Here is a 461,373-nt window from a genome sequence, read left to right on the forward strand (position 1 = left end):
GTTCGACCGCGGCGTACGCCCGATCGGCGACTGGTCGACGTGGATGACCTTGTCCACATTCTCGAGACCGGTGATCTTGGTGTGCCGACCGGGCACATCGCGAGCGCCGTAGATCTGCCTGGCGAGCGACTTGTAGAGAATGTCGTTCACCAGCGTCGACTTGCCCGAACCGGACACGCCAGTGACAGCGACGAACATGCCCAGCGGGATGGCCACGTCGATACCGGTCAGGTTGTGCTCGTGTGCGCCGAACACCTTTAGCTCGCGGCCCTCGGTCTGCGGCCGCCGGATCGCCGGGATCGGGATCTCTCTGCGGCCGGAGATGTACGCACCGGTGATCGAGTCCGGGTGGTTGCGCAAGTCCTCGACCGTGCCGGAGACGACGACCTGGCCGCCGTGCTCGCCGGCACCCGGGCCGATGTCGACCACCCAGTCGGCGTGGTCGATGGTGTCCTCGTCGTGCTCGACCACGATCAGGGTGTTGCCGAGATCCTTCAGCCGGACCAGGGTCTCGATCAAGCGGCGGTTGTCGCGCTGGTGCAGGCCGATCGACGGCTCGTCCAGGACGTACAACACCCCGACCAGACCCGAACCGATCTGGGTCGCGAGCCGGATCCGCTGCGCCTCGCCGCCCGACAACGAGCCGGCCGGCCGGTTCAGCGCGAGATAGTCGAGGCCGACGTCGAGCAGGAACCGCAGCCGCTCGCCGATCTCCTTTGTCACCCGCTCGGCGATCTGCTTCTCCCGCGGAGTCAGATCCAGATCGCTGAGGAAACCGTGCACCTCGTCGATCGACATCGCGCTGATCTCGGCGATGTTCTTACCGCCGAGGGTGACGGCCAGCGAGATCGGCTTCAACCGGGCGCCACCGCATGACAGGCACGGCACCTCCCGCATGTAGCCCTCGAACCGCTCGCGGCTGGTGTCACTGGACGACTCGGCATGCCGACGCTCGACGTACGGAATCGCACCCTCGAAGGTGGTGTAGTACGAACGCTCTCGGCCGTACCGGTTCTTGTACGACACGTGCACCTGCTGGTCGTGCCCGGTCAGCAGCGCCTTCTTCGCCTTCGCGGGCAGGTCCACGAAGGGCGTAGTGGTCTTGATCTTCAGGTCTTTCGCGAGCGCGGTCAGCAGTCGCTCGAAGTACTGCGAGACGTTCGCCCCGGACCAGGGCTGGATCGCGCCCTCGTCCAGCGACTTGTCCGGGTCGGGCACGATCAGCTCGGGATCGACCTCCATCCGGGTGCCGAGACCGGAACAGGCCGGGCACGCGCCGTACGGCGAGTTGAAGGAGAACGACCGCGGCTCCAGCTCGTCGATCGCGAGCGGGTGATCATTCGGGCAGGCGAGTTTCTCCGAGAACCGGCGCTCGCGATGCGGGTCCTTCGGGTCGAGGTCGACGAAGTCCAGCGTGACGATGCCGCCGGACAGGCCGAGCGCGGTCTCCACCGAGTCGGTCAGCCGGCGCTTCGCGGACGCCTTCACCGCGAGCCGGTCGACCACGACGTCGATGGTGTGCTTCTTCTGCTTGTCCAGCTTCGGCGGCTCGGTCAGCTGGATCGTCTCGCCGTCCACCCGCGCCCGGGAGAAACCCTGGCCGGACAGCTGGCGGAACAGGTCCAGATACTCGCCCTTGCGGCCGCGGATGACCGGCGCGAGCACCTGGAAGCGGGCGCCCTCGTCCATCTCGAGCACCCGGTCCACGATCTGCTGCGGCGTCTGCCGGCTGATCGGCTCGTGGCACTCGGGACAGTGCGGCCGGCCCGCCCGGGCGAACAGCAACCGGAGGTAGTCGTACACCTCCGTGATGGTGCCGACGGTCGAGCGCGGGTTGCGCGAGGTGGACTTCTGGTCGATCGAGACGGCCGGTGAGAGCCCCTCGATGAAGTCGACGTCCGGTTTGTCCATCTGGCCCAGGAACTGCCGCGCATACGCCGACAACGACTCGACGTAGCGCCGCTGGCCCTCGGCGAAAATGGTGTCGAAGGCCAGGCTGGACTTACCGGACCCGGACAGTCCGGTGAAGACGATCATGGCGTCGCGCGGCAGGTCGAGCGACACGTCCTTCAGGTTGTGCTCACGCGCGCCACGCACGATCAGACGGTCAGACACAAGCTCTTCTCTCAGCCGTTCTCGAGGGGTTCGGAACCGCCTTCGGAAGCACCTTGACAGGGCTCCGACGACGGTCCAGGGACAAGCGCGATCATGCTAGCGAGGCCCTCCGACAGTTTTTGATTCGTGCGATCCCGAGAGCCCCCGACAGGTCCGGAACGGGCTGCCGAAACCGGGTCGGCAGGGCGAGAACGGGAATTGTCGGTGGCCTCTGGATAGCCTTCCCCAATGTCGCACCCACCGCTGCTCGGCCGCCTGATCGAGACCGTTCCGTCCGCTACCGATGATCTGCTGGTCACCGTCCGCCGACTATCGGACGACGAGGTTCGCCGTCCCAGCGCGTTGCCCGGGTGGTCCGTCGGTCATGTGCTCACCCACATCGCCCGCAATGCGGACGCCTTGACCAACCTGACCAACTGGGCCCGCACCAGCGTACCTACTCCCGCCTATTCCTCGCCCGAGAGCCGCAACGCCGACATCGAGGCAGGCGCTGCCCGACCGGTCGCGGCGCAGCTGGCCGACCTCGCCGGCGGTACGGCGAAGTTCCTCCAGGCCGTCGCAGAGGTGCCCGACGCCAACTGGGAGACCGAGGTGAGCTGGCCCAACGGCAAGGGCCGCCCGGCCTGGATGATCCTGCCCGCCCGGCTGACCGAGCTCGAGGTCCACCACGTCGACCTCGGCCTCGGCCGGACGTTCGCTGACGTCGAGCCCTGGCTCCGCGACGTACTGCTGGACTATGCGATGACCAACCGGCCGGGCCTCGGTTTCGGGCTTCGTGCCGACGACACGGGTTGGGCCCGGGACGAGCCGGGTGCGAGGATCGTCAGTGGTGACAGTGCCGCGCTGCTGGGCTGGTTGCTCGGCCGTGCGGATGGCACCGACCTGACCTACGACGGCGAACTGCCGTCCCTGCCGGCCTGGGGCTAGTGGTCCGGCGCCGACCACTGAGGAGCGAGCGATGACCGAGTATCACGGCAACGTCCACGTGGGTGGACCGGTGCAGACGCACGAGCTGGCCGCCTTGATGATCACCAAGGTCGCGGTCGGCCCGATGAACAACAACGCCTACCTGCTGCGCTGCCGCCGGACCGACGAGCAGGTGCTGATCGACGCCGCCAACGACGCTAAGACCCTGCTCCGCGTCATCGGCGGCGCCGGTCTCGCCCGGGTCATCACGACCCATCGGCATCAGGACCATTGGCAGGCCCTCGGCGAAGTCATCGCCAAGACCAACGCGATCACGGTGGCCGGCCGGTTCGACGTCGACGGCATTCCGGTGCCCACCGGCGAGCCGGTCGGCGACGGCGACCGGATCAAGGTCGGCGAGTCCGAGCTCGAGGTGATCCACCTGGTCGGCCACACCCCCGGCTCGATCGCCCTGCTGTACGACGACCCGGCCGGCGCGCCCCACGTCTTCACCGGCGACTCGCTATTCCCGGGCGGTGTCGGCAACACGCACGGCGACCCCGAGGCCTTCAAGTCCCTGCTCGGCGACGTAGAAACGAAGCTGTTCGACCGGTTACCGGACGAGACCTGGGTCTACCCCGGCCACGGCGACGACACCACCCTCGGCACCGAGCGCCCCAGCCTCCCGGAGTGGCGCGCCCGCGGCTGGTAGAACCAGGCATGTTCGAGTACCACGGGTGGGCGACCGTTCGAGATTCGTCGGAAGCCGTCGGCTGGGTCGTCGCCGACGGCCTGACCAAGACTGCGTATGACACCGTGGCCGGCGAAATCGCGGCCATCACCAACGACTTTCAGGTCGCGGATCTGCGGATCGTCAACGGCTCGTGTCACCTGTGGCTGGCAGGGCTTCGCAACCACCGGCAGGACGCAGTCATTGAGACGTTCCACAGCGTCGCCCGGGCCGCCCCATGGTCGTACGGCATCCTTCACGTGTACGACGACGAGGCCCCTGGTGATGGCGGAAACCGTTGGGTCGCGTGGGTTATGAAACGCGGCATGGTGACTCCACAGGCCGATCAATTCCTCTCGCCTCACGTTGGAGCCGTAGAGGACCCCGAACACACCTGATCCTCGCGCTGCGTGAGGGCTGGTGTCAGGCTGGTGACAGAACTCTTGACAGGTTGTTGACGCGCCCTCGACGTGGAACCTGAGGAAAACTGGCGCATACTGGAGATGACATGGAGCCTTATCGCGCGACGACGCGTCGTCACCTCGCCACCAGCCCCTTCAAGCCTCCGGTTCGGGAGCCGCTCAAGGTGTTCGCACCTGGAGATCGGGTTTCCCACGACCGGGAAGGCCTTGGCACGGTAGCCGCAGTGGAGGAAGGCATCGCGGTGCTCGTCGACTTCGGTCCGAACCGGATCCGGGTCCTCGCCCCGTTCGCCAAACTGCACCTGCTCTGACCTGCGGCCGCCGGGTTCAGGCCCGGCTGTTCCGGGCTGAAGCTTGAGCCCGGCGGCGTCTTCACGAGCCAGGCAACAACGTGAGGTACCAACGCGGCATCAGATCCGGGCGATGTCCCGGGTCCGTCCCCCAGTGCGCCCATTCAGGTCACAGCATCACGCAGAACTCGTTGCCTTCGGGGTCGGCCAGCAGCACGTGTTCGTCGTACCGCTGGATGAGCCGCGCGCCGAGGCCGAGTAGGCGGTCGACCTCGAGGTTCACGTCGTCGGCCGAGAGGTCGATGTGCATCCGGTTCTTGACGGTCTTAGCCTCGGGCACCCGCTGGAAGAAGAACCTGGGCCGTACGCCGGGAGCCGGCTCGAGTAGTACCGACGGATCGTCCTCGGGATCGTCGATACCGAGTTCCCGCAGGCGGGCGAGTTCGTCCTCGTCGTACGGCGCGATCGCGTAACCGTCGAGCACCTCCGCCCAGAAGCGCGCGAGCGAGGCGGGATGGCGGCAGTCGATCACCACGTCACGAAGTCGGGCCATGCCGTGAGGTTAAATCACAGGCGGTCGACCGCACCTCCCGTTTGAATGGGGAGACGACGAGACGGGTCGACCATCCGCGGTTCGTGACAGCGCTGCGGGAGGTGGAGAAGAGCCTCGACGCGGCCTGGCTCGCCTTCCGTGCCGAAGCGGGCGTCGACGGGTTGGACGACGACCTGGCCAAGGTGGTGTTGCAGGATCCGTCCGAGTTCGACTGGCGCGTGGTCGATGCGGCCCTGACGAAACTCCGCTGCGACGACTGCGGCAACGACCTCGGCGCCGGCCCGGTCGGTTGCCACGCGTGCGACCAAGCGAACGGCTTCCGCTTCGCCGCTCGTGAAACCGATCGCCCGAATGTTCCACCAGGTAACGAGCATGCGATCCGGGTGGCCTCGGCCGTCGCCCGGACGCGAGACCGGTACAGTCCGCGAGCACGCTGCGGCTACGAGGTCAGCCTGCCGTACCTCCTTGCCGGCGGCCTGCCGACCACTGCCCAAGCGCAAGCCCTCAAAGCGATCATCAACACGTTGTCGGAGGAAGAGTTGGAGACGGTCGTCCTACCCGAGGAGCTGATCCGATGAACGTCCTTGCCGAGGTGGAGCAGCTCCACGCCGATCTCGCCGACTGGCTCGGCACCGAGGCTGACGCCGAGTTGCTCGAACGGTTCCTGGCAGCGCAATCCCCCGACTTCACTCTCGTTGATATCGAGGGAAGGGTATCCGGTCTCGCCGCGCTGACCGAGGCACTCGCCGGCGCCCGAAACGCCGCACCCGGTTTGCGCATCACGATCAGCGACTTCCACATCGTGGTGCAGACGTCCGAGGTTGTGGTCTGCCGATTCCACGAGCAGCACTCGATCGGCACATCCCGCCGAGTCACCGCTGTCCTGCTGCCAGACGCATCAACGCGCAACGGTCTGCGCTGGTTGTCAGTTCACGAAACCGCTAGCTCTCAGTGAGCTCTTGACTTCACTGAGCCATGCTCCTAGCTTTTGGCAATCGCTTTCCTTAATCGCTCCCAATCCTTGGTGGGGTGTGGAAACTTGCCCAAATTCCGCTCGCTCTTCCTGCTCTTCGCCGGCGTCGCCCTGGCAGCGCCGTTCGCATCCACAACAGCTCCCGCGTCCATCAGCCAGGACGCGCCGATCCTCGACCCGATCACCGACAACCCGGTCGTCTCCGGGCTCGGCCTGGTGGTCAAGGAATATGCCTCGTTCCCGAAATCCGAGCCGACTCCCCCGACCGGTGATCCCCGGTTGGACCGGCAGGCCCGGATCAACTACCTGAGCCCGGTTCCGGATCGCTCCAGCCGCCTCGCCGTACCGGATCTCAACGGCAAGCTCTACCTACTTCGCAACGGACAACCACGCGAGTACCTCGACGTCGGCGCCACCTTCGCGCCGGACTTCGTCTCCTCGCGCGGCCTCGGTTCCGGCTTCGGGTTCGTCGCGTTCCATCCCGAGTTCGCCCGCAACGGCCGGTTCTACACCGTGCACACGGAGTGGGGTGCCGCCCTCACCAAACCGACCGACCTGCCAACGCAATCCGGCACAAAGTTCCACGGCGTCATCACCGAATGGACCGCGTCCGACCCGACAGCGGACGCCTTCGCGGGCACTCGGCGCGAGGTGATCCGCCTCGGCTACAGCGGCCAAGTCCACGGCATCCAGCAGATCGGCTTCCGTACGACCGCCCATCGCGGCGATACGGATTATGGCCAGCTCTACATCGCATCCGGCGACGGCGGCCTCGGCGTAGTGACCGACGACCCGCAGAACCTGGCCATCCCGCAAGGCAAGATCCTCCGGATCGACCCGCGCGGCACGAACAGCGCCAGCGGGCGATACGGCGTACCCGCGAGCAATCCGTTCATCGGCAGACCCGGCGCCCTCGGCGAGATCTGGGCGTACGGCATGCGCGACCCGCATCGCTTCAGCTGGGACGGCCGTCGCATGCTGCTCGGGCATATCGGCGAACACGAGATCGAGGCCGTGTACGACGTCCGCGCCGGCGACAACCTCGGCTGGAACCAACGCGAAGGCCATTGGGTCTTCAGCCGAACCGACCGCTGCAACCTCAATCCACTCCCGGCCGACGACGCGTCCCTCGGCTACACCTACCCGGTCGCGGCGTACGACCACGACCCGCCACCCGGCCTCCCCTGTACGGCGGACAGCGGGCACGCCATCAGTGGCGGATTCGTCTATCGCGGGTACGACGTGCCGCGGTTGCGCGGGAAGTACGTCTTCGCGGACCTGGTCGACGGACGTGTCATGTACGCCGAATCGCGGGCGATGCGCCGGGGTCAACCGCTCGCGAAGATCAACGAGCTGATGGTGTACGACGCCACCGGTAAGCGAGTGAAGACCTCCGAACTGGCCGGCCATTCGAGAGTCGATCTGCGCCTCGGTACGGACGCGCGTGGCGAGCTTTACCTGCTGTCCAAGGCGAACGGCAAGATCTGGAAGGTCGTCGGGACTCGGCAATTCGCCAATTGCCGAACCAACGGCATGGTCGTCGTGAACACGGCAGGCGCGCGCAACTGGGCGCCGGTCACGCCCGCGAAGTGGCAGTTCCCGGGCAACGAGGTTGTACTCGCCGAGGCGGGCGTGGCTCGTCCCGGACCGCGGCGGCCATTCGAGTACGCCGTACTGACCAAGGGACCAGTGGTCGGGAATGTGCGCATCGACGCGGAAGTCCGGCTCGACGCGCCGGTCAGCGTGGCCAACCGGGACGTGATCATCGTGTTCGGGCATCGCTCGGACACGGAGTTCTACTACGCGCATCTCTCGTCGGACAACACGATCTACCCGCACAACGGGATCTTCGTCGTGAACAACGCCGACCGCTTCCGCCTGGACGACCAGTGGAAACCGGCCAACTCGATCGGCGCCAAACCCGCGATCACCGACGAAGCATGGCACCGCATCCGCGTCACCCACTGCGCGTCGACGGGCGAGATCGCGGTGTACGTCGACGGCCGGGCCGACCCGTTGATCACGGCCGTCGACAAGACCTTCACCTCCGGCCGAACCGGCTTCGGCTCCTTCGACAACACCGGCCGCCTCCGCCACCTAACCCTCACCGCCACCCGCCCATAGCTGCTGCTCTGAAAGAGTGGGGGTATGCCACGTTCTATTGCCACCAATACGAAGGTTGAGCTCGAGGGGCTGCTGGAGTTCGTGCGGCCTCGCCATCACCTGCTGCTCGTGACCCGGCGGCAGGACGGTTCGCCGCAGCTGTCGCCGGTTTCGGGCGGGGTTGATCCCGAGGGACGGATCGTCATCTCGTCGTACCCGGAACGCGCCAAGAGCAAGAACATCAAGCGGGACGGGCGGACCAGCGTGCTCGTACTGTCCGACGACTGGGACGGCCCTTGGGTGCAGGTCGATGGCACCGGTGAGGTGATCGATCTGCCCGAGGCGGTCGAGCCGCTGGTGGACTACTTCCGCTCGATCTCCGGCGAACACCCGGACTGGGACGAGTACCGGGAAGCCATGACCAAGCAGGGCAAGTGCCTGATCCGGATCACCCCCGAACGCTGGGGCCCGGTCGCGACCGGCGGCTTCCCGGCCCGATTCGCGGACTAAAGCGGACTGAGGGCTAACGCGGAACTCAGTCGAGCGGAGTTCCAGCGGCACGGGCGGCCATGGTCTCGGTGATGCGGACCATGGCGCCTTCCAGGTGGGAGCGCAGGGCGGCCTCGGCGGCGTCCGGGTCCTTGGCCAGGCAGGCGTCGAGAATGGCCTGGTGCTCCTGCCGGGTCTGCTCGATCCGCGCCCGCGTTTGCCGGGAGCCGAACCGATAGCGCTCGCTGTTCTGCCAGACGGGCTCGATCGCGCGCGGCAGCCAACGCGAACCGCCCGCCCGGTAGATCGCGAAGTGGAAGTCCGTATGCGCCTGCCGGGATGCCACGATGTCGCCCGCCTTCGACAATCGGACGTGCTCGGCGAGGGCGGCCGCGGCGGCCTTCGCGTCCGCGTCGGCGAATCGGCCCGCCGCCGCTCGTACAGCCAGGGATTCCAGCGCCAGACGGGTTTCGTGGGTGTCGCGGAGGTCGTCCATCGACAGCTCGCGGACCCACGCGCCCTTGTGCGGAACGATTTCGACCAGACCGAGCGCCTGCATCCGGCGTAGGCCTTCGCGAATCGGCATCTGGCTCATGTCCAGCCGCCGGGCCAGTTCTTCCAGCCGGAGCGGCGTACCACTGGGCAGCTCGCCGGAGAGGATCAGCGCGTGCAGCTCGGCCGCCGCCTCCTCGGCCAAAGTACGCCGCCCGCTCGGTCCCCTGGGGGTGAGCTCGAGCCGTCGGGTCATCGAAACCTCTCTAGTGTTCCGTACTGAGAGCCAACCGTAACTGCGCTGAGCGGATTTAGCTCGTCACTACGCGTTGAGGGGTGTCACGACCGTCAGGAGCGCCCTGAGAACGCAGTGCCGCCTTGGCGATCTTGCCGTTCGCAGTGTGCGGCAGTTCGTCCACAACGTAGACGTAGTCCGGCACTAATCCCGCAGCCAGTTCACGTGTCGCGAAGCCCGACAACTCGTCCGCGCCGACCCGAGTCCCCGGAACCAGCCGTACCGCCGCAAGGATGTCGTCGTCACCTACACCCGCCGGTACGCCGTACACCGCGCATTCCAGCACTGCGGGATGACTCTGCAACACCGCCTCGATCTCGCGGCTGGAGATGGTGTGGCCGCCCCGGTGGATTGCGTCGGCCAGGCGGTCGACGTACCGCAACGAACCGTCGGGCTCCCACGCGACCAGATCGCCGGTGTGGAACCAGAGATTGCGCCAGGCGTTCATCGTTTCCTGCGGCGCGTTCCAATAGCCGAGCGCGGTGATGAACGGCGAACGCGGACGGACCAGCAACTGGCCGACGGTCCCGTCCGGCACCGGTACGTCGTACCCGTCGGCGACGCGGATCTCGAAGTCCGGGAACGGCACTCCCATCGAGCCGCTGACGATCCGGTCCAGCGGTTCGTAGCTGACCACGTTGAGCTCGGTCATGCCGAAGGCGTCCACGACGAGTACGTCGGACCACTCGGTGAACCGGCGCTTGGCGTCGCTGCCCGCGCCGGGTGCGAGGACCAGCCGCAACCGGTGATCGTCCGGCGGTGGGATCTCGGCGGACCGGCTCACCAGCTGGTGGATCATCGAGCCGAGCAGGAACGTGATGGTCGCCTCGTATTCCGCGAGCTGCGCCCAGAACAGGCCGACGTCGAACTCCGTGCCCACGACCGCCGTCGCCCCGGCGACCCAGGACTGCGTCACGGTGACGAGGGCGTTGCAGTGGAACAGCGGGAGGTTCGTGTAGAGCACGTCGTCCGGCGTCACCCCGAGCTGCTCGTTGCCGAAGATCGCCCACGAGAAGAGCTGGCTATGCGGGCACAACACGCCCTTGGGCCGCCCGGTCGTGCCTGACGTGTGCAGGATCAGCCCCGGCAACGTTCCGTCGTACGACGCCTCGGCGTACAGGTCAGCGCCCAGCAACGGCTCGTCGGTCGCCATCGGCAGCTGGTCGTCGATGGGCTTGTCCGCGTAGATCGCGGCGGGCTCCACGGCCGCGATCCGCTCGCTCAGCTCCTCGTCCGGCAGCCGTGGGTCCAACGGGACGTAGATCGCGCCTGTCACGGCACACCCGAGGAAGATCTGCACCAGCTGGACGGAGTTGGCCGCAAGGGTGCACACCCGCTCGCCCGGGTTCACCCCCGCGGCCAACAGGCGGTCCCGGCCGGCAGCCGCCAGGCGCGGGAGATCGGCGTACGTGATGGTGGTGTCGCCCATCCGCAACGCGGGTTTGTCGCCGAGCGCCTCGGCCTGGCTGACCAGCAGGCGGGCAAGGTGCCGCTCATCCGGGCGCAGGCCGCGCAGCAGATGGCGGCCCGGCGCGGCGGCGAGGTCCAGGGGAAGGAAGGTCATGCGGCATCTCCAGGCAGTGCTTACCTCGGTGTTTCGATGGTGCAGATTTGATATTTGATCATGATCTCGCCTCAGCTCCAAGAGCTTGAACGATCAATTCCCCAGCGGCCGGGTGAACACTTCGACCTCCAGGGCCCGTCGTTCGGCCCGATCGCGATCGATGCTGTCAGCCCCCATCGGGAATGGCCAGTCGCTACCGGTGAGTACTTTGTCCGGCCCGAAGATCTCCGCCAGTAAGGCCAAGACGGCCGGGTCGTGCACGAGATCGTCCACGTAGAACCGCCGCAGCGCCTCGGCGATCGACAGGCCGAGCGGCTCGACCCCGGGCCGATCCGTGTCCACGCCGCGCTGCCAACGGCCGGCCACCGCGGCGGTCGCTCCCCCGCCATGACACAGGCAGAACCGGATCCCCGGGAACCGCGCGGGTACATCGCCGAAGACCAGCTCCGCCACCGCAAGCGCTGTCTCGTAGGGGTTACCAAGGAGGTTCGACAAGTAGTACGGCGCGAGGCGCGGGTCGTCGCAATGACTCGGGTGGATCAAGGTGAACGCCTTCAGCTCGTGCAGCACCTGCCAGAGTTCGTCGCGCTCGGTGAAACCCGGCGTGCCGAGGGCGAAGCCGCTGAAAACCCCTTCCCCAGCAAGGGATTCGGCCATCCCGGGATCGACGAGGACGAGATGCCCGAGCACCCGCAGACGTGGTCCGGCTAGTTGCCTGAGGCCCTCATTCACCAGCTCGGCCCACGCCGCGCCGAGCTCGTAGCGGAACAACGGCGGCGGTATCGAGACGATCGCGCCGTCCAGATCCTGGGCGTCCACCCATTCGAGCAGGGCCTGCGGCGAGGCCATCCGCCGCATCGGCAATCGCGCGCGGCCGTCCACCACCAGCGTGCCGTCGTCGATCGACAGCCCGAACCGGCCCTGCCGCGCGGCGTCGAGCACCGTCGGCGGGATCAGGTGGGTGTGGACGTCCCAGCCGGGCATGTCAGCGGGCGTCCTCGTCGTTGTCGTAGAAGGATGGGCGCTCGGGATAGTGCGGGCCGTCGTACACCTCGAGCAGGATGGAGGTCTCGTCCGCGACGGTCGGGCCGTGGGTAGAGCCCTTCGGGTTCCAGTAGAAGCTGCCCTTGGTCAGAGTGGTTCCAGTCGGGATATAGCGGTACTTCCCGGACAGGCAGAACATGAACTGGTTGGACGCGTGCTGGTGGGCAGTAGGTATCCCTGCGCCCTGTTCGAACTTCACGAGCGCAATAGATGCCTCGGTCTCCTCATCCCGCCAAAGCATCTTGTGGGACAACCCGGCCAGGGACTTCTCGACCCACTCCAGGTCATCCGTCTGCAGCAGCACCTCCTGGAAGTGCCGCATCACGTCCTCAGCCACCACCGACCTCCAGTCCCGGTACCGGCCGTCCCGTGATGGCCATGTACCGATCCTCCGCCACACCGGGTCTAATCGGCTCGACCGACGCGATGTGCCCGTCCGGCCGGATGAGCACCATGGTGTCCGCCGGTACGCCGTACCGCCCGGTGGCGATCGCGCCCGGGTCGAACAGCGCGCGCTCCCTCAACCCCGAATCAAGTGGCGCATCCCACCGGGACACCACGTAGTGCCTCAGGGCGGGCGAATCGTTCACCGGGATGTCCGGCCGCCGCCGTACGTCGGTGAAGTACAACGCCACAAAGGAATCCCGCGCCAACTCGTGGATCGACGTAGGGCCGGTCGCACCACGGAGTACCAGGTCTGGCGCTCTATCCCCGGCCCTGACGGCAGGCGGTTCTGCCGCGGTCATGACCATCGACCAGTCGCCTTCACCATCCACATCAAGCCGTACGCCGAGCAGTGTCCGCGTGTACGCCGTAGCCCAAGCACTCCCGGCTGCAGTCACCGCACCCCGCTGGTGCGACATGTACTTGCGAGCCGCCTCGGCCATCTCCCCCGAGCCTTCGATCGCTACTGGCCGCTGCTCCTGCTCGTAGCCATCGAGGAGTTCCGGAGTCGCCCAGCCGCGTAGTACCCAGGCCAGACGCCAGGGAAGGTTGGAGGCGTCTAGGGCACCAGTGTTGAGGCCTAGCGCCCACATCGGGGTAATGAGGTGTGCGGCATCTCCCATCAGGAAGACCCGGCCTTCGGCTGACCAGTGGTCCGCAACCCGGTGGTGCACGTTGTAGATGACAGAGCCGTGTAGCTCCATCCGGTCGACCTCTCCGATGAACTGCCGCACCTTGGCCAATAGGCCGTCCTCGTCTGGCGGAGCCTGGTCAGGCCCTAGTGGGAACAGGAACCGCCAGTACTCGGGTTGGCGGATCAGAACCATCCACTCGCTGTGATCCGCGAAGTAGGCCAGGTACGGATAGTCGCGCGCGTTGGTGACGTCTAGGTCCACCACCACGTCAATCAACATGTACCGCTCGGGAAGGGTCTCCCCGGACACTGTTGCGCCGAGAGCGTCACGGACCTTGCTGCGGCCTCCGTCGCACGCAAGCAGGTATGACGCCTCGATCTCCTTACGGCCCTCAGGAGTCTCTACGAAGAGAACTACGTGGTCGTTCTTCACTTCGAACGACTCGAGGCGATGTTCCATCATCACGGAACCGTCGAGGGCATCCGCGAGGATCGGTTCGAGGTGATGCTGCGGGATGTTGATGACGAACGGGAAGCGGGTGTCCCGGACGAGCTCCTCCAGCTGGACCGACGCCCGCGGAGTGCTCGTGGACTTGTCGATGTCGCCGATCTCGTCGATGCGCAACGCGGCCGCCAGCACCTGCTCGACGCAGCCGTACCGGTCCCAGACCTCCAGGGTGCGCGTCAGCACCGTGCCGGCCTTCGTATCCCGGGACAGCACCGCATCCTCTTCGAGCAGGATGAACGGCACCCCGTAATGCGCGAGACCGAGGGCGGTGGTCAGTCCGATCGGGCCCGCGCCCACGACGGCAACGGGCAACTGGTCGGGCAAGGGTCCTCCTAGTGCTGTGTCTCGCTAGTAGTGGGTGAGCCGGCCGAACGCCCGCTCCCGGGTGAGCTGGGAGCCGGTCATCCCGGCGGCGTCGGACAGCAGGAAGAGCAGCGGCCCGACCACGTCGTCGGGATCACCGATACCGGTGGTCGTACGCCAGCGGTCCAAGTCGGCGCCCGCGTTCGCCGTACGGAACTGGTCGGTGTCGATTACGCCCGGGGCGATCACGTTCACCCGGACGCGATGCTCGGCGACCTCGGCCGCGAGGGTCTTCGCGAACGCAATGAGCGCCGCCTTGCTGGCCGCATACGCCGCGGCGCCGGGGAAACCGGTGTGGGCGAGGCCCGAGGTGAAGACGACGACCGAGCCCGAACGTCGTTCGATCATGTGCGGCACCACGGCCTGGCAGACCCAGACGACACCGTCGAGGTTGACGTTGAGGACGCCGGTCCACTCCTCCGGGTCCGTTGCGAGCACCGGCGTACGCGGCTGGACGGCGGCACCGGCGACCAGGCCGTCGATCCGCCCGTGCCGCTCGACCACTGCGGCGACAGCCTTGGCGACGGCGTCGCGGTCTGCCACGTCCACCTCGACGTACTCAACGCCTTCAGTCAGGGCAGGGGTGACGATGTCGAAGACGACGGCGGTACCACCGAGGCGGGCGACGGCGGCGGCCAGGGCAGCGCCGATCCCCCGCGCGCCACCGGTGACGACCACGACCTCACCGGTCGCGTCGAAGCTCGCCTTCATCGCCCTGCTAGTCCTTCCTGGTCCCGCCCGTCTCACCGGTCATGTACGCGCTTATTCGTTCGGTGGCACCCGCGAGATGCCTACGCAAGGCCTCCTCCGCTTCCTCCACGTCATGCGCGATGCAGGCCTTCAGGATCGCTTCGTGCTCCCTACGGTGTAGCTCGATCCGCTCCGGGCTCTGCGGGCTGCCGAACCTGTAGCGCTCACTGTTCTGCCAAACCGGCTCGATCGCCCTGGTCAACCACCGCGAGCCACCGGCCCGGTAGATCGCGAAGTGGAAGTCCGTGTGCGCCTGCCGGGCACCGACGATATCGCCTGCCTTGGCCAGCTTCACCTGCAGCTGGAGCGCCTCAGTCGCCGTACTGGCGTCAGCGGCGGTAAAACGCTCTGCGGCCGCTCGGACCGCCAGAGCCTCCAGTGCCAGCCGGGTCTCCTGGGTATCGCGCAGGTCCTCCAACGAGAGCTCACGCACCCACGCACCCTTGTGCGGCACGATGTCGACCAGTCCGAGCGCTTCCAGCCGCCGTAGACCTTCGCGGACCGGCATCTGGCTCATGTCTAGCCGGTTGGCCAGGTCCACCAGGCGGAGCGGCGTACCACTTGGTAGTTCGCCCGAGAGGATCAACTGGTGTAACTCGGCCGCTGCGGTCTCTGCCAACGTACGGCGACCGCCGGGGCCTCCTGGCATCAACTCCATCTGCCGGCTCATAGCCCGGACTCCCTGATCTGTGCGCCGACGATACGGGCGGCCTCGACGAGACCGTCCAACCCGGCCTTCTCCAGCAGTACGCCTTCGCGGAGCTGGAACTCGGCCTGGTCCGCTTCGAGTTCACCCGGCACGTGCAGCCGGTCTACGCCGGGCGCAGTGGCCGACGTACGAACGCGCTCCGCGAGCTGCGACGTACGGGCACGGAACTCGGTAATGCCCCCAAGCAGTGCAGGGTCTATCGCCAGGAAGAGGTGAGCGCAGTCGTTAGGCCGATCCGGCTCACGGTAGAGCGGCCGCACCTGGTCACCCCACCCACCGCCACTTAGTACGCCGGTAAGGATGTCCACGATCAACGCGAGGCCAAACCCCTTATGCCCGGCCGCAGGCAGCAGCATTCCCAGTAGAGCGGCGTCCGCGCTGGTAGTCGGCGTGCCGGTCGCATCCGTCGCCCAAGTGTCAGGGATCTCCCGCCCGGCAGAAGCCGCCATACGAACCTTGCCCAGCGCCACGGCCGACAACGCCATGTCCAGGACGATCTCCACCCCGGCCTCGGTCGGTACGGCGACGGCGAGCGGGTTATTGCCGACGATGCGCTCGGCACCACCCGGCGCGGGCATCAACGGGGTCGTGTTGGACATCGCGATGCCGAGACAACCAGCCTCGGCCGCTTGCATCGCCCAGCGACTGGCCGCGCCGAAATGGTGCGCCCGGCGGACCGAGACCAGGCCGATGCCGAACCGGCCGGCCCGGTCGATCGCGAGGCCCATCGCCTGCGGGCTGGACAGCTGGCCCATCCCGCCAAGGGCGTCGACGACCAGCGCCGCGCCGGCGTCGTACAGCACCTCGACCTGCCGTTCGCGCGTTACGCCGCCCGCGAGCAGGCGTTCGACGTACATCGGGACGAGCATCACGCCATGCGAGCGGACACCGCGCAGATCCGCGTCGACCAGGGCCGCCGCGATCGAGTGCGCGTCGGCCGGTACGAAGTCGAGCGCGGCGAAGATGGCCGTCACGGTCTGCTCGAGCCACTCCGCCCGAACCCGGACCTGGTGCTCGGCTCCGTCGACGACGCCGGCCGTCACCGGTGCTCCTCGGCCCAGGGCAGCAGCTTCTTCTCCAGCAGGACCAGGCCGTAGAAGAGCACGATGCTGATCACACCGAGCAGGGCCATCGCGGCGAAGGCCAGCGAGGTGTTGGCGCTGGCGCCCGAGTTGACGATGACGTAGCCCAGGCCGGCGGTGGCACCGACGAACTCGGCGATCACCGAGCCGATCACGGCCAGCGAGATCGCCGTCTTGAGACCGACGAAGATCTGCGGCAGGGCGTACTGGAGACGCAGTTTGAAGTACTCCTGGGTGCGGCTGGCGTTCAGGGAGCGCAGCAGGTCGACGAGTTCGATCGGGGTCGACTTCATGCCCGAGGCGGTCGAGATGACCACCGGGAAGAAGCAGACCAGGAAGACCAGCACCACCTTGGGGGCTTGGCCGAAGCCCATCCAGATCACCAGCAGCGGCGCGACGGCGATCTTCGGGATGGCGTTCACCGCGAGCAGCAGCGGGTAGATGATCCGCTCCAGCACCAGCGACCGCACGATCAGCAGCGCGATCGGCACACCCGTCACGATCGCCAGCAGGAAACCCTCGACCGTCTCGATCAACGTCACCAGGGACTGATCGAGCAGATAGCCGGGCTGTTCGGCGAAGGCGGCGGCGACGTCGAACGGGCTCGGCAGCAGGAAGTCGTCGATGGCGAAAACGACCGTCGCGGCCCACCAGAGCGCGAGGATGACGACGAACCCGAACAAGGGCAACAGCCAGATCGCGAGTGTGGAGCCTTGCCGGCGGGGCCGGGAGGGCTCGGGCCCCGAGGTCATGCCGGCGCCATCAACAAGGAGTGCAGCTGCCCACTCACCTTCGCCACGGCGGCCGCCTCGGCGTGAATGCCGAGCGTGCGCGGGCGCGGGATCCGCACGTCGACGATCTCGCGGATCCGGCCCGGGCGCGGGCTCATCACCACGACCCGATCGGCCAGCAGGATCGCCTCCTCGATCGAGTGCGTGACGAACACGATCGTGGTGGACAACTCCATCTTGATCCGCTGCAGTTCCTCCGACAGCTCGGCGCGGGTCAGCGCGTCCAAGGCGGAGAAGGGCTCGTCCATCAACATCACTTTCGGGCGGGTGATCAGCGAACGGCACAGCGAGACCCGTTGCTGCATCCCGCCGGACAACTCGTGCGGAAGCTTGTTCTCGAAACCGGTCAGGCCGACCAGATGCAAAAGCTGGTGGGCCCGGTCCCGGTACTGCCCGCGGTCACCACCGGCGATCTCGACCGGCAGCATCACGTTGGAGAGCACGGAACGCCACGGCAGCAGGGCCGGGCGCTGGAACATCACCGACACGTCCGGCCGGGGCGCGGTGACGAGTTCGCCCGCCACCTGCACCCAGCCGCTCGTCGGTTCGAGCAGTCCCGCGATCAACCGCAACAGGGTCGACTTGCCACACCCCGAGCGGCCGATCAGCGTGACGAACTCATTCTCCTGAACCTCCAGGTCAATGCCTTCGAGCGCGTGGACGGATCCGTCCCGCGACTCGAAGACTTGACCGACCTGGTCCAGCTGGATCATCGGTCAGGCCTTCGGCGCCAGTTCGAACGACACGTAGTCACCGATGTTGAACAGGTCGGTGTTGATCGCCTCGGCCTGGGCCAGGGCCGTCTTGACGCCGGAGACCTTCTCCCGCGCGATCGCCCCGATGGGACCATTGTAGCTCGGCGGCTTGACGTAGTCGCGCATCAGCATCAACTCCGCGGCAGCGACCGTCACGTCGGTCTCCGGTACGTACTTCTTCAGGATCGTCGCGGCGGCCTGCGGATCCGCGATCGTGTCCGCGAGCCCCTTGAGCAGCGCCGCGGTGAACTTCTGCACCTGCGCGGGCTTCTCCTTGACGACATCCTGACGGGTCAGGATCGCGTTGCCGTAGAGGTCGGGCAGCAGATCGCCGTACGGCAGCACCACGGCCTTCTTGCCCTTGGCCGCCTTCTCGATGGTCGGCTGGCCGACAACGAACTGGCCGATGCCGTTCACCTGGCCGGACACCAGCAGAGCCGGCAGCGCGGGCGGCGCCGACGCCACCCACTGGACCTTGTTCTTGTCGATACCGGCGGCCTTGGCGTAGACCGGAAACATCACCTGGTTGGTCGAACCCGGCTGGTCACCGATCTTCTTGTCTTCCAGGTCTTTCGGCTTGGTGATGCCGTACCCCTCGAGCGAGACGATCGCGGCCAGCGAACGCTGGTGGACCATCCCGACCGCCGTCACCGGCAGGTGCTCCTTGGAGGACGTGATCATGAAGGCCGTGAAGTCGCCGATGCCGTAGTCGGCCTGGCCGCCCGCGACCAGCTTCATCACGTCGACCGTGCCGCTGCCCGGTGTGATGGTGACATCGAGACCGGCCTCGCGGAAGTAGCCCTTCTCCAGGGCGACGTAGGCATAGGCCTCCCGGCCGAAGGTGCCGAACGAGGTCAGGTAACTGACCTTCTCTCCCTTGTTGCCGGATTCGGAGTCGGGATTGCCGCCGCAGGCGCTGACCAGCAGCCCCATGGCCACCACCAACGCGGCAACCGAACGCCTCAGTCTCATCGACCCATCCTCCTATATTTGATCAAACATCAGACATCCGCGAACGGTCAACACCCGTCTGCCCGTCTGGAACAAGGGTGTGCTCCCCCAACCAAGCGGGACTCTACGTCGCACAGCGCGAACTCACCGTGGCTGCGCCCGCTGATTTGGCGTTCTCTTTACGTGTCACTGATCGCGCTCCCCTCCTCAGCCCAAACCACACCTGCAACGTTGTGGAGTCAGTCACAAACCCACCGTATCCATTCCCCCACACCCTGCCCCATTTCCCCACCACCACGCCTCTTTCCGCCCACCGGCCCCTTTCGCCCCGGCGTGTCGCCACTCATCGGTCCCTCGCGCCCACGCCCCACGCCGTCGTTCGCCCATTGTTCTTGCGTTCGTTCGTCGGAATACGCCATAGATACCGGCCGTATTCCGACGAACGAATGCAAAGGATGTTGGTCAGAAGGGACCGATGAACGCCGACACGCCGCGTCACAAGGGACCGATGAGCGGGGAGTGGTGGGGCCACTTCAGGGCGGCGTCCGTTACCGGGTCTGGCGATAGGCGGAGAGGTCCCTCGCGTGAGGGGCGGGTCACTCGCGTGGGGGTGGCGGGTCACTCGGGCGGGGGAAGGGCAACGAGCCCGGGTTTGGCAGGATGGGCGGGTGGCGGTTGCTGGGGTACGGGTGTTGGGGCGCGGGTCGACGTACCTTCGGTGGGTTTACCTATTACTCGGGGCCGCGTTGGTGCTGGCGTTCTTGCTGGTTGAGAGTGCGTTGGCGGCGCTGGTGCAGGATCTCGCGCCGTCCCGGCCGTTCGCGGTTCTGCTCATCGCGTTGGTCGTGGTCGCGCCGCCCGTGGTGCTCGGATTGCTGCCGGCGGTTCGGGAGGTCGAGGGTATTGCGGTCGAGTCGTTGCTCGGGGTCCGGTTCGACGAGCGTCCGCTGGGTCCCGCGCGGACGTGGGCGCAGCGCCGGCGTACGTCGCTCTGGTTCGTCCTGCACCTGATCGCGGGAGGCGTCGCGGGCGTGGCGACCACTGCGGCCGTGTTCGGGAGCATCGTGTTGATCGGTACGCCGTTCCGAGCGCCCGGGCGGCACCAGATCGCCCCCGATCTCAGCTACACCACCAGCGGCACGTGGACCGATCTCTGGATGCCGGCCGTCGGGTTGACGTTGATACCGCTGCAGTTCTACTTGGCGGCCGGCTTCGGAGCGGCGCTCGCGCACTGGGCGCCACGCGTGCTCGGGCCGACGCCTGCGGAGCGGATCGAGTTGCTCGAGCGACGTACGGCGACCTTGGCCGAGCGCAACCGGTTGGCGCGGGAGCTGCACGACAGCGTGGGGCACGCGTTGAGCCTGGTCACGCTGCAGGCCGGTGCCGCCCGGCGAGTGCTGGCGACCGACCCGGCCTTCGCGGAGAACGCGCTTGCCGCGATGGAGACGTCCGCCCGGGCCGCGCTGGCCGATCTCGACCACGTGCTCGGGCTGTTGCGGGACGACCGGCGCGAGGGTTCGGCGACGGCCCCGCAGTCCACCCTCGGCGACCTGTCTCGCCTGGTCGACGCCACTCGCGCCGGCGGCATCACCGTCGTCGTACGGCGTGAGGGCGATCTCGACGGCCTGCCCGCTGCCGTATCGCGGGAGGCGTACCGGATCGTGCAGGAAGGGCTGACCAACGCCATTCGGCATGCCGGCCATCGGGCCGACGACCTGGTGGTGGACCTGACGATCAACCTCGACGCCTCGGGTCTTCGGCTCGAGCTGAGCAATCCCGTGCACGGCCCGGCGTTGTCGCGGACGTCGGGCGGTCGCGGTTTGGCCGGTATTCGCGAACGCGTCGAGGTCCTCCGCGGCACGGTCGAGGCCGGGCTGGCGCCGGGCGATGACGCGGTCGGGACTTGGCGGCTGGCGGTTACGCTGCCGGTCGCCATCACGAAGAACCCTTCAAGAGCGAGAGGCTGATCCTGTGCCCATCACCGTGCTGGTCGTCGACGACGAACCGCTGATCCGCAGTGGTCTGCGCGCCATCATCGACGCCGAGCCGGACCTCAGCGTGGTCGCCGAAGCGGCCGACGGCGCCGAGGTCGTACCGATCGTGCGCCGGACCAACCCCGACGTCGTCCTGATGGATGTGCGCATGCCCGCGGTCGACGGCATCCAGGCCACGCGGCTCCTGCTCGACGGCCTGGAGAATCCGCCGCGGGTGCTGGTGGTGACCACCTTCGAAAACGATGACTACGTGTACGACGCGCTGCGCGTCGGCGCCTCGGGCTTCCTGCTCAAGCGAACGCCGCCCGCGGAAATCGTGCAGGCCATTCGTACGGTGATGAACAGCGAGTCCCTGCTCTTCCCCGAGGCCATCCGCTCATTGGCCCTCGCCCATGTCCGCGCTGACGAGAGTCGGGCCAAGCCGGCCGGGCTCGATCACGCGCAGTTGACCGAGCGGGAGCGGGAGGTGCTGCGGCTCATGGCGAAGGGGCTGTCGAACGCGGAGATCGCGGCCGAACTGGTGCTCGGCGTACAGACCATCAAGACGCACGTCGCGAACGTGCTGTCCAAGCTCGGCGCGCGCGATCGCACCCAGGCGGTCATCACCGCGTACGAATCAGGCTTCGTCCCTCTGAGCTGACAGGACTCGAGCTAGCAGTTCTCGTCCAGCTCCTCGGCGAGCGTGCACGCATCGGCGTTGTGCCCGCTCGCCTCGGCGCGCACGGCCACGCGCTGCAGCAAGGTCCGGAACATCAGGCGCTCGCCCTCGTCGAGGCTGTCCAGCACCTGCCGCTCGGCCGTCGTGAGCCGCTTCTCGAGGTCACAAAGCACCTCGCGCCCTTTGTCGCTCAGCACGATCAGCCGTGCCCGGCGATCGGTCGAATCGGGCTGACGCTCGACCAGGCCGGCCTTCTCCAGGTCATCCAGCAGGTACGTCATGACGGTCCGGTCGACGCCCAGATGACCAGCGAGCTCGAGCTGACGGCGCGGGCCCTCGCGATTCGCCGTCGCGAGCACCTGGTAACCGCGCGGTCCACCCGGCACGTCGGCCAGCGACTCGCCGGCGGCCTTCGCGTAGCGCCGGAAGACGACGCCGAGCGCCCAGCCGAGGTCTTCCTCGACCGAGGTCGGCACTTCCGCGATGGGGCTGGACATGCGCCAAGTCTACGTGATGCGCACTACCCGGAATATGATCTGGCTTGCATATGTTCTGCTCTACAGATTATCTTCGTGGCAGCTCATCACCGAGCGCCTTGCTCGTAGCCGGACTTCGAAAGGACCAACTCCATGACCACCCTGCTTCGCGTCGACGCCAGCTTTCGGGTCGAAGGATCCATCAGCCGAGGTCTCGCCGACAGCGCCCAGAGCGCTTGGGAGGCGGAGCACCCGGACACCAAGGTCGTCCGCCGTGACCTCGGGCTGAACCCGCTGCCCGCCGACGCCTGGCCCGCCGCGATCTCGGCGAAATTCGCCCCGGCGGAATCACGCACGCCCCAGCAGCGCGCCGCCGTCATGTTCTCGACCGCCCTTGCTGACGAACTGATCGAGGCCGACGCCGCGATCATCGCCGTACCGCTGTACAACTTCGGGATTTCCCAGCACGTGAAGACCTGGATCGACCTGCTGCTCGCCGACCCGCGTTTCGCACCGGGCGCGCCGGAGCCGATGGCCGGACGCCCGGTGCTCTTCGCGCTCGCCCGTGGCGGCGGCTACGGTCCGGGCACTCCGCGCGAGGGTTGGGACCACGCCACGCCGTACCTGCAGAGGATCTTCGGCGACGTGTTCAAGATGGACGTCCGCATCGCTGCCGCTGAGCTGACGCTCGCCCCGGTTACGCCGGCCATGTCGGAACTGATCGACCTCTCCAAGGAGTCCGAGGCCGCCGCCCACGTACGCGCCAACGAGCACGCCCTCGAACTAGCCCGTCGGCTGGTCCGTCCCGCCGCCTGACGTCGGGTGCCAGGTCGAGATGGTGACGGAGAGCGTCACGTCGGCCGGATCGGGCAGCGTCGCGAGCCGCTCGGTCAGGGAGTCAGCCTCGGTGTGAAAGGCGCTCGGACCCATCGCGACCAGATTGCGGATGGACGTGTGGTCGAGCTTCATCACCTGTTCGACCTGTACGTCGTCCGCGCGGGTGAAGTGCCCGCCGAGCGATGACATGAGGCGGGCGTCCTTCGATTCGTCCACCTTGACCAGGCCGAGTACGTCGACGAGTTCGGCGAGGTGGGCCGCGTTCGGCGTCACCACCAGTAGGGTGCCGTCGGCGGTGAGCACGCGGGCCATCTCGGCGGCGTTCCGCGGGGCGAATACGTTCAGCAGGATCTGCGCGGAGTCGTCCAGTAGCGGCAGTTCGCGCCAGGCGTCAGCCACGACCGCGCCGATTCGCTCGTGGGCCTTCGCTGCCCGGCGCGCCGCATACCGCGACACGTCCAGCGCGATCCCGGTCCTGGCCGGGGCGGCACCGACTACGCCGGCCAGGTAGTACGCCGTACCCGCTCCAACCTCAACCACGACACCAGCCACGGCCGGGCTGACGAGTCCGGCCAAGGCGTCGCGGATCGGCCGGTAGTGGCCTTCGCCGAGGAACGCCGTCCGCGCCGCGACCATGTCTGCCGTGTCGCCGTCGATACCGGTCGACGTCGACGGCAACAGGTTGAGGTAACCCTGTTTGGCCAGGTCAAAGGCATGCCCCGAGGCGCAGGTCGCCATACGGCCCTCGAGCCGCAGGCCCTCCCGGCAATGCGGGCATCGCAGCGCAGCGGCCACCTCGGTCAACACCCCGCGAGGCTATCGCGGCAGCGCGTAAAGGGGTCAGCCGGAGATGTCGCGGGTGGTCAGGCGGGCCCAAGCGGCAGCGTAGAAGACGGTCAGGTACGCCGCTTGGAGGCCGAGATTGCGGACGATGGCGTCCCAGTACGGCGGGTCGCGCAGCAAGTCGGCGAACGACATCCAGCCGTACGTCGGCAGCCACGGGTGGATCACGTCGAGCTGAGGTATCGCGCCGAGAATGCCGAGCACGATGAAACTGATGAACGTCGCGGCCATCGCAGCCAGTGGGGTCGACGTCATCGAGGATACGAACAGCCCGATTCCGGCCAATCCGAGCAGTGATGCGGCGACGAGCACGGCGATACCCAGAGCGCGCAGGATGCCGTCGGCCAGCGGCACGGTCGAACCAGAGATCAGCACGACATCGCCCAGCGGGAACAAGATCGCGCCAACGATCAACCCGGAGATCCAGATCGTCATCGTCGCGGCGAACGCGAAGACCACCAGCGCCACCAGCTTCGCCGCGAGCAGTCGGGAACGCCCGGCCGGCGCGGTGATCATGTTGCGCAACGTGCCGAGGCTGGCTTCGCCCGCGAGCGATTCACCCGAGACGACGGTGATCGCCGTCGGCAGGAAGAACGGCAGGGACAGACCGAGGCTCGCGACAACCAGGAACAGCCCGTTCTCCGTGATGTCACCGAGGAATCCCTCGGCATCACCGGACGAACCGGCGATTCGCACCGCGACCCCGATCAGGATCGGGACGACGGCGAGCCCGGCGAGCAGCACCCAGGTCCGCGCCCGGCCGAACACCAGGCGCAACTCCGACCCGAACAGTCCAAGCCCCCGCCCCACGGACACGCTGCGCGGAGCGAGCGTCACTGCTTCACTCTGCGACATCGAAGCCCTCCCCCGTCAGCGCCACGAACGCGTCTTCGAGACTCGGCCGCTCCAGCCCGAAGCCATGGATCCGGACGTCGGCCGCGACCAGCGCCGCGGCGAGTTTGTCGATCGGCAGCTCGCCGGGATCGCCGTCGACCGTCTCGTCCAGCCGGCGCAAATCCGTCACACCCAACCCGGTCAGCGTCTCCGCCGCCGTACCAAGGTCCGGCGTACGAACCACCAATCGCGGGCGCAGCTCCGAACGCAGCTCGGCCATCGGCGACTGGCGCAACAACTTGCCCCGGCTCATCACGGCCGCGTGAGTGCAAACCTGCTCCACCTCGGCCAGCAGGTGAGTCGACGTGAAGACCGTGATCCCGTCACTGGCCAACTCGCGGATCAAATGGCGAACCTCGCGGGTGCCCTGCGGATCAAGGCCGTTGGTCGGCTCGTCGAGCACAAGGAGATCGCGTCGTTGCATCAGCGCGACCGCGATACCGAGGCGCTGCTTCATCCCGAGCGAATAGGCCCTGACCTTCTTCCCCGCGGCCACCGACAGCCCGACCCGCTCCAACGCCTCGCCGGCCCTGGCCTTGCGGGTCCGTGGGTCGGACGTCCGGTCGGCGGCGTCGAAGCGCATCAGGTTCGCCTGGCCACTCCAGAACGGGTAGAACGCCGGCCCCTCAACGAGCGCCCCAACCCGCGGCAAGACCGACAGCTGCGCCTTCGGCATCGGCTGCCCGAGCAACTCCACCGAGCCCGACGTCGGCGCGATCAGGCCGAGCAGCATCCGGATCGTGGTGGTCTTGCCCGAGCCGTTCGGCCCGAGGAATCCGAAGACCGAACCCGCCGGCACCTCCAGATCGACCGAGTCAACGGCCAGCTGCCCGCTTCGGAACCGCTTGCTCAGACCCCGGGTGATCACCGGGGCCGTATCGGTCATCGGCCGGTCCGATCAGCGCGGCGCTTTGGCGGCGGCCGACTCGAGGACCTCCGGCGGCACCAGCCCGACGATGATCCGGCCGTCGTCGGTGAACAGTGCGCTCACCATCCGGGTGGTCAGAACCTTGCCACTACCCCAGCTGCCCTGCAGCGTCCGGGCGTTCGCCAGCAGCGGTTGCAGTGACGCCGTGTCAGCGGATGCGCCCTTGAGCACGACCACCGAACTCCAGCCCTCGCCAACCACCGTCGGCCGATCCCCAGCCTTGCCCAGCTTGTCCGGCACACCCGGCTTCACGGGCTTCTCAGACTTGTGAGGCTTCTCGCCACGGCCAGGTTTGTCAGTCAGCGCGGGCAGCTTCTCCTCGTTGACCTTCGTGCCCTTCGGCGGCGTGAAGGTGAACGTGCTCGCCGGCGGCACCTCGAACGACACCTCGGTGAAGCCCAGTTCGACTGCCGGGTCTCCCCCGGCCCGCGGCAATACCTTCACCTGCAGCGGCACCCACTCCTTGGCATCCACCGCGAGCGTCACCGAACCGACCGTGGTCTGATCCGTACGCGGCGTCAGACGCAGCACATACGCGTCGCGGCCGGCGACCGACTCCGTCCCCGTCACCGTGACCTCGGTCGACGGGTCGACGGCGTCCAGGAACTGCTTCGCCACCGCGGTCGGGTCGTAGGCCTTGCCCAGTTCCTTACCCGGGTCCTTGTCATGGGCACGGCCGGCGGGCAGCGTCAGCTTGGTGGCCTCGCGACTGCGCGAGTCATACGCCCAGGCGGTCTTGCCGTCGGTCGTGAAGACGCGCTCGGCCATGTTGTCGAGCACCGCGGCACGGGCCTTGTCCGGCGCGGCCAGCGCGATCCGGGCGGTGTGGTCCCCGGTGATGAGGTCCAGCGCCTGGCTGCCGACCAGACCGGGAATCGCGGGCAGACCGAGGTCGGTGCTCGAACGCACCACCCCGGACAGGCCGTCGACCTTCGCGCCCTGGACGTTCGTCAGGAGCTGTTGTGCGGTGATATCCGGCAGGTCCGGTGACGCATCCGCGACAACCGGCACCAGCACGGCACCACCGGCCACGACCGCGATCGCCGTGACCGGCGCCAACCAACGTCGATTACTCCGCGTTCCACCCATGCGTCAAGACTCGCACCGGGACGGGCCGGAACCAAGGTTTACCGGCCCGATCAGGGTTAGTTCCCCCAAATGGGTGACTGGCCCGGCCGACGACGTACCGCAGAAGTCGTACGCGGCTACGACCCAGGTCGTACAAACTGAAGAATCAGCGGCTCTGGAGCGCGTCGAGCGCCACCGTCATCGCTGCCGCCACCCGGAAGTCGAGCCGCTGATCGGGCACGTGCACGGTGTAGCGGTCGCGGATCGACCTCTTGCGCTCGACCGACATCACCGGCTGGCCGCTGGCGTTGTCGGTGAAGTCGAAGTGGAAGATGAACGGCAGCGGAATCTCGCCGACGATCGGGATGAACTGCCAAACCCGGCGGATCACGGCGACCTTGTGGTTGCGCTCGGTGCCGAAGGCCTCGAGGCCCGGCGCGGTCAGGTGCCAGCTCGACCGCAGCAGGCTCTTGCCGAAGTCCTTCTTGAACCAGCCGATCGGCTGCCCATTGGCGTCGAACACGTCGTAGCCGGCGCCGAGGTCGATCTTCTTGCGGGCCTTGAAGGAGAAGACGGCCTGGCTCTTGCTCTGGTCGGTATAAAAGGTCACCTGCTCCTTCAGCGCCATCCGCTTCTGCTGGGCGAATGCGAGCACCTGCCCGTCGCTGCCGTCGGGGTTCGCGGCGAGCAGTTCGTACTGGTTCACCATCATGGTGATGCGCTGCTTCATGAAGAAGCCTGGGACATACATCGGTGCCGTCATGCCGAGGAGTTTCTCAGAGTCCTGGCTCACCCTTGACCACTGCCACCCCGCAAGCACGTCCGCCCAGCTCCAAACCGCGCACCAACCCCGCCGCCACGGCCGACTCGTCGACGAACGACACGTCAATCCGTCCCACGCCTTGCAGACCGAGATCCCGTACCAGCTCGACCCCGTGCTCGACGGCTTCGTCCACCGAACGCGCGGGCCGCCACGCGATCCCGAAGTGCTCGACAGGCGTCACCGTGTCCACGGAAACCACTAGAGCCTCTGGCCTCCGCAACGCCGCAGTGTCGGGATTACCAGTCACTACGATCTCCACAAGCTGTACGCCGCCCGGAATCACCTCAGGCGCCATGCGGGCGTCCTCGGTGATGGAGGATGCCGCAGCGCCCGGTAGACCTCGCTGGCCCCACGTGTCGTGGTGGACCGACCAGGACAACGGCCGCCGGGAGGCCCAGCCGGACTGCACCAGCTCGGGCGTCTCCGGGAATGACGTCACGTGTCCCACACAGAGATACCCGACGAGCTCCACATGCCCGGGAAGATCCAGCACGGCCGAAACCTCGCCTGGTTCGAAGAACGAGACCCAGCCGACGCCTAGGCCTTCAGCCCGTGCTGCGAGCCAGAGGTTCTGTACGGCGATCGCGGCGGAGAACCAGGTCGTTCGAGGATCAGCATGCCGTCCGAGCACGTGCCGCCCGCCACGGCCGGGGTCACACGTCACTGCGATGTTCAACGGGGTATCAAGAATCGCCTCGATCTTGAGCCCGTCAAACGCGTTCCGGCGGTCCTCGGGCAGTGAGGCCGCAAAGGCGTCCCGCTGAGCCATCGCCAGGTCGTAGATCTTCCGCCGGGTTGAAACGTCCTTGATCAGCAGGAAGTCCCACGGCTGGCTCAACCCGACACTGGGCGCTCGGTGGGCCGAGGCCAGCACACGAGTCAGTACGTCGTCCGCGATGGGCGTATCGACGAAACCACGCCGGATGTCCCGCCGCTCGGCCAGTACGCGGTGCACCACGTCCCGCTCCCCCGGCGGATAAGGCGATGCCACCAGACGTCCAACCGCAACGGTCGCGTTTGCCGACCGACGCTTCGGCACTACCAACACGGCGCCTGCCAACACCACTGCAGCCTCGGCAACACTCGGTGATCCCGCAAGCCGCTCTACCGACGCACTAGGCGTGGGGACATCTTGCACAGCCAACACGGAAGCAGGCGAGCTAGTGACCGGCACACCCAGCTCAGCCGCCAAAAGCAACAATGCCGGCTCGTCGACCTTCGTATCGACCGTCACGATCTGGCCGACCGTGGCCACCTCCAGGGAAGCCAACGCGGAGTCAACCAGAGCACGCAATTCGTCGTACGGCGTGCCACTGCGCAGACCAACGCCCAGTACGACCGTCATGCGAACGCTGCCGCTGCTGCGACGAAGCGAGCCGGTACGTCGGGGGTGGCAGTCCAGTGCACGTGCAAGTACGACGCGTGCAGGTTGGTGGTCGCAAAGCCCTCAGGCCCGTCCGGCAGGTACCACGCGGACGAACCCGCCGAGGCCGTCACAGTCGTCCGGTGGAACTCATGCCCGCGGACGCGTCGCCCCTCGTCGTACCAAGCACTGGTCGTCGCAGCCACGGCAGTTCGGTACCCGAGGGTCAGGCGGCCCGTCATCTCAGCAACGGCTGGTAGAACCCCAGTCATCTCGTGTCCGTCCAAAGACTTGCAGAGGTACAAGAGGCCAGCACATTCTGCGACGACTGGCAGGCCGCGGCCGACTAGTACCGCCACCTCCTGGCGTAGAGGGACATTGGCCGAGAGGGCCTCCGCATGCATCTCAGGAAAACCACCACCGAGATAGAGGCCCGCAGTTCCCTCAGGCAACGAGTCGACCAGCGGGTCGAACGAGACAACGGAGGCACCTGCAGCCGTCAGCAACTCCGCAGTCTCGGTATAGCGGAACGAAAAGACAGGGCCGCCCGCCATCGCGATAACCGGCCGGACAGCTTCTGGGTCGCAAGAGACCTCAGACGCCGCATCCCAGACAGTGGTCTCCAGTGGCATCGCAGCCCGGGCAGCCGCGACAAAAGCCTCTAGATCGACCCCGTCCCGTACCAAGGCCGCAGCCGCCTCAACGGCCGCTAATGCCTGACCGCGCTGCTCGTCCGCCGGAACCAACCCGAGATGCCGGGAAGGCACAGTGACCCTCGTGTCGCGCCGAAGTACCCCGAGCACGGGAATACCCGTAGGAGCCACGCCAGCTCGCACCTCGGCCTCATGTCGGTCAGACCCGACCTTGTTCAGAATCACCCCGACGATCCGTACACCGGTGTCGAAGGCGACAAACCCCGCCACGACCGCACCAACGCTTCGGCCCGCCGCAGAGGCGTCAACGACCAATACGATCGGCGCCTGCAGCAACTTCGAGACGTGCGCAGTAGACGAATAGCCCTCAGTACCAAGAGCACCGTCGTACAGGCCCATCACGCCTTCCACCACAGCGATATCCGCCCCCGCGCACCCGTGCGCGAAGAGCGGCGCCACGCGCTCCTCACCCGACAGCATCGGGTCCAGGTTCCGCCCGGGCCGACCCGTTGCCACAGCGTGGAAGCCCGGGTCGATGTAGTCCGGTCCGACCTTGAACCCGGCAACGGTGTGCCCGGCCTGACGCAGCGCCGCCATCAGCCCGACCGCGACCGTGGTCTTGCCCGCGCCGGACGAAGGCGCGGCCACGACCAGGCGTGGAATCACCACTCGATCCCCCGCTGACCCTTCTGGCCCGCGTCCATCGGGTGTTTGACCTTCGTCATCTCGGTGACCAGGTCGGCTGCGTCGAGCAAGCGCTGATCGGCATTGCGCCCGGTGATCACGACGTATTGATGTCCGGGCCGATCGGCGAGCGTGGCGACCACCTCGTCGACGTCCACCCAGCCCCACTTCATCGGGTAGGTGAACTCGTCCAGCACGTAGAGGTCATGCGTCTCCGCCGCCATCCGGCGCTGGATCTCGCGCCAGCCCTCGAGCGCGTCGGCGGCGTGGTCCTCCTCGGAACCGGCCTTGCGCGACCAGCTCCAGCCCTCGCCCATCTTGTGCCACTCGACCGGACCGCCCTGACCTGTTGCCTCATGCAACGACCCGAGCGCCTTGAAGGCCTCTTCCTCGCCGACCTTCCACTTCGCGCTCTTGACGAACTGGAAGACGCCGATGTTCCAGCCCTGGTTCCAGCCGCGCAGCGCCATCCCGAAGGCGGCGGTGGATTTGCCCTTCATCTCACCGGTGTGCACCATCAGCAACGGCCGATTGCGGCGCTGCCGGGTGGTCAGACCGTCCTGCGGTACGACGCTGGGCTGTCCCTTCGGCATCAGGCGGCCCTTTCCGTGACAGTGCGAACAAGGTTGCCCGCAGCAACTTCTCCGAGATCCAGATACTCCGCACGCAGATCGGTCGCGAGCTCACCGGCGAGGCCGAGTCGCACCCCACGGCGCGGTTCGCAATCCACCACGACGGCCGCGATGCCCTTGTCCGCAAGCCATCCCGCGGCCTGGCGCGCCTTCGCGAACGCGTCCGTCCCGGCCGTCGCCCGGCCGTCGGTGACCAGCACCAGCAACGGCCTGCGGCGCGGATCGCGAATGGCCGCGATCCGCAACACCTCCGCGGCTTGGAGCAACCCCTCCGCGAGCGGCGTACGGCCTCCCGTGGGAAGCGACTCCAGCCGACGTACGGCGGTCTCGACGCTGCCGGTCGGCGGCAGAGCGACCGTGGCTCCCAAACCGGCGAACGTGACGAGTCCGACCGTGTCCCGGCGCTGGTACGCGTCCATCAGCAACGACACGATGGCCGTCTTCACCTCGGTCATCCGCTTCTTCGTGCCCATCGAGCCGGACGCGTCCACGCAGAAGAGGACCAGGTTGCCCTCGCGCCCTTCCCGGACAGCGAGTCGTACGTCGGTGGGCCGTACGGCGAGACCCGGGCCGGACCGGCCGCGCGAATGCTGGTGCGGCGCAGCGCTTCGGATGGTGCCGAGGAGGTGCGGGCGACCCGGTTCGCGACCGACGCGGGCCCGATCCCCGACCACGCGGCCGACCTCGGTCAACGCCCGCGAGCGCCGCCCGGACACACCCCGGCCGGCGGCCTGCACACTCAGCAGACGCGCCTTGAACGGTTCGCCCGCGCCGTCGACCTGCCCACTCGGCGCCTGCCCTGCCTGCGGTTGGCCCTGCTCCGGCTGCTCCGGGGCTTGGTCATCCGGACCACTAACGTCATCGGGCTGCGGCCCGCCACCACCATCGTCCGGCCCATCCGGCTCGGGATCATCGTCCGGCGGCGTGCTGTCGTTGATCGCCTGCTCGAGCTGCTCGTCGTCAAGGCCCGGCGGGTCGAACGGGTTACGCCGCTTGCGGTGCGGCAGAGCCAGCTTCGCCGCGGCGCGTACGTCCTCCACCTCGACCACGTTGCGCCCGCACCACGCGGCATGCGCGATCGCCGTACGCGCCGTGACCAGATCGGCCCGCATCCCGTCCACGTCGAACGACGCGCAGATCTCCGCGATCTGCCTCAGCGCGGGATCCGTGAGAATGACGTCAGGCAGCAAACTCTGGGCCTTCACGATCCGCTCGGCGAGCTCGCGCTGCGCCGCGTCGTACCGCTCGGCGAAACCCATCGGATCCGCCTCGTACGCCAAGCGCGCCCGCATCACCTCGACCCGTACGGCGGGATCGCGGCTGGCCATCACGTCAACGGTCAGGCCGAACCGGTCGAGCAGTTGGGGACGGAGCTCGCCCTCTTCGGGGTTCATCGTGCCGACGAGTACGAACCGCGCCGGGTGCGTCACGGACACGCCATCCCGCTCGACCGTGGCCCGGCCCATCGCGGCGGCATCGAGCAGTACGTCGACCAAGTGGTCGTGCAGCAGGTTGACCTCATCGACATACAGAAGGCCCCGGTGCGCTGCCGCGAGCAGGCCGGGCTCGTAGACCGTCACGCCCTCGGAAAGCGCCCGCTCGAGGTGCAACGATCCGAGCACGCGGTCCTCGGTGGCGCCGACCGGCAACTCGACCAGCCTGGCCGGGCGGGTCGTCGCGTCTGCGTCTAAGTGCGGCGCGTCGGGACAACCCGCGTCAGGGCGGCCGGGATCGCAGGAGAAGCGGCAGCCGCGTACGACGTCGACGGCCGGCAGGATCTCGGTGAGCGCGCGCACGGCGGTGGACTTGGCCGTACCCTTCTCGCCCCGGATCAGCACGCCACCGATCGCCGGCGACACCGCGGCCAGGATGAGCGCGAGCTGCAAGTCGTCCATCCCGACGACGGCCGTGAACGGGAAACCCGTCGAAGCGGCGGTTGGAGTCGAGCCAGGCTGAGCAGACCGCATCGGCGGCAGTTCCCTTCGTCCAGCGGGTGTCCACGCCCGCAGCGGCACTGGTCCACACACCCAGGGGTCGCCCGGGTACGCGGACGGCAGGAGATGTCCTGGCTTCCAGCACCCGTTGGCGCCGGTCACAGTGGCGGGACCGCCCCGGACTCCCAGCCTCAGCCAGTCACCGGTGTTCCTCCCCAACCGTCCCCGCGATCCTCCCACACCCCCACCCCAGCCCCGATGCCACTTCCGTCACACCCTCTCCCCCTTGCGTTCATTCGTCGCAATCCGCCCTCGCCCGGTCGCCGCTTACAGTTGGCCGAGCCGTACCGGCAAGACCAGGAGGTCCACGTGGTTCACATGGGTGAGGCGTCACCAGACGCGTGGTCGGACGAGCTGCGCCGCACCGGCCAGGTGGTCTTCACTCTCCGGCCTCGCGCGGCGCTGTTGAGCGTGGCTCTGCTCTGGCTAGTCCTCGTCGCAACGCAACTGCCTACGCTTGGCGGCTCGTTGGAGGCCGGCGGGGTGAGGCTCGTGACCGTCTGGCTGCTCGTCGCGACTGCCATCGCCGTGACCGGGTGGTACGTCTGGCGACTGATCACCCGCTACCCGATGTTCACGGTCGACCACCAAGGCATCCGCGTCGGGCGCAAGCGCTTCCTCCCCTGGAGCGAGGTGGGAGCAAGCGGCCTGATCCGCGGCGGCTTCGCCCAGCAGGTCCTCCCGATCGTCCCGAAAGACCCTTGGGCCAAGGACCTCACCGTCGACCGAATGGCAGTCAAAAACATCCCAGCCCTCGCCCACTGGCTAGAGGAAGTCCTCAAAGCCCAACGCACCCCCGACCACGACTGAGCCCCTCACAGGAATCGATCCGGCGCGCGGTGCCCGCAGACCGTCGACTCGCCCATCAGCGCCGAGCCGACGACTGCATGCGCATCGAAGGCCGCACGCGCATCTTCCCGAGCGGACTGGACGTTTTCGTGGCCGAAAAACGTCCAGTCCGCTCGGGAAGCAACAGCATGCGGAGCTGTGGGCGATTCCCTGCCTGAGCCGACAGGTCTCGACTTCGCCGGAATATGGCACTCGCGCTATCGCTACGAATCCTCGAGTCGCAACGAGGAACACTTCTGCGAGCACTACGTGGTGTTCAAGCAGCACGGCACGCGCCTCATCGGTGAGAACGTACCGGCAGTCAACGACTCAATACTGAAGCTGGACCTCACGGTTCGTGGTACGACGGCAACAGGCACCTGGTCTGAACGAACCAGCCCGACCGGTTACTACCGCGGTCGGGAATATCACGGTGCCATCCAGCTCGTCATCGACTCGACGGGCAAGGCGATGTCGGGCCGTTGGGTCGGTGTGGACCGCGAGTTCAACGTCAACAGCGATAGCTGGGAGCTGCAGTGGGTGGACGCCGCTTCCGCCTCCTCCCACCGCGACTACCGTCTCCGCGCCTGAACTTGCCGCCTGGCGATGAGGAGGAGTGCGCTGTGCGCTTCGAAATCGTGACGGCTGGGGGTTGGGGTGTCACTATGCAAGCGTGGGTGGGGTGGAGTTGGGATCGGGGCCGGCCGCGCGGGAGTTGGTGGCGGCGGGTGAGTTGGCGCTGGCTGAGGGGGCTTGGGAGCGGGCCTGCGTGAGGTTTGAGGCTGCGCTAGAGCAAGAGACGTCGGCCGAAGGGTTGGACGGGCTGGCTCGGGCGCTGTGGTGGTTGGACCGGCCAGGTGAGGCGATTGACGCGCGGGTTCGCGCGTACGGGCTGTTCCGTCGTGCGGGTGAGGTTGCGCGTGCGGTGCGCGTTGCGTTGTGGCTGGTGCATGAGTACTCGGCTGTGCAGGGGAACGAGCCCGCGGCCGAGGGGTGGCTCGCCCGGGCTGAGCATCTCGTGGCGGATCAGGTCGACGTGGCCGAGCGGGGGTATCTCGACTTGGCCAAGGCGGAGCGGTGTTTGGATCCTGCGGTTGCGGCTGGTCATGCCGAGGCGGCGCTGGGGTTGGCTCGGCGGCTGGGCGATCCGGATCTTGAGCTTTCCGCGCTGTCCCGGCTGGGCCTGGCTCGGATCACGCTGGGGCAGGTCGATGAAGGGCTGGGGCACCTTGACCAGGCCATGGCCGCGGCGACTGGGGAGGATGCGGCCACCTTCGAGGCAGTGGCGCGTACCTGCTGCAGCCTGGTGCTGGCGTGCGATCTCGCCGGCGATGACGACCGCGTTCGCCAGTGGAGCAAGGTCGTGGAGGGATACGTCCACCATCACAACGAACTTCCTCTCCTCACCTTCTGCCCGACCTGTGAGGCGGACCTGCTGAGGTCCGGTGAGACCGAGGCTGAGCTAGTGCACGCGCTTGCCGAGCTGGCCAGTAGCGGCCAGCGATCCCGTTGCGTTGATCCCGCCGTACGGCTTTCCCAGCTGCGGATCTCGCAGGGGCGGATCGAGGAGGCCGAGGAAGCGCTCGTGGGGTACGGCGGATCGCCGACGGCTGTTCGTGCCGACGCCGCGATTCGGCTCGCTCGTGGTGAGGCGGCCGCGGCTGTCGTACTGCTCGATCGGCAACTGTCGCTCATCAGCCGATTCGGACTGCTCGCGGTGCCGCTGCTCGCTCAGCTTGTCGAGGCTCAACTTGCCGACGGCAACAACGAAGGCGCTCGTACGACGGCTGCGGAGTTGGAGAGCCTCGCCGCGCAAACGGGCAATGCACGCGTCACCGCCGTCGCCACCGCAGCGGCCGGCCGCGTCGCGCTCAACGCGGAGGACTCGGAGGCGATCGGGCTTCTGGAGCGTGGTGCGGAGATGTTCGGCCGGTTGCGCATGCCGTACGAGGAGGCGCGTACCCGGCTCGAGCTCGCAATGGCGTTGCGGAGCCGGGAAGGGGTTCTCGCGGTGGTCGAGGCCCGGTCCGCGCTCAAGGCGTTCGAGCGGCTTGGGGCGCGCAACGAGTCCGATCGCGCCGCGGCACTGCTGCGCGAGCTCGGCGTCCGCGGCCGGACCGGACCGAAGGACGTCGGCCTGTTGACCGAACGGGAGCAGGAGGTACTGGCCCTGCTCTCGCAGGGGCTCACCAACCGGGAGATCGGCACCCGCCTCTTCCTGAGCGCCAAGACCGTCGAGCACCACGTCGGCGCGATCCTGCGCAAGCTCGGCGTGAAGACCCGAACCGAAGCAGCCGCGAGGGCGAGGGGCACCGAATAGGGGGTTTCCCCGATCCTTCCAGATCGTCATAGGCGCAGCCTCATCTCATCCACCCGATGAAGGAGGCAGCCATGAAGGCGACAACCACATCCATCCCGGTAAGCGACACCGAGCTCGCGTGCTCTGTGGTCGGCGAAGGCACCCCGCTGATCGTCGTACACGGCGCGGTCGGCCTCGGCGCGCGATACATGCGTGACCTCGACCAATGGGCCGACGCGTTCCAGCTGATCTACTACGACCAGCGCGGCAGCGGCGGTACCCCGCTGGGCGACTCCCACAAGGTCTCGTTCGCCGGAGCCATCGACGACCTGGACGAACTCCGCGCCGCGCTCGGCATCGACCGCGTCAACCTGGTCGGCCACTCCGCCGGTGCGCTCCTAGCCGCGATGTACGCCGGTACGCATCCCGAGTCCACCTCGTCGGTCGTCCTGCTCAACGCCGCCCCACCACTCATCCCCGCGTTGTTCCAGGCGTTCCAGCAGGAGATGGCCTCCCGCCGTACGCCTGCTGACAACGCGGCCAGGAAGACCATCGAGGAGTCGCCGCTGTTCCAAGCGCGTGACCCGGAAACCCTGGAGCGCCATCAGCTCAACACGTTCGCCCCGTTCTTCCGCGACCGCGCCACCATCGAGACGGTCACCCTCGGGTTCACCGAGATCACCGCGGCCAACGTGCAAGCCGCGCCCGAACGCATGATCGGATCGCTCGGCGCACTCGACCCAATGCGGAAATTCGCCGCCATCCAATGCCCCGCGCTGCTCGTCCATTCAGAGCTGGACCCGGTCCCCGTCGAATGGGCCCACGCCCTGGTCGACACAATCCCCGGCGCCGACTACGTCCTCCTAGAAGGCGCCAGCCACTTCGCCCACGTCGAGGATGCCGACCAACTGGCCAACGCCGTACTGCCCTGGCTGACCAAGCACGCGGCCTAGCGGTCGGACGCCTGCCAACTGGCGGTGAGGTCGAGAAGGCGGTGGGTCAAGTGGGTGCGGTCGGACTCGGTGCGGTAGGCGGCAAAATGGGGCCAGGCGAAGAGGAGAAGGGCGAGCTCGGCCGCGATCACCGCACGGCGTAGGGGCGCCAACTCCAGGCCGCGGCGGGTGGCGTACTCACGCAGCATCGCGTCGTACGGCAGGTCAGCACCGTCGACGCCCCCGCGAGACCACAGAAGCGCCAGATCGCCTGCCGGACTACCGACTTTCGCCACCTGCCAGTCGGCCCACACGATCCGATCGCCGTCCCGCAGGAGGTTGCCGACGTGGCAGTCGCCATGGATGAAGCTGTCCGGCATGGCACGGACAGCTTCAGCAAGAGCGTCGGGCTCCAGAAGGCAGCCGGCCGCCTCCGTCGCAGACCAATACGCCTCAGCCAGGCCCATAGACGGAGCATCAGGTCGCCCCTGGATCCAGGGATCCCCGCTGGGCACCGCCATCGAGTGCAACTCGGCCAGTTGCCTGGCAATCTCCAGCCACGCCTCCCGATCCCACTCAGCCGCCGGTACCGGAGGCGAATGGGCCGACAGCAGCAATGCCGTGTGCTCGGCGCCGTCGGCATAACGCAACAACGTCGGCGTGATGACAGGAACCTTGTTGGCGAGAGACTGGTAGAAGGCGAGTTCGCGCCTAGCGTCCAGTTGTCCCTCGCCCGCGTCGGTCACCTTGAGTACGGCGTCGCCGCCTTCGAAGCGCACGCGATAGACGCCCGCACCTGATGCGGACCCCGCCAGCTCGACAGCATCCGACGCGTCGAGCCCCAGCAGGCCGGCAGCGCGTTCAACGAGAGGCACGCGCGGCACTTTAACGGTCTTCTAGGTCGCCTTCGGTTTCCAGGAGGGCGGTGCGGAGGGTGGCGAGGGCTTCGGGGGTGGGGTCGGACCAGAGGCCTCGTTGGGCGGCTTCGAGGAGGCGTTCGGCGATGCCGTGGCGGGCCCAGGGGTTGGACTTGCGGAAGAACTCGGCCATTTCCTCGTTGGCGACGTACTCGGTGGTGAGGGTTTCGTACATCCAGTCGTCCACCACGCCCGCGGTCGCGTCGTACCCGAAGAGGTAGTCGACCGTTGCGGCCATCTCGAAGGCACCCTTGTAGCCGTGGCGCTGCATCGCCGACATCCAGCGCGGGTTCACCACTCGCGCCCGGAAGACCCGCTTCGTCTCCTCCTCCAGCGTCCGCGTCTTAACGGCAGACGGCACGGCCGAGTCGCCGATGTACGCCTTCGGGTTGGAACCGGTGAGGTGACGCACCATCGCGACCATGCCGCCGTGGTACTGGAAGTAGTCGTCCGAGTCCATGATGTCGTGCTCGCGGGTGTCGGCGTTCTTGGCCGCCACCTGGATCCGCGCATACGCCCGCTCCATCGACGGACGCGCCTCGGCACCGTCGAGGTCCTTGCCGTACGCGTACCCACCCCAGACGGCGTACACCTCGGCCAATTCGGCATCCGTACGCCAGTTTCGCGCGTCCACCAACGGCAACAGCCCAGCGCCGTACGACCCCGGCTTGGACCCGAACACCCGAGCCGTTGCCGCTCGCAACTCGTTGCCATCAGCAACATCCGCGTCGACGTGTGCCTTCAGGTAGTTGTCGTCGGCACCTTCATCGAGTGCGGCGACCGTCCGAACGGCTTCGTCCAAAAGGGAAACGACATGCGGGAAAGCGTCCCGGAAGAACCCGGAGATGCGGATCGTCACGTCCACCCGCGGCCGCCCGAGCTCTTCCAAACCAACGACCTCAAACCCGCTCACCCGACGGGAAGCCTCGTCCCAAACCGGGCGGCAGCCGAGCAGCCAAAGCACCTCGGCAAGGTCATCACCCTGCGTCCGCATGGCCGACGTACCCCAGATGGTCAAGCCCACGGACCGCGGCCACGAGCCCGTCTCAGCCTTGTGCCGGTTGAGCAGCGAATCGGCCAGCGCGACACCGACGTCCCACGCGTTCCGGCTCGGAATGGCCTTCGGATCAACGGCGTAGAAGTTCCGCCCGGTCGGCAACACGTTCACCAGACCACGCGTCGGCGAACCGGACGGACCGGCCTCGACAAAGCGCCCAGACAAGGCACGCAGTACGTTCGTCAGCTCGTCCCCAGTGCGAGCCAACCGCGGCACGACCTCCTCCGCGGCGAACCGCAGCGAGGCCTCGACCCCTTCGGACTGCAAACCGATGACCTCGGCAACAACCACCGGCACCTTGTCCGCAGACCAGCTCAACGTCTCCATCGCCACGACCAGTTTCCGCGCGACAGACTCCAGCAGATCAACGCCATCCGCCGCCGAGACCGCGGGCAGATCCGTCAACGCAGCAAGGGCTTCCAGCGACTCCACGCGAAGGCCCGGGTTCGCCAGCAACGCCGCCTCGTCCACGCCAAAAGTGTCGCCCAGCGCCGCACGCAGACCCCGGACGGCGCCCGAACGCCCACCCCACATCTGGTTCGCGCGCAAAATCGCCAAGACCAGATTGACCCGCGCCTCGCCCTCCGGCCCACCACCGAGGATGTGCAGCCCGTCGCGAATCTGGACGTCCTTGATCTCGCACAGATACCCGTCCAGGTGCAACACGAACTCGTCGAACTCGTCGTCCCCGGGCTTCGCCTCGGTGTGCAGGTCGTGATGCAGTTGCGCGGCCTGGATCAGCGTCCAGATCTGGGCGCGCAACGTCGGCACCTTGTCCGGGTCGAGCGCCTGCACGGTCGCGTATTCGTCCAGCAGGTACTCCAGCTTCGCCATATCGCCGTACGTCTCGGCGCGCGCCATCGGCGGTACCAGGTGGTCGACGATGACGGCGTGCCCGCGGCGCTTGGCCTGCGTACCCTCACCCGGGTCGTTCACGATGAACGGGTAGACCAGCGGCAGATTTCCCAGTACGGCGTCCGGCGCGCAGTCCGCCGCCATGCCAATTCCCTTGCCTGGCAGCCATTCCAGCGTTCCGTGCTTGCCGAGATGCACGACCGCATGCGCGCCAAAACCACCGTCAGAAGGCGAATTCTCGAGCCAGCGATAAGCCGCCAGGTAGTGATGCGAAGGCGCCATCTCCGGATCGTGGTAGATCGCGACCGGATTCTCCCCGAACCCCCTGGGCGGCTGGATCATCAGGACGACGTTGCCAAACCTCAACGCCGCAAGGGCAATCGCCGGCTCCGTCCCGGAGTTATCGACGTACAACTCACCCGGCGCCTCACCCCACGCCTCGGTCATTGCCTCCCGCAACGACAAAGGCACCGCACCGAACCACTTCGCGTACGTCGAAAGCGGCACCTTCGCGACCGCGTTCGCGAGCTGCTCGTCGGTCAGCCAATCGACGTCATGCCCACCCGCCGCGATCAGCCGGTGGATCAGCCCGTCCGCGCCATCACTCCCCTGCAACGACGCGAGATCCAGATTGCCGAGGTCATACCCGGCTTCCTGCAACTGCCCCAGCAGTACGACGGCGCTGGCAGGCGTGTCGAGGCCGACCGCGTTGCCGATCCGGGCGTGCTTGGTCGGGTACGACGAGAGCACGAGCGCGAGCTTCTTGTCCTTCGGCTCGACGTGCCGCAGCCGCGCCTGCGCGACGGCGATCCCGGCGAGGCGCGCGCATCGCTCCAGGTCCGGCGCGTACGACGCGACACCCTCGGAGTCGTACGCCTTGAAGGAGAACGGGATGCTGATCAGGCGGCCGTCGAACTCCGGAATCGCGACCTGCGTGGCGGCGTCCAGCGGAGTGATCGCCGCGTCGCTCGCCTCCCACACCTCGCGCGTCGAGGTCAGCGCGAGGCCCTGGATCAACGGGATGTCCAGCGAGGCCAGCGCACCCGCGTCCCACGCGTCGTCGGCGCCACCCGCGCTCGCGTCGGCCGCGACCGTTCCGCCCGCGGCGAGCAAGGTGGTGACCAGGGTGTCGCAACGGCTCAGCAGACCGAACAGCTCGGCGTTCTCATCGGAGGACGGGTCGAGCCCGCGCAAGGTGCCGCAGTAGATCGGCAGCGCCTGCGCACCGGCGGCCTCGATCGCGTCGGCCAGGGCGTCCACGAAGGCGGTGTTGCCGCTGATCTCGTGGGCACGGTAGTACACGACGCCGATCACGGGACGCCCGTCGCTGACCAATGAACGCCCCTCGCGCACGCCGTACGTCGGCAGCGTCTGCGGCGGCTCGAACGTGTCACCGGTGAGCAGCAACGTGTCGCGCAAGAACGCGGCGAGGTTCGCCAGGTTGGCCGAACCGCCTTCGCGCAAGTAGGCGAGCGCCTCGGTCACCGCACCGGCAGGCACGGTCGACATCGACATCAGCTCGGCGTCGGGAGCGGCCTCACCGCTCAGTACGACGGTGGGAATACCCGAGGAGATGACGGCATCGAGGCCCTCCTCCCAGGCGCGGCGACCGCCCAAAAGGCGGACCACTACGACCTCGATGCCGTCAAGCAGGGTGGACAGCGAGTCAAGCTCCACGCGGGCCGGGTTGGCAACACGCCAGCCCACTCCCGCCTGGGACGCCGCGAGCAGATCGGTATCCGCGGTGGAAAGCAGCAGAAGCTCAGGGGTGACCGAAGGCATGGCCGGCGTCCTTCCTCGGGGTGTCCGCGCCCCGGGTGGGCTGATCCGACGGCGGCAGTTCCTGACTCCCCCAGGTTCGGGGTCACAGTGGCGGGACCGTCCCGGACTCGCACCGGGTTCCTGCATGGCCGTCGATGACCCCCGAACTCTAGCGGACCCGCACTTGAGGCCTTGACCTCGGGGACGTCGTGCTCAACACTCCACGAAAGCGCGAAACTGCGCGTTGTGAGCTCTAATGATCAGCTTCAGGCATTCGCTGTTTACTAAAGGAGCCTTGATGAATCGTCCCGCCCGTCTGTTCATCGCAGTCCTGCTAGCGGCCGGTGGTCTCGCGGCTCCTCCGCCGGCCGCCACGGCGGCTCCCCCGAATGCGGCGCCGCCGGTCGTGCCCGCCTTGCAGCAATGGACGGGCGGCACCGGCCGGCTGATCCTCCGAGCCGACGTGCGGGTGACCGTTCGCCCGGCTGACGCGGTGGCGCTGCGCGGCGTGGCCGAGCAACTCCGCGACGACCTGCGGGAGATCACCGGCTGGACCGCGCCGATCGCCATCGACGCGAACCCCGGACGACGCGATATCGCCCTCCGCGTCGACCCCACGGCCGAGGTCGGGCCCACCCCCGTCGCCAAGAAGGAGGGATACCGACTCGATACGACGTACGGCGTGAGGATCACCAGTCGTACGTCGACCGGCGCCTTTTGGGCGACACGCAGTCTGCTCCAGATGCTGGTGCGGGAGAGCCCGGGCGAGGCGTCGGTGCCGGTCGGTAGTGCGGTCGACTGGCCGAACTACGCCGTGCGCGGGTTCATGCTCGACGTCGGGCGCCGGTGGTTCGACCAGAAGTACATCCGCGATTACGTGCGCTACATGAGCTGGTTCAAGCTCAACACCTTCCAGATCCACCTGAACGACAACGAGATCACCGCGCCGGGTGGCGACTGGTCGAAGGCGCAGTCTGCGTTCCGGCTGGCGTCGGACAATCCGCGGTTCAAGGGCCTTGCCGCCGCGGATGGCGCCTTCACCCGCAGCGACTGGAACCGGCTGGAGTCGGTGGCGGCGGATCACCACGTGACGATCGTGCCGGAGATCGATGCGCCGGCGCACGCGCGCGCGTTCATCAAGTTCGACCCGTCGCTCGGGCTGAACGGCGGCAACTCCGACCACCTCGATCTCACCAAGCCGGCCACGACGCAGTTTATGAAAGAGGTCTTCGACGAGTTCACGCCTTGGTTCAAAGGGCCGGCGGTACACGTCGGCGCTGACGAGTACCCCCGCGAGTACGAGCCGGAGTACCGCAACTACTTCAACGACATCACCGCGCACGTTCGTGGTCTCGGCAAGACCGCGTCGGCGTGGGGCAGCTTCTCGGTGATGGCGGGTAGCGCCGACGGCTACGACCGCGACGTGACGATCAACTCGTGGAACAACGGCTGGTACGGCCCGAAGGCGGCCGTGGCCGACGGCTATCCGCTGATCAACACGAACGACGCGCTGCTCTACATCGTGCCGTTCGCGAACTACTACCACGGTCGCGGACTGGACGGCCGCTGGCTGTTCGACAACTGGCAGCCGCACGTATTCGCCGGCGGCCAGACCGTCAGCCCCGACGAGCCGTTGTTGCGTGGCGCGATGTCGGCGGTCTGGAACGACCTCGTGAATGCCGACTACGACGAGCTGGACGTACACGGTCTCGTCGAACCGACCTTCGGCGTACTCGCGCAGAAGATGTGGCGTGGCGTCGAAGCCGGGTTGTCCCACGAGGCGTTCATGAAGCGGGTATCCGCGATCGGCGTTGGTCCCGGGCCGGAGATGATCGGGACCACGTTGCCGGCGGCCGGTGATCCTCGGCTCGGCGTGACGATCGGCAGCGTGGCACCACTCGCGGCGGGTGAGTCGACCACCTTGTCGGCGACCGTGACCAACCGCAGCGGCTCGACGCTGACCCGCGTGCAGCCGGCGCTTTCGCTCACCGCTGAAGGAGTGAGCGCGACTCCGTTGGCCGTCTCCGATGGCGATCTGGACCCGGGCGAATCGGCGGTGTGGAGTTGGCGGCTCAGCGCCGCTCGGACCGCGCCGAGCGCCAGCGCGCCCGCCGTACTGCAGGTGACCGCGTCACACCGCGGGATCGAACTGCGGGCCAGGAACCAGACGTCCGTCCGGACCGTGCCACCCGCGCCGGAAGGCACCCAACACCTGTCCTTCACGGCGACGGCCAGCGCGTCATCCGTCGAGGCTGGGCTCGACCGACTGGCCGCCCGGCACGTGAACGACGGCGACCTGACGACGCGTTGGGCGTCCGGTTATACCGATGCCGAATGGCTCCAGCTCGAGCTTGCCCAACCGGCCCGGGTCTCGTCGGCGCGGCTGTTCTGGGAGTCGGCGTGCGCGTCGTCGTACAAGATCCAGGTGTCGAATGACGGGACCACCTGGACTGACGCGGCCACGGTCGGTACGTCGACGTGCAAGGACGACACGGTCACACTGCAGGCGCCGGATCCGGTCAAGTTCGTCCGGATGCAAGGCGGCAAGCGGGCGACGACGTGGGGCTACTCCCTCTACGAGCTATGGCTGTTCGGAACGCCCTGAGCGTAGTGCCGCGCTAGGAGGTCGTGGCCCCAGTCGTTGCGGAGGTCGCGCCAGACCGAGTGGATGTGGTTGGCGTCGTCCTGGGTGTTGTCGTACTCCAGCAGGAACGTCGGTCCCGCGATCGAGTAGTAATGACCTTCGCCTGGTTTCGGGCTGCCCGCCCAGGCGAAGGTCAGCCGCTCGACGCCGGCCTCGGTGATGTCGTGCCACGCGCGCTGGGCGATCGGCTCGGCCGCGCGGCCGACGTACTGGTCGACCAACCGGGTGAACAGCTCGCGCTGATCCGCCTCGAGGTTGCCGTACGCCAAACCCTTGTGCAGCAGGCCCGGATCGGCGACCGGATCGTACCGGGTGAGGATGTCGCGCGGCGCCACCGAGGACACGATCGCGAGCTCTCGCTGGCCTGGTTCGAGGGCGGAGAGCAGGTCGCGCGCGAGCCACTCCTCCGGCGCGAGAAAACGCCGGCCGGTGTGCGGCCCGTCCAGGATCGTGGCCGGCTCCGAACCGAAGAAGTGCGGCGTGATCGACACCCCGTCGTCGGTGATCGTCTGGTGCACCGCGAGGTGGTGCCCGTTGATCCGCCACGCCCACGGGCCGTCTGACGGATCGCCGAGGATGCGCAGGAAGTAGCGCTGATCGTCGTACGGATCGATGGTCGAACCAGGGACAGCCTGCGGCAGGTTCCGCCGGATGGCCTCCGCGGCCATCACCCCGCACGCGTCGGCCAGGCCGCGCGCGCTCGACGCGAGCTCGACCAGCCGCATCGCGAGCGCCCGCTGACCGACGCTCATCTCCCCCAGCGTCAGCCCGGGTCGCGCGCCCGGAAGATACGTCCACTCGAGTCTGTCGTCGGTGTCGAACGGCGCACGGATCGTCTCGACCTGCGCCGGCTCGAGTGCCGCCAGCAACGCCAGCGCGGCCTCCCGCAGACTGTCCCTCATCCCAAACCTCCCGAGTCTCGACGTACCCCGGAAAGGTACTTCGCCACTCAGGTCATTTCATCGTGTCAGGCCCTGACGAATGCGCCGGACTCGATCGGCAGGCCTGCTTCCACCCAGTCCTGAATGCCTTCGCGGTACTTGCGGACGTTCGTGTAACCGGCCGCGGCCAGCAGGTTCGCGACGTTCTGGCTGTTCCCGCAGGCGATGTTCGAGCAGTAGGTGACGATCGGTGCGCTCTTATCCGGCAGCAGGCTCGACGCCTGCACCGCGACATCGGCCTCGACGAGTGGCAACGCCCCGGGCAGGTGCTGCTGCTCGTAGTACATCCCTCCCAGCGCGTCGATCACGGTGACGGCTCCTGCGTTTATGGCCGCTTTGAGTTCCTCGCGGCTGATCAGCTCGGTCATTGCTGTGCCCCTCTCGCTAGTTGTGTGCGTGCGCACGCAATAGTAGCAATGCGTGCGTGCGCACACAACTTCGGCTAGGGTTCGACCATGGCCTCACGTAAGAAGCTCGCCGCCGACGCCTGGGGCGCCTTGCTGCAAGTACATGCCGCACTCGTCCCCACCCTGGACAAGGCGATCCATGGCCAGACTGGCCTGCCGCTCTCCTGGTACGACGTACTGCTCGAGCTGGCTGCCGAACCCCAGGGCCGCCTGCGGATGAGCGACCTCGCTGAACGAGTCGTGCTCAGCCGAACCCGGGTCAGCCGTCTCGTTGACGACCTAGTCGCCCGCGGCCTCATCACCAAGGAAGGCCACCCCGACGACCGGCGCTCGGCCTACGCGGTCATCACCCCAGCAGGCCGGTCCGAATTCCGCGCGGCAGCCCCGGTCTACGTCCGCGCGATCGAGACCCAATTCGCGTCAAACCTCACCGATGACGACCTCACACAGCTAGCCGGCATCCTCCACAAAATCCAGAAGCCTTAGAGCCAGGCGGAGCGTTCTCGCGGGGTGGGGGTGTGGTCGCACCACTGGGCGAAGGGGCGGTCTAGTTTGTAGCGGTAGTCCGGCTGGCGGATCAGGACGCGGGTTTCGGCGTTGTCGGGGTTGGACAGCGTTTCGAAGAAGCGGACCGACCAGTGGAACCAGCGCATGCAGAACAGCCGCATGGTCAGCCCGTGCGAGACGAGCAGGATGTTGCGCGGCGCGTCCGGGCTCTCGAAATCGCGATGCATCGTCTCGAGGAACGTCGACACCCGGTCGTACACGTCGGCCCCGGATTCGCCGTCCGTGAACCGGTAGAAGAAATGGCCGTACGAGTTGCGCAGTTCCTTCTGGCGGAGGATGTCCGCGGTGTCCTGGTAGTTGGCCCAGTCCTGTTCGCGCAGTCGCGGCTCTTCCCGGACGGTCTCGAGCAGGTCGTCGATGCCGAGGCCTTCGAGGGTTTGCAAGGCGCGCAGGTACGGCGAGACGTAGACCCGGACCGGCTGGCCATCGAACAGTTCGCGGAGTTCGGTGCCGGTCTTGGCGACCTGGTCCCAGCCGTGCGGCGTGAGCGGGATGGCGTGATCGGGCACGGTCTCGAAGATGCGCTTGTCGAGGTTGGCCTCGGACTCGCCGTGCCGGACCAGCGCGATCCGCAACGGCCGCTTGCTCAACCCCATCGGTTCTCCCGTCGTCCTAGTGACAGGACCACGGCGGCGGCGGTCGCCGCAATCGCGACGCGCCGGGCCAGGTCGGCCGTACGGCGGATATCGGGTACGCCGGGGCGCGGGCCGTCGCCGAGCGTGCCCCGATCCTCGACCTCGTCGCCATAGGTGTTCGACCCGCCCAGGCGAAGCCCGAGCGCACCCGCGAACGACGCCTCGACCGGGCCGGCGTTCGGGCTCGGATGACCGGGCGCGTCCCGCCGCCAAATCCGTAGGGCTTCGGCTGGTTGGCCGGCGGTCAAGCCGGTGAGTACGGCGCAGGCCCGGGCCGGGAGGTAGTTCGCGAGATCGTCGAGCCGTGCCGAGGCCCAGCCGAAGTTCCGGTACTTCGCCGAGCGGTAGCCGACCATCGCGTCCAGCGTGTTCACGGCGCGATAGCCGACGAGCCCTGGTACGCCGAGGGCGCCGCCCCAGAGCAAGGGCGCTACGCAGGCGTCGGAGGTGTTCTCGGCGATCGACTCGACCGTTGCCCGGGCCAACTCGTCCGGGCCGAGGTCTGTCGCGTCACGGCTGCAGAGATGGCTCAACCGGTTACGAGCACCTGGGATGTCGTCGGCCTCTAGGCGAGACGCCATCACCTCAGCCTCGCGCTCAAGACTGCGACCGCCTAAGACGGCCCAAGTCGCCACAGCTGTCGCTAGCGCTTGCGCGACTGGATGGCGGCTAGCGAACTTCTCGACGGCAATACCGGCAGCAGTGGCCGTACCAACCAGCACGAGCGTGTACGCCGTACCAGCCGCGCGCGAGTCGGCGTACATCCTGGTCTCCAGCGCAGCCGCGGCTTGCCCATACCCGGCGACCGGGTGATACCGCCGCGGATCCCCGAGCAGCCGGTCCGCCACAAACCCGAGCGTGAGCCCAATCCCCCGCGCCACCAACACCCGACGCAGTCTGCCATCCCCCTCTTCTGTTGCATTCATCGGTCGGCGTTTTCCATCGTGGGCAAAGCCCAGGCGGAGGTGGGTGGGGATATGCGAGGGTGGCGGGTATGAGGATTACGGAACTGCTCGAGGGTGTGGCCGGGGCTGGGGAGTTCGGGGTCTGGCTCGGGCGGCTGGATGGCACGGCGGTTTTGGCGTACGACGCGGAGCGGACGCATTACGCGGCGAGCACGATGAAACTGCCGGTGGCGATCGCGATGATGCGCGAGGTGGAGGCGGGCCGGCTCGACCTGGATCAGGCGCTGACCGTGCACAACGACTTCCCGTCGGCGGGCGGCGGGCGGTTCGGGCTGAGCGAGGCGAACGACGACTCGAAGACCGTCTGGCAGGAGATGGGCAACGAGGTCACCCTGCGCTGGGTCGCGACGAACATGATCACCGTGTCGGGAAATCTCGCCACAGATCTCGTGCTCGACCTGGTCGGCATCGACAAGGCGAACGCCGTGCTGGCCGAGTTCGGCTCGGGCCGGAGCGCGATCCGCCGCTGCATCGACGACGTCCGTGCCCGGGATGCCGGTATCAACAACGAGATGAGCGCAGCCGATCTTGCCGCCGTACTAGTGGCCGTCGGCAACGACAAGGCGGCCTCGGCCGAGTCCTGCGCGTACGTCCGCGACCTACTCGCCGCCAACGAGTGGAACGACGAGATCCCGAAACTGCTGCCCGCCGGCACGCGGGTGGAGCACAAGAACGGCTGGGACGATCGCGTCCGCCATGACGGCGGCATCGTGCGCCCGGCCGACGCGGACCCGTTCGTACTGTCCGTCTGCACGAGCTCCTCATTGCCGGACGAAACAGCCCAGGCCCTCATCGCCGATATCGCCGCGGAGGTCTTCGCGCACCGGCACGACCTGACGGCGGTCCGGTGAAGATCCGCACGCATCTCGTCTCGGCTCGCCTGCACACGCCGTTCGTCACCGCGCTGCGGACGGCGACCCACGCGGACTCGCTACTGGTCGAGATCGCATCCGAAGACCTCACCGGTTGGGGCGAAGCGCCGCAGGTCTGGAAAGTGACGGGCGAATCGCTCGCCGGCGCCCAGGCCTGCGTCGAGGGACCGATCACGGCCGCGCTCAAAGGCCTCGGCCCGGACGACCTGACCGAGGCCCTGCGCCGCATCCAGAACGCCGCCACCGGCAACTTCGGCGCCAAGGCCGCGGTCGACGTCGCGCTGCACGACCTCGCCGCGCGACGTACCGGCCAAACCCTGCAGGGATTCCTGGGATCGACCGTCTCGACTGTGCGGACGGACGTGACCTTGTCCGCCGGCGATGCGGACAGCCTGGCGGTGGCCGCGAAAGCGCGGATCGCGGACGGCTTCGACGTACTCAAGCTCAAGGTCGGTACGGGCGATGGGCCGGCCGACTTCGCCCGGGTCCAGCGGGTCCGCGAAGCCGTCGGCCCCGAACCGCTGATCCGGCTCGACGCGAACCAGGGCTGGACCGCCCGCGACGCCGTACGGGCCATCCGCTCGATGGAGGACGCCGGGCTCGACATCGAACTGGTCGAACAACCCGTGCCCGCGGCCGACCTCGAAGGCATGGCCTGGATCACCGACCGCGTCAGTACGCCGATCCTCGCGGACGAGTCGGTCTTCGGCGTACGCGATCTGGTGGCGGTGATCCGGCATCGCGCGGCTGACATGGTGAACGTGAAGCTCGCCAAGTGCGGCGGCCTCGGCCCGGCGCGCACCTTGCTCGAACTGGCCCGCGCCCACGGCCTCGGCACGGTCGTCGGCTCGATGATGGAAGGCCAGGTCGGTGTCGGCGCGGCCGCCGCGCTGGTCGCGGCGTACCCGACGACGGCCGTCAGCGATCTCGACGCCGCCTGGTGGCTGGCCGAGCCCGCGGTCGTCGGCGGCATCAGTTACGACGGCCGCGACATTCGCTTACCAGGGGTACCTGGCCTCGGCGTGTCAGGCTTGGCGGTATGAAGCTTGCCGCCGTCAAGGTCCCGGTCAGCACCGTGTGGACCTCTCCCGAAGCCCCGCGCGATCTCGACGCCCTGGCCATCGCGGCCACGCCCGATGTCGCCACCTGGACCGCCTCGATGGACACCGGGGTGCGGCTCGGCCTGCACGGTCGTACGTTGACCCAGGCCCTGTACGCCGAACCCGTGCTGATCCGGTCCGAGCGCGACGGGTGGTCCGAGATCATCGCGCCTTGGCAGCCCTCGTCGAGCGACGCCCTCGGTTATCCCGGCTGGCTGCCGACGAGTCACCTCGGCGAGCTCCCGACCGCGGCGTCCGACCCGGTCGCGGTCACCGTACCGCTGACGCAGTTGACCGCCGAGCCGGGTGGTGCGCCCGTGCTGGAGTTGTCGTTCGGCACGATCCTGGCCTCGACCGAGCACGCCGACGGGTACACGCGAGTGGCGTTGCCCGACGGCGGTTCCGGCTGGTTGGCGGACAAGGACCTACGCGTGGTGAGCGATCCGGCGGACAACGTGGAGCGGTTGCGCCTGGGCTCGCAGTTTCTCGGGTTGCAGTACTTGTGGGGCGGTACGTCGGCCTACGGGCTGGACTGTTCCGGCCTGGTGCATGCGGTGCACCGGGTGCTCGGACTGCGCACGCCTCGCGACGCGCACGACCAGTGCGCAGCGCTAGACAAAGTCGCGGTCGACCAGGCCCAGCCGGGCGACCTCTACTTCTTCGCCCGGCCAGGTCAGACCGTTCACCACGTCGGCTTCGTCTCCCCCGCCGGCATGTTGCACGCCTCGGAGACCGGCAAGGTCCTGGAAGACGAGGCACTCGCTGAGGACCGTCTCGGCACCCTGGTCGCCGCCGGCCGCCTCTAACGCCTAGCGGCCATCGCCTGCCGGCTCCTTAGCGCTCGTGGAGGGAAATGACGCGGATGCCGCCGGCCGCGACCTCGTGGGTGCGGGCGTTCTGGCCGGACAACAGGTCGGTCCCGTCCACGTCCAGGTCGAAGGGCTTGTCCCCGTGGTTGATCGCGACCACGTGGCCGGACCTTCGAATGACCTCGAGCTCCTCCGGCAGATCCACCGGTACGGCGGTCCCCGCGTCCTGGTAGACCCGCTCGAACACCACGCCCAGATCGGTCACCGTCAACCGCGTCGAGAGATACCACGCCGACCCATCACCCAACTGGTGACGCGTGATCGCCGGTCCACCCGCGGCCGGCCCGTCCTCGTACGCCATCACCACCTCGGCGCCCTCAAGCCGGATCGCGTCGGCCCAGACATCCCCAGTGAGGCCGGGCTGATCAAGATGGACCGTCTCCCCCGACCGCAACGGCAGGAACTCCTCCACGGTCAGACCGAGGACGTCCCGCAGCGGCGCCACGAAGCCACCCGGATGCACTGCGTCGTTCTCGTCGACGATGGCCGAGAAGTACGACACCACCAACGTGCCGCCACCTTCGACGTACCGGCGCAGGTTGTCGGCCGCCGCCTGGGTGAGCAGGTACGACGCGGGCGCGACGACCAGCCGGTACGACGAGAGGTCCGCCTCGGGATGGGCGAAGTCGACCGCAACCTTGTCTCGCCACATTCGGTCGTAGCAGGCGTTGATGCGTTCGCGATGTGACAAGTCCTCGCTCGGGCGCCACTCGAGGTCTTGCGCCCAGAACGACTGCCAGTCCCAAAGGATCGCGGCCTCTGCCTGGACACGCGTTCCGGTCAACGAAGCGAGCCGCCCGAGATCGGCGCCGAGGGCGCGGACCTCCGACCAGATCCGGCTGTTCGTTCCCGCGTGCGGCAGCATCGCCGAGTGGAACTTCTCCGCCCCGGAACGCGAGGCGCGCCACTGGAAGAACATGATCGCGTCGGCACCCCGGCCGAGGTGGGACATGGCGTTGCGGGCCAGCTCGCCTCGCCGCTTGGCGACGTTGCGCGGCTGCCAGTTGACCGCCGAGGTGGAGTGCTCCAGCAACAGCCACGGCTTTCCGCCCGCGATCGACCGGGTCAGATCAGCCGACAACGCGAGTCCGACATGGCTGCGCGCGTCCTCGGCGACCAGGTAGTGGTCGTTGGCGACCACGTCCACCTCGTCGGCCCACTTCCACAGGTCGACAGATTCGCACGTGCCGGCCATGAAGTTCGTGGTGATCGGCACATTCGGGCAGACCGCGCGGATGGCGTCCCGCTCGAGGATGAAGCACTCCAGCAGCGCATCGGAGGTGTACCGCGCGAAGTCGAGCCGCTGGGCCGGATTCACCACGCTTGCCGAGACCGCCGGCGCCGAGACGTGTTGCCAGTCCTCGTACCGCTGACCCCAGAACGCGGTGCCCCAGGCGGCGTTGAGCGCGTCGAGCGTTTCGTATCTCCGTTGCAGCCATGCCCGGAAGGCCTGCGTGCTCTGGTCGGAGTAGCACTCGGACACGGGCGCGCCGTACTCGTTGTGCACGTGCCACAGGGCGAGCGCCGGGTGGTCGCCGTACCGCTCGGCCAGGGCACTCGCGATCGAGACGCTCGCGCGGCGGTACGCCGGTGAGCTCGGGCTGGCCATCCCGCGGGAGCCGAAGCCCAGCGTCGTACCGTCGCGGTTGACGACGCGCGCCTCCGGGTAGCGGTGGAAGAACCAGGCGGGCGGCGAGGCGGTCGGCGTACCGAGGCTGATCCCGATACCCGCGGCGTGCAGCAGGTCGAACAGCCGGTCGAGCCAGCCGAAGTCGTACTCGCCCTCCCGGGGTTCGAGCAGGGCCCACGAGAAGATCCCGACGCTGACCAGGTTCACCCCGGCCTCCCGCATCAGCTCGATGTCCTCCGCCCAGACCTCTTCCGGCCATTGCTCGGGGTTGTAATCACCCCCGTAACGGATGCCGTGCCGCGGGTCCAGTTGCGGTTTGGGGCTCAAGCTGACTCCTCATTGCTGTGCACGCTCACAGGCCGAGCTGGCGCTCGCAACGCCTAAGAAACAGCACGAAACACGCCGTTGACAAGTGGCTGAGACTGGCTGCACTGTGAACGTGCACAGCCGAGCCTGACCGGCTGTCCCTGAGGAGGAATCACCGCCGCATCGCCACCATCACCGGCCCGCTCGACACGCCGGGTGGCGTCCAACGGCTGCAGGGCTATCGGGACGAGCTGGGCGCTGGCTTTGACGAGCAATTGGTTGCGCATGGCGACTACTCGCGGGCGAGCGGTCGGCGGGCGATGGCCGAGCTGCTCGACCGCGATCCGTCCATCGACGCGGTGTTTGTCGCGTCCGACCTGATGGCGGCCGGTGCCCTCACCACGCTCGCCGGGCGGGGCCTCTCCGTACCTGGCGACATCGCCGTTGGCGGCTTCGACGACTCCGGCCTCGCCGAAACCCTCCAGCCTGCCCTCACCACGATGCGTCAGCCCTTCGAGCGCATCAGCGCCGAAATGGTCCGCCTGCTGACCGACCTCATCAACGGCCAGCAACCCGCCGCCGTGACCTTCCCAACCACCCTGATCCCCCGCTCATCCACGTAGCCTCGGCGCACAATGACTGGTGAACGACGAAACCCCGGCCCTCCGCGTAGGAGGACCGGGGTTTCGTGTTGGCTTAAATCAGGACTTCTTGCCTGAACTGCCTGACTTGCTGACCTCGTCCTGGATCTTGCCAGGCGCGGATCCGTTCGGCCCGGCACCATTGGACGACGCGGTGCCACTCGTGCCGGTCGCCGTGGCGCCGGTCTCGCTGGACTCGGCCGGGCTGTCGTCGACCGCGGGCGCGGTGGTGACGCCGTTGGCGGCATCGCGGCGGGACTTGCGCAGGCTGAGCACGGTGGTGATGCCCAGCGTGATGACGATGAAGCTGAGCGAGACCCAGATCGGCACCTCGGGCGCCCACTCGATGTGCTTGCCGCCGTTGATGAAGGGCAGCTCGTTCTCGTGCATCGCGTGCAGCACGAGCTTGACGCCGATGAAGGCGAGCACCACGGACAGACCCAGCGACAGGTAGACCAGGCGGCGCAGCAGGTCGCCGAGCAGGAAGTAGAGCTGGCGCAGACCCATCAGCGCGAACACGTTCGCCGTGAAGACCAGGAAGGGCTCCTGGGTCAGGCCGTAGATCGCGGGAATCGAGTCGAGCGCGAACAGCAGGTCCGTCGTACCGAGCGCGATGATGACGATCGCCATCGGGGTGATCAGGCGCTTGCCGTTCTGCGTCAGCGTCAGCTTGACGCCGTTCCACTGGTCGGTGGCGGGCAGACGGTTCTTGGCGAAGCGGATGACCGCGTTCTCCTGGTAGTCCTCGTCGTCGTTCTCACCCTGCTTGGCCAGATGGACCGCGGTGTAGATGAGGAAGGCGCCGAAGATGTAGAAGATCCACGAGAACTGGTTGATCGCGGCGGCGCCGAGCGCGATGAAGATGCCGCGGAAGACCAGCGCGAGAATGATGCCGACCAGCAGCGCGGTCTGCTGGTACTTCCTGGGCACGCCGAAGCGGCTCATGATGATCAGGAAGATGAACAGATTGTCCACACTGAGGCTGTACTCGGTGAGCCAGCCGGCGTAGAACTCGCCCGCATACTGTCCACCGGCGAAATACCACACGCCGAGGCCGAAGATCAGGGCCATCGAGATGTAGAAGGCGATCGCGGTCGCCGATTCCCTGGTCGTGGGCTCGTGCGGGCGGCGCCCGATGATGAAGACGTCGAAGGCCAGCACCGCGAGCAGAATGCCCACCGTGATGTACCAGACGTACGGGTGAATTTCCACGTGGTCCTCCGGAGCTCAGACGAAAAGACGGACTCCGAAGGTCTCTTCCGCCTGGCGCTGAGATAGCGGGCCGGGCCAGCGGCACCGGGTGAAGGGGCAGCCCTCCGACCGTGATGACGATACCGCTGCGAAGGAATACTCCCCTTCAACGACCCCCATTCTGGCTGCTGGCACCCGTTTGTTCCAAATCCGGGACACGCGTTCTGCCTGTTGGGATGGTCACGTGGCGAAATGGGAATACAACCCGCTGACTGGTCAGTTGACTCAGATGAGTTGTCAGTCGGCCCTTGTGACGGGCTCAGTCGGCCCTCGTGTCGGATGCGGCCGGACGCCTGGATTTCGGTAGTTTCGCCACGACGGTGTCGTACGACGCGTCGACCAGCTCCAGGATCTCGTCATCCGGCACGCTGCCGCCCAGGCGAACGGTATTCCACCCGGAACGTCCGATATACGCCATCACGGTGACGTCATCCGGATAGGCCGCGATCAGCTCGTCGGCCTCCTCGCGGTTCCGGCCGCACTTGATCCCGACCGAGTCACCGCTGCCGAGGAACGCGAAGATCTTGTCGCTGACCTTCGCCACCACATCCCCCTCCCACGGCTCGTCCTGCCAAGCCCCCGGCTTACCCAGACAGTGCTCCAGCAGCCCCTCCGACCCCAACCTCATGACGCCTCCATCCCGCTATTGGTGGGTGACGGCTTCGACGTTGTTGCCGTCGAGGTCGCGCACGAAGACGCCGTAGTAGCCCGGTTCGTACTCCGGCCACTCGCGCGGCTCGTGCAGCACCTCCGCACCCAGTTCCAGGGCCGCGGCATGCACCGCGTCCACCGCGGCACGATCCACCGCAGCGAACGCGATATGCACCTCGCGCTGGACACCACCCCGCGACGGCCCGAGCCAGAACCGCGCTACGCCGTCCGGGCCGGCGAATCCCAGCTCCTCGCCGAAGTCCAACGCCACGGTCACGCCGAGCGGCGCCAGCAGGCCCTCGAAGAAGGCGCGACTGGCCGCCACGTCGTCACACTGCACCGCGAGATGATCGAGCACGGTCGCCTCCCCTTATGACGCGCCGGCGTTGACCATTTGGCGTAGTTCCTTCTTCAACTCGTGGATCTCGTCGCGATAGCGGGCCGCGACCTCGAACTGCAGCTCGGCCGCCGCGTTGTGCATCTGGTCGGTGAGCTGCTGGATGAGATCGGCCAGGTCGGTCGACGGCATGCCGCCGGCGAGCTCGCGGGCCTTCTCCCCCGGTTTCACCTTCGCCAGGGCACCCGGCACCGGCGCCTTGCCACGGCTCTGGGACCGGCCACTGCCCAGGAGCTCGGCCGTGTCCGCGTCCTCGCGAGCGAGCATGTCGGTGATGTCGGCGATCCGCTTGCGCAGCGGCTGCGGGTCGACGCCGTTCGCGGTGTTGTACGCGACCTGCTTCTCGCGGCGACGGTTCGTCTCCTCGATCGCCATCTCCATCGAGGGCGTGATCTTGTCCGCATACATGAACACCGCGCCCGACACGTTTCGGGCGGCACGGCCGATGGTCTGGATCAGCGATCGCCCACTGCGCAGGAAGCCTTCCTTGTCGGCGTCGAGGATCGCCACCAGCGACACCTCGGGCAGGTCCAGACCCTCGCGGAGCAGGTTGATGCCGACGAGCACGTCGTACTCACCCATGCGGAGCTCGCGCAGCAGCTCCACCCGGCGCAACGTGTCCACCTCGCTGTGCAGGTAGCGCGTCCGGATACCCATCTCGAGCAGATAGTCGGTCAGATCCTCGGACATCTTCTTGGTCAGCGTGGTGACCAGGACCCGCTCGTTGCGCTCGGTCCGGATCCGGATCTCGTGGATCAGGTCGTCGATCTGGCCCTTGGTCGGTTTGACGATGACCTCGGGATCGATCAGACCGGTCGGGCGGATGATCTGCTCGACGAACCCGTCCGACTTGTCCTGCTCGTACTGCCCCGGCGTGGCCGACAGGTAGACCGTCTGGCCGATCCGCTCGAGGAACTCCTCCCAGCGCAGCGGCCGGTTGTCCATCGCGGACGGCAGGCGGAAGCCGTGCTCGACGAGGGTGCGCTTGCGGGACATGTCGCCCTCATACATGCCGCCGATCTGCGGCACGGTGACGTGCGACTCGTCGATGACCAGCAGGAAGTCCTCGGGGAAGTAATCCAGCAGACAGTGCGGCGCGGTCCCGGGCTCCCGGCCGTCGGTATGGCGGGAGTAGTTCTCGATGCCGGAGCACGTCCCGATCTGGCGCATCATCTCGATGTCGTACGTCGTGCGCATCCGGAGGCGCTGGGCCTCCAGCAGCTGGCCACCACGCTCCAGCTCCGCCAGCCGCTCGGCCAGCTCGGCCTCGATGCTGGTGATCGCCCGCTCCATCTTCTCCGGGGCGGTGACGTAGTGGGTGGCGGCGCCGATGTAGAGCTCCTCCTCCTCGCTGAGGACCTCACCGGTGAGCGGATGCAGCGTCATCACCCGCTCGATCTCGTCACCGAAGAACTCCACCCGCACGGCGAGCTCCTGGTACACGGGGAAGACCTCGAGCGTGTCGCCCCGGACCCGGAACGTGCCACGCGTGCCGGCCAGGTCGTTGCGTGCGTACTGCACGCCGACGAGTTTGCGCAGCAGGCCGTCGCGATCCATCTCGTCGCCGACCTTCACGTGGATCATCCGGTTCAGGTACTCATCGGCTGAACCGAGACCGTAGATACACGAGACGGTCGCGACCACGACCACGTCCCGCCGGGTCAGCAGCGACCAGGTGGCCGAGTGCCGGAGCCGCTCGACCTCCTCGTTGATCGAGCTGTCCTTCTCGATATACGTATCCGTCTGGGGCACGTAGGCCTCAGGCTGGTAGTAGTCGTAGTACGAGACGAAGTACTCAACGGCGTTCTTCGGGAAGAAGTGGCGCAACTCGTTCGCGAACTGGGCGGCGAGCGTCTTGTTCGGCTGGAGGATCAGCATCGGCCGCTGGATCTTCTCCGCCAGCCACGCCATCGTCGCCGTCTTACCCGTTCCGGTGGCGCCGAGCAGGACGACGTCCTGCTCGCCGGCGTTGATCCGCCGCTCGAGCTCGTCGATCGCGGCCGGCTGGTCGCCCGCCGGCTCGAAGTCGGACACCACTTTCAGCGGCGCGACCATACGCTGGAGATCCGTCACCTGTCTCATGTCCTCCACCGTACGGCCCGCCACCGACAGTTTCTGATTTCAGGCCTTAGAACGACTTCAGCATGGAGTTGATCATGGCCTGGACCTGCGGATATGTCTCTTTCCAGATCTTGCCGCCGAGCGCTGAATCAGTCGCGGTGGTGAGGCCGTTCTTGTCCTCGTACGCCTGGACGAAGCCCGCGAAGACGACCTTCTTACCGGACTTGTTCTTCACCACGGCCGAGTAGTTGATCGCGTAGCACTCCTTGAGCGCCTCCGTCGGGCACTTCATGATCCGGCCGGACCGGATCACCACGTGCTCGAGGTTGTTCGACTCGATATCGACCAGCCGGTGCGCGAACTCCTTCGCGCCCATCAGCTCGGTCTGCCGGGCCCAGAACCAGCCGTCGATGAAGCCGCCGCCACCCGGCGAGGGCAGCAGGTAGCTCGCGCCCGACCGCTTGACCGGGTCCTTGACCCAGCCCTTGGTCGGCGTGAACCAGACGCCGTGGCCGATCTCGACACCGGTGTCGTACGGGCCCTTGGTCGGGGTGGTCTCGGTCGGCGTCGGCACCGAAGTCGGGACGGTGTTGGTCAGCGTCGGCTCGGACGTCGGCTGCGTCGTCGGGTCCTCACCACCACCGCGGATCAGCAGGATGACGCCGAGAATGACCAGCACTACGGCGAGCGCGCCGCCGCCGATGGCGATCAGCTGCATCTTCCCGAGACCCTTGTTCTTGCGCTCGAACTGGTGCCCCGGCGGATACCCGAACGGCCCCATCTGCGCCGGCGGTCCACCAGGCCCAACAGGTCCGCCCGGTCCACCTGGGCCGCCCGGCCCACCCGGACCCGGGCCGTAACCCGGCTGACCGCCGTACCCGGGCTGCCCGCCGTACGGCGGCTGCTGCGGGGGTGCGTTGTACCCGGGCGGCGGCTGCTGCCCGTACGGCGGCTGGCCCTGGCCCGGACCTTGCCCAGGACCTTGGCCGGGACCCTGCCCAGGACCTTGCCCCTGCCAGGGACCGCCCTGTCCGGCCGGTCCCTGTGGCCCCTGCGGCCCCTGCCCCGGCGGCCCGTACTGCTGACTCATGAGTGTCCTTCGCGTTCGGATCCTGCTGGTTCTACATGCTGTCGATGACGGACTTCTTCATGATCTCTGCGTCGGCCTTCGCCTTGGCCGCGAAGTCGTCCCGCGACTGGAAGTCGATCGCGGTGACCACACCGTCCTTGCGCCGGTAGGCCTCCACGTAACCCTGCAGCTTCACACCCTTCTTGGTCCCGGTGTACGTGATCGCGACACACTCAACCAGGACGTCGCGCGGGCACGTCAGGTTCCTTGGTGGGCCGCCGAGCTGGGCCACCATCGGCCCGGTCTCGCCCTCGACCACCCGGAGCAGGTACGTCTTGGCGGTCATGCCCTGCCGCTGCCGGACCCAGAAGAAGGCTCGCGCCTTCCCGTTCGGATCGGGCGCGATGACCTGCTTGCCCTGTTTCTCGGCGGCGTATTCGGTCCAGCCGTCGGCCGGTACGACCGAAACGCCGAACCCGACCGGCAACGCGTTCGCCGGCGGGGTGTAGCTCGGTGGCGGCGGCGTACTCACCGCTGTCGGTGCCGGTGTGGGCGTCGGCGGCAGGGTCTTGGGCTTGTCGTCGCCACCGAGGAACACGACCAGCCCGGTACCGATCAGGGCCAGCAGCACCACGGCCCCGACGACCGGGATCAGGAACGACGGCAGCTTGCGCCGCTTCGGTTCGGGTGGCGGCCGCCGCAACGACGGCGGGCTGATCTGCGATCCCCACCCGGTCGGCTCCCCCGGCCGAGGTCCGGCCGGTCCGGCCGGAGTTGCCTGGTTGCCCCAGGTGTCCGGGCTGGATCCCGCCGTCCCCGGGCCCGCCCCACCGGGAGCACCCGGTGCGGCGGGCCAGGACTGCGCGCTACCGGGATGCCCCGGCGGCGGTGCTACTGGATGGTTCCATGGCGATGGCGGCAGCTCGGGCTCCGGCTCGGGGGTGTCGTTGTCCCCCGAACCGGGCTCGTTCTTCACCCACGGGTTGTCCCCGGGGCCTTGACCGCGCTTGGAGTTCATTGGCTCTTGACGACCGAGGCCATCATGCCCTGGAGCTCGATCTTCGCCTGGTCGGCCGCACTGCGCAGCGCGTAGAAGCGGGCCAGCGTGAGCACGCCGTCGCTGCGCTCGATGACGCCGATGTAGCCGACCAGCTTCACGGTGCCGCTCTGACCGGTGAGCTCACCGGTCCAGGTGACGGACGTGAGCTTGGTGATCTTGGTCTGCCGTCCGGCCGGCGGCGTATCGACCTTGGGCGCGGACGTCTGCCAGTTGGTCATGTTCTTCTTCTCGGCGTTGATCGCCTGCGTCATCACCGCGGTGGCATCCGCCGACGTGCCCTTACCGGTCTGAACCCAGAACGCGCCCTGTCCGTCCTTCTTCAGGTAGACGCCCGTGGCGCCCTTCGGCGTCGCCCGAACGTAGCCGGGCATCGGCCGCACGAACACACCATGGCCGGCGTCGATCCCGACGTCCGTGCCATTCGGCCCATCCGTCGGCCCGTCAGTCGGCTCCGGCGACGTACTGACGGTCGGCTCCGGGCTCGGGTCGCCGCTGGGGTCTGCCGTGGGATCCGCGGTCGGGTCGGCCGTGGGATCCGTGGTCGGCGCCTCGGTCGGCTGGGAGTTGACGACCGGACCGGGATCGGCCTCGTTCTTGTCGTCACCGCGGTTGAGGGTGAACGCGAGCACGGCACCGATGATCGCGACCACGACGAACCCGCCGATCGCGAGCACGAGCAGTTGCGCGTTGCTCTTCTTCGGAGCGGGCGCACCACCAGGACCCCAGCCAACGGGACCACCCGGGCCGCCCTGATTCCACTGACCCTGCGGCGGATAGCCCGGCTGACCACCAGGGCCCGGCTGACCGCCGTACTGCTGCCCCTGAGGTCCCTGACCCCCGTACGGCTGTCCAGGACCCGGCTGACCCGGCTGTCCACCGTACGGCGGCTGGGCCGGTGGCTGCTGGCCGTACCCAGGCGGAGGTCCGTACCCAGGCGGAGGCCCCTGCGGCGGCTGCTGCCCGGGATAAGCAGGCTGACCCTGATAACCGGTCTGACCGGGTCCGCCCGGGCCGTACGGCGGGTTCTGGTTGTCGGTCATGCCTGGGGCTCCTCTTCACGAGTCGAGGCGTCGTATCCGGTCGGTGCCACGGCTGGCGGCGTTGCCGCACCGCGCGCGCCCTTGGGCGTCGATCGGACCGAACTGCCACAGGCGGAGCAGAAGTCGGAGTGCGCGATCAGTGGCATCTCACAGCGAGCACAGAAGGCCAGAGCGCCGGACGCGTGGTTCGAACCGCCACGAGCGGCCGACTCCAGTGCAGCCTCGAGTAGACCCTTGTGGAGCACAGTCCGGACCCGGATGACCAGTACGCCCAGGAGGAGCAATCCCCACACCACGCCAAGTGCGGCGCCTACGAGAGACCCCTGGCCTCCGACGAACGAGAGCAGGTAGATGCCGGCCCAGAAAAGTACGTTCGCCCCGACGGCTTGCAACAGGCCCACGAAGTACCGCGGGGTGAAACCGTCGTACCCCTCGCCAAGGCCGGAGAACTCGGCTGCCGCGAGGCCGGACGCCGTACCGTAGATGAGCGGCTTCACGAAGCCCTGCAGCACCACGATGCTGACCCAGATACCCGCGCTGGCGCCGGGACCCGCGAAGCCTCCGCTGATCCACGCCCAGTGCAGCACCAACGTCTCGAAGCAGGCGAAGCCCACACCCGCGACGACGCCGAAGGTCAGACCGTCCATCAGGTCGTCGTACTTCGGCCGCGATGCCAGGTAGACCGGGCCGAGCTGACGGATCGCCTCGGACACGAGCGGCACCAGCAGTGCCATCACGAGCAGGTCGCGCACCCGTGGGCCGGACCCGATCTCGCCGACGCCCTCGACCGCGAGGCCGAAGTTGCCGCGCCACAACCAGGTGAAGATGGCCGCGAGTACGCCGGTCGCGACGAAGGCCGCGGCGACCACCGGGATCGGCTCGTCCTCCCAGAGGTTCACGTCGTACAAGTAGATGATGTAGACGATCGGCAGGGCGAAGGCCGCGACCATGATGGCCACCGGGAGCGCCCCGAGGGCCGCCGTGATCACCGTGATGGCGAGGGCGATGCCGAGGGCGATGCGATAGGTCTGCGGTCGCTGCCCGGCACCTTGCGGCATGATCGTCGAGACCAGCCGGAACGACGCGACCGGCTCGTCCGGCTTGGCGGCATAGGCCTTCTTGCGCTCGGCGTCCCCGGACTGCACGTCGTTGCCACAGTGGTGGCAGAAATGCGATACGTCGGGAACGTCAGAGCTACAGCGCGGACAGTCCACGCCATCCTCCAAACGTAGGGACTTCGGACCACGGCAATGCCATGGCGAGGGGTAGTGGACAGGCTCTCATCCCGAACCGGCCCAACCCATCATTTCGCCCGCGGGGGTCACCCTTTCGTGACCTGGACACCACTCAGCCGCGGCCAGACCTCGTCGATCCGCGCATCGAGCTCGGCCAACGGGCCGTCGTTCGGCAACACCACGTCCGCCGCGGCCAGCCGTTGCTCGCGCGTTGCCTGGCTGGCGATCCGGGCGCGGGCCTCGTCTTCGCTCATCCCCCGGTTCGCGACCAGGCGGGCCAGTTGCACCTCAGGCGGTACGTCGACCACGAGCACCAGGTCGAACCGATCCGCCTGGCCCGTCTCCACCAGCAAGGGGATGTCGTGCACGATCACCGCGTCCGGATCCGCCGCCGCCTCGATCTCCGCAGCCCGCGCGCGGACCCGCGGATGGATGATCGCCTCGAGCTTTCGCCGTGCGGGCTCATCACCGAACACGAGCTTGCCCAGCGCCGGCCGGTCCAGGGCGCCCTCGGCGGTCAGCACTTCGTTGCCGAAGGCCTCTACCACCTCACGCAGCCCGTCCGTTCCGGGCGCGACCACCTCGCGGGCCAGCAGATCCGCGTCGATCACGACGGCACCACGAGCGGCGAGGCGCGAGCTCACCTCACTCTTGCCCGATCCGATCCCCCCGGTCAGCCCGACTCTCACCATGGGCACACCCTAAACGTGCGGAACCCCCGCACCCTCAATGGGTGCGGGGGTTCCGGTGTCACTTACCGGAGGCTGGATCAGCCCTGGCCGGTCAGCTTCTCGCGCAGAGCCTGCAGTGCCTCGTCCGAAGCGAGCGCACCCTCGACGGGTACGTCGTCCTTCGGCGCGGCGGCCGAGGAGTAGGTCGAAGCCTCGCCGGCCTCGACGTCCGCCGTCTTGGCGTCCTCGATCTGCTTCTTGTGGGCCTCCCAGCGCGTGTGGGCCTCGGCGTACTGCCGCTCCCACTCCTCGCGCTGAGCGTCGAAGCCCTCGAGCCACTCACCCGTCTCGGGGTCGAACCCGTCCGGGTAGATGTAGTTGCCTTCCTTGTCGTACGTCGCCGCCATGCCGTAAAGCGTGGGGTCGAAGTCGTCCGACACGGGGTCAACACCCTCGTTGGCCTGCTTCAGCGACAGCGAGATCCGGCGACGCTCGAGGTCGATGTCGATGATCTTGACCATCACATCGTCGTTCACCTGAACGACCTGCTCCGGGATCTCGACGTGACGCTCGGCCAGCTCGGAGATGTGCACCAGACCCTCGATGCCCTCCTCCACGCGGACGAACGCACCGAACGGAACCAGCTTGGTGACCTTGCCGGGCACGATCTGGCCCATCTGGTGGGTCCGGGCGAACTGCTGCCACGGGTCTTCCTGGGTCGCCTTCAGCGACAGCGAGACGCGCTCGCGGTCCATGTCGACGTCCAGCACCTCGACGGTGACCTCCTGGCCGACCTCGACGACCTCGGTCGGGTGGTCGATGTGCTTCCAGGACAGCTCGGAGACGTGCACCAGACCATCGACGCCGCCCAGGTCCACGAACGCACCGAAGTTGACGATCGAGGAGACGACACCCTTGCGGATCTGGCCCTTCTGCAGCTGGGTCAGGAAGTTCATCCGGACCTCGGACTGCGTCTGCTCCAGCCAGGCACGGCGCGACAGGACCACGTTGTTGCGGTTCTTGTCGAGCTCGATGATCTTGGCCTCGATCTCCTGGCCGACATACGGCTGGAGGTCGCGGACACGACGCATCTCGACGAGCGAGGCCGGCAGGAAGCCGCGGAGGCCGATGTCCAGGATGAGTCCACCCTTGACGACCTCGATGACGGTGCCGGTGACGACGCCGTCCTCTTCCTTGATCTTCTCGATCGTGCCCCACGCCTTCTCGTACTGAGCGCGCTTCTTGGACAGGATCAGACGGCCTTCCTTGTCCTCCTTCTGGAGAACCAGGGCCTCGACGTGATCGCCGACGTTGACGACCTCGTTCGGGTCGACGTCGTGCTTGATCGACAGCTCACGCGAAGGGATGACGCCCTCGGTCTTGTAACCGATGTCGAGGAGAACCTCGTCCCGGTCGACCTTGACGATGGTCCCCTCAACGATGTCGCCGTCGTTGAAGTACTTGATGGTCAGATCGATCGCCGCGAGGAAGTCTTCCTCCGACCCGATGTCATTGACCGCTACCTGCGGGGTGGTGCGAACTGCGGGGTCGAGAGGTGCCTCGATGCTGGCCGTCATGTGGTGAATTGCTCCGTGGGTGGGTGGTGTCGTCCGGGTGCGCTCAGGCCGTTTGATCGCCGAGCCGAAGGATTGTCCAGGAAGACCGTTGACCACCGACTGCCGCGAGCACGAGCCTGCTCCGTCCGAGGTCGCGCGGGCCCGTAGCGCATCTCACAGAATACGTGGATCAGTGAAGGCACGGCAACCCGGGGTGCCCGGCAACAACCGGCCACCCGCCGAGACAACCCGACGCCTGGACACAATGTACGACGCCGGAGCCCATCCGGCATCACAACATCGTGAAGATCCCACGCGCTGATCCAGCCGGGCGGCACGGCTATAGTTTCGGCCGGCCGGCGGCCAGGTCACCCGTGTCGGCCATCTTGACGAGCAACTCGCGCGCGGCGGCCGCGACCGGATTCTGGGCCGCCCGGCTCGCCAGCTCGATCAACGCCCACAGGTCCGCCTCACGCGCGCGCGTCTGCAGCGACTCGGCCAGCCCGGGAGCTCGCCGCCGTACGACGTCCAGAACCGCGCCTCCCAGCACGGGGTCGTCGCAGAAACGAAGCAGATTGCCCAGGTCCGTGTACGGCGAGCCGCTGTGAGCGAACTCCCAGTCGATCAGACCGGTGATGGTCGCCGTCTCGGGATCGACCAGCAGGTTCTTCGGGTTGAAGTCGCTGTGCACGAGGCAGAACCGCTCCGGCGGCTCGGCCCGTTCGTCGATCTCGGCCAGCAGCACGGTCAGCTTCGCCCCACGAACCGGGTCGAGCACGGTCGAGTGCGCGTAGAAGAAGTCGACCAGACCACCGAGCTCGAACTCCCGCGGAATCAACTCGCCGTCGACGAACTCGCCTCCGCGCAGGAACGGCATCCCGCTCAGCCGGGCCAGCAACTCCCCCAACTGCTCGCCGACTCGGCGGCGCTGCTCCTCTTTCACGGCCGCATCGGCGAGATACGTCTCGAGGTTGACGCCGGGCAGGCGCTCGGTCAGCAGGTAAGGCGGCTCCTCCACCGAGCCTTGGAGCTTGGCGTCGAGCACCTTCGGCACCGGCAGCAGCCCCTGCACCAGCCGCAGCAGTGACATGTCGATGCCCACCCGGTTCGGGTCGCGCACGTAGAGCCGAATGACGGCTTCCTGCCCCGCCGCGCTCACGGCGAACGTCTCGCCGCCATAACCACCCGTCAACGGCACGGCACTCGCAGCGATCGACTCCCAGCCATCCATGCCGCGAGTCTTGCAGAATTCCTTTCCGCTACTCGCGTTTCGTTAATGGAGTGGGCAAGTTTCGCTACGGCCGTAGCGTAATCCGGAGGTGGCGAACATGACTCGAGGGCGACCGCGTGATCCCGGGGCGGACGCGCGCATCCTGGCGGCGGCCGCGGCCGAGATCCGGCAGCGTGGGTATGACGGTCTGTCGGTGGAGCGCGTCGCCGAGCAGGCGGGCGTCGCAAAGACCACGTTGTACCGACGCTGGCCGACCAAGGCCCAACTGGTCATCGCGCTGATCACCCGGATGCGCTCCGACGTACCGTTCGAGCCGACCGGTGACGCCCGGCGCGATCTGACCGGGCTCGTCACGTCGATCGCCGCGAGTCTGGCGGGCACGTCCGCCGCGCTGATCGCCGACCTGGCCGCGGCCGCCGCGCGCGACCCGGCGGTCGGCGAAAGCGTCCACGCCCTCTGGGCCGAGCGCCACGGTGTCGTCACCGAAGTGGTCGCCCAGGCCCAGGCCGCCGGGGTGATCCACTCGCGCGTCCCGGCCGCCGTACTGGTCGATCAACTCGTCGGCCCGCTCTACTACCGCCTTCTCATCACGGGCGAACCCGTCACCGAGTCGTACGCCCGCACCCTGACCGAACGAACTTTCAACTGACGAACATGAAGTTGTCGATGCTGGAGATCGGTATGCGCCGTCGCGAGTAGGCCTCGGGTCGCACCGCGTTGTACTCCTCGATGATCGCGTAACTGCCGTCGAGCCCGGCCACCCAGGCCACGTGACCATAGGTGCCGGCGTTGAACTGGGCGATCGCGCCGACCGCGGGTGTTCGGGAGACAGCGCCGCCGTACTTGCGGGCGGCCTCGTCCCAGTTCTTGGCGTCGCCGTAGTTCCAGCCGTTGAACTTGGATCCGTCTCGCGGCTTGTAGTACTTGTCGACGCGCGAGGCGACGAATGACGTGCACTGGTCGACCACGAACATGTAGGGATCGAGGATCCACCAGCCTCCCCACGGATAGTCGTCGTTTGTACCGAATGCCATCACTTCACCACCTGACGGGAGTCCGTACTTGCCGTAGCGGTCGGAGACGACCCGGTACAGGTAGCAGCCGTGCACGTAGTAGACGCGGGCATGGGTGCCGGTGATGAGGATCGCGGCGTTGCTCCACGTACTGCCACGACAGGTCTTCACCTGGACCGTGTAACCCGTGGCGTACGACGCGGAGTTCCAGTAGACGTCGACGGAGTGGTCGTCGGTTCTCGGCACGGCTCGCACATTGGTGACTGGTGCGGGCGTGATGATCGTCAGGGTTGCTATGGCCGTCGGGTTCGGCGCGACGCTGTAGCCGGCGAGGTTCTCGGCCGCAAGCACGAAGATGTACGTCCGCCCTGGGATCAAGTAGCTCATGGTGAAGTCGCAGCAGACCACTGGGTAGACCGCTTGCGTCCAGTTCTCCTGATCGCTCAGGCGGTACCAGATGCGGTAGTAGACGTTCGGGGTCGGACTAGCCGTCCACGTGAACCTGACCGCCGTATCGCCAGAGGGAGTCGCCGTGAGGTTTGTAGGCCTTTCAGGGATCGGCGGCATCGGCTTAGCCCCTGCGGCGACAGACGGCGCCGAATCGCCTGCGAGGTTTGTCGACCTGACACGGAACTCGTAGTACGTGCCGTTCGCCAGGTAGCTGACGGTGAACGTGCAGCAGGTGTCGAGCGGGTACTTGAGGCGCTGCGAGGTACCACCGGCCGGGCGGTACTCGATCCAGTAGTAGACGTCAGGGCTGGTACTGGCCTTCCAGCGAAGCGTCACCTTGCCATCGCCCGGTGCGGCCGTCAGACCAGTCGGTGCGGCTGGTAGTGGCGGTAGCGGCCGCGCCTTTGCAGTGTTGGAGGCAGAGCTGTCACCGGACACGTTGGTCGCACGCAGCCGGAACTCGTAGGTGGTTCCGTTGGCCAGGTACGACACGGTGAACGTGCAGCACGTGTCCACCGGGTACTGCAGCCGCTGCCAAGCACCACCGACAGGTCGGTACTCGATCCAGTAGTAGACGCTCGGACTCGGGCTGGCCGACCAGTGCAGCGTCACCTGGCCATTACCGGCCTGAGCGGAGAGGTTGGACGGCGGCAACGGCAGCCCGCCAACCGCGGTAGCACTCGCTACGGCCGAGGTAAGTCCCTCGCCGCCAGGGTTCTCGGCCGACACCTTGAACTCGTAGACGTGTCCGTGGACCAGAGGCCCGACACTGTGCGCCGTACGGTCTGTCGGGTAGATCCCCTTGGTGAAGCCCTGCCCGGCCGTCACATCCCGCTGGTAGATCCAGTAGTAGTAAAGACCGTCGCCAGCAGAGTCCCAATCAAGGTCGATGCTGCCATCGCCCGCAGCGATCGCCGTCAGACCTGTCGGAGCGGGTGGCGGGCTGTAGCGAGAAGTGGCCCGTGCTGGATCAGACTGCGGGCCGTCGCCAGTTGTGTTGGTACCAGCCACTTTGAAGTCGTACACGTGGTTGTGGAGCAATAGGCCCGCAGTGTGGGTACAGCACTCCCCCACCGGCAGTGGGAGCTTCTTGTACACGGTCTCGCCTGCAGTGACGTCTCGCTGGTAGACCCAGTAGTAGAGGTCCGACGCGGGCTCACTCCAGTTCAGCCGGATACGGCCGTCCGCGAGGGTGGTGGCCGTCAGACCCGTCACCTTCGGCGGTAGCGGCAGCTGCGGTGTTGCCTGGACAGCGTTCGAGTAGGTGGATTCACCGCCTTGAGCGATGGCTGTCACCTTGAACTCGTACGTGTGGTCGTTGACGAGGTATCCCGCCGTGAACTGGCAACACGTCGTCAACGGCAGCGGCAGCTTGGTGAACTCGACCTGGCCTTCCGTCACGTCACGCTGGTAGATCCAGAACCAGGTGTCGGACGAGTTCGCCTTCCAGTTCAACCGGACCTGCCCGTTGAGCGCGACCGCCTCGAGCTCGGATGGGGCGGCCGGTGCCGGGTACGTCGAGGTGGCACGCACGGTGTTGGACGCGGGCGAGTTACCGCCGGAGTTGGACGTCTCGACCTTGAACTCGTACTCATGGTTGTGCGCGAGATAGCCGGCCTTCAACTGGCAACAGCTGACGGGCAACGGCAGCTCGGTGAAGGTGGTGTCGCCCGCAGTGACGTCCCGCTGGTAGACCCGGTAGTAGACGTTCTCGCTAGGCCCGGACCACTTGAGCTCGATAGTCCCGTCAGCCTGTGGTACGGCGGTCAACCCCGTCGGCGCCGGCGGTACGGCGTACTTGGCTGTAGCTCTTGTAGGTCCAGACCGCGCCGATTCGCCTCCGCCGTGCGTAGCGGTGATGACGAACTCGTACTCGTGGTTATGCGCCAACCACAAGGCTTTCGCCGTTGTATCCCGCGAGTCGCCGTCACCGACCGGGCTGAACTCTGTCTCGCCCGCCGTGATGTCCCGCCGGTACGCCGTGTAGCTCCAGGCATACGGCACCGCAGTCCACGCCAGCACCACCGAACCGTCAGACCCGGCCGTAGCCGTCAGACCCACTGGTGCGGGTGGCGCGGCGATAGTGACGGCCACACTCCGCGTAGGCGTCGGCAGCCCCTCACCCGCGCTATTGCTGGCCGTAACCCGGAACTCGTACGTATGGCCCGTCTTGAAGCCACCAAGCGTCCGTGCCGTCTCAGGCCCCTGCGCCACCCTGGCGAAATGCGTCTGCCCTGCAGTGACGTCACGCTGGTACGCCGAATACGTCGTCACCGTTCCGGGTGATGCCGTCCAACTCAGCCGTACGGCGCCAGACTCGGCCTCGGGTGTTGCGGTAAACCCTGCGGGCGCTGCCGGGACCAGCGCCGGGTCAGGCGTCGGAATGGGCCAGGCCACGCTGACGAACCTCGGCCGGTAGATCCTCGCGTCGTCGTACAGGTCGTCGTCATTGAGACTGTGCACGTTGTACGACACGAGCAGCTTTCCCGGCTCGGCCAGAGACGGGTGGAAGCGCGCGTCGTACACGATCACGCCTTGACGTGCTGCCGGCTCTGGTGCCGTGAAGAGTTCGATCGGCCCGGTGAACGGACCTGCGGGACTTGTCGCGGTGTACGCCACCACCTGTCGGCCGAAGATCACGTTGCTCTCGACGGTGACGACGACGTACTGGCCGTTGACCTTCTGCGCACCGAAGGCCGTGCCGCCTCCCGACAGTTGGAGCCGTGCAGAGGCGCTCCCCCACGTCGTACCGTTCCAGAACTGCCAGGTGCCGCCCAGGCCGCCAGCGGGAACTCGTGCGAGGTGGGCGAACCTCATGCCGGTTGAAGCGACGTACTCCGAGCCGTAGATGTAGATGTACGGCCCGTCCTCTAGTACGGCCGCACCCCAGGCGATGGTCGAGCCGACGGGCAACTCGACGACGCCGCTCACGGTTAGTGCAGGTAGGGCGAGAGTCGCCAGGGCGGTACCAGTGAGCGCGACATCCAGAGCGCCTTGGCCCGTCTTCTTATAGCGGTTGTAGAGGACCTTGACGGCTTCGGCTTCCACTGTCGCGTCGGCGACCCAGTAGAACTCCCCCTCGACTGTCGGCTTCACTAGCGCCTGTGGTGCCGCAGAAGTGCCGCCGTGAAGTGTTGCGGTCAATGCGTCGCCTGACTGGACTACGAGGGTGTTGTTGACCATCGGGCTGGTACGCGGCCTGGTGAAGTCTGCGTTGACCGTGCCGAGCATCGTGTCCGAGAAGATCCAGGCGGTTCTGCCGTCGGGTAGTGGCACGGAGACGGTGCTGTCCCCGCCACTCCACTTGCCGCTGGTGTTGCCGTAATCGCTGAACATCGCCGTCAGCTGTTGCCCCTGATCGACGGTCGCCTCGACTGGTGACGCAACGGCGGCGGGTGCCGGTGATACGACCAGCGAACCGGCCAGCAGGGCAAGGGAAACGAGGACACGGACCAGCATGGGCGCTCTCCTTGAGACCGCCGGAGAACCGGCGCAGGGGGCGCAAAATTATCAGCGCGGATTGTTGCCCTGGAAGCATTTGCACGTCGATCGAACCCGTTGCCAACCCGCCGCGGATATGCCCGCGCTAGCCTGAGCGCCGTGACGGACGAGTTCGAAGTTGTGGTGAGCCGGCGGATCGACTTGACCGAGGAGGAGACCTCCCGCGCGAGCCGGGCCTGGTGGGACGAAAACGCCGCCGAGTACATCGGTGAACACGGCGGCTTCCTCGGCGACGCCCGCTTCACCTGGTGCCCTGAAGGGGTCGACGAGGCCGACGCCCAACTGCTCGGGCCCGTTCGCGGGAAGCGCATCCTCGAGGTCGGTTGTGGCGCGGCTCAATGCGCGCGCTGGCTCGCGGGCCAAGGCGCTGACGTCGTCGCTTTCGACATCTCGGTCGGCCAGCTCGCGATGGGCAAGATCCTCGACGGCCGGACAGGCATTTCCGTACGTACGGTCGCCGCCGATGCGGTCGCGGTGCCGTTCGCCGACGACTCGTTCGACATCGTCTGCTCGGCCTTCGGCGGCCTGCCCTTCGTCGCCGACGCCGGCCTGGCCTTGCGCGAGATCGCCCGCGTCCTCCGCCCCGGCGGCCTACTCGTCTTCTCGGTCACGCACCCGATCCGCTGGGCCTTCCCGGACGACCCGACGCCCTCGGGCTACACCATCACCCACTCGTACTTCGACCGCACGCCGTACGTCGAAGTGGACGCCGACGGCACGCCCAACTACGTCGAGCACCACCGGACGATGGGCGACTGGGTCCGCGCCCTCACGTCGTCCGGCTTCGTCATCGATGATCTGCTCGAACCGGAATGGCCTGCCGCAAACACCAAAACCTGGGGCGGTTGGGGCCCGGACCGCTCCCGCCTGATCCCCGGCACCACCATCTGGACCGCCCATCTCAGGTGAGGGTGGCGACGACGTGGGCCGCGGCTTCCGCGATGAGGGCCTGGTTGTAGGTGGCGTCTTTGGTGGGCTTGCTCGACATGATCGCGATGACCAGTGGTGGTTTGTTCGGGGGCCAGACGATGGCGATGTCGTTGAGGGTGCCGTAGTCGCCAGTGCCGGTTTTGTCGGCCACGGTCCAGCCCTTCGGGACGCCTGCGCGGATGCGTTGGGCACCGGTGGTGTTGCGTACCAGGAGGTCGCGGAGGAAGGCGCGCTTGTCGGCCGGTAGCGCGTCGCCGAGAACGAGCTTCTGGTAGTTGGTGCCGAAGGCTTTCGGCGAAGTCGTGTCGCGTGGATCGCCAGGTGTGGCCTGGGTGATGGCCGGCTCGATTCGGTCCATCCGGGTGACGGTGTCGCCGAGGGTCCGGGCGTACGCCGTGAGCTGGGCCGGGCCGCCGAGGTCGCGGAGGAGGAGATTGCCGGCCGCTCCGTCGCTGTACCGGATGGCGGCATCGCAGAGTTGGCGGATCGTCATTCCGGTGGCGAGGTGCTTCCGGGTGATGCGGGAGTTCTTCATGAGGTCGGCATTGCTGTATTTTATGACCGTATTCAGGTGCGACTGCGGGTTGTGGTGCAGAACGGCTGCTGCCGCGAGTCCCTTGAACGTCGAGCAAAAGGCGAATCGCTCATCCGCCCGGTAGGCGATGGTTTCGCCCGTGCCGCTGGCGAGGGCATACACGCCCAATCGCGCGCCGTACTTCCGCTCCAACTCCACCAGGCGAGCATCCGACGGCGTTGGGGTTGGGGTGGGGGTGGGCCTCGAGGTTGGCGTCGGCGTCAGGGTCCGACCGCCGATGGACGGCTCGTCATTCGCGCAGCCCGCCAGCGCGGCGAGCGCTACTCCGCCAAGGAGAGCGCGACGGCTGATGGCCAATGGTTTCCCTCCCATGTTGGCTTGCGAAGATAACAAGGGAGTGGGGCACGTCAGAACGGGTAGGTGCGAGGCGTGGTTTGCAAGGTGATCCAGCGGAGATCGGTGAATTCGGCAACACCCGCCTGACCGCCGAACCGCCCCAACCCGCTCCCCTTCACCCCGCCGAACGGCATCTGCGCCTCGTCGTGCAAGGTCGGCCCATTCACATGACAAATACCCGATTCGATCCGCCCAGCGACTTGGTACGCCCGGCCGAGATCCTTCCCGAACACCGCTGCCGCCAGGCCGTACTCGCTATCGTTCGCAACGGCCACCGCTTCCTCAACGCCGTCGACCCGCACGACGCACTTCAACGGCCCGAACGTCTCCTCGCGGAACACCCGCATGGCCGGCGTAACGTGGTCCAGGATCGTGGCGGGCATCAACGTCGACTCCGCTTTCCCACCACACAACAACTTGGCCCCTCGCGCAATCGCGTCATCGAGCAACTCGTTGCACCGGGCAACGGTCTCGGGTCCGATCACCGAGCCGAGTACGACGTGCGTGTCGCCGCGGGGATCGCCGACCGGCAACGCCTCGGCACGACGCGCGAAGGCCTCGGCGAATTCGTCCGCGATGGTCCGATCGACGATGACGCGTTCGGTCGACATGCAGATCTGCCCGCTGTTCGAGAACGACCCGAAGATGGCCGCATCGACCGCGGCCGGGATATCCGCATCATCCAGTACGACGAATGGCGCCTTTCCGCCGAGCTCGAGCACCACCGGCTTGAGGTATTCCGCGCACGTTTTCGCGATGATCCGCCCGACCTTGGTCGAACCGGTGAAGTTCACCCGTTTGACCGCCGGATGCGCGATCACGGCCTCGACGACTTCACCCGCATCCGCAGGCGCATTCGTCAGATAGTTCACCACGCCTGGCGGCAGCCCCCGGAATGCCTCAACGATGAGCTGATGCGTACGCGGACAATTCTCCGACCCCTTCAAAACAACGGTATTCCCGCACGCCAGCGGCGTCGCAATCGCCCGCACCCCAAGAATCACCGGCGCATTCCAAGGCGCGATCCCCAACACCACGCCCGCCGGCCGTCGTACCGCCAACGACAACAACCCAGGCACGTCGCTCGGCACAACGTCCCCACTGATCTGCGTAGTCAACGACGCCGCCGCGCGAACCATCTCCGCCGCCAACGCCACATTGAACTCGGCCCACCCCACCGTGGCCCCAGTCTCCTCAGCCATCGCCTTCACAAACTCATCCCGCATCCCCACCAACGCGTCAGCCGCCTTCAACAACAACGCCCGCCGCTCAGTAGGCCCAACCGCCGCCCACCCCGCAAACGCCTCCCCCGCCACCTCCACCACCCTGCGCGCGTCCTCCCCCGTCGCCGCAGCCGCCGTCGTCACCACCTCCCCATCCAACGGACTCCGCCGCACAAACACCCCACCCGCTGCAACCCCGGCCGAACCAACCACCAGCAACGACTCGGACATCCAGTACCCCTAATCTCGGGCCAACCACCAGGACGCCCACCGTCACCCGCAACCACCGCTGCGCCGTACCCCCGTTTCCGCTCCCCGGAAGCCCAGTTCACCCGCCCCGCCCTGAAAGCCTTCACAACGAGCTCAAGCCGGACGTGAGGAAAATCGCCTGAAGGCATGGCCGCAGGCTTCCCCGCAGATCGAGCCGCTCTCCGGGCATCCTCGAGTGTCGCGGCTAGGTGACCGCTTCGACGGTCGCGCGACGCCGTCTGCGTCTCACCCGCGCGGGCCGGATGGTTTGCAGCACGTGGGTCGCGCGGGGCGTGCTGATACGACGCGTGCCGTTGTGATCCACGCGATAAACAGTCCCGTTGCGGGTGACCCATTCGAACGCGCCATCGGGCAGGCGCCGATACCGCCAGCCGCCATGAGTCTTGGCCCGATGCGGCGTCCGCGACAGCGGACCGAGATTGTCCACCCTGGTCTGCCCCGGCGGACCACCCTTAACGTACGGCCGGATGTGATCCAGATCCGTCCGCAGAGTCGTCTCAGCGTTCGACCACGGGAACGGACTCACCGGATTCAGCAACCGCACCCGCTCACGCACCCGCAACGGAATCTCATACGCATCCACCGGCACGTTCTCCCGCAGATCGATCACCGGCTTCACGACCACCTTGTCGTGCCCCAGCAACTCGCGCACCTGCGACGCCAAATGCGGCTCGAAACCCTCAACCCGAACCACACCCTCACCGGCCGCCAACGTCACATCACTCAAGAACAGATACATCGTGTGCACCCCACCCGACCCAACGGCACCGCCGGATCCCCTGGCCCCACCGCTGGTCCGATCCACACGCGCCGCTTCACGATCACGCGCCCGGGCCCGCTCCTTGACGTCAGCCAACCGCTGCGCCAACCGATCCTCCGCACAGCCACCAGACCCAGCGCAGTCGGCAGACCCGGCGGCATCCGCAGACTCGGCAGCCTCGGTGGAGTTGGCAGCCTCGGTGAGGTTGGTGGGGGTGTTGGAGGGTGAATTGGTGCGGCGGCGCTCGTTGCGAAGTTCGATGACGGCCCACGGATCGGCCAGCCAGCCAAGGGCCTTGGCACGGCGTTCGTCCACTGAGCCGGTGTCACCCAGGGCGCCCAGTGTCTCGGCGACATCCTGGACCACGGCATCGAAGCGGGCGATGTCGCCGGTCGAGGCACGGACCGCGGCGGTTCTGGTGCCACTGTTGTCCGACTGGCCGACCCATACCCCACGCGAACGCGCCGCCAGATCCGCAGCAGCCTTCGCCAAGGCCGGGTCGGCCTCCATCATCGCGGCCTTCACAATCTTCATCAGCCGCCGCGGCGTCAACGAATTCACCAACGACTCGACCTTCGCATCCACCACCGCGGCGGCCTCTTGCGACAACGACATGCACGCGCGGGCGATTCTTCGGGCCCGCCACGGAATCGCCTCCCCGGCCATCACCCGCGCCCAGGTCCGCGGCAACCGGTACTGCAATGCCAGCACCTCACTCACCAGGTCCGACGCAGCCCCCGGCGACAACCCGAACCGGCAACCCAACTCCAGCACCGCGAACTCCCCCACCCCCGGGCACCCCTCACCGCCGTACACCTTCAACCGCTCACACCCCACAAGCTCCGCAGCGCCAGCAGGGACATCAAGCTCGGTGTGGTGATGGGCATACGCCGACACCACCGCCAAGAAACGCGCGTCGGCCAGGTCGCGGATCGCGCACGATTCATCCCCGACGGACAGGATCTCGTCGGGCGACAGGCGAAGCAGGTCATCGAACATGTGCTCGATTATAGTCGAGCACATGTTCGAGTCCAAACCCGAAAGCCCTTATCCACAAGGGAAACTACCGCCTAGAGCCCAGCCTCTGACGGCCTGGCGCGCCCCGAATCTGGACGATTCACCCTGAGGAGCGTTACGACAAAAGGTCCCGCCGCCCCCAAGGTTCGGGGCGGCGGGACCGTTGGCTATCGCCTGCGGGTGTTAGGCGAAGCGGCGGCGGATGATGCCGGTGAGGCCGAGCGCTGCGGCGAAGACCGCGAGGGCTGCGACCAGGCGGCCGAAGTTGCGACCGCCTTCGCCGGTGGCGCCGGAGAGCTTCAGCGAGTACGCCGTGGCGCTCGCCGCGCCCTCGGGTGCGCCATACGGCATGGCCTCGGTCTTGGCGCGGTCTGCCGAAGCGGCCAGCATCGCGTACCGACGACCGAAGTCCATCGCCGTCTCCTGGCCACTGTTGACCAGCTTCTTCGCACCCTCCTTGGACAAACGGTCAGCGCCTTGACCAAGCGCCGGACCAGCCTCGGACGCCTTCTGCAGCCCGTCGGACAACTTGCCCGACCCCTCAGCCGCAGTACCGATACCAGTCGCCAACTCACGAGCACCATCAGACAACTGATCCGAACCAGTCGACGCCTTCCCGGCACCCTCGGCAACCTTGCCCGCGCCACCAGTCAACAACGTCAACCCGTTATCCAACTTCTCAGTTCCACCAACAAGCACACCCGTGCCAGCCTTCAACTTCGAAGTACCCGCGGCAAGTTCACCGGCTCCCGCTTCGAGCTTGCCGGCACCTGCCGCCAGCGTGCCCATACCCGTGTTCGCCTGGTCGAGCCCGGAGGCCAGTCGGCCGGTGCCCGCGTCGACCTTTCCGGCGCCATCGCTGAGCAGCGCAAGTCCTTCAAGCAAGCTCTCGCCACCGGCCTGGATCTGGCCGACACCGGCCTGCAGGCCGTTCACGCCACCACGAAGCGTCTTGTTCGCAGGCTTGTCGGCCTCCTTACCGATCCCGCCTTGGACGCTGCCGACTACCTTGGACACCAGCTCGCCGATTCCTGCATCAAGGGCGTCCAGTCCCTGCATCAAGCCAGGCTTCTCCTTGGGGCAAGAAGCGTCGGCCTTGTTGCTCAGACCGCACTGCACCTGCGTCAAACCCGGTACAGCCCGCTCGGTCAACCGACCCTTGAGGTAGGCCAATCCAAGCTGCAGAGTCGCGTCGTCCGGCAGCGGCTTGTCGATGTCCGGCGTGAGATCGCCAGGGTCGGCGAGCTTGCTCTGCCCTGCTGCCAACTCGTCGGACAGCGACTTGAGCACGGTTTTGCGGACCACACTCAGCGCCGGTTCTGCAGTGATACCCACGACGTTCAGCAACGGCCACTGGGCGCCGTAGCAGAATCGGTCTTCGGGGTTGTCGAAGGTTTTTGGTGCCTTGCCTTCATTTAGGGCTTTCACGACTCTGACCGCACAACCGATCTTCTGGTAGGCGCCCGACGAAGCCTTGGTGTCGCTCTCTCGGTAGACGCCAGCGATCATTTTGTCGAGGCCCGGGCCCGACGCGGCGATCTGCACCTTCAGCTTCTCGAGCCCGGCGATCAGCGTCCCCTCCGCGTCCTTGCTGCCGATGCCGGCCTGCAGCTTCTTGATGCCGTCGTAGAGCGGCTTCGCCTGCGCTGGCAACCCACCGATGCCGCCGTACATCTTCACGAGGCCGTCCTCGACCAATGTCAGGCCACCCTGGACCTGGGCCAGCCCGCCGATCAGAGCCGGCGCCTTGTTGTTCGCCGACTGCAGACCGCTGCTGAGCTGGGAGGTGCCCTTCTTCAGGGTCCCCGCGCCATTCGACAGCTGGTCGATACCGGACTTGAGCTTGCCAGCACCGTTCTTCAGATCGCCGGTGCCCTTCTTGAGCTTGCCGGCGCCGGCGGCGAGCTTGCCTGCGCCGGTGTTGAGGTCGCCTGCGCCCTTGTTCAACTTCGCGGCGCCTGCGTCGGCTTCGGCCATTTTTGCGCGGAGGGTGTCGGCGCCGGTTTCGAGGTCGCCTAGGCCTCTGCTGAGTTTGGTGGCGCCGGCGGAGAGCTTGTTGGCACCAGGGGCGGCCTTGTCGGCGAGGCCCCGGTTGAGCTCGGCGGCACCTGCGTTGAGCTGGAGCAGACCCGTGAGGAGCTTGTTCGCGCCATCCCGCAGCTTGATGAGGTTGGTGTCGAGCGTCGTACCGCCCTCGACCAAGTCAGCACCCTTCTCCGCGCCGCTCTCATACCCGGTCACCGCAGTCTTGAAGGACGGGCTTTCCAGCGGGCTGATCGGCAGCGCCGTCAACTCAGCCTCAGGAATGACCGCATCCCGCACCTCAGCCGCCCACCCGAACTCGGCAGTCGCAGCACCAACAGGCGGGAAGAGCGTGACGGTGAAGCTCAGCTTCGTCCCGCCTTTGCCATCGCCGGCCTTGTTCGCCTCGTCCGACGTCACCTCGCTGAACGAAGACGGCAGCACGGTAGCGAGCTGGCCGACCATCGGGATGACGACCGTGGTCTCCTCCGCGATGTTCTGGCCGTTGCCGTCCTTGATCGTGATGGTCCGCGGCTGGGCCGACGTGTTCTCGACCTTGTAGTGCGCCTCGAGCCGGCCGCTCTTGCCAACGGCGTCGGACGGCTTGCGCAGCTTCTTGCCGTTCAGCGTGTACGTCACGGCGACCTTGATCGGCAGCTTCTTCTTGTCGAAGTCGCTGACCGTACGCATCCGCTGTTCGCCGTCGACCTCGGTGTCGACCGTGAGGATGCCGTTCTTCTCCGACAGCCCACCGAAGCCGTCGAGGTTGCGCAGGCCGTCGGCCGAGACCGGGTTGGCGACCTTCACCTTGCCCTTACCGGTGAACGAGAGCTGCTCGTAGATGCGTACGCCCTCGACCTTGCCGCTCGGGTCGAGCTGCGCCTGCACGGTCTCGGTATTCGTGACGGAGACCGGGCCGTCGACAGCGCCGGCGAAGGCGGTCGAGGTGGCAAGCAAGAAGGCCGTCGGCAGCGCGACGCCCACGGCCAGACCACGGTTGAGCCACTTCACGAACGATCTCCTTCGACAGAAGCGAATTCCTGGGTCGGTGCGGGCTTGGTCTCGCGGCGGCGGGCGGCCGACACCTGCGGGCCGAGCACCGTGGTGGCGAGGAAGCCGATCGCGGCGGCCAGCAGTACGCCGGTCGCGGCACCGGGCGATTCGGCCAGGAAGGCCGGGGTGTCCGCGGTGTAGGCCTCCTCGTAGGCGCCGACCATGGCGGCCGCGCCGAGCAACAGCGACCACATCGGCAGGCGGCTGCCCGAGGCGACGGCGATACCGAGGCAGATGGCGACCACCAGGAACGCCGCGAAGGCCCGGCCGGAGACGGCGTCGGGCAGATAGAGCGCCCGGACGGCGAAACCGAACCAGGCGACGAAGACACCGGCGACGAAACCGGCCACCCGCAGAGCGGGACTACGGTCCGGCACCAGACCGATCACACCACCCAGGGCACCCCCCAGCAGGGCCACGTGCTGCGTATCGAGACCGAGGGCTTCCCCGATCACGACCAGCAGTCCCGCGGCCACCGCCAGCAGAGCACCTCCGAGCAAGGTACTGCGCTGCATGTCCTCCACCTCACTGTGGACAAAGCCACCTCACTGTGGACGGACCGCGGACCCCTCCCGGCCAATCCAAGAACACAGACCTGGACATATGTCCCGATCCGAAAGCTGAAAGATGTTACTACCAGGGAGTAACAGAGCCGCACAAGACCTCAGGACCCCGTAGCCCGGGCCGAGACCGAGTCGTTGTCCAAGCAGCAAATGGCGGCGAAATGGTCCTGACAATCCAGTTTCGTCACGGACCGCTACGCTTCCGTTCCAAACAGTGATTACCCGACCGCCAGGGAACTCAGTCGATGCCATTCGAACCAACACCCACGCAAGCACCCACCGAGCCCGCCCACTCTCTCGTCAAGGGCGCGGGACTAGTCGGCATCGGCATGGCGGTGATGAACGTCGCCGCCTACGGGTTCACCCTGGTGGCGGTGCACGCGCTCGCCCCGGCCCAGTTCGGCGCCCTCACCGCGCTGCTCGGCCTCGTCCTGATCGGCAACGTCGCCTCACTCGGCCTGCAGGCCACCGGCGCCCGCCGGATCGCCACCCACACCGGCCCCGGGCAGGCCGTGCTCGCGGACAGCCTGCTCAAGGCCGGCCGCGTCGGCGGGATCTGGCTCACCGTGCTGGCGCTGCTCGCGACCCCCGTGACCATCCTGCTGCTGCACATCGACTCGATCGTCGCCGTGGCGTTGCTCGCCCCGGCCCTCGGCTTGATGACCGTGCTCGGCGCGCAACTCGGCGTACTGCAGGGCGGTGAGCACTGGCGTGAGCTCGCGATCGTGTACGCGATGGTCGGCGTCGGCCGGGTCGGTCTCGGTGGCCTCGGCCTGATGATCGAGCCGTCTCTGGTCGGCGCGATGGGCGGGATCGCGGCCGGTACGGCGCTCCCGGTGCTGGCCGCCGCCTTCGTCCTGCGCGGCTCGACCGGCGCCCAGCCCGGCGAGGTGCGCCAGATCTTCCACGAGACCCTGCGCGGCACCCACGCGCTCGCCGCGTTCTTCGTCATCGCGAACGCCGACGTACTGCTCGCCCGCGCCTTGATGGACCCCGACGACAGCGGGCGGTATGCGGCCGGCGTGATCGTGGCGAAGGCATGTCTGTTCCTGCCGCAGTTCGTCAGCGTCGTGGTCTTCCCCGCGCTCGCGTCCGACCCCGACGACAGCCGCCGCCTGCGCAACGCGGTCAAAGTCGTCGCCGGCATCGGCCTCATAGCCATCGCCGGCACGCTGCTGCTACCGGATCTGGTCGTCGCCGTCGTGGGTGGCGAGGAGTACGCCGCGGTCGGCCCGATCGCCTGGCTGTTCGCCATCTCCGGTACGGCGTATGCCGTCCTCCACCTGGTCGTGCTCGCGGCGATCGCCCGGCAAGAGCGGTACGTCGCGATGGTGCAATGGGTCGGCCTGGCCATCCTCACCGGCAGCGTTTTGGTCATCCTGGCGGGCGGTTTCGCCGTCGGCACGGCCGGGATCAACGCGCTGGTGGCGATGACCGCGACCTGTGCCGTCGGCTTGTCCGTTGCCCTGGCCAACGGCATCCACCGCCCAGTCCAGGCCTATCCCGTCGAAACCGCGTAGACGTGGAGCCGGCCGTAGCCGCCGCTTGGGGGCGGTAGCACGATGGCGGCCGCGGTTTTGCCGACGGCGAGTGGCACGGTTTCGGCGTACATGTAGGTGTTGACCGTGTCCCGGCCGACGAAGGGCCAGTTGCGGTACGACATGGTGGCGACGACGGTGTTGCCGTGCCCGACCGCCTCGGAACCACCGCCACGGGTCCAGTCGGTGAAGCCGATCGTCACCGGCTGGCGGGTGCCGTCGGTGTAGACGACCGTGGCCTCGCCGGAGACGCCGGTGGGCCAGCCTTCCGCGGCACCGAGCAGGCCGAGTTTGGTCGCGCCTGCCTTGACCGGCACCGGGATGGTCTGCCCGGCGGCCACATAGTTGTCCCGATCCCCCGCGGCCGTCCCGGGCCAGGTGTAGGTCAGACCGCCATGAACCACCTGGGCACCCGGGTTGAGCCCGGCACCGGCAAGGGCCTGCCGCGAGTAGCTCACCGAGCTGTTGTCGAAGTCGGCCGTACCGAGTTTGTTGTCATCACTGACACCGGCGTTATCCCGATGGCCGGAAAATCCGACATCGAACACGTGCAGCCGGCCGGTCGCCGCCGCGGCCGGAAGCTGTACGCCGACCACGGTCTTCGCCGGGTCGATCGCGAACGACGCGCTATAGAGGTACGTCCGAACCTGCTCAGGCCCTCCCGCCCAGTAGTTGTTCCGATATGTCATGTCCGCCGCGACCTGGTTGTCCGGCCTCAGCGACGTAGTGCCACCGCCCAGCGTCCAATCGCTGAAGCCGAGTTCGACGGCCTGACTGGTCCCATCCGAGTACCTGATCACGGCCTGACCGGACACGCCGTCCGCATTGCCCTCACTACTGCCGAGGATGCCGAGCCGGTTCGCCCCGGGTGGACTCGCCACCTGCAACGTCTGACCGGGCGCGACCGTATTGTCCGACTGGCCCGCGTCGATATTCGGCCAGGTGTAACCGATGCCTCCGGCAACCACCTTGCTCCCCGGCACAAACCCCTTCGCCGCAAGGGCTTCGACCGAATAGCCCGAGCCGAAGTTGTCGTAGTTCGCCTCCCCCGGCATCGCGTCATGGCTCGTCCCGGTGTTGTTCGCGACGGCCATCGCGTCCGCGCCGTACGACGGGGGCTTGCCGTTCGCCGCCCACGCGGTGTTCGGTTGCGCGCCGAGTACGACGTCCATCACGCCGCCATCGGTCAACAGGCCGGGCGTGAGGAAGGCCTTCTCCCAGGGCGCGCCGTTGACCGTCATGCTCTGCACGTACGGCGTTGAGGTCGTCGCGGCCGGGGCGTTGATCCGCAAGGACTTGCCACCCTGCAACCGCACCACCGCCTCGGGGAACAACGGACTACCCAGCACCAGGTCCGCCGTACCGGGCACGGCCGGGTAGAACCCGAGCGCCGACCAGACGTACCACGACGAGAGCGAGCCGAGATCGTCGTTGCCCGCGAGACCGTCGATCCGGTTGCCGAACAACTCGTTCTGGACGCGCCGTACGACCTGCTGCGTTTTGTACGGCGCACCCGTGTACGCGTAGAGCCACGGCGTACCGAAGCTCGGCTCGTTGCCCATCCACGCGGATGATCCCGGTATCTGGTTGAGCGTCACGAAGTGCGTATCGAGGTACTGGTTCATCGCCGCCGGTCCGCCCTTGGCCGCGATCAGGCCGTGCGCGTTGAACGGCACCATCGGCGTGTACTTCCAGGCGTTGCCCTCGGCCCAGTCGGCTTGGTCGAAGATGGTCGGGTCGAAGTTCTCCTTCCAGGCCCCTGTCGATCGGCGCGGCTGCATGAAACCGCTCGCAGGGTTGAGCAGGTATTGCCAACCTTGCGCGCGGTCGAGGAACTTCGCCTGCGCGGCCGTATTACCCCGCGCACCGGCGAAGGCCGAGAGCGCGAAGTCGGCGATGTTGTACTCGAGCGAGGTCGAGACCGTGCCGTTGTGGTGGCAGCAGTCGTACCCGCCATCCGTGGGCAGATAGCCGTGAGTGTCGAGATAGCCGTTGCCGGGCCGGACGTCACTGCGCCCGGTGGCCTGGTCGATCATCGCGTTGAGCGCCTTGGTCGCGTCGAAGTTCCGCGCACCGAACGCGTAGGCCGACGCGATGATCGGTATCGCCGGATCACCCACCATCATGTACGTCTCGCCATTCGCCACCGGCCATTTCGGCAATCGGCCGCTGTGGTCGTAATCCAGCAACAGTGAGCGAACCATGTCCGAGGTCTGTGCGGGCGCTACCAATGCGGTCAGCTGGATTTGTGTTCGATAGGTATCCCAGCCGGAGAAATTCGCATAGAAGTTCGCCTGACCAGCCGGCAAGGTGCGCACCACCTTGTCGAAGCCGATGTATTGGCCGTTGGAATCGCTGAAAACATTCGGATGCAGCAGCGAGTGATAAAGCGCCGTGTAGAAGGTCTTCTGCTGATCGAGCGTGCCGCCGCCGATCTGGATCCCGGTCAACTGGTTGTTCCAGAGTGTCTTGGTGGCCTGCTCGACGGTCGGCAGATCCCACGTCGCGGTGGTGTCGCGATTGGCCTGCGCATTCGCCACGCTGACAAAGGAGATACCGACCTTCGCCTTCACCACTGTGCCGGCCGGAAAGGTCAGCGCCATTCCACCTTCACCGGTCACCCATGGCCATTTGCCGGGCCAAACTGCCGACGCCGAGAACGCCTTGTCGAACTTCACCGCATAGAACAGCTTGTAGTGCTGCTCCGGCCTAGCGCAGAAGGCGCCCGCCCCCGTCCAACCGGTGACCTCCGTCGTGCTGATGGCGTTGATATCGGCCTCAGACGCGGCCGCGCCACCCGCCGCCTTGAGCAGCATCGTCGCGGCCACACCCGCCGGAAAGGTGAAGCGACCAAGCCCGGTACGCGGGCTGGTAGTGAGCTCGACCTTCACGTTGTTATTCATAGTCAGCCCGTAGTACCCGACGCGGGCTGTCTCGTTGACGTGCTTGAACCCGACCGTCGCGTCATCCTTGTTCGCCGGTACGGCGCCGGTGATCGGAAGGAACGGCAGATCACCGTACGCCCCACAACCAGCACCACTCATCCGCGTCATGCTGAACCCGTGCAACGCGGTGGCGGTGTAGTCGTACCCACCACCCGGGAACCGCGGCGACGTATCCGGCCCCCACTGCACCTGCCCAAACGGCGCACTCGGCCCCGGGAACGTGTTCCCCGAGTTCCCCACCTGCCCCGGCGTATGCATCGTCCCAACCATCGGATTCACCAACGCCGCCGGATCCGCCACCAACGCCGATTGGGCCACTGCAGGCGATGGCGAAAGCAGGATCACAAGCAACACTGCAACTATCAGCCGTTTCACCATGAGTAGGGACACCCGTCTACGTCACTCGCATAGAGATAGCTGCCCCAGTAGAGGTTGGCCTCTTGCTCGAATCTGTTGTCCTCGTCCACGCCGGCTCGCCAGTAGTCGAAAGCGAACTTTGCCGCGTTGTCGTAGCGGGCGTACTGCACGGAGTGAATCGCCTCGTGCTCCATCAAGTGGGGACCGTAACCCCGCCCGTAACTGGCGCCTTGTCTGCCGGCGAGCTGAGCCGACTCCGTGGCCTCGCACCTGAGCTTCTTCCGGAGGTCCGACTCGCTGTGCGGGTAGTAGAGATAGTCCCCCAAGGTCATCGGCCTGCCCGCGGCGGGCGAGTACCAGAAGCAGACCGTCTGCGATACGCCGTTACGGCAGTCGAGGTTCTTCCACAAGATGGTCGCGATCGCGGAGCTATTCGAACCGTTGTCCCGGTTCTTCTGCCGCCGCGGAGCCGCAGACCGCCAGTTGAACGTCGTGGCGTGCAGGTTGTGCTCCGATCTCGGTCCCTCACCTCTGACGTTGATGTGCGCGATCGACACGTCGTAGTAGTGATTCTCCGCGAGGACCAGCTTGGCTCTCCTGGAGCTGGTGCCAAGAACCACGCGACGAGTCGGCCCCTGCAGCGTCAGATCCCGGTAGTAGACGGCAGTGCTCCATTGCTCGAGGAACGGGATATTCCAACCGACCTCCAAGGTGCCGGCATTGAACTCGTTGAAGCTCGAGACCTCGGCTCTGGGCGGCAAGGGAGGCAACGGTCGCGCTGACCTCACCACGGATGGCGCGGAGTCGCCTGCCAGGTTGGTTGACCGGACCCGGAACTCGTAGGTCTTGCCGTTGACCAACCAGGTGATCGTCCATGCCGTGATGCCGTTGCCGATCGGGTACTTCAACCGGGTCCAGCCTCCACCCGCCAACCGGTACTCCACCCAGTAGAAGACGCCTGGCGTCACACTGGCCGGCCAGTCGAGCGACACCTGCGAGTTCCCCGCCACCGCCGTCAAGTTGGCAGGCGCCACCGGGAGCGGCGGCATCGGGCGAGCCGTGTCACTCGGCGACCACGCGGAAACGCCCGCGAGGTTCGCCGCACGCACCTGGAACTCGTACGTCGTACCGTTCGACAGCCACGTCACCGTCAGCCAGGTCTGGTCGACGATCGGGTAGGCCATCTGCTTCCAGGTCCCACCGGCCGCGCGATACCGGACTTCGTAGTACACGCTCGGCGTCGTACTGGCGGGCCAGTCCAGGTAGACCGACGCGTCCCGCGGTGACGCCACGATCGAGGTAGGTGCCTTGGGCAACGGCGGCAGCGGTCGCGCGGAGGCTACGTTCGATGCCGCGCTGTCGCCGACCGCGTTGGAGGCGGTCACCTTGAACTCGTACGTGTGCCCGTTCATCAGGTAGCCCGCCGTGATGGCGAGCCCGTTGACCGGCGTTGGCAGCCGCTGCCAGGACTGACCGTTGGTGCGGTCACGCTGGTAGACGTTGTACAGCACGCCCGACGTACTGCTCGCGCCCCACGCCAACCGCACCTGGCCATCCCCGGCAGTCGCGGTCAGACCGGTCGGCGCGCCGGGCAGACCGCCGTACGACGTGGCGCTGGCGATGGCCGAGCGTGCTCCCTCACCGCCCTGGTTCTCGGCGCTGACCTGGAACTCGTATTTGTGGCCCGCCTTCATCAGGCCCAGGTTCGCCGACGTGTCGTCGGTCGGCAGGCTGCTCTTCGCAAACGCCTCTCCCGCCGTGACGTCGCGTCGGTAGATCCAGTAGTAGACGCCCGTCGGGCCGTCCCAGTCGAGGTTGATGACGGCGTTGCCCATCGCCCGTGCACGCAGATTCGTCGGCGCTGCGGGTTTGGCGTACGTCGAGGTGGCGGCGAACGTGACACTAGAGGGACCGTCGCCGGACATGTTGTTCGCGACGATGCGGAACTCGTAGCGATGGCCGTGCTTGAGCAGCTCGGCATCCCACGTCGTCTTGTCGGTCGGCCATTCCAGCTTGCGCATGGCCTCGCCGGCGGTGGCGTCGCGCATCCAGATCCAGTAGAAGACCGAAGGCTGCGCCGTCCAGTTGAGCCGGATCCCGCCGTCCGTCTGCGGGGTCGCGCTGACGCCGGTGACGACGGCCGGTTTCGGCGGCATTGGTCGAGCCGTCACGGCCGCGCTCTGCGGTCCGACGCCCGCGTCGGCAATCGCCGCGATCTTGAACTCGTACGTGTGGCCGTTGCTGAGGAAGCCCGCGGTCATCGTCGTACCGGACGAGATCGGCAGCGGCAGTTGGGTGAACGTCGCGTCCTCTTCGGTGACGTCGCGCTGGTAGATCCAGTACCAGACGTCCTCGCCCGCGCTGTTCCAATTGAGTACGACCTTGCCGTCGCCCGGGGTCGCGGTCAGACCGGTCACACCAGGCGTCGGCGGGTACTTCGCTACCGCGCTGACGACGTTGCTGTCCTCGGACTCACCCGCGTTGGTGTAGCTGGTGACCTTGAACTCGTAGTTGTGGCCGTCGACGAGATAACCCGCGTTCATCGTCGTACCGGACGAGATCGGCAGGGACAACTTGCTGAACTCGGGGTCCTCGGCCGTCACGTCACGCTGGTAGACCCAGTACCAAGGGCCAGTGCCGACGCTGTCCCAGCTGAGCTTGATCTGACCGTTCGCCAACGCCGTCGCGGTCAGACCTGTCGGCTTGGGCGGCGGCAAGGCATGCGGTGTCGCCTGGGCCAACGCCGAGGGCGCGGACGATCCACCGGCCGCGATCGTCTGCACCCGGAACTCGTAGAGATCGCCATCGGTCAACTCGCTGACCTTAAACGAGTTGACCGTGCCGCCGACCGTGGTCGCGAGCGAGAACTCCTCGTCCTCCTGGGTGACGTTGCGGAAGGTGACCTCGTAGTTCCACGCATTCGGCACGCCATGCCAGGCGACGACGACATCGCCGTTCCCGTCAGGCGTGGCCGTCACCGCCGTGGGTGCGTCGGGCGGATCCAGTACGACCGTGACGGGGATCGTTGCCGACGGCAAGCTTTCGCCGTCGGGGTCGACCGCGACGACCTTGAACTGGTACTCCTCGCCCGAGCGCAGCCCGCTGACCGTGTGCGCCGGGGTCGTGAGCACGGTCTGGTCCTGGTGGAAGTGGGTCTGACCACCGGTCACGTTGCGCTGATACACCCGGTACGACGCCGCGCCCGCGACCGCCTGCCAAGTGAGTTTGACCGAGCCATCCAGTTGGGGCGCAGCGGTCAGACCGGTCGGCGCAGCGGGCAGAGTCGACGGATCGGGCACGGGCCGCGGCCACGCCACCTCGATGAACCTCGGCCGGTAGATCCGCGCGTCGGCGTAGTTGGCGTCGCCGTCGAGCGTGTTCACGTTGTACGACACCAGCAGCTTGCCGGACGTGGCCAACTGCGGATGCACGTGGGCGTCGTACACGATGTTGGACGAGCCGGGCACCATCTCGGGCGCCTGCACCAAGGTGGTGGGCTCAGCGAACGGGCCGGTCGGGTTGGTCGCGGGATAGGCCACGATGCCCGGGTGGAAGATCGCGTTCGCCTGTTGCGTCACCAGGACGAACCCGCCGGCGACCTTCTGGACGCCGAAGGCTGTGCCGACGCCGCTGAGGAGTCGCTTCGACTCGGCTTCGTCGGTCACCCAGGTCGTCCCGTTCCAGTACTGCCACGGCTGCGTGAGATCGGCCGACGTCTTCGCGACGTGCGCATAACGCGAGCCCGCGGTGGTGTACTCCGAGCCATAGACGTACGTCGTCGCGCCGTCCTCCAACAACTCCGCACCCCACGCGATCTTCGGCGTGCCCGGCACCGGCGTCACCGACTCCAACGCAAGCGTCGTCGCGTCGAACGTCGCCACCACGCTGCTCTTGAGGACGAAGTCGAGATTGCCCTGACCGGAACGCGCGTACCGGCCGTAGATGGCACGCAACTTGCCGCCGCTTACCGTGCCGTCCTGGACCCAGTAGAACTCGCCCTCTGCAGGCGGCGGCATGACGGCCTGCGGCGCGGTCGTCGTACCGCCCATGATCGTGTCGGTCAGACCGGCCGACGTCTGGATGACGATCGAGTTGTTGATCATCGGCGTGGTCTTCGGCCGGCTGTGGTCGGCGTTGACCGGGCCGATGTAGGAGTCGGAGAAGAGCCACGCGACGCGTCCATCCGGCAGCGTGACCGAGGCCGTGCCGTCAGCGCCGCTCCATTCGCCGGACGTATCGCCGTACGTGTTGAAGGCGGTGTTGAGCGCCGCCGCCGTCTGCGGGCCAACGGGCGTCGCGGCGGTCGCGCTCTGCTGGACCGCTAGGAGGCTCGCCACAATCGCGATGATCGCGGCCAATCCGGTCAAGGTTTTCTTCTTGCGGTGTGCGCCCATTGGTCCCCACCCTCACTAGTTGTGGCCTGAAGGTAAGGCTCGGAAAATGCCCGTCACAACTAGGAGTTCCTGCAATCGTGGGCTCTTGACGGCCTGGCTCGTCAGGCCTTACAAGCGGTGGAATAGGGTCGGTTGCATGCCAACCCCTGACTTCATCCTGGCGCTGCGCGAGAAGATCGGGCACGACCTGCTATGGCTTCCCGGCGTCACCGGCGTCGTGTTCGATGACGACGGTCGCGTGCTGCTCGCGCGACGCGTGACCACCGGCCGTTGGGGTCTCGTCGCCGGCATTCTCGAGCCCGGTGAGCAGCCTGCCGTCGGCCTGATCCGCGAGATCCTCGAGGAGACCGGTGTCGAGGCGCGCGTCGAAAGCCTGGTGGCGATCGAGACCCTGAAGCCGTCGGCCTACCCCAATGGCGACAAGGTCCAGTACCTCGATCTCACCTTCCGCTGCCGCGCCATCGCCGGCGAGGCTCGCGTGAACGACGACGAGTCCCTCGAAGTCGGCTGGTTCGCGCCCGACGCCCTCCCCGACATCCCCGCGCGCGAGCTCCACAACGTCAAGGAAGCCCTGCGCAACAGCCCCATCCCGACTTTCAAAACCGCAAGCTAGGCGTAGGTGATGGCCAGGAAGATCGTGGTGAGGGCGACGGCCAGGCCTGCGACGCCGATGATGATGCCGACCTTTTGCGCGCGGTCGAGGCGTTGGACCCAGCCGAGCCGGCGGGCGGCGTTGGTGATGAGGCGGCGGGCCTCCTCCGAGGAGAAGGTGTAGTCGGTCTGGACGTCGCGGACCGCGGAGGCCGGGGTGAACGTCAAGTTCACCACTCGGCCCGCGCGGTGCTTGATGCGAATTCCCAAGCGTGGTTCGAGCCCAGCCGCCGCGCCGACGGCCCAGTCGACCTCATACGCCTCGTCGGTCACCCGGTAAAGCCGGCTCGACCGCTTGAGCGCGACGTGCTGGACGAACGTGTGGCGCAAGCCCTGCCGCTGGTACAACGACCACCAGCGGGCATCGGTCAGGTTCAGCGCGACGTCGAACCCGGCTCGCGTCGGCCTCACGACGTACGGCGAATCGACCAGCGAAGCCTCGACCGCGGCCATCAACTCGACCGCGACCTCCTGCCCCACGGCGTCTCCCACTTTGCCGTGCGGCTTTGGCGCCTGCTTCCGCGCCTGCTGTGGACGCCGTGGGCCGGTCAGTGGGCGGCCTCGTGCCAGGAGCGGCCGACGCCGACGGAGACGTCGAGCGGGACGGCCATGTCGACGGCGGCACCCATGTCGCGACGGACCAGCTCTTCCAGGGCTTCGCGCTCACCGGGGGCGATCTCGAAGACCAGTTCGTCGTGGACCTGGAGCAGCATTCGCGACTTGAGCCCGGACGAGCGCAGCGAGGCGTCGACCTTGAGCATGGCCATCTTGATCACGTCGGCGGCGGAGCCCTGGATCGGCGCGTTCAACGCCATCCGCTCGGCCATCTCGCGGCGCTGGCGGTTCTCGCTGGTGAGGTCCGGCAGGTAGCGGCGACGGCCGAGAATGGTCTCGGTGTAACCCGTCTTGCTGGCGTCGATGACGATGCTGCGCAGGTAGTCCCGGACGCCACCGAAACGCTCGAAGTACTCGTCCATCAGGCCCTTGGCCTCGTCCACGCCGATCTTCAGCTGCTGACTCAACCCGTACGCCGAAAGCCCATACGCGAGGCCGTAGTTCATCGCCTTGATCTTGGCGCGCATCTCGCCGGTGACCTCGGCCGGCTCGACCGAGAAGACCCGCGCGGCCGTGACCGAGTGGAAGTCCTCGCCGGAGTTGAACGCCGCGATCAGGCCCTCGTCAGCCGAGACGTGCGCCATGATCCGCATCTCGATCTGGCTGTAGTCGGCGCTCATCAGGCCCTCGTACCCCTCGCCCACGATGAAGGCCTCGCGAATCCGGCGCCCCTCCTCGGTGCGAATCGGGATGTTCTGCAAGTTCGGATCGGTGGAGCTCAACCGGCCGGTGGCGGCGATCGTCTGGTTGAACGTCGTGTGGATCCGCGCGTCACTCGCGCTGATCGTCTTCAGCAGGCCCTCGACCGTCTGCCGCAGCCGGGACGCGTCGCGATGGGCCAGCAGGTACGCCAGGAAGGGGTGCTCGGTCTTCTCGAAGAGGGACTGCAGCGAGTCGGCATCCGTGGTGTAACCGGTTTTCGTGCGCTTGGTCTTCGGCATGCCGAGCTCGTCGAACAGCACCACCTGCAGCTGCTTCGGCGAACCGAGGTTGATCTCCTTGCCGATCACCTCATACGCCGAAGTAGCGGCCTCCTTCACGCCGGTGGCGAAGCGCTGCTCGAGCTGCTCCAGATACGCCCGATCGACGAAGATCCCGTCGCGCTCCATCGCCGCGATGACGTCGATCAACGGCAGCTCGACGTCGGACAGCAGCGTCGTACCCGCCTGCTTCTCGATCTCGGCGTCGAGCGTGTCGGCCAGATCGGCGATCGCGCGGGCGCGCAGCATCGTCGCATCCGCGGCGGGACCGCCCTCGATGTCGTCGAAGCTCAGCTGCCCGTTCTCCGCTTCCTCGGCGCGGAGCTCGCGCTTGAGGTAGCGCACGGTCAGGTCGGCCAAGTCGTACGACCGCTGATCCGGGCGGACCAGGTACGCGCTGAGCTGCGTGTCGGACGTGAGCCCACCCAACGTCCAGCCGCGCTCGAGGAACGCCAGCAGCGGACCCTTCGCGTCGTGCAACGCCTTCGGCTGGTCGGCATCGGCCAGCCACGAACGCCAGGCGTCGTCGTCCTCCGGGGTCAACGCGCCCGGGTCGAACCAGGCGGCCGCACCGCTGACCGTGGCCAGCGCGATCCCGGTCACCTCGCCGGTGCCGCGGCCCCAGTTGCCCTGCACGGCGACACCGGTCCGGGCGCCGGTCGAGACGTGCTCCTTCAACCAGGCGGCGACTTCACCGGCGGAAAGCTGCGTGCCATCCAGGTCGAAGCCGTCCTCGATCGTCTCGTCGACCTCCTCGTGCTCGGCGACGAGGCGCTCGCGCAGCACCCGGAACTCGAGGCCGTCGAAGAGCGTGTGCACCTTCTCCCGGTCCCAGGGGTGGCGGACCAGGTCGTCGACCGTGACGTCGAGCGTGAGATCGCGGACCAGCTCGTTGATCTGCCGGTTCCGGATGACGTCGGCCAGGTGCTCGCGCAGCGACTCCCCCGCCTTGCCCTTGATCTCGTTGACCCGGTCGATCAGGTCGTTCAGCGAGCCGAACTGGTTCAGCCACTTGGCCGCCGTCTTCGGACCGACACCGGGCACACCGGGCAGGTTGTCGCTCTGCTCACCGACGAGGGCCGCGAGATCGGAGTAGCGGTTCGGTGGGACGCCGTACTTCTCCTCGACGGCGGCCGGGTCCATCCGGGCGATCTCGGAGACACCACGCTTCGGATAGAGCACGGTGATGTTCTCGTTGATCAGCTGGAACGCATCGCGGTCACCGGAGCTGATCAGCACCTCGAACCCCAGGTCCGACGCCTGGGTGGCCAGGGTCGCGAGGACGTCGTCGGCCTCCCAGCCGTCGATCTCGGTGGTCGGGATGCGCAGCGCCTCCAGCACCTCCTTGACCAGCGAGACCTGACCCTTGAACTCGTCCGGGGACTTGCTGCGGCCGGCCTTGTACTCCGCATACTGCTCGGAGCGGAAGGTCTGGCGGGAGACGTCGAACGCCACGCAGATATGCGTCGGCTTCTCGTCGCGCAACATGTTGATCAGCATCGAGGTGAAGCCATACACCGCGTTGGTGTGCTGACCGGTGCTGGTGGAGAAGTTCTCCACTGGCAGCGCGAAGAAAGCCCGGTAGGCGAGCGAGTGCCCATCCAGCAGCAGGATCCGCGGTCGGCCGCCGTCGGCGCCGGTCGCTGGGTCCTTGGTCACGGTCGAAGTGTTGGAGTCTGCAGCCACGAGAAAGAGCCTAGTGCTAACCACCGACAGTTTTGACCAGCGCCTGGCGGCTTGTCTGTACTCTTCGGTAGGAGCCGTCGATGGAGGGAAAGAAGTGAGCGAGATCGAGATCAGCGAGCAGATGTTCAAGGGCGCGCTCACGGACAAGCTGGGTATCGAGATCCTCGAGGCGACCCCGCAGCGGCTGGTCGGCACCATGCCGGTCAAGGGAAACGAGCAACCCTTCGGCCTACTGCACGGCGGCGCGTCCTGCGTGCTGGCCGAGAGCCTCGGCTCCATCGGCTCGGTGCTGCACGGCGCCCCGATGGGCAAGGTCGCCGTGGGCGTCGACATCAACGCGACCCACCACCGCGCCGCCCGCGACGGCGTCGTCACCGCTGTCGCGACCGCGATCTACCTCGGCCGTACGACTACGACGTACGACGTGGTCATCACCGACGAGCGGGACAAGCGGATCTGCACTGCCCGGATCACGTGCCAGCTGATCCAGGCCCCGCCAAGCTGACGGTTAGGCGCCCGCGGATTCGGGTGCGACTGGGACGGTGATCTCCGTAGTCAGGGTGATTTCGGGAGTCTCCGCTGCCGGCGCGCCGGCACGATGCAATAGAGCGGCCCGGCGCGCGAGCACCGATCGCCGCGATGACAGCAGCGCCAGCAGGTTCGGCGCGTGCTCCGCGGCGAGCCGACGGCGAATCGTGTGCGTACTGGCGAAGCGCAGCACGGCAGCCTGGCCGAGGCCCAGCCGGGCGAGGAACCGGTTGGCCTCGCGCGCAACGGCTGGCGCGAGCACCGCGACGTGCGAGCTGTTCTCGTACTCCGCCCACGCCGCAGCCTCCGCGATCAAGGCCTTGCCCAGACCATGCCGACGGGCCGAGCTCAGGACGTGCAGGTATTCCACGGTGACGGTGGCCTCGTCGTGGAACGGACTGAACGCGATCCGCCGCAGGAAGGCCATCGCGGTCACCTCGTCGTCCAGCTGAGCGATGACCAGCCGGCAGTTCGGATCGGCCAGGTGCCGCTCGATCGCGGCGCGGATCGACTCCTCGGTCGGGGACGGCAGCAGCCGCGACTGGTGACCGGAACCCGCGGTCATCTCACGCCACAAGGCGATCAGGGCAGCGGCATCACCGGCCTGGGCATCGCGCACCACGATCGCTGGTGCCACGGCCGCCCTCCCCTCTCGATCCGCCCCGGCTTTCAACTGGGCGGACGGTTACGCTCATCCCCGCGCAACAGTAGGGCTTTCGGCCGCACTTGCAAAGCGTTCCGCGGGCCGAGCAGAACGAGGCGATCGGAGACCAGGGTTGTTCATCGGTATCGGAACTGTCGTGAACGTCGCGACGGTTCTCGTCGGGTCGGTACTCGGCGTACTCATCGGCCATCGACTCAGTCACCGAACCCGCGATCTCGTCACCGACGCACTCGGTCTGGTCACGCTGCTGATCGCGTTCATGTCGGCACTCACGGTGGGCGACGAGGTGCTCAGCGACGCGGTCGGCGACAGCGCCCCGATCCTGATCGTGCTCGGCGCCATGCTGATCGGCGGTATCACCGGATCGCTGTTGCGGATCGAGGAACGCCTGGAGGGATTCGGCGCCTGGCTGCAACATCGGTTCAGCCGACGCGGCAATGGCGAGGAGGAGAACCGGTTCGTCGAGGGCTTCGTGACTGCCTCGATGGTGTTCTGCGTCGGGCCGTTGACCTTCCTCGGCGCATTGTCGGACGGCCTCGGCCGCGGTGCCGACCAACTGCTGCTCAAGTCGGTGCTGGACGGTTTCGCCTCGATCGCCTTCGCGGCATCCCTCGGCTGGGGCGTGGCCGCGTCGGCCCTGGTGGTGCTGGTGGTCCAGGGACTCTTCACGGGGATCGGCGCCTTGCTGGGCGACGTACTGCCGGATGCGCATGTGACCGCCCTCGGCGCGACCGGCGGTCTGATGCTGATCGGCGTGGCCTTGCGCCTGCTGAAGATCAAGCAGGTCGCCGTTGCCGACCTCCTGCCCGCCCTGATCGTCGCTCCCCTACTCGTCCAGCTCCTGGTCGTACTGCGCTGAACGTCGTACTGCGCTGAACGCAGAAACCCCGGCCGCCAACAGGCAGCCGGGGTTTCCTTTGGTATAGCTGGTCAGTCTTCGCCGAGGTACGCCTTGCGGACCTGGTCGTTGACCAGCAGTTCCGGACCAGAACCCTTCACCACGATCCTGCCGACCTCCAGCACGTACCCGTGGTCGGCCAGCTTCAGCGCGGCCTGCGCGTTCTGCTCGACCAGCAGGATCGTCGTACCCTGCGCCTGCAGCTCGGTCACCGTGGACATGATGAGCTTCATCATGATCGGCGACAGACCCATCGACGGCTCGTCCAGCATCAGCAGCTTGGGCTTGCTCATCATCGCGCGGCCCATCGCGAGCATCTGCTGCTCACCACCGGAGAAGGTACCGGCCGGCTGCTTGCGCCGCTCCCCCAGAATCGGGAAGAGATCGTACGCCGCATCCAGGTCGGCCCTGATCCCTGCGTCGTTGCGCGCGAACGCACCGAGCAGCAGGTTCTCCTCGACCGTCAGCTTGGGGAAGATCTTGCGCCCTTCGGGTGAGTGCGCGAGCCCCCTCTTGACGATCTCGTGCGCCGGCATCTGGTCGATTCGCTCACCCTGGAACCAGATCTCACCGTGGGTCGGCCGGAGCAGACCCGAGATCGTGCGCAGGGTGGTCGTCTTACCGGCACCGTTCGTACCGATCAGCGTGACGACCTGACCTTGGTCGACGGAGAAGCTGATCTTCTTGACCGCCACGATCTTGCCGTAGGCGACTTCCAGGTCCTTGACCTCGAGCATCGCGGTCATTACGCCTCCCCATCCTGCGGCCGCTCGTCGTCTTCGTCCTCGGCGCCGGTACCGATATACGCCTCGATCACCCGCGGGTCCGACTGCACCTCGGTCGGGGTGCCCTCGATCAGGGCCTCGCCCCGGACCAGGCAGAGCACCCGGTCGCACAGGTTGAAGATGAAGCGCATGTCGTGCTCGATCACCACGACCGACAGACCCGAGTCCCGGATCTTGAAGATCAGGTCACTGGCCTGCCGGGTCTCCTGCGGGTTCATACCGGCCGTGGGCTCGTCCAGCAGGATGAGCTTCGGGTCGGTCGCGAGGGCCCGGGCGATCTCGAGGCGCCGCTGATCGCCGTACGGCAGGTTGCGGGCGAGATGCTCCGAAACCCTGCCGAGACCGACGAAGTCCAGCAGCTCCTGAGCCTTCTCCCGGGTCTCGTTCTCCTCGCGGCGGTACTTCGGGCCACGCAGGATCGACGTGATCGCGCCCGAGGTGGTCCGGCAGTAACGCCCGACCATCACGTTCTCCAGCGCGCTCATGTTGCCGAACAGCCGGATGTTCTGGAACGTCCGGGCCATCCCGGCGCGAACCACCGCGCGCGGCTTCGGCGCCAGCGGCTGGCCGGCGAACCGGACCTGACCGCCGGTCGGCTTGTACAGGCCGGTCAGGCAGTTGAAGAACGTCGTCTTACCGGCACCGTTCGGACCGATCAGACCGAGGATCTCGCCCTGATGCACCGACAGGTTGACGTTGTTCACCGCGAGCAGACCACCGAATCGCATGGTCACTCCGGAGGCCTCCAGCAGGGGTTCACCCTGCGGCAGGGAGGCCGTCGACAGCTCGTCCGTGATGGTCATTTCGTGTCCTCCACCAGGAGATCGCTCTCAATGACATCCGCGAGTTCCTCGTCTTCCGCGTGGAACTCCAGCTGCCTGCGTTTGCTCGCCACCAGACCCTCCGGCCGGAACCGCATCATCAGGATCAGCACCAGTCCGAACAACAGCAACCGGTTCTCCGCGAAGAACCGCAGCTTCTCCGGCATCAGTTTCAGCACGGTCGCGCCGATCAGCACACCCGCGATCGTGCCCATACCACCCAGCACGATGGCCGCGACGAGGAAGGCCGACTCCAGGAACACGTACTGGTCGGGTGTGACCGACACATCCTGGTGCGCCTTGATCGTGCCGGCCAGACCGGCCAGGAATGCGCCGATCGCGAACGCGAGCACCTTCAGCCCGAAGATGTTCACGCCCATCGCCTCGGCGGCCTTCTCGTCCTCGCGGATCGCTACCCAACCACGGCCGATCCGGCTGTCGTTGAGGCGGGCGAACACGAGGATGACGAAAGCGATCAGCACCAGCAGCAGGAAGTAGTAGTTCGAGAAGCGGCCCAACGTCAGGCCGAACACTTCATGCGTCTCGCCGAAGTCGAACCCGAAGAAGTTCAGGTTCGGGATGGCGGCGATACCGTTCGGACCGTTGGTGATGTCAGGACCGTTCGAGCCGTCGAGGTTGTTCATACTCAGCCGGAAGATCTCACCAAAGCCCAGCGTCACGATCGCCAGGTAGTCACCCGAGACCCGCAGTGTCGGCGTACCGATGATCAAACCGAAGATCGCCGCGACTGTGCCACCGATCAGCACGACCACCATGAACGGCGGATGCCAGTTGATGTTCGTGAACGCCGAGTTCGACAACACGGCGGCCACGTAGGCGCCCGACCCGAGGAACGCGATGTACCCGAGGTCGAGCAGACCGGCCAGACCGACCACGATGTTCAGGCCCATGGCCGTCGCGGAGAAGATCAGGATCTGCGCCGCGATCGACATGTTCGCGTCCGACCCGCCCTGGGTGAACGGGAACATGAACGCGACCACGAAGGCCGCCAGCGTCAGCACCCGGCGGTTCCGGTTGGCCAGATGCGCCACCCAGCCGAAGTAGCCGAACCGGAACGCGGCCAGGATCACACCGCCGACGAAGATCAGCAGACCGCTGAAGTACCACGAGTCATCGATGCCCAGCACGTACGCCGCACCGAACAGCACGATCGCCATCATCACCACGATGACGAGGATCTCGGCCCAGCCGGCCAGCCGTATGTCGCTGGCATCGGTCGGTTCCGGGACCTCCAGCACGCGGCTGCCGAGGAACAGCACCAGCGCGCCGACGAGGGTGACCCAGGCACCTGGATCGAGATTGACCAGCCCACCGAGGGGCTGGACGATGCCGCCGAGCACGATCACCACAGCGATCAGGGTCGTCGTACTCAGAGCCTTGAGTGCGGCCGGCGGGTTGAAGTACTCCGCCAGGGCGTGCAGGAACTTCAGCCGCGGAATGAGGATCAGGAAAATCGCGAGCAGCGCCGCGAGCAGCGTCAGCCACTGCGGGCCGGCCGGGTAGAAGTAGACCGTCAGGTCGCCCATGATCGAGCGGTCGTACGTCCACGGCAGCAGCGAGCCGACGATCAGCAGAACCGCGCCGGTCAGTACCGCGGGGAATGCGACACCGGAGTAGCGAGCCACCAGGGTGTCAGGAATCTTGATCGTCATGCGCGGTCCACCACCTTTGCACCCATCAGGCCCTGCGGCCGGAAGACCAGGACGACGATCAGAATCACGAAGGCCCAGACGTCCTTCCAACTACTACCGCCGAATTGGCCGGGAACGTACTCGGTGACCAGGGTTTCGGCTACGCCGAGCACCAGTCCACCGACGACCGCGCCCTGAATGTTGCCGATACCGCCCAGCACTGCGGCGGTGAAGGCCTTCAGACCAGCGGTGAAGCCCATCTTGAACTCGATATTGGTATTGCGCAGACCGTGCGCGACGCCGGCGACCGCGGCCAGCGCGGCACCGATCACGAAGGCGATCACGATGATCCGGTCCACGTTGATGCCCATCAAGCGAGACGTGTCCGGGTCCTGCGAGGTCGCCTGCATGGCGCGACCCAGCTTGGTGCGGTTCACGAAGTACCACAGGAGGACAGCGCACACCGCCAAGGCAGCGAACGTGAACAACGTCGGCCGGGAAATGCTCACGCCGCCCACCTGAAACGGCGTGCCAGTCACGGTTTCGATCGGCGGATAGGCGATCTTCGCCTTCGCGCTCGGGAAGCCCGGGATCTTGTCGTAGAACAGGCGCACGAACTCCTGCAAGAAGATCGATACACCGATAGCGGTGATCAACGGTGCTAGCCGCGGTGCGTTACGCAGCGGGCGATAGGCGAACCGCTCCATCAGGATCGCGATACCTACTGAGGCGACGACCGCACCGACCAGCATGAACGGTAGTACCCAGACCGCGGTATTGCCCTCGAAGAGCGCAAGCCAGACAGTGAGCGAGCCGAAGCCGCCAATCATGAACACCTCGCCATGGGCGAAGTTGATCAACTGAACGATGCCGTACACAACGGTGTAGCCGACGGCAATGAGCGCGTACAGCGCGCCCAGCGACAGACCGTTGATGCTTTGTTGAAGAAACTGATCCATTCGGGCCTCTCCGAGGGACGACCTGCATGCTGCGGGGGTGGGAGCACGAACTCGGCTCCCACCCCCGGAGTCATGAGGTGTTCTTGCGACTACTTACGGCTTGGCGAAGTCCTTGGTCTCAACGGCAACCCACTTGCCGGCCTTGACCTGGTACGTCGTCAGCACCTTGGCGGTGCTGTCGCCGTACTGGTCGAACGACACCGCACCGGTCGCGCCGTCGAACTTGACGCCACCGATCGCGTCGATCGTGGGCTGACGCGCCGACTCGACGTCCTTCGCGTCCTTCAGCGAGATCTTCAGACCCTCGATGATGGCGTTCGCGGCGTCGTACGCGTAGGGACCGTAGGCCTCGTACGGGTCCGGGAGCTTGGCCGCGGCGTAGTCGTCGAGGTACTTCTTGGCCGACGGCAGGGTCTCCGGCGGCGCACCGACGGAGGTCGACAGGTCACCCTCGGCGTTCTTCGCGGCGAGCTCCAGGTACTTCGCGTTGAACATGCCGTCGCCACCCATCAGCGGGAGCTTCAGACCAGCGGTCTTCATCTGGTTCGACAGCGGGCCCGTGACCGGCGACTCACCACCGGCGTAGACAGCCTGCACGCCGGCCGCCTTGATCTTGGAGATCACGGCGGAGAAGTCGCTGTCGTCGGGGTTGACCGTCTCGGCCAAAGCGATCTGGCCACCGAGCTTCTTGTACTCCTCGGAGAAGCTCTCGACCAGGCCCTGGCCGTAGGTCTTCTTGTCGTGCACCGTGGCGATCTTCTTGATGCCGGCGGTTGTGAACAGGTAGCGCGCAGCGAACGGGCCCTGGATGGCGTCCGTGGTGCAGGTGCGGAAGTAACCCGGGTAGGTCCGCTTCGGGTCAGACGCCCACTTTGCGCCCTTGGTCAGCGACGGGTTCGTGTTGGCCGGCGAGATCTGCGCGATCTTGGCGGAGCTCAGGATCGGCTGAACCTTCTCGGAGACACCAGAGTTCAGGGTGCCGATGACCGCGACGACGTCCTTGTTACCGGAGAGCAGGGTGGCCGCGTTGGCGCCGACGTCGCCCTTGGCCTCGTCGTCCTTGGCGTCCAGCTTGAGCGTCCAGCCGGGGATCGCGTTCGCCTCGTTGGCCTGCTTGATGGCCAGCTCGGCGGAGTTCCTCATGCCCAGGCCGAGTGCGGCCAGGTCACCGGACAGCGGCACGATCATGCCGATCGTGGCGGTCTTCTTGTCGGTACCGCCACCGGTCTCACCGCCGCGGGAGCCGCAAGCCGTCAGGGCGAGCGACGCAACAAGCAGCGACGCACCGACCCGTACTACGGAACGCTGGTGCACTGTTCCTCCCATATCTGGATAACCCGGGCAGATGGCCCGGACCCCCGCGAATGCCGCGAGCACCCGCAGGTTAGACCTCATCCGCCACCGGGGGCGAACCACCAGCAGCGTGTGTTGCCAGGTCGTTACAGCTGTAAGCAGCGTGCTGCGATGTGGCGCCTGTCCCAGCCCTCATGTTGATCACGCAGTGCGACGAATCGCTCGCTTGGGGCTAATTCCAGTCACCGCTGAGTGAAATGTAAAGAATGTGCAAATGCATGCCGACCGGGCACGTCGCGTAGCCGCTCTTTTGCGTACGGCGGGGTGTTGAGGCTGGTCCGATCGGGCAGGTAGGAAAGTCACCACTGCCCGCCTGAGCTGGCATTTCACCACCGGAAAGGCGGTTATCGGGCGTTATTGCCGGGCATGACGATTGCATCGAATACCACGCGATACGGGTGATTATCGATGTCTTAAAAACGTCAACTCGACCGGCGCGGAGGCCGATCAGACTCCGCCGGACGCCAATTGCCCCGACGGCTACACCCTGCGGTCAGATCCCCGCAGTCAGACCGGTCAGGCGCCTGCCTCGTCGACGACGAGCTCCGCGACCTGGCGCATCGAGACCCGCTTGTCCATCGCGGTCTTCTGAATCCAGCGGAACGAGTCCGGCTCGGACAGCCCGAACTTCGTCTGCAGCACGCTCTTCGCCCGGTCCACCAGCTTGCGCGTCTCCAGCCGATCGGCCAGATCGGCGACCTCACGCTCCAGCTCGGCCAGTTCGACGTACCGCGACGCCGCGATCTCGATCGCCGGCAGCAGATCCGCCTTGGAGAACGGTTTCACCAGGTACGCCATCGCCCCCGCGTCCCGGGCCCGCTCGACCAGCTCCCGCTGCGAGAACGCCGTCAGCATCAAGACCGGGGCGATCCGCTCCCCCGCGATCTTCTCCGCCGCACTGATGCCGTCCAGCTTCGGCATCTTGACGTCCAGGATCACCAGATCGGGCCGATGCTCGGTAGCCAGCCGAATGGCCTCTTCACCATCCCCAGCCTGCCCGACGACGTCATAGCCCTCTTCGGCCAGCATCTCCGCCAGGTCCATCCGGATCAGCGCCTCGTCCTCGGCGATCACCACTCGCTTCCCAGTCACCCCCACACCCTATCGACCGCCCCCTCTCCTCTCGTGCACCACTAGCCCTTCTCCCCCACAAACCCGTCCAACGCCGCCACCGCCTCCTTCCTGCTGACCGCGATCGCGTTCCGTCGCGGCCTACGCCAGGCGATGCCAAGCTGGTCTAGGGCGGCCGTCAGAATCCCGATGATGTCCTCCGACTCGTTAGAGAACATGTACCTCTGGTACTCGTACCGCTTGATCACCCCGCCGATCGGCTTCTCGGTCCAGTTGGTGAACCGGCAGCCGTCCGAATGAAACAGCCCGCGCAGCAGCCTTTCCGGGTACTTTCTGACGATCTCCAGCTGCCAGTCCACCAGCTCGATCTTCCGCAGATGCTTACGCCCGGGCCCATGCTGCGGAAACAAACACGGCCAGTGCTTCCACCGCACCTCGATCCGAATAGCCGGCCCGTTCCGCATACAGGGACTCCCGGTCGGCTTGACCCTGCGCATGATCGCGGCGATCTCCTCGTTCAAGAGCGGATACTTCGGATCGTTCGCAATGGACAGCACGTAGACACCTCGGCGGGCGTCCGCAATGTGCCCGTCTCCCAGATACCAGCCGAGCAGATGTGCATAGGCAGCCTCGTCCAGATCGGCCCCGTCACACCGAGGACATGGCGATGGCTGGTTGCTCTGGAAACGCGGTAGGCCTTGACGTTGGTAGAGCCTGCGCCAACGTCGGATCGTCTTGATGGCTACACCGTGAATGGTCGCGTTGGCGGCATCTGGCACGCCGGCGTCGGACAGGCATAGAGCGGAATCAACCGTCTCCTGCGATCGGATGTGTGTCATATGGCATCATGGATCTCAGCACCGACAGTTTTCGATAATCCCTGCTACACAAGGGATTTGGGCTTAGCAGGCTGTCTCGGTACAACCGGTTGGCGAGGGCACTGGGCGATGCGTTAGGATCCTTCGCAGAAGGTAAGCCCTGGTAATCCAACGGCAGAGATGATGCTCTCAAACAGCATACAGTGTGGGTTCGAATCCCACCCAGGGCACAATTTGCGGGAAATGTCGGCGCTTGCTGCGAGGGTCGCGGGGTGTACGACGAAGAGGTGCGGCGGGTCGCGCGGGCGGCGATGCGGGCCGGCGAGAGCCTCAATTCGATCAGTCTCCGGTTAGGGATCAGCCGAGCCGCCTTGCGCTCATGGCGCGACCAGCCAGATCGAGCCGGCGTTGACGATTGCCCGCGGTGTCACGGAGCCGCGCTGCCGGGAGCGGCGTACGCGCATTTGCTCGGGCTCTATCTCGGGGACGGATGTCTATCCCTTGGCAAGAAGAGCGTCTATGCCTTGCGGATCGCCTGCGATGACAAGTACCCACGGCTGATCGACGAGGTGGTGGAATCCGTCCAGGCCGTGCATCCGCGGCGGCCGGTGCATCGGGCGCGGGCAGTGGGCTACACGTCGGTCGTCTCCTGTTGGAAGCACTGGCCGTGTCTGTTCCCGCAGCACGGGCCGGGTCCGAAGCATCTGCGGCCGATCGAGCTGGAGGACTGGCAGCGGGAGATCGTTGCCAGCGGCATCGAGCCGTTCGTGCGTGGGTTGTTCCACTCGGACGGCTGCCGGGTGGCGAACTGGGCCACCCGCCCGGTGGCAGGCGAGATCCGGCGCTATGAGTACGTGCGGTACATGTTCTCCAACGAGTCGGCCGACATCATGGCGCTGTGCCAATGGGCGCTGGACCAACTCGGCATCCCCTGGCGGATGCCGCGGCGCAACGCCCTGTCGGTCGCCAAACGCGATGGGGTCGCCCGGCTTGAGCTGATCGTTGGGGCCAAGACGTAGATCCGCCCTCTCCCCGATCGAGCAGGAGAGGGCGGAGAGGGGAACGTCAGTCGCGGTAGCCGGGGGCTAGGCCGGCTACGGCGTCGCCCATGCGGTGGATGCGGAGGGCGTTGGTGGAGCCGGGGATGCCGGGCGGGCTGCCGGCGACGACGACGACCAGGTCGCCGGGCTGGCACTTGCCGACCTCGAGCAGGCGGTGGTCGACCTGGCGGACCATGTCGTCGGTGTGGTTGACCATCGGGACGACGAAGGACTCGATGCCCCAGACCACGCTCAGCCAGTTCCGGACCTCCGGCACCGGGGTGAACGCGAGCACCGGGATCTCGGTGCGGTAGCGGGCCAGCCGGAGCGCGGTGTCGCCGCTCTGGGTGAACGCCACCAGGTACTTGGCCTCCATCGCGTCGGCGACGTCGGCCGCGGCCTTCGCGATCACGCCGCCCTTGGTGCGCGGTTCCCAGTCGATCTCGGCGACCCGGCCGAGGCCGTGCTTCTCGGTCGAGGCGACGATCCGGGACATCGTCTTGACCGTCTCGATCGGGTACCGGCCGACGCTGGTCTCACCGGACAGCATCACCGCGTCGGCACCGTCGAGTACCGCGTTCGCGACGTCGGACGCCTCGGCCCGGGTCGGGCGCGGTGCCGAGATCATCGACTCGAGCATCTGGGTGGCGACGATGACCGGCTTCGCGTTCAGCCGGGCCTGGTCGATGATCAGCTTCTGGACCAGCGGTACGTCCTCGAGCGGGAGCTCCACCCCGAGGTCACCGCGGGCCACCATGAAGCCGTCGAAGGCCTCGATGATCTCGTCCAGGTTGGCGACCGCCTGCGGCTTCTCGATCTTGGCGATGACGGGGAGCCGGAGGCCCTCCTCGTCCATGATCTTGTGCACCAGCTGGATGTCGGACCCGTCGCGCACGAAGGACAGCGCGATCATGTCGGCCGGCAGGTGCAGCGCCCAGCGCAGGTCCTCGATGTCCTTCTCGGACATAGCGGGCACGCTGACGGCGACACCGGGCAGGTTGATGCCCTTGTGGTTGGAGATCGGCCCGCCGACGGTGACGCGGCAGATCACGTCGGTCTCGGTCACCTCCTCGGCGACCAGTGCCACCCGGCCGTCGTCGATCAGCAGCGGATCGCCCGGATTGACGTCACCCGGCAGCCCCTCGTACGTCGTACCGCAGATGGTGACGTCACCGGGGACTTCACGGGTGGTGATGGTGAAACGTTCGCCATAGGTCAGAGTCACCTTGCCCTCGGCGAACTCGGCCAGGCGGATCTTCGGGCCTTGCAGGTCGACGAGGATGCCGACGCTCTTGCCGGTCTCCTCCGCTGCGGCTCGGATCCGGTGATAGATACGTTCGTGCTCAGCGTGGGCACCGTGGCTGAGGTTCAGCCTAGCGACGTCCATGCCGGCTTGGACGAGTTCCAGGACACGCTCGGGGGCGGCAGTAGCCGGGCCGAGGGTACAAACGATCTTTGCGCGACGCACGTCACAAAACCCTACTCCTACAAGACCACTGCGCCGGTGGTCCGCCCCTGGTTACCAGCGGGTCATAGCGTACCGATCGGGCGGTAGGACCCGACCGTCACGTCGCCCGTGAGCTCGAACGTCACCGGCTGCATGCCGACCGGTTCGCCTTCCTCGTAAGTGATCAGCGTGACCTGCGCCTGCCTGCGCAACGTGTAGCCGAGGGCAAAGGCGTACGCCGCGCCGCCGGTGGTTCCGTTCGTGTAGGTGGTGGTCTGGAGGCCGTCGATCTCCTTGGTCTCGGGCCCGACCTGCCGGTGCAGGTGTCCCGACAGCACCAGCGTCGCGCAGCCGCGAGCGGCAGTCCCGGCCCCGGACGACGGGTCGTGCACCACCATCGTCGAGATGCGCTGGTCCTCGTCCTGCTCGCAGGCGACGTCGGCCAGGCGAGCACTCTGTTCACCCACCGTTTCCTTGCCCGGCGTGTCATTGCTGCCGAGGCCCGTCCGGGTCGGATCGCTGTCGCCGAGGAAGCGGATGCCCTCGACCTCGACCGGTTTGCTCTCCAGCACCGTGAACCCGTTCGCCTTCATGGCCGAGGTGACGTATCCACCCGCATCGTGGTTACCCGCGACGGCGACGACCTTGAGATCGCGGAACTGCTGCGCCAGCGAGTTGATGCTGAACGCCTCCCACCGCTCCCCCGCCGAGGTGTCGTCACCGGCGTCGATCAGCACCTTCGCCCCCGCGGCCCGGGCCACTTCACCGATGACCGGGTCCATCCCGATGTTGTTGTGCCGGTCGGACACCAGCAGCGCGACCGTCTCGTCCGGCCCCGGCTGGCGAATTCGCCCGGCCGAGCGGATCACCTTCGCCTTGAGGTCGCCGTACAAGCGGGTGGACTTCTCGTACGTCTCGACGGCCGTCCGGATCAGCCCGATCCCGCCCGTGGTGGAGAAGCCTGTCGCCACCTCGACATCGCGCAGGCGTTCGTCGAAACGGACCTCCGGCAACAGTTCGGCGAGCGGGCGCCACTCCGGCGGCTCGACCTCCGGCGTCCGGATCAGGCCTGGTACGACGACCGCGGCCGTAGTCGTTGCCATCGCCATCAGCAGCACCAGCGCACGCCGTTCGACCCGGTGCTCGTCGTGATGCATGATCGCGATCAGTTCCCGGCGGCGGCGCGCGCCGAGCATGCCCCACGTCGTACTGGCGATGACCACCGCGAGCAGACCCGCGCCGGCGCCGGCGACCGCGTTGTCGACGGCCATCTGCTCGACCACCTCGCGGACCCGGGCGATCTCACCGTCCGGCTGGCTGGCGATCAGGGCGTCGCGGGTGATCAGATCGTTCAAATCGCGCGCGTCGGTCTCCTGCACGTCGACGTTGACACCGATCCCCAGGGGCAGGTCCATCCGCAGCCGCATCCGCGGCAGTACGGCGCCGAGGTCGATCGTGGCGGCGCCGTCGAACGTCGGCGACACCTGTGTGGTGTGCGCCCCGATCGTGACGGGCTCACTGTCATTGGCGAAACCCATCAGCCCGACCGAGGCCGAGACCGCGAACCAGAGCAGGGCTAAAGCCGCCCACGGCGCGGCGGCCTTGAGACGGGCTTTCGTCAGCAGTCGACGGGCCATGCGTCCTAACTTACCGAGGCGGGCCAGCCATCCGGGGAAGACTGGCCCGCCGGCACGTTAAACGACCAGCGGCCGGGCCGTCGGCGGGATGGGCGTCGGCAGGGTCGACGAACCGGTCAGGAACGCGTCCACGCCGGCGGCGCACGAGCGTCCTTCGGCGATGGCCCAGACGATCAGGGACTGACCACGACCCGCGTCACCGCAGGCGAAAACGCCGGAAACGCTGGTCTGGTACGCCTTGTCGCGCTTGACGTTGCCTCGCTCATCGAGTTCGACCTCGAGCTGCTCCAGGAAGCCCTCGCGCTCCGGCCCGGTGAAGCCCATCGCGAGCAGCACCAGTTGGGCCGGGATCTCCCGCTCGGACCCCTCGACCGGGGTGAACCGGCCTTCGACCAGCTCGACCTCGACCAGCTTCAGGCCCGAAACGTTGCCCTCGGCATCGGCCACGAACTCGTTCGTCGACACCGCGTAGACCCGCTCGCCACCCTCTTCGTGGGCAGACGCGACCCGATAGATCATCGGGTACGTCGGCCAGGGCTGACCGGCCGGGCGCTCATCCGAAGGCCGCGGCATGATCTCGAGCTGGGTGATCGACCGGGCACCCTGGCGGATCGCCGTACCGAGGCAGTCCGCGCCGGTGTCACCGCCACCGATGATGATCACGTCCTTGCCGGTGGCAACGATCTGGTCGTCGACCGTTTCGCCGAGCGCGATCCGGTTGGCCTGCGGCAGGAACTCCATCGCCTGGTGGATACCGCCGAACTCGCGTCCCGGTACCGGCAGATCGCGGGCCGCGGTGGCACCGGTGGCGATCACCACGGCGTCGTACCGCTGCTTGAGCTGGGTGCCGGTGACGTCCGCGCCGACGTTGACGCCGGAGCGGAAGACCGTGCCCTCTTCCTTCATCTGCTGGATCCGGCGCTCGACCTGGATCTTCTCCATCTTGAACTCGGGAATGCCGTACCGCAGCAACCCGCCGGGCGCGTCAGCCCGCTCGTACACGGCGACGGTGTGACCCGCCCGCGTCAGCTGCTGCGCGACCGCGAGACCGGCCGGGCCGGATCCGACGACAGCGATGGTCTTACCGGTCAGCCACTCCGGCGGCTGGGGCCGGACGTCCCCGGCTTCCCAGGCCTTGTCGATGATCGCGACCTCGACGTTCTTGATCGTGACCGGCTCCTGGTTGATGCCGAGCACGCAGGCCGGTTCGCACGGCGCCGGGCAGAGCCGCCCGGTGAACTCCGGGAAGTTGTTCGTCGCGTGCAACCGCTCGATCGCGCCGGTCCAGTCGTCGCGCCAGACCAGGTCGTTCCACTCCGGGATCAGGTTGCCCAGCGGGCAGCCCGAGTGGCAGAACGGGATACCGCAGTCCATACAGCGGCCGGCCTGCTTACCGATGATCGGCAGCAGCGCCTTACCCGCGCCACCGGGGTAGACCTCTTTCCAGTCGTTCACCCGCTCGTCGACCGGGCGGCGACCCGCGACCTCGCGCGGGGTGGTCAGGAATCCCTTCGGGTCAGCCATCAGATGGCCTCCATCATCGCTTTGGTGGTGGCGGCCTCGTCCAGCCCGTCCCGCTCCGCTGCGGCTTTGGCGGCGAGCACCCGTGCGTAGTCGCGGGGCATCACAGTGGTGAACCGGGCCGCGGTGGCGGCCCAGTCGGTGAGCAGTTCGGCCGCGCGCGGCGAACCGGTTTCCTCGTGGTGGCGGCGGACCAGGTCGTGCAGCAGTTCGCTCTCGTCCTCGGTCAGCGCGCGCAGATCGACCAGTTCGGGGTTGACCAGGGACGCGTCGAGATCGAGCACGTGCGCCGTACCGCCGGACATACCGGCCGCGAAGTTGCGCCCGGTCCGGCCGATGACGACCACCCGTCCACCCGTCATGTACTCGCAGGCGTGATCGCCGACGGACTCGACGACGGCGGTCGCGCCCGAGTTGCGGACGCAGAACCGCTGACCAGCACCGCCGTTGATGAACAGCTCGCCACCGGTCGCGCCGTACGCGATCACGTTGCCGGCGATGATCTGGTCGGCCGCGGTGAAGGTCGCCGTACGGTCGGGCCGGATCACCACCCGGCCGCCGGACAGACCCTTGCCGACGTAGTCGTTCGCGTCGCCCTCGAGGCGCAGCGTCACGCCCTTCGGCACGAACGCGGCGAACGAGTTGCCGGCCGAACCGGTGAAGGTCAGGTCGATCGTGCCGTCCGGCAGGCCTTCGCCCTTGTAGCGCTTGGTGATCTCGTGCCCGAGCATCGTGCCGACGGTCCGGTTGACGTTCCGGATGGCGAGTTGCGCGCGCACCGGTTCGCCGTTCTCCAGCGCGGGCTGGGCGATCCGGATCAGCTCGTTGTCGAGGGCCTTGTCGAGACCGTGGTCCTGGTCGATCGTGCGGTGCAGCGCCGCGCCCGCGGGCAGGTCCGGCACGTGCAGGATCGGCGACAGGTCGAGCCCGTCGGCCTTCCAGTGGTTCACCGCGCGGGTGATGTCGAGGACCTCGGCGTGGCCGATCGCCTCGTTCAGCGTGCGGAAACCGAGCTCGGCCAGGTACTCGCGGACCTCTTCGGCGATGAACTCGAAGAAGTTCACCACGAACTCGGGCTTACCGGTGAAGCGCTCGCGCAGCACCGGGTTCTGGGTGGCGACGCCGACCGGGCAGGTGTCCAGGTGGCAGACGCGCATCATGATGCAGCCCGACACCACCAGCGGCGCGGTCGCGAAGCCGTACTCCTCGGCACCGAGCAGTGCCGCGATGACGACGTCCCGGCCGGTCTTCAACTGCCCATCGGTCTGTACGACGATCCGGTCGCGCAAGCCGTTGAGCAGCAGGGTCTGCTGGGTCTCGGCCAATCCGAGCTCCCACGGGCCACCCGCGTGCTTAAGCGACGTCAACGGGGACGCACCAGTGCCACCGTCATGACCCGAGATGAGTACGACGTCCGCGTGCGCCTTCGAAACACCCGCGGCGATCGTGCCGACGCCCACCTCGCTGACCAGCTTCACGTGGATGCGGGCCGACGGGTTGGCGTTCTTCAGGTCGTGGATCAGCTGGGCCAGATCCTCAATCGAGTAGATGTCGTGGTGCGGCGGCGGCGAGATCAGGCCGACACCCGGCGTCGAGTGCCGCGTCTTGGCCACCCACGGGTAGACCTTGTGCCCCGGCAGCTGACCACCTTCGCCGGGCTTCGCGCCCTGGGCCATCTTGATCTGGATGTCGTCGGAGTTCGTCAGGTACTCCGAGGTGACGCCGAACCGGCCGGACGCGACCTGCTTGATCGAGCTGCGCCGCTCCGGGTCGTGCAGGCGGTCCGGGTCCTCGCCGCCCTCACCGGTGTTCGACTTGGCGCCGAGCCGGTTCATCGCGATGGCCAGAGTGGTGTGCGACTCCGCGCTGATCGAGCCGTAGCTCATCGCGCCGGTGGAGAATCGCTTGACGATCTCCGAGACCGGCTCGACCTCCTCGATCGGGATCGGCTGCCGCGCCTTGAAGCCGAACATCCCGCGCAGCGTCATCAGCCGCTCGGACTGCTTGTCCACGCGCGAGGTGTACTGCTTGAAGATGTCGTAGCGCCCGGTCCGGGTTGAGTGCTGCAACCGGAAGACCGTCTCCGGGTCGAACAGGTGCGGCTCGCCCTCGCGGCGCCACTGGTACTCGCCGCCGATCTCGAGGGTCCGGTGGGCCGGCAGGATGCCGTCGGCCGGGTACGCCTTGAGGTGCCGCTGGTTGACCTCTTCGGCGATGACGTCGAGCCCGACACCACCGAGCTTGGACGACGTACCGGTGAAGTAGCGGTCGACGAGCTCCGGGGACAGACCAGTGGCCTCGAAGATCTGGGCACCGGTGTACGACGCGACGGTGGAGACGCCCATCTTGGACATCACCTTGAGCACGCCCTTGCCCAGGGACTTCACCAGGTTCTTCACGGCGTTCTCGGGTTCGATACCGGGCAGGTACGTCCCGCGCCGGGCGAGGTCCTCGACCGACTCGAGCGCCAGGTACGGGTTGACGGCGGCAGCGCCGTACCCGATCAGAAGCGCGACGTGGTGCACCTCGCGGACGTCACCCGCCTCGACGACCAGGCCGACCTGGGTGCGGGTCTTCTCGCGGACGAGGTGGTGGTGGACCGCGGCGGTGAGCAGCAGCGACGGGATCGGCGCCTTCTCCGCGGTGGCGTGCCGGTCGGACAGCACGATGATGCGCGCGCCCTCGGCGATCGCGGCCGAGGCCTCGACGCAGATCTCGTCCAGCCGGGCCGCGAGCGCGTCTCCCCCGCCCTCGACCTCGTACAGGCCGCGGAGCACGGTCGTCGCCAGGCCGGGCAGGTCGCCGTCCAGGTTGATGTGCCGGATCTTCGCCAGCTCGTCGTTGGTCAGCACCGGGAACGGCAGCACCAGCTGACGGCAGGACGCCGGGCCGGGGTTGAGCAGGTTCGCCTCGGGGCCGAGCGACGAGGACAGCGAGGTCACCAGTTCCTCACGGATCGCGTCGAGCGGCGGGTTGGTGACCTGCGCGAACAGCTGCGCGAAGTAGTCGAACAGCAGTCGCGGCCGCTCGCTCAGTACGGCGATCGGAGTGTCCGTACCCATCGAGCCGATCGGCTCCGTGCCCAGCTTCGCCATCGGCGTGAGCAGGACGCGCAGCTCCTCCTCGGTGTACCCGAAGACCTGCTGGCGGCGGGCGACCGACGCGTGGCTGTGGACGACGTGCTCGCGCTCGTGCAAGTCCTCGAACCGGATCAGGCCGGCGTGCAGCCATTCGTCGTACGGGTGCTGCGCGGCGAGCGACGACTTGACCTCGTCATCGGTGACGACGCGGTGCTCCTCGACGTCGACCAGGAAGATCTTGCCGGGCTCGAGCCGGCCCTTCTGCACCACCTTGGCCGGGTCGATGTCGAGCACGCCCGCCTCGGAGGCGAGCACCACCAGACCGTCGTCGGTGACCCAGTAGCGGGACGGGCGGAGGCCGTTGCGGTCCAGCACGGCGCCGACCTGGGTGCCGTCGCTGAAGACGACCGAGGCGGGTCCGTCCCATGGCTCCATCAGGGTGGAGTGGAACTCGTAGAAGGCCCGGCGCTTCGGGTCCATCGTGGCCGCGTTCTCCCAGGCCTCCGGGATCATCATCAGCATCGCGTGCGGCAGCGAACGCCCGCCCAGGTGCAGCAGCTCCAGCACCTCGTCGAACGACGCCGAGTCCGACGCGTCCGGCGTACAGATCGGGAAGACCTGCTCCAGGTCGCCCGGGATCACCTCACTGGCGAGTAGCGCCTCGCGGGCGCGCATCCAGTTCCGGTTGCCCTGCACGGTGTTGATCTCGCCGTTGTGCGCGATGTACCGGTAGGGGTGGGCGAGCGGCCAGGACGGGAACGTGTTCGTGGAGAACCGCGAGTGCACGATGCCGATCGCCGAGGCGAGGTCGGGATCGGTCAGCTCGGGGAAGAACTTGTCCAGCTGGTCGGTGGTGAGCATGCCCTTGTAGATGATGGTCCGGCTCGACAGCGACGGGAAATACGTGCCGGTCTCGCGCTCGATCCGCTTCCGCAGCCGGAACGCCATCCGCTCCAGCGCGGTACCGAGCACCCGGCCCGACGCGGCGGTCACGAACAGCTGGCGGAACTGCGGCATCACCGAGCGGGCGGTGCTGCCGAGCAGCTCCGGCGTGATCGGTACGTCGCGCCAGCCGACGACCTTCAGGTTCTCCTCGTTCGCCAGCTGCTCGATCCGGGCGACAGCCTTGGCGGCGTCCTCGGGGTCTTGCGGCAGGAAGGCCATACCGGCGGCGTAGCTGCGCTGGGCGGGCAGCTCGAAATCGCAGACCTTGCGGAAGTACGCATCCGGGATCTGCAGCAGAATGCCCGCACCGTCACCGGAGTCGGGCTCGGCGCCCGAAGCGCCTCGATGCTCGAGATTACGCAGTGCGGTGAGCGCCTTCGCGACGATGTCGTGGCTGGGCTCGCCGGTCAAAGTGGCGACGAACGCGACACCGCAGGCGTCGTGCTCGTGCTTTCCGTCGTAGAGACCCTCACGCGGCAGGGGACCAAACATTCAGGGGGCTCCCGTCGTCCTACGGTCAACAACTGGCCGCGGGACAACATTGGCCCAAGCCGGGAGTACCGAGATTACCTCATCACGCCCAACCCGTGGACACACATCCCACCGCCAACCATCCCGTGACCTACCCCACAGTAACCGGCCAGGCAACCCTAAGTAACGCCTTCGCCGCAACGCCACCCGGCGGCACCTAACTTTTCATTCATTCGTCGGAATCCGCCCCTCGCCCGTCTGCTGACCGGCACCGGTCCGCTGTGGTCAAGAGGGCGGATTCCGACGAATGAATGAAAAGTTCGGCCTTGGTCAGAAGGGACCGATGAACCGCGACACGCCGGGTTGCAAGGGCCCGATGAACGGTTAGATGAGGGTGGTGCCTACTAGGGCACCTACGGCGTAGGTGATGGCGGCTGCGGCGCCGCCGAGGATCAGCTGGCGGAGGCCGGAGTACCACCAGGAGCGGCTGGTTACGCGGCTTACCAGGGCTCCGCAGGCGAAGAGGGCCGTGAGGGAGACGATCATCGCGGGGATTACGTCGCCGGCGCCCAGGAGGTACGGGAGTAGGGGCAGGAAGGCGCCTACGGCGAAGCAGATGAAGGATGAGGCGGCCGCGACGACGGGGTTCGGGAGGTCGTTGAGGTTGATGCCGAGTTCCTCGCGGACGTGTTCCTCGAGGGCCTGGTCCGGGTCGGTGTGGAACTGGTGTGCCACCTCGCCCGCGAGCGTCGGGTCGAGGCCCTTCGCTTCGTAGGTGTCGGCGAGTTCCTGCTCCTCGAGCGAGGGGTGGCGGCGGATCTCGCGGCGTTCGACCTCGATCTCGGCGCGGGCGAGCTCGCGCTGGCTGGCGACCGAGGTGTACTCCCCCGCCGCCATCGAGAACGCGCCCGCGACCAGACCCGCGAGCCCGGCCAGGATGACGACCTTCGAGCCCGGGTCGGTACCGCCGTCCATGCCCGCGATCAGGGCGAAGTTCGAGACCAGCCCGTCCATCGCACCGAAGACCGCGGGGCGGAGCCACCCACCGTTGACGTCCCGATGGGTGTGCCCGTCAATCTCCCCGTCAGGCACGAGCCCCATCGCCCGGAGCCTTCACATCCCCATCACCCTCGGCTGGTACGTCGTCCGCCGCCTCGGCCTCGGCAGGCGTCTTGGCCGGTGCGGCGTCGTCACGCTCTTCGTGGTCCCCGGCGGCCTCCGCCTCCGCGATCGAGGCCTCGGCGGAGGCGTCGGCCGCGGGCTCGTCGTCGGGTGTCGGGGTGCCGAGGGCTTGGAGGTCTTCTTGGCCTGGGCGGAGGCGTTGGCTGATGACGAAGTAGGCGATGGCGGCGATGAACAGGATGATCGACGTCCACACGTTCAGGCGGAGGCCGAAGACGTGGTTGACGGAGTCGATTCGCATGTACTCGATCCAGCCGCGGCCGAGCGTGTAGCCCGCGACGTACAGCGCGAAGGCTCGACCATGCCCGAGCTTGTACCGGCGATCGACCAGGATGACCAGGGCGACGACGCCGAGGTTCCAGAGGAATTCGTACAGGAAGGTCGGGTGGAACGTCGCGAACTGCTCGTAACCCTCCGGCCGGTGGGCCAGGTCGATCTCGAGACCCCACGGCTGCGTGGTCGGGCCGCCGAACAGCTCCTGGTTGAACCAGTTGCCCCAGCGGCCGATCGCCTGCGCGAGGGCGATACCGGGCGCGAACGCGTCGGCCATCACCAGGAACGGCACCCCGTGGCGGCGGCACGCGATCCAGGCACCGAGCGCTCCGAAGGCGACCGCACCCCAGACGCCGAGGCCGCCGTTCCAGATCTTCAGGGCGTCGACCGGGTTCCGGCCTTCGCCGAAGTACAGCTGGTAGTCGGTGATCACGTGGTAGATCCGCGCGCCGATCAGCCCGAACGGCACCGCCCACATGACCATGTCACCGGCCACCTCGGGTTTGCCGCCACGGGCGACCCACCGGCGTTTGCCGAGCAGGTAGCCGACGTAGATGCCGAGCAGGATGCACAGGGCATAACCGCGCAGAGGCAGCGGGCCGATCTCCCACACGCCTTGGCTTGGACTGGGAATGAAGGCCGGAACGAGCACGGCGGTCAGCTGAGTAGACATGGCAGCAGGAACGCTACTCGACCACGAATCCACCTGACCACAAACCCGTGGTCACGATGGGGACTCGGGATCAGGCAGCGGCGGCGATAGCCACCATGATGGCCTGCGGGTTGAGCTGGTCGTCGTTCAGCTTCTTCCCGTTGACGAACACCGTCGGCGTGCCACTGACACCACGCTTCTCGGCCGCACCCTGGATCGACTCCACCCACTTGGCCTGGCCGTTGGTCTTCACGCAGGTCTCGAACTCGGGAGTGTTGATCTTGAGCGCCTTACCGAGCGCGAGCAGCTGCTTCTCGCTCCAGGCCTTCTCGAAGCTGCCGAACAAAGCGTCGCTGTAGCTGCGCGGCTTACCCTCCGCCGCGGCGCAGGCCCAGGCGTTCGCGAGGCGCGGCGAGTTGTCCTTGCTCACGAAGTCCATCGGCCAGTACGTCGCCTTGACCTTCCCCTCGTCGACCAGAGAGTTGATCGCCGAACCGGACTCGGCCTCGAACTCCTCGCAGTGCGGGCAACGGAAGTCCAGGTAGACGTCGATCGTGGCCTTCGCGTCGGCCTTGCCGAAGGTGACGCCCTGACCGTCCGTCCCGGGCCCGGTGATGATGGCGGGCTCGGGCGCGTCCGCGTTCTCGACGGTCACGCCGGAGTTGCTGCGCCAGTACTGGACGCCGACACCGCCGGCCAGCACGAGCAGCAGGACCACCACGACCACTACGCCGGGCGTGATCCGCCGCTTCTTCGGCTGGACCAGCACTTCAGCTTTGCGGGACTTGCTCACGGCGTTACTTCTCCTGTCGTTCCAACAGCGGGCTCAACGGTTTCGAGCGAGAATCGGCTCTGCGGGCGGAACCACAACCACACCGCCAGCGCGAGCAGACCGAGGTCTCGCAGGATCTCCTGCAGGTACTTCGTCTGACCGGGTGCGACCTGCCCGCCGCCGCCGAAGCAGCCGCAGTCGATCGCGAGACCGCGCGCCCAGGCGGAGGACACCGCGGCGATGAACACCACCATCAGTACAGCACTCACCAGGGCCGCGACCCGGGTGCCATAACCGACGATCAGCAACAATCCGATCGCGACCTCGACGAACGGCAGTCCCCAGCCGATCGGCTGTTCGAGGGCCTTGGGCAACAGTTCGTACGCCGCGACGGCCAGCCGGCTCTGTTCCGGGTCGCCGATCTTCAACGCGCCCGCGACCAGCATCACCACACCGAGGATCAGCCGCGCCACCGTAGAGATCCAGGGAGTCATCGATTCCGGTCCACGAGTTGCCCGAAGTCATGGGACAGATCGCCGATCGCCGCGTTCGACAGCCACAGCACCGACGCCTTGTCGTCCTTGCCGAAGCCCAGCGTCTGCGCGCCGTGGCCGACCTCATATCCGCCGGAGGGCAGCTTCTTCATGCCCTCGACCGGTACGCCGACCTTCTGGGCGATCGCCTTGATCGAGTCCAGCGAGCCGGTCAGCCCCACGAACGACGGATCGAAACGGTCCAGGTACTTGCGAATGGCCGGACCGTCGTCGCGGGCCGGATCGGTGGTGATGAAGATCATCTGCACCTGGTCCCGCACCGAATCGTCGAGTTTCGTCAGCGCCGAGGCGATATCCGCCAGCACGGTGTTACAGACATCCGGGCAGTTCGTATAACCGAAGAACACCAGCGTGACCGGCTTCTTCGTCGAGGTGACCAGGTTGAACTCGTTGCCACCGGTATCGGTGAGCGAGCTGGCCGGCATCACATACGGCCGGTCCAGCGTCGCTCCGCGTAATCCGTTCGGGTCGGACTTCGGAGTCCGGATCACCGCTCCGCCGGGGTTGTCGGCGGATTGGTCGCCGCCGCCCCCGCATCCCGCGAGGGCGAGCAGCGTCACCGCGGCCAGTAGGACGACCGCACTCCTGGTTCGACTCACGACGCGTCTAACGTGCGGCCGTGGCCCTGGGTTCCCGGCGAACACCCTCCGCCAGGCTCTCCGTGAGAGAACGCACACCGGCCGGGCCTTCGCCGGCTTCCAGTACCTTCACGAAGGCCGAGCCCACGATCACCGCATCGGCGTACGACGCGATCGCGCAGGCCTGGTCCGCGTTGGAAACACCCAGTCCGACGCCCACCGGGAGACCGGTCGTTGCCTTGGCCCTCGCAACCAGCGTCGGCGCGAGGCCGGACGTCGATTCGCGGGCACCCGTGACGCCCATCACGGCCGTGGCGTAGACGAAACCACGGCAGGCCTGGGTGGTGAGCGCGATCCGCTTGTCCGTGGACGACGGGGAGACCAGGAAAACCTTGTCCAGGTTCTCCTTGTCGGCCGCGGCGATCCACTCGGCGTCCTCGTCGGGGATCAGGTCCGGCGTGATCAGGCCCGCTCCCCCGGCGGCGGCGAGGTCCCGCGCGAAAGCGAATGCGCCGTACCGCTCGATCGGGTTCCAGTACGTCATCACGAGGGTCGGGACGCCGGTGGCGGCGACGGCCTCGACCGTACGCAGCACGTCCTTGGTCCGCAGGCCGTTCGCAAGGGCCTGCTCGCTGGCGCGCTGGATGACCACGCCGTCCATCACGGGATCGCTGTACGGCAGGCCGATCTCGATCACGTCGACACCACCGTCGACCATGGCCTTCAGCGCGTCGACACCACCGTCGTACGTCGGATAGCCGGCCGGCAGGTAGCCCACCAGGGCCGCGCGACCCTCGTCGTTCGCCTTGCGGATCGCCGTACCGGCGTTGCCCAAAGCAACGATGTCGCTCATGCCTTGGCCGCCTCTGCATCGATGAGGCCGAACCATTCGCCGGCCGTGTCCATGTCCTTGTCCCCACGACCGGAGAGGTTCACCAAGATGGTTGCCTCCGGCCCCAGTTCCTTCGCGATCTCGAGCGCACCGGCGATCGCGTGCGCCGACTCGATCGCCGGGATGATGCCCTCGGTCCGCGCGAGCAGCCGGAAGGCATCCATCGCGGCGGCATCCGTCACCGGCCGGTACGACGCGCGACCGGTCTCGGCGAGCCAGGCGTGCTCCGGGCCGACGCCCGGGTAGTCCAGGCCGGCCGAGATCGAGTGCGACTCGATGGTCTGGCCGTCGTCGTCCTGCAGCAGGTACGACCGGGCGCCATGCAGTACGCCGACCTGGCCCGCGGTGATCGTCGCGGCGTGCCGGCCCGTCTCGTACCCGTCGCCGCCCGCCTCGATGCCGTACAGCTTGACCTCGGTGTCCGGCACGAACGCGGCGAACAGCCCGATCGCGTTGGATCCACCGCCCACACAGGCGACGGCCGCGTCCGGGAGCTTGCCGAACTGCACGAGCGACTGCTCCCGCGCCTCGTCACCGATACCGCGGACGAAGTCACGGACCATCGCCGGGAACGGGTGGCCGCCGGCCGCCGTACCGAGCAGGTAGTGGGTGTTGTCGACGCTGGCCACCCAATCGCGCAGGGCCTCGTTGATCGCGTCCTTCAACGTACGGCTACCGGTCTTGACCGGGATGACCTCTGCGCCGAGCAACTTCATCCGGGCTACGTTCAGCGCCTGGCGCTCGGTGTCGACCTCGCCCATGTAGACGACGCACTCGAGATCCATGTACGCACAGGCGGTCGCCGTGGCCACGCCATGCTGACCAGCACCGGTCTCGGCGATGACGCGAGTCTTGCCCATCCGCTTGGTGAGCAGCGCCTGGCCGAGCACGTTGCGGACCTTGTGCGCACCCGTGTGGTTGAGGTCTTCGCGCTTCAGCCAGATCGTGGCGCCGGCGATCTTGGACAGCCGGGTCGCGTCGTACAGCAGGCTGGGGGTGCCGGCGTACTCGCGCAGCATCCGCTCGAACTCATCGGTGAAGGCCTTGTCGGCCATCGCCTCCTGCCACGCCTGCGTCAGCTCGTCCAGGGGGCCGATCAAGGCCTCCGGCATGAACCTGCCGCCGAAGCGGCCGAAGTGCCCGAGCTCGTCGGGCAAGACAGCGGTCATGGTGTGTTCGCCTTCCAGTGAGCCCCTGCTCGCGGAACAGGGGCTCTACGTCGTCTTAGTGACGCTGCTGGATGGCGGGGTGCGATCCCGCAGCGACGAGATCGGCGACCGAGGCGCGGGGATCGCGGCCGGTCACCAGGGTTTCACCGACGAGGACGACATCGGCCCCGGCGCGCGCGAATTCGATTACATCATGCGGCCCACGGACACCGGACTCCGCCACCCGGACCAGGTTCGACGGGATCAGCGGGGCCAGCCGGCCGAAGGTGCTGCGGTCGACGTCGAGCGTCTTCAGGTTGCGGTTGTTCACGCCGATCAGGACCGCGCCGGCGTCCACCGCACGCCGGGTCTCCTCCTCGTCGTGCACCTCGACCAGCGGGGTGAGCCCGATCGAGACGGCTCGCTCGATCAGCGAGACGAGCGCCTCCTGCTCCAGCGCGGCCGCGATCAGCAGGGCCATATCGGCACCCGCCGCGCGCGCCTCCCACAGCTGGTACGAGGACACGATGAAGTCCTTGCGCAGCACGGGCACGTCAACGCGCCCGCGGACCTGCCGGAGGTCTTCCAGACTGCCGCCGAAGCGCCGGCCTTCGGTCAGCACGCTGATCGCGGCGGCACCGCCCGCGGCGTACTCCCCGGCCAACGCGGCCGGGTCGGCGATATCGGCCAGCGCGCCCTTGGACGGGCTGGACCGCTTGACTTCGGCGATGATCGAGATGCCGTCGCCCCGGAAGGCGGGCATCGGGTCCATCGCTTCGGGCATCCGGTGCGCCTGGGCCTTCAGGTCATCGAGACTGACCTTCGCCTGACGCTCCTCGAGGTCCTCACGGACCCCGGCCATGATCTCGTCGAGAACGCTCATCTGGTCCCCAGTTCCTCAGTGCTCACTTGCGCCGAAGCCGAGCAGCTGCAGCACCTTGCCGATCAGCGCGCCGACAACGGCCAGCGCGACCGAGACCCAGAACAGCACCCAGTTCGGTCCGAGCACGATCGCGATCGCACCGAGCGTGAACGCGATCAGCACGATGGTCACGGCGGTCCACGCCGCTGGGGTGTTGCCGTGATGGTCGTGTACTTCTTCGGTCGGGGTCGCCGGGGTGCTCACTGTCTGCTCCGCTGCCTTGTCCATCGTGGCCTGCTCCTCGTGGTCGTCCCCACCTATTGTGGCGGTAGTGCTCTTCGTTCAGAGAGTCGGGTCCTCACCCGCGTCGATCGCCTTCCATTGATCGGCCGGTGTCCCGCCTGGATCCCTCTCATAACGGGCCGTCGGCCGGCGCCAACGGTGTGCGGTCAGTACTCCGAGCATGCCCGCAGCGATGAGCGCGACACCTCCGGCGAGGGCCGGCCAGGGCGCCGCTCCGGTCGTCACCGTGACGTGGTCCGTGACCACCTCGCTGAGCGCCGGACGTAACCGCGCGAGCTCCTCGGCCGACGGCCGGACCTGGGTCGCGACCAGCACCGCGGCGGCTCCGAGTACGGCGATCAGGCCGGCCAGGATCCGCCTCATCGCCGTACCGGCCAACCGGACGACGACCAGCGCCACCACGGCTGCCAGCGCGATCGTGATCGGCGCCTTCGTGACGTCCTTGCCCGCCAGGGTTACCGCCTCGCGGCCGTTGCCGGGGTCGGCCGTGGTCCAGGTCAGATAGGCGGCCAGGACGAGGAGAGCGGCTCCTACGAGTACGAGGAGGTCAACGACGCGCTGTTGCTTCATATGGCGTTAAAGGTGCCGGCGACCGCAACCGCGTTCAGCACGGCGGCGGCCTTGTTGCGGCATTCGGCGTCCTCGGCGGCCGGGTCGGAATCGGCGACGATGCCCGCACCCGCTTGCACGTACGCCGTTCCGCCGCGCAGCACCGCCGTACGGATCGCGATGGCCGTGTCGACGTCACCGGCGAAGTCGAGATAGCCGACGACACCGCCGTACACGCCGCGCCGGCTGACCTCGAGCTTGTCGATGATCTCCATCGCGCGCGGCTTGGGCGCACCGGACAACGTGCCCGCCGGGAAGGCTGCGCACAACGCGTCGAACGAGGTCTTGTCGGCGGCCAGGCGGCCCGTGACGGTCGACTCCAGGTGCATGACGTGGCTGTAGCGCCGTACGTCCATGAAGTCGATCACCTCGACCGTGCCGGGCGCGCAGACCCGGCCGACGTCGTTGCGGCCGAGGTCGACCAGCATCAGGTGCTCGGCGCGCTCCTTGGCGTCGGCCTTGAGCTCCTCCTCCAGCGCGTGATCGGCTTCCGGGTCGGCGCCACGCGGCCTGGTCCCGGCGATCGGATGCAGGATCACCTTGTTACCGGTGACCTTGACCAGCGCCTCGGGGCTGGAGCCGACGATGTCGAACCCGTCGAGGCGCACGAGGTACATGTACGGGCTCGGGTTCGACCGGCGCAGGACGCGGTAGACGTCCAGCGCGGACGCAGTCGAGGCCAGCTCGAACCGCTGCGATACGACGATCTGGAACGCCTCGCCCGCGCGGATCTCCTCCTTCGCGTGCTCCACCGCCTCGCGATACTCCGCGCTCGACCGCTGCCTGCGCGGATCGGCCTGCCGATCGAGATCGGCGTGTACGACGAACGACGGGGTGGGCTGGGCGAGATCGGCCTCCATCGCGTCGAGCCGGCTGACGGCGTCCGCGTAGGACTCGTCCACCCGCTCGTCGGAATCGTCCCAGTTGATGGCGTTCGCGATCAGCCAGATCTCGCCGGTCTCGTGGTCCAGCGCGGCCAGGTCGGTGGCCAGCAGGAACGTCAACTCGGGCAGGCCGAGGTCGTCGGTCGTTGTGTCAGGCAACCGCTCCAGCCGCCGGACCGCGTCGTACCCGAGGAAGCCGACCATGCCACCGGTCAACGGCGGCAGGCCCGGCAGTCGCGGCGTGTGCAGGACCTCGAGGGTCTCGCGCAGGACCTTCAGCGGGTCGCCGGTCTCGGGCAAGCCGACGGGCTTGTGGCCGGTCCAGAAGGCCTGGCCGTCGCGCTCGGTCAGGGTGGCGGCCGATCGCACGCCGATGAACGAGTACCGCGACCAGAGGCCGTGCTCGGCCGACTCCAGCAGGAACGTGCCTTGGCGCTCGGCCGCGAGCTTGCCGTACACGCCGATCGGCGTCTCCGCGTCAGCCAGCAGACGCCTGATCACGGGAATGACGCGGCGGTCCTTCGCGTACTCGCGGAAGGTCTCCAGGTCGGGCGTGACACTCATGCGCTCACCTTGATCTCGCCGTGCTCGAAACAGCTCCGGGTGCCGGTGTGACAGGCCGGGCCTTCCTGGTCGACCAGCACCAGCAGGGTGTCCGCGTCGCAGTCCACCAGCACCTGCTTCACGTGCTGGCGATGCCCGCTGGTCTCACCCTTCACCCAGTACTCGTTCCGGCTGCGGGACCAGAACGTGGTCCGCCCGGTCGCCGCGGTGCGCCGTACGGCCTCCGCGTCCATCCAGCCGACCATCAGCACCTCGCGCGTGTCGAACTGCTGGATCACGGCGGGTATCAGCCCGGCGGCATCAAAGGTCAAGCCCTCTGGAGACATCACCCGCCCATTGTCCCCGATCCCAGGTCTCCCCCACCCCGCCGGGTCTCACCCCACCCACGGCCACCTTCCTTGTCGTGCGCGAGTGGTCTAGTTCTTGGTCGTTCATTCGTCGCAATCCGCCCTCATCCCGCCGCTGACCTGTACTGGTCCCTGGGCTGGAGGGCGGATTGCGACGAGTGAACGACAAAGAACGGGGCGTGGAAGGATGCGCGGGTGACTAGTGAGCGGGTTGCGCGGTTGTTGCGGGATCACCCCTTGGTGGATGGGCATAACGATTTGCCGATCGCGATGTACGAGTTGTGCGGGTATGACCTGGACAAGGTCGATCTGCGCGAGGACGTACCGGGGTTGAACACGGATCTGCCCAGGTTGGCCGCGGGCCAGGTCGGCGCGCAGTTCTGGTCGTTGTGGGTGCCGCCGAAACCGCAGCACGAGGCGGTACGACGCACGCTCGAGCAGATCGAATTCGTGCACCGGATGGTCGAGCGGTACCCGGACCGACTGCAGCTCGCCACCACGGCGGACGAGGTCGAGACGGCGTTCCGCGCGGGCAAGGTGGCGTCGTTGATGGGGATGGAGGGCGGCCATTCGATCGACGAGTCGATCGGGGTGCTGCGGATCATGCGCGCGCTCGGCGTCCGGTACATGACGCTCACCCACAACGACAACGTGCCCTGGGCCGACTCCGCCACCGACGAGCCCGTGCTCGGCGGTCTGAGCGAATTCGGTGAAGAGGTCGTCGCCGAGATGAACCGCCTCGGCATGCTGGTCGACCTCTCGCACGTCTCGGCCGACGTGATGCGGCATGCCCTGCGCGTGACACGCAAACCCGTCATCTTCAGCCATTCGTCGGCCCGCGCGGTGTGCGACGTACCGCGGAACGTGCCGGACGACGTACTGACGACGCTCACCGCGAACGGCGGCGTCTGCATGGTCACGTTCGTGCCGATGTTCGTCTCGCAGACCCTGGTCGACTGGGTGGCGGAGATGACCGCGAAGGCCGTCGACCTCGGCATCAACCCGAACAACCCCACCTCGATGCAGGCGTTGACCGAGCAGTTCGGCGTCGAGCCGCCGCCGGCCACGCTCGCGGAAGTCGTCCGGCACGTCGAGCACGTCCGCGAGGTGGCCGGGATCGACCACGTCGGGCTCGGCGGCGACTACGACGGCTGTCCCGATTTCCCGGACGGCTTGGCGGACGTCTCGACGTACCCGGCGCTCTTCGACGCCCTCGCCGAGCGGAACTGGTCGGACGAGGATCTCGCCAAGCTGGCCGGCGGCAACATCCTGCGGGTCCTGCGCGATGCCTGATCAGCCCGTGGCAATCGAGTGCGGTACGCCGGGGGTCGACGAGCTGCCCGGGCTCTCCGAGGTGCTGGCGGGCTGGCAGCGCACGGGCGATCCGGTGCAACTGCACTCCGGCGACGTCGGCTGGTTCTGGCGGTTCGGCGCGCGGCGTACGGCGGACGCGCTGCGGGTCTGGCGGTACGACGGCCAGGTGCGCGCGATCGGCCTGCTGGACGAGCCGGAATACCTGCGCCTCGCGATCGACCCGGACTTCCGGGCTGATGCCGTACTGGCCGAAGCCCTCGCGGCCGACTCGGCGCGGGTGGTGACTCCGGGTGAGGCGTTCGTCGATGCGCCCGAAGGCGCGGCCGTGCGGGGCATCCTGCTCGCGCTCGACGGCTGGGGCCTGGATGACGCGTGGCAGCCGCTCATCCGGGATCTCGCGGCGCCGGTGGAGGACTCGGGTCTGACGGTCGAGGTGGTCACGGCCGAGACGGCTGCGGAGCGTACGGCGGTGCAGCGGGCGGCGTTCGATGGCTCGACGTTCACGGATGAGCGGTGGCACGAGATGGCCGCTGGTACGCCGTACCGGGATGGCCGTTGTCTCCTCGGGCGTGATGGCGCGGGTCATGCGGTCGCCGCGGTGACGGTGTGGTCGGCGGGCGCAGGTCGTCCCGGCATCCTCGAGCCGATGGGCGTACACCGGGAATTCCGCGGCGTCGGCTACGGCCAGGCCATCACGCTCGCGGCCGCGGCGGCCCTCCGCGAGCTCGGTGCGTCCGAGGCCGTCGTCCACACGCCGAGCTTCAACACCGGCGCCGTCGCCACTTATCAGTCCGCCGGTTTCAGTCTGCAGCCTGAAATCCGCGCCGCCCGCAGGCTCCCGCAATAGGACTGGAACGCCCGAAAAACCTTGCGTTGGCTACGCAAGGCTGATCGGGCGTTACCGGGTTACTAGGCGGGGCCGCTACCGTTCTCGCGGCCCGCGGCGGGCTGCGGCACCAGCAGGAACTCGACCCCGCCCGACTCGTCCACGTTGGCGTCGAGGACCTTGTCGTCGAGGGTCTTGGCGGCGAGTTCTTCCAGGAAGACCCTGGCGCCGCCCTCTTCCACTACCTGGTCTCCCGGCAGCGGAGCCTCGGTGGTGGTGATGGCGAGTGCCGGGCTGGCCGGACTCTCCTGGGAGATCCGGACCCCCGCGCCATCCGGCGCGCTCTCCACGCCGGTGATGCTCTTGATGACCAGGGTGGCGTTCTCCGTCAGGGTAAGCACGAGTAACTCCTCGTATCGATTACGGTGAAGCACCCCCGTGCCCCTCGATCCCGGCCCTAAACAAACCGTCTCAGCCGGCGTCGCGTTGGGCGATCCAGCTGGTGTGCAGCCCGGCGTAGACCCCACCGGCCGCGACCAGCTCGGCGTGGGCACCCCGCTCCACGATCCGGCCCTCGTCGAACACCAGGATCTGGTCGGCGGCCTCGGCGGTCGACATCCGGTGGGCGATCGTGACCGACGTACGACCCGTCATCAGTCGCTCCAGCGCCGCGTTGATCCGCATCTCCGTGCCAGGGTCGACGGCTGAGGTGGCCTCGTCGAGCACGAGCAGATCCGGGTCGGCGATATTCGCGCGGACCAGGGCGACGAGCTGACGCTCCCCGGCGGACAAGGATTCGCCGCGCTGGCCGACCGGCGAGTCGAGCCCGTCCGGCAGCGAGTCGAGCCAATCGCCGAGGCCGAGGTCCGCGAAGGCGGCGAGCAGTTGCTCATCCGTCACCTCCGGACGGCCGAAGCGCACGTTCTCGCCGAGCGACGCGTCGAAGAGATACCCGTCCTGTGGGACCATCACCACCCGCTCGCGCAACGACGCGAACGCGATCTGCCGGGCGTCGACGCCGTCCAGCAACACCTCGCCGTCGGTCGGGTCCATCAACCGGGTCAGCAGTTTGGCGAACGTGGTCTTACCCGAGCCCGTCTCCCCCACGACCGCGATCCGCTGATGCGGCGCGATCCGTACGTCGACGTCGCGCAACACCAGGTCGCCCTCGGGATACCCGAAGTCGACGCCGACGAACTGGACCGTCACCGGCCCACGCCCCTGGTGTACGCCGGATTCGCCCGGGTCGACCACGTCGGCCGGGGTCGCGATGACGCCCAGCACGCGACGCCAGCCGGCGAAGGCGCTCTGCGCGTCGGTCAGCACTTGGGTGGCGAGCTGGACCGGATCCGAGAAGAGCGCCACCAGGAACATGAAGGCCAGCACCTCGCCGATCGTGACCTGCTTGTCGACACCGAGCAGCACGCCCGCGACGAGCACACCCGCGTTCGCCAGGCCGGCCGCGATACCGCCGATGGAGAACGTCACACCGGTCAGGGTCTGCGCCTTCGTCGCGGTCTTGCGGTAGGCCTCGATCGAGGTGTCGATCCGGTCCTGGGTCCGGCGCTCGATCGCGTACGACCGGACGACCTGGGCGCCGACGACGGGCTCGGCGACCGCGGACAGCATCTCGCCGACCTTCGCCCGGACCACGCCGTACGCCTTGGACATCAGCTTCTGTAGGTAGTTCAGGCTGGCGAACAGCGGCGCGAAGCAGAGCAGCACCACCAGGGCCAACTGCCAGGAGTAGACGAACATCACGACCGTCGCCAGCAGCATCTGCCCGATGCTGACCAGGAACATGAACCCGCCGAACTGCAGGAACTGCGACACCGTGTCCACGTCGGACGTCACCCGGCTGACCAGGGCGCCGCGGCGCTCTGTGTTCTGCGTGAGCACCGGCAGGTCGTGCACGTGCCGGAAGGCCTTGATCCGCAGGGTGGCCAGACCACGCTCGGAGTTGCGCGCGAGGCGGACGGTCGTCAGGTACGACGCGTAGCCCGTCACCAGCACGCCACCAAAACACGCCAGGCACATCCACGCGACGTACGACAGGTCGGGACCGCCGGGGCCGGACAGGCCGTTGTCGATCGACTTCTGGACGGCGATCGGGATGACGATCCGGCCGGCCGTCATCAACAGGGCGAGCAGACCGGTGATCCACCAGCCCTCGGAGAGCTCGGGCGAGATGCGCAGGCCCTGGCGCAGGGTCGCGAAACCGCCGGCCGCGTCGCCGGCATCGACCCGGCTCGCCTCGTGCGGGGCGGCGCTCATGCCGACTCCTCCTCGTCATCGGCGCGGGCGGCTTCCACCCGGGCGGCCTCTTCTTCGACGGCCTTGGCCGCCTCTTCCTCACGCCGGGCGGCGTCCTTCTCGTAGGCGTCGACAAGATCCCGGTACGCCGCGGAGCGCTGCTGCAGCTCGGTATGCGTGCCCTGATCCGCGATCAAGCCGTCCGCCATGAACAACACCTCGTCGGCCAGGCCGATCGTGGCCTTGCGATACGCGATCACCAGCACGGTGGTGTCAGCTTGGGTGTCAGTTTGTACGGCGCCCCGGAGGCCGGCGAGGATCCGGGCTTCGACGGCCGGGTCGATCGCGCTCGTCGCGTCGTCCAGGATCAGCAGGCGCGGGCGTCGGACCAGGGCCCGGGCCAACGCGATGCGCTGCCGCTGACCGCCCGACAGCGTCGTACCGCGCTCGCCGACGGTGGTGTCGAGGCCGTCCGGCAGGGACTTCACGAAGCCGTCCGCCTGGGCGATGCGCAACGCGCCCCAGATGTCCTCATCGCTGAACTCATGGCCGAGCGTGATGTTGCCGCGGATCGAGTCGTCGAACAGGAAGGCGGTCTGACCGACCATCGAGATCGAGCCGGCCAGCTCGTCCCGGGCCAGGTCGCGAACGTCCACGCCGTCGACCAGCACCGCGCCCTCGTCCGGATCGACCAGACGCGTGAGCAAGGTGGTCAGGGTGGATTTGCCGGAGCCGGTCGGGCCGACCACGGCCACGGTCTTGCCCGGATCGAGGTCGAACTCGACGCCCGCGAGCACATCCCGGTCGGGCAGATAGCCGAAGCGGAGTTTGTCGACGCGAAGGCGGGCGGCGCCGGACTTCGGCAGGTGCTGGTCGCCGTACTCCATGCCGCCGGTCGCGGTCAGCACCCGCTGCACCCGGTCCCAGCCGACGACGCTGCGCGGAAGCTCGCCCAGCACCCAGCCGAGGGCCCGGATCGGGAAGCCGATCAGCGTGAACAAGAAGGCGACCTGGACCACGTCACCGGCATCAGCCGCGCCGCTGCGAACCCGGCCGACGCCGACCAGCAGCACCGCCAGCACGCCGACTCGCGGCAGCCCCTCGATGAACGGGTCGAACATGCCGCGCGCCTTCATCACCGCGACGTTCGCCTCGCGCAGCGCCTCGGTCGGCTTGCGGAAGCGCTCGGTCTCAGCGGCCTCGCGGCCGAGCGTCTTCACCACCAGCGCGCCGTCGAACGACTCGTGCGCCACCTCGGACACGTCGGCCCGGAGCTGCTGGGCACGAGTCGCGAGCGGCTGCAGCGTGCGCTGGAAGATCACGTTGGCCAGGAAGACGAGCGGGAAGACCAGGCAGCCGACCAGGGCCAGAATCGGATCGGCCGCGAACATCGCCACCGTCGCGAAGGCCAGCATCGCGATCACGCCGACCGCCATCGGCAGCGGCGCGATCACGAACCAGATCGACTCGACATCGGCATTCGCGTTGGAGAGCAGTTGGCCGGTCGGGTTGCGGTGGTGCCACTCGAGCGGAAGCTTCAGGTACTGCCGGGTGACGCGGCGGCGGTACGTCGCTTGCAGGCGGTATTGCATGACGCCGGCGCCGATCCGGCGGCCGACCACGCCGATCGCGCGCAGGATCGCGATACCCATGAACAGCGCCACCAGCGAGAGCAGCGCGCCCGTGGTGGTGTCACCGCGCTCGAAGGCCGGCCGGATGACGTGATCCGTCGCCCAGCCGAGGGCCCAGCCGTCCGCCACGGTCATCGCGCCGTACAGCACGCTGGCCGTGACCGAGAACGCGAAGACCCAGGGCTCTTCGTAGATGGCGACCCGCAGGACCGCTAACCCACGCCGGGTCACGCTCCCCGAGGCAGGGACGGTCGGTGGCCGCACGATCAGGCGCTCCTTGGTTCGAATGAACGATCAAACAGGTCAGGCTCGAGTGAGTCAGGCTGTGGAGTGAGTCAGGGGTGAATGAGTCACTCGAAACTGACAACGATCGACATTCTGCCACCACCCACCGACAACTACGATTTGGTTTGTGACTGACTACAGCCGGACAGAACGACGTGCGCTCTGTGACCTCCTCGATCAGGTGGGTCCGGATCAGCCGACCTTGTGCGAGGGATGGACGACTCACGATCTGGCCGTTCATCTGTATGTCCGGGAGGCAGATCCGGTCGCCGGGCCCGGGATCATGATCTCGGTGCTGGCGGAGACGACGGCGAAGCGTTCAGCCCAGGTCAAGGCGCGCTGGAGCTTCACCGAGTTGGTCGACAAGGTGCGGAACGGGCCGCCGACCTTCTCGATCTACTCCCTCCCGGTGCTTGGGGCGAAGCTGAACGTCATCGAGTATTTCGTCCATCACGAGGACGTACGCCGAGTCGACGCTGAAGCCGAACCGCGCGAGCTGGAACCGGCCCACCAGAACGAAATCTGGGGCCAGTTGCGTTTAAGCGTGCGCCCGTTGGTCCGCAACTCCCCCACCGGCCTAATCCTCCGCCGGCCGGATGGCGCTGAGGTCATCGCCCACAAACCCACGGCCGCCGGCTCCGTCACGGTAACGGCCGACCCCTCCGAACTACTCCTCCTCTGCTACGGCCGAGCCCCCGTAGCCCACGCCACCTACGACGGCCCCACCCCCGCCATAACCGCCCTCCGCACCACCACCCTCGGCCCCTAGGCCCGGCACCACTCCATGCACCGATGGGCGACCAACCGGTGATGGTGCCGTCACTGCACGACCTTCATCATGATCCGCCCTTGCTGGCCGGCGCAGTGGCGTCGCCGCCTGACGATCCGCGCTTCGTGGCCGGCCCGGGGGCGTTGCCCGCCTGATGATGCGTCGGTGGTGACGGGCGGGTTAGTTGGCTTCGGCGGGGGCCTCTGCCGGGGTGGGGGTGGTGGTGGGGCGGCGGCGGGATTGGAGGTAGGTGCTGGCCAGGGTGGTGAGGAGTACTAGGAGGATGGCGGCGATGATGCCTTCCCAGGGGTCTTTGAAGAGGGCGGAGCCTAGGAGGCCGATGGCCATGTAGACGGCTGACCAGAGGATCGAGGCCGAGAGGTCGACGATGGCGAAGCGTTGCCAGGGGTAGCCCGCGAGACCGGCCGACAGGAGGACGGGGACGCGGCCGCCGGGGACTAGGCGGGACGTTAGGAGCACGCTGACTTCGTGTTCGGCTAGGCGTTCGCGGAGCGCAGCAAGAGACGTGCTGTTGCGGAGCCAGCCGACTCGGCGGGCCAGGCGTTCGCCGCCCGCGCGGCACGCGGCGTACATGACCAGGTCGCCCAGATACGCACCACCCGCACCCGCGATCAACACCCCCACCAGGCCGATCGGCTCGGAGTGCATCGCCAGCACCGCAGCCGCCGACACCGCGGCACCAGTAGGCACAACCGGCAGCACAGCGCCGAGAAAGACCGCACCCGCGAGCGCGAACAGGTACAAAAGGTCGAACGAGCCAGTCACGCGTGCAACACCTCCGTGGTATCCCCCGGCGCCAACAGGTCGACCCGCACCTGCGGATCCGCCGCGGTCATCGCCGAAACAAACCGCTCGCCCGGCGGTAGGAACAACTCCTGGCGGAGCCAATCGCATCCCACCGGCCAGAACGTGCCGAAATGGACCGGAATGGCAGCCCGCGCGCGCACCCGTCGTACCGCCTCGGCCGCGCGGATCGGATCGAGATGCCCGGGCCCAAGGTTCGGCCCCCAACCACCGACCGGGACCAAGGCCAGATCGACCGGCCCGACCTGACTCCCAAGCTCGTCGAACAAATCCGTATCCCCCGCGAACCACACACTCGGCGAACTGCTGTCGATGCGATACCCGACGGGCTGTGCGCGCACCGGCGTCCACGGTCCGCGCCGACCGTCGTGATGCGCGGGCACGGCCGTGACGTCGACCTCGTTGATCCGCACCTTCTCCCCCGGTGTGACCTCGACGCAGCGATCGCCGTACGACGTTCCGCATTGCTGGCGGATCAACCGGGCGGCACCGCGCGGCACGATGAAGATCGCCTTCGGTGAAACGAGTCGCAACGAAGTCAGGTGCAGGTGGTCCGAATGCAAGTGCGAGATGAGCACGGCATCGCAATGACCCGCCTCCGGCCCCGGCACCGGCCCGCGCCGACGCCGCAAATGCGCGAGCCGATAGGTCAGCACGGGATCAGTCAGCAGGCGTGTGCCGTGCATGTCGATGGTCGTGGTCGCGTGGCCCCACCAGGTCACCTTCACCGCGCCACCTCCGAAACCGCCACCGGCACAGCAGCAGGCTCGGCCGGAACACCGGCAGCCGTCGGGTCGACCCGTTGGCCGAGCTCCTCCAACCAGCCGACGAGCACCTCATGCACGGCGTCGGAGCCAACCAACGGCTTGTCGATCGTCCAGCGGCTCGGGTGCACCAACACGGCCTGGGTCTGCCAACCACCCACACCGCCGTGACACCCCACCAACTCCTCGAACGCGGCCACCTCGTGCGTATAGCTGTCCATCCTGCTGACCACGACCACATCCCCGACGTGCGGAATCGCCGACTGCTTCAGCAACGACGGCACCAGCTCCGGGTCGTCGTACACCGCGAGCGGATCCGTCCCCTCGACGCGGCCCGATTGCAGCACGTGCACCCCGGCACGGCCGATCGCGACCGGTCCGTCGACCACCGTGTCGACCACGACGAACCCGACACCCGGGTGTTGCGCCAGCCCCGGCACGAGTCGCGGATGCAGATCGTCGAGCTCCTCCATCGGGATGCGCCCCGGCCGGTCCGCGAGATACACCATCGCAAGATTCCCCGACGCGATCACCACAGCCTGGTCATCGACGGCCCGGGCGTCGCCCGGCAGCCGCCCCTCGCACTCGGCCGGCCCGAGCTCGACATGACCGTCGGCCGCATTACCGCGCAACGCACGCCTGGTGACCGAACCGGCCACCGAACGGCGCATGATGAGCTCGGTGAGGAAGCCGTTGACCGGGCCCCAGTCCTCCGCCCGACTGGTCGCGCCGACCGGCTCGACGCTGCCCTCGAGCAGCTCGTCCACCACGTTCGTGAGCGTCCGGCCGTACCGCTGCTGGAAGGTCGCGCCCTGACTCTGACCGTGATCGGACAAAATGACGATCTCGTAGTCGTGCGGGAGCATGTCGATGATGCCCTGCAGCCCGCCGACAACCCGGTCGAGCCCCTCGAGGGCCTGCAGCGCCTCCGGCCTGGTCGGGCCGGCGTGGTGCGCGACCTCGTCGTAGTCGATGAAGTCGCAGTAGATCACCGGCGTGCCCTTGACCAGCTGCTCGGTGATGAGCGAAACGTTCAGGTCGCGCAGCAGCACGTTGCTGACCGCCCGCAACACCACGTACGCCCCGCCGCGGTGCACCCGCGGCGAGATCTTCAGCCGTTTCTGCCGTCGGGCCTGATGCAACTCCTTCACCATCTCCGCGATGGTCAGCACCAGCCCACGGGCGAAACCCTGCGGACTCGAGAAGAACGAGACGTACCCACGCGTACGCCCGTTCGGCAGGGCGGCCTTGCTGAACGTGAGCAGCGAGGTCGGCGCGTCGCCGGAGAAGACGTTGCTGATGCTCGCACCGCCATCGGCCAGCAGACCGCGGCCGTCGCTCATCCGCTCCTCGATATCGGCCGCATCCCGGGGCCGGTTGGTCACGATGATCCGGCCGGACTCCTTCTCGTACCACCGGAAGGCCGGGATCTGCCCGGAACCGCGATGCAAAATGCCCGCCTGGCTGGCGGGCGTGGTGGACGGGATCCCGGTATGCCAGGGCACCAGCGAGTGACTGCCGGTCCGGATCCAGCCGCCCAGATGCGGCAGATTCCCCGACATGACCATCCAGTTCAGCAGCGGAGCGGACAGACCGTCCAACTGGATGATGAGCAGGCCGGTACGCGGAGCGGGCGGTATTCGCCGGGCCGACCGCCGCACAGTGCGCAGCATCTCCTTCAGATAGGCGTCATCACTCCCGGCATACGCGATCCAGGCGACCAGGGCGCTGATCGACGACATCACCACCGAAACCACGAACGGCACCTCGACACCGCCACCGCTGAACCGGATCCCCGGATCGAGCCGGATGCCGAAAAAGACCACCACGAACTGCGACAGCATGCCGCCGATCAGCACGCCGACCGAGCCGATCAGCATCGCGACCCCGGTCAGCACCCAGCGCATCAACAGGCCGATCACCGCAAAAATGACCACCAGCCGGATCAGCGGCAGGGCGCCGTCGCTACTGACCTGGGGCAGGATCCAGAACGTCAGCGCCAGCACGATCAGAGACGCCAGCCCACCGGTCAGCATGGACTGCAGACCTGCGAGACCGCGCCACCACCAAGGGCGGCGCGGTCTCAGCCGTTTCGGTCGGCGCGCGGGCTGTCGCCGCGGCTTCTCGTCTAGTTTCGGCATGGCTCCCCGTTGGCAGATGTCCCGGCACTGCTATCGAGAGTACGAGGTGCCGCCGACAGTTCTGGTCACCGTTCCAAATTCACTGGATTTCCACATAGTCGAGTTCGGCATAAAGAGTGCCCTCACCGAGGAGTATCGAATTCGCCCCCCGCACGTAAGGTGACATTCACCGTCGCCTCGGCCCAGCCGTCCCAGCGGGCCGCCGGATAGCTGACCCAACCAGCATTGTTGCCGTTGACAACCAACATGTTGCGGATGACGCAATTGTTGATGCGTCCGGATTCCGCCTCGGCCCGCGAACGACTCATCGCTGATTCCGCGCCGAATTCCAGCCATGCAGAAAAACCTTATCCGCGCCGAAACCCTTCGAGCCTCCTGGAATCGCGACTAGCTGAAGCGAGGCATTGCCGGTACGCCGAGGCGGTGGGCCAGCCAGGCGTCCCACGCGTCCTGGTCCGTGCCGTCGTCGTCGGTCAGGTGGTAGACCTCGGACTTGGGCAGCACGGCAGTGAGCGACGAGACCCAGGCCGGGTCGGGCGTCGCCAGCAGTACGTCGGCCTCGACCGCGTGCGCCCTCGCATCGAAGTGCTCGAGGGTCGCGCTCATGAGGATCTCGTCGGCACCTGCTCGAAGCTGGTCGTTCAACTCCTCGTGCGGGTAAACGCCAGCCTCGCGAGCCTCCATCGCCCGGTAGAGCAGGAGATCGCGAACCCGCACCGCGCTGAACCCGGGACGTCGCGCGGCCGTGAGCAGCGCCAGGTCGTCGCCGCTAACCCCGACACGCGAACGGTCGACCGCGTCGAGCCCGAGCAGGAACTCGCCCGCGCGCAGGCAGTCGGCGACGATGCCGCGATAGACGTACGTCGCGGGGTCCTCGATGCCGTGCGTCAGCAGACCGGGATAGGCGGCCGCGAATCCGTCGTCGGCCCGGCGCTGACCGCGATGGCTCACGGCGAGTACGACGTACCGGCTACGGTCGTGAGCGTGTGGGAGGTAGTTGACGCTGCCGTAGCGCGGGGTTTCCAGGAGTGCCGGGAATCGACCCGGGCCGCTGGGGATGCTGAGGGTCGCGAAGATCCGGTACGGCCCAATGCTGGTCAGACGTACCTCGTAGAAGGTGGACTCGACAGTCGTGCGGCTTGGGACGAGTTCCAGGGCGGGCTCAGCGGAGACTCGCGCCAGCTCGTCGTCGATTGCTTGCCAGTAGGTCATCGGCGTTCTCCGTCAGAGGGTCGCAGGTATTGGGCGAGAAACTCGCCGATCGTCGGCAGCACGCCGGGAAGGCCGGCCTCGTGGGCGGAGTTCGCGAAGGTGTGGAGCTGCTTCTCCGCCCTAAGCGCGCGATACACAGCGAAGCCGGTTTCCGGCGGGCAGACGTCGTCCTGAAGGCCGAGGTGCATCAGAGTCGGCGCTTGGACCAACGGCGCGAAGTTGATGCCGTCGTAATAGGCCATCGCGTCGGCGATCCGCTGCTGGTCGTCGGGGTGCTCGCGGAGGTATTCGGTGATTTCTTCGTATGGATAGGACCTGGTCAACGTCGGAGCCGTCGTGATTCCGCAGAGGTAGGGCGCGCCGGTTGATAGGCAGGCGACCACCTCCGGCCGGAGGGCGGCCGCGATCAGGCCGAGGCCGCCGCCTTGGCTGTGACCTTGGATGCCGATGCGGGCCGGGTCGACCTCTGGGCGGTCGAGCAGTACGTCGAGGGCGCGGACGACGTCCAGGTAGAAGCCGCGATAGCCGTACGTCTCGCGGTCGACGATGTTGTGCGTGAGCAGACCGGGATAGCCGGGATTGAAGACGTCGTTGGACCGGAGCTTGCCGCGAGAGGCGACCTCTAGAACGGCGTAACCGCGCGAGGCCCAGTATTTGGGGATCACCGGCTCGGAGATGTAGCCGGGGATCGTCACCAGCGCCGGATACGGGCCGCCCTCACGAGGAGTGGCATACCAGGCGGAGACGCGAAGACCTTGGTACGACGTGTAGCTGACGTCGAAGGCCCTGACGCTCGACGTCGACCGGTGCGGCACCTCGGTGACCATGGCGTCCAGCGGATGCGAGGCCATCTCGGCGAGACCCGCCGCCCAGAACTCATCGAAGTCGTCCGGCCGATGGACGCTGACAGCGACAGCCTCGGGATTCCTGTTCACAGACACCCCAGGGATTCTGGCAACCCCGTCCGGCCGAAGCGCAACGGGGTCGATCGCTGGACTGGGCGGGCTGTTGGGTGTTGAGTTGGTTTCCGCCCGAGTTTTAGGAGTAGCCGTGAGATTCTTTCGCCGTCATGTAGGTGTGGCCGTCTTGATCGCGGTAGGGGCGGTCAGTGGAGTTACTGCATCCACAGGTTCGTCAGACCTCCAGCAGCGGCTGGACGGGTTACTGGCCGACAGTAGGTACCAGGGGTCGCAGGCGGCCTTAGTAGTACGGGACGCGACCACTGGCGAAGTCTTGTACGACCGGAACGGAATCAACCGCCTGATGCCCGCCTCCAACGCCAAGCTGTTCACGTCGGCAGCGGCGCTAGAGACGCTGGGGCCGGACTACCGTTTCCACACGGACGTCCTGACCACAGGCAAGACGTACGGCGGCACACTGGCCGGTCCGCTCTACCTGAAGGGGTACGGCGACCCCACGAGCCTTGAGGCGGACTACCGGGCACTGGCGCGTCAAGTGGCCGCTACCGGGATTCGCCAGGTGGTTGGGGATCTGGTTGCCGACGACACCTTCTTCGACAATCGCCGGCTCGGGAACGGCTGGTCCTGGGATAACGAGTCCTACTACTACTCCGCCCAGACGTCCGCACTGACGGTTGCACCGGACACGGACTACGACTCGGGCACAGTGATCGTCGAGAGTCTTCCCGGCGCGACTGTCGGCGCACCCGCACAGCTGAAGGTTGTGCCGCAGACGAGCGCCGTGCAGCTGGTCAACACGTCGACGACCGGAGCGGCCGGTTCGCCGTACACCTTGAGTATCGAGCGGGATCACGGCACCAACGTCGTACGGATCACCGGGTCGATTCCGGCGGACGACACCGGCGGCCAGGACTGGGTGACGGTTTGGGAGCCGGCCAACTACGCGGCCGACGTTTTCCGCCGCGCGCTCGCGGCCGAGGGCGTGAAGGTGCTCGGCAAGCTGCGCACCGGAACCACTCCGGCGGTAACGCGACGGTTGGCGCGGGACGAGTCGATGACCGTTGCCGAGTTGATGACACCGTTCATGAAGTTGTCGAACAACATGCACGCCGAGGCGTTGGTGAAGACGATGGGCAACGGCAGTTGGGATGACGGACTGGCCGTGGTTCTCGACTACGCCAAGACTGCCGGGGTTGACGTACCGGCGATGCGGTTCGCGGACGGCTCGGGTCTTTCGCGGATGACCAACGTGACCGCGGACGGCATCAGCGACCTGCTGGTGGCCGCCGGCCGCGAGCCATGGTTCGCCACTTGGTACGCGTCGATGCCGATCGCGGGCAACCCGGATCGCATGGTCGGTGGCACCCTGCGCAACCGGATGCGCGGAACGGCCGCGGCGAACAACGTGCACGCGAAGACCGGCACCCTCACCGGCGTGACGGCGCTGTCCGGATACGTGACGAACGCCGACGGCCGGAAGCTGGTTTTCGCCTTTGTCTCCAACAACTTCATCGCCAGTCCGCGGCCGATCGAGGACGCCGTTGCGGTCACGCTCGCGTCCTGGTCGGAGGGTACGGATGTGCCGACCATCACGCCGAATCACCAGCGTGTCGGCACTGTTGAGCCGGAGCTGGAGTGTTCTTGGCAAAAGGCCTGCTGAACACTCGGCCAATCGACTCGACAAGGGGGCGGCGGGGCCTCACCATGACCACATGGAGATGACCGCCGCTCCGCCGGCCGGGTATACCGTCCGGCGGCCGCGGCCGACCGACGCCAGGGACATTCTCGAGGTCGTGTCGGCATACAACACCCAGGTGGTCGGATTTGCCGACTGCACACTGGACGACATTTTCGACAACATGGCCGAGCCGGGTTTCGATCCCGAAACCGATGGCTGGCTGGTGCATACCGAGTCCGGTCAGGCCGCCGGTTATGCCTGGATCTACGGCACCAGTGGCGCCGACCAGGTCGATATCGACGTGGTGGCGGCCGATCCGGTGCTGTCGCGGTGGTTGTTCACCCAGGCCACGGAACGCGGTCGCGATCGGGCCCGGGACCACGGCCACGACACGGTGGTGCTCGACGCCGGGATCTACCGGGGCGACCAGGCGCTGCGCGATCTGGTCTCGGGTCGCGGTTTCAGCCCGAGTACGACGTACCACCGGATGCGGGTCGACCATGGTCCCGGCACGCCCGAGCCCACGTTGCCGGCCGGCGCGGTACTGCGGCGTGGTGCGCACGATGAGCCGTCGCGCCGAGCGGCGTACGAGGTGATGACCAGGTCCTTCGCCGGGCAGGAGGACGTGACCGTTCGCCCGTTCGAGGAGTGGTACCAGGTGCGCGAGGCGCGGCCGACGTTCTCCTGGTCGCAGCTGTCGGTGCTGGAAATTGACGGCCGGCCGGTCGCGGTGTGCGAGTCGAACGACCAGTTCGTCGAGGACGAGAACTGCGGCTACATCACCCGCCTCGGTGTGGTGCCCGGGTATCGCGGCAAGGGGTACGCCAAGTACCTGCTGTCCAAGACGTTCGCCCAGAACGCGGCGGCGGGTCTCGACGGCACCATCCTGCACGTCGATACGGACAACCCGACGCCCGCGCTCGGCCTCTACCTCTCGGTCGGCATGCAACCGGTTCTCATCATCGACGTCTGGCGTCAGGTCCTCTCCACCACCTAAGGCGCTCCGAGGTCTGCCCAGCCACTCCAGCCGCTACCGGCGGCGGATTGCCAGGCGGTGCGTACTCGGCCGTCCAGCCCGACGCCGAAGAGGCTCACCGCACCGGTTGAACTGTCGACGGCGGCCGGCGATCCACCGGCTCCGGTGAACGGCTCGATCACCTGTGCCCAGTGGGACCAGCCGTCGCCGGCCCGGTTCTGCCAGGCGGTCCAGATGCGGTTGTCCGAGCCTCGTACGTAGGCCTGCATCGCGCCGTTGTTGCCGACGAGCACCTCGGGCGGACCCGTCATCGTGATGCCGCCGATCGCGACGAACCCGTGCCACGGACCGTCGTACGAGGTCTGCCAGGTCGTCTGCAGATGTCCGTCGCTGCCGCGGATGAAGACGCTATAGCCACCGTCGTACGTCGCCGCGAGGCGCGGGTTGTCCGTCGTCACACCGCCGAGCAGGATCCAGCCCTGCCAGCCGGTGCCCGGGCCGTGCTGCTTGTTGACCCAGACCTGGTTGTCGCTCCCCCGCACCACCGCGGTCATCACGCCGTTCTGGCCGACCACCACCTCGGGTTTGCCGAGCATCGTGATCCCGGTCAACGGCTCGAACGAGCTCCACCCGGTCGCCGTCTGCCAGATTGTGTGCAACTGGCCATTGCCGCCGCGAGCGAACACGCTGAACCGGCCATCGTCGGTCTGCACGACCGTCGGGCTGTCGGTCACAACGGCTTCGCTGATCTTGCTCCAACCAGCCCAGCCGTTCGCGCTTTGGTGGTTGACCCACAGCCGGTCGTCGCTGCCCCGAACGAACGCGACCATCGAGCCATCGCGCTCGGCCAGTACTTCCGGCTGACCGTGCATGGTGATCCCGGGCAGCTCGGCGAACGGCGTCCAGCCCGATCCCGGGCTCGTCTGGAACGACGTGCGCAGATGCCCACTCGCACCGCGCGCGAAGGTCGCCATCCGTCCGTCCGCGTGCCGGATCACCGACGCACCGCGCGGTGCGGCCATCAGGTCGACGAGGTCGTCGAACACCCCAGGCGTCACCATCCGCCCGAACTTGTTGCCCTGGGCAAGCGCCAGACCCATCGCCCGTCGCTCGTCACGGTACGTCGTGAGGTCGCCTTGCGCCTTGGCCCGCAGGCCCCGTACGACGTGCTCGGCCGCGGCCGCCCGCCCCTCCAACGCGACGAACCAGCCCTCGGAATCACGCAGGAACGACGGATTGGCCAGGGTCTGCCGCAGTTGCGCCGGCACCGCCTTGAGCCGGGCCGCTTCCGCCAGCAGGGCATCACCGGACGGGCCGAGATCGCCACCCGTCCGCCAGGCCTGCGCGAACGCCTTGGCCAACGGCGCGATCGGCGCGGTCTCCGGATGGAGCGGCGAGGCGGTCGAGACTTCGGCGTACGCACGGAGGGCCGGGTACGCCGTACCGCCGAACTCCTGCAGCGAGCGCGTCCACGAGTCCTGCGCGTCGTACGCCGAGGGGTTCCAGGCGTAGTCGGCGACGGTGTAGAGGCTGAGCAACGACGCCTCCGCCTCCTGCATCTCGTTGGCGAGAATGCCGAGCGCGTTCTCGGCCAGAGCGGGATCGCGGCCGGTCAAGGGGCCGAGGTGCTGCTGGTTCGGCGCGAAGTCGTTCACCGGGTAGTTGTCGAAGATGAGCAACTTCCGGCCGCCGAACGCCTGCTCCGCCTGGGCCAACTCGCTTGCGGTGATCGTTGGTGAGACCACCTCGCGGCCGGTCCAGAAGATCGGTGCGTCGGCCGGGATCCGCTCGGCGAACCTTGTCCGGTACGGCGATGAGCCCGTGCCCCAGTACTCGGTTGGCACGGTGACGAGCTTTGCGCCGGTGCGTTTGGTGATGAAGTTCGCGTAGACGTGGTTGACGACGTGGGTTTGTGCGTCCGCGAGCGCGGTCGGGCCGGTGCCGAAGGTGTCGGTATCGAGTGGGCAGGCGAATCGGCCGTTGACGTCGTCCCAGCCGATCGAGAAGGTCCGCTCGCCCACGTCGTACAGCTGCTGGTAGCGCGCGATGAGCTTGTCGAGGTCGGATTGGAGCGCGTGGCAGATGCCGTGTTGCGGGGAGACATTCGCCTCGGGGTTGATGCGATAAGTGAAGTCGACCTGGTTCTCCTTGGCACGCGCGATCGCCTCGGCAAACTTCGCGATCTCCGTTGCCGGGTAGAGATCGCGCCAGTTCTCCCCCGAGGTGCGGGAGTCGCCGCTGACCGTGTATTGAAACACGTTCATCCGATGCGCCCCAAGCCAATCAAGATGCCGCAACAAGTCCCCTTGGCTCCACGGCTGCCCGTAAAACGACTCCATCCCCCCACGCACCCCAAACGCCGGATAATCCCGCACCACCACCCCCGGCAACTGCCCGCTGTTGGTTGATTGGCGGCTGGTGGTGAGTTGGCGGAGGGTTTGGCGGGCGTAGAACGTCCCGGCTTCGTCGACTCCGTCGATCGCGACTACCTTGCGGCCGTTGGCTTCGCCGATCGCCAGCACATACCCGCCGGGCGGAAGGCCGGCCGGGCCGTCTACCCCGAGATCGCGCAGGGCCGCGGCGGCATCGGGCCCATCGACGTACACCGCGACGTCATCGGACATCGCGAACCGGGTCGACGTCGCGACCATCGACTGCGGCACGGGCACGACTAACGGGAGCGCATCTGTTATCGGGGTTGGTTCCGTTGGTGGGTTTGGCGCGATCAGAGGTGGGAGCAGGAGGGAGAACATGGCGGATGCAAGAGCGATCATGGCGGGCCTCCAAGACTGGACGGCATTCCGGTCTATACCAGCCTCACCCCGCCCACCTGTCAACGCCCTTCCACCAGAATGGAACCTCCCCCTTTTGCGTTGAGTCGCGCCTCACTCTTGCGTTGATTGGTCTGTATCCGCTCGCCCCTGACAGCGGCGGGTCAGGTGGAAGAGGACGTAGGCGGGTGACCAATCGACTCGCCGCAGTCAGGGGCGAGCGGACACAGACCAATCAACGCAGAGATCGTGAGCGTCGGCGGTGGGTTAGCGGACTTCGATGCCAGCCTCGCGGAGGGCCTTCTTCACGTCGGAGATGTGGAAGTCGCCGAAGTGGAAGACGCTGGCGGCTAGGAGGGCGTCGGCGCCGGCTTTGACGGCGGGTGGGAAGTGTTCGGGCGCGCCGGCTCCGCCGCTGGCGATCAGTGGGACCGACACGACGGCGCGTACGGCGCGGATCAGTTCCAGGTCGAAACCCTGTTTGGTGCCGTCGGCATCCATCGAGTTGAGCAGGACCTCGCCCGCGCCGAGTTCGACACCGCGTCGGGCCCACTCGATCGCGTCCAGCCCTGCCGATTTACGACCGCCATGCGTCGTGACCTCGAAGCCGGACGGCTGGTCGGGCGCGCGCCGGGCGTCGACGGACAACACCAGCACCTGATTGCCGAACCGCCGCGCGATCTCCTCGATAACCGCCGGCCGGGCAATGGCGCCCGTGTTGATACCGACCTTGTCCGCGCCGGCGCGCAGCAGCCGGTCCACGTCGCCGACCTCGCGTACGCCGCCGCCGACCGTGAGCGGGATGAAGACCTGCTCGGCGGTCCGCCTGACCACCTCGTACGTCGTCTCGCGTGATCCGGAGGACGCGGTGATGTCGAGAAAGGTCAGCTCGTCGGCGCCCTCCGCGTCGTACACCTTGGCCATTTCGACCGGATCGCCCGCGTCGCGGAGATCGGTGAAGTTGACGCCCTTGACCACCCGGCCGGCGTCGACGTCCAGGCAGGGAATGACTCGTACGGCGAGGCTCACGCGGCAAAGCCTACCGAGCCCGCCCCGCAACCCCACGAGCCTGTCCACAACCAGTTGCCACAAGCTGCAAGAAGGCCTTCGACCGTGCTCGAAAAGGGTCCCGGCGGACCCCCGATCGGGTTGAGTGGACCTCATCTGCCCAGACGATCGGAGTACTTCGGTGATGCAACGTTCCCTGAGCCGGCTGGCCGTCGGCTCGGCTTCGATTCTGGCGCTCACCGCGTCCGTCCTGGTGGGCCAGTCGGCCAGCGCCAGCGAGACCAAGCACGCCGCCTCCCCTGGAGCACCTGGCGTCGGCGACACCGTCTACCCCGGCTTGGGCAACGGCGGCTACCAGGTCGAGCGGTACGTCGTCGACATGACGTACGACGCCACCACCCAGCTCGTCGCGTCGAAGGTCACCGCGTACGCCGTCGCCGGGCAGAACCTGTCGCGGTTCAACCTGGACTCGTTCGGGCTCGACATCGCGAAGGTGACCGTCAACGGCAAGCCCGCCACCTTCGCCCAAGAGGGCGAGGAGCTGGTCATCACGCCCGCGAACGCGATCACCCGGAACACCGTCTTCGCCGTCAACGTGGCCTATCAAGCGGACCCGCGCCGGATCAAGCCGCCTGCGGGTGGTTGGGTCGCGACGCCCGACGGCTTCGCGTTGGCGCCGCAGCCGAGTGGTGCGCACACGGTGTTCCCGAGCAACGACCACCCGTCGGACAAGGCCCGCTACACGTTCCGGGTGACCGCGCCGAAGGGCACGATCGGAGTGGCGTCGGGCGTGCACATCGGCGATGTCGCGAACGAGGACGGCAGCACCACCTCGACGTACATCACGCGCAATCCGGTCGCGACCGAGGTCGTGCAGATCTCCGTAGGCGACTACACGATCGTAGAGCGCGGGACCGTCGACGGCGCGCGGATGCGGGACGTTGTACCGACTGCGCGCTTGCCCAAGGTCGACGCGGCGCTGAAGCTCACCGCGGGCCAGCTGACCTGGATCAAGCAGTACTTGGGCCGGTTCCCACTCGAGGCGTACGGCATCCTGCCGGCCAACAACGATGCGCCGGACGCGTTCGACTTCACCGGGCTCGAGACGCAGACGCTCACGCTCTACAAGCCGAACTACCTCACGCAGACCGAGGACAAGATCGGCTCGCACATGATGCACGAGCTGGTGCACACCTGGTTCGGCAACAGTGTCACGCCTGCGGACTGGGGCGACCTCTGGTTCAACGAGGGGCACGCCGACTTCTACGGCCTGCTCTACCGGTACGAGCGGGGCTGGCCGGACAGCCGCGGCTTCACGACCATGGTGGACCGCATGAAGTGGACGTACAGCCAGGGCGACCTGTGGCGCGCCAGCTCGGGCCCGGTCGCCAAGCCGAACGCGCAGAACCTGTTCGACAACCAGCGCTACACCGGCGGCGTACTCGTGCTCTACGCGCTGCAGGAGAAGGTAGGCGCGGAGAAGTTCGCAGAGATCGAGAAGCGGATCCTCGCCACCTACAAGAACAAGAACATCAGCACCGAGCAGTTCATCGCACTGGCGACCAGTGTCAGCGCAGATGCCACTGTCCGCCCATTCCTGGAGGACTGGCTGTACGGCACCAAGACCCCGCCGATGCCGAACCACCCGGACTGGACCGTCACCCCGCCCACCGCGAACCGCCTCGCCACCATCGACCTACGCTCGGATCTCCGCGACCACTAAAACGCAGCGGGGTCAGACCTCAGGCGGCGAAAGGCGTTTGAGAGCCCGGTACGTCTGTGCCGGGCTCGGCGCCGGCGGCAACGGCTTGGCCGCCTCGGCCGCAAAGGCCTGCAGGAGATAGCCGACCAACCGCGGCGAGGCCTTCGGCGCACTCCCAGAGGTCGCGGCGACGACCCCCGCATTGGCCATCAGGACGACCACGAAGTCCTGATGCTCGAAGTCGCTCCGCAGCTTGCCCGCCTCCTGAGCCCGGGCGATCAACCGCTTGAACCCCGGAGAAAGACTGCTCGCGCAACTCCGCCATCTGCTGCCCGAACGTCGCCGTGATGATGTCCTCGCGAGTCGGGAACCGGCGGAACAAGGTGGCCGCGCCGACTCCGCCGGCGAGGCCGATGCGGTCGGGCCCGGCGTTGATGGTTACGCGGTCGGCGATCGCGTCTTCGGCGTGGTGACCAAGCCCTACCTGGGCGACGGCTCGTTCGCCGAGTACGTGACGGTGCCGGCCGAGGTCGGCATCGCCAAACTGCCGGACGGAATTTCCTTCACCGACGGCGCCGCGCTCGGTGTGGCCGGCGCGACCGCTTATGCCGTCATCGAACAGCGCCGCACCGCGTGCCGACGAGACCGTCCTGGTCATTGGTGCGACCGGCGGCGTCGGCACCCAGGTGGCAACTCCCCAGCGAGACCGTGGCCGTGACGGCGGTATACGCCCAGCCGACCGCCGACGTACTCGAGCGCACTGCCACCGGCGATACCAGCCTCTCGATCCAGCAGCTCTACCCGCTCGACCAGGCCCAAGACGCCTTCGACGCCTTCGCGTCCGGCACCCTCGGCAAACTCGTCATCACCACCTAACTGAACGCGAAGAAGGGCCTTGCGCCAGCAAGCGCAAGGCCCTTCTCCAACAGAACTACTTCCAGGCGCGGCGTTTGTCGCCGTTGGACTTGATCGGGGCGGTGGACTCCCAGACCCGGCGCCAGCGGGCGGCGTCCGGCCCGGACTGCGAGGGCGAGGCGCCCGTGGCGACCCGGCGACGGGCCTCCCACCAAGTCGAACCCTCTTCGTCGAGCAGGGCCGAGACCGCGGCCGAGATGCGCGGCGCGAAGTCGCGAGCGCTCTCCCCCGGCGCCGGCCGCAGCGCGTCGCCGTACCGGACTGCGACCGAAGGACGGCCCGGAACCGGCCAGCCACGGCCACGCGGCATCGCGGCGAACGAGCCCTTGATCCCGACCGGGATGATCGGCACACCGTGCTCGACGGCGAGATAGGCCGCGCCCATCCGGAAGCGCTCCATCCAGCCATCCTGCGAACGGGTGCCCTCGGGGAAGACCACGACGTTCCAGCCGTCGGCCAGCAGGTCGCCCGGCGTGGAGCTGAGCTTGCCGCTGCGGCGCTCGATCGGGAACGTGTTGAACACGATCGCCGACGCCGTCGCACGCCACCAGGTGTCGAAGAAGTAGTCCGCCGCCGCGGCCACGGCCGTCTTGCGCCGCCACGCGTTGGGCAGGGTGCAGAGGATCAGCGGGGTGTCCAGGTGCGACGAGTGGTTCGCCACGATCAGGCACGGCTCGTTGACCTTGGTCAACGCGTCCAGCCCACTGACCTGCGGGTTCACCTCGAAGCGCAGGACCGAGTTGAGCGCGCCCTTCTGAACGACCTCACGCAGCGCGATCGCGGCCGGCGTCCGGGCCCACTTGGTCGGGAAGACCGACGTCTCCTTGGGGATGACGAACGGCTCGGCCGAACGCGGCACCTGCGGGCGACGGCCCCAGCGCCAGCCGCGCGCCACCTGTTTGACGTCGCGGACGGTCTCCTTGGAGAACTTGACCAGGTTCGTCCCCATCAGCGCACATCCGCGAGCAGGTGCGGCGGGTTGTGCAGGTAGGTGATGGAGGGCGAGCGGCCGACCGAGTGGCTCACCATCTCGAGCGCGTCCTGCAGCGTCGAGGCGGACCGGAAACCCATCCGCTCGACGGACTTGCGGTTCGCGCCGACCCAGACGATGTCGCCGCAGTGGTCCAGCGCGTGGCTGATCCAGTACCACATGTAGAACGGGTGCACGCCGTGGTACGCGTTCGACGTCCGGTACAGGTGGATGTACCACGGGTCTTCGGCGTACTGCTTCTCGAACTTCGCCTCGATCGTCGCCGGGTCGGTCGACTCGGACAGGACCTCCTCGAAGAAGTCCACGTACGACGGGTGGTGCAGCTGGCTGAACTCGTAGTCCACCGGGTGGTACAGGATGACCGCGCCATCCTTACGGACGATCGGCTGCCCGATGTACGAGTTGAAGTAGTACCCGAGGCCCATGCAGGCGGCGAGGATCGGGTTCATGATCGAGTTCACGTTGTAGGGGCCGACGAACGGCACACCCATGATCGCGACATCGGCCTGGCCCTGGACCTCGACCTTGTGCTGGCTGTGCACGGCCTCAATCGTCTTCTCGTGCACCGGCTCGATCTTGCCGGCGTTGATACCGGTCAGACCGTAGTTCGCCCGGACGTCCTGGAAGATCTTGCGCCGGACCCGGGTCGGGGCCAGGTCGATCCCGCGCTTGGCGGCGAGCATCGAGGCCTGGTCCTTGATCGACCACTCCCACTCGCGCTTCTGCAGGAACTCGAGCGGTCCGCCGAAGATGTCGTTGTTCAGCGTGGTCTCGATCTGGAAGACCTTGACGTGCGACGTCAGCACTTCGCCCATCCGCCAGGCGGAGTGGTGCATCTTCGAGACCTTGTGGTCCATGAAGGAGCGCGAGTGGATCATCGTGTGGCTGTTGTGGTGGTGCTTCAACGACTTGTACGACGCGAGGCCGATCGACGTCGACTTGTGGCCGCCGTCCATCGCCACCAGGTTCACGTTCACGTAGACCAGCAGGTCGGACTCGGCCGCCCGCTTGGAGATCTCGACGTCCTCGCCGTGCTTGGTCTGACCGAGATGGGTCAGGTTCGCGGCGTCCTCGGCGTCGAAGTTGTAGAGCTTGCCGTCCGGGTAGAACGACCGGAAGACGCGCTCACCGACGATGTCGCGCAGCTCGTTCGGCGTGAGCCGGCGGTGCAGCGCGTTCGCCGAGATCAGCTCGACGTCGTCGACACCCGCGTCGGCCGCCATCGTCAGCACGGCCTCGATGATGCGCTGCCGGATGTCCGGCTTCTTCATCGGCGGCAACGGCAGGGAGATGTCGTCGAACGCGATCGTCAGCCGCATGCCCGGGCGGAGCAGCTCCGGCAGCGGCTCGGACTCCAGCGGGTTCAGCAGCGCGTTCTGGATGGCCTCCTCGACGTCGCGCACCGGGGCCTGCGCCTCCGGCGGGTACACCACGCGAGTGCCGAGCGGGAACCGCTCCAGCTTGAATCCCTCACCGTTGTGCACGAGCAGAGGCGGCGTGCGGTCATCGACCTCAAGCACGAATCCAGGCCGGGACATATCAGTTCTCCTCTTTCAAACGGGCGTTCATCATGCCGACCACGTCACTCATCCTCATGCCGACCTCACATCGAAAGCGACCTTCACGGTACCGAGACGGCCGGCGGACTGGGCGTGGTCAAGGGCCTCGCGCCAGCGATACAGCGGGTACGTCGCGCCGACCACGCCGTCGAGCGGGGCCTTCGCGGCCAACTCGAGCGCGGTCTCGAACGCGGGCCTGCCGTTCGGCTCTTCGCGGGCCGAGGCATACGTCCCGGTCAGCTCCAATTCACGGAACCACACCGGGGACAGATCCGCACCAGTTGACGGCATTCCGCTCAGCACGACCCGGCCACCGGCCTTGGTCACGCGCAGAACGGTGTCGATGGAGTCCTTGCTGCCGACGGCGTCCACCGCGACATCCACACCACCGAGCAGGAACTCGCGGCCCAGCTCCGGCTTCAACCAGAAGGCCCCGGTGGCGCGTCGCACGCCACGGAACACCTCGTCCGGCGCGACGACATCGCTCGCGCCGAAGGCCCGGGCGAGCTCGCGCTGCTTGGCGTGCTTCGCGACGACCGTGATCCGGCCGGCCTGGGTCAGCTCGCGCAGGGCGAGGGTGGCGAACAGGCCGACCGCGCCCGCGCCGCTGATCAGGACCGACTCGCCCGGCTTGATCTTCGCGCGCAAGGCGGTGTGCACGGCACAGGCCAGCGGCTCGGTCAGGACGGCTCGCTCGTTCGAGATGCCGTCCGGTACGGCGTACAGCTGGCTGCGGTGCGCGACCATGACGTTGCCCCAGCCGCCACCGGTGTCCTGGCAGAACCCGGTCTGCAGGCCTGGAGCTACGTGGCCGACGGTGATGCGGTCACAGCGGTTGGTGTTGCCGGACGCGCAGCCGTCGCAGAACTCGACCCCACGGGCGGCGCAGGTCAGGACCGAGTCCATCACCACGCGAGTGCCCTTGGGCAGGTCCTCGCAGTCTTCGAGCAGCTCGCCGACGATCTCGTGACCGGGCACGAACGGCATCGAGACCATGGCCGAGAAGTAGAGCTTGGTATGACCGGTGACCATGCCGAGGTCGGACCCGCAGATCCCGGACAGGATCGGCCGGATCCGGGCCCAGCCGTCCCGCTCGGCCTTGGGCTCCGCGATCGTCACCAGCCGCAGCGGTGCCGCCGGGCCGGTCAGGATGCCGGGAATGCGCCCGCCGACGGCCTTGGCGGCCAGGTACTTGGCGGGTGAGCGGTACATCTCGAGCGCGAGCATCATCGGGCGTTCACCCCGGGAATCTCCAGACGGGACGAGGTGGCCGGCGTCTTCCAGTCGACGATCTGCCAGCGTCCCGCCCGGGCGGCCCGGTACAGCGAGACGTCGGGTGAGACCGCGACCGGGTTGCCGACGGTGGTCAGCATCGGCAGGTCGGAGTGGCTGTCCGCATACGCGAAGGACTTCGACAGGTCGATATCCGTACCGCGGGCGCGGTGCTTGATCCAGGCCGCGCGGGACTCGCCGACCAGTGGCGGCCCGGTGAGGAAGCCGGTGCAGCGGCCGCGATCGTCGACCGCGAGATCCGCCGCGACGATCTCGTCGAACAACGGCTCCAGCGGCCGGGTCAACGGCCGGACCGCGCCGGTGATCAGGATCGTGCGGTGACCGGCCGCCTTGTGCTCGCGGATCCGGCGCACGGCCGCACCGCTGAGCCGCTCCAGCACATGCTCGGCCAGCACCTCGTCGACGATCCGGTTCAGCTCTTCCAGATCGGCGCCCTGGTAGCGGCGGTAGATCGTGCGCAGGAAGGTACCGCGGTCCTTGCGCTCGGCCGCGACCAGCTTCGGCAGCTTGCGCAGCATCGCGCCGACCTCGCTGTACCGCGCGCGGGAGTCGAGCTCGGGCAGGCGCATCCACAGGTACGTCTCGATCACGTTCGACGACAGCAGCGTGCCGTCCATGTCGAACGCGGCGATGACCGTGGAATCACCCGGCGCGAGCTTCTTCAGGTCGGTGCCGGCCTCCTGCAGCGACTTGTTGCGCTTCTTGCGAACGACGTCGAGGCGGCGCAGCGAGTCCGTGACGCTCGGGCAGTGCACCTCTTGCAGGTAGTGCTGCCAATCGACGATGGCCGAGTCACACCAGAACTTCTCCCGGTCGTCACCCTCCAACGCGTTGTGCAGCGCGAGCACGTTGTCGTCGATGAACTGCAATTCCGCCTGCGCATACTCGGCGTACAGGTCCATGTAGCGACGGAGGAAGTCCAGTCGCCGCTTCTGTACGTCGAGCTCGCGGGCGTACTTCAGAGTGCGCTCGCCACGCGGGATGTGCGTGATGATCTGGTCGGCGATCTTGTGCGCCTTCTCGCCGTACCGCAGCAGACTCTCGACCGAATCGCCGCCGGGGAACTTCCAGACCGGCAGGCGGACCGCACCCCGCTCCCCCAGGTCGAACGGGTGCTTGGAGAAGTACGCGCGGACACCGGCGTACAGCTGCTCGAAGGTCAGCGGGTTCCGGGCGCCGGAGCTGACGTGGTAGTACTCCGGGTTGCCCGGCTCGGGCTCCGTCGCCATCACGGCGCAGATCGCACCGACGACGTGGTCGACCGGGATGATCTCGACGACCGAGTCGGGGCTGGCCGGGAACTCCGGCAGCTCGCCCCGGCCGTACGCCAGGATCAGCGGCTCGGCCATCTTGAAGCCCTCGATCCAGCCCGGGAAGGGGCTCTGGAGCGCGGACTCGATGATCGCGGGACGCACGATCGACGTCGGCAGGGTGGCGGCGAACTCCTCCACCACCCGCTCACCGAGGGCCTTGGTGAAGGTGTAGCAGTCGGTCCAGCCGAGGCTGCGAGCGCGCTCGGTACCGGTCTCGATCAGCTTCTTCGCGACCCATTCGGTACGACGACGCTCGGTGTCGGCCGCCGCGGTCAGGTGACCGGCCCGGCGGTGCAGCTTCTCCGACTCCTTGCGGAACTTGGCCAGCATCCCGGCACCGCGGGAAGCCTCCTCGATCCGGTCCTTCATCGCCATCCCGGCCTTGGCCTCGACCCGCCAGTCGACGGTGTGCTCGACCGGCGCCTCGGGGATCGCGCCCCGACGGCGACCCGCGGTGTAAGCGGTGGAGATGTGGACGTAGTGCACCGGGCGCTCGGTCTCGACGATGCGCTCGAGCAGGCTCTTCGTACCGAGCACATTGGTGTTGAACGCGTCGTGGATCGGCGGATCGAAGCTCACGTCACCGGCGCAGTGCACGACGATGTCGAGGTCCTTCGGCAGCTCAGGCACGTCCGACAGATCGCCCTCGACCACCTCCACCCGGGCCGCGGTCAGCGCGTCGGCATCGGCGTACGGGGTGCCCTCACCGTAGAACGGCTTGAAGATGTCCTTCTTCAGCAGCTGCGCCATCCGGGCGGTGCCGGTCAGCGAGCCCTTCGGACGGATGATCGCGACCACGGTGGTACCGGGCAGATCACCGATCATCCGGTGCAGCAGTGCCTCACCGACGAAGCCGGTGATACCGGTGACAAGAACCTTCTTGCCGGCCAGCTTTTCGGCCAGACTCACTGATTGCCTCCACGGGTGAGTTCGAGTGCCTCGGTCAGGGTGAACGCCCCCGCATACAAGGCCTTCCCGACGATGACGCCCTCCACCCCATCCGCGACCAGCGTGCTCAGCGCGCGCAGATCGTCCAGGCTGGAGACGCCGCCACTGGCGACGATGGGCTTGTCGGTCCGGGCACAAAGGTCCCGGTAGAGCTCCAGGTTGGGCCCCTGCAGCATGCCGTCCTTGGTGACATCGGTGACGACGTACCGCGCGCAGCCGGCCTGTTCGAGCCGCTCGAGCACCTCGTAGAGGTCGCCGCCCTCCTTGGTCCAGCCGCGCGCCGCCAGCGTCCGGCCGCGCACGTCCAGCCCGATCGCGATCCGGTCGCCGTACTCCGCGATGATCCGGTCGCACCACTCCGGGTTCTCCAGGGCGGCCGTGCCGATGTTGACCCGGGCGGCACCGGTGGCCAGCGCGTTCGTCAGCGACTCGTCGTCGCGGATCCCGCCCGAGAGCTCGACCTTGACGTCGAGTTTGGCGGTCACGTCCGCGAGCAGCTCGCGATTACTGCCACGCCCGAAGGCGGCATCCAGATCGACCAGGTGGATCCAGTCGGCCCCGGCGTCCTGCCAGGCCATCGCCGCCGCGAGCGGATCGCCGTACGACGTCTCGCTCCCGGCCGCACCCTGGACCAGCCGGACGGCCTGACCGTCCGCCACGTCGACGGCAGGCAGCAGCACCAGATTCTCAGGCATGGGCCACACCCTAAAGGTCGGCTCCCCCCGGTTTGTAACCCACCGGCCACCTGAGTCGTTCGGTAGCCATCTGTCTCAGCGATACCAGTGGGCCCAGTGGTCCTACCTTCTGCGGCCCAGGGTGGGGCGCGGGTCTTCGGTCGGCCAGGGGTTCTGTGCGGTCCGGAAATAGAGAATGCCGAGGATCATCGCGAAAAACGCAGAGGTCAGCAGCCCGCCGCCGAGGTCCACGGCGTCGTCCCGCCCGACGCCGATCGCGAGCGCGACGAGAACGAGGCCAGTGATGGCTGCGATCCAGCCGAGGACCTGGCCGACCCAGCCACCGATTTCGGCCGGCGGCAGCAGAATCGGTCCAAGCAAGACCACCAGGACGAGGATCAGCCCGAAGGCCAGGTACGGCGACGTCGCCGCGAAAGTCGGCTCTTCCTCGTCTGGGCTGGAACCCATGTGGGCGACCAGGCCCCAGCCGCTGTACTCCTCGCGTCCCTCCCGGGCCCACGGCATCGCCGCCGACACCGCGAGCAGCACACCCACCGCCACGAGGAGGATGCGCTCGTGGATCTGCTCTCGCGTCAGTCCGAGTTCGCTCACATGCGGAGCGTAACGATCGTCAGGGTCTAAAAACGCGGTGACGGATTCATGGATGATGGGGTGGCCCATAGAGGAGGTGCATCGCGCGGTGCCGACTGAAGACAAGAAGCGGGCGGCCCACCGGGCCCTGGTGGATCGTGTCCTGAACGGAGACGGCAGGGCATCTGCGGAGCAGCGTGCCAGCGCGTTTAGCAACGCCGGCCTCTCCCAGCCGCTAGCTGAGCTGCTTGGCAAAGTCGCTATCAGTCCGACGCAGGTCACGGACGCGGATTTCGCGGCAGCACGGGCAGCGGGCTTCAGCGAAGACGAGCTCTTCGAACTGGTGATCTGCGCTGCGGTCGGACAGTCCACCCGGCTGTATGACGCGGGTCTGACAGCCCTGGCCGAGGCAGTCGCCGGCGAGGAGGACGGCTAATGCGCCTTGAGGTCCTCAACCGCGGCTACAGCCCCGGAACCAAGCTGCTCTTCGCGCTCATCCGGCTGTTCTCCCGGCACCCGGTACCGGACGCCGCCAAGCTGGTCTTCTACCGGCCCGACTTCTACGGCACCCGGGCGAAGGAGTTCACCCACGAGGCAATGCGCGGGCCTTCCGCCTGGTCGGTGGGCGATCGGGAGCTGATGGCGGCGTACGTGTCCAAGGTGAACGAGACCGCGTTCTGCGTCGGCGCACACAGCGCGACTGCACGGCAGGCGTACGGGGACGGCGCGAAGGTTGAAGCGGTGCTGGCTGACCTGGAAGCGGCACCCATCGAGGAGGGGCTCCGGGCGACACTGCGGATGCTCGGCAAGCTGACCCGGGAGGGAAAGGTGGACGCCGGGGACATGCGGGAAGTGCTATCCGCCGGTGTCTCACGCCAGCAGGTTGAGGACGCCTTGGCTGTCTGCGCCGCGTTCAACACGACCGATCGGCTCGCAGACGCCTTCGGCTTCGAGGTGCTCGGCCCCGAGGGCTTCGAGGCAGGAGCCAAGTACCTGCTCAAGCGCGGTTACCGCTAGCGCTTGCGGCGCTCGCCGAACGGGCTAGTGGCAGGCTGGTGCGTATGCCTAAGGTGACGCTCGCCGAACTGGAGTCCGACCCGCACAACGCACTCGCACAGCTTCGCCCGATCGGCTGGGTGGAGCCGTTGGGCGCGTGGGTGGTGGCCAGCCGGGCGCTCGCGATGCAGGTGATGCGCGATCCGGCGGGGTTCACGGTCGACGACCCGCGGTTCTCCACCGCGCAGGTGGTCGGTCCGTCGATGCTCTCGCTGGACCACGCGGATCACGCGCGCCATCGGGACCCGTTCGAGTCGCCGTTCGGGTTGGCCCGGACGCGCGAGCGATATCGGGAGTTCGTCGAGGCCGAGACGGATCGCCTGGTCTCCGCGATCGAACCACTCGGCTATTCAGACCTCCGTCGTACGGTCGCCGGGCCTTTGTCCGTCGCCGTCGTCGCCGACTCACTAGGTCTGCCGGGCACGGACGCGGCCACGGTGCTCAGCTGGTACGACGCGATCTCCGCCTCGGTGACAGGCGTCTCCGCCGGATGCCCGGTCACCGGCGCCGGCGCGGAAGCCTTCGAGTTGTTGCGCGCCCACGTGGTGAAGGCGATCGAGACGGGTACGCCATCGTCGTCGCTGGTCGCCTACGCGAGTGACGCCGGGCTCGAGACGGACGCGGTGGTCGCGAACGCGGCAGTACTCATGTTCGGCGGTATCGAGACGACCGAAGGCATGATCACCAACGCCCTCTGGCATCTCCTCACCAACACGGACCAACTAGCACTCGTACTAGCCGACCCCGACCTACTCCCGAACGCCATCGAGGAATCCCTCCGCCTCGAACCAGCCGCCTCCACGGTCGACCGCTACGCCACCCAGGACATCTCCCTCGGCGGCGCCGACATCAAACGCGGCGACCTCGTCACGGTCTCCATCGCCGGCGCCAACCGCGACCCCGCCGTCTTCGAAGCCCCCGACATGTACGACGTACGCCGCCCGAACGCCCGCCGTCACCTAGCCTTCGCCAGCGGCCCCCACATCTGCCTTGGCATGCACCTAGCCCGCCTCGAAGCCCTCGTTGCCCTCCGCCACCTCCTCACCCGCCTCCCCAACCTCCACCTCGACCCCGCCGGCCCGTCCCCCGTCCCCCACGGCCTGGTCTTCCGAAAGCCCCAAGCCATCCCCGCCCGCTGGACCACCTGATCCTCAGGTTGATCCTCAGGTCATGGTCCCGGCACTCGGCGCGGCGTACGGTGAGGGCAACCAGGCTGCGGTGAAGGGCGGCAGGGATGACACGTCGTCAGCTGTGGACTCGGCGGCTCGGGGTCTTCCTCGGCGCGATCTACCTGCTGTTCGGCGTACTCGAGACCATTCGCGTCTTCACCAGCGGCGGCGGCGGACTGGTCTTCTGGTTCGGCTCCCTGGTCGGCGGCGGCACCCTGGTCCTCCTCGGCACACTCGGCTTACGCTCCCGCCCGACCAGCGCCCTAGGCGCGGTAATCCTCGGCGCCTTCACAGCAACCCTCGCCACCGCCTGGACTCTCGTCCTCCCCCTGCTCGCCCTACTCCTAATAATCCTGCGCCTCAAGGACCTCCCCTCAGTCCCAACCCACAACCCAGCGCAATAACCCGGCGCTCGTCTCAGCGGGCGGGCCTCCAGGTAGGTCAGAACCTCAGCCAGCCCCGCGACACCGCCCTCCGCGACCTGTCCGGTCCTAGCGGCCTACCCGCGGCGCCGCCTTCGCGACCTGTCCGGTGCTAGCGGCCTTGCCCTTCGCGGCCGCCCGGGCGCGGCGGCCCTCGGCCACAGCCACCGAGTGCCATGAACAGACCGGCAGCCGTCAACCGCAGTCTGCACACGCCCGATACCGGCGGCCGTGAATGCGCCGTCGGCACGTGGCCGCCGCTAGGAAGCCCGACAGGTTCAACCCCCGAGGGTTTTGCCGCACGAGATCGTGGCGCCTTTCCGCAAGCTCGCGATTTCCCTTGTGGATAAGGAGAATCGCGATTCTTGACGCTGTATAATCGCTAGTATGTTCGATATCGGTGTTGATGAGCTCGACGTGGACCAGACCCTGGACCGCGCCGCCGCCTCGCGCGCCCGCATCGCGGCCGATGAGGCCGAGTCGCTGCTGCTCGCCCTGCACTACACCGACCTCAACGCCACCGTCGACCCGCCGCCGGGTGGCGAGATCGTGCCGGGAGTGGAACGGCTGCGCGTGTATGGCGGTGAAGGCTGCCCGCCGATCGCCGAATTCTGCGCCCAGGAATTCGGCTGGCGCCTCGGCATGTCCCACGGCGCCGCGGCCGCCTACCTCGGCGAAGCCCTCGCGCTGCGCCACCGGTTCCCGAAAACCCTCGCCCAGGTCCTGGCCGGCAACGCCGAAGCCTGGCGGGCCCGCTCGATCGCCCGCACCTGCCTATCCCTGAGTTTGGCCGCGGCCGGCATCGTGGACGCCAAGATCCACGCCATCATCAACACCGTCACTCCGTCACGGCTGAAGGTGTTCGTGAAGGCGGCCAAAATGCAGGCCGACCCCGCCAAAGCCCAAGCCGACGCCGACCTCTACGCCCGCCAACGCGGCGTCTGGCTCGGCCAATCCAACGACCACGGCACCAAATCCGTCATCGCCCGCACCGCAACCGGTGACGCGATCCGTTTCGATGCCGCCGTCGACGAACTGGCCGAGATCTTGGCGCAGGAGGGCGAGCCCGGCTCCCATCAGCAACTCCGGGCCAAGGCCGTCGGACTGCTGGCCGACCCCGCCGTCGCCCTGGACCTGCGCGAACACGGCCGCCGCAAGGCCCGCAAGAACGCCGCCCAGACCACTGAGGGCTTCGCAGAACACTGCACCAGCGGCAGCGACCATGGCAGCGGCAGCGACCACGAATACAGCGACGGCGAGCACGGCAACGGCCAGTTCGAGTGCGGCAAGGGTGACACCGGCGGCGATAAGGCGCGCACCGCCGGTACACGCGGCCCACAGCAGGCACCCGGCGGCCACACCGCCGATGGCGACGGCGACGGCGACGTGGCGGTAGACCGGTTGGTTGCCGGCTTCAAGGCCCGTAACCGCAGCCGCGGTCTCGGGCGGGCACCGCACACCTTCTACGTACACATCAGCCAGGAATCACTCGCCAGCGGTCAAGGGATCGTCCGGGTCGAAGGCATCGGCCCGATGCTGGTCTCAGACCTGAAAGAACTCATCGCCGGTGACGCCGTCACCCTCAAGCCAGTGATCGATCTGCGTGAACAGCTCAGTGCTGGTTCCTACGAAATTCCGCAACGGATCAGGGAATGGGTGAAACTGCGCTACCCAACCCCAATGGAGCCCTGGTCCACCGGCGAAACCACCTTCTCCACCGACCTCGACCACGTCGTGCCCTACGACAAGAACGGCCCACCAGGCCAAACGAGCACCCGGAACCTGCTTCCGGTGACACGCACACCCCACCGGGCCAAAACCCACGGTGGCCTGCGTAATGCCCTCCTGCCCGACGGCAGCGTCGAATGGACCACCCCACGCGGCGCCCGCTACCTGGTCGACCACACCGGCACCCACTACCTCGGCCAGGTCAACCTCACCACCGGCGAACTCACACCTCCACCCCAACCACGACCACCACGACCACCACGACCGAAACGAGAGAAACGAGAGAAACGAGAGAAACGAGAGAAACGAGAGAAACGAGAGAAACGAGAGAAACGAGCAAAGACAACAGGCAAGAACCATCTGCGCCTAGTCGACCTCAGTACGGAGGAAACGCCGCAAGACACCGCCTGACAACCACCCTGGTCGCACCTGCTCGCACCTGGTCGCACCTGGTCGCACGTGGGCCCGGCCCTCGGGTGGAGGACCGGGCCCTGCGCTACTTCAGGTGTCTCGGGAGGAGTCAGCCGCGGACTACGGAGACCAGGTGGTCGACGAGGTCGGCGACGGGGATGTCGGAGCGGGTGCCGGTGCGGCGGTCCTTGACCTCGATGACGCCGTCCGCGAGGCCCTTGCCGACTACGGCGATGGTGGGTACGCCGATGAGCTCGGCGTCCTTGAACTTCACGCCGGGTGAGACCTTCTCGCGGTCGTCGTACAGCACGCTCAGACCGCGGGACTCGAGCTCGGCGGCGATGGCGGCCGCCTTTTCGAAGAGCTCGGCGTCCTTGCCGGTGGCCACCAGGTGGACGTCGGCGGGCGCGATCTCGCGTGGCCAGACCAGGCCGAACTCGTCATGGTTGCCCTCGGCAATGGCCGCGACGGCGCGAGTGACGCCGACGCCGTACGAGCCCATGGTGACGGTGACGAGCTTGCCGTTCTGGTCGAGCACCTTGAGGTCGAGGGCCTCGGCGTACTTCTTGCCGAGCTGGAAGATGTGCCCCATCTCGATCCCGCGGGCGGCGTCGAGCGGACCCGAACCGTCCGGCGCCTCGTCCCCCTTGCGCACCTCGGCGGCCTGGATCGTGCCGTCGGCGGTGAAGTCGCGGCCGTACACCAGATTGATGACGTGGAAGCCGGTCTTGTCCGCACCCGTGACCCACGCCGAACCCTCGGCAATGCGGGGGTCGAGCAGGTAGCGGATCCCGGACGCGTTCTCCTTGCCGAGCACGCCGGGGCCGATGTACCCCTTGGCGAGCGCGGGGATCTTGGCGAAGTCGGCCTCGTCGAACGCGACGACCTCGGCCGGCTCGACCTGGGCGCCGAGGCGCTTCTCGTCGATGGCGCGGTCACCGGGCACGCCGATGGCCAACGGCTCACGCTTGCCGTCGGGGTGAAGCAGCATGACGACGACATTCTTCAACGTGTCGGCGGCGGTCCAGGCACGGCCGTCGGTGCGGGCGTGCTTCGCGTTCAGCGCGTCGACCAGCGTGTCGATGGTGGGCGTGTCCGGGGTGTCGACCACCTCGGCGGCGGGCACGCTGGACGCGTCGACGGGCGCGGCCTGCGGCACCACGACGGCCTCGACGTTCGCCGCGTAACCGCCGGGGCTGCGGACGAACGTGTCCTCACCGTTCTCCGCGATGGCCAGGAACTCCTCCGAGGCCGAACCGCCCATCGCGCCGGACATCGCCTTGACGATCACGTAGTCGAAGCCGAGGCGGTCGAAGATCTTGATGTACGCCTCGCGGTGCCGGTCGTACGACGCCTGCAGACCGTCCTGGTCGATGTCGAACGAGTACGAGTCCTTCATCACGAACTCGCGCCCGCGCAGCACCCCGGCACGCGGCCGGGCCTCGTCGCGGTACTTGTTCTGGATCTGGTAGATCGACAGCGGCAAGTCCTTGTACGACGAGTAGAGGTCCTTCACCGTCAGGGTGAACATCTCTTCGTGCGTCGGTCCGAGCAGGTAGTCGGCGCCCTTCCGATCGGTCAGGCGGAACAGGTTCGGCCCGTACTCGGTCCAGCGGCCGGTCGCCTCGTAGGGCTCGCGGGGCAGCAGCGCGGGGAAGACCAGCTCCTGCGCGCCGATCGCGTCCATCTCCTCGCGGACGATCTTCTCGACGTTGCGCAGCACCTTCAGACCCAGCGGCAGCCAGGTGTAGATACCGGGCGCGGCACGCCGGATGTACCCCGCGCGGACGAGCAGCCGGTGGCTCGGGACCTCCGCGTCCGCCGGGTCCTCGCGAAGGGTTCGGAGGAACAGCGACGACATACGCAGAATCACGGGAGTCTCCAAGCAAACCGGAAAAGGTGGAACAACTGACGGCAAAGAGGATATCCGTCCGCGAGCAGTGCTCTCACCCGACTTTCCGGCCTGGGGATAACTAGGCCTCCCGGGAAGCCTTCAGCGCGGCCCGGATCAGCGGGATCTGCAGCGGCAGCCGGCCGAATCCGATCGCCTTCGCCTTGGGCGAGCCCTTCCGGTTGAGGTCGAGCGCCATCTGCACGTTCGCCGGGAAGATCGCCGCCAGCAGACCCGCACTCGCCAGCCCCGCCACCCGCCGGGTCCGCGGATGCAGCAGCCCGACCGCGCAAACCACCTCGGCGACGCCGGACACGTAGACCAGCTCCTTCTTGCGAGGCAACTGCCGCGGCACGATCCGCACGTACGGCTCGGGCTTCACGAAGTGCAACACCCCGCTCAACCCCAGTAACGCCGCCAGCCCCGTCGTACTCCTGCTTCTCGCCATCCCCGCACCTTACCCGTCAGTAAAGAAGCGATCGGCCCGGAGCCGCTCATGCGCCAGAGCGGATTCGGGCCGATCGCCGATCATGGGCCCCGGTCAGCGGGGCAGCGTGCCGTACGGTTTGGCGGCCGCCTTCGCCGCGTAGATGAACGCACCCTTGTTCTTCGGCCAGAAGGTCGAGTCCATACACGTGTACGACGGGAGGAATCCCGCGCACGCGCCACTACCCGGACCAACCTCAAAGGTGTACGCCGGAAGCCCACGCGTGCCGTACGCCCAGTCGTCCGTGGCGCCCGGCGCGAAGTAACCGACACCGCCATCGCCCGTGGTGACGGGATAACCGTTGAACGCCGACATCTTCTTGCCCAAGGCAACCAAAGCCGGACGGTTCGGCGCCTCGTCGTTGGTATAACCCCACGGCGCGAGGATGTCGTTTCCGTAGCTGTGCAAGGAGATGAAGACGGCATTGGTCTCAGCCGCCGCCGGTTCGTCCACGTCACCCTTGGTATCGCGGGTGATCCGGTTGACCAGGCCCTGGATGGCCAGCGTCTCCGGCTCCGACGCCGGACCCGAGCCCGGGTTGGTCTCGTCGCACGGGCCGCCCTCGTTGACGTCCCACTCGAAGCTCGAGTTGCGGTTCAGGTCGACGCCGGTGGAGCCCACACCGCAATCGCGGGTGTTGTTCGCGTTCTTGCGCTGGAGAATCGGCTTGCTCGGGTTGGACGCGACGATGTCGACGCCATCCGGGTTGGCCATCGGCACGACCCAGAGCTCACGCGAATCGACCAGCGCGGTGATGTCGGCGTCCTTGCCATACGAGTTCACCAGGTGGTCGATCCAGCGGTAGGCCAGCTCACCCGTGGCCAGCTCGCGGGCGTGGATCTGCGCGTGCAGGATGAACTTCGGCTTCTTGCCGGTGGTGTTCAGCTCGCAGTCGCCGGCCTGCTTCTTGGTGATGCAGAGGGCCTGGATGTCGTGCCCACCAGTGCCTTTCGTCTTCTTCCACGAGTCGCCGATGTCGAACAGGCTGACCAGATTCGGGAAAGCCTTCGCGACGGCCGCGTTGTGCTGCTCGTGCCCGACGGGCGTGTGATAGCCGCCGTAGAAGGTCGTACCGTCAGCAGCTCGAGCGGATCGGCCTGCCGGGATCGGCTGGTAGACCTCGCCGATCTTGCCGAGCGTGATGCCCAGCGACCGCAGGCGATCGGCCTCCGAAGGCGTTGCCACCAGCACCGGGCGCGAGCCGTGGCCATGGCCGACGTCGAAGCCGAGGCGGGTCAGATCGGCGACACTCAGGCCAAGCGGCAACCGCAGCGAGTAGTACGCCGGATCGGCAGCGGGAACAGGTGCAGCGGGCGTCGGTGACGGGTCGAAGGTGAAACCGGTGACAGACAAGGCGACGGCTGTGAGGCCGGCCAAGGTGGCGATCGTCTTACGCATGGGCATCCTTCCGCGGGCGGTGCGGACCAGGTAGAACGGGCGCTCCAGCAAAGCGCACGTACCGTGGCCAGACCATTACGGTCAGCGCTCAGTCTCGCGACGGTTAGCCCTCGCGTTCTAAAAGAGGACGGTCGCGAACGTCTCGATAGTGCGGAAACCAACGCGCTCGTAGGCGGCGCGAGCCGGGGTGTTGAAGGCGTTCACGTACAAGGTGACGACCGGGGCGATCGTACGAGCGAGTTCGACCACCGCGGCCATAGCGGGCGCCGCGATGCCCTGGCCTCGGCGGGATGGTTCGACCCAGACACCCTGGATCTGGCAGACGCCTGTGCCGACGGCGCCGACCTCGGCCTTGAAGACGACCTGATCGTCCTCGATCCAGGCGAACGCCCGGCCGGTGCGGATCAACTCCGCCACGCGCGACCGGTAGAACGTTCCGTCGGGCCCGGTCTGCGGTGGTACGCCGACCTCCTCGGTGTACATCGCGACACAGGCCGGGTAAAGCGCGGGCAACTCGACCGGTTCGACCCGGCGCACACGCGGATCGGGTGTCATCAGCGGCGGACCGTCGATCACCATGAACGGCTGGTCCGGCCGGATCTCCCGCGGCGGTCCCCACTGCCGCTCGACCAGCGACCAGAACAACTGGACGGCACGAGCCGGTCCGACGATCTGGAAGCAGTTCCGCCCGCGCCTCATCGCATACGCCGCGAACGAGCGGATGGCGACGTCATCCGCCTCGACCGGGACGAGATTGCCACCGGCATGGCAGAGCGCCCGCAGTTCGCCCTGGTCGACGTACCCCCAGACCTCGGCGCCGCGGCGTGGATCGAGCGCCGACGACTGCACCAGGCTGTCCACGAAGACGTTGATCACCGGGTCCCGGGCGATGACGGCCCTGGCGGCTGAGAGGTCGCGAGGACCGAGTACCCGAACACCCACGCGCAGAACCTAGCCCACACGCCGCCGAAACGCCTGCTATCGGCTCAAATCCGCTGTACGCGCGTCGGCCGCGATCGCGCGCAACGGCGACAACCAGGCGAAGGCCGCCGCCACGAACCCGACGGCCGCCATGACGGCCATCGCGGGCCGGACGCCGAGCAGCCCGCCGGCCACTCCCCCGAGCGTCGCGCCCGCGGTCCAGCCGACGCCCCACGAGAGCATCCGGCCGGCGGTGTTGACCCGGCCGAGCAGGTCCTCGGGCGTCACCTGCTGGCGGTACGAGATGGAGTTGACGATGACCAGCACGTACGCCGAACCCCAGCACAGCAACGCGATCGCGGCCAGTTGCCAAGTCGGCGCGTAGACCGTCGCGACGCCCATGACCGCCGATGCGGGGATGGCGTACAGGGTGATCCGCGCGGGCGGCATCCGCTTGAGCAGGCGGGGCAGACTGACCGACGCGATCAGGCCGCCTATCCCCCAGGAGCCGTACACGAGACCGAAGCGCAGGCCCGACGTCCCGATGCCGAGCACGCGGTCGCACCACACCACCCACAACGCCATGAACCCACCGCCACCGAACGACTGCAGCGTGCCGACCACCGTCATGCTCCGCACCCCGCCGTGCCGTACAAGGAAGCGCAGCCCGGCCGCGATATCCCGGTAGAGCACCTTCGGCCGCAGCGGCAACTGCCCGTCACGCGGCAGCGACATCGCGCGAGCGATACCGCGAATCGCCAGCGCCGACGCGACGAAGCTCAACGCGTCGAGCGCCAGCAGCGAAGCCGGATGCAGCACGGCCAATACGACGCCCGCGGCCGCCGGGATGACCAGCTCGAGCAGACTCGACACCGACCACACCGCGGCATTCGCCTCGCCGACGCGCTCCCGCCCGACCAGGACCGGCAACGCACCGAAGTTGGCGCCATCGAAGAACGTGAAGACCAGTTGAACCAGAAACGCGGCCACCAGCACATGCGCGACGGTCAGTACGCCGAGGACGTGCGCGAGTGGCACGGACCCGACCACGATGGCGTTGATCAGGTCAGCCGAGACCATCACGCGGCGGCGGTTCCACCGATCGGACAACGCCCCGGCGAGAAGACCGAAGAGCAGGTACGGCGCGGCCTCCAACGCCGTCACGAGTGCCGTCAGGAACGGCGAACCGCTCAACCGGTAAACCAGCACCGGCATCGCCACGTACGTCACCATCGACCCGGTCACCGACAACACCCGAGCCAACCAATACCGCCGAAAGTCCGGATCGTCGCGAAGCCTCACCCGAGCACTCTCACAAGGCACCCGTCAGGATCCCGTACGACGAACCGCCCGTCCCCCGGCTCGACCGCGAACCCCGCGTCAGCCAACCTCGCGGCAACGACGTCGAGCTCCTCCGTCGTACCAAACCCAAGCTGTACGTCGTACGGGCCGGGCGCGATCTCAACCAGGCCGGCATCAAGGTGGTGCAAGAGCTCGCGCCAGCCGTCGGCGTCGTCGGTTGCAAGCAGCGGCCGCACGGACCAGCGGTCGTCGGGCTCGGCCTTGTGCAAGCGATATCCGTAGAGGTCGTCGCTCCGCTCGTCCACCCACACGCTGACGCCGCCGGGCCCGTCGACGCGGAGCACCCGGCCGTACGCCTCGTCCCAAACCGTCGCGTCGTCATGGCCTTCGGCGCGAAGTCGCTCCGCGAGCTCGTCGACGTCATCGGCCTCGAACGAGAGCGTGGTCTCGCCAGCGCTTGCACCCGTGTCGCTCGTCGCGGAGTCGTGCAGCGCGACCATGCCGGCGCCCGCGACCATGTCGATCCAGCCGCCGCGCTCGGACTCGATCCGCGAACGCAGACCGAGCAACTCGAGGAACCGGCGCATCGCCTCGACGTCCGCGCTGAACCGCAACGGCCGCACCACGATCCCGTTCGTCATCCCCGCGCCTCCCCGTTCCGCTTCAGGTAGTCCTCGAGCGCGCGCTCGACCAACGCGGACAGACTCCCGCCGTCATCGATCGCCTTGTGCTTCACCCGGCGGATCAACGCCGGCGGCAAATACACATTGAACTGCGCCTTCTTGGCAGCCGCCTCGCTCATAGCTATATTGCTAGCATCCTAAATCAGTAGCTGTCAAAGGAGGCCTGATCGCAGGTCCCCACAACCTGCTTGTCGAGCTCTACCAACCTCAGGGTTGATCGTCGGTGTGCCGCCGTGGTCTGTAGTCGATCTCCTTCCACAGCAGCCTTGTCACCTCGGCGAGGTCGCGGTGAACTTCGGCTCGGGCCGCGGGCGGAAGCTCCCGATAGCCCCGCTCGGCGAGGGCCATCAACACCTGCTGGGCACGTGCCTTTGTCTCTGGGTCGGTGTTCCTGATCAGCGCACAGGCTCTTTCCAAACGGCCTGCGACGCCGCCCGCCGAGCCGGAGGTCGAACTGAGCGCGTCGGCGAATTCTCGCTCACGAGGTTTCACGGTCGCAAAGCCCAGCAGCCATTGGAAGACGTCCGGATCGTCCGCTGCAGAAGTGAGCGCGATCGCGGCCGGAACAGCGGTGTCGTTCACCTGACCCCAAACAAGCAGGCGCACGAGATGGTCGCGAACCTCGGGCACGTGAGCCGCGCCGGCGAGGGCGAGCACAGCCTTCTCGCGCACCCATGGGCTGGCATATCTCGTCACTTCGAACAGTTTGTTTCGCACCGTCGGCTGATCTACCAAGTGTGCGAGCGCTTCGACGATCTTGGCACGTTGATAGTTCTCGGCCGTTTGGTCGTCCAGCACCTCCATCAGGGTCGCCGCGATCACTCGCGCATCGGCGAACCCGATCAGCGCGATCGCGGCCGCGGCTCTCACCTCCGGCACCGGATCTGACAAGCGCTCCAGGAGGGCCGCGCTGACCTCGGCGTGGTCCACTGCCTTCGCCAACGCCTGGACGGCGTCCAAACGCAGTGCCCAGATCCTCTCTGTCAGCATCGCGAGGCACGCGGGCAGGAACTCGGGATACAGCGCGACGTCCTCGGCGTTGCTGAGCACCGCGTAGCGAAGGTAATTGTCATCGTCGAGGAAGAGGGGCCGCAGGTTGGCGCGCACTTGTTCGTCGTCGAGCACTCCGCCGAGAGCCAAGATCGCATCCGAACGGGCCTCGAACGTGGCGTCGGTCGCCAACCTGCACAGCGCCTGCCGAACCTCCGGGCTGACTCTGCCTGGACGCGTATGCCGATCGGGAACGAGCGCCAGAACCGCGATGGAGGCGGCCGGGCCATCCAGCAGCGGCAACACGCCCTGTGCCACCTTCGGGTCGTCGGTCCGCCTCAACCCGAAGGCGGCCGCCCGGCGAGCCACGACCGGCAGCCGGGAATCCCCGATGACCTCGATCAAGAGGGGAATCAAGTCACCTGAATCCCCTGCAGTGGTCAGTCTGCGAACGAGCGGTTCGGTGCCGTTCGCGGCTTTCAGGGCGGACAGCACCTCGTGATATTCACGGGGCAGGAACTCCTGGCCAGTCAGAGCACGGACCAGATCCCTGCGGGCAGCGGGCTCGATCTCGCTTTCCAACCGCGTCCAAAGCGACGCCCGGATCTCCTCGGGGTCGGGAACGAGCGGCGCGCTAGCCGAGGAGGCCGCCGCTGAAGTGGACGCCAGCGCTGCGGCACGCACATCCCCGAAAACGGATGCATCCGCCAGCACCTGGGCGGCCCGGCGGCGAAAGACTTCATCTGCCCCGCGAAGCTGCGCGATCACCCACTGCCGGGTAAGGGTTCCCTCCGGAGAGGCGATCAGCCGGCTGAGCAGCGGGCTCAGATGTTCCCTCGACCACCGATCCACGATCGACGGTCTGATGGCCCGGTCCACTGCGCCAGGCGGCATCGATTGAAGCACTTGCACGACTGTGGAGCGATCCCGCAAAGGATAGTGATTCACCAGCAGCACCAGTCGTTTCAGGACCTCCTCAAGTTGCGTGACGATACGCAGGTCATCCGAGCGGGGCAGCTCACCGATGACGCGTCCGGCGGCGTACAGACCGTGGAATCCGGGGTCGTCCTCGAGGGAGAGCAAGTGGTCGAGCAGCAGGGCCGGGTCACGCAGTTGGCCGCCGCACATGGGGATCACTTCGACCCAGGACGGATCGAACCATAGGTGGTCGTTGATGACCTTCAGGAGTTGGTCGTGTGGGAGCTTTCGGAGTTGGCGCGATACCAGATATTCCGCGACGGTCCTGTGGACGAACAGGTAGGGCGGTCGTTGCCCGTGTGCTTGGGTCCCGGCCGTGGTCAACAGGCCCGTCTCGGTGACGAGGGAATGCAGCACCCGGTTGGCGTCGGCTCCTGCTTTGCCGGCCAGGAATTCCAGCAGATCATCAGCCGACATGAGGTCGGCCCAGCCCTCGGGACGGTTGGCAAAGTGCAGAGCGACCTCGCCGAGCAGATCGAGCAGGTCGTCAACCTCTGCCGATCTCCGGCCGGTCCCAGACGGGACCGCTCGATCGATCGACAGGAAGTGCAGGACCACTCGTTCGTACAGCTGCCACCGGGTTGACGGCAGCGGCCCAGCGTCGTTCGCCGTAGCGCATAGGAGAGCCATCAGGAGCGGAATAGTCGCCAGGCCGAACACGGCTGGGTCGCGGAGTCGGTCGCGCAACTTCTGTTCTGCCTTGGTCGGCAAGTCCCAGGCAGTAAGCAGCTGCTCGATCTCGGAGCGACCGAACGGCATCAGCTCCACCTCGGTCAACGTCCGCAACGGCGAACCCGAGTAACCGGCGATGCGACTCGTGATCAGCAAGCGTCCTTGGCCTGCGAAGGATCGGCGCCCACCCGGCCAGTGACCGAGCAGGTCATGCAGTCGGCGCTCGTCGGCGCGCCCTGGCAACTCATCCAGAGCGTCGAGAAGAACGGCCGCTTCGCCATCGTCGATCCGGCCCGAGAGCCAGCTGACCACGGCCGGATCGAGCCGGTGGCGGCGTCCGATGATCTCCGCGAGCGCTGCGCCCAAGGTGCGGCCGTCGGCACGGACGACCTCGTCGCAACGAGCCATCACGGGAATCGCGACCCGTGTCGGGTCAGCGCCCGCCAGCAAAGCGGCTCTCGCCTCAGACGCCAGGCGGGCGCATTCGGCCCGAACCAGCCACGACTTGCCCAACCCTGGATCGGCGAGCAGCATGACGCGCCGATTTGCCGCCGCGAAGTCCTTCCACGGCTGGACCGGCGCTTCCCGGCCGAGCCCTGACTGCTGCGACAGCCGTCTGGCGTCCAACGCTTGCAGCTCGGCACGATCCGTCGGCTCGTCGGTCGGTCGGCGGATATCCGGGCGGATCCGGACGTCGCGATTCAGGCGGCTCAGGTCGGAGTCTGGGGGTAGGTAGCTCGGGAGGTTTTCGCGGGCGGCGTCGTCTTCGATCTCCTGGAGGAGGATCGGGAGCACCCGGCGCAAGTGGTCGTCGGTTGCCGGCGACGGGCCTTGGGCCACCTTCTTCAGGTGTTGGAGGTCGTCGAGGATGACGAGGGTTCGGAGGGTCTCGTCCTCGTACGCCGCGCGGGTCAGGCCAGCCCGGAGTAGTCGTTGCACCGAGCTGAGGAAGAGGTCGACGTCGAGCAATTCCTCGAGCTGCCGGAGGTCCATCCCCCGCCCGGTCAGTTCCTGGCGAAGCTGGTCCGGCGAGTGCTCGACCAGGAGACGACGGATCAGCTCGGACGTGAACGCATCCGCGAGCAGCTCGGCGACAAGGCGCCACCACTCGGCGTCGGACGCCGTACCGGGCCGTCGCGACTGGTCGACCGCCTCACGCAACGCCTCCTCGATGACCTTGCGCAGGGCGCGGTCCTCGGGTTGTTCGCGGAGCTTGCGCCAACTCGAACCGGAGCCGGCCTTGAGCACCTCCGTGACGAGCCCACTCAGGACGGCGCCTGAGACCGGATCCATGCAACGCCCTCTCGATCGAGTTCATTGCACGATATCGGTCCGCGCCGACACTTTCCGTCGCGAGAGTGTCACTGGCGCCTCGGGCGTACCGATCGTTGCCCGAGGCGCCAAACAGGACGGTCAGGCGTGCACGGGCAAGTCGGCGATCGCCTTGTCGAGGTCGCCCAGCAACCGGGCCTTAGGACGCGCGCCAACCGTCGTCCAGACCGGCTCGCCCCGGTCGAACAGGATCATCGTCGGCAACGCCATCACCCGGTGGTTCGACGCCGTGACCGGGTTCTCGTCGGCGTTCATCTTCACGACCGTCAGGCCGTCGGCCCGCTCGTCCGCGATCTCACCCAGCACCCGGGCGAGCTGGTGGCACGGCCCGCACCACTCGGCCCAGAAGTCGACCAGCACCGGCTTGTCGGCGGCCAGTACGAGCTCAGTGAAGGTGCTCTCATCGACGTCGCGCAGTTCGGACATCAGTTCCTCGTTTCCATCGTCGGTACGCCGGAGCCGCGTTTGCGCCAGCTCTCGGCATCGGCGAGGAGCTCGGTCAGCTTGGCGCGCAGATCGCTCAACTCCGCGATCCGCGCGTCCACCTCGGCGATCCGGGTCCGGTACGCCGTCAGCGATGCCGGGCAGACGTCGGCCCGGTCGTTGCCCGCACGCAGGCATTCGATGAACGGGTACGTCTGCTCAGCGGTCAACCCGAGCGACAGCAAGGCCTTGACCTCCCGTACGACGACGACATCGTGGTCGCCGTACGTCCGGTAGCCATTGGCCTCGCGCTCGGGCTTGAGCAACCCCTGCGACTCGTAATACCGCACCGCCTTGACCGTGACACCGGCCCGAGCCGCCAGATCGCTGATGCGCATTCCGCCTCCTCACCCAGACGCTAAACCCTGCCCCCAGGGTCAAGGTCAAGCGTACTCAGGTGAGGTTGGCGTGCGCCCATTCGCCGAGGGCCCGGGCACTGCGATCGACGAGGGTCGGCCAGTCCGCGGCGGCCTCGTCGGCGTTGTCGGAGACGTGCTTCACCAGCCGCAGGGGTACGTCGTACTGGCGGCAGGCATACGCAACGCCGTACGCCTCCATGTCGACGAGATGCGCGCGCTCGGCCAAACGCGCGCGCACAACCGGGTCGGTGACAAAGACGTCGCCACTGGCCAGAACCGTCCCGTCTCCCCCATCAACCTTGAGCGTTTCGTCCGGGTCCAGCCCAATCGCGCGAACCGCCTCCGCGTTGATGTCGTGGTTGATCACGCTGCTCGGCAGATAAATCCCGTCCAGCCCATCGCGCAACGCGCCCGTACTCCCGAGGTTGACGACCACCAGACCCTCGCGATCCCGCTCCGCCAACGCCTGCGCAGTGATCACGGCCGCGGCCGTCTTACCGACACCGGTAAGGACAACGGGCAGATGCTCGGGCAAGTACTTAACCTCAGCCGGCAACGCGGCAACGATCAGGTAATTGGTCAACGCGGTTCAGCTGACTGTGACGGTGGGTTCGCCGGTTAGGCCTTCGCCGGCGTCGCCCATTTCTTCGGCGATGCGCATCGCCTCTTCGATCAGGGTCTCGACGATCTTCGACTCGGGCACGGTCTTGATCACCTCGCCCTTGACGAAGATCTGGCCCTTGCCGTTGCCCGAGGCGACACCGAGATCGGCTTCGCGGGCCTCGCCCGGTCCGTTGACGACGCAGCCCATGACGGCCACGCGCAGCGGCACCTCCATGCCCTCGAGGCCGGCGGTGACCTGCTCGGCCAGGGTGTAGACGTCCACCTGGGCGCGACCACACGACGGGCAGGAGACGATCTCGAGCTTGCGCTCGCGCAGGTTCAGCGACTGCAGGATCTGCAGGCCGACCTTGACCTCCTCGACCGGCGGGGCCGACAGCGAGACGCGGATGGTGTCGCCGATACCGCGCGACAGCAGCGATCCGAACGCGACGGCCGACTTGATCGTGCCCTGGAATGCCGGCCCGGCCTCGGTCACACCGAGGTGCAACGGCCAGTCACCCCGCTCGGAGAGCATCTCGTACGCCTTGACCATGACCACCGGGTCGTTGTGCTTCACGGAGATCTTGAAGTCGTGGAAGTCGTGCTCCTCGAACAGCGAGGCCTCCCAGACGGCCGACTCGACCAGAGCCTCCGGCGTGGCCTTGCCGTACTTCTCCAGCAGGCGCGGATCCAGCGAACCGGCGTTGACGCCGATCCGGATCGACGTGCCGTGGTCCTTCGCGGCGGCGGCGATCTCCTTGATCTGGTCGTCGAACTTGCGGATGTTGCCCGGGTTGACCCGGACGGCCGCGCAGCCCGCCTCGATCGCGGCGAAGACGTACTTCGGCTGGAAGTGGATGTCCGCGATGACCGGGATCTGCGAGTGCTGCGCGATCTCCGGCAGCGCGTCCGCGTCGTCCTGGGACGGGCAGGCCACTCGCACGATGTCGCAACCGGCGGCGGTCAGCTCCGCGATCTGCTGCAGGGTCGTGTTGACGTCCGAGGTCAGCGTGGTGGTCATCGACTGCACCGAGATCCGCGCGTCACCACCGACCAGCACCTTGCCGACCTTGATCTGCCGGGTCTTGCGGCGCGGAGCCAGGACAGGCGGAGGCAACGGGGGCATGCCGAGATTGATGGTCATTCGGTGTTACGAGTCCTAACCGTTGAGTCTGATCGGGTTGACGACATCCGCGATGACGAGCAGCACACCCATCACCACGAAGATACTGGCCATCACATAAGCGACCGGCAGCAGCTTGCCGACATCGACGTGCCCGGGGTCGGGCCGGCCGAGCAGCTTGGCGAAACCGCGCTTGATGCCCTCCCAGATCGCCCCGACCATGTGACCGCCGTCCAGCGGCAGCAGCGGCACGAAATTGAACAGCGCGAGGAACAGGTTCACCGAGGCAAGCAGCGAGATCAGGAACGCGAACCGCGCGCCACCGGTGATGCTCTGGTCGGACGCCACCTCACCCGCGACCCGGCCGGCGCCGACCACGCTCATCGGGCCGTTCTTGTCGCGCTCGCCACCCACGATCGCCTCGGCCACACCGACCAGCTTCTGCGGGAATCGCAGCAGCGCCTGGAAGGTGGCCTCGGTGATCACGCCCATCTGCTTGATCGTGTAGACCGGGCCCTGCCGCACGATCTCGGTCTCCGGGGAGACGCCGAGGAAGCCGACGTTCACGACCTTGTCGGAGCCGGTCTTCTCGATCACCTGGTTCAGCATGGTGTTGGTCTGCAGGGGCGGGAGCTGCTTGCCGTCCCGCTCGACCACGATCGTGGCGGCCTTGTCGGTGTTGGCCCGGATCAGCGGGGTGAGCTGCTCCCACTCGGTGATCTGGACGCCGTTGAAGGACACGATCCGGTCGCCCGGCTTGATCCCGGCCGCCTGCGCCGGCGAGACCTTGTCCTTGTCGGTGCACTTCCGCGTCGGTGTCGCCTCGTTCGCCGGGATCACGCATTCGCTGACCGTCTTGACCGTGGTCTGCAGCTCGGAGGCGCCGTAGATCATGAACAGGCCGCCGAACAGGATGAACGCGATCACCACGTTCACCAACGGGCCCGAGGCCATCACGATCAGCTTCTGCCACCAGGGCTTCTGGTAGAACAGCCGGCCGTGGTCCGCCGGGTCGATCGTCTCGTACTCCGCGGCGCGGGCGTTGTCGACCAGCGACTGGAACGGGCCGGTGCTGGCACTGCGGACCTTGTCCGGGTCCTGGTCCTTGCCCGGCGGCAGCATGCCGATGATGCGGACGAAACCGCCGAACGGGATGGCCTTGATCCCGTACTCCGTCTCACCGCGTTTGAACGACCAGACCGTACGGCCGAAGCCGAAGAAGAACTGCGTCACCTTCATCCCGAACTTCTTCGCCGGGATCATGTGACCGGCCTCATGCAGCGAGACCGAGACGACCATGCCGATCACGAAGACCAGGATGCCGAGGAACGTGAGCAGTGCGGTCATACCTGTGTCGTCTCCTGTACGCCGATCAGCTGGCGGGCACGGGTGCGGGCCCAGGACTCCGCCGAGAGCACGTCCTCGATGGAAAGGTCCACATACGAGGGTACGTCGTGATCGGTCACCACCCGGGCCACGGTGTCGACGATCGCGAGGAAAGGCAGCCGTCCGGCCCGGAACGCGGCCACGCACTCCTCGTTCGCCGCGTTGAACACGGCCGGCGCCGTACCGCCCCTGATCCCGGCCTCGCGGGCCAGCTGGACCGACGGGAACGCCTCGTTGTCGAGCGGCAGGAACTCCCAGGTGCTCGCCTCGGCCCAGCTCCACGGCATCGCCGCGTCCGGAACGCGGTCCGGCCAGCTCATCCCGAGTGCGATCGGCAGGGTCATCGTCGGGATACCGATCTGGGCGATGGTGGACCCGTCAACGAACTCCACCATCGAGTGCACGGCCTGTTGCGGATGCACAACCACCTCGACCTCATTCAGCGGTACGCCGAAGAGCAGGTGTGCCTCGATCAGCTCGAGCCCTTTGTTCACCAAGGTGGCGGAGTTGATCGTCACCACCGGGCCCATCGCGAAGTTCGGATGTTCCAGCGCTTGCGCGGGCGTCACGCGGGCCAGTTCGCGCCGCGGCCGCCCTCGGAACGGCCCGCCGCTCGCGGTGAGGATGAGCTTGCGCACCTCCTGGCCGGTCCCGCTGCGCAGGCACTGGGCGATCGCGCTGTGCTCGGAGTCGACCGGCACGATCTGGCCCGGTTTGACCCGCTTGGTGACGAGCGGCCCGCCGACGACCAGGGACTCCTTGTTCGCGAGGGCAAGCGTGTTCCCCGCATCGAGCGCGGCGAGGGTCGGGCCGAGGCCGACCGAACCGGTGATGCCGTTCAGCACCACATCACACGGGAGCCCCGCCAGCTCGGTCGCGGCGTCCGGCCCGGCGATGATCTTGGGGATGCGGAACTCACCCTGCGCATAACCCTTGCGCTGCGCCTCGGCGTAGAACGCGAGCTGCAGATCCTGGACCACGGTGGCCTTCGCGACGGCGACCACCTCGACCTCGAACTCGAGCGCCTGCTGCGCCAACAGCCCGACGTTGTCGCCGCCCGCGCTGATCGCCAGCACCCGGAATCGGTCGCGATTACGGCCGATCAGCTCGAGCGCCTGAGTACCGATCGAGCCGGTCGAACCGAGGATGACGACATCGCGGGAATTCACGGGCCCTATTGTCCCAGGTTCTAGCGGCTGGATTGTCCCCGCGCGGCGATACGGTTGGCGCATGAGTCTGGAGCAACCGCCGGCACCCCGTGCGTCCGACCGCGATCGCGAGCAGGCCGCCGCCCTGATCCAGGAGGCGCACGGCGACGGCAGGCTCGATCTCGACGAGCTGGACGAGCGGCTGACCCAGATTTACCAGGCGAAGACCCGGCAGGAACTGGTCCACCTCACGGCCGACCTGGAGCCCGCCGAACCGGTCGCACCCGTCGGACACGGCGGCCAGTCCGACGTACTGACTTTTCAGCTCCAGCACGCCAGGGTGCGCCGCGAAGGCAAATGGCAGGTGCCGCCGAAGATCACGGCCGACCTGATGCATGCGCAGGTCCGGCTCGACTTCACCGAGGCGGTGTTGCGATCGTCACACGTCCTGATCGAGGCGACGGTGACGCACGCGTCGATTCTCCTGATCATCCCGCCGGGTTGGAGCGTCGACATCGATCAGGTTCAGTCACAGGGTGGCTCGGTCACCAACAAGGCGGGCGATCCGCGGGCGGGAGCGCCGCGGCTACAGGTGACCGGAATCTCGACGTACGGCCGCATCACCGTGCGGCATCCGCGCGGCCACCGCTGGTGGTGGCCGTGGGGCCGGACGCCGGCCCGCCGCGAATTGTCGGCATAGATGGTTAGGTTGTCGCCATGACCGCTTCGCTTGATCTCGTCGATGTCGATTCGCTGCTCAACTCCGAAGAGCTCGCGATCCGGGCGACGGCGCGCCGATTCGCCGATGAGCGCCTGCGGCCGCAGCTGCCCGAGTGGTTCGAGTCCGGCAAGATCCCGGCGCGCGAACTGGCGAAGGAGCTCGGCTCACTCGGTTTCCTCGGCATGCACCTCACTGGGTATGGCTGCGCCGGCGTCGGTTCGGTGGCGTATGGCCTTGCCTGCTTGGAGATCGAGGCCGCCGACTCGGGCATGCGCTCGCTGGTCAGCGTGCAGGGTTCGCTCGCGATGTATGCGATCTGGAAGTACGGCAGCGACGAGCAGAAGGACGAGTGGCTGCCGCGGATGGCCGCGGGCGACGCCATCGGTTGCTTTGGTCTGACCGAGCCCGACTTCGGATCCAACCCGGGCGGTATGCGGACGAACGCGCGCCGCGATGGCGACGACTGGGTGCTCAACGGGTCGAAGATGTGGATCACCAACGGCTCGATCGCCGAGGTGGCGGTCGTCTGGGCCCGGACCGACGACGGCGTGCGCGGTTTCGTCGTACCAACGTCGACGCCTGGGTTTTCGGCGCCTGAGATCAAGAACAAGTTGTCCCTGCGTGCCTCGGTGACGTCGGAGCTCGTTCTGGATGACGTACGACTGCCCGCCGCCGCGATGCTGCCGCTGGCGAAGGGGCTGTCCGGTCCGCTCGGGTGTTTGAACGAGGCCCGGTTCGGCATCATCTTCGGCGCGATGGGCGCGGCCCGGGACTGCCTGGAGACGGCGATCTCTTACGCGCAGGAGCGGCTGGTGTTCGACAAGGCGCTCGCGGCGTACCAGCTGACCCAGGCGAAGCTGGCCGATATGGCCGTCGAGCTGAACAAGGGCATCCTGCTCGCCGTGCACCTCGGCCGCCTCAAGGAGAACGGCTCGTTGCGGCCGGAGCAGGTCAGCGTCGGCAAGCTCAACAACGTGCGTGAGGCGATCGCGATCGCCCGAGAGTGCCGCACGATCCTCGGCGCCAACGGCATCAGCGGCGAATACCCGATCATGCGCCACGCGAACAACCTCGAATCCGTCCTCACCTACGAGGGCACCTCCGAAGTCCACCAACTAGTAATCGGCCAAGCCCTTACGGGCCACGCCGCCTTCCGCTAGGCGCTGCCGCGGAGTTCTAGGTTGGTGTCGAGGATTACTTGGCCGTGGGGGGCCTTTTCGCCGGCTAGTTGGGCGAGGAGGAGGCGCGTCATTTCGCGGCCCATCTCCTCGGTCGGCTGGGCCACTGAGGTCAGGGGCGGGTCGGAGTTGCGGCCTGCCGGGGAACCGTCGAAGCCGATGACCGCGACGTCTTCGGGAATGCGCCGGCCGGCCGCCTTCAGGACGCGCATGGCGCCGAAGGCCATCGGGTCGGATGCGGCGAAAACCGCGTCCAGCGAAGGGTCCCGCTCGAGCAGTGCGGCCATCGCCTTGGCGCCGCTCTCCTCGCTGAAGTCGCCGACCTCGACCAGCTGGTCACCGGCCACCTCGCGGAATCCCTGCAACCGGGCAAGGCCGGCGGACATGTCCTGCGGCCCGGCGATACAGGCGATGCGGCTCCGGCCCTGCTCGACCAGGTGCTGCGCCGCGATGCGTCCGCCTGTGAAGTTGTCGGCGTCGACGTACTGCAGCGGCTCGACATCAGCATCGGCCTCGCGCAACGGGCGTCCGCAGAGCACCAGGGGCAGACCGCTCGCCTGGACTTGAGCGGGCAACGGGTCGTTCGCATGCTGGGACAGCATCAGCACCCCGTCCACGTGTTCCCTGGTCAGGAAGCGGCCCGCCCGCTCGCGCTCCGCCGTACTCTGCACCATCGAGAGCCAGAGCTGCAGCTGGGTCTGGGCCATTGCCGAGCTGATCCCCCGGACGATGCCGGCGAAGTACGGTTCGGTGAAGAGCCGCTCCCCCGGTTCGGAGATCACCAGGGCGACGCAGTCGGTCCGCCTGGTCACGAGATTGCGGGCGGCGCGGTTCGGCACGTACCCGAGCTCTTCGATCGCCTTCATCACCGCGGCGCGGGCGCCCGGGCTGACTTGGGACGATCCGTTCACCACACGCGAGGCGGTACCCCGCCCCACCCCCGCCCGGGCCGCGACGGTCTCGATGGTGGGACGGGGTTCGGTCATACCGCTAGCCTGCCCCGGATCAGATCGGAGTACCAATACGCGCTGCTCTTCGGCGTACGTGTCTGCGTCTCGTAGTCGACGTACACCAGCCCGAACCGCCGCGAATACCCCCACGACCACTCGAAGTTGTCGAACAGCGACCAGCAGAAGTAGCCCTTCAACGGCACTCCCGCGTCAACGGCGTCACGACAGGCCCGCAGATGTCCCTCGAGGTAGCGGACGCGGTCGGTGTCACGCACCAACCCGTCGGCATCCGGTTCGTCGAAGAAGGCGGCTCCGTTCTCCGTGACGTACAGCGGCACTGACGGGTACTCCCGCGCCACCCGCTTGAGGACGGACGTGAGGCCTTCGGCATGGATCTCCCAGCCCATCGCCGTCACTGGCAGCTCACCCGGGAGGAAGCCGACCTGCTCGCTACCCGGCCAAGGTGATGCCTGACCGCCTACTGGGCCACCATGGCCGTCGTTGCCCGCCGTCGCGTCACCGGTCACCACATGCCGGGTGTAGTAGTTCACGCCCAGGATGTCCAGCGGGGTTGAGATAACGGCCAGATCGCCCTCCCGCACAAAAGCGAAATCAGTGACGCCTGCAAGATCCGCAACCACGTCTGCCGGGTACGAACCCAGCAGCACGGGGTCGAGGAAGAACCGGTTCTGCAACCCGTCGATCCGCCTTGCCGCCTCGCGATCGATCTCACGGTCGCTTGCCGGCAGTACGTCGTACAGGTTGATCGTGACGCCGACCTGGTGCCCCGCCGAGCTGATCAGGCTCGCCGCCAGCCCATGGCCGAGCATCAGGTGGTGCCCTGCCCGTACGGACGCCGCCGGGTCCTGCCGACCGGGCGCGTGGACGCCCGAGCCGTACCCGAGGAAGGCTGAGCACCACGGTTCGTTCAGCGTCGTCCACTGGCTGACCCGGTCGCCAAGCGCACTGCTGATCGCGCCCGCGTAGTCCGCGAACCGCTCCGCCGTCGCACGCTCGGGCCAGCCGCCCGCGTCCTCGAGCGGTTGCGGCAGATCCCAGTGGTACAGCGTCGGCCACGGCTGGATACCGGCCGCGAGCAGTTCGTCGACCAGCCTCGAGTAGAAGTCGACGCCCGCCTGGTTGAGCGGACCACGGCCGTCCGGCTGGACCCGCGACCACGAGATCGAGAACCGGTAGGCCTGCAACCCCAGCCCGGCCATCAGCGCGACGTCCTGGCGGTACCGGTCGTAGTGCTCGATCGCGACGTCACCGGTATCGCCGCCGAGCACCCGTCCAGGCTGGCGCGAGAAGGTGTCCCAGATCGACGGGCCGCGGCCGTCAACGCCGGCTGCGCCCTCGATCTGGTACGCCGCGGTGGCCGCCCCGAGCAGGAACCCGGCCGGAAGCTCCAGCCCGGCGCCCGGATCAGTCTGGCTGCCGGTCTGGCTTTCGGTCGTCACGACTTGATCGCACCTTCCATGATGCCGCCGATGATCTGGCGGCCGAACAGGATGAACACCGCGAGCAGCGGCAGCGTGGCGAGAGCCGTAGCCGCGAAGACCTGCGCGTAGTCGGTGTAGTACGCCGTCGCCAGCAGACTGAGCGACAGCTGAACCGTCGGGGTATTCGCGTCGAGCACGGCGTACGGCCAGATGAACTCGTTCCAGGTCTGCATGAACGTCAGCAGACCCAGCACGGCCGCGGCTGGACGCAGTACGGGCAGTACGACGTTCCAGTAGATCCGGAAGGTCGAGCAACCGTCCACGCGAGCTGCCTCGACCAGCTCGTCCGAGATGGCCTCAGCGGCGTACTGGCGCATCATGAACACGCCGAAACCGCTGACCAGGAACGGCACGATGACCGCTTGCAGGGTTCCGTTCCAGCCGATCTTCACCATCAGCATGTAGAGCGGAATCAGGCCCAGCTGGACCGGCACCATCATGGTCCCGATGATCACCAGCAGGAACGCGTTGCGGCCGCGGAACCGCAGCTTGGCGAAGGCGAAACCGGCCAGCGTCGAGAAGAACACCACCGACAAGGTGACGACGCTCGACACCACCAGCGAGTTCACCAGGCCATAGCCGAAGGCCGCGTGCTCATTCGCGAACACCCGGCCGACGTTCTCGGCGAGCTCTGCACCGGGCAGCAGCGGCGGCGGTACGTCGTTGATGACGTCATTCGACCGGGTGGCGATGACGAACATCCAGTAGATCGGGAAGATCGAGAGCAGGACGCCGACCACCAGCGCGAGGTACGTCGCGGGGCTGGTGCGCCAGAGCCGGATCGAGGCGGCCTTCATCGTGCCCACCCCCCAGCCCGCTTGACGATCAGCAGGTTGACCAGCGAGAACACCACGATGAGCCCGAACAACGCCCACGCGATCGCCGCGCCGTAGCCGTACTGGAAGCGCTGGAAGGCGGTCTCGTACATGTACATGGTGACGGTCTGGAACTGGCCGAGCGTGCCGCCGAGCATCTTGCCGTTGCCGAAGATGACCGGCTCGGTGAAGAGCTGCAGCCCACCGATCGTCGAGATGATGACGGTGAAGACGAGCGTCGGTCGCAGCATGGGCACGGTGATCCGCCAGAACTGCTGCCGCGGTGATGCGCCGTCCAGGGCGGCCGCCTCGTACAGATCCTTCGAGATCGCCTGCATGGCGCCGAGCAGGATCAGCGTGTTGTAACCGGTCCAGCGCCAGTCGACCATCACGGCGATCGCGATCCAGCTCGACCAGGCGTTGGCCTGCCAGTCCACGGCATCCAGGCCGACGGCGGTGATGAGGTAGTTCACCAGCCCGACATCGCGGGCGAACAGCTGCCCGAAGACGATGCCGACGGCCGCGACCGAGGTCACGTTGGGAATCAGCACGCCCATCCGGAAGAACGTCCGGGCGCGGATCCTGCGGTTCAGCAGGTTCGCGACCGCCAGGGCCATGAACAACTGGGGCACGGTGGCGATCACGAAGATGCCGACGGTGTTCCGCAGCGCGTTCCAGAAATCCGGGTCCGAGAAGAGCGCGGTGTAGTTACCGAACCCGACGAAGGTGTGTTCGCCGATCAGGTGCCAGTCGTGCAGCGACACCCAGCCGGTGTAGAGCAGCGGGAACGCCCCGAAGATCGCGAACAGCACGAAGAACGGCGTGATGAAGACGTACGGCGCGAACCTCACGTCCGCGCGAGTCAGTCGGGAGCGCCAAGGGGCCCGGTCGCCGGCAGCACGCGCTGCTGCCGACGACCGGACGACGCCGGCAAAGGTCACTTCGCCTCTTTGGCAGTGCTGTCCAGCGCCTGCTGCCAAGCCTTGTCGGGAGTGAGCTTGCCCTGTTCGACGGCCTGCATGGCCGGCTCGAAGGCACGCTCCTTGATCGCCTGGTGCTTCGGGCCGAGCACGATCGGCTTCAGCGCCTTCGCGCCGCTACCGAAGATCTTGCCGACCGGAGCGTTCGAGAAGTAGTCGTTCGTCAGGGCCAGGAAGGCCGGGTCGTCCAGCGCCTTCGGCGAGGACGGCAGCGGGCCGGCCTCCTTGAAGGCCTCGACGTGACTGGTCGGGCTGGTCAGGAACTTGGCCAGCTCATAGGCCTCCTTCGGGTGCTTGCTCTGGGCCGGAACCGTCAGCCACGAGCCACCCCAGTTGCCGCCGCCACCAGGCACCGCAGCAACGTCCCACTTACCGGCATTGGCATCGCCGGAGTTGGTCTTGATGATGCCGAGCATCCACGACGGGCACATGGTGACCGCGAAGCTGCCGTTCTTGAAGCCCGCCTCCCAGTCCTTCGACCAGGTGGGGACCTTGGCGCTGACGTCCACCATCTTCATCGAGGTGTCCCAGGCCTGCCGGACGGCCGGGTTGGAGTCGGCGATCACCTTGTTGTCGCGGTCGTAGAAGTTCGTCTCACCGGCCTGCGACAGCATCGCGCTGAAGCTGGTGGTGACGGAGTCGACGAAGCCCTTGGCGCCCGTCTTCGCCGCGGTGAACTTGCCGCCGGTGCTGATGAACGCGTCCCACGTCGGCCACAACTTCGACACCGCGTCGCGGTCGGTGGGCAGGCCCGCCTTGCCGAACAGGTCCTTGCGGTAGCAGACCGCCAGGCCGCCGACGTCGGTGCCGAGACCGATCACCGCGCCATCGCCGGCCTTACCCAGCTCCCACTTCCAGGGCAGGAAGTTGGTCTCCAGCTCGGCCGCACCGTGGTCGAGCAGGTTGCTGAAGTTCTGCGGCTGGGTCTTGAACTCGTTGAGGATGCCTTCCTCGAGCGCCACCACATCGCCGGCGCCGCTCCCGGCCGCGAGCCACTGGGTCAGTTTCGGCTTGTAGTCGTCGAGCTTCACGGTGTTGCGCAGCTCGATCTTGACGTTCGGGTGGTCCTTCTCGTATTGGGCCGCCAACGCCTTGTAACCGAAGTCACCGAACGTGTCCACCACCAGCTTGACCTGGCCGTCGGCGGCCGGCGTCGTGCCCTCGGTGTTCTTGCTGCATGCCCCGACCATGCCCAGGGCTGTCACGGCAGCCGCCGTCACAACCAGGAACCGCTTCGTCTGGCTCATCGCCCGACCCCTCCTTGGGTTTTCGGACGCTCCAATCTGGGAGCGCTCCCATGGAGCATCGGGGCAGGCCGCCGTGCTGTCAAGAGTTCAGTGGGAGCGTTCCCATATCGAGCCCCGTTTTGTGATCTTCCGGGCATCCGCGCGTCAGGTCAGACCGAGATCAAGGCGTGCAAGTGCTGGTCGTGCCAGCCGTCCGCGTGCAGTAGCGCGCTGCGCATGGTGCCTTCGAGTACGTATCCGGTCTTGGCCGCGACCCGGCAAGAGGCCGGATTGGCGACGGAGTGGCACAACCGCAGACGATGCAAACCCAGGTCGTCCAAGGCCCACCGGGTGACCCGCTTCGTCGCCTCGACAACGACGCCGGCGCCACGCAGTGCGGGCAGAACCCAGTAGACGATCTCCGCGCTGCCGCCCTTGAGATCGATATCAGTCCGCCGGGTCGCGGCTCGCCTCGACCAGCGCATCGGCATCATCGAGCCGCCACGGACGCAACTCGAGGCTGGTTGAAAGGCCGAGCACCGGCTGGGCGTTGGCGGCCATCCGGCCGGGTCGGCGTGGGACTCCAGGATGGTGCCGTCATCGGCTTGCTCGGTCCATTCGTCGATGACCTCGCCCTTCTCCGCATAACCGAGCCGTTCGTAGAGGCGACGGGCTCGCGCGTTGCCCGGCTCGACGGCCAGACCGATCACGTCGTACCCCCATTGCCGTGCCAGACCTTCGGCCGCCACCATCAACGCCGTACCGACGCCTTGCCCCTCCACGTAGGCGTGCAGCGCGTTGACCTCTGGCACGCCGCACCCCGAACCTCGATCATCCCCCGACCGTAGGCGCTCCCCCTACGAGTTTCACCTGGTTTACAAGGAAGTCAGCGGCCGCTGCTTGGTTGGACCATTGGGCCCAGCCGAGTGGGGTGGCGTGGAACTCGGGGTCTTCGGCGGCCAGGTCGGCGCCGTGTTCGACCAGGAGGCGGAGTACATCGAGTTCGCCCGTACCGGCGGCGAGGTGGGCCGCGGTCCGGTCCGCGTGGTCGCGCGCGTTGACGTCGAACCCCAGCTCGACGAGCAGCGGAACGGCCTCCCACCGTTTGCCGGCGGCCGCCTCGGCGATCAGTGCGGGCCGCTGCTCGCGGACGCGTTCGACGTCCGCGGTTTGATCGCCGTTCAGCAGGGCGACCACGGACGGGTCCTCCGGCTGCTGGGCGCGGTAGAGGTCGCGTACGACGCCGACCTCCGCGCCGTGGTGGATGAGCTCATCGAGGATGTGCAGGGCGAACGCCATACCGTCGTACTCGCCGTACTGGCCGGCGATTTCGCCCATCTGGCGGTCGAAGTCGTCCTGGCTCAGCGCGGCGAGCCGTCGGCGCCACACCTCGTAGGCGTGGTCCAGCGCCCGCACCGCCTCCGCCGCGCTGCCCGGCACCGGCGGGACACCGTCTTCGGCGCGCGGCTTGTGGCCGAACCAGGTCGCGGTCCGCTCCGCCTGGAGGATGTCGATGATGTGCGTGATCCGCCACGCGAGGGTCGTGAACGGTGGCGGGTCTGGCGGAATCGGGTGGTCATCGGCCCGGAACGAGCCGTCCGCGGTCTTGCGCACAGTCCAACAGCCCGCGACCGGCTCCCAGAAGTACTCCTCGTCGGTCATGCCTTCGACCCGGGGACGAAGGCGCTGCCAGGCGAAGTCGGAGAGATCCAGCAGGTTCTGGCTGAGTTTCGTCATGCCCATCACGCTAGACCTCTCTGCGGACAGGATCGGTCCGCAGAAGGAGGACAATTGGCTCATGGATACCGCTGCCCGCGTGCTCCGGCTGTTGTCGCTGCTCCAGACCCGTCCGGTTTGGGACGGGCCGGAGCTCGCCGCCCGGCTGGGCGTCACCACCAGGACGGTACGGCGGGACGTGACGAGGCTGCGGTCCCTCGGCTATCCGGTCGAGGCCGATGCGGGGCATGGCGGCGGCTACCACCTCGGCCATGGCGGGCGCCTGCCGCCGCTCTTGCTGGACGACGATGAGGCTGTCGCGATCGCCGTGGGCCTGCGAGTCGCGACGACCACTACGGTCTCCGGGGTCGAGGAATCCGCCATCGCCGCATTGACGAAGCTGCACCAGGTGTTGCCGGTGCGACTCCGCGAGCAAGTGGCAGCGGTGGCCGGCAGCACGATCCAGCTGCCGCGGGGCGATCTGCCGTCGGTGGATGCGGAAGTGCTCGTCGTCCTCGCCGCAGGTTGTCGTTGGACCGAGGGCATCAAGTTCACGTATCGCGATCACGCGGGTCAGGAGAGCCAGCGGTCGGTCGAGCCGTTGCGAATCGTCCACACCGGCAGGCGTTGGTACCTGGTGGCTAGAGACCGTGATCGCGAGGCGTGGCGGACATTCCGGATTGACCGGATCGTCGGGCCGGCCTTGACTGGGCAGCGGTATAGCTTCGACGATCCGCCGGATCCGGTCGCGCTTGTCGCTGAAGGAACTGCCGTTGTCCCGTGGGAGATCGAGGCTCGCGTGCTCGTCCACGCGGGGGCCGAAGACGTTGCGCGCGTCGTACCGGCTGGTGATGGTGTTGTGGAGGCCGTCGACGCGAGCTCTTGCGTACTGCGGTTCGCGGCGAACGACCTGGGCCCGTTGGTGGCTTACGCCGCGCGGATTCCGTGGGATTTCGACGTACTCGCGCCGGCCGAATTGCGCGACGCGATCCACGAGCTTGGCGAACGCCTCACGCGAGCCGGCCGTCACGTTGCCGTCGGCAACGGTTAGACGGCTATTTAGCGACCTCTGTGGCGCGGGATTCGCGGACGACGGTGACGCGGATCTGGCCGGGGTAGGTGAGTTCTTCCTCGACCTGCTTGGCGATATCGCGAGCCATCACCTGCGCCGCGATGTCGTCCACGGCGTCCGGCAGCACCATCACGCGGATCTCGCGACCGGCCTGCATCGCGAAGACCTTCTCCACGCCATCGTGGAACATCGCGATCTCCTCGAGCCGCTCGAGCCGCTGCACGTAAGCCTCCAGCGATTCGCGCCGCGCGCCCGGCCGCCCACCACTGACCGCGTCGGCGGCCTGGGTCAGCACGGCCTCGACCGTACGCACCTCGACCTCGTTGTGGTGCGCCTCGATGCAGTGCACGACGTCATCGTCCTCGCCGTACTTGCGGGCCAGCTCGGCGCCCACGATCGCGTGACTGCCCTCCGACTCGTGCGTTAGAGCCTTGCCGATGTCGTGCAGGAACGCGCCGCGCTTGCAGCGTTTGACGTCGAGCCCGAGCTCGGCCGCCATCATGCCCGCGAGATGCGCCGACTCGATCAGGTGCTTCAGCACGTTCTGCCCGTACGACGTCCGGTAGCGCAGCAGTCCCATCGTCCGGATCAACTCGGGGTGCAACTCGGTGATACCGACCTCCGCCATCGCATCCTCGGCGGCACGCTGGCACAACTCGGCGACCTCACCACGACTGCGTTCGTACACCTCTTCGATCCGGCTCGGGTGGATCCGGCCGTCGAGCACGAGCGAGTCCAGCGTCAGCCGGGCGGTCTCGCGCCGGACCGGGTCGAAGCAGGACAGCAGCACCGCCTCGGGGGTGTCGTCGATGATCAGGTTGACGCCGGTGGTCTGCTCGAAGGACCGGATGTTGCGGCCCTCGCGACCGATGATCCGGCCCTTCATGTCGTCACTGGGCAGGTGGACGACGGAAACGACCGATTCACTGGTCTGCTCCGACGCCAGCCGCTGGACCGCGCCGGTGATGATCTTGCGCGCGCGGACCTCGCCCTCGTCCTGCGCCTGGCGCTCGATCTCCCGCACCATCGAATGCGCGTGCCGCTTCGCCTCGGCCTCCATCGCGGTGACCAGCTCGGCCTTCGCCTGCTCGGCGGTGAGGTTCGCGACGCCTTCGAGAATGCGTCGGCGCTCCTCTTCCAGACTGCGAATCTCGGCACGCTTCTGGTCGAGCTCCGCCAGTTGCACGGTCAGCTCGTTCTGGCGTTCCTCGATACTGCGGTGCTGTTCGTCGAGCCGCTCTTCGCGCTCGGTCAGCCGGTGCTCGCGCCGCTCCATCTCGAGCCGCTGCTCGCGCAAGTCCTCGCGAATCGACTGCGCCTCGGACTCCGCTTCCCGCCGTACGTCGACCGCGCGCTGTTCCGCCTCGCGCCGTACTTCCTCGGCCTCGCGGCGAACCTCCTCCGCCCGGTGCTCGGCCTCGCGGCGCGCCTCGATCGACAACCGCTCGACATCCTCGGCGCGAGTACGGATCGCGGTTGCGTCATCCTCAGCTCGAGTGCGAATGGCCGACGCGTCATCCTCGGCCTGCCGCCGGATCTGGTCGCCCACCGTCGCTGCCTCGGCCCGGGCGGTCGCCAACTCCAGCTCGGACTGCGCCTTCGCGGTCGCGGTCATATCGGCCACCTTGCGGCGTGACAACGACGACCCGATCCAGCCCAGCAGGGCCACGATCAGCACACCGATCAGGACAAGACCTATGGATGCCGCATCCGGCAAAGCCAAAGCCACCATCGGCCTCTCCCCTCTCCAAGCCCGCCCTTGCGGCGCGGCGATTTCTGCACTGGAAGGGATGACCCGGCGAAGACGAGCAGGCTGACGGTACGGCGAATGGCACGCTCGGGAGTTGGCAACACCGGTCTCGGTGATGCTCGAACTCCCAGCGAACCGGGCGTTGTTGCTATCCGGTGTTCGTCGCTATCCGGCGGCGCCCGAAATGGCCGCCACATCCGTCTGTCAGCTCGGTCGAGCGTTTGGTCTTTTAGGTTTATCCGACGGCATCACCAGTGTGCCGCCGAACGGTTGTCATCCGTCCGGCCCGATGATCACCGGCCGGACGTTGCTATGTACGCCATCAATCGGTGGAGTGATCCCTTACTGATTCCGAGGCTAGGCGCGGCCAACCACACGGTCAAGACGAACACCCTCTCACCGGAGCGACGGCTGAAATCGATACCGAAATCCCATCCGCCGACCGGCCCCAATCGCCTTTCTCAGAACACAGAGTCCCTCCCCCAGAACACAGAGTCAGCGCCCGCGATCCAACCCGCGCGGCCCCCTAAGCCCGCGCCCTACCGCGGCCCGGGAAGCCCTTCCCGCCCAGCCTCCCCGCCATCCCCGCTCGCGTCCCCGCCAGCCACCGCCTCCGCACCACCACTCGCTTCGTTCGTGCCGGCTTCATCCCCACCACCACTCGCCTCGTTCGCGGCCGTCGTGTCCTCGCCAGCGGTCGCGGCGACATCGCTACTTTCCCCACCCTCGTTGACAACGGTGTCCCCCGCCGCCTCCCCAGCACCGGCCGCTTCGCCAGCACTCGCCTCGTCCGCGTCGGCTGCTTCGCTAGCACCGGTCGCTTCGCCCGCGTCGGCTGCTTCGCCCGCGGTGTCGTCGCCGGCGGCAGCGGAATCGTTGCCCGAGGCATCAGTCGTGGTCTCGCCGGCGGCGGAGTCCGAGGATTCTCCCGCGGCCTCGCCGATACCGGTGTCCGAGCCCTCGGTCGCAGTGGCACCCGGCTCCGTGTTCGAAGCGTCCGCTCCGGCCGAACGACCCGGCTGCTCCTCAACATCCGGCGGCGTACCCCCAACCACCGCGCCGCCGGCTTCCTCCGACGACTCCCCCGCGACGCCGCCCGACTCCCCTGCGGCTTCGCCCTCCGCCTGGCCGGGTTCCGTCTGGGCGGGTTCGGCGGGTGCCTCCGGCTGGCCGGCCTGTCCAGAGCGGGAATCGACGTACTCCCCGGCCTTCTCCTGAGCCTGGTCGATCTTGTCCGCGTACTTGCCGCCGGTCTGCTTGTCGATCAGGTCGCCGGCCTTCTCCAGACCTTCCTTGATCTTGTCGGGGTGTTCCTTGATCGCGTTCTCGAGGAAGTCCTTGGCCTTGTCCTGGAAATCGTTCATCACTCACTCCCGAAGATGAGGGTCGGTCATCGGCGACAACCATTGGTCACAGTCCGGCACGAACTGATCCGTTCCTGTGACTGGATCCCACACCTTGACGCCGAACTCGTCAACGTTGCCACGAGCAACACCCGATGAATTCTCAAACCAAGCGCCGGCGGGCCCGCACGGCCTCAATGGACCAAGCGAGAGTAGGAGTCAAAGCCTCTGGCTTCGGCCAGCCGTTGATGACCGCGAGCAACTCCAGATAGCGCTGCCGACCAGGTTCGGCCGCGCTCTCCAATCGCCTTAGCAACATGGCCCGAAGCTCTTCGTCACTTTCACGACAACCGGCGGATCCAGGACAACCAGCGAATCCCACAAACTCCGCAACCAGCTTCGAGACCACAACCTTAGCCGCGGCAGAGCTCGGCTCGACACCCCCTTGCAACGCAGGCCGAACGACCTCCCGAACCGTCGCAATAAAGCCCCGCCGAACGCCAGCCCCACCGCGACCATCGGTGCCTTCGGAAGTCGACGCAATCGCCACGGCCCGGTCGAGATCAGCCGCATGGTCCTGGACCAGCTGACGAATACCTGCGCGAAAGTCGGCCTCACTCATAAGCTCAGCCAGCTCAACCCATGCTTCGACTTGCTCCGGCTCAGGATTCTCCGGCAACTCAGGCGTCATCGAACGCCTCGCCGCAGCAAACCCACCATCCACCCCACCAACCACCACCCCGCCACGTCGAACCACCACCCGGGATGCATCACTGGACGCGCTACCCAGACCAGCGGCCGACGCGACACCGCGACCAGCGGCCGGTGCGACGCCAGGTACTCCGGTCGATGCGACACCGCCACCAGCGGTTGGTGTGGTGGCTGGAGCGGCACTGAATACGTCGTTGAGGAAGTCGTTGATGAGGTGGTGGCGTTCGGCTTCGGAGAGATTCGCGAGTTTGTGCATCAGGTCCAGCTCCTCGGGGGTAGACCCGCGCTTCGCTACCGCCGTGAGCACCGCACGCCGCAACCGCAGGGTGCGGATCTGCACCGCCAGGGCCTCGGCGTGTGCGGTGGCGACGTCGGTCAGCGATACCTCGTGATCGAGCACTTGCTGGATCGTGGCGAGGTCAAGTCCGAGGTCGCGCAGAGTACGCACGAGGTCGAGGCGGGCGACGGCGTTGAGGTCGTAACGGCGATAGCCGGCCGGGCTCCGGTCAACCGGCAGCACGATCCCGCGATCGGAATAGAACCGCACGGTCTTCACCGAGAGCCCGGTACGCCGAGCCAGTTCGCCGATCGAGTACAACGTGCTGCCGTCCATGCCCCTACCCTGACGTCTCCCCCCACTGGAGACTCAACCGCCACCCCAAGCCCAGCCGGACGCCTTGACCAGACGCAGTTGAAGCCCTTCGTGACACTTTCGGTGCCGCCATGCGCTGCGGCGAACTCAGGAGGTGAGACCGATCAACGCTGCGACCAGTCGTGCCTCCCTCCCCCGCATAGCCTAGGGAGTGCCCTCAGAAGGCATCCTGAAAGGCTCGCAACGCTATGCGCTTCACCTCTGAGGCGTCGTCCGACGGCGTCTGCGAACAGCTCTTTACCCTTGGCGAGATTCCCGGCGTGCTGTGGACGCCGGAAGGTGCCGTCGGTACTCGCCCCCTGATCGTGATGGGACACGGCGGTGGCCAGCACAAGTTGGCCCCCGGCATCCAGGCCCATGCGCGCCGTTTCGTGGCCGAGTGCGATGTCGCGGTGGTGGCGGTCGACGTGCTCGGCCATGGCGACCGGCCGAGGGACGAGGAGTTCGACCGGCTCGCGACCGAGGAACAGGCTCGCGTGGAGGCCGGGGAAGAGTTGGCTCCACTGCTTGCCGGCTTCCAGGAATTCGTAGCCCGCCCGACCGTCACGGAATGGCAGGTGGTGCTGGATGCAGTCCAGCAGCTCGAGTACGTCGGCGCCGGTCCGGTGGGCTACTGGGGGCTCTCGCTGGGGTGCGGACTCGGTGTTCCGTTTGTTGCCGCCGAACCGCGGGTCCGCGCGGCGGTGTTGGGCCTGTGCGGGGCTGCCCTGGTCTCGGCCGAGGACGCCGCGGGGATCACCGTCCCGGTGGAGTTCCTGGTGCAGTGGGACGATGAGCGGGTGCCGCGTGACCAGAGCTTGGCGCTGTTTGACGCCTTCGCCTCAGTCGAGAAGACGCTGCACGCCAACCCCGGCAAGCACGGGGAGATCCCGGGCTTCGAGCTGGACAGCACGCTGAGGTTCTTCTCCCGGCACCTCGCCTGATACCGCCGCCTTCAGTCCGCGACCGCGCCGGCGCCGCTGACCGACGACGCGCCGATCCGCATCCAGACCGGAGTCGGGTACTCGCCTTCCGGTGTCGGTGTCGTTCTACTCGCCTTCCGGTGCCAGAGTCGCCTACTCGGTTTCCAGGCCGGAGTCGTTGAGGAGGGGTAGTTCCTCGTCGGAGGCGGCCATCTCTTCTTTGATGATCGACATGGCCACGCCGCCCGGGTATCCCTTGCGGGCGAGCATGCCGAGTAGGCGACGCATGGCGACTTGCCGTTCCAGATTGCGCATGGACGGCAGCTTGCGCCGTACTAGTGCTCGCGCGGTTTCGGCTTCTTGCTCGGGCTCGAGTTCGCCGAGGGCGTCTCGGGCCAGCTCATCGTCGACGCCCTTGCGGCGTAGCTCCTGGGCCAGCGCACGACTGGCCAGACCTCGGCTGCGGTGACGGGACTCGACCCAGGCACTGGCGAAAGCGGCGTCGTCGATCAGGCCGACCTCGCCGAAACGGTCCAGCACCTTGGCCGCGACCTCGTCCGGAATGTCCCTCGCGGCGAGCGCATCGGCAAGCTCCGAACGCGTCCTCGCCTTGACGGAGAGCTTGTCGAGCACGATCGTGCGGGCCACCGACTCCGGGTCGGAAGGCCCGTCGAGCGCGGGATCCATCGGCTCATCCCCGGGCGGCTGAGACCCGGACCTCTTCGAGCCGGAGCCCCGAGACCCGAACCCCTGGGAGCCCGACCGCTGGGACCCGGACTTCTGGCCTCCGGCGGACCGGGACTTCTTTGGCCAGGAGCCCTGGCCGGACCCGAACCGGCGTTGTTCCTGCCCGCTCGGGTCCGACTCGAAGCCGTCAGAAGTCGACATCGACCGGCTCGGCCGCGGCGGCCGGCTGGTCCACCACTGGGCCGATGCCCATCTTTTCCTTGATCTTCTTCTCCAGCTCGTTGGCCAGGTCGGGGTTGTCGCGCAGGAAGTTCCGCGCGTTCTCCCGGCCCTGGCCGAGCTGGTCGCTGTCGTAGGTGAACCACGCGCCGGCCTTGCGCACGAAGCCCTGCTCGACACCGAGGTCCAGCAGGCTGCCCTCGCGGCTGATGCCCTGGCCATAGATGATGTCGAACTCGGCCTGCTTGAACGGCGGCGCCACCTTGTTCTTCACGACCTTCACCCGGGTCCGGTTGCCGACGAAGTCGGTACCGTCCTTGAGCGACTCGATCCGGCGCACATCCAGCCGGACCGACGCGTAGAACTTCAGCGCCTTACCACCGGTGGTGGTCTCCGGGGAGCCGAACATGACGCCGATCTTCTCGCGCAGCTGGTTGATGAAGATCGCGGTCGTGTTGGTCCCGCTGACGGCACCGGTCATCTTCCGCAGCGCCTGGCTCATCAGCCGCGCCTGCAGACCGACGTGGCTGTCGCCCATCTCGCCCTCGATCTCGGCGCGCGGCACCAGCGCGGCCACCGAGTCGATCACGACGATGTCGATCGCGCCGGAGCGGATCAGCATGTCGGCGATCTCCAGCGCCTGCTCACCGGAGTCCGGCTGGGAGACCAGCAGGGCGTCGGTGTCGACACCGAGCTTCTGCGCGTAATCCGGATCGAGCGCGTGCTCCGCGTCGATGAACGCGGCGATACCGCCGGCGCGCTGGGCGTTGGCGACCGCGTGCAACGCGACCGTCGTCTTACCCGACGATTCCGGGCCGTAGATCTCCACCACCCGGCCGCGCGGCAGACCGCCGATACCGAGCGCGACGTCGAGCGCGATCGAACCGGTCGGAATCACGTCGATCGGTGCGCGGCCGTGCTCGCCGAGCCGCATGACCGCACCCTTGCCGCACTGACGCTCGATCTGCGTCAGCGCCGTCGCCAGAGCCTTCTCGCGGTCTGCGGTCGCCTTCTCCGCCTTCGCTGCACCAGCCATCTGACTGCCACCTAACCCATCTGAATCGGGGCCACTGTCGCAGCGACCCGGAGGAAATCTTTGTCACCGGAGAGGTTATGAGTCTGCACCGACATTTTCTGGTGCGATGGCGAATCTGTGGACAACCGGGCCGCCTCAGACCTGGACCTCTGACCACAAACTATCCCGAACACCTGTTCGAACCGCAAATGACACGCCGACGGGCTTCGAATCAGATCCTCAGGCCTCGGTGGCCGCCGCAGACCTTACGCTGACGGGCGTGAGCGACCGTCCTGACATTCCCGATTCCGCCGTCATCCTTGCCCTCAGCAAGGTCGAGTTCGGCCTCGATGCCGTGCTCGACTCGTTGCGGGGCCAAGACCCGTTCGGCATCCGCACGGCCCTCGCGGAGTACTCCGCCCAGGAGAAGCCGAATCTGGCCGAGAAGGGCCTGATCCTCGCGATCGAGCGGCTGCTGAAGATGAAGGTGCCAGGACACGCGGAGTGGCCCACCCTGCCGTTGGCGGAGCGCTGTGACTGGTGGGTCGAACGCCTCGGCGGATTCGCCGCGGTGATCGCGGGCCTGCCGAGGATCAGTGGCGCCGCCGCCGACCGCTTCCCGGTGCAGGACACCCTCGGCGCCTCGGTGCAGGCCATGGTGATCGGCGCGATCTGCCGGGAGTACGGCGTCGAGGCGCATGCCGACCGCACGGCCGTGATGGCCCGCGTGCTGACCGGCCGCGCGATCACGCCGGACATCGTGCTCGAGAACGACGACCCGACCGCCGCCGGCAAGAACGTCGCCAAGGAACTCGGACTCGGCGAGAAGGGCGAGGACGGCGGCCTGCGGCACGGCATCAAGCTGATCTGGCGGATCAGCAAGATGCTCACCGGCCTCAACGACCTGTTCGAAGAACGCCCGCGCGGCAGCCTCGGCGCCCGCGCGCTCGGCAAACTCCCGGGCGTCGGCATCGTCGGCGGCTTCTTCGATGAGCGAAAAGGTATCCGCAAGGCCGCCTACGCCGCCGCCGACCTGGTCCACACCGGTACCTTCCGCACCCCGGCCACTCCCCAAACCTCCTAAACCCGCAGGAAATACGCAGCGCCCGGACCTTCAAACCGAAGGCTCCGGGCGCAACGTCGTACAGCTAAAAGGTGATCAGCGGTCGCGGGGTGGCAACTGCAGGTGTGCCCAGACGGCACGCCAGACCGTTTTGGCGTGTTCGCCCGCGGCGAAGGCCTCCTGGACCGTGCGGCCGTCGAGCTCGGGCAGGGACTGGGTCTCGGCCCAAGTGCGCGAGTACGCCGGACCGAGATGCCGGTCCATGCGATCCCAGAATTCGGTGAGCCTCATACCTTCCTCAGGATTGCGGGTATTTCAGGGGGCGCCACCAGTTCTCGTTCGCGCGGAACCAGGCGATGGTGTCGGCCAGACCCGAGTCGAAGTCGTGCCGCGGCTGATAGCCCAGTTCGTCGCGGATCTTGTTCCAGTTCACCGAATAACGCCGGTCGTGGCCCTTGCGGTCCTCGACGTAGCGGATGCTCTCCTCGCCCTTGCCGAAGGCGCCGACCAGGCGATCGGTCAGCTCGCGGTTGGTGAGCTCGGTGCCACCGCCGATGTTGTAGACCTCGCCCGGCCGGCCACCGCGCAGCACCTTCTCGATGCCCTGGCAGTGGTCGTCGACGTGCAGCCAGTCGCGCACGTTCAGCCCGTCACCGTACAACGGGACCTGCTCGCCCTCGACCAGGTTCGTGACGAAGAGCGGAATGACCTTCTCCGGGTACTGGTACGGGCCGTAGTTGTTCGAGCAACGCGTGACCCGCACATCCAGACCGTGGGTCCGGTGGTACGACAGCGCGACCAGATCGCTCGAGGCCTTCGAAGCGGCGTACGGCGAATTGGGCTGCAGCGGGTCGGTCTCGGGCCACGAGCCTTCGGCGATCGAGCCGTAGACCTCGTCGGTCGAGACGTGCACGAACGGGCCGACGCCGTGCCGGAGCGCGGCCTCGAGCAGCACCTGGGTGCCGAGCACGTTCGTCACCACGAACTGGGTGGCGCCCGCGATCGACCGGTCCACATGCGACTCGGCGGCGAAGTGCACCACCGCGTCGTGGCCGGGCATCGCGGCGTTGACCTGGTCCAGATCGGTGATGTCGCCCTTGACGAACTCGAAGCCCGGCTGGTCCTTCACCGGGTCGAGGTTCGCCAGGTTACCCGCGTAGCTGAGCGAGTCGAACACCGTGACGGCCACGTCCGCGCCCAGCTCGGGGTAACCGCCGGACAAGGCCGTCCGGACGAAGTGGGAGCCGATGAAACCGGCACCACCGGTGACGAAGATCTTCACGTCGCTCCTCAGGACTGCTGGCCGTCAGAGCCAGGACCCTGCGGCGGTTGCGTCCACTGACCCGGCTGGCCCTGCGGCGGCTGACCAGGCTGACCGGGGCCAGGCTGACCCCACTGACCCGGCTGCGGCTGACCCGGCTGTCCCTGGCCGGGCTGCTGACCCCAGCCACCCTGACCGGGCTGACCCTGACCGGGCTGACCTTGTCCAGGCTGGCCCTGTCCGGGCTGACCCCACTGACCAGGCTGCGGCTGCTGCGGCTGGCCCTGGCCCGGCTGCGGCTGCCCCGGTTGGCCGTACGGTCCCGGCTGGCCCGGGTACTGCTGGCCCTGGCCAGGCTGACCCCACTGACCCGGCTGCGGCTGACCCGGCTGGCCCTGCTGACCCGGGTACTGCCCCGGACCCGGCTGACCCGGGTACTGCCCGGGACCAGGCTGGCCGCCGTACGGCTGCTGACCCCACTGACCGCCCTGCGGGTACTGCTGGCCCGGGAACTGCTGACCGCCACCACCGCGACGGCCCTTGAGCACGAAGAAGGCCACGGCACCAGCGGCCAGGAGGATCGCCACGACCAGCACGATGATCAGCCAGATCGGGAAACCGCCACCGGCGCCGGAGACCAGGCGCACCGAGTTCAGCTTGGTGGGGTCGGTGTAGGTGGCCGTGCGGCCGCTCACGTCGGCACCATCGTCGTGCTCGGTGATCTTGCCGGGCATGGTGATCTTCAACTTCACATCGGGAGTGCCGGCACCTGGCGGGACCTCGGTGGCCTTACCGCTCGAGGTGACGACGAAGTTGTCGCCCTGCTTCTCGAACTTCACGCCGCCGAGCGAGCTGCCGGACATCTTGTCGAACGGCACGCCGTCCATGGTGCACTCGGTACCGATGTACTTGTCGTCGTCATAGGCCTTGCATTGGACGCCCTCGGTGGCCGTCTCCTTGAGCGACTTCTCGATCTGCGCCCGGGTCGCGTCGATCGACTGACCGGTGGACTGCAGGAGCTGTTTGTCGACACCCAGCAACATCTTGCCGGACACCGTCTCGTTCGAATTGACCTTGAGGTCGGCGTCGACCTTCATGCAGCCGGTCAGGGCGACAACACAGGCGACCACCAGCAGGGTGGCCCGGGCACGGATCTTCATGCCGCAGATCATTGCAGACGCCGGGGACCAAAACTTGTCGGTGGTGCCGTGCAAGATGGATCCGTGACCAGATCCACCGCACTCGACCGTTTCTCGCCCGCGACGCGGGCGTGGTTCGGCGACGTCTTCGATGCCGCGACCCAGGCTCAGCTCGGCGCCTGGGACGCGATCAGTGCCGGCCGGGACGCGCTGGTGGTGGCCCCGACCGGCTCCGGCAAGACGCTGGCGGCCTTCCTCTGGGCGCTGGACCGGCTCGCCACCACGCCACCGCCGACCGATCCCAAGCTGCGCTGCCGAGTGCTGTACGTGTCGCCGCTGAAGGCGCTCGCGGTCGACGTCGAGCGCAACCTGCGTGCCCCACTGATCGGCATCCGCGAGACCGCGCGACGGCTCGGCGAGGCGCCGGTCGACGTGGAGGTCGCGGTCCGATCGGGCGATACGCCGGCCTCGGAGCGCCGCCGCTTCGTGACGAGACCGGCGGATGTCCTGATCACCACGCCCGAGTCGTTGTTCCTGATACTCACCTCGCAGGCGCGCGATTCGCTGCGTGGCGTGGAGACCGTGATCGTCGACGAGGTGCACGCCGTCGCGGGGACCAAGCGTGGCGCTCACCTCGCGTTGACTTTGGAGCGGCTCGACGCCTTGCTGCCGAAGCCGGCGCAGCGGATCGGCCTGTCCGCGACCGTCCGGCCGGTGGAGGAGGTCGCGCGTTTCCTCGGCGGCGAGCACCCGGTCGACGTCGTACAGCCTGCATTTGAGAAGCAGTGGGACCTCAGCGTCGTCGTGCCGGTGGAGGACATGGCCGCCCTCGGCGATACCGAGGTCCAGGTGTCCGGTCCGGCCGCGGGGCCGCCGCGCCATGCCTCGATCTGGCCGCATGTCGAGGAGCATGTGGCCGACCTGATCGCGGCACACCGCTCGACCATCGTCTTCGCGAACTCGCGCCGTCTGGCCGAGCGCCTCACCGCCCGGCTGAACGAGATCGCCGCCGAGCGGGCCGGGGTCGAACTGCCCGACGAGGGTTCGCCCGCCCAGATCATGGCCCAGTCGGGTGCCGCGCTGGCCGCTCCCCCGCTCGTCGCCAAGGCGCATCACGGTTCCGTCAGTAAGGAGCAGCGCGCGCTGATCGAGGCGGACCTGAAGTCGGGGCGATTGCCGTGTGTCGTCGCCACTAGCAGTCTCGAGCTCGGTATCGACATGGGCGCGGTCGATCTGGTCATCCAGGTCGAGGCGCCGCCGTCGGTCGCGAGTGGGCTGCAACGTGTCGGCCGCGCTGGACACCAGGTCGGCGCGGTGTCGCGAGGCGTGCTCTTCCCGAAGTTCCGTGGTGACCTGATCGATACGGCCGTCGTCGTGCAGCGCATGCGGGACGGCCAGATCGAGAGCCTGCACATCCCGGCCAATCCGCTCGACGTGCTCGCCCAGCAGATCGTCTCGATCGTCAGCCTCGACGCGGTCGACGTCGAAGAGCTGTTCAGGTTGGTACGACGTGCCGCACCGTTCACGTCGTTGCCGCGATCGGCCTTCGACGGCGTGCTTGACATGCTGTCCGGGCGTTATCCGTCGGATGAGTTCGCCGAGCTCCGGCCACGGATCGTCTTCGATCGCGTCAGCGGCGAGATCACCGGCCGTCCCGGGGCCCAGCGGCTGGCCGTGACCAGTGGCGGGACCATCCCGGATCGCGGTCTGTTCGGCGTTTTCCTGGTCGGCGAATCGACCAATCACCGGGTCGGCGAGCTCGACGAGGAGATGGTCTACGAATCGCGGGTGGGTGACGTCTTCACCCTCGGCGCCTCCAGCTGGCGGATCGAGGACATCACGCACGACCGGGTGCTGGTCTCTCCCGCGCCTGGTCAGCCCGGGCGATTGCCGTTCTGGAAGGGCGATGCCGTCGGGCGTCCGGCCGAGCTCGGTGCCGCAACCGGGGCCTTCGTGCGCACGATGGCCGCCCTGCCGAAGGCGAAGGCGATCAAACGCGCACGCGATGGCGGGCTGGACGAGTTCGCCGCCGACAACCTCGTCTCGTATCTGGCCGAGCAACGCGACGCCACCGGCCGCGTGCCGGATGACCTCACCATCGTGGTCGAGCGCTTCCGCGACGAGCTGGGCGACTGGCGCGTCTGCGTGCACTCGCCGTACGGCGGTCAGGTGCACGGGCCGTGGGCTCTCGCGATCGCGGCCCGGTTGCGTGAGCGGTATGGGATGGACGCCCAGTCGGTGTCGGGCGATGACGGCATCGTGCTGCGTCTGCCTGAGACCGACGAGCCGCCGCCTGGTGCGGAGTTGGTGTTGTTCGACCCGACCGAGATCGAGGAGCTGATCACCACCGAGGTGGGCGGTTCGGCCTTGTTCGCCTCGCGATTCCGGGAGTGCGCGGCGCGGGCGCTGCTGCTGCCGAGGCGTAATCCGGGGCGTCGCTCACCCCTTTGGCAGCAGCGACAGCGGTCGGCCCAGCTGCTCAGTGTCGCCTCGAAGTACGGGTCATTCCCGATCGTGCTGGAGGCCTTGCGGGAGTGCCTGCAGGACGTCTACGACATCGACGCGCTGAAGGACCTGCTCACGGGGATCAGTGAGCGACGCATCGCGGTCGTGGAGGTCGAGACGCCTGAGGCCTCACCTTTCGCGAAGTCGCTGCTCTTCGGCTATGTCGGCGCCTTTATGTACGAAGGCGATACGCCGCTCGCCGAGAAGCGTGCCGCCGCGCTCTCGTTGGACCAGTCCTTGCTGGCGGAGCTGCTCGGCAAGACGGAGTTGCGCGAGCTGCTCGACGCCGAGGTCGTGCTCCGGACGGAGGCTGAGCTGCAACGGCTCGCGGAGGATCGACGCGCACGCGACGAAGAGGGGCTGTTCGACGTACTGCGGCTGGTCGGGCCGTTGTCGGTCGACGCGGCCACGAAGCGTTCGGTGGATGGCGCTGATGCCGAGACCTGGCTGACCGAATTGGCCGCCGCTCGGCGAGTGGTGCGGGTCCGGATGGCCGGCGAGCACCGATGGGCCGTCGTGGAGGATGTCGCGCGGTTGCGGGACGGCCTGGGCGTTCCGGTTCCGCCGGGGGTTGCCGAGGCGCATGCGGAGCCAGTGGCCGATCCCCTCGGCGATCTCGTCTCGCGTTATGCCCGTACGCACGGGCCGTTCCGTGCCGCGGATCTGGCCACGCATCTCGGCACCGGTGTCGCCGTGGTGATGGAGACTTTGCGTCGGCTGGGAGCCGCGGGTCGCGTGGTCGAGGGCGAGTTCTTGCCTGGCGGACTGGCGATGGAGTGGTGCGACAGCGAGGTGCTGCGCCTGCTCCGGCGGCGGTCCCTGGCCGCGCTGCGCAAAGAGGTCGAGCCAGTGGACCCGAGTGCGCTGGCCCGGTTCCTGCCTGCCTGGCAAGGGATTACCAGCACGCGCGGCAGGGGGTACGACGTACTGCTCGCCGCGGTGGAACAGCTCGCGGGTTGTGCTGTGCCGGCTTCCGCGCTGGAGTCGATCGTGCTGCCGTCGCGCGTTCCTGGGTACAACCCCGCCATGCTGGACGAGTTGACCGCGACCGGCGAGGTGGTTTGGGCCGGCGCGGGTTCGCTGCCCGGGACCGACGGCTGGGTGTCGCTGCATTTGGCGGACAACTGCGATTTGACCTTGCCTGACGTCGATCCGGCGTTCGAGATCGGCGAGACGCATCAGGCTGTACTGGATGCGCTTGGCGGGGGTGGCGCGTTCTTCTTCCGGCAACTGAGTGATGCGGTCGGCGTCGCCATTGGCGTGGTCGACGATCAGACTCTGACGACCGTGCTGTGGGATCTGGTGTGGGCGGGTCTGCTGACGAATGACACGCTCGCGCCGGTCCGCGCCCTGGTCGGAGGCGGCCGTGGTTCGCATCGGACCAAGCGGCCGACCCCACGAGCGCGACCGGGAAGGCCTGGCCGTTCGGCTTTGCCCGCGCGAAGTGGTCCGCCGACAGCTGGTGGGCGTTGGTCGGTGTTGCCGGCTCGGAGTGAGGATGCGACGCGACGGGCGCATGCTGCCGCCGAGACGCTGCTCGATCGGTATGGCATCGTCACGCGCGGTTCGGTGATGACCGAGCGGACGCCGGGTGGATTCGCGGCGGTTTACAAGGTGTTGAGCGCGTTCGAGGAGTCGGGGCGTTGTCGGCGTGGGTACTTCGTGGCCGGGCTTGGTGCGGCCCAGTTCGCGCTGCCGGGTGCGGTCGACCGGCTGCGGGCGCTCGCCGAGGTCCCCGACGCTCCGATCGCCTCGCACAGCCCACCGGGTGTGATGCCCGGTTCGTTGTCTGGGTCCGGTTCGTTGTCTGGTTATGGCCCTATGCCTCGGCCGGGTGGTTCCGGTGCCGGCTCTGGTGTTGGCGCTGGCTCTGGGGTTGGCGGGTCGCGGTCGGGAGGTAGCAAGGCGGGCGAGGTGACCGCGCGGGCGATCGTGCTCGCGGCGACCGACCCGGCCAACCCGTACGGCGCTGCGCTGCCCTGGCCCGATAGGGAGAACGCGGGAGGTCATCGGCCGGGCCGGAAGGCCGGTGCACTGGTGATGCTGGTCGACGGCAAGTTGGTCGTGTACGTCGAGCGAGGCGGGCGGACTGTGCTGAGCTTCACCGACGACCCGGACCTGCTCCAACCGGCCGTGGACGCCCTTGCGCTGGCGATCCGCGACGGGCATCTCGGCAAGCTGAGCGTGGAAACGGCCGACGGCGAGCAAGTGCGGCACACCGCCTTCGGTGACGCCCTGGCCAAGGCCGGCTTCCACGCCACTCCCCGCGGCCTCCGGCTCCGCGCATGACTCCGCCCAGGTCTCGGCATGAGGCGAGGTGGTGCGGTGCCTGAGGGCGATACCGTGTGGCGGGCCACGAAGCACCTCCATCAGGCGCTGGCGGGGCAGGTGCTGGAGCAGACCGACTTCCGGGTGCCTAGCCTGGCAACGACCGACCTCAGCGGCCAGACCGTCGTCGAGGTGGTCCCGCGCGGCAAACACCTGCTGATGCGGCTCTCAGGCGGCGTCACGATCCACAGCCACTTGCGGATGGACGGCTCCTGGCACCTCTACCGGCCGGGCGAGAAGTGGCGTGGCGGACCCGCCTTCCAGATTCGCGCTGTGCTGGTCACGGCCGAATGGATCGCGGTGGGCTACCGCCTGCCTGTGCTCGAGGTCGTCCCGACCGCAGCCGAGGACAGCGTCGTCGGCCACCTGGGTCCGGATCTGCTCTCGCCGGACTTCGATCGCGCTCAGGCGATCGCGAATCTCGCCGCCCAGCCGGATCGCACGATCAGCGAGGCCCTGCTCGATCAACGCAACCTCGCCGGAATCGGCAACATCTACCGAACCGAGGTCTGCTTCCTGCTCGGGCTGCGTCCTTGGCGCCCGGTTGGTTCGGTCGACCTCGAGGCAGTGGTCGATCTCAGCCGCCGCCTCCTCAAGGCCAACCTCCGCAACGCCGCCCAAGTGACCACCGGCGTGGATCGGCCCGGCAAACGCACCTGGGTCTGCGCACGAGCGGGCCACCCCTGCCGACGCTGCGGCACAACGATCCAAACCGCACCAATCGGCGAGCCACCCCGCGAACGCATCAGCTACTGGTGCCCCACCTGTCAGCCCGAGGTCTGAGGTCTGAGGTCTGAGGTCTCTCAAGAAAGTCTGTGGATAACGGCGGCTGGCTCCCGGAAAAGCCGTACCTTCTCTGCGAAGTCGAACACCTGTTCGACGCCGAGTTGAGGAGGGACCCATGTGTGGAATGTGCGGTGGCGAGAAGATCGCCGAGAGCTGGCGGCGGATCTGCGACGGGATCTTGAGTGTCGGCTGGGCCCTGGTGACGATTCCTGATGATGGCCCTCGCAATCCGTCCTTCGCCTACACGATGGGTCTCAGCGAGCTCGGCCATCCCGAATTCATCGTGTTCGGGCGGTCAGACCTGGAAGCTCATGCCGCCGTCGCGCCACTCGCCCATGCGGTGCTCAGGGGCGAGTTCTTCGACGAGGGCGACGACCTCACCCGGCTGTACCCGGCCGCGGCCTCTCCACCTCAGCTCCTACGGTTCCCCGACTCCACGACCCACCTGCTCTGGGCCAACGACATGTACCGGGGAGCTGATGACGCGCCGATCCGCGCCCTGCACGTCGTCTGGGCATCAGACCTGGGTGAGATGCGGCAGCTGACCTCATGCGCGGACTGACGCCTGTGCGACTGAGGTGGCCGGGCGTGGCAATTCAACGACCGACCCTCTGGCGGCAATCGGTGATTGACGCAGGGCGTTCGGGGCTGAGCGGCGGATCGAGCAGCCGGTCAGGCGGCGGAGGCGACGACCTCGGTTTCGATGACGGGGTGCGCGAGGACCAGCGCCTCTTCGCGGGCCAGATCCTCGCTGACCTCGGCGAAGATCGTGGACAGCGGCACATCGAGTGCCGTGCAGATGGCGGCGAGCAGCTCGCTCGAGGCCTCTTTCTGACCGCGCTCCACCTCGGACAGGTAACCGAGGCTCACCCGGGCGTCGGCAGACACCTCGCGCAGCGTACGGCCCTGACGCAGACGCCGACGCCGCAAGACGTCGCCGAGCAGGCCACGAACCAGCACCATGAGGTTTCTCCCTTCCGCCTGTCGCACCGAACCTACTCGAACGGTAGACCCAGCGTGGCCACCAACGGTACCCGTTGCCGGGTCACTACTCATCGCAACGTCCAAGAACGGTGTGCCGCGTCGTACCGGACTACCTGTCTCCATGGTGGTCCTAACGCGCCGAAGGCTCCTGTTCTTCCTCCAACAGTTCTACCGCGAGGGACAGTACCGCTTCCACACTGCCCCGCCGGACAGCCGGCCGATCCCCTGCGAGCGACAATCTCTGCACCTTCACACCACGAGGTCCCGCCACGGCGACATAGACCGTGCCGGCCTGGATTCCGTCCTGCGGTTCGGGCCCGGCCACCCCCGTCGTCGCCAGCCCGTATGTCGCTCCCAGGCGCTCGCGGACGCCCGAGGCCATCGCGACGGCCGTATCGGCGTGCACGGGCCCGTCAGCGGCCAACTGGCCGGCCGGTACGGCGGCGAGTGTCGCCTTGAGGTCGGTCGCGTAGACGATCACGCCACCCCGGTACACGGCTGAGACACCCGGGATGTCCGTGAAGGCGGCTCCGACCAGCCCGCCCGTCAACGACTCGGCCGTGGCCGCGGTCGCGTCGGCGTCCCGCAGCAACTTCACCAGCCGCTCCGCCGCGGATGACGTCTCGCCATCGTGCGCCCCACCAACGACCTGACCGGTCAACTCTGCCTGCCTCTCAGCCTCACGACCAACCTGACCATCCATGCCAAACCCCCTCCACCCACAACCCCACACTCCCACCCGGTCCACCTAGCGCCCCTGCGGGCGATCGCGCCTGCTTCTAGGGCGCGGGGTGCTTCGCGGCGGCGCGCAGCCGGATCGCCCGGCCGACGTAGTCAAGACCAGTGATGACCGTGACCGCGACGGCCGCGGCCATCACGACGACAGCGGTCCAATGCAACAACGCGAAGGACTGCCACGGAAGGAGGTAGAGACCCAACGCGATCGCCTGCAGCACGGTCTTCAGCTTTCCGCCGCGGCTGGCCGGCATCACGCCATGCCGAATCACCCAGAACCGGAGAGCGGTGACCGACCACTCCCGGAACAGTACGACCACCGTCACCCACCAAGGGAGGTCCCCCAGCAGAGACAGACCGATGAACGCGGCACCCGTCAGCGCCTTGTCCGCGATCGGGTCGGCGATCTTGCCGAAGTCGGTGACGAGGTTCCAGCGCCGGGCGATATCGCCGTCGAACCGGTCGGTGATGATCGCGACCAGGAAGACGGCGCACGCGAGCAGCCTGGTGCCGGTGTCGATTCCGCCGTCCCGCAGCAAAAGCCAGACGAACAGCGGCACCAGTACGAGGCGAAGCACGGTCAGCGCGTTCGCCACGTTCCACGCACTGGGCGCATGGATCTGGCCGGCACCGGCAGTACGCGGAACCGGATTCGTCGGCGGCATCGTCACGCGGTCAGGTTAGCTGCCACGGGCGTCGGCGTCGCCGCCTCGCCGACCGTCGTGTTCGAGATAGCGAGCGGGGAGGACACGTCAGCAGGCACGGGAGCGGTGACGGCGGTGAACTCGGCGATCAGGTCGACGCCCTCGGTGTCGATGACCGTCGCGGTGACGAGATCGCCGACGGCAACGCTGTCAGGTATGCCGGTGAGCGTGGTCGAGCCGTCGACCTCGGGGCCTTGGTGGGCCGCGCGGCCTTCGGCGGAGCCGTCCTCGTCATCGATGGACTCGATCAGCACCTCGACGGTCTCGCCCAGGCGAGCCTCGGCGCGCTCGGCCGTGACCTCCTCGGCCAGGCGGCTGACCCGGTCCAGGCGGGCGGCGATGGTGTCTTCGTCGAGCTTGCCCTCGTACGTCTCGGCCTCGGTGCCGTCCTCGTCGGAGTAGCCGAAGACACCGATCGCGTCGAGACCCGCGCGGGTCATGAAGTCGCACAGGATGTCGACGTCTTCCTCGGTCTCACCGGGGAAACCGACGATGACGTTGCTGCGGATACCAGCGGTCGGCGCGGCGGCGCGGACCTGGGCGATCAGCTCGAGGAACCGTTCGGCATCACCGAAACGACGCATCCGGCGCAGCAGCGGGCCGGACGCGTGCTGGAAGGAGAGATCGAAGTACGGGACTACGCCAGGGGTGGAGGTCATCGCCTTGATCAAGGTCGGACGCATCTCGGCCGGCTGGAGGTACGAGACCCGGACGCGGGACAGACCCGGCACGGTCGCGATCTCGCCGATCAGGGTCTCGAGCAGCCGGAGGTCGCCAAGGTCCTTGCCGTAGGAGGTCGAGTTCTCGCTGACCAGGAAGACCTCACGTACACCGTTTTCGCCGAGCCAGACGGCCTCACCGAGCACCTCGGTCGGACGCCGGGAGACGAACGCGCCACGGAAGGCGGGGATAGCGCAGAACGCACAGCGGCGGTCGCAACCAGAGGCCAGCTTGAGCGGCGCCACAGGACCACCGTCGAGCCTGCGACGTACGACACGTGGGCCGGAGGCGGGCGCGGAGGCCAGGTCAGGAGCCTCGATCGTGAGGTCGGCCCGGGCGCTGGCGAGCAGGGCCTCACGCGCTTCCTGTGAGGCGTTCTCCTCGCTGGTCAGCGGCATCGCCTTCCCCTGGCCCGGCAGGACCTCAGATACGCCGGCAGCGCTCGCGGGGGCGCCGGTCGCGGCGGGCTTGGGGTCGTGGGAGTGGGCGGGGTTGCCGTGGCCCGGGATGGCCACGCCGGCGGCAGAGGCGCGGTCGGCTGGGGCCAGCGGGAGCAGCTTGCGGCGGTCGCGAGGTGCGTGCGAGACGTGATGCTCGCCGGCCAGGATCGAGCGCAGCCGGTCGGAGATGTCGGCGTAGTCGTCGAAGCCGAGTACCGCGTCGGTCTCGGGCAGCGCCTCGGCCAACTGCTCGCCGTACCGCTCGGCGAGGCAGCCGACGGCCACCACGGCCTGCGTCCGGCCGGACTTGTAGTCGGACGCCGCGAGCAGCGTGTCGACGGAGTCCTTCTTGGCGGCCTCTACGAAACCACAGGTGTTGACCACCACCGTGTCGGCATCGGCGGCGTCGTCGACGAGCTGGAATCCGCCCGCCTCTAGGCGGCCGGCCAGTTCCTCGGAGTCGACGTCGTTGCGGGCACAGCCCAGCGTGACCAGGGCGACGGTGGTGGGAGTGGTAGTCATCGCCCCCGAGTATGACTGCTCACACTCCACCAGCCCAACCCGAACGAAACGTACGCCGCGGTCTGCTTAGGGGCGGGCTTCGAGTTTGCCGGTGAGGCTGACGAGGAAGCGTGGCGTTTTGGGCACCACGGCACGGCCGTTGATGTAGACCTTGACGTTCTTCGGGAGGGCTATGTCGACGCGGATGGCGCCGCCGTACGTCATCGACTGGGTCGACCCGGAGCGCAGGATGCCGTCGAACAGGCGGGCCTTCTTGATATTGCGCATCGAGACGTAGCTGCCCTCGCCCACACCAGTCAGGGTGACGCGCACGGTCTTCGGCACGACCGGCTTCCGGATGGTCGTCCGCACGGTCGGCTTCTTACCCGGCTTCGAAGGCGTCGCCTTGGTCACCACGACCGGACCAGGCGAATTCTTGGACGCGTTCGCCTCGACGTCGTTGGGCAGCGTGAACAACCGGACCATGCCCCAGCCCAGCAGTCCGACCAGGATCGCGCCGAGCACGACGGCCCAGCGCGGACGGGCCGGATGGACCGTGGGCGATTTGGCGTCGGCACGTTCCTCGCGACGGCTGCGGTCGACCTCGGGCTCGGCCTGGCCGGCGTTGAACGACTCGACCAGTGGCGCGGGATCGGTGCCGAGCACCTTGGCGATCGACCGGATATGCCCACGGGCGTAGAAGTTGCCGCCGCAGCGGACGAAGTCGTCCGCCTCCATGGCGGTGAGCAGGCCTGGTCTGATCCGGGTGGCCGCACTCAGCTCCTCGATCGTCAGACCAGCCCGTACGCGGGCCGCCGTGAGCTCCTCACCGACGCTCACGCCCCACCTTCCTCTCCACCGTCAGGACGGTGCGCTCCCGCTCAGAGCTGCTCTCTGATCGGGCAACGGCCATCGGCCAGGTGGCGCAGAACCGCGAGCACATCCCCGTCCGACGGCCTAGCCGTCAAACCGAACGGTACCGCGAGTGATGACCCGGTCAACCGACGGTTAGCATCCGCGAGCTTGTGGGCCCGTCCGGTGAAGGCCGCCACCACCGGTCCCGGGTCTTCCAGATGCAGCGCGATCCGCCCGTCGTCGAGCACATGGCGGCGCGGCAGCACGGTCACTTCCTCGAGCTCTTCCCAGCGAGCGCCGATCCACTGGTCCCCCGCCCGCAGGCGAATTCCCACCTCGTCCGCGACCAGCAACGCACTGACCAGCAACGCCCGTCCCGCTGTGACCGCCAACCCCGCGAAGGCCGCCGCCGCGATCCAGCGCAACACTCCGGCGGGCGAGGCCGAGGCGGTCATGGCGAAGCCGATCGCGACCAGGACGGAGCCGCCGGAGATGAGGCCGTGCAAGAGGTACGACGCGCGCACGGTGAACTCGTACGCCACGGGTTCAACGACGGGCACCCCTGCCGACGGGATCGCGACCGGGCTGGAAGTGGGGGCGGGCATTACAGCATCACATCCCTCGCAGAGTAGCGATGAAGTCCTCTAGCTCGTCGGGTTTGACCAGGACATCGCGGGCCTTCGAGCCTTCGCTCGGGCCGACCACTCCCCGGCTTTCCAGGATGTCCATCAGCCGCCCGGCCTTCGCGAAGCCGACCCGGAGCTTGCGCTGCAGCATCGACGTCGAGCCGAACTGGGTGGACACGATCAGCTCGGCCGCCTGGCAGACCAGGTCGAGGTCGTCGCCGATCTCGTCGTCCAGCTCCTTCGAGGGCCCGGTCGGTGCGATCAGGTCCTCGCGGTACGTCGGCTGCAGCTGCTCCTTGCAGTGCTCGACGACGGCCCGGATCTCGTTCTCCGTGACCCAGGCGCCCTGGATACGCATCGGCTTGCTCGCGCCCATCGGCAGGAACAGCCCATCGCCCTGACCGACCAGCTTCTCCGCGCCGGGCTGATCCAGGATGACCCGGCTGTCGGCCAGCGACGACGTCGCGAAGGCGAGTCGCGACGGCACGTTGGCCTTGATCAGACCGGTGACGACGTCGACCGAAGGCCGCTGGGTGGCCAGCACCAGGTGGATACCGGCGGCCCGGGCGAGCTGGGTGATGCGGACGATCGAGTCCTCGACATCACGAGGCGCGACCATCATCAGGTCGGCCAGCTCGTCCACGATGACCAGGAGATACGGGTACGGCGTGAGGACGCGCTCGCTGCCGGCGGGCGGATGGACCTTGCCGGTGCGAACCGCCTTGTTGAAGTCGTCGACGTGCCGGAAACCGAAGGCGGCGAGATCGTCGTACCGCATGTCCATCTCGCGGACGACCCACTGCAGCGCCTCGGCCGCCTTCTTGGCGTTCGTGATGATCGGCGTGATCAGGTGCGGGATGCCCTCGTAGTTGTTGAGCTCCACCCGCTTCGGGTCGACCAGCACCATCCGGACCTCGTCCGGCGTGGCCCGCATCAGGATCGAGGTGATCAGCGAGTTGACGAACGACGACTTACCCGAGCCGGTGGCGCCGGCGACGAGCAGGTGCGGCATCTTCGCCATGTTCGCGACGACGAAACCGCCCTCGACGTCCTTGCCGAGCCCGGCCACCATCGGGTGATGGTCATTACGAGCCGTTGCGCTCCGAATGACGTCGCCGAGGCTGACGATCTCCTTGTCGGTGTTCGGGATCTCGATACCGATCGCGGACTTGCCCGGGATCGGCGAGAGGATCCGCACGTCGGCCGAGGCGACCGCGTACGCGATGTTCTTGCTGAGGGCGGTGACCTTCTCGACCTTGACCGCCGAGCCGAGCTCCACCTCATACCGGGTGACCGTCGGGCCACGCGTGTACGCCGTGACCTGGGCGTCGATGCCGAACTGCTCGAACACCTCGCTCAACTTGCCCACGACCGCGTCCGAGGCCTTGGTCCGCGGCTTGTGCACCGAACCCGGCTTCAGCATCTGGCCGTCGGGCAGCGTGTAGGTGATGTCGCCGGACAGACTGAGCTGCTCGACGCGCTGCGGCAACGGCGTGTGCGGCGGCGGCTCGGCCTTCGCGGAAGACGACTTGCCGCCACCGGCACCGCCGACGATCGGCGAAGTGGTGAGCGGGTTGATCTCGGTATCGGCGTCCAGCTCGTCGACGGGCGGCTCGAGCGCTTCCGCGGCGGCGGCCTTGGCCTTCTTGCCGCGCTTGAAGATCTCGCGACCTTCCAGCACCGGCGACTCGTACGGCTTGTCGCCCACGAATTCGTCGTCCTCGTCGAGCTTCGGCTTCTTCGCCTTCCGCCCGATCCGGGTCGTGTCCGACCGCTCGGCCTCGTCCGCCGCCACCGTTTCGGCGGGGATCTCGGTCCGCCCCATCAGTACGTCGAAGGCGTGCCGGACGCGCAGCGGAATGGCGTGCACGGGCGTGCCGACGATCACGACCACTCCGAAGAACGTCAGCAGCACCAGCAGCGGCACCACGACGTACTGCGTGAGGAGATCGGCCGGTAGCGCCGTGATGATGAACCCGATCGCCCCGCCGGCCTCGGCCATCGTGGCCTCGGCACTCGGTGCGCCCGGACGCGGAATGCCGTTCGCGATGCTGACCAGGCCGAGGACGCCGAACGTCGCCGACACCCAGCCGATGACCTGGCGTCCGGCCGGGCCGTTCCGGTCGGGGTGGCGCAGCGTTCGCCAGGCGATCATCACCAGCATCAGCGGAATCGCCCAGCCGAGCACGCCCACGCTGCCGCTGGCGATGGTCCGGATGGCGTCGCCGATCTTGCCCGGCATTTCCCACCACATCGAGGCGGCGACCACCACGGCCAGACCGATCATCGTCAGCCCCACGCCGTCGCGGCGATGGGCCGGGTCGAGATCGCGCGCGCCTTGGCCAACGCCGCGGACCAGGCTGCCGAGCAGATGCGCGAAGCCGAGCCAGCAGCGGATCAGGAACCGCCCGAGGCCGAGCATCGCCGCGGCGAAGGGACCGGCCCCGGACCTGGACGCTGACTTGGGCACGGCCGTACGCGCGGCAGCCGTACTGCCGCGCTTAGAGCTCTGCCCACGCTTCTGGGCGCCGGACTGCCGGGCGCGTCCACCAGTGGCCGCCGTCCCGGTGGTACTCGGGCGCCGAGCCGTCGATTTACGCGCCCGCGCCGGGGAAGACGTGCGGGTCGCCATGTCTAGCAGGCTACCCCGACAACCACTGCAGTCCCATGTGTCACACGCCGATCACACGACCCCTTCCGTACCGTCACAGCTGTCGCATGGAGGTCGAACGGGGAGCGGCGGAGCGGGGTGGGGCGGCGCGCATGCCGTCTCGCACTCGGCCTAGAACCCGCGTCAGTACGGCGAGGTCGCGGTCTGACAGGTGGTCGAGGAATAGCCCCCGCACCACGTCGATGTGACCGGGTAGAACGGCTTCTAGCAACGTGCGGCCGGCGGCCGTGATGGCGACGGTGGTGCTGCGCTCGTCATCCGTGGACGGGCTGCGGCTGACCAGGCCGGCCTTTTCCAGCACTCCCGCCTGGTAGGTGAGCCCGCTGCGGCTGTAGACGACTCCGTCCGCCAGGTCGGTCATCCGCTGCTGCCCGTCGGGGGCGAAGTTCAGCCGGGCGAGGATCTGGAACTGCACCCAACTCAGCCCGCCATCGGCCCGCAGGTGCTGCTCGACGGCGTGCTGCAACAGGCTGCTGACCTCCATCAGCGCGAAGTAGCCGGCCAGCTGCGCCGGATCCAGCGGTGCGCCTTTTTCCGTCATGCCAGCAGCCTACTTGCTTCGAATTCGAAGCGTGCTAGCGTGGGGAACATGCTTCGAATTCGAAGCAAGTCGAGAAGGAGATTCATCATGAAGGCAGTTCGTTACCACCAGTACGGCGACAGCGACGTCCTGCGGTATGAGGAGGTCGATCGCCCAACCCCCGGCGCTGGTCAGGTGCTCGTCCGAGTGGCCGGTACGGCGTTCAACCCCGCCGACGGCGCCATCCGGGCCGGCTACCTCCAGGACCCATTCCCACTGCGATTCCCGCACACCCCCGGGTACGACATGGCCGGGACCGTGGCCGAGACCGGGCCTGGCGTCGAGGGCTTCCGCATCGGCGAGCCGGTCGTCGGATTCCTGCCGATGAACGAGCACGGCGCAGCCGCCGAGTTCGTGCTGGCTCCGGCCGAGGTGCTGACCGCGGCGCCGAGTGGCGTGGACCTCGCGGATGCCGCGGCAATCCCCTCAGCAGCATTGACCGCCTGGCAGGCACTCTTCGAGCACGCGAAACTGCAGCCGGGACAGCGCATCCTCATCAATGGCGCCGGTGGTTCGGTCGGCGGCCTCGCCGTACAGCTCGCTGCCCAGGCAGGCGCCGTGGTCATCGCGACGGCAAGCCCGCGCAGCATCGACAAGGTCCGCAGCTACGGCGCCGACGAGGTCATCGACTACACCACGACGTCCGTGCAGGACGGGCAGAAGCCGGTCGACGTCATCCTCAACCTGGCACCGCTCGACACAGCGCAGCAGGCCGCCCTGCTGGACCACGTCCGCCCTGGTGGCGTGTTGGTGACGACGGTCCCACCTGGGCCCGAGGACGCGCGAGCCATCACCATGTTCGTGCGCAACGACGTCGAGCAGCTCGCCACGCTCGTCAAGAAGGTCGACGCAGGCGAACTGCGGATCAACGTCAGCGAGCGCTACCCGCTGGCCGACCTCGCCCAGGTCCACGAGCTGAGCGACGCCGGAAAGCTCCCCGGCAAGGTCGTGCTGACGCCGGGCAGCTGAGGACGATCAAGCGCCGGTGACGCCGTCGAGTCGTTCGCGGATCATGTCGGCGTGGCCGCAGTGGCGGGCGTACTCGCCGATCATGTGCGGGTAGATCATCCGCAGCGACGACTCTTCGCCCTGCAGGTCGAAGCGCTCGTCCAGGTCGTACGCCGCCACGGCCTTGTCCGACAGCCGCCATTCCTCGATGAGCTGCTCGTACTCGGCCTGAGCGCGGGATGCGTCGATCAGCTCGAAGTCCGCGTCCTTGCCGAGTTCGGGCGCGAACAGCGGCTCGGCCGGCTCGAACCGGCCGTTGGCGAAGTTGCGGCGGAACCAGATCCGCTCGACCTTGGTCAGGTGCCGGATCAGGCCGAGCAGGCACAGGTTCGACGGCGGCGCCGCCCGCTCGGCCAGCTGCTCTGCGGTCAGACCGGCGCATTTGAACAGCAGGGTGGTCCGGTAGAAGTCGAGGTATCCGGCGAGCAGCTCGCGCTCCCCCGCCACGAGCGATCCCTCGGGCCTGCTGATCTCAGGTGCTGTCCAGGTCATCCACGCATCTTGCCTGGCCGTGGTTGGGAAAAGCGAACGCAATTCAGCTCGAGAACGCCTCGACATCCTCACCACGCAGCCCGCGATCACGCTCAGCGCGAGAGTCCCATCTCACGATACGTCCAAGTATCCCATGATGCGAGATAGGCGCTGGCGTGAGACGGGATCGATTCGTTACCGTCTTCGGCAGGTCATGAGTGCCAGCGCGAAGCCCCGGCTTGCTGGCCGGCAACCCTCCTCCGCGGTGGGGTGCCCCGGGTGAGGACCAGGCCGTCCGGAAAATCCCGGTCGGCAAGCGCGGACCACCGGGAGTCTCGATGTCCATCCTCTCCATCCTCGAACCGTCTACCAACGCCTCGGCTCGTCCGGCCGTCACCCGCCGAGCCGGTGGTGGGGTGCCCGCCACTGTCGCGGCCGACCTGCTGGTGCCGCTGGCCGACGGCCGGGTCACCGACTACGCGAACTTCGACCATGGCGCGAGCGCCCCCTGCCTGGAATCGGTTCGCGCCGCGGTCGAGGCGGCCCTCCCGTCGTACGCCTCGGTGCACCGCGGCAACGGGTACGCCTCCCGGATCACCACCCAGTGGTACGAGCGGGCTCGCGCGGAGGTGCATTCCTTCGTCGGCGCCCGGTCCGGCGACCAGGTGGTGTTCACGCGGCAGACCACCGACGCGTTGAACCTGCTGGCCCGGTGCCTGCCCACCGATGCCACCGTGATCGTGTTCGAGACCGAGCACCACGCGGCCCTGCTGCCTTGGCCGACCGAGCGTACGGTTCGGCTGTCCGCGCCGGAATCCCCCGCCGCCGCGGTCAGTGCCGTCGCCAACGCCCTGCGCGAGGCCCCCGAAGGCCCGCGACTTGTAGTCGTCACTGGCGCCTCTAACGTGACTGGCGAGATCTTCCCGATTGCGGAGATCGCAGCTGTCGCGAAGGCGCATGGCGCGCGGATCTGTCTTGACGCGGCACAGCTGGCTCCGCATCGTCCGGTGGACATTGCCGCCCTTGAGGTCGACTGGGTCGCGCTGTCCGGTCACAAGCTCTACGCACCGTACGGCGCTGGGGCGCTCGTGGGCCGGGCCGACTGGCTCGACGCCGCCCAGCCGTACCTGGCCGGTGGTGGCGCCACTGCTGCCGTGACTGGCGATACGACGATCTGGAACGAAGGGCCTGCCCGGCACGAGGGTGGTTCTCCCAACGTGATTGGCGCTATTGCCCTCGCAGCGGCGTGTGCGGCGATCGCCCGGCACCGCGACGCGATCGAGCAGCACGAGCAGCTGTTGCTCGCCCGATTGCGTGAGGGCCTTGCGGACATCCCCGGCGTTACGACGTACTCGCTGTTCGGTGCGGACGCTGACCGGGTCGGAACGGTCACCTTCACGATCGACGGTCTGACGTCGACGCTGGTGTCCGCAGCGCTCTCAGCGGAGTACGGAATCGGCGTGCGCGATGGCAAGTTCTGCGCCCACCTCCTGACGGCGCATCTGCTCGAGGGGTCGCCGACGAACTTCACGGCGGTCCGCGCGAGCCTGGGCCTCGGCGTCACCCGCGAGCACGTCGAGCGCCTCATCGGTGCCGTACGCACGCTTGCCACGCAGGGCCCGAAGTCGGCGTACCTGGAGTCGGCGGACGGCTGTCAGCCCGTCACCGACCCGCGAGACCTCACCGCTCCGCACATTTGGTAGTGCCCTGCGTCGGCAGTTGTTCGAGTGATTTCGGTGTTCAGGTGCGTGCATCACGGTGCTGGCGGAGCGTCCTCGATGCGGAGCATCGTGGATGCTTCGCCAGTGCCGTGAGGTGCGTGCCTGGGCGCCGAAAGCGCCGAAGAACTGCCGACGCAGGGCACTAACTTCCGCAGTCGCTGCAGACTCGACAACTGTCGTGCGCGCAGGGACTCAGGGGTTCAGACCCGTATAACCAGCCGCAAAGGCCAAGAGGTCTGCCCACTCGGAAGCAACCATCGCCAGCGGTTTGCCCAGACCATGCCCCGCGTCGACCTCGATACGCGCGACGACCGGGTTGTCCCCGGTCTGGGCGTACTGCAACGCCGCAGTGAACTTGTGACTGTGCAGCGGCACCACGCGATCATCGTGGTCCGCTGTCATCACCAGCGTCGGCGGGTACGTCGTACCGGGTTTGACGTTGTGTAGCGGCGAATACGCCAGTGAAGTCTCGAAGTCGTCCGGGTCATCGGGCAGACCGTAGTCCGAGGCCCAGGCGGCTCCGACGGTGAACTTGTGGAAGCGCAACATGTCCATCACACCGACGCCTGGAAGTGCCGCTGCGAACAGCTCGGGCCGCTGCGTCATCACCGCGCCTACGAGCAGTCCGCCGTTACTGCGGCCGTGGATCGCCAACTGGCTCGCAGTAGTGACTCCTGTGTTCTGGAGGTGCTCGGCGACTCCGATGAAGTCGTCGAAGACGTTCTGCTTACGGTCCAGCCGTCCCGCGTCGTACCAGTCTGAGCCGAATTCCCCGCCACCACGGAGATTCGCGACTACCAGCACTCCCCCGGCCTGCAACCAGGCGGACCAACCTGGGCGGTAGTCCGGCACAATCGGCACCTTGAACCCGCCATACCCGTACAGCAGGGTCGGACGCGGCTGCGCGTGGTCCAGATCGGCCCGGGTGATGAGGAAGTACGGGACCGCGGTGCCGTCCTTGCTCAGCGCCGACGCCCTCGTCACGGTGATGGGCGGCGGTACGAAGTCCGACGACGTAGTCGGCACCAGCTCGGGCAGAGCCTTCACCTGGCCGGTCGCCGCGCTGACCACCGAGGCCTCCACCGGCGAAGTGGTCGAGGACAGGCCGACGAAGATCTCGTCGACGCCGGGCTTCGCGTTCAGGCCGACCAGGGCACCACCTTGTACGTCGAGGCGGCGGGCGTTCGTCCCGTCGAGCGGGTGCAGTTCGACCAGCGGGCGGGCGTCGTCGAGGGAGACCGTCACCAGGCCATCGCCGGCGCCGAACGCGTACTGCAGAAGGCTTTCCCGCTGCGGCAGCACTTCGGTGAACTCGACCGGGCCGGCCGCGATCGGGCAGGAGACGAGCCGTCCGCGCGGGGCGTCCAGGTCGGTGCTGAGGATGGCCCGATCGCCGTCCACGCGAACGAACACCGTGTCCGCGACGGGCTTGTCGATCGTCTTGAGCGGTTGCCCGAGCGTGCTCCGGCCGTCGGTCGTGGTGAGCGGGTAGAACCAGAGTCGGGACGTCTGCTCCGTGCCCTCGACGATGTGGACGACGACGTACCGATCGTCGTGCGAGACCTCCGGCGACATGACCAGCTGGGCGCTCTCCGGGAACTCCAGGATGAGTTCGTCGGCGGCCTGTGGCGTACCAAGTCGGTGCAACTTCAGCTGCGCGCCAGTCTGCGCAGAGGTGTCCGTACCTTCTGCACGACCTGTCGTCGGGTAGTGCCGGTACAAGTACGACGAGTTGTCCGGAAGCCAAGTGGCCTCGCAGAACTTCGTCTCGGCAACCCGGTCGTCCAACTCGTCACCAGTGGCCAGGTCGACCAGCTGGAACCTATTCCAGTCGCTACCGCTCTCGCTGATTCCGTAGACGACGTAGCGGCCGTCATCGCTCACGGTGTAGCTGCTGAGGGAATCGGTCCCATCCTCCGACAACTCGTTCGGGTCGATCAGCACCCGCCCGCCGGCCAACAACTCCTGCAACGACGGTGCGACGTACAAGGTGTCCTGGGCTTTGGTGCCGTCGTTGCGGCTCACGAAGTACCAGCCCGCCTTGTACGCCGGTACGCCCGCGCGTGGGCGGCTCACGATCGACGCCATCGCCTCGTGGAACCACTCGCGCGCGGGCAGTTCCGCCAGCACTGCCTCGGAGTACTCGTTCTGGCGGCTCACCCAGTCCTGGGTCTCAGCTGCGTCCGGATCTTCCAGCCAGCGGTACGGGTCGGCGATCTTGTGTCCGTGCAGGTCCTCGACTACGTCAGCGCGGCGGCTCTCCGGGTACATGCACAGAAACTTAATTCATGCCGAGGGGCGGAGGTCCTTCTGCCAGAGCACAGAGCCGGCCATGTCGCGCAGTGACGCCTGGAACACCTTGCTGTACGGGTCGATCCGCACATGCCCGAAGAACTGACGGCCGTCGCTCGGAGGCTGGTTGGCGTACTCCGCGCCCCGGACGAACTCAACGCGAGGCCCGAACGTCGGATCCAACTGGTTCGGCCCGAAGGTGCCGGCGTTGATCGGACCCGCCACAAGTTCCCAGAACGGGTCGAACTCGGTGTATGCCGCCCGCGACGGGTCATAGTGGTGTGCGGCGCAGTAGTGCACGTCAGCCGTCAGCCAGACCGCGTTCCGCACCTGCTGTCGCTTGAACTGCGTAAGCACCCAGGCGATCTCTGTCTCGCGCCCACCGGGTGAACCACCTAGACCGTTCGCTACGCCCTCGATCTCTGTACCGTCCGGCACGAGCAGCCCGATCGGCATATCGCTCGCAATGACCTTCCAAGTCGCCCGCGAGCGCGAGACCTCTCGTACGAGCCACTCCGCCTGCTCGGCGCCAAGGATCGGAGTGGCGCCTGCAGTCGGCGACGGGTTCTTCTCGCGGTAGGTGCGCATGTCGAGGCAGAAGACGTCCAGTAGCGGGCCGTAGCTCACCTTGCGGTAGATCCGGTTCCGCCCGGCCGTGTGGTCAATCGGCAGGTACTCCCCGAAGGCCTGCCTCGCGCGCGCAGCAAGTACGTCTACCCGCTTCTCGGTGTAGCGGGCGTCAGTGAGGATCTCCCCCGGGTACCAGTTGTTGGTGGTCTCGTGGTCGTCCCACTGGCTGACGATCGGCACTTCCGCGTTCATCGCGCGTACGTTCTCGTCGAGCAGGTTGTAGCGGTAGCGCCCGCGGTACTCGTTCAGAGTCTCCGCAACCTTGGAGACCTCTTCCGTCACGACGTTGCGCCAGATCGTGCCGTCGGCCAGCTTGACCTCGGCCTGGATCGGGCCGTCGGCGTAGATGTTGTCGCCGGAGTGCAGGAAGAAGTCCGGCTCGGTCCGGTGCATCGTCCGGTACGCCGTCATGCCGCCGCGATCCGGGTTGATCCCCCAGCCCTGCCCGGCGGTGTCCCCGGTCCAGACGAAGCTCACCGGCCGGCGCGGCCCGGGCGTCTGGAAATGGCCGTCGGTGAGTTCGCCCAGACGGCCTCGGTCATCCTCGAACCCGATCCGGAAGTCATACCGCTGGCCCGCACGCAAACCCCGCAACGGCAACTGGGCGGTGTAGTCCGCGTTCGGCCCGGTGACCGGTCCGCGCAGTCGGATGGCTCGGTCGAACCGGCCGTGGCTGCTCAGCTCCACCACCATCCGGGCGGGCCGATCGGTGCGCGACCACAGCACGGCGGAATGCGGCGTCACATCCCCGGTCGCGACACCCGACGGCAGCCGGGGCAGATCGCGGCGCACAACTCCAGCGACCGCGTTGGCGGCGAGTGACGGAACGGTCAGGGCGGCACCTACAGCGGCGGATCCGGTCAGTAGCCGGCGACGACTCAAGCTCATGTCGTAAACCTGACGCGTCAGCATGACCACCGAGTGAACACCACTTGACCTCTCGGATTGGCACGGCCGCGTAGCCTGCGGGGGTGGGTCTTGAGGTGGATGCGCTGATCGGGCGGGGCCTGGAGCTGGCGCGGCTGAGTGCATTGGTCGAGGCTGTCCCGGATCGTGGTGGGGCGCTGGTCCTCCGGGGTGAGCCTGGTATCGGGAAGTCGGCACTACTCGGCCACGCGAATTCGCTTGCCTTGGGCAAGGGTTTCCGCGCGCTCAGGGCGACCGGCGTCGAGTCCGAGGCGCGGCTGCCGTTCGCCGGGTTGCACCAGCTTGTGCATCCCCTCCGGCGCGGTATCGGCGCGCTGCCCGAACCGCAACGCGATGCCTTGCGGGCGGCGATGGGCCTGGTCGATCAGGCCGCGCCGGACACGTTCCTGATCGGGCTCGCCACGCTCAACCTGCTGGCCGACGCGGCCGAGGTATCGCCGCTGCTGCTCATCGTCGAGGACGCGCACTGGCTCGATCACGCGAGCGCCGAGGTCGTCTCGTTCGTGGCTCGCCGGCTGGAGTCCGAACCGATTCTGCTGCTCGCGGCGATCCGATCGGGTACGGCCTCGCGTCTCGACGACGCGGGCCCGGCTGCACTGGAGATCGGCAGGCTGCCGGATGCCGCCGCGGCCGAACTGCTCGATGCGGTCGCGCCGGATCTCGCGGCGGATGCCCGGTCGCGCGTGCTGGCCGAGTCCGCGGGCAACCCGCTGGCCCTGCGCGAGCTTCCCGGCATCGCTGGAAGCGCGGAGCGACCAATGCTGGCGCGGCCGCTGACCGAGCGGCTCGAGCGGGCCTTTACCGCCAGAGTCGACGAGCTGCCGGCGGACACGCGCACGGCCTTGCTCATCGCGGCACTCGACGACAGCACCTCCCTCGCCGAGATCCTCGCAGCCGCCGGCCTTGCAGCCGCCGGCGTCACGGTTGACGCTCTGACGCCCGCGGTCGAGGCCCGGCTCATCGAGCTAGGGCCAGGCAGCCTGGTCTTCCGGCATCCCCTGATGCGGTCGGCGATTTCGCAGGCGGCGGACGTTCCGGCGCGGCATGCAGCACATCGCGCGCTGGCCGACGTACTGGCTGAGCAGCCGGATCGGCGGGCGTGGCATCGCGCGGCCGCGACAACCGGAACGGACGAGAGCACTGCTCTCGAATTGGAGCAGGCGTCGGATCGGGCCGCACGCCGCGGTGGTGTGGACGCCGCCGTCGCCGCGCTCGAGCAATCCGCCCGGCTGAGCGAGAACCGCGATCTCCGAGCCGAACGCCTGCTGCGGGCGGCGGACCTCGCGGTCGAGGCAGGCCGCCGGGACGTCGTACGGCGACTCCTGGACGAGGCGTGCACATTGGAACTCTCGCCCCGCGAGCAAGCGCGGGCCACGTGGATCCGGAGCAGCTTCGACGACGGTTTGAGCGGCGACAACGCCGGCCCGGTCGAGCTGGCCGCTCTGACCGACTCAGTAGCCGCCGACGGGGACATCGATCTGGCGATGCGCATCCTCTGGGGTGCCGGCATGAGGTGCTTCTGGACAGAGCCGGGGCCGGAGGCACGCAAGCAGCTTGTATCCGTTGCCGACGGCCTACCAGTCGATGAGCACGACCCGCGCTTTCTCGCCATCCCGGCGTACGTCGCCCCGATCGACCGCGGTACGGCGGTACTGGCGGGTCTAGCCGACGTGGCGGGCGGTGATCCACAAGTAGCGCGTTTCCTCGGGAGTGCGGCCTTGCAGGTCGGGGCGTTCGACTTGTCTGCACGGTTTTCCGCAGCCGCCTTAGACGGCTTACGGGCACAGGGACGACTCGGGCTGCTCACAAGAGCTCAAGCCGTTCGCGCCTGGAGTTCGGTCCGCCTGGGCGATCTCACGGTTGGACTATCCGCGGCGGAAGAAGCGGGCCGACTCGCACAGGAGACCAACCAGCCGTTCATGTTCGGTCTAGCCCGAGCTGTCCAGGCAGAGATCGCTGCACTCCGTGGCGACTACGACCAGGCCAAGGCCCTCGCGGCCGAAGCAGAGCAGGTGGGACGGGCCGCCGGCGCTCGCCCGGTTCTGGCCACCGTGCAAAGGGCCCGAGGCCTTACCGCGCTAGGCGAGGGCCGGTACGACGATGCCGTCGCGGACCTGCTGCGAATGCACGACCCCGCCGACCCGTCGTACCAACTGGCCCTGCGGTGCTACGCCCTCTCCGAACTGGCCGAGGCCGCGATCCGCGCGGGCCGGACCGACGCGCTCGAGCAGGTCGTCCGCGAGTTGGAGACCTTCGCACCCTCCACGACGTCCCCCGCGCTGCACATCGGACTGCGCTATGTGCAGGCCATCCTCGCACCGTCAGACCAGGCTGAGGCGTTGTTCAAGGCAGCACTGGACGCGACGAACTGGCCGCTCGAACGTGGACGCCTCCACCTCGCCTTCGGTGAATGGCTGCGACGCCAACGCCGCGCAGCCGACTCCCGTCCGCACCTGCGAGCCGCCCGCGAGACGTTCGACGCGCTCGGGGTGATCGCCTGGGCCGACCGGGCCCGCACCGAACTACGCGCGTCCGGCGAAACCAGCCCACGTCGTACGGCGGATGCGCGGGACCAACTGACGCCGCACGAGTTGAGCATCGCCGAGTTGGCCGCCGAAGGTCTGACCAACAAGGAGATCGGGCAACGGCTCTACCTCTCCCATCGCACGGTGAGCACCCACTTGCACCGGATCTTCCCCAAGCTCGGCATAACCTCCCGGGCCGACCTCCCGCACGCACTGCGCCCAGCCGGATGACGTACACCGACAGCGTCAACTGACGGGCGCGATACCGCTTCAGGCATCTCTACGGTTACCGCCATGGTGACGTTCAACCGCAGGACCTTCACGACACTCGTCGCAGCCGGCGCCGTCGCAGCCTCACTACCCGGCCAAGTCCAAGCCAAAGGCCAGACCCAGGTCGGCAATCCACTAGGCCCGATTCGCAACGTGCGCACGGATTTGCTGTCGATCGCGTACCACGACGCCGGCCCCGCCGATGGCCCGGTCATCCTGCTCGGACACGGCTGGCCGTACAGTCCGCAGGCATTCGTCGAGGTCGTACCAAGGCTGGTCCGTAGGGGATATCGCGTCCTTACGCCGTACCTGCGTGGTCACGGCGGCACGCGCTTCCTGTCGAGCGACACCCTCCGCTCCGGGCAGCAGGCCGCGCTCGGCTCGGACGTCATCGACTTCCTGGACGCACTCGACATCCCGCGCGCGATCTTCGCCGGCTACGACTGGGGTGGGCGGGCGTTCTGCGTCGCCGCCGCGCTCTGGCCGGACCGTTGCGCCGGGCTCGTCTCGGTCAACAGCTATCTGGTCCAGAACCTCGATCCCGTGGTCGCGAAGATGCCGGTGGCGCCGTCGATCGAGGCCGCCCAGTGGTACTTCGACTACTTCACCACCGAGCGCGGCAAGACCGGTCTCGCGCTGAACACCAAGGAGCTCGCCCGCGTCGTCTGGACCAAGAACTCCCCCACCTGGGACTTCACCGAAGGCGATCTCGACCGTGCGGCCGAACTCTTCGACAACCCGGACTACGTCGACGTCGTCGTGCACGTCTACCGGCACCGGCGGCTGACCGAGGCCGGCGATCCGCGGTACGACGCGCTCGAGGCCCGGCTGCGGAAGCTGCCCGTCATCACCGTGCCGGCCGTCACCCTCGACGGGATCGACGACGGGAACTTCCCGGCCAACGACGGCACCGCCTCGGCCAAGTTCTTCGCCGGCCCACGCGTCCATCACCAGGTCCCGGGCGCCGGACACAACCTGCCGCAGGAGCGACCGCGAGCCTTCTTCAACGCGATCCTCGAAGTCACCCGGCTACCCCGGCGATAGGTGCCCTGAGCAACTTCGCTACCCTGAGTGATTGTGACGATCGAAAACGTGACCGCACCGCTGGCCGCCCGATGCCCCGAGCAAGTCGCGCGGGACAAGATGGTCGGCGATCTGGTCAAGCTGGCGTATCGGATGCACACCCGGCGACCGGGCAGCCTGGGCCAGCGCCTGGCGGTTCGCAAGTTCCGCCGGAAGCTGCGGGTGGCGATGGTGCGAATGCAGTTCGCCGAGCGGCCCGAGATGGTCCAGGCCGTCCGGGCCCAGCTCGACGCGCTCTACCGCTGCGTGAACGGCACCACCGAGGCGGCCGTTGCCAAGGTCCAGGTCTGGCCCCGGCAACAGCGCCAGCCCGACGCCGTACGGGTGACCCGATCGCCCAAGCCCGTCGCCCGCCACATCCGCAGCGACCAGGAAGTCCTCGACCAGTACGGCGACCAGCTGCTCGAGGAACTACGCGACTCCGGCACCCTCAGCCGCTACCGCGTCGAAAAGGTCTGCCAAGTCACCCACCGCCAAGCCGAACGCGTCCGCACCTCCGTCCGCGCCAAACTCCTACTCCAAGACTCCGAACAACTCGTGTAGACGGAACGGCTCCAGGCCCTGGCTGGACCCGGAGCCGTGAACTTGTCAGGTGACGTTGATGAGGGCACCTACGTGCAGAGTGCTGTTGGGCAGCGCTGCGGTGTAGGTGGCGAAGACGTCCTTATTCGTGTCGATCTGGGTCGCGTTCGTCCAGGCTCCACTGGTAGTGCGGGTCCGGTCCCAGATGCCACTGCCAGGCACGGTGGCACTAACGTGCATGGTGTCGTCCGGAAGAGTTGCCGCCGACACCTCGATGATCGAGTCGTTGCCGTCGATCTGCGTGGCCGAGGCCGCCCAGGCGCCCGCAGCCGTGCGGGCCCGGGTCCAGATCCCGCTACCTGGTACGACGTTGAAGACGTGCAAGGTGTTGTCGGACAACGCAGACGCGGCCACTGCGCTGACGTACTTGTTCGTGTCGATCTGCGTGGCCGAGGCCGCCCAAGCGCCTGCTGCCGTGCGGGCCCGGGCCCAGACACCACTGCCCGGTACAACCGTCACTAGCGAGACCGTGCCATTCGGCAACGCCGCTGCCGAGATATCCGTCGTATAAGGGTTGCTGTCGACATGTGTGGACGTGCTCCACGTGCCATTGACTGCCCGGGACCGGTGCCAAACCCCACTGTTCGGTACGACGCTGAACACGTGCAGCTTGCCATCCGGCGCACCTGCTGCGGCTACGGCCGAGATGTTGGCGTTGGTGTCGATCTGAGTGGCCGAAGCCGACCAGTCACCGGCGGCCGTCCGGCCGCGGTACCAAACGCCTGCACCGCGGACGACGTTGAAGGCGTACATGTTGCCGTTCGGAATCGTCGCGGCAGCGGTATCACCAAGGCTCGTGTTGCCGTCGACCTCGCTAGCGCTTGTGGCCCAGGAACCTCCTGCCCAGCGGATCCGGTCCCACAACGGACCACGGGCCGGCTGCGGCGCCGGTGTTGCGACATCCCAGAGCGCGTTGACGATGCGCTGCGCGTCCGCGACCTCCACCTGGTACCGATCCGGGTAAGCGGAACGCTGAACCTTCTGGCAGATCGGGCCGATCGACCCGGACTGCCAGGAGCCATTCGGGTAGAAGAGTTCCAGCTCGTTCCAGAACCGGTTGGTCGTCCAGGTGGCGTCGAGCCTGTTCTCGGCACTCCCCCAGCCGTCCTGCTGCTGGAACAAGCCGAGACTCGTGTGGTCGACCTTCTCGGTGATGTTCATCAGGGTCGATTCCACGATCGCGGTGGTGACAGCGATGACCGCTGCGCGCTCGGGCAGACCGCGATCCCGGAGGGCCTTGATGATGATGCGTGCACAAGAGGTCCGGTACGCCGTCATGGCGTTCTGGAGTTTGCCGGTCAGCTGGCCGTTCAGCGTGGTCGCGATCTGGCTGTCGCGGCTGGTGTGGCCCGCCGGATCGCAGTACTTGGTTGGCCACGCCGCCGACGCCATCACGCCAGTCGGAGTGGGTTCCGGAGCAGGGGCGGCTTGAGCCATGGCGCCGAGCGCGGTCGCACTCGCCACCGCGATCGCCGTACTGGTGAAGAGATATTTGGAGAGGCGGTTCGTCATCTTCGGGTCCTCACGAAGTGGAGGCGGCCCGGGCGATCAGCGCGCCCGGGCCGCGAGATCAGGTCAGTTGACGTTGACGAGCGCGCCTACGTGCAGGGTGCCGTTGGGCAGTCCGGCCGTGTAGGTCGCGAAGATGTTCTTGTTGGTGTCGATCTGCGTCGCGTTGGTCCAGCCACCACTGGCAGTCCGGGTGCGATCCCAGACGCCACTGCCGGGCAGTACGCCCGTGACGTGCAGGGTCCCGTCGGGAAGGCTCGCGGCCGATACCGACAGCAGCGAGTCGTTCTGGTCGATCTGCGTGGCGGTTGCGGCCCATGCGCCCGCAGCGGTCCGGTTCCGATACCAGATGCCACCGTCGGGCACGACGGCGAACACGTGCAGGGTGCCGTTGCCCAGGCTGGCGGCGGCCACAGAGGTGATGTACTTGTTGGTGTCGATCTGCTGTGCTGAAGCAGCCCAAGCCCCTGCTGCGGTACGACCTCGGTGCCAGACACCACTACCGGGTACGACGTTCAGCAACGACACAGTGCCGTTGGGAAGTGCGGCAGCAGCTACAGCGGTCGTGTACGGGTTGCTGTCGACATGGGTTGAGGTACTCCAGGTGCCGTCGGCAGCCCGGCGTCGGTGCCAGATGCCGCTGCCGGGAACCACGCTGAAGACGTGCAGGCTCCCGTCCGGCGCACCAGTCGCCGCAACCGCTGAGATCGACCCGTTCGTATCGATCTGCGTCGCGCCGTTGGCCCAGTCGCCTGCCGCAGTGCGGCCGCGGTACCAGACGCCACTGCCCGGGACCACGTTGAAGACGTACATGTTGCCGTTCGGCAGGGTCGCCGCGGCGGTGTCGGCAAGTGCTGTATTGCCGTCCACCTCGGTCGCGCTGGCGTCCCAGCTGCCGCCGGCCCAGCGCGTCCGGTCCCAGAGCGGACCGCGCGGCAGTTGGCTCACCCCGGCGGAGGTCCACCAGGTCGTCTGCTGCTGAGCGCCGGCCCAGCTCAGGCTGAAGTGGATGTGATCGGTGTGCGGGTTCGGCCCGCTGTAGGGCTGCCACCCGGCCGAAGGCTCATAGGCACGCCACATCCGGCGATTCCAGATTATGTACATGATGCCGAGGCGGCGCGCCATGGCGTGTTTGTTGCCGTATTTGTCCGTCTCCAGCAGCCATTGCAGGAATTCGTCGGCATCGGCCTTTTCGCCCGCGTCATAGACGTTGAAGTGGTAATCCAGCGCACGGCCGTCCTTGTGCTCGCTGGTGCCACCCTGGTCGCAGTCGCGGCCGAGGCCGGCCGGGTGCTTGCCGTAGGTCCGGTTCAGCAGATCCCGCAGTGCGACGGTCCCCTTCTTGACCGCCGTGCACTGGGTCTGCGGCTGATACGTCGAGTAATCGTCAATAGCAGCAGGGAAATTGGGTGTGCTGGGTGCGGCCGTTGCCCCTTGCGGCGCGATGGTGACGGCCAGCACCGCGGCGAGCAGAGCCATCAGCATGCGTGCTGGTCGCCCCCAGGCCCGGGCTACCCGGTCCGGCCGAGATTGCCGCCATTCGGCCGTCCAGGGCAGGCGAAAGCGCATTTTGGTGAACACGAAAACCCCCAAGTAGAAAGAATTGGAAACAGCGTCGGACCACGAACGGCCTCGATTTCCCCGCCATTCGTGGTGCTGTTCCCGGGTGTGCATTCACCATAATTCGGAATCCGCGTCACCGCAGCCTTCTTGCAGCTAGTGGCAAACAAGTAACGGCAGATGGCCCGACAGTGTCAACAACCAACCATGGGGCGGAAAGCAACAGCCCCGCGCCGCGGAGTCGCGGGCGGGGCTGTCGGTGCGGTGAATCAGGAAGGCGGCGGGATCTCCCCTGAGCCACGGATGGTGAGTTTGACTGGCACTCGGACGGTGCGGCTGGGGCGGTGGGGCTCGGGGAGGCGTTCGGTCATTAGCTGGATCGCCGTACGGGCCATCACGTCGGCCGACTGGGCGACGGCGGTCAGACCGGGGCTGAGCAGGTCGCCGAGCGCCAGGTCGTCGAAGGACACCAGCGCCACCTGGTCGCGACGTCCGGCCAGTCCGCGTAGGACCTCGGCCGTGGTCATGTTGTTCGCGCTCAGGATGGCCGTGGCCGGCTCGGGGCGATCCAGTACGGCGGAGAGCGTGATGCCGATGCCCTCGGTGGTCGGCTCGGACAGGTGGACGAGGTCCTCGTCGACGTCGATCCGGTGCCGCGACATCGCCGCGCGATAGGCGACGACCCGCTCGCGGGCGGTGAAGATGCGCTCGTCATCGCCGAGGTACGCGATCCGGCGATGCCCTTGGCGGACCAGGTGGTCGATGGCCTGGTCGATACCGCCCGCGTTGTCCGCGAGCACGGCGTCGGCCTCGATGCCGTGCGCGGGCCGGTCGATCGTCACCACGGCCATCCCCGCGTCGACGTGGGGCGCGAGGTACTCCTGGGTCTCGCCGATCGGCGCCATGATCAGCGCATCGGGGCGCCGGGCAACGAACTCGAGGCAGACATCGCGCTCGCGGTCGGGATCCTCGTCGGTCAGGCCGATCATCACCACCGAACCGCTGCCGCGGGCCCACATCTCGACGGCCCGGCCGAGTGACGCGAAGAACGGGTCACCGATATCGCGGATGACCACCGCGATCGTCCCGGTACGGCCGCGGCGCAGCATCCGGGCGCTCTCGTTCGGCGTGTAGTTGAGGTCCTTGATCGCGGCCTGCACCTTCGCGGTCAGCTCCGGGCTGACGTTCGGCTCCTCGTTGACCACGCGCGACACGGTCTTGAGGGCCACGCCGGCCCGGGCCGCGACCTCCTTCATGGTGGGCCGGCGTTGCCCCGCCACCCCGTTCGGTCCACCCATGCTCATGGCGCCCTCAGCTCTCTACGACAACCGGGATGATCATCGGGCGACGGCGGTGGGTGTCACTGACCCACTTGCCGACGACCCGGCGAATCAACTGCTGCAACTGGAACATGTCGTCCACGCCGCTACCGATGGCGCGCTCGATCTCAGCCTCGATCTTGGGCTTGAGCCCGTCGAAGATCGCATCGTCCTCGGCGAAACCGCGAGCGTGGATCTCCGGACCGGCGGCGAGCTTGCCGGTGACCGAGTCCATTACCGCGATGACCGAGATGAAGCCCTCGTCACCGAGGATCCGCCGGTCCTTCAGCGAACTCTCGGTGATATCGCCGACGCTGGAGCCGTCGACGAAGACATAACCGCAATCGACCTTGCCGGCCACCACGGCCTGCCCGTCGATCAGGTCCACCACGACCCCATCCTCGACCACGACGACGTTTTTCGCCGGTACGCCGGTCTGCCGGGCGAGCTCGGCGTTCGCGTGCAGGTGCCGGATCTCGCCGTGCACCGGCATCACGTTGCGCGGTTTGACGATGTTGTAGCAGTAGAGCAGCTCTCCCGCACTCGCGTGCCCGGAGACGTGCACCAGCGCGTTGCCCTTGTGTACGACGTTCGCGCCGTGCCGGGTCAGACCGTTGATGACGCGGAAGACCGAGTTCTCGTTGCCGGGGATGAGGGACGACGCCAGCACGATGGTGTCGCCCTTCTGGATCTCGACCACGTGATGGTCCTTCGCCGCGATCCGCGACAGCGCGGACATCGGCTCGCCCTGGGAACCGGTCGACACCAGCACGACCTGGTTCGGCGGGTAGTTCTCGAGCTCGCGCATGTCGATCAACGTGTCGCCGGGGACGTGCAGGTAACCGAGATCCCGCGCGACGCCCATGTTGCGGACCATCGAGCGGCCGACGTACGCCACCTTGCGGCGATGCTTCACCGCGGCGTCCATCACCTGCTGGACCCGGTGCACATGCGAGGCGAAACAGGCCACGATGATGCGTTGGTCCTTGGCGGTGGTGAACACCCGGTCGAGCACCGGCGCGATATCCCGCTCGTGCGTGGTGAACCCCGGCACCTCGGAGTTTGTGGAGTCGACACAGAACAGGTCGACGCCCTCCTCCCCCAGCCGGGCGAACGCGCGCAGATCAGTAATGCGATCGTCCAGCGGCAGCTGGTCCATCTTGAAGTCGCCGGTGTGCAGCACCATACCCGCGGGCGTGCGGATCGCGACCGCGAGTGCGTCCGGGATCGAGTGGTTCACCGCGACGAACTCACACTCGAACGGGCCGAACCGCATCTTCTCGCCCTCGACCACGACCTGCTGCGGCACATTGCGGTGCCGGTGCTCCTTGAGCTTGCCCTCCAGCAGCGCCAGCGTCAGCTTCGAGCCGACCACCGGGATGTCGCCGCGCTCGCGCAACAGGTACGGCAGGCCACCGATGTGGTCCTCGTGCCCATGGGTGAGCACGACCGCCTCGATATCGTCGAGACGATCCCGGATCGGCTGGAAGTCCGGCAGGATCAGGTCCACCCCGGGCTGGTTCTCGTCCGGGAAGAGCACACCGCAGTCCACGATCAGCAACCTGCCGCCGAACTCGAAGACGGTCATGTTGCGGCCGACCTCGCCGAGGCCTCCGAGCGGTATCACCCGCAGCGCGCCGGGCGCCAGCGGGGCGGGTTCGCTCAGTTCGGGATGCGGATGGCTCATGCAATCAGTCCAGACGTTTTGAGGTCGGTGGTCAGCCAGTCGATCTGCTCGTCGGTCGCCTCGATCAGGGGCGGGCGCATGGTCGAGTGCTCGAGCACACCCTGCAGCTTCAGCGCGGCCTTGACCATGATCGCGCCCTGGGTCCGGGTCATGATGGCGTCCACGGCAGGGATCAGCCGGCGGTCGATCTCGCGCGCCTTCGCCAGGTCACCCGCGTCGATCGCGGCGATCATCTCGGCGTACTGCGTGCTCGCGACGTGGCCGACGACGCTGGCGATACCGATCGCGCCGAGCGCCAGCCAGGCCAGGTTCAGCTCGTCGGCACCGCAGTAGTAGTAGAGGTCGGAGTTGGCCAGCACCTTCGTGGCGGCGGCGACGTCACCCTTCGCGTCCTTCACGGCGACGATGCGCGGGTGCTCCGCGAGGGCGAGCAGCGTGTCGGTCTCGATCGGCACGCCGGCCCGGCCGGGAATGTCGTACGCCATCACAGGCAGGCCGGTGGCGTCCGCGATCGCGGTGAAGTGCGCCTTGATCCCGGCCTGCGGCGGCTTGTTGTAGTACGGCGTGACGACCAGCAGGCCGTGTGCGCCGGCGGCCTCGGCGGCGCGGGCGGACTCGATGCTGTGGGCGGTGTTGTTCGAACCGGCGCCTGCCACGATCTTGGCCCGGTCGCCCACTGCCGCGATGACCGCGCGCAACAGCTCGACCTTCTCGGCGTCACTGGTGGTCGGCGCTTCGCCGGTGGTACCGCTGATGATCAGGCCGTCGTTGCCGTGGTCGACCAGGTGGGTCGCGACCTTCTGCGCAGCATCGAGATCGAGCGAGCCATCGGGCCGGAACGGGGTGATCATCGCCGTTGTCACCCGGCCGAACGGCGGGCTCGCTGAGGCGGAAGTTGCTGCAGAGGACATAGGCGAAGGTTACCGCTCCACGGCCCTCGGGAAATGAGTAGGCCTGGTAGCTGTCCGCTCGGGGGTCCGGGCAGCTACCAGGCTCACTCGTCCTATCGGGACAGCCCTTGGCGGTGTTACAACTTCGTCGAAAAAAGTTTGAAACATCGAGAACTTTCACCTTCCGTGTCGATTTCCTCACACACAGTCCACGGAAGCCCGCCTAGATCAGCCCGTACGACGCCACCGCGGCCCGGCCAACCGTCTTCTCAGCCCGCGAGTAGTCGCAACCGGACGCGCCTGCGGCAGTGCTCGGTGCGGCCACTGGCCCGGGTGAGGTCTGACCGATCGCGACGCACCTTGACGCGCGCGCAGCTTCCTGAGTGGACTGGACCCGGGCCGGGTCAAGGGCGCGCATGCGTCGGCGTCAGCCGATGGAACCCTTGACGCGGCCCGGGTCCACCAGAGACTTCGCAAGACCTCAGGGGACGGGTGAAACCAACACAACCCGGGCAGAAGTCCGTACCTGGCAGGCGTTTAGCGTTGATTCGTCCGAATCCGCCCGCCTACGCCGGTGACCAAACGACCCGCCGCAGGAAGGGCGAGCAGATACAGACGAATCAACGCAGAGCCTGTGCTGGAACGCGATGGTCGGGATTCACGCTCACTGGGTCGTGCCGGCTGACGTCCGGTAGACGAGGCAGCCGCGCTGCTGCAGGGCGTCCACCCAAGCTGGTACGCCGTCGAGATCGAGCCAGCGCAGGTCGAGCTTCTCCAGCGCCGGGAAGGCGTCCGCGGCGAGGTCGGGCAGCGCCGTGATCCGGTTCGCCCGGAGGTCCAGCTGACGCAGGTGCGGAAGGCGGCTGAGTTGGACCGGGAACTCGGTCAGCGCGTTCGCTCGCAGGCTGATCACTCGCAGGTCGGTCAACGCTTCGAAGGTACTGGGCAGCCTCTCGATGGGGTTGCCGTCGAGGTGGAGCTCCCGCAGTGCGCGCAGACCGCCGTACCCGTCGGGGAGTTCGGTGAGGCGGTTGCCGTACAGGCGTAGCTCGACGAGCGCATCGAGGCGACCGAGAGCGGCCGGGAGTTTCTCCAGGCCGTTGTCGGTGGCGCCGAGGTAGCGAAGCGAGCCGAGATCGCCGAGCGATTCCGGCAACTCGGTGATGGCGAGATCGCTGACGTACAGGAATTCGAGCCGGCCCAGGCGGCCGATGGACTCGGGCAGCGCGGTGATGCCTTGGTGGCTCAGATCGAGGATCCGGAGCTCGGGGAAGTCCCCCAGCCATTCGGGCAGCGTGGTCAGCGCGTTGTCGTGGAGGTACAGCTCCCGCAGCCCGCGGTGCCGCCGGATATCCGGGTCGAGCTCGGTCAAACCCCGCCCGCCAAGATTGAGCGATTCCATCCGCCGAGCCTAGTCCGGCCGGCCGGACACATGTCAGGCGTCGAAGTCGAGAGTGACCTTCGGCGTGGTGGGGTGGGACTGGCAGGTGAGGACGTAGCCGGCCTGGATCTCGTCTTGTTCGAGGGCCCAGTTGGTGTCCATCCGGACCGTGCCGTCGACGACCTTCGCCCGGCATGTCCCGCAGACGCCGCCCTTGCATGCGAACGGCGCGTCGGTCCGGACGGCCAGAGTCGCGTCCAGCACCGGCCGATCGTGCTCGGCGAGAGCGAACGTCGAACGCCTGCCGTCGAGGATGACGGTGACCTCGGCCGCGTGCTCGTCGACGACCTTCTCCTCGACGCGGGCGACCGGCGCCTCGTCACCGACGTGGAACAGCTCGGCGTGCACGTGCTCCCGAGGTACGCCGTGGCCGAGCAGCAACTCCTGCGCGCCGACGACCAAGGCGTACGGCCCGCAGAGGAACCACTCGTCCACGGATTTCACCGGCAGGATCGTGGTGAGGATCCGCTCGAGCCGCTCGGCGTCGATTCGTCCGCTGAACAGCTCGACCTCGGTCGACTCTCGCGACAACACGTGCACAAGGTGGAAGCGCTCGGCGTACCGGTCTTTCAGATCGGAGAGCTCCTCCGCGAACATCACCGACGACGCGGTCCGGTTGCCGAAGAGCAGCGTGACGCGGCTCTCCGGCTCGACCGCCAGCGTGGTCGCCACCAGGGACAACACCGGCGTGATGCCACTGCCCGCCGCGACGAACGCGTAGTGCTTCGCGTTCGCCGGATCCAACGGCGTGTTGAAACGGCCGAGTGGCGTCATCACCTCGACCGTGTCACCGACGGCCAGCCCCTCAGCGGCGTACGACGAGAACTCGCCACCAGGGATGCGCTTGACCGCGATCCGCAGTACGCCGGAACCGGCCGGCGAGCAGATCGAATAGCTGCGGCGTACGTCGTCGCCGGGCCGTCGCACGGTCAGGTGCTGCCCGGCGGCGAACGCGTACTCCTCGGCCAGCTCGGGCGGCACCTCGAACGTGATCGCGACCGAGTCGTCCGTCAGCATCTCGATCGCCGACACCTTCAGCGGGTGGAACGTCGCGCGACGCCTGCTCATGGTCGTGGCGCCGGCCGTTGTGGTCGTCATCAGCACTAGATCGCCTTGAAGTGGTCAAAGGGCTCGCGGCAGGCGTTGCAACGCCACAGCGACTTGCAGGAGGTCGATCCGAACCGGCTCAGCTCGGTGGTGTCCGGCGAACCGCACAACGGACAGCGCAGCGTCAACGCCAGCATCACCGGCGCACCGACTGCCCGGCGCCCGGTCGGCGGCGCGATGCCGTACTCGACGAGCTTCTGCTTGCCGGACTCGCTCATCCAGTCCGTCGTCCAAGCGGGCGACAACACGGTCTCGACGCGATGCCGCTCGACGCCGAGTGCGTCCAGGGCAACGCCGATCTCGGTCCGGATCATGTCCATCGCGGGACAGCCCGAGTACGTCGGCGTGATCACCACGACGACCTCGTCACCCTCGAGCCGTACGTCGCGCAGCACGCCGAGGTCATCGATCGTGAGCACCGGGACCTCCGGATCCGGCACCTCGCCGACGACCCGGCGGATCTCGCTGACGCCCGGCAGAACGGTCATCACCAGGACGCTCCGGGATGCGAACGCGCGACGTGCTGCAACTCCGCCAGCAGGAACCCGAGGTGTTCGGTATGACGGCCATCCCGACCACCCGAGTGCTGGTACGACGCCTCGGGCCGCGTGCAGGTGGAAGCGTCGATGACCTCGGTCACCCGGCGGTGCCACTCCTCCTCCAGCGTCGACGGATCGACGGCCACGGGCAGGCGTTTGACCAGGTCGTCGGACGCGAACATCTCCGCCGTGTACGGCCAGAGCGCGTCGAGCCCTGCCTGCATCCGGCGATGGCTCTCGTCCGTACCGTCGCCGAGTCGCAACACCCACTGGGTGGCGTGGTCGACGTGATACGCGACCTCCTTCACGGCCTTGCCCGACACGCCCGCGAGCGTCTCGTCCGAAGACTCGCGCAGTACGTCGTACAGCAGGTGCTGGTAAGTCGCGAAGTAAAGGAGCCGGGCCATCGCGTGACCGAAATCGCCGTTCGGCAGCTCGCACAGCTGGAGGTTGGTGAAGTCGCGCTCGTCGCGGAAGTACGCCAGGTCGTCCTCGGTCTTGCCGACCATCGAACCGGCGTACGCCAGCAGCGTGCGGGCCTGGCCGAGCTGATCGAGCCCGATGTTGCCCAGGGCAACGTCTTCCTCGAGCTGCGGGGCGGCGGCGATCCACTCGGCGGTGCGTTGCGCCGCGATCAGCGCGTCATCGCCGAGGCGGAGCACGTAGGCGTAGAGGTCACTCACAGCTGCTCCACGCCGTCAGGGATGTCGTAGAACGTGGGGTGGCGGTAGACCTTGTCGCCCGCGGGATCGAAGAACTCGTCCTTCTCGTCCGGGCTGGACGCGGTGATGTCCGTGGCCGGCACGACCCAGATCGAAACGCCTTCTTGTCTACGCGTGTAGACGTCCCGGGCGTTCCGCAGGGCCATCTTGGCGTCGGGCGCATGCAGACTGCCGACGTGGACGTGGGAAAGCCCGCGGCGCGAACGCACGAAGACCTCCCAGAGCGGCTCGATCATGCGGCGCTTCCTTGCTTCTGCTTCTGCTTATCGGTTTGCTTTTCGGCGTACGCCGCGGCCGCCTCGCGGACCCAGGCGCCGTCCTCGTGCGCCTTCACGCGATGAGCCAGGCGCTGCGCGTTGCAGGGGCCATTGCCCTTGACGACCTCGTACAACTCGCTGAAATCCGGCTCGGTGAAGACGTAGTGATCGCCCTCCTTGCGCAGCCCGTCATCCGGCACGCGCAGACCGAGGATGTCCGCCTGCGGCACGGTCATGTCGACGAAACGCTGACGCAGCTCGTCATTGCTGTGCCGCTTGATGCCCCACGCCATCGACTGCGCGGAATGCGTCGAGTCGCCGTCGGGCGGCCCGAACATCATCAGGCTCGGCCACCACCAACGGTCCAGCGCGTCCTGCGCCATCGCCTTCTGCGCGTCGGTGCCGTTGCACAGCGTGTAGAGAATTTCGAAACCCTGCCGCTGGTGGAACGACTCCTCCTTGCACACGCGAACCATGGCCCGTGCGTACGGACCGTAGGAACAGCGGCACAGGGGCACCTGGTTCACGATGGCGGCACCGTCGACCAGCCAGCCGATCGCGCCGATATCGGCCCAGGTCAGCGTCGGGTAGTTGAAGATGCTCGAGTACTTCTGCCGGCCGGTGTGCAAAAGGTCGAGCAGATCCGCCCGATCCACCCCGAGCGTCTCGGCGGCGGCATAGAGGTAGAGCCCGTGTCCGGCCTCGTCCTGCACCTTGGCCATCAGGATCGCCTTGCGCCGCAGCGACGGGGCGCGGCTGATCCAGTTGCCCTCCGGCTGCATGCCGATGATCTCGGAGTGCGCGTGCTGCGCGATCTGCCGGATCAGCGTTTTGCGATACCCGTCCGGCATGACGTCCCGCGGCTCGATCCGCCCATCGGCGTCAAGCGTGGCCTGAAAGCCGTCCACCTCGCTACTCATACCCCCACCATAGCCCACTTGTGACACTTCATGTCCAGATTGCCGTTCAAGTGTCACAACCCACCTCCCAACCGGGCGTGGGGGCCATGCCTGGCAGTCGCCGTGGCGATGGAAGGATGGCGGATATGAGCAGCGAGCACTCCCACCCGCACGCCCCCGCTCCCACTGGTGATCCGGTGCCCAGCGGGCCGATCGCGGAAACCAGCGTGCGGCTGGCCCTGCCGAACGAGGCGAAGGCGATCGCCGAGGTCCAGGTCGCCGCCTGGCGCCGCAGCTACCGCGGCATGTTGCCGAACGAGTTGCTCGACCAACTGGAGCCCGAACACTTCGTCGAACAGTGGCAGCAGTCCCTCCTCTCCCCCGGCGAAGCCCGCAACCGCGTCCTCGTCGCCCTGGCCGGCCGGCACCTCGTCGGCTTCGCCGCGCTCACGCCGTCGGACGACCCGGACGCCGATCCGGGTAAGGACGCCCTGGTGGCCGAGTTCTGCATCCACCCCGACGCGACCCGCCTCGGCCACGGCTCCCGCCTCCTGCACGCGATCGTCGACACCGTCCGGGCCGACCGCTTCACCCGCGTGACCTACTGGGTCAACGCCCAGGACGACGCCACCCGCGCCTTCTTCACCGACGCCGGCTGGGCCGCCGACGGCGCCCACCGCGAAATGGGCGAAGACGACACCAGCACCGTCCGCATCAAACAGATCCGCCTCCACACGGACCCCACCGCGACGGACTGACTACGGGCTGGTGAGGGTGAAGCGTTGGCGGTAGGCCGTCGGGGTCAGGCCGGTGCGGCGGCGGAATTGGGTGCGGAGGTTGGCGGCCGTGCCCAGGCCGGTTTGGCGGGCGATCGTGGTCAGACGGGTTTCGCCGCGTTCGAGTAGACGGCAGGCGAGGGCGATTCGTTCTGCCGTGAGCCACGCGAGGGGCGTCGTACCGAGTTCGGCCTGGAAGCGGCGGTGCAGGGTCGCCGGGCTCACTGCGGCGTACGACGCGATGGCGCCAATCGTCAACGGGGTGGCGAGTTCTGACCGGATCCACGCCAGGATCGGCGCGAGCGAGGTGTCGGCGACGACCGGCACGGGTTGATCCACGAACTGCCGCTGCCCGCCTTCGCGATGGGCGGTGAAGATGAGCCTTCTGCTGACCGTGTTCGCGACTTCCGCGCCGTGGTCCAACCGGATCAGGTGCAGACCGAGATCCAGCGCGGCCGCACTACCCGCAGCGGTGTAGACGGGGTCGTCCGCGACGTACAGAACGTCCGGTTCCAAACGCACCGCTGGGTACATCTCCTCGAACAACTCGGCCCATTGCCAGTGCGTCGTGGCCCGCCTGCCGTCGAGTACGCCCGCCGCGGCCAAGGTGAAGGCGCCCGTGCAAAAGCTCACCAGCCGAGCGCCGCGATCAGCCGCGCGCGCGATCGCCGTACAGACCGCTGGGTTCGGCGGTTGGTCCGGATCCGGCCGGTTCGGGACGATCACGGTGTCGGCCTCCTCGACCGCATCCAGGCCGGCGACGTCGGACAGCGCGAACAAACCGAGATGCATCCGTACGGCGGGCTCGGGTGCGCAGAGGCCGAAGTCGTACCAGGGTCGGTCGATCTCGGGGCGACGCAGGCCGAACAACTCGGTCGCCACACCCATTTCGAACGGGTTGGAGCCGTGGTCCACGATCACCCGAACCCGGTGTTGAGAGGATCGTTGCGACATGTGCTATTCCTAGCACTCACGCGTTCGGCTGTCAGCCACGGATGATCGAGTGGTGAGCAACGAACCGATCAGCCTGCAGGCCGCCCTCAAGACCTTCGACGAGTTGTGGAGTCCCCGCATCGTCGCCCGGATCAACGATTACGACGTACGCGTCACCAAGGTGGCCGGCGACTACGTCTGGCACGTGCACGAGAACACCGACGAGTTCTTCCTGGTCATCGACGGCGAACTCGGCATCGGCCTACGTGATGGCGAACCGGGCGAAGAGCGGGACGTGATCCTGCCGGCCGGATCGGCCTTCGTGGTGCCGAAAGGCGTTTACCACAAGCCGTTCTCGGACGGCGGCGCCTCGATCGTCGTGATCGAACCGGCCGGCCAACCGACCACCGGCGACCGCCACGAGGACATCCCCGACCACATCCGCACCCACACCGGCCTCGAGCTGACCTAGTCTCGCGCGTCAGACGAAACGAACCCAGCGGCACGTGTTGTATGCCGCTGGGCTCGTTGTTACGGGACTGCTCAGTTGGCGTCGGGCGCGACGAGCTCGGGGAGCTTGACTTCGAACTTCGCGGTGAACGGCAGGACCAGGAGCTTGTGGCCTTGGTCTACCGCGGAGTTGGCGATGCCGATGGCCCAGGCGGCAGTGTTGTAGCGCTGGTTCGGCGTGCCGTGGTGGCTAGCCGAGGTGAAGCCGCAGTCGCCGACGTTGTAGAACGTCTTCTGGTCCGCGAGCTGCCGGGCCTTGTTGAGCGCTTCGCCCTGCGAGTGGACCATGAAGTAGCTGCCGAAGGCGTCGGCCATGAGCTCGGTCCGACGGGTCGCCTCCGGTCCGGTCAGCGTGGTCTGGAAGAGATCCTTGGCGTACTGGACCTGGTGGCCGTACTCGTGGGCGAGGATCGCGCGCGGCGCGACCTTCGAGTCGATACCGATGGCGGCGTAGCCCTGCAGGACGCCATCACCCATGACGATCTTCTTCGTCAGCCCCATGGCCAGCAGTTCGGGCTCATCGCTGGGGTCGAAGGCGAAGGCGTTGAAGGTGAAGTACGGGTGGGCGCCATGCTGGAGGCCGGGCGCGGCGTTCATCAGCTGCAGGTAGACCTTGGCGGTTTCCAGGGCAGCCTCGGCGGTGCCGCCGAACATGGCCCGGATGACCCTGGCCAGCCGGTTGACGTCCTTGAACACATCGGCGCCGTGCATCGGGGTGAGCTGGATGTCGCTGCCATTGACGTCCCAGAACCCGCGGAGGTCCTTCATCTGCGAGGTGAGCAGGTTCGTGTACTCGCCATTGACGCCGAACCTGTTCGCCTTGGACTCGGTGCCGAAGAACAGGGCGTCATAGGTCGGGAACAGGGGGGCCGGGGTGAATGCCAGAATGATCAGCTCGATCAAGGGCATTCCCGCGACGGTCGAGTTGAGCCAGTCCCCGAGCGGAGTTTGCTGGCACTGGTAGTCGGCGGGGTTGATGACGTTGTCGGCGATCTCGGCGGCCTGCGTGTCGCGGATTCCCAGCTTGGCGTTGAGCTCCTCGACCCGGTCCAACGTGTCGGCGGGCAACTGCGCGACGAGGGCACGGATCTTGGCCTTCTCCTCCTCGGTGGCGGGATGCAGGGCCATGAATGCCTCGACGCGCTGCTGGAGCGTCTCGGTGGCGGCGCTCGTCGCGGTTGTGGTCGTCGCTGTTGTGGTTGTCGACGGGTCGGCGCCGGCGGCGTGGGCGGTCAGTGCCGGCGCGATCAGGCCGGTCAATGCGAGTGACGCGACGACGGCGAGTGAAGCAAGCTTTCTCATTGCACATACTCCTTTGGCTGCCGCAGCGCGGGGTCTTGGGACGCGAAGCGGATGGCCCCAAGTAGACCGCCCGTGCAGCAGGCCTGGTCCAGTGCAACCAGTACACATATTGTTGGTGCGTGACGAGCCGGCCGGCCTCAGCGACATCTGTCGTGGATGCGTGCCAGCGCGCCCTCGGCCTGGCGTTGCGACGCGAGACCGAGGCCGCCTTCGATCTGCTGGACACCACCATCGCCGCCGCCGACACCGCGGCCGACACCGTGCGCCACCTCACCGAGAGCATCTTCCTGGTCGCGCGGTGGACGGGCGACTACCGGCGGGGAGTGGAGATCCTGCGGCGCATGCTCGAGCGCGCCGACGACCCGACGACCCGCGGCTGGATCACGGTCCGGATGGCCATTCTGGCCGGAGCGGCGGAGGACACCGAGCTGACGGCCGCCGCGCTCGGCGACTTCACCATCGCGGGGGACGATGCGGGCCAGGCGATGTCCATGCTCACCATGGCCTTCCCCAAGAGCGACCTGTTGCCGAGCGCGGCCTTCCGACTCGAACTCGTCGACGCGGCCCGCGCGGTCGGCGAGCGGCTCGCGGACCCCGTCATCGTCGCCCGAGCCGACGGCGCCCAAGCGGCCCTGCTCACGTATGAGGGTGACAACGACGCCGCCGACGCCGCCTACCGCCGGGTCTGGGAGCCCTTTCGCGTCGGGTCGCCGCTGCTGTCGAGCGAGGTCGCCAACGTCGTGCTGAACCACTCCCTCGCACTCCTGTCGTGGGGCCGCTTGCGCGAGGTCGACGAGGTCTGGGATCGAACCCGCCATATCGTCACCGGCCCGCGCAACCGAGACTGGCATGCCCTCATCCGGGCGACCGCGATGATCCACCTCGGCCAGTACCGGGCCGCCCGTGACGTCGTCGCACCGTTGACGAACGCGAGCGAGGAGGTCGCGGCGTTCGGCACCGTCCTCAACGTGGCCGCCGGTCTGGAGCTCTCGGCGACCGCACCCGATCTCGACCTCGCCGCGGAGTCGGAACTCCTCGAGGGACGGAGCATGCAACTCGGCGCGATGGCGCGAAGCACCCAAGCCGCGCTCCGCGCAGTTCGCGGCGAACCGCGACCGCACCGCGACCTCGGTCCCACCCTTCGACGCCTGGCCGCGAGCAGGCCACGCTTCGGGTGGGACTGCATCGCCGTCACCTTGGCCGAACTCGCTCCCGGCGAAGCCGACGAGGTGCTGACGGACATGTGGGACTTCTGGCCCGCCGGGCCGCGCCCCGCAGTCCAGCGACTGTTCACCGAGACACTGATCGGCCGGAACGACCCCTACCCGTCCTTCGTCGAGGTGGCGGACCGGTTCGAGGCCAACGGGGAGTTCCATTCGGCGGCGCGTGCCATGGCGCACGCATCCCGGGTCGCGCCATCAGGAGGCGAGTCGCTTGTCGCCCACCGGCGGGCACTGGACCTGTACCGGCTGACCGACGCTGAGCGCAGCATGGCCAATCTCCTCCGCGATCGGCGCATCCGTCGCGAGCCCGGGTCACCGACGATCCCCGAGAGCCAGCGGCACGCCGTCAATGCGGGCCTCACCACGCGAGAGCGCCAGGTCACCGAGCTCGCCGCCGAGGGCCTGACCGGCCGAGAGATCGCGTTGAACCTGGGCATCAGCCAAGGCACAGTCCGCAACCACCTGCAACACGCTCGGGAGAAGCTCGGCGGCCTCTCCAAACGGGACTTCACCCGATTCAAGTAGGGCACTAGCCGGTGACGTGACGGGCGGCCTTCCGATAGGCGGTCACGAGCCACGCGACGAATTCGGCGTCTACCTCAACCGGGTCGGCCAGCCGGAACACGTGCACGACATTGCCCACCGAGTAGACGTCGATCCGCCGGAACCGTGGGCTTTCCAGGCGTTCGGCCAGTACGACGTGCCCGTCCAGCCAGTTCTTCCGGGGTACGAACGCGGCGAAGCTCATCCCGTGGTGCAAGGCGATCCGCGTCTTCTCCGACAGTACGTCGACCGGGCCCAAGCGCCGTACCTCTTCGACCACGCGGTCGAAGGTCTCGCGCACGACGACCGCCTTGCCCGCGAAGTGGTCGTCGAGCTCGTGCAGCGGCGCGCACGTGTGCGTCTGATTCCGGTTGGCGAAATCGCGTCCGCAACGCACGCAGACCCACATGCGTTGAGCGTAGCCCGCGGTTCCGGGAATGTGGTCTGGGTCACGTAAGGGCTGGATCGGGTGTCGATAGGGGCACAACTGACCGGTAGTGGTCAGTGCCTTTACCCGGACGTGGTTTGGAATTGGTAGTTTTCGCGGCGTGCAATCCTCCGACGTCAATCTGACGACCACCGCCCAGGTCCGACCCAGCGTCGGGCGCTTGCATGAGATCGACCTGCTCCGCATCATCGCGGCGATGGCGGTCGTGCTCTACCACTACCTGTTCTCGGCGTACGCCGGCGACCATTCCGAGCTCGAGTTCCCGACCGGCGGGCTGATCGCGCGGTACGGCTATCTCGGTGTCGACTTGTTCTTCATGATCAGCGGATTCGTCGTCCTGCTCAGCGCGTGGAACCGCAAACCAAAGGCCTTCGTCGTTTCGCGGGTCGTGCGGCTCTATCCGGCGTACTGGATCGCGGTGACGCTAACGGCGGTCGTATCGGTGTTGTTCAGCCAGGGCCGGTTTCCGGTGGGAGCCGTGCAGTACGTCGCGAATCTGACGATGTTCAACTCGCTGCCCAATATCGAGAACGTCGACGTCGTCTACTGGACGCTGTGGGCAGAGCTGCGCTTCTACATGATCATTTTCGTGCTGACGCTGATCGGCATCACCAAGACGCGCGTCACGATCGCCTTGTGGGCTTGGCTCGGACTGACCTTCGTGTACCAAACCGGCGTACTGCCGTCGGCCGCGGATCTCGTGCTGAACACCCAGTTCTCGCACTACTTCATCGCCGGCATGGCGTTGTGCATGATCTACCGCTTCGGCATGAGTTTGCAGGCCGGCGCGATCATCGCGATCTGCCTGGGCAATGCGGTCTATCGGGCGATGGAGTTCTCCGACGCGGTCCAGAACCGGTATAGCGCCGAGATCCACAACGGCGTCGTCGTCGCGATCATCGTGCTGATCTTCCTCGTCCTGACGCTGGTCGCGCTGAAGCTGACCCACCGCTTCGCCCGTCCCTGGTTCGTCGTACTCGGAGCGCTCACCTACCCGCTCTACCTGATCCACGCGCACATCGGCTTCATCATCTTCGAACGCCTCGGCACCCACCTGAACCGCTACCTCCTCGTCACCCTCACCGTCCTGGTGATGCTGGCCGCCGCCTACGCCATCAACCGCTTCGTCGAAACCCCCCTCGCCCCCCGCCTCAAAAAAGCCCTAGACCGCCTCACCTTCCGCCGCCCCGCCTCCCAACACCGCGCCTAACCGCCTCGCATCCCTCAGCACGCCCGCATCCCATGTCCGACCGTCGCACGACTGCTGGTGCCCTCGGCGTCGACGTTGTCGCACAGGCCACGCTCGGCCGCGGAGCGCTCGACATCCGCAGCCGCCTTCTGCCGCGAGTCTGGCACTGCTCTGGTGGGCGGCCCGTTCCGGGCTGAAAATTGGGGTGGTGCCCGTTGACGCCGTATCACTGTGGTTCGTTTGAGGCCGTCCGCGAGTCGGGCGCCGGGAGTTGCGTTGTGGGCCTTTCAGTGTTGCCTTTGAGCACGCGGACTAGATTCGCCGGATCCTTGCAGCTCCTGCGGGCACCGTGTTTGCCGGTGCGTTGTGTGGAGGTGGGTTGTGGTGCTGGAGCAGACGCAGGATGTCGAGGAGATCATCGCGCGGGTCGCGGCGCTGGACATCGGTAAGGCCGAGTTGGTGTGTTGTGTGCGGATTCCGGATCCGGGCCGGCCGGGGCGCCGGTTGCAGGAGGTGGACCGGTATTCGACGATGACGCGGTCGTTGTTGCGGCTGGCTGACCGGCTGGTCGAGCTGGGGGTGTCGCGGGTGGTGATGGAGGCGACCTCGGACTATTGGAAGCCGCCGTTCTATCTGCTGGAGGCGGCCGGGTTGGAGACCTGGCTGGTGAACGCCAAGGATGTGAAGCATTTGCCGGGTCGGCCGAAGACCGACCGGCTGGATGCGGTGTGGTTGTGCAAGGTGGCGGAGCGGCAGATGCTGCGGGCCAGTTTCGTGCCGCCGTTGCCGATCCGCCAGTTGCGGGATCTGACCCGGTATCGGGTTGATTTGGTGAACGCGTGCACTGCGGAGAAGAACCGGGTGGAGAAGCTGCTGGAAGATGCCTGTATCAAGGTGTCGGTGGTCGCGTCGGACATTTTCGGGGTGTCGGGGCGGGACATGCTGGCCGCGCTGGCCGGGGGTGAGCGGGACCCGAAGGTGCTGGCGCAGTTGGCCCGGTCCCGGATGCGGGCCAAGATCGGTGACCTGGAAGAAGCCTTCACCGGATACTTCACCGACCACCACGCCTATCTGCTGGCCAAGATGCTGGCCCGGATCGACCAGATCGAAGCCGATATCGCCGACCTCGAAGACAGGATCGGCGACCAGATCGCCCCTTTCGCCGAGGCGGTGGAACGACTCGATGAGATCCCCGGCATCGGGCGGGTCACCGCGCACGTGATCATCGCCGAAATCGGGACCGACATGACCCGGTTCCCCACCCCGGGCCACCTGGCGTCGTGGGCCAGGTTCGCCCCCGGGGTTAAAGAATCGGCCGGGAAGAAGAAAGGCACCGGCGCCACCGGCCACGGCAACTCCTACCTGGCCCGGGTCCTGGGCGAGGCCGCCGTCTGCGCCGGTAAAACCGACACCTTCCTCGGCGAACGCTACCGGCGCATCGCCAGACGCCGCGGCCGCAAGAAAGCCATCGTCGCGGTCGGCCGCTCCATCCTGGTCATCGTCTGGCACCTGCTATCCGATCCCGACGCCCACTTCCACGACCTCGGCCCCGACTTCTACGACAACCGCATCAACCCCGAACGGAAACGACGCAACCACGTCCGCCAACTCCAAGCCCTCGGCTACAACGTCACCCTCGAACCCGTCGCCTGACCACCGAGCACACAACCTCCCGGCTCCGCTGCGCTCCGCCGGAACACACGCACGCCCCAACACAGTCATTTTCGGACTAGTGGTCGCGTCTGAACCTTCCGCGAGTGGTCGGGCAATACGCGACCACTCGCGGCAGGTTCAGACGCGACCACTCGCGGACAAAAGGAAGCGGGCTGACCAGGGCTTCGTTGTACGTCGCGCCGGCCGCCGCCGTTGCGACATCGCGCTCGTCGGCCGCCGCGCATCGCGAACGTCGGACGCGGACGCCGGGTCGCCGTAGAGCCTCGGCTGGGCGGGTGCGGGGACTCGTATGCCGTGGGGTCTCGCCTAGGCGGACGGGGACGTCGTACACGGTGCATGGCCGAATCCCAACGGTGCAGGGGGATTTGTGGATAACCATGCCGCGAGGTGCCTTGTTGTGTGGCGCGCGTGCACGCGCAAGGAGGCACCTCGCGGAAGGGTTTTCCACAGGTGGCGTATTTCGGGTCCGACCGTCGTTGGGGAGGGAAATGGTCAAGGGGGTAAGGGGTTGCGGGCTCGTGGAGGTTGGTGAGCAGGGGTGGCGGCGGCAGAAGTTCTTGGGATTGGAAGGGGGACTGGCCGGGGAGGGAGTGGACCTGGGGTGGGGTGGCGTGACAGATTGCGACGGACCAATCACGCAGTTCCCGCAGCCGCACCCTGCATCGGATCCTGCAAGGCCGTCCGTTGGAGGATGTATGAAGTTCCGTGCCCTGGCCGCAAGCCTCGGTGCCGGTGTTCTCGCGCTCACGTTCGTCTCGGGTCCGGGTGCCGTTTCGGCGTCCGCCGACCTGATCGTCACGGTCCAGCCGACGCGGACCATCGTGGCCGAACGTTATCTGGAGCAGGAGTTGAGCTGGCGGAAGTGCGGGGAGCCGGCGCTGCGGACGCAGTGCGCGCTGGTGACCGTTCCCCGCGACTGGAGCAACCAGAGCGCCGGTGTCGATCTCGAGGTCGCGATCAGCAAGGTCGCGCCGAAGAAGGGCAAGCCGAGCCGGATCGTGGTCGGCAATCCCGGTGGTCCCGGTGCGCCTGGTCTGGGCATGGCGCCGTTCCTGGCGAGCCGGCCGGCGCTGGCCAAGGGTCACCTCGCGGTCGGGTTCGACCCGCGCGGCACCGGTGACAGTACGACGATCACCTGCGACGGCTCGCCGTTGTTCACGATGGACGCGCGCGATCGCGACGGGGACAACCTCGACCTGATCGCGGACGCGGCCGAATTGACCAGCACCTACTGCGAGCGCCAGTCGCGCGGCCTGCTGCCGTACATCACCACCGAGCAGACCGTGAAGGACCTCGACCTGGTCCGGGCGTTGCTCGGGTTCGAGCAGCTCGACTTCATCGGGTACTCGGGCGGCACCTGGCTCGGCGCGTACTACCAGACGTACTTCCCCGAGCACGTCGGTCGCTTCGTGCTCGACTCGAATACCGACTTCACCCAGCCGTGGCAGCACACCTTCGAGGCACAGCCGGAGGCGTTCGAGCGCCGCTTCCGCGAGGACTTCGCCGGCTGGGCCGCCCGCTACCACGCGCAGCTCAGGCTCGGGAAGACCGCCGAACAGGTCGTCCGGTTCTACGAGCGGCTGCGCGCGAAGCTGAAGCAGGAGCCCGCGGTCGAGTCGTTCCTCGACGGCATGATCAAGGTGACGTACGACCAGAACACGCTCGACGGCATGATCGCGAACTCGATGTACTCCAAGCTGGACTTCCAGACGCTGGCCGAGGACATGCGCTTCATCAACGACCTGCGCGACACGATGGCCAAGAAGGGTCGAAAAGCAACACAGCGCAAGGTCGACGCGTTGCCGGACGTCGTACAGAAGGCGCATGCCAAGCGGGCGCAGCGGGCGATGAGCCGTCGGTCCGGGCCGGTGCTGCCGCTCGCCGAGGACTCGTCGAACTCGACGTTCTTCGCGATCACCTGCAACGACACCGAATGGCCGCAAGGTCAGGGCCACGCCGATGACGTCTCCGCCGAGCTCGGCCCGCAGTACCCACTGCTGGGCTGGAGTGCCAACGAGAACCCCTGCTACTACTGGGATCGCCCCAGCCTGGACATGCCCGTGCCGGATGGCGAAGGCCTGCCGACGACGTTGATGGTCCAGTCCGACCACGACCCGGCGACCAACGCGTCGCTGGCGGTCGAGGCTCACGAGCAGTACGCCGGTTCGCGGTTGGTCCGGGTCGCCGGTGAGGGTGACCACGGCATCTACGGTGGGATCAACCCGTGCGTGGACAAGGTGGTCGACGCGTTCCTGACCACGGGCCGCTCCCCCGTTACCGACGTTGTCTGCCAGGGCACGGGCATTCCCGCGCCGCGCAAGCACGAGCCGGAGCCCGAGGTCGCGGCAGCCCGTACGGCGGCCGTCACCGGCTACCCGCTGGCCCGCATCGCGGATTACACGAACTCCCTCAGCGGCTTCTGACTGCTGCCGGACGGCCCTCACGGCTCATCGCCGTGGGGGCCGTCAGGTCGAAGAGGGCCCTGGGCAAGAACCGACGCAGCCAAGTGCAAAGCCAAACCAGGAACGCGGTCAGTACGACGGGCTCGAACACCGCGACAGCCCATTGAACGCCGGGGCCAACCGACGAAAGCGGCCCGATCAGTACGGCGTGCGTCAAGGCCAGCAACGGCATATGCAGCACGTAGATCGGCAACGTCTTGCCGCCGAGCTTGGCCAGCCCGCGAGTCAACGCGGCCCATCGGGTGATCAGCCCGGCCGCGGTCACTCCCAACGCGACGGCGACCACGCCGGCCAACGGCCAGATCCCGAACCAGGTCTTCGCGTCGAACACCGCGATCAGCCCGAGCAAGAACGCATAGGGCACGCCGATAGCGACCAACCGAGCCCAACTGGCCTTGGCCGCCAACCGCTCGACCACGGATTTGCCGTACATCCCGCCGAGGAAGAAGACCAGGTTCTGGTAAACCCCGCCGCGATTACCCGGTGTATCGAGAAGGCCCGCTGCCGTGATCGCGGACAACGCGAAGGCCGCCGCCAATACCAGTGCGGGTGGTAGGTCGCGAACCAGTTTGGCGATCACGAAGTACACCGCGAGGGCGTAGAGATACCAGAGGTTCGACGGCGTGATCGTCAACTGTGCCAGGAATTGCAGCGCATTAGTGGCCCGCTCAGTTCCGAAATCCGGCACGAACGCGAGAACGGCCGTATGAATTACCAGCCAGAGCGCGTACAGATAGGCGAACTTGGCGACCCGGGTCCGCGCCAGCACCGGCCACGGACGACGTACCGCATTGACCGCGAACAGCCCGGAGATCGTGAAGAACAAGGGCATTCGCAACGGCAGCAGCTGTTCGCTGACCTTGCCCCATACGCCCGGAACCGGTGTCGAGATCCGCCAGTCGATCTGCAGATAGTGCTTCATGATCACGTGCCAAAGCACCACCAGCAGAATGCACACGCCTTTTGCGACGTCCGCCCACGCCACCCGCCGTTCCGACATCTCGCCCCTAATCCCTCAAACGCTTCATGGAAGTCGCTGAAGCGTAGGAAGGCGATGCATCCCGGCGGCCGCCGTCAGGTATCAATCAGGGATCATTACGCACCGCTTTTGGAACGTTCCGATCACTCGGTGCAACCGAATGCTGACGGGTGCTGACGGCGTTCGTTGTCAGCTCAACCTTGTCAGGGCAATGTCAGGGTTTCGTCCCTGGGAGCTCCGCACCCGGAAGAGAAGCATTAGGGCATCGCGGGAGAACCAGACGTTCGGACGGGAGGGGCCGACGTCAGGGATAACCCAAACAGTGGTACGGCCGGTTATGCGTGGGGGGACTGCCTGGGGGGTCAGACAGGCATAGCCGGCCGAGACCCGTTGATGGGGGCGTCGACGGGTCTCGAACGGAGGTAAGCGGGTTTCCGGCGTCACCGATCGGGCGGATCGGTGATCGCCGGATACCCGTCCGTTACGGAATGGAGAGGGACGGCCCGGCCCGCCGCACGAGCGGCTGCCAGGTCGCCAGGATCGAGTTCGGCCTGGACCGCGGCCCGCGTGGCCGCGTGATCGGCTTCCTCGACCAAGGGGACGGGGGCCCGGATCACTTCCCGGATGCCGCCCGCGGCACCGAGCAGGAAGGCGGCGTACGACGGCTGCCCACGCTGCCGGACCACAGTGGCGAGCTCCTCAAGGACACTCGCGGAGCGCCAGCGATCCCCCAGGTCCTGGTGCTCCGCGAGGCTCTCGTCCAGCAGCTGTACGGCCCGGCCGGCCCGGCCGCGACGCCGTTCGACGATGCCGAGCTGGTTCAGCGACCACGCCACGCCTTCGCGATAGCCCAGGCGTTGCGACAGCGCGAGGCTCTCCTGCAACAACGTCTCGGCGCCGGGCAGGTCACCGCCGTACTGCGCGATGGCCCCGAGGCTGATCAGCGACCACGCCAGGCCTTCGCCATCGCCCAGCGTGCGGAAGTCGTTCCGCGCCTCGCGGCACCATTCGGTCCCGCCGGCGAGATCGCCCTTCAACCACGCCACGAACCCGAGGTGGTTGCGCGCCCACGCCTGACTCGATCGATCGCCCAGTCTTTCCGCGATCTCGAGGCTCTGCCGGTACAACGCCTCAGCCTTTTCGTACTCACCACGCTCGCGGGCCACGCCACCGAGGCGCTGCAGCACCAGCGCCGTACCGGCCTCGTCCTCCAGCTCGCGGTACAACGCGAGCGCGGCCTCGAGACGCTCGATAGCCATGTCGTACTCGCACTGGAGGAACGCGAGCATGCCCGCGCCGACCAACGCCTTACCTTTGTACGACGTGAGGCTCTCGCTGGTGCCGTCTTGTTCGGCCAGTTTGAGCGCTTGCTCCAGCCACTCGGCGCCTTCCGCGTAATACCCGCGCAGGTAGCAGAACAGCCACAACCCGCCCGCCAACCGCATCGCCTCGGCGGTCGCGTCCGCGCGCAACGCCCACGCCATCGCCGCGCGGAGGTTGTCCAGGTCGAGGTTGAGCCGGTTCAGCCAGTCACCCTGGTTCGGCCCGCGCAGATGGTGCTCGGCCTCTTCCACCAGGGCGATGTAGAACCCGGCATGGCGGCGAGCCACCTCGTCGTACCGGCCGTCCTGTTCGAGCTGGGTCATCGCGAACTCGCGGATGACGGCGAGCATGTCGTACCGCGCGGTGCCACGTTCGCGATGGACCCGCACGAGCGACTTGTCGACCAGCCGGCTGGTCAGGTCGAGCACCTCGGCCCGCTCCAACGGCCCGGGATCGGTCCGCCCGGTCGCGACGGCGGCGAGCGCGGCCAACGGCCAGCCGCCCGCGAAGACCGCGCTGGTCGCGAACAGGTCGCGCTCGGATGGCGTCAGCAGCTCGTGGCTCCAGGCGATGGCCGCCCGCAACGACTGCTGGCGGGGTGAGGCCGTGCTCGACCCGCCGGTCAGGATGGCGTACGAGTCCTCCAGCTCGGTGGCCAGCTCCTCCATGGTCAGCACGTTCGTCCGGGCGGCGGCCAGCTCGATCGCGAGCGGCATCCCCTCCAGTCGACGTACGACTCGGGCGACCTGTTCGACCCGGTCCAGGCCGACCTGCCCACGCGCGGACGCCCGGTCGACGAACAACTGCACCGCCGCCGAATCGCCGAGCCGTTCCTCGGGCCAGTCGTCCCGCGGCAGCCCGAGCGGCGGCACCAGGTGCACGGTCTCGCCAGGCACGCGGAGGAGCTCCCGGCTGGTGGCCAGGATGGCGACTTGGGGACAGCGCTCGAGCAGGGCCACGCAAACCTTCGCCACGTCGGGCAGGACGTGCTCGCAGTTGTCCAGCACCAGCAGCAGACTCCGCCGGCCGAGCTGGTCCGCCGCCTCCTCGAGCGCTCGCTCCCCCTCCAACGGCGGCAGGCCGAGCGCGGCGCCGATGGCGGTAACGACATTCGTCAGGGAGGCGAGGGGGATCCAGCACACGCCCTCGTCGAACCGCGGCGCGACGGCCCGGGCGGTGGCGAGGCCCAGCCGGGTCTTACCGATACCGCCGGGTCCGGTGAGGGTGAGGAGGCGCGTACGGCCTTCGCCGAGCAGGCGGGTGGTCTGGGCTAGGTCGGCGGCGCGGCCGACCAACTCGTCAGCCGGTACGGGCGGCGGGCGGAGGCTGGACCGTTGGACGTCCCCCTGCCGCTGCGCGACGGTGGTGAGCTGCGCGCGATCACTCGCCCCCAGCCCCAATGCGTCGAACAACAGGCGCAAGGTATGAGCCCGGGGCGCCCGGCGCCGCCCGCGCTCCAGCGCAGCGATCGCGTCTACGCTCAACCCGGCTCGCTCGGCCAAACCCTCCTGCGACAACCCGGCATCACGTCGATGCCGACGAAGCAGGTCGCCAAACGTCGCGCCATGAGCGTCGTCCATGCCGCGCCGAGATCCGTCTGCCTGCAAGGGAGGGCTCCAGATGCGTCTGCAGATACACCCAACCCCGAAACCGTAACCCCTCCGCCCCTCGTTGTCAGTCACTCCGGTGCGCCGCGGCACACTATTGCCCCCACACCCGTTTCAGCTACCCGCCCGGCGCCGATAAGTCGCGCCTTCCCGCCGTTTGAAGCGCTTACCCGCCCAAGGCAGCCCGCGCGCCGCCCGCACGCGCATCTTCCTGAGCGAACTGGACGTTTTTGGGGGCGAAAAACGTCCAGTCCGCTCAGGAAGACGCCCGCGTGGGCTCTCCGGGTGGCAACTCGCCAGCCATTGGACGTCGGACGACACAACCCGGCCTAAAGTCCGCACCGCGCAGGCGATTAGCGTTGATTCGTCCGAATCCGCCCGCCTACGCCGGTGACCAATCGACCCGCCGCGGAATGGGCGAGCGGATACAGCCCAATCAACGCGGGGAGAAGGTGGACGCCGACCGCCAGCGCAGGGAGAAGGGGCCACGCGTGGCGGCGAGGGTGGTTAGCGGTGTTTGGTTATGGCGGTGCGCATGGCGGTGCGGGCTCGTTTTCGGTCGCCGGCGGCGTCGTAGGCGGTTGCCAGGCGGAACCAGACGCGCCAGTCTTCTGGGGCGGCCTCCGCCTCGGACTTATAGCGGAGGAACGCCTCATCGGCAGCCGCCCGCACGATTCGCCCCGACGGTTGGCGGGGAAGGTCGTCCACCGGCAGGTCGCCAGTTGACTCGAGCTCGGCGGCGAGCCGCTCAGTCGCCCGACCGAACTGGAACTCGCGGTAAACCAGGTAGGCCCCCACCACCGGGATCACCAGGACCGCGAGGCCGAGGGCGATCCCGACCGGCTTGCCCGTGCCGATCAGGAGCACGCCGCGATACCCGAGCAACCCCGCATACGCAACGAACACCGCGACCAGCACCAGCACAACCCGCTTAGCGGTCACCCCCACACCACCAAGGACGGCTTCATCTCACAGATCCAGGAAGTGCTCGAGACCGACGGTCAAACCCGGCGCGCCAGCGACCCGCCGTACGCCGACAAGCACGCCGGCCATGAACGACTCCCGGTGCAGGGAGTCGTGCCGGATGGTCAACGTCTCCCCCGTGTCGCCGAACAGCACCTCCTGATGCGCGATCAACCCTCGCAACCGCACCCCGTGGACGCGAATCCCCTCAACATCGGCACCACGCGCCCCCGGCAACTCCTGCGTGGTCGCGTCCGGCACGGGCGGGCTGCCCGCCTCGCGACGGGCGTCGGCGATGAGCTCCGCCGTACGGCGTGCGGTGCCGGACGGGGCGTCGACCTTGTCCGGGTGGTGCAGCTCAATGATCTCGACCGACTCGTAGAACCGGGCGGCCTGGGCGGCGAAGCGCATCATCAGCACGGCGCCGATGGAGAAGTTGGCGGCGATGAGTACGCCGACGTCCGGTTTCGAGGCCAGCTGGGTCCGCAACGTGTCCAGCCGGGCCGCGTCGAATCCGGTGGTGCCGACGACCGCATGGATGCCCTGGTCGATGCAGAAGGCGAGGTTGTCCATCACCACTTCGGGCCGGGTGAAGTCCACCACCACCTCGGCGCCCGCGTCGACGAGTTGGCGCAGGTCGTCGCCCTGGTCGAGCCGGGCGACCAGCTCACAGTCCGCCGCGTCCTCCACCGCCTGGCAGGTCTGGGACCCCATCTTTCCCTTGGCCCCGAGCACGCCCACCTTGATCGTCATCCGCTCCCTCTCCGAACTGGCCGTCACGGAGCACAAGGATCTCACCCGCGGAAGAATCATTGATCAACGGGAGTAGCACCGGCGAACCGTGGGTAGACCTGATCCCAGGTGGGACTCCCCGGTCGCCTGGTGTCCGGGGAACCCACCCCAAACCGGCCATAGCCGACCCCGCGGATCCGCGGGACGTCAGTCGCCAGGCAAGGTGTGGTTGTCGTCCAGATAGATGGTCTGGTTGGTAGCACGGGCCTGAAGCGCCGCCTCGAGCCGGAGCTGCCCCCGGAAAGCATGCTGGCGGATGGCCTCGGCCGGCGTCAGCCAGAAGGTCTCGGTGATCTCGCCCGGCTGCAGCACCAGCGGAGTACCACTCGGAATCGGGTCGGCGTCGAACACGTACAGCGTGACCGCGGGCTGGACCGGATCGGTCCGGTGGTGCACCGCCAGCAGGCGCGTGACACACACGACCAGGCCGAGCTCCTCCTCCACCTCACGCTCCGCCGCCTGTGCGGGCGACTCGTCGAACTCGATCCCGCCCCCCGGCAGCACCAGGCCCTCCCGGTACGGGTTGGACACCATCAGAATCCGGTCGTGCTCGTCGGTCAGCAATACCCCCGCCGCGGACAGCGTGCCCGTGACAGAAGCGCTCGGTGGCGGCTCGACAGTCCAGCTGCTTTGCGTCATCTTCTGTTCATCCCCAGGTAAACAACGATCAGGTGCGTCCTTAGAGACCAACGACGGACGCCCCCCGATGGTTGCATCCCAGCCTCAGATTCCAGCCATCGAAGTGTATTTCGCCTGCGAATCTTCGGCGAAATGACATGAAACCTGCTGTCCGGATGGGATGACACGCAGTTCCGGGACATCTGTCGAACATCGTGCTTCAGCCCGCAGACAGCGCGTGTGGAACCGGCAACCCGGAGGTGGCGCCACCGGCGAAGGCGGGTCGCCCGCGAGCACGATCCGGCGCCGCCCGGCCCGGGCCAGACCCGGCTCGGCGGACAACAGCGCCTGCGTGTACGGATGGGCCGGTACGTCGTACACCTGGCTGTCGGCACCAAGCTCCGCCACCCGGCCAAGGTACATCACGGCCACCCGGTCCGACACATGCCGTACGACGGACAGGTCGTGCGCCACGAAGATGATGCTCAACCCGAGCTCCCGCTGCAGCCGCATCAACAGGTTCACCACCTGCGCCTGGACGGACAGGTCGAGCGCCGAGACCGGCTCGTCGCACAGCAGCACGTCCGGGTTGAGCGCGATGGCCCGGGCGATCCCGATCCGCTGCCGCTGTCCGCCGGAGAACTGGTGGGGGAAGCGCGTCTCGTCCTCCGCCCGCATTCCGACCAGCTCGAGCAGTTCGCGCACCCGGTCGCGGATATTCAGGCCCTTGGACACCTCGGGATGGACCTCCAGCGGCTCGGCCACGATCTCGCCGACGCGCATCCGCGGGTTGAGACTGGAGTACGGATCCTGGAACACCACCTGGATCCGGCGCCGCCACTGCCGCAACGCCTTCGCGCGCAACGAGTTCACGTCGACGCCGTCGAACCGCAGCTCACCGGAGGTCGGACGCTCGAGCGCGGAGAGCAGCCGGACCAGGGTCGACTTGCCGCAACCGGATTCGCCGACGATGCCGAGCGACTCGCCCTTGCGCAGGGTCAGGTCAACCCCGTCGACCGCCCGGACCAAGGTCTTGCGCCCGAAGGAGAACGACTGACTGATGTCGTAGTGCTTGACCAGATTCGTTGCCACCAGCAACTCTTCGCCGCTCACACCGTCTCCTCTCGCAACGCTATCGACGTACGTCGGATGCAGGCCGCCTCGCGCCCCGGCGCCACGGTCAGCAGCGGTGGCGGCTCGTCCGCGCAGGCGTCGATCGCCAACGGGCAACGCGGGCGGAACGCACAACCCGACGGCATCGCGTGCAACGACGGCGGCGTGCCGGGAATGGTCGGCAACTCCTGCCCTTTGAGCTCGGCCGACGGCATCGAGCCGAGCAGCCCCTCGGTGTACGGATGGACCGGCCGCTCCAGCGACTCGGCCGTGGCCGCCCGCTCGACCACATGGCCGGCGTACATCACCACCACGTTGTCGGCGACATCCGCGACGACGCCGAGGTCGTGCGTGATGAGGACGACCCCCATCTGCCGCTCGGTCTGCAATTCGGCGATCAGCTCCAGGATCTGCGCCTGCACGGTGACGTCGAGCGCGGTGGTCGGCTCATCCGCGATCAGTACGTCGGGATCGAGCGCGAGCGCCATCGCCAGCATCACCCGCTGGCGCATGCCGCCGGAGAACTCGTGCGGGTAGTCGTTCACCCGCTTGGCCGCCGCCGGGATCCGGACCCGGTCGAGCATCTCGGCCGCCCGCCGCATCGCGTCGCGCTTGGACAGGCCACGGTGCACCTGGTAGCACTCGGCGATCTGACGGCCGACCGACTGGACCGGGTTGAGCGCGGACAGCGAGTCCTGGAAGACCATCGTGATCCGGTCGCCGACGATCTTGCGCCGCTCACGCACCGACATCGCGATCAGGTCGTCGCCGCGGTACTCGGCGGTGCCCGACACGATCCGGCCCGGCGGCATCTCCAGGATGCCGGTCAGCGCCTGGGTCGAGACGCTCTTGCCCGAGCCGGACTCGCCCAGGATCGCCAGCGTCTCGCCCGCGCGGACCTGCCAGGACACCCCGTCGACGGCCCGGACCACCCCGCGCGGGGTGTCGAACTCGACGCTCAGGTTGTCCACCTTGAGCAGCACTTCACCTTGAGAACCTTGCGAGCCAGTCATCGCAGCAGTTTCGGGTCGAGGGCGTCGCGGATCGAGTCGCCGATGATCATGAACGAGATCGTCATCGTCGAGATGAACAGCGCCGGCCAGATGAACAGATGCGGGGTGTCGCGGTACGACGCGGCGACACCGAACTGGCTGCCCCACGAGATCGACGGCGGCTGCAACCCGACGCCGAGGAACGTCAGCACCGCCTCGAGACCGACCATGCCGCCGATGCCGAGCGTGGTCATCGCCAGCAACGGCGCCATCGCGTTGGGGAAGACATGTTTGCGCAGGATCCGCAGTGGCGGTACGCCGATCGACCGGGCCGCCAGCACGAACTCGCGGTTGCGCACCGAAAACACGGTCGAACGCATCAACCGCATGCCGTGCGGCCAGGCGATCAGCAGGATGACTCCCACGATGACCCAGATACTGCGATTCGGGACCGAGTTCAGCACCACGATCAAGACGACGATGCCCGGCACCGAGAACAGCACGTCCGCCGTGCGCGAGATCAGGCTGTCGACGAAACCCGGGAAGTAGCCGGCCAGCAGACCGAGCACTGCCGCCAGCACGAAGACGCCGAAGCTCGCGACGATGCTGACCAGCACCGACGGCCTCGCGCCGTACACGACGTTGGCGAAGTAGTCGCAGCCCTGGATGTCGTACCCGAAGAGATGTCCGGGCGAGCGGCCCAGCCGGCTCTTCGACAGGTCGCAGCTGCGCGGATCGACCGAGGTGAACAGGCCCGGTACGGCCGCCATCGTGAAGAACACCAGTAACAGCAGGCTGCAGAGCACGAACTGCGGCTTGCGCAACAACGCGCGGAGTAGCTCCCGGTTGGACAGCGTGCCGCCGACGTCCGCCGCCTCGGCGCCGACGACCGCCTGGACGTCAGACATGGCGCACCCGCGGATCGAGAATGCCGTACAGCGCGTCCACCAGCAGGTTGATCAGGATGAAGGTGACAAAGGCCAGCGTCGACAGCAGCACCACCACACCACCCTCCTTCAGCTTGATCGCCTGGAACATGAACTGGCCCAGACCCGGCAGGTTGAAGATGCTCTCGGTCAGGATCGCGCCGCCGAACATGCCGGCCAGGTCGAGACCGATGAAGGTGACGACCGGCAGCATCGCGTTCGGCAGGATGTGCCGCCACAACACCCGCTGCTCCCCCAGGCCCTTGGCCCGGGCCGTCTTCACGAAGTCGGCATTCACCGTCTCCACGATCGACGTCCGCATCAACCGGGCCAGCCCGGCGAACCCGAGCAGGCCGATCATCAACGCGGGCAGCAGGTACGACATCGGGAAGCCCTCGGCCGTGCCCGATACCGGGAACCACTTGAGCTGTACGCCGAACAGGTACTGCCCGGCGAAGTAGACGACGAGACCGGGCACGGCCAGGATGCCCAGGGTCGCGAGCAGCAGGAACCGGTCGACCAGGCCGTTGCGCTTGAACCCGGCGTAGATCCCGAAGATCAGACCCGCGCCCCACTGGAACACGTTTGACAACAGGGCCAGCTGCAAGGTCACCGGGATCCGGATCTCCAGCTGCTGCGCGATATCCCGCCCGTCGAAGGTGGTGCCGAAGTTGCCGGTCAAGATGTCCCGCATGCTCAGCAGGTACTGGATGATGAACGGCTCGTCCAGGTGGTACTGCGCCCGCATCGCCGCCATCACCGACTCGGGAACCGGCTTGTCCCCGGCGAGTTCCCGCAGGGGGTCTCCGGGCATGGCGAACACCAGCGCGAAGACCCCCAACGTGACGATGATGCCGATCGGTATCGCGGCCAGCATCCGCCGGAGGATGAAACGGATCACTTGAAGGTGGAGTAGAGCGGCTGCACGCCGAGGAACTTCGAGTTCCGCGGCTCGATCCGCTCGGAGTGCAGGTAGGCGTTCTGGCTGTGCCACAGCGGGATCAGCGGCAGGTCCTCGAGCGCGAGGTCCTCGGCCTGCTGGTAGATCTTGATCGCCTTGTCCTGGTCGGGTTCGGCGTCGCCCTGGGCCAGCAGCTTGTCGAGCGCCGGGTTCTTGTAGCCGGCGAAGTTCGCGTCGCCGTTCGACTTGAACATCGGCGTCAGGTAGTCCTCGATCGACGGGTAGTCGTGACCCCAGCCCGACAGGCGCATGCCGTCGAGCTTGCGGTCGTCGGCCAGCTTGGTGATCTCCGAGCCCTGCTTACCGATGTACTTGACCTCGATGCCGAGGTTCTGCCGGATCATGTTGCCGAGCGCCTCGGCGAAGATCTGGCTGGTCGGCCGGGTGGTGTTGTAGTAGATCGTCAGCGGGCCGTTGAACCCGCCGGCCTCGGCGAGGAGCTTCTTGGCGCCGGCGACGTCGAGCTTGCAGTACTTGCAGGCGCCGGGGCGGGCGCCATTGATGTCGGGCGCGATCAGGCCGGTGGCCGGCGACGCGATCCCGACCAGCTTGGCGAAGGCCTCCCGGTCGATGGCCATCGAGAAGGCGTGCCGCAGCTTCGGGTTCGCGAAACGCGCGTCCCAGCTCGGGAACGCCCAGTAGTTGTTACCGGAGCTCTCGCTCAGCAGCCAGCGCTCGGGCGCGTCGGTCTTGAAGGTCTGGATCTTGGTCGCGGGCACCGAGACGAAGTCGACCGTACCGGCCAGGAACTCGTTGTACGCCGTGTCCTCGTTCGGGATGAACCGGAAGGTGATCGAGTCGGCCTCGGGCGCGTTCGGGCCCTTGTAGCCGTCCCACTTGACCAGCTTGATGTCCTCGCCGACCTTCCACTCGCCGGTCGCGAGCTTGTACGCGCCGTTGCCGATCTGCTTGCGCTCGAAGGCCTTCGGGTCCTTGCGGACCTCCTCGGCCAGCGGCGCGAGACCCATGTACTGCAGGGTCAGGCCGAACTGCGAGAACGGGTACTTCAGCTTCACCGTGAAGGTCTGCTCGTCGACGAGCTTCAGGCCCGTCATCGTCTTGACCGAGGTCGGCTTCGGCGTCTGGCCTTCCGGCGTCTCCGGGTTCAGCGCGTCGTACCCCTCGACCTTGGAAAAGAAGCCGTTGTTCTTCCAGGCGTTCGAGCCCTGGGCGGTCAGGTTCCAGCTGTCGACGTAGTCCTTGGCCGTCAGCGGCTGGCCGTTCTGGAAGGTGTTGCCCTTCTTCAGCTTGATCGTCCAGGTCTGGCTGGTGGCGTCCGGCGTGACGGATTCGGCCAGCACGTTCTGCAGCTTGCCGGTCGTCGGATCAGTGGACACCAGCGGCGCGAACATGGCCTGGGCCACCTGGATTCCCGGGCTGCCGTTCTCGTTCAGCGGGTTGATCCACTCGATCGGCTCGGCCGACAGGGCGATCGTGACCCCCTTCCCACCGCTGCCACCCTCACCGTCGCCGGACCCACTGCCGCAGGCGGTCAGGGCCAGGGCGAGTCCGAGCGTCACCCCCAGTACACGCGTGGAACGAGACAGACGCGGCATCACACACTCCCGAGATCGGCGGACCACCCTGCGGGGCGGAGTTGTCGCACATCGTGGCCCGTGGAAACTGCGCATGTCAACGTTGTCAGCCTGTTTGAGCAACCACTTAACCAACGCGTTACTTTGCCAAGACCTCAGAGCACGTCAGACCTATCGCGGCTCTACCGTGGCCGTCAAGGCCGGGTTTAGCGTCAAGTTGTCCGATGTCCTCGATCAAATCAAGCCATCGATTTCCTGCGCAAAACTGCGCGCTACCGCGCACGCCCTCGGGTTCTTCTTTTTCATTCATTCGTCGCAAAGCGCCCTCCCCCGCAGTGGACCGGTGCTGGTCCGCCGTGGTGGGAGGGCGCTTTGCGACGAATGAATGAAAAAGAAGCTGGGCTAGAGGCTGAAGGCCGACTCGTCGTCGAAGGGGCCCATTACCGTCAGGGCCGGTTTTCCGGCATAGAGTTCGGTGGCCAGTTCGGCGATGTCGTCCAGGGTGACCTCGTCGATGCGGTGCAGGATCTCGTCCACGGTCGGCAGTTCGCCGTACACGAGCTCCGCCTTGGCGATCCGGGTCATCTTGGCGCCGGTGTCCTCCAGCCCCATCACCAGCCCACCACGCATCTGGCCCTTACCGCGCAGCAGCTCGGCCGGCGTCACGCCCTTGGTGGCAACGGCTTCCAGCTCGGCGCGGATGACCTCCAGCACCTCGGGAGCCTTCTTCGGCAGACAGCCCGCGTAGACGCCGACCATGCCCGCGTCCGCGTAGGCCGAGCCGAAACTGAAGACCGAGTACGCGAGACCGCGCTTCTCCCGGACCTCCTGGAACAACCTCGACGACATACCGCCGCCGACGATGCCGTGCAGCACCCCGGCGACGTACCGCCGCTCGTCCGTACGGACCAGGCCCGGCAGGCCGAGCACCAGATGCGCCTGCTCGACGTCTCGGTGGTGGACCTCCACTCCGCCGTACGTCGTGACCTGGCGACGGCCCGCCGTACGAATGGGCGCGGGGGCTGCCTCCTCGGTCACCCAGTGGCGTTCGAAGGCCTTGCGCACCAGCCGCACGACGCTCGCGTGGTCGACGTTGCCGGCCACGGAGACGACGATGTTCGACGGCTTGTAGCGGCGTTTGTACCACCCGGCCACCTGGGCGCGGGACAAGCCGGCCACCGACTCGGGCGATCCGGTGATGGATCGGCCGAGCGGCGAACCGGCCCAGAGCTGTTCCGCGAAGAGGTCGTGGATGTGGTCCGACGTCTCGTCGGCGTGCATCGCGATCTCTTCGTCGATGACGTCGCGCTCACTCTCGACATCGGCCGTGGTGAGGGTGGCCGAGGTGATCATGTCGCAGATGACGTCGACCGCGAGCGGCAGATCGGTATCCAGCACCCGCGCGTAGTAGCAGGTGTACTCCTTGCCGGTGAACGCGTTCATCTCGCCACCGACGGCGTCCAGCGAGGCGGAGATCTCCAGCGCGTCCCGCCGGGTGGTGCCCTTGAAGAGCAGGTGCTCCAGGAAGTGCGTCGCGCCGGCGAGCGACTCAGGCTCGTCGCGTGAGCCGACACCGACCCAGACGCCGAAGCTCACGCTGCGGAAGCCGGGGACGGACTGGGAAAGCACGCGGAGCCCGGAAGGCAGGACGGTCCTTGTTACGGGACCGCCCTCCTCCGGGCTCAGCAACGTGCTTGTGAGGGCGCGTGTCACTCGCCGTCGTTGTCAGCCGCGTCAGCGGCCTCGTCGGCCTTCTTCTCGTCCTCATCGAGGACGGGGATCAGGCTCAGTTTGCCGCGGTCGTCGATCTCGGCGATCTCGACCTGGAGCTTCTGGCCGACGGAGAGGATGTCCTCCACGGCCTCGACCCGCTTGCCACCGGCCAGGCCGCGCAGCTTCGAGATGTGCAGCAGACCGTCCTTGCCGGGGAGCAGGCTGATGAACGCACCGAAGTTGGTCGTCTTCACGACCGTGCCCAGGTAGCGCTCGCCCTTCTCCGGCATGGTCGGGTTGGCGATCGAGTTGATCATCACCCGAGCGGCCTCGGCCGACGGGCCGTTGGTCGCGCCGATGTAAACCGTGCCGTCGTCCTCGATGGAGATGTCGGCGCCGGTCTCGTCGGTGATCTGGTTGATCATCTTGCCCTTCGGGCCGATGACCTCTCCGATCTTGTCCACGGGGACCTTGACCGAGATGACCCGCGGCGCGAACTCGCTCATCTCACCCGGCGCGTCGATGGCCTTGGCCATCACGTCCAGGATCGTCAGGCGGGCTTCCTTGGCCTGGGTCAGCGCACCGGCGAGCACGCTGGCCGGGATGCCGTCGAGCTTCGTGTCCAGCTGGAGGGCCGTGACGAAGTCCTTGGTACCGGCGACCTTGAAGTCCATGTCGCCGAACGCGTCCTCGGCACCGAGGATGTCGGTCAGCGCGACGTACTCGGTCTCGCCGTTGACCTCACCGGAGATGAGGCCCATCGCGATACCGGCGACGGGCGCCTTCAGCGGCACACCGGCCGAGAGCAGGGACAGCGTCGAGGCGCAGACCGAGCCCATCGAGGTGGAACCGTTCGACCCGAGGGCCTCGGACACCTGACGCAACGCGTACGGGAAGTCCTCACGCGACGGCAGCACGGGCACCAGGGCCCGCTCGGCCAGCGCGCCGTGACCGATCTCGCGGCGCTTCGGCGAACCGACCCGGCCGGTCTCACCGGTCGAGTACGGCGGGAAGTTGTAGTTGTGCATGTAGCGCTTGCGCGTCTCCGGGGAGAGCGTGTCGAGCTGCTGCTCCATCCGGAGCATGTTCAGCGTGGTGACACCCAGGATCTGGGTCTCGCCGCGCTCGAACAGCGCCGAGCCGTGCACGCGGGGCAGCACCTTGACCTGCGCCTTGAGCGGGCGGATGTCGGCCAGACCGCGACCGTCCATCCGGACCTTCTCGGTCAGCACGCGCTGGCGGACGAGCTTCTTGGTGAGCGAGCGGAAGGCTGCGGACAGCTCCTTCTCGCGACCCTCGAAGGTCTCGACCAGCTTGCCGACGACGGCCGCCTTGACGGCCTCGGTGGCCTCCTCGCGGTCGTGCTTGCCGGTGATCGCGAGGGCCTGGGTGAGCTCCTCGGTCGCGGCCTGCTCGACGGCGGCGAACGCGTCGTCCTGGTAGTCCGGGAAGACCGGGAACTCGCCGGTCGGCTTGGAGGCCTTGGCCGCCAGCTCCGACTGCGCGTCGACCAGGGTCTTGATGAAGCCCTTGGCGGCCTCGAGACCCTCGGCGACGACCTCTTCGGTCGGCGCCTGCTTGCCGGCGGCGACGGCGTCGAACGTGCCCGGGGTGGACTCGGCCTCGACCATCATGATGGCGACGTCACCGGTGTCGGTGACACGGCCCGCGACCACCATGTCGAAGACGGCGTCCTCGAGCTCGGTGTGCGTCGGGAACGCGACCCACTGGGTGTCGATCAGGGCGACGCGAGTGGCGCCGATCGGGCCCGAGAACGGCAGCCCGGCGATCTGGGTCGACATCGAGGCCGCGTTGATGGCCAGCACGTCGTACAGCTTGTCCGGGTTCAGCGCCATCACGGTGATGACGACCTGGATCTCGTTCCGCAGGCCGGAGACGAACGACGGCCGCAGCGGGCGGTCGATCAGCCGGCAGGTCAGGATGGCCTCCTCGGAAGGACGACCCTCCCGGCGGAAGAACGAGCCCGGAATACGACCGGCGGCGTACATCCGCTCTTCGACGTCGACCGTCAGCGGGAAGAAGTCGAACTGGTCCTTGGGCTTCTTGCTGGCCGTCGTCGCCGACAGCAGCATGGTGTCGCCGTCAAGGTAGGCGGCGGCCGAACCGGCGGCCTGCTGAGCCAGCCGGCCGGTCTCGAAACGAATGGTACGGGTACCGAATTTTCCGTTGTCCAAAACGGCTTCGGTGAATTCTGCGCCCTCCATGGGCGCGGTGGATCCCGTCACGGGATACCCCTCTCTCGCATACGTTGGACGACCGCGAGGCGCGAGCTCTGGGTTGCCGGAGCTTCTCTTCAGGGGTGCCGGTCTTCGATCGAGGCCCGCGGGACCTGTCACCAGGTCATCCCGAAAGCCACTACCGAGGACCGGTCGTAATCCCATTACGCACCGCGTCGTCCCGTTGTCGTCTTGCTTATTCAGTTGTAGGTCTCATACGGGAGGAGCGGCCACCCGGCACGCCGGAGGCCGCTCCTCACGAAGTCATCGGCGAAGGCCGAGCCGCTCGATCAAGGACCGGTAGCGGTTGATGTCCTTCTTCGCCAGGTAGTTCAGCAGCCGGCGGCGCTGGCCGACCAGCAGGAGCAGGCCACGACGGCTGTGGTGGTCGTGCTTGTGCTCCTTCAGGTGCTCGGTGAGGTCCGCGATGCGGTGGGTCAGCAGCGCGACCTGAACCTCGGGGGAACCGGTGTCACCCTCGGTCAGGGCATACTCACCGATGATCTTCTTCTTCGCAGCAGCGTCAACTGATGACACGCGAGTTCCTCTCGAATTCGTTGCGCGGCGCACCGGGGCTTAGGTCACCCGGGCACTCTGGATCCGCGGCCGTTCAGACGGCAACAGCCAGCGTATCAGCGGGTGGACACCTGGACCCAATCGGCCCTAGGGCCGCAGTAAGGTCCGCGCACCGTCGACGTCGGCCTTCATCTGGACCAGCAGCTCGTCGATCGACTCGAACTTGATCTGGCTCCCCCGCAACCGCGCGACGAAGTCCACCGCGATCTTCGAGCCGTACAACTCGAGGTCGTCGCGATCCAGCACGTACGACTCGACCCGCCGGTCGACGCCGTCGAAGGTCGGGTTGGACCCGACGCTGATCGCCGCCGGCAGCGGTTCGCCGTACGACGGAGCGCCCGGCGCGGGCTCGAGCACGGTCAGCCAGCCGGCGTACACCCCATCCAGCGGGATGGCCGCGTCGGCCGCCGCGGGGATGTTCGCCGTCGGGTAACCGAGCTCCCGGCCGCGCTTGTCGCCCTCGATGACCACGCCGGTGACGCGCAGCGGACGGCCGAGCGCCTCCGCCGCGGCTTCGACGTCGCCCTCGGCGATCTTGGCCCGGATGTACGTCGACGACCAGGGCTGATCCGCACCACCGGCTCCGGCGAGCGCGAGGCCTTCGACGTCGAAGGCCTTTGCCTGGATGAGCGTGTCCACATGCCCGGCGGCCTTGTGCCCGAAGCGGAAGTTCTCCCCGACGACGACGGCCTTCGCCTTGAGCGCACCGACCAGCACCCGGTCGATGAACTCCTCCGGCGACCAGGCGGCCACGTCACGGTCGAACGGCAGCACCAGTACGGCGTCCGCGCCGGCCTTGCCGAGCAATTCGGCCCGCTCGGCCGGCTCGGTGATGGTGGCGGGCCCGTGCCCCGGACGCAGGACCTGCATCGGGTGCGGGTGGAACGTCAGCGCGACCACGGGCAGCCCACCGCGCGCCTCGGCCTGTTGCCGGGCGTGCGCGAGCACCTCCTGATGTCCCCGATGAACCCCGTCGAAGTTGCCGATGGTGACGACAGAGGGGCCGAAGTCCGGACCCACCTCGTCCAGGCTGCGCCAGACAAGCATGGAGCAAGGATTCCATGCCGCCCCGGCGAGCCGCTGACCAGGATCGCCTAACCGACTATTGTCACTTATCGTAGTCGCCTGGCTACCGGAACGCTTCTTGGAGGTCTTCGTGAACGTGCGCCGTGCCCTCGCCGCCTTCCTCAGTCTCACCGTCTGCGGTCTCACCTCCGTCACCCCGCCTGCCGCCGCTTTTCCGGTTCCCTTCGGCAAGTACGTCGCCCTGGGTGATTCGTACAGCTCGGCGCCGTTGGTCCCGATCGTGGACCTGCTGTCGCTGGGATGCCTGCGGTCGGGCGGCAACTACCCGAAGCAGCTGGCCGAGGCGCTGGACGTGGACGCGTTCACCGACGTGACCTGCGGTGGTGCCGATACGACGCACATGACCGGCTGGCAGAAGACTCCGCTGGGGGTCTTTCCGCCGCAGTTCAACGCGCTGACGGCCGACACGGATCTGGTGACGCTCGGCATCGGTGGCAACGACTTCGGCGTCTTCGGCAGCGTGATCAGCACCTGTCCGGGGTTGCGCGCGTCCGACCCGACGGGTGATCCGTGCCGCAAGCACTTCACGGTCAACGGAGTCGACACGTTGAAGGCGAACATCGACAAGACCCAGGCCCGGATCACGGAGGTGGTGAAGGGCATCAGGGCGCGGTCACCGCAGGCGAAGATCCTCCTGATCGGCTATCCGAAGATCGCGCCCGAGACGGGGACCTGTCCGGCGATCCTGCCGTTCGCGGATGGGGACTACCGGTACCTGTACGCCATCGAGGAACACCTCAACGCCGCCGTCGCGAAGGCCGCGGCCGCCGGCGGAGCGACGTACATCGACACCTTCGGTCCGTCGACCGGGCATGACGCCTGCGCGGCCGACGGGGTGGCGTGGATCCAGGGCAAGGATCTCGACCTCTTCCGCGCGGCCAACTACCACCCGCGCTACGAAGGCCAGGCCGCGGTCGCCTTGATCACGTACGTCAACCTGGTCGGCGGCTTCCCGATCATCGACGCCGCACAGCAAGCCACCTGGGCCGCCGAAGCCCGCCACCTCCGCACCCAAGCCGCCAGTCTTTCCCGCCCTGTGCCGCCGTACCACCACCTACTCCCCCGCTAGCCGCGCCCGCCTTCAGCCGAGCGTCTCCACCAGCTCGGTGAGGGCGGGCCCCAGCGCCTGCTGGACGCGCACACTCGCGTGCGCATCCCCGCGGGTCTCGCCCTGGTTGACGATCAGAACCGGCTTGCCCGCTTTCGCCGCATACCTGACGAACCGAAAGCCCGACATCACCGTCAACGACGACCCGAGCACCAGCAACGCGTTCGCATCATCCACCAGCCGATAACACCGCTCGACTCGTGCCCGCGGCACGTTCTCCCCGAAGAAGACGACGTCCGGCTTCAGCAGGTCAGACCCGCACTGGCCACACTCGACCAGCCGGAACCCCGCGACGGCCTGATCCGATAGCTCGACATCGCCGTCCGGGTTGATCCGGGTGGCCTCCGCCTGGAATGCCGGATTGGCCTCGTGCAACCGGTGGTGTAGCTCGATCCGCGCGGACGTGTCCTTGCAATGCAGGCAGACGACCCGATCCAGGCTGCCGTGCAACTCGATCACATCGCGCGCACCGGCCGCCTGGTGCAGGCCGTCGACGTTCTGCGTGATGACCCCGCTGAAGTAGCCCCGCGCCTGCATCGTCGCGACCGCCCGATGGCCGTCGTTCGGATCGGCTCGGGCGATGGTCCGCCAGCCGAGGTGGCTCCGCGCCCAATAACGCTGCCGGGCCGTATTAGTCGCGACGAACTCGCCGTACGTCATCGGCGTGTGCTTCCGCAGACTGCCCGAAGCCCCGCGGTAATCCGGAATCCCCGACTCGGTGGAGATCCCGGCGCCACTCAGCACCACCACGCCGCCGTCGGCGACCACCTCGGCGACCTCGTCGACTCCCGCTGCCGAAGGCGCGACCAGCTGCCCAGGCCCGGCAGACCAGCTCAACGTAGGACGCGACCGCATACGTATAAGCCTACGGACCCCGCACGAAGGTGTCAGTCGATGCGGGGTGGGCCTGCTTCCAGCCGGGTTTCGGCGGCAGCGCGGACGGACTCCGGCTCCATCGAGGACCAGTCGGCGTCGATCCACCAGGTCGCCCCGGCATCAGCCCACTTCCGCACCTCGTCACCGGCCTTCGAATCGTCGGCCTTGGTGGTGCCTTCGGCCACGATGTCGTACCCGTCCATGCCGAGGCCGTGTTTCTCGCGCTCGCGACGGATCCACTCGACCCCGTCCGCGAGCTTCTCCGGCGTGAGCGTGCCCTCCTTCTCCCCCGGATCCGGCATCACGTTCGGCAGCCAGCCGTCCTGCAGCGCGGCCCGGCGCATCGACTTCGGCGCGGGCCAGGCGCCGACCACCCAGGTCGGGATACGCGGCTGCTGCACGGGAGGCGGCGGCGCCGGCGGATCGAGCTTGTCGACCTTCTTCGACTTGAAGTGCTTGCCGTTGAACTCGAACGGCTCATCCCGCCAGAGGAACTGCAGCATCTCGAGCGACTCGTCGAGCATCTCCGCCCGAACCTTGCGCCCCGGGTCATCCTCGAACAGCCAGAACCGCTCCATCCCGGCAACCCCGAGCCCCGCCGCGAGAATCACCCGCCCGTTGCTCAGGTTGTCGACCGTGGACGTCTGCCCAGCGACATCCCACGGTTTTCTCCGCGGCAATGGCGTCAGCATCGTGCCCAACCTGATCCGCTCCGTCGTCATCGCCGCCGCGGCCAACATCGCCCACGCGTCGAGCCCCCAGATCGACTCCCAGACGAAGAACCCGTCCCAGCCATGCTCCTCGGCCAGGCCCGCCAACTCCGCCGCCGTCCGCGCATCCCCATAAGGAAGAACAAACCCGTATCTCATCTGCAAAACGCTAGCCCGGCCCACCGACAATTTCCGCCAACACACAAACTCCGGCAATCCGGCCGCGGCGCGGGCAACGAAAGCCCTAGGTGACGAAGACGGCGGTGGGTTTGGCGATGGGGCCGTGCTGGTCGTACAACGCCAGGAAGGTGCCGTCTGGGGCGAACATGGCGGTCAAGCCGGAGTCGAGGCCGAGGCCGGTCAGGGGGCGGCCGGTACGGATGGCAGCCTCCTGGTCGGCGGTGGCGTCGTACCGGGGGAAGGTTGCGGCGGCGACTTCGGCGATGGGGGTCAGCGCGAAGGAGTCGGCCAACTCGTCGAGGGTTGACGCGCCGGAGAGGTCGAACGAGCCGACTCGGGTCCGGCGGAGGGCCGTGAGGTGACCACCGACGCCCAGGTCGGTGCCGAGGTCGCGGGCTAGGGCACGGATGTACGTCCCGCTGGAGCAGTCTACCGTGACGTCCACGTCGACGAAAGGCCCGACGCCGTCGACAGACTCGACTACTCGCACGTCGCGGACGTCGTACCGGCTGACGGTGACGACGCGTGCCTTGAGGGCGACTTCCTCGCCTGCGCGGACGCGTTCGTACGCACGCCGTCCGTCGACCTTGATCGCGGACACCTTCGACGGCACTTGCGAGATCTCGCCGCGGTACGCCGTTACGGCCGCCTCGATGGCTTCCGCGGTGACGGCCTCGACGGCGCCACTGGGAGCGACGTTCTCGATGGAGCCCTCGGCGTCGTCCGTGGTGGTCGTGGCGCCGAGGCGGATGGTGGCGTCGTACGACTTGTCGGCAATCTGGAGGTGGCCGAGCAGGCGGGTGGCCCGGTTGAGGCCGACCACGAGTACGCCGGTGGCCATCGGGTCCAGCGTGCCGGCGTGGCCGACCTTGCGGGTGCCGGCGAGACGGCGGATCCGGGCGACGACCTGGTGGGAGGTCAAACCCTGAGGTTTGTCCACCACCACGATGCCGTCGACCGCGGACACGTCGGTCACCGGATTACTCGTCGTCGTCGTCATCGTCCTCGCGGCGCTTGTACGGATCGGCCTCGCCGGCCGGCTTGGCGCCCGCGGCGGCCTTGGCCACCTCGGCGTCGGCCTGGCGGGCCTTGGCGAGCAGCTCCTCGATCTGGCCGGCGTTCTCCGGGATGGCGTCCAGGAAGAACGCCAGGCTCGGGCTGTGCCGCAGGCCGAGGACCTTGCCGACCTCGGAGCGGATCATGCCGCGCGCGGACTCCAGCGCGGCGGCGGTCGACGCGCGGTCCTGCTCGTCGCCGTAAACGGTGTAGAAAACGCTGGCCTCGCGGAGGTCTCCGGTCAGTCGCGCGTCGGTGATGGTGACGAATCCCAGTCGCGGATCCTTCACCCGGCGCTCCAGCAGCTCGGCCACCAGCACCTGGATCCGATCGGCCAGTTGCTTCGCCCGTGCTTCACCCATCAGGGCTCACTCCCTCATTCATGAGTAACGTCCGGAGAGGCGGGCGGAACCCGCCTCTCCGGACGTTACCTGGTCAGTTCTCGACAGCTACGGACGATCAGGTACGGAACCAGATCAGGTCCGCGGCTTCTCCCGCAGTTCGAACGCCTCGACGACATCGCCCAGCTTGATGTCGTTGAAGTTGTTCACGGTCAGACCACACTCGAAGCCCTCGCGGACCTCGGAGGCGTCGTCCTTGAACCGCTTGAGCGAGGACAGATCCGCGTTGTCCAGAACGACGGCGCCGTCCCGGAGCAGGCGCACCTTCGCGTTGCGCTTGATGACACCACTCGTGACCCAGCAACCGGCGATGTTGCCGACCTTGGACGAGCGGAAGATCTCGCGGATCTCCGCCGTACCGAGCTGGACCTCTTCGTAGATGGGCTTGAGCATGCCCTTGAGCGACGCCTCGATCTCGTCGATCGCGGAGTAGATGACCGAGTAGAACCGGATATCCACGCCCTCGCGCTCGGCCAGATCTCCGGCCTTGCCCGCCGGCCGCACGTTGAAGCCGATGATGACGGCGTTCGACGCGATGGCCAGGTTGACGTCGTTCTCGTTGATCGCACCGACACCGCGGTCGATGACGCGGAGGTTGACCTCGTCGCCGACCTCGATCCGCACCAGTGCGTCCTCGAGCGCCTCGACCGAACCGGAACCGTCACCCTTGAGGATGAGCAGGAGCTCCTGGCTCTGGCCCTTCTCCATGCTCGCCATGAAGTCCTCGAGCGTACGACGCGCGCGGCGCTTGGCGTTCGCGGCGGCACGGGCGCGGGCTTCACGCTTCTCAGCGATCTGGCGAGCCATCCGGTCGTCGTCGACAACGAGGAAGTTGTCGCCGGCGCCCGGCACCGCGGTCAGGCCCTGAACCAGGACCGGACGCGACGGCAGTGCCTCGGTCACGTTGTTGCCGTGCTCGTCGAGCATCGCCCGGACCCGGCCGTACGCCGGACCCGCGACCATCGAGTCGCCGACCCGGAGCGTGCCGCGCTGAACCAGCACGGTCGCGACCGGACCACGGCCCTTGTCCAGGTGCGCCTCGATCGCCAGACCCTGCGCCGGCTGATCCGGGTTGGCCCGGAGGTCCAGCGACGCGTCGGCGGTCAGGACGACGCCCTCGAGCAGGCCGTCGATGTTCAGCCGGGCCTTCGCAGAGACGTCGACGAACATCGTGTCGCCGCCGTACTCCTCGGGGACCAGGCCGTACTCGGTGAGCTGACCGCGGACCTTCGCCGGGTCGGCTGCCGGGACGTCGATCTTGTTGACCGCGACCACGATCGGCACATTCGCCGCGCGGGCGTGGTTCAGCGCCTCGATCGTCTGCGGCATCACGCCGTCGTCGGCCGCGACCACCAGGATGACGATGTCGGTGGCCTGCGCACCACGAGCACGCATGGCGGTGAACGCCTCGTGACCCGGGGTGTCGACGAAGGTGATGGCCCTCTCGTGGCCGTCCACCTCGGTCGTCACCTGGTACGCACCGATGTGCTGGGTGATGCCACCGGCCTCGCCGGCCACGACGTTCGCGTGCCGGATCGCGTCCAGCAGCTTCGTCTTACCGTGGTCGACGTGACCCATCACGGTCACGACCGGCGGCCGCGCCATCAGGTGGCTGTCGTCGCCCTCGTCCGAACCGAACTCGATGTCGAACGACTCGAGCAGCTCGCGGTCCTCGTCCTCGGGGGACACGATCTGAACGTCGTAGTTCAGCTCGGTACCGAGCAGCTGCAGCGTCTCCTCGTTGACCGACTGGGTCGCGGTCACCATCTCGCCCAGGTGGAACAGCACCTGAACCAGCGATGCCGGGTCGACGCCGACCTTCTCGGCGAAGTCCGTCAGCGAGGCGCCACGAGCGAGCTTCACGACCTCGCCGTCACCGTGCTTGACGCGCACGCCGCCGACGGCCGGAGCCTGCATGTTGTCGAATTCCTGGCGCTTGGCCCGCTTCGACTTACGGCCACGGCGAGCCGGACCGCCCGGACGCCCGAAGGCACCCTGCGTTCCGCCCCGGCCCCGGTTACCCGGGCCCGGACGACCGCCACCGCCACCACCGGGGGGACCGCTGGGGCCACCACCGCCGGGACGGAAGCCACCGCCACCGCCGCCACCACCGCGCGGACCGGCACCGGGACCACCGGTACCGCCGCCGGGACGGCCACCGGGTCCACCACGACCGCCACCGGGACCACCGGAGCCGCCGCCCGGACCGGACGGACGGCCGGTGAAGGTACCGGCGGAGGACTTCGGCATCATGGCCGGGTTCGGCCGGGGAGCGCCAGGCACACCACCGGACGGACGCGGCCGGTCGCCCTGGCCACCACGGGCCGCGGGCGGACGGGGCGCGCCGGCGACGCCGCCGGGAGCACTACTGCCACCCTGCGCCGGAGCCGGACGATCGCGATCGCCGGACGGGCCCGGACGGGCGCCACCGCGCTGCATGCCCTGGGTAGAGCTGAACGGGTTGTTACCCGGCCGGGGCGCACCCGGACGGGGACCGGAACCGGGACCACCCTGGCCACCGGGACGCGGCGTGCCACCCGGACGGGGAGCACCCGGACGCGGCGCGCCACCCGACGTACCGGGACGCGGTGCCGGTGCGGTCGCCGGACGATCCGCCGCGGCGGGACGCTCAGCGGCCGGCTTCGGCGCGACCGGAGTCGACGGCGCGGCCGGAGCGGCGGGTGCCGTCTCGGCCGGAGCAGCCGGTGCGGCGGGAGCAGGTGCGGCAGCGGCGGCCGGGGCCTCCGGCTGCGCGGCCGGCTCGGGCTTGCGCGGACCCGGCTTCGGGCCCGGACGCGGACCCGGCTTGACGCCCGGCGTGGCCGGGGCGGCAGCTGCCGGGGTCTCGAAAACCGGTGCGGCGGTCGGTTCGGCCGCCGGGGCCGGAGTCTCTGCCACCGGTGCGGGCGCGGCCTCAGCGGACGGCGCGGACGCGGTGGTCGCCGGTGCCGCGGGGGCAGCCGGCTTCGGCGCCGCGGGTGCGGCGCTGGATGCACTGGGGGCGGCCTTCTTGGCCGCGGCCCTCTTCTTGGTGGCGGGCGGGTTCTTCTCGAACTCCTCCGCCAGCCGCCGGACGACGGGTGCCTCGATCGTCGAGGACGCCGACCGGACGAACTCTCCCATGTCGTTCAGCCTGGTCAGGACGACCTTGCTGGTAACGCCGAGCTCTTTTGCGAGCTCGTAGACCCGGACCTTTGCCACTACTCTCCCTCTGGTCCGAGCCTGGTGCCCGGACCGCTAGTAGACGTGCTTGCTCATCGCATTGCACTCATCGTTCGACACTCATCGAGTGGTCATGAGTCGATGACCCGCCTTCATGTCTTCGCGGTGGTTTCCGCGGGCGGCCGGGCGGCCGCACTTGTCTTGCCCTTTGTCACAGCGTGCTGATCGACGTACTCCCGCACGAGATGGGCGTCCAGCGGACCTGGGACCTTGAAGGCCCTGGGCCACGCCTTCCGCCGCTCGGCGAGATCGAGACACTCGGTCACCGGGTGCAGATGCGCCCCGCGGCCTGGTGCCTGATGGCGCTCATCCGGAAGAACCACTCCTCCGGCGACCACCATCCGCAGCAGGTTGGCCTGACTGTCCCGTTTCCGGCACCCCACACACGTCCGCTCGGGACGCGCGTCTGTACTCACGTTGTCTCGAGTCCTCAGGGTGTCGGGACGGCTCAGTCGGCCGACCGATGGCTCAGTCTACCGGTTCGTCGCCACGAGTCACATCCGTATCGGGCCGGATGTCGATTCGCCAGCCCGTCAGCCGCGCCGCGAGGCGGGCATTCTGCCCTTCCTTGCCGATCGCGAGTGACAACTGGTAGTCGGGGACGATGACGCGTGCCGCGCGGGCGGCGGCGTCGACGACCTCCACCGACGCAACCTGTGCGGGCGACAGCGCATTCCCGACGAACGTCGCCGGGTCGTCGCTGTGGTCGATGATGTCGATCTTCTCACCGTGCAGCTCGTGCATGATGTTGCGCACGCGCTGGCCCATCGGCCCGATGCAGGCGCCCTTGGCGTTCACCGAGGGGTGCAGGGTGCGGACCGCGATCTTGGTCCGGTGACCGGCCTCGCGGGCGATGGCGGTGATCTCGACGGTGCCATCGGCGATCTCCGGCACCTCGAGCGCGAACAGCTTCTTCACCAGGTTCGGGTGGGTGCGCGAGACGGTGATCTGCGGGCCCTTGAAACCCTTGCGAACGCCGACCACGTAGACCCGGATCCGGGAGCCGTGCTCGTACTTCTCCCCCGGCACCTGCTCCGGCACCGGCAGCACGGCCTCGATCTTGCCCAGGTCGACCATCACCGAGCGCGGGTCGCGGCCCTGCTGGACGATGCCCGAGACGATGTCGCCCTCCTTGTTGGAGAACTCGCCGTACCGCATGTCGTCCTCGGCGTCGCGCAACCGCTGCAGGATGATCTGCTTCGCCGTGGTGGCCGCGATCCGGCCGAAGTCGTGCGGGGTGTCGTCGTACTCCCGGGCGATCGAACCGTCCTCGGCCAGCTCCTGCGCGAACACGGTGACGTGCCCGGTCTTGCGGTCCAGCTCGGCCCGCGCGTGCGACTGAGCGCCCTCGGTCTTGTGGTACGCGACCAGCAGGGCCTGCTCGATCGCCTCGACGACCACCTCGAAGGCGATGTCCTTCTCGCGCTCCAATGAACGCAGTACCGCCATATCGATATCCATGATCAGTCCTCCTCCATGCCGTCTTCGGCGGCCATCTCGCCCGCGCCGGCGGGTCGGTTGAACTCGATCTGGATCTTCGCCTTCTCCACGTCGGCGAAATTAATTCGGACTTCACCAGCTGTGTCTGTGACGTCCAGCTCGGCGGATTCTTCGGCGGCCGCCATGATGCGGCCCTTCACCTTGGTGCCGTCCAGTAGGGACACGGCCACCAGGCGGCTCACGTTCCTGCGCCAGTGCCGGGGCAGCGTCAGCGGCCGGTCGACACCGGGGCTGGACACCTCCAGCGTGTACGCAGTACTGCCCATCACGTACTCGTCGACGTCCAGCGCCTTCGAGATCGCCCGGGTGACATCGGCCACGTCATCGAGACTGATTCCGCCGTCTCGGTCCACCAGGACCCGCAACAACCGCCGCTTCCCGGCCGGTGTCACGTCGGCTGCCTCCAGATCGCAGCCGAACTGCGCCACGATCGGCCGAAGATAGGCAGCGAGGCGCTCGTCGTCGATGTGGTCAGACTTCCGGCTCACTTGGGCGACCTGCCTCTCTCCACTTGTTTTCACCCGTTGACAAAACTGCTGTTCACCCGTTGACAAACTGCCCGGCGTCGCCGCCGAGGGCAGTAACCCACCCTATCGGTCCCCGGGCTGGGATAAGTTCAGGCCGTGCCGACGACCTCGCCAGATCACTCCGCGCGATCACTTTCCCGCCGTACGGCGCTGAGTGGTGCCGTGCTCGCAGCGGGTACGACGCTGCTGGTGGCGGGGTGTGACGGCGGTCCGAACCTTCCAGGTGGTGGCGGCCCGAAAGGCAAAGGCGCTTCCCAGCCGCCGACGCCGACGGTTGATCCGGCCGTAGTGGCAGCGGTGACGACCATCGCCGGACACCTCAACCAGCTCAGCGCGCGTTATGCCGCGACCACCCGCCGCTATCCGGCGCTCGCGACGAAGCTGGCCGTCGCGACTAAGAACCACGCCACCCAGTTGGCCAAGCTGAAGGCGATCGCCTCCTCCGTCACGCCTACTACGGCAAAGGTCCCGGTCATTCCGGCGACCCAGGCGGCCGCGATCACCGACCTGGCCGGCCGGGAGCAGGCGCTCGCCATCGCGCACGCGACCACAGCCGCGAGCCTCTCGGGTGAACCTGCCCGGTTGATCGGGTCCATCGCGGCCGCCGAGAGCCAGCTCGCGCTCTGGCTCGGCCAGTTGGCCGCACCTCCGAAGAAGAAAGCCCAGCGATGAGCGAGATCGACGCGTTGCAGGCCTGCCTGGCCGGAGAGCATGCCGCCATCTACGCGATCGGCGTGGCCGGCGGCAACCTCAAGGGCAGCCGATTCGGCGCAGCCCGGCAGCTCTATGCCGCGCATGAGTTGCGCCGGGATCGGCTGATCGACCTCATCACCGCGGCCAAGGCCAAGCCCGTCGCGCCCGAACCGGCGTACGACCTGCCCGCGCCGGTGACCGGGCAGCCCGCGGCGACGGCGCTGATCCGGCTGGTCGAGCAACGGCTGGCGGTGGTCTACGGCGATCTGACGGCCGGGGCCGAGAGCAAGGAGACCCGGACCTTCGCTGTCCAGGCCGGAATCGCGGCTGCCCGCGAGCAGATCAACTGGGGCGGCGCACCGGCTGCCCTCCCCCTCGGCTGACGCAGCGTCACCTGCCCTGATCCGGGCATTCGGGGTAGTTGAGGTTCGAACACAACGCGTCAGCACGCATTCGCAGACCGGACTCGGTGGCCCTGTGTGCCGGGCCAACCACGCATTGCCACCGCAACGAAAATAATCGGGGCAAGTTACGGGCAACGAGAAATTCGTGCCGTAGTTCTCTTTACTCGGAGGGCGACCTTCCCTATATTTCCGGTCAACGGCGGTGGGGGCCGTCGCACATTCATCGCCATGGGGGTGGTGATTCCAGCCGTTTCAGGCTGCTCGTTCTTGTCTGCCATTCCATAACTTCTTGAGTTGCGCGCTGCGTCAACTACGGAGGGTAGTGAAGCATGCGTACATTCGATCTCGCGACCGGTACGGACCAGTTCGTGAAAGACATTCGTGTGGTCCGCTGGGAGCAATACGAACTCGGCAAACAAATGCCATTCCAGGCAATGTGGTACAGCGTTCCACCGGGTTCGGAGAGCCCACTGGACCAGCATCCGGAGCTGGAGCTTTCGGTGGTCGTGGCGGGCACCGCGCATGTGGTGTCCGGAGACGATGAACATGCCGTGCCACAGGGCTCGGCCTTCCTGCTGAACAGCACCGAGACGCACATCGTGCAGAACAGGTCGGCGCAGGACATGCTGACCATCTTCAGCGCGTACTGGATGCCCACCGGCGACTCCGATGACTGACCCCGGCCTGACGGATCCGGTCACCGTCTTCACCTATCCGCAGCCGACCGCGAACGGCCCCCTGCACGTCGGTCACCTGTCTGGTCCGTACGTCGCGGCCGACCTCGCCGCGCGAGCCGCCCGGGCCCGGGGCGAGCGGGTCTTCGTCAGCACCGGTCTCGACATCCACCAGAACTACGTGCTCACTCGCGCCGAGAACGAGGGCACCGAGGTGCTGCCGATGATGGCCGCCTTCCGGGACGAGATCCAGCACACCTATCGGCTGGCGGGCATCGGGTACGACAACTTCACCGATCCCTTGCAGGCGGAGCATTCGCCGCGGATCGAAGGCATGCTGCGGGCCCTCGTGGAGAGCGGCGCGACGCCGATGCGCGAGGTCACCCTGCATGCCTGCGCGGACTGCCATCGCACCTTGCACGACTCCTACCTGACCGGCCTGTGCGGGCGCTGCAAGGCTCCGGCCGGCGGTGGCGCCTGCGAGCAGTGCGGGTCCTTCACCCAGGTCGCCACCATGGTCGATCCGGTCTGCGGCCGGTGCGGTGGCGAACCCCGCCCGTTCCAGGCCGTCGTACCGGTGCTGCGGATGGCGGACCACCGCGAAACGATGACCGAGATGTGGCTGCGGGCCGACCTGCCGCCGGCCGTCCGGACGCTGATCGCGCACACGCTCGCCGACGGTCTGCCGGAGGTCCCGCTGGCCTATCCGACCAACTGGGGTATCGAGGGCACCGGCCCGCTGGCCGGGCTGCGGATCGGGCCGTTCACCGAGATCGCATTGACCGATCTGTACAGCGTCGCCGCGGCGGTCGATCCGGCCGCGACGACATTGCCGGAGTTTGTCTCGGCGGCCGGCCGGGTAGACCGGTTATGGCACTTCCTGGGCTTGGACAATGCATTCTGGTATGCCCTGTATTGGCCGGCGCTGTGGGCCGCCGCCGGAGTTTATCCATTGCCGTTGTCCGGTTTGGTCGTGAACGAGTTCTACACATTGGAAGGTTCAAAATTCTCGACCAGCCGAAATCACGCGGTTTGGGCAAACGAAATCCTCGGTGCCGAAGAGCCATCAATCGTGCGTTTGTTTTTGGCCTGGGATCGGCCCGATCGCTATCAGAGTGATTTCACCTGGCCGGGCTTCCATGCCTTCCGGGACCGGGTCGCGCCGTTGCTCAGCGGCGACTTCGAGGTGACCGCACCGCTGGATCCCGCGCTGGCCGCGGCCGAGCGGGCCCGGGGTGAAGCGGCACTCGAGCCGTCCGGGTTCGACCCGGCGCTGGCCGCGCGCTGCCTGCTGACCCTGCTCGAGGGTGGCGTTCGCGACGTCGGCACCCTTCGCACCCTCACGGGCGGCTAGCGCCATGAAGATCTGCGTGATCGGCGCGGGCATCGCGGGCGCGCTGCTGGCCTGGCGGCTGGCGGAGCGTCCGGGCGTATCGGTCGACCTGATCAGCGGGCCGCGCTCGGACGACGCCACGGCGGCTTCGGGCGGTGGCGTCCGTGCCTTCGAGACCCATCCCCTCCAGCGGGGTATGGCGGTCGAGAGCCTCGGCGAACTCCTCGGCAGCCCGAGCCTGCTCGATTGGGCCGGCTATACCGAGACCGGTTCGACGTACCTCTTGCCTGACACCGACGAGCTGGCGGCGGCGGTCGACGAGGTGGAGCAGGCCGAACTCGTCGGCCCGGACGAGCTGACCCGGCGCGGCTGGCACGGCCTACCCGAGAACACGGTCGGCGTACTCGAACGGCGAGCGGGCTTCATCCTGCCGGACCGGCTGCGCTCCGCCGTACTGGCCGAGCTCGGTGGCGGACGCCGAAGCCGCGTGCTGGTCGGCCCGGTGCTCGGGTTGGTCCCGCACGACGACGGTTCGGTCAGCTGCCGCCTACTCACCGGCACCACCCGGTACGACGCGGTGGTCGTCGCGGCTGGGCCGTGGACGCCGGGCTTGCTGGCGGACAACGCCCTGCCGGCCTCGCCGTACCGGACGAAGTCGATCCAGTACGGCGTCTTCACCACGTACGGCGCCCGGCCGACCATGTTCGTCGATGAGACCACTGGGCTGTTCGGACGGCCCACGGGATCGAACGGCCTGCTGCTGGGGATCGACACCGAGCAGTGGGCGGTACCACCCGGCAGTCGCCCGCATCGGCCGGACATGTCCGCGCGGGCGGTCCGGCTGGTCAACGAGCGGCTGCCACATCTGCGGCTGCTCGCGACGGGACACACCGTCAACAGCACCGACTGTTATGCCGATCCGCCGGTGCTGACCTTGTGGTCGGTGCTCGGCAGTACGCATCGGCTCTTCACTTTCACCGGTGGTTCGGGCGGCAGTGTGAAAACCGCCCTGGCCGCGAGCCGGACGGCGGCTCGCGACTTGCTGGACCAGGCAGACGGCCAGCAGAGCAAAGAGCACCACACCACCGGGGAAACACCCCGCACCAACCCATCGCGGACGGAGAACAAGCGCATGTCGACATCGGAACTTCCCAGGTACCACACCGTCGGTATCGGTGCCGGTCCGGCGAACCTATCCCTGGCGGCGTTGTACCAGTCCGCCACCGACGAGAAGCTGGCGTTGTTCGACAGCCGTCCGGTGGCCGGTTGGCACACGCCGCTGCTCTACCCGGGTGTGCGGATGCAGACCGGCTGGATGAAGGACCTGGTCTCGCTGGTCGATCCCAAGCACGAGTTGTCGTTCCTGAACTACCTGGTCACCTCCGGGCGGCTCTACGCGTTGATCAACTCGCAGTTCGACGCGCTGCCGCGGATCGAGTACGAGCGCTACCTGGCCTGGTGCACCGAGAAGCTCGCGGTGGTCTCCTTCGGCGTCACGGTCAACGAGATCTCGATCACCGAGGACGGCTTCCTGGTCAAGCAGAACGACGAACCGGTCGCCGTTTCGGAGCACCTCGTGCTCGGTCTCGGCACCCGGCCGGTGGTGCCGTCGTACTTCACCGACCTGCCGCCGGAGCGCGCCTTCATCGCCGACGATCTCGGTACCCGGCTGCCGTCGATGGACGCGCACAAGGCGGATCCGATCGCGGTCGTCGGTGGCGGCCAGACCGGTGTCGAGTGCGTACTTCGCTTGCTGGGTTCGGGTTTCACCGACATCCGGTGGATCGGGCGGCACCAGTGGTTCCGCAGTATCGACGACTCCCCGATGGCGAACGAGTTCTACCGCCCGTCGCATATCGAGTTCATGCAGGAGCTCGGCCGGGCCAAACGGCGCGAGCTGATCACCGACCACCGGTACAGCGGTGACGCGCTCACCCCGGGTGCGTTGAAGGCGCTCTACCAGTCCAACTACGACGGTCTGCTCACCCTCGGCCGATTCCCCGTCACCCTGCTTCCGGGCCGTGACGTGACGTCGGCGGAACTGGGCGGCGACGGCCGGATCACCTTGCGCTGTACGTCGCACTCGGCGCCGGAGGAGTTCGCCGTACGGCACCTGGTCGTCGCGGCCGGGCGCGAGCACGTGGCGGCACCGTTCGACGACGACCTGCGCGAGCGGATCGACTACGACGCGGATGACGAGATGATCGTCGAGCCGGACTACTCGGTGCGCTGGAAGGGCCGCAACGGCCACCGGATGTACACCTTCAACCACAGCCGCTACAGCCACGGCCTGACCAACGCGGGCCTGACCCAGCTGCCGGTGCGGGCCGCGATCGTGCTCAACTCCATGTTCGACCGCGAGATCTACCCGATCCGCGACGAGTTGTGCGCGGTGAAGTGGTGAGCGCGGCCGCCTGGGAACCGCAGCCCGATCTCGACATCGACGGCCGCTGGTTCCGCCTGGTCACCGACGGCACCGAAGAGGCGCCGTACGGGCAGTATCACTGCGAGAACGACCTGGTCTGGGCCGAGTTCTACCCCGGCGGGTTCTTGCGCAGCGGCCGGCTGGTCGGGCGTCGCCAGCCCGACGGCGCGATCCGGGCCGCCTACTGCCTGCTCGGCACCGACGGCGAACTGATCACCGGGGAGTGCACCAGCGTCCCCGAGGTGTTCCGCGGCACCCTGCGGATCGCCGACCACTGGGAGCGTGCCGACGGCTCTACGGGCGTTTCCTACATCGAGGAAATCGCGCCACCCAAAGCAATTAAGGAGGCCTGATCATGACCGAACGTCCACATCTGTTGGTGGTCGCCACCGGAATGCGCTTGTTCCGTGAGTACATCCTGCGCTCGATCGGGCCGCGGTACCGGATCCACATGTTCCTGCACGCGGAACCGACCTGGGAGAAGGACTACATCGAGGGCTGGACCGTGCTCGAGACCACGCTCGAGGCTCCGCTGCTGGTCGAGGCGGCCCGCGCTCTGCACGAGAAGTCGCCGATCGACGGCGTGCTCTGCTGGGACGAGGCGCGCATTCTGCAGACGGCCCACGTCGCCGAGGCGCTCGGTCTGCCCGGTGGTGACGTCGCGATGGTGAACCGCTGCCGCGACAAGCACCTGACCCGGAAGGCCCTGGCCGAGTACGGCGTACCGCAGCCGGCGTCGTTCCTCGTCGACACGGTCGATGACGCCCTCGCGACCGCGGCGGAGGTCGGCTATCCGGTCATCCTCAAGCCGCGAGCGCTCGCCGCGAGCCTGGGCGTGGTGAAGGTCAACGACCCGGGCGAGCTGACCGAGAACTGGGAGTTCGCGCACGACACGACCGTGCCGGAGGCGCCGCATTACGACGTCAAGGTGCTGGTCGAGGAGTTCGCCGACGGGTACGAGATCAGCATCGACTCGGCCGTCTTCCAGGGCCAGGTCACGCCGTTCTGCCTTGCCCGCAAGGAGCTCGGCTACCCGCCGTACGCGGAAGAGGTCGGGCATTACGTCGACGCTCATGATTCGCTGTTGGTGGACCAGGAGCTGATGAAGGTGCTGGCCGACGCGCATGCCGCGATCGCCTTCACCGACGGGGTCACGCATACCGAGATCATGATGACGGCCGACGGCCCGAAGGTGATCGAGATCAACGCCCGCATCGGCGGCGACATGATCCCGTACCTCGGTCTGCAGGCGACCGGCGCCGACCCGGGTCTGGCCGCGGCCGCGGTGGCCTGTGGGCAGGCGCCCGAGCTGGTGCCGGACCGCGCGATGTGCGGCGGCGTGCGGTTCTTCTACGTCGACGAGAACGAGACGATCCTCGACTCGGTTTCCTTCGACAAGGCGGATCTGCCCGGTACGGTCGACCAGCTCGTCGTACTGATGGAGCCGGGCGCCAACACCAGTCCCCCGCCTGTTGGCACGCTCTGGGGCCGGATCGCGTACGCCACCGCTGTGGCCACTTCGCTCGACGACTGCCGTGCCGGGCTCGACGCGGCCGAGAAGGCTCTGAGCTGGACCGGCCACAAGGCCGAGAAGGAGGGGTCGTGAGCACTACCGACGTCGGGATCCTGGCCACGATCCGGGAAGCCCCGGTAGCGGTCAAAGCCCTGCTGGTCGGCGTATTCGTCAACAAGCTGGGCTGGTTCCTCCAGGTCTTCCTGGTGCTGTTCCTCACCACGTCGCAGGGCTTCAGCGACGTACAAGCCGGTACGGCGCTGGGGGTCTACGGCGGCGGCTCGGTGATCGGCCTGATCATCGGTGGCTCGTTGTCCGACCGACTCGGGCCCCGGAACGCCGTGATGATCAGCATGTTCGGTATGGCCGGGTTCGTGCTGGCCATCGCGTACGTGCAGAACTACGTGGCAGTGCTGGCCATGGTCGCTTTGGCCGGCGCTGTTGGGCAGTTCTATCGCCCGGCGTCTGCGGCGTTGCTGACGGAGCTCACGCCGGAGAACCGCCAGGTGATGATCTTCGCGGTCTACCGACTCGCGATGAACCTGGGCACGACGGCGGCACCTCTGATCGGTGCTGCGCTGCTGGCGATCTCGTGGGACCTGCTGTTCATTGGTGAGGCTGTAGCGGCTCTTGCCTATGCAGCGGTTGCTGTTGTTGCTCTACCTCGTCGTAAGGGCGCCATAGATGTTGACGCTCCTGAGGCTGCAGCAGAACCTGTAGCAGCGGTAAAGGGCGGTTATGGCGCAGTACTGAAGGACGGCCGGTACGTGCTGTTCCTGCTGTGCATGTTCATCAATGCCGCGATCTACATGCAGTACCTGGCGACGCTCCCCCTGCACATGAAGGCCGAAGGACTGTCGACCTGGTGGTTCAGTGCGGTCGTCGCGTTGAACGGCTTCATCGTGATCACCTGCGAGTTGCTGGTCACCAAGGTGGTGCAGCACTGGGAGGCGCGTCTGGTCGCCATGACCGGATTCGTCCTGCTGGGCGGCGGTCTGGCGTTCTACGCGCTGCCTGGCGGAGTGGCGATCTTCGTGATCGGCACGCTGATCTGGACGCTTGCGGAGATCATCGGTGGACCGACGATGTTCGCCTATCCGGGTAAGGCCGCGCCCAAGCCGCTGCTCGGGCGGTACGTCGGCGCCGCGCACGCGATGTTCGGTCTCGGCTCCGCGCTCGGCCCGTTCATCGGCGTATGGCTCTGGAACACGGCCGGTACCGCCGTCTGGCTCTGGTGCGGTATCGCCGGTGCCGTGGGCGTCGTACTGGCTCACTTCGGCATGAAGCGTGTGGTTGTCGAGGAGCCCGCAGTAGACACAACACCGGCCACAGAGCCACTACCAAGTGAGAGTGCCTGATGTCGAAATACACGATCATCGTCGACCCACTGTCGACCGGGCAGGAGTACACGGCAGCGTTCAAGGAGGCCGGTCAGACGCCCGTGGCCGTCCTCAGCGGGCTAGAGCCGCCTCCCGCCTTCACTGGTAGTTGGCACCCAGAGGAGTTCGAGCACATCCACTACCTCGAGGGAGATCTTGAGGCGCTTGCAAACGCCTTGAAGGTCTACGAGCCGGAGTACTTGATCGCTGGTTCTGAGAGTGGCGTAGAGCTTTGCGACTCCCTGACGGAACTACTGATCCCCGGTACGGGCAACGTCTTCGAGTTGTCAGCCGCTAGGCGCGACAAGTGGCAGATGGCTCAGGCACTCGCCCGGGCCGGCGTACCGCACTTGCGCCAACTCTGTACGGCGGACCCGGCCGAAGCCGAACAGTGGTTGCGCGACAACGACCTGGTCGGCAAGCGCCTAGTCATCAAGCCACCGAAGAGTGCTGCCGGCGACGAGGTCTACACGGTGTTCGAGGGTGGCGACTGGCGCGAGCGGTTCGAGCGGGTGCTCGGGCGTGACAACAAGATGGGCCTGCGCAACGACGCCGTGCTCATCCAGGAGTACGCCGAAGGCACGGAGTACCTCGTCGACAGCTACTCCGTCGACGGGCGGCACGAGCTCGTGGACGTCTGCCGCTACACGAAGATCAGCCGCGGCGACAAGATCGGCATCTACCACCGGATCGACTTCCTCGCGGCAGACGATCCCGAGGTGCTGGCGCTCTGGCCGTACACGAAGCAGGTCCTCGACGCCGTCGGCATTCGCGTCGGCTGCGGTCACGCCGAGGTGATGATGACGGCAGACGGCCCACGCCTGATCGAGGTAGCGGCCCGTCCGTCCGGCGGCGGCCACCAAATGGTCAGCGAACTCGCCACCGGCGACAACCACATCAAGCGCACCGTCGCCCATCGCGTACGTGGTGAGTTCCGCGAGAGCTTCGACCTGGTCCAGCACCTCCGCGGCATCTTCATCTCCGCCTACCGGACCGGCTACTTCCGCAACCGCGAGGTCTTCGACGGAATCGACGGCCTCAAGTCGTTCCACTGGATGAAGATCCTGCACGACGAAGACGCCATCGTCCCCGAAACGGTAGACCTCTTCACCTGCCTCGCCTGGGTCATCCTCATCCACAGCGACGCCCAAACCCTCGACGACGACTACCAAAAAGTCCTCGGCATGGAAAAGGCCATCAAAATCGACCAGCCCTAACCCCCAGGGCCCGTTCCAGGTGGAGCGGGCCCTGGCCCTGCTACTGGCGAGGTTTTGGTCGCTTGGTCGGGATGGCGGTGAGTGGATCTTCCGGCCACGGATGGCGGGGGTAGCGGGCTCGCAGGTCGGCCCGGACCTGGGGATAGCCCTGCTGCCAGAAGGAGGTGAGGTCGCTCGTGATCGCGACCGGGCGCCGTGCGGGCGACAGGAGGTGCAGTACGACTGGGACACGACCGTCCGCGACGGCTGGAGTGGCAGTCCAGCCGAAGACCTCCTGCAGCTTCACTGCGAGGACCGGCGGCTCGACACCGTCGTACGCGAGTCGCACCTCGGAGCCCGACGGGACCCGGAGCCGTTCCGGTGCGAGTTCGCCCAACCGGGTTGCCGCCGGCCAGGGCAGTAGTCGCCGGAGCGCCGAAGCCACGTCGATGTGGGCAAGATCGCGCGCGCCTCGCACCGAGGCGAGCTCGGTACCCAGCCATTCGTCGAGATCAGCCAGGAGTGCTTCGTCGTCGACCGCGGGCCACGGAGCTCCGAGATTGGCGTGGCAGAACGCGAGCCGCTCCCGCAAGGCGAGTGCGGCCTCCGACCAGCGCAGTACGGACAGACCGCTGCGCCGGATACCGTCGCGGACGGCCGCTTGGACGAGCAGCCGGTCGGGCTTTGCCAGCGGGACGTCGTTGAGCACGATCGCGCCGAGTGCCTCGACGCGCCGCGTCACGATCCGGCCGTCGTCCCAGCGAATCTGGTCGGTGGTCGAGACGAGGTCGCCCGCGATGTCTCGCGCGGTCGGCTCATCGATCGGCGCCGCGGAACGGATCCTGGCGTCGGCGCGACCGGGTGCCCGGTCCGCAGCCGCGATCGCCAGCCAGGTCGTGCTCCGCAACGGCGACTGCGGATCCAGCGCGGCACCCGTACCACCGGCCATCTGGTACGTCGCCGAGTCGTGCCCGCGGACCCGCGCGATCCGATCCGGATACGCCAGCCCCACTACAATCCCCGCCGCAAGATCGTCCGGTACCTCTGCACCTAAAGGGCCACCGGTCGTCGTGCCTCGGCCGAGGCGCTTTGTTTCCTCTCGCCAGCGGGCCGTGGCTCCGCGGTCATCGCCACGGCGAAGGGCTCGCCAGCGAGCCGGTAGGTCATCGCCGAAGTCGCGGCCGGAGTCGTCCGAGAGCATCGCGACGACCTCGCGTGCCCGGTCGGCGCCGACCCGCGGCGCCCCGTCCAGCAACGCCCGAGCCAACCGAGGATGCGCGCCGATCGCCGCCATCCGTCGTCCCCGCTCGGTGATCCGGCCGCCGTCGTCAACGGCATCGAGGCGGCGCAGCAGTTCGGTGGCCGCGGTCATCGCCACCACCGGCGGTGCCTCGAGCAAGGTCAGACCGTCACCAGCAGGCGCACCCCACGCCGCGAGGTCGAGGGCGAAGGCGGCCAGATCGGCGATCGCGATCTCCGCCGCCGGATGATCGTCGAGATGCGAGTGGTCGGTGGCAGACCAGCACCGATAGACCCGGCCAGGCGCCTCCCGGCCGGCGCGACCCGCTCGCTGGCCGGCCGACGATCTCGAGACCCGGCAGGTGACCAACGCGCCGAGGCCACGAGATTGATCGGTCCGCGGCTCCCGGGCAAGACCCGCGTCGACCACCACCCTGATCCCGGGCACGGTCAGCGAGCTCTCCGCGACCGACGTCGTGACCACGATCCGGCGAGTGGCGGCCGACGCCAACGCGCGGTCCTGGTCAGCCCTGGACTGGCGACCGAACAACGGCAGGACATTCTGACCGGCCAGCCGGCGGGTCACGCCGTTGATCTCGGCCTCCCCCGGGACGAACACGAGGATGTCGCCGTCGTTCTCGGCACACGCACGCTGGACGACGGCCGCGACGTGATCCAGCAGGCGCGGGTCGACCCGCCCACCGGGAAGCAGCGGCACGGGCACCGGTGGTGGGGCCCACTCGATCGCCACGTCGAACAGCGCCGCAGACGCGGTGATCACGGGTGCCGGAGCGGCCACGCCCAAGGCGCGACTCAGCCTGATCGTGTCCGCCGTGGCCGAGGTCGCGACGATCGCCAGGTCTTCCCGCAGGTTCGCCCGGATGTCGACGCAGAACGCGAGCAGCAGATCGGCGTCGAGGTGCCGCTCGTGGCATTCGTCGATCACGATCGCGGCGACCCCCGGCAGCTCCGGGTTCTGTTGCAGACGCCGTACGAGGAGCCCTGTCGTCAGCACCTCGACACGGAGTCCTGCACCCCCACTGCGTTCACCACGCATCGCGTAGCCGATCCGCTGCCCGAGCGGTTCGCCGACCAGCATCGCCAGCCGGGTCGCCGCCGCGCGGGTGGCCAGCCTTCGCGGCTCGGCGACGATGATCGTGCCGCCGAGCGCGTCGGCCAGCGCCAGCGGCAACAGCGAGGTCTTCCCCGATCCGGGCGGCGCGACCAACACCGCGGTACCGCGCGAACGCACCGCATCGACGGTGGCGGGCAGCACCGCCCGGACAGGCAGATCCGCCCCCGGCACGGTCGATTCAGGCAGCAACACACCCCGACGCTAACCGACCAAGGGCGGAGAGCATCAGCGGCGGCGGCGCCAGGGGCCGGTGATGGCGTAGGTGATGCCGGGGTCGTAGACGTTGAAGAACATGGTGCGGCCGTCGGCGGAGAAGCCGGCGCCGGCGAGTTCGCCGAAGGACGGGTCTTCCGGGGTGCCGTTGTTGACGCGGTTCTTGGCGAACTTGAAGACCTGGCCGTCCTCGGTGGTGCCGAGAATGTGCTGGTCACCGATGCCGTCTTCGCACATCATCAGACCGCCGTACGGCGACATGGTGATGTTGTCGGGAGCGTCGTACTCCGGGTTTTCGTTACCAGGATCCGGCCGGGTGAAGATGACCTCGAGGCTAAGGGTCTTGCTGCGCGGGTCGTACTTCCACACCTGACCATCATGGTCGACCTTCGGCCCGAGCGTCGTCCGGGCGAAGGACGAGACGAAGTAGACGCAGCGGTCGAGCTTGCCCCACCAGCAGCCCTCGAGCTTGTACCCACCGGTGATCGGCTTCGCGTACTCCTGCGCCCGAACGGACACGGTCGTCGCCAGCGGATCCGGCACCTTCACCCATTGCACGTCGTGGAAGACCGTGCCGGCCTCCTGCACGGTCGACATGTCGAGCAGACCCGGTACGTGCATGGCCTGCAGCTCGCCACCCGCGCGCAGACTGCCCCACCCACCGCACGGACGCTCGGGGAGGAACCGGTAGAACCCGCCCAGCGGCGCGACGAAGGCGTCCTCGGTCTCGTAGACGATGCCCGTCGCCGGGTCGAGCGCGACGGCCTCGTGCTGGAAGCGGCCCATCGCGGTCAGCGGGGTCGGGTCGACGTTGCGCCGGTTGTCGTACGGGTCGACTTCGAAGATGTAGCCGTGGTCCTTCGAGTAGCCCGCGTCGCCCTTGCGGCGTTCGGTCTCCTCGCAGGTGAGCCAGGTCCGCCACGGGGTGGGACCACCCGAGCAGTTGACCGCCGTACCGCCGAGGCTGGTGTATTCGTCGACGCGCTGGCCGTTCCGGTCGACGACGATCGTGCTGGTGCCGCCGACGGTCCCCGGGTCGTACGTGCGCTCCGGCGGGGCCTTCAGCGGGTTCCGGGCGGTCAGGTTGCACTCGTGGTTCCGGACCAGGCGCGAGCCGCCGTTCTTGTCCGGGAAGACGCCCATACCGTCGAACCGGCTGGCGCTCTTCAGGCCGTCCGGCCGGAGCTCGGCCTCACGCGACACCACCGTGTACTTGAAGCCGTGCGGCAGGTCGAGCATGCCGGCCGGATCCGGCACCAGCGGGCCGTAGCCGATCTTCGGGCCAGACGTGCCGAGGGCGGGCTGCGCCGTGTAGAGGGCCTCGACGGATCCCGCCAAGCTGACGGCAACACCTGCCGCGGCAGTGCGGGCGATGAGCTGACGGCGAGTCAGGGCGGTTGACTGTTCGGTCACTGGACGGCCTCCTTGGGCGGGTAGGTACCCGCGGTACTCCGGATGGTCATCAGTGAACGTACGGTGAACAACACGCAAACGACAAGACCCCTGTGCGGAGCGTTAGTACCGCACAGGGGCTCGTCACTACTGGTAGCAGGGTTTGCTGAAGGAATAGTCGGCCGCGGTCTTACCGGTGAAGAAGTCCTTCTCCACCTTCACGCCCGTCGGCGACGGCGCGTCGATCTTGGCGATCAAGCTCTGCCGGAAGACCCGGTCGTTCGCCTCGCCGGCGTACTTGCCGGCCTCGGCGGGCAACATGCCCTCGTAGTCGACCGTCGCCAGCGACTTAGCGGCGTCGAGCAGCCCGGCACGGGTCAGGTCCTTGCTCGCGACGGCCTTTTCCAGCGCCGCCTTCATCGGGTACGACCAGACCCAGCCGGCCGTGTAACCGTCGCTCGGTGCCGCCTTGAACGCCGCCTCGCCGAGCGTCTCCCGCATTGCCTTGTGCCCGGGCGTATCCGTGCCGTGCGGGCCCCAGGGTGCCGACTGCAGGTACAGCGCGGTCAACGCCGGTGCTGCCGGCGACTTCAGCAGCGCCGGGTTCCAGCTCGGGCTGGTGCCGATGAACTTGCCCTTGAAGCCGGCCAGTGCGGCGCCGCCCACAATGGTCGCCGCCTCGGTCGGACCCGTGGTCAGGATGACCAGATCGGGTTTGGCCGCGACCAGCTTGCCGATTGCGGCACCCTGGTTCTCCTGACCGGGCGCGGTCGGGATGTCGGTGAACTTCATCCCGTTGGCCTCGGCCGCGATCTTCGTCCCGGCGGCCGCGTCATCGCCGTAGTCGCCCGGGAAGTGCAGCGCGGCGACCGACTTGGCCTTCAGCGTCTCGGCCCCGTAGTCGACCGAGTTCATCGACTCGAAGCAGTAGTTCGTCCCGGATTCGAGGATGACGTCCTCGAAGGCCCAGGCTGACGTCCACGACGCCGGCACGGCGACGACGCCGCTCGACTTGAGGTCGGCCAGGATCGCTGCGGTGGTAGGCGAGCCGAGGGTCTGCGCGAGACCGAGCACATCAGGCTTGATCTCGGAGTAGACCTGGCTGTGGATCTGCGGGTTGTACTTGTTGTCCTTGGTGTACTTGTTGATGTCCACCTCGTAGCCGCCGATGCCACCGGACGCGTTGACCCGCTTCCAGAAGGCCTTCTGCCCCTCGGTGACGGGCACGGCGAGCGCCTTGAACGGGCCTTCGGTCAGGTCCGAGATCACGCCAAGGTAGATGCAGCCACGAGCCTTGTCGACCGCTTCCGGGCACGGTTCCTTGGTCACGCCGACGTCGAACTTGACGCCCTCGGTTCCCTGCTGTGTCTCAGGTGCGTCGTTGCGACACCCCGCGACGGCCAGTACGGCGGCCACCAGGCCCACCGCGATCGCCCTAGAACTTCTGCGCATGACAACTCCCTCCCGGGATTAGTGCGAGAACGGCCAGGTCTTCCAGTAGTTGCGGATACGTATCCAGATCCCGAACAGACCACGGGGTTCGAAGATCAGGAACCCGATGATCAACAAGCCGTAGAGGATCGTCTCGAGCTGAAAAACGCTGATCCCGCCACCGGTCGACGAACTGCTCACGAACGGCAGCACGGCCGGCAGTTCGCGCGTCAGCCGCGGCAGCAAGGTGATGAACAGTGCGCCCATCACCGAGCCCGAGATCGTAGCGACACCACCGATCAGGATCATCGCGATGTACTGCACCGAGAGCCCGAGATTGAATGACCCGGGCTCAACGAAGCCGATCATCACGTACAAGAGTGCGCCCGCGACGCCCGCATAGAACGACGACACCGCAAATGCGATCATCTTGTAACGAGTCACGTCCACGCCGATCACCTCGGCCGCGAGATCACGATCCCGTACGGCGGCCATCGCGCGCCCGATCCGCGAGCGGACCAGGTTCCGCGCGAGCACCCCGAAGATCACCAGCAGTACGAACATCAGCAGGTACAACTTCTGCGCCTTGGTGAAGAACGAACCGTCGACCCCGAACTGGATCCCGAACAACTCCGGTACGGCGGCCGGCCGGCCCACGCCAACCCCACCGGTCAGGCTCTTCCAGTGCTTGAAGACGTGCTCCCCGATGAACACCAGCCCCAACGTCACGATGGCCAGGTACAACCCGCGCAACCGCGCGGCCAACGGCGCGACGATCAACCCGGCCAGGCCCGCGACCAGCCCGGACGCGAGCAACCAGATCGGGATCGACGTGATGCCGAACCCGATCAGGCGCGGGCTGTCCGGATCACCCGAGATCGCGGCGGCCGTATAGGCGCCCAAGGCAAGGAAAAACGCATGCCCGAGCGAGACCTGTCCGGCGTACCCGGTAACGATGTTGAGCCCTATCGCGCCGATCGCGGCCACGAAGGCAGTCGCCAGTACGAGGAGTAGGTCGTCCTCCAGCATGAACGGCAGTACGACGGCCACGATGGCGAGCAGCAACGTCCAACCCCGTTTGGCCGGGGTGTTGAGCAAGGCCATGTCCTGGGCGTACGACAGGTAGAGCTGCGGCCGCGATCGGGTCATATGCGCTCCACTTCCCTCGTGCCGAACAGGCCGTACGGTTTGACGAGGAGGACCGCCAGCATCAGCAGATACGGCACCACCAGGAAGAAGTCGCCACCGAAGATCGGGCTGACGTCACCGCCGTACGAGCCGACCAGCGCCTCGACGACTCCGATCGCGAGGCCGGCCACCACGGCACCACCGAGCGAGTCGAGACCGCCCAGGATGATGACGGGTAAGGCCTTCAGCGCAGTGATCCACAGGTTCTGCTCGAGCCCGACTCCGGTCGAAAGGAAGACGCCCGCGAGCGCTGCCAGCATCGCCGCGAGCGCCCAGGACAGCGAGAAGACCCGGCCGACCGAGATGCCCTGGGCCAGCGCCACCTCCTGGTCGTACGACGCGGCGCGCATCGCCAGGCCCATTCGCGAGTACCGGTAGAAGGCGAACAGCGCGGCCACCACGATCAGCGTCGTGACGAGTGTGGCCAGGTGGCGCTGGTCGATCGTCAGGCCGAAAACGGTCGTTTGGTCAAGGCCCCAGGGATCGCCCATCTGACGGATGTCGAGCCCGATGAACGAGTTCACCACCGTACGGATCACGATGTCGACGCCGAGCGTGATGATCGCGATCACGAAGACGGGTTTGCCGATCATCGGCCGCAGCGCCAGCCGTTCGACGCCCGCGCCGAGCAGACCCGTCAGCAACAGCGCGATGATCAGGGCGAGCCAGAAGTCCATCCGCAGCACGAGGTGGCTGACCAGCGTCGCGCCCGCCACCATGAAGGCCGGCTGGGCGAAACTGATCACCCGCATCGACTTGTAGATGATGACGAATCCCAACGCCAGCAGGGCATAGATCGAGCCGTTGCCGAGGCCGCGGACCACCGTCGCGAGGAAGTCGTTCACCGCCGGCCTCCCGCGTACATCGACTCGACCAGGTCCGAGAAGGCGGTCGTCACTGCGCTGCGTTTGACCTTCTGGGTCGCGGTCAATTCGCCGTCCTCGTGGTCGAGCAGCTTGGGCAACAGTCGGAACTGCTTCACCTGCTCCACGGTCGCGAAGCGCTCATTGATCTCGGTCACAAGTTCCTGCACCAGAGCGATCACCTCCGGTTTGGAAGCCAGATCGTGGTACGTCGAATAGGCCAGCCGCCGGGTCTGCGCCCAATGGCCGACCGTGTCCGGCTCGATCCCGATCAGCGCGGTGAGGTAGTTGCGCCGGTCGCCGATCACCACGGCCTCCTTGATGTACGGCGAGGCCTTGAGCGCGTTCTCGATCTCGGAGGGCGCGATGTTCTTGCCGCCCGCGGTGATGATGATGTCCTTCATCCGGTCGGTGATGCGCAGATGCGTGCCGTCGACCCACTCCCCCACGTCACCGGTGTGCAGCCAGCCGTCGTCGTCGATCACCCGGGCGGTCGCCTCCGGGTCCTGCCAGTACCCGGCGAACGTGCCGCCGTGCCGGGTCAGGATCTCGCCCGTCTCCTCGTCGACCTTGAGCTCGACCCCGTCATGCACCTCGCCGACCGTGCCGAGTTTGACCCGGCCGGGCCGGTTGGCGGTGGCGACGGCGGTGTTCTCGGTCATGCCGTACACCTCGTGCATCGGCACCCCCAGGCCCATGAAGAACCGCAGTACGTCGGGCGCGATCGGCGCGGCGCCACAAGCGGCGTACCGGACCTTGCGCAGGCCGATCCGGTCGAGCACGGCCCGGTAGAAGAAGACGTACCCGATGGCATAGGCGAGTCGTGATCCGACGGTGTGGCGGCCTTCATGAGCGACCAGGGTGTCCCCGATCTTGTCCGCGCGACGTAGCCAGAATTTGCCGACGCGTCGTTTGATCGGGCTGGCGGACTCCGAGCGGATCTGGATACCCGCCGCGATCTTCTCCCAGATCCGGGGTACGCCGAAGAGGATCGTCGGCTGCACCTCGCGCAGGTTCGCCTGCACGGTCTCGATCGACTCGGCGAAATGCACGCAGACGCCGGCCGAGGCGCTGAACCAGCAGGTGAAGATCCGCTCCGCGACATGGCACAACGGCAGGTACGACAGGCTGAGGTCCTTCGCGGAGGGCGGTGGCGAGGTGAAACCACCCCGCTCGACCAGCGCGCCGATCGCGAATTCCACGTTCTCCACCGAGAGCATCGCGCCCTTCGGCGGCCCGGTGGTGCCGGACGTGTAGATCAACGCCATTACGTCGTCGGATTGGGCCGCGGCCATCCTGGTGCTGACCGCGTCCGGGTGCTGCTCGCGATGTTCGATGCCCAGGGCAAGGAAATCCGGCCAGGCGAGCAACCGCGGATCGTCGTACCGATGCCGGATGCCGCGTGGTTCGAGGTAGACGATGTGCTCGAGCTCGCTGTCGATCGCGAGCGCCTTGTCGACCTGCTCCTGATCCTCCGCGATCAGCACGCGCGAGCCGGAATGCTTCAGCAGATACCCGACCTCGGGCGCGGGGTTCGTCGGATAGAGGCCGACCGTGACCGCGCGGATGGCGACGATGCCGATATCGCTGTAGAGCCACTCGCGCCGGTTCTCCGAGTGGACCGCGACCCGGTCGCCGGGTTCGATGCCGAGGGCAAGTAATGCGTGACCGACCAGCTCGGCCGTGTCCCAGTACTCCGACCAGCTGACCTGCTGCCAGACGCCGAGGTCCTTCTCCCGCAGGGCGATCCGGTCGGGCGTCTCCTCGGCCCTGGCCTTCACTCGGGTTGCGACGGTCGTGGTCATCGGTTGTCCGGCTCGGAAACCTCGTCGTTTAGGGCGGAGAGGAAATGCCGGTCCCTCCCTTCAGGAAAGTGTCGGTGGCGGCCGCCACCATTGGTGGTGTGTCCAGGTACCGGCTCGTCCCGACCCCCGCGCAGGAGACTGCACTGATGGGGCACTGCGGCCATGCCCGGTACGTGTGGAACCTCGGACTCGAACAACGGCTGATGTGGCGACCGGGACGGCCACCCACCCCCGGGTATCTGGCCCAGGCGGCGCAGTTGACCGAAGCCCGCGCCGCGGAGCCATGGCTGGCGGCCGGATCGCAAACCGTGCAACAGCAGGCGCTGCGCGACCTCGACCAAGCCTGGCGAAACTTCTGGGCCGGCACTCACTCCAGACCGACGTGGCGCAGGGCCGGCCAGCACGAGGGGTTCCGGATCGTGGGGCCACAGGCCCAGCGGGTGGAACGGTTGAACCGTAAGTGGGGCCGGGTGTGGGTGCCGAAAGCCGGTTGGATCAAGTTCCGCTGGTCGCGGCAGATACCCGATGCCAAGTCGTACCGGATCACCCGGGACTCGGCCGGGCGGTCGCACATCGCCTTCGCCGCCATTCCGGCCCCGGTCCCCGCCCCCGGCACCAGGGAAGTTGTCGGGATTGACCGCGGCGTCGCTGCGTCGGCAGCACTGTCCACAGGTGAACTGCTCAGCTGCCCCGCACTGCGCCGCACCGAAAAGACCCGGCTGGTGAAGTTGCAACAGCAGCTCGCGCGGTGCCGGCGCGGGTCGAACCGGCGCACCCGGATCAAGGTGGCGATCGCGCGGCTGCGGGCCCGCGAAACCGACCGGCGCAAGGATTGGGTCGAGAAGCTCAGCACCGACCTGGCCCGCGGGTTCGACTTGATCCGGGTCGAGGACCTCAAGATCCGCAACATGACCCGCTCGGCTCGCGGCACTATCGAGGAACCGGGCCGCAACGTCCGGGCCAAGGCCGGGTTGAATCGGGGCATCCTCGCCCAGGGCTGGGGACTGCTGGTCACTCGGTTGGAGCAGAAGGCGCCGGGCAGGGTCGAGAAGGTCAACCCGGCGTATACGAGTCAGACGTGCGCGGAATGCGGGCATTGCGCGTCGGAGAACCGCGAGAACCAAGCGGCCTTCCGATGTGTTGCCTGCGGGCACACCGCGCACGCTGATGTGAATGCAGCAAGGAATATCGCGGCCGGACGGGCCGTGACCGCACGCCGAGGCACGAGGTCTGTGCCGTTGAAGCGTGAACCTCATCTCGCTACCTCCGCGTAGTGGGCTGGAATCCTCCGCCTTCAGGCGGGGGAGGACGTCAAGTGGTGATCCGGTGTTCTTCGCCGAGGTATGCCCGGATCACGTCAGGGTCGGCCGCGACCTCGCGCGGGCGGCCGGTCCGGATCGGGCGGCCGAAGTCGATCACCATGATCCGGTCGGCCAGATCCATCACCAGACCCATGTCGTGCTCGACCATGATCATCGCCAGGCCGAGCTCGTCGCGGATGTCCAGGATGAACCGGGCCATGTCCTCGGTCTCCTCCAGGTTCATCCCGGCGACCGGTTCGTCGAGCAGGAGCAGTTTCGGCTCGGACGCGAGCGCCCGGCCGAGTTCGACCCGCTTCTGGACGCCGTACGGCAGGAGGCCGACCGGTAGGCGGCGCCATTGCTCGAGCTCGAGGAAGTCGACGATCTCCTCGACCTTTTCCCGGTTCGCGAGCTCGTTGCGCTTGGCGGTACCGAGCCAGCCGAAGGCTTGCAGTACGCCGTACGGGTGGTGGTGATGGCGGCCGAGCATCAGGTTGTCGATCACGGTGAGGTTCGAGAAGAGCTCGATGTTCTGGAAGGTGCGGGCGATGCCGAGTTTGGCGATCTGGCTCGGCTTTTTGCTCTTGAGGTCATGGTCGCCGAACTTGACCGTGCCCTCTTGCGGGCGATAGACGCCGGAGAGCACGTTGAAGATCGACGTCTTGCCGGCGCCGTTCGGGCCGATCACCGCGAACAACTCGCCTTCGCCGACCACGAAGCTCACGCCGTTGAGCGCGGTGACACCGGAGAAGGACAGCACAACGTCTTCGAAAGTGAGGATCAAGACAACCACCGCTTCCGGCGCTTGTAGTGCTTCACATCGCGGAAGGACTTCGACGCGCCCTCCGCGCCGAGGCCGAGGTAGAACTCGCGCACGTCACCATCGTCGAGCAGGGCCGCCGCGGATTTGTCCATCACCATCGCGCCGTTCTCCATCACGTAACCGTGTTCGGCGATCGAGAGGGCCATGGCCGCGTTCTGTTCGACCAGCAGCACGGTCGTGCCCTGCTTGTTGATCTCGACGATCACGTCCCGGATCTGCTGCACGATCATCGGCGCCAGGCCGAGACTCGGCTCGTCCAGCAGCAGGTAGCTCGGGTCCGACATCAGCGCCCGGCCGATGGCCAGCATCTGCTGCTCACCGCCGGACAGGTAGCCCGCGGTCTTGCGGCGGCGATCGGCGAGCACCGGGAACAGCTGGTAGGTGCGATCGAGGTTCTGCCGGCTCGCGCGCGGGTTGACGTGGGCGCCGACGCGCAGGTTCTCCTCGACGGTGAGCTCGGCGAAGATCCGCCGGCCCTCCATCACCTGTTTGATGCCCTTCTCGGCGATCCGGCTGGGCTGCAGGCCGTGGATCGGCTCGCCGTCGAGGGTGATCCGGCCGCGACTGATCCGGCCCTCGTGCACGTCGAGCAGCCCGGACAGCGCGCGCAGCAGCGTCGACTTGCCGGCACCGTTCGCCCCGAGCAGGGCGACGATCCGCCCCTGCTCGACCTGGAGGCTCACGCCCCGCAGCACCAGCATCACATCGTCGTACACAACTTCGAGGTTCTGCACAGCCAGCACGTACGGCCTCCTGGAATCCCCGATTCCCTACCGTTTGGCGTGTGAGTGTGACAGCACCGGTGTCATCTACGGAAGATGCCGAAGGCAAAAACCTCCGGTCGATGCCCGAACCGTGACCGGTGTCAGGAGTAAATCAGGAAAGGGAGCTGACCCAGTTCCGTAGCAGCTCGGCGCCGGCATCGCCCGACTTCTCCGGGTGGAACTGCGTCGCCTGGAGCGGCCCATTCTCGACGGCGGCCACGAACCGGTCCCCGCCGTACGACGCCCAGGTGACCTTCGGCGCGACCGAGTCCCGGGTGTCGGTCAGGCGCCATTCCCGGACGCCGTACGAGTGGACGAAATAGAACCGCTCGTGCTCGACGTTCTTGAACAGCTCGCTGCCGTCGGGTGTCTCCACCGTGTTCCAGCCCATGTGCGGAATGGGCTTGTCGGACTGCAGGCGCTCGACCACACCCGGCCACTGGTCGCAACCGTCGGTCTCGACGCCGTGCTCGATCCCTTGTTCGAACAAGATCTGCATGCCCACGCAGATGCCGAGCACGGGACGGCCGCGGGTGAGGCGCTGATCGATCAGCTTGTCGCCGCGGACCGCTTTGAGGCCGGTCATGCACGCCTCGAAGGCGCCGACCCCGGGGACGAGCAGGCCGTCCGCGTTCAGCGCCTCGTCGAAGTCGGACGTGACGGTGACGTCGGCGCCGACGCGTTGCAGGGCACGCTCGCCGCTTCGGATATTGCCGGAGCCGTAGTCCAGCAGAACGACCTTCGTCACAGGGCGCCCTTGGTGCTGGGAATGCCCGGCTGACGCGGGTCGAGCTCGGCGGCTGTCCGTAGTGCACGCGCGAATGCCTTGAACTGGGCCTCGACGATGTGGTGCGGATCGCGGCCGGAAAGGACCCGCATGTGGATGCAGATGGCCGCGTTGAAGGCGAGCGTCTCGAAGACGTGCTGGGTCAGCGAACCGGCGTAGTCGCCGCCGATGATCGCGTACACCTGGCCGTCGGGCTCACCCGTGTGGACGCAGTACGGACGGCCGGAAAGGTCGACCGTACAGTGCACGAGCGCCTCGTCCAGCGGGACGGTGGCGTCGCCGAACCGGCGGATACCGCGCTTGTCGCCGAGTGCCTCCTTGAGCGCCTGACCGAGACCGATCGCGGTGTCCTCGACGGTGTGGTGGGCGTCGATGTGCAGATCGCCGACCGTGTTCACCTGCAGGTCGAGCAGCGCGTGCTTGGCCAGCGCGTTCAGCATGTGGTCGTAGAAGCCGACGCCGGTCGAGATGTCCGCGCGGCCGGTGCCGTCGAGGTCGACCTCGATCACGACCTTCGACTCGCTGGTCTCACGTTCGACCCGGGCAGTCCTGCTCATCGCTTCACCTTTCACTTGCCTTGAGCACCTTTTCGAGAGCCGTCTTGAAGGCGGCCATTTCGGCGGCGGTGCCGATCGAGACGCGGAGCCAGCCGTCCGGCCCGGTCTCGCGAATCAGCACACCGTCGTCCAGCAGCGACTGCCAGACGGCATGCCGGTGCCGGAAGGTGCCGAACAGTACGAAGTTGGCGTCGGAGTCGACCGCCTGCAGACCCTGGCTGCGCAACCAGTTCACGGTCTCATCCCGCTCTTGGCGGAGCTGGCCGACCCTGCTTAACAACTCGTCCGAATGCCGTAGAGCTGCCCGCGCGACGGCCTGCGTGACCGCGGACAGGTGGTACGGCAGCCGGACCACGCGCAGCGCGTTGATCAGGTCGTTGCTCGCGGCAAGGTATCCGACCCTGGCGCCCGCGAGCGCGAACGCCTTCGACATCGTGCGCGCGACGGCGAGATTCGGGTACGACGGGAGGAGCGTGGTGGCGCTGGGAGTACCTTCGCGCCGGAATTCGCCGTACGCCTCGTCGACGACCAGCACCGACCCGAGCTCCGCCGTACGGGCCGCGATCGCCTCGATCAGGTCGATCGGCAGCGCCGTACCCGTGGGGTTGTTCGGCGAGGCGAGCAATACGACGGACGGGCGATGGCGCGAGATGGCGGCGAGCGCCTTACTCCGGTCGAGCGTGAAGTCCCCTTCGCGGCGGCCGACGATCCATTCGGTGTGGGTGTCGCGGGCGTACTCCGGGTACATCGAGTACGTCGGGGCAAAGCTGAGCGCCCGGCGGCCCGGACCACCGAAGGCCTGCAGGATGTGCAGCATCACCTCGTTCGACCCGTTGGCGGCCCAGATCTGCTCTGGCCGGAGGATCGCGCCGGACTCGCGATAGAGGTACGCCGCGAGGTCCGCGCGCAGGTCGACGAACTCGCGGTCCGGGTACCGGTTGAGGCCCGCCGCTGCTTGGGCAACGGCGTGCGCGATGTCGGCGATGACGCGCTCGCTGGGTGGATACGGGTTCTCGTTGACGTTGAGGGCGACGGGCACGTCGAGCTGGGGTGCGCCGTACGGCTCGAGGTGACGGAACTCTTCCCTGATCGGCAGGCTCACTGGCTGAACCTCTGGGTGACCGCCGCGCCGTGAGCCGGGAGGTCCTCCGCGTTGGCGAGGGCGACGACGTGGTGCGCGACGTCCTCGAGAGCCTCGCGGGTGTAGTTCACGACGTGCACGGCCTTGAGGAAGCTGCGCACGGACAGCCCGGACGAGTGGCACGCGCAACCCGCGGTCGGGAGGACGTGGTTCGACCCGGCGCAGTAGTCGCCCAGGCTCACGGGCGACCACGCACCGATGAAGATGGCGCCGGCGTTGTTGATCTTGAGCGCGCGCTCCTCGGCGTCGGCCGTCTGGATCTCGAGGTGCTCCGCGCCGTACGCGTCAACGACCGCGGTGCCCTGGTCGAGGTCATCCACCAGCACGATGCCGGACTGCTCACCGTTGAGCGCCTCGGTGATGCGCTCGGCGTGCCTGGTCTGCTTTGTTTGTTTGTCGAGCTCTTTGGTGACCTCGTCGGCCAGTTGCTCGCTCGGCGTGACGAGCACGCTCGCCGCCATCGGGTCGTGCTCCGCCTGGCTGATCAGGTCGGCGGCGACGTGCGCTGCATCGGCCGTGGCATCAGCCAGTACGGCGATCTCGGTCGGCCCTGCCTCGGAGTCGATCCCGATCTGGCCCTTCAGCAAGCGCTTGGCCGCGACAACGTAGATGTTGCCCGGACCGGTGATCAGATTGACCTTGGGACATCCGTCAAAGCCGTACGCGAATCCGGCAATGGCCTGCGCCCCGCCCATCGCATACACCTCGTCGACGCCGAGCAACTCGCACACGGCCAGGATCGTCGGGTGCGGCAGCCCATCGGCCTGTGGCGGCGAGGCCACAGCGAGTGACGGCACCCCGGCAACCTGTGCCGGTACAACGTTCATCACGACGCTCGACGCCAGCGGCGCGCGACCGCCCGGGACGTACAGCCCGACCCGCTGGACCGGGACCAGCCGCTGCGTGACCTTGCCGCCCTTGGCCGGCTCGGAGTGCACGTCCTCGCCGCGCTCGTCCTCGCTGACCTCACGGACGCGCCGGATCGACTCCTCGAACGCCTCCCGAACCTCCTTCTCCAGCCCCTCGAGCGCCTTTTTCAGCGCCTCCGGCGGCACCCGCAGCTCCTTGACCGCCACATGGTCGAACTTCGCGCCGAACTCACGGATGGCGTCGGCACCCCGATGGCGGACGTCTTCCGTAATGGGTCGGACGATGTCGAGGGCCTTCTCGACATCGAATTCGGCTCGGGGCACAAGGGCCTGAAGGTCAAGGACCTCACCAGCAGCCACGCGTCCCCGCAAGTCAACGCGGCGAATCATGTCCCGAGTTTACCGTCCACCACCCCTCACCCCCGCCGCCCGTCCACAGCCCGACACCCCGCCGCCAGGCAGCTACACCACGCATGCCAACTGGGCCGCACCACGCATGCCAGGCGGGCCGCACCACGCATGCATCTTGCATTCATCGGTCCGAATCCGCCCTCTCCTCTCCACCGTCCCGCACCCGACCGCCAACCCAAGAGGGCGGATTCGGACCGATGAGTGCAAGATGCGGCACCCCTTCACCATCCCAACCACTCCCAACACCCGAGCCACCGATGTGACGGTTCGAATTACCCACCTCCCGACGTGGAGCTGGGCACTAGGCTCGTCACATGGACTCCCGCCTGCCCCTGCTGACCGTTGACACGGTCCTTTTCCCTGGGCTGGTCATCCCGGTGCCGGTGCGCGACGCCCAGAGCCGCGCCGTCATCCGTGACCTGGTCGAAAACGGCGGCGAACTCGTCTGCGGCGCTGTCACCATCCGCGACGGCTACGAACTCGGCGACCGCGTCTTCCGTTCCCTGCACGGCATCGGCTGCGCCGCCAGCATCTCCGAGATCACCATGGACGCCGGCAACGGCGCGACCGGGGCCCTCGAAGGTCCCATGGAGGTGACTCTGACGGGCAACCGTCGCTTTCGCGTCTCCGAACTCGACGCCGACGGCGACTACCTCGTAGCCGACGTCGACTGGCTCCCCGAAACCCCCGGCGACGACCCCCTCGGCGCCGCCACCGTCGCCGTCGACCGCTTCCGCCGCTACGCCGAAGCCGTCACCGAGATCAGCCAACCCGGCCTCCACATCGGCAGCCTCCCCGACGACCCCAGCACCCTCTCGTACCTAATGTCAGCCGCCATGGTCCTCCTAACCCCAGAACGCCAAAAGCTCCTCGAGGCCACCGACACCACCACCCGCCTAGCCCACCTAGTAGGCCTCCTAGACGCCGAACTGGCAGCCATAACCGCCCTCCCCAGCCTCCCCGCCACCGACCTCCCCTGGTCCAACATGTCCCCCAACTGACCAGCGCAGCGCGCTGGCGGTCTCACCTATCGACGCCAACGCGCTGCATCCAGCCGCCTTCTCAGACGAGCGGCGCTACGAACCTTCCCGGGGGCTTTCGTGCACGGGGGCGAAGCTCCGCCACCAGGACTCGTCCCGCCCGGCCGACTCAAACTTCTCAATGCTCGACAAGACATGCGAGACGAACGGCTCGGGAAGCCGAACGGCGTGGTCGTCGACGTAATGCGCCAGTCCTTCAGGCCAGATATAACAGCCGTCGGTCAGCTCAAGCGATCCGTTATCGCGGCCACAGATCCTGCAGGGCGACTTCCCCATGCAGGCCCACACCAAGAATCCTCGTCTCAGGTATTCGCCTACCTGATCCCGTTCATCCGCATCCCAGCCAGGATCCACAAAGGACTCCGGCGATGGCCACCCCTCAGCCCCGGCACCCGCCCAATACCCGATGAGGATCACTTCGGATCGAACCATCGCCACTCGCCTCCATCAAAGGGACCTCAACTCTTACCGCAGCAGACTTGGTTCGTGGTCAGATCCGCCCTCGCAATTGCAGATGAGCTTGGCCGGCGGGTGCGGAACCACCACCCACTCAGGCGCCCGGACCGCAGCGTCCGAAGGCAACGCTCCATGTTGGCCGACCAAGCACTGCGCAGGCGTTCGTAACAATGCTGGTCTCGCTGGGAATTTCCAGCCCAACCTTGGAGGTCAATCGAGACGGCTGTCAGATCACCGCCTCCCCAGCCTCCCCGCCACCGACCTCCCCTGGTCCAACATGTCCCCCAACTAGGCGACGTCTCTCACCAGTCCAGGTCCAGCGTCCCGGCTTCGAACGACTGCAGCGTGTACTTCGCGCTCACGCCGTGGAGTCCGCCAGCATCCTCAATCGCCGCCAACACCGCCCGAGCGCGCACGGGATCCCACACCAGGCACTCCGTCGCAGCGAGAAGTCGAACCCCAGCCGACTCATGCGCCATCAAACCCACGAGCGCCGCGCGACCATCGGCCGACTCCCGCATCTCCTTCGCGAGCACGTGAAGCCGATCAAAGACCACATTCGCCCGCTCCGCGTCAACGCCAACCAACGCATCCCATTCCCTGGCGCTTTGCTCGTACTCGTTGAGGTCCACCCGGCGGATCATTCCAGTGTGCGGGGTGATGGGGCTTGTTATACCGGAGTGAATCCCGGAATGGTATGGTATTGGGATGAGTAAGCAGATTACGGTGCGGCTGCCGGATGAGATCGTGGAGTTCATCGATCGGCTGGTGGACGACAAGTTGGCGCCCAGCCGGGCCACGGTGGTGGCTCGGGCGATGGAGCGTGAGCGGCGCCGGGATCTGGCGGCCAGGGATGCGGCGATCTTGGCCGCGTTGAGTGAGAACCAAGGCCCGGATGGCGCCGGGGCCGACGACCTGGATGAGTTGGCTAGTTATGCCGGGTCGACGCCGTTGACTGATCTCGACTGATGCGACCGATCCACATCGCCCGGCTGGATAAGCCGCGGCCGGTGCTGGTGTTGACCCGTGAGCTGGTCCGCCCGCACCTGAACAACGTCACCGTCGCGCCGATCACGAGCACCGTGCGCGGTCTCTCGACCGAAGTGCCGGTCGGCTTGCAGAACGGGCTCGACCACCCGAGCGTGGTGAGTTGCGACAACGTGCAGACCATCCCCCGTAAGCAACTCGGCCGGGCGATCGGCTACCTGCTGCCTGACCAGGAACTCGCGCTCTCTGACGCGATCCGCTCCGCCTTCGACCTCGATTGACTCCCGCCGGCTCGAGTTAGCGGGCTCCCGGTGCCGCAGTGCGACGGCAATTGTCGGAGGCACGCTCTAGCCTGAGGGAATGGCCGCCGAGTTCGAGCTTCGCAGCCGTAGCGCTTCCCCGGCGCTACGGCCGTTCGTGGCCGACCTCATCGGGTATGCCTATCCGGGCGAGCCGCCTGCCTTGCATCGCGGGTTGCCGTCGCAGTTCCTGACCGTGGTGATCAGCCTGGACGAGCCGATCGGGGTTTCCTGGCCGGGTGCGCCAGTCGACAAGTTCGACATGTTGATCAGCGGGCTGCATTCCCAGGCTGTGGCCATCGGCGAGTCGCCGAACCGTTCGGGTATCCAGCTCGCGCTCACGGCGGCCGGATCGCGCGCGCTTTTCGGCGTACCGCCTGGTGAGCTCGGGTCGATCGTCGTGAATCTGGACGCGCTGCTGGGCTGGCCGGCCAGGCAATTGGCCGATCAACTCCGGGAGATCCCGAGTTGGGACGGGCGGTTTGACCTGATCGAAGGCCTTCTCCTCAAGCAAGAGCCGGGCCGGATAGCCGACGGCGTCCGGCCCGAGGTGGGCTGGGCCTGGCGACGCCTGCGAGAAACGGCCGGCGCAGTCGGCGTACAGGACATCGCCAGCGAGGTCGGGTGGAGCCGCAGGCATCTGACCGACCGGTTCCGCGACGAATTCGGGTTGGCGCCGAAGGTCGCGGCCCGGGTGTTGCGGTTCGAGCGGGCCGTCGGGCGGCTCAAGCGCAGACCTCGCACGAAGCTGGCCGATCTCGCGTTTGAGGTGGGGTACGCCGACCAGGCCCATCTCACCCGCGAGTGGCACGCGTTGGCCGGGTGTTCGCCGCGGCAGTGGATCGCGGAAGAGCTCCCATTCGTACAAGAAAATCCGGCCGATGCGGAGCAAGCTGGGAGGTATGAGCACTGAAACCCAGCAAAAGAAGAACGTGATCGGTGTCTGGCCGACACTGGTGTATCACGACGGAGCGGCTGCGATCCGCTTCCTGACCGAAGGCCTCGGCTTCCGGCTCATCGCGTCATTCCCCGGCAAGGCGGAGGGGTCGATCGCGCACTCCGAGCTGCTTTGGCCGACGGGTGGTGGCGTGATGGTGAGCTCGATCGACCGCGGCGTGGAGAGCGACTTCAACGTCCTAGCGGACAATCTCGCCTCGATCTACCTCGTGCACGACGACCCCGACAGCCTGCTGCAGCGCGCGCTGGCCGCCGGGGCGAAGGTCGTACGGCCGATGCGGGACGAGGATTACGGGTCGCGCGGGTTCACCGTGAGCGACCACGAGGGCAACTTCTGGAGCGTCGGCACCTACGCAGGCGAAACTCCCTGAGCCCGCTTGGCCTTGGTGCACGCATTGCGGGCGGGTTATCCACAGGCGCGGCCTGGTGGCGGGAAATGCCGTCCGCCGGCTCGTAGAATCGCCCGGTGGCTGCTGTCGAGAACCCGTCCGGATTGAACGCGCCGACCCTGGAGGACAAACCCCCCACGCTTGACACCTTGACACCCGAGATCGCGTCGGAGGTCAGCGAGGCCCTTGCCGTGCTGAATCGGGTCTTCGGTTATGACGCGTTCCGCGGCGAGCAGCAGGAGATCATCGAGCACGTGATCTCGGGCGGTGACGCCCTGGTGCTGATGCCGACGGGTGGCGGCAAATCGCTGTGCTACCAGATACCCGCGCTCGTGCGCAGTGGTGTTGGTGTCGTCATCTCGCCGTTGATCGCGTTGATGCAGGACCAGGTCGACGCTCTCACCACGGCGGGCGTTCGGGCCGGATTCCTCAACTCCACTCAGGATTACGAGCAGCGTCGTGACGTCGAGCAGGCGTTCCTCGCCGGCGATCTCGACCTGCTCTACCTCGCGCCCGAGCGCCTTCGCGTCGAGGCGACCACCCGGTTGCTCGACCAGGGCAAGATCTCCCTGTTCGCGATCGACGAGGCGCACTGCGTTTCCCAATGGGGACACGACTTCCGGCCCGACTACCTGATGCTGTCGGAGTTGCACGAGCGCTGGCCGGATGTGCCGCGCATCGCGCTGACCGCCACGGCGACCGAGGCCACGCACGGCGAGATTGCCACCCGGCTGAACCTCGGTGACGCGAAGCACTTCGTGGCCAGCTTCGACCGGCCGAACATCCAGTACCGGATCGTCCCGAAGGGCAGCCCGCAGAAGCAGTTGCTCGACCTGCTGCGCAACGAGCACGAGGGCGACGCCGGCATCGTCTACTGCCTCTCGCGGAACTCGGTCGAGAAGACCGCGGAATTCCTGGTGAAGAACGGCATCGCCGCTGTCCCCTACCACGCGGGCCTCGACAGCCGGACCCGCGCGAAGAACCAGTCCCGCTTCCTGCGGGAGGACGGGCTCATCGTCGTCGCGACGATCGCGTTCGGGATGGGTATCGACAAGCCCGACGTGCGATTCGTGGCCCATCTCGATCTGCCGAAGTCCGTCGAGGGCTACTACCAGGAGACGGGTCGCGCCGGGCGTGACGGACTGCCGTCCACCGCCTGGTTGGCGTACGGGCTGCAGGACGTCGTCCAGCAGCGCAAGATGATCGACACGTCCGAGGGCGACCTCGCCCATCGGCGACGGCTCAGCGCACATCTCGACGCCATGCTTGCGCTGTGCGAGACGGTCGAGTGCCGTCGCGTGCAACTGCTGAACTACTTCGGCCAATCCGCGACACCCTGCGGGAACTGCGACACCTGCCTCACCCCGCCGGAGTCGTGGGACGGGACCATCGCCGCGCAGAAGTTGTTGTCGACGGTCTACCGGCTGCAGCACGAGCGGCGCCAGAAGTTCGGCGCCGGCCAGGTCATCGACATCCTGCTCGGCAAGGTCACGCCGAAGGTGACGCAGTTCAAACACGACGAGCTGAGCGTGTTCGGCATCGGGACGGAGCTGCGCGACACCGAGTGGCGCGGCGTGATCCGGCAACTGCTTGCGCGCCAGTTGCTTGCGGTAGAAGGCGATTACGGCACGTTGGTGCTCACCGAGGACAGCGCCGAAGTGCTTGGGCGCCGCCGCGAAGTGCCGCTGCGCCGGGAGCCCGAGCGCGCGAGTCGTCCGTCGCGGTCGTCGCGCAAGGCAACTCCGGCGGCGGACCTGCTGCCCGAGGCGATGCCCGTGTTCGAGCGGCTGCGCGCCTGGCGCGGCGCCGTCGCCAAGGAGCAGGGCGTCCCGGCGTACGTCATCTTCCACGACGCGACCCTGCGCCAGATCGCGACCGAGCTGCCCGACACTCTCGCCAGACTCGGCACAATCAGCGGAGTCGGCGAGAACAAGCTAGCCAAGTACGGCGAAGGCGTCCTGGAAACCCTCGCCGCCGAAGCCTGACCATTTCAGGGCACCTGTCCTTTGCATTCATTCGTCGGAATCCGCCCTCTTCCCGCCGCCGACCTGCATAGGTAGGTGTGCCTGAGAGGGCGGATTCCGACGAATGAATGCAAAGGACAGGAGTGTCGGCGGATGGACTTTTGGGAGATGAGCGGCCGGGCTCGTGAAGTACGGGCGTTGTATGCCGAGTTGGAGGTACGGCGTGACGGGCGAGCGTGGTCGGTCACCGAGTTGATGAATGGGTTCACCGGTGACGTCGGGGACCTGGCCAAGCTGATCGGAGCACATACCGGTTCGCGGCCGGGACCAGTCGATTTGGCGGCCGCGCTTGGGCATGAGCTGGCGGATTGCCTGTGGAGTGTGCTGGTGATCGCCGATGCGGTTGGCGTCGATCTCGAGCACGCATTCACGACCACGATGGACGATCTCGAACACCACGTCCGCAGCCAACTCCCGTCGGCGTAACCGAACTCCCCCGTCGTACAAGTGCGTCTTAAGGCCGTGCGGCGGCAGCTAATGCGCGGGCGGCAGTGCAGGCCTTGGGGAGGTCGGCGGGTGTGAGGTTGGCGAGGATTTCGTCGAGGTTTGCTAGGCCAGCTTGGGTTAGGAGGGTTTTCTCGTTCGTGGTCCATTCACCGCGGGCGGAGAGGATGGCGTGGGCGGCGTACGACGTGGCGACTGTAAGGGTGGCGGCGCATTGGGCTAGGCGGCCTTGGGCGGCGTGGGCCGTGGTGGCGTAGCCGAAGGTGAGGTCGGCGAGGCTCCACCAGACAGCTGGGGCCTTCTCGCGGAGGGCTTCGGGGTACGTCGGACGTGGCGGGTCGCCGCGGAGGATCTGGTTGATCGCGAGTTCGCCGACGACGATGTAGCTGGGGATGCCGGCCAGGTGGAACATCAGGCGTTCGATCCGGAAGCGGCCTTCGCGCGCTTCGGCCAGCTCGTGCTCGACCGAGTTGAGGTCGCGGTAGTGGATGTCGACGGGCCGCCCGTCCACCTCGAGCCAGGCGCCGCCGTTGAAGACGCCGCCTCCCCACGCTCCCAGTTCCGCGACTTCGCCGGGCCAGCCGACGTCGCGCAGGTGCCGCGGATCGAACTCGCCGCGGTAGTAGATCGAGAGATCCCAGTCGCTGTCGGGGCGATTCGTACCTTGCGCCCGCGAGCCGCCGAGCGATACGGCCTCGACACCCGGTAACTCGGCCAGGCGATCGGCCAGGCGTCCGAGAAATGCTGACTCGTCAGCGGTGTGGTCCGGCCTGTGAGAGGTTGGATCGGACATGCCCGTAATTGTTGCCGAAGGCCCACGCCTCGGCACACGATTTACGGGATGAGGTGATTCGCAGCCTGGGGAAGGATGCATGGAGGATCACGAAGCACTGGCGCTCTGGGCCGCCGACTGCGCCGACCGCGTCCTCAACCTTTTCGAGCAGGTCCATCCCACTGACGACCGCCCGCGTCTCGCGATCGAGGCTGCGCGTGCTTGGGCCGCCGGGGAGATGCCGATGACCGAGGCGCGGGCCGCCGCGTTCGCCGCGCACAAGGCGGCCCGCGAGGCCGAGCATCCCGCCGCACGTTCGGCCGCACGCGCCGCCGGACATGCGGCCGCGACTGCGCATGTGGTGACACACGCGCCACACGCCGCGGCGTACGCGGCCAAGGCAGCCACCCAGGCGAGCGAAGACGAGATGGCAACGGTGGAAGAACGCGACTGGCAATACCGCCGCCTCCCCGACCACCTCCGCGCCAAAGTCTTCCCAGCCAGCACCCGCTGACCTCCGCACGCCCGATCGCCCGCCGGCCGCCTCCCACCTTGCATTCATTCGTCGGAATCCGCCCTCACAGGTCACCGGACCCGCACAGGTTCGCGGCGGCTGAGGGCGGATTCCGACGAATGAATGCAAAGTGCGGGAGGCTGGCGCCTTTGGTCACAAGGGACCGATGATGCGCGACACGCCGCGTCACAAGGGACCGATGAGCGGGATACCGACACGCCGGGTGGGAGACCGGCGCGGGACGGCGGGGACGCAGCAGCCGCCGGGTCCAGTGGAGGGAACCGGCGGCTGCGTGGGAATGACCTACTGGCTACGGCCTACTTGGCTACTACTCGGAGGGTGAATTCGGTGTCGCCGTTGGCGGTTTGGCTGCTTACCAGGCCGGCGGACTTGAGGGCTTTGAAGTCCGGGTTGTCGAGTTGGCGTGGGGCGAAACCGACCAGGGCTTCGAAGTCGACGTACGCCAGGACGATGGCGTTGTCGGTGTTCGGGACGGCCTTTTTGAAGGCTTCGCTGGCGCCTAGGCCGCCGTCCTTGAGGACCTCGTCGGCGTACGCCTGGGAGGTGGCGAGGACGAGGGTGTCGGAGTCTTGCGCCTTCACGATCGGGACGTCGACGTTGCCCTGGTTGCGGGCGATGCCGAGCAGCTTGTCGGCCACTGCGCCCGCCTTGGCGGGATCGGTGTTGCTCTTGGCCGCGACCTTCGGACCACCCTCGCTGGACTTGTCGAGCGAGACGGCGAAGCTCTTGCCGAGCAGCACCTTGAGGTCATCGGGCAGCACCAGGCCGTACTGCTCGGAGAAGCCCCGGGCCAGTTCGGACGGGTTGAACTTGTCGCTCGAGACCTTCTGCAGCTGCGCCCAGACCTGGCCGATGAGCGAGTCGCCATCGCCGATACCAATCGCGGCCGCGGTGGTGGTCGGCAGTGTGTTGACGGCTGGGGCGGCGCCACCGGTCAGCGGCTTCTTCGTGGCGGTCGGGTCGCCGTAACCGACGCCCTTCAGCTCGACGTAGTCGCCGTCGAACCGCAGCGCCGCGGCGAAACTGCCAGAGGTGATCTTGAGATCGCCCTGCTTCAGCTCCTTGGCCGCCAGCGCCGCCATGCCCTCGCTGTCGATCCAGACCGACGCGAAGCCGGGTTCGCCGAGGTCGTCCATCGACTTCTTGAACTCGGCGTTGTTGGCGAGCGGGTTGTTCTTGCCGTCGGCAACGGCCTTGTCCGCGGCGGCCTGGTCCTCGGCCAGCAGCACGTAGTCACCGTTGAACGCCATGCCCGGCTTGTCGTCCGGGTCCTCGTCGGCGAACAGCTTCTCCAGGCCGGCCTTGGCCTTGCCCTCGTCCTTGACCTGGACGGCGACGATCGGCTCCGGGTCCTTGTCGGCACCCGGCACCGCGACTACGCCCGCGCGGTCGCCGAGCCAGGGGTCGATGTCCTTCTTGAAGTCGACGTCGGCCAGGTCGTCGCCCGACTCCTTCTTGATGAACTCGAACAGCTTCTGGCGCAGGTCGTCGTTGTCGCTGGTGATGCCGATTTCGTTCTTGACCGACGGGAACTTCATCATGAACCGCAGCGCCGCGACCTTCTGGCCCGCGCCCGGGTCGAGGTCTACGCGGGCATACGCGACGGCGTTGCCCGGCAGGACCGCCTCGGGCTGGTCACCGCCGCCGTTCAGCCTGCTGTACGCGAAGGCAGCACCGCCGCCCGCGACGATGAAAACGGCCAGGGCCGCGATGAGCGGGACGAGCTTGCTCCGGCGCTTCCGCGGCTCGGGCTGCCACTGCTGCATGTGCGGGCCGCCCGGACCACCCGGGCCGAAGCCGCCCTGCTCGACCTGTCCGTACGGCGTGCCGGAAGCGCCGCCGTACTGACCCGCTCCACCGGGCTGACCGTACTGCCCCGGACCATACTGCCCGGGCTGACCGCCGAACTGCCCCGGGCCGCCAGGCTGGCCGCCGTACTGGCCAGGCCCGCCGGGATGACTTGGTGCGCCGTACTGGCCGGGGCCGGGTTGGCCCGGACCGCCTTGTCCGTATGGCGGTTGGCCCGCGGGCGGACCGTAGGGCCCGGGCTGAACCGGACCGCCCGGACCGTAAGACCCAGGCTGGCCGGCAGGCGGACCATAAGGCCCGGCCTGGTTGGCACCGGGATACCCCGGGCCGGGTTGGCCGCCGTACGGCGGGTTGGTGTGGTCAGACATCGAGCCCCCTCGGATCGTCCGGCCGATCGCCGGGCCGGGTCAGGTTAGTGCATCCACGGCGTCTGCTCGGACGCAGGTGAGGCCGGTCCGGTTGCAGCCGCGGGCGGATCATTCCGCCAGGTCGTGGCCGCGATAACGGCGGCGACCAGAGCTGCCCCGACGATCCAGGATGCGAGGGGGGTCCAGCCATGCAGTTCGAGCGGTGCCGGCAGGAGGTCGCCTGGTTTGGCCGCCTCCAGCCTGGGGTCCAGCGGATCATGGCCGAGGAGCATACCGACGCCCCAGGCCACGCCGGAGCCGAGCGCTGAGCCGGCGACGACGATCGCGACCGCCCAGGGGCCATAGCGGTGCAACCACCAGAACAAGGCGCCGCCGATCACCAGGCCGGCGATGAATCCGATCGCGGTGAAGGTGCCGTCGGGGCCGAAGACCCGGGTCATCTCCTCCTCCCCCAGCGAGCCGCCATCAGCGTCGACCGAGTAGCGGGCGAGCGGTGCGTACTGCTGCCAGACCCAGCCGCCGATCGCGCCCACCACCAGAAAGACCGCGACGGTGACACTCAAGGCGCGGGCCCACGGCAATGAGGGCTCAGGGGCGACGGCCGGCTGGTAATAGGGCTGCGGATACGGCTGGGGATACTGACTCACCTCGCCAGTGTGACCCATCACCTGAGGCCTCCCCGAAGAAGCCCCATCAGCTGGCCAGGCAATGCGGACCGAGCAACGCCTTGAGATCCGCCATCAGCGAAGGCGTCGGCGTGACCCGGAACCGGTCGCCGATCCGCATCACCGTCGTCTTCTGCCGGGCCTGTAGGCGCAACTGCACCTCGGTCATCCCCGGGTGGGCCGACAGCACCTCGCGCAACTGCTCGACCACCGGCGGCGTACACCGGTTGACCGGCATCGAGATGACCACCGGACCGGACGGCCCCTCGGTCAGGTCGGGCACGGTGACGTCGGAGCCACTCAGCTCGACCCGGTCGTCGCGGCGCCGGATCCGGCCCTTCATCAAGATGATCGCGTCGTTGACCAGCACATGCGCGGCGAGCTGGTACGCCGAGGAGAACATCATCACCTCGATCGAACCTTCCAGGTCCTCCAGCGTGACGATCGCGTAGATATCGCCGCGTTTGTTGACCTTTCGCTGCACCGAGGTGACCAGACCGCCGATCGTGACCTGAGTCCCGTCGGGGCGCTCCTCGTCCGCGAGCAGCTGGCCGATCGTGCAGTCGGTGCCGTTGGTGAGCACGTGCTCGACGCCGAACAGCGGGTGGTCCGAGACGTACAGACCGAGCATGTCCCGCTCATGCGCGAGCTTGGTGGCCTTGTCCCACTCCTCGATCTCGGGCACCGTCACGGTCAGCCGGCTGCCGCCCTCACCGCTGTCGTCATCGCCCATGCTGAACAGGTCGAACTGCCCGTGCGCCTCGTTGCGTTTGAGGTCGATGGCCTCGTCGACCGCCTGCTCGTGCACGGCGACGACGGCCCGGCGGGCGTGGTTCATCGAGTCGAACGAGCCCGCCTTCGCCAGCGACTCGATGACGCGCTTGTTGCAGACCGGCAGCGGCACCTTGTCGATGAAGTCCACGAAATCGGTGAACCGGCCCTCGGACTCACGCGCCGACACGATCTCGGCCACCACGTTGACGCCGACGTTGCGGATCCCGGACAGGCCGAAGCGGATGTCGGTCCCGACCGGGGTGAAGTTGGAGTCGGACTCGTTGACGTCGGGCGGCAGCACCTTGATGCCCATCCGGCGGCATTCGTTCAGGTAGATGGCCATCTTGTCCTTGTCGTCCTTGACGGACGTCAGCACAGCGGCCATGTACTCCGCGGGGTAGTTCGCCTTCAGGTAGGCGGTCCAGTACGAAACCAGACCGTACGCCGCGGAGTGCGCCTTGTTGAACGCGTAGTCGGAGAAGGGCACCAGGACATCCCAGAGCGCCTTGATCGACTTCTCGGAGAACCCGTTCGCCTTCATGCCCTCGGAGAACCCGACGTACTCCGCGTCGAGCACCTCGCGCTTCTTCTTACCCATCGCCCGGCGGAGCAGATCCGCTTTACCCAGCGTGTAGCCGCCGAGTTTCTGCGCGATCTCCATCACCTGCTCCTGATACACGATCAGGCCGTACGTCGTGCCGAGAATGGGCTCCAGCGCTACCGCGAGCTCGTCGTGTGGGTAGCTGATCTCCTGCTGGTTGTTCTTCCTCAGCGCGTAGTTGGTGTGCGAGTTCGCACCCATGGGACCTGGCCGGTAGAGCGCGCCGACGGCGGAGATGTCCTCGAAGTTGTCGGGTTTCATCAACCGCAGCAGCGCCCGCATCGGGCCGCCGTCGAACTGGAAGACCCCGAGCGTGTCACCGCGGCCGAGCAGCTCATAGGTCTTGGCGTCGTCAAGGGTCTCGCCGAGCGCGTCGAGGTCGAGCTCGATGCCGTGCGCCGCTTCCACGTTCTTGACGGCGTCGTCCATGATCGTCAGGTTGCGCAGACCCAGGAAGTCCATCTTGACCAGGCCGAGCGTCTCGCAGCTCGGGTAGTCGAACTGGGTGATGATCTGGCCGTCCTGCTCGCGGCGCATGATCGGGATCAGGTCGATCAGCGGCTCGCTGGACATGATCACGCCGGCCGCGTGCACACCCCACTGGCGCTTCAGGTTCTCCAGGCCGCGGGCGGTGTCGACGATCTTGCGCACATCGGCGTCGGACTCGTAGAGCGCGCGGAACTCGGTCGCCTCGCTGTACCGCTTGTGCGCGGAGTCGAAGATGCCGGACAACGGGATGTCCTTGCCCATCACCGCGGGCGGCATCGCCTTGGTGATCCGGTCACCCATCGCGAACGGATAGTCCAGCACCCGGCCGGCATCCTTGATCGCCTGCTTGGCCTTGATCGTGCCGTAGGTGACGATCATCGCGACCCGGTCGTCGCCGTACTTCTCGGTGACGTAGCGGATCACCTCGGGGCGGCGACGGTCGTCGAAGTCGATATCGAAGTCGGGCATCGACATGCGCTCCGGGTTCAGGAAGCGCTCGAAGATCAGACCGTGCCGGAGCGGGTCGAGGTCGGTGATGCGCATCGCGTAGGCGCACATCGAACCGGCACCGGAACCACGGCCCGGGCCGACCCGGATGCCCTGGTCCTTGGCCCAGTTGATGAAGTCGGCGACGACGAGGAAGTACCCCGCGTAGCCCTTCGAGACAATGACCTCGATCTCGTACTCGGCTTGCTTGCGGACGTGGTCCGGCACGCCGGCCGGGTAGCGCTTGTGCAGGCCGGTCTCCACCTCGGAGACGAACCAGGACTCCTCGTTGTGACCCTCCGGGCAGGGGAAGCGCGGCATGAACCGGCCCTCCCCCTCGGTGAAGGTGACGTTGCAGCGCTCGGCGATCAGCAGCGTGTTGTCACAGGCCTCGGGATGATCGCGGAACAGCTCGCGCATCGCGTCGGCGGGCTTCAGGTAGAACTCGTCCGCGTCGAACTTGAACCGCTTCGGGTCGGACAGCGTCGAGCCGGACTGCACGCACAGCAGGGCCGCGTGCGCGACCGAGTCACCCGGGTGCGTGTAGTGCAGGTCGTTGGTCGCGAGCAGCGGCAGGCCGAGGTCCTTCGCGAGCTTCAGCAGGTCGGTCTGGACGACTTTCTCCACCGGCAGCCCGTGGTCCATCAGCTCGCAGTAGAAGTTCTCCGCGCCGAAGATGTCCCGGAACTCCGCGGCCGCCGCGACGGCCTCCTTGTACTGCCCGAGGCGCAGCCGGGTCTGGACCTCGCCACCGGGACAGCCCGTGGTCGCGATCAGCCCATCGCCGTACGTCTGGAGCAGCTCGCGGTCCATCCGGGGTTTGAAGTAGTACCCCTCGAGGCTGGCGAGCGACGCCATCCGGAAGAGGTTGTGCATGCCGTTCGTGTTCTTGGCGAGCAGCGTCATGTGGGTATACGAACCACCACCCGAGACGTCGTCGCTGCTGTTACCGCCCTCGCTCCATTTCACCCGGCGGCGCTCGGTGCGGTGCGTCTGCGGGGTGAGGTAGGCCTCGACGCCGATGATCGGCTTCACGTCGTACTTCTGCGCGGTCTTCCAGAACTCATAGGCCCCGAAGACGAAGCCGTGGTCGGTGGTCGCGAGGCCGGGCATGCCCATCTGCTCGGCGGTCTTGAAGAGCTCGTTGATCCGTGCGGCGCCGTCCAGCATGGAGTACTCGGTGTGGTTGTGCAGATGCACGAAACTGTCGGCGGACGGCATGTCTGAGCAGACCTCCAGGGGACGCCGGTGAGCGGGAAGAACCTCACCCTAAACGGCGGCTAGGACAGTTTTTGAATCGCCTCTCCGAGCACCCCGAACACCGCCCGATATCCGGGCGCGTCAGACCACCTGACGGGATGAACCGGTGACCAGGAGCGCCTGGCCGTCGCGGAGAGTTAGGTGCGGTACGCCGGTTCGGCGGTAGAGGTCGACGATCGGGCGGACGAGATCGGTCTCGGGATGTCCCGGCGAGTCGACATGCGGCACGATCGCCTCGTCGATCAGCCCGAGGCCGTCCCACAGCACCTCGCCGTCAACGTCCGACACGGGGTCACACAGCTCGAGACCGCGCAGGCTCGGAGCCAATACGCAGGCGCCCGCGCTGTACCCGGCATAAACGATCGAGTCCGCCTCAAGCGCCGACTTAAGTAGTACGTCGAAACCGCTGCGAGCAAACGCCGTACGCAGGACGAAAACGTTCCCGCCGCGCACCCACACCCCGTCGTACCCCTGAAGGTCGACAGACGAGCGGAGGTCGAGCTCGACGCCGGTCAAACCAAGCCCGGCGAGATCCGCAAGCTCACGCTCGACCATCTCGGCCCGGAGCTCAGCCGGTACGGCGTCCAGGGCGTTCGCGATGACCGCCACCCGCGCGCGTTCACTCTTGAAGAGCGCGCGCAGGTGTTCGGGATGATCCCCCAGCCGGTACGACGAAAGGTAGAGCCGCATCTGCCTAGTAGGCGTCCGCGAGGGCTTCGAGGGCCTTCTCGATGTCGGACGGATAGGTCGAGCTGTATTCGACGTACTCCCCCGAACCCGGGTGCGTGAACCCGAGGCGCATGGCGTGCAGCCATTGTCGGGACAGGTTGAGGCGCTCCGCTAGGACCGGGTCGGCGCCGTACTGCGCGTCTCCGCAACACGGATGGCCGACGGCCGCCATGTGCACGCGAATCTGGTGGGTCCGGCCCGTTTCGAGGGTGATCTCGAGCAGCGTCGCGAAGCGGAATGCCTCGAGGGTTTCGTAGTGCGTGACGCTGGGCTTACCACCGGCGACCACGGCGAACTTGTAGTCGTGGTGGGGATGCCGGTCGATCGGGGCGTCGATGGTGCCGGTGAACGGGTCCGGGTGGCCCTGGACCAGCGCGTGGTAGATCTTCTTGACCGTGCGGTCCTTGAAGGCCTTCTTGAGCACGGTATAGCTGTGCTCGGTCTTCGCGACCACCATCAGGCCGGAGGTGCCGACGTCGAGGCGGTGCACGATGCCCTTGCGCTCGGCGGCACCACTGGTCGAGATGGCGAAACCGGCGCCGGCGAGATGGCCGATGACGGTCGGGCCGGTCCAGCCCGGGGACGGGTGGGCCGCGACTCCGACGGGCTTGTCGACGACCACGATCTCGTCGTCGTCATGCACGATGCGCAGGCCTTCGACCATCTCGGGCACGACCTGGATCTCGCCCGGAGGCGGCGGGATCTCGACGTCCAGCAGGGAGCCGGCAACGACCCGGGCCGACTTCATCGCGCTGGCGCCGTCGACCTGGACCAGGCCGGCGTCGATCATCTCGACCGCCTTGGTCCGCGAGAAACCGAACAGGCGGGACAGTGCGGCGTCGAGACGCTCACCAGCCAGACCGTCCGGCACGATCACTGTGCGCGAATCACTCACTGGTTGCCTTCCCTGCTCCGGACGATACTTCCCGGGTGCCGTCTAGCTTGATACCGCGCAATGTCTGCACGATCATCAGGATCGCGGCGGTTGTCACGGCCATGTCGGCCACGTTGAAGATCGCCCAATGCGGCAGCTGCAGGAAGTCGACCACATGCCCGTGGAACGGCGACGGCTCGCGGAAGATCCGGTCGATGATGTTGCCGACGGCACCCCCGAAGAGGAAACCGAAGGCCAGCGCCCAGCCGGTCGAGCCGAGCCGACGGGCCAGGTAGACCACGACCAGCGCAACGGTGATCTGGATGACCGCGATCACCGGGGTGTAGTCGCTACCGAGGCTGAAGGCGGCGCCGGGATTGCGGATCAGGTTCAGCCGGAGCAGCGATCCGATCATGTCGACCGGTTCGCCCGGCTCGAGGTTGTTCAGCGCGAGCACCTTGGTCAGCTGGTCCAGCCCGACCACGGCCAGGCCGATCAGGGCGAACAGCAGCGGTAGGCGGCGGCCGGCCGTGGGCTCCAAGGCCGGCGGCTCCGAAACCGTGGGCTCCTCGGACGACGACGCAGAACCGGCCGACGAGGTGTCGGCCGGTTCCGCGTCCTCCGGCTGCGCGCCCGGATCTAGCTCCGGGGCGTCACCGGGACTGGCTTCTGGTGTCTGACTCAGCGGCGTTCTTCGCGTTCTTTGCATGACACGCACAGTGTCGCACGCGGGAACGCCTGCAACCGACCCTTGCCGATCGGCTTGCCACAGCTCTCGCAGACCCCGTACGTCCCGTCTGCCAGCTTCGACAGGGCGTGCTCGATCTGCTCCAGCATGTTGCGCGCGTTGTTCGCCAGGTACATCTCGTTGTCGCGCTCCAAGGTGTTGGAGCCGACGTCGGCCGGGTCGTTACCGGCGCCGTCGCCACCGTCCCGGAACAGGCCGGCGATCTCCTGCTCGGCCGTGTTCATCTCCTCACGCAGGTGCTTGGCGTCGGCTTCCAGCTCACCGCGGATCTCGGCGATCTCCGCTGTCGTCCACGGGGCCTCGCTCGCTCCGACAGTGAGTTTGTCCGCTCCCTTGGCAGCTGCCTTGCCGGACGCCGGGGCCGCTGTCTTGTTCTCGCTAGTCTTCACTGCCACCCTTTTCGTCGGTGTTGCCTGGGCAGATGCCTTCTTGGCAGTTGTCGTGGCCTTGGCGTTCATGGCCTTAGCGGGGGTCTTGGCCGGCGCTTTCTTGGCCGGGGCCTTCTTAGCCGGGGCTTTCGCGGCCGGAGCCTTGGCGGCTGGGGCCTTGGTGGCCGCAGTCTTCTTGGCCGGGGCCTTCTTCGCCAGCGTTTTTTTGGCCGTGCCGGTCTCAGCGGATACCGCGGCCTTCTTCTTGACCACGGGCGTGCGTACGGGGGCGGACTTCTTCGGAGCCGATGTAGCCATAGCGACTACCCCCTGCAATCGTCGGGGACTGATGCGGACTGGTCGCAAGAATGTAGGGCACGCACGGTCCACGTACCAGCCCGACGCGCAGACCGTGGACATACGGTAGTCGGTTCTTCAACCACACTCGATGTTGTTTGCGTCATATGAGACGAGTTGTGACTTCGGGGAGTGACACAAACGGTTCAACTGTGCTACGCGCTGCTAACCGAGCAACTCGCTGAGACGATCCGCTGACGCACCGTCGACTTCGAGTAGTTTGTCCCGGCTCGTCGCGCCCCGCACCAACGTCACTGCCGACCGCCGTACGCCGAAGGCCGTAGCGACCGCTTCGAGCACGGCGCGAGTCGCCTGCCCCTCGACCGCCCGGGCGGCAACCGAGACGACCAGCGCGACACCGCCCGGTCCGTCGTACCGGCCGCCGACGCTGGTTCGCGATGTACCCGGCTTCACTCGTACCAAAACCCGCATCCCGAAAGTGTCTCAGTCCTCCGCGATGGGCCGGCCGTAGTCGACCGCCGCGAGGACTTCCGCGGATGCCGCGGCGCGGAACAGGGCGTCCGGCCGGGCGCCGAGCGCGTCGTTCACGGTCGAGAAGGCCAAGCGCAGCGCCACGAACACGGTGATCGCGACGACCTCCGCGTCCGTGAATCCGGCCTCCTTCAACTCCTGTACGTCGCCCTCGCTGGTGCCGTTCGCGTCGCGCGCCACCTTCCGGGCCCAGTTCGCCAGCGCCCGCTCGGACTCGGTCAGACCATCGTCGAGCCCCTCGATCACCCCGGCCGCGAGGTTGGGATCGGCCTCGAGACCGAGCTTTCGGCCCCAGGCCAGCGAGCAATACGAATCACCCAGCGTCGACGCCGTCGCGAGGACGAGGATCCCCTTCCGCCGTACGTCGAGGTTCGCGGCCTCGGCGCACTGCGCGAGCAGGCCGAACAACGCTTCGTGCGCGGCCGTCTGGTGCGCCCAGACACGGGTGATGTTCATGACCTGCCCGAGCTCGTTCACGTCATTTTGGTACATCGCGAGCGTCTCGGGCGAAGGTTCGGCCACGGGCCCGGGCAGGAATGCGGTCGCGGTCATCGGCTATCCGTTCAGGAGTTGGGTCAGGACTGGGTTGTCGATATCGGCTGCCATCAACGCGGCCGCGCCGAGCGCCGTACGGTCGCCTAGTCGGTGCTTGTGCAATTGCGCCCGTACGACCAGCTCGCGCATGTCGCAGCGGGCGGCGAGCGCGTCCAGCCGCGCCAATAACGGCAGAGCGCGGGCCGGTTCGTCCCGGTCGAGCGCGGTGGTGATCATCGTGTCGAGCACGTGAGCGTGGATCCACTGATAGCGATCCGGCCCACGGTTGGAACGCGTCGCGGCCTCGCCGAACCACTCGATCGCCCCGCGATGATCCCCGCGCAGGGTGCTGAGCAGGCCGAGCGCCCGCGCGGTCATGCCCTCCCAGCACGGATCGCCGAGTTGGCACGACTGGACCCACGCCTGCTCGAGATCATCCGCCGCCGCGTCGAGCCGTCCGTCGTACAGGTCGATCTCGGCCCGCAACGCCTCCGGCCAAGGCAGGAACGCGATCCACCGCTGCTCGTGTGCCAGCTCGATCGACCGCGCGACTACGGCGCCGGCCTGCGCGCGTTCGCCCCGGAGTAGGTGGGCCCGGCCGAGGATCGAGAGCGACCAAGCCTGCTGGCGCGAATCGCCTGCCGCGGTAGCCCGGTCGACCGAGTCCTCGAGATGCCGGAAGGCCGCCGGGTAATCGGCCCGGTCCGAGGCGTTCATCCCCCGCACCCCGAGTACGGCGGCCAGCTCGGCATCGGTCCGCGCGACGGCCTGCGCCTTCGCCAACCAGGCGTCGGCCGTCTTCCGCCGACCGGCATGGACCTCCACGAAACCGAGCAGCCGGTACGCCGTGACCAAGGCGGCGTCATCCCCGGCCTGAGTGGCGAGGTCGATCGCTTCGTGGAGGATGAGCGCGCCTTCCTCATCGCGCCCGCGGACGGAGTGGACGAGTGCGGCGCCTAGTGCCGCGAGCGTCCGTCCGTGCAGGGCGAGATCCTGGCAGCGGGCCGCCTCGGAAACGGCCCGGCGCAGGCACTCGACCCCGGCGTCGGCCGCGCCTGCCGCGATGGCAGCCCGGCCCGCCTCGAGCTGCCCGACCGCCGAGGCCCGGCCGCTGGCCAACGGTCCGGGGATCCGCATCTTCCCCCTCATCTCGCTGCTCGCCTCGGTGCTTGTCTTGGTGCTTGTCTTGGTGCCGGCCCCGGTGCTGGGCCTGGTCAGGGTGGCGGTTGGGGCGTTGGCCGCCTCGTGGAGGGCGAGCGAGGCCTCGATGCCGACCTCGACGCGGAGGATGTCCTGGCAGACGGCGACCTGCTTGAGCGCGGCATGCCGGTCGCCGGTCTGGGCCAGGCTGCGAACGAGCAGCTCGTGGTTCCCCTCCTCAAGCGGATTGCATGCCACCGCCCGGCTCGCATACGTCACGGCATCACTCGCCCGGCCGGCGGCGAGCAGCGCGACGGCCTTCTGATGCAGCCGGGCCTCGATCCGGGACGAGACCCGATGCCGCTCGACCAACAGCCAGGACTCGAACTCCAGGCTCGACGGGAGTTCCAGCCCTTCGAGCAGCTCACCCGTGGCCGAGAGCAGGTCGGCTTCGTCCTGCATGACGAGGAGTACGTCGACCGTGAGGTCCTCGCCGAAGTCGGTACTGACCGGATCTCCCCCGAGTACGCCTGGCACGCCGAGCGCCCGGCGCAACTCCGCCAAGGTCCAGCGCAGCGCGCCGAGCGGGTCCTCCGCGTCCGCGAAGAGCAGATCGGCCAGGTGCCGGCGGCTCGGCGGCCGATCCGCCAGCAGCAGATAGGCCAGCAGCGCCCAAGCCTTCCGCCCCCGCGGCGGCCGCATCACCTGACCGTCCCGCACGATGGCCGGCGGACCCAGTAAACGAATCGTCACCATGTTTCCAGCACTCCCCCCGAGCACATTGTGACGCCGATCCCCACTCCCGTCTGCCCCCTCGCCGACCTGCCCCTTGCCGACCATTTGGGACCTGCCCCCTGGCGACCTGCCCCTTGGCTACCTGCCCCTTGGCTACCTGCACCTCGGCGCCGGTCGGGCCGGTCGTTAGTGCCGGATGCCTACTGCCTCGAGGTACTCGCCGGGTGCGTACAGCGTCCCGTCGGTCGCCTTGTTGTACCGAGCTGCCACCTCGGTGAGGTCCGCCGCGAACTGCGCCCGCGGCGTCTCGTCGAGCGTTCCGGCGAGGCGGGTGATCGGGCCGTAGTACTGCGTGAACCACTCGGAGAAGTGCTCCGGCGAGTGGTAGCAGAACTCGAACGTACGACGCTTGAGCACCGTCCACTCGACCTTGTCGCCGAACAGCTCCGCCAAGCGCGCCTCCGTGCCCCACAGCATCGGCGACACCACCCCCGCAGGAGGCGGCGGCGCGTACTTGCCAATCACCTTGAACATCGCACCGACCAGGCTCTCGGGCGTCCAACTCGCGAGCGCGATCCTGCCGTTCGGACGGGTTACCCGAACGAGCTCGCTCGCGGCCCGGAACTGGTCCGGCGCGAACATCACGCCAACCGTGCTGAGACTCGCGTCGAACTCATGATCCTCGCAGGGGAGTTCCTCGGCATCGCCCTCAATGAAGGTGACCGGTAGGTGCTCTGCTTCCGCCCGCTCACGCCCTTGGGCCAGAAGATTTGCCGCGTAATCGACCCCTGTCGCGGTGGCAAACCGCCTAGCTGCAGACAAGGCGACATTCCCCTGACCACACGCGACATCGAGAACGTTCTCCCCCGCATGAACCTCCGCCGCCCCGACAAGCCTCTCGGCCATGATCTGCAAGGTGTTACCCACCCGCGGATAGTCGCCGGTCTCCCAACCCGCGCGCTGCTTGTCCTTGACCGCCTTGAAATCCACGGTGCCAGCTTCCATTTCCAGCATCTCCCCTCAATCCCCCACGACCGCACCCCCGCGGCCTCCCCACAACCTCCCCCACCCCCGTGTGACCCACCGTGTGACGCCCCACCCAACCTGTCAACCCCAAACCCCCACCCACCTAGCCCCACCCCGCTCACGCGACGTCCTCTCCCTGCTGCGCAGCCCCCTCCATGGCTGCGTTGATTCGTCTGCATCCGCTCGCCCCTTTCTGCGGCGGGTCCGTTTGGTCGCCTACGTAGGCGGGCGGATTCGGACGAATCAACGCTAATCGCCAGCCCGGTATCACCTTCGAACCGTGCTCTTCGGTGGGCACTCGTCCCCCTGAGTTCTTCCGAATTGTCAGGTGAACCCGGCCCGCGTCAAGGGCTCCATCGGCTACCGCCGACGCTAACGCGCCCTTGACCCGACCCGGGTCCACCAAGTGCGGCGGGCTATTCAGGGGGACGAGCGAAGTATGACCGCCTGCATCACGCCTCCCCATTCACAAATAGCCACCTAATTCCGTTCACGATTGGCCGGCTGATTCCGTTCGCGATGACCGACCGATTCCATTCACGGATGGCCGGCCAACGCCGTTCGCGGATTGCCGAGCGGTGCGGTCCTCGATGGCCGGGCGCTGCCCTTCACGAACGCCCGGGGTGACGCCACGCACGATTGGCCGGGCGATGCCGTCCGGTGGCGAGTGGCGCAATCCTCAGTGGTCGGGTGCCGCCGTGCACGGACGCCAGGGTGGTGCCGCGCTCGGTGGCCGGGTGGTGCCGTGTTCGGGTGGCGGGTTGGCGCGGAATGCTCTTGCCTGGCGAGGGGTAGCCATCGTGCGGGTGGCTTACCACCCCGGGTTGGCGGTTTCGAGGGGTCGTTGCAACACCGGGTTGGTTTCTAGGTGGTGAGTAGATCACGTAGGCGTTCGGCTGGGGTGTCCCAGTCGAGCGTTTTGCGTGGTCGCCCGTTGAGTTCTTGGGCGACGTGTTCGAGGTCTTCGGGTCCGTGGATGCTCAGGTCGGTGCCCTTGGGGAAGTACTGGCGCAGTAGTCCGTTGGTGTTTTCGTTGGTGCCGCGCTGCCAGGGGGAGTGCGGGTCGCAGAAGTAGACGGCCATGTCGGTGGCGATGGAGAACTGTTTGTGTTTGGCCATTTCGCAGCCCTGGTCCCAGGTCAGCGAGCCGCGCAGATGGCCGGGCAGGGTTTTCATCGTCGCGATGAGACCGTCGCGGACCTGTTCGGCGTCGTGGCCGCCGGGCAGGTGGACCAGCATCGTGTAGCGGGTGGTGCGTTCGACCAGGGTGGCGATCGCGGACCGGTTGTTCTCGCCCATGATCAGGTCGCCTTCCCAGTGGCCGGGAACCGCGCGATCGTCGGCCTCGGCGGGCCGCTCGGAGATCATGATCATCTCCTCGACGAACCGGTGCTGGCGCTGGCCGGGCTGGCGTTGTGGTTTGCGGCGGGTCCGTCCGGTGCGCAGCGCGGTCTGGACTTCGCGTTTGAGGCCGCCGCGGGCCTGGAAGTAGAGCGCCTTGTAGATCGTCTCGTGGCTCACGCGCATGCTCTCGTCGTCGGGGAAGTCCTTGACGAGCCTGTTCGAAATCTGCTCCGGCGACAACTTCCGCTCCAGACCCAGCTCGACCTGCTCACGCAACGCGGGATCGGTGACCAGCTTTGAGGTCTTGGGCCGGGCCCTGGCGGCCGCAGCGTCGCGGTGGGCTTGGTGGGGCAGGTAGGTTCCTTCAACACTGTGGGCGCGGATCTCACGAGAGACTGTGGACTTGTCCTTGCCGATGCCGGCCGCGATCGCGGTCAAGGTGAGTTTGTTGACCCGCCCATCGGCGATCGCCAGCCGCTGGTCCAGGCACAGGTAACGGTCGCTGATCACCGCGTCAGCTGATGGGGTCATGGAAGTGGAGTATCGGGTTGTGGTGCCGTAGTCCACGACCCGCCCATCGGGATAGACCCGCGTGTTGCCCACCCTGCGGACCCCGTGATGCCAGTCCCGCGCAGTACCCGGATGCACGCCCACCTCCTTGGCTGCGCGCGTGATGGACCAGCCCGCCTCCAGCAACTCCTCGAGGCGGACCCTGGCCTGGGTCTTGCGTTTCACGGCCCGCACCGCGGGAACCAGCCCGGCCACGACAAGGATCCGCCGGGCAGTGTCATGCCTCAACCCGCAGGCCGAACCCGCGCCAGTGATGTTCCCCGATTCCTTGAACACCGCGATGACCTGCTCCCGCAACGCATCAGTGATCACCGTGCGCGGACGCGAACCACGGCCACGAGCCCGCAAGATCTCATAGCCACGACCACGCCCGATCCCCAACGACTCACACGCAGCCGCTACCCCGACCCCCGAATCCACCAGCCGCAACAAGGCAGCACCGTGACGCTCGTTGTCCTCCACAAACGACATAACCATCACAACTCCTCAAATCGAGGTGTTGCAACAACCACGTGAACCCGCCGTTCCGGGGTGGTAACCCACCTCGCGGATGGCCAGCCACTCCCAGCACACACCATCCCGGCGACGGCACCGGCCATGACCCTATTCCGAGGGTCGACCTGCGGAATGGGGGGTGGACTCGCGAAATTTGCCATGTCGACTCCCCATTCCGCGGGTCGACCCTCGGAATAGGGCGGCGCACATCCGGATTTGGAGGGCGCATCGCCAAAATTCGGGATGGCGCTCTCGATTTGGAGGGTTAACGTCTGAGATTCTGGGTTCCGGGCCGTTTAGTTCGCACCGGAACCCAGGAGATGACGGGATAACGCACGAATTGCGGGCACATAACCGCCGCAAAGACGTGCAGCATCATCTTCCTGAGCGAACTGGACGTTTTCCGGCCCGAAAAACGTCCAGTTGACTCAGGAAGCCGCACCACTCGCCATCCCAGACCGGACGGCGTACGCAAACGGGCAGACCTCACCCGTCCCCCTGATAGCTGCCGCCTTTGGCCGGTTCGGGCCGCGTCAAGGGCGCGTCAGCGTCGGCGACAGCCGATGAAGCCCTTGACGCGGCCCGGACCGGCCTGACAATTCGGAAGACTCAGGGGGACGGGTGCCCACCAACGACCCGGCCAACCGGCAAGGGTTAAGGATTCGTGTTCGGGCAAGGCGTGGTCGTAGACTTCGAAGGGCGTAATCACAAGGCGTTGATGGGGCTATCACCCCGGAGTCGCTGGAAGAACGGCCGCAAGGCTCAGTAGAACCAGCAGTGGTGCGTTTACGAGTGGGTGGCGCGTTCGACCGTCACCAAGAAGGGTGGTACCGCGGGACTCTGGCGACGGCGCCGGTCTCGTCCCTTCGTCAGGTTCGGGCTTTTCTGACGGAGGAAGTGCACGATGGCGGATCCAACCACTCCCTGGAAGCAGGTCCCGGCGCAGGTCGACCTCCCCGGGATGGAACGGGAGATCCTCGCCCACTGGGATGAGAACGACACGTTCGCGCGCAGTCTCGAGCAGACGGCGGGTGGTACTCCGTGGACGTTCTACGAGGGCCCGCCCACCGCCAACGGCATGCCCGGCACGCACCACATCGAGGCGCGCGTCTTCAAGGACGTGTTCCCGCGCTACCGGACGATGAAGGGTTACTCGGTCGAGCGCAAGGCCGGCTGGGACTGTCACGGTCTGCCGGTCGAGGTGGCCGTCGAGAAGGAACTCGGGTTCAACGGCAAGAACGACATCGAGGCGTACGGAATCGCGGAGTTCAACGCGAAGTGCCGGGAGTCGGTGTTGCGGCATGTCGGCGCGTTCCGCGAGCTCACCACCCGGATGGGCTACTGGGTCGACATGGACGAGCCCTACCGCACGATGGACCCGCAGTACGTCGAGTCGGTGTGGTGGTCGCTGAAGCAGATCCACGACAAGGGTCTGCTCGTCGAGGACTACCGGATCACGCCGTACTGCCCGCGTTGTGGCACGGGTCTTTCCGACCACGAGCTCGCGCAGGGGTACGAGACGGTCGTCGACCCCTCGGTCTACGTGCGCTTCCCGCTGACGTCGGGTCCGCTCGCGGGCAAGGCGTCGATGCTGGTCTGGACGACGACCCCGTGGACGCTCGTTTCGAACACGGCTGTCGCGGTCCATCCGGACGTGACCTACGTGGTCGCGACGGACGGCAACGAGTCGCTGGTTGTGGCCGAGCCGCTGCTGGGCACGTTGGGCGAGGGCTGGGAGGTCACCGGGAAGTTCGCCGGCAAGGACATGGAGCGCTGGAACTACCAGCGTCCGTTCGAGCTGGTCGAATTCCCGGAGCCGGCCCACTTCGTCGTACTGGCTGAGTACGTCACCACCGAAGACGGTTCGGGTCTGGTCCACCAGGCTCCGGCCTTCGGCGCCGACGACCTCGTGGTCTGCCGTGCGTACGGACTGCCGGTCGTGAAGCCCGTCGGGGCCGACGGCACGTTCGACGCAGACCTGCCGTTGGTGGGCGGGCAGTTCTTCAAGAAGGCCGATACGGACCTGGTGAAGGACCTGCAGGCGCGAGGCGCTCTGTTCCGCCACGTGCCGTATGAGCACCCGTATCCGCACTGCTGGCGCTGCCACACTCCGGTGATGTACTACGCGCTCCCCTCCTGGTACATCCGCACCACCCAGGTTAAGGACGCACTGCTCCGGGAGAACGAGAAGACCAACTGGTACCCGGAGTCGACCCAGTGGGGCCGGTACGGCGACTGGCTGAAGAACAACATCGACTGGGCGCTCTCGCGGTCCCGCTATTGGGGTACGCCGCTGCCGATCTGGCGGTGCGCCGAGGACCACCAGGTGTGCGTGGGTTCGCTGCAGGAATTGGGCGAACTCGCCGGCCGGGACCTCAGCAACACCGACCCGCACCGGCCGTTCGTCGACGACATCACCTTCGCCTGCCCGACCTGTGGCGAGACGTCGACCCGGGTGGCCGAGGTGATCGACGCCTGGTACGACTCGGGCTCGATGCCGTTCGCGCAGTGGGGATACCCGTGGGTGGAGGGCTCGAAGGAGAAGTTCGAGCAGGCCTACCCGGCGGACTTCATCGCCGAGGCGATCGACCAGACCCGTGGCTGGTTCTACACGTTGATGGCGATCGGCACGTTGGTGTTCGACGAGTCGTCGTACCGCAATGTCGTCTGCCTCGGGCACATCATGGCCGAGGACGGCCGCAAGATGTCCAAGCACCTCGGCAACATCCTCGAGCCGATCCCGTTGATGAACGACCACAGCGCGGACGCGGTGCGCTGGTTCATGGCCTGCTCCGGCTCGCCGTGGAAGCCGCGCGGTGTCGGGCCGAACGTGCTGAACGAGATCGTCCGCAAGGTGCTGCTGACGTACTGGAACACGGTCGCCTTCCACGCGTTGTACGCGCGGCTGGCCGACTGGGATCCGACGGCCGAGGCCCCCGCAGTCGCGGATCGTTCGGTGCTGGACCGGTGGCTCGTCGGCGAGACGAACCGGCTGGTCCGCGATACCGAAGCGGCGTACGACGACTACGACACGGCGAAGCTCGGCCAGTTGATCGGGCAGTTCGTCGACGTGCTCTCGAACTGGTACGTACGGCGCTCGCGCCGCCGGTTCTGGGCGGGTGACGCCGGCGCGCTGGCCACCCTGCACGAGACGCTCGAGGTGCTGACCCGGTTGATGGCGCCGCTGACGCCGTTCGTGACCGAGCGGGTCTGGCAGGACGTGTTCCGCCCGGTCGGCGTCGGCCTGCCCGAGTCGGTGCACCTGAGCAGCTTCCCGGCGTACGACGCGGGGCTGATCGACGACACCCTGGCCGTCCACATGTCGATGGCCCGTCGCGTCGTCGAGCTCGGGCGGTCGGCCCGGGCCGAGGCCAAGGTCCGGACCCGGCAGCCGTTGAGCCGGGCGCTGGTCGGGTCGGCGGCGATCGCGGATCTGGAGCAGGAGCTGCTGACCGAGATCGCGGACGAGCTGAACGTGGGTTCGGTCGAGCCGCTGTCGTCGGCCGGGGCGGACCTGGTCGAGTTCAGTGCCAAGGGCAACTTCCGCGAGCTCGGCAAGCGGTTCGCCAAGCAGACGCCGGTGGTCGCGAAGGCCATCGCCGAGGCGGACGCGGCCGAGCTGGCCGCTGCGCTGAAGGCGGCCGGGAAGGCGTCGGTGCAGGTTGATGGTGCCGACGTCGAGGTGAGTGCGGACGAGGTGCTGCTGTCGGAGCGCCCGCGCGAAGGCTGGTCCGTGGTCAACGAGCAGGGCGAGACCGTCGCCCTCGACCTGGAGGTCACGCCCGCGCTGCGGCAGGCCGGTCTCGCCCGCGAGGTCGTCCGTACGCTCCAGGAGGCTCGCAAGAACGCCGGCCTCGAGGTGTCGGACCGCATCGAGGTCTGGCTCTCCGCCACCGGCGAACTCGCCGACGCCCTCGCCCACCACGGCGACGAGGTCGGCCGCGAGATCCTCGCCGTCGCCCTCCACCACAACGCGGCCACGGCCGCCGACCTGGTGACCGGCACCGACGAGGAGCTAGGCCTCACCTACTGGCTCCGCAAGTCCTGACCTAGCAACTAACGGCCGGAGGTCTTCCGCGAGGAGGCCCTCCGGCCTCTTTTTTGCATTCATTCGTCGGAATCCGCCCTCTCAGCGCCGCTGCCCTGTACAGGTCAGCGGACGACAGAGGGCGGATTCCGACGAATGAATGCAAAAAAGAGGAAGCTGTCTCACGATGTGGGCATGACGAAGAGGCGGTGCCGCCGGAAGGCACCGCCTCTTACTCGTCTAGCTCAGATCAGACGCCGTGGCCGTGGGCCTGCGCACGGGTGGCTTCCGGGCGGAAGCCGTTGCGCGGGCTGAGCGTGTCGTCGCCGTTGCCGAGAGCCTTGAGCTGCTCGGTGAAGTAGGTCTTCAAACGGCTGCGGTACTCGCGCTCGTAGGCGTGCAGGTCGTCGATCGTGCGCTCCAGCTGGCCCTTCTGCTTCTCCAGGGTGCCCAGCATCTGCGCGCGACGCTCGCTGATCTCGCCGTCCAGCTTCTCGGCGCGGGCACGGGCCTCGCCGGTCATCCGGTCGGCCTTGCCACGAGCCTCGTTCTCCAACCGCTCGGCCTTGGCGCGAGCTTCACCGATGATCTTGTCAGCGGTGTCCTTCGCCTCCTGGACCAGGTCGTCGGAGTGCTTGGTGGCCATCTCCAGCAGGCGCACGGCCGAGCTGGAGGCGTCCCCGACGGTCCCTGCCGCCGCAGCAGCCCCCGCAGCGGCTACGGCCGGAGCGACGACTGGCGGGGGGGCAGGAGCCTTCTCCTCGGGCTTCTCGACCACGGGAGCAGGCTTCGGCGCCACGGCAGCCAGGCTGGCGGTGGCATCCGGCTGGCGGTCTCCACCACCGGCACGCTGTGCTGCCGCGAGCTTGGCCCGCAGCTCCTCGTTCTCCGCGAGGAGGCGCTCGAGCTCAGCCTCCACCTCGTCGAGGAAGGAGTCGACCTCAGTGACGTCGTAGCCCTCCCGTAAGCGGACGGGAGTGAACTGCTTCGAACGGACGTCATCCGGCGTCAGCGGCATCTTTCACCTCGTTTGTCTGTGTCTTGGCGGGCCCCCGTGGAGCAGGACCTCGGCGACCTCAGTAGATCACGTTATCGCTTCGTTGTGTTCTGACGGAATCGGGGCAGGGGAAAACCCTCCCGATCCGTGTCACTCTGGTCTGCTCTTACCCAGCCCTCCCGGGTTCATCCACGCTGATTTCCACCCTGATGCCGCCCTCATTCCGGCCGCCGGTGGTCAGATCGAGCGGAGCGCGGTCGTGTTGATCGACATGGCCAAGGAGACCAGGACGAACAACATCAGCATGGACAGGTCGATCCGGACCCCGCCCGCGCCGATCGGCGGCAGAATGCGGCGCAGCGGCCGCAAGAAGGGGTCCGTGACCGAGTACACAACCTCGAACAGCAGCAACAGCGGCCCCTTGGGGTGCCACTGCGGCGCGAACATCACGATCAGGCTGAGCACGAACCGGGCCACCAGCACGAAGAAAAAGGCCAGTAGCACCCAGTACAGGATGATGAGGACGAGCTCCAGAGCATTCATGTCAGTCCGAGTGTAGAAGACTGACGTGGCAACCGGTCAGCTCTGGTTGAAGAATCCACCCTGGGCGATCCGTTCCTTGTCCTCCGCGGTGACCGTGACGTTCGGCGGGGAGAGCAGGAACACCCGCGAGGTGACCCGGTCGATCGCGCCCCGGCAGCCGAAGATCAGGCCGGCAGCGAAGTCCACCAGACGCTTGGCATCGGCGTCGTCCATCTCGGTCAGGTTCATGATCACGGGCGTGCCGTCCCGGAAGTGTTCCCCGATCACCCGCGCGTCGTTGTACGTCCGCGGGTGCAGGGTGGTGATGCGGGCCAACTCGGTAACCTCCGGGGCAGCTGAGACACCGCGCCGATCTGACAACTTGCTGACCTTTCCGTTCGGCTCGGTCGTGCGCTGAGCAGCGGGCTCGGCCTCGTCAGGCTCGGACTGCACGTCCTCGTCGTCGTCGGTGAACTCGTCTTCTTCGTCGTAACCGTCGTAGTCGTCGTCATAGCGCGAGCCGTAACGATCACTGTCCTCGACCAAGCCGAGGTACACACCCATCTTGCGCAGCGCGCCGCTCATGGCCCTCCAGCCTTTCGGTCGATCCAGGACGGATACTTCGGTGTCGACACTAACCCAGCACAGGACGCGTTCCGAGTAATGCGCGCCCGAGGCGAACGTGTGTCGCCCCACGTGTGATAGCGGCCTCGAGATCCTCGCTCATACCCGCCGAGATCCAGTCCGCACCAGGGTGATCGGAGCGTAGCCGGGCCGCTACGGAGGCGAGTCCGTCAAAGGCCTTCGCCGGGTCGCCACCGAGCGGCGCGACGGCCATCACGCCACCGAGCTCCAGCCCCTCGGCGGCCGCCACCGCGTCAGCAAGCGCCGGTACGTCGCCAGGCTCGACGCCACCACGGGAGCCCCCAGCTGAGCCCGGTCCGTACTCCTCGAGGCTCACCTGTAGCAGGCACCGGATCGACCGGCTTTCGCTGGACGCCGCACGGGATAGCGCGGTCACGAGTGAAAGCCGGTCGACCGAATGCACGACGTCGGCGTACCGGACGACCGAGCGGGCCTTCTTCGACTGGAGCTGCCCGACGAAATGCCAGGTCACGTCCAGGTCTTGCGCCTCGGGCGCCTTGGCCTTGAGCTCCTGCTCCCGGTTCTCCCCCACGTCGGTGACGCCGAGGGCAGCCAGGGCACGCACATCGTCGAGCGGGAAGGTCTTGGTGATCGCGACCAGCGTCACCTCGTCCGGCGACCGCCCGGCCGTCGTACAGGCGTCGGCGATCGACCGCCGGACCCGCTCGAGGTTTTCCTTCAGCTCAGTCAGGCGATCGGTCACGGCAGCAATCTCACCACGCCGGCCAGGCGACCGCTGGCCTTGCCCTCCCGGCGGTACGAGAAGAGGTCGGCGGACTCGATCGTGCAACGCGACGCGTCCGTCACCCTACAACCCGCCTCGGCCAGCTGGCTCGCCACGCCCGCACCGACGTCCAGCGCCGGCGTACCCCAGCTCGTCTCGGCGTACGACGCGGGCACCTTGGCGACCACCTCGTCGCGCATCTCGGCCGGCACCTCGTAGCAGCTGCCGCACACGTGCGGCCCGACGATGGCCAGGATGTCCTCGGCGCCGAGCTCGCGCATCGCGTTGACCGCGGCCGGTACGACGCCCGCGACCATCCCGGGGCGGCCCGCATGCACCGCGCCCGCGACGCCGTTGACCGGATCGGCCAGCAGGATCGGCACGCAGTCGGCCACGCGGATGCACAACGCGACATCGGTCCGGGTGGTGACCATCGCGTCGGCCGTGGCCATCGGCGAACCGAAGGTCAGATCCGCGTCCGGTCCGACGTGATGCACGTCCGCGCCATGCACCTGGCTGACCCGGATCAGCGCGCCGTGCCCGACGCCGAACTCGTGCGCGACGCGGCGCACGTTCTCCGCGACGGCCTGGACGTCGTCACCACTGGCACTGCCGAGATTGAGCTCGGCAAACGGCGCTTGGCTCACCCCGCCGTACCGATCGGTGAAAGCGAACCGAACTTCGTCGATCACTGCATCAAAGCCGAACACCCACAAACCCTAGCCGGTCGCACCCACTGCCGCCGCTTCGTCCCTCAGGGCGCGAGACGTCGCCGGATCAGCGAGCACGTGGTCGAGGGCTTGCCGGTACGCCAGACCGAACGCCTCTTCAGCCGGTACGGCGTACTCGGGGTGGACGCCGGTGCCCTCCCAGTTCGTGCCGGAGATCGGATTCACCGAGCGCTGGACCGGGATCGTGGCCTCGAGATGCGGGTGCAGCTTGAAGCCCTCGCGGGGATGGGCTCCACCGCGAGTGCGTTCACCGATCAGCGTGGCGCGTTTGAGCTGCTGCAGGTTATACGACAGCTCCTCGCCACCGGAGAACGTCGAGCCGCTCGTGAGAACCCAGAGCGGCCGCTGCGCGCCGTACCGAGGGCCGGCGAGGTGTGGGACGGTCCAGTACTGGTTGATCGTGCCGGTGGCCGGAGTGTGCTGGTCGTTGAGGTGCACGGGTTCGGCGTCGAGCAGGTAGCTGCAGACGAGCGCGACCATGTGCGGGTCTCCACCAAGGCAGCCGCGCAGGTCGAGCAGCAGCCCGTTGGTTGCCGAGAGCAACTTCATCGCCGCCGCGAGGGCGTCACCGGCCATCTCCGGGGAATAAAGCAAAGGGCGGATCGCGAGTACGCCGATGTTGCCGGGCAGGCGTTCGACCCGGGCCATACCGCCGGCGTCCAACCGGGAACGCTCCAGGTAGTGGGCGTATTCGGCGCCCTCGTCGGTCTCGTCGACCACCTCGTCGATGTGGAACTTGAGCCGCAAATGCTTGTCGTTGTTGCCGATTTGGAGGTCGGCCGTGACGAGGGCGCCGAAGGCCTCCGGATCGCCCAGGTCGTCGTACCGACCGGTCTTGAGGTTGTCCCGGAGGCGAGCAGCCACGGTGGTGCCGACGTCGGGGAAGACGTAGTGCTCGCTCACCAGGTCGGCGAGCTTTTCGATGATTTCGTGGGCAGAGGTCATGTCGAGCAGTAGAGCACCGGCCTTGACAAAGCGTCAAGAGTATTTGACGCTTGATTGGTGACAGACGAGATGGATCCGGAGCTGAAGGTCGCGTCAGCCGAGCAGTTCAAGGCGTTGGGGCATCCGATGCGGCACCGGCTGCTGTTCGCCCTTGGGCAAGAGCCGGCCACGATCAGCCAGCTCGCGGTATCGCTGAATACGCGCAAGGGCAATGTGGCGCATCACCTCGGCGTGCTGCGTGAGGCCGGCATGGTGCGGGTGGTCGAGACCCGGCAGGTGCGGGGTGGGACCGAGCAGTACTACCGGCGAAGCGCCAGGATGCTGACCTTCAGCCCGGAGGCCGAGCGCGCGACCGTCGGGCCGACACTGCAGGCCGTCGCCGGGGAATTGGAGAACGCGACCGAGACCCTGCTGCTGAAGCTCCGCAACCAGCGCCTCACAAAGTCCCAAGCCGAAGCGCTATCGGCCCGACTCGAGTCACTCATCGACGAACTCCCCGACGCCGGCCCCGGCGAATCCCGCTACGGCATCGTCGCCACGGTCTACCAGACGCCTTCGTAAAGCATGACGCATTTTTGGCGTTCATTCGTCGGAATCCGCCCTCTAACGTCAGCGGACCTGTGCGGGTCCGCCTAGCTGAGAGGGCGGATTCCGACGAATGAACGCCAAAAATTCAGGCCGCGTGGGCTATTTCAGGAAGTCGGGGATGTCTAGTTCGTCGTCTTCGACCGGGGGCTTGCGGGTGGGGCCCTGGCGGAGGGGCTGGGTGGAGGGGGCCGGGGGCTGGTACGGCGGCGGGGTGGACTGCGGGTTCGACTGCGGCGCCGGCTGGGAAGTCGGCTGCGGCTGGTGCGGCTGCGGGGGCTGGTGCGACGGCTGGGCGGGCGGCGGCGTACGGGCCGGGTCGTTGGTCTGCGGCCGGGCCGAGTGCGTCGTACCGGCTGTCGGCACCGGAACCGTGTCGTCGGAGGTCTGCGAAGCAGGCGTCACCGGACCGCCGTAGACCGACGGCGTCGGTGCGGGCGCGGCCGGAGCGGCACCGTTCGACGACGGCGTGTTGCCCGCGAAGGTCGAAGGCCAACCAGCACCTGCCGGAGGCGTCTGACCTGAAACCGGAGCGGCAGGAGTCATCGGGGCCGCAGGCGGCGGAGTGGCCGGAGCAGCCGGGGCGGCAGGACGCGAGGTGGACTGCGGGCGGGCGCTGTTCATGGCCTGCTCGCGACGCTTCGGCATACCGCCGTCGAAGCCGGCGGCGATGACCGTCACGCGGACCTCGTCACCGAGAGCGTCGTCGATGACCGCGCCGAAGATGATGTTGGCGTCCGTGTGCGCCGACTCCGAGACCAGCTGGGCGGCCTCGTTGATCTCGAACAGGCCCAGGTCGGAACCGCCCGCGATCGACAGCAGCACACCGTGCGCGCCCTCGATGCTTGCCTCAAGCAACGGACTCGAGATGGCCGCTTCCGCTGCCGCGACGGCCCGGTCCTCACCACGCGACGAGCCGATGCCCATCAGCGCGGAGCCGGCGTTCGACATGACGGCCTTGACGTCCGCGAAGTCGACGTTGATCAGGCCCGGGGTGGTGATCAGGTCGGTGATGCCGGAAACACCCTGCAGCAGCACCTGATCGGCCTGCTTGAAGGCGTCCAGCACAGAGACTGCCCGGTCACTGATGGTCAGCAGGCGGTCATTCGGAATCACTATCAGGGTGTCGACTTCTTCGCGGAGGGTGGCGATGCCGTCCTCTGCCTGGGTCGCGCGCCGCTTTCCTTCGAAGGAGAACGGCCGCGTGACGACACCTATCGTCAAAGCGCCCAGGGACCTTGCGATCCGGGCCACCACTGGCGCACCACCGGTGCCGGTACCGCCGCCTTCACCCGCGGTGACGAAGACCATATCGGCGCCCTTGAGCGCCTCCTCGATCTCCTCCGCGTGGTCCTCGGCGGCCTTCTGGCCGATCGCCGGATTCGCGCCCGCGCCGAGACCACGGGTCTCCTCACGGCCGATGTCGAGCTTCACGTCGGCATCGCTCATCAAAAGCGCCTGAGCGTCGGTATTGATGGCGATGAACTCAACGCCCTTCAGACCGTGCTCGATCATCCGGTTCACGGCATTGACGCCGCCTCCGCCGATGCCGACGACCTTGATGAGTGCCAGGTAGTTCTGCGGTGCCGCCACGTCCCGCGCCTCTCGCCTCGTTCTGTTCCCGTTATGGCCGGATGGCCGTCCGAGCTGCGCCTGCTCCCGAACACCACCAGGAGCCTTCGAGATCTTCGCCGATGTAAAGACTCGACCTCAACTTGATGGTTAGACTTATGTCAACTTTAGATTACGCCGCACGGTACGGGACCGAATCCGGCAATGTCCACGCGCCCCGCCGCACGGTGCCGGGATGTGACGATTACTTCTTTTCCCCTTTGGTGACAGGGAGATCCGGCGCCGACACGTCGTACACCTTCGCATCTCGCCGCATCAGCACGTTCAGTACCTCGGCCTTGCGCGGACTGTCATCGGCACTGCCCCAGACGACCTTCACCCCGGCAGCCAGATTCAGCGTGATCGAGTCCGGCGACGCGGCCGAGATCGAGATCACCCGGGCCCGCAGGGCATCCGGCAACGCGGCCGAAACCGTCACGATCGAACGGACCGTCACCGCCCGCCGTACGCCGGAGACGACCGCCTGCGGCAAACCCGGCGGCCGGGTGTCGATCGTGCGGTACGCCTTGCCGGTGGCGTCGACCAGCTCCCAGCGGCTGCCGTCCGTCACCACGACCACGGGTTCGCGCTCGGTCACGTGAATGACCACGTCGTTCGGCCAGGCCCGCGCGACCAGAACGTCAGCCACGGAAGGGATCGTGCGCACGCGACCGGCGATCAGGTCCAGGTCGACGCGGGCCAGCGGCTCGCCCGTCGGCACGTCCGCGATGTTCGTGACCACGTCCTCGGACAGCGTGGTCAGGCCGTCGACCTTGACGCCCGCGACCGCGAAAACCGAGGAGAAGTAGAACAACCAGACCGTGATGCCGCCGACGACCAGGGCCAGACCGCCGAGGATCCAGGGCAACCGGCCACGCCAGCGCACCAGCCGTTGCCGGCGCGCGAACTGCTCCTGCGCCCGTGCCAGGTCAGACCGCGCCAGGTCAGCGCTGTCGCTCATTCGGAACCGGTGGCCTCGGCCCGCTCGGCCAGCAGGCCGACCACCTCGGGCCCGATCAGGGTCACGTCACCCGCGCCCAGCGTCACCACCAGGTCACCCGGCTTGGCCAGATCCGCGACCACTTGCGGTACGGCGGACCAGGACGGCTCGAACCGGACCTGCTCGGGCTTGAGCGGCACGTGGTTCGCGATCAGGGCACCGGTGACACCGGGCTCCGGGTCTTCCCGGGCGGCGAAGACGTCCATCACGACGACCTCGTCGGCCAGCGCGAGCGCCTCCGAGAACTGGGCGGCGAAGATCCGGGTCCGGCTGAACAGGTGCGGCTGGAAGCAGGCGATGACCCGCCCCTCCCCCGCGACCTGGCGGGCCGCGGTCAGGTCCACCGCGAGCTCGGTCGGGTGGTGCGCGTACGAGTCGTACACCCGGACGCCGTCCTCGTTGCCCTTGAACTCGAACCGCCGGCCCGTCCCGGTGAAGGACGCGAGGCCCTCGCTCAGGTCGGCGGCGGAGAAGCCAAGGCCCAGGCCAACGGTCAGAGCCGCCGCGGCGTTGAGGGCGTTGTGCTTGCCGGCCTGGCGCAGGTGCACGGCCGGGTACCGCCGTCCGCGCACGACCGGCACGAACGACTGGGTCGCGCCGACCGCGGTGATCGCGGTGACCTGGATATCCGCGTCGTGGGACTCGCCGTACGTCCGTACGTCGATATCGCGGGCGCGTGCCTTCTCCGTCAGCTCGCGGGCGCCCGCGTCGTCGGCGCACATCACGATGAACCCACCCGGCAGGATCCGGTCGCAGAACTCGTCGAAGGCCTGGTAGTAGCTGGCCTCGTCGCCGTAGTTGTCCAGGTGATCCGGCTCGACGGAGGTCACGATCGCGACCTCCGGGCTGTACGTCAGGAACGACTTGTCCGACTCGTCCGCCTCGGCCACGAACAGATCGCCGTTACCGTCGTGGGCGTTGGAGCCGGACTCGTTCAGGTTGCCACCGATCGCGTACGACGGGTCGGCGGCGCAGTGCTGCAGCGCGACCGTCAGCATCGACGTGGTGGTGGTCTTCCCGTGCGTACCGGCGACCGCGATCGTGCGACGGCCGACCATCACCGAGGCCAGTGCGGCCGCACGCGGCAGGATCGGAATCCCGGCCGCGCGCGCGGCGACGACCTCGGGGTTGTTCTCGCGGATGGCCGTCGAGACCACCACGGTGTCGACGTCGGCCACGTTCTCCGCGGAATGTCCGACGGTGCAGGTGGCACCGAGGGCCCGCAGCGCGCCGAGCACCTTCGAGTCCTTCGCGTCACTACCGGACACGGTGATGCCGCGGGCGGCCATGATGCGGGCGATCCCGGACATCCCGGCACCGCCGATACCGACGAAGTGCACCCGGCCCAGCTTCTCGGCGGGCAGGGTTGATTCAGGAGCGGTGACGATCACGTAGAAGACCTCACCACATCGAGAATCATCTTCGCCAACCGGTCGTCCGCATCTTTACGAATCAAGCCACTCGCGGCGGCCGACATGGCGTCCAGACGGGCCCGGTCGAGCAGCAGCGGCGGCACGGTCGCGCGCACCCAGTCGGGCGTCACGGCCGCGTTGTTCACGAGCAAGCCACCACCGGCGTCGACGACGGCCTTCGCGTTGAGCTCCTGCTCGCCATTGCCGTGCGGCAGCGGCACGTAGATGGCCGGCAGACCCACCCCGGACACCTCGGTGACCGTGTTGGCGCCCGCGCGGCACACCACCGCGTCAGCAGCGGCGTACGCCAGGTCCATCCGGTCGACGTACTGAAGCACGACGTACGGCATGCGCCCGGGCGCGACCTCGAGGGTGTTCTTCGGGCCGATCGCGTGCAGGACCTGGATCCCGGCGGCGCGCAGATCCTCGACGGCGCCCGCGAAGGCCTCGTTCAGCCGCTGAGCGCCCTGCGAACCACCCGTCACGAAGAGGGTCGGCGCGTCCGGGTCGAGGCCGAAGTACTCGCGGGCCTCGGCGCGCTTGGCCGCCCGGTCGAGCGACGAAATCGCCGTACGGATCGGGAGCCCGACGTACTGCGCGTGCGGCAGGTCCGTGCCCGGGAACGAGACGGCCACGTTCTCGGTGCAGTAGCGGGCGGCGAACTTGTTCGCGATCCCCGGTACGGCGTTGCCCTCGTGCACGATGATCGGCGTCTTCCGCCGCCAGGCCGCGATGTAGGCCGGCGTGGACACGTACCCACCGAAGCCGACCAGGGCGTCCGCCTTGGCCTCGTCGAGCACCTTGCGGGCAGCGGTGACCGAGGCCCACATCTTGCCCGGTACGGCGAGCAGGGCGGGCGTCGGTTTGCGCGGCAGCGGCACGGGTGGGATCAGCTCGAGGCGGTAACCGGCCTCGGGCACGACCTTGGTCTCCAGGCCACGCTCGGTACCGAGCGCGACGATGTCGATCGTCGGGTCGATCCGGCGCAGCGCGTCGGCGGTGGCGATCAGGGGTGAGGTGTGGCCGGCGGTACCGCCACCGGCCAGGACGATGCTGGGCAAAGCTCTCAACGCTCCCGCGAGTTCTCACGGCCAATTCGGCCAGGTGTGCGCCACGACGACAGCCACCCAGGCAGCAGGGCCTTGCGGGATTCCCGCAGGGCGGCCTGCGCGCCGGGCTCGGCCTTCGCGAAGGACAGCAACATGCCGATCGCCATCAGCGTCGGCAGCAGTGCGGACCCACCGTACGACAAAAGCGGCAGCGGGATACCCACGATGGGTAGCAGGCCGATCACCGCGCCGAGATTGACGAGCGTCTGGGCCATGATCCAGATCGTGATTCCGGCCGCCGCGTAGCGGATGAACGGCTCGTCTGTACGCAACGAGATCCGCATCCCGGCATAGGCCATCGCGAGGAAGAGCGTGAGCACGGTGAGTGACCCGATCAGCCCGAGCTCCTCACCGATCACCGCGAAGATGAAGTCGGTGTGCGCCTCGGGCAGGTTGCCCCACTTCTGCGTGCTGTTGCCAATACCGGCGCCCCACCAGCCACCACTGGACAACGCGTAGAACGAGTGCGCCGCCTGGTAGCCGTCGCCCTTGATATCGGCGAACGGGTTCATGAACGAGGTGAGCCGGTCCATCCGGTGCTCGGCCGAGACGGCGAGATAGCCCGCGACCGCACCGACCAGGCCGATCATCACCACGAACAGCCGGGTGGGCGCGCCGACGATCCAGATCAGGCCGAGCATCACCGACATCAGCACCAGCGACGTACCGAGGTCGCGCTGGCCGATGATCAACGCGATCACCAGCGAACAGACCGGCACCATCGGGATCAGCAGGTGCTTCCACTGGGTCAGCAGCGCCTGCTTGCGGGCGAAGAGGTCCGCGCACCACATCACCAGCGCGAGTTTCGCGAACTCACTCGGCTGGATCCTGAGTGGGCCGCCGAAACTCAGCCAGTTCTGGTTACCACCCACGGACTTACCGAGGCCCGGGATGTACGTCAGCACGAGCAGCAGCACGGACCCGAGCAACGCGACGTACGCGAGCATGCGGAAGTGGCGTGGCGTCATCCGGGAGGCGATATAGGCCATCGGCAGACCCACGCCGACCCAGATCAGCTGCCGGTTGAAGATCGTGTAGCTGTTGCCGTGCACGCGAAACGACAGCACGCTCGACGCGGACAGCACCATCATCAGGCCGAGCGCCAGCAACAGACCGGTGGCGCCCAGCACGATGTGGTACGACGTGAGTGGCCGGTCGAGCACGTTTCGCAACGTGTCCGACCAACGGCGTTCGGGGACCGGGACGGTGGTCACGGTCGCCCCTCTCAGCCGGTGGAGCCCAGTCGGCGCACTGCCTCAGCGAAGGCGTCCCCACGGGCTCCGTAGTTGGCGAACATGTCCCATGACGCACAACCGGGAGCGAGCAGCACGGTATCGCCCGCCTGCGCGAGCTTCGCCGCCTCCGTCACCACCTGTGCCATCGCCCCAGTGTCCGTTGACTCGACGACTATCACCGGGACATCGGGCGCGTGTCGGCCAAGTGCGTCGGCGATCACCTGGCGGTCCTGCCCGATCAGGACGACACCGCGGAGACGCAGTTTCGCCGCCTCCACCAGTTCGTCGAAGCTCGCGCCCTTGGCCTGCCCCCCGGCGATCCAGACGACATGCTCGTACGCCAGCAGGGATGCCTGCGCGGCATGGGGATTCGTCGCCTTCGAGTCATCGACGTACGTCACGCCCTCGACATCGGCGACGTGCGCGATCCGGTGCTTGTCCAGCTGGAACGCCCGCAGGCCATCGCGAACCGCCGTCGCCGGTACGCCGAAGGCGCGCGCCAACGCGGCTGCCGCGAGGGCGTTCGCCACGTTGTGCGGGGCCGGCGGATTGACGTCCTTCAACGCGGCGAGCTCGAGCGCCGAGGACGCGCGCTGCTCGACGAAGGCCCGGTCGACGAGCAGGTCGTCCACCATGCCGACCATCGAGATCGCCGGGGTGCCCAGGGTGAAACCGACGGCGCGGCAACCCTCGATCACGTCGGCGTTCTGGACCAGTTCTTCGGTTGCCTCATCCGCGACGTTGTAGATGCACGCGACCTGGCAGTTCTCGTAGATCCGGCCCTTGTCGGCGGCGTACGCGTCCATCGACCCGTGCCAGTCGACGTGATCCGGCGCGAGGTTCAGTACGACGGCGGAGTGCGCCGACATCGACGACGTGTAGTGCAGCTGGTACGACGAGAGCTCGACCGCGATCACGTCGTACGGCTCGGGGTCCATCACGACCTCGAGCAGCGGCAGTCCGACGTTGCCCGCGGCAACGGCACGACGGCCGGCCGCGGTCAGGATCGACGTCAGCATCTGCACGGTCGTGGTCTTGCCGTTCGTGCCCGTGACGCACAACCAGGGCGCCGCGTTGGCCGGATCGCGCAGGCGCCAGGCCAGCTCGATCTCGCTCCAGATCGGCACACCGCGCTCGGCGGCCTGGACCAGCAGGGGTGTGTTCGGCGACCACCCGGGCGAGGTGATGACGATATCGACCTCGTCCGGCAGGGTCGTCGTACTGCCCTCGCCGAGTTTGATCGTGGCGCCGAGTGTTTCCAGCACCTGGGCCTGCTCGCGCAGCGCCTCGGTATCGCGGTCGTCGAGCGCGATCACGTGCTCGGCGCCGACCTGCAGCAGCGAGTCAACGCATGCATACCCGGCCGTGCCGAACCCCCCGACGACGAACCGGGTCGTCGCCCACCCGTCATCGGTCCTGGTTTCGAGACTCATCCGCCGGCCACCCATTCCGCGTAGAACAATCCGAGTCCGGTCGCCACACAGAGCCCGGAGATGATCCAGAACCGGATCACGATCGTCACTTCAGCCCAGCCGAGCAGCTCGAAGTGATGTTGCAGTGGTGCCATCCGGAACAAGCGTTTGCCCTTGGTCGCCTTGAAGAAGCCGACCTGCAGGATCACCGAGGCGGTGATGATGACGAACAAGCCGCCCAGCAGCAGGAGCAGCAGCTCGGTCCGGGTCATGATGCCGAGACCGGCCAGCGCACCACCGAGGGAGAGCGAACCGGTGTCGCCCATGAAGATCTTGGCCGGCGACGCGTTCCACCAGAGGAAGCCGAAACACGCGCCGGTCAACGCGGCCGCGACGACTGCGAGGTCTAGCGGATCTCGCACCTCGTAACACTTGGCGCCGGGTGCGACCACGCAGCTCTGGTTGAACTGCCAGATGCCGACCAGGGTGTACGCGCCGAACACCATCATCGAGGCGCCCGTTGCCAACCCGTCGAGGCCGTCGGTCAGGTTGACGGCATTGGACATACCGGCGATCAGCAGCAGCACCCAGATCACCAGCAGCGCGGCGGACAGGTGCAGCCAGTTGATATCGCGGATGAACGAGATGAACGGTGAGGCCGGTCTCTGCCCGCGATCGTCCGGATACTGCAGCGCGAGCAGGGCGAACGTGCCCGCGACGAGGGTCTGCCCGGCCAGTTTCGCCTTGCTGCGAAGCCCGAGGCTGCGCTGGCGGAAGATCTTGATGAAGTCGTCGAGGAACCCGACCGCGCCGAGGCCGGCGAACAGGAAGAGCACCAGTAGCGCCGAGGCCGATGGGGCCCGCATGGTGGCGAGCTTGGCCAGGAAGTACCCGACCAGGGTGGCGACGATGATGACGGTGCCGCCCATGGTCGGCGTACCGCGTTTGGTGTGGTGACTCGTCGGGCCGTCGTCGCGGATCAGCTGGCCGTAACCGCGTCTGGCCAGCAGCGCGATCGCGAGCCGGGTGCCGAGCAGCGTGACGATCAGGGCGATGCCGCCTGCGACCAGGATCGCCCTCACGCCGTTTCACCGTCCTTGATCAGTGCCTCGGCGAGATGCTCGAAGGCGAGGGCGTGCGAGGCCTTCACCAGCACGACGTCACCCGGCGCCAGCTCGGCGCGCAGGATGGCCAGCGCCGCATCGATGTCCTCGGCGTAGACCGATTCATTGCCCCACGACCCTTCCAGGTTGGCGCCGAGGTGGATCGGCCGCGCCCCCTCGGTGACCGCGATCAGCCGGTTGATGTCCAGCCGTACCGCCAGTCTGCCGATACCGTCGTGCAGCTCCGTGGACGCCGCGCCGAGGGACAGCATCTCGCCCAGCACCGCCCAGGTCCGCGCTCCCCGGCTGCGACCGATGGCCGCGAGGGCCTTCAGCGCGGCCCGGACGGACTCGGGGTTGGCGTTGTACGCGTCGTTGATGATCGTGACGCCGTCCGGCCGCTCAGTGACCTCCATACGCCACTTCGAGCCGGCTGTGGCCGCGTTGAGCCCGTCGGCGACCTGCTGCGGGTCCAGCCCGGCCGCGTGGGCCGCCGCCGCTGCCGCGAGCGCGTTCGGTACGTAGTGCTCACCGATCTGCTGCAGCTGTACGGCGTACTGCTCGCCTCCCAGATGCAACGTGAAGCCCGCGCGGGCCTGGTCGTCCAGCACGATGTCGGTCGCTCGCACGTCGGCGTTCTCGTTTTGACTGAACGTCACGACTTTGGCCTTCGTACGGTCGGCCATCGCGGCCACGCGCGGGTCGTCGGCGTTCAGGATCGCCGTACCGTCCTCGGGCAAGGCCTCGACCATTTCGCCCTTGCCGAGCGCGATGTTGTCCTGGCTGCCGCCGAACTGCTCGATATGCGAGGTGCCGACGTTCAGCACGATGCCGATCTTCGGCGGGGTGATGCCGGCCAGGTACGCGATATCGCCGATCTGGGCCGCGCCCATCTCCGCCACCAGGTACCGGGTGTTCTCGTCGGCCTGCAGCGCGGTGAGTGGATGCCCGAGCTCGTTGTTGAACGAACCCTCCGGCGCGATCGTCGGCCCGTACGGCGTGAGCAGCTGGGCGATCATGTCCTTCGTACTGGTCTTGCCCTGCGAACCGGTCAGCCCGATGACCAGGCAGCCCGGCAACTTGCTCATCACGTACTTGGCGACGAGTCCAAGCGCTATTTGCGGGTTCTCGACGACCAGGCACGGGCTGCCCTCGATCGCGCGTGACGTCAGACTTATCGCGACGCCTGCCTCGGTCGCCTTGCCGACGTACTCGTGACCGTCGACGTGCTCCCCCGGCAGCGCCACGAACACGCCACCCGGTGCGGCCTTGCGGGAGTCGATCACCACCGGGCCGTCGATCACGGCTGACGGGTCGGCACCGACCAGCTCACCCTTCACGATCGTGGCGATATCGCCACAGCTGACAGGGATCACCGGGTCGCCTCCAACAGCTCACGCACGGTCTGACGGTCATCGAACGGGTGGATCACGCCGTTCACATCCTGGCCGGTCTCGTGGCCCTTGCCGAGTACGACGACGGTGTCACCGGGCCCGGCCAGCTCGATCGCGGCCGCGATGGCGTCACGGCGGTCGCCCACCTCGCGCAGATCCACGTCCGGTACGGCCTTTTTCGCTCCGGCGATCGCGGTGGCCCGGATCGCGGCCGGGTTTTCGCTGCGCGGGTTGTCGTCGGTCACGATCACCACGTCCGCCGCGCGGGCTGCGGCCGCACCCATCGCCGGACGCTTACCGGGATCGCGATCACCGCCACATCCGACCACGGCGATGACCCGGCCCTTGGTAGCGGTCCGCGCGGCCCGCAGCGCAAGCTCGACCGCATCCGGGGTGTGGGCGTAGTCCACGACCACCTTCACCCCGTCGGCCCGGCTGAAAGTCTCCATCCGTCCGGGGACGGCGGCTGTCGCCAAGCCCTTAGCGATCGCGTCGGCCGGTGCGTCGATCTGGCGCAACATGGCGACGGCCAGCAGCGCGTTCGCGACGTTGAACTCGCCCGGCAGGCCGATCTCGACCGTCAGGCGCTCGCCCGGACCCGTCATGTCGAGCACGGTGGTGCCGTGCTCGGAGCGATGGCGGCCCGTCACCTGCCAGTCGGCTTCCCGGCTGAGCGCAACTGTCACCAGCGGGAGATCGCGCTCGACCGTCAGCGCGGCGAGCCGTCGACCGTACTCATCGTCGATATTGACGACCGCCAGGTCACACCGCTCGGGCGTGAACAGCGCAGCCTTCGCGGCGAAGTACTCCTCGAACGTCTTGTGGAAGTCCAGATGGTCCTGCGTGAGATTGGTGAACCCGGCCACCGCGAATCGTGCGCCGTCGACCCGGCCCATGGCGAGGGCGTGGCTCGAGACCTCCATCGAGCACCACTCGACGTCACGCTCGCGCATTACGGCGAACAACGCCTGCAGGTCGGTGGCCTCCGGCGTCGTACGGACGCTCTTCACGACCTCATCCCCAACACGGGTCTCGATCGTGCCGACCATCGCCGCGGGCCCGAGCCTCCGCAAGACCGAGTCAAGCAGGTACGACGTGGTGGTCTTCCCGTTCGTCCCGGTAACTCCGAGCAAGTGAAGCCCCTCGGTCGGCTCACCGTAGATCTTCGCGGCCGTGGCGCCGAGGACCTCGCGCGGGTTGTCGGTGACGAGGACTGGCAGGCCCGTCGCTTTGGCCCGCTCCGCGCCGGTGGGATCGGTGAGGATCGCGACCGCGCCGGCGTCCTTGGCCTGATTGGCGAAGGCGGCACCGTGCGTAATCGTGCCTGGTAATGCCGCGTAGAGGTCACCCGCCTTAACCGACCGCGAGTCCAGCGTCACCCCAGTAACGACCGTCCCCACCACATTGGCGGGAGTGGGCGCGTGAGCTATCGGCGCGAGCGTTTCGAGTGGAACCGGAACGACTGACCGAGGTCGCAAAGCGGCCACAGCGCCGCCCGCAGGGGTGGGAGAAGACACGGCCCCAGAGATTACCCCCTTTCCCACCCGCCCCTTCACCTCCGGTCGCCCCTCCACCTCGATCACCTTCCGCCACTACTCCCGCTCGCCTTGTATCGCCACAGCTCCTGGCACCGCCGCCCCGCACCCACTCGCCCTGCGTCACCACAACCGCTCGCCCTGCTCCGGCTGCATCCACTCGCGTTGTGTCGCCGCGTCCGTGCGCGTTACGTCGCCGCGTCCGTGCGCGTTGTGTGGTCGCGCCCACTCACGTTGTCCCACTGCATCTGCTTGACGTTCAGTGGACGCGTTTTGTTTGACCGAAGATCCGCTCGGTCGGGGTCGTGGAGTTCGACGAGCTCTCACTCGTGGGACTGGTGACCAGGTCAGCAATCGTTCGCGGCGGGTTTGACTGTGAGCGACACCTGGCGGACACGCTGCGGACCACAATTCGCTGTCACGCCCAGAGGGTCACCTATGGGTCGTTGCGGTGGGGGCGAGTAAGAGCGTCGGGGACCGCGGCACGCGCTCCCGGAAGCGCCAGAGCTGGATCACCGCGACAGACCGTGTCGCGGGTGCGCTGACGCACGCCGCTCCAGCTACCGGTTCTCCCGACTGTGGGGATGTCGCTCTTCGCAACACCTCGCATCTGCGTGCTTGCCCAGCTGCCGCTCTGGCATCACCGTCGCTTGGACCGCTCCTGCATGATCCGCTTCAGGTCTTCATACGCCTCGCTCGGCGTCATGCCTGCACCCATCTCTTGTGAGTGCTCGGCGTAGTAGCGGCCCGCCAAGAGGTCGCCTGCATCCCAGTCGATCGGGAGCGCGTCCGGATGGTTCGGGAACGCAAGCCAAGGTCCCGGCTCATACGTCCCCCCGTAACGAGCCGGAACGATCGTCACCGGCCAGATCTCTTCGCTCACCGCACCCACCGCTTTCCGTACACGTGACCATTCTGCTGCTCCTGCAACGGAAACGCACTCACCGTCAACTCGCCAGTGCGCGGCCCCTGGAGACCCCGACGAAAGCCCGGAGTTCGGTGGGCACCCGTCCCCCTGAGTGGTCGCCATGGTCAGGCCGGAGCGGTCCGCGTCAAGGGCTTCATCGCCTAGCGGCGACGCTGACGCGCCCTTGACCCGGCCCGCTCCGGCCAAGTACGGCGGGCTATCAGGGGGACGGGTGAAGTCTGGCCGTTTGCTACACGCCTTGCCGCTCGCTACCGGTTTGCCGCGCAGGGATGCCGGCGGTGTCGCTTCCTACCCGGACTGGACGTTTTCCGGCCGCGAAAACGTCCTGGGCTTGCCCCGATGAGTGGACACCTTCGCTAGCGGGATCGTTGATCTCCCGGGAAGGATGTCGTTATGGGTAGACGCAGGATGTACACGCCGGAGTATCGTCGGGAGGCTGCCCGGCTGGTGATTGATTCGGGTCGGCCGATCGCTCAGGTGGCCCGTGAGCTTGGTCTGGGTGCGCAGATGCTTGGCCGTTGGGTCGCTGAAGAGCGGGGCGGTGATGGGACGGGCGAGACTGAGACCAGCAGTGCGGGGCCAAGCGCGCTGGACGTGAACGAGCGGGCCGAGCTGGCGCGGCTGCGCAAGGAGAACTCGGAGTTGAAGAAGGACCGGGAGTTCCTGAAAAAAGCAGCGGCCTTCTTCGCCTCCGACAAGAACCGGTAGATGCCTACCAGCTCATCGAGGCGCAGAAGGCCACCTTCCCCATCACCCGGATGTGTGCGTTGCTGAACGTGTCGAGGTCAGGGTTCTACGCCTGGCACCAGCGCGAACAGGCCGGTCCAGGGCCACGCGAGCAGCGCCGCGAACAGATCACGGCCCACGTCGTGCAGGCCCATGCCGATTCCGACGGGGTCTACGGGGCACCACGGATCACCGCCGAACTCCGCGCAGCGCAGGTGACAGTGACGCGCAAAACCGTCGCGAAAACCATGGCGGCACTGGGATTGCAGGGCATCTCACCGCGCCCGTTCAAGATCACCACCATGCCCGACCACGACCCGGTCCCACACCCGGATCTGGTGAACCGGGTCTTCGATGCCGGCCGGCTGGACCGGGTCTGGATCTCCGACATCACCTACCTGCACACCCAGCAAGGCTGGCTCTACCTCGCGGTCGTGCGCGACGCCTGCTCACGCCGGGCACTGGGCTGGGCCATCGAGAACCACCTGCACACCGACCTGGTCCAGGCCGCCCTGGCCATGGCCATCAAACAACGCGGCGGGCACCTACCGAACCAGGTCGTGTTCCACGCCGACCGCGGCACCCAATACACCTCAACCCAGATCAGCAAGTTCGCCACCGCGAACAACCTGGCCTGCTCGGTCGGGCGCACCGGCGTCTGCTGGGACAACGCCATGGCCGAATCGTTCTTCGCGACCCTGAAAGTCGAGTTCTACTACCGCCACACCTGGACCACCCACACCCAGGCCAAACAAGCCGTCAGCAGCTGGATCGAGCACGTCTACAACCGCCGCCGCCGACACTCCGCCCTCGCCATGACCAGCCCCATACAATTCGAACTCACACACCACCACCCCACGGCCACCAAAGCCGCTTAACCCGGTGTCCACCACCCGGGGGCAAGCCCAGTCCGGCCTGGTGGGGAAGCTGCGTATGCGGCCCTCGATGTGCGTCGAGTCGTGGATTGTGGCGCGGGTAAGCGCTTGTCCCCTGAAGTCCTGGGTTCCGGCACCGAATAAACAGCCCGGAACCCAGAATCTCAGACGTTAACCCCCAAGATCCCGGGTTAGCCCCTCCGATCACGGGTCTAACCCATCACCGTGGGGGTTAACCCCCGCGAATCGCGAGACGCCGACCAAATCGGGAGGCGCCCCTCCACATAGCGAAGCGCTGCCCCACATCGGGATGCGCCGCACTTATTCCGGGGGTCGGCACCCGGAATGGGGGGTCGACCCTCCAAATCTGGCGAGTCCACTCCCCATTCCGAGGGTCGACCCCCGGAATAGGGAGTGCCGCTGGTACCGATGGGAGACGCGGGCGGGGTGGGCTGCGCTGGTGGGCGCATAAGGAGGCACCTCGTGGGAGGGGTGCCCACAACACTCGCCATTTCGTGAGCGGAAGGCGCGTAGGAAATTCGTGAACGGGAGACGCGTAGCAAGTGGACGGGAGGCGTGTGGCAAACGGGCAGACCTCACCCGTCCCCCTGATAGCCCGCTGCCTTTGGTGGACCCGGGTCGGGTCAAGGGCGCGTTAGCGTCGGCGGTAGCCGATGGAACCCTTGACGCGGCCCGGGTCCACCTGACAATTCGCAAGAACTCAGGGGGACGGGTGCAACCAACACCACCCGCACAAAGACCCCACCGACTACCCCAACCGACCACCGACTACCGACTACCAGCTAAGCGGGACCTTCGGCGACGCTGCACCAGTCGGCGGGACGCCGTACTTCTGCAGCGCGTAGCTAGTCACATCCCGGAAGACAGGCCCACCCTGCAGGCCGCCGCTGCGGCCGTTGGTCGGGTTTTGCAGGACCACGTACGTCGCGAAGCGGGGCTTGTCCGCGGGCGCGAAGCCGGCGAACGACGTGGCCCACTTGGTGTAGCCCTTGGCGGGAGCCTTCGGATCCACCTGCTGCGCCGTACCCGTCTTGCCGGCCACGCGATACCCCGGAATCCGCGCCAGATCCGCCGTACCGCCCTCGCCCGTGACGGCCTCCATCATCGTCGTCACCTGGCGAGCCGCGTCCTCGCTCACCACGCGGCGCGACGGGTCGGACTCGGCCGGAGTGGCCACGCCATTGGCGTCGATGAAGTCCTTCACCAACTTCGGCGGCACGTACGTTCCACCATTGGCGATGCTGTTCACCATTGCCGCCATCTGTACGGCAGACGCGGACAACCCCTGCCCAAACGCCACGTTCGACCGCGACAACTCGCTCCACTCATCCCCCGGAGGCAGCCGCCCCTTGCTCTCACCCGGGAACCCAATCCCAGTCGGCTCCCCAAACCCGAACTTATGCAGGTAGTCGACGAACTGCGCCTTCGGCATGGTCTGCGCGGCCATGATCGTGCCGACGTTCGACGACTTCGCCATCACGCCGGCCATCGTCAGCTTCAACGTCCCGTGGTCCCAGTGGTCCTTCACCCGCACACCATTGACCGGGTAGACCCCAGGCACGCTCAGCTTGGTGTCGAGCGAGATCAGCCCGGCGTCGGCCAGCGCGGCCAGTGTCGCGACCTTCTGCACGCTGCCCGGTTCGTAGGTCTGCTCGAGCGCGCGGTTCGTCACCGAACCCTTGGCCGCCTTGCCGGGGTTCTCCGGGTCGTACGTCGGATAGTTGGCCATGGCAAGGATCTCGCCGGACTGGACGTCCATCGTGATGACCACGCCGGCTTCGGCCTTGTACTGCTTGACCGCCTGCTCGATCCGCTTCTCCGCGAACCACTGCAGGTCGCGGTCCAGCGTGAGCTGCGCGCTGACGCCCGGCTTCGGCTCGGCGACGGTGTGGTTGGCCAGCGGGATCCGGTTGCCGCGGCCGTCGACCTGGTAGATCGCCTTGCCGTCCTCACCGGACAACTCGGTGTTCAGGCCGTACTCCAGGCCGGCCATCCCCTTGCCCTCGGCACCGACGAAGCCGATCACGTTGGCGGCGATCGTGCCGTTCGGGTGGGTGCGGACCGGGTCCGCGACGGTGTAGAGGCCGACCAGCTTCTTCTCGGTCAGCTCGTCCTTGATCGCCTTCCACACCTTCGGCGTCACCCGGCGCGCGAGGTACTGGAACTTGCTGTTGGGCTTGACCAATCCCTTCAGCAGATCGCTGTACGACGAACCGGGCAGCTTGCGGTGCAGGATCGTCGCGATGTCCCGGGCCTTCTTCCGCGTCTGCGACGGGTCGGCCGTGACCGCGACGGCGTCCTCCGAAACCGACAAGGGCACGCCGTTGCGGTCGAGGATGGCACCACGCGACGCGTGCAGGATGTACGACTTGGCGCTCTCGCGGGACGCGGCCAGCTTGTACGAGTCGGGATCGACGCCCTGCAACATGATCAGGCGTCCCGCGAACAACGACAGCACGAACGCCATCACGCCGAACGTCACCCGCAACCGCACGGCCGGACGCCCGAGCCGCAACGTCATCGGCGGCTTCTTCGGGCGCGGCTTACGCGGCGGACGGGTCGGCCCGCGCCCACGCGACGACGCGGGCCTCTTGGAAGCAGCAGTCTTCTTGGCCGGTGCCTTCTTTACTGCAGCCTTCTTGGACGCACCAGACTTACCAGCCTTCGCAGCGGCTTTAGCCCGCCTCTCGGCTAGTACCTTCCGCTCCGCGGCAGTACGCGTAGTAGGTCGCTGACCCGGCTCAGCCTTCTTCCGCGGCTTCGCATCACTTGCAGCCCGAGTACGACGTACATCATCTGCAGGCCGCTTCCGCGGCTTAGAAGACTTGGAAGACTTAGGAGACTTAGAAGTATCGCTACGGCCACCCTCCGTAGCGGCCGAACGACGCGACGAGCCCTGACGCGGCCCCGACGAAGAGCCCTTGCGCGGAGCCCCACGGCGCGGGTCGCCCCGGCCCTGCGGGTCGCGGGCGCTCCGCTTGCGTGGCGGCTCGTCCGAACCTCGTCGTTCGGTCATCCAGTCATCCCCCGTTGGAAGTTGTCGTCCTCGCTGCCTGGTTCTGCTGGCCATTCGGCTTGATGGGCGGCTTGGTGGTCTGGTTCACCGGCGTCGAGGGCTGGATGATCTGCTGCGTCGGCTGCACCCCCGGCCGGTCGATCGGCTTGACCGGCGGCAGCTGGACGAACATCTGCGTCCCGGTACCGGCCTTGCCCTCCGCGGGCACGCCGAGCACCTTGCCGTCGGACAGGCGCAGGAACACCGGGTTCGGGTTCGGCACCATGCCCATTCGCAGCGCGCGATCGGCCAGGTTCTGCGGGGACTCCAGCGTGCGGACCTGGCGCTCCAGGGCCTCCTGGTTGTCCCGCAACTGGCTGGTCTCGGCCTGCAGGCTGGTGATCTGGAACGTGCCGCGCTGCAACTCGGTGTTGAGCAGCAGCAGGCCGATCAGGCCTCCCGCCAGCAACGCCACCACGAACAGCACGAACGGCATCCGCGGCGGCCGGAACGGCGCACCGTGCACCACCCTCAGCCGTGGCGGCGTCTTGGTCTTTGGCGCGGGCTTTCCGACACCCGGCTGCAGGTTCGCCACGCGGGCGCGGGCCTGGCTGAAGACTGTGCTCATCAGGCCACCAGTCCTCTCGTCCGGATCCGCTCGGCCGCCCGCACCCGCACGGACGCGGAGCGAGGGTTGGCCTCGAGTTCTTCTTCGGTAGGCCGCTCAGCCCCACGGGTGAGCAGCTTCAGGTACGGCTCGTGTCCGGCCGGGATCACCGGCAGGTCATCAGGTACGTCGCTACGCGTGCCGACCGCCAGCGTCTGCTTGGTGATGCGGTCTTCCAGCGAGTGGTAGCTCATCACCACGATCCGGCCGTGCAGCGCGAGCGCCTCGATGGCGGCCGGCAGCGCGCGCCGCAGCACCTCCAGCTCGCCGTTCACCTCGATCCGCAACGCCTGGAACGTGCGCTTGGCCGGGTGTCCACCGGTCCGTCGCGTCGCCGCGGGAATGGCCGATCGCACCAGCTCGGAAAGACGCGCGCTGGTGGTGAACGGTTCCTCTTCGCGAGCGGCGACGATCCGGTCCACGATCCGGCGGGCGAACTTCTCCTCGCCGTACTGGTAGAGGATCCGCGCCAGGTCGGCCGGGCTGTAAGTGTTGAGGACGTCCGCCGCGGTGATGCCGGTGGTGTCGTCCATCCGCATGTCCAGCGGCGCGTCCTGCGCATAGGCGAAACCGCGCTCGGCCTCGTCCAGCTGCATCGAGGAAACGCCCAGGTCGAAGAGGATGCCGTCGATCGCGTCGATACCGAGGTCGTCGAGCACGCGTGGCAGTTCGTCGTACACCGCGTGCACGAGGTCGACTCGTTCGCCGTACGGCGCGAGGCGCTCACCGGCCAGGCGGAGTGCGTTGTGGTCGCGGTCCAGCCCGATCAGGCGGGCCTCGGGGCACGCGTTCAGGATGGCCTCGGAATGTCCGCCGAGTCCGAGCGTGGCGTCGACGACAACGGCACCGGGCTTGGTCAGTGCGGGAGCCAGCAGCGCGATGATCCGGTCCACCATCACGGGCACGTGGCTAGGCGGCTGAGCTGACATGTCAGCCCACCCGTCCCGGCACGGTCCCGCACTCAGTGAACATCTCGACCCTTCCATAGCCGCAAAGGCGACCCTGCCCCCGCGGGTTTGACACTGCTGGTGTTGCGGTACGACGTGTGCTGCGTGCGTGGACTCCTGTGTACGCCCCGGGCGGGGAGCCGAAAGGCCGGGCCGTCGTCCGGCCAGATCGCGGGTACGTCTTCCGGGGAAGTACCTCTTCCACTGGCACCGGGGAAGTGATGCCAGTGGGCGGAGGTCGGAAGTCGGACCCGTGATCTCGCCGGACGAAGACGTCCGGACCCATCACGGTTTGGCTCAGAAGATGCCGGGCAGGACCTCCTCGGACAGGTCGGCGAATGCCTGCTCCTGCTCCGCGGAGTACCGATTCCAGCTCTCCGTGTTCCAGATCTCCACCCTGTTCATCGCCCCGATGACGACACACTCGCGATCCAGTCCTGCGTAATCGCGGAGCATCGGCGGGATGGTGACCCGGCCCTGCTTGTCCGGCACCTCGTTGGAGGCCCCGGCGAACAACATCCGCAGATAGTCCCGCGCACCCTTGTTGGTGATCGGCGCCTGCTTCAGTTGCTCGGTCAGTTGAACGAACTCCGCTTCGGGCCAGACAGTGAGCGATCGCTCCTGCCCGCGGGTTAGCACGAGGCCTTCGGCAAGTTCGTCCCGGAACTTCGCCGGCAGAAACAGCCGCCCCTTGTCGTCGAGCTTGGGGAAGTGAGTTCCGAGGAACATCGCTCCACCTCCCCGTTGCGGTGACCCGACTCAGGTTGAGCTTTTTCCACCATTGCAGTACCACTGCGCTCCACCATACTCCACTTTGCCCCACCGTCAACCAACTTCACCCCGTTTCGCTCCCCGCGCGCCGCGCCCGCCGTTGGCTCTGGAATGAGCCGGGAAACGGTCCGCGCCGACGCGATGACTGTCGGTACCGAACCCGGCCGCCGATGGTCACAGCGGGTTCCCAGCGGAGCCACATTCGGCTGGCAGCGGACGGGCTGGTGTCGGACCCGTACGCTTGAAGGAACGGCCTGCGCACGCTCGGTCTGGGGACGGTCACGGCACTGAGCCGAACTTCGGGGCCCCTCCCGGCGTCGGAGTAACGAATCGGTCCTCGCTCTCCCCGCGCCCCTGTGGGCAGGTGAGAATGAGGCGGCTGACAATCGATCCCAGGAGGACCCAGGGTGAGCACCACCGCAACGAGCTCGGCATCGGACTTCCAGGAGCTCACGGATGTGGCGAAGCGGGTCCGCGCCGCCATAGAAGAGGTCATCGAGGGCAAACCCGACGTGGTCGAGACGGCGGTCACCGTGCTGCTGGCCGAGGGTCACCTGCTGATCGAGGACGTGCCGGGCGTCGGTAAAACCATGCTGGCCAAGGCACTGGCCCGGTCGATCGACTGCACCGTCCGCCGGATCCAGTTCACCCCCGACCTGTTGCCGTCGGACATCACCGGCGTGTCGGTCTTCAACCAGGAGATCCGCGACTTCGAGTTCAAGCCCGGCGCCGTCTTCGCGAACATCGTCGTCGGCGACGAGATCAACCGTGCCTCGCCGAAGACCCAGGCCGCGCTGCTGGAATGTATGGAAGAGCGCCAGGTCACCGTCGACACCACGACGTACCACCTGGAAGCGCCGTTCATGGTGGTCGCCACCCAGAACCCGATCGAGATGGAGGGCACCTACCCGTTGCCCGAGGCGCAGCGCGACCGGTTCATGGCCCGTGTCTCGATGGGTTACCCATCGCCGATCGCCGAGCTGGCCATGCTCGAGGGGCACGCCGCCGCCGAACCGCTGGACTCGCTGCAGCCCGTGACCGACGGCGAGCAGATCGCCCGGCTGGTGCAGACCGTTCACACCGTGCACGTCTCCGAGGCCGTCAAGGAGTACGCCGTGGCGCTCGTCGGGGCGACCCGTCGTTCGCAGGAGCTGCGCCTCGGCGCCAGCCCGCGCGCCACGCTGCACCTGGTTCGCGCCGCTCGCGCCGCCGCTGCCCTCGACGCCCGCGAGTTCGTTTTGCCGGATGACCTGCAGCAACTCGCCGTACCGGTGCTGGCGCATCGGGTCCTGCCCGCGGCCGAGGCACACCTCGGTGGGCGTGGCGCCGAGGACATCATCGCCGGTCTGGTCGCGTCCGTACCGCTGCCGCGCAACCGCCGGGACTGACGATGCGGCAAGCCCTTCGAGGACTCACCACCCGAGGGCGCGCGTTCGTCGCGGCCGGCGGGACGGCGTCGTTGTGCGCCTTGTTGTTAGGACAGAAGGACCTGCTCCGGGTCGGCATCCTGCTGATCGCGCTGCCGCTGGTGGCCGCGCTCGTCGTCGGTCGCACCCGGTTGCGCCTGCAGGTTCGGCGCAGCCTGGCGCCGGACCAGGTCCCGGTCGGTACGACGGCCACGGTGGAGCTTGCCCTGAGCAACCAAGGCCGCATGCCCGCCGGACTGCTACTACTCGAGGACCGCATCCCGTACGTGCTCGGGCACCGGCCGCGTTTCGTCGTCGACCGCGTCAGCCCGAACTGGAAACGCGTAGTCACGTATACGGTCAAGTCCGACGTGCGCGGGCTGTACCAAGTCGGCCCGCTGATGCTCACGGTGGCGGACCCGTTCGGCCTGGTCGAGACGAGCCGCACCTTCGCGCGAAGCCAGCACCTGTTGGTCACGCCTCGCGTCCACAAACTTCCCGCCGTACGGCTTGGCACTGATCGGGCCGGATCCGGCGAGAACCGGCCGCGCGCGATCGCGGCTGCCGGCGAGGAGGACGCGACCGTTCGCGAGTACCGCGACGGTGACGACCTGCGCCGGGTGCACTGGCGCTCGACCGCGCGACGGGGTTCGCTGATGGTGCGCCGGGAGGAACAGCCCTGGCAGAGCCGCTGCTCGATCTTCATCGACGCGCGTACCGGTTCGCATCACGGTCACGGCCCGTCGTCCAGCCTCGAATGGGCTGTCACCGCGGCCGCCTCGATCGGCCAGGACGTGATCCGCCGCGGCTACGTCACCACCATGCTCGGTGGGCCGACCACCATCGCCGCCATCACCCGACGGTCGTCGGCCGCGGTGCATCAACCGCTCAGCCCGCAGGCGTTGCTGACCGAGTGCGCGACCGTCGAAGAGCATCGCTATGCGGAGATCTCGCCGCTGCTGACCGTCGACCGGCAAGCCCAGGATCCGAGTCTGGTCGTCGCCATCGTCGGTATCTGCAACCGCGAGGACATCACCGCGCTGAACCGCTGGCGTACCGGCCAGGCCACTGGGATCGCGTTGCTGATCGACGCGGCCAGCTGGATCGGCGAGCTCGACGGCACCGACAAGGCCGCGCGACTGCGGTCTCGGACGGACGCCACTGAACAAGAACTGCGTCGCAGCGGCTGGCGGGTCGCCCGCATCCAGCGCGGCGATCACCTGCCGACGGTCTGGTCGGCGCTCGGACTGAGGAGCGGACGGATCGCATGACCGGACATGTCAGGATCTCGATCGCGGCCTGGGGCGCGACGATTCTCGGCTCGATCGTGCTCGTGCCGGTGTTCGCCGGGCCGTTCCTGTTCATCAGCGCCTTCATCTGCGCGATCGTGACCGGCACCGGCATCCTGCTGCAGACCTGGCGCATCCCGAGATACGTCGTGCCGGTGGTGCAGCTGGCGGTGCTGATCGAGCTGATCTCGATGATGTTCCTGCGCTCCACGCTGAAGTTCGGCCTGATCCCGTGGCGCGACACGCTGATCGCCTACAACGACCAGCTGGTCCGCGCGATGGACGCGATCAACCGCTTCAGCGCACCCCTGCCGCCGGACAGCCACCTGACCGTGTTCGCCGCCTCGGTGATCGCCGGGACCGGGCTGCTGATCCACGTGATCGCGGTCCAGATGCGGCAGGCGGCCTGGGCTGGGCTGCTGCTCCTGATGATGTACACCGTGCCGGCCGCGACCGTGCACGGCGGACTGCCCGCCATCTTGTTCGTCCCGCCTGCCGTCGGTTACATCGTGCTGCTGTCCGCGGAGGGTCGTTCCCGGCTCAGCCGCTGGGGCCGTCGCATCTCCGGCGTCACCCAGCTGGACGGCACCGAGCCGGTCGAGGCCTCGGCCCTCGGCCAGGCCGGCCGGCGAATCGGCCTGAGCGTGGTGGCTCTGGCCGTGGTGCTGCCCGCGCTGCTGCCCGCATTGCCCGAGGGTGTGGTCGGTAACGGCCTGCAGGGTGGCGGCGGTAGCGGCCTCGGCGCCTCGATCACGCCCGGCGACACGATGCTCGACATGGGCAAGAACCTCCGCCGCGGCGACAACCTCGAGGCGATCACCTACACCGGCCCCGCGACGTACCTGCGGCTCACGTCGCTCGATCTCTTCAACGGGCGGAGTTGGCAGATGTCGACGCCGCCACCCGGCACCCGCATCGAGGGCGCGCTGAGCCGGCCGCCGGGTCTGAACAAGGACCTGTCGACCGTTGCGGTCAACCGCTACAAGATCGACGTCAACCGCAACCTGCGCACCGCCTTCGCCCCCGCGCCGTACCCGGTGCAATCGGTGAACCTCGGCAACAAATGGCAGTACGACCAGTCCATGCTCACCATCACGTCGGCCAACAGCCGCACCGCCGCCGGTATCAAGTACGAGCTCACGGCGTACGACGTGAATCCGACCGAAGCGGAGTTGCGCAGTGCCAACACCGTGAACGAGCCGGACCAGTTCACCAGCGAGGTCCCGGCCAGCACTCCGCCCAGGATCAGGAACCTCGCCCGCGACATCACCAAGGCGGCCAAGGGCAACAACTACGAAGAGGCCGCGCTACTGCAGGCGTACTTCCGCGACCCGGCCAACTTCACCTACAGCCTGAACGCCGATCGGCGCAGCGGGATGAACGCCATCGTCGACTTCCTGTTCAGCAGCCGTGAGGGCTATTGCGAGCAGTTCGCGACCGCGATGGCGCTGATGGCCCGCACACTCGACATCCCGTCCCGGGTCGGCGTCGGCTTCCTGCCGGGTACGCCGATCAAGGGTGGCAAGGCGCACCAGATCAAGATGCACGACCTGCACGCGTGGCCCGAGTTGTACTTCGAGGGCAGCGGCTGGGTCCGGTTCGAGCCGACCCCGGCACAGCGCATCGCGACGCCGCCGGCGTGGTCGATGTCGAACGACGATCCCGTCGATGAGCCGACGCCGACGAGCGCGCCCACCAGCACGCCGACCACGACGCCCACGACCAACCCCGATGACCCGCTAAACCCGGGGCGGAACTTCCCGGACGAGAAGGGTGCCGCCGGCGGCACGACCAGCACCAACTGGTGGAACAGCGGCGGCTCGACGGTCGTGGTCAGCGTCGTCGGGATCCTCTTGCTGCTCTGCGTCCCGTGGCTCATCCGGACGTTGACGCGGCGGCGGCGCTTCCTCCGTCCGCCTGGCAGGCCTAGTGCCGAAGGGCTGTGGGCCGAGGTGCGCGACACGAGCCGGGATATCGGGCTCGACTGGTCCGATACTGCTACGCCGCGCCAGCTTGGCGACTGGCTGAGCGAGCACCTTCCTGAGTCGAGCCACCCGGCGGTCATCCGCCTGGCGCGAGGTGTCGAGGCGGTTCGGTACGCCGGCGTCGCCTTCACGGACGTCGATTTGCGGGAAGAGGCGGAAGAGGTCCGCAAGGCCCTCTGGTCAACCGCGAAGTGGACCCGGCGTTGGCGAGCCCGCCTGCTGCCGCCGTCCTGGCGCTGGTACCTCAACCGAGGCAGCGCCGAAGCCAGCGACCTCCTAGACGAGTTCGACCTGGCCCTAGCCCGCCTCCGCACCACCCTCCTCCCCCGCCGAGGCCGCCACACCACCCCCTAACGGCACCACCTATGCACTGATGGGCACCACTTATGCACTGAGGGCACCACTTATGCACTGCGTCGATTCGTCTGGATTCGACCGCTTCCGCGGCGGGCCACCTTGGTCAGCTCGGGTCCGCGGGCGAATCCTGACGAATCGTCGCTAATCCAGCACCACGAATGGCTATTCCCGGGGATCCGGGTGGGGCGTGGTTTTTGGCAGGCGATTAGCGTCGATTGGTCAGGATTTGCCCGCGGACCGTTGGTGACCGAACTGGCCCGCCGCTGGAGCGGGCAAATCCAGACCAATCGACGCAGGGCTGAGGGGGTGCGGTGCCGCGAGCCACATGCCGGCGTTGCCCTGGCGTGGGTGCCACATCCCGGTGGGTGGGATGTGGCTGGGGAGGGGTGGTTAGAGGTCTTCGTCGCGGCGGCGGCGCCAGCGATCTTCCATCCGCTCCATGAAGCTGCCGGACGAGTCGTGCTTGGTCCGGCCGCGCTTCGATGGCGGCGGCATTGGCGGGGGTGCGTCATCCGAGTCACCCGCGTTGCTGATGCGGCGCATGCTCAGTGCAGCGACGTACAAGCAGGCGACCATGACCACGAAGCCGATGACTCCGATGATCGTGTTGGGCAGGATGGCGCCGGTCATCAATATCACGATGCCCAGCACGAATCCCGCACCGGCGAGCACGGCTCGACGCTTGTAGTACAAGCGCACGTTGGTCCCCCGCATGGCGGAGACGAACTTCGGGTCTTCCGCTGCGAGAGCCCGTTCGAGCTGCTCGAACTGGCGCTGCTCTTCTTCCGAGAGGGGCACCGTCGATCCCTCCATGATGAGCGCGATCTCGATAGGCCAAGTCCAGTCTAGGCCGCCGGTGACGTACACGAAACCCTGACGCCCTTCCCGCGCGTCACGGTCCGGCAACTCCCCCGACCACCAGACCCAGATCATGACACGCCGAAGGTTCGCGGGGTAGTCGTCTCCAGCGACCGATTCCCACGGTACCGGTTTCGGCGGCCGCGCCAAACGGTGGCCGAATGTGGTCGGTTCGTGTCGTTCGGTGGCCGACCTCTTGCGCACGGACTGGCCCGGCAGGCACCCTGTTCCGGGGAAATGGCGTCGTGCGCGAAATTCCAGGGGGTTGCGGCGCCTGGTTCAAGGGGGAATCAACCATGCAGCAAAGACCTGCCCATGCCCGGATTCAGCTCGCGGCGGCAGTCCTGCCGATCGCCTTGCTGACGTCGGCACTATCCGCGGGAGCGGCACTCGCCGCACCCCAGAGCACAGCTCGAACCACGTCACAGGCCACGTCAACGCCGGCGGCCCAGGCATACGGCCCGGTCGCGGCAGCGAAGAGCCACGACGGGTTACCCGATCTGGACCGGCGTACGGCCGGGAAAGTGGCACCAATCACAGCCGAACAGACCCGCGAGGCCGCCTCTTTGGGCGACCAGATCGAGGTCGGCTGGTCCGAGTTCGGTACGCCGCGCTCGCTGCGGTCGCGAACCGGCACGCTGACCGGCCCGAGCAAGGCCGCTCCGGACACGATCGCGCGGGGCTTCCTGGCCGATCACGCGGACCTGTTCAAACAGGACGCCGCCGGGCTGGCCGGCTTCCGGCTGACCATGCAGGACCAGGACAGCAGCGGCGCCACCTTCCTGCGGTACAAGCAGTCCCAGGACGGCGTCGACGTGCACGGCTCGTCCCTGCTCGTCGTACTCGATAGCGAAGAGCGCATCATCCTCGTCGGCGGAACCGTCGCGCCAAGCGCCGACGTACCCGCGCAGAAGCTCTCCGCCGACGCCGCGGTCGCGAAGGCCGTTGCCGACGTGAGCCCGCGGCAGGCGAAGGCTGCGCCGCGCCGGCTGGGCACCAACCGGGGTACGACGACGTTCGCGAACACCTACGCCGTACCGGATATGAAGGACGCGGACCCGGTCAAGGCCGAGCTCGTCGCGGTGCCGACCGCCAACGGCAATCGCACGGCCTGGCGAGTGATGACGGAGGTCGCGAGCAACGCCGAGTACGAGTCGCTGGTGGATGCGAACACCGGCGAGGTCATCTTCCGCAAGAACCAGTGGTTCAACGAAGGACCACACGGTCTCGTGCACACCGGCGACGACCCGGAAGCGGGCGGCCAGGTCGCGGACGTGCCGTTCACGGGCGTCGACGGCTCGTGGGTCGCGGGTGAGACCACCGCGGGCAACAACACCAACACCTTCCAGGACCTGTTCGACGACGAGACGCCGCACGCGGCCGACCAGCCCGACACAGATCCGGCGCCGAACCAGCACTTCGACTACACGTGGACCGACACGTGGGGCCTCAACGGCGTACTGCCGACGACCGGGGCCAGCCGGGACGCTGTGGTGACGCAGCTCTTCTACTACACGAACTGGTACCACGACTACTCGTACAACCTGGGCTTCACCGAGACCGCCCGGAACTTCCAGGAGGACAACTTCGGCCGCGGTGGCACCGGTAGCGACGGCGTGTCCGCGGAGGCCGACGACAGCTATGGCGACGGCACCAGCAAGCTCTGCACCGACAGCGCCAACACCCCGATCGTCTGCCGGAACAACGCGAACTTCAACGCGAACGGTGCCGACGGCACCAACCCGCGGATGCAGATGTACGTCGGCGACGACAACGGCCGTCGCACGCAGCGCGCGATGAACCGCGACACGGTCATCCACGAGTACACCCACGGCATCACCGGCCGGATCATCAGCGACGGCAACCTGGACGGCAGCGACGTCCAGTCCGGCGCACTCGGCGAGGGCTGGAGCGACGCGTTCGCGACCTCGATCAACAACGACCCGGTCTACGGCGAATACAACAACGGCAACTACACCACCGGTATTCGCGGTGTTGCCTACGACTCCGACAACCTCGAGTACGGCGACCTGTGCGACGACGGTTGCCAGGTGCACAACGACGGCCGGATCTGGGCTATGGCGATGTGGGAGGAACGGGCCGCGCTGATCCAGAAGTACGGCGCCGCCACCGGTAAGGCGATGCACGAGAAGCTGCTGATGCTCGGCCTCAAGAACACGGTCGACACCCCGAGCTTCCACGACGCGCGGACCGGTTACCTGGTGGCCGACCAGGTCAACCCGGGACCGGACAACCAGTGCCTGATCTGGCGGGTCTTCGCCGACAACGAGCTGGGCGTGACCGCCGGGCCCGACGCGGACGACGACTCCACGCCGACGGTCAGCACGGCCACGCCGGCGACGTGCCGGCCGACGGCCACGATCGCCGCACCGCCGACCTTGCCCGAGGGCAGCGTCGTCGGGTTCAACGGCACGGGTAGCACCGTCGCGGGCGACGCCGGCGACTCGCTCGCCTACGCGTGGGACCTGGACAACGACGGGCAGTTCGACGATTCGACCAGTGCCACGCCTGCCTGGACCTTCGGCGACAACGGCACGTACACCGTCCGCCTGCGGGTGACGAACACCGCGGGTTACACGCACACCACCAGCCGCTCAGTCACGGTCACGAACGCCCTCCCGGTCGTCACGATCGACCCCAACCAGCTCGCGACCGCCATCGAGAACAACTCGCTGACGGTCAAGGCGACCTACACCGACCCGGGATGGCTCGACACCTTCACGGCCTCGGTGAACCCGGGCTCGCCGTACCTGCCCGTCGTTCCGGCAGCCGTGGCGGCCAACCCCACCGCTCCCCCGGCGCCTGCCACCGGCCAGGTGCAGGCATCGATCACCTATGGGGACAACGGCAGCTACACGTTGTCGGTGAACGTCAGTGATGACGACGGGGGCACAGATTCCGACACGCTCCAGGTGACCGTGTCGAACAAGAACCCGCTGGCCACGATCGACGAGAGCAACGCGATCATGATCAACGGTGTGCCGACGATCTTCGCGGACGCCGGCCAGCCGATCCAGCTGTCGGCAAACGTCACTGATCCCGGTAGCGATGACCTGAGCAGCCAGTGGAACTGGGGCGACGGCAATCTCTCACCGGTGGTCAAGAACCGGGTGAACCCGCCCAACGACGACCCGGCCAACAGTCCGACCGTTCAGCCGCGCAACATCGTGGCGGCCGACACCCACGCCTGGGCGAAGGCCTGCATGTACGACGTGGGGTTCAGCGTGACGGACGACGACGGTGGTGCCGCGGCAGACTCGGTGAAGGTGCTCATCACGGGTCCGCCGAAGAAGAGCCAGGGCAACGGCTACTGGCTGCACCAGTTCGAGGGAATCCTGCTGCCGAAGGACTTCACCAACGCCGAGCTCGACTGCTACCTGAAGGTGACGGGCCATCTGAGCAAGGTGTTCAACGAGACCCGGGACGCGTCGACCCGGGACAAGGCCGGTGACGTACTCACACCGGGTCTGCTCACCTCGACACCCAAGAAGCGGCTGGACACGCAGCTGCTGACGGGCTGGCTCAACTTCGCGAACGGCGGAGTGGAGTACAACGAGGCCGTTGTCGACAGCAACAATAACGGCCAGGTCGACCAGGGCTTCGCCACGGTGATCGCGAATGCCGAAGCCGTACGCAACAACCCGGCCGCGACCGGAGCACAACTCGACAAGCAGGCGAAGATCCTGTCGTGCGTCAACGAGCGCGACTACCTGCTGCCGCCACTGCTCTGCTCGCTGCTGATGTGATTCAAGACCTGACGTGATCCGTCAGGAGATATCGAAGGTGACGCGGTATTCGTGACAAGACGGGCTCGGCGGTGCACAGACCGGCGGGCCCGTCCGCGGATCCCGGGAGATCTCCATGCCGGTGGTGGTGAGCGTCGTCCGGCCGGTTCCGGTCGGACGGATCTCCCACTCCTTCACGCCCATCGGCGCATCCGACATCACCCGCTGTACGTCGAGCATGTCGCCCTTCGGCATGGTCCAGATCAAGTCGTCCGGCAGGACCAAGCGGATCCGGGTCGATAGCCGTACGGCGTACGTGCGGCCGTGATCCCGCAGGGTGAGCGATATCCGCTCGCCGGGCGCGGGCAAGGACGGGGTCGGCGAAACGGGCGGCGTCGGTCGCGGCGAAACCGTCGGCGGCGTGACAGGTGGCGTGGCAGTAGGTGCGGCAGTAGGCGTGCGGCTGGCCGTCGGGATCCCAGGCGTCGGACCGGGCGCGGTGACGCTGACGGTCACGGCCGGACGACCGGACGAGCCATCACCCTGGCATCCCGTGACGCCCAGCATCGTGACGGCGACCGACCCCACCACGAGCGAGACCCTTAAGCCCATGCCTCACGGTACCGCCGGACAACAGGCCGACCCGCGAACGCCGCGAGTGGGCCAACTAAACTAGCGTGGCGAGGATGTGGAGTTGGGGTGCGATGGCGCGGAAGACGGGGTGCTGGCTGGCGGCTCGCTCCAGTTCGGCCAGCGCCTCAGTGGCACCGGGCTCGCTGTCGACGAACGCGGCCGGCACCAGATCCGCGAAGGTGCGAACCCCGTGGATCGTATGCACGAACAATCCCGCCTCATCGAGCAGAGCACAGACGCCCGCCTCATCGAAGCGTCGCGGCATCGGGTCGTTCGGACCCCAGCGGCCGTCGGGATCGTGCAAAGCGGCATGCGCCTCGGTCAGATGCCCGGCCAACGCGCGGGCGAGCACGACCGCATTGCGCTGAGCGACGAGCAGACTGAGCACACCGCCGGGCCGCAGCACCGACGCCATCGCCTGCAAGGCCTGCGCGGGATCGTCGACGACCTCGAGCACTCCGTGACAGAGCAGCGCGTCGGCCTTGCCCTCGCCGGTCAGCGCGGCCAACTCGGTCGCGTCACCCTGCACACCGCGAACGAGATCGCTCACACCCTCGTCGCTGGCACGGCGCTCCAGCGAGGCCAACGCGTCCGGGCTCGGGTCGACCACGGTGACCCGGTGACCTTCGGCCGCGAGCGGCACGGCGAATCCGCCGGTACCACCGCCGAGGTCGACGATGTCCAAACCAGCGGTCGGATCGGTCCGCCCGCTGCCGGCCAGCGCGACCCGAAGGGCCTCGGCGACCAGCACCGTACGCACCGAGCGGCGACGTCGGTCCACCATCCTGCTGCCTCCTCGGATCCAGCGAGTGCGGGACACTACGCCCGCACTGCGGGAAACCACCCTACTTGGCGCGGATCAGCTGGCCCTCATCCAGGACTGGGCGAGCACCGATTGAGCCTCGGACCCATCCGGCAGGACCGGCTGATAGTTCAGCCCCAGGCTGGACTCGACCAGCTCGTAGAAGCCTTCCACCTCGCGAACCAGGTCATCGGCCTCACGATGGCTGACGGCCCGCTCCAGGCCGGCCTCGGCCGCGGCTCGCTTGGACGCGCCGGCGGCGAAGAAGGTCGCCCACTCCCCCAGCTCGGGCGCGACATCGGCCAGCAGCACCCAGGCGTTGCGCTGGACGCGGCGCCGGGGCCCGGCCTTCACCGGGCGGGCCCGCACCGCCAGCACCGCCGCCGCGATGCGCAGCGCCGCGACGTGCGCCCTGGAGTAACGGATCAGCTGGTCCTCGGTCTCCCGCGCCTCGGTCAGGGCCATCCGGGCCTGGGTCAGCTCGCGAGTCGCCGCGCCGGCCGCGGCCGGTGCCACCGGTGAAACAGTCATCGCTCCGTCACCCTCTCCAGTTGCCACCGCTGTGACTGCGGGTCATGCGCCAGGTCGAAACGCTCACGCCGGCCATCGCGGCCACAACCGGCCTCCACTCGATACACCGAGCGCCGCGGGCCCCAGTCGTCGTCCAGCAGACCGACAGCCGCCGAGCCCTCCGTCGCGAGCGCCGAAGCCGGCGGGCCGCTCACCGGCGAACCACCGATCACACCGCGCTCCCACCACGCCGCGGTCTCCACCCAGTGGGCTTCCACCGCGCACACTCTCCACAACCGCCCACGCCACAGGAATTGTTCCGGCGCGTCAGCACCATCCACCACGCCGAGCCGGACCTCCACGGCCTCATCAAGCTGCCACATGTTCATCGCCTCCTGTGAGCGAGCGTCGTTCGAAAGGCGGTGGGCCCGGTGACCACGGCCGCCGGGTGGGGGTCGAGTTCCACCACGGCGGCCGGGCCACCGGGACCACCTGTTCCCGATGCGGCCGCAACTCCGCACCGGGATCGACCAGACGAATCGGCCGGCTCCGGGGCGAAGCCGATCGAACATCTGTTCGAACACTGGAAGCGTAACCCTGGCCGCCGACAATCGTCAACGGGCCGTAATCGCCGGGAGCGCCACAGTGGCGACCGGCGGGGCGAGACTGGGAAGACAGGCTCAGCACACCCGAGGAGACCGATGAAACGCCCCCGCCGAACCACCATCGCCGCCGCCGCGGGCGCCTTCGCCGTGGCAGCCGTGATCGGCCTCGCGCTCTTCCAGCCGTGGCGGCTTTTCACCGACACGGTCGTCGACGAGACGCTCCCGGGCACCGCTCCGATCTCCATGAATCCATCGTCGACCACGCCACCGACAATTTCCGTTCCGCCGGAATCCAGCGCGACCAAACCGACCCCGCCCCGGGTCCCCGATCCCACCGAGGCCCCCGGCCCCGCCACCCTTGCCAAGGGCACCTTCATCAGCCACGAGCACGACACCTCCGGCACCGTGAAGATCGTCCGGCTGGCCGACGGCTCCCGCGTCCTGCGGCTGGAGAACCTCGACACCTCGGACGGCCCCGACCTGGAGGTCTGGCTCACCAACGCCCCGGTCCTCGAGGGCACCGCGGGCTGGCGCGTCTTCGACGACGGCAAGTACCAGGACCTCGGCAAGCTCAAAGGCAACAAGGGCAACCAGAACTACGCCATCCCGCCCGACCTGAACCTCAAGGACTTCACCAGCGTCTCCATCTGGTGCGACCGCTTCAACGTCTCCTTCGGCGCCGCCACTCTGAGCTAAACCAGATGAAAACCGTCGGTGCCCACGGCTAACCTGCCGAGGGTGACGACCTTCGTGCCCGCGGGCGATCTCGGCGAGGCCTTCCATGCCGACGTGATCCGTCCGCTGGTCGGCGATATCCCTTATGCCGCAGGCCTTCTGGGCTGGGGCTCGGACGTCCTGGGGTACGACACCGAGCGGTCGACCGATCACGGTTGGGGTCCGCGGCTGACCATCTTCGTCGACGCCGAACACGTTGAGCCGGTCCGCAAAGCGATCGAGCAGGGCCTGCCGGATACCTTCCGCGGATACGACGTCCGCTTCGGGTGGGACACGCAGGAGCCGATCCACCACGTGAACGTCTCGACCCTCGCGGACTGGCTGGTCGGCCACCTTGGTATCGACGCGACTCGGCCGCTGACCAAACGGCAATGGCTGACCCTGCCGCAGCAGCAGATCCTCGGGGTGGTCAAAGGCCGGGTGTACGCCGACGACGGCCGCCTGCAGCCAGTGCGCGAGCGGTTGCAGTGGTATCCGGATGACGTCTGGCGCTGGTTGATCGCGGCCCAGTGGCGGCGGATCGCGCAGGAGGAGCCCTTCGTGCAGCGCACGGCCGAGGTGGGCGACGATCTCGGCTCGGCGGTGGTCGCCGCACGCCAGATCCGCGAGGTGATGCGCCTCTCGTTCCTGCAGGCGCGCGCCTACGCGCCGTACAGCAAATGGTTCGGTACGGCGTTCGCCGGGCTCGGGCATGCGGACGGCCTGGATGTTGTACTGCGGGAGGCCCTCCAGAAGCCGGAGACAGCCCTGCCCGTGGCGTACGAGCTGGTCGCGAGGAGGCACAACGCGCTCGGGATCACCGCGCCCGTCGATCCGGAGCCGAGGCAGTTCCACGAGCGGCCGGCGATGGTGCTGGACGCCGACCGGTTCGTCACGGCATGCCTGGATACGATCGAAGACCCGTGGCTGAAGGGGCTGCCGCTCATCGGTGCGGTGGACCAGTTCGGCGACAGCACGGACCTGTTGAGCCGACCGACGACCTATACCCGTCTGACCGAGTTGTACGGAGAAGAGCAGTGAGCGATCACCCGAACATCCAGCGGGTCGCCGCCGACCTGTCCGCCGCGGGAGCGACCGGCGCGATCCGGGTCCTCGACGAGGCCGCGCCGACCGCGCAGGCGGCCGCGGATCAGCTCGGGTGTGAGGTCGGCGCGATCGCGAACAGCCTGATCTTCGACGCCGACGGAGCTCCCGTGCTGATCCTCACGTCGGGCGCGCACCGGGTCGATACCGCCAAGGTGGCGGCGGAGCTGGGCGTGGGCAAGCTCAAGCGCGCGACACCCGAGTTCGTCCGGACGCACACCGGCCAGCCGATCGGCGGGGTCGCGCCCGTCGGCCATCCGGAGCGGGTGCGCACGGTGGTCGACACCACGCTGGCGAACTACCCGGAGATCTGGGCCGCCGGCGGCATCCCGCACGCGGTGTTCCCGACGACGTACGACGAACTGGTGGCCATGACGGAGGGCACGCCCATCACGGTGAACTGAGGACCTTCTCGATCTGCGCGCGGACGAACTTCCGCGCCAGCTCGCCTCGCTCGGCACGCCATTTGCGCGTGATGCCCAGATCGGCTTCGTAGCGGCGGCGGCAGATGTCGTCCACCAGTGCGGGCGGTGCCGCCAGTGAGTTCATCACGTCGAGCGCCTCGCCCTTGGTGATCAGGCGGCCGTCCTCCAGCGTCACCTTGGCCCGGGCGACCGTAAGCGGCCCAAGGTCCACCCAGACGTCCTTCTGCCAGATGCCCTTCTTGTCCGTTGCGGGATACCAGAAGTCGCGTAGGTCGGACCTGATGAATTCGGCCAGCTCCTCGTCCGACACCGGCGGAACGATCCCTGCCGGCTCAGGGCCGTACAAGGTGAGTCCCCCGGCCAGGAGCTCCCGACGCATCACTGGCGTCAATGGTCGGCCAAGGGCTTTCCCGTGCGCCCAGGTCGGATGAAGTCGTCCAACGTCCGCAACGTGTGTCTTGTCGACGTACGTGCAGGAAAGCCGCTCAGCCAGCTCTGTGCGCTTCGCGAGCTTCTTGTGCATACCCCGCAGCTCTGCCTGCTGCGTGAGGTCCAACTCGCCAGCGGAGAGCACCACGAGGTCCACGTCACTACTACGCGGCTGGAAGTCGCCGAGGGCCAGTGAGCCGTGCGCCCAGATGGCCTCGACAGGCACCAGCTGCCGGACCTTACGTCCGAAGCGCTCCAGTAATTCGTCAGTCTCGTCAGTCTCGGCGGTAGACATACGACAAGCCTCTCACCACCTGGGCGGTGAGAGGCTTGTCGGGCTCAGAAGGACAACCGAACATTTACGTCCGCGGCCCGGACGTAGAACATCCGATGGCCGAACCAGATCTGGTAGTAGCGGTCCTTGCCGACTACCTGGGTCTGGTCGAGCGGCGTGGATCCGTCGAAGGTCTTGGCGTAGTAGTAGTCCGTCTGGATGTCCCGGTCACCGATCGGGTACGACTGGCCCTTGCCGATCGTGTACTGCAACGGCGTGACCGTCTGGTACGGGATCTCGGCCGGGTAGGCCTCCTTCTCCGGGTACGCCCGGCCATAGACCGGCACAGACTCCAGACCCGCCTTAGGCGTCACCACGAGGCTGGGCTTGGTGTAGGCGTCCTTGTTGGCCTGAGTGTTCTTGAACCACCCCTTGGCGCCCAAGTACCAGACGGCGATCCAGTCACCCTGAACCTCTGCCACGACGTACGACGAACCTGCGGCGATGCGCGCGCCGTGATCCGACACATGCGTTGTGCTGTAGGAACCGTCCGGCCTGAGACCGAAGTCCTTCACCAGCGGCGCAGCGTCGTCCGGAGCCGTCCGCAGGTACACGAAGTTCGACCCCTGCGGGACGCAACCAGTGGAGCTGCAACCGGTGATGACCTGGTTGTTGCCTTCGAAGCCGGGCTTGATGATCACCGGCGAACCGACGCGGACCGGCAACGGCGTGCCCTTGATCGGTGCGCCCATGTACTCGAAGTAGCGCTCCCAGTCCCAGTAGGGTCCCGGGTCCCAGTGCATGCCACGGACCGTTCCCGGCACTGTGCCCGGCACCTGGTCGTGCCCGATGATGTGGGCCCGGTCCAGCGGGATGTCGTACTTGTTGGCCAGGTACTTCACCAGGCGAGCCGAGTTCCGGTAGAGCGCCTCGGTGTACCAGGTGGCGCCCTGGGCCGCGAAGCCCTCGTGCTCGATACCGATCGAGTGCGAGTTCACGTACCAGTTGCCGGCGTGCCAGGCGACGTCCTTGTGCGGCACGTGCTGCCAGGTCTTCCCGTCGGACGAGCGCATCGTGTACTGCCAGCTCACGTACTTCGGGTTCTGGACCAGGTTGAGCGTGCCCTGCCACCCGCCTTCGGTGTCGTGCACGACGATGTAGTCGATCTTCATGTCGTTGGGCCGGTCGGCCTTGTCGTGGTTGCCGTAAGCGCCCGGGTTCGGCTTGCCGTACCACTCGTACGGCGCCGGCAGCCACTCGCACGCGACCGTCTTCGGGCAATCCGACTGGTCGTCGACGGGGTCAACGCCCTCGGGCAACGCCAGCAGCGACAGCTGGGACTTGTCCGGAATCGCTTGCAGAGCAGGGAGTACGACGCGCTGGCCGAGGTTCGTCGTACGGGCCGCGCCCTTGGCCAGCAGCGTGAAGACGTCGTCCGCGAAGATGCCCGCGGCCGTCCGGTCCTCGGCGCCGATGTACGCCCCGATCGCGGCGTACCACTCACCGGGGGCGGTGTCCGCGCCCGTCGGCAGACCGAGCTTTCGCTGCTGCTCGGCCAGCAGAGCGGCACCGCCGGCAACGTTGGCGGCGGTGTCCGCTCTGAGGGTGGCCGGGGCGAGCCCGGTCAGTTCGGAGGCGCGATAGAGGGTGTTCAGCGAGTCCGCGGTGGCGGTGACGCGCTGGCCCGATCGCTCCCTGGTGGTGGTCGGGTCGACGGCCGTGAGGTGCAGCGGGCCGTAACCACCCGACGTACTCGATTTGCCCTCATGGTCGTCCCAGCGCGACTGCGCATAGGAGACCGCGAGCAGGATGGATTCCGGTACGCCGTACTGGGCCGAGGCCGCCTTGAAGGCGGCGGCCAGCGCATCCGGACCGGACTCTTGCACGGTCACGGGGGCGGCTGGCGGCTCGGCTGACGACACGCCGGTCACCGCCATCGGCAGCGCGACTGCTGCCAATGCGGCGAGAATCTTCGGACGACGACGCATGATTTGATCTCCCTGACCCGATGGGGGGTGGCCCGGGTCCGGTCCTCACACAGACCGGTTGGCTCGTTCACTCTGGGTCGCACCGCAGGTCTATGTCAACGGTTTACGGAAACTGCGGGGGGAATCGTTCAATGCTGACCGAATTGCAGGATCCACGGGGAAGACGGAGCAGGTCATGGAAGCGTTGCCGCTGGCATTCACCACGGGCTGGGCGAGCGGGATCAACGCCTATGCCTGCGTTCTGATCCTCGGCCTGCTCGGCCGGTTCGCGGACGTCGACCAGATTCCGGACGCGCTCGGCCGCACCGACGTGCTGATCGTGGCCGGCGTGCTGTTCGCGTTCGAGTTCGTCGCGGACAAGATCCCGTACGTCGACTCCGCCTGGGACACCATCTCCACCGTGATCCGGCCGACCGTAGGCGCGGTCATCGCGGCCCTGATGGCCAGCGACACCACCACCCTCAACCAGGCGATCGTGGCTGCGACCGGTGGCGGCGTGGCCCTCATCTCGCACCTGATCAAGGCGAGTTTGCGGCTCGCGATCAACACCTCCCCCGAGCCCGTCACGAACATCGCCGTCAGCTCCGGCGAGGACGTCGCCGTGGCCGGAGTCGTATCCCTGGCCGCCTTCCATCCCGAGATCGCGTTGATCATCAGCGCGATCCTGCTGGTGCTCGGTGCAATCGGGGTCTATCTCGCCATGAGGCTGATCCGCCGCGGGCTCGCCCGCTACCGGGCCTGGCGGGAAAGACGGACCGCCCCCGCGAACGGGAACGGCGCCCTCTGATGGCCCGCGTCATCGTCATCGGGGCCGGCCTCGGTGGCCTCGCCGCCGCCGCCCGGATCGCCAAACTCGGCCACCAGGTCACCGTCTGCGAACGCCGCGACCGGATCGGCGGCGTGCTCGGCAACATCGAGGCCGACGGCTTCCGCTGGGACGCGGCCGCCGCCAGTACGACGCTGCCGGCCACCTTGCGCGACCTGTTCCGCAAATCCGGCCGACCGCTCGAGCAGGTCGCCCAACTCGACCCGATCCAGGAACCACGCCGCCACCTCTTCACCGACGGCACCGTGCTGGACCTCCCGCTGACCGATCGCGCGGGCCAACTCGACGCCTGGCGGGACCTGGCGGGCGAGAAGGCCTCGCTGGAGTGGACCGACCTCGTCGACTCGTACGGCGAGACCTGGCAGGTGCTGCGGAAGAACGCGCTCGAGGCTCCCCTGCCGGACAAGGGTTCCTTCAGCGCTTGGCGGGCGCTGCGGCCTTGGCAGTCGCTGGAGAAGGTCGGCCGGCGCAAGCTGAGCGACGAGCGGGCTCGGGACGTGCTGGCGTTCCACGCGACCTTGCAGGGGTCAGAGCCATCGAAGACGCCGGGCTACTTCGGCGTTGGCGCGTACCTCGAGCGGACTTTCGGTCGCTGGACGTTCGACGACGGGTTCGCCGTACTGGTCGATGCCCTGGGCAAGCGTCTGGCCGAACGCAAGGTCGAGGTACAGCTGGGTGTCGACGTGGCCGGCGTGCTGACGGCCGATGGCGTGGTGACCGGGGTCCGGCTGGCTGACGGGACCGAGATGCCGGCGGATCTGGTCGTGAGCGATATCGATCCGCGCGAGCTTTTCGAACACCTGGTGGTCGATCCGGCCGCCAAGAAGGAACGCAAGCGCATCCTCTCGACGCACCTGGCCGAGTCGCAGTACGTCGTCCACCTTGGTCTGCGCGAGCCCTTGCCGGAGCTGCCGTTCGAGACCGTGCTGCACGGCGATCCGCCCGTGCTGATCCGCCGAGCCGGTCAAGCGCCGCCTGGGCACCAGGGCTGGTCGGTGCTCGTCCACGGCTATCCCAGCGACGACGTGGTCGATCTGCTGGTCGCGCGCGGGCTGCCGATCCGCGATCACGTGGTGAGTCGGCAGACCTCCGGATCCTGGTGGACGGGGATCGCCTGGGAGGGTGCGCGCACCGCGAGCCGGCGGGCCAAGAACGTCACCGGGGTGAAGGGGCTGTACTGCGTGGGCGCGGGCGCGCACCCGGGCGGCGGCGTACCGGCGGTCGTGCTTGGGGCCGCGATCGTCGCGGACGCGGTGGGCAAAGCGTAAGTACCTGTTCTGAGACCGGCTGCGGACGGGACATGGCGGCGGAATAGACTCGGTCGTTCATGTGTTCATGCCGGGGTCGCGCCCGGCAGCAGAGAGGACCCTGGTGGATCACTCCCCCGAGTCAACCGGTCTCCCGACCGATCCCAATCCCGGCACAGCCACTGTCTCCGAAAGTGTGGAGCGGGCTGAGCTGGCCGCTGAGCAGGCGCACGTCGACCTGGTCTACGGCCGGGTCGAGGAGGCTGCCCGGTCGGCTGCCCGGATCGCGGTGGACGGTCACCAGCGGGCCCAGGCGGAGCGGGTCGGCATGGTCCGCGACGAGGAGATCACCGGCCTGTACGAGCGGGACGTGCTGGTCTTCGCGTCCGCCCGCCGGATCGCCGAGCTGGACGCCGAACACGAGGGCCTGGTCTTCGGCCGGCTCGACTCGGACCCGCGCGACGCCGTCGAGCCCGCCTCGACCGCCGCGGACCTGGACACGCTGTACGTCGGCCGGATCGGCGTTCGCGACGCGGAGTACGAGCCGCTCGTGATCGACTGGCGCGCGCCTGCCGCGGAGCCGTTCTACCGCGCCACCTCGGCCGACCGCCTGGGCGTCGTACGGCGCCGGGTGCTGCGTTGCCGTGGCGCCAAGATCATCGGCCTGGAAGACGATCTGCTGGCGCCCGAGCGCGCCCCCGAGGACCTGCCGGTGATGGGTGAGGGCGCGCTGATGGCGGCGCTGTCCCGGGCCCGTGGCCACACGATGCGTGACATCGTTGCGACGATCCAAGCCGAACAGGACAAGGCGATCCGCGCTCCCGCCCGAGGCGTCACGGTCATCGGCGGTGGGCCCGGCACGGGTAAGACGGTCGTCGCGCTGCACCGCGCGGCGTACCTGCTGTATTCGGACCGGCGCCGGTTCGAGCGCGGCGGCGTACTGGTGATCGGCCCGTCGGCCGCGTTCATGGCGTATATCGAGCGAGTGCTGCCGAGCCTCGGCGAGAACACCGTCGCCCTGCGCGCGATGGGCGAAATCGTCGACGGCGTGTCCGCGACGGCCGTCGACACGGCGGACGTCGCGCGGATCAAGGGCTCGCTGCGGATGCGCCAACTGCTTTCGCGCGCCGCCCGCGACCGTGTCCCCGGTGCGCCGACGTCGCTGCGGGTCTTCATCGGTGGCGCCTCGGTCGAGCTCGACGCGAACGCCCTCGACAACGTCCGCCGCAACGCCCTGCGTCGTACCCAGCGCAACAAGGCCGGGACCGAGGCCCGGCGTGGCCTGGTCAACGCATTGTGGCAGCGGTTCCCCGAGGACCTGCGCAACGGCAAGCTGGACAGCCGCGAGTCCTTCGGCGACGCCGTCACCGACCTGCCGGCATTCACGTCGTTCCTCGCCAGGTGGTGGCCGACGTTGCTGCCGGTCGACGTACTGCGTTGGCTGGGCGATGCGCGCCGCGTCCGGCACTGGGGACGGCATGACTTCAGCGACGCCGAGGTTGGCTTGCTGGCCGAGGCGATCGGTTCCGCGAGCGAGCTGACCGTGGCGGATATCGCCTTGCTGGACGAGCTCGACCAGTTGCTAGGACGGCCGTTGCCGCCGGAGAAAGATGAGGAGTTCGACTGGCTGGAAGGCCTGTCCGACGGCGTCAACGAGGTGCTCACCAGTTCGGAGCGGCGGGCCCGCGCGATCGCGGCGGCCGAGGCCGAGGAGATCGCCGAGTACGCGCACGTCCTGGTCGACGAGGCGCAGGACCTCTCACCGATGCAGTGGCGGATGGTCACCCGGCGCGGCCCGCAGGCCAGCTGGACGATCGTCGGCGACCCGGCCCAGAGCGCCTGGCACGACCCGGCCGAGGCGACCGCCGCGATGGACTCGATGCTGAGTCACCTGCAACGGCACACCTTCCGGCTCTCGACCAACTACCGGAACTCGGCCGAGATCTACGCCTTCGCCGGTGAGGTGATCCGGCGCGAGATCCCGGACGCCGACCTGCCCAACGCCGTACGCGAAACCGGCGTCCAGCCCGAGCACCGCCACGTCGAGGTCGCCCAGGTCGCCGACGCCGCCACGGCCGCCGCCAGCGAACTCCTCGCCCTGGTCGAAGGCACCGTCGGCGTCATCGTCCCGCCGCGTTTGCGGGCCGAGGTCGGCAAAGCGCTCGCCGAAGTCGGCAACCCCCGCGTCGCGGCCCTCAGCCCGCTGGAGTCAAAGGGCCTGGAGTACGACGCGGTAGTAGTCGTCGAGCCCGACGCGATCGTGACGGACACGCTCGGCGGCTTACGCGCGCTATACGTCGTACTAACCCGCGCCACCCAACGAATGATCACCGTAAACAGCACCACCAACTGGCTCCCTTAAGGCTGCGCCCGCGGGTGGTCGTTACCTTCTCCGAAAGTGTCGGTGCGGCTGGTTAATGTCCTGCGGGTGTTGAGACCTGGCGCGCTGGGACGCGATTTCGAACTGTTGTGGCTCGCCTACTCGACCAGCGCGGTCGGTACGGCGCTCGCCGCGGGCGCGCTGCCGTTGATCGCGATCACGGTGCTCGACGTGTCGACCTTGCAGGTGTCGTTACTCGCGACCCTGTCGGGCCTCGCCGGTGCCGTGATAGCGCTGCCGTTCGGCGGGCTGATCGAGCATCGCCGAAAACGGCCGGTGATGATCTTCACGGACCTGGTGCGCTTCGCCGCCGCTGCGAGCATCCCGGTCGCCGCGCTGCTCGGTGGGTTGACGTACTTGCAGCTCTGCCTGGTCGCCTTCGTCACCACCTCGGCGACGATCGCCTTCACCGCGGCGAGTGGCGCCCACCTGAAGGCGCTCGTCCCGGCCGGTGGTCTGACCGAAGCGAACAGCCGGATCGAGTCGGCCTTCTGGTTCAGCAACACCCTCGGTACGCCGATCGGCGGCGGCCTCATCTCGTTGCTCGGGGCAACCACCACGATGGCGCTGGACGCGATCAGCTATCTCTTGTCCGCCTTCGGAGTAAGCCGCATCCGCCGCCCCGAGCCGCCTCCCCCGATCCGGACCGTGAAGCCCTCGAAAGACCTGGTCACGGGGTGGCGCCAGATCTTCGCGCATCGCGGTCTGAACGCCCTGTTCTGGAACTCCCAACTCTTCGGCGGTTCCGTCATGCTGGTCTCGCCGCTGCTGGCCGTCCTGATGCTGCGCGATCTCCATTTCGCGCCCTGGCAATACGGTCTGGTCCTAGGCGCTCCCTGCCTCGGCGGCATCCTCGGCGCTCGGTCTACCCCCTGGCTGACCAACCGGTACGGCGCCCACCGCGTCCTCCTCGTCTCGGGCGTCGCACGCGCCATCTGGCTCCTCCCCATGCCCTTCGCCGGACCGGGCACAACCGGCATGGTCCTCCTCATCACCACCCAATTCGGCCTACTCATCTCGGCCGGCATCTTCAACCCGTCCTTCGCCACCTACCGCCTGAACGCAGTCGAAGACGGCTACCTCTCCCGAGTCACCACCTCCTGGTCCATAAGCTCCCGAACCACCCAACCCCTAGCCATAGCCGCCGGCGGCCTCCTAACCACCGTTCTCCCCCTCCCCACCACCCTCCTCCTGGCCGCCCTAACCTGCCTCCTAAGCGCCCTCCTCCTCCCGTGGCACACCCCCACCCCCTAACGCTCGTAACCCGCCACGACGTCGATTCGCCCGCATCCGCTCGAGCACCCACCCGAGCGCCGACCGCGACCACCCACGTTGCGTCGATTGGTCTGAATTCGCCCGCCCCTTTGTACGGCGGGTTCGCGTGGAAGCGGACGTAGGCGGGCGAATTCTGACGAATCGTCGCCGACGCCTGCCCGGCATCAGCCTTTGGTCCGGGGTCTTTTGGTGGGCACCCGTCCCCCTGAGTTCTTCCGAATTGTCAGGTGAACCCGGGCCGCGTCAAGGGCTCCATCACCTAACGGTGACGCTAACGCGCCATTGACCCGACCCGGGTCCACCAAAGGGCAGCGGGCTATCAGGGGGGACGGGTGAGGTCTGCCCGTTCGCTCGAGCCGTCGCGATCGACCCGTACACCCTTCCCCACGCCATTCCCAACGCCCACGCGAATTTGTGGACAACCCTCCCGCGAAGTGCCTCGTTATGCGCGCCCAATACCGCGCCCAATACCGCGCCCATTTCGCGCCACACCGCGCCGCGTCATATACCGCGCCACATGCCGGATACCGCGCCACGTGCCGCTCGGTCGTACCGCTGCCGCGTGACCCGCGTGAGCCGTGTGACCCTGGGCGATCCCGCGTGCCCGGCGCTGGCGGTGCTCGCCGGCCCAGGCTCTCGGGAGCTCCCTATTCCGAGGGTCGACTCTCGGAATGGGGGGGTGGACTCGCCAAACTTGGCGGGTCGACGCCCGAATTCGGAGGTCGACCCTCGAAATCCTGAGGCGCGCGCCATCGATCAGCGCGATTGGCCAAATAGCTGGCGGGTTAACCACCAAGATGGCGGGTTCACCCTCGATATCGGAGGGGTTAACCCGCCAACTCGGGGGTTAACCCGTGAAATCCTGGGTTCCGGGCCGGATATACAGCCCGCGAACCCAGGATTTCGTACGTGAACCCCTTCAAAACAAGGCGAAACGTGCATCGGGAGAGGCTGGCCACATTCGAGGTGGGTTACCACCTCGGAATGGCGGTTTCGAGGGGTCGTTGCAACACCGGGTTGGTTTCTAGGTGGTGAGTAGATCACGTAGGCGTTCGGCTGGGGTGTCCCAGTCGAGCGTTTTGCGTGGTCGCCCGTTGAGTTCTTGGGCGACGTGTTCGAGGTCTTCGGGTCCGTGGATGCTCAGGTCGGTGCCCTTGGGGAAGTACTGGCGCAGTAGTCCGTTGGTGTTTTCGTTGGTGCCGCGCTGCCAGGGGGAGTGCGGGTCGCAGAAGTAGACGGCCATGTCGGTGGCGATGGAGAACTGTTTGTGTTTGGCCATTTCGCAGCCCTGGTCCCAGGTCAGCGAGCCGCGCAGATGGCCGGGCAGGGTTTTCATCGTCGCGATGAGACCGTCGCGGACCTGTTCGGCGTCGTGGCCGCCGGGCAGGTGGACCAGCATCGTGTAGCGGGTGGTGCGTTCGACCAGGGTGGCGATCGCGGACCGGTTGTTCTCGCCCATGATCAGGTCGCCTTCCCAGTGGCCGGGAACCGCGCGATCGTCGGCCTCGGCGGGCCGCTCGGAGATCATGATCATCTCCTCGACGAACCGGTGCTGGCGCTGGCCGGGCTGGCGTTGTGGTTTGCGGCGGGTCCGTCCGGTGCGCAGCGCGGTCTGGACTTCGCGTTTGAGGCCGCCGCGGGCCTGGAAGTAGAGCGCCTTGTAGATCGTCTCGTGGCTCACGCGCATGCTCTCGTCGTCGGGGAAGTCCTTGACGAGCCTGTTCGAAATCTGCTCCGGCGACAACTTCCGCTCCAGACCCAGCTCGACCTGCTCACGCAACGCGGGATCGGTGACCAGCTTTGAGGTCTTGGGCCGGGCCCTGGCGGCCGCAGCGTCGCGGTGGGCCTGGTGGGGCAGGTAGGTTCCTTCAACACTGTGGGCGCGGATCTCACGAGAGACTGTGGACTTGTCCTTGCCGATGCCGGCCGCGATCGCGGTCAAGGTGAGTTTGTTGACCCGCCCATCGGCGATCGCCAGCCGCTGGTCCAGGCACAGGTAACGGTCGCTGATCACCGCGTCAGCTGATGGGGTCATGGAAGTGGAGTATCGGGTTGTGGTGCCGTAGTCCACGACCCGCCCATCGGGATAGACCCGCGTGTTGCCCACCCTGCGGACCCCGTGATGCCAGTCCCGCGCAGTACCCGGATGCACGCCCACCTCCTTGGCTGCGCGCGTGATGGACCAGCCCGCCTCCAGCAACTCCTCGAGGCGGACCCTGGCCTGGGTCTTGCGTTTCACGGCCCGCACCGCGGGAACCAGCCCGGCCACGACAAGGATCCGCCGGGCAGTGTCATGCCTCAACCCGCAGGCCGAACCCGCGCCAGTGATGTTCCCCGATTCCTTGAACACCGCGATGACCTGCTCCCGCAACGCATCAGTGATCACCGTGCGCGGACGCGAACCACGGCCACGAGCCCGCAAGATCTCATAGCCACGACCACGCCCGATCCCCAACGACTCACACGCAGCCGCTACCCCGACCCCCGAATCCACCAGCCGCAACAAGGCAGCACCGTGACGCTCGTTGTCCTCCACAAACGACATAACCATCACAACTCCTCAAATCGAGGTGTTGCAACAACCACGTGAACCCGCCAATCCGGGGTGGTAACCCACGCCCCGATGGCTAGCACCGTCCGGGGCGTTGGTGGCGCGCATAACAAGGCACTTCGCGGGAGGGTTGTCCACAAATTGCGCGAGGGGTCGGAAATCGGGGCGGGAAGTGTCAACCAACCGCGAGCGCAGCGTGGATGGCGGCACGGTAGCTGGGATGGCCGCACGGTAGCTGGGATGGCGCGAGGGCAGCGGGGGATGGCCGGAAGGCAGCGGGGATGGCCGGAGGGTGCGGGAAGGGCAGTGGGTGCGGGACGGGCGGGAGGCAGCGGGAATGGCGGAGGGGTGCGGGAGGCGTGCGAACGGGCACACCTCACCCGTCCCCTGAGATAGCGCGCGGTACTTGGTCGGGTCGGGGTGGGTCAAGGGCGCGTTAGCGTCGGCGGTAGCCGATGGAGCCCTTGACGCGGCCCGGGCCGACCTGACAATTCGGAAGAGCTCAGGGGGCGGGTGCAACCAACACAACCCGGCCCAAAGGACGAGAGGTCGGTTAGCCGCGGGGGATTACGTAGTCGGTGAGGGTGGCCTCGTTGGTGGTGAGGTCGGGCCATGGCGAGTTGTGGCGGAGGACGGCGAGGCCGCTGGTGGGGTACTTCTCGGTCAAAGCGACGCGTGCCTCGTCCGATGACGGGGAGGCTAGTTCGTCGGCTAGCCAGGGGATGCCTGGGGCGTGGCCGACCACGATTACGGTGCGGGCGTCGTCGGGGACATCACGGAGAACCTCGAGCAAAGACTCCGGGTAGGCGTTATAGATCCGCCGATCGAACCAGACGTCACCGGCCGAAGCGCCTGCCGACGCGGCGTACTGCCAAGTCTCGCGAGTCCGCTCAGCCGGCGAACAGAGCACCAGGTCAGCCACGATGTTCGCCGCCGCAAGCCACCGCCCGGCCTCAGCCGCGTCAGCCCGCCCGCGCGGCGCCAATGGACGCTCCAAATCGGGCATCGACTCGGGCGGGACAGCCTTCGCGTGACGCAACAACACGAGGGTGCGATCGACGAGCAGGTCGGACGGGTCAGCCATCGAACCAAGGGGCCTTTCAGCTCGCCCGAACATCGGCGGCAACGTGGGACTGCAGGTTCTGGAAGACCTCGCGCGTCGCCGTCGACCGGTTGAGGGTGATGAAGTGGATGCCAGGAGCGCCACCAGCGAGCAATCGGTCGGACAGCTCGGTGGCGATCTCGATGCCGACGGCCCGGACCGCGGCGGGATCCCCGTCCACGGCGTACAGCCGGTCGGTCACCTCGGCGGGCAGGGCCATACCGGTCAGCTCGGCCATCCGGTGGATCTGCTTGACGTTCGTCACCGGCATGATGCCGGGCAGGATCGGCATCTCGCAGCCGAGCGCGGCCACCCTGTCGACCAGCTGGAAGTAGTCGTCCGCGCGGAAGAACATCTGCGTGATCGCGTAATCCGCGCCCGCCTCGGCCTTCGCCACCAGCACGCGCGCGTCCGCATCCAGGTCGGCGGCCTCCGGATGCTTGTCCGGGAAAGCGGCCACTCCGACACAGAAGTCGCCGAGCTCACGCACCAGCGAGACCAGCTCGACCGCGTGGTTCAGGCCTTCGGGGTGGGCGATCCACTCCTTCGTCGGACCACCAGGCGGGTCGCCGCGCAGCGCCAGCACGTTCCGCACGCCTGCCCCGGCGTACGCGCCGATCACCGAGCGCAGCTCGTCGCGGGAGTGCGCGACACAGGTGAGGTGGCCGATCGGGGTGAGCGAGGTGTCCTGGGCGACGCGCTCGGTCACCCGGATGGTGCCGTCGCGGGTGCTGCCGCCGGCGCCGTACGTGATCGAGACGAACGTCGGCCGGAGCTGCTCGATCTCGCGGATCGCCCGCCAGAGCACCTCTTCGGCCTCAGGTGTTTTCGGTGGAAAGAACTCGAACGAGAACGACTTGTCCCCGGCCGCGAGCAACTCGCGGACGGTCGGTGCACTGCTCTTGCGCATCGAAGGGAAACCGGTCGCCATGGGCACCAGGCTACCCGGACCGACCGGGTCACCGCGCGGACCGACTACTCTCCGAGACGTGGACCCTGACGCAACGAACATCGCGGGCGGAGTGCAGCTCGCCCTGACCAGCTTTCTCGACATCCAGCAGAAGCGGCTCGCCGCGCTCGGGCCGGAGCTCGAGGCCCAGGTGGACGCCGCCCGGGATGCGACCAGCGGCGGCAAGCGGTTGCGCCCCGCCTTCTGCTACTGGGGTTTCCGGGCCGCCGGCGGTGATCCGCAGCTGCCGATCCTCAAGGCCGCCGCGAGCCTCGAGATGTTGCACGTCAGCGCCCTCGTCCACGACGACGTGATGGATTCCTCCGATGTTCGGCGTGGGGCGCCCTCCGCGCACCGGCGGTTCGAGGCGTTGCAGCGGGCGCGGACCGAGCAGACCGGCAAGGGTGGTGACGCGGCGAGCTTCGGCGTTGGTGCCGCGATCCTGCTGGGCGATCTGTGTCTGGTCTGGGCCGACGAGATGCTGCACACGTCCGGGTTCAGTACCGAGGCGCTGGGCCGGGCCGAGAAGTTCTTCGACGCCGTCCGGATCGAGGTCACCGCCGGGCAGTACCTCGACCTCGTCGCGCAGGCCAGTGGTGAGGCCGACATGGATCGGGCCCTGCGGGTGCTGCGGTTCAAGTCCGCCACGTACACGGTCGAGCGGCCGCTGCACATCGGCGCGGCCCTGGCGGGTGGTGGGCAGGGGTTGATCGATGCCCTGTCGTCGTACGGCCTGCCGCTCGGCGAGGCGTTCCAGTTACGTGACGACCTGCTCGGGGTTTTCGGCGATCCGAAGCTGACCGGCAAACCCGCCGGGGACGATCTGCGCGAGGGCAAGCGGACCGTGCTCACGACGTACGCCGTGGAGCACGCGTCGGCGGCACAGCTGGCGGAGTTCGACCGGCACTTCGGTCGCGACGAGCTGACCGATGACGAGGTGCAGGTGCTGCGCGAGATCCTCCAGGACACCGGCGCGGTGCAGGCCTGCGAGGACCTCATCACCGAGCGGACCGAGGACGCCATGGCCTCACTCGGCAAGGCGCCGATCGACGACGCCGAGACCCGCGAAGCCCTTGCCGCACTCGCGGTTGCCGCTACGACCCGCTCAGTCTGAGCCGGCGACCATCGCGATCAGCTTGAGCAGGTCGGAGCTGGCGGTGACGTCGCCGAGCACGATGATCTTGAGCACCGAGCGCTCCTCGTCGTACATGGTCTCGACCTGGAGCCGGCCGTCCTCGGCGCGGCGGCCGTTCAGCGCGGCGAGCACGTGGGTGCTGATCCGGTCGGCGCCGGCCCGGTCGACACCGTCGATCTGGACGATGCTCGACACCTCGAGACGCCGCTCGCCGGTGACCTCGGGCAGACCGGTCAGGGCCGCCAGATCCTCGCGGGCGATGCGGTACTGCTTGCCGATCCGGACCGCCTTCAGTTTGCCGTCGCGCACGTAGTTCCGGACCGTGCGCACGTGCAGACCCAATCGGTCGGCCACCTGCTCGACCGAGTAGAGCTCCTGAGGCATGCCCTCATGATAGGTAGACATGGAGCCCGAACCGGTCAGCGTCACCGCACCACCGCTCCCCCGGCCGCACCTGCTGCGCCAGCAATGGCTCGACCTCACGTTCCTGCACTGGGCCGTCGAGCCGGCGTCGGTCGAGCGGTACTACCCGCCCGGCACCCGGCCGGACACGTTCGAGGGCAAGACGTACGTCGGGCTGATTCCCTTCCGCATGCTCGGCACTGGCTTTGCCCACGGCCCGGCGATGCCCTGGCTCGGCAGCTTCCTGGAAACCAACGTGCGGCTCTACTCGGTCGACCGGACCGGCCGTCGCGGCGTGATCTTCCTCAGCCTCGACGCGAACCGGGTCCCGGTCGTCGCGGCCGCCCGCGCGATCTTCGGTCTGCCGTATCGCTGGACGCGGCTGCGGTACGCCGCAATCGGGGACATCCACACGTACGTCGCCGAGCGCGGGCCGAGCCGGATCCAGATCCGCGCGGGCGAACCGCTGACGGCCGGGCCGCTCGAGCATTGGCTCACCGCGCGCTGGGGTCTGCACGTCGCCCACCTCGGCAAAACCTGGTACCTGCCGAACGAGCATCCCGCCTGGACGTTGCGCAGCGCCGAACTCCTCGACCTCGACGACGGCCTACTCGCCACCCACGGCCTCGGCCACCTCACCACCCGGCCGCCGGACCACCTCGCGTTCAGCCACGGCGTGCCGGTCTCGTTCGGCCATCCGGTTCTACTCGAGTAGACCGCGAGCCCGTTCCAGTACGGCGATGTGCTCCGCGCCGGTCAAGCCGAGCCCCATCGTGTTCACGCCGAGGTGCGTCGCGCCCAAGTCGCGCCACGCGGCGGCGTACGCGGGCCACTCCGGCTCCGGTACGGCGGACAGCGTCAGGTGAGCCTCGATCCCGATGGCGTCCGAGTTGCGGCCGGCCTCCTCGGCGTACCGCTTGAGCTGATCGACCATCGCCCGCGCCTTCTCGTCCGGCCGCCTCTGCGGGAACCACCCGTCGCCAATGCGAGCCGTCCGCTTCAGCACTGCATCGGCACCACCGCCGAACCACACCGGGATCGATCGCCGCGGCGGCAACGGACGCAGACCCGCGTTGTCGATGTGGTGCCACTTGCCGTCGTACGTCACGAGGTCGTCGGCCCAGAGCTTCCGCATCACCTCGACCTGTTCGGTCATCCGCGCGCCTCGCTGGCTGAACGGCACGCCCAGCGCGTCGTACTCGACCTCGTTCCAGCCGATGCCGACACCGAGGCGCAACCGGCCACCACTCAGTACGTCGACCTCGGCGGCCTGTTTCGCGACGAGCGCGGTCTGACGTTGCGGCAGGATCACCACGTTCGTGACGAGCTCGACCGTGGTGGTCAGCGCTGCGAAGTACCCGAACAGCACGAGCACCTCGTGGAACGAGTCGTCGCTGGTATATCCCCGCCACCCCGGCCTGGTGTTGACGCCGGCCCCGAGCACATGGTCATACGCCAACAGGTGCTGGTAACCCGCGGCCTCGGCCGCCTGCGCCCAGTCGCGGACCACCGCCGGGTCGTGGCCGATCTCCATTTGCGGGAGGACCGCTCCGATTCGCATACCAACGCCTCTTCACTAGCTGGCAGGATCGCACCCATGATTCTCGTGTGTGGGGCGACGGGCAACGTGGGCAGCGCGGTTGCGACAGCTGCCGTCAAAGCAGGTCAGCCAGTGCGGGCAGTAGTTCGTCGTGCCGGCAGTGAGCCCGCAGGAGCTGAAGCCATCATTGGCGACCTCAACCAGCCCGAGACGTTCCTGGACAGCCTGAGCGGAGTAGACGGCCTCTTCATGCTCAGCGGCTACAACGACGAGACCAAGCTGCTAGAGGCCGCAGCAGCTGCCGGTGTTCGGCATGTAGCGCTCCTATCCAGCGGATCGCTAGACGGCACCGACACCAACAACGCCGTCGCCGCCTACCACCAGGCTTCAGAAGACGCCGTACGTCGCTCAGGCCTCGCTTGGACCTTCCTGCGGCCTACAAGCTTCATGTCGAACGCCCTCCGCTGGCGAGACCAACTACGCGACGGCAACCTCATCCGCGCGCAATGGCCCGACGTACCAATCGCCACCATCGACCCCCGGGATATCGCCGACGTAGCCGTCCAAGCGCTCACCAATGACGTATCGAACGCGACGTACCGTCTGACCGGCCCAGAGGCGCTGACCCCGGCACAACAAGTAGCGATCCTCGCGGAGGCCCTCAACCGCCCACTCGAGTTCTACGGCCTAACCCGCGCCGAGACTCACGCAGAACTCGCAGCCACCACGCCCCCGCCGTACGCCCAAGCCTTCGAGAGCTTCTTCGGCGACCACACCGTCGACGAAACCACCGTCCGCGACACCGTCCCCCAACTCCTCAACCGCCCCGCCCGCACCTTCACCCAATGGTGCACCGACAACGCCGACGCCTTCACGAAATGACGATCGCGATAGTGACGGGCGCCGCCGGCGGTATCGGCGGCGCCATCGTCGACGTACTCCGCACGGCCGGCTGGCAAGTGGCCGGCCTCGACCTCCAACCAGGCGGCGCCGATCTCGACCTCATCGTGGACCTGGCCGATCCCGCGGCGCTCGACCTCAGCGTCATCACGGACCGACTCGGTGCGCCGACGGCACTCGTCAACGCGGCCGGCCTCTACCAGGCGACCAACCTGCTCGAAACCACCCCGCGTACGCGGCGCGCGTGCTCGCGGTCAACGTCGCGGCGCCGATCGAGCTCTGCCGCCAATTCATCAGCAAGCATCTCGCTGACGGGACCGAGGGCTCGATCGTCAACATCGCCTCGGTCGTCGCGCATACCGGCAGCGAGGATCCGTCGTACGGCGCGTCGAAGGGTGCGCTGGTCAGTCTGACCAAGGGCCTGGCCAAGACGTACGGCGGCCGAACGTCAACGGTGCCATCCTCGACGTCAACGGCGGATTGGTCTGAGCCAGCCCCCAACGTTTCACGCCAGGTGGTCGTTGAAGGGGTGAGGTGAGGAAATGGCCGATTGGCGGCAGGCGTTTACGGAGCTGGTCGACAGCAGGGGTCCCGCGCTGGTTCGGTATGCCCGGTTGTTGTGCGGGGATGACGCTCGCGCGGCCGACCTGGTCCAGGAAGGACTGCTGCGGGTCTTCCGCCGGGCCAGGGTTAGCGGCGACCTCGAGAAGCTCGAGGCGTACGTCCGGCGCGCCATCCTCAACCGCTACCTCGACGAGCACCGGCGCGAGCGGCTCTGGCGTTCCAAACGTCATCTGGTCGCGACGGCCGACATCACCGCCAGTACGACGGACGCGGCCGACACGGCAGACCTGGTGCGAACCGCGCTCGCCGCTCTGTCGCCACGCCAGCGCGCGTGCGTCGTACTGCGCTTCTACGAAGACCTGCCGGTCGCCGATATCGCGGACGCCCTCGGCTGCGGCGAAGGCACGGTCAAACGTCATCTCAGCGACGGCCTCGCCCGGCTGTCCACCAGGCTCGACCTGACCCAGGAAGGTGCCCGGCCATGACCGATCTCAAAGCCCTGCTCGAAGCCGAGGCCAACGGCACTCCCCCGCCGGCCATCGACACCGACGCCACGATCATCCGCATCGCCCACCACCGCCGCCGTCGTACGGCCATGGTCGCTGGAGCCGCCGCGATCGCCGTCGCCGCCACGGCGACCTTCAGCTTCGGCAACACGGGCGGCGAGATCCCCACGGTCGCACCGCCCACCACGACGCCCGACCTCGGCACGCCGGCCACTCCAGGCACCGAGCACCCGCCACTCGGCCGTTGCGGCAAGCCCGTCGCAGCGCAGAACCAGCCTCTGCTATCGCTGCGAATGACGCTGGAGAGCGCGCGGATCGAGGACAAGGACGGGCCCTGGCGGATCATCGCCAAGGTGAAGGTGACCAACCATTCGGCGCAGACCCTCAGCGGCTGGACGGCCAGGGGTCCGCAGACGGTGGCCGCGGCCATGGGCAACGCCTTCGCCTTCGGCGGGCAATTCTCGTCCTTGGAGGCGTTCAAGCTGGCGCCCGGCGAGTCGGCGATCTACGGCGGCGTGATGGTCCTTGGAGATTGCATCAACGCGATGGACTCCAGCCTTGGCCAGACGTACCAGATCTACGCCGAGCAGACCTTCGACATCGACGGTAAGTCCTACATCGTGAGGGGCGGTCCGTGGGACTTCAAGAAATGACGGAGCTGCGGCGTTCGAGAGCAATGACGTCGCACCATTGACCAGCGAGCGGACCTTGCGGCATCCGCCCGACGCGCTCTCGGGTGCCGACAACGCGGAAGCCGAGCGCCTGGTGCAGAGCAAGACTCGCCTTGTTCTCAGGGAAGATCCCGGACTGAATCGTCCAGATCCCAGCGGCTTCCGTGCTGTCGATCAACGTCCGCAGCAACGCACGCCCGACGCCCTGACCAGCGGCCGCGCCAGCGACGTAGATCGAGTGCTCGACCACACCCGCATACACCGCCCGCGTCGAAACCGGCGTGATCGCGACCCACCCCAGCACCGGTCCACCAGCAACGGCACGAGCCACAAACCGATGAGGCGGCAAACGCCCCTTATCGAAGGCCTCCCAGCTAGGAGGCGAGGCCTCGAAGGTGGCGATACCGGTCGCGATTCCCTCCGCATAGATCGCCTCGACCTCGGGCCAATCCGCCGCACTCATGGGTTCGATCAGCATCAGACCGCCGGCAATCCGGTCAGCAGGCAAGGCACCGTCACGTCGGCCGGGTGGCGCATCAGGATGCGGAGCTGGCCCGACTCCTTCGCGTCCTCGGTGAAGATCTGCAACGCGACCGCCACGGTGTCGTGGTCCGCGTCGAGCAGGTGCTGCCAGCCTTCCCAAAGCACCAGCTCAGGCTCACCCGTCCCACGGTCGCCGAGCGAGTCGGCCAGCGCGTCCCAGTTCTTGCCGAACCAGCGCGGCAGGTCGAACGCGGTCGCGCAGACGTCCATGAACCCCGCCTTGTCGAGCACTGCGGAGGTGTCGAGCAGCGTGTACGACCACCCCGCCTGCTCGGCCTCACGTCGTACGTCGTCAGGCACCGAGTCGGAATCCCAGCGGAACACCCCTGGCGGAAGGCCTTTGGCCAACAGCTCGGTCACGCTCATTCGTCCACCCGTATTCTGCGGAAACTCTGGTAGTGGTCGTCCGTGTAGAACTGCTCGCCGCCCTTACCGGTGACGATACGGCGGGCGCCACGGCCGGACTCACCAGGCGTCCAAACGGTGTATTCCCGGTAGTAGCCACGATCATGCTTGGGCAGGATCTTCTCGTTGTTACCGAACACGACACCGTCGCGCTGGTACGGGAACGGTCCGCCTTTCTCGATCAGCTCCAGCGTCTCGCGCGCCTCGACCGGCAGATCGGTCTTGCTGACCAGCACCAGGCCGCTGTCCGGATCGGCCTCGGTGTGTTTCGACGCGTCTTCCGGGCTGCAGCCGAACAGCGAGGCCGCGAGCGTGAGCACCAGCATCGCGATCACGACGGCCGCGACGATCCGCGCGGCCTTCGGGTTGCCGATCACACGCGGCCCCGCAGGCGCTGGGCGAACGACGCGGCCGCGGCTTCGGGATCATCCGCGTCAGCGATGGCCCGTACGACGACTACCCGCTCGGCGCCGGCTTCCAGCACCTCGTCCAGGCGATCCAGGTCGATGCCGCCGATCGCGAACCACGGCTTGGCCGAATGCCGGCTCGCGGCGTACGACACCAGCTCGAGGCCTGCCGCGGCCCGGCCGGGTTTGGTCGGCGTGGTCCAGGTCGGGCCGGTGCAGAAGTAGTCCGACCCGGTCTCCTCGATCGCCGCGTTGACCTGGCTGAAGGTGTGCGTAGACCGCCCGACGATCGGCTCCGGCCCGAATACCGCGCGGGCCGCCGACACCGGCAGATCCTTCTGCCCGAGGTGCAGCACGTCGGCGCCGGACGCGAACGCCACGTCCGCGCGATCGTTCACCGCAAGCAGCTTTCCGTGGCGTCGGCAGACGTCGGCGAAGACCTCCAGGGCCGCGAGTTCGTCCAGGGCCTCGAGCCCCTTCTGGCGCAACTGCACGATGTCGACACCACCACGCAGAGCGGCGTCGAGGAATTGTTCAAGATCGCCTTGCGTCTCACGCGCGTCCACGCACAGGTACAGACGCGCGTCGGCGAGGCGTTCGCGGGCGGTGGCATCAGCGGGCACGTGGGAGGTCACACGCCCAGCCTGCCATGTTCGGGACGACCGCCGCTCTGCAGGTAGAGGCAACTACTGTTCCTTCCATGGCAGAGACAAGCGCGGATGTCGTCATCGTCGGGGGTGGGCTGATCGGGTTGGCCACCGCCTGGCGGCTGGCGCGCAACGGCGTGCGGGTGATCGTGGCCGATCCGACCCCGGGTGAGCAGACCTCATCCGTGGCCGCCGGCATGCTCGCACCGGTCACCGAGGTGGAGTACGGCGAGGACGACCTGCTCGCGCTCAACCTGGCCAGCGTGGCCGCCTGGCCCACGTTCGCCGCCGACCTCGAGAAGGCGACGGGCCTGCCGTCCGGCCTCTACGCCAGCGGCACCCTCTCAGTCGCGTACGACGCCGACGATGCGGCCGCCATCCGCCGCCTCGCGGAGTACCAGCGGCGCCTCGGTCTGGAGGTCGTCGAGCTCACCGGGCGCGAGGCCCGCAAACGCGAACCGCTGCTGGCTGTCGGCGTCTCCGCCGGTATGTGGGTGCCGAACGACCACTCCGTGGACAACCGTCGCGCGGTCGCCGCCCTTCTCAGCGCTTGTGAGTCCAGCGGCGTCCAGCTTGTACGTCGTACCGTGGCGCGCGTTCTTGTCGACGACGATCGCGCGACTGGTGTGGAGTTGGAAGACGGCGAGGTCATCCGCTCGGAGACGGTCGTGATTGCAGCCGGGCCCTGGTCGGCCCGGATCGAGGGCATTCCCGATGAGCTCAGGCCGCCGGTCCGGCCGTTGAAGGGCGAGATCCTCCGTCTGCGGGTGCCCGAGGCCTACCGGCCTGCGCTGCAGCACACGGTCCGGGCGACGGCTCGCGGGTTCGCCGTCTACCTGGTGCCGCGGCCGGACGGCGAGTTGGTGGTCGGCGCGACCAGCACCGAGCTCGGGTATGACACTCGCGTCCTCGCCGGCGGCGTCTTCAGCCTGTTGCGCGATGCCCGGATGGTGCTGCCGATCACCGACGAGCTCGAGCTCGTCGAAGCGGTCGCGGGTCTTCGCCCGACCACGCCCGACAACGCGCCGGTCCTCGGGCCGTCCGGGATCGACGGGTTGTTGTGGGCGACCGGGCATTACCGCAACGGCGTACTGCTGACGCCGATCACGGCCGAGGCGATCGCGCAGACGATCGTGACCGGCACGCTGCCCGACCTCGCGAAACCCTTCCTGGCCGAGCGATTCCGCACCGGCCCGATGGCGTCGTGACGGGCGTCGTGATGGATCGCACAGGGCTCGCACTTCACGGGCCGGGCACATTGCATACAGTGGACCCGTGAACGTCGTTGTGAATGGGGCCGCCGAGGAACTGCAGGCCGGGAGCACCGTCGCTGACGTGGTGGGGCGCTGGGCCAAGAGCCCGACCGGTGTCGCCGTCGCGGTCAACGATGCGGTGGTCACCCGGACGGACTGGCCGGGTACCGAGTTGGCCGAGGGCGACCGGGTGGAGATCCTGACTGCTGTGCAAGGTGGTTGACGATGGCTGACGACACACTGCGGATCGCTGGGCGCGAGTACACGTCCCGGCTGATCATGGGCACGGGCGGTGCGCCCAGCCTCGAGGTGGTCGAGGAGGCACTCGTCGCCTCCGGCACCCAGCTGACCACGGTCGCCTTGCGGCGGCTCGACCCTGGCCAGCAGGGTTCGGTGCTGGATGTGCTCAAGCGGCACGCCATCGAGGTCCTGCCGAACACCGCCGGTTGCTTCACGGCCGGCGAGGCCGTGCTGACCGCGCGACTGGCCCGCGAGGCGCTCGAGACGGACTTGCTCAAACTGGAGGTCGTCGCGGACGATCACACCCAGTTGCCGGATCCGGTCGAACTGCTGGATGCGGCCGAGCGGCTCGTGGCCGACGGCTTCAAGGTGCTCGCCTACACGAACGACGACCCGATCCTGGCCCGTCGGCTCGAGCAGGTCGGCTGTGTCGCGGTGATGCCACTCGGCTCCCCGATCGGCTCCGGGCTGGGAATTCGCAATCCGCACAACATCTCGATGATCGTGGAGAACGCGGGTGTCCCGGTTGTGCTCGACGCCGGTATCGGTACGGCCTCCGACGCCGCGCTGGCGATGGAGCTCGGCTGCGACGCCGTCCTGCTCGCCTCGGCCGTGACCCGCGCTGAGCGCCCGTCCCTGATGGCTGCTGCGATGCGCGACGCGGTCACGGCAGGGCGATCCGCTCGCCTGGCCGGGCGCATTCCGCGGCGCTGGCATTCCGCGGACCCGTCCTCCCCGCTCGACGGCCGCCTCGGCACCTGACCGACCGCGCGCACCCTGCCCGTCGTACAACCTGCTCCTGACCGTCGTACCGCTGCAGTGCGGCTGTGACAGAGATGCAATGTCTGCGGTGCGTGACAAGCCTGTACTTTGCGTGTGCGGTTCACTACGTTTTGTCGTGTTGGTCCGGTCTCCGCCCGCCGGTGTGAAGCATTAGCCATCACTGGATCTACGGAGGACAAATGCGGAAAACTGCAACTCGGATCATCGCCGGTGCCATGATCGCGGCTGGCGTGATCACCTTCACGGGGATCACCCCGGCGTCAGCGGCACCCGTTGCTTCGATGTCGACCAGCGGTTACGGCGGGGGCTGTGATGACGGCTGCGGTGACGCTCTCGACGGTATCGTCGATCTGGCCGACGACCTGCTCGACGAGGCCTACGACCTGCTGGACGACGCGGGCGACCTGGTCGACTGTGTTCTGGATGAAGTCCTCGACGACTGATCTCAGCTGAACGACGAAGGGCCTGCCGGTTTCGGTGGGCCCTTCGTCATGTCCGTTGCCGTTGGCAAGGGACGTCGGCAGGAACGCCGCGGCACAAGGGATTCGCGGTTTCGGCGCCCTCGGCAACCAACCGGCTCGTGAACAACACCGATGTAGTTCAGTCGTACCATGTAAACCTTTGGTAACAGCCGTAACAAGGTGCACAGGCGCCCCTGTTGTCACATCCGTACCGCGCTTACCGTCAGGGAGACATTCACGGGGAGATGGACAAGATGGACAACTTGCGCGTACCGACCAACGCAGCCGACCCGGCCGTTGAGCCGGTCACCACGACAACAGGCGGCACCACCGTGCCCACCGTTTCCAGCAGCGGTACGACGACCGCGGCGCCGGCCGAATCCGAACCGGTCAGCGTCTCGGCGACAGCGTGGTCGGCCGCTGCGACCACTAGTAAGCGACGGCGGACCGCCTTGACGGTCGCGAAGGGCGTCGGCGTACCGCTGATCGCCGCCGGCCTGATCACCGCCGGCTCACCCGGTCTCGGCGGCTATAAAGTCCAGAGCGGGGACACGCTCAGCCACATCGCCCAGCGCTACGGCACCACCGTCAACGCGCTGGTCAAGCTGAACCACCTGCCTGGCAACGGCAACGCGATCTACGCGGGCGACATCCTGAAGCTGCCCGGCAAGGGTGGCAGCGACAAGACCACCCGGCCGCAACGACCTACTGGCGTGGTCTACGTGATCAAGCCCGGCGACACGATCGAGCGGATCGCCCGTCGCTACAAGATCAAGCAGAGCGCCCTGCTCGCAGCCAACGGCCTGGCCCGGACCGACCGGATCTTCGCCGGCAAACCGCTGCGAATCCCAGTGGCGGCGAAGCCCAAGCCGCCGGTCACCGCCAAGCCGAAGAAGAAAAAGAACAACACGTTCGCCGGCCGGACGTACTCGGACAAGGTCGTCGCCGCGGCCGACCGGAACCGCGCCATCCTGCGCTCGCGCGACCTGCCGAGCCGGGCCCAGATCCGCGCCCTCATCATCGCCACCGCCAAACGCCACGGCGTCAACCCGAACCTGGCCCTCGCCATCTCCTGGCAGGAGTCCGGCTGGAAGCAGCGGGTCGTCTCGCCCGCGAACGCGATCGGCGCGATGCAGGTGATCCCGTCCACCGGGCGGTTCAGCTCGGGCATCGTCGGGCGTGACCTCGACCTGCTCAAGCCGAGGGACAACATCACCGCCGGCGTCGTACTGCTGGACCGGCTGACCAGCGCGGCCGAGCTGCCGATCGCCATCGCGGGCTACTACCAGGGCCTCGGCGGTGTCCGGCGTCACGGGATGTATCCCGACACCAAGATCTACGTGCAGAACGTGACCCGGATCCTGATCAGGCTGAACCAGGGGTGGAACCCCGCCGGCTGAGTGGCGCTGCGACCACTTAGTGTCACGGAACTCTTGGACGCGTACGATGTCACGTCGACCTGGTACGAGAGCGGTCACGGAGGGTGGTCCGGCGCGGCGCCGAAGGCGTGCCCGGACCACTTCTTTACACTCTCAAGGCAGGAGTGTGAACAGCAGCGATGATCTGAGCGGGAAGGCCCACGTGGACACCCAGACCAGCGACCCTCTCGTCGGGCGGTTGCTCGACGGCCGGTATCGCGTGGGTGCGCGGGTCGCCAAAGGTGGCATGGCCACGGTTTACGAGGCCCTGGACACCCGTCTGGACCGCGTTGTCGCGCTCAAGGTGATGCACAGCGGGCTCGGTGATGACGCCGAGTTCGCCCGCCGGTTCGTGCAGGAGGCCCGGTCCGCGGCCCGGCTGTCCCACCCGAACGTGGTGGCCGTGTTCGACCAGGGCGACGACAACGGCACGCTGTTCCTCGCGATGGAGTACGTGCCGGGCCGGACCCTGCGCGATCTGGTCCGCCAGTTCTCCCCGATGTCGCCGACTCGGGCGCTCGAGTTGCTCACGCCGATCCTGTCCGCGCTGTCCGCCGCGCACGACGCGGGCATCGTGCACCGCGACATCAAGCCCGAGAACGTGCTGATCGCCAACGACGGCACGGTCAAGGTGGCCGACTTCGGCCTGGCCCGGGCGAGTACGGCGAGTGGCAACACCGCGACCCAGGGCATGCTGATGGGCACCGTCTCGTACCTCGCGCCCGAGCTCGTGACGGATGGCCGCGCGGATGCCCGATCCGACGTCTACTCCGCGGGCATCTTGCTGTACGAACTGCTTACGGGCGAGAAGCCGCACACTGGTGAGAGCCCGATCCAGGTCGCCTACCAACACGTGCACGCGGATGTGCCCGCGCCTTCGTTGCTCGAGGCCTCCATCCCGCCGTACGTCGACGCGCTGGTGCAACGTGCGACCGCGCGCGACCGCGACCTCCGGCCTGCCGACGCGCGTGTGTTCAGCCGCCAGGTCAACCGTGTGCGCAGCGCCCTCGCCGAAGGCCTGCAAGACGATCCGGAGCTCACGGGTGACCTGACCGTGCCGATCCAGGCCATGCGCCAGGACAACGGGTACGACGACGGCTACTCCCGCCCATCCGCGAGCACTCCCCTGCCTGGCGGCCTGGCGCCGTCGTTCCCCCAGAGCCCGGGGCCGAACGACACGATCGTGGTCGAGCCCGAACTCATCGCCAGCGCCTTACGGACAGGGCCGCCGTCCGCGCCGCCGCCTGCCGGGAAGCGGCGCGGGCGCGGGCTCGCGACGTTGATGGCTGTTCTTCTTGTTGCGGGCGCTGTGGGTAGTGCCGCCTGGTTCTTCGGGGTGCAGCGCTACACGCATACGCCGAACTTGGTGCACACGACTGAGGCTGTTGCGACTGCGAAGGCGCGGGAGATCGGGCTCAAGACCGAGAAGCTTGATCCGGTTTTCAGCGAGACGGTGCGCGCTGGGTTGGTTATCTCGACCGATCCTGGGCCGGGTGAGCGCATCCTCAAGACTGGCACCATCGGGTTGACGCTTTCGAAGGGGCCCGAGCGGTATGGGGTGCCGAAGCTGACTGGTCTGAGCCAGCAGACGGCTACTCAGGCGATCACTAATACCAACTTGCGGCTTGGCAAGGTCAGCCAGATCTATAACGAGAGCGTTCCCGCCGGTGTGGTGTTCGGGCAGTATCCGAAGGTCAACGTGTCGGTGAAGCGTGATTCGTTGGTGCTGCTGACGGTTAGCAAGGGTAAGCGGCCGATCACGGTGCCGGATCAGACTGGGAAGCGGCTGTCGCAGGGTAAGGCTGCGTTGAAGCGGCTCGGGTTTGTGGTGAAGGTGGATCTGGCCACGTCCGAGGTCGTGCCTGAGGGGCGCGTGATCAGCCAGGATCCGAGGTCGGGCGTGCGGTATATGCGCGACACGATCAAGCTGCTCGTCTCGAAGGGGCCCGCGCTGCGGGCGGTCCCGAACGTGCGGAGCAAGAACGTCGAGGAAGCGAAGGCGATGCTCACAACCGCCGGCTTCAAGGTCGAAATCCGCCGCGCCGATTTCAACCTCAACCTAAACCTCGTAGCCGCCCAAAACCCCGCCGCCGGAACAATGGCCAAACCAGGCTCCGTAGTCATCATCACAATCCTCTGACGCTCTCCCCCTTTTGTTCATCGGACCCTTGTGACCCGGCGTGTCGACGTTCATCGGTCCCTTGTGACCCGGCGTGTCGACGTTCATCGGTCCCTTGTGACCAGATGTTGCCGGTATTCAGCGAGCCCTTGTGACCGGCGTATTGGCGTTCATCGGGCCGGTATGACCAGGCGCGTCGGCGGCCGTCGGGCCCTTCTGCCCGCTGGCATTGGCGCTGGCATTTGGTGGGCACCCGTCCCCCTGAAGTCTTGCGAATTGTCAGGCCGATTCGGGCCGCGTCAAGGGTTCCATCGGCTAACGCCGACGCATGCGCGCCCTTGACCCGACCCGAACCGGCCAAGTACGGCGGGCTATTCAGGGGGACGGGTGAGGTATGACCGATTGCTACGAGTGGTGCCGTTCACGGATGACGAGTGGTGTCGCTTCCCCACCGGACTGGACTTTTTTCGGTCCTGAAACCGTCCAGTCCGCTCGGGAAGCTGGGCGTACGGGCCGTGCGAACGTGGCAACGCGACTGCATCGGCAGGCGCCGTGCCGCGGCGGGAGAACATGCGCGCCATATCGGGAGGCGACGGGCGAAGACCGGGCGTGGCCTCCCATTCCGAGGGTCGGCGTCCGGAATGGGGGGTCGACCTGGCAAATTTGGCGAGTCCACCCCCTATTCCGAGGGTCGACCCTCGGAATAGGGAGGGGGCGGAGGCGGTCGGTTAGGTGAGGGCGCGGATGCGGTCGGTTACGTGAGGGGGCGGCAGTAGAGGGCGTCGGGGTGCGGGAGGAGCCGAGGCGGGCGGTGTAGGCGATGCCGGCGGCGTACTCGTTGTCGGCGCATTGGCCCTTGTAGTGGCCGGAGGCGAAGTCCCCGCCGGCGCCGCCTCGGTTGTCGCCGCGGTCGAACCAAACGGTCCGGCCGGTTGTGCCGAGCGTGGCGGATGTGGCTGCGCACAGGGCGGACGAGACGGCCGAGCCGCGCACGCTGTAGCCGATCAGGAAGTGGCCGGGAGCGCACTGCAACTTGGTGTACCCGGAGGCCCAGTCGGGCGATACGTGGCGCTCGTCTTTCACCACTTCGTGGCCGCCGATCCAGGTGGCGCCGCCGGAACGGCAAAGGCCCCTGTTGCCGGTATGGCTGAGGCCGACCAGGCGAGTGCCGTCAGGGCAAGCGGCTTTTCTGGCGCCAGCGTCCCAGTCGCCGACGGCGCGCATTCGCTTGGACTGGACGAAGTCGCCGTGGTCCGGGCTCAGCATCTTCCAGTGCGGCACCACAGCCACTGGGCCGGTTTTGCTCGGCGCGTTCCGCAAGCGCGTCCAGGCGGCAGCCCGCCAGTCGTCGCCGTCGTACAGGCCCATTCGGTTGCCCGCGGCATCCCAGTGCAGTAGCGCCCAGCCGTTGCCGGTTCGGTTGGTGTGCCAGCCGACCAGAGGCCAATAGGCGAAGTCGGCGTCGGTACGGACCAGGTGGTCGACGAAGTTCTCGAACCAGGCGCGTTGCTTCGACCCGGTCTCATCGCGTCCGCCGACACCGAATTCGCTGATCCATACCGGAGCGGTGAAGTGCGCTTGTTCCGCGGTGACGAAGAACGCCTGGCGGTTGAGCTCGCTGATCAGCTCGGACGGCGTGAGGTCGCGGTAGCGGGGATCACTGGTCTCCCCCGTTCCAGTGGCGCCGGTATGGCGGGGACCGGTGTAGTCGTAGAAGTGGGCGGCGTACACGAGCTTGTTCGATGCGATCAGCGTGTGCGAGAGGCGGCGTACGGGCTCGAGGGTCGGGCGTTCGTGCGGGAATCCGTCGACGGGAATGCCGGTCCAGTTGATGCCCTCGACCATGATCAGCAGATCCGGGTTAGCCTCGGCGAGGATCCGATCGCCGAGGCGCTGGGAGGCGGCGAACCAGTCGTGGTCGTTGCCCCAACCCCAGTTCGGGTCATCCCAGACGTCGCGGCGTACCTCGTTGTAGAGGTCGGCACCGACGACTCGCCCATTCCCCTTGTAGCGGTTGACCATGAAGAGCCAGTCGGTCTCCCAGGTCTGGGCGGACTGGCTCTTGTTCCACCGCTCGTTGCCGTCGACGCCGCAGCACCAGCGGGTCGTGGTCGTGTGGTTGTTGAGGATCACGGCCAAACCAGCGGCGGTCAGCTCGGCCACAACGACGTCGTACACCTGCAGTGGCGTCTTGCCGCGCAAGCCCGGGTTGGCCGCGACGGACGCGTCGGTGACCGGGCGGGCGTCGCGGATGAGCTCGTTCGAGAACGGCAAGCGGATGCTGTTGATGCCGAGTTCGGCGAAGCCGGCGATGATCTCGGCGATCGGCGCGCGGTCGAGGCCGAGCGGCATTCGGCCGGCGTTCTCACCGGCGTGGTGGTTGGCGTTGTCGTCGGCGCTGCCGGAGCCGTTCCAGGTCCCGCTGGCGCCGTGCCAGTTGCCGGATTTCAGCTTGAACCGGTTACCGGCGGCGTCGACGATCCACCGCCCGCGCGTACTCAACGGCGGCACCCAGTCCACCTCGACCCCGCCCGCCGCGGCCACACCCTCAGGCGGCACTGCGGCGGCGGGGGTAGTCAGCAGAGAGACCAGCAGTACGGCGGCCAGTGCCGCCCGGACGATCGATCCGCGCATGTTCACCTGTCCCCAGTTCGGCGAGCCGACATCATCGCGGACCGCGAGCGGCAGGACCAGACCCTGCCGAAGACCATGTACTCCTGCCGCCATCGGGAGAACAGGCGTCTGAGAGGCTTTGCGCGTGACACATCCGCGCATCGCCGTACTGGCCCTGCTCGCTGTAGCGGCCGCCTGGGGTTCGACGTTCTTCCTTACCAAGGATTTGCTGGCGCGGATGGACGTGGCCGACTACCTGGCCCTCCGGTTCGCCATCGCGGCGGTGGCGCTGATCGCGATCCATCCGCCGGCGATCTCCCGGCTCAGTCGTCTCGACAAGGGCCGCGGCGTCGCCCTGGGCATCACGTACGGCATTGCGCAGCTCGTCCAGACCGAAGGCCTGCGGCATACGTCGGCCAGCGTCTCGGGATTCGTCACGGGCATGTACGTCGTCTTCACCCCGCTGCTCGCAGCCGTCATCCTCCGGCACAAGATCGGGCGTTGGGCCTGGGTGGCGGTCGTACTCGCCACGATCGGGCTCGCCGTACTCTCCCTGCGCGGATTCAGCATGGGCCACGGCGAGCTGCTGACGCTGGCCTCGGCCGCGCTGTACGCCTTGCACATCGTCGGACTCGGCGCCTGGTCGACGTCCTCGAACGCCTTCGGCCTGTCCGCCTTGCAGATGGTGGTGATCGTCATCGTCTGCGCGATCGGCGCGATCCCGGGCGGTTTCACCCTGCCCAGCAACGGCACGGACTGGATCTCGGTGCTGTACATGGCGTTGGTCGCCGGGGCGTTCGCGTTGATCGTGCAGACCTGGGCGCAGGCCCACCTGGCACCGACGCGGGCGGCGATCGCGATGACGATGGAGCCGGTGTTCGCGTCGGGCTTCGCGGTCCTCTTCGGCGGGGAGAACGTGACCGTACGGATGCTCACGGGTGGAGCGCTGGTCCTCGCCGCGATGTTCCTGGTCGAACTCTCACCACGCCGCAAGATCGAAGCCGAGGTCCAGCACCTCGCGCAATAGCGCCAAAAATCGTGGCAATCCCTTCGTTCGGCAACTGTTCATTTGGCCGGATCCGGGCAGGGCATTGCCATAAATACGACCGGACGGCAGGGTCATGGGCAATTCGACCCCCAAAAGCTCTACCGTCTGGAGACAGAAGTGAGCTTCACCCGCCCGAATTCCAAAGCCCATAAATCAACCAGACTCCGGCGAATCCGCCAGGCCGGCACCGGCATTGTCGCCGCCTTCGCGGTTCTGTTCGCCTTTCCGCTCAGCGCCTGGGCGAACCCACCTTCGGCCTTGCCGCAGGTCGCCGACGCGAATGAGCGGGCGTATGCGCCCGCGCTGGATTACGACACCGACAGCTGCTACAACACTCCCGCCATCGGCTCCGACGGCAGCCTCGCCCCCGGTCTGGGCATCGGCGGCGGCGTAACCGAAAACTGCCGCAGCGAATCGGACCTCAACAACACCAATGCCTACTCGCGCTACAAATGCAACAACGGCTGGTGCGCGATCCTTTACGGCTATTACTTCGAGAAGGACCAGATCGGTCCAGGCAGCAGCGTCTTCGGACACCGGCACGACTGGGAACACGTCGTCGTCTGGATGACGGGCGGCAGGGTGTGGTGGGTATCCACCTCATGCCACGGCGGCTACAACATCCACCACCGCAATAACGTCCGGTTCTTCGAGGGCGAACACCCGAAGGTCGTTTACCACAAAGACGGCGCCAGCACGCACTGCTTCCGGAATTCCAACAACAACGATGAGCCACCCGAGAACCACCACCGGAATTGGAAGTTCCCCTCCCTGGTCGGCTGGAACGGCTATCCGCACGACTACCAGGTCAGGATCTCCAACCACAACTGGGGCAAGGCCAGCTTCGGCCTCAAGGACGCGAGCTGGCTGAACGAGCTCAACAAGGCCAAGCCGAGCGATTCGAGCGTGACCTTCAACCCCTACGGCTGAACTGTCACCAGCTCGCAAGGTGAACACCGGCGTCCACCTCCCCGCGGAGTGACTATCCTGACCGGGCAACGAATGCCGGCGGCCGAGGGGAGGTGGACCGATGGGAAACGCTGCCAAGGTCTACCCCTGGGCGGTCATCGGCGTACTCCTGAGCACTCTCGCCGCAGGCACCGCGGTGAACATCCACAACAACCCGCAACCCGAGCTGGTCGCCGAAGGCATCCCACTCGAGCACCGAAAAGCGCCCTTAGCAACGGATCTACGCCTCCCGTCCACCCGCCCGGGCCTCGTCCGGCAGGCGCTGACCGACCTCAAGGCGCTCACCCCGACCGGCAGCGGTCCGCTCGCAGGCTGGGACGGACCCTGGCGGTACGTCTGGCCGCGCGACGCCTCATTTACCGCGGCCGCCTGGTGCGCTGTCGGCCAGTACGACGAGGCCGCCGACGTCTTCGCGTACTTGGACAAGGTTCGCCCGCAGAAGGCCACCGCGGGTGGTGCCGCCCGCGAGCTCGCCGTCGGCGTACAAGCGCAAGCAGGTGGGCGATGGGAGGCGCGGCACCACGGCGATGGATCCGGCCCGGTGACGGACGGACGTCAACCCCAGCTGGACGGTTCGGGCTGGATCCTCTGGGCGGCCTGGTTATGCACGACCCTGCACGAGGATCGGCCCGTCGCCGACGCGCAGGTGGTGCGGCTCTGGCCGATGCTCCAGCAGTCCGCCGACCAGATCGCCGTCGAACTCGGGTCCGACGGACTGCCGGCGCCCTCCCCCGACTACTGGGAGCGCAACGAATCCGAGCTCACCCTCGGTACGGTCGCGCCCCTGCTCACCGGCCTGCGCGCCGCAAGCGCCCTTGCCGAAAGGACCGACCACCCCGAGGACGCCGACCGCTGGTCCATCGCGGCCGACCGCCTGAGCCGAGGTATCGACCGGGCCTTCGGCGGCCGTCGAGGTTATCCCCGCACGAAACACGGCGGCGCCGACGCGATCGTCACCGTACTCGGACCACCCTTCGCGCCCGCCCGCGCCGAAGTGGTCGAGGCGATCGAACGCAGCCACGCCCTCCTCACCATCCCGAACGGCGGCGTGACCCCAGGCCAGGACTGGCGACCGGACGGCGTCGCCTGGACGCCGCAAACGGCCCTCTTCGGCCTGAGCGCAGCCTCCCGCGGCGACCGCCTGACCGCCGAGTCCGTCCTCGCCTGGCTCGACACCAACCGCACCCGCACCGGCGCCATCCCCGAAAAGGTCAACCGCCACGGTACCCCCGCCGGCGAAGCCCCCCTCGGCTGGACCTCCGCCCTCGTAGTCCTCACCGCCACCGCGCTAGACCACCCGCTCCCAATCCCGTAACCCGCCGCCCCCGCCCGATGAAACGGGAGGGGACGGCGTGGCTTTGGTCAGGTGCCGTTGATCAGGTTGATGGCCAGGGTTGGGGAGAATTGGCCGGCGGACGTGTTGGGGGCGGTGCCGCAGGGGCCGTCGGAGTTGCCGGGGACTTTGACCCAGAGCAGCATTTCGGCGCCGCCGCCGAGTTGGGCGACCGAGCCGAGGCGGCGGCCGGCGGGGTTGCACCACTGGCCGTTCGAGCCGTTGCCGTTGCGGCTGGTGTCGACCACGAACGGCTTGGTGTAGCCGTACCGGCTGGACAGGCTGTTGCGGACCGAGTTCCCATAGCTGGTCGATTGCGAGGTGGTGTAGTAATTCGACACGTTGACCGCGAAGCCGCGGCCGTACGTCACGCCCGCGCCGTTCAGCCGCTGGGCCATCGTGTCCGCCGCGACCCAGCCCGCGTTGCCGCCGTCCAAGTAGGCCCAGGTGTTCGGCGCCTTGTCCCGGAACTGCTGCAGCGCGAACGAGAGCATGCCGTTGCGTTCGGTGATCTGCGCCGCGGTCATGCACTCGAAGTCACCGAGGGCATCGGGTTCGAGAATCACTATGGCCGGCCTGGTTCCAATGGCCGAGGCGAAGGCCGCGACCCAGGTGCGGTACGCCGAGGGCGATCCCGCTCCCCCGCCGGAATGACCGCCGCACGCATCTCGCCCCGGCAGGTTGTACGCCACCAGGATCGGCGCCTTGTCCGCGTTGTCGGCGGCTCCGACGAAGGCGCCGACGATCGTGCCGATGGTGGTACCGCTGGGCGGATTGCCGAACCACCTCGCCATCGGCTTGGTCGCGATCGACGAGTTGATCGCGGCAGCGCGCGAGTCGCCGCCGTTGTTGCGTACCCAGGTCGCCGGCGTCGAGTTCGGGTCCACGTAGAACCCGCTGGTGAGATCGATCGGACTAGCCAGCACCCCCGCGGCCGCAGACCCGCCACCAGCGCCAGCATCGGATACCGACGAGGCGAAGGCGCTGATCCAGGCGAGAGCGGAGTTCCAGTTGACCGCGACCTCATTGGTCGACCACGAGCCGATGTCGTCGACGTAGCAGGTCGCGGGTGCACACCCGGGCAGGTTGCGCTGCGCGACCGGGTCCTGCAATCCCGAGTTCGGGCCACCCGCTAGCGAGCCCGGCGCGGGATTCGGCAGGGCCGCGTCGAGCGAGTGCGCCCAGAACCGGTGGTGCTGGTTCTGCGCGGACCGCTCGCCATACCCGGTGACGTACGACTGGTTGAGCGCGTTCCGCCCGAGCAGGTAGTCCATCGACTCGACCGCCGCCTCGCGATACCGCGCCTGCTTGGTCAGGTCGTACGCCATCGCGATCACCATCGCGTTGTTCGCCGTCGCGCTGTTCGAGCCCCAGACGTACTTCCCGTCCGTCGGCAGGTACGGATTGGCATACCCCTGCTGGCCAAGTGCCGCGACGTACTGGTCCGCCACCGACTTGATCCGGCCCTCGACCGCCTTCCGCGTAGTCCCGGTCAACCGCCACGGCACCCGGGCCAACGCGAGATCGGCCAACCCACCCATGTCCCGCCAGGAGAAGCCGTCGGTGGTCAGCCCTGTCGTGATCTGACTCCTGTACGTCGGAAGGCCGGTCGTCGCGAAGAGCTCCGCTGCAGCCCACGAGAACTCGTCACGTACGTCGGTGTCCGCGTAAGGCCCACCGCCAACGCTCTCGGCCGGCGCGTACAGCTCCGGATGCGCCTTCGCTGCTTTCCAGGCCTTCGTAGCGGCGATTAGACACCGCAGAGCAAGCGCTGGGTCCCACACCGCGTAGATCCGGGCACAACGCGCTCCCACGGCCGCAACGTTCAGAGTCGCCGCAGTCGTCGGCGGGTACAAGTACCGGGGTTGCGCGTCAGCTGCAGGCGGCAGCGGCAAACCGGTCCAGGCGACATCGTGGATCTTGGGATGGACCATGCCAGCCAACGGCTCCCCAGACGGCACCTGCATCCGCAGCATGAAGTCGATCTCCCAGCGGGCCTCATCCAGTACGTCGGGCCGCCGGTTGCCGGACTCGGGGATACGCAACGTACGGTCTGCCACTCCCGCGAAGTCGCCCTTAGTGGCCGAACGTTCGTAGAGGTCCAGCAATTGCCAAGCGGCCAGTGCACCGTTTACGACGTACTTGCCGTGGTCCCCGGCGTCGTACCAACCGCCACGGACGTCGAGGCTGTAGTCGCAAGTACCAGGCAGACACGGCACGGAGGTGTCGCCAGTGTTAGGCGCTACGCCGAGGTGTCCGGCAGGCCGGTCGTAGGCGTCACCGACGTACTCGGACTCGATCGGGATGCCGCTGCGGTTGTGGTAGAAGTACGCGAGCGAATCGCGCCGCAGGCCGTCGTACAGGTCCTCAGAGATCTCAAACGGCTCACTAACCTCAGAGCCGACCGCAAGCCGATAACCCTTACCAGCAACGCGGAAGTCGTCGAACGAGACCAGCTGGACAGTGTCGCCCGACATCGCGTCTGGCCCATACAGCGAGGTCTGACCGGCAGCAACCTCAGCACCGGCCGCATCAACTAGTCGCCACGGCTGCTCACCAGGAAGAGCAGTAACGACGGTGGCTCGCTTAGGTCCGTCCACCAGGTAGCCGTGCTGGTTGACTCGCACCGGGGATCCGAGATCTCGTGGCCCACCAGGCGGCACGACACCTCCCACGAACGAGATGTTGTCCAGACACAACGTGTACGCCTCAGTCGCGCCACCCATCTGGAAGGTGACCTGGCTGTGCACCTCGGTCACGGTCGACGTCGCCGTCACCGTGAAGGTCTGAGGCGTAGTCGTGATCGCGAAAGACTTGCTCAACGGCGTCGTATGCGGCGCCACCGCCATCTGCGCTGTCGCGCGAATGGTCGCCGGCCGGGTGGCCGAGGCGTCGAACCGCAAGGTGTACGGCTGACCCTGCTCGAGCGGTACGTCGTTCTGGCCGATCATCGAACTCCACGGGTTGACCGTGCCGGCCGGGATCTGCGCGCACAGCCGGCCGTCGGTCACAGTCGACGGGCTGTTCGCACTGCTCCACCAGGGACTCTTAGTGCCGCTGTCGAAGTTGGTGTTGAGAAGACGTTCGTACGGGCCGTCGGCCAGGGCCGGTGCGGCTAGCAACGGCACGATCAGCGTCGTACCGAGGCAGGCCAGGAGAAGCCTGCGGACTGTGGACATACCGGACCTCCGGAATGCGGGCGGTCGCTCTGGGAGCGCTTGCAGTTTTGCCATCGATCCAGCGGCGTCAACCGAATGTTCTCCAGGCGGCAACTTGCTGTCAAGAGCGAGGAATCGCTTGACTTCAAGGAGGGAAAGCCCTTCCCAAGTTGCCCAGGCTGTGCCTATCCTCACTGGAAGCGCTCCCGGTTTGGTTTCCAGTTTCTGGTGACCGGCGGAGAAAGTTCCTGGCCGTGACCGCCCCACCAGCGGCGTCACCCCGGCGTGGGCGTTCACGAAACTGGGAGCGCTCTCAGTGCCAGTTGGTAGTCATCAGCAGTCCCCGGATATTCCCTGGAGAGGTCCATGAGCACAAGATTGGCGAAAGCGCTCGCCCTGCCCGTCACGATCGCCCTGCTGACCGTCACCGCCGCCTGCGGTGGCAACGACCCGGCGGAGAGCGCCGACGGCAAGGTCACGCTGACCGTGAAGACGTTCGGCAAGTTCGGCTACGAGGACCTCTACAAGCAGTACGAGGCGGACCATCCGGGTGTTGTCATCAAGGAGGACAACATCGCCAAACTCGCCGACTACACGCCCAAGTTGCAGCAATGGCTGACCGCGGGCAGCGGCGCGGGCGATGTCGTCGCGCTCGAAGAGGGCATCCTGGTCAAGCTGATGGGCAAGCCCGACCAGTTCGTCAACCTGCTCGACCACGGCGCTGCCAGCCTGGAGAAGAACTTCCTCGCCTGGAAGTGGAAGCAGGCCCTCACCACTGACGGCAAGAAGCTCGTCGGCCTTGGCACGGATATCGGCGCCCAGGGCATGTGCTACCGGACGGACCTCTTCAAGAAGGCAGGCCTGCCGACCGATCGTGAAGAGGTCGGCAAGCTTTGGCCGACGTGGGACGGCTACCTGGAGACGGGCAAGAAGTTCACCGCCGCCAACACCGGCTCGAGCTTCTTCGACAACGCCGGCAGCGTCTACCAGAACATCCTTATGCAGCAGGGCGATCACACCTACTTCGACACCTCGAACAAGCTGGTCATCGACCAGAACCCCGGTGTGCGCAAGGCCTGGGACACCACCGTCGGCATGATCGGCGCGGGTCTGTCCGGCAAGTTGCAGATGTGGAGCCCGCAATGGAACGCGGCCTTCAAGACGGGCACGTTCGCGACCATTCCCTGCCCCGCGTGGATGCTCGGCGTGATCACCGACCAGGCCGGCCCGGAGAACGCCGGCAAGTGGGATGTCGCCCGCGTCCCGGGCGAAGGCGCCGTACGCGGTGGGTCCTTCCTCGCCGTACCGGCGCAGAGCAAGCACCAGAAGGAGGCCGCCGAGCTGGCCAAGTTCCTGACCAGTCCCCAGGGCCAGATCGGCGCTTTCAAGTCGAAGAACAACTTCCCGAGTTCGCCGCAGGCCATCGACGACCCGGCCGTGTCGAGCGCGACCAACGAGTACTTCAGCAAGGCCCCGGTCGGCAAGATCTTCGGCCAGAGCGCGAAGAGCCTCAAGCCGGTCTACCTCGGTCCGGACAACCAGGTCATCGGCGATGGCGTGGGTGACGCGCTGACCGCGGTCGAGCAGGGCAAGCTCAGTCCCGAGGAGGCGTGGACGAAGGCCCTCGCGGACGCCCGACGGGCCGTGCCGCAGTGACCCTCACCGCCATCCGACCCAACCGCACGAAACCGGCGCGGCCCTCGAATCCCGAGGGCCGCAAGGCCGGCCGCTGGAGCCGGCTGGACGTGCACGGATCGCCGTACTTCTTCGTGGCGCCGTTCTTCCTGCTGTTCGCCGTGTTCGGGTTGTTCCCGCTCGGCTACACGGCCTGGGTCTCCCTGCGCGAGTGGGACCTCACCGGAGACGCGGGTTTTGTCGGAACCGCCAACTACACAAGGCTTTTCGCGGACCCCGACTTCTGGAACGCGCTCTGGAACACGCTCGGCCTGTTCGTGCTCTCGACCGTCCCGCAGTTGGTGATCGCGTTGATCATCGCGGGTCTGCTGAACCGGCCGTTGCGAGGCCTGATGCTGTTCCGGCTCGGCATTCTCGCGCCGATCGTCACCTCGGTGGCCGCCGTCGCGATCGTGTTCGGTCAGCTCTTCGGCCGCGACACCGGCTTGGTCAACGGGATCCTCGGGCTCGTGGGCTTCGAGCCGATCGACTGGCAGGCCGGCGTCGGCTCGTCCTGGATCGCGGTCGCGACGATGGTGAACTGGCGCTGGATGGGTTACAACGCGCTGATCTACCTCGCCGCGATCCAGTCGATTCCGAAGGACCTGTACGAGGCGGCCGCGATCGACGGCGCGGGCCAGATTCGCCAGTTCTGGCGCATCACGGTGCCGCTGATCCGGCCGGCCCTGATCTTCACCGCGCTGATGTCGACGATCGGCGGAATGCAGTTGTTCACCGAACCGCTGCTGTTCGGTCAGGGCGATATCTCGGGCGGCAGCCTGCGGCAGTTCCAGACCATCGCGATGTACATGTTCGAGCAGAGCTTCACCAACTTCGACTACGGCTACGGTTCGGCCATCGCGCTGGCGATCTTCGTCATCACCGTGATCGCCGGCGGCCTGAATGCGCTCATCGCCCGGCGCCTGAAAGGAGGCACCCAGTGAAGGGCAACAAGCTGGTTTACGCGACCCTGATCGTCGCGATCGGCCTCTCGGTCTTCCCGCTCTACTGGCTGTTCGTCGTCGCCACCCGCTCGAACGACGTCATCGGCCAGATGCCACCACCACTGCTGCCCGGCGGCAACCTCGGCGCGAACATCGCCCGCCTGTTCGGCACGGAAGACGCCCACTTCGCCCTCGGCATGATCAACTCGATGATCGCGGCAACAGCTGTCACGGTCTCGGTGGTGTTCTTCTCGTCACTGGCCGGTTTCGCCTTTGCCAAGTTGCGCTTTCGCGGCAGCAACATCCTGCTGGTCGCCGTACTCGCCACCATGATGGTGCCGGTACAGATGGGCATCGTCCCGCTGTACATGGTGATGGTGAAGCTCGGCTGGCAGAACCAGCTCCAGGCGGTCATCGTGCCGTTCCTGGTCTCGGCGTTCGGCGTTTTCCTGATGCGCCAGTACGCCGAGCGCGCCGTCCCCGACGAGCTGATCGAGGCGGCGCGACTGGACGGCTGCAGCACCTTCGGCCTGTTCTGGCGAGTGGTCGCGCCGGCCCTGCGACCTGGCGCCGCCGTACTCGGGCTATTCACGTTCATGGGCACCTGGAACGAATTCCTTTGGCCGCTGGCCATCCTGGAATCGGACAATCCGACCGTGCAGTTCTCGCTCAGCCAACTCGCCACGCAGTACTACACCGACTACACGTTGATGTTCACCGGCACACTGATCGCAACGCTGCCGCTACTGGCCGTCTTCATCCTCTTCGGCAAGCAGATCATCAGCGGCATCATGGACGGCGCGGTGCGCGCATGACAACGGATTCGGGGCCGCGGCCGACTAGGCTCAGCGGGCACACCGAGAAAGAGGACGTGATGGCGATCGAGACGCCCAGGCGCCAGCCGACCCTCGACGAGGTCGCGGAGCGGGCCGGCGTCTCCCGTTCCGCCGCGTCGCGGGTGATCAACAACGCGCCGCACGTCAGCCGGGCCAAGCGCGAAGCGGTCCAGCGCGCCGTACAGGATCTCGGTTATGTGCCGAACGCAACGGCTCGCGCGTTGGCGACCAACCAGGTGGGCGCGGTCGTGCTCGCGGTGTCGGGTGACAATCCGGCCATGTTCGCCGAGCCGTTCTTCGGTCAGGTCATCGTGGGCGTCAACGCCGTCCTGGAGGAGACCGATCTCGAGCTGATGCTGGTGCTCGCCACGTCCACGCGTGGTCAGGCCAAGCTCGAGCAGGTGCTGCGCAATCGTCAGGCAGATGGCGTGATGCTCATGTCTCTACACGGGGACGACCCGCTCGCCGGGCTGGCCGACCGGTCGCACTTGCCGGTCGTGTTCGGTGGTCGTCCGCTCACCTTCGAGCCGAAGTACTACGTGGATGCCGACAACCGCGGCGGCGCACGCCTCGCGACCGAGCACCTGATCGACAGCGGGCGGACCCGGATCGCCACCATCACCGGTTCGCTCGACGAGGGCGCCGGCGCCGCACGGTATCGCGGCTACCAGGAGGCTCTGGCGATCGCGGGCCTCGGCAGCGAACGGGTCGAGCCGGGCGACTTCACCGAGGAGAGCGGCGTGCGGGCGATGTCCCGGCTGCTGGAGCGCTGGCCCGACCTGGACTCGGTGTTCGTCGCCTCGGACACGATGGCCGTCGGCGCGCTGAAGGTGCTGCGGCAGCACGGCCGGGCGGTGCCGGAGGACGTGGCCGTGGTCGGGTTCAACGATCTGGCCGGTGCGCGCCACACCGATCCCCCGCTGACCACGATCCACCAGCCGGTCGAGGCGCTCGGCCAGGAGATGGGCCGCATGCTGCTCGCGCTCATGGCGGGCAACGACCCGAGCCCGCTGATCCTGCCTACGCGTCTGGTGAAACGCCAGTCGGCGTGATCTCCTGTAGCACCTCGGCCGCGATTCGCCCGGCCGGGCCGCGATAGCGCTCGGCCAACCGGTGGAACACCTTCTCCGCGCGGATGGCCGGCCAATCCGGATCGAGGTGCTCGGCCGGTAGGTGCGGGTCCTGCCGGACCAGCTGCAGCCAGTCGGTGTGCAAGGTCAGCTGCCGGGCCAGGTCGTCGGCGAAATCCTTCAGCGGTTCGTCCACGTCCCACCGGCCGAGGAATGCCTGGTAGCGCTGGGCAATCGCCTCGACGTCGAAGGCCTTGCGCACCAGGTCGGCCGACTCGGTCGGTTTCGCCGGCCGGGCGGTGAAGACCGTGACGTGATCGGTCAGCCCGAGCTCGCTCGCGATCGCGGCCGCGTCCTTGCTGCCCGGCGCGATCCACAACCCGTTCTGCAAGCTGCCGAAGCCGGCCCAGACCAATTGGGAGCGCAGATCGTGGCGATCGCTGCGACGCGTGTCGGGCAACGAGAAGCCGACCAGCGTCCACGTCCCATCCCAGTCGCGGTTGACCGCACCGGTACGCCAGATCCGCGCCTCGCCGTCCTGCAGTACGCCGGTCGCCCGCTCGGTCAATCCGAAATAGACGCGCCGGCCGTCGCGATGGCGCTCCAGCAGACCGCGTTTGACCATCCGGGTCAGCGTCGACCGCACGGCCTCCTCGGACACCCCGACCCGCTCGAACACGTCGATGAAGCTGCCGCTGTAGATCGCCGTACCGCGACCCATCAGGTAGATGCCGAGAAAGCTCAGCATCAGCGACTGCGGCCGCGCCGAGTAGCTCAAACCACTGTCGTCATCGGGGCCAGTCGTCACGCGCTCCAGGGTAGACCGCCTCTCTCCGCATCGCCGCGAAATTGATGTTGGGCAGATTATTGACGCTCGTCACGATATCGCCCTATGTTGATCAGGCCAACCCCACGTGAGGAGTAACCCATGGATCTGACCGGAAAGGTCGCCGTTGTCACCGGTAGCGGCCGAGGCCTTGGCCGGGCGTACGCCGAAGCCCTTGCCGCCGCGGGCGCCTCGGTGGTGGTGAACGACCTCGACGCCGAAGCCGCCTCCGCCGTCGTCAAGGCGCTGGAGGCGAACGGCGGCCAGGCCGTCGCCGTCGTCGCGCCGGTCGGCACCACCGAGGTGGCCGAGCAGCTGGTCAGTACGGCGGTTGAGCGGTTCGGCCGGCTCGACGCGATGGTGACGAACGCGGGCATCCTGCGCGATCGAGTGCTCTGGAAGATGACCGACGACGATTTCGACCAGGTCATCGCCGTCCATCTGCGCGGAACGTTCACCTGCGCCCGCGCGGCCGCCGCCCAAATGCGCGCGCAGGACGAAGGCGGCCGGCTGATCCTGATCTCCTCCCCCGCCGGCCAACGCGGCAACTTCGGCCAGACCAACTACGCGGCGGCCAAGGCCGGGATCGTCGCGATGGCGCGCACCTGGGCGCTCGAGCTCGCGAAGGCCCGGATCACGGTGAACGCCGTCGTACCGGTGGCTGCGACCGAGATGACCAAGACCATTCCGGCCTTCGCGCCCGCGATCTCGGCGGCCGAGCGAACTGGCGAAGCCCTGCCGGACTGGCTGCGCAAGGAGGAAGGCCTCGGCACGGTCGAGGACGTCGCCCAGTTGATCGTCTACCTCGCCTCGGACGCCGCCGATGAGGTAACGGGCCAAGCCATCGGGATCGGCGGCGACCGCCTCGCGCTCTGGTCCCACCCACGCGAGAAGGCCGTCGCTTTCGCCAACGGCGGTTGGACCGCGGACCACCTCGCGTCGTCCTGGCACGACGGGGTCGGCGCCGAGCCCGAGACGTACGGCATTCCGTTGCCCAAGGCACCGGTGTCCTGATGGACGTCGAACAGCTCGTCGCCATCGACGTACACACGCATGCGGAGGTGTCGGCCGACGGGCGTACGTCGTTGAGCCCGGAGCTGCTCGCCGCCTCCGCGACGTACTTCGGGGCGCACGGGCATCGCCAGCCGACGATCGCCGAGATGGCCGGGTACTACCGCGAGCGCCGGATGGCCGCGGTCGTGTTCACTGTGGACGCCGAGCATGCGATGGGGCATCCGCGGATCGGCAATGAGGAGATCGCCGCGAGCTGTGCCGAATACCCGGACGTGCTGATTCCCTTTGCCAGCGTCGATCCGTGGAAGGGCCAGGCCGGGGCGCGGGAGGTTCGGCGGCTGGTGGAGTCGTACGGCGTGCGCGGGTTCAAGTTCCACCCGGGGCTGCAGGGGTTCGCGCCGAACGACCGGATGGCCTACCCGATGTACGAGGTGATCCAGGAACTCGGTGTGCCCGCGCTCTTCCATACCGGTCAGACGGGCATCGGTGCCGGCGTACCGGGTGGTGGTGGCATTCGCCTGAAGTATTGCGATCCGCTGCTGATCGACGACGTGGCAGTGGATTTCCCGGAGCTGCGCATCATCATGGCGCACCCCTCGTTCCCCTGGCAGGACGTGGCGCTGGCGATCGCGACGCACAAGCCGTACGTCTTTATCGACCTGTCCGGGTGGTCGCCGAAGTACTTCCCGCCGCAGCTCGTGCGGTACGCGAACTCCCTCTTGCAGGACAAGGTCCTCTTCGGCTCCGACTACCCGGTGATCACGCCCGATCGCTGGCTCGCCGACTTCGAACAACTCGACCTCAAACCCGACGTACGCCGGAAGATCCTGAAGGACAACGCGGCGCTACTGCTCGGGCTCACCGACCCGATGGAGCAGGTATGACCGTCACCGTCAACGGCCTCGACGAACTCAAGGCGCTCGAGGGCAAGAGCCTCGGGCACAGCGACTGGATGGAGATTACCCAGGAGCAGGTGAACACCTTCGCCGACGCCACCCACGACCACCAGTGGATCCACGTCGATCCCGAGCGCGCCGCCACCGGGCCGTTCGGTAGCACGATCGCGCACGGGTACCTGACCCTGGCGCTGGTGATCCCTCTCTTCAACGAGCTGCTCGCGATCAACGGCGTGCGGATGAGCGTGAATTACGGCCTGGAGAAGGTCCGCTTCCCGAGCCCGGTCCGGGTGGGCAAGAAGATCCGGCTGACCGGCACGGTCGTCGAGGTCAAGGAGGTCGCCGGGGACGGCGTCCAGATGTTGCTCGATTTCACCGTCGTGATGGACGGCGGCGGCAAGCCCGCCTGCGTCGCGCAGGCCGTCTACCGCCACTACGCCTAGGAGCATGCGATGTCTCAAATGCAACTTCGCCGAGCTGTGCTGTCCAGTTATCTCGGCAGCCTGATCGAGTACTACGACTTTCTGCTGTACGCGACGGCCTCCGCGGTCGTCTTCAACAAGGTCTTTTTCTCGTCCCTCGATCCACTCACCGCGACCATTGCCAGCTTTGGCACCTTGGCCACGGGATATATCGCTCGACCCTTGGGTGGGGTGATCTTCGGGCATTTCGGTGACCTGCTCGGGCGTAAACGGATGCTGCTGATCACGATGACGCTGATGGGTGTCGCCAGCACCCTCATCGGCGTACTTCCGACCTATTCTCAGGTGGGCGTACTTGCGCCGATCGGCCTTGTTCTGCTGAGGATTCTGCAGGGCATTTCGGTTGGTGGCGAATGGGGCGGAGCCGTCCTGATGTCCGCCGAACACGCGACTACTAGACGTGGTCTTTGGGCGAGTTTCACCAATGCCGGCGCGCCCAGTGGCGTCGTACTTTCCACTGCCGCATTGACCGGTACGGCGGCCGTGGTGGGCGACGAGGCATTCCTCAGCTGGGGTTGGCGAATTCCCTTCCTGTTGAGCATTTTGCTGCTCGGCGTCGGGCTGTTCGTACGCTTGAAGGTGGACGAAACGCCCGCGTTCAAAGCGGTTCAGACCTCTGAGCCGCGACGACGCCCGCCGGTGCTCGACGTACTGCGGGATCATCCGCGAACGCTTGCCCTGGGAGTCGGCGTCGGGCTGTCGGCGTTCGTCGCGCAGGCCACGTTGACGATCTTCGCCTTGTCGTACGGCGTCGGCGCGGGGCACAGCCGGCAGAGCATCCTGAATGCGCTCACGTTGTCCTCCGCGTGTGCGATCGTCGGCATCCTCGGCTGGTCGGCGGCCTCGGACCGCTTCGGGCGACGGCCGATCGTGCTGGTGGGTGCGCTGGTGATGGCGGTCTACGGGTTCCTACTGTTCCCTCTACTTGATGCCCAGAGCAACGTTCTCCTGGTGATCGCGTTGATCGTGGGGCAAGCGGTGATCCACCCGATGATGTACGGGCCGTTGGCGGCGCTCTATACCGAGTTGTTCAGTACGGAGAGTCGGTACACGGGCGCCTCCCTCGGGTATCAGCTGGCGGGGCTCGGGGCGGGGTTCACGCCTTTGCTCTTCGCGCAGATCCAGCAGTCGGTGGGCTCTGGCGCCACTCTGGTGATCTCGTCGACGCTGGCGGGGTTCTGCCTGCTGACCGCGGCGTGCGTACTGGCGCTGAAGGAGACCAACCGGCGAGACTTGATGCCGCGGGACGCCGTGACCGTGACCTTGCCGACTTCTGCCTGACCTGGAGGACCGAATGCTGAACGCGGGACTCGGCAGCTGGCCGGCCAGGCGGGCACGGATGACGCCCGGCCGGACCGCCTTCGTCGACGACGACCACCCGATCACGTACGGCGAACTCGCGGCGCGCGTCAACCGGGTGGCCGACCGCCTCCGGGCCGCGGGGGTCGGTGCGGGCGACCGGGTTGCGTATCTGGGGCCGAACCACCCTGCTTTTGTGGAGACGATGTTCGCCACGCATCTGGTGGGCGGGGTGTTCGTGCCGCTCAATTTCCGGCTGACCGCGTCGGAGGTGCAGTACATGCTGGGCGACTGCACTCCATCCCTTCTGGTGCATTCGCCCGCTTATGCGGACGTTGTTGCGTCGTTGAGCGGACCCTTGTTGCAGGTATCCCTGGACTCGTTTGAGGACTGGATCTCCAGCGGGTCTTCTGAATTTGTGGATCAGCTGGTCGAGCTCGATGAGATCGCGCTGATCCTGTACACCTCGGGGACGACTGGGAAGCCCAAGGGCGCGATGCTCAGTCACGGCAATCTGATCTGGAATACCTACAACGTCATCATTGGCACGGATGTCGCGTCGGACGAGGTGACGTTGGTGTCGGCGCCGCTATTTCACGTGGCGGCGCTTGGCCAGACGCTGCTGCCTACGTTCCTCAAGGGCGGGTGCTGCCTACTCACCAGCGGGTGGAACGTCGACAGCACGTACGACCTGATCGCGCGCTACGGCGTCACGTGGATGTTCGGCGTTCCCACCATGTACGCCGACCTGGCGAATTCGCCGCGCTGGTCGTCGGCGGACCTTTCGTCATTGCGGCATTTGATGTGCGGGGGTGCGGCGGTATCAGAGACGCTGATCCGGATCTACCAGTCGCGCGGACTGGTGTTCTGCCAGGGCTACGGTCTGACCGAAACCTCGCCAGGCGCCACCTTCCTCGAGTCGCGCGAGAGTGTGCGGAAGGCCGGGACGGCCGGGCCGCCGGTCTTCTTCGGTGACATCCGCGTGGTCGGAGCCGATGGCGAGAACGTGGCCGTGGGCGAGGCCGGCGAGGTGCTGATCCAAGGGCCGCAGGTGTCGCCTGGGTATTGGCTCAACCCACTCGCCACTGATGCGTCACTTCGGTCTGGATGGTTCGCGTCTGGGGATATGGCGAAGGTGGACGACGAGGGCTACCTCACGATCGTCGACCGCGTGAAGGACATGTTCGTCTCCGGCGGCGAGAACGTCTATCCGGCCGAGGTGGAGAACGCCATCTTCGGTCACCCGGCCGTGGCCGAAGTCGCAGTCGTCGGCGTACCCGACGAGCGATGGGGCGAGGTAGGCCGAGCCTTCATCGTCTGCCAATCCGGCCAGTCCCTGACGACCGCCGAGCTCCACGCCTACCTACAAGACAAACTCGCCAAGTACAAAATCCCCACCCAACTCCAACTCCTCCCCACCCTCCCCCGCACAGCCTCCGGCAAAGTCCAAAAAGCCACCCTCCGCACCTACCCCTAACCTCCACACCGCCCCCGACGCACAACGCGCACCCTCCCCTCTGCGTTGATTCGTCTGCATCCGCTCGCCCCTGCCGGCGGCGGGTCAGGTGAAAGCGGACGTAGGCGGGCGGATTCGGACGAATCAACGCTAATGGCCAGCCCGGTCTCCACGTCGGCCCGGGTTGTGTTGGTTGCCCCCGTCCCCCTGACTTCTTCCGAATTGTCAGGCCGGCCCGGGCCGCGTCAAGGGCTCCATCGGCTACCGCCGACGCTGACGCGCCCTTGACCCACCCCGAACCGGCCAAAGGCGGCAGCTATCAGACATCCCTAGTGCTAGGGAGTCAAGCGGCGGTGGTTTTGGTGCGGTGGGCCCAGGCGGTGTGGGTGTCGTAGTGGGTGCCGGTTTTGAGGCAGCCGTGGAGGAGGCCGACGAGCCGGTTGGCGAGTTGTCGTAGCGCGGCGTGGTGGCCGTGGCCGCGGGTGCGGAGTTCGTCGTAGTAGGCGCGGGTGTGTGGGTCACGCAGGATGGCGGCGCCGGCTTGCTGGTCGAGGGCGTTGACGAGCCGGTTGTTGTGGACGAACCGGGCGTGCACCGTTTTCAGCCTTCCGGATTGGCGGGTGAGGGGTGCGGTGCCGGCGTAGTTCTTGCGGGATTTCGCGTCGGCGTAGCGGCCTGGGGCGTCGCCGAATTCTGCCAGCACCCGGGCGCCGAGGATCGGTCCGAGGCCGGGCAGGCTGCGGTAGATCTCAACGTCCGGGTGCCGGCCAAAATAGGCCTCGACCCCTGCCTGCAGGCCGGTGATCTCGGTGTTCAGGGCCTGCAGGATCGCCACCGTGGAACGGACCGTGGCGGCGTAGGCGTCGGCCACGATCTCGGACTGGCCGAGTTGCTCGGTGCGCAGCGCGGCCTGAATCGCGGCGGCCCGGCTGGGCAGATCACCGCGCCGGCGAGCCGTTTTCAGCGCGGCGGTGATCTGGCCGGTGGTGAGTTTCGCCGCGGCCGCCGGGGTGGCCGCTTTGGCCAGCAACGCCAGCACATCAGGACTGGTCAACGTCAACGTCCCTTGCTGATACGCCTCCAGCGCGGCCGGGAAGTAGTCCAGCAACGCCGACCGCATCCGCAGCATGTGCCGGGTCCGTTCCTGGATCAGCGATTGATGCGCCCGGGTCAGCACCTTCACCCCGGCCGCGAGCTGCGAATCGGCCTCGGTGGCCACGAGTTGGTGACGCCGGGTCCGGACCATGTCGGCCAGGCTGTGCGCGTCGGTCTTGTCGTCCTTGGCACCCGACAACGACACCACCTCACGATGTCTCGCGGCCAGTTTCGGGTTCACCCCGAACACCACATAACCCGCCGCGATCAACGCGGCCACCCACGGACCCCGCTCGGTCTCGATCCCGACCATCACCTGGCCGGGGCCACCATCATCAGGCAAGTGTTGCGCGATCAGCTCATGGAACTTCACCATCCCCTGGACCCCCTCGGGGACCCGGCGAATGCCCAGCACCCGGCCCTGATCGTCTTGGACCTCGAGGTCATGATGATCTTCGGCCCAGTCGTCACCAACGAACAACACGATGAATTTCTCCCGTCACGCACTCGATGAGTGTCTGAGTAGCCCGCAGGAGATTCCGGCGCCCTAATGGATCAGTGCTCACACCACCCGAAAAGCGGCAGGCACGACACCCCATCAGCCATTCACATCTCCCGACCACCAGCAAGGGCACGCTCTGATACCAGGACTCAAAGCCCGGGGGTACGGAGTGCTCACCTACCAGCGACCACAGACACCGAGTCTGCCAGCGACCGACCCGATAACACCCATTAGGGGGACGGGTGAAGTCTGACCGGGTCTAGCTGTCCCACACGCTGCCGCGTCGAGTTGCCGCGCATGCTGCCGCGCCCGATTGCCGCGCATGCTGCCGCGTGGGGTTTCGCGGACCTCCAGGTCCACGCGGTGGCCGTTTTCGGGGCGATCGGCCGGTTTCGGGTCACCGTGTGGACCTGGCGGTCCGCCATCCATTCGAGTCGTGGCTTATCGCGTCGAGCAAGGGCTTTCCCGCACCACAGCCCACGACTCGCCGCTCCCCGAAGCCCGCGGACCATCTTCGTGAGTCCACCCCGACGACTCGACGCACGGCGAGGGCCGCGTGCATCTTCCCGAGCGGATTGGACGTTTTCCGGGCCGGAAAACGTCCAATCCGCTCGGGAAGCCGTCACCCGTGCACGGCACACCCGACGCGGCAGCGCAATGCCATCACCACACCCGGTCAGACCTCACCCGTCCCCCTGATAGCTGCCGCCCTTGGCTGGGCTTGGCCGGGCTGGAGGTGGGGCTAGGGGCGGCGGGTGAAGCGGAGTTTCCAGGGCACCAGGGCTGACTCGATCTGTACCGAGAGGCTCATTTTGGAGACGCCTTCGCTGCGTTCTTCGAAGTGGATCGGGACTTCGGCGATGGCGAGGCCGCGTTTGACCACGCGGTAGTTCATCTCGACCTGGAAGGCGTAGCCGTTGCTCTGGACCGACCCGACATCGATCGCCCGCAGGGTTTCGGCGTGCCAAGCCTTGAAGCCGGCGGTCGCGTCCTTCACGTGCAGGCGCAGGATCGCGTTCACGTAGAAGTTGGCCCAGGCGGACAGCGCCTTGCGGTGCCACGGCCAGTCGCTCGCCGTCGCGCCACCGGGGACGTACCGGGAGCCGAGGACCACGGCCGCGTCGGTGGTCCTGAGCTTCTCCAGCATGCGCGGGATCGCCTCACTCGGGTGGGAGAGGTCCGCGTCCATCTGGATGACGATGTCGGCGCCTTCGTCCAGGGCGCGCGTCATCCCCGTCACGTAGGCGCGACCGAGGCCGTCCTTGACCGTGCGGTGTACGACGCCGACGGGGATCTCCGCCTCGGTGGTGAGCTTGTCCGCCACCTCACCCGTACCGTCCGGGGAGTTGTCGTCCACTACCAGGACGTGCAGGTTCGGGATCTTCAACGCCGTAAGGAGTTCCACCAACTTGGGCAGGTTCTCCCGCTCGTTGTAGGTGGGCACGACGACGGTGGTCTTCAGTTCCATGATGGCCGAAGCCTACCGGCACTACAGGATCTCCATGGAGTCAGCCGTCGGGGTGTCCGGTCGGGAAGTGCTGGTGACCGCTGAGTAGAAGAAGGCCGTTGAGGCGATGTCGTCCTGCAGCGGGAGGTACCGGCCGCCCGAACGCCACCCCAGCGCCTGTACGTCCACCCGCAGCTTGGAGCGGAAGCGGATCGGGTCGGGCAGGTGGAACCGGTACATACCGAACCGTTGCTGACTCCGGTACAACCCGTCCGGACGCAGGATCTGCGGCAGCCCCAAGTACGGCGTACTGAACGTGGCGTAGCCGCCTTGGTCTTCACCCAGGTCGAAGTTCCAGGCTCCGCCGAAGTAGTCCTCCGTACCCGTGCCACAGATCGTCGGGAACGGTTCAGCCGCGTCTAGGTCCTCATCCAGGTAGAACTTCACCTCACCCTCACCCCACCAGCCGGAGCTGTTGACGCCCCACGCCATATACGTGCCGACGTAGTGGCCCGGGCCCTCGACACCGTCCAGGAGCGTGTGAACCTCCTGAGACGGCAGCGGGTTGCTCCGGCGCCACTGGGCGTGCAAGTACGCGGAGCCCTCGGGGACCGCCCCAAGCCAGTAGTCGATCTGGAAGTACACGATGACCGGCTCGTCATGCGTGTTCTCGACCGTGAACGTCGCGCGATCCTGGAACGGCATCTCCCAGTAGCTGTTGAAGCCGCCATTCGGGTTCACCGAGACCGGCACGGAGTTGACCTGAGCGAACTCACCCCAGCCCGAGCAGAAGAAGTCGCCGATCGGAGTCTCGATAGCGGGCCGCTCATCGCCATCCCAGCGGGCGCGGAAGATCAGCCGGCGCCAGTTGTCCCGATGGGTGGTCAGCCAAATGTGCGTGACACACCCCGGGCCAGCGATGTCGGCGAGCGTCGCGGTCTCGCCCGGCCCGATCTCGATCGACGGCGACACCTTCCAGCCGAGCCCCAGGTCGCGGGCCGCGTTCGCACCAGTCCCCTCGGTACGACGACCGCCTTGGCCGGGCTCACCGGTCGGGTTCTCCGCGCTGATCGACCGGGTCTGCACGTCGGACAGCGCACTCATTCCACTGATCATGCGCCCGACCTTAGGCAACAGCACGCCCTTCCGGAACGGTTGGAAATCGATTTCTCACACTCTGGTCAAAGTTTTGGGCGACCTGAACATGCCCCAGAAGTTATATTCCAGATGTGGCATTAACTGATCGAGGCAGCGTGCATGGGACTGAGGACGGGCGGGTGGCGCTGCGGTTCGTGCGGCTCTACCCGCATCCTGAGCGATGACCCGGCCGCTGAGCTGGTCGCGGAGTGACGCGCCGGTCGCGGGTGCTGGGGAAGCCGCTGGGTGGCAGGGTCGAATTCGTTCTGCCGCCTCCCAGGAACGGATCCAACTGTGTCCAAGAACTGGAGCATTTCCCGTCGCCGCGCCCTGCAGCTGAGTGGCGCGATCGCGGCGAGCAGCACGGTCACGCTGCCGGCAACCGCATCCGCCGAAACCCAGAACGCCGCCACCTTGACCGAAGGCACCAACTTCATGGTGGCCGTCTCCCCCGACGGCCGGTATCTCGCACTCGACCTGGTCACGTCGATCTGGATCCTCCCAGCCGCGGGTGGTGAGGCCCAGCGGTTGACCGACGACCTCCAGGACGCCACCCGGCCGCGGTGGTCGCCGGACGGGCGTTCGCTGATCTTCCAGTCGTACCGTGACGGCAACTTCCACCTCTGGACGATCGGGGCCGACGGCAACGGTCTTCGCCAGCTCACCACCGGCCGGTACGACCACCGCGAACCGCACTACACCCCCGACGGCAAGTCGATCGTCTTCTCGTCCGACCGCAGTGGCAACGGCACGTACGGCATCCACCGGCTGGACGTTGCCACCGGCACCATTTCCGCCTTGACCGACACCTTGACCGAGGAGGCCGAGCCGACCGTCTCCCGCGATGGCGCGAAGGTCGCATTCACGGTCGACGTCGCCGCGATCGACGAGCTCGACCTCGCGACCGGTCAACGTCGTACGGTAGTTGCCGCGAGCACCGGAACCACCCTCTACGGTCCGTCGTACGACGACAAGCAGGTGCTCGCGTACGTACGGCTCACGGGCCCGAAGGCGGATCTGGTCATCGGTGGGCAGGCGGTGACGAGCGGCAAGGACGTCTTCGCCGTACCGCCGTCGTGGAGTCCGACGGGCGGGTTCCACTACACGGCGGACGGGTTGATCCATCGACAGGACGCGAGCGTGATCACCTTTGCCGCAACGGTTCCCGTCACCTCGCGACGACCCCGGCCGAAGTCGCCGGACATCGAGTCGACCCGGCGCCGGCCCGCCCTCGGTATCGCTTCGCCAACGGCCTCGCCGGATGGCAAGACGATCGCCTTCCGCGCGCTCAACGCCCTCTGGATCGCCGACCTCGACGGCCGCGCCCAACCGCGCAAGGTAGTTGCCGACGGCTACTTCAACTCGGACCCGGACTTCTCACCCGACGGCCGATCGTTGCTCTACGCAAGCGATAAAGACGGCACCGCGGACCTCTGGTCGTACGACCTTGCCTCGGGCAACAAACGCAAGCTCACCACATTGCCCGGCGCACAAACGGCTCCGCGCTACTCCCCCGACGGCAAGCAGGTCGCCTACCAAGACCAAGACGGCATCGCCTGGGTTCTCGACCTGGCAACCGGTCAGCCGAAGCAAGTCACCCCTACGCTCTTCCAACCGGGTCGCGTGAGCTGGGCGCCCGACGGCAAAACGCTCGTCCTCGCGGCGGTGAAGGCCTTCAGCAAGCGATTCCGCGAAGGCACCAGCCAACTCCTGTACGTCGACGTGGTCACGGGCGCTTTCGAGTACGTCGAGCCGATGCCGTTCCGATCGCTGGCCACGCGTGGTGACGACGGCCCGGTCTTCGCGCCGGACGGCAAGCACCTCGCGTTCGTGGTCGAGAGCCTGCTGTACGTCGTACCGGTGGATGCGCGCGGTCGGTTCACTGGCGAGCCGCGCGCGGTGACGTCGGAGGCGACGGACTCGCCGGTCTGGCTCGACGCCCGGACGCTGCTCTACTTGCACAACGGGAGACTCCGCCGGACCACAATCGCCGGCACCCGCGCGACGACGATAAGGCTGGACTTGACCTGGCAGCGCGCGACGATCAACGAACACGTGACGATCCACGCGGGCGCCTTATGGGACGGACGCTCGAAGGCACTAGAAAACGACGTCGACATTGTCCTGGACGGAGGGCGCATCGCCGCAGTCCGCCCACACCGCGGCAAGCCCGATATCGACGCGTCCGCAATGACCGTGATGCCCGGGCTGATCGACGCGCACAATCACTGGCATTTGCGCGGTCGGGCCTGGGGTGCGCGCCAAGGCCTGCTCTGGTTGGCGTACGGCATCACGACCACGCGTTCTCCCGGCGATCCCGTCTACCAGATGCAGGAAACGCGGGAGGCGCTCGCGAACGGTTCGCTGATCGGCCCGCGGTACTTCGCCACCGGCGAGGCGATCGACGGGTCGCGCGTGTTCTACAACTTCATGCGTCCGACGTTGTCCCTGGCGCAACTCGGGCGCGAGCTCGATCGGGTCGAGGGGCTCGCGTACGACCTGGTGAAGACGTACGTCCGGCTCCCGATCGAGTACCAGCGGCGGACGATCGCCGCGGTCCACCAACTCGGCCTGCAGTTGTCATCGCACTACCTCTACCCGGCCGAACACCTCGGCATGGACGGGATGGAGCACACAGGCGCCACGAACCGCCTCGGCTACTCGCACACCGTCAGCCGCCTCGGCCGGGCGTACGCGGACGTCATCACGCTGTTCACCCGGTCGGGGATGTCGGTCACGCCGACGCTGTTCAACTCGACCATGGCGCACGTGGACGACCCGTCGCTGCTGACCGATCGCCGGACGACGCGGCTCTTCCCGTCCTGGGAGTACGCCGCGTTGCAGACCGAGGTCGAGACGGCGAAAGGCCCGGCGGGCGCGACCACGCGAGCGCTGTTGGCGGGCAACGTCGACATGGTGTTGCGCATCCATCGCGGTGGCGGCCTGGTCATCGCCGGCACGGACGCGCCGCTGGACAACGTCGCGATCTCCTTGCACGCCAATCTCCGGTCGATGGTCGCGGGCGGTTTCACGCCGTACGAGGCACTGACCACGGCCACGCACAACCCAGCCAAATGGCTGCAACTGGAGGACAAACTCGGCGTGGTGAAGCCTGGGGCGCAGGCGGATCTGGCGTTCGTGCGCGGCAATCCGCTGGCCGATATTCGCGCGGCGGCCGACGTACAGCAGGTGATGGTCGGCGGGCGGCTGCACACAGTCGACTCGCTGCTCGCGCCATACCCGGCATCAGTCGCGCCGGCGGGCGTCAGCCGCGCACACGCGCATGCGGACGACCCGGAATTCTGGTGGCACGAGCCGGAGTGGCTGCATCGTGTCTGCTGCGAGGGCTGACGGCGGAAACGTTCCCAAACATTTCCGAACAGGTTATTGCGTCATCGAACATTAGCTCTTAGGTTGACCGGCACCAGAGGTGTTTCCGCCCATTCACCTACCGTGAGGAAGTCCCGTCATGGTGCCTCGATCAATCCTGCGCGGCCTCGCCGTCGCCGCCCTGCTACCCGCATTGGCCCTACCACCCGCCACAGCCTCCCCCGTCGCGGTCGACACCCAGCCGACCGCGACGTGGAGGCTGCAGGCGGCGAGCGGGCCGTCGGCCAAGGTCGAACTCAGCGAAGGCGGCCGCCTCAGCCTCGCGGTCGAGGTCAACGGAGCAACGCCCGTGCGAGCCGTCGACCTCGGCCTCGTCACGGCCACCGCCGACCTGTCGGGCGGGTTAACCGCACGTGGGCAGACGACGCGCGAGGTCCGCGAGACCTATCTCATGACGACCGGCAAGCAGCGCCAGCGGACCGTGCTCGCGCAGGAGACCCGACTGCGGTTCGCCAACCCCGCAGGCGCCGAGTTCACCCTCATCGTCCGTACGTCGGATGACGGCGTGGCCTACCGGTACGAACTACCCGCGGCAACGACCGTCGAGCGCGAGTCCGGCGGGTACGAGTTCGCCGGCGACGCGACCAGCTGGCTCCAGCCGTACAACCCGCAACACGAGAACGAGCACGCCCAAGCGACGGCCGCAACCGCACCGACCGGGCAATTCGGCCATCCCGCGTTGTTCCTTGCCGGCGGCAACTACGTGCTGCTGGCCGAATCCGGCCTCGACGGACGGTACGCCGGCGCCCGGTTGCGCCATACGCAAGGCACACCCCGGTACGACGTACTGCTGGCGGACGAACGACCGGTCACCGGCGTCTCCCGGACGGCCTGGCGGACGATGATCGTGGGCGACCTGGCGACGGTCACGGCATCGACGATGGTGGACGACCTCGCGGACCCGGCCAAGTTCACGGACACCTCGTGGATCAAACCCGGCGTCTCGTCCTGGTCCTGGCTCGCGGAGAACTCGAGCCCACGCGATTTCGAACGGCAGAAGGATTACGTCGATGCCGCCGCCAAGAACAACTTCAAGTACGTGCTGGTGGATGAGGGCTGGAGTGAGTCCTGGATCCCGGCGCTGACGCGGTACGCCCGCGCCCGTGGGGTCGAGGTGCTGGTGTGGTTCCACTGGACGAACCTGGAGAGCCAGGCGCAACGCGACAACTGGTTGCCGCGGCTGACCAATTGGGGCGTGAAGGGCGTCAAGGTCGACTTCATGGAGTCGGACAGCCAGGCCCGGTACCAGTGGTACGACGCGATTCTCGCCGACACCGCGAAGCACCAGCTGATGATCAACTTCCACGGTTCGACCGTGCCGCACGGTCTGGCCCGGACCTGGCCGCACCTGATGACGATGGAAGGCGTGCGCGGTGAGGAGAACGGGCTGAACGCGAGCCGCAATACGATCCTCCCGTTCACCCGCAATGTGATCGGCTCGATGGACTACACGCCGACCCGCTTCGCGACGCTGAGCAATCCGAAACCGCAGACCAGCAACGCGCACGAACTCGCCCTGCCGATCGTGTACGAGTCGGGCTGGACGCATGTGGTGAGTACGCCGGAGGAGCTGGCCTCGCAACCCGAAGGCGCCCGGATGCTCGCGCAGTTGCCGACGACGTGGGACGAGATGCGCCTGCTCGCGGGGCAACCCGGCCAAGAGGCGATCGTTGCCCGGCGCAACGGTCAACGCTGGTTCATCGGCGGCATCCGCTCGGGCGGCGCGACCTCGGTCGACGTACCACTCAGCATGCTCGGCACCGGCCGCTGGCTAGTCGAGACGATCACCGACGACGGGCCAACACTAAGGCGTACATCGCAAACATGGACAGCGGCGGACAAGCTGACCATCCCGGTGGTCGACCGCGGCGGCTTCGCGATCCAGGCCTGCCCGGCGACGACAGGTCGGACCACTTGCGACGTGCCTTATCTACCGGCGCCTTCGACGACTGTGCTGGTGGATGCGGACAAGACCGAGATCGCACCCAACGAGACCGTTCGCGTGCAGGGGATCTTCGTCGCCCGCACTGGCGGGGTGGTGTCCGATCTGGAGTTGGCGCCCGTAATACCGCGCGGCTGGTCTTTGGTGGCGGGGCGGCCGGTACGGAAGACCCGGTTGACCGAAGGGCAGAGCGTCAGCGGGAGCTGGACGTTGAAGCTGCTGCCGGGCGGCGTACGCGGCGATCTCGAACTGGTTGTCGCGGGCAACTACACGGCACCGGACGGACGTCGGGTGTACTCGTCGGACGCGACGCCGATCTTCGCGGAACCACTGCCGCCGACCGGGTCGACGTACGTGAGTGATCTGCCGTGGACGGACGAGAGCAACGGGTACGGCCGGGCGCAGCAGCGCGATCACAGCCACGGCGGGGATAAGCCGCCGGGTACGTTGACGATCGGCGGCAAGACCTACGCGAAGGGCGTCGGCGCGCACGCACCGAGCTCGCTCACCACTTGGCTCGGCGCGAACTGCACCCGCTTCGTGGCAGAGGTCGGGGTAGACGACGGGACGCAGTCGACCGAAGGCTCGGTCGGGTTCATCGTTGTCGGCGACGGCCGCGAACTGGCCCGTACGCCGGTCATCCGCGCCCGCGAGGCCGCGACCGTTCTGGACCTGGACGTGACCGGGGTCAAGCGCCTGACGCTCGCCACCAACGACGGCGGCAACGGCAAGAACAGCGATCACGCCGACTGGGGCATCGCCTCACTCGCCTGCAAAAGCTAAAACCGGCTAGAACGGCAGCTTCGGCTGCGGCGGCGCGTGGGACGGGTCGACGCCGTCGAAGAGGGAGCTGACCGACTCGCCGGCGTGAATGCGGGAGATCGCCTCGGCGAACAACCCGGCCACTGAACGCACCTGCAGCTCGGGCCAGTCGGACGGCCTCGGGACCGTATCCGTCGTCACCATCTCGGTGATGAAGGGGTGGTTCCGGAGCCGTTCGACAGCCTTGCCGGTGAAGAGGCCGTGCGTACAGGCGACGGCCGCGCCCGTACAGCCGAACTGCTGCAGCCGGTCAAGCAGCTCGACGATCGAACCACCCGTCGCGATCTCGTCGTCCAGCACGATCGCGCGTTTGCCGGCCACATTGCCGACGATCGCGTCGATCACCACGGTGTCGTCGGCCAGCCGCTGCTTACTACCAGCCGCGACCGGCAGCCCGAGCAACCGCGCGAACTGGGTCGCGGTCTTCGCGTTGCCGAGGTCCGGGCTGACCACCACGGTGTCGGTGAGGTCCTTGCCGCGGAAGTGCTCGGCGAGCTCGCCGATCGCGGTCAGATGGTCGACCGGGACTGAGAAGAACCCGTGCACCTGCGGCGCGTGCAAGGCCATCGTGAGCACCCGGTTAGCGCCCGCGGTCGAGAGCAGATCCGCGACCAGCCGGCCGCCGATCGAGATCCGGGACGAGTCCTTCTTGTCGGACCGCGCATACGCGTAGTGCGGCATCACGGCCGTGATCTGGGCCGCGGAGGCACCTCGGGCCGCGTCGATCATCAGCAGCAGCTCCATCAGGTGCTCCTGCGTCGGCGGCACGAGCGGCTGCACGATGTAGACGTCGCGCTGGCGGCAGTTCGCCTGGAGTTGCGCCTGCAGGCAGTCGTTGCTGAACCGATGGATCTCCACCGGGGACAGCTCGACGCCGAGATCGGCGCAGATCTGGTCCGCCAACGAATGATGAGCACTACCGCTGAAGACCACGATCTCGCGCACTGCTGACTCCCCGAAGACCCACAGCTCAGACCCGACGACGCCGAGCCTATCCCGGCATCGCCACGATCCTGGCAACGGCCTCGGCGGCGTACCGGCTGTCGGACGCCGAGACATCCAGATGGGTGACGAATCGCAGCGTGCGCGCCCCGACGCCACCGATCAGGACACCCTGTTCCTTGGCCTCGGCAACCACCTGCGGCACGGTCTTGCCTTCGGCCGGGAGGTCCAGCACCACGATGTTGGTCTCGACCGCGTCCGGTTTCACCCCACCCGGTACGGCGTCCGCGAGCACCTCGGCGATCACTCGCGCCTTCGCGTGGTCCTCGGCGAGCCGGTCCACGTTGTTCCGTACGGCGTACAGCCCGGCCGCCGCGAGCACGCCCGCCTGGCGCCATCCCGCGCCGAGGCGTTTACGCCAAACCCTCGCCTCGCGGACCAGCTCGGCCGATCCGACCAGCACCGAGCCGACCGGGGCGCCCAGGCCCTTCGACAGGCAGACGCTCGCCGCCTTGGCTCGTCGTACGTAGTCGGCCATCGGCACGCCGGTCGCAACGTGTGCGTTCCAGAGGCGCGCGCCGTCCAGGTGCAACGGCAGATCGGCCGCGTCGAGCTCGTCCGCGAGTGCGTCGTACCGGCTCTTGGGCTGGATCGTGCCGCCGCCGAAGTTGTGCGTGTTCTCGACAGAGACCGCGGCGGTGGTGACGAAGTACGGCCCGAGGTCGGGGGCGATCAGCGCGCGGATCTGCTCGAGGTTGATCAGGCCGGCCGGGTCGGACCACGTGCGGGTGGTGATACCGCTGACGGCCGCGTGTGCACCGAGCTCGGCCCGGGCGATGTGGGCCCGGGCCTCGCAGATCACCTCGCTGCCGATCGGGGCGAGGGCACGCACGCCGAGGATGTTCGCGAGGGAACCCGTCACGGTGAACAGGCCGGCCTCGTGTCCGAGCAGGCCGGCCACCTCGGTCTCCAACTCGATGACTGTCGGATCCTCGCCGTACACGTCATCGCCGACCTCCGCCCGGCCCATCGCCTCGAGCATGCCCGGCGACGGCTTGGTGACGGTGTCGCTGCGGAGGTCGATCAATTTGGTCACGCGCGGGCAGCCCTCAAGCGTTCGGCGACGAGGAAGGCGAGCTCGAGCGACTGGTGCCGGTTGAGCCGCGGGTCGCAGGCCGTCTCGTAGCGGTTGACGAGGTCCGCGGCGACGAGGTCCTCACCACCACCGAGGCACTCGGTCACGTCGTCGCCGGTCAGCTCGATGTGCAGACCACCCGGCCAGGTGCCGATCTGCTCGTGCGCGTCGAAGAAGCCCTCAACCTCGTGGACCACGTCTTCGAAGTTGCGCGTCTTGTACCCGTTGGGGGTCTCATACGTGTTGCCGTGCATCGGGTCGCACACCCACGCGACCGGTGAACCGTGATCGCGCACAGCCTCCAGCAACGGCGGCAGACCCTCACGGATCTTGCCCGCGCCCATCCGGGTGATGAAGGTCAGCCGACCCTCCTCGCCCTTCGGGTTGAGCTTGTCGATCAACGCGCGGATGTAGTCGGGCTCGGTCGTCGGGCCCACCTTCACGCCCAGCGGGTTGCGCAGCGTCGCGAGGAACTCGACATGCGCGCCGTCGAGCTGACGGGTCCGCTCGCCCACCCAGAGCATGTGCCCGGACACGTCGTACGGCTGCTCGGTGCGCGAGTCGATCCGGGTCAGCGCGTGTTCGTACTCGAGGATGAGCGCCTCGTGGCTGGCGTAGAAGTCGACCGTACGGAACTCGTCCGACGTCGCGCCACAGGCCCGCATGAACGCGAGTGCCCGCTCGATCTCACCCGCGAGCTGCTCGTACCGCTGGCCGACCGGCGAGGAGCGGACGAAGTCGGTGTTCCAGGCGTGCACCTGGTGCAGGTCGGCGTAACCACCAGTGGTGAATGCGCGCGTCAGGTTGAGGGTGGCGGCGGCCGCGTTGTAGACGCCGCGCAAGCGCTGCGGGTCCGGGATGCGGGACGACTCGGTGAACTCGAGGCCGTTGACGGCATCACCGCGGTACGCCGGAAGCGTCACGCCATCCCGGGTCTCGTTGTTGCTGCTCCGGGGTTTTGCGTATTGCCCGGCGATGCGGCCGACCTTTACGACCGGGACGCTCGCGGCGTATTGCAGCACGACGGACATCTGGAGGAGGACCCGGAGCTTCGCGCGGATGTTCTCGGCGGTCACACCGTCGAAGGTCTCGGCGCAGTCGCCGCCCTGGAGGAGGAACGCCTCACCGCGCGCGACGGCGCCGATCTTGTCGCGGAGGTCGTCGCACTCGCCGGCGAATACCAGGGGCGGCAGCTTCCGCAGCTCCTCGATGACGCCCTCAAGCGCGTCGCCCTCCGGCCACTCCGGCTGCTGAAGCGGCTTAAGCGCCCGAAGCTCATCCAAACTGGGAACGCCCGGCACAACCCCCGAGCCCAACATCGCAAATTGCATACCCCCACCCTAAACGCCCCCACCCCACGCTCCCCCTCCCGTCTCACGCCCCCACGCCGGGCTCCCCGTCCCGCCTCACGCCACCCCTCGCCCTGCTGATCTCCCGCGCCCTCGCCCTGCTCGTCTCACGCCCCCCTCGCCGTGCTCGTCTCACGCTGCTGCTGCTCATCGGGCCCTTGTGACGCGGCGTGTCGCGGATCGTCGGACCCTTTTGACCAAGAGGTGTCGCCTTTGGGGGGCGGGCTCCGGGCTCCCATTGCGTTGATTCGTCTGCATCCGCTCGCCCCTGACCGCGGCGGGTCGATTGGTCACCGGCGTGGGCGGGCGGATTCGGACGAATCAACGCCAACGCCCGCCGGATTTCACCGCGCCAGGTCCTTCGTGGGCACCCGTCCCCCCGAGTTCTTCCGAATTGTCAGGCCGGTCCGGCTATTCGGGGGGACGGGTGGAGTCTGACCGTTTGCGTACGCCTTCCGTACTCGGATGGCCAGTGGTGCTGCTTCCTGAGTGAACTGGACGTTTTTCGGCCCGGAAAACGTCCAGTTCGCTCAGGAAGATGATGCTGGGAGCCATTGCGGTCGTCATGCGCCCGCAAATCGTGCGTTATCCGCTCATCTCCTGGGTTCCGGTGCGCAGCTCCACATCGGCGAGCGCCCGGCCTATTCCGAGGGTCGGCATCCGGAATGGGGGGTCGACCCGCCAAGTTTGGCGTGTCCACCCCCTATTCCGAGGGTCGACCCTCGGAATAGGAGCGGACGGTGCTGATGGCGGACCGGGTCGCGCGGGGACGGCTCCGCGGTGCGCGCAATGAGGCGTCTCGCGGGAGGGATATCCACAAACCGTGCCCGCGGAGAATTCAGGGGGCGGGTGCCTACCGAATACCCGGCCCGATCCGGCGAGGGGGCTTGGTTAAGACGCCTTGGTGTCGGGGTTTTGGCGGGGTTTTACGTGGTCTTCGAGGGATTCGCCGGCTTTGAGGAGTTCTTTGGCCTTGTCGGCGTAGATGTCGACGTACTCCTGGCCCGACAAGTCCATCAGCGCGTACATGATCTCGTCAGTGACCGAGCGCAAAACGAACCGATCGCGCTCCATTCCCTCATAGCGAGAGAAGTCCAGCGGCTTCCCGATCACCACACCCGGCCGCAGCACGCGCGGGAAACGCCGACCCGGCTCGCGGCGGAGCCACTGGGGCATAACGGTCCCAGGCGGGTTGAGCTTCTCGGTGTCGATCATCGCGACAGGGATGACCGGCACACCCGCCACGATCGCCATCCGTGCGACGCCCGTCTTGCCCTTGTATAGGCGCCCGTCAGGCGACCGAGTGCCCTCCGGGTAGATGCCGAAGAGCTGGCCCTTCTCCAGGATGCCCAAGCCGGTGTTCAGCGCGGCCAGCGACGCTCGGCCGCCGGAGCGGTCGATCGGGATCTGGCCGATGGACCGGAAGAAGGTGGCGACCAGTTTCCCTTTGAGCCCGGGCGCGGTGAAGTACTCGGACTTGGCCGGGAAGATGATCTGGCGCGGTACGGCGACCGGCAGGAAGATCGAATCCGTGAACGAGAGGTGGTTGCTGACGAGCAGCGCCGGCCCCTTGGTCGGAATGTTGTCCAGCCCCTTGACCCAAGGACGGAAGATCAGTCTCACCAGCGGTCCAACGATGAACCGCTTGAGGAACAGATACAGCACGCCTTCACCTCCGTCACGCCGCAGTCGACACAGGACCCTACGTCCACTCTGCCCCTCCGGCAATCTCACCGCACGCCCCCAAGGGGTTGCACTTCGTGCTGGCACCTGATCCAGACCCGCGGGATTCGGGATCGGGCGCGCGGAGAGTTGTGCGGGATGTCACGCTGGTAGCGCAACCGCCGCGCCGGTCTGGGCGACGGCGCACCCGCCTGCGACCATGGCGTCTTGAAGTCGTCGTTCTGTACCGCCTGAGGAGTCAGCGTGCCAGTGCACTCTTATGCGGAGGAGTTCCGCTCCCCCGGTTCCGGCCAGCAGGCCGGTGTCGGTGTTCTGCTCAGCCATGGGTTCACCGGCTCGCCCGCGTCGATGCGGCCGTTCGCCGAGCACCTGGCCGCCGAGGGCTTCGGGGTGGCGCTGCCCCGGCTGCCCGGCCACGGCACCACCTGGCAGGAGATGAACCACACCCGCTGGCCGGACTGGTTCGCCGTACTCGAGAACGAGTTCGAGCGGCTGCGCAAGGAGCACGACAAGGTCTTCATGGCCGGCCTGTCGATGGGCGGATGTCTCACGTTGCGGATGGCCGAGGAGCATGGCGCCGACCTGAGCGGCCTCGTGCTGGTCAACCCGTCGGTGCAGACCGACGACAAGCGGCTGGCGGTGCTGCCGGTGCTGCAGCGATTCGTGCCGTCGCTGGCGGGCATCTCCAACGACATCAAGAAGCCGGGTGTGAACGAGTACGCCTACGACCGGATGCCGCTCAAGGCGTTGTACTCGCTGTCCCAGTTGTGGCGCATCACCCGGGACGACCTGGCCAAGGTGACGCAGCCTGTGCTGCTGTTCCGGTCGACCGTGGATCACGTGGTCGAGGCCAGCAGCGGCTTGAAGATTCTCTCCTCGATCTCGTCGCGCGATGTCACCGAGGTCCTGCTGGAGGACAGCTACCACGTGGCCACGCTGGACAACGACGCCCCGCGCATCTTCGCCGAGAGCGTGGGCTTCATCCGCCGGGTGGCCGCGGATGCGTGACAACGGCCTGACCGCGTCGTCGTACGCGGAGATGGGGGAGGTCGAGCCCTCGATCACCGATGCCGTGCTGAGCGCGCTGGCCGAGGCCGGCATCGCGGCGTACGCCGAACAGGTGGAGCCGGGCGAGGCGTCGCGTCGCGCGATGGACCGGCTGTACGTCGACGAGGCGTCAGCCGAGCGCGCCGGCGTGGTGATCGCCCGGAGCAGCGAGGACGCGGAGTGGCAGGCCCTGGTCGCGCAGTTCGACGAGGCGCCCGCCACGGACAGCGCGAGTGAGACCGGCGAGGCTGGTACGGCGACCGTGCCGCGCTGGCCCGCGATCGAGGACCTGGACATCGAGATCGACCGGTCCGAGCCGGTCCGGATCAGTGACGACCAGCCGGAGCCCGAGCCGAAGCCGCGGGTGGCCGACGCCAAGGACCCGCACGAGCACTACATCCCGCCGGAGCCGCCGCGTGGTCCGCGGCTGGACTGGATCAGCCGGCTGGCCTGGACCGGGGTGATCGGTGGACCGCTGGTGCTGGTGCTGGTCGCGCTGCTGGACATCGGTTCGGGTAGCCGACTCACCCTGCTCGGCGCGCTCGGATTCGCGGCCGGATTCCTTACGCTGGTGATCCGGATGAAGGATCGCCTGCCCGCTGACGAGGGTGGCGACGACGGCGCGGTGGTCTAGGCCGGGCCCCGTCTGATAGACAGACCTCACGATTGTCGGACAATCCGGCGATCTGGGTTCGAGGAAGGGCACCAACGTGCAGGTCACCGAGACCGTCGAGATCACCGGCCATCTGATGGACTCCGGTCTGCTGTCGAGGGTTCTCGACGACATCCGCGAGTACGGCGGTGACTACACGCTGGACAAGTTCGAGCTCGGCCACGACAAGGAGGACACCTCCACGGTCCGGATGACGGTCGGCGCCGATGACGAGGAGTCCCTGCAGCGGCTGCTGATGCGGATCCAGACCAAGGGCGCGAACCTGGTCGATCCCGGTCAGCCGCAGATCACCGAGGCCGACACCGACGGCGTGTTCCCCGACGGTTTCTACTCGACCACGAACCTGCCGACCAGCGTGCGCCTCGGCGGCCGCTGGGTGCTGGTGCAGAACCCGGAGATGGACTGCGGACTGCTGGTCGAGGGCGACCTCGAGGGGGACTCTGTGCGGACCATCCCCATGTCGGACGTAAAGGCCGGCATGCGCATCATCACCAGCGCCCAGGGCGTCAAGGTCACTCCCCCGGTCGTCGCGAACACCGAGGAGTCGTTCGGCTTCATGGAGTCCGACGTCTCCAGCGAGAAGCCACAGCGCGTGCTGGTCATGCAGGTCGCCGACGGAATGCGCGAGGCGAAGGCGAACGGCCTGAAGGTGCTCTGGGTCGGCGGCCCGGGCATCGTGCACACCGGCGCCGCGCCGGCCATGGTCGCGCTGGTCGAGGCCGGCTTCGTGGACGTGCTGTTCGCGGGCAACGCGCTGGCCACCCACGACATCGAGTCCTCCCTGTACGGCACCTCGCTCGGCGTCGACCTGTCCCGCGGCCGTGGCGTCGAGCACGGCCACGAGCACCACATCCGCGCGATCAACACGATCCGCAAGGCCGGGTCGATCGCGGCCGCGGTCGAGCAGGGCGTGCTGACCTCCGGTGTGATGCACGCACTGGTGAAGAACGGCAAGAAGTTCGTCCTGGTCGGCTCGGTCCGCGACGACGGTCCGTTGCCCGATGTCTACACCGACGTGCTCGAGGGCCAGCGGGCCATGCGGGCCGGTCTGACCGATGTCGGCTACTGCCTGATGGCCGCGACGATGCTGCATTCGGTTGCTACCGGCAACATCCTGCCGGCGTCGATCCCGCTGACCTGCGTCGACATCAACCCGGCCACGGTGACGAAGCTGGCCGACCGGGGCTCGTCCCAGGCCCGCGGCATCGTGACCGACGTCGGGCTGTTCATCGAGCACCTCGCCCGCGAGCTCGCCCCCGGCTACGCGTCCTGACCGCTCCAGACATCCGATTTCCTATCGGATGACCCGTAGACATCCGCGCCCCTGCGGCTTAGCGTGTTCCGAAATTCATCGGATCTCTACCGCCCCAGGGGATACGGATGCACATAGTCACCGCCGGTCTAGCCATCGTCGCCGCCGTGAGCGTTCTCACCGGTATGACCTCGCCGCCCAGCCAATCCACCGAGACCACCGATGTCGCCGACGCCGCGGAGGAAGGCCCGTCGCTCTGGTACGACGAACCGGCCCGCGACTGGGAGTCCGAGGCGCTGCCGATCGGTAACGGCGCACTCGGCGCGATGGTCTTCGGCGATCCGTCCACCGAGCACCTGCAGCTGAACGAGAAGACGCTCTGGACCGGTGGTCCGGGCGCGAAACAGGGCTACGACTTCGGCAACTGGCGTACGCCGCGCCCGACCGCCTTGCAGGACATCCGGCGCATGATCGACCAGAACCTCAAGGTCCTCCCGGACAAGGCCACGGAGATGCTCGCCCAACCTGAGATCGGGTTTGGCGACTACCAGCCGCTGCTGGACCTCAAACTGGCCATGGACTCCGCACCAGCCGCGACGGGCTATAGGCGCCACCTAGACATCAAGAACTCCCTAGCCGGTGTGCGGTACGACGCCGGCGGTGTGCGCTACACCCGCGAGTACTTCGCCAGCGCCCCCGGGAACGTCCTAGTCGCCCGGTTGAGCGCCAGTGAGCCCGGCAAGATCGGTTTCACCACCACGCTCACTGGCGAGGCGAACCGCACCCGCACGGTCACTGCGATCAACGGCCGCATCCGGGTTCACGGAAGTCTCCTGGACAACGGGATGCGCTACGAGACGCAGGCCCAGGTACTCAACACCGGTGGCACGCGTACGGACAACTCGGACGGCAGTGTCACCGTAAGCGGCGCCGACTCCGTCGTACTGGTTATGTCTGCTGGTACCGACTACGCCGACACCTACCCGGCGTACCGGGCTGGAGATCCTGGGCCGGGTGTGACGAGTCGTGTCGACGCTGCCAGCCGCATGTCGTACGACGGACTCCGGGCGCGACACATCGCGGACTGCCGGCGTCTGTTCGACCGGGTCGCGCTGAACCTTGGACAGATTGTGCCGACTGTGCCGACCGACGACCTGCTCGGCCGGTACCGCGATGGCACGGCGTCTCCGGAGGAGCGGAAGGCGCTGGAGGTGTTGTTCTACCAGTACGGGCGCTACCTGCTGATCGCGTCGTCACGGGACACCTCTCCCCTGCCGGCAAACTTGCAAGGCGTCTGGAACAAGTCGACGACTCCGCCGTGGCGTTCCGACTACCACACCAACATCAACCTGCAGATGAACTACTGGCTTGCCGAGAGCACAAACCTCAGTGAGACCACTGCCCCACTCTTCGACTTCGTAGACGCTCTCGTGCCGCCCGGACGGGTCACGGCGAAGGAGATGTTCGGCGCCGACGGCTGGGTCGTACACAGCCAGACGAATCCCTTCGGCTTCACAGGCGTCATCGGCTATCCCCTGGCCTTCTGGATGCCTGACGCGGGCGCTTGGCTCGCCCAGCACTACTGGGAGCACTACCAGTTCACGCAGGACAAGACGTTCCTGAAGGAGCGGGCATACCCCCTGATGAAGGAGCTCGCCGCCTTCTGGCTGGACGAGCTGCAGGTCGATCCGCGTGACGGCAAGCTTGTCGTCTCGCCGAGCTTCTCGCCCGAACACGGCGACTACTCGGCCGGAGCGGCCATGCCTCAGCAGATCGTCTGGGACCTCTTCACGAACCTCAAAGAGGCTGCGCCCGTAGTAGGCGAGACGAGCGCCTACCGAGCGCAGATCGCGTCCGTACTCGACCGGCTGGACCCGGGGATGCGTATTGGCTCGTGGGGCCAGTTGCAGGAGTGGAAGGAGGACTGGGACGACCCAACGGACCAGCACCGGCATACGTCGCAGCTGTTCGGTCTACATCCGGGACGCCAGCTGATCCCGTCCAAGTCGCCAGATCTGGCTGCAGCTGCCGCTATGACGTTGAAGGGCCGCGGCGACGGCGGTACCGGTTGGAGCAAGGCCTGGAAGATCAACTTCTGGGCGCGCCTTCTGGACGGCAACCACTCGCACAAGATGCTCTCGGAACTCCTGAAGACCAGTACGTTGAAGAACCTCTGGGACACCCACCCGCCGTTCCAGATCGACGGCAACTTCGGTGCCACCGCCGGGATGACGGAGATGCTCCTACAGAGCCACGCCGGCTCAATCGACGTACTGCCCGCTCTGCCCGACGCCTGGGCCGACAAGGGCTCGTACGACGGTCTGCGCGCTCGCGGCGCCTACACGGTCGGTGCGACCTGGCAGGACGCCGCCGCCACGGAGATCCGGCTGCGCTCCGACAAGGGTGGAACCGTCTCCCTTCGCAACCAGATCTTCCAGGGCCCGTTCACCGTCACGGACGACCAGGGCCGCCGTGTCGAGGTACGCCGCACTGGTGCCGACAAGGTCTCCTTCGGTACGTCGGCCGGCCGGGCGTACACGGTCCGAGCGCAAGCGCGGATCGACCTCACCGCCCCGGCAGCCGTCTCGTTCAAACCGGTAGAGGTCAAGGCCTCGATCAGCGGCTCCATCCCGGCCGGCGACCTCACGCTCGACGTACCGACCGGCTGGAAGGTCTCGCCCACCTCGGTCCGTACGCCGGCAGTCAAACCAGGCCAGCCGTACGAGGCTGTCTTCACCGTCACGCCCACCTTGGCCTCCGGCGAAGGCGATTTCTCCCTGGTGGCGAGACTGAAGACATCGGATTACCAGCTGTCGGCGCGTGCCGGAACCGGGCTCTGGCGGGTCAACCTCGCGCGCGGGAAAACCGCCACCCAGAGCACGACCGCGCACAACGCACCGGCCTCGCGAGCGGTGGACGGCAACTCCAGCGGGAGCTGGGGCGACAACTCGGTCACGCACACGCCCGAACCGTCGAACCAGGCCTGGTGGCAGGTCGACCTCGGCAAGGCCGAAGGCCTGTCGCAGATCGCGGTGTGGAACCGGACCGACTGCTGCTCCGACCGCCTGAGCAACTACTGGATCATCGCCTCGGAGAACCCGATCACCGCCGACTCCCTCGAAGCCGCCCGAACCGCCCCCGGCGTAACGGCCCTCCGCCAAACCGCCACCGCCGGCTCCCCCACCCTCATCGACCTCCCCCTCACAGCCCGCCACATCCGCATCCAACTCGAATCCCCCACCGCCCCCCTCTCCCTAGCCGAGGTCAAACTCCACCCCACCAACGGCTAACCCTGAGAGGTGGGTTACGGCGTCGGAGGTTGGCGGGGTGCAGGATGGCCGGTATGACCGAACTCGTGCATCTGGATGTGGCCGACGGCGTCGCGAGCATCACGCTGGACTCGCCGCACAACCGCAACGCGCTGTCCCAGCAACTCACCGGCGAACTGCTCGCCCATCTCGAGAGCGCCGGCGTGGACGACGCCGCCAAGGTGATCGTGATCCGGTCATCCGGTGACGTCTTCTGCTCCGGCGCCGACATGTCCGAGGCGACCACGGTCGGCATGGGCGTCGGCGCCCAGCGCATGGTCGACGTTCAGCGCGCGATCGTCGCCAACCCCAAACCCGTCATCGCCCGGGTCGCCGGCCCGGCCCGCGCGGGCGGTATCGGCATCGTGGCGGCGGCCGACATCAGCCTCGCCGGGCACAGCGCCACCTTCGCGTTGACCGAGGTACGGCTCGGCCTGGCGGCGGCGACGATCTCGCTGACGGTCATCCCGCGAATGACCGATCGGGCGGCCGCCTTCACGTTCCTCACCGGCGACGGGTTCGACGCGACCGAGGCCGCTTCGCTGGGTCTGGTCAGCCGGGCCGTGCCCGACGCCGACCTGGACGACGTAGTCGCCGGCGTCCTCAGGTCCCTGCTCAAGGGTGTGCCGCAGGGATTGCGTGAGACCAAGAAGCTGCTCAACCGCGAGCTATTGGCCGATATCGATGCCCGCGGCAAGGACCTCGCCGAGCTCTCGGCCTCACTCTTCGGCTCCCCGGCGGCGCAGGAGGCCATGCTCGCCTTCCTCAGCCGCAAGAAAAGCTGACGCCTTCCGGCTCAGGTCAAGCGGAGGAGGATCGGCAGGTGGTCTGAAGCTGCGACCAGGTCTGCCGAGTTGACGTCCGATAGCGGGACGGCGATTGCGGTTAGGCCGGGGGAAGTGAGGGCAGCGTCTATGTGGCGGCTCGGAGCGCGGGCGGGGAAGGTGGGGCCGGTGTTGTTGTCGGTTAGGCCGGCCTCGGCGATTTTGGCCCAGAGGTCGCCGCCTGGTTCCTCGTTGAGGTCGCCGACCAGCAGGTACGGCACGCCGAAGGACTCGCATCCACGCACTACCTGACGGAATTCGCGCAGCCGCCCGCCGATGTGCAACCCGAGATGGCACACCACCAATGCCACCTCACGCCCGGGAGCGCTGTGGCCCGGGAGCGTCGTACGGGCGCCGATCGCGCCACCCGGCAACTGGGTCGCGATCAGCCGAAGGCGCCGGCGGATGAAAGGGCGCCAGACCCGCCAATGCCGGTACGACGTGAGGTCCAGACCGTCGGCGGCGAGAATCGCGTTGCGGGCCGCGCCTCCGACGTACCGCAGGCCGAAGGAAGCGGCCATCGCCTCGCGTTTGCGGCGCGTCCCCCACCAGGTCGGCGCCTCCTGGATCAGCGCGACATCCGGCGCACACGCGCGCACCACCCGGGCCAGGGCCTCGCGGTCATCGCCCCAGCGGTGCACGTTGTACGACAGGACGCGCAGACCGGGTTCAGTCATCCCGCGAGGGTGAGAAGGAATCCGGCTCCTGCACCGGCGGCGCGCTGATCGGCTCCGCGCGGCCGCTGATCGGCTCCGCGCGGGCGATCCGGCGGTTGGCGCCGAGCATCGACGTACGGCGGGCGACTCGTTCCGCGCGGGCGGCGGCACGCTCCGAACGCGGCAGCCGCTCCGACCTGGTGGCCCGCGCGGCAGTCGTCACGGCAGTCGTCTTGACCCGCACCCGGCGCAACCAGGTCGCTTCTTCGCGAGCGAGATCGGCCGCGCCGACCATGCCCGCCTCCGGCCCGAGCACCGCCCGAACCACGCGCGCCTCCGGCCGGAAACCACGCCCGGTCAACGTACGGCGGAAGGCCTCCCGCGCAGGCGCCAGCAACAGCTCACCAGCGTCACAAACGCCACCCCCGATGACGAAAGTCCCAGGATCCAGCGCAGCCGCGAGGTTCGCGAGCCCGATACCCAGCCACCGGCCGACGTCCTCGAGCAGCTCGACCGCGACCGGGTCGCCATCCTTGGCCAACTCGGTCACCAGCGGCCCGGTGATCGCGCGCGGATCACCGTCCACCCGGCGGAGCAGGTTGTGCGCAACCGGCGAGCCCGAGGCGGCCAGCTCACGCGCTTCCCGGACCAGCGCGTTGCCGGAGGCGTACTGCTCCCAACAACCACGATTACCGCACTCGCAGCGATGCCCACCCGGCACGACCTGCATATGCCCGAACTCGCCCGCGATGCCGAACTTGCCACGCTGCAAGGCACCATCGTTCAGGATGGCGCCACCAATACCCGTACCAAGGGTGACGCAGACCAGATGACTCTCGCCTTGGCCCGCGCCGAAACGCCACTCCGACCAGGCGGCCGCGTTGGCGTCGTTCTCGACCACGACCGGTACGCCGAGGCGGCGCTCGACCGCATCCCGCAGTGGCTCGTGCCGCCAGGCGAGATGTGGGGCGAACAGGACCGACGAGCGGGTGCCGTCGACGAATCCGGCCGCGCCGATGCCGACCGCGATCACGTCATGTTTGGCCTCGAGGGTCTCGACCACCTCGGCGATCGCGTCCTCGGTCTCGCGTGGGTCCTTGGTCGGTGTGTCCCGGCGCAACCGGTCCAGCACGTTGCCCTCCGGGTCGACCACGCCGGCGGCGACCTTCGTACCACCGATGTCGATCCCGATCGTGAGCGCCTGTGTCAACGCCATCGCCCGGACTCCTCTCTCGAACCCCCAGCGTTCAGTGTCAGTGTCGCCGAGCCAGGTCTGCCGCACCGATCAGACCCGCGTCATTGCCGAGCAAGGCCAGGCCGAAGCCCGGATGCGGCCGGTTCTGCTTGGCCGGCAGCACCTTCTCGAACGCGCGCTGAGCCGGCTTGAGCAGCAGCTCCTTGGCGGCGCTGACGCCACCCCCGAGCACGATCAACCGGGGGTCGAACAGCGTCGCGATACTGGCCAGACCCTCGCCGACCCATTGGCCGAGATCGTCCAGCAACTCGATCGCGCACGCGTCACCGGCGGCCGCGGCCTTGGTGATCATCGGCCCAGTCAACTCGGCCGGGTCACTGATCCCGCACACCCCGAGCATCTGCGCAGCCGCGAGCGAACCCGACTCGGCCTGCGCCCGGCCCTCCCGGACCAGCGCGTTCCCGGAGGCGTACTGCTCCCAGCACCCGCGAGCGCCACAACCACAACGATGACCACCCGGTACGACGCGCATGTGGCCGAGCTCGGCGGCAACACCATGCTCGCCGCGGAGCAACTCGCCATCGATGACGACGCCACCGCCGATACCGGTGCCGACCGTCAGGCAGACCATGTGCTCGACGTCCTTGGCCGCGCCGAAGGCGAACTCGCCCCAGGCGGCAGCGTTCGCGTCGTTCTCCACCACGACCGGCAAGCCGAGCGTCTCCTGGACGCGCGCGCCCAGCGGCTCGTCACGCCAGGCCAGGTTCGGCGCGAACAGCACGGTCGACCGGTCCGACGAAACGAACCCGGCCGCCCCGATCCCGATCGCCTCGATGTCGTGCCCGGCGATCAGTTCGGCGGCCGCCTCACAGATGGCCTTCGCGGTCTGGTCGGTCGAACCGGCCGGGGTGTCGCGATGCGTACGCTCGCCGATCTGGCCGTCGGTATCAACGACGCCTGCCGCGATCTTCGTACCGCCGACGTCGATGCCGATGGTCAGTCCCATGGTTCGGGGTCCTCACTCACGTCGATCCGGTCCGCTTTCGGCCGGGTCCCCTCTTCGTCATGCACAGTTTCATCATGCTCCGGACCGGCGGCGGCATCGGCATCGGTCCGGGCTTGGCGTGCGGCCTCGGCGGCTGCTTCGAGCAACGACCGCACTGACCCGAGCACGCCGGCGGCGGCAGTCGCGAGGTGCTCGATCGTCTCGGGACTCACCTGCTTCGCCCGCGAGATGAGCTGACACACCGGGCACCACTGGCACTCGCAGGCCCCCTGCTCTTCAGCCTCCTCAGGAAAGGCTTCCGCAAAGGCGTCGTACCCGTTTGATTCAGCGCCAGTGCCGTGGCGGGCGTCGGCGGAGGCCTGCTGGAGCACGGCGAACAGCTTCGCCGCCTCCTCACCGACCGACCCGATCGCTTCCTTGCTCACGACTTGCCCTCCGCGCTCACCTGTTGCCGTCCGTCAAGGCCTTGTGCTCTGCCAGCCGGCCCGCTCCCCCGCGGGTGGCGTGCCCCAGCTCCCGGCCGAGGTGGCGCCCATTCTCGCGGTAGCCCGGCGGCGTCGCCTGCTGCTGAGCTCCTTGAGGGGCGAAGCGTACCTGCAGGCGGCCGTTGTCCAGCCGGGCCCCGGTCACTTCGGCGCGGGCCAGTGCCGCGGGCAACGGCAGCACCCGGCGATACGAGCCGACGGTGATCAGCAGTTCGTCGCCGCGGCGGGCCAGTTCGAGATCGCTGGCGGTGGCCAAGGGCAACGACATCGTCAGCGTGTAATTGCGCCCATCGGTGTCGATATGACGATCGACCCACAGCGAGGTCTCGTCCGTGGCCCGCACGAACGGATCCTCCCCGCCGTACATCTCAACGGCGAAAGCGGCGAGCTCCTCCACGCCGACCGGCTCACACGCGCGGTACGGCGACTCCCAGATCGGCAACGGCTGGAACGAGACGGCCACTTCCTCGAGGATGCCACGCTGCGCCGCGACCCACTGCCGCCGCCAGTTGTCCGCACCGGCCGCCGGGAAGACGCGGTTCGCGATGACGCCGTCGACGCGATAGCCGTACAGAGAAAGCGTCGTGAGCGTACGCCGGGCTTCCGCGACGACAACGGCCTCCGGCGTGAGCACCAGTCGCACAGACGCGTCAGGCCCGGACAACATCGTCCGTACGTCGGCCAGGTCATCCCGCAACCGGCGCAACGCATCGAACACGTTGTCGTCGGGCAACGGCAGCCCGACCGCCTTGCTCAGGACCGGCCGGAACGTCCGCACCACACGCCGTTCGACCGTGAAGAGCCGGTTCATGTACCAGTTGAGGGCCTCGGGCAACGCCAGCAGCCGCAGCGTCTCGGCGGTCGGCGCGCAGTCCACCACGATGACGTCCCACTGGCCGGACCGGACGTGGTCGCGCACCTCGAGCAGCGCGAGCACCTCCTCCGCGCCGGGCAGAACGGTGAGCTCCTCGGCCTCGATCGGATCGACGCCGACCGTGTTCAGCACGCGGCGCAGGTAGGACTGAATATCGCCCCACGAGCGCTCGAACCGGCGCTGAGTGTCGATCAGCTGGACGAACAACCGGTCGTCGACCTCGGTCGGCTCCGGGCCTACCGCGGCGTCGAACGTGTCGGCCAGGGAGTGCGCGGTGTCGGTCGAGAGCACCAGCGTGCGATGTCCGCGGAGCGCGGCAAGGGTCGCGGTACCGGCGGCAGACGTGGTCTTACCCACGCCTCCCTTGCCGGTGTACAGCAGAACCCGAGTCACAGTCGCTCAGGACTCGACGCGCTTCTTGAGGCCTTTCAGGGCCGTGTCGATGATGACCTTCTCCGCCTTGCGCTTGAGCATCCCGATCATCGGAATGCTGACGTCGACGGCCAGCCGGTAGGTCACCTCGGTGCCCTGCGCGCCGAGATCCTTCAGCAGGTAGGCACCATCGAGACCTTTGACCATCTTCGCCTCAACGAGTGTCCAGGTGACCTCGTTACGGCCCCAGGTGTAGTCGAGCGTGTACTCGTCGGAGATCGCGCCCGCGTCGACCTTGAACCGGACCTGTTTCGGCCGGCCCGCCTCGTCGGTGGACAGCACCTCGGTCTCGCGCATCGAGTCCGCCCATTCCGGGTAGGACTCGAAGTCCGCGATCACCGCCAGGATCTCCTTCGGGGTCGCATCGACCACGATGGACGAGGTGGTCTGCTCTGCCATCGAATCACCTCTTCGCTGCCGGAAGGCTGACGGGACACCGGTACCACCGGAGACTATCGCGGGTTGCCAGCCAGGACGGTGTTCGCCCGCCGCGCGCCCGGTCTCGACCTCGTCCTTGAACTCCCAGACGTTATGCCGATAACGGGCCACATAGGACTCGCGCAGCCGATCGAGCCGCCGGCGGGACAACTTGCCTTCTGGTTCCGCCCGGAGGTACCAGTGCACGACCACACCGTCCCGGACCGGCTCGAGCCACCACTCCGCCGTACCCGTCAACTCCCCCGCAACCGTCCACCGCACCCCCTGCAACCCACGACGCTCGTACGGCGTGAGAGTGAGCCCGGGCCACCAGGCACGCCAGAGCGAGTCATCGCCCAAGCGCTGCGCGACGTAGGCTGGTTCCGCGACGATCAAGTCGTCGCAATTGACGTCGAGCGATGGCATGCGCAGTTCCCTGGGTCACACTTGTCCGGCCTGGCTACTTCCGAGTAGGTGACTGTAGCGTGCAAAAACGCCGACAACTCGGAGCACGGAGGAGAACGGATGCGTGAGTACACCACGCCCGCGGTGATCGAAGCGCCGACCACAGGCAGTCTCAGCGACCCGGTCTGGGCCAACGCGCAGTCCCATCCTGCCACTCCTGTGTTCAGTCGCCGGACGTCGTCGGGCTGGTCGGATGTGACCGCGGCGGAGTTCGCCGACCAGGTCACCGCCGTCGCGAAGGGCCTGATCGCCTCGGGCGTAGAGCATGGCGACCGGGTGGCCCTGCTGAGCCCGACCCGCTACGAGTGGACCCTGGTCGACTACGCGATCTGGACCATCGGCGGCGTCACCGTCCCGATCTACGAGACGTCTTCGGAATCGCAGATCAAGTGGATCCTGACCGACTCCGAGGCCGTTCTCGCCGTCGTGGAGGGTCCGACGCACGCGACTTCGGTCACGGACGCCGGCGCCGCGGACGTGCGGGAGATCCTGCAGTTCGAGGCGGGTGGGATCGACGACCTGGTGGCGCGCGGTGCCGCCGTGTCCGACGAGGAGCTCGACAAACGCCGTACGGCGGTCACGCCGACCGACGTCGCGACGCTGATCTACACCTCGGGCACGACCGGTCAGCCGAAGGGCTGCAAGATCTCGCACCTGAGCTTCATGGATGAGCTCGGCACCGCCACGAAGATTCTGGACGAGCTGTTCGACAAGAACGGCGCCTCGACGCTGCTGTTCCTGCCGCTCGCGCATGTGTTCGCCCGGATCATCCAGGTGGGCTGCGTGATGATGCGGGTCAAGGTCGGGCACAGCGCCGACGTGAAGAACCTGGTCGCCGATCTCGGCTCGTTCCAGCCGACGTTCATCCTCAGTGTGCCGCGCGTCTTCGAGAAGGTCTTCAACAGCGCCAGCCAGAACGCGCACTCCGCCGGCAAGGGCAAGATCTTCGACTTGGCTGCCGCGACCTCGATTGCTTACTCCGAGTCTTTGGATGCCGGTGGACCGGGCTTGGCCCTGCGGCTGAAGCACGGCCTGTTCGACAAGCTGGTCTACAGCAAACTGCGGGCCGTCCTCGGCGGCAAGGTGCAGTACGCCGTCTCCGGTGGCGCGCCGCTGGGCGAGCGGCTCGGGCACTTCTTCCGGGGTATCGGCCTCCCCGTGCTCGAGGGCTACGGCCTGACCGAGACCACCGCCGCCATCTGCGTGAACCTGCCCGGCGACATCCGCATCGGCACGGTCGGCCGCCCGCTGCCGGGTGTCACGGTCGCCGTCGCGGATGACGGTGAGCTGCTGTTCAAGGGCAACCAGGTCATGATGGGCTACTGGCACAACGACGAGGCGACGGCTGCGGCCATCGACTCGGACGGGTGGTTCCACACTGGGGACCTGGGCGAGTTCGACGCCGATGGGTTTGTGCGGATCACCGGCCGGAAGAAGGAGATCCTGGTCACGGCCGGCGGGAAGAACGTCGCGCCGACCATCCTCGAGGACCGGATTCGCGTACATCCGCTGGTCAGCCAGTGCATGGTCGTCGGCGACGGCAAGCCGTTCATCGCCGCGCTGATCACGATCGACCCGGAGACCATCGGGAACTGGGCGTCGAAGCACGGGAAGTCGTCGGATATCCCGTCACTGGTGGACGATCCGGACTTGATCGCGGAGATCCAGACGGCGATCGACGACGCCAACTCAGCCGTCTCGAAGGCGGAGGCGATCCGAAAGTTCTCCATCCTGCCGACGGACTGGACCCAGGAGACGGGCGAGCTCAGCCTCAAACTCAGCCTCCGCCGCCACATCGTCATGAAGAACCACACCGACGACGTAGAGGCCCTCTACACGAAGTAAGCACTTTTGGACCCCGGCTGCTGCATTACACGGCGGCCGGGGTCTTTTCATGCCCAGCGGCCAATCTGTGCATAACTCTCCCGCGAAGTGCCTTGTTGTGTGCGCCTCCCGGGCTCTCGGCGGCCTCTTGGCGGGATCTTGCAGTCCGGCGGCTGGATATCAGGTCGACTCGATGTAATGAGTGTGGCATCGTTACGGTCATTAGCAACATGGGGCCTGATCGCAGTGAGGAGCACGGATGCACGACGCGGCTCGGGTGAAATCGGTCGGCCTGGGGTTCGCCCTGTTCTCGGCGGTCTGCTTCGGCGGATCGGGCCCGTTCGCGAAGGCCCTGATCACCGCCGGCATGTCCCCACAGCAGGCGGCGTGGATGCGCATCCTCGGCTCGGCCATCGTCCTCGTACCGCTGATGCTCATCCTCCGCGGCCGCACCGGCCTGCGCAGCGCCCGCGCCTCTTGGCCCGCTTTGACGCTCTATGGCCTGACCGGTATCGCCGGCTGCCAGACGCTCTTCTTCATCGCCGCCAGCCGGTTGCCGGTAGGCATCTCCATCCTGCTCGAGTTCACCGGCCCGGTCCTGGTCGTCGGCTGGATCAAGTTCGGCCGGAAGGCCCACGTCCCCCGCTCGGCTGCCCTAGGCGTCGGCATCGCCGTACTCGGTCTGGCCTGCGTCGTCGAAATCTGGTCCGGCATCCAACTCGACGCAATCGGCCTCCTCGCCGGCCTAGCCGCGGCCGCCTGCCAAGCGACGTACTTCATCCTCATCGACCGCCTCACCGGCCTCGCCGACCCCCTCGTCATGACCGCCGTCGGCAGCGTCGTCGGCTCGCTCCTCCTCACCGCCGTCGCCCTCCCCTGGACGATGCCCTGGCACGTACTGACCGACACGATCCCGTTCGGCGACCGTACGGCGCCCGGCTGGTCCCTCGCGGTCTGGCTCATCATCGTCAGCACCGTCATCGCCTACCTAGCAGGCGCCGCCGCCGTCCAACGCCTCTCGGCCGCAGTCGGCGGAGCCGTCGCCTACGTCGAGGTCGTAGCCGCCGCCCTCTTCGCCTTCCTGCTCCTCGGCGAAAAGCTGACCTTCTTCCAAGTCCTAGGCGGCTGCATCGTCCTAGCCGGCGCCTTCGTAGCCCAAACCTCAGTCCACAAAGTCAGCCCGGTCCTGGACCTATCCGACGTCGAACGCGTCGCGGAAACGGGTGAGGGCGAGCTCGCTGTTCGATGAGGCGAAGGCTTCTAGGCCGATAGTGCCGTCGTACCCGAGTTCCTTGAGTTTGGCCGCGATCGCCGGGTAGTTGATCTCGCCCGTGCCCGGTTCGCAGCGGCCGGGCACGTCGGCGACCTGGACTTCGCCGATGAACGGGAACGCCTTCTCGATCAACGCGATGAGATTCCCCTCGCCGATCTGCGCGTGGTAGATGTCCAGCATCAGCTTGAGGTGCGGACTGCCAATAGCCTCGACCAGTGCCAACGTGTCCGCCGCCTTGCCGAACGGCACCCCAGGATGATCCACCTCGGCGTTGAGATTCTCCAGGCAGAACGTCACGCCATACCGCTCCCCCAGTACGGCGATCCGCTCCAGCGTCTTCGTTGCCTTGAGCCACATCTCGCCGGTCACGTGGTGCACCGGTACGACGGGCAGGCCGCGGGCGTCGAGCCCAGTGCCGTGCAGGTTCAACCTCGGACACTGGAGCTGCTGCGCGGCATGAATCGACAACTCAGCCGTACGCAACAACTCCTCCGCGCCGTCGGTCAGATTGCCGGAGACGTACCCGGTCATCGACGAGAACGCCGCGCCCGTCTTCCTCAACTCGGCAAGGTCCTTGGCAGTCCAGTCCCAGATCTCGACCTGAAAGCCGCGCTCGTGAATCGCCTCGATCCGCTGAACGAGCGGCAATTCGAGAAACAACATCTCCGCACAAGCGGCCAGCGTGAAAGTCATTCCGCCACCTTCTCCGGCTGACTACTCTGGTACGACGCAATCGCGGCGAGCGCTATCGCAAGAGCATTCCGCGCGTCTTCCCCGGTCACAACCGGCGTCGACTTTTCCCTGACAGCATTGACGAATGCGGCCATCTCGGCGGTATACGCGTCGATGAACATCTCAACGTCACTCCGCACAGTCCGCAGCGAAACCCCGTCCGCGTGATGATGGACCATCGCGGACTGCAGGAGATTCCCCGCACTCAGCATGCCCTTCGACCCGAACACCTCGCCACGCACGTCGTACCCATAAAGCGCCGAGAAGTTCGCCTCCGCCGTGGCAATCGCCCCATTATCAAAGGTGATCGTCACCACCGCCGTATCCAGCAGCCCTTGCTCCTTGAACTCCGGCGCCACCAACGCATCCGCCCGCGTGAACACCTCCAGCGGCTTCGCCCCCGGGTTCAACCACAACAACGTGTCGAAGTCATGGATCAACGTCTCCAGGAAGATCGTCCACGGCCGCACCCCGCCCGGGTTCTTCAACCCCGCCGGCCATCCCGGATCCCTGGTGACGCTGCGCATCAACTGAGGCGTCCCAATTCCCCCAGCCACCACCACCTCATGCACCGCCGCAAAGTCCTTCGCAAACCTCCGATTGAACCCCACCTGCAACGCCACCCCCGCCTCGCGCGCTGCCCCTATCGCCCGATCCGCGTCCTCCAGGCTGAGCGCCATCGGCTTCTCACAAAACACCGCCTTCCCCGCCCGTGCCGCCGCCACCACCAACTGGCTATGCGCCGCCGCCACCGACGTAATCGCCACCGCATCCACCTCGGGATCCCCCATCAACCCCTCAACATCAGTGGTCGCCCTCACCCCGTACGGCGCCGCGACCCGCTCAGCCGCCTCCCCCACCGGATCCGCCACCCCCGCCAACACCACCCCAGGCAACCGCCTCGCGATCGTCTCGGCATGCATAGCCCCAATCCGCCCAGCCCCCACAAGCCCAACCCGCACCAACTCCACCAGCCGCCTCCTCATCTCAGGACTAGAGCGCTCTAGTCAGAACAAGCAAACGCCGAACCCACCCCGCCGGTCAAGCGTTCGGCAGGGACAAATCCATAGCGGCGGCGTGAGGAAACCGAGTGCAGCCGGTCGGCATCGTGGCTACTGTCGGCGAATGACTTCGTTAGAGGGAGGCGCCACGCTGCCGTATTGCGTTTCGATCAGTAAGTACGACCCGGCTGATCGTGATGAGCATTGGGCATATATCGGACCTGAGGAGCCGATCAGCGACCACGGTCCGGTAGAGGCGGCATACCTGAAAGCGGTGGCTGCTTTCGCTGCCGAGCTGGGAGTCGAGCGGCTAACGATCCGCGAACCAGGACTTACCTCCATCAACTTCGGGCTGGAACCGACGATTGAGGGCCATGGGCTGATCGGCCTGTTCCCGGCCGACCTCACTGGATTTCACGATGGTGCCGAGGTGTCGCTCGAAGTCGCTCTCGAGTTGGTGCGCGCGATGATGCGCGATAACGGAGCCTTCTGCAGCCTCGAGGTTGCCGGAAGGCTCGAGGTGAGCGTCGGTTACGACCAGTACGTCAGAGTTCTAACCAGCTCGCCTTGCGAATCCGCGATTGCAACGACGTACGCCCTGGGTCTTTTCCCCGATGCCCGCGACCCGGCCATCTACGCCATAGACGATGAGGACACGGTGTATCGGCCGGCTGATGACGAGTTCTGGAAAAAGCTGGTCGGCTCAGTCGCGGCGGGCGAGGCCGGGCTGCTTGAGGAGATGCGCGTCTACAACCGTTCCACCTGGTGCCGGCTCAACGGGGAAGGCGTGGATCTCGCCGCCATCCGTGCCGGGCTCAGACCGCGTGCACGATTGACCGTCTGGCCGCCTTTGTCCACCGACCTCGACGCGGTTCGGCGCGCGGCGACTGCCGCCGAGTGGTCAGCCCAGATCATGTGGCAGGACGCTGATGGCCGCATCGTTAGCACCTACGTCGACGAGATCGAAGATGTCGATGCCGTCCTGGCCAATGCACGCGCCGCGTTGTGTACGGCGAACGTGGTGGACGAACGGATCGCGCTCTACACCGCGATAGTCCCCGACGGCGACGGAGTTGTGCGAGTCCTGCGAGGCATGGATCCAACCGAGGACGATCGGCGGTGGGCTGAGCGGCAAGCACCGCCGGCGTGATGGTGGTTGGGGCTAGTGCGCTCTAGTGTGGGGGCACTGGACTGGAGGTGGTGGCGTGGGGCGGCAGGCGACGATGGAGGATGTGGCGGCGCGGGCGGGGGTTTCTCGGGCGTTGGTGTCGATCGTTTACCGGAATGCGCCGGGGGCTAGCGAGGCGACGCGGGCGCGGGTGTTCGCGGCTGCGGCTGAGTTGGGGTACCGGCCGGACAGTCGGGCGCGGTTGCTTGGGCGGCAGCGGACGAAACTGCTCGGGGTCGTGTTCGGGGTGGGGCAGAGCTTTCATGGGGATCTGGTCGAGGCGTTGTACGTCGCTGCCGAGGCGGCCGATTACGACATCGCGTTGAGTGGGGTTGCTCCGTCGCGGAGCGAGAGTAAGGCCGCGCAATCCTTGCTGGATTACCGTTGCGAGGCGCTGGTCCTGCTCGGGCCTACGTTGAAAGCGGGCGACCTCGCGGCGTTGGCGTCGAGCCTGCCGGTCATCTCGGTCGCTCGTAAGGTCAACGCTGACGGCGTTGACGTGGTGCGTACGGATGACGCCAACGGCGCACGGCAAGCGGTCGACCATCTCGTTGCCCTCGGCCACCAACACATCGCACACGTCGATGGCGGAACCGCCCCAGGCGCCGCCGAACGTCGTACCGGCTATCGCACCGCCATCCGCAAAGCCGGCCTGACCGAGCACATCATCCGCGGCGGTCTGACCGAGGAACACGGCGCGCGCGCGGCCGCCGAACTCCCCTCGCACACCACTGCCGTGACCGTCTTCAACGATCGCGCGGCGGTCGGGCTGCTGGACGTCGTACGGCGCAACGGTTCTCGCGTGCCCGAGGACCTGTCAGTGATCGGGTACGACGACAGCACGGTGGCTCGGCTCTCCCATATCTCCCTCACCACCATCGCCCAAGACACCACCGCTCTCGCCGACCGAGCCGTATCTACCGCTATTACCCGTCTGAGCGACGAAACCTCCACCACCATCGAACAGGTGATCCCGCCTCTGCTGGTCCCACGCTCCACCACCGCCACACCGCGCTCCTGAGTCGGGACGCTTCCCGAGTCAGCGCAGGTGTTGCCAAGGCCCCGTCAGACGCAGCCATCCGGCCCCGTATCCGCTGTGGGCTTGACACTCCTGAGATGGGTCTTGGAAGCCTTCTGCCTGCTGTACTTCCGGGCCGCCTTACCATTGGTCTCGCGAGTTGTCTTCGCTCCGTTCTGCCGTGCTAGTCGTGGCCGTGGCGGCGGCGGGGTGAGCTCGCCGGTGGTGAGGTTCACCTGACCGAGGTAATGCGTGCCGGTATGGTCGACCAGGTACCTGGCTCCACGCGGGGTAGTCCATTCGACGCTGCCGTCGGGCAGGATCGCGTTGCGCAGGCCGCCGTGGGTTTTGGCCCGGTGCGGTGTGCGTGTCACCGGTGTCAGGTTCTTGGTGCTGGTTTGGCCTGGTGGGCCGTTCTTGTCGTATGGCACGACGTGGTCGAGGTCGGTGGAGAAGGTGGTTTCGCCGGTGGCCCACGGTTCCATCGGTATCGGGTAGCGCAGTTTGACCCATTCCCTGATCCGCTGGGGGATTTCATAGGAACCGGCGCTGATGTGTTCGCGCAGATCGATGACGGGCTTGAGGACCACGGCTTCACTGGCGATGAGTTCCTTCAGCTGCGAGACCAGCAGCGGGCCGATGCCTTCGACCCGCACGATCCCTTCACCGCTGGCCAGTGACTCCTGCGAGATGTGCACGTAGAAGATGTGCGGCGCCCGACCGAGGCCCCGGTTGCGGTTACGTACCTTGATGTCGGCCAGCAACTGGTCCACCGGCACACCATCCTCACCATCGCCGTTGCCGTTTGCGGTGTGGCCGCTGTCGCCGTACCCGCCGCCATATCCGCCGCCGTACTCGCGGTCGCCGTAATGGCTGGACTCGTCGTCGTTGCCGTGGCGGCCTGCAGCGCCCTCAGCGGGCTGGGCGGCTTTACGGGCTTTGCTGCGGCCGTGTTCGCGCAGGTCCAGGGCCATGGCGGGGTCGGCCAGCAAACCAATGGCCTTGGCGCGGAGCTGCTGATGGGAGCCGGTCTCGCCCTCTTGCGCCAAGATCTCGGCCAGTTCGTCGACGGCGGCGTCGAACCGGATCGCGTCACCGGTCGCGGTGCGGGCGACCACCGATTTCGTACCGTGATCGTTGGACTGTCCCAGCCACACGCCACGTTGGCGGGCGTAGAGGTCGGCGTCGGCCTTGGCCTTGTCCGGGTCTGCCTGCATTTTCGCGCCGGCGACGATGCGCCGCAGGTGAGATGGGGTGACGGTGTTGATGATCGCGTTGACCTTGGCGTCCACGATTCCCGCCGCGACCAGGGACAGCGATAGGCAGGTGCGGGCGATTGAGCGGGCCCGCCAGGCTTCGGCGTTGCCGGCCAGGACCTGGGCGAGGGTTTTCGGGAACCGGTGGCGCAGCGCGAGGGCTTCGCCGAGGTAGGCGGCCGCGGCACCGTGGGACATGCCGAGGCGCCAGCCGAATTCCTGGGCACAGAATTCGGCGATCGGCGGGCAGCCCTCACCGCCGTACACGCGCAGCCGTTCCACCCCCGGGACGATTTCGCCATCCGGTGGTGGGTCGATGGTGGCGTTGAGGTCGGCGTAGTGCAGGGCGAGCAGCAGCGACTCGGCTTCGTCGGCCGCGATGCGGGCGCGCGAGGCGGCGGCGCGGTCCAGGGTCTGGTCCACGTCGAGCTCATCAACACCGATATCGAACATACTAGCGATTATACAGCGTCAGTAATCGCGATTTCCGTTATCCACAAGGGAAAATTGCCAATGAGTCGGAGGTGGCCCTTCGAGCGCGGTAAGGCCAGTGCCCAGGAGCCTTTTGATGGTGCGGGGTTCGTTGGCGTGGCCGTGGCGACTGAGTGGGCGAATCCGACCGGCTCGCTAGTGGCGGGTGACGATGAGTGCCTCGGAGTAGAACTCGATTCGGGCTTCTGCTCATAGGGCCGAAGGGAGGTCAGGGTAGGTGGGTTGGGACGTTATGCGGAGTGACTATTTGGATAGCGGAAGGGAGGGAGTGGGGGGCTCCGGGGAGGGCGGAGTGGGATTGGAGGATGGCTTGGCAGGTTCGGCGGAGGTCGGTGGGGAGGTCGTGGTGGAGGACCGCCGAGAGGTGGCCGGAGGCCAGTAGGCGGGTGTTGTCGGCGTCTAGGTCGTGGGCGATGAAGACGGCGCAGTCGCGGCCGAGGGTGGTGAAGGCGTTGACGATGGCCTGGTTGGCGCCGCCGATTGAGTAGACCGCTACCAAGGCCGGGTCGGCGTTCAACGCCGACAACGCGAGGGCGTGCATGGTTTCGTCTAGGCCTTCGGTTTCGGGGAGTTCGACCAGGCGGCGGGATGGGGCGAAGCGGCGCATGGCCGTACGGAAGCCCATTTCGCGTTCTTCTTCGCCGCGGAAGGACTCGCGGCTGAGGGTGACCAGGACGTTGCCGGGGCGGGGGCCGAGCCATTGGGAGATGAGGTACGCCGCGGTGGTGCCGGCGGCGCGGTTGTCGATGCCGACGTACGCCGAGCGGCGACTGGTCGGGAGGTCGGTCACCAACGTGACGACCGGGATGCCCGCCGCCACCAAACGGTCGACGGCCGCGACAATCGAGGGGACGTCCGGCGCCTTCAACACCACGCCGTGCGAGCCGCGGCGGCGGATGCGGTCGAGGGCGCTGACGAGTTCGAGCGCAGTCGCCGTCTCCGTGAGGTCGAAACGCGCGCGGATCATCGCCGGTCGCAGGCCCGGGAGCTCTGCTTCGAGTGCGGCACGTACGGCGCTCGAGAATCGCGCGGGTGCCTGCATCACGAGGTCGATCACGAAGGTGCGGCCGCCTAGGCGGATCTGGGATTGCTGGCGTTCGAGGTCGACGATGGCCTGTTCGACCTGGCGACGGGCGCGCACACTCACCCCGGCGCGGCCGTTCAGCACGCGGTCGACGGTGGTCTCGCTCAGACCGGCCTGTACGGCGATGTCGCGGATGCGGAAGGGCCTGCCCACGTCGTACCTCCGGAGCATAGAGAATGACGGGTTTTTGGTGGATTTCCGAGCTCCCAAAACCGCCTGTCGCGACTCAGGCTAGTGCCACAACCAAGACAAGGAGATGGCGCAGATGCGAGTTGAGGATTGCCGGGTCGAGGACCTGGTCGAGGTGGTCAGCGTGAAGACCGATCTCGCCGACTATCCGATGGCGGCTGGGGTCGAGCAGGAGGTCCTGGTGTACGACGCCGCCCAACTCACCAAAGACGCAAAAGCCGAACTAGCGCGGGCGCTCAAGGACGGCCCGGGCATCTTCGTCATCAAGGGGGCCTTCGGCAACGACGAGGTGGAGGCCGTCACCAAGGAGTTCCAGGGCATGATCGCGGACCAGCGCGCCGCCGGGCAGCAGGCCGGGGACCACTTCGCGAAGCCCGGCGCCAACGACCGCGTCTGGAACGCCCTCGAAAAGCTCGCCCTCAGAGCGCCCGAGGCGTTCGCGAACTACTACAGCAGTGATGTGCTCGCCACCGTCGCAGAGGCCTGGCTTGGACCGGCGTACCAGGTGACGTCGCAGGTGAATGTGGTCAACCCCGGCGGCGAAGGCCAGACCGTTCATCGGGATTACCACCTCGGATTCCAGTCGAACGACGTTGCGGCAAGCTTTCCGGATCACGTCCACCAGCTGTCCGCCGTACTGACCTTGCAAGGGGCGGTCGCGCATTGTGACATGCCAGTGGAGAGCGGGCCGACGCTTTATCTGCCGCATTCCCAGAAGTACGAACTGGGATATCTTGCCTGGCGGTTACCGGAATTCGGTGAGTACTTCGTTGCCGACCACGTTCAGTTGCCATTGGCAAAGGGTGACGCGGTGTTCTTCAACCCCGCGCTGTTCCACGCGGCCGGCTCGAACCACTCGCAGGACATCTACCGGATGGCGAATCTGCTGCAGATCAGCTCGGCCTTCGGGCGCGCGATGGAGAGCGTCGACCGGACCACGATGTCCAAAATGCTGTATCCCACGTTGCGCAAGCTGAAGGCCTCCGGCACAGTGGACCGTCTGCTGGACAACGTGGTCGCCGCCAGCGCTGAGGGCTACAGTTTTCCGACCAACCTCGACCGCGATCAGCCGATCGGTGGACTCGCGCCACTGAGCCAGGCCGACGTGGTCCGGCAGGCGCTGGCGGAGGACTGGCCGGCGGAGCACCTCCAGCAGACCCTGACCGAGCACGACCACCGCCGTCGCACCAGCTGAACGTCGTGCCAGTTGACTGCAGTTGAACACTCGAGGGAGAACCACCTATGGAGCCACTTCGCATCGGCATTCTCGGCGCGGCCCGGATCTCGGCCGCCGCGATCGTCGCACCCGCCAAGCTGACCGGCGCCCGCCTGGTCGGAGTGGCGGCGCGCGACCGGGACCGGGCGGAGGCGTTCGCGGCCGAACACGGCGTCGAACGCGTGCATGCGACGTACGACGAACTGCTGGCCGATCCCGAGATCGAGGTCATCTACAACCCGTTGGCCAACAGCCTGCACGGCCCGTGGAACCTCAAGGCCATTGCCGCGGGCAAGCACGTGCTGACCGAGAAACCGTCCGCCAGTAATGCGGTCGAGGCCGCGGCGGTCCGGGACGCAGCGCGGGAGAAGGGCGTCGTGCTGATGGAGGGGTTCCACTACCTCTTCCACCCGGTGACGCAGCGGCTGCACCAGTTGCTGGAGAAAGGCGAGCTCGGCGAACTGCGCCATGTCGAGACGACGATGGTGATGCCCGCACCGGCCGATGACGACCCGCGATGGTCGCTCGAGCTGGCGGGTGGGGCGTTGATGGACGTCGGGTGTTACGCCTTGCATGCGCAGAGGATGTTGGCGCCGTGGGGCGGCGGGTTGCCGTCGGTGGCCAGCGCGAAGGCGGCCGAGCGGAGGCGTCGGCCGGGCTTGGACGAGTGGCTGACGGCCGTGCTCAAGTTCCCGAACGGGGCCAGCGGGACCGTGCGGTGCAGTATGGCGGCGGACGAGGTGGAGTTCAGCTGCCGCGTCGTCGGGACGCGTGGCGAGGCCTTCGCGCCGAACTTCGTGCTGCCGCACCTCGATGACCTGGTCACGATCAAGACGCGCGAGGACACCTGGGTCGAGCAGCTCGGGCGCAAGTCGTCGTACACGTATCAGCTGGAAGCGTTCACCGACCACCTCCGCGATGGCGCGGCCCTGCCGATCAACGCCGACGACGCCGTCGCGACGATGGAGCTGATCGACGAGACGTACCGTGCGGCCGGCCTCACGCCGAGGCCGACCGCAACCATCTAGTCGTGGGTGGGGAAACCCAAGTTGAGGCCGCCGTGGGTGGGGTCTAGCCAGCGGCTGGTGACGACCTTGCCCTTGGTGAAGAAGTGCACGCCTTCGGTGCCATGCGCATGCGTGTCACCGAAGAGCGAGTTCTTCCAGCCACCGAACGAGTAGTAGGCCATCGGCACCGGGATCGGCACGTTGATGCCGACCATGCCGACCTCGACCTCGTTCTGGAAGCGGCGCGCGGCTCCACCGTCGTTCGTGAAGATCGCCGTGCCGTTCCCGTACGGGTTCGAGTTCACCAGCTCCAGCGCGGCGTCATAAGAGTTCACGCGTACGACGGACAGGACCGGGCCGAAGATCTCGTCGGTGTAGATCGACATATCCGGCGTGACCTTGTCGAACAGGGTCGGGCCAAGCCAGAAGCCGTCGTCTCCCCCGTCAAAGTCGTCCTGACGGCCATCGACCACCAATTCGGCGCCTTCGTCAGAGCCGGCGGAGACGTAGGAGACGACCTTGTCGCGGTGCGGGCCGGTGACCAAAGGACCCATATCGCAACCGCGCGTGCCGTCGCCGGTCTTCAACGTAGCCATCCGGGAGGCGATCTTCGAGACCAGTTCGTCCGCGATCGGCTCGACCGCGACCAGGGCCGAGATCGCCATGCAGCGTTCGCCGGCCGAACCGAAGCCCGCGTTCACCGCGGCGTCGGCGGCGAGGTCCAGATCGGCATCCGGCAGTACGACCATATGGTTCTTCGCGCCGCCGAGGGCCTGGACGCGCTTGCCATGCGCCGTGCCCTTTTCGTAGACGTAGCGCGCGATCGGGGTCGAGCCGACGAACGACACCGACTTGACGTCCGGGTGTTCGAGCAGACGGTCGACGGCCTCCTTGTCGCCGTGCAGCACGTTCACCACGCCGTCGGGCAGGCCCGCCTCCTTCCAGAGGGCGGCGACGGCGTTCACGGCCGACGGGTCCTTCTCGGATGGCTTGATCACCACACTGTTGCCACAGGCAACCGCGATCGGCACGAACCACAGCGGCACCATCGCCGGGAAGTTGAACGGCGAGATCACCGCGCTGACGCCGAGCGGCTGGCGGATCGAATACACGTCGACCTTGGTGGAGACGTTCTCGCTGTAACCGCCCTTGAGCAGATGCGGGATCCCGCAGGCGAACTCGACCACCTCGAGCCCACGCGTCACCTCCCCCAGCGCGTCGGACAGCACCTTGCCGTGCTCGGCGGTGATCAGCGCGGCGATCTCCTCCTTGCGCTGGTTGAGCAGCTCGCGGAAGCCGAATAGCACCTGCGCGCGCTTCGTCAGCGACGTCGCGCCCCAGGCCTTCGACGCCTCGTGGGCGACCTTCACCACCTCGTCGACCGTGGCCGCCGAGGCGAGATCGAGCTCACCGGTCACCGCACCGGTGGCCGGGTTGTAGACCGGGCTGGTCCGCTCGGCGACACCGGTCCACGAAGCGCCGCCGACGAGATGGGTGATACGGGATGTGCTCACGAGAATTCCTCAGGGTTGAACGAAGGGTTGTTCGAAAGTGGGCGGCTCGGCCCAGCGGGACAGGTAGTCGGTGATGGTCTCGAGCATGAACGTGCTCGACTCGCGAGCGCGTTCCTCCCAGGCGAAGACACAACTGGTCACCGTGCCATCGAACCCCGCCAGCTCCAGGCTGGAAAAGAGCTCGGCGAAGTCGACTTCCCCCTGACCGATGTCCAGGTGCTGGTGCACCCGCACGGTCGAGCCGGGCGGATTGACGATGTAGCGCAAGCCCGACGAGCCGGTGTGGTCGAACGAGTCGGCGAGGTGGATGTTGGTCAGCAACGGACCGGCGTACTCGATGATGCCGGCCGCGTCGTTGCCCATATGGAAGGTGTGCGGCGCGCAGTAGAGGAATGAGACCAGTGGACTGTTGATACCGCGGATCAGGTCGATCGCGGCCCGGCCGTCCTCCTCGAAGTCGTCCGGATGCGGCTCCAGCACCAACCGCACGCCCTCGGCCTCGAACACCGGCAACAGGTCCTCCAGCGAACGCCAGAACTGCGCCTCACTCCGGGCGGCCTGCTCGGGTCTGCCGTTGAACTCGGTGTTCATCACGTCGACGCCGAGGTCGGCCGTTATCCGGATCGCGCGCTTCCAATACCGGACGGCGGCCTGCCGTTCGTCCTCGTCGGGGCCGGACCACTTGTACAACGGCAGCACCGACGAGATGCCGACGCCCGCTGCCGCCAGCGAGTCCCGGAAGGCCTTCACGCCGCCGTCGTCCACTCGCGGGTGGTTGAAGAACGGCAGGAAGTCGTCGCGCGGGGACAACTCCAGCCACTGATAGCCCAGATCCGCGACGAGTCCGGGCAGATCCAGCAGTGGCACCTGCCGGAACATGTACGGATCCAGGCTCAGCTTCATCCCAGGACCTCGCTCCGACGTACCATCTCGACCTCGACCGGGAGGCCGGTGGTGAGGGATTCGACGCCGGCCGTGCAAACCGCGGCCGCGGCGTAGCCGTCCCAGGCCGAAGGTCCGTCGATCTCGCCACACTTGGCCGCGTCGACCCAGCGCTGCATCTCGATGTCGTACGCGAGGCCGAAGCGGACGCGGAAGTCGTCCGGTACGGAACCACCCCAGTGTCCGGTGGTCTTGGTCAGTACGTCGACGCCGAGGCCGATCGTCGCGCTGCCCAACTCCCCGACGGCCTCGCAACGCACCTCGTACCCGACCTGGCAGTTCACGAACACCTCGACATCGGCGATCGCGCCATTGGCCATTTCGAAAACGGCCAGCTGGGGGTCCAATACGCCCTCGGCAACCAGGCTGGTCGGCCGAGGAGCGCGCACGGTGATCCGGGCGATCTCGTCATCGAACAGCCAGCGAGCCACGTCGACCTCGTGCACGAGTGAGTCGCGCACGATCATCTCGCTGCGGAACGTGTCCGGCACGGTCCTGTTCCGGTGCACGTTGTGCAGCACCAGAGTACGACCGAGATCGCCCGAGTCGAGCAGCTTCTTCAGCGCCGCGTACTCCGGGTCGAACCGGCGCATGAAGCCGACCTGGATCAGCGATTTGCCGACCTTGTGTTCGGCCTCGACCACGCGTAGCGACGACTCGGTGTCCATCGTGAGCGGCTTTTCGCACAGCACCGGCTTCTGCACTTCCAGACACGCGTGCAGCTGTTCGGCGTGGGCGAAACCGGGTGAAGCCAGGATCACCGCGTCGACGTCGTCGGCGGCGATCAGGTCTAGCGGGTCGTTGACCGTACGGACGCCGAGCCGGTCCGCCAACGCCGAGGCGCGAGCGGTATCCGGGTCGGAGACCGCGACCAAGCGGGCGCCGGAGGTCTTCAAAGCGACCCGTTCGGCGTGGTCGGCGCCCATCAGGCCGACGCCGATGATGCCAATCCGCAAGTCAGTCATTCTTCTCCAAAGACTCCAAAGGCTCCGCAGACCCCAAAGGCGACTCGATCGGGCCCGTGACGGTGGCCGGTGAGACCACCGCACCGGCGTCGATCCCGCGCAATTCGTGGCTCAGCGCCTCCAGCTCGGCACCACCGGCCATCTCGTTGGTGAGCTGCTCCAGCGTGATGTCGGCCCGATGGGTGTCGAGCGCGACCCGGCCCAGCTTGAGTACGACGAAGTGATTGCCGACCAGGTAGGCGTGATGCGGGTTATGCGTGATGAACACGACGCCCAGCCCGGCATCGCGCGCCTTCACGATGTACTTCAGGACGACGCCCGACTGGTTCACACCCAGCGCGGCCGTCGGCTCGTCCAGAATCAGCACCTTGGCGCCGAAGTAGATCGCCCGCGCAATCGCGATGCACTGCCGCTGCCCCCCGGACAGCATGCCGACGGGCTGTTCCAGGTTGGGAATCGAGATCCCCATCTTGGTCAGCTCGTCCCTGGCGACCCGCTTCATCTGCGCCGCGTCGAGGGTGCCGAGCGCGCCGGTCGGAACGAACTTGGTCAGCCGCGTCGACTTCATGATCTCGTTGCCGAGGAAGAAGTTGCGCCAGACCGACATCAGCGGCGCCAGCGCGAGGTCCTGGTAGACCGTCGCGATACCGCTGTCCATCGACTCACGAGGTGAGCTGAAGTGCCGCTCCTCGCCGTTGACCGACATCGTGCCGGCCGTGTAGTCGTGCAGACCCGAGACGATCTTGATCAGCGTCGACTTGCCCGCGCCGTTGTCGCCGAGCACGCAGGTGATCTCACCCTGCCGCACGGCCATCGAGACACCGCGAAGGGCGTGCACATTGCCGTAGCTCTTGCCGATGTCATCCAGATGGACGATCGGCGAGGTCGGGCTGGTGGCCGCCTCGTCGGCGAATCCCTTGGTGATGGTCATCTCAAGTCCGCCCTGTTCTTGACGACGAGGTTGACGATCGTTGCCAGCAGCAACATCAGACCCAGGAAGGCCTTGAACCAGTCCGCGTTCCAGCCGGCGTACACCACGCCGAGCTGGGTCATACTGAAGATCAGCGCACCGACCGCCGAGCCGACGATCGATCCGTAACCACCGGTCAGCAGACAACCACCGACAACCGCCGCGATGATGTAGATGAACTCCTTGCCGACACCTTCACCGGACTGCACGCTGCTCTGATTGAAGAGCAGGTGCATTCCGGAGAACCAGGCGAAGAAGCCGACGGTCATGAACAGGCCGATCTTGACCCGCTTCACCGGCACACCGACAGCCCGAGCCGCTGCCGCGTCGCCGCCCACCGCGAAGATCCAGTTGCCCACCTTGGTCTTCAGCAGCACCCAGGAAGCGATCGCAACGAACACGACCCACCAGATCACCAGGATCTCGATACTGAGCCTGCCGATCTTGAACTCCGAGGCGAACACCGCCTGGCCGGAGCTGAAGCCGTCCATATCGCGAATCGAGTTCGACGAGACGGTGCCGGCCAGGATCCTGGTCACGCCCAGGTTGAGCCCCTGCAGGATGAAGAAGGTGCCGAGCGTCACCAGGAAGCTCGGCAACCCTGTTCGCATCAGCAGCCAGCCGTTGAACGCGCCGACGCCCACTGCGACCACCAGCGCCACGACAGCCCCGACCCAGACGTTGACGCTGAACTGGTAGGCGAACAGGCCGCCGGTCAGTCCCGCCGTCGTGACCGCGACACCGGTCGACAGGTCGAACTCGCCACCGATCATCAGCAGCGCCACCGGTACGGCCATCATGCCGATCAGAGCGGCCTGGTAGAGGATCGTGCCGGTCGAGTTGATGCTGCGGAACGTCGGCGCCGTGATCAGGAAGAACACCAGGACGACGGCGGCGCCGACCAGCGAACCGATCTCGGGACGACTCAGCAACCGGGCCGCTATCGAGCGGCGGCCGACCCGGTCATCCGCCGTCGTAGTTGCCGTGAGTGTGGAAGCCATGGCCTCAGCGAGTCCCGTTGGCGGCGAACTTCTCCACCGCGGCCACGTTGTCCTTGTCGATGAACGCCGGACCGGTCAGCGTGGCCTTGCCACCACCGATCGTGTTGCCGTTCGTCTTGTACAGCCACAGGTTGTCGACAGCGAGATAACCCTGCAGGTAGGGCTGCTGGTCGACGGCCCACTGCACCTTGCCGTCCTTGATGGCTCCGACCAGTTCCTTGTTGGTGTCGAAGGTCCCGACCTTGGCGCTGGAACCGGCCTTGTCGACCGCCTGAACCGCGGCCAGCGCGAACGGAGCGCCGAGGGTTACGACGTAGTCGACGGCCTTGTCCTGCTGGAGTTTCGAGGTCATCGTCGTCGTGCTACCGGGCATGTCCGTACCGGTGATGTAGACGTTCTCCACCGCCGGGAACTTGTCCTTCACGCCCTGGCAGCGCGCCTCCAGACCGACGTGGCCCTGCTCCTGGATCACGCAGATGGCCTTCTTCGCGCCGACCTTGGTGAGCTGGTCCCCCGCGGCCTGACCGGCGATGCGCTCGTCCTGACCGAAGTAGGCGATCGCGCCCGCGTCCTGCCAGTGCTCGATACCACCGTTGAGGGCGGTGACCGGGATGCCCGCGGCAACGGCCTTCTTCACGTTGGCCGAGACCGCGTCGGGCTTGGCGAGCGTCACCGCGATGCCGTCCACCTTGGCGTCGATCGCGGTCTGGACCAGGTTGGCCTGGTTGGCGCCCTCGGGATCACCCGAGTACTGCAGCTCCACGTTGTCCTTCGCCGCGGCCGCCTCGGCGCCCTTGCGAACCAGGTCCCAGAAGGTGTCACCGGGAGCGGCGTGCGTGATGAAGGCGATCTTCATCCGCGGGGTGTTCGCGACGTTGCCACCACCTTGGCCGTTGTTCTGCTCCTCCTGCTTACCGCCGGACGAGCTGCACGCGGCGAGGGCGATCGCCAGGCTCAGCGCGGCCCCCGTGGCCACTGCCTTCTTCTGCCACCGAATCATGAGTCGAAACCAACCTCTCGAGTGTTCCCACGGCCCGTGCCGTGGGGTTGGTAATGCAAGACCCCGTTACTCACCTGAGTCCCCAGACGCTCAGAGTCCGTGTGCCGAAAGATAGGCGAAGGTGCGCTCCGCGATCGGTAGCGGCACGTCGGCCGAGCAGGGATACAGATCCTGCTCGACGATCGCGTACACGTCGACCTCCAGTTCCGCCAGCGCGGCCAGGATCGGCGGCAGGTCCGGCAGTCCGGCCGGCGGCTCGCACATCGCCCCCAGCTTCACCGCCTCGCCGAATCCCAGGCCCTTCTCGTTGACCTCGGCCAGTACGACCGGGTCGACCTGCTTGAGGTGGACGTACCCGATGCGCTCCGGGTAGTCCTGGATCAGCTTCAGGTTGTCACCCCCGCAGTAGCTGATGTGCCCGGTGTCGAGGCACAAGTTCACAACCGCCGGGTCCGTCTCCGCGAGGAATCGCTCGACGTGCTCGTGCGTGTCGATATGGGTATCCGCGTGCGGGTGGAACTGGGTCTTCAACCCGTACTCCTCCGCGATCCGCCGGCCCAGCTCGTTCATCTGACGGCCGTGCCGCGCCCAGCCCGCGTCGTCCAGCTCGGGTGGTTCCAGCTCCTCACCCGTCTGCGGGTCGCGCCACGCGGACGGGATCACCACAAGGTGCTTCGCGCCCATCGCCGCCGTGAGCTCGGCCGCCGCCGACACGTCCTTCCAGGTCGAGTCCCACGAGCCCGGCTGGTGCAGGTGCTCGAAGATCGTGCCCGCGGTCAGCTCGAGCTCACGCTTGGCCAGCTCGTCGCGCAACCGCGCCGGGTCCGTCGGCAGATACCCGTACGGCCCGAGCTCGATCCGGCGATAGCCCGCCGCCGCGACCTCGTCCAAGAACCGTTCCCACGGCGTCTGTTGCGGGTCATCCGCGAACCACACGCCCCACGAATCCGGTGCGCTACCGACCTTCACTTTCGCCATGTCAGTCCTCCTCTACGGGCGCGATGTACCAATGCTGGGCCTGTTTCGATTCCTCGTACGACGTACGCGCGGCGCGGGTCGAGTCGAGCTCGGCCACCTCGCTCACGGGCACGTCCCACCACGACTCGCTGTCGGGCGCATGGACCAGCGGATCGGTCCGGACATGGATCATGACCGGCCCTTCTGCCGCCTTCGCGGTGGCGACGGCCTTCTCGAGCCCGGCCCGGTCGTCCACCTCGATCACGTCGACGCCGAGACTGCGCGCGTTCGCCGCGAGATCGACCGGGAGGTAGTCCCCGTCGAGCCGGCCATCGCCCGAGCGCCGCCGGTACGCCGTACCGAAGCGTTGTGAGCCAAGGGATTCCGACAGCGCACCGATGGACGCGAAGCCGTGGTTCTGCACGAGTACGACGATGACCTTGACGTTCTCCTGCACGGCGGTGACGAGTTCGGTCGACATCATCAGGTACGAGCCGTCGCCCACCATCACGAACACGTCGCGATCGGGAGCACCCAGCCGTACGCCGATACCGCCAGCGATCTCGTAACCCATACACGAATACCCGTACTCGACGTGGTATCCCTTCGCGTCCCGGGTCCGCCAGAGTTTGTGCAGGTCTCCCGGCATCGAACCGGCCGCGCAGACCACCACATCGCGCGGGTCCGACGTCTCGTTGACCACGCCGAGCACCTCGCCCTGGGTGAGCAGGCCGGCCGCGAGGCGGTCGGTCACCTCGGCGGGCGGGTTGTACGTCTGCTCGACGATGCCGTCCCAGACCTGGGCAAGCTCGTCCGTCCGTTCGCGGTATTCGTCGTCCACGGACCAGCCGCCGAGCGCGGTCTGCAAAGCGGTGAGCGCCTCGCGGGCGTCGGCGATGACGGGCAGGCCAGCGTGTTTGCCGCCGTCGAATCGGGCGACGTTGAGGTTGACGAAGCGCACGGCCGGGTTCTGGAACGCCGTCCGCGAGGCCGTGGTGAAGTCGCTGTAGCGGGTGCCGATCCCGATCACCAGGTCCGTCTCCGCCGCGAGCGCGTTCGCCGCCGTCGTACCGGTCGAGCCGACCGCACCGACGGACTGCGGGTGGTCGTACCGCAAGGAGCCCTTGCCCGCCTGGCTCTCCGACACCGGAATGCCGGTCGCCTCGACGAAGGCCTGCAGCGCCTCCTGCGCCCGGGAGTACGCGACGCCGCCGCCCGCGACGATCAGCGGGCGCTCGCTGTTCCGGATCAGGTCGGCCGCTTGCTCGATGATGGATGCCTCGGGCAACGGCCGGGCGATGTGCCAGACGCGCTCGTCGAACAGCTCGTCGGGCCAGTCGAATGCCTCCGCCTGGACGTCCTGCGGCAGCGCGAGCGTCACGGCACCCGTCTCGACGGGATCGGTCAGGACACGCATCGCGTTCAGGAGGGCCGACGGCAGTTGCTCGGGCCGCCAAACCCGGTCGAAGTACTTCGAGACCGGGCGGAAGGCGTCGTTGACCGAGACGTCGCCCGCGCCGTACGACTCGAGCTCTTGCAGGACGGGCGTCGCCACGCGAGTCGCGAACACGTCGCTCGGCAGGAGCAAGACCGGCAGCCGGTTGATCGTGGCGAGCGCGGCACCCGTCACCATGTTGGTCGAACCCGGGCCGATGCTCGCCGTACACGCGTAGGTCTGGAGGCGGTCGCGAGTCCGCGCGAAGGCGGCCGCGGTGTGGACCATGGCCTGCTCGTTCCGCGCCAGGATGTACGGCAGGGCCGTCGGATCCTCCAGCTCGGACTGCAGCAGGGCCTGCCCGACGCCGGCCACGTTGCCGTGACCGAAGATGCCGAACATCCCGGCGAACAGCTTCTGGCGTTCGCCGTCGCGCTCCGAGTACTGGACGCTCAGGAAACGCACCAGTGCCTGGGCGACAGTGAGCCGCACCGTCATCGCTTGCCTCCGAAGGGTAGACGCGGGTCGATCTGCTGGCTCTCCCAGCTCTCCCGGACCCAACCGTGCCGCGGGTCGTCGCTGATCAGCCATTGCCGTTCCGCACCGGGCCCGGCCATCACGTTCAGGTAATACAAGTCATACCCGGGCGGCGCCATCGCAGGCCCGTGCCAGCCGTGCGGCACCAGCACCAGGTCGCCATCGCGGACCTCGGCCAGTACGTCGATCGGCCGCTCGTCCGTGCCGTAGACGCGCTGGTAGGCGATCGGCTCGTTGTTGCCCGGAGCCCCTTGTTCGGACTGGAGCTCGAAGTAGTAGATCTCCTCCAGCTCACTCTCCTCGCCGGGCTTTTGCTCGTCATGCTTGTGCGGCGGGTACGACGACCAGTTGCCGCCCGGCGTGATCACCTCACACGCGATGATCGAATCCGCCTCGAGCACCGCCGGCGTACCGAAGTTGTTCACCTGTCGCGACGCCACTCCCGCTCCGCGCAATTCCGTCGGCACCTGCTCCTTGCCCAACCGCCTGAAGTTGTACGACGTTGTCGCCTTCGCGTGCGGCAGGGCGATCCTTGCTCCGTCGACCGATTCGATCGTAAAAACGGAGTCGATCGGGATGTAAGCGAGGTCGGTTGGACCGGCGAAGGGGCTAGTGCGTCCCTCGAGTTTGACGGTCTCGCCGGCGCAGACCACCTCGGCGGAGCCCTGGAGCGGCAGCACGATGTACTCGCTGGAGCCCGTCTCGATCTCGCGGGATTCCCCCGGCGCGAGCGTTACGACGTACAGGCCGGTGTGCGACCAACCGGGTTCACCCGGCACGACGGCGAGGTCGAAGCCGTCGCGGGCCGTAGTCCCCGTGGGGCGGAACCACTCGGTCATGCGGCACCTCCGTGTACGAGTTGGGCGGCGTGATCGACCGCCGCGGCGACATCTCCGTCGGGCGGGAAGAGCAGCGCACGCCCCACCACGAGACCACGCACGGACGGTAGCTTGAGCGCCTTGCCCCACGACGCGTAGGTGTCCTCCGGAGCGGCCGTCGGGTCGCCGCCGAGCAACAACGTCGGCAGGGTCGTCGCCTCCATCACGCGCGGCAGATCGTCCACCACGGGAAGCTTGAGCCAGGTGTAAGCGCTGGTCGCACCCAGGCCGGAAGCGATTTGGATGGACTTGATCACCGAGTCCGGGTCGAGCAGGTTCTGCACCCGCCCGTCCTTGCGGATCGACCAGAACGGCTCGACCATCGCCATCAACCGGCGCTCGGCCAACTCGGTCACCGCCCGGGCGCTCGCCTCCAGCGTCGCAACCGTACCGGCGTCCCCGAGGTCGATCCGGGTCAGCATCTTGCCGCCGTCGATCCCGCGCGCGTCGAGCTCGGCCGCGCAGTACGCCGTGAACCGGTCGTCGAGCTCGAACACCGAACCCTGCAGACCGCCCCGGTTCATCGACCCGATGACGAGTTTGTTCTCCAACGCACCCAGCAGAAGCAGATCCTCCAGCACGTCCGGGGTCGCCAGCACACCGTCAACCCCCGGCCGCTCCAACGCGGTCAACAAACGATTCAGCAATTCGGGCCGACTGGCCATCGCCATCTTGTCGTCGCGGACGCCAAGCGAACCACGCGCGGGATGATCCGCGGCAACGATGAGCAACTGCCCGTCATCACCAAGCACCTCCCGCCTAGCCCGCGCCTCCCACGCCTCACCAATCGCGTACGGCCGCCGCGCCCGAATCTCCGTCAACTCCCCGAAATCCCGCACGCCCCTCACGCCCCGCCCGTTTTCTGATCATCGGGCCCTTGTGACGCGGCGTGTCGCCGTTCATCGGGCGCTTCTGACCGTCGCGAGCCGAGCAAATCCTCAACCTCAGTCGAGGTCGGCATGGCGGTGGAGCATTCCAGCCGGGAGGCGACGATGGCGCCGGCGACATTGGCGAAACGCAGGGTCTGCTCGAGCGGCCAGCCCGCCAGCAGCCCGTGGCACAAGGCGCCGCCGAACGCGTCCCCGGCGCCGAGCCCGTTCACGACCTCGACCTCGAACGTCGGCACCTCAACCCGCTCGGTCCGGGTCCGCGCGAGCACACCCTTCGGACCCTGCTTCACGACCGCGAGCTCGAGCCCCTTGTCCAGTAAGGCGAGTGCGGCCTTGTCGGGATCGGTCTCGCCGACCGCGACCTCGCACTCCTCCCGGTTGCCCACGGCAACGGTGCAGTACTGCAGGGCCCGATCGACCTGCTCATGCGCCTCACTCGGATCCGCCCAGAACATCGGCCGGTAATCCAAATCGAGCACCGTGATCGACTTTCGCCGCCGCGCTTCCCAGGCGGTGAAATGCGCGGTCCGGCTCGGTTCCGCCGACAATCCGGTCACGGTCGACCAATAGATCTTCGCGTCCTTGATCGCCTGGAGATCCAGCTCGGACGGATTGATCACCAGGTCCGGCGCTTTCGGGAATCGGTAGAAATACAAGGGAAAATCGTCTGGCGGAAAGATCTCGCAGAAGGTGATCGGCGTCGGCAATCCGTTCACGCCGGTGACGAATTCGTCGGATACGCCGAGCTCGCCCAACGTGCGGTGAATGAATTTGCCGAACGGGTCATTCCCGGTCCGGCTGATCACGGCCGACTTACGCCCATGCCGCGCCGCCGCGACCGCCACATTCGTCGCGCTGCCACCGAGGAATTTGCCGAACGTCTCGACGTCCTCCAGGTGCACGCCCGTCTGCAACGGATAGAGGTCGACGCCGATCCGGCCGATGGTCAAAACGTCGTACATCTCAAACCCCTTCGGCGAGGTGCCGCAGATGCGCCACGCTCGCCCGTACGTCGGCCAGCGGACCGTCCGACCCTGGCGCGGGCGCCTCGGTGAGGATCGTGTCCTGCTCCAGCACGTACCAGCCGTCGTACCCGGCGGACTCCAGCGTCGTGACGATCGTGCCGAGGTCGATATCGCCGGCACCCAGTGGGCGGTACATCCCCTGCCGGACGGCGTCGGTGTAGCTCACGGCCCCGGCCTGGACCTTCGCGGCCCAGCCGGCGTCGACGTCCTTGAGATGGGTGTGCACGATCCGGGCCGTGTGCCTCTTCGCCAGCTCGACCGGATCGACGCCGCCGATCAACAGATGACCCGTGTCCAGGCAGAGGCCGATCGTGCTGCCACTCAGGACCCGGTCGACGTCGTCCGCGTTCTCCACCATCGTGCCGACGTGCGGGTGCAGCGTCGCCACTAGGCCTTGTTCCGCGGCCACTTTGGCCAGCCGATCGAGGTTGCCGAGCAAGGTGGACCAGCCGAGGTCGTCGAGGACCGGGCGATCGTCGTACCCCTCTTGGCCGGTCGCGGCCGCCAGCACGAGAGTGCCCGCGCCCGCGGCGACGAACCCCTCGAGCGCCTTCGCCACCTCCGGCAGCGGGTCATGCCCGGGGTCGTGCAACACCACCGGCACGAATCCGCCGACAGCCTTCAGACCGTTACCGCTGAGCGTCGCCGCCTTCTCGGCCGGGGCATCCGGCAGGAAACCGTCCGGCCCGAACTCGGTCGCGGCCAAACCGACCTCGCGCATCTGGTGCAGCACGGTCTCCGCGTCGTACTGCCAACCCCACCCGGGCACCTCGCACACACCCCAGGAGATCGGCGCGCCCGCGATCCGGTTCTCGATCGAGCTCATCGTCCTACCTCGTCCAGGTTGACCGGGCGGTTCTCGCGCCGGGAGATCTCACAGGCCTCGGCGATACGGAACGCCTCCAGCGCATCCCGAACCGTGCAGGGCACCTCCCGCGTCCCGGCGACCACCTCGGTGAAGGCGGTCAGCTCCGCGACGTACGCCGGGTGGAACCGGTCCATGAACGTGCCATGTGCCGGCCCGGCGGGGAACGTCACACCCGCCTCGGCCGACGTCAGCGCCGCGTGGTCGTCAAGCCCGACGGCCAGGGATCCCTTGCTACCAAGGACTTCCATGCGTACGTCGTGCCCGGCGCCGTTGTACCGCGTGCCGTTGACCATGACGAAGGTGTTGTCGTCGAGCGTGAGCAAGGCGGCCGCGGCGTCGATATCGCCGTACTCCCCGAAGAACGCCTCGCCGCGGTTCGCGCCGGTCGCGTAGACGCTGACCACCTCGCGCCCGGTGACGAAGCGCAGTGCGTCGAAGTCATGCACGTTGCAGTCGCGGAAGAACCCGCCGGAGGTCGGGATGTACTCGGCCGGCGGCGGCGCGGCATCGCCGGTGTTCGCGCGGATCGTGTGGATGTAGCCGAGCTCGCCGTTCCTGACC

At 67.4% G+C, this 461,373-nt stretch carries 397 protein-coding genes, 1 tRNA gene and 2 riboswitches (2 of these 400 cut by a window edge); of the genes, 134 read left to right on the top strand and 264 right to left on the bottom strand.

From position 1 onward, the window contains the following. A protein-coding gene (gene uvrA, locus OG394_RS09405; protein WP_328994695.1) for an excinuclease ABC subunit UvrA crosses the window boundary here: on the bottom strand, positions 1-2,115 show its 5' portion. Its footprint begins 1,014 nt before the window's first position; the window shows 2,115 of its 3,129 coding nt (coding positions 1-2,115); the start codon lies at positions 2,113-2,115; its stop codon lies off the left edge, out of view. Positions 2,116-2,343: 228 nt separating this feature from the next. On the opposite strand from uvrA, the gene OG394_RS09410 reads away from it, so the two are divergent. The 4 genes from OG394_RS09410 to OG394_RS09425 all read left to right on the top strand — a co-directional run bounded on the left by OG394_RS09410 (position 2,344) and on the right by OG394_RS09425 (position 4,484). Next, a complete protein-coding gene (locus tag OG394_RS09410) occupies positions 2,344-3,042 on the top strand; it encodes a maleylpyruvate isomerase family mycothiol-dependent enzyme (RefSeq protein ID WP_328994696.1) in 699 nt (232 codons plus the stop codon). 31 nt (positions 3,043-3,073) lie between these two features. Next, entirely contained in the window at positions 3,074-3,733 is a 660-nt protein-coding gene (locus OG394_RS09415; protein WP_328994697.1) for an MBL fold metallo-hydrolase, read from the top strand. Between the two features lie 8 nt (positions 3,734-3,741). After that, the gene (locus OG394_RS09420) at positions 3,742-4,149 is read left to right on the top strand and encodes an Imm7 family immunity protein (protein ID WP_328994699.1); all 408 of its coding nucleotides are present in this window, start codon (positions 3,742-3,744) and stop codon (positions 4,147-4,149) included. Between the two features lie 110 nt (positions 4,150-4,259). Next, entirely contained in the window at positions 4,260-4,484 is a 225-nt protein-coding gene (locus tag OG394_RS09425; protein WP_328994700.1) for a hypothetical protein, read from the top strand. A gap of 148 nt (positions 4,485-4,632) precedes the next feature. Here OG394_RS09425 and OG394_RS09430 read toward each other — a convergent pair whose 3' ends face one another. After that, positions 4,633-5,016: a VOC family protein gene (locus OG394_RS09430; protein ID WP_328994701.1), complete on the bottom strand. Its 384-nt coding sequence runs from the start codon at positions 5,014-5,016 to the stop codon at positions 4,633-4,635. Between the two features lie 83 nt (positions 5,017-5,099). Here OG394_RS09430 and OG394_RS09435 point away from each other — a divergent pair, with 83 nt between their 5' ends. The 4 genes from OG394_RS09435 (at position 5,100) to OG394_RS09450 (ending at position 8,602) form a co-directional block, all read left to right on the top strand. Then, positions 5,100-5,594, top strand: coding sequence for a hypothetical protein (locus tag OG394_RS09435; protein ID WP_328994702.1), 495 nt, complete (start codon positions 5,100-5,102; stop codon positions 5,592-5,594). Further along, positions 5,591-5,971 carry a hypothetical protein gene (locus OG394_RS09440; protein WP_328994703.1) on the top strand — a complete coding sequence of 127 codons (381 nt, stop codon included), beginning with the start codon at positions 5,591-5,593 and terminating at the stop codon, positions 5,969-5,971. Before OG394_RS09435 ends, OG394_RS09440 begins: the two co-directional genes overlap by 4 nt. A gap of 84 nt (positions 5,972-6,055) precedes the next feature. After that, entirely contained in the window at positions 6,056-8,113 is a 2,058-nt protein-coding gene (locus OG394_RS09445; protein ID WP_328994704.1) for a PQQ-dependent sugar dehydrogenase, read from the top strand. Positions 8,114-8,137: 24 nt separating this feature from the next. Next, complete coding sequence (locus tag OG394_RS09450; RefSeq protein ID WP_328994705.1) at positions 8,138-8,602, top strand: PPOX class F420-dependent oxidoreductase; 465 nt, start codon at positions 8,138-8,140, stop codon at positions 8,600-8,602. Between the two features lie 25 nt (positions 8,603-8,627). Here OG394_RS09450 and OG394_RS09455 read toward each other — a convergent pair whose 3' ends face one another. The 11 genes from OG394_RS09455 to OG394_RS09505 all read right to left on the bottom strand — a co-directional run bounded on the left by OG394_RS09455 (position 8,628) and on the right by OG394_RS09505 (position 18,984). After that, a complete protein-coding gene (locus tag OG394_RS09455) occupies positions 8,628-9,329 on the bottom strand; it encodes a GntR family transcriptional regulator (protein ID WP_328994706.1) in 702 nt (233 codons plus the stop codon). Positions 9,330-9,384: 55 nt separating this feature from the next. After that, positions 9,385-10,932, bottom strand: coding sequence for an AMP-binding protein (locus OG394_RS09460; RefSeq protein WP_328994707.1), 1,548 nt, complete (start codon positions 10,930-10,932; stop codon positions 9,385-9,387). A 93-nt stretch (positions 10,933-11,025) separates the two neighbouring features. After that, positions 11,026-11,916 carry an amidohydrolase family protein gene (locus OG394_RS09465; protein WP_328994708.1) on the bottom strand — a complete coding sequence of 297 codons (891 nt, stop codon included), beginning with the start codon at positions 11,914-11,916 and terminating at the stop codon, positions 11,026-11,028. A 1-nt stretch (position 11,917) separates the two neighbouring features. Further along, a complete protein-coding gene (locus OG394_RS09470; protein WP_328994709.1) occupies positions 11,918-12,313 on the bottom strand; it encodes a cupin domain-containing protein in 396 nt (131 codons plus the stop codon). Further along, a complete protein-coding gene (locus OG394_RS09475) occupies positions 12,306-13,886 on the bottom strand; it encodes an FAD-dependent monooxygenase (RefSeq protein WP_328994711.1) in 1,581 nt (526 codons plus the stop codon). The genes OG394_RS09470 and OG394_RS09475 overlap by 8 nt, the downstream gene beginning before the upstream one ends. Before the next feature lie 24 nt (positions 13,887-13,910). Continuing rightward, positions 13,911-14,636 carry an SDR family NAD(P)-dependent oxidoreductase gene (locus OG394_RS09480; RefSeq protein WP_328994712.1) on the bottom strand — a complete coding sequence of 242 codons (726 nt, stop codon included), beginning with the start codon at positions 14,634-14,636 and terminating at the stop codon, positions 13,911-13,913. A 7-nt stretch (positions 14,637-14,643) separates the two neighbouring features. Then, positions 14,644-15,345 carry a GntR family transcriptional regulator gene (locus tag OG394_RS09485; RefSeq protein WP_328994713.1) on the bottom strand — a complete coding sequence of 234 codons (702 nt, stop codon included), beginning with the start codon at positions 15,343-15,345 and terminating at the stop codon, positions 14,644-14,646. Continuing rightward, a complete protein-coding gene (locus OG394_RS09490; RefSeq protein WP_328994714.1) occupies positions 15,342-16,427 on the bottom strand; it encodes an Ldh family oxidoreductase in 1,086 nt (361 codons plus the stop codon). The genes OG394_RS09485 and OG394_RS09490 overlap by 4 nt, the downstream gene beginning before the upstream one ends. After that, positions 16,424-17,218 carry an ABC transporter permease gene (locus OG394_RS09495; RefSeq protein ID WP_328994715.1) on the bottom strand — a complete coding sequence of 265 codons (795 nt, stop codon included), beginning with the start codon at positions 17,216-17,218 and terminating at the stop codon, positions 16,424-16,426. The genes OG394_RS09490 and OG394_RS09495 overlap by 4 nt, the downstream gene beginning before the upstream one ends. Continuing rightward, positions 17,215-17,970, bottom strand: coding sequence for an ABC transporter ATP-binding protein (locus OG394_RS09500; RefSeq protein WP_328994716.1), 756 nt, complete (start codon positions 17,968-17,970; stop codon positions 17,215-17,217). The genes OG394_RS09495 and OG394_RS09500 overlap by 4 nt, the downstream gene beginning before the upstream one ends. Before the next feature lie 3 nt (positions 17,971-17,973). After that, entirely contained in the window at positions 17,974-18,984 is a 1,011-nt protein-coding gene (locus OG394_RS09505; protein WP_328994717.1) for an ABC transporter substrate-binding protein, read from the bottom strand. A 647-nt stretch (positions 18,985-19,631) separates the two neighbouring features. On the opposite strand from OG394_RS09505, the gene OG394_RS09510 reads away from it, so the two are divergent. Continuing rightward, positions 19,632-20,930, top strand: coding sequence for a sensor histidine kinase (locus tag OG394_RS09510; protein WP_328994719.1), 1,299 nt, complete (start codon positions 19,632-19,634; stop codon positions 20,928-20,930). A 4-nt stretch (positions 20,931-20,934) separates the two neighbouring features. Further along, the gene (locus tag OG394_RS09515) at positions 20,935-21,597 is read left to right on the top strand and encodes a response regulator transcription factor (RefSeq protein ID WP_328994720.1); all 663 of its coding nucleotides are present in this window, start codon (positions 20,935-20,937) and stop codon (positions 21,595-21,597) included. A gap of 11 nt (positions 21,598-21,608) precedes the next feature. Here the strand turns inward: OG394_RS09515 and OG394_RS09520 are convergent, their stop codons facing one another. Further along, on the bottom strand, positions 21,609-22,112 hold the full coding sequence (locus tag OG394_RS09520) for a MarR family winged helix-turn-helix transcriptional regulator (RefSeq protein ID WP_328994721.1): 504 nt from the start codon (positions 22,110-22,112) through the stop codon (positions 21,609-21,611). Between the two features lie 132 nt (positions 22,113-22,244). Between OG394_RS09520 and OG394_RS09525 the strand changes: the two genes are divergently transcribed. Beyond that, positions 22,245-22,907: an FMN-dependent NADH-azoreductase gene (locus tag OG394_RS09525; RefSeq protein ID WP_328994722.1), complete on the top strand. Its 663-nt coding sequence runs from the start codon at positions 22,245-22,247 to the stop codon at positions 22,905-22,907. Here OG394_RS09525 and OG394_RS09530 read toward each other — a convergent pair. From OG394_RS09530 to OG394_RS09570, 9 genes are all read right to left on the bottom strand, one after another. Continuing rightward, on the bottom strand, positions 22,875-23,735 hold the full coding sequence (locus OG394_RS09530) for a putative RNA methyltransferase (RefSeq protein WP_328994724.1): 861 nt from the start codon (positions 23,733-23,735) through the stop codon (positions 22,875-22,877). The two genes, OG394_RS09525 and OG394_RS09530, sit on opposite strands and share 33 nt — an antisense overlap. Positions 23,736-23,768: 33 nt before the next feature. After that, positions 23,769-24,626, bottom strand: a complete 858-nt coding sequence (locus OG394_RS09535; RefSeq protein WP_328994725.1) for an ABC transporter permease — start codon at positions 24,624-24,626, stop codon at positions 23,769-23,771. After that, positions 24,613-25,551 carry an ABC transporter ATP-binding protein gene (locus tag OG394_RS09540; RefSeq protein ID WP_328994726.1) on the bottom strand — a complete coding sequence of 313 codons (939 nt, stop codon included), beginning with the start codon at positions 25,549-25,551 and terminating at the stop codon, positions 24,613-24,615. Before OG394_RS09540 ends, OG394_RS09535 begins: the two co-directional genes overlap by 14 nt. Positions 25,552-25,563: 12 nt before the next feature. Continuing rightward, positions 25,564-26,682: a LolA family protein gene (locus tag OG394_RS09545; protein ID WP_328994727.1), complete on the bottom strand. Its 1,119-nt coding sequence runs from the start codon at positions 26,680-26,682 to the stop codon at positions 25,564-25,566. Between the two features lie 145 nt (positions 26,683-26,827). Then, on the bottom strand, positions 26,828-27,424 hold the full coding sequence (locus tag OG394_RS09550) for a hypothetical protein (protein WP_328994728.1): 597 nt from the start codon (positions 27,422-27,424) through the stop codon (positions 26,828-26,830). Positions 27,425-27,437: 13 nt separating this feature from the next. Then, positions 27,438-28,829 carry a 5,6-dimethylbenzimidazole synthase gene (gene bluB / locus OG394_RS09555; RefSeq protein ID WP_328994731.1) on the bottom strand — a complete coding sequence of 464 codons (1,392 nt, stop codon included), beginning with the start codon at positions 28,827-28,829 and terminating at the stop codon, positions 27,438-27,440. Next, on the bottom strand, positions 28,826-30,166 hold the full coding sequence (locus OG394_RS09560; protein WP_328994732.1) for a cobyrinate a,c-diamide synthase: 1,341 nt from the start codon (positions 30,164-30,166) through the stop codon (positions 28,826-28,828). Before OG394_RS09560 ends, bluB begins: the two co-directional genes overlap by 4 nt. After that, complete coding sequence (gene cobO / locus OG394_RS09565; RefSeq protein ID WP_328994733.1) at positions 30,163-30,777, bottom strand: cob(I)yrinic acid a,c-diamide adenosyltransferase; 615 nt, start codon at positions 30,775-30,777, stop codon at positions 30,163-30,165. The genes OG394_RS09560 and cobO overlap by 4 nt, the downstream gene beginning before the upstream one ends. Further along, positions 30,777-32,783 carry a putative cobaltochelatase gene (locus OG394_RS09570; protein ID WP_328994734.1) on the bottom strand — a complete coding sequence of 669 codons (2,007 nt, stop codon included), beginning with the start codon at positions 32,781-32,783 and terminating at the stop codon, positions 30,777-30,779. The genes cobO and OG394_RS09570 overlap by 1 nt, the downstream gene beginning before the upstream one ends. A gap of 336 nt (positions 32,784-33,119) precedes the next feature. Here OG394_RS09570 and OG394_RS09575 point away from each other — a divergent pair, with 336 nt between their 5' ends. From OG394_RS09575 to OG394_RS09590, 4 genes are all read left to right on the top strand, one after another. Then, the gene (locus OG394_RS09575) at positions 33,120-33,620 is read left to right on the top strand and encodes a hypothetical protein (protein ID WP_328994735.1); all 501 of its coding nucleotides are present in this window, start codon (positions 33,120-33,122) and stop codon (positions 33,618-33,620) included. Positions 33,621-33,797: 177 nt separating this feature from the next. Next, on the top strand, positions 33,798-34,229 hold the full coding sequence (locus OG394_RS09580; RefSeq protein ID WP_328994736.1) for a hypothetical protein: 432 nt from the start codon (positions 33,798-33,800) through the stop codon (positions 34,227-34,229). Positions 34,230-34,320: 91 nt separating this feature from the next. Then, positions 34,321-35,958, top strand: coding sequence for a response regulator transcription factor (locus OG394_RS09585; RefSeq protein WP_328994737.1), 1,638 nt, complete (start codon positions 34,321-34,323; stop codon positions 35,956-35,958). A 71-nt stretch (positions 35,959-36,029) separates the two neighbouring features. After that, on the top strand, positions 36,030-36,890 hold the full coding sequence (locus OG394_RS09590) for an alpha/beta fold hydrolase (RefSeq protein WP_328994738.1): 861 nt from the start codon (positions 36,030-36,032) through the stop codon (positions 36,888-36,890). Here the strand turns inward: OG394_RS09590 and OG394_RS09595 are convergent. After that, positions 36,887-37,744, bottom strand: coding sequence for an aminoglycoside phosphotransferase family protein (locus OG394_RS09595; protein WP_328994739.1), 858 nt, complete (start codon positions 37,742-37,744; stop codon positions 36,887-36,889). The two genes, OG394_RS09590 and OG394_RS09595, sit on opposite strands and share 4 nt — an antisense overlap. A 10-nt stretch (positions 37,745-37,754) precedes the next feature. After that, complete coding sequence (cobN, locus tag OG394_RS09600; RefSeq protein ID WP_328994740.1) at positions 37,755-41,480, bottom strand: cobaltochelatase subunit CobN; 3,726 nt, start codon at positions 41,478-41,480, stop codon at positions 37,755-37,757. 35 nt (positions 41,481-41,515) lie between these two features. Next, positions 41,516-41,646, bottom strand: a riboswitch (cobalamin riboswitch). 111 nt (positions 41,647-41,757) lie between these two features. On the opposite strand from cobN, the gene OG394_RS09605 reads away from it, so the two are divergent. After that, entirely contained in the window at positions 41,758-44,064 is a 2,307-nt protein-coding gene (locus tag OG394_RS09605; RefSeq protein WP_328994741.1) for a family 20 glycosylhydrolase, read from the top strand. Here the strand turns inward: OG394_RS09605 and OG394_RS09610 are convergent. Continuing rightward, complete coding sequence (locus OG394_RS09610; RefSeq protein WP_328994742.1) at positions 44,034-45,005, bottom strand: DUF3500 domain-containing protein; 972 nt, start codon at positions 45,003-45,005, stop codon at positions 44,034-44,036. The genes OG394_RS09605 and OG394_RS09610 overlap by 31 nt on opposite strands. Before the next feature lie 65 nt (positions 45,006-45,070). Further along, the gene (locus OG394_RS09615; protein WP_328994744.1) at positions 45,071-45,412 is read right to left on the bottom strand and encodes a rhodanese-like domain-containing protein; all 342 of its coding nucleotides are present in this window, start codon (positions 45,410-45,412) and stop codon (positions 45,071-45,073) included. Positions 45,413-45,499: 87 nt separating this feature from the next. On the opposite strand from OG394_RS09615, the gene OG394_RS09620 reads away from it, so the two are divergent. Next, positions 45,500-45,937: a MarR family winged helix-turn-helix transcriptional regulator gene (locus OG394_RS09620; protein WP_328994745.1), complete on the top strand. Its 438-nt coding sequence runs from the start codon at positions 45,500-45,502 to the stop codon at positions 45,935-45,937. Here OG394_RS09620 and OG394_RS09625 read toward each other — a convergent pair. Together OG394_RS09625 and OG394_RS09630 are read right to left on the bottom strand one after the other, a co-directional pair. Beyond that, complete coding sequence (locus tag OG394_RS09625) at positions 45,934-46,614, bottom strand: phosphoglycerate mutase family protein (RefSeq protein WP_328994747.1); 681 nt, start codon at positions 46,612-46,614, stop codon at positions 45,934-45,936. The two genes, OG394_RS09620 and OG394_RS09625, sit on opposite strands and share 4 nt — an antisense overlap. Continuing rightward, positions 46,605-47,540, bottom strand: coding sequence for a cobalamin biosynthesis protein (locus OG394_RS09630; RefSeq protein ID WP_328994748.1), 936 nt, complete (start codon positions 47,538-47,540; stop codon positions 46,605-46,607). The genes OG394_RS09625 and OG394_RS09630 overlap by 10 nt, the downstream gene beginning before the upstream one ends. Before the next feature lie 107 nt (positions 47,541-47,647). Here OG394_RS09630 and OG394_RS09635 point away from each other — a divergent pair, with 107 nt between their 5' ends. The 3 genes from OG394_RS09635 to OG394_RS09645 are packed head-to-tail and all read left to right on the top strand — an operon-like array spanning position 47,648 to position 50,396. Then, on the top strand, positions 47,648-48,469 hold the full coding sequence (locus OG394_RS09635) for a serine hydrolase (RefSeq protein WP_328994750.1): 822 nt from the start codon (positions 47,648-47,650) through the stop codon (positions 48,467-48,469). Then, entirely contained in the window at positions 48,466-49,533 is a 1,068-nt protein-coding gene (locus tag OG394_RS09640; protein WP_328994752.1) for a mandelate racemase/muconate lactonizing enzyme family protein, read from the top strand. Before OG394_RS09635 ends, OG394_RS09640 begins: the two co-directional genes overlap by 4 nt. Next, positions 49,530-50,396 (top strand): C40 family peptidase, encoded by an 867-nt coding sequence (locus OG394_RS09645; RefSeq protein WP_328994753.1) that lies wholly within the window; start codon positions 49,530-49,532, stop codon positions 50,394-50,396. Before OG394_RS09640 ends, OG394_RS09645 begins: the two co-directional genes overlap by 4 nt. A gap of 28 nt (positions 50,397-50,424) precedes the next feature. Here OG394_RS09645 and OG394_RS09650 read toward each other — a convergent pair whose 3' ends face one another. After that, positions 50,425-52,416 (bottom strand): beta-galactosidase, encoded by a 1,992-nt coding sequence (locus OG394_RS09650; RefSeq protein WP_328994754.1) that lies wholly within the window; start codon positions 52,414-52,416, stop codon positions 50,425-50,427. Positions 52,417-52,556: 140 nt separating this feature from the next. Between OG394_RS09650 and OG394_RS09655 the strand changes: the two genes are divergently transcribed. After that, the gene (locus OG394_RS09655; protein WP_328996820.1) at positions 52,557-53,018 is read left to right on the top strand and encodes a LacI family DNA-binding transcriptional regulator; all 462 of its coding nucleotides are present in this window, start codon (positions 52,557-52,559) and stop codon (positions 53,016-53,018) included. A gap of 78 nt (positions 53,019-53,096) precedes the next feature. On the opposite strand, the gene OG394_RS09660 is transcribed toward OG394_RS09655, so the two are convergent. From OG394_RS09660 to OG394_RS09710, 11 genes are all read right to left on the bottom strand, one after another. After that, a complete protein-coding gene (locus OG394_RS09660) occupies positions 53,097-54,248 on the bottom strand; it encodes a TerC family protein (protein WP_328994755.1) in 1,152 nt (383 codons plus the stop codon). A 298-nt stretch (positions 54,249-54,546) separates the two neighbouring features. Further along, positions 54,547-54,915 carry an MmcQ/YjbR family DNA-binding protein gene (locus tag OG394_RS09665; RefSeq protein WP_328994756.1) on the bottom strand — a complete coding sequence of 123 codons (369 nt, stop codon included), beginning with the start codon at positions 54,913-54,915 and terminating at the stop codon, positions 54,547-54,549. A 15-nt stretch (positions 54,916-54,930) separates the two neighbouring features. Then, complete coding sequence (locus OG394_RS09670) at positions 54,931-55,296, bottom strand: VOC family protein (RefSeq protein ID WP_328994757.1); 366 nt, start codon at positions 55,294-55,296, stop codon at positions 54,931-54,933. Positions 55,297-55,308: 12 nt separating this feature from the next. Then, complete coding sequence (uvrB, locus tag OG394_RS09675) at positions 55,309-57,417, bottom strand: excinuclease ABC subunit UvrB (protein ID WP_328994758.1); 2,109 nt, start codon at positions 57,415-57,417, stop codon at positions 55,309-55,311. A 46-nt stretch (positions 57,418-57,463) separates the two neighbouring features. Continuing rightward, complete coding sequence (locus tag OG394_RS09680; RefSeq protein WP_328994759.1) at positions 57,464-58,486, bottom strand: hypothetical protein; 1,023 nt, start codon at positions 58,484-58,486, stop codon at positions 57,464-57,466. Positions 58,487-58,517: 31 nt separating this feature from the next. Continuing rightward, entirely contained in the window at positions 58,518-59,441 is a 924-nt protein-coding gene (locus OG394_RS09685) for a hypothetical protein (RefSeq protein WP_328994760.1), read from the bottom strand. Positions 59,442-59,479: 38 nt separating this feature from the next. Then, entirely contained in the window at positions 59,480-60,565 is a 1,086-nt protein-coding gene (locus OG394_RS09690; RefSeq protein ID WP_328994762.1) for a hypothetical protein, read from the bottom strand. Beyond that, a complete protein-coding gene (locus tag OG394_RS09695; protein WP_328994764.1) occupies positions 60,562-61,710 on the bottom strand; it encodes a PrsW family glutamic-type intramembrane protease in 1,149 nt (382 codons plus the stop codon). The genes OG394_RS09690 and OG394_RS09695 overlap by 4 nt, the downstream gene beginning before the upstream one ends. A gap of 176 nt (positions 61,711-61,886) precedes the next feature. After that, complete coding sequence (coaE, locus tag OG394_RS09700) at positions 61,887-62,492, bottom strand: dephospho-CoA kinase (protein WP_328994766.1); 606 nt, start codon at positions 62,490-62,492, stop codon at positions 61,887-61,889. 77 nt (positions 62,493-62,569) lie between these two features. After that, positions 62,570-64,048, bottom strand: a complete 1,479-nt coding sequence (rpsA, locus tag OG394_RS09705; protein WP_328994767.1) for a 30S ribosomal protein S1 — start codon at positions 64,046-64,048, stop codon at positions 62,570-62,572. Between the two features lie 319 nt (positions 64,049-64,367). Continuing rightward, the gene (locus tag OG394_RS09710; protein ID WP_328994768.1) at positions 64,368-65,258 is read right to left on the bottom strand and encodes a phosphotransferase family protein; all 891 of its coding nucleotides are present in this window, start codon (positions 65,256-65,258) and stop codon (positions 64,368-64,370) included. A 97-nt stretch (positions 65,259-65,355) separates the two neighbouring features. Between OG394_RS09710 and OG394_RS09715 the strand changes: the two genes are divergently transcribed. Further along, positions 65,356-65,907 (top strand): TetR/AcrR family transcriptional regulator, encoded by a 552-nt coding sequence (locus OG394_RS09715; protein WP_328994769.1) that lies wholly within the window; start codon positions 65,356-65,358, stop codon positions 65,905-65,907. On the opposite strand, the gene OG394_RS09720 is transcribed toward OG394_RS09715, so the two are convergent. Next, positions 65,900-70,180: a fibronectin type III domain-containing protein gene (locus tag OG394_RS09720; protein ID WP_328994771.1), complete on the bottom strand. Its 4,281-nt coding sequence runs from the start codon at positions 70,178-70,180 to the stop codon at positions 65,900-65,902. The two genes, OG394_RS09715 and OG394_RS09720, sit on opposite strands and share 8 nt — an antisense overlap. Positions 70,181-70,321: 141 nt before the next feature. Between OG394_RS09720 and OG394_RS09725 the strand changes: the two genes are divergently transcribed. After that, the gene (locus OG394_RS09725; protein ID WP_328994772.1) at positions 70,322-71,131 is read left to right on the top strand and encodes a class I SAM-dependent methyltransferase; all 810 of its coding nucleotides are present in this window, start codon (positions 70,322-70,324) and stop codon (positions 71,129-71,131) included. Here OG394_RS09725 and bla read toward each other — a convergent pair. The 5 genes from bla to OG394_RS09750 all read right to left on the bottom strand — a co-directional run bounded on the left by bla (position 71,124) and on the right by OG394_RS09750 (position 78,943). Continuing rightward, a complete protein-coding gene (gene bla / locus OG394_RS09730) occupies positions 71,124-72,059 on the bottom strand; it encodes a class A beta-lactamase (protein ID WP_442914279.1) in 936 nt (311 codons plus the stop codon). The two genes, OG394_RS09725 and bla, sit on opposite strands and share 8 nt — an antisense overlap. Before the next feature lie 35 nt (positions 72,060-72,094). Continuing rightward, positions 72,095-73,537, bottom strand: coding sequence for an aldehyde dehydrogenase (locus OG394_RS09735; RefSeq protein WP_328994774.1), 1,443 nt, complete (start codon positions 73,535-73,537; stop codon positions 72,095-72,097). 223 nt (positions 73,538-73,760) lie between these two features. After that, positions 73,761-75,335, bottom strand: coding sequence for a hypothetical protein (locus OG394_RS09740; protein WP_328994775.1), 1,575 nt, complete (start codon positions 75,333-75,335; stop codon positions 73,761-73,763). A gap of 201 nt (positions 75,336-75,536) precedes the next feature. Then, on the bottom strand, positions 75,537-78,386 hold the full coding sequence (locus OG394_RS09745; protein WP_328994776.1) for a hypothetical protein: 2,850 nt from the start codon (positions 78,384-78,386) through the stop codon (positions 75,537-75,539). Beyond that, a complete protein-coding gene (locus tag OG394_RS09750; protein WP_328994777.1) occupies positions 78,383-78,943 on the bottom strand; it encodes a hypothetical protein in 561 nt (186 codons plus the stop codon). Before OG394_RS09750 ends, OG394_RS09745 begins: the two co-directional genes overlap by 4 nt. Before the next feature lie 293 nt (positions 78,944-79,236). Here OG394_RS09750 and OG394_RS09755 point away from each other — a divergent pair, with 293 nt between their 5' ends. Continuing rightward, entirely contained in the window at positions 79,237-80,511 is a 1,275-nt protein-coding gene (locus tag OG394_RS09755) for a polysaccharide biosynthesis protein (RefSeq protein ID WP_328994778.1), read from the top strand. Here OG394_RS09755 and OG394_RS09760 read toward each other — a convergent pair. Further along, a complete protein-coding gene (locus tag OG394_RS09760) occupies positions 80,490-83,828 on the bottom strand; it encodes a GH92 family glycosyl hydrolase (RefSeq protein ID WP_328994779.1) in 3,339 nt (1,112 codons plus the stop codon). The two genes, OG394_RS09755 and OG394_RS09760, sit on opposite strands and share 22 nt — an antisense overlap. Before the next feature lie 17 nt (positions 83,829-83,845). Next, positions 83,846-88,225, bottom strand: a complete 4,380-nt coding sequence (locus OG394_RS09765; protein ID WP_328994780.1) for a fibronectin type III domain-containing protein — start codon at positions 88,223-88,225, stop codon at positions 83,846-83,848. A gap of 136 nt (positions 88,226-88,361) precedes the next feature. Between OG394_RS09765 and OG394_RS09770 the strand changes: the two genes are divergently transcribed. Next, entirely contained in the window at positions 88,362-88,838 is a 477-nt protein-coding gene (locus OG394_RS09770) for an NUDIX hydrolase (protein ID WP_328994782.1), read from the top strand. Here the strand turns inward: OG394_RS09770 and OG394_RS09775 are convergent. Both OG394_RS09775 and polA read right to left on the bottom strand, forming a co-directional pair. Further along, entirely contained in the window at positions 88,835-89,356 is a 522-nt protein-coding gene (locus OG394_RS09775; protein ID WP_328994784.1) for a hypothetical protein, read from the bottom strand. The genes OG394_RS09770 and OG394_RS09775 overlap by 4 nt on opposite strands. A 68-nt stretch (positions 89,357-89,424) precedes the next feature. Then, the gene (polA, locus tag OG394_RS09780; protein ID WP_328994785.1) at positions 89,425-92,130 is read right to left on the bottom strand and encodes a DNA polymerase I; all 2,706 of its coding nucleotides are present in this window, start codon (positions 92,128-92,130) and stop codon (positions 89,425-89,427) included. A gap of 121 nt (positions 92,131-92,251) precedes the next feature. On the opposite strand from polA, the gene OG394_RS09785 reads away from it, so the two are divergent. Then, a complete protein-coding gene (locus OG394_RS09785) occupies positions 92,252-92,662 on the top strand; it encodes a PaaI family thioesterase (protein WP_328994786.1) in 411 nt (136 codons plus the stop codon). Between the two features lie 3 nt (positions 92,663-92,665). On the opposite strand, the gene OG394_RS09790 is transcribed toward OG394_RS09785, so the two are convergent. Beyond that, the gene (locus OG394_RS09790) at positions 92,666-93,358 is read right to left on the bottom strand and encodes a GNAT family N-acetyltransferase (RefSeq protein ID WP_442914280.1); all 693 of its coding nucleotides are present in this window, start codon (positions 93,356-93,358) and stop codon (positions 92,666-92,668) included. Between the two features lie 127 nt (positions 93,359-93,485). Between OG394_RS09790 and OG394_RS09795 the strand changes: the two genes are divergently transcribed. Next, the gene (locus OG394_RS09795) at positions 93,486-94,208 is read left to right on the top strand and encodes a DUF554 domain-containing protein (RefSeq protein ID WP_328994788.1); all 723 of its coding nucleotides are present in this window, start codon (positions 93,486-93,488) and stop codon (positions 94,206-94,208) included. A gap of 71 nt (positions 94,209-94,279) precedes the next feature. Here the strand turns inward: OG394_RS09795 and OG394_RS09800 are convergent, their stop codons facing one another. The 7 genes from OG394_RS09800 to OG394_RS09830 form a co-directional block, all read right to left on the bottom strand. Next, complete coding sequence (locus tag OG394_RS09800; RefSeq protein ID WP_328994789.1) at positions 94,280-94,993, bottom strand: ABC transporter ATP-binding protein; 714 nt, start codon at positions 94,991-94,993, stop codon at positions 94,280-94,282. Beyond that, positions 94,993-95,835 (bottom strand): ABC transporter ATP-binding protein, encoded by an 843-nt coding sequence (locus tag OG394_RS09805; protein WP_328994791.1) that lies wholly within the window; start codon positions 95,833-95,835, stop codon positions 94,993-94,995. The genes OG394_RS09800 and OG394_RS09805 overlap by 1 nt, the downstream gene beginning before the upstream one ends. Next, a complete protein-coding gene (locus OG394_RS09810; RefSeq protein WP_328994792.1) occupies positions 95,832-97,526 on the bottom strand; it encodes a branched-chain amino acid ABC transporter permease in 1,695 nt (564 codons plus the stop codon). Before OG394_RS09810 ends, OG394_RS09805 begins: the two co-directional genes overlap by 4 nt. Further along, positions 97,523-98,464: a branched-chain amino acid ABC transporter permease gene (locus OG394_RS09815; RefSeq protein WP_328994793.1), complete on the bottom strand. Its 942-nt coding sequence runs from the start codon at positions 98,462-98,464 to the stop codon at positions 97,523-97,525. Before OG394_RS09815 ends, OG394_RS09810 begins: the two co-directional genes overlap by 4 nt. 93 nt (positions 98,465-98,557) lie before the next feature. Next, the gene (locus OG394_RS09820; RefSeq protein WP_328994794.1) at positions 98,558-99,778 is read right to left on the bottom strand and encodes a branched-chain amino acid ABC transporter substrate-binding protein; all 1,221 of its coding nucleotides are present in this window, start codon (positions 99,776-99,778) and stop codon (positions 98,558-98,560) included. 555 nt (positions 99,779-100,333) lie between these two features. Next, entirely contained in the window at positions 100,334-100,909 is a 576-nt protein-coding gene (locus OG394_RS09825) for an ANTAR domain-containing response regulator (protein ID WP_328994795.1), read from the bottom strand. 41 nt (positions 100,910-100,950) lie between these two features. Beyond that, the gene (locus OG394_RS09830; RefSeq protein WP_328994796.1) at positions 100,951-101,445 is read right to left on the bottom strand and encodes a hypothetical protein; all 495 of its coding nucleotides are present in this window, start codon (positions 101,443-101,445) and stop codon (positions 100,951-100,953) included. Between the two features lie 418 nt (positions 101,446-101,863). Between OG394_RS09830 and OG394_RS09835 the strand changes: the two genes are divergently transcribed. Together OG394_RS09835 and OG394_RS09840 are read left to right on the top strand one after the other, a co-directional pair. Beyond that, positions 101,864-101,936: transfer RNA gene (locus OG394_RS09835), tRNA-Leu, on the top strand. 42 nt (positions 101,937-101,978) lie between these two features. Next, positions 101,979-102,725 (top strand): transcriptional regulator, encoded by a 747-nt coding sequence (locus tag OG394_RS09840; RefSeq protein WP_328994797.1) that lies wholly within the window; start codon positions 101,979-101,981, stop codon positions 102,723-102,725. A gap of 46 nt (positions 102,726-102,771) precedes the next feature. Here OG394_RS09840 and pyk read toward each other — a convergent pair whose 3' ends face one another. The 16 genes from pyk to hisI form a co-directional block, all read right to left on the bottom strand. Further along, the gene (gene pyk, locus OG394_RS09845) at positions 102,772-104,214 is read right to left on the bottom strand and encodes a pyruvate kinase (RefSeq protein ID WP_328994798.1); all 1,443 of its coding nucleotides are present in this window, start codon (positions 104,212-104,214) and stop codon (positions 102,772-102,774) included. Positions 104,215-104,276: 62 nt separating this feature from the next. After that, positions 104,277-105,830: a metallophosphoesterase family protein gene (locus OG394_RS09850; RefSeq protein WP_328994799.1), complete on the bottom strand. Its 1,554-nt coding sequence runs from the start codon at positions 105,828-105,830 to the stop codon at positions 104,277-104,279. 57 nt (positions 105,831-105,887) lie between these two features. Continuing rightward, entirely contained in the window at positions 105,888-107,354 is a 1,467-nt protein-coding gene (locus OG394_RS09855) for a glutamate synthase subunit beta (RefSeq protein ID WP_328994800.1), read from the bottom strand. Beyond that, positions 107,354-111,868 carry a glutamate synthase large subunit gene (gltB, locus tag OG394_RS09860; RefSeq protein WP_328994801.1) on the bottom strand — a complete coding sequence of 1,505 codons (4,515 nt, stop codon included), beginning with the start codon at positions 111,866-111,868 and terminating at the stop codon, positions 107,354-107,356. Before gltB ends, OG394_RS09855 begins: the two co-directional genes overlap by 1 nt. A 363-nt stretch (positions 111,869-112,231) precedes the next feature. Further along, entirely contained in the window at positions 112,232-112,948 is a 717-nt protein-coding gene (locus tag OG394_RS09865; protein WP_328994802.1) for a VIT1/CCC1 transporter family protein, read from the bottom strand. Next, positions 112,932-113,975: a prolipoprotein diacylglyceryl transferase gene (gene lgt / locus OG394_RS09870; RefSeq protein WP_328994804.1), complete on the bottom strand. Its 1,044-nt coding sequence runs from the start codon at positions 113,973-113,975 to the stop codon at positions 112,932-112,934. Before lgt ends, OG394_RS09865 begins: the two co-directional genes overlap by 17 nt. Before the next feature lie 70 nt (positions 113,976-114,045). Next, positions 114,046-114,747, bottom strand: coding sequence for a DsbA family protein (locus tag OG394_RS09875; RefSeq protein WP_328994805.1), 702 nt, complete (start codon positions 114,745-114,747; stop codon positions 114,046-114,048). Further along, positions 114,744-115,220 (bottom strand): MauE/DoxX family redox-associated membrane protein, encoded by a 477-nt coding sequence (locus tag OG394_RS09880; protein WP_328994806.1) that lies wholly within the window; start codon positions 115,218-115,220, stop codon positions 114,744-114,746. Before OG394_RS09880 ends, OG394_RS09875 begins: the two co-directional genes overlap by 4 nt. After that, entirely contained in the window at positions 115,217-115,879 is a 663-nt protein-coding gene (locus OG394_RS09885; RefSeq protein WP_328994807.1) for an SCO family protein, read from the bottom strand. Before OG394_RS09885 ends, OG394_RS09880 begins: the two co-directional genes overlap by 4 nt. A 7-nt stretch (positions 115,880-115,886) precedes the next feature. Further along, positions 115,887-116,711, bottom strand: a complete 825-nt coding sequence (gene trpA, locus OG394_RS09890; protein ID WP_328994808.1) for a tryptophan synthase subunit alpha — start codon at positions 116,709-116,711, stop codon at positions 115,887-115,889. Then, complete coding sequence (trpB, locus tag OG394_RS09895; protein WP_328994809.1) at positions 116,708-117,919, bottom strand: tryptophan synthase subunit beta; 1,212 nt, start codon at positions 117,917-117,919, stop codon at positions 116,708-116,710. The genes trpA and trpB overlap by 4 nt, the downstream gene beginning before the upstream one ends. A gap of 55 nt (positions 117,920-117,974) precedes the next feature. Continuing rightward, positions 117,975-118,781: an indole-3-glycerol phosphate synthase TrpC gene (gene trpC, locus OG394_RS09900; RefSeq protein WP_328994810.1), complete on the bottom strand. Its 807-nt coding sequence runs from the start codon at positions 118,779-118,781 to the stop codon at positions 117,975-117,977. Between the two features lie 15 nt (positions 118,782-118,796). After that, a complete protein-coding gene (locus OG394_RS09905; protein ID WP_328994811.1) occupies positions 118,797-119,048 on the bottom strand; it encodes an HGxxPAAW family protein in 252 nt (83 codons plus the stop codon). Between the two features lie 54 nt (positions 119,049-119,102). Then, positions 119,103-119,633 (bottom strand): Trp biosynthesis-associated membrane protein, encoded by a 531-nt coding sequence (locus OG394_RS09910; RefSeq protein ID WP_328994812.1) that lies wholly within the window; start codon positions 119,631-119,633, stop codon positions 119,103-119,105. Next, positions 119,630-121,120 carry an anthranilate synthase component I gene (locus tag OG394_RS09915; RefSeq protein WP_328994813.1) on the bottom strand — a complete coding sequence of 497 codons (1,491 nt, stop codon included), beginning with the start codon at positions 121,118-121,120 and terminating at the stop codon, positions 119,630-119,632. The genes OG394_RS09910 and OG394_RS09915 overlap by 4 nt, the downstream gene beginning before the upstream one ends. Then, entirely contained in the window at positions 121,117-121,446 is a 330-nt protein-coding gene (hisI, locus tag OG394_RS09920) for a phosphoribosyl-AMP cyclohydrolase (RefSeq protein ID WP_328996821.1), read from the bottom strand. Before hisI ends, OG394_RS09915 begins: the two co-directional genes overlap by 4 nt. A 216-nt stretch (positions 121,447-121,662) precedes the next feature. Here hisI and OG394_RS09925 point away from each other — a divergent pair, with 216 nt between their 5' ends. Together OG394_RS09925 and OG394_RS09930 are read left to right on the top strand one after the other, a co-directional pair. After that, positions 121,663-122,760 (top strand): dipeptidase, encoded by a 1,098-nt coding sequence (locus OG394_RS09925; protein WP_328994814.1) that lies wholly within the window; start codon positions 121,663-121,665, stop codon positions 122,758-122,760. Further along, positions 122,753-123,628 (top strand): GNAT family N-acetyltransferase, encoded by an 876-nt coding sequence (locus OG394_RS09930; protein WP_328994815.1) that lies wholly within the window; start codon positions 122,753-122,755, stop codon positions 123,626-123,628. Before OG394_RS09925 ends, OG394_RS09930 begins: the two co-directional genes overlap by 8 nt. Positions 123,629-123,690: 62 nt before the next feature. Here the strand turns inward: OG394_RS09930 and OG394_RS09935 are convergent, their stop codons facing one another. From OG394_RS09935 to OG394_RS09945, 3 genes are all read right to left on the bottom strand, one after another. Further along, positions 123,691-124,008: a Fe-S cluster assembly protein HesB gene (locus OG394_RS09935; RefSeq protein WP_328994816.1), complete on the bottom strand. Its 318-nt coding sequence runs from the start codon at positions 124,006-124,008 to the stop codon at positions 123,691-123,693. 70 nt (positions 124,009-124,078) lie between these two features. Next, positions 124,079-125,881 (bottom strand): ABC transporter ATP-binding protein, encoded by a 1,803-nt coding sequence (locus OG394_RS09940; RefSeq protein ID WP_328994817.1) that lies wholly within the window; start codon positions 125,879-125,881, stop codon positions 124,079-124,081. After that, complete coding sequence (locus OG394_RS09945; RefSeq protein WP_328994818.1) at positions 125,878-127,755, bottom strand: ABC transporter ATP-binding protein; 1,878 nt, start codon at positions 127,753-127,755, stop codon at positions 125,878-125,880. The genes OG394_RS09940 and OG394_RS09945 overlap by 4 nt, the downstream gene beginning before the upstream one ends. Before the next feature lie 148 nt (positions 127,756-127,903). Here OG394_RS09945 and OG394_RS09950 point away from each other — a divergent pair, with 148 nt between their 5' ends. After that, positions 127,904-128,545, top strand: coding sequence for a TIGR03085 family metal-binding protein (locus tag OG394_RS09950; protein WP_328994819.1), 642 nt, complete (start codon positions 127,904-127,906; stop codon positions 128,543-128,545). A gap of 23 nt (positions 128,546-128,568) precedes the next feature. After that, positions 128,569-128,700, top strand: coding sequence for a hypothetical protein (locus OG394_RS09955; RefSeq protein ID WP_328994820.1), 132 nt, complete (start codon positions 128,569-128,571; stop codon positions 128,698-128,700). A 25-nt stretch (positions 128,701-128,725) separates the two neighbouring features. Here OG394_RS09955 and OG394_RS09960 read toward each other — a convergent pair whose 3' ends face one another. From OG394_RS09960 to OG394_RS09985, 6 genes are all read right to left on the bottom strand, one after another. After that, positions 128,726-129,331: a DedA family protein gene (locus OG394_RS09960; RefSeq protein WP_328994821.1), complete on the bottom strand. Its 606-nt coding sequence runs from the start codon at positions 129,329-129,331 to the stop codon at positions 128,726-128,728. After that, entirely contained in the window at positions 129,328-130,098 is a 771-nt protein-coding gene (locus OG394_RS09965; RefSeq protein WP_328994822.1) for an MBL fold metallo-hydrolase, read from the bottom strand. The genes OG394_RS09960 and OG394_RS09965 overlap by 4 nt, the downstream gene beginning before the upstream one ends. Beyond that, on the bottom strand, positions 130,095-132,170 hold the full coding sequence (locus tag OG394_RS09970) for an alkaline phosphatase family protein (RefSeq protein ID WP_328994823.1): 2,076 nt from the start codon (positions 132,168-132,170) through the stop codon (positions 130,095-130,097). The genes OG394_RS09965 and OG394_RS09970 overlap by 4 nt, the downstream gene beginning before the upstream one ends. A 227-nt stretch (positions 132,171-132,397) precedes the next feature. Next, the gene (locus tag OG394_RS09975) at positions 132,398-132,583 is read right to left on the bottom strand and encodes a hypothetical protein (RefSeq protein ID WP_328994824.1); all 186 of its coding nucleotides are present in this window, start codon (positions 132,581-132,583) and stop codon (positions 132,398-132,400) included. A gap of 79 nt (positions 132,584-132,662) precedes the next feature. After that, positions 132,663-133,487, bottom strand: a complete 825-nt coding sequence (locus tag OG394_RS09980) for an acetylxylan esterase (protein ID WP_328994825.1) — start codon at positions 133,485-133,487, stop codon at positions 132,663-132,665. Next, a complete protein-coding gene (locus OG394_RS09985) occupies positions 133,484-134,428 on the bottom strand; it encodes an acetylxylan esterase (protein ID WP_328994826.1) in 945 nt (314 codons plus the stop codon). Before OG394_RS09985 ends, OG394_RS09980 begins: the two co-directional genes overlap by 4 nt. A 109-nt stretch (positions 134,429-134,537) precedes the next feature. Between OG394_RS09985 and dacB the strand changes: the two genes are divergently transcribed. Both dacB and OG394_RS09995 read left to right on the top strand, forming a co-directional pair. After that, positions 134,538-136,067: a D-alanyl-D-alanine carboxypeptidase/D-alanyl-D-alanine endopeptidase gene (dacB, locus tag OG394_RS09990; RefSeq protein WP_328994827.1), complete on the top strand. Its 1,530-nt coding sequence runs from the start codon at positions 134,538-134,540 to the stop codon at positions 136,065-136,067. Between the two features lie 52 nt (positions 136,068-136,119). Beyond that, complete coding sequence (locus tag OG394_RS09995) at positions 136,120-137,082, top strand: GNAT family N-acetyltransferase (RefSeq protein ID WP_328994828.1); 963 nt, start codon at positions 136,120-136,122, stop codon at positions 137,080-137,082. Here OG394_RS09995 and OG394_RS10000 read toward each other — a convergent pair. Both OG394_RS10000 and hisF read right to left on the bottom strand, forming a co-directional pair. Beyond that, entirely contained in the window at positions 137,079-139,724 is a 2,646-nt protein-coding gene (locus tag OG394_RS10000; protein ID WP_328994830.1) for a beta-N-acetylglucosaminidase domain-containing protein, read from the bottom strand. The genes OG394_RS09995 and OG394_RS10000 overlap by 4 nt on opposite strands. A gap of 375 nt (positions 139,725-140,099) precedes the next feature. Continuing rightward, a complete protein-coding gene (gene hisF, locus OG394_RS10005) occupies positions 140,100-140,861 on the bottom strand; it encodes an imidazole glycerol phosphate synthase subunit HisF (protein WP_328994831.1) in 762 nt (253 codons plus the stop codon). Between the two features lie 163 nt (positions 140,862-141,024). Here hisF and OG394_RS10010 point away from each other — a divergent pair, with 163 nt between their 5' ends. Beyond that, positions 141,025-142,563, top strand: coding sequence for a M1 family metallopeptidase (locus OG394_RS10010; RefSeq protein ID WP_328994832.1), 1,539 nt, complete (start codon positions 141,025-141,027; stop codon positions 142,561-142,563). Between the two features lie 12 nt (positions 142,564-142,575). Here OG394_RS10010 and OG394_RS10015 read toward each other — a convergent pair whose 3' ends face one another. After that, positions 142,576-142,824, bottom strand: a complete 249-nt coding sequence (locus OG394_RS10015) for a hypothetical protein (protein ID WP_328994833.1) — start codon at positions 142,822-142,824, stop codon at positions 142,576-142,578. Positions 142,825-142,828: 4 nt separating this feature from the next. On the opposite strand from OG394_RS10015, the gene OG394_RS10020 reads away from it, so the two are divergent. Then, entirely contained in the window at positions 142,829-143,260 is a 432-nt protein-coding gene (locus OG394_RS10020; RefSeq protein WP_328994834.1) for an alcohol dehydrogenase catalytic domain-containing protein, read from the top strand. Next, the gene (locus OG394_RS10025) at positions 143,257-143,418 is read left to right on the top strand and encodes a hypothetical protein (protein WP_328994835.1); all 162 of its coding nucleotides are present in this window, start codon (positions 143,257-143,259) and stop codon (positions 143,416-143,418) included. Before OG394_RS10020 ends, OG394_RS10025 begins: the two co-directional genes overlap by 4 nt. A gap of 55 nt (positions 143,419-143,473) precedes the next feature. Here OG394_RS10025 and OG394_RS10030 read toward each other — a convergent pair whose 3' ends face one another. The 6 genes from OG394_RS10030 to OG394_RS10055 form a co-directional block, all read right to left on the bottom strand. Further along, a complete protein-coding gene (locus OG394_RS10030) occupies positions 143,474-144,406 on the bottom strand; it encodes a lysophospholipid acyltransferase family protein (RefSeq protein ID WP_328994837.1) in 933 nt (310 codons plus the stop codon). Next, positions 144,406-145,986, bottom strand: coding sequence for a lactate racemase domain-containing protein (locus OG394_RS10035; protein WP_328994839.1), 1,581 nt, complete (start codon positions 145,984-145,986; stop codon positions 144,406-144,408). Before OG394_RS10035 ends, OG394_RS10030 begins: the two co-directional genes overlap by 1 nt. Before the next feature lie 54 nt (positions 145,987-146,040). Continuing rightward, positions 146,041-147,237 carry a zinc-dependent alcohol dehydrogenase gene (locus OG394_RS10040; protein ID WP_328994840.1) on the bottom strand — a complete coding sequence of 399 codons (1,197 nt, stop codon included), beginning with the start codon at positions 147,235-147,237 and terminating at the stop codon, positions 146,041-146,043. Then, on the bottom strand, positions 147,234-149,522 hold the full coding sequence (locus tag OG394_RS10045) for an HAD-IB family hydrolase (RefSeq protein ID WP_328994841.1): 2,289 nt from the start codon (positions 149,520-149,522) through the stop codon (positions 147,234-147,236). Before OG394_RS10045 ends, OG394_RS10040 begins: the two co-directional genes overlap by 4 nt. Further along, entirely contained in the window at positions 149,519-150,256 is a 738-nt protein-coding gene (priA, locus tag OG394_RS10050; protein ID WP_328994842.1) for a bifunctional 1-(5-phosphoribosyl)-5-((5-phosphoribosylamino)methylideneamino)imidazole-4-carboxamide isomerase/phosphoribosylanthranilate isomerase PriA, read from the bottom strand. Before priA ends, OG394_RS10045 begins: the two co-directional genes overlap by 4 nt. A 102-nt stretch (positions 150,257-150,358) precedes the next feature. Next, positions 150,359-150,847 carry a hypothetical protein gene (locus OG394_RS10055; protein WP_328994843.1) on the bottom strand — a complete coding sequence of 163 codons (489 nt, stop codon included), beginning with the start codon at positions 150,845-150,847 and terminating at the stop codon, positions 150,359-150,361. An 88-nt stretch (positions 150,848-150,935) separates the two neighbouring features. Here OG394_RS10055 and OG394_RS10060 point away from each other — a divergent pair, with 88 nt between their 5' ends. From OG394_RS10060 to OG394_RS10080, 5 genes are all read left to right on the top strand, one after another. Continuing rightward, complete coding sequence (locus OG394_RS10060; protein ID WP_328994844.1) at positions 150,936-151,262, top strand: hypothetical protein; 327 nt, start codon at positions 150,936-150,938, stop codon at positions 151,260-151,262. After that, positions 151,262-151,843: a carboxymuconolactone decarboxylase family protein gene (locus OG394_RS10065; RefSeq protein ID WP_328994845.1), complete on the top strand. Its 582-nt coding sequence runs from the start codon at positions 151,262-151,264 to the stop codon at positions 151,841-151,843. The genes OG394_RS10060 and OG394_RS10065 overlap by 1 nt, the downstream gene beginning before the upstream one ends. A gap of 44 nt (positions 151,844-151,887) precedes the next feature. Further along, complete coding sequence (locus OG394_RS10070; protein WP_328994846.1) at positions 151,888-153,030, top strand: cytochrome P450; 1,143 nt, start codon at positions 151,888-151,890, stop codon at positions 153,028-153,030. Positions 153,031-153,116: 86 nt separating this feature from the next. Beyond that, complete coding sequence (locus OG394_RS10075; protein ID WP_328994847.1) at positions 153,117-153,455, top strand: hypothetical protein; 339 nt, start codon at positions 153,117-153,119, stop codon at positions 153,453-153,455. A 576-nt stretch (positions 153,456-154,031) separates the two neighbouring features. Then, a complete protein-coding gene (locus tag OG394_RS10080; protein ID WP_328994848.1) occupies positions 154,032-155,612 on the top strand; it encodes a DUF222 domain-containing protein in 1,581 nt (526 codons plus the stop codon). A gap of 109 nt (positions 155,613-155,721) precedes the next feature. Here the strand turns inward: OG394_RS10080 and OG394_RS10085 are convergent, their stop codons facing one another. The 14 genes from OG394_RS10085 to dxr form a co-directional block, all read right to left on the bottom strand. Continuing rightward, the gene (locus OG394_RS10085; RefSeq protein ID WP_328994849.1) at positions 155,722-157,485 is read right to left on the bottom strand and encodes a proline--tRNA ligase; all 1,764 of its coding nucleotides are present in this window, start codon (positions 157,483-157,485) and stop codon (positions 155,722-155,724) included. 100 nt (positions 157,486-157,585) lie between these two features. Further along, positions 157,586-157,951, bottom strand: a complete 366-nt coding sequence (locus OG394_RS10090) for a DoxX family protein (RefSeq protein ID WP_328994850.1) — start codon at positions 157,949-157,951, stop codon at positions 157,586-157,588. Positions 157,952-158,044: 93 nt separating this feature from the next. Beyond that, positions 158,045-159,388 carry a M14 family zinc carboxypeptidase gene (locus OG394_RS10095; protein WP_328994852.1) on the bottom strand — a complete coding sequence of 448 codons (1,344 nt, stop codon included), beginning with the start codon at positions 159,386-159,388 and terminating at the stop codon, positions 158,045-158,047. Between the two features lie 117 nt (positions 159,389-159,505). Continuing rightward, positions 159,506-160,330: a GNAT family N-acetyltransferase gene (locus OG394_RS10100; RefSeq protein ID WP_328994853.1), complete on the bottom strand. Its 825-nt coding sequence runs from the start codon at positions 160,328-160,330 to the stop codon at positions 159,506-159,508. 36 nt (positions 160,331-160,366) lie between these two features. Beyond that, positions 160,367-161,611 carry an MFS transporter gene (locus OG394_RS10105; RefSeq protein WP_328994854.1) on the bottom strand — a complete coding sequence of 415 codons (1,245 nt, stop codon included), beginning with the start codon at positions 161,609-161,611 and terminating at the stop codon, positions 160,367-160,369. Then, entirely contained in the window at positions 161,608-162,252 is a 645-nt protein-coding gene (locus OG394_RS10110) for a VOC family protein (protein ID WP_328994855.1), read from the bottom strand. The genes OG394_RS10105 and OG394_RS10110 overlap by 4 nt, the downstream gene beginning before the upstream one ends. Next, on the bottom strand, positions 162,249-162,413 hold the full coding sequence (locus tag OG394_RS10115; RefSeq protein WP_328994857.1) for a CopG family transcriptional regulator: 165 nt from the start codon (positions 162,411-162,413) through the stop codon (positions 162,249-162,251). Before OG394_RS10115 ends, OG394_RS10110 begins: the two co-directional genes overlap by 4 nt. A gap of 88 nt (positions 162,414-162,501) precedes the next feature. Beyond that, complete coding sequence (locus OG394_RS10120) at positions 162,502-166,227, bottom strand: hypothetical protein (RefSeq protein WP_328994859.1); 3,726 nt, start codon at positions 166,225-166,227, stop codon at positions 162,502-162,504. A gap of 120 nt (positions 166,228-166,347) precedes the next feature. Continuing rightward, positions 166,348-166,692: a thioredoxin gene (gene trxA / locus OG394_RS10125; RefSeq protein ID WP_328994860.1), complete on the bottom strand. Its 345-nt coding sequence runs from the start codon at positions 166,690-166,692 to the stop codon at positions 166,348-166,350. Then, complete coding sequence (locus OG394_RS10130; RefSeq protein WP_328994861.1) at positions 166,692-167,087, bottom strand: MerR family transcriptional regulator; 396 nt, start codon at positions 167,085-167,087, stop codon at positions 166,692-166,694. Before OG394_RS10130 ends, trxA begins: the two co-directional genes overlap by 1 nt. A gap of 55 nt (positions 167,088-167,142) precedes the next feature. Next, complete coding sequence (locus tag OG394_RS10135) at positions 167,143-167,691, bottom strand: nucleosidase (RefSeq protein ID WP_328994862.1); 549 nt, start codon at positions 167,689-167,691, stop codon at positions 167,143-167,145. Between the two features lie 6 nt (positions 167,692-167,697). Continuing rightward, entirely contained in the window at positions 167,698-168,855 is a 1,158-nt protein-coding gene (gene ispG / locus OG394_RS10140; RefSeq protein ID WP_328994863.1) for a flavodoxin-dependent (E)-4-hydroxy-3-methylbut-2-enyl-diphosphate synthase, read from the bottom strand. Positions 168,856-168,870: 15 nt separating this feature from the next. Continuing rightward, complete coding sequence (locus OG394_RS10145; protein ID WP_328994864.1) at positions 168,871-170,181, bottom strand: M50 family metallopeptidase; 1,311 nt, start codon at positions 170,179-170,181, stop codon at positions 168,871-168,873. Beyond that, positions 170,178-171,389 carry a 1-deoxy-D-xylulose-5-phosphate reductoisomerase gene (dxr, locus tag OG394_RS10150; protein WP_328994865.1) on the bottom strand — a complete coding sequence of 404 codons (1,212 nt, stop codon included), beginning with the start codon at positions 171,387-171,389 and terminating at the stop codon, positions 170,178-170,180. The genes OG394_RS10145 and dxr overlap by 4 nt, the downstream gene beginning before the upstream one ends. Positions 171,390-171,450: 61 nt before the next feature. On the opposite strand from dxr, the gene OG394_RS10155 reads away from it, so the two are divergent. Then, entirely contained in the window at positions 171,451-172,068 is a 618-nt protein-coding gene (locus OG394_RS10155; RefSeq protein ID WP_328994866.1) for a DUF1707 SHOCT-like domain-containing protein, read from the top strand. Between the two features lie 17 nt (positions 172,069-172,085). Next, positions 172,086-173,249: an acyl-CoA dehydrogenase family protein gene (locus OG394_RS10160; protein ID WP_328994867.1), complete on the top strand. Its 1,164-nt coding sequence runs from the start codon at positions 172,086-172,088 to the stop codon at positions 173,247-173,249. On the opposite strand, the gene OG394_RS10165 is transcribed toward OG394_RS10160, so the two are convergent. The 7 genes from OG394_RS10165 to OG394_RS10195 form a co-directional block, all read right to left on the bottom strand. Then, on the bottom strand, positions 173,246-174,253 hold the full coding sequence (locus OG394_RS10165; protein WP_328994868.1) for a LacI family DNA-binding transcriptional regulator: 1,008 nt from the start codon (positions 174,251-174,253) through the stop codon (positions 173,246-173,248). The genes OG394_RS10160 and OG394_RS10165 overlap by 4 nt on opposite strands. Further along, positions 174,250-175,677 (bottom strand): GH1 family beta-glucosidase, encoded by a 1,428-nt coding sequence (locus OG394_RS10170; RefSeq protein WP_328994869.1) that lies wholly within the window; start codon positions 175,675-175,677, stop codon positions 174,250-174,252. The genes OG394_RS10165 and OG394_RS10170 overlap by 4 nt, the downstream gene beginning before the upstream one ends. Beyond that, positions 175,674-176,516, bottom strand: coding sequence for a carbohydrate ABC transporter permease (locus tag OG394_RS10175; protein ID WP_328994870.1), 843 nt, complete (start codon positions 176,514-176,516; stop codon positions 175,674-175,676). The genes OG394_RS10170 and OG394_RS10175 overlap by 4 nt, the downstream gene beginning before the upstream one ends. Next, a complete protein-coding gene (locus tag OG394_RS10180) occupies positions 176,513-177,475 on the bottom strand; it encodes a carbohydrate ABC transporter permease (RefSeq protein WP_328994871.1) in 963 nt (320 codons plus the stop codon). The genes OG394_RS10175 and OG394_RS10180 overlap by 4 nt, the downstream gene beginning before the upstream one ends. Then, a complete protein-coding gene (locus tag OG394_RS10185; protein ID WP_328994872.1) occupies positions 177,472-178,761 on the bottom strand; it encodes an ABC transporter substrate-binding protein in 1,290 nt (429 codons plus the stop codon). Before OG394_RS10185 ends, OG394_RS10180 begins: the two co-directional genes overlap by 4 nt. Positions 178,762-178,910: 149 nt before the next feature. Next, positions 178,911-179,552: a GNAT family N-acetyltransferase gene (locus tag OG394_RS10190; RefSeq protein ID WP_328994873.1), complete on the bottom strand. Its 642-nt coding sequence runs from the start codon at positions 179,550-179,552 to the stop codon at positions 178,911-178,913. Positions 179,553-179,571: 19 nt separating this feature from the next. Next, positions 179,572-180,477 (bottom strand): ankyrin repeat domain-containing protein, encoded by a 906-nt coding sequence (locus OG394_RS10195; RefSeq protein ID WP_328994874.1) that lies wholly within the window; start codon positions 180,475-180,477, stop codon positions 179,572-179,574. A 61-nt stretch (positions 180,478-180,538) separates the two neighbouring features. On the opposite strand from OG394_RS10195, the gene OG394_RS10200 reads away from it, so the two are divergent. Further along, positions 180,539-181,507: a helix-turn-helix transcriptional regulator gene (locus tag OG394_RS10200; protein WP_328994875.1), complete on the top strand. Its 969-nt coding sequence runs from the start codon at positions 180,539-180,541 to the stop codon at positions 181,505-181,507. Between the two features lie 4 nt (positions 181,508-181,511). Here the strand turns inward: OG394_RS10200 and rny are convergent, their stop codons facing one another. Then, positions 181,512-183,260 (bottom strand): ribonuclease Y, encoded by a 1,749-nt coding sequence (gene rny, locus OG394_RS10205; RefSeq protein ID WP_328994876.1) that lies wholly within the window; start codon positions 183,258-183,260, stop codon positions 181,512-181,514. 112 nt (positions 183,261-183,372) lie between these two features. Here rny and OG394_RS10210 point away from each other — a divergent pair, with 112 nt between their 5' ends. Next, positions 183,373-183,627 carry a hypothetical protein gene (locus OG394_RS10210; protein WP_328994878.1) on the top strand — a complete coding sequence of 85 codons (255 nt, stop codon included), beginning with the start codon at positions 183,373-183,375 and terminating at the stop codon, positions 183,625-183,627. A 190-nt stretch (positions 183,628-183,817) separates the two neighbouring features. On the opposite strand, the gene OG394_RS10215 is transcribed toward OG394_RS10210, so the two are convergent. Together OG394_RS10215 and OG394_RS10220 are read right to left on the bottom strand one after the other, a co-directional pair. Next, positions 183,818-184,642, bottom strand: coding sequence for an antitoxin (locus tag OG394_RS10215; RefSeq protein ID WP_328994880.1), 825 nt, complete (start codon positions 184,640-184,642; stop codon positions 183,818-183,820). A gap of 142 nt (positions 184,643-184,784) precedes the next feature. Further along, the gene (locus OG394_RS10220) at positions 184,785-185,945 is read right to left on the bottom strand and encodes a MerR family transcriptional regulator (protein ID WP_328994881.1); all 1,161 of its coding nucleotides are present in this window, start codon (positions 185,943-185,945) and stop codon (positions 184,785-184,787) included. A gap of 227 nt (positions 185,946-186,172) precedes the next feature. On the opposite strand from OG394_RS10220, the gene OG394_RS10225 reads away from it, so the two are divergent. Continuing rightward, positions 186,173-186,907: an alpha/beta hydrolase family protein gene (locus tag OG394_RS10225; RefSeq protein WP_328994882.1), complete on the top strand. Its 735-nt coding sequence runs from the start codon at positions 186,173-186,175 to the stop codon at positions 186,905-186,907. A 132-nt stretch (positions 186,908-187,039) separates the two neighbouring features. Here the strand turns inward: OG394_RS10225 and OG394_RS10230 are convergent, their stop codons facing one another. Then, complete coding sequence (locus tag OG394_RS10230; RefSeq protein ID WP_328994883.1) at positions 187,040-187,573, bottom strand: regulatory protein RecX; 534 nt, start codon at positions 187,571-187,573, stop codon at positions 187,040-187,042. A gap of 187 nt (positions 187,574-187,760) precedes the next feature. After that, entirely contained in the window at positions 187,761-188,828 is a 1,068-nt protein-coding gene (gene recA, locus OG394_RS10235; protein ID WP_328994884.1) for a recombinase RecA, read from the bottom strand. A 259-nt stretch (positions 188,829-189,087) separates the two neighbouring features. Between recA and OG394_RS10240 the strand changes: the two genes are divergently transcribed. Then, positions 189,088-189,891, top strand: a complete 804-nt coding sequence (locus tag OG394_RS10240) for a hypothetical protein (RefSeq protein WP_328994885.1) — start codon at positions 189,088-189,090, stop codon at positions 189,889-189,891. A 75-nt stretch (positions 189,892-189,966) separates the two neighbouring features. Here OG394_RS10240 and OG394_RS10245 read toward each other — a convergent pair whose 3' ends face one another. Genes OG394_RS10245 through OG394_RS10255 form a run of 3 tightly spaced genes read right to left on the bottom strand, consistent with a single transcriptional unit; the run spans position 189,967 to position 192,291 of the window. Then, positions 189,967-190,161: a DUF3046 domain-containing protein gene (locus OG394_RS10245; RefSeq protein WP_328994886.1), complete on the bottom strand. Its 195-nt coding sequence runs from the start codon at positions 190,159-190,161 to the stop codon at positions 189,967-189,969. A gap of 7 nt (positions 190,162-190,168) precedes the next feature. Beyond that, positions 190,169-191,152 (bottom strand): dTDP-glucose 4,6-dehydratase, encoded by a 984-nt coding sequence (gene rfbB / locus OG394_RS10250; RefSeq protein ID WP_328994887.1) that lies wholly within the window; start codon positions 191,150-191,152, stop codon positions 190,169-190,171. Positions 191,153-191,160: 8 nt separating this feature from the next. After that, a complete protein-coding gene (locus OG394_RS10255) occupies positions 191,161-192,291 on the bottom strand; it encodes an LppM family (lipo)protein (RefSeq protein WP_328994888.1) in 1,131 nt (376 codons plus the stop codon). Positions 192,292-192,354: 63 nt separating this feature from the next. Here OG394_RS10255 and OG394_RS10260 point away from each other — a divergent pair, with 63 nt between their 5' ends. The 3 genes from OG394_RS10260 (at position 192,355) to OG394_RS10270 (ending at position 198,451) form a co-directional block, all read left to right on the top strand. Next, positions 192,355-197,064: an ATP-dependent helicase gene (locus tag OG394_RS10260; protein ID WP_328994889.1), complete on the top strand. Its 4,710-nt coding sequence runs from the start codon at positions 192,355-192,357 to the stop codon at positions 197,062-197,064. A gap of 36 nt (positions 197,065-197,100) precedes the next feature. After that, entirely contained in the window at positions 197,101-197,886 is a 786-nt protein-coding gene (locus OG394_RS10265; RefSeq protein WP_328994890.1) for an Fpg/Nei family DNA glycosylase, read from the top strand. A gap of 118 nt (positions 197,887-198,004) precedes the next feature. Then, a complete protein-coding gene (locus tag OG394_RS10270) occupies positions 198,005-198,451 on the top strand; it encodes a DUF4262 domain-containing protein (RefSeq protein ID WP_328994891.1) in 447 nt (148 codons plus the stop codon). Between the two features lie 110 nt (positions 198,452-198,561). On the opposite strand, the gene OG394_RS10275 is transcribed toward OG394_RS10270, so the two are convergent. The 8 genes from OG394_RS10275 to OG394_RS10310 form a co-directional block, all read right to left on the bottom strand. Next, entirely contained in the window at positions 198,562-198,852 is a 291-nt protein-coding gene (locus tag OG394_RS10275) for a helix-turn-helix domain-containing protein (RefSeq protein WP_328994892.1), read from the bottom strand. A 151-nt stretch (positions 198,853-199,003) separates the two neighbouring features. Continuing rightward, entirely contained in the window at positions 199,004-199,576 is a 573-nt protein-coding gene (locus tag OG394_RS10280; protein ID WP_328994893.1) for a CinA family protein, read from the bottom strand. Positions 199,577-199,652: 76 nt separating this feature from the next. Further along, complete coding sequence (gene pgsA / locus OG394_RS10285) at positions 199,653-200,273, bottom strand: CDP-diacylglycerol--glycerol-3-phosphate 3-phosphatidyltransferase (RefSeq protein ID WP_328996822.1); 621 nt, start codon at positions 200,271-200,273, stop codon at positions 199,653-199,655. Between the two features lie 2 nt (positions 200,274-200,275). Continuing rightward, on the bottom strand, positions 200,276-201,994 hold the full coding sequence (gene rimO, locus OG394_RS10290) for a 30S ribosomal protein S12 methylthiotransferase RimO (protein WP_328994895.1): 1,719 nt from the start codon (positions 201,992-201,994) through the stop codon (positions 200,276-200,278). Between the two features lie 66 nt (positions 201,995-202,060). After that, entirely contained in the window at positions 202,061-202,813 is a 753-nt protein-coding gene (locus OG394_RS10295) for a helix-turn-helix domain-containing protein (protein WP_328994897.1), read from the bottom strand. 41 nt (positions 202,814-202,854) lie between these two features. Then, positions 202,855-203,433, bottom strand: a complete 579-nt coding sequence (locus tag OG394_RS10300) for a hypothetical protein (RefSeq protein ID WP_328994899.1) — start codon at positions 203,431-203,433, stop codon at positions 202,855-202,857. 7 nt (positions 203,434-203,440) lie between these two features. Further along, on the bottom strand, positions 203,441-206,086 hold the full coding sequence (locus OG394_RS10305) for a DNA translocase FtsK (RefSeq protein ID WP_328994900.1): 2,646 nt from the start codon (positions 206,084-206,086) through the stop codon (positions 203,441-203,443). Positions 206,087-206,159: 73 nt separating this feature from the next. Continuing rightward, positions 206,160-206,666 (bottom strand): MarR family winged helix-turn-helix transcriptional regulator, encoded by a 507-nt coding sequence (locus OG394_RS10310; RefSeq protein ID WP_328994902.1) that lies wholly within the window; start codon positions 206,664-206,666, stop codon positions 206,160-206,162. An 87-nt stretch (positions 206,667-206,753) separates the two neighbouring features. On the opposite strand from OG394_RS10310, the gene OG394_RS10315 reads away from it, so the two are divergent. Further along, positions 206,754-207,674: an NADP-dependent oxidoreductase gene (locus OG394_RS10315; protein ID WP_328994903.1), complete on the top strand. Its 921-nt coding sequence runs from the start codon at positions 206,754-206,756 to the stop codon at positions 207,672-207,674. 6 nt (positions 207,675-207,680) lie between these two features. On the opposite strand, the gene OG394_RS10320 is transcribed toward OG394_RS10315, so the two are convergent. After that, positions 207,681-208,205 carry a DinB family protein gene (locus OG394_RS10320; RefSeq protein WP_328994904.1) on the bottom strand — a complete coding sequence of 175 codons (525 nt, stop codon included), beginning with the start codon at positions 208,203-208,205 and terminating at the stop codon, positions 207,681-207,683. Between the two features lie 189 nt (positions 208,206-208,394). Continuing rightward, positions 208,395-208,509, top strand: a riboswitch (SAM riboswitch). Positions 208,510-208,522: 13 nt separating this feature from the next. On the opposite strand from OG394_RS10320, the gene OG394_RS10325 reads away from it, so the two are divergent. Continuing rightward, on the top strand, positions 208,523-209,887 hold the full coding sequence (locus OG394_RS10325; RefSeq protein WP_328994905.1) for an aminotransferase class V-fold PLP-dependent enzyme: 1,365 nt from the start codon (positions 208,523-208,525) through the stop codon (positions 209,885-209,887). A 210-nt stretch (positions 209,888-210,097) separates the two neighbouring features. On the opposite strand, the gene OG394_RS10330 is transcribed toward OG394_RS10325, so the two are convergent. Together OG394_RS10330 and OG394_RS10335 are read right to left on the bottom strand one after the other, a co-directional pair. Continuing rightward, positions 210,098-212,176 carry a prolyl oligopeptidase family serine peptidase gene (locus tag OG394_RS10330; protein WP_328994907.1) on the bottom strand — a complete coding sequence of 693 codons (2,079 nt, stop codon included), beginning with the start codon at positions 212,174-212,176 and terminating at the stop codon, positions 210,098-210,100. Positions 212,177-212,191: 15 nt separating this feature from the next. After that, complete coding sequence (locus OG394_RS10335) at positions 212,192-213,715, bottom strand: alkaline phosphatase D family protein (RefSeq protein WP_328994909.1); 1,524 nt, start codon at positions 213,713-213,715, stop codon at positions 212,192-212,194. 83 nt (positions 213,716-213,798) lie between these two features. Here OG394_RS10335 and OG394_RS10340 point away from each other — a divergent pair, with 83 nt between their 5' ends. The 3 genes from OG394_RS10340 to OG394_RS10350 all read left to right on the top strand — a co-directional run bounded on the left by OG394_RS10340 (position 213,799) and on the right by OG394_RS10350 (position 218,175). Further along, complete coding sequence (locus OG394_RS10340) at positions 213,799-216,510, top strand: ATP-binding protein (protein ID WP_328994911.1); 2,712 nt, start codon at positions 213,799-213,801, stop codon at positions 216,508-216,510. Between the two features lie 63 nt (positions 216,511-216,573). Then, positions 216,574-217,593, top strand: coding sequence for an alpha/beta fold hydrolase (locus tag OG394_RS10345; protein WP_328994912.1), 1,020 nt, complete (start codon positions 216,574-216,576; stop codon positions 217,591-217,593). Between the two features lie 33 nt (positions 217,594-217,626). After that, positions 217,627-218,175 carry a hypothetical protein gene (locus OG394_RS10350; RefSeq protein WP_328994913.1) on the top strand — a complete coding sequence of 183 codons (549 nt, stop codon included), beginning with the start codon at positions 217,627-217,629 and terminating at the stop codon, positions 218,173-218,175. A gap of 45 nt (positions 218,176-218,220) precedes the next feature. On the opposite strand, the gene OG394_RS10355 is transcribed toward OG394_RS10350, so the two are convergent. From OG394_RS10355 to paaA, 11 genes are all read right to left on the bottom strand, one after another. Beyond that, on the bottom strand, positions 218,221-219,726 hold the full coding sequence (locus OG394_RS10355; protein WP_328994914.1) for a hypothetical protein: 1,506 nt from the start codon (positions 219,724-219,726) through the stop codon (positions 218,221-218,223). Positions 219,727-219,789: 63 nt separating this feature from the next. Then, on the bottom strand, positions 219,790-221,208 hold the full coding sequence (locus tag OG394_RS10360) for a hypothetical protein (protein ID WP_328994915.1): 1,419 nt from the start codon (positions 221,206-221,208) through the stop codon (positions 219,790-219,792). A gap of 344 nt (positions 221,209-221,552) precedes the next feature. Next, complete coding sequence (locus tag OG394_RS10365) at positions 221,553-222,587, bottom strand: LacI family DNA-binding transcriptional regulator (protein WP_328994917.1); 1,035 nt, start codon at positions 222,585-222,587, stop codon at positions 221,553-221,555. A 7-nt stretch (positions 222,588-222,594) separates the two neighbouring features. After that, positions 222,595-224,289: a ribonuclease J gene (locus tag OG394_RS10370; protein WP_328994918.1), complete on the bottom strand. Its 1,695-nt coding sequence runs from the start codon at positions 224,287-224,289 to the stop codon at positions 222,595-222,597. Continuing rightward, positions 224,286-225,200, bottom strand: coding sequence for a 4-hydroxy-tetrahydrodipicolinate synthase (dapA, locus tag OG394_RS10375; protein ID WP_328994919.1), 915 nt, complete (start codon positions 225,198-225,200; stop codon positions 224,286-224,288). The genes OG394_RS10370 and dapA overlap by 4 nt, the downstream gene beginning before the upstream one ends. Before the next feature lie 643 nt (positions 225,201-225,843). After that, positions 225,844-226,581, bottom strand: a complete 738-nt coding sequence (locus OG394_RS10380; protein ID WP_328994920.1) for a leucine-rich repeat domain-containing protein — start codon at positions 226,579-226,581, stop codon at positions 225,844-225,846. A 33-nt stretch (positions 226,582-226,614) separates the two neighbouring features. Next, positions 226,615-227,718 carry a 1,2-phenylacetyl-CoA epoxidase subunit PaaE gene (paaE, locus tag OG394_RS10385; protein WP_328994921.1) on the bottom strand — a complete coding sequence of 368 codons (1,104 nt, stop codon included), beginning with the start codon at positions 227,716-227,718 and terminating at the stop codon, positions 226,615-226,617. A 5-nt stretch (positions 227,719-227,723) separates the two neighbouring features. Then, positions 227,724-228,215: a 1,2-phenylacetyl-CoA epoxidase subunit PaaD gene (gene paaD, locus OG394_RS10390; RefSeq protein WP_328994922.1), complete on the bottom strand. Its 492-nt coding sequence runs from the start codon at positions 228,213-228,215 to the stop codon at positions 227,724-227,726. Further along, positions 228,215-228,949 (bottom strand): 1,2-phenylacetyl-CoA epoxidase subunit PaaC, encoded by a 735-nt coding sequence (gene paaC, locus OG394_RS10395; protein ID WP_328994923.1) that lies wholly within the window; start codon positions 228,947-228,949, stop codon positions 228,215-228,217. The genes paaD and paaC overlap by 1 nt, the downstream gene beginning before the upstream one ends. Continuing rightward, a complete protein-coding gene (paaB, locus tag OG394_RS10400; protein WP_328994924.1) occupies positions 228,946-229,224 on the bottom strand; it encodes a 1,2-phenylacetyl-CoA epoxidase subunit PaaB in 279 nt (92 codons plus the stop codon). The genes paaC and paaB overlap by 4 nt, the downstream gene beginning before the upstream one ends. Continuing rightward, positions 229,221-230,165 carry a 1,2-phenylacetyl-CoA epoxidase subunit PaaA gene (gene paaA, locus OG394_RS10405; protein ID WP_328994926.1) on the bottom strand — a complete coding sequence of 315 codons (945 nt, stop codon included), beginning with the start codon at positions 230,163-230,165 and terminating at the stop codon, positions 229,221-229,223. Before paaA ends, paaB begins: the two co-directional genes overlap by 4 nt. Positions 230,166-230,290: 125 nt before the next feature. Here paaA and OG394_RS10410 point away from each other — a divergent pair, with 125 nt between their 5' ends. Next, positions 230,291-230,902 carry a GNAT family N-acetyltransferase gene (locus tag OG394_RS10410; RefSeq protein ID WP_328994927.1) on the top strand — a complete coding sequence of 204 codons (612 nt, stop codon included), beginning with the start codon at positions 230,291-230,293 and terminating at the stop codon, positions 230,900-230,902. On the opposite strand, the gene OG394_RS10415 is transcribed toward OG394_RS10410, so the two are convergent. Further along, complete coding sequence (locus OG394_RS10415) at positions 230,903-231,874, bottom strand: helix-turn-helix domain-containing protein (protein WP_328994928.1); 972 nt, start codon at positions 231,872-231,874, stop codon at positions 230,903-230,905. A gap of 52 nt (positions 231,875-231,926) precedes the next feature. Between OG394_RS10415 and OG394_RS10420 the strand changes: the two genes are divergently transcribed. Next, positions 231,927-232,325, top strand: coding sequence for a cupin domain-containing protein (locus OG394_RS10420; protein WP_328994929.1), 399 nt, complete (start codon positions 231,927-231,929; stop codon positions 232,323-232,325). Positions 232,326-232,396: 71 nt separating this feature from the next. On the opposite strand, the gene OG394_RS10425 is transcribed toward OG394_RS10420, so the two are convergent. After that, positions 232,397-233,665, bottom strand: coding sequence for a hypothetical protein (locus OG394_RS10425; RefSeq protein WP_328994930.1), 1,269 nt, complete (start codon positions 233,663-233,665; stop codon positions 232,397-232,399). A 119-nt stretch (positions 233,666-233,784) separates the two neighbouring features. Here OG394_RS10425 and OG394_RS10430 point away from each other — a divergent pair, with 119 nt between their 5' ends. Next, positions 233,785-235,413 (top strand): LuxR family transcriptional regulator, encoded by a 1,629-nt coding sequence (locus OG394_RS10430; protein ID WP_328994931.1) that lies wholly within the window; start codon positions 233,785-233,787, stop codon positions 235,411-235,413. 4 nt (positions 235,414-235,417) lie between these two features. Here the strand turns inward: OG394_RS10430 and OG394_RS10435 are convergent, their stop codons facing one another. Next, complete coding sequence (locus tag OG394_RS10435) at positions 235,418-235,840, bottom strand: DUF5655 domain-containing protein (protein WP_328994932.1); 423 nt, start codon at positions 235,838-235,840, stop codon at positions 235,418-235,420. A gap of 199 nt (positions 235,841-236,039) precedes the next feature. On the opposite strand from OG394_RS10435, the gene OG394_RS10440 reads away from it, so the two are divergent. The 4 genes from OG394_RS10440 to OG394_RS10455 all read left to right on the top strand — a co-directional run bounded on the left by OG394_RS10440 (position 236,040) and on the right by OG394_RS10455 (position 241,165). Then, a complete protein-coding gene (locus tag OG394_RS10440) occupies positions 236,040-237,089 on the top strand; it encodes an acyltransferase family protein (RefSeq protein WP_328994933.1) in 1,050 nt (349 codons plus the stop codon). A gap of 32 nt (positions 237,090-237,121) precedes the next feature. Continuing rightward, positions 237,122-237,265 (top strand): hypothetical protein, encoded by a 144-nt coding sequence (locus OG394_RS10445; RefSeq protein WP_328994935.1) that lies wholly within the window; start codon positions 237,122-237,124, stop codon positions 237,263-237,265. A 190-nt stretch (positions 237,266-237,455) separates the two neighbouring features. Beyond that, on the top strand, positions 237,456-238,721 hold the full coding sequence (locus OG394_RS10450) for an IS110 family transposase (RefSeq protein WP_442914301.1): 1,266 nt from the start codon (positions 237,456-237,458) through the stop codon (positions 238,719-238,721). A 716-nt stretch (positions 238,722-239,437) separates the two neighbouring features. Further along, positions 239,438-241,165 carry an alpha/beta hydrolase gene (locus OG394_RS10455; protein WP_328994936.1) on the top strand — a complete coding sequence of 576 codons (1,728 nt, stop codon included), beginning with the start codon at positions 239,438-239,440 and terminating at the stop codon, positions 241,163-241,165. On the opposite strand, the gene OG394_RS10460 is transcribed toward OG394_RS10455, so the two are convergent. From OG394_RS10460 to OG394_RS10525, 14 genes are all read right to left on the bottom strand, one after another. Then, a complete protein-coding gene (locus OG394_RS10460) occupies positions 241,152-242,204 on the bottom strand; it encodes an acyltransferase family protein (protein ID WP_328994937.1) in 1,053 nt (350 codons plus the stop codon). The two genes, OG394_RS10455 and OG394_RS10460, sit on opposite strands and share 14 nt — an antisense overlap. 419 nt (positions 242,205-242,623) lie before the next feature. Continuing rightward, complete coding sequence (locus tag OG394_RS10465; protein ID WP_328994938.1) at positions 242,624-245,086, bottom strand: ATP-binding protein; 2,463 nt, start codon at positions 245,084-245,086, stop codon at positions 242,624-242,626. Positions 245,087-245,620: 534 nt separating this feature from the next. After that, complete coding sequence (locus OG394_RS10470) at positions 245,621-246,055, bottom strand: hypothetical protein (RefSeq protein ID WP_328994939.1); 435 nt, start codon at positions 246,053-246,055, stop codon at positions 245,621-245,623. A gap of 27 nt (positions 246,056-246,082) precedes the next feature. Beyond that, positions 246,083-246,829: a 4-hydroxy-tetrahydrodipicolinate reductase gene (gene dapB, locus OG394_RS10475; protein ID WP_328994940.1), complete on the bottom strand. Its 747-nt coding sequence runs from the start codon at positions 246,827-246,829 to the stop codon at positions 246,083-246,085. A gap of 186 nt (positions 246,830-247,015) precedes the next feature. Continuing rightward, positions 247,016-247,507, bottom strand: coding sequence for an NUDIX hydrolase (locus OG394_RS10480; RefSeq protein WP_328994942.1), 492 nt, complete (start codon positions 247,505-247,507; stop codon positions 247,016-247,018). A gap of 84 nt (positions 247,508-247,591) precedes the next feature. Then, positions 247,592-248,599 carry an ABC transporter ATP-binding protein gene (locus tag OG394_RS10485; RefSeq protein WP_442914281.1) on the bottom strand — a complete coding sequence of 336 codons (1,008 nt, stop codon included), beginning with the start codon at positions 248,597-248,599 and terminating at the stop codon, positions 247,592-247,594. Next, positions 248,596-249,612, bottom strand: a complete 1,017-nt coding sequence (locus OG394_RS10490) for an ABC transporter ATP-binding protein (protein ID WP_328994943.1) — start codon at positions 249,610-249,612, stop codon at positions 248,596-248,598. Before OG394_RS10490 ends, OG394_RS10485 begins: the two co-directional genes overlap by 4 nt. Beyond that, positions 249,609-250,499, bottom strand: coding sequence for an ABC transporter permease (locus OG394_RS10495; protein ID WP_328994944.1), 891 nt, complete (start codon positions 250,497-250,499; stop codon positions 249,609-249,611). The genes OG394_RS10490 and OG394_RS10495 overlap by 4 nt, the downstream gene beginning before the upstream one ends. Further along, positions 250,492-251,418 (bottom strand): ABC transporter permease, encoded by a 927-nt coding sequence (locus tag OG394_RS10500; protein WP_328994945.1) that lies wholly within the window; start codon positions 251,416-251,418, stop codon positions 250,492-250,494. Before OG394_RS10500 ends, OG394_RS10495 begins: the two co-directional genes overlap by 8 nt. Continuing rightward, a complete protein-coding gene (locus OG394_RS10505; RefSeq protein ID WP_328994946.1) occupies positions 251,415-253,034 on the bottom strand; it encodes a peptide ABC transporter substrate-binding protein in 1,620 nt (539 codons plus the stop codon). Before OG394_RS10505 ends, OG394_RS10500 begins: the two co-directional genes overlap by 4 nt. Positions 253,035-253,415: 381 nt before the next feature. Further along, complete coding sequence (locus OG394_RS10510) at positions 253,416-254,726, bottom strand: M16 family metallopeptidase (protein WP_328994947.1); 1,311 nt, start codon at positions 254,724-254,726, stop codon at positions 253,416-253,418. Then, entirely contained in the window at positions 254,723-256,951 is a 2,229-nt protein-coding gene (locus OG394_RS10515; protein WP_328996824.1) for a polyribonucleotide nucleotidyltransferase, read from the bottom strand. The genes OG394_RS10510 and OG394_RS10515 overlap by 4 nt, the downstream gene beginning before the upstream one ends. A gap of 276 nt (positions 256,952-257,227) precedes the next feature. Continuing rightward, positions 257,228-257,500, bottom strand: coding sequence for a 30S ribosomal protein S15 (rpsO, locus tag OG394_RS10520; protein ID WP_328994948.1), 273 nt, complete (start codon positions 257,498-257,500; stop codon positions 257,228-257,230). Positions 257,501-257,626: 126 nt separating this feature from the next. Further along, complete coding sequence (locus tag OG394_RS10525; RefSeq protein WP_328994949.1) at positions 257,627-258,586, bottom strand: bifunctional riboflavin kinase/FAD synthetase; 960 nt, start codon at positions 258,584-258,586, stop codon at positions 257,627-257,629. 109 nt (positions 258,587-258,695) lie between these two features. Here OG394_RS10525 and OG394_RS10530 point away from each other — a divergent pair, with 109 nt between their 5' ends. Further along, on the top strand, positions 258,696-259,694 hold the full coding sequence (locus OG394_RS10530; protein ID WP_328994950.1) for an SGNH/GDSL hydrolase family protein: 999 nt from the start codon (positions 258,696-258,698) through the stop codon (positions 259,692-259,694). Positions 259,695-259,706: 12 nt separating this feature from the next. Here the strand turns inward: OG394_RS10530 and OG394_RS10535 are convergent, their stop codons facing one another. The 8 genes from OG394_RS10535 to rimP form a co-directional block, all read right to left on the bottom strand. Further along, entirely contained in the window at positions 259,707-260,588 is an 882-nt protein-coding gene (locus tag OG394_RS10535; protein ID WP_328994951.1) for an NAD-dependent protein deacetylase, read from the bottom strand. A gap of 32 nt (positions 260,589-260,620) precedes the next feature. After that, positions 260,621-261,478, bottom strand: a complete 858-nt coding sequence (locus tag OG394_RS10540) for an LLM class flavin-dependent oxidoreductase (protein ID WP_328994952.1) — start codon at positions 261,476-261,478, stop codon at positions 260,621-260,623. A gap of 85 nt (positions 261,479-261,563) precedes the next feature. Further along, the gene (gene truB, locus OG394_RS10545; RefSeq protein ID WP_328994954.1) at positions 261,564-262,499 is read right to left on the bottom strand and encodes a tRNA pseudouridine(55) synthase TruB; all 936 of its coding nucleotides are present in this window, start codon (positions 262,497-262,499) and stop codon (positions 261,564-261,566) included. Next, entirely contained in the window at positions 262,480-262,917 is a 438-nt protein-coding gene (rbfA, locus tag OG394_RS10550; protein ID WP_328994955.1) for a 30S ribosome-binding factor RbfA, read from the bottom strand. Before rbfA ends, truB begins: the two co-directional genes overlap by 20 nt. Before the next feature lie 114 nt (positions 262,918-263,031). Further along, positions 263,032-266,157: a translation initiation factor IF-2 gene (infB, locus tag OG394_RS10555; RefSeq protein ID WP_328994957.1), complete on the bottom strand. Its 3,126-nt coding sequence runs from the start codon at positions 266,155-266,157 to the stop codon at positions 263,032-263,034. 113 nt (positions 266,158-266,270) lie between these two features. After that, a complete protein-coding gene (locus OG394_RS10560) occupies positions 266,271-266,594 on the bottom strand; it encodes a YlxR family protein (protein WP_328994958.1) in 324 nt (107 codons plus the stop codon). A gap of 52 nt (positions 266,595-266,646) precedes the next feature. Further along, complete coding sequence (gene nusA, locus OG394_RS10565; RefSeq protein ID WP_328994959.1) at positions 266,647-267,639, bottom strand: transcription termination factor NusA; 993 nt, start codon at positions 267,637-267,639, stop codon at positions 266,647-266,649. Between the two features lie 2 nt (positions 267,640-267,641). Next, on the bottom strand, positions 267,642-268,166 hold the full coding sequence (gene rimP / locus OG394_RS10570; protein ID WP_328994960.1) for a ribosome maturation factor RimP: 525 nt from the start codon (positions 268,164-268,166) through the stop codon (positions 267,642-267,644). Positions 268,167-268,301: 135 nt separating this feature from the next. Here rimP and OG394_RS10575 point away from each other — a divergent pair, with 135 nt between their 5' ends. The 9 genes from OG394_RS10575 to OG394_RS10615 all read left to right on the top strand — a co-directional run bounded on the left by OG394_RS10575 (position 268,302) and on the right by OG394_RS10615 (position 277,843). Continuing rightward, complete coding sequence (locus OG394_RS10575) at positions 268,302-268,877, top strand: cell division protein FtsK (RefSeq protein WP_328994961.1); 576 nt, start codon at positions 268,302-268,304, stop codon at positions 268,875-268,877. Next, the gene (locus OG394_RS10580) at positions 268,874-269,281 is read left to right on the top strand and encodes a ferritin-like domain-containing protein (protein ID WP_328994962.1); all 408 of its coding nucleotides are present in this window, start codon (positions 268,874-268,876) and stop codon (positions 269,279-269,281) included. Before OG394_RS10575 ends, OG394_RS10580 begins: the two co-directional genes overlap by 4 nt. Positions 269,282-269,631: 350 nt before the next feature. Beyond that, positions 269,632-269,979, top strand: coding sequence for a cupin domain-containing protein (locus tag OG394_RS10585; protein WP_328994963.1), 348 nt, complete (start codon positions 269,632-269,634; stop codon positions 269,977-269,979). Continuing rightward, complete coding sequence (locus tag OG394_RS10590) at positions 269,972-271,330, top strand: class I tRNA ligase family protein (RefSeq protein WP_328994964.1); 1,359 nt, start codon at positions 269,972-269,974, stop codon at positions 271,328-271,330. Before OG394_RS10585 ends, OG394_RS10590 begins: the two co-directional genes overlap by 8 nt. Positions 271,331-271,334: 4 nt before the next feature. Continuing rightward, positions 271,335-273,713 (top strand): FAD-dependent oxidoreductase, encoded by a 2,379-nt coding sequence (locus OG394_RS10595; RefSeq protein ID WP_328994965.1) that lies wholly within the window; start codon positions 271,335-271,337, stop codon positions 273,711-273,713. Continuing rightward, entirely contained in the window at positions 273,710-274,087 is a 378-nt protein-coding gene (locus tag OG394_RS10600) for a hypothetical protein (RefSeq protein ID WP_328994966.1), read from the top strand. Before OG394_RS10595 ends, OG394_RS10600 begins: the two co-directional genes overlap by 4 nt. Positions 274,088-274,089: 2 nt before the next feature. Beyond that, on the top strand, positions 274,090-275,340 hold the full coding sequence (locus OG394_RS10605) for an ATP-grasp domain-containing protein (protein ID WP_328994967.1): 1,251 nt from the start codon (positions 274,090-274,092) through the stop codon (positions 275,338-275,340). After that, positions 275,337-276,605 (top strand): MFS transporter, encoded by a 1,269-nt coding sequence (locus OG394_RS10610; protein ID WP_328994968.1) that lies wholly within the window; start codon positions 275,337-275,339, stop codon positions 276,603-276,605. The genes OG394_RS10605 and OG394_RS10610 overlap by 4 nt, the downstream gene beginning before the upstream one ends. Continuing rightward, positions 276,605-277,843, top strand: coding sequence for an ATP-grasp domain-containing protein (locus OG394_RS10615; protein ID WP_328994969.1), 1,239 nt, complete (start codon positions 276,605-276,607; stop codon positions 277,841-277,843). Before OG394_RS10610 ends, OG394_RS10615 begins: the two co-directional genes overlap by 1 nt. 40 nt (positions 277,844-277,883) lie before the next feature. On the opposite strand, the gene hrpB is transcribed toward OG394_RS10615, so the two are convergent. The 6 genes from hrpB to OG394_RS10645 all read right to left on the bottom strand — a co-directional run bounded on the left by hrpB (position 277,884) and on the right by OG394_RS10645 (position 287,088). Continuing rightward, the gene (hrpB, locus tag OG394_RS10620; RefSeq protein WP_328994970.1) at positions 277,884-280,388 is read right to left on the bottom strand and encodes an ATP-dependent helicase HrpB; all 2,505 of its coding nucleotides are present in this window, start codon (positions 280,386-280,388) and stop codon (positions 277,884-277,886) included. 33 nt (positions 280,389-280,421) lie between these two features. Next, complete coding sequence (locus tag OG394_RS10625) at positions 280,422-281,822, bottom strand: alkaline phosphatase PhoX (protein WP_328994971.1); 1,401 nt, start codon at positions 281,820-281,822, stop codon at positions 280,422-280,424. 126 nt (positions 281,823-281,948) lie between these two features. Next, complete coding sequence (locus tag OG394_RS10630; RefSeq protein WP_328994972.1) at positions 281,949-283,253, bottom strand: ABC transporter substrate-binding protein; 1,305 nt, start codon at positions 283,251-283,253, stop codon at positions 281,949-281,951. Between the two features lie 18 nt (positions 283,254-283,271). Further along, positions 283,272-284,381, bottom strand: a complete 1,110-nt coding sequence (locus OG394_RS10635) for a branched-chain amino acid ABC transporter permease (protein WP_328994973.1) — start codon at positions 284,379-284,381, stop codon at positions 283,272-283,274. Further along, positions 284,378-285,265, bottom strand: a complete 888-nt coding sequence (locus tag OG394_RS10640; protein WP_328994974.1) for a branched-chain amino acid ABC transporter permease — start codon at positions 285,263-285,265, stop codon at positions 284,378-284,380. The genes OG394_RS10635 and OG394_RS10640 overlap by 4 nt, the downstream gene beginning before the upstream one ends. Further along, positions 285,262-287,088, bottom strand: coding sequence for an AMP-dependent synthetase/ligase (locus OG394_RS10645; protein WP_328994975.1), 1,827 nt, complete (start codon positions 287,086-287,088; stop codon positions 285,262-285,264). The genes OG394_RS10640 and OG394_RS10645 overlap by 4 nt, the downstream gene beginning before the upstream one ends. Before the next feature lie 98 nt (positions 287,089-287,186). Here OG394_RS10645 and OG394_RS10650 point away from each other — a divergent pair, with 98 nt between their 5' ends. Further along, positions 287,187-288,362, top strand: coding sequence for an RNA-guided endonuclease InsQ/TnpB family protein (locus OG394_RS10650; RefSeq protein ID WP_328994976.1), 1,176 nt, complete (start codon positions 287,187-287,189; stop codon positions 288,360-288,362). A 37-nt stretch (positions 288,363-288,399) separates the two neighbouring features. Here the strand turns inward: OG394_RS10650 and OG394_RS10655 are convergent, their stop codons facing one another. The 6 genes from OG394_RS10655 to hisD all read right to left on the bottom strand — a co-directional run bounded on the left by OG394_RS10655 (position 288,400) and on the right by hisD (position 293,720). Next, positions 288,400-289,182 carry an ABC transporter ATP-binding protein gene (locus tag OG394_RS10655; RefSeq protein WP_328994977.1) on the bottom strand — a complete coding sequence of 261 codons (783 nt, stop codon included), beginning with the start codon at positions 289,180-289,182 and terminating at the stop codon, positions 288,400-288,402. Continuing rightward, positions 289,170-289,955: an ABC transporter ATP-binding protein gene (locus tag OG394_RS10660; protein WP_328994978.1), complete on the bottom strand. Its 786-nt coding sequence runs from the start codon at positions 289,953-289,955 to the stop codon at positions 289,170-289,172. Before OG394_RS10660 ends, OG394_RS10655 begins: the two co-directional genes overlap by 13 nt. Positions 289,956-290,088: 133 nt before the next feature. After that, positions 290,089-290,724 (bottom strand): imidazole glycerol phosphate synthase subunit HisH, encoded by a 636-nt coding sequence (gene hisH / locus OG394_RS10665; protein ID WP_328994979.1) that lies wholly within the window; start codon positions 290,722-290,724, stop codon positions 290,089-290,091. Beyond that, complete coding sequence (gene hisB / locus OG394_RS10670) at positions 290,721-291,320, bottom strand: imidazoleglycerol-phosphate dehydratase HisB (RefSeq protein WP_328994981.1); 600 nt, start codon at positions 291,318-291,320, stop codon at positions 290,721-290,723. Before hisB ends, hisH begins: the two co-directional genes overlap by 4 nt. A 4-nt stretch (positions 291,321-291,324) precedes the next feature. Continuing rightward, the gene (locus tag OG394_RS10675; protein WP_328994982.1) at positions 291,325-292,422 is read right to left on the bottom strand and encodes a histidinol-phosphate transaminase; all 1,098 of its coding nucleotides are present in this window, start codon (positions 292,420-292,422) and stop codon (positions 291,325-291,327) included. Next, positions 292,419-293,720, bottom strand: a complete 1,302-nt coding sequence (gene hisD / locus OG394_RS10680) for a histidinol dehydrogenase (protein ID WP_328994983.1) — start codon at positions 293,718-293,720, stop codon at positions 292,419-292,421. Before hisD ends, OG394_RS10675 begins: the two co-directional genes overlap by 4 nt. 335 nt (positions 293,721-294,055) lie before the next feature. On the opposite strand from hisD, the gene OG394_RS10685 reads away from it, so the two are divergent. Continuing rightward, a complete protein-coding gene (locus tag OG394_RS10685) occupies positions 294,056-294,742 on the top strand; it encodes an LON peptidase substrate-binding domain-containing protein (protein WP_328994984.1) in 687 nt (228 codons plus the stop codon). Between the two features lie 797 nt (positions 294,743-295,539). Here the strand turns inward: OG394_RS10685 and OG394_RS10690 are convergent. Beyond that, entirely contained in the window at positions 295,540-295,869 is a 330-nt protein-coding gene (locus OG394_RS10690; RefSeq protein ID WP_328994986.1) for a DUF2019 domain-containing protein, read from the bottom strand. A 76-nt stretch (positions 295,870-295,945) separates the two neighbouring features. Here OG394_RS10690 and OG394_RS10695 point away from each other — a divergent pair, with 76 nt between their 5' ends. The 6 genes from OG394_RS10695 (at position 295,946) to OG394_RS10720 (ending at position 300,319) form a co-directional block, all read left to right on the top strand. Next, complete coding sequence (locus OG394_RS10695) at positions 295,946-296,206, top strand: ribbon-helix-helix domain-containing protein (RefSeq protein WP_328994987.1); 261 nt, start codon at positions 295,946-295,948, stop codon at positions 296,204-296,206. Continuing rightward, entirely contained in the window at positions 296,206-296,505 is a 300-nt protein-coding gene (locus OG394_RS10700; RefSeq protein WP_328994989.1) for a type II toxin-antitoxin system PemK/MazF family toxin, read from the top strand. Before OG394_RS10695 ends, OG394_RS10700 begins: the two co-directional genes overlap by 1 nt. A gap of 79 nt (positions 296,506-296,584) precedes the next feature. Beyond that, the gene (locus OG394_RS10705; protein WP_328994990.1) at positions 296,585-297,436 is read left to right on the top strand and encodes a helix-turn-helix domain-containing protein; all 852 of its coding nucleotides are present in this window, start codon (positions 296,585-296,587) and stop codon (positions 297,434-297,436) included. Then, the gene (locus tag OG394_RS10710) at positions 297,426-297,851 is read left to right on the top strand and encodes a VOC family protein (RefSeq protein WP_328994991.1); all 426 of its coding nucleotides are present in this window, start codon (positions 297,426-297,428) and stop codon (positions 297,849-297,851) included. The genes OG394_RS10705 and OG394_RS10710 overlap by 11 nt, the downstream gene beginning before the upstream one ends. Before the next feature lie 95 nt (positions 297,852-297,946). Then, entirely contained in the window at positions 297,947-299,854 is a 1,908-nt protein-coding gene (recQ, locus tag OG394_RS10715; RefSeq protein ID WP_328994992.1) for a DNA helicase RecQ, read from the top strand. Positions 299,855-299,986: 132 nt separating this feature from the next. Next, positions 299,987-300,319: a nucleotide pyrophosphohydrolase gene (locus OG394_RS10720; RefSeq protein ID WP_328994993.1), complete on the top strand. Its 333-nt coding sequence runs from the start codon at positions 299,987-299,989 to the stop codon at positions 300,317-300,319. 28 nt (positions 300,320-300,347) lie between these two features. On the opposite strand, the gene OG394_RS10725 is transcribed toward OG394_RS10720, so the two are convergent. Beyond that, positions 300,348-301,130 (bottom strand): nucleotidyltransferase domain-containing protein, encoded by a 783-nt coding sequence (locus tag OG394_RS10725; protein WP_328994994.1) that lies wholly within the window; start codon positions 301,128-301,130, stop codon positions 300,348-300,350. A gap of 79 nt (positions 301,131-301,209) precedes the next feature. On the opposite strand from OG394_RS10725, the gene OG394_RS10730 reads away from it, so the two are divergent. After that, positions 301,210-301,623 (top strand): putative immunity protein, encoded by a 414-nt coding sequence (locus tag OG394_RS10730; RefSeq protein ID WP_328994996.1) that lies wholly within the window; start codon positions 301,210-301,212, stop codon positions 301,621-301,623. Positions 301,624-301,940: 317 nt separating this feature from the next. Here OG394_RS10730 and OG394_RS10735 read toward each other — a convergent pair whose 3' ends face one another. From OG394_RS10735 to OG394_RS10790, 12 genes are all read right to left on the bottom strand, one after another. Next, positions 301,941-303,821, bottom strand: coding sequence for a DUF3352 domain-containing protein (locus tag OG394_RS10735; protein ID WP_328994997.1), 1,881 nt, complete (start codon positions 303,819-303,821; stop codon positions 301,941-301,943). Positions 303,822-303,865: 44 nt separating this feature from the next. Further along, the gene (locus OG394_RS10740; RefSeq protein ID WP_328994998.1) at positions 303,866-304,468 is read right to left on the bottom strand and encodes a hypothetical protein; all 603 of its coding nucleotides are present in this window, start codon (positions 304,466-304,468) and stop codon (positions 303,866-303,868) included. Positions 304,469-304,514: 46 nt separating this feature from the next. Further along, positions 304,515-308,057, bottom strand: a complete 3,543-nt coding sequence (dnaE, locus tag OG394_RS10745) for a DNA polymerase III subunit alpha (RefSeq protein ID WP_328995000.1) — start codon at positions 308,055-308,057, stop codon at positions 304,515-304,517. A 120-nt stretch (positions 308,058-308,177) separates the two neighbouring features. Beyond that, positions 308,178-308,786: a Type 1 glutamine amidotransferase-like domain-containing protein gene (locus OG394_RS10750; protein ID WP_328995002.1), complete on the bottom strand. Its 609-nt coding sequence runs from the start codon at positions 308,784-308,786 to the stop codon at positions 308,178-308,180. 4 nt (positions 308,787-308,790) lie between these two features. Then, positions 308,791-309,720, bottom strand: a complete 930-nt coding sequence (locus tag OG394_RS10755; protein ID WP_328995003.1) for an RluA family pseudouridine synthase — start codon at positions 309,718-309,720, stop codon at positions 308,791-308,793. After that, positions 309,713-310,408 (bottom strand): signal peptidase II, encoded by a 696-nt coding sequence (lspA, locus tag OG394_RS10760; protein WP_328995004.1) that lies wholly within the window; start codon positions 310,406-310,408, stop codon positions 309,713-309,715. Before lspA ends, OG394_RS10755 begins: the two co-directional genes overlap by 8 nt. Then, positions 310,381-311,133 (bottom strand): TraR/DksA family transcriptional regulator, encoded by a 753-nt coding sequence (locus tag OG394_RS10765; protein WP_328995005.1) that lies wholly within the window; start codon positions 311,131-311,133, stop codon positions 310,381-310,383. The genes lspA and OG394_RS10765 overlap by 28 nt, the downstream gene beginning before the upstream one ends. Before the next feature lie 204 nt (positions 311,134-311,337). Beyond that, positions 311,338-311,604: a DUF167 domain-containing protein gene (locus OG394_RS10770; protein ID WP_328995006.1), complete on the bottom strand. Its 267-nt coding sequence runs from the start codon at positions 311,602-311,604 to the stop codon at positions 311,338-311,340. Positions 311,605-311,616: 12 nt separating this feature from the next. Beyond that, positions 311,617-312,216 (bottom strand): carboxymuconolactone decarboxylase family protein, encoded by a 600-nt coding sequence (locus tag OG394_RS10775; RefSeq protein WP_328995007.1) that lies wholly within the window; start codon positions 312,214-312,216, stop codon positions 311,617-311,619. Between the two features lie 3 nt (positions 312,217-312,219). After that, positions 312,220-314,094 (bottom strand): AfsR/SARP family transcriptional regulator, encoded by a 1,875-nt coding sequence (locus tag OG394_RS10780; RefSeq protein ID WP_328995008.1) that lies wholly within the window; start codon positions 314,092-314,094, stop codon positions 312,220-312,222. A 165-nt stretch (positions 314,095-314,259) separates the two neighbouring features. After that, entirely contained in the window at positions 314,260-315,078 is an 819-nt protein-coding gene (locus OG394_RS10785) for a class I SAM-dependent methyltransferase (RefSeq protein ID WP_328995010.1), read from the bottom strand. 885 nt (positions 315,079-315,963) lie between these two features. Further along, entirely contained in the window at positions 315,964-317,118 is a 1,155-nt protein-coding gene (locus OG394_RS10790) for an IS30 family transposase (protein ID WP_442914290.1), read from the bottom strand. Between the two features lie 1,294 nt (positions 317,119-318,412). Here OG394_RS10790 and ileS point away from each other — a divergent pair. Beyond that, entirely contained in the window at positions 318,413-321,556 is a 3,144-nt protein-coding gene (gene ileS, locus OG394_RS10795; RefSeq protein WP_328995012.1) for an isoleucine--tRNA ligase, read from the top strand. A gap of 229 nt (positions 321,557-321,785) precedes the next feature. Here ileS and OG394_RS10800 read toward each other — a convergent pair whose 3' ends face one another. The 6 genes from OG394_RS10800 to OG394_RS10825 all read right to left on the bottom strand — a co-directional run bounded on the left by OG394_RS10800 (position 321,786) and on the right by OG394_RS10825 (position 326,099). Continuing rightward, positions 321,786-322,553: a DivIVA domain-containing protein gene (locus OG394_RS10800; protein WP_328995013.1), complete on the bottom strand. Its 768-nt coding sequence runs from the start codon at positions 322,551-322,553 to the stop codon at positions 321,786-321,788. Between the two features lie 216 nt (positions 322,554-322,769). After that, a complete protein-coding gene (locus OG394_RS10805) occupies positions 322,770-323,075 on the bottom strand; it encodes a YggT family protein (protein WP_328995014.1) in 306 nt (101 codons plus the stop codon). A gap of 36 nt (positions 323,076-323,111) precedes the next feature. After that, the gene (locus tag OG394_RS10810) at positions 323,112-323,639 is read right to left on the bottom strand and encodes a cell division protein SepF (protein ID WP_328995015.1); all 528 of its coding nucleotides are present in this window, start codon (positions 323,637-323,639) and stop codon (positions 323,112-323,114) included. Between the two features lie 49 nt (positions 323,640-323,688). After that, positions 323,689-324,402 (bottom strand): YggS family pyridoxal phosphate-dependent enzyme, encoded by a 714-nt coding sequence (locus tag OG394_RS10815; protein WP_328995016.1) that lies wholly within the window; start codon positions 324,400-324,402, stop codon positions 323,689-323,691. Further along, a complete protein-coding gene (pgeF, locus tag OG394_RS10820; RefSeq protein WP_328995017.1) occupies positions 324,399-325,133 on the bottom strand; it encodes a peptidoglycan editing factor PgeF in 735 nt (244 codons plus the stop codon). Before pgeF ends, OG394_RS10815 begins: the two co-directional genes overlap by 4 nt. 9 nt (positions 325,134-325,142) lie before the next feature. Continuing rightward, the gene (locus OG394_RS10825) at positions 325,143-326,099 is read right to left on the bottom strand and encodes a S41 family peptidase (protein ID WP_328995018.1); all 957 of its coding nucleotides are present in this window, start codon (positions 326,097-326,099) and stop codon (positions 325,143-325,145) included. 57 nt (positions 326,100-326,156) lie between these two features. Between OG394_RS10825 and OG394_RS10830 the strand changes: the two genes are divergently transcribed. Next, the gene (locus tag OG394_RS10830) at positions 326,157-326,660 is read left to right on the top strand and encodes an ArsR/SmtB family transcription factor (RefSeq protein WP_328995020.1); all 504 of its coding nucleotides are present in this window, start codon (positions 326,157-326,159) and stop codon (positions 326,658-326,660) included. Between the two features lie 126 nt (positions 326,661-326,786). Here the strand turns inward: OG394_RS10830 and ftsZ are convergent, their stop codons facing one another. The 10 genes from ftsZ to OG394_RS10880 all read right to left on the bottom strand — a co-directional run bounded on the left by ftsZ (position 326,787) and on the right by OG394_RS10880 (position 339,378). Then, complete coding sequence (ftsZ, locus tag OG394_RS10835; RefSeq protein WP_328995021.1) at positions 326,787-328,277, bottom strand: cell division protein FtsZ; 1,491 nt, start codon at positions 328,275-328,277, stop codon at positions 326,787-326,789. Between the two features lie 223 nt (positions 328,278-328,500). Next, positions 328,501-329,256, bottom strand: coding sequence for a cell division protein FtsQ/DivIB (locus OG394_RS10840; RefSeq protein ID WP_328995023.1), 756 nt, complete (start codon positions 329,254-329,256; stop codon positions 328,501-328,503). Further along, positions 329,253-330,686, bottom strand: a complete 1,434-nt coding sequence (gene murC / locus OG394_RS10845) for a UDP-N-acetylmuramate--L-alanine ligase (protein WP_328995024.1) — start codon at positions 330,684-330,686, stop codon at positions 329,253-329,255. Before murC ends, OG394_RS10840 begins: the two co-directional genes overlap by 4 nt. Beyond that, entirely contained in the window at positions 330,683-331,768 is a 1,086-nt protein-coding gene (gene murG / locus OG394_RS10850) for an undecaprenyldiphospho-muramoylpentapeptide beta-N-acetylglucosaminyltransferase (RefSeq protein ID WP_328995025.1), read from the bottom strand. The genes murC and murG overlap by 4 nt, the downstream gene beginning before the upstream one ends. Positions 331,769-331,773: 5 nt before the next feature. Beyond that, a complete protein-coding gene (gene ftsW / locus OG394_RS10855) occupies positions 331,774-333,030 on the bottom strand; it encodes a putative lipid II flippase FtsW (RefSeq protein WP_328995026.1) in 1,257 nt (418 codons plus the stop codon). Between the two features lie 11 nt (positions 333,031-333,041). After that, on the bottom strand, positions 333,042-334,484 hold the full coding sequence (gene murD / locus OG394_RS10860; protein ID WP_328995027.1) for a UDP-N-acetylmuramoyl-L-alanine--D-glutamate ligase: 1,443 nt from the start codon (positions 334,482-334,484) through the stop codon (positions 333,042-333,044). Next, a complete protein-coding gene (mraY, locus tag OG394_RS10865) occupies positions 334,481-335,545 on the bottom strand; it encodes a phospho-N-acetylmuramoyl-pentapeptide-transferase (protein ID WP_328995028.1) in 1,065 nt (354 codons plus the stop codon). The genes murD and mraY overlap by 4 nt, the downstream gene beginning before the upstream one ends. Then, complete coding sequence (locus tag OG394_RS10870) at positions 335,542-336,942, bottom strand: UDP-N-acetylmuramoyl-tripeptide--D-alanyl-D-alanine ligase (RefSeq protein ID WP_328995029.1); 1,401 nt, start codon at positions 336,940-336,942, stop codon at positions 335,542-335,544. Before OG394_RS10870 ends, mraY begins: the two co-directional genes overlap by 4 nt. Beyond that, positions 336,939-338,543 (bottom strand): UDP-N-acetylmuramoyl-L-alanyl-D-glutamate--2,6-diaminopimelate ligase, encoded by a 1,605-nt coding sequence (locus tag OG394_RS10875; RefSeq protein WP_328995030.1) that lies wholly within the window; start codon positions 338,541-338,543, stop codon positions 336,939-336,941. Before OG394_RS10875 ends, OG394_RS10870 begins: the two co-directional genes overlap by 4 nt. Positions 338,544-339,135: 592 nt before the next feature. Then, complete coding sequence (locus OG394_RS10880) at positions 339,136-339,378, bottom strand: hypothetical protein (RefSeq protein WP_328995031.1); 243 nt, start codon at positions 339,376-339,378, stop codon at positions 339,136-339,138. A 438-nt stretch (positions 339,379-339,816) separates the two neighbouring features. Between OG394_RS10880 and OG394_RS10885 the strand changes: the two genes are divergently transcribed. Next, positions 339,817-341,027, top strand: a protein-coding gene (locus OG394_RS10885; protein ID WP_328995032.1) for an IS3 family transposase whose coding sequence is annotated in 2 segments (ribosomal slippage) — positions 339,817-340,090 and positions 340,090-341,027 — 1,212 coding nt in all. Because the reading frame shifts where the segments join, the coding sequence is not laid out codon by codon here. A 793-nt stretch (positions 341,028-341,820) separates the two neighbouring features. On the opposite strand, the gene OG394_RS10890 is transcribed toward OG394_RS10885, so the two are convergent. The 4 genes from OG394_RS10890 to mraZ all read right to left on the bottom strand — a co-directional run bounded on the left by OG394_RS10890 (position 341,821) and on the right by mraZ (position 346,383). Continuing rightward, on the bottom strand, positions 341,821-343,566 hold the full coding sequence (locus OG394_RS10890) for a peptidoglycan D,D-transpeptidase FtsI family protein (protein WP_328995034.1): 1,746 nt from the start codon (positions 343,564-343,566) through the stop codon (positions 341,821-341,823). Between the two features lie 499 nt (positions 343,567-344,065). Then, positions 344,066-344,668, bottom strand: a complete 603-nt coding sequence (locus OG394_RS10895; protein WP_328995035.1) for a hypothetical protein — start codon at positions 344,666-344,668, stop codon at positions 344,066-344,068. Next, complete coding sequence (gene rsmH / locus OG394_RS10900) at positions 344,668-345,636, bottom strand: 16S rRNA (cytosine(1402)-N(4))-methyltransferase RsmH (RefSeq protein ID WP_328995037.1); 969 nt, start codon at positions 345,634-345,636, stop codon at positions 344,668-344,670. Before rsmH ends, OG394_RS10895 begins: the two co-directional genes overlap by 1 nt. 315 nt (positions 345,637-345,951) lie before the next feature. Continuing rightward, positions 345,952-346,383 carry a division/cell wall cluster transcriptional repressor MraZ gene (gene mraZ, locus OG394_RS10905; protein ID WP_328995038.1) on the bottom strand — a complete coding sequence of 144 codons (432 nt, stop codon included), beginning with the start codon at positions 346,381-346,383 and terminating at the stop codon, positions 345,952-345,954. A gap of 449 nt (positions 346,384-346,832) precedes the next feature. Here mraZ and OG394_RS10910 point away from each other — a divergent pair, with 449 nt between their 5' ends. The 3 genes from OG394_RS10910 to OG394_RS10920 are packed head-to-tail and all read left to right on the top strand — an operon-like array spanning position 346,833 to position 351,459. Next, a complete protein-coding gene (locus OG394_RS10910; protein ID WP_442914282.1) occupies positions 346,833-347,813 on the top strand; it encodes an AAA family ATPase in 981 nt (326 codons plus the stop codon). A gap of 2 nt (positions 347,814-347,815) precedes the next feature. After that, on the top strand, positions 347,816-349,102 hold the full coding sequence (locus tag OG394_RS10915; protein WP_328995039.1) for a DUF58 domain-containing protein: 1,287 nt from the start codon (positions 347,816-347,818) through the stop codon (positions 349,100-349,102). Further along, positions 349,099-351,459 (top strand): transglutaminase family protein, encoded by a 2,361-nt coding sequence (locus tag OG394_RS10920; protein WP_328995040.1) that lies wholly within the window; start codon positions 349,099-349,101, stop codon positions 351,457-351,459. The genes OG394_RS10915 and OG394_RS10920 overlap by 4 nt, the downstream gene beginning before the upstream one ends. A gap of 393 nt (positions 351,460-351,852) precedes the next feature. Here OG394_RS10920 and OG394_RS10925 read toward each other — a convergent pair whose 3' ends face one another. Beyond that, positions 351,853-352,395: a DUF3040 domain-containing protein gene (locus OG394_RS10925; RefSeq protein WP_328995041.1), complete on the bottom strand. Its 543-nt coding sequence runs from the start codon at positions 352,393-352,395 to the stop codon at positions 351,853-351,855. Positions 352,396-352,616: 221 nt separating this feature from the next. Here OG394_RS10925 and OG394_RS10930 point away from each other — a divergent pair, with 221 nt between their 5' ends. Beyond that, on the top strand, positions 352,617-356,087 hold the full coding sequence (locus OG394_RS10930; RefSeq protein WP_328995042.1) for a M36 family metallopeptidase: 3,471 nt from the start codon (positions 352,617-352,619) through the stop codon (positions 356,085-356,087). A 21-nt stretch (positions 356,088-356,108) separates the two neighbouring features. On the opposite strand, the gene OG394_RS10935 is transcribed toward OG394_RS10930, so the two are convergent. The 4 genes from OG394_RS10935 to OG394_RS10950 all read right to left on the bottom strand — a co-directional run bounded on the left by OG394_RS10935 (position 356,109) and on the right by OG394_RS10950 (position 358,394). Further along, entirely contained in the window at positions 356,109-356,657 is a 549-nt protein-coding gene (locus OG394_RS10935) for a hypothetical protein (RefSeq protein WP_328995043.1), read from the bottom strand. Between the two features lie 76 nt (positions 356,658-356,733). After that, the gene (locus tag OG394_RS10940) at positions 356,734-357,483 is read right to left on the bottom strand and encodes a methyltransferase domain-containing protein (RefSeq protein WP_328995044.1); all 750 of its coding nucleotides are present in this window, start codon (positions 357,481-357,483) and stop codon (positions 356,734-356,736) included. Positions 357,484-357,558: 75 nt separating this feature from the next. Then, complete coding sequence (locus OG394_RS10945; RefSeq protein WP_328995045.1) at positions 357,559-358,032, bottom strand: SAV_6107 family HEPN domain-containing protein; 474 nt, start codon at positions 358,030-358,032, stop codon at positions 357,559-357,561. Continuing rightward, positions 358,029-358,394, bottom strand: a complete 366-nt coding sequence (locus OG394_RS10950) for a DUF6504 family protein (RefSeq protein ID WP_328995046.1) — start codon at positions 358,392-358,394, stop codon at positions 358,029-358,031. The genes OG394_RS10945 and OG394_RS10950 overlap by 4 nt, the downstream gene beginning before the upstream one ends. 318 nt (positions 358,395-358,712) lie before the next feature. Between OG394_RS10950 and OG394_RS10955 the strand changes: the two genes are divergently transcribed. Genes OG394_RS10955 through OG394_RS10965 form a run of 3 tightly spaced genes read left to right on the top strand, consistent with a single transcriptional unit; the run spans position 358,713 to position 360,838 of the window. Next, positions 358,713-359,312, top strand: coding sequence for a DM13 domain-containing protein (locus OG394_RS10955; protein WP_328995047.1), 600 nt, complete (start codon positions 358,713-358,715; stop codon positions 359,310-359,312). A 42-nt stretch (positions 359,313-359,354) separates the two neighbouring features. Then, a complete protein-coding gene (locus OG394_RS10960) occupies positions 359,355-360,371 on the top strand; it encodes a DUF4037 domain-containing protein (protein ID WP_328995049.1) in 1,017 nt (338 codons plus the stop codon). Further along, positions 360,368-360,838, top strand: a complete 471-nt coding sequence (locus OG394_RS10965) for a YbaK/EbsC family protein (RefSeq protein WP_328995051.1) — start codon at positions 360,368-360,370, stop codon at positions 360,836-360,838. Before OG394_RS10960 ends, OG394_RS10965 begins: the two co-directional genes overlap by 4 nt. On the opposite strand, the gene OG394_RS10970 is transcribed toward OG394_RS10965, so the two are convergent. Next, a complete protein-coding gene (locus OG394_RS10970) occupies positions 360,825-361,583 on the bottom strand; it encodes a nucleotidyltransferase domain-containing protein (RefSeq protein WP_328995052.1) in 759 nt (252 codons plus the stop codon). The genes OG394_RS10965 and OG394_RS10970 overlap by 14 nt on opposite strands. Before the next feature lie 44 nt (positions 361,584-361,627). After that, the gene (locus OG394_RS10975) at positions 361,628-363,550 is read right to left on the bottom strand and encodes an N-acetylmuramoyl-L-alanine amidase (protein WP_328995054.1); all 1,923 of its coding nucleotides are present in this window, start codon (positions 363,548-363,550) and stop codon (positions 361,628-361,630) included. Between the two features lie 175 nt (positions 363,551-363,725). Between OG394_RS10975 and OG394_RS10980 the strand changes: the two genes are divergently transcribed. The 4 genes from OG394_RS10980 to OG394_RS10995 all read left to right on the top strand — a co-directional run bounded on the left by OG394_RS10980 (position 363,726) and on the right by OG394_RS10995 (position 369,257). Further along, positions 363,726-364,337 (top strand): DUF4126 domain-containing protein, encoded by a 612-nt coding sequence (locus OG394_RS10980; RefSeq protein WP_328995057.1) that lies wholly within the window; start codon positions 363,726-363,728, stop codon positions 364,335-364,337. After that, the gene (locus OG394_RS10985) at positions 364,337-365,644 is read left to right on the top strand and encodes a phytoene desaturase family protein (protein WP_328995058.1); all 1,308 of its coding nucleotides are present in this window, start codon (positions 364,337-364,339) and stop codon (positions 365,642-365,644) included. The genes OG394_RS10980 and OG394_RS10985 overlap by 1 nt, the downstream gene beginning before the upstream one ends. A 103-nt stretch (positions 365,645-365,747) precedes the next feature. Further along, the gene (locus OG394_RS10990; RefSeq protein WP_328995059.1) at positions 365,748-367,985 is read left to right on the top strand and encodes a HelD family protein; all 2,238 of its coding nucleotides are present in this window, start codon (positions 365,748-365,750) and stop codon (positions 367,983-367,985) included. Positions 367,986-368,051: 66 nt separating this feature from the next. Further along, the gene (locus tag OG394_RS10995) at positions 368,052-369,257 is read left to right on the top strand and encodes an MFS transporter (RefSeq protein WP_328995060.1); all 1,206 of its coding nucleotides are present in this window, start codon (positions 368,052-368,054) and stop codon (positions 369,255-369,257) included. Positions 369,258-370,302: 1,045 nt separating this feature from the next. Here OG394_RS10995 and OG394_RS11000 read toward each other — a convergent pair. The 3 genes from OG394_RS11000 to metF form a co-directional block, all read right to left on the bottom strand. Beyond that, the gene (locus OG394_RS11000) at positions 370,303-371,457 is read right to left on the bottom strand and encodes an IS30 family transposase (protein ID WP_442914290.1); all 1,155 of its coding nucleotides are present in this window, start codon (positions 371,455-371,457) and stop codon (positions 370,303-370,305) included. Positions 371,458-372,382: 925 nt separating this feature from the next. After that, complete coding sequence (locus tag OG394_RS11005; protein WP_328995061.1) at positions 372,383-372,913, bottom strand: SixA phosphatase family protein; 531 nt, start codon at positions 372,911-372,913, stop codon at positions 372,383-372,385. 16 nt (positions 372,914-372,929) lie between these two features. After that, positions 372,930-373,862: a methylenetetrahydrofolate reductase [NAD(P)H] gene (gene metF / locus OG394_RS11010; protein ID WP_328995062.1), complete on the bottom strand. Its 933-nt coding sequence runs from the start codon at positions 373,860-373,862 to the stop codon at positions 372,930-372,932. A 58-nt stretch (positions 373,863-373,920) separates the two neighbouring features. Here metF and OG394_RS11015 point away from each other — a divergent pair, with 58 nt between their 5' ends. Further along, on the top strand, positions 373,921-374,994 hold the full coding sequence (locus tag OG394_RS11015; protein ID WP_328995063.1) for a polyprenyl synthetase family protein: 1,074 nt from the start codon (positions 373,921-373,923) through the stop codon (positions 374,992-374,994). Here OG394_RS11015 and OG394_RS11020 read toward each other — a convergent pair. Continuing rightward, entirely contained in the window at positions 374,986-375,399 is a 414-nt protein-coding gene (locus OG394_RS11020; RefSeq protein WP_328995064.1) for a helix-turn-helix domain-containing protein, read from the bottom strand. The two genes, OG394_RS11015 and OG394_RS11020, sit on opposite strands and share 9 nt — an antisense overlap. A 19-nt stretch (positions 375,400-375,418) precedes the next feature. Here OG394_RS11020 and OG394_RS11025 point away from each other — a divergent pair, with 19 nt between their 5' ends. Further along, positions 375,419-376,132 (top strand): YqjF family protein, encoded by a 714-nt coding sequence (locus OG394_RS11025; protein ID WP_328995066.1) that lies wholly within the window; start codon positions 375,419-375,421, stop codon positions 376,130-376,132. On the opposite strand, the gene OG394_RS11030 is transcribed toward OG394_RS11025, so the two are convergent. Then, entirely contained in the window at positions 376,121-376,978 is an 858-nt protein-coding gene (locus tag OG394_RS11030) for an LLM class F420-dependent oxidoreductase (RefSeq protein WP_328995067.1), read from the bottom strand. The genes OG394_RS11025 and OG394_RS11030 overlap by 12 nt on opposite strands. A gap of 36 nt (positions 376,979-377,014) precedes the next feature. On the opposite strand from OG394_RS11030, the gene OG394_RS11035 reads away from it, so the two are divergent. The 4 genes from OG394_RS11035 to OG394_RS11050 all read left to right on the top strand — a co-directional run bounded on the left by OG394_RS11035 (position 377,015) and on the right by OG394_RS11050 (position 379,580). After that, entirely contained in the window at positions 377,015-377,839 is an 825-nt protein-coding gene (locus OG394_RS11035) for an NAD(P)H-binding protein (protein ID WP_328995069.1), read from the top strand. 262 nt (positions 377,840-378,101) lie between these two features. After that, the gene (locus OG394_RS40045) at positions 378,102-378,395 is read left to right on the top strand and encodes an SDR family NAD(P)-dependent oxidoreductase (protein WP_442914283.1); all 294 of its coding nucleotides are present in this window, start codon (positions 378,102-378,104) and stop codon (positions 378,393-378,395) included. A 4-nt stretch (positions 378,396-378,399) separates the two neighbouring features. Then, positions 378,400-378,906 carry an RNA polymerase sigma factor gene (locus OG394_RS11045; RefSeq protein ID WP_328995072.1) on the top strand — a complete coding sequence of 169 codons (507 nt, stop codon included), beginning with the start codon at positions 378,400-378,402 and terminating at the stop codon, positions 378,904-378,906. Beyond that, on the top strand, positions 378,903-379,580 hold the full coding sequence (locus tag OG394_RS11050) for a hypothetical protein (RefSeq protein WP_328995074.1): 678 nt from the start codon (positions 378,903-378,905) through the stop codon (positions 379,578-379,580). Before OG394_RS11045 ends, OG394_RS11050 begins: the two co-directional genes overlap by 4 nt. Here the strand turns inward: OG394_RS11050 and OG394_RS11055 are convergent. Genes OG394_RS11055 through thiE form a run of 4 tightly spaced genes read right to left on the bottom strand, consistent with a single transcriptional unit; the run spans position 379,570 to position 381,588 of the window. After that, positions 379,570-380,076 (bottom strand): GNAT family N-acetyltransferase, encoded by a 507-nt coding sequence (locus OG394_RS11055; RefSeq protein WP_328995075.1) that lies wholly within the window; start codon positions 380,074-380,076, stop codon positions 379,570-379,572. The genes OG394_RS11050 and OG394_RS11055 overlap by 11 nt on opposite strands. Beyond that, complete coding sequence (locus OG394_RS11060) at positions 380,076-380,501, bottom strand: barstar family protein (RefSeq protein ID WP_328995076.1); 426 nt, start codon at positions 380,499-380,501, stop codon at positions 380,076-380,078. Before OG394_RS11060 ends, OG394_RS11055 begins: the two co-directional genes overlap by 1 nt. Positions 380,502-380,503: 2 nt before the next feature. After that, the gene (locus OG394_RS11065) at positions 380,504-380,923 is read right to left on the bottom strand and encodes a ribonuclease domain-containing protein (protein ID WP_328995077.1); all 420 of its coding nucleotides are present in this window, start codon (positions 380,921-380,923) and stop codon (positions 380,504-380,506) included. Next, complete coding sequence (thiE, locus tag OG394_RS11070; RefSeq protein WP_328995078.1) at positions 380,920-381,588, bottom strand: thiamine phosphate synthase; 669 nt, start codon at positions 381,586-381,588, stop codon at positions 380,920-380,922. The genes OG394_RS11065 and thiE overlap by 4 nt, the downstream gene beginning before the upstream one ends. Before the next feature lie 65 nt (positions 381,589-381,653). Here thiE and thiO point away from each other — a divergent pair, with 65 nt between their 5' ends. The 6 genes from thiO to pknB all read left to right on the top strand — a co-directional run bounded on the left by thiO (position 381,654) and on the right by pknB (position 387,895). Beyond that, the gene (gene thiO / locus OG394_RS11075) at positions 381,654-382,808 is read left to right on the top strand and encodes a glycine oxidase ThiO (RefSeq protein WP_328995079.1); all 1,155 of its coding nucleotides are present in this window, start codon (positions 381,654-381,656) and stop codon (positions 382,806-382,808) included. 67 nt (positions 382,809-382,875) lie between these two features. After that, entirely contained in the window at positions 382,876-383,076 is a 201-nt protein-coding gene (thiS, locus tag OG394_RS11080) for a sulfur carrier protein ThiS (RefSeq protein ID WP_328995080.1), read from the top strand. 2 nt (positions 383,077-383,078) lie between these two features. Then, entirely contained in the window at positions 383,079-383,855 is a 777-nt protein-coding gene (locus tag OG394_RS11085; RefSeq protein ID WP_328995082.1) for a thiazole synthase, read from the top strand. Positions 383,856-384,055: 200 nt separating this feature from the next. Further along, on the top strand, positions 384,056-384,319 hold the full coding sequence (locus tag OG394_RS11090; RefSeq protein WP_328995083.1) for a hypothetical protein: 264 nt from the start codon (positions 384,056-384,058) through the stop codon (positions 384,317-384,319). A 272-nt stretch (positions 384,320-384,591) separates the two neighbouring features. Next, a complete protein-coding gene (locus OG394_RS11095; RefSeq protein ID WP_328995084.1) occupies positions 384,592-385,737 on the top strand; it encodes a lytic transglycosylase in 1,146 nt (381 codons plus the stop codon). A gap of 145 nt (positions 385,738-385,882) precedes the next feature. Continuing rightward, the gene (gene pknB / locus OG394_RS11100) at positions 385,883-387,895 is read left to right on the top strand and encodes a Stk1 family PASTA domain-containing Ser/Thr kinase (protein WP_328995085.1); all 2,013 of its coding nucleotides are present in this window, start codon (positions 385,883-385,885) and stop codon (positions 387,893-387,895) included. A gap of 384 nt (positions 387,896-388,279) precedes the next feature. On the opposite strand, the gene OG394_RS11105 is transcribed toward pknB, so the two are convergent. Beyond that, positions 388,280-390,601 (bottom strand): glycoside hydrolase family 5 protein, encoded by a 2,322-nt coding sequence (locus OG394_RS11105; RefSeq protein ID WP_328995087.1) that lies wholly within the window; start codon positions 390,599-390,601, stop codon positions 388,280-388,282. Positions 390,602-390,632: 31 nt separating this feature from the next. On the opposite strand from OG394_RS11105, the gene OG394_RS11110 reads away from it, so the two are divergent. The 3 genes from OG394_RS11110 to OG394_RS11120 all read left to right on the top strand — a co-directional run bounded on the left by OG394_RS11110 (position 390,633) and on the right by OG394_RS11120 (position 393,819). Further along, positions 390,633-391,514 carry a DMT family transporter gene (locus OG394_RS11110; RefSeq protein WP_328995088.1) on the top strand — a complete coding sequence of 294 codons (882 nt, stop codon included), beginning with the start codon at positions 390,633-390,635 and terminating at the stop codon, positions 391,512-391,514. Between the two features lie 138 nt (positions 391,515-391,652). Continuing rightward, positions 391,653-392,465, top strand: a complete 813-nt coding sequence (locus OG394_RS11115) for an NPP1 family protein (RefSeq protein WP_328995090.1) — start codon at positions 391,653-391,655, stop codon at positions 392,463-392,465. 100 nt (positions 392,466-392,565) lie between these two features. After that, a complete protein-coding gene (locus OG394_RS11120) occupies positions 392,566-393,819 on the top strand; it encodes a glycoside hydrolase family 15 protein (protein WP_328995092.1) in 1,254 nt (417 codons plus the stop codon). A gap of 47 nt (positions 393,820-393,866) precedes the next feature. On the opposite strand, the gene OG394_RS11125 is transcribed toward OG394_RS11120, so the two are convergent. Beyond that, positions 393,867-397,016 (bottom strand): glycoside hydrolase family 9 protein, encoded by a 3,150-nt coding sequence (locus OG394_RS11125; RefSeq protein ID WP_328995094.1) that lies wholly within the window; start codon positions 397,014-397,016, stop codon positions 393,867-393,869. A gap of 345 nt (positions 397,017-397,361) precedes the next feature. Between OG394_RS11125 and OG394_RS11130 the strand changes: the two genes are divergently transcribed. Genes OG394_RS11130 through OG394_RS11145 form a run of 4 tightly spaced genes read left to right on the top strand, consistent with a single transcriptional unit; the run spans position 397,362 to position 401,501 of the window. After that, entirely contained in the window at positions 397,362-398,651 is a 1,290-nt protein-coding gene (locus OG394_RS11130) for an ABC transporter substrate-binding protein (RefSeq protein WP_328995096.1), read from the top strand. Then, positions 398,648-399,613, top strand: a complete 966-nt coding sequence (locus tag OG394_RS11135) for a carbohydrate ABC transporter permease (RefSeq protein ID WP_328995097.1) — start codon at positions 398,648-398,650, stop codon at positions 399,611-399,613. The genes OG394_RS11130 and OG394_RS11135 overlap by 4 nt, the downstream gene beginning before the upstream one ends. Continuing rightward, positions 399,610-400,428 carry a carbohydrate ABC transporter permease gene (locus OG394_RS11140; protein WP_328995098.1) on the top strand — a complete coding sequence of 273 codons (819 nt, stop codon included), beginning with the start codon at positions 399,610-399,612 and terminating at the stop codon, positions 400,426-400,428. Before OG394_RS11135 ends, OG394_RS11140 begins: the two co-directional genes overlap by 4 nt. Further along, complete coding sequence (locus tag OG394_RS11145) at positions 400,425-401,501, top strand: LacI family DNA-binding transcriptional regulator (protein WP_328995099.1); 1,077 nt, start codon at positions 400,425-400,427, stop codon at positions 401,499-401,501. The genes OG394_RS11140 and OG394_RS11145 overlap by 4 nt, the downstream gene beginning before the upstream one ends. Here the strand turns inward: OG394_RS11145 and OG394_RS11150 are convergent. Then, entirely contained in the window at positions 401,470-402,327 is an 858-nt protein-coding gene (locus tag OG394_RS11150) for a PaaX family transcriptional regulator (RefSeq protein WP_328995100.1), read from the bottom strand. The two genes, OG394_RS11145 and OG394_RS11150, sit on opposite strands and share 32 nt — an antisense overlap. Positions 402,328-402,447: 120 nt before the next feature. Here OG394_RS11150 and OG394_RS11155 point away from each other — a divergent pair, with 120 nt between their 5' ends. From OG394_RS11155 to OG394_RS11175, 5 genes are read left to right on the top strand one after another with little or no spacing between them, the layout of a single operon-like run. Then, positions 402,448-403,359, top strand: coding sequence for an SDR family oxidoreductase (locus OG394_RS11155; RefSeq protein WP_328995102.1), 912 nt, complete (start codon positions 402,448-402,450; stop codon positions 403,357-403,359). Continuing rightward, the gene (locus OG394_RS11160) at positions 403,359-404,243 is read left to right on the top strand and encodes an amidohydrolase family protein (protein ID WP_328995103.1); all 885 of its coding nucleotides are present in this window, start codon (positions 403,359-403,361) and stop codon (positions 404,241-404,243) included. Before OG394_RS11155 ends, OG394_RS11160 begins: the two co-directional genes overlap by 1 nt. Further along, positions 404,240-404,698 (top strand): MaoC family dehydratase, encoded by a 459-nt coding sequence (locus OG394_RS11165; RefSeq protein WP_328995104.1) that lies wholly within the window; start codon positions 404,240-404,242, stop codon positions 404,696-404,698. Before OG394_RS11160 ends, OG394_RS11165 begins: the two co-directional genes overlap by 4 nt. 9 nt (positions 404,699-404,707) lie before the next feature. After that, the gene (locus OG394_RS11170; protein WP_328995105.1) at positions 404,708-406,018 is read left to right on the top strand and encodes an MFS transporter; all 1,311 of its coding nucleotides are present in this window, start codon (positions 404,708-404,710) and stop codon (positions 406,016-406,018) included. 13 nt (positions 406,019-406,031) lie between these two features. Beyond that, a complete protein-coding gene (locus OG394_RS11175) occupies positions 406,032-407,513 on the top strand; it encodes an acyl-CoA synthetase (RefSeq protein ID WP_328995106.1) in 1,482 nt (493 codons plus the stop codon). A 322-nt stretch (positions 407,514-407,835) separates the two neighbouring features. Here the strand turns inward: OG394_RS11175 and OG394_RS11180 are convergent, their stop codons facing one another. From OG394_RS11180 to OG394_RS11190, 3 genes are all read right to left on the bottom strand, one after another. After that, on the bottom strand, positions 407,836-409,071 hold the full coding sequence (locus OG394_RS11180) for an IS110 family transposase (protein WP_328992274.1): 1,236 nt from the start codon (positions 409,069-409,071) through the stop codon (positions 407,836-407,838). 760 nt (positions 409,072-409,831) lie between these two features. After that, a complete protein-coding gene (locus tag OG394_RS11185; RefSeq protein ID WP_328995107.1) occupies positions 409,832-410,557 on the bottom strand; it encodes a polyprenol monophosphomannose synthase in 726 nt (241 codons plus the stop codon). A 21-nt stretch (positions 410,558-410,578) separates the two neighbouring features. Next, on the bottom strand, positions 410,579-411,652 hold the full coding sequence (locus OG394_RS11190; protein WP_328995108.1) for a glycoside hydrolase family 172 protein: 1,074 nt from the start codon (positions 411,650-411,652) through the stop codon (positions 410,579-410,581). Positions 411,653-411,967: 315 nt separating this feature from the next. Here OG394_RS11190 and OG394_RS11195 point away from each other — a divergent pair, with 315 nt between their 5' ends. Continuing rightward, positions 411,968-415,024 (top strand): amidohydrolase family protein, encoded by a 3,057-nt coding sequence (locus tag OG394_RS11195; RefSeq protein ID WP_328995109.1) that lies wholly within the window; start codon positions 411,968-411,970, stop codon positions 415,022-415,024. A 118-nt stretch (positions 415,025-415,142) separates the two neighbouring features. Next, on the top strand, positions 415,143-417,788 hold the full coding sequence (locus OG394_RS11200; RefSeq protein ID WP_328995110.1) for a glycoside hydrolase family 97 catalytic domain-containing protein: 2,646 nt from the start codon (positions 415,143-415,145) through the stop codon (positions 417,786-417,788). A 6-nt stretch (positions 417,789-417,794) separates the two neighbouring features. On the opposite strand, the gene OG394_RS11205 is transcribed toward OG394_RS11200, so the two are convergent. From OG394_RS11205 to OG394_RS11220, 4 genes are all read right to left on the bottom strand, one after another. Then, positions 417,795-418,772 (bottom strand): ribose-phosphate diphosphokinase, encoded by a 978-nt coding sequence (locus OG394_RS11205; RefSeq protein WP_328995111.1) that lies wholly within the window; start codon positions 418,770-418,772, stop codon positions 417,795-417,797. Positions 418,773-418,818: 46 nt separating this feature from the next. Then, complete coding sequence (locus OG394_RS11210) at positions 418,819-419,865, bottom strand: threonine aldolase family protein (RefSeq protein WP_328995112.1); 1,047 nt, start codon at positions 419,863-419,865, stop codon at positions 418,819-418,821. Then, positions 419,862-421,235, bottom strand: coding sequence for a class II 3-deoxy-7-phosphoheptulonate synthase (locus OG394_RS11215; protein WP_328995114.1), 1,374 nt, complete (start codon positions 421,233-421,235; stop codon positions 419,862-419,864). The genes OG394_RS11210 and OG394_RS11215 overlap by 4 nt, the downstream gene beginning before the upstream one ends. A 909-nt stretch (positions 421,236-422,144) precedes the next feature. After that, complete coding sequence (locus OG394_RS11220) at positions 422,145-422,918, bottom strand: lysophospholipid acyltransferase family protein (protein ID WP_328995116.1); 774 nt, start codon at positions 422,916-422,918, stop codon at positions 422,145-422,147. Positions 422,919-423,179: 261 nt separating this feature from the next. Here OG394_RS11220 and OG394_RS11225 point away from each other — a divergent pair, with 261 nt between their 5' ends. From OG394_RS11225 to OG394_RS11245, 5 genes are all read left to right on the top strand, one after another. Then, the gene (locus tag OG394_RS11225; protein WP_328995117.1) at positions 423,180-423,944 is read left to right on the top strand and encodes an alpha/beta hydrolase; all 765 of its coding nucleotides are present in this window, start codon (positions 423,180-423,182) and stop codon (positions 423,942-423,944) included. Continuing rightward, positions 423,937-424,617 (top strand): hypothetical protein, encoded by a 681-nt coding sequence (locus OG394_RS11230; RefSeq protein WP_328995118.1) that lies wholly within the window; start codon positions 423,937-423,939, stop codon positions 424,615-424,617. Before OG394_RS11225 ends, OG394_RS11230 begins: the two co-directional genes overlap by 8 nt. 76 nt (positions 424,618-424,693) lie before the next feature. Further along, the gene (locus tag OG394_RS11235; protein ID WP_328995119.1) at positions 424,694-425,929 is read left to right on the top strand and encodes an ornithine cyclodeaminase; all 1,236 of its coding nucleotides are present in this window, start codon (positions 424,694-424,696) and stop codon (positions 425,927-425,929) included. Between the two features lie 107 nt (positions 425,930-426,036). Next, the gene (locus OG394_RS11240) at positions 426,037-429,198 is read left to right on the top strand and encodes a glycosyl hydrolase family 95 catalytic domain-containing protein (protein ID WP_328995120.1); all 3,162 of its coding nucleotides are present in this window, start codon (positions 426,037-426,039) and stop codon (positions 429,196-429,198) included. A 53-nt stretch (positions 429,199-429,251) separates the two neighbouring features. Then, positions 429,252-430,001: an enoyl-CoA hydratase-related protein gene (locus OG394_RS11245; RefSeq protein WP_328995121.1), complete on the top strand. Its 750-nt coding sequence runs from the start codon at positions 429,252-429,254 to the stop codon at positions 429,999-430,001. Positions 430,002-430,012: 11 nt separating this feature from the next. On the opposite strand, the gene OG394_RS11250 is transcribed toward OG394_RS11245, so the two are convergent. From OG394_RS11250 to OG394_RS11275, 6 genes are read right to left on the bottom strand one after another with little or no spacing between them, the layout of a single operon-like run. Next, entirely contained in the window at positions 430,013-430,717 is a 705-nt protein-coding gene (locus tag OG394_RS11250) for an endonuclease/exonuclease/phosphatase family protein (protein WP_328995122.1), read from the bottom strand. Then, positions 430,710-431,912, bottom strand: a complete 1,203-nt coding sequence (locus tag OG394_RS11255) for an ROK family glucokinase (RefSeq protein WP_328995123.1) — start codon at positions 431,910-431,912, stop codon at positions 430,710-430,712. The genes OG394_RS11250 and OG394_RS11255 overlap by 8 nt, the downstream gene beginning before the upstream one ends. A gap of 37 nt (positions 431,913-431,949) precedes the next feature. Beyond that, positions 431,950-432,897: an ROK family glucokinase gene (locus OG394_RS11260; RefSeq protein ID WP_328995124.1), complete on the bottom strand. Its 948-nt coding sequence runs from the start codon at positions 432,895-432,897 to the stop codon at positions 431,950-431,952. Beyond that, entirely contained in the window at positions 432,888-433,322 is a 435-nt protein-coding gene (locus OG394_RS11265; protein ID WP_328995126.1) for a hypothetical protein, read from the bottom strand. The genes OG394_RS11260 and OG394_RS11265 overlap by 10 nt, the downstream gene beginning before the upstream one ends. A 16-nt stretch (positions 433,323-433,338) precedes the next feature. Then, on the bottom strand, positions 433,339-434,649 hold the full coding sequence (locus tag OG394_RS11270; RefSeq protein WP_328995127.1) for an ArsA family ATPase: 1,311 nt from the start codon (positions 434,647-434,649) through the stop codon (positions 433,339-433,341). A 6-nt stretch (positions 434,650-434,655) separates the two neighbouring features. Further along, complete coding sequence (locus OG394_RS11275) at positions 434,656-435,531, bottom strand: SRPBCC family protein (protein ID WP_328995129.1); 876 nt, start codon at positions 435,529-435,531, stop codon at positions 434,656-434,658. 99 nt (positions 435,532-435,630) lie between these two features. On the opposite strand from OG394_RS11275, the gene OG394_RS11280 reads away from it, so the two are divergent. Together OG394_RS11280 and OG394_RS11285 are read left to right on the top strand one after the other, a co-directional pair. After that, the gene (locus OG394_RS11280; protein ID WP_328995130.1) at positions 435,631-437,415 is read left to right on the top strand and encodes an AMP-dependent synthetase/ligase; all 1,785 of its coding nucleotides are present in this window, start codon (positions 435,631-435,633) and stop codon (positions 437,413-437,415) included. A 238-nt stretch (positions 437,416-437,653) separates the two neighbouring features. Beyond that, positions 437,654-438,643 carry an EamA family transporter gene (locus OG394_RS11285; RefSeq protein WP_328995131.1) on the top strand — a complete coding sequence of 330 codons (990 nt, stop codon included), beginning with the start codon at positions 437,654-437,656 and terminating at the stop codon, positions 438,641-438,643. On the opposite strand, the gene OG394_RS11290 is transcribed toward OG394_RS11285, so the two are convergent. Both OG394_RS11290 and OG394_RS11295 read right to left on the bottom strand, forming a co-directional pair. Continuing rightward, a complete protein-coding gene (locus OG394_RS11290) occupies positions 438,587-439,360 on the bottom strand; it encodes a TIM barrel protein (protein WP_328995132.1) in 774 nt (257 codons plus the stop codon). The genes OG394_RS11285 and OG394_RS11290 overlap by 57 nt on opposite strands. Next, entirely contained in the window at positions 439,357-440,385 is a 1,029-nt protein-coding gene (locus OG394_RS11295) for a Gfo/Idh/MocA family oxidoreductase (protein ID WP_328995134.1), read from the bottom strand. The genes OG394_RS11290 and OG394_RS11295 overlap by 4 nt, the downstream gene beginning before the upstream one ends. Positions 440,386-440,524: 139 nt before the next feature. Between OG394_RS11295 and OG394_RS11300 the strand changes: the two genes are divergently transcribed. Beyond that, positions 440,525-441,550, top strand: coding sequence for a hypothetical protein (locus OG394_RS11300; protein WP_328995135.1), 1,026 nt, complete (start codon positions 440,525-440,527; stop codon positions 441,548-441,550). A 55-nt stretch (positions 441,551-441,605) separates the two neighbouring features. Beyond that, a complete protein-coding gene (locus OG394_RS11305) occupies positions 441,606-442,589 on the top strand; it encodes a LacI family DNA-binding transcriptional regulator (RefSeq protein WP_328995137.1) in 984 nt (327 codons plus the stop codon). Positions 442,590-442,633: 44 nt separating this feature from the next. On the opposite strand, the gene OG394_RS11310 is transcribed toward OG394_RS11305, so the two are convergent. Then, positions 442,634-444,295, bottom strand: a complete 1,662-nt coding sequence (locus OG394_RS11310) for a DUF222 domain-containing protein (RefSeq protein ID WP_328995138.1) — start codon at positions 444,293-444,295, stop codon at positions 442,634-442,636. A gap of 247 nt (positions 444,296-444,542) precedes the next feature. Beyond that, positions 444,543-445,571, bottom strand: coding sequence for a LacI family DNA-binding transcriptional regulator (locus OG394_RS11315; RefSeq protein WP_328995139.1), 1,029 nt, complete (start codon positions 445,569-445,571; stop codon positions 444,543-444,545). Between the two features lie 112 nt (positions 445,572-445,683). Between OG394_RS11315 and OG394_RS11320 the strand changes: the two genes are divergently transcribed. Beyond that, positions 445,684-446,802 carry a phytanoyl-CoA dioxygenase family protein gene (locus OG394_RS11320; RefSeq protein WP_328995140.1) on the top strand — a complete coding sequence of 373 codons (1,119 nt, stop codon included), beginning with the start codon at positions 445,684-445,686 and terminating at the stop codon, positions 446,800-446,802. Between the two features lie 47 nt (positions 446,803-446,849). Beyond that, positions 446,850-447,851 carry a Gfo/Idh/MocA family protein gene (locus OG394_RS11325; RefSeq protein WP_328995141.1) on the top strand — a complete coding sequence of 334 codons (1,002 nt, stop codon included), beginning with the start codon at positions 446,850-446,852 and terminating at the stop codon, positions 447,849-447,851. Here the strand turns inward: OG394_RS11325 and OG394_RS11330 are convergent. The 13 genes from OG394_RS11330 to OG394_RS11390 form a co-directional block, all read right to left on the bottom strand. Then, positions 447,848-449,344 carry a CoA-acylating methylmalonate-semialdehyde dehydrogenase gene (locus OG394_RS11330; protein ID WP_328995143.1) on the bottom strand — a complete coding sequence of 499 codons (1,497 nt, stop codon included), beginning with the start codon at positions 449,342-449,344 and terminating at the stop codon, positions 447,848-447,850. The two genes, OG394_RS11325 and OG394_RS11330, sit on opposite strands and share 4 nt — an antisense overlap. Positions 449,345-449,353: 9 nt before the next feature. Further along, complete coding sequence (locus tag OG394_RS11335) at positions 449,354-450,247, bottom strand: sugar phosphate isomerase/epimerase family protein (protein ID WP_328995144.1); 894 nt, start codon at positions 450,245-450,247, stop codon at positions 449,354-449,356. After that, the gene (locus tag OG394_RS11340; protein ID WP_328995145.1) at positions 450,244-451,251 is read right to left on the bottom strand and encodes a Gfo/Idh/MocA family protein; all 1,008 of its coding nucleotides are present in this window, start codon (positions 451,249-451,251) and stop codon (positions 450,244-450,246) included. Before OG394_RS11340 ends, OG394_RS11335 begins: the two co-directional genes overlap by 4 nt. Beyond that, on the bottom strand, positions 451,244-452,182 hold the full coding sequence (locus OG394_RS11345) for an ATP-binding cassette domain-containing protein (RefSeq protein ID WP_328995146.1): 939 nt from the start codon (positions 452,180-452,182) through the stop codon (positions 451,244-451,246). The genes OG394_RS11340 and OG394_RS11345 overlap by 8 nt, the downstream gene beginning before the upstream one ends. After that, entirely contained in the window at positions 452,179-453,222 is a 1,044-nt protein-coding gene (locus tag OG394_RS11350; protein ID WP_328995147.1) for an ABC transporter permease, read from the bottom strand. Before OG394_RS11350 ends, OG394_RS11345 begins: the two co-directional genes overlap by 4 nt. Before the next feature lie 4 nt (positions 453,223-453,226). Then, positions 453,227-454,222 (bottom strand): sugar ABC transporter substrate-binding protein, encoded by a 996-nt coding sequence (locus OG394_RS11355; RefSeq protein ID WP_328995148.1) that lies wholly within the window; start codon positions 454,220-454,222, stop codon positions 453,227-453,229. 90 nt (positions 454,223-454,312) lie between these two features. Then, entirely contained in the window at positions 454,313-455,200 is an 888-nt protein-coding gene (locus OG394_RS11360) for a TIM barrel protein (RefSeq protein WP_328995149.1), read from the bottom strand. Between the two features lies 1 nt (position 455,201). Further along, positions 455,202-457,112: a 3D-(3,5/4)-trihydroxycyclohexane-1,2-dione acylhydrolase (decyclizing) gene (gene iolD / locus OG394_RS11365; protein WP_328995150.1), complete on the bottom strand. Its 1,911-nt coding sequence runs from the start codon at positions 457,110-457,112 to the stop codon at positions 455,202-455,204. Then, on the bottom strand, positions 457,109-457,990 hold the full coding sequence (iolB, locus tag OG394_RS11370) for a 5-deoxy-glucuronate isomerase (RefSeq protein ID WP_328995151.1): 882 nt from the start codon (positions 457,988-457,990) through the stop codon (positions 457,109-457,111). Before iolB ends, iolD begins: the two co-directional genes overlap by 4 nt. Then, the gene (locus OG394_RS11375; RefSeq protein ID WP_328995152.1) at positions 457,987-458,850 is read right to left on the bottom strand and encodes a Cgl0159 family (beta/alpha)8-fold protein; all 864 of its coding nucleotides are present in this window, start codon (positions 458,848-458,850) and stop codon (positions 457,987-457,989) included. The genes iolB and OG394_RS11375 overlap by 4 nt, the downstream gene beginning before the upstream one ends. Positions 458,851-458,873: 23 nt before the next feature. After that, a complete protein-coding gene (gene iolC, locus OG394_RS11380) occupies positions 458,874-459,881 on the bottom strand; it encodes a 5-dehydro-2-deoxygluconokinase (protein WP_328995153.1) in 1,008 nt (335 codons plus the stop codon). Between the two features lies 1 nt (position 459,882). Then, entirely contained in the window at positions 459,883-460,770 is an 888-nt protein-coding gene (locus OG394_RS11385; protein WP_328995154.1) for a sugar phosphate isomerase/epimerase family protein, read from the bottom strand. Continuing rightward, positions 460,767-461,373: the 3' portion of a Gfo/Idh/MocA family protein gene (locus tag OG394_RS11390; RefSeq protein ID WP_328995155.1), read on the bottom strand. Its footprint extends 395 nt past the window's final position; the window shows 607 of its 1,002 coding nt (coding positions 396-1,002); its start codon lies off the right edge, out of view; it ends in the stop codon at positions 460,767-460,769. The genes OG394_RS11385 and OG394_RS11390 overlap by 4 nt, the downstream gene beginning before the upstream one ends.

The organism is Kribbella sp. NBC_01245 (assembly GCF_036226525.1).
GTDB lineage: Bacteria > Actinomycetota > Actinomycetes > Propionibacteriales > Kribbellaceae > Kribbella.

Bases quoted from the DNA above. Each gene is read 5' to 3' on its own strand.
- OG394_RS09410 (WP_328994696.1), top strand. From the start codon at position 2,344: ATGTCGCACCCACCGCTGCTCGGCCGCCTGATCGAGACCGTTCCGTCC.
- OG394_RS09415 (WP_328994697.1), top strand. From the start codon at position 3,074: ATGACCGAGTATCACGGCAACGTCCACGTGGGTGGACCGGTGCAGACG.
- OG394_RS09420 (WP_328994699.1), top strand. From the start codon at position 3,742: ATGTTCGAGTACCACGGGTGGGCGACCGTTCGAGATTCGTCGGAAGCC.
- OG394_RS09425 (WP_328994700.1), top strand. From the start codon at position 4,260: ATGGAGCCTTATCGCGCGACGACGCGTCGTCACCTCGCCACCAGCCCC.
- OG394_RS09430 (WP_328994701.1), bottom strand. From the start codon at position 5,016: ATGGCCCGACTTCGTGACGTGGTGATCGACTGCCGCCATCCCGCCTCG.
- OG394_RS09440 (WP_328994703.1), top strand. From the start codon at position 5,591: ATGAACGTCCTTGCCGAGGTGGAGCAGCTCCACGCCGATCTCGCCGAC.
- OG394_RS09450 (WP_328994705.1), top strand. From the start codon at position 8,138: ATGCCACGTTCTATTGCCACCAATACGAAGGTTGAGCTCGAGGGGCTG.
- OG394_RS09455 (WP_328994706.1), bottom strand. From the start codon at position 9,329: ATGACCCGACGGCTCGAGCTCACCCCCAGGGGACCGAGCGGGCGGCGT.
- OG394_RS09460 (WP_328994707.1), bottom strand. From the start codon at position 10,932: ATGACCTTCCTTCCCCTGGACCTCGCCGCCGCGCCGGGCCGCCATCTG.
- OG394_RS09465 (WP_328994708.1), bottom strand. From the start codon at position 11,916: ATGCCCGGCTGGGACGTCCACACCCACCTGATCCCGCCGACGGTGCTC.
- OG394_RS09480 (WP_328994712.1), bottom strand. From the start codon at position 14,636: ATGAAGGCGAGCTTCGACGCGACCGGTGAGGTCGTGGTCGTCACCGGT.
- OG394_RS09485 (WP_328994713.1), bottom strand. From the start codon at position 15,345: ATGAGCCGGCAGATGGAGTTGATGCCAGGAGGCCCCGGCGGTCGCCGT.
- OG394_RS09495 (WP_328994715.1), bottom strand. From the start codon at position 17,218: ATGACCTCGGGGCCCGAGCCCTCCCGGCCCCGCCGGCAAGGCTCCACA.
- OG394_RS09500 (WP_328994716.1), bottom strand. From the start codon at position 17,970: ATGATCCAGCTGGACCAGGTCGGTCAAGTCTTCGAGTCGCGGGACGGA.
- OG394_RS09505 (WP_328994717.1), bottom strand. From the start codon at position 18,984: ATGAGACTGAGGCGTTCGGTTGCCGCGTTGGTGGTGGCCATGGGGCTG.
- OG394_RS09520 (WP_328994721.1), bottom strand. From the start codon at position 22,112: ATGTCCAGCCCCATCGCGGAAGTGCCGACCTCGGTCGAGGAAGACCTC.
- OG394_RS09525 (WP_328994722.1), top strand. From the start codon at position 22,245: ATGACCACCCTGCTTCGCGTCGACGCCAGCTTTCGGGTCGAAGGATCC.
- OG394_RS09535 (WP_328994725.1), bottom strand. From the start codon at position 24,626: ATGTCGCAGAGTGAAGCAGTGACGCTCGCTCCGCGCAGCGTGTCCGTG.
- OG394_RS09540 (WP_328994726.1), bottom strand. From the start codon at position 25,551: ATGACCGATACGGCCCCGGTGATCACCCGGGGTCTGAGCAAGCGGTTC.
- OG394_RS09545 (WP_328994727.1), bottom strand. From the start codon at position 26,682: ATGGGTGGAACGCGGAGTAATCGACGTTGGTTGGCGCCGGTCACGGCG.
- OG394_RS09550 (WP_328994728.1), bottom strand. From the start codon at position 27,424: ATGACGGCACCGATGTATGTCCCAGGCTTCTTCATGAAGCAGCGCATC.
- bluB (WP_328994731.1), bottom strand. From the start codon at position 28,829: ATGACGGTCGTACTGGGCGTTGGTCTGCGCAGTGGCACGCCGTACGAC.
- cobO (WP_328994733.1), bottom strand. From the start codon at position 30,777: ATGCCGAAGGGACAGCCCAGCGTCGTACCGCAGGACGGTCTGACCACC.
- OG394_RS09570 (WP_328994734.1), bottom strand. From the start codon at position 32,783: ATGCGGTCTGCTCAGCCTGGCTCGACTCCAACCGCCGCTTCGACGGGT.
- OG394_RS09590 (WP_328994738.1), top strand. From the start codon at position 36,030: ATGAAGGCGACAACCACATCCATCCCGGTAAGCGACACCGAGCTCGCG.
- cobN (WP_328994740.1), bottom strand. From the start codon at position 41,480: ATGCCTTCGGTCACCCCTGAGCTTCTGCTGCTTTCCACCGCGGATACC.
- OG394_RS09605 (WP_328994741.1), top strand. From the start codon at position 41,758: ATGAATCGTCCCGCCCGTCTGTTCATCGCAGTCCTGCTAGCGGCCGGT.
- OG394_RS09610 (WP_328994742.1), bottom strand. From the start codon at position 45,005: ATGAGGGACAGTCTGCGGGAGGCCGCGCTGGCGTTGCTGGCGGCACTC.
- OG394_RS09615 (WP_328994744.1), bottom strand. From the start codon at position 45,412: ATGACCGAGCTGATCAGCCGCGAGGAACTCAAAGCGGCCATAAACGCA.
- OG394_RS09620 (WP_328994745.1), top strand. From the start codon at position 45,500: ATGGCCTCACGTAAGAAGCTCGCCGCCGACGCCTGGGGCGCCTTGCTG.
- OG394_RS09625 (WP_328994747.1), bottom strand. From the start codon at position 46,614: ATGGGGTTGAGCAAGCGGCCGTTGCGGATCGCGCTGGTCCGGCACGGC.
- OG394_RS09635 (WP_328994750.1), top strand. From the start codon at position 47,648: ATGAGGATTACGGAACTGCTCGAGGGTGTGGCCGGGGCTGGGGAGTTC.
- OG394_RS09645 (WP_328994753.1), top strand. From the start codon at position 49,530: ATGAAGCTTGCCGCCGTCAAGGTCCCGGTCAGCACCGTGTGGACCTCT.
- OG394_RS09665 (WP_328994756.1), bottom strand. From the start codon at position 54,915: ATGAGGTTGGGGTCGGAGGGGCTGCTGGAGCACTGTCTGGGTAAGCCG.
- uvrB (WP_328994758.1), bottom strand. From the start codon at position 57,417: ATGAGACAGGTGACGGATCTCCAGCGTATGGTCGCGCCGCTGAAAGTG.
- OG394_RS09680 (WP_328994759.1), bottom strand. From the start codon at position 58,486: ATGAGTCAGCAGTACGGGCCGCCGGGGCAGGGGCCGCAGGGGCCACAG.
- OG394_RS09690 (WP_328994762.1), bottom strand. From the start codon at position 60,565: ATGACCGACAACCAGAACCCGCCGTACGGCCCGGGCGGACCCGGTCAG.
- coaE (WP_328994766.1), bottom strand. From the start codon at position 62,492: ATGGTGAGAGTCGGGCTGACCGGGGGGATCGGATCGGGCAAGAGTGAG.
- rpsA (WP_328994767.1), bottom strand. From the start codon at position 64,048: ATGACGGCCAGCATCGAGGCACCTCTCGACCCCGCAGTTCGCACCACC.
- OG394_RS09710 (WP_328994768.1), bottom strand. From the start codon at position 65,258: ATGGATGGCTGGGAGTCGATCGCTGCGAGTGCCGTGCCGTTGACGGGT.
- OG394_RS09715 (WP_328994769.1), top strand. From the start codon at position 65,356: ATGACTCGAGGGCGACCGCGTGATCCCGGGGCGGACGCGCGCATCCTG.
- OG394_RS09720 (WP_328994771.1), bottom strand. From the start codon at position 70,180: ATGCTGGTCCGTGTCCTCGTTTCCCTTGCCCTGCTGGCCGGTTCGCTG.
- bla (WP_442914279.1), bottom strand. From the start codon at position 72,059: ATGGGAGGGAAACCATTGGCCATCAGCCGTCGCGCTCTCCTTGGCGGA.
- OG394_RS09735 (WP_328994774.1), bottom strand. From the start codon at position 73,537: ATGTCCGAGTCGTTGCTGGTGGTTGGTTCGGCCGGGGTTGCAGCGGGT.
- OG394_RS09740 (WP_328994775.1), bottom strand. From the start codon at position 75,335: ATGTTCGATGACCTGCTTCGCCTGTCGCCCGACGAGATCCTGTCCGTC.
- OG394_RS09750 (WP_328994777.1), bottom strand. From the start codon at position 78,943: ATGCAGCGCAGTACCTTGCTCGGAGGTGCTCTGCTGGCGGTGGCCGCG.
- OG394_RS09755 (WP_328994778.1), top strand. From the start codon at position 79,237: ATGCCATTCGAACCAACACCCACGCAAGCACCCACCGAGCCCGCCCAC.
- OG394_RS09765 (WP_328994780.1), bottom strand. From the start codon at position 88,225: ATGGGCGCACACCGCAAGAAGAAAACCTTGACCGGATTGGCCGCGATC.
- OG394_RS09770 (WP_328994782.1), top strand. From the start codon at position 88,362: ATGCCAACCCCTGACTTCATCCTGGCGCTGCGCGAGAAGATCGGGCAC.
- OG394_RS09800 (WP_328994789.1), bottom strand. From the start codon at position 94,993: ATGACCGCGATGCTCGAGGTCAAGGACCTGGAAGTCGCCTACGGCAAG.
- OG394_RS09805 (WP_328994791.1), bottom strand. From the start codon at position 95,835: ATGACCATCACGGACGAGCTGTCGACGGCCTCCCTGCCGCAGGGTGAA.
- OG394_RS09810 (WP_328994792.1), bottom strand. From the start codon at position 97,526: ATGACGATCAAGATTCCTGACACCCTGGTGGCTCGCTACTCCGGTGTC.
- OG394_RS09815 (WP_328994793.1), bottom strand. From the start codon at position 98,464: ATGGATCAGTTTCTTCAACAAAGCATCAACGGTCTGTCGCTGGGCGCG.
- OG394_RS09850 (WP_328994799.1), bottom strand. From the start codon at position 105,830: ATGGCCCGTCGACTGCTGACGAAAGCCCGTCTCAAGGCCGCCGCGCCG.
- OG394_RS09855 (WP_328994800.1), bottom strand. From the start codon at position 107,354: ATGGCTGACCCGAAGGGATTCCTGACCACCCCGCGCGAGGTCGCGGGT.
- gltB (WP_328994801.1), bottom strand. From the start codon at position 111,868: ATGTTTGGTCCCCTGCCGCGTGAGGGTCTCTACGACGGAAAGCACGAG.
- OG394_RS09865 (WP_328994802.1), bottom strand. From the start codon at position 112,948: ATGGGGCTCGTGCCTGACGGGGAGATTGACGGGCACACCCATCGGGAC.
- lgt (WP_328994804.1), bottom strand. From the start codon at position 113,975: ATGTCTACTCAGCTGACCGCCGTGCTCGTTCCGGCCTTCATTCCCAGT.
- OG394_RS09880 (WP_328994806.1), bottom strand. From the start codon at position 115,220: ATGACTCCCTGGATCTCTACGGTGGCGCGGCTGATCCTCGGTGTGGTG.
- trpA (WP_328994808.1), bottom strand. From the start codon at position 116,711: ATGAGCGACATCGTTGCTTTGGGCAACGCCGGTACGGCGATCCGCAAG.
- trpB (WP_328994809.1), bottom strand. From the start codon at position 117,919: ATGACCGCTGTCTTGCCCGACGAGCTCGGGCACTTCGGCCGCTTCGGC.
- trpC (WP_328994810.1), bottom strand. From the start codon at position 118,781: ATGAGCGTTCTCGACGAGATCATGGCCGGGGTCCGTGAGGACCTCGAG.
- OG394_RS09905 (WP_328994811.1), bottom strand. From the start codon at position 119,048: ATGGACAAGGCAGCGGAGCAGACAGTGAGCACCCCGGCGACCCCGACC.
- OG394_RS09910 (WP_328994812.1), bottom strand. From the start codon at position 119,633: ATGAAGCAACAGCGCGTCGTTGACCTCCTCGTACTCGTAGGAGCCGCT.
- OG394_RS09915 (WP_328994813.1), bottom strand. From the start codon at position 121,120: ATGAGTGTCACGCCCGACCTGGAGACCTTCCGCGAGTACGCGAAGGAC.
- hisI (WP_328996821.1), bottom strand. From the start codon at position 121,446: ATGTCTCCAGAGGGCTTGACCTTTGATGCCGCCGGGCTGATACCCGCC.
- OG394_RS09930 (WP_328994815.1), top strand. From the start codon at position 122,753: ATGCCTGATCAGCCCGTGGCAATCGAGTGCGGTACGCCGGGGGTCGAC.
- OG394_RS09940 (WP_328994817.1), bottom strand. From the start codon at position 125,881: ATGAGCGCCGCCCCGCACGAGGCGAGCCGGGTCGATGCCGGCGACGCG.
- OG394_RS09955 (WP_328994820.1), top strand. From the start codon at position 128,569: ATGGGCGACCAACCGGTGATGGTGCCGTCACTGCACGACCTTCATCAT.
- OG394_RS09970 (WP_328994823.1), bottom strand. From the start codon at position 132,170: ATGCTGACCGGTGGGCTGGCGTCTCTGATCGTGCTGGCGCTGACGTTC.
- OG394_RS09975 (WP_328994824.1), bottom strand. From the start codon at position 132,583: ATGAGTCGTTCGCGGGCCGAGGCGGAATCCGGACGCATCAACAATTGC.
- OG394_RS09980 (WP_328994825.1), bottom strand. From the start codon at position 133,487: ATGACCTACTGGCAAGCAATCGACGACGAGCTGGCGCGAGTCTCCGCT.
- OG394_RS09995 (WP_328994828.1), top strand. From the start codon at position 136,120: ATGGAGATGACCGCCGCTCCGCCGGCCGGGTATACCGTCCGGCGGCCG.
- OG394_RS10010 (WP_328994832.1), top strand. From the start codon at position 141,025: ATGCAACGTTCCCTGAGCCGGCTGGCCGTCGGCTCGGCTTCGATTCTG.
- OG394_RS10030 (WP_328994837.1), bottom strand. From the start codon at position 144,406: ATGGGGACGAACCTGGTCAAGTTCTCCAAGGAGACCGTCCGCGACGTC.
- OG394_RS10035 (WP_328994839.1), bottom strand. From the start codon at position 145,986: ATGTCCCGGCCTGGATTCGTGCTTGAGGTCGATGACCGCACGCCGCCT.
- OG394_RS10040 (WP_328994840.1), bottom strand. From the start codon at position 147,237: ATGATGCTCGCGCTCGAGATGTACCGCTCACCCGCCAAGTACCTGGCC.
- priA (WP_328994842.1), bottom strand. From the start codon at position 150,256: ATGCCTGAGAATCTGGTGCTGCTGCCTGCCGTCGACGTGGCGGACGGT.
- OG394_RS10065 (WP_328994845.1), top strand. From the start codon at position 151,262: ATGCGCCTTGAGGTCCTCAACCGCGGCTACAGCCCCGGAACCAAGCTG.
- OG394_RS10070 (WP_328994846.1), top strand. From the start codon at position 151,888: ATGCCTAAGGTGACGCTCGCCGAACTGGAGTCCGACCCGCACAACGCA.
- OG394_RS10075 (WP_328994847.1), top strand. From the start codon at position 153,117: ATGACACGTCGTCAGCTGTGGACTCGGCGGCTCGGGGTCTTCCTCGGC.
- OG394_RS10090 (WP_328994850.1), bottom strand. From the start codon at position 157,951: ATGGCGAGAAGCAGGAGTACGACGGGGCTGGCGGCGTTACTGGGGTTG.
- OG394_RS10095 (WP_328994852.1), bottom strand. From the start codon at position 159,388: ATGCGTAAGACGATCGCCACCTTGGCCGGCCTCACAGCCGTCGCCTTG.
- OG394_RS10110 (WP_328994855.1), bottom strand. From the start codon at position 162,252: ATGACGAACGGGATCGTGGTGCGGCCGTTGCGGTTCAGCGCGGACGTC.
- OG394_RS10115 (WP_328994857.1), bottom strand. From the start codon at position 162,413: ATGAGCGAGGCGGCTGCCAAGAAGGCGCAGTTCAATGTGTATTTGCCG.
- OG394_RS10120 (WP_328994859.1), bottom strand. From the start codon at position 166,227: ATGGATCCGGTCTCAGGCGCCGTCCTGAGTGGGCTCGTCACGGAGGTG.
- trxA (WP_328994860.1), bottom strand. From the start codon at position 166,692: ATGTCCGAACTGCGCGACGTCGATGAGAGCACCTTCACTGAGCTCGTA.
- OG394_RS10130 (WP_328994861.1), bottom strand. From the start codon at position 167,087: ATGCGCATCAGCGATCTGGCGGCTCGGGCCGGTGTCACGGTCAAGGCG.
- ispG (WP_328994863.1), bottom strand. From the start codon at position 168,855: ATGACCATCAATCTCGGCATGCCCCCGTTGCCTCCGCCTGTCCTGGCT.
- OG394_RS10145 (WP_328994864.1), bottom strand. From the start codon at position 170,181: ATGACCGCACTGCTCACGTTCCTCGGCATCCTGGTCTTCGTGATCGGC.
- OG394_RS10155 (WP_328994866.1), top strand. From the start codon at position 171,451: ATGAGTCTGGAGCAACCGCCGGCACCCCGTGCGTCCGACCGCGATCGC.
- OG394_RS10160 (WP_328994867.1), top strand. From the start codon at position 172,086: ATGACCGCTTCGCTTGATCTCGTCGATGTCGATTCGCTGCTCAACTCC.
- OG394_RS10165 (WP_328994868.1), bottom strand. From the start codon at position 174,253: ATGACCGAACCCCGTCCCACCATCGAGACCGTCGCGGCCCGGGCGGGG.
- OG394_RS10175 (WP_328994870.1), bottom strand. From the start codon at position 176,516: ATGAAGGCCGCCTCGATCCGGCTCTGGCGCACCAGCCCCGCGACGTAC.
- OG394_RS10185 (WP_328994872.1), bottom strand. From the start codon at position 178,761: ATGAGCCAGACGAAGCGGTTCCTGGTTGTGACGGCGGCTGCCGTGACA.
- OG394_RS10195 (WP_328994874.1), bottom strand. From the start codon at position 180,477: ATGACGAAACTCAGCCAGAACCTGCTGGATCTCTCCGACTTCGCCTGG.
- OG394_RS10200 (WP_328994875.1), top strand. From the start codon at position 180,539: ATGGATACCGCTGCCCGCGTGCTCCGGCTGTTGTCGCTGCTCCAGACC.
- rny (WP_328994876.1), bottom strand. From the start codon at position 183,260: ATGGTGGCTTTGGCTTTGCCGGATGCGGCATCCATAGGTCTTGTCCTG.
- OG394_RS10215 (WP_328994880.1), bottom strand. From the start codon at position 184,642: ATGAACGATTTCCAGGACAAGGCCAAGGACTTCCTCGAGAACGCGATC.
- OG394_RS10220 (WP_328994881.1), bottom strand. From the start codon at position 185,945: ATGGACGGCAGCACGTTGTACTCGATCGGCGAACTGGCTCGGCGTACC.
- OG394_RS10225 (WP_328994882.1), top strand. From the start codon at position 186,173: ATGCGCTTCACCTCTGAGGCGTCGTCCGACGGCGTCTGCGAACAGCTC.
- OG394_RS10230 (WP_328994883.1), bottom strand. From the start codon at position 187,573: ATGGATCCCGCGCTCGACGGGCCTTCCGACCCGGAGTCGGTGGCCCGC.
- recA (WP_328994884.1), bottom strand. From the start codon at position 188,828: ATGGCTGGTGCAGCGAAGGCGGAGAAGGCGACCGCAGACCGCGAGAAG.
- OG394_RS10245 (WP_328994886.1), bottom strand. From the start codon at position 190,161: ATGAGGCTCACCGAATTCTGGGATCGCATGGACCGGCATCTCGGTCCG.
- OG394_RS10255 (WP_328994888.1), bottom strand. From the start codon at position 192,291: ATGAAGATCCGTGCCCGGGCCACCCTGCTGGTGGTCGCCTGTGTTGTC.
- OG394_RS10270 (WP_328994891.1), top strand. From the start codon at position 198,005: ATGTGTGGAATGTGCGGTGGCGAGAAGATCGCCGAGAGCTGGCGGCGG.
- OG394_RS10275 (WP_328994892.1), bottom strand. From the start codon at position 198,852: ATGGTGCTGGTTCGTGGCCTGCTCGGCGACGTCTTGCGGCGTCGGCGT.
- OG394_RS10280 (WP_328994893.1), bottom strand. From the start codon at position 199,576: ATGGATGGTCAGGTTGGTCGTGAGGCTGAGAGGCAGGCAGAGTTGACC.
- pgsA (WP_328996822.1), bottom strand. From the start codon at position 200,273: ATGCCGCCGACGAATCCGGTTCCGCGTACTGCCGGTGCCGGCCAGATC.
- rimO (WP_328994895.1), bottom strand. From the start codon at position 201,994: ATGACTACCACTCCCACCACCGTCGCCCTGGTCACGCTGGGCTGTGCC.
- OG394_RS10300 (WP_328994899.1), bottom strand. From the start codon at position 203,433: ATGCCCGCCCCCACTTCCAGCCCGGTCGCGATCCCGTCGGCAGGGGTG.
- OG394_RS10305 (WP_328994900.1), bottom strand. From the start codon at position 206,086: ATGGCGACCCGCACGTCTTCCCCGGCGCGGGCGCGTAAATCGACGGCT.
- OG394_RS10310 (WP_328994902.1), bottom strand. From the start codon at position 206,666: ATGACGGAAAAAGGCGCACCGCTGGATCCGGCGCAGCTGGCCGGCTAC.
- OG394_RS10315 (WP_328994903.1), top strand. From the start codon at position 206,754: ATGAAGGCAGTTCGTTACCACCAGTACGGCGACAGCGACGTCCTGCGG.
- OG394_RS10320 (WP_328994904.1), bottom strand. From the start codon at position 208,205: ATGACCTGGACAGCACCTGAGATCAGCAGGCCCGAGGGATCGCTCGTG.
- OG394_RS10325 (WP_328994905.1), top strand. From the start codon at position 208,523: ATGTCCATCCTCTCCATCCTCGAACCGTCTACCAACGCCTCGGCTCGT.
- OG394_RS10330 (WP_328994907.1), bottom strand. From the start codon at position 212,176: ATGTACCCGGAGAGCCGCCGCGCTGACGTAGTCGAGGACCTGCACGGA.
- OG394_RS10335 (WP_328994909.1), bottom strand. From the start codon at position 213,715: ATGAGCTTGAGTCGTCGCCGGCTACTGACCGGATCCGCCGCTGTAGGT.
- OG394_RS10345 (WP_328994912.1), top strand. From the start codon at position 216,574: ATGGTGACGTTCAACCGCAGGACCTTCACGACACTCGTCGCAGCCGGC.
- OG394_RS10355 (WP_328994914.1), bottom strand. From the start codon at position 219,726: ATGACGAACCGCCTCTCCAAATATCTCTTCACCAGTACGGCGATCGCG.
- OG394_RS10360 (WP_328994915.1), bottom strand. From the start codon at position 221,208: ATGCTGATGGCTCTGCTCGCCGCGGTGCTGGCCGTCACCATCGCGCCG.
- OG394_RS10365 (WP_328994917.1), bottom strand. From the start codon at position 222,587: ATGAGCATGGGTGGACCGAACGGGGTGGCGGGGCAACGCCGGCCCACC.
- OG394_RS10370 (WP_328994918.1), bottom strand. From the start codon at position 224,289: ATGAGCCATCCGCATCCCGAACTGAGCGAACCCGCCCCGCTGGCGCCC.
- dapA (WP_328994919.1), bottom strand. From the start codon at position 225,200: ATGTCCTCTGCAGCAACTTCCGCCTCAGCGAGCCCGCCGTTCGGCCGG.
- OG394_RS10380 (WP_328994920.1), bottom strand. From the start codon at position 226,581: ATGGAATCGCTCAATCTTGGCGGGCGGGGTTTGACCGAGCTCGACCCG.
- paaE (WP_328994921.1), bottom strand. From the start codon at position 227,718: ATGACGACCACAACGGCCGGCGCCACGACCATGAGCAGGCGTCGCGCG.
- paaD (WP_328994922.1), bottom strand. From the start codon at position 228,215: ATGACCGTTCTGCCGGGCGTCAGCGAGATCCGCCGGGTCGTCGGCGAG.
- paaB (WP_328994924.1), bottom strand. From the start codon at position 229,224: ATGATCGAGCCGCTCTGGGAGGTCTTCGTGCGTTCGCGCCGCGGGCTT.
- paaA (WP_328994926.1), bottom strand. From the start codon at position 230,165: ATGAGTAGCGAGGTGGACGGCTTTCAGGCCACGCTTGACGCCGATGGG.
- OG394_RS10410 (WP_328994927.1), top strand. From the start codon at position 230,291: ATGAGCAGCGAGCACTCCCACCCGCACGCCCCCGCTCCCACTGGTGAT.
- OG394_RS10415 (WP_328994928.1), bottom strand. From the start codon at position 231,874: ATGTCGCAACGATCCTCTCAACACCGGGTTCGGGTGATCGTGGACCAC.
- OG394_RS10425 (WP_328994930.1), bottom strand. From the start codon at position 233,665: ATGAGAAAGCTTGCTTCACTCGCCGTCGTCGCGTCACTCGCATTGACC.
- OG394_RS10435 (WP_328994932.1), bottom strand. From the start codon at position 235,840: ATGTGGGTCTGCGTGCGTTGCGGACGCGATTTCGCCAACCGGAATCAG.
- OG394_RS10445 (WP_328994935.1), top strand. From the start codon at position 237,122: ATGTCCGACCGTCGCACGACTGCTGGTGCCCTCGGCGTCGACGTTGTC.
- OG394_RS10455 (WP_328994936.1), top strand. From the start codon at position 239,438: ATGAAGTTCCGTGCCCTGGCCGCAAGCCTCGGTGCCGGTGTTCTCGCG.
- OG394_RS10460 (WP_328994937.1), bottom strand. From the start codon at position 242,204: ATGTCGGAACGGCGGGTGGCGTGGGCGGACGTCGCAAAAGGCGTGTGC.
- OG394_RS10465 (WP_328994938.1), bottom strand. From the start codon at position 245,086: ATGGACGACGCTCATGGCGCGACGTTTGGCGACCTGCTTCGTCGGCAT.
- dapB (WP_328994940.1), bottom strand. From the start codon at position 246,829: ATGACGATCAAGGTGGGCGTGCTCGGGGCCAAGGGAAAGATGGGGTCC.
- OG394_RS10480 (WP_328994942.1), bottom strand. From the start codon at position 247,507: ATGACGCAAAGCAGCTGGACTGTCGAGCCGCCACCGAGCGCTTCTGTC.
- OG394_RS10490 (WP_328994943.1), bottom strand. From the start codon at position 249,612: ATGACTGGCTCGCAAGGTTCTCAAGGTGAAGTGCTGCTCAAGGTGGAC.
- OG394_RS10495 (WP_328994944.1), bottom strand. From the start codon at position 250,499: ATGTCTGACGTCCAGGCGGTCGTCGGCGCCGAGGCGGCGGACGTCGGC.
- OG394_RS10505 (WP_328994946.1), bottom strand. From the start codon at position 253,034: ATGCCGCGTCTGTCTCGTTCCACGCGTGTACTGGGGGTGACGCTCGGA.
- OG394_RS10515 (WP_328996824.1), bottom strand. From the start codon at position 256,951: ATGGAGGGCGCAGAATTCACCGAAGCCGTTTTGGACAACGGAAAATTC.
- OG394_RS10525 (WP_328994949.1), bottom strand. From the start codon at position 258,586: ATGCTTGTCTGGCGCAGCCTGGACGAGGTGGGTCCGGACTTCGGCCCC.
- OG394_RS10535 (WP_328994951.1), bottom strand. From the start codon at position 260,588: ATGCGGTCGCGTCCTACGTTGAGCTGGTCTGCCGGGCCTGGGCAGCTG.
- OG394_RS10540 (WP_328994952.1), bottom strand. From the start codon at position 261,478: ATGAGATACGGGTTTGTTCTTCCTTATGGGGATGCGCGGACGGCGGCG.
- truB (WP_328994954.1), bottom strand. From the start codon at position 262,499: ATGACGACGACGACGAGTAATCCGGTGACCGACGTGTCCGCGGTCGAC.
- rbfA (WP_328994955.1), bottom strand. From the start codon at position 262,917: ATGGGTGAAGCACGGGCGAAGCAACTGGCCGATCGGATCCAGGTGCTG.
- nusA (WP_328994959.1), bottom strand. From the start codon at position 267,639: ATGGATATCGATATGGCGGTACTGCGTTCATTGGAGCGCGAGAAGGAC.
- OG394_RS10580 (WP_328994962.1), top strand. From the start codon at position 268,874: ATGAGCGAGATCGACGCGTTGCAGGCCTGCCTGGCCGGAGAGCATGCC.
- OG394_RS10585 (WP_328994963.1), top strand. From the start codon at position 269,632: ATGCGTACATTCGATCTCGCGACCGGTACGGACCAGTTCGTGAAAGAC.
- OG394_RS10590 (WP_328994964.1), top strand. From the start codon at position 269,972: ATGACTGACCCCGGCCTGACGGATCCGGTCACCGTCTTCACCTATCCG.
- OG394_RS10595 (WP_328994965.1), top strand. From the start codon at position 271,335: ATGAAGATCTGCGTGATCGGCGCGGGCATCGCGGGCGCGCTGCTGGCC.
- OG394_RS10605 (WP_328994967.1), top strand. From the start codon at position 274,090: ATGACCGAACGTCCACATCTGTTGGTGGTCGCCACCGGAATGCGCTTG.
- OG394_RS10615 (WP_328994969.1), top strand. From the start codon at position 276,605: ATGTCGAAATACACGATCATCGTCGACCCACTGTCGACCGGGCAGGAG.
- OG394_RS10630 (WP_328994972.1), bottom strand. From the start codon at position 283,253: ATGCGCAGAAGTTCTAGGGCGATCGCGGTGGGCCTGGTGGCCGCCGTA.
- OG394_RS10635 (WP_328994973.1), bottom strand. From the start codon at position 284,381: ATGACCCGATCGCGGCCGCAGCTCTACCTGTCGTACGCCCAGGACATG.
- OG394_RS10645 (WP_328994975.1), bottom strand. From the start codon at position 287,088: ATGACCACGACCGTCGCAACCCGAGTGAAGGCCAGGGCCGAGGAGACG.
- hisB (WP_328994981.1), bottom strand. From the start codon at position 291,320: ATGAGCAGGACTGCCCGGGTCGAACGTGAGACCAGCGAGTCGAAGGTC.
- hisD (WP_328994983.1), bottom strand. From the start codon at position 293,720: ATGATTCGCCGCGTTGACTTGCGGGGACGCGTGGCTGCTGGTGAGGTC.
- OG394_RS10685 (WP_328994984.1), top strand. From the start codon at position 294,056: ATGGACTCCCGCCTGCCCCTGCTGACCGTTGACACGGTCCTTTTCCCT.
- OG394_RS10695 (WP_328994987.1), top strand. From the start codon at position 295,946: ATGAGTAAGCAGATTACGGTGCGGCTGCCGGATGAGATCGTGGAGTTC.
- OG394_RS10700 (WP_328994989.1), top strand. From the start codon at position 296,206: ATGCGACCGATCCACATCGCCCGGCTGGATAAGCCGCGGCCGGTGCTG.
- OG394_RS10705 (WP_328994990.1), top strand. From the start codon at position 296,585: ATGGCCGCCGAGTTCGAGCTTCGCAGCCGTAGCGCTTCCCCGGCGCTA.
- OG394_RS10710 (WP_328994991.1), top strand. From the start codon at position 297,426: ATGAGCACTGAAACCCAGCAAAAGAAGAACGTGATCGGTGTCTGGCCG.
- OG394_RS10720 (WP_328994993.1), top strand. From the start codon at position 299,987: ATGGACTTTTGGGAGATGAGCGGCCGGGCTCGTGAAGTACGGGCGTTG.
- OG394_RS10725 (WP_328994994.1), bottom strand. From the start codon at position 301,130: ATGTCCGATCCAACCTCTCACAGGCCGGACCACACCGCTGACGAGTCA.
- OG394_RS10730 (WP_328994996.1), top strand. From the start codon at position 301,210: ATGGAGGATCACGAAGCACTGGCGCTCTGGGCCGCCGACTGCGCCGAC.
- OG394_RS10735 (WP_328994997.1), bottom strand. From the start codon at position 303,821: ATGTCTGACCACACCAACCCGCCGTACGGCGGCCAACCCGGCCCGGGG.
- dnaE (WP_328995000.1), bottom strand. From the start codon at position 308,057: ATGCCGTCCGCCGACAGTTTCGTGCATCTGCACAACCACACCGAGTAC.
- OG394_RS10750 (WP_328995002.1), bottom strand. From the start codon at position 308,786: ATGCGGCTCTACCTTTCGTCGTACCGGCTGGGGGATCATCCCGAACAC.
- lspA (WP_328995004.1), bottom strand. From the start codon at position 310,408: ATGCAAAGAACGCGAAGAACGCCGCTGAGTCAGACACCAGAAGCCAGT.
- OG394_RS10765 (WP_328995005.1), bottom strand. From the start codon at position 311,133: ATGGCTACATCGGCTCCGAAGAAGTCCGCCCCCGTACGCACGCCCGTG.
- OG394_RS10770 (WP_328995006.1), bottom strand. From the start codon at position 311,604: ATGCGGGTTTTGGTACGAGTGAAGCCGGGTACATCGCGAACCAGCGTC.
- OG394_RS10775 (WP_328995007.1), bottom strand. From the start codon at position 312,216: ATGACCGCGACCGCATTCCTGCCCGGGCCCGTGGCCGAACCTTCGCCC.
- OG394_RS10780 (WP_328995008.1), bottom strand. From the start codon at position 314,094: ATGGTGACGATTCGTTTACTGGGTCCGCCGGCCATCGTGCGGGACGGT.
- OG394_RS10785 (WP_328995010.1), bottom strand. From the start codon at position 315,078: ATGGAAGCTGGCACCGTGGATTTCAAGGCGGTCAAGGACAAGCAGCGC.
- ileS (WP_328995012.1), top strand. From the start codon at position 318,413: ATGGCGGATCCAACCACTCCCTGGAAGCAGGTCCCGGCGCAGGTCGAC.
- OG394_RS10800 (WP_328995013.1), bottom strand. From the start codon at position 322,553: ATGCCGCTGACGCCGGATGACGTCCGTTCGAAGCAGTTCACTCCCGTC.
- OG394_RS10805 (WP_328995014.1), bottom strand. From the start codon at position 323,075: ATGAATGCTCTGGAGCTCGTCCTCATCATCCTGTACTGGGTGCTACTG.
- OG394_RS10810 (WP_328995015.1), bottom strand. From the start codon at position 323,639: ATGAGCGGCGCGCTGCGCAAGATGGGTGTGTACCTCGGCTTGGTCGAG.
- OG394_RS10825 (WP_328995018.1), bottom strand. From the start codon at position 326,099: ATGACCTCTGCCCACGAAATCATCGAAAAGCTCGCCGACCTGGTGAGC.
- OG394_RS10840 (WP_328995023.1), bottom strand. From the start codon at position 329,256: ATGAGCGACAGCGCTGACCTGGCGCGGTCTGACCTGGCACGGGCGCAG.
- murD (WP_328995027.1), bottom strand. From the start codon at position 334,484: ATGAGTCTCGAAACCAGGACCGATGACGGGTGGGCGACGACCCGGTTC.
- OG394_RS10890 (WP_328995034.1), bottom strand. From the start codon at position 343,566: ATGACGTTGCGGCTCGGGCGTCCGGCCGTGCGGTTGCGGGTGACGTTC.
- OG394_RS10895 (WP_328995035.1), bottom strand. From the start codon at position 344,668: ATGAGCACAGTCTTCAGCCAGGCCCGCGCCCGCGTGGCGAACCTGCAG.
- rsmH (WP_328995037.1), bottom strand. From the start codon at position 345,636: ATGTCAGCTCAGCCGCCTAGCCACGTGCCCGTGATGGTGGACCGGATC.
- mraZ (WP_328995038.1), bottom strand. From the start codon at position 346,383: ATGTTCCTCGGAACTCACTTCCCCAAGCTCGACGACAAGGGGCGGCTG.
- OG394_RS10915 (WP_328995039.1), top strand. From the start codon at position 347,816: ATGCGGCAAGCCCTTCGAGGACTCACCACCCGAGGGCGCGCGTTCGTC.
- OG394_RS10920 (WP_328995040.1), top strand. From the start codon at position 349,099: ATGACCGGACATGTCAGGATCTCGATCGCGGCCTGGGGCGCGACGATT.
- OG394_RS10925 (WP_328995041.1), bottom strand. From the start codon at position 352,395: ATGATCTGGGTCTGGTGGTCGGGGGAGTTGCCGGACCGTGACGCGCGG.
- OG394_RS10930 (WP_328995042.1), top strand. From the start codon at position 352,617: ATGCAGCAAAGACCTGCCCATGCCCGGATTCAGCTCGCGGCGGCAGTC.
- OG394_RS10940 (WP_328995044.1), bottom strand. From the start codon at position 357,483: ATGGTGGACCGACGTCGCCGCTCGGTGCGTACGGTGCTGGTCGCCGAG.
- OG394_RS10945 (WP_328995045.1), bottom strand. From the start codon at position 358,032: ATGACTGTTTCACCGGTGGCACCGGCCGCGGCCGGCGCGGCGACTCGC.
- OG394_RS10950 (WP_328995046.1), bottom strand. From the start codon at position 358,394: ATGTGGCAGCTTGATGAGGCCGTGGAGGTCCGGCTCGGCGTGGTGGAT.
- OG394_RS10955 (WP_328995047.1), top strand. From the start codon at position 358,713: ATGAAACGCCCCCGCCGAACCACCATCGCCGCCGCCGCGGGCGCCTTC.
- OG394_RS10970 (WP_328995052.1), bottom strand. From the start codon at position 361,583: ATGTCTACCGCCGAGACTGACGAGACTGACGAATTACTGGAGCGCTTC.
- OG394_RS10975 (WP_328995054.1), bottom strand. From the start codon at position 363,550: ATGCGTCGTCGTCCGAAGATTCTCGCCGCATTGGCAGCAGTCGCGCTG.
- OG394_RS10980 (WP_328995057.1), top strand. From the start codon at position 363,726: ATGGAAGCGTTGCCGCTGGCATTCACCACGGGCTGGGCGAGCGGGATC.
- OG394_RS10985 (WP_328995058.1), top strand. From the start codon at position 364,337: ATGGCCCGCGTCATCGTCATCGGGGCCGGCCTCGGTGGCCTCGCCGCC.
- OG394_RS11005 (WP_328995061.1), bottom strand. From the start codon at position 372,913: ATGGCTGACCCGTCCGACCTGCTCGTCGATCGCACCCTCGTGTTGTTG.
- metF (WP_328995062.1), bottom strand. From the start codon at position 373,862: ATGGCGACCGGTTTCCCTTCGATGCGCAAGAGCAGTGCACCGACCGTC.
- OG394_RS11020 (WP_328995064.1), bottom strand. From the start codon at position 375,399: ATGCCTCAGGAGCTCTACTCGGTCGAGCAGGTGGCCGACCGATTGGGT.
- OG394_RS11025 (WP_328995066.1), top strand. From the start codon at position 375,419: ATGGAGCCCGAACCGGTCAGCGTCACCGCACCACCGCTCCCCCGGCCG.
- OG394_RS11030 (WP_328995067.1), bottom strand. From the start codon at position 376,978: ATGCGAATCGGAGCGGTCCTCCCGCAAATGGAGATCGGCCACGACCCG.
- OG394_RS11035 (WP_328995069.1), top strand. From the start codon at position 377,015: ATGATTCTCGTGTGTGGGGCGACGGGCAACGTGGGCAGCGCGGTTGCG.
- OG394_RS11045 (WP_328995072.1), top strand. From the start codon at position 378,400: ATGGCCGATTGGCGGCAGGCGTTTACGGAGCTGGTCGACAGCAGGGGT.
- OG394_RS11050 (WP_328995074.1), top strand. From the start codon at position 378,903: ATGACCGATCTCAAAGCCCTGCTCGAAGCCGAGGCCAACGGCACTCCC.
- OG394_RS11055 (WP_328995075.1), bottom strand. From the start codon at position 380,076: ATGCTGATCGAACCCATGAGTGCGGCGGATTGGCCCGAGGTCGAGGCG.
- thiO (WP_328995079.1), top strand. From the start codon at position 381,654: ATGGCAGAGACAAGCGCGGATGTCGTCATCGTCGGGGGTGGGCTGATC.
- OG394_RS11085 (WP_328995082.1), top strand. From the start codon at position 383,079: ATGGCTGACGACACACTGCGGATCGCTGGGCGCGAGTACACGTCCCGG.
- OG394_RS11090 (WP_328995083.1), top strand. From the start codon at position 384,056: ATGCGGAAAACTGCAACTCGGATCATCGCCGGTGCCATGATCGCGGCT.
- OG394_RS11095 (WP_328995084.1), top strand. From the start codon at position 384,592: ATGGACAACTTGCGCGTACCGACCAACGCAGCCGACCCGGCCGTTGAG.
- OG394_RS11105 (WP_328995087.1), bottom strand. From the start codon at position 390,601: ATGGCGGCAGGAGTACATGGTCTTCGGCAGGGTCTGGTCCTGCCGCTC.
- OG394_RS11120 (WP_328995092.1), top strand. From the start codon at position 392,566: ATGGGAAACGCTGCCAAGGTCTACCCCTGGGCGGTCATCGGCGTACTC.
- OG394_RS11125 (WP_328995094.1), bottom strand. From the start codon at position 397,016: ATGTCCACAGTCCGCAGGCTTCTCCTGGCCTGCCTCGGTACGACGCTG.
- OG394_RS11130 (WP_328995096.1), top strand. From the start codon at position 397,362: ATGAGCACAAGATTGGCGAAAGCGCTCGCCCTGCCCGTCACGATCGCC.
- OG394_RS11145 (WP_328995099.1), top strand. From the start codon at position 400,425: ATGACAACGGATTCGGGGCCGCGGCCGACTAGGCTCAGCGGGCACACC.
- OG394_RS11155 (WP_328995102.1), top strand. From the start codon at position 402,448: ATGGATCTGACCGGAAAGGTCGCCGTTGTCACCGGTAGCGGCCGAGGC.
- OG394_RS11160 (WP_328995103.1), top strand. From the start codon at position 403,359: ATGGACGTCGAACAGCTCGTCGCCATCGACGTACACACGCATGCGGAG.
- OG394_RS11165 (WP_328995104.1), top strand. From the start codon at position 404,240: ATGACCGTCACCGTCAACGGCCTCGACGAACTCAAGGCGCTCGAGGGC.
- OG394_RS11170 (WP_328995105.1), top strand. From the start codon at position 404,708: ATGTCTCAAATGCAACTTCGCCGAGCTGTGCTGTCCAGTTATCTCGGC.
- OG394_RS11175 (WP_328995106.1), top strand. From the start codon at position 406,032: ATGCTGAACGCGGGACTCGGCAGCTGGCCGGCCAGGCGGGCACGGATG.
- OG394_RS11185 (WP_328995107.1), bottom strand. From the start codon at position 410,557: ATGGAACTGAAGACCACCGTCGTCGTGCCCACCTACAACGAGCGGGAG.
- OG394_RS11190 (WP_328995108.1), bottom strand. From the start codon at position 411,652: ATGATCAGTGGAATGAGTGCGCTGTCCGACGTGCAGACCCGGTCGATC.
- OG394_RS11200 (WP_328995110.1), top strand. From the start codon at position 415,143: ATGGTGCCTCGATCAATCCTGCGCGGCCTCGCCGTCGCCGCCCTGCTA.
- OG394_RS11215 (WP_328995114.1), bottom strand. From the start codon at position 421,235: ATGCAATTTGCGATGTTGGGCTCGGGGGTTGTGCCGGGCGTTCCCAGT.
- OG394_RS11230 (WP_328995118.1), top strand. From the start codon at position 423,937: ATGCGTGACAACGGCCTGACCGCGTCGTCGTACGCGGAGATGGGGGAG.
- OG394_RS11240 (WP_328995120.1), top strand. From the start codon at position 426,037: ATGCACATAGTCACCGCCGGTCTAGCCATCGTCGCCGCCGTGAGCGTT.
- OG394_RS11245 (WP_328995121.1), top strand. From the start codon at position 429,252: ATGACCGAACTCGTGCATCTGGATGTGGCCGACGGCGTCGCGAGCATC.
- OG394_RS11250 (WP_328995122.1), bottom strand. From the start codon at position 430,717: ATGACTGAACCCGGTCTGCGCGTCCTGTCGTACAACGTGCACCGCTGG.
- OG394_RS11255 (WP_328995123.1), bottom strand. From the start codon at position 431,912: ATGGCGTTGACACAGGCGCTCACGATCGGGATCGACATCGGTGGTACG.
- OG394_RS11260 (WP_328995124.1), bottom strand. From the start codon at position 432,897: ATGGGACTGACCATCGGCATCGACGTCGGCGGTACGAAGATCGCGGCA.
- OG394_RS11275 (WP_328995129.1), bottom strand. From the start codon at position 435,531: ATGCCATCGCTCGACGTCAATTGCGACGACTTGATCGTCGCGGAACCA.
- OG394_RS11280 (WP_328995130.1), top strand. From the start codon at position 435,631: ATGCGTGAGTACACCACGCCCGCGGTGATCGAAGCGCCGACCACAGGC.
- OG394_RS11285 (WP_328995131.1), top strand. From the start codon at position 437,654: ATGCACGACGCGGCTCGGGTGAAATCGGTCGGCCTGGGGTTCGCCCTG.
- OG394_RS11290 (WP_328995132.1), bottom strand. From the start codon at position 439,360: ATGACTTTCACGCTGGCCGCTTGTGCGGAGATGTTGTTTCTCGAATTG.
- OG394_RS11295 (WP_328995134.1), bottom strand. From the start codon at position 440,385: ATGAGGAGGCGGCTGGTGGAGTTGGTGCGGGTTGGGCTTGTGGGGGCT.
- OG394_RS11300 (WP_328995135.1), top strand. From the start codon at position 440,525: ATGACTTCGTTAGAGGGAGGCGCCACGCTGCCGTATTGCGTTTCGATC.
- OG394_RS11310 (WP_328995138.1), bottom strand. From the start codon at position 444,295: ATGTTCGATATCGGTGTTGATGAGCTCGACGTGGACCAGACCCTGGAC.
- OG394_RS11320 (WP_328995140.1), top strand. From the start codon at position 445,684: ATGCGAGTTGAGGATTGCCGGGTCGAGGACCTGGTCGAGGTGGTCAGC.
- OG394_RS11325 (WP_328995141.1), top strand. From the start codon at position 446,850: ATGGAGCCACTTCGCATCGGCATTCTCGGCGCGGCCCGGATCTCGGCC.
- OG394_RS11335 (WP_328995144.1), bottom strand. From the start codon at position 450,247: ATGAAGCTGAGCCTGGATCCGTACATGTTCCGGCAGGTGCCACTGCTG.
- OG394_RS11340 (WP_328995145.1), bottom strand. From the start codon at position 451,251: ATGACTGACTTGCGGATTGGCATCATCGGCGTCGGCCTGATGGGCGCC.
- OG394_RS11345 (WP_328995146.1), bottom strand. From the start codon at position 452,182: ATGACCATCACCAAGGGATTCGCCGACGAGGCGGCCACCAGCCCGACC.
- OG394_RS11350 (WP_328995147.1), bottom strand. From the start codon at position 453,222: ATGGCTTCCACACTCACGGCAACTACGACGGCGGATGACCGGGTCGGC.
- OG394_RS11355 (WP_328995148.1), bottom strand. From the start codon at position 454,222: ATGATTCGGTGGCAGAAGAAGGCAGTGGCCACGGGGGCCGCGCTGAGC.
- OG394_RS11360 (WP_328995149.1), bottom strand. From the start codon at position 455,200: ATGGCGAAAGTGAAGGTCGGTAGCGCACCGGATTCGTGGGGCGTGTGG.
- iolD (WP_328995150.1), bottom strand. From the start codon at position 457,112: ATGACGGTGCGGCTCACTGTCGCCCAGGCACTGGTGCGTTTCCTGAGC.
- iolB (WP_328995151.1), bottom strand. From the start codon at position 457,990: ATGACCGAGTGGTTCCGCCCCACGGGGACTACGGCCCGCGACGGCTTC.
- iolC (WP_328995153.1), bottom strand. From the start codon at position 459,881: ATGTACGACGTTTTGACCATCGGCCGGATCGGCGTCGACCTCTATCCG.
- OG394_RS11385 (WP_328995154.1), bottom strand. From the start codon at position 460,770: ATGAGCTCGATCGAGAACCGGATCGCGGGCGCGCCGATCTCCTGGGGT.